The organism is Sphingomonas sp. Ell38C01 (assembly GCF_055231975.1).
Genome location: NZ_JBUYVA010000001.1, coordinates 278,134 through 642,500, shown reverse-complemented (window position 1 = coordinate 642,500; position 364,367 = coordinate 278,134). Strand labels below are relative to the sequence as shown.

At 69.7% G+C, this 364,367-nt stretch carries 354 protein-coding genes, 3 tRNA genes, 3 pseudogenes and 2 riboswitches (2 of these 362 only partly in view); of the genes and pseudogenes, 175 read left to right on the top strand and 185 right to left on the bottom strand.

The features are described from left to right. Window positions 1-1,403: the 3' portion of a lipopolysaccharide biosynthesis protein gene (locus ACV7NO_RS03150; protein ID WP_463404574.1), read on the top strand. It extends 88 nt beyond the left edge of the window; the window shows 1,403 of its 1,491 coding nt (coding positions 89-1,491); the start codon falls outside the window, past its left edge; its stop codon occupies window positions 1,401-1,403. 9 nt (window positions 1,404-1,412) lie between these two features. Here ACV7NO_RS03150 and ACV7NO_RS03145 read toward each other — a convergent pair whose 3' ends face one another. Continuing rightward, a complete protein-coding gene (locus ACV7NO_RS03145; protein WP_463404573.1) occupies window positions 1,413-1,841 on the bottom strand; it encodes a CBS domain-containing protein in 429 nt (142 codons plus the stop codon). Window positions 1,842-1,908: 67 nt separating this feature from the next. Here ACV7NO_RS03145 and ACV7NO_RS03140 point away from each other — a divergent pair, with 67 nt between their 5' ends. Continuing rightward, window positions 1,909-2,181 (top strand): hypothetical protein, encoded by a 273-nt coding sequence (locus ACV7NO_RS03140; RefSeq protein ID WP_463404572.1) that lies wholly within the window; start codon window positions 1,909-1,911, stop codon window positions 2,179-2,181. 323 nt (window positions 2,182-2,504) lie between these two features. Here the strand turns inward: ACV7NO_RS03140 and ACV7NO_RS03135 are convergent, their stop codons facing one another. The 4 genes from ACV7NO_RS03135 to hisS form a co-directional block, all read right to left on the bottom strand. Further along, on the bottom strand, window positions 2,505-3,497 hold the full coding sequence (locus ACV7NO_RS03135; RefSeq protein ID WP_463404571.1) for a DUF4167 domain-containing protein: 993 nt from the start codon (window positions 3,495-3,497) through the stop codon (window positions 2,505-2,507). Between the two features lie 265 nt (window positions 3,498-3,762). Beyond that, window positions 3,763-4,581 carry a peptide chain release factor N(5)-glutamine methyltransferase gene (gene prmC, locus ACV7NO_RS03130; protein ID WP_463404570.1) on the bottom strand — a complete coding sequence of 273 codons (819 nt, stop codon included), beginning with the start codon at window positions 4,579-4,581 and terminating at the stop codon, window positions 3,763-3,765. 140 nt (window positions 4,582-4,721) lie between these two features. After that, on the bottom strand, window positions 4,722-5,801 hold the full coding sequence (gene prfA / locus ACV7NO_RS03125; RefSeq protein WP_463404569.1) for a peptide chain release factor 1: 1,080 nt from the start codon (window positions 5,799-5,801) through the stop codon (window positions 4,722-4,724). 154 nt (window positions 5,802-5,955) lie between these two features. Continuing rightward, window positions 5,956-7,203 (bottom strand): histidine--tRNA ligase, encoded by a 1,248-nt coding sequence (hisS, locus tag ACV7NO_RS03120; protein ID WP_463404568.1) that lies wholly within the window; start codon window positions 7,201-7,203, stop codon window positions 5,956-5,958. A gap of 50 nt (window positions 7,204-7,253) precedes the next feature. Between hisS and ACV7NO_RS03115 the strand changes: the two genes are divergently transcribed. From ACV7NO_RS03115 to ppa, 3 genes are all read left to right on the top strand, one after another. Then, window positions 7,254-7,904 (top strand): DUF1345 domain-containing protein, encoded by a 651-nt coding sequence (locus tag ACV7NO_RS03115; RefSeq protein WP_463404567.1) that lies wholly within the window; start codon window positions 7,254-7,256, stop codon window positions 7,902-7,904. Between the two features lie 218 nt (window positions 7,905-8,122). Further along, a complete protein-coding gene (locus tag ACV7NO_RS03110) occupies window positions 8,123-10,063 on the top strand; it encodes a M61 family metallopeptidase (RefSeq protein ID WP_463404566.1) in 1,941 nt (646 codons plus the stop codon). Between the two features lie 41 nt (window positions 10,064-10,104). After that, a complete protein-coding gene (gene ppa / locus ACV7NO_RS03105; RefSeq protein ID WP_463404565.1) occupies window positions 10,105-10,683 on the top strand; it encodes an inorganic diphosphatase in 579 nt (192 codons plus the stop codon). 141 nt (window positions 10,684-10,824) lie between these two features. Here the strand turns inward: ppa and ACV7NO_RS03100 are convergent, their stop codons facing one another. The 5 genes from ACV7NO_RS03100 to ispG are packed head-to-tail and all read right to left on the bottom strand — an operon-like array spanning window position 10,825 to window position 14,001. Continuing rightward, on the bottom strand, window positions 10,825-11,322 hold the full coding sequence (locus ACV7NO_RS03100; RefSeq protein ID WP_463404564.1) for an N-acetyltransferase family protein: 498 nt from the start codon (window positions 11,320-11,322) through the stop codon (window positions 10,825-10,827). Next, entirely contained in the window at window positions 11,319-12,221 is a 903-nt protein-coding gene (locus tag ACV7NO_RS03095) for a DMT family transporter (RefSeq protein WP_463404563.1), read from the bottom strand. Before ACV7NO_RS03095 ends, ACV7NO_RS03100 begins: the two co-directional genes overlap by 4 nt. Beyond that, complete coding sequence (locus tag ACV7NO_RS03090; RefSeq protein WP_463404562.1) at window positions 12,218-12,601, bottom strand: type II toxin-antitoxin system VapC family toxin; 384 nt, start codon at window positions 12,599-12,601, stop codon at window positions 12,218-12,220. Before ACV7NO_RS03090 ends, ACV7NO_RS03095 begins: the two co-directional genes overlap by 4 nt. Next, window positions 12,598-12,840 (bottom strand): AbrB/MazE/SpoVT family DNA-binding domain-containing protein, encoded by a 243-nt coding sequence (locus ACV7NO_RS03085; RefSeq protein WP_463404561.1) that lies wholly within the window; start codon window positions 12,838-12,840, stop codon window positions 12,598-12,600. Before ACV7NO_RS03085 ends, ACV7NO_RS03090 begins: the two co-directional genes overlap by 4 nt. Before the next feature lie 36 nt (window positions 12,841-12,876). After that, a complete protein-coding gene (ispG, locus tag ACV7NO_RS03080) occupies window positions 12,877-14,001 on the bottom strand; it encodes a flavodoxin-dependent (E)-4-hydroxy-3-methylbut-2-enyl-diphosphate synthase (protein WP_463404560.1) in 1,125 nt (374 codons plus the stop codon). Here ispG and ACV7NO_RS03075 point away from each other — a divergent pair. Beyond that, window positions 13,976-14,389: a hypothetical protein gene (locus ACV7NO_RS03075; protein WP_463404559.1), complete on the top strand. Its 414-nt coding sequence runs from the start codon at window positions 13,976-13,978 to the stop codon at window positions 14,387-14,389. The two genes, ispG and ACV7NO_RS03075, sit on opposite strands and share 26 nt — an antisense overlap. A gap of 94 nt (window positions 14,390-14,483) precedes the next feature. Further along, window positions 14,484-15,410 carry an isoaspartyl peptidase/L-asparaginase family protein gene (locus tag ACV7NO_RS03070; RefSeq protein ID WP_463404558.1) on the top strand — a complete coding sequence of 309 codons (927 nt, stop codon included), beginning with the start codon at window positions 14,484-14,486 and terminating at the stop codon, window positions 15,408-15,410. 10 nt (window positions 15,411-15,420) lie between these two features. Here ACV7NO_RS03070 and ACV7NO_RS03065 read toward each other — a convergent pair whose 3' ends face one another. The 13 genes from ACV7NO_RS03065 to flgB all read right to left on the bottom strand — a co-directional run bounded on the left by ACV7NO_RS03065 (window position 15,421) and on the right by flgB (window position 26,218). Continuing rightward, window positions 15,421-16,323, bottom strand: a complete 903-nt coding sequence (locus ACV7NO_RS03065; RefSeq protein WP_463404557.1) for a flagellar motor protein MotB — start codon at window positions 16,321-16,323, stop codon at window positions 15,421-15,423. Window positions 16,324-16,327: 4 nt separating this feature from the next. Then, window positions 16,328-17,191, bottom strand: a complete 864-nt coding sequence (motA, locus tag ACV7NO_RS03060; protein WP_463404556.1) for a flagellar motor stator protein MotA — start codon at window positions 17,189-17,191, stop codon at window positions 16,328-16,330. Window positions 17,192-17,302: 111 nt separating this feature from the next. Then, complete coding sequence (locus ACV7NO_RS03055) at window positions 17,303-18,214, bottom strand: flagellin N-terminal helical domain-containing protein (protein ID WP_463404555.1); 912 nt, start codon at window positions 18,212-18,214, stop codon at window positions 17,303-17,305. Further along, on the bottom strand, window positions 18,214-19,572 hold the full coding sequence (gene flgK / locus ACV7NO_RS03050; protein WP_463404554.1) for a flagellar hook-associated protein FlgK: 1,359 nt from the start codon (window positions 19,570-19,572) through the stop codon (window positions 18,214-18,216). The genes ACV7NO_RS03055 and flgK overlap by 1 nt, the downstream gene beginning before the upstream one ends. Then, window positions 19,569-19,895 carry a rod-binding protein gene (locus ACV7NO_RS03045; protein WP_463404553.1) on the bottom strand — a complete coding sequence of 109 codons (327 nt, stop codon included), beginning with the start codon at window positions 19,893-19,895 and terminating at the stop codon, window positions 19,569-19,571. The genes flgK and ACV7NO_RS03045 overlap by 4 nt, the downstream gene beginning before the upstream one ends. Beyond that, the gene (locus ACV7NO_RS03040; RefSeq protein WP_463404552.1) at window positions 19,892-20,998 is read right to left on the bottom strand and encodes a flagellar basal body P-ring protein FlgI; all 1,107 of its coding nucleotides are present in this window, start codon (window positions 20,996-20,998) and stop codon (window positions 19,892-19,894) included. Before ACV7NO_RS03040 ends, ACV7NO_RS03045 begins: the two co-directional genes overlap by 4 nt. A 36-nt stretch (window positions 20,999-21,034) precedes the next feature. Beyond that, window positions 21,035-21,760 (bottom strand): flagellar basal body L-ring protein FlgH, encoded by a 726-nt coding sequence (locus ACV7NO_RS03035; RefSeq protein ID WP_463404551.1) that lies wholly within the window; start codon window positions 21,758-21,760, stop codon window positions 21,035-21,037. A gap of 14 nt (window positions 21,761-21,774) precedes the next feature. Continuing rightward, window positions 21,775-22,563, bottom strand: a complete 789-nt coding sequence (gene flgG / locus ACV7NO_RS03030) for a flagellar basal-body rod protein FlgG (protein WP_463404550.1) — start codon at window positions 22,561-22,563, stop codon at window positions 21,775-21,777. 14 nt (window positions 22,564-22,577) lie between these two features. After that, a complete protein-coding gene (locus ACV7NO_RS03025) occupies window positions 22,578-23,330 on the bottom strand; it encodes a flagellar basal body rod protein FlgF (protein ID WP_463404549.1) in 753 nt (250 codons plus the stop codon). A gap of 128 nt (window positions 23,331-23,458) precedes the next feature. Continuing rightward, window positions 23,459-24,724, bottom strand: coding sequence for a flagellar hook protein FlgE (locus tag ACV7NO_RS03020; RefSeq protein ID WP_463404548.1), 1,266 nt, complete (start codon window positions 24,722-24,724; stop codon window positions 23,459-23,461). A 46-nt stretch (window positions 24,725-24,770) separates the two neighbouring features. Further along, window positions 24,771-25,454, bottom strand: coding sequence for a flagellar hook assembly protein FlgD (locus ACV7NO_RS03015; protein ID WP_463404547.1), 684 nt, complete (start codon window positions 25,452-25,454; stop codon window positions 24,771-24,773). A gap of 4 nt (window positions 25,455-25,458) precedes the next feature. Further along, complete coding sequence (gene flgC, locus ACV7NO_RS03010; RefSeq protein ID WP_463407267.1) at window positions 25,459-25,854, bottom strand: flagellar basal body rod protein FlgC; 396 nt, start codon at window positions 25,852-25,854, stop codon at window positions 25,459-25,461. 19 nt (window positions 25,855-25,873) lie between these two features. Further along, a complete protein-coding gene (gene flgB / locus ACV7NO_RS03005; protein WP_463404546.1) occupies window positions 25,874-26,218 on the bottom strand; it encodes a flagellar basal body rod protein FlgB in 345 nt (114 codons plus the stop codon). Window positions 26,219-26,611: 393 nt separating this feature from the next. Between flgB and ACV7NO_RS03000 the strand changes: the two genes are divergently transcribed. The 8 genes from ACV7NO_RS03000 (at window position 26,612) to ACV7NO_RS02965 (ending at window position 32,751) form a co-directional block, all read left to right on the top strand. Then, window positions 26,612-27,283, top strand: coding sequence for a motility protein A (locus ACV7NO_RS03000; protein ID WP_463404545.1), 672 nt, complete (start codon window positions 26,612-26,614; stop codon window positions 27,281-27,283). Window positions 27,284-27,285: 2 nt separating this feature from the next. Continuing rightward, window positions 27,286-27,810: a flagellar motor protein MotB gene (locus ACV7NO_RS02995; protein ID WP_463404544.1), complete on the top strand. Its 525-nt coding sequence runs from the start codon at window positions 27,286-27,288 to the stop codon at window positions 27,808-27,810. Further along, the gene (locus ACV7NO_RS02990; RefSeq protein ID WP_463404543.1) at window positions 27,807-28,304 is read left to right on the top strand and encodes a flagella basal body P-ring formation protein FlgA; all 498 of its coding nucleotides are present in this window, start codon (window positions 27,807-27,809) and stop codon (window positions 28,302-28,304) included. The genes ACV7NO_RS02995 and ACV7NO_RS02990 overlap by 4 nt, the downstream gene beginning before the upstream one ends. A 66-nt stretch (window positions 28,305-28,370) precedes the next feature. After that, window positions 28,371-28,679, top strand: coding sequence for a flagellar biosynthesis anti-sigma factor FlgM (locus tag ACV7NO_RS02985; protein WP_463404542.1), 309 nt, complete (start codon window positions 28,371-28,373; stop codon window positions 28,677-28,679). Further along, window positions 28,666-28,977: a flagellar protein FlgN gene (locus ACV7NO_RS02980; RefSeq protein ID WP_463404541.1), complete on the top strand. Its 312-nt coding sequence runs from the start codon at window positions 28,666-28,668 to the stop codon at window positions 28,975-28,977. The genes ACV7NO_RS02985 and ACV7NO_RS02980 overlap by 14 nt, the downstream gene beginning before the upstream one ends. A 105-nt stretch (window positions 28,978-29,082) precedes the next feature. Further along, window positions 29,083-29,934, top strand: a complete 852-nt coding sequence (locus tag ACV7NO_RS02975) for a lytic transglycosylase domain-containing protein (protein ID WP_463404540.1) — start codon at window positions 29,083-29,085, stop codon at window positions 29,932-29,934. Between the two features lie 70 nt (window positions 29,935-30,004). Beyond that, window positions 30,005-32,005, top strand: a complete 2,001-nt coding sequence (flhA, locus tag ACV7NO_RS02970) for a flagellar biosynthesis protein FlhA (protein ID WP_463407266.1) — start codon at window positions 30,005-30,007, stop codon at window positions 32,003-32,005. Next, window positions 32,002-32,751, top strand: coding sequence for a sigma-70 family RNA polymerase sigma factor (locus ACV7NO_RS02965; protein WP_463404539.1), 750 nt, complete (start codon window positions 32,002-32,004; stop codon window positions 32,749-32,751). The genes flhA and ACV7NO_RS02965 overlap by 4 nt, the downstream gene beginning before the upstream one ends. Window positions 32,752-33,123: 372 nt before the next feature. Here ACV7NO_RS02965 and ACV7NO_RS02960 read toward each other — a convergent pair. Beyond that, window positions 33,124-33,450: pseudogene (locus tag ACV7NO_RS02960) on the bottom strand (flagellin); the annotation flags it as partial. A gap of 1,464 nt (window positions 33,451-34,914) precedes the next feature. Beyond that, a pseudogene (locus ACV7NO_RS02955) lies at window positions 34,915-35,211 on the bottom strand (flagellin N-terminal helical domain-containing protein); the annotation flags it as partial. A 303-nt stretch (window positions 35,212-35,514) separates the two neighbouring features. On the opposite strand from ACV7NO_RS02955, the gene ACV7NO_RS02950 reads away from it, so the two are divergent. The 18 genes from ACV7NO_RS02950 (at window position 35,515) to ACV7NO_RS02865 (ending at window position 51,260) form a co-directional block, all read left to right on the top strand. Further along, complete coding sequence (locus ACV7NO_RS02950) at window positions 35,515-36,795, top strand: sigma-54 interaction domain-containing protein (protein ID WP_463404538.1); 1,281 nt, start codon at window positions 35,515-35,517, stop codon at window positions 36,793-36,795. After that, entirely contained in the window at window positions 36,792-37,148 is a 357-nt protein-coding gene (gene fliE / locus ACV7NO_RS02945) for a flagellar hook-basal body complex protein FliE (protein ID WP_463404537.1), read from the top strand. The genes ACV7NO_RS02950 and fliE overlap by 4 nt, the downstream gene beginning before the upstream one ends. A 1-nt stretch (window position 37,149) precedes the next feature. After that, the gene (gene fliF / locus ACV7NO_RS02940; protein WP_463404536.1) at window positions 37,150-38,811 is read left to right on the top strand and encodes a flagellar basal-body MS-ring/collar protein FliF; all 1,662 of its coding nucleotides are present in this window, start codon (window positions 37,150-37,152) and stop codon (window positions 38,809-38,811) included. Beyond that, window positions 38,808-39,821 carry a flagellar motor switch protein FliG gene (gene fliG, locus ACV7NO_RS02935; protein WP_463404535.1) on the top strand — a complete coding sequence of 338 codons (1,014 nt, stop codon included), beginning with the start codon at window positions 38,808-38,810 and terminating at the stop codon, window positions 39,819-39,821. The genes fliF and fliG overlap by 4 nt, the downstream gene beginning before the upstream one ends. Beyond that, window positions 39,814-40,539 (top strand): FliH/SctL family protein, encoded by a 726-nt coding sequence (locus ACV7NO_RS02930; protein WP_463404534.1) that lies wholly within the window; start codon window positions 39,814-39,816, stop codon window positions 40,537-40,539. The genes fliG and ACV7NO_RS02930 overlap by 8 nt, the downstream gene beginning before the upstream one ends. Beyond that, a complete protein-coding gene (locus ACV7NO_RS02925; RefSeq protein WP_463404533.1) occupies window positions 40,533-41,870 on the top strand; it encodes a FliI/YscN family ATPase in 1,338 nt (445 codons plus the stop codon). The genes ACV7NO_RS02930 and ACV7NO_RS02925 overlap by 7 nt, the downstream gene beginning before the upstream one ends. A gap of 5 nt (window positions 41,871-41,875) precedes the next feature. Then, window positions 41,876-42,298: a hypothetical protein gene (locus ACV7NO_RS02920; protein WP_463404532.1), complete on the top strand. Its 423-nt coding sequence runs from the start codon at window positions 41,876-41,878 to the stop codon at window positions 42,296-42,298. A 33-nt stretch (window positions 42,299-42,331) separates the two neighbouring features. Beyond that, on the top strand, window positions 42,332-43,876 hold the full coding sequence (locus ACV7NO_RS02915) for a flagellar hook-length control protein FliK (RefSeq protein WP_463404531.1): 1,545 nt from the start codon (window positions 42,332-42,334) through the stop codon (window positions 43,874-43,876). Window positions 43,877-43,903: 27 nt separating this feature from the next. Continuing rightward, entirely contained in the window at window positions 43,904-44,545 is a 642-nt protein-coding gene (locus ACV7NO_RS02910) for a flagellar basal body-associated FliL family protein (RefSeq protein WP_463404530.1), read from the top strand. A 6-nt stretch (window positions 44,546-44,551) separates the two neighbouring features. After that, entirely contained in the window at window positions 44,552-45,544 is a 993-nt protein-coding gene (locus tag ACV7NO_RS02905; RefSeq protein WP_463404529.1) for a FliM/FliN family flagellar motor switch protein, read from the top strand. Continuing rightward, window positions 45,541-45,831 (top strand): flagellar motor switch protein FliN, encoded by a 291-nt coding sequence (fliN, locus tag ACV7NO_RS02900; protein WP_463404528.1) that lies wholly within the window; start codon window positions 45,541-45,543, stop codon window positions 45,829-45,831. The genes ACV7NO_RS02905 and fliN overlap by 4 nt, the downstream gene beginning before the upstream one ends. A 6-nt stretch (window positions 45,832-45,837) precedes the next feature. Continuing rightward, window positions 45,838-46,116: a flagellar biosynthetic protein FliO gene (locus ACV7NO_RS02895; RefSeq protein WP_463404527.1), complete on the top strand. Its 279-nt coding sequence runs from the start codon at window positions 45,838-45,840 to the stop codon at window positions 46,114-46,116. Window positions 46,117-46,178: 62 nt separating this feature from the next. Continuing rightward, window positions 46,179-46,982, top strand: a complete 804-nt coding sequence (fliP, locus tag ACV7NO_RS02890) for a flagellar type III secretion system pore protein FliP (protein ID WP_463407265.1) — start codon at window positions 46,179-46,181, stop codon at window positions 46,980-46,982. A 152-nt stretch (window positions 46,983-47,134) separates the two neighbouring features. After that, window positions 47,135-47,404, top strand: a complete 270-nt coding sequence (gene fliQ, locus ACV7NO_RS02885) for a flagellar biosynthesis protein FliQ (protein ID WP_463404526.1) — start codon at window positions 47,135-47,137, stop codon at window positions 47,402-47,404. 6 nt (window positions 47,405-47,410) lie between these two features. Further along, window positions 47,411-48,184 carry a flagellar biosynthetic protein FliR gene (gene fliR / locus ACV7NO_RS02880; protein WP_463404525.1) on the top strand — a complete coding sequence of 258 codons (774 nt, stop codon included), beginning with the start codon at window positions 47,411-47,413 and terminating at the stop codon, window positions 48,182-48,184. After that, window positions 48,184-49,311 carry an EscU/YscU/HrcU family type III secretion system export apparatus switch protein gene (locus tag ACV7NO_RS02875; RefSeq protein ID WP_463404524.1) on the top strand — a complete coding sequence of 376 codons (1,128 nt, stop codon included), beginning with the start codon at window positions 48,184-48,186 and terminating at the stop codon, window positions 49,309-49,311. The genes fliR and ACV7NO_RS02875 overlap by 1 nt, the downstream gene beginning before the upstream one ends. Before the next feature lie 45 nt (window positions 49,312-49,356). Next, a complete protein-coding gene (gene fliD / locus ACV7NO_RS02870; RefSeq protein ID WP_463404523.1) occupies window positions 49,357-50,862 on the top strand; it encodes a flagellar filament capping protein FliD in 1,506 nt (501 codons plus the stop codon). After that, entirely contained in the window at window positions 50,841-51,260 is a 420-nt protein-coding gene (locus ACV7NO_RS02865) for a flagellar export chaperone FliS (protein ID WP_463404522.1), read from the top strand. Before fliD ends, ACV7NO_RS02865 begins: the two co-directional genes overlap by 22 nt. Before the next feature lie 109 nt (window positions 51,261-51,369). Here ACV7NO_RS02865 and msrA read toward each other — a convergent pair whose 3' ends face one another. From msrA to pabB, 4 genes are all read right to left on the bottom strand, one after another. After that, window positions 51,370-52,029 (bottom strand): peptide-methionine (S)-S-oxide reductase MsrA, encoded by a 660-nt coding sequence (gene msrA / locus ACV7NO_RS02860; protein ID WP_463404521.1) that lies wholly within the window; start codon window positions 52,027-52,029, stop codon window positions 51,370-51,372. A 31-nt stretch (window positions 52,030-52,060) separates the two neighbouring features. Continuing rightward, window positions 52,061-52,195: a hypothetical protein gene (locus tag ACV7NO_RS02855; RefSeq protein ID WP_463404520.1), complete on the bottom strand. Its 135-nt coding sequence runs from the start codon at window positions 52,193-52,195 to the stop codon at window positions 52,061-52,063. Between the two features lie 262 nt (window positions 52,196-52,457). After that, a complete protein-coding gene (locus ACV7NO_RS02850; protein WP_463404519.1) occupies window positions 52,458-53,657 on the bottom strand; it encodes a pyridoxal phosphate-dependent aminotransferase in 1,200 nt (399 codons plus the stop codon). Window positions 53,658-53,694: 37 nt separating this feature from the next. Further along, a complete protein-coding gene (pabB, locus tag ACV7NO_RS02845) occupies window positions 53,695-55,449 on the bottom strand; it encodes an aminodeoxychorismate synthase component I (RefSeq protein WP_463404518.1) in 1,755 nt (584 codons plus the stop codon). Window positions 55,450-55,528: 79 nt separating this feature from the next. Between pabB and ACV7NO_RS02840 the strand changes: the two genes are divergently transcribed. Beyond that, window positions 55,529-56,191 carry an MBL fold metallo-hydrolase gene (locus ACV7NO_RS02840; RefSeq protein WP_463404517.1) on the top strand — a complete coding sequence of 221 codons (663 nt, stop codon included), beginning with the start codon at window positions 55,529-55,531 and terminating at the stop codon, window positions 56,189-56,191. 6 nt (window positions 56,192-56,197) lie between these two features. Here the strand turns inward: ACV7NO_RS02840 and ACV7NO_RS02835 are convergent, their stop codons facing one another. After that, window positions 56,198-56,638 carry an MAPEG family protein gene (locus ACV7NO_RS02835; protein WP_463404516.1) on the bottom strand — a complete coding sequence of 147 codons (441 nt, stop codon included), beginning with the start codon at window positions 56,636-56,638 and terminating at the stop codon, window positions 56,198-56,200. 207 nt (window positions 56,639-56,845) lie between these two features. Between ACV7NO_RS02835 and rpmF the strand changes: the two genes are divergently transcribed. From rpmF to ACV7NO_RS02810, 5 genes are all read left to right on the top strand, one after another. Then, window positions 56,846-57,025, top strand: a complete 180-nt coding sequence (gene rpmF / locus ACV7NO_RS02830; protein WP_463404515.1) for a 50S ribosomal protein L32 — start codon at window positions 56,846-56,848, stop codon at window positions 57,023-57,025. Window positions 57,026-57,073: 48 nt separating this feature from the next. Then, window positions 57,074-58,108, top strand: a complete 1,035-nt coding sequence (gene plsX, locus ACV7NO_RS02825; protein WP_463404514.1) for a phosphate acyltransferase PlsX — start codon at window positions 57,074-57,076, stop codon at window positions 58,106-58,108. Next, a complete protein-coding gene (locus ACV7NO_RS02820) occupies window positions 58,105-59,073 on the top strand; it encodes a beta-ketoacyl-ACP synthase III (RefSeq protein ID WP_463404513.1) in 969 nt (322 codons plus the stop codon). Before plsX ends, ACV7NO_RS02820 begins: the two co-directional genes overlap by 4 nt. A gap of 90 nt (window positions 59,074-59,163) precedes the next feature. Next, a complete protein-coding gene (locus tag ACV7NO_RS02815) occupies window positions 59,164-59,463 on the top strand; it encodes an integration host factor subunit alpha (RefSeq protein ID WP_463404512.1) in 300 nt (99 codons plus the stop codon). Window positions 59,464-59,468: 5 nt separating this feature from the next. Next, a complete protein-coding gene (locus tag ACV7NO_RS02810; protein WP_463404511.1) occupies window positions 59,469-59,822 on the top strand; it encodes a MerR family transcriptional regulator in 354 nt (117 codons plus the stop codon). Window positions 59,823-59,835: 13 nt separating this feature from the next. Here ACV7NO_RS02810 and ACV7NO_RS02805 read toward each other — a convergent pair whose 3' ends face one another. Together ACV7NO_RS02805 and ACV7NO_RS02800 are read right to left on the bottom strand one after the other, a co-directional pair. Continuing rightward, on the bottom strand, window positions 59,836-60,177 hold the full coding sequence (locus tag ACV7NO_RS02805) for a hypothetical protein (protein ID WP_463404510.1): 342 nt from the start codon (window positions 60,175-60,177) through the stop codon (window positions 59,836-59,838). 199 nt (window positions 60,178-60,376) lie between these two features. Further along, entirely contained in the window at window positions 60,377-61,018 is a 642-nt protein-coding gene (locus tag ACV7NO_RS02800; protein ID WP_463404509.1) for a TetR/AcrR family transcriptional regulator, read from the bottom strand. Window positions 61,019-61,110: 92 nt separating this feature from the next. Between ACV7NO_RS02800 and ACV7NO_RS02795 the strand changes: the two genes are divergently transcribed. Further along, entirely contained in the window at window positions 61,111-63,456 is a 2,346-nt protein-coding gene (locus ACV7NO_RS02795) for a TonB-dependent receptor (protein WP_463404508.1), read from the top strand. Between the two features lie 101 nt (window positions 63,457-63,557). Beyond that, entirely contained in the window at window positions 63,558-64,805 is a 1,248-nt protein-coding gene (locus ACV7NO_RS02790; protein WP_463404507.1) for a spinster family MFS transporter, read from the top strand. Between the two features lie 3 nt (window positions 64,806-64,808). On the opposite strand, the gene ACV7NO_RS02785 is transcribed toward ACV7NO_RS02790, so the two are convergent. The 6 genes from ACV7NO_RS02785 to rpmI all read right to left on the bottom strand — a co-directional run bounded on the left by ACV7NO_RS02785 (window position 64,809) and on the right by rpmI (window position 71,583). Next, the gene (locus ACV7NO_RS02785) at window positions 64,809-66,338 is read right to left on the bottom strand and encodes a peptide chain release factor 3 (RefSeq protein ID WP_463404506.1); all 1,530 of its coding nucleotides are present in this window, start codon (window positions 66,336-66,338) and stop codon (window positions 64,809-64,811) included. Between the two features lie 137 nt (window positions 66,339-66,475). Beyond that, on the bottom strand, window positions 66,476-67,351 hold the full coding sequence (locus ACV7NO_RS02780; protein WP_463404505.1) for an aldose 1-epimerase family protein: 876 nt from the start codon (window positions 67,349-67,351) through the stop codon (window positions 66,476-66,478). Continuing rightward, a complete protein-coding gene (pheT, locus tag ACV7NO_RS02775) occupies window positions 67,344-69,716 on the bottom strand; it encodes a phenylalanine--tRNA ligase subunit beta (protein WP_463404504.1) in 2,373 nt (790 codons plus the stop codon). Before pheT ends, ACV7NO_RS02780 begins: the two co-directional genes overlap by 8 nt. Continuing rightward, the gene (gene pheS / locus ACV7NO_RS02770) at window positions 69,713-70,810 is read right to left on the bottom strand and encodes a phenylalanine--tRNA ligase subunit alpha (RefSeq protein WP_463404503.1); all 1,098 of its coding nucleotides are present in this window, start codon (window positions 70,808-70,810) and stop codon (window positions 69,713-69,715) included. Before pheS ends, pheT begins: the two co-directional genes overlap by 4 nt. Before the next feature lie 186 nt (window positions 70,811-70,996). Continuing rightward, complete coding sequence (gene rplT / locus ACV7NO_RS02765) at window positions 70,997-71,362, bottom strand: 50S ribosomal protein L20 (RefSeq protein WP_329631892.1); 366 nt, start codon at window positions 71,360-71,362, stop codon at window positions 70,997-70,999. A 17-nt stretch (window positions 71,363-71,379) separates the two neighbouring features. Beyond that, window positions 71,380-71,583, bottom strand: a complete 204-nt coding sequence (gene rpmI / locus ACV7NO_RS02760) for a 50S ribosomal protein L35 (RefSeq protein ID WP_034157820.1) — start codon at window positions 71,581-71,583, stop codon at window positions 71,380-71,382. Between the two features lie 161 nt (window positions 71,584-71,744). Here rpmI and ACV7NO_RS02755 point away from each other — a divergent pair, with 161 nt between their 5' ends. Continuing rightward, window positions 71,745-73,871 carry an AsmA family protein gene (locus ACV7NO_RS02755; RefSeq protein WP_463404502.1) on the top strand — a complete coding sequence of 709 codons (2,127 nt, stop codon included), beginning with the start codon at window positions 71,745-71,747 and terminating at the stop codon, window positions 73,869-73,871. Between the two features lie 33 nt (window positions 73,872-73,904). On the opposite strand, the gene ACV7NO_RS02750 is transcribed toward ACV7NO_RS02755, so the two are convergent. Then, window positions 73,905-74,717 (bottom strand): inositol monophosphatase family protein, encoded by an 813-nt coding sequence (locus ACV7NO_RS02750; RefSeq protein ID WP_463404501.1) that lies wholly within the window; start codon window positions 74,715-74,717, stop codon window positions 73,905-73,907. Between the two features lie 71 nt (window positions 74,718-74,788). Here ACV7NO_RS02750 and ACV7NO_RS02745 point away from each other — a divergent pair, with 71 nt between their 5' ends. The 7 genes from ACV7NO_RS02745 (at window position 74,789) to ACV7NO_RS02715 (ending at window position 80,334) form a co-directional block, all read left to right on the top strand. Further along, a complete protein-coding gene (locus tag ACV7NO_RS02745; protein ID WP_463404500.1) occupies window positions 74,789-75,331 on the top strand; it encodes a peroxiredoxin in 543 nt (180 codons plus the stop codon). 90 nt (window positions 75,332-75,421) lie between these two features. Continuing rightward, the gene (locus ACV7NO_RS02740; protein WP_463404499.1) at window positions 75,422-76,426 is read left to right on the top strand and encodes a GGDEF domain-containing protein; all 1,005 of its coding nucleotides are present in this window, start codon (window positions 75,422-75,424) and stop codon (window positions 76,424-76,426) included. Between the two features lie 509 nt (window positions 76,427-76,935). Continuing rightward, entirely contained in the window at window positions 76,936-78,363 is a 1,428-nt protein-coding gene (locus tag ACV7NO_RS02735; protein ID WP_463404498.1) for a S41 family peptidase, read from the top strand. After that, complete coding sequence (locus tag ACV7NO_RS02730; protein ID WP_463407264.1) at window positions 78,360-79,058, top strand: DUF6445 family protein; 699 nt, start codon at window positions 78,360-78,362, stop codon at window positions 79,056-79,058. The genes ACV7NO_RS02735 and ACV7NO_RS02730 overlap by 4 nt, the downstream gene beginning before the upstream one ends. Further along, entirely contained in the window at window positions 79,055-79,807 is a 753-nt protein-coding gene (locus ACV7NO_RS02725) for a sulfite exporter TauE/SafE family protein (RefSeq protein ID WP_463404497.1), read from the top strand. Before ACV7NO_RS02730 ends, ACV7NO_RS02725 begins: the two co-directional genes overlap by 4 nt. 66 nt (window positions 79,808-79,873) lie before the next feature. Next, complete coding sequence (locus ACV7NO_RS02720; RefSeq protein ID WP_463404496.1) at window positions 79,874-79,996, top strand: hypothetical protein; 123 nt, start codon at window positions 79,874-79,876, stop codon at window positions 79,994-79,996. 32 nt (window positions 79,997-80,028) lie between these two features. Beyond that, on the top strand, window positions 80,029-80,334 hold the full coding sequence (locus ACV7NO_RS02715; protein WP_463404495.1) for an alkylphosphonate utilization protein: 306 nt from the start codon (window positions 80,029-80,031) through the stop codon (window positions 80,332-80,334). 4 nt (window positions 80,335-80,338) lie between these two features. Here the strand turns inward: ACV7NO_RS02715 and ACV7NO_RS02710 are convergent, their stop codons facing one another. Beyond that, window positions 80,339-80,692 carry a hypothetical protein gene (locus tag ACV7NO_RS02710; protein WP_463404494.1) on the bottom strand — a complete coding sequence of 118 codons (354 nt, stop codon included), beginning with the start codon at window positions 80,690-80,692 and terminating at the stop codon, window positions 80,339-80,341. Between the two features lie 108 nt (window positions 80,693-80,800). On the opposite strand from ACV7NO_RS02710, the gene ung reads away from it, so the two are divergent. Continuing rightward, entirely contained in the window at window positions 80,801-81,571 is a 771-nt protein-coding gene (gene ung, locus ACV7NO_RS02705; protein WP_463404493.1) for a uracil-DNA glycosylase, read from the top strand. A 3-nt stretch (window positions 81,572-81,574) separates the two neighbouring features. On the opposite strand, the gene ACV7NO_RS02700 is transcribed toward ung, so the two are convergent. Further along, complete coding sequence (locus ACV7NO_RS02700) at window positions 81,575-82,327, bottom strand: hypothetical protein (protein WP_463404492.1); 753 nt, start codon at window positions 82,325-82,327, stop codon at window positions 81,575-81,577. 178 nt (window positions 82,328-82,505) lie between these two features. Between ACV7NO_RS02700 and ACV7NO_RS02695 the strand changes: the two genes are divergently transcribed. After that, window positions 82,506-83,657 (top strand): Fic family protein, encoded by a 1,152-nt coding sequence (locus tag ACV7NO_RS02695; protein ID WP_463404491.1) that lies wholly within the window; start codon window positions 82,506-82,508, stop codon window positions 83,655-83,657. A 567-nt stretch (window positions 83,658-84,224) separates the two neighbouring features. On the opposite strand, the gene thiC is transcribed toward ACV7NO_RS02695, so the two are convergent. The 3 genes from thiC to ACV7NO_RS02680 form a co-directional block, all read right to left on the bottom strand. Further along, on the bottom strand, window positions 84,225-86,159 hold the full coding sequence (gene thiC, locus ACV7NO_RS02690) for a phosphomethylpyrimidine synthase ThiC (RefSeq protein WP_463404490.1): 1,935 nt from the start codon (window positions 86,157-86,159) through the stop codon (window positions 84,225-84,227). A gap of 32 nt (window positions 86,160-86,191) precedes the next feature. After that, window positions 86,192-86,299: riboswitch (TPP riboswitch) on the bottom strand. Between the two features lie 87 nt (window positions 86,300-86,386). After that, a complete protein-coding gene (locus tag ACV7NO_RS02685) occupies window positions 86,387-87,379 on the bottom strand; it encodes a ferritin-like domain-containing protein (RefSeq protein WP_463404489.1) in 993 nt (330 codons plus the stop codon). Window positions 87,380-87,430: 51 nt separating this feature from the next. Next, window positions 87,431-88,387 (bottom strand): ferritin-like domain-containing protein, encoded by a 957-nt coding sequence (locus tag ACV7NO_RS02680; RefSeq protein WP_463404488.1) that lies wholly within the window; start codon window positions 88,385-88,387, stop codon window positions 87,431-87,433. A 212-nt stretch (window positions 88,388-88,599) separates the two neighbouring features. Here ACV7NO_RS02680 and ACV7NO_RS02675 point away from each other — a divergent pair, with 212 nt between their 5' ends. The 3 genes from ACV7NO_RS02675 to ACV7NO_RS02665 all read left to right on the top strand — a co-directional run bounded on the left by ACV7NO_RS02675 (window position 88,600) and on the right by ACV7NO_RS02665 (window position 91,247). Beyond that, window positions 88,600-89,172 (top strand): sigma-70 family RNA polymerase sigma factor, encoded by a 573-nt coding sequence (locus ACV7NO_RS02675; protein ID WP_463407263.1) that lies wholly within the window; start codon window positions 88,600-88,602, stop codon window positions 89,170-89,172. Beyond that, complete coding sequence (locus ACV7NO_RS02670) at window positions 89,162-89,878, top strand: anti-sigma factor (protein ID WP_463404487.1); 717 nt, start codon at window positions 89,162-89,164, stop codon at window positions 89,876-89,878. The genes ACV7NO_RS02675 and ACV7NO_RS02670 overlap by 11 nt, the downstream gene beginning before the upstream one ends. Before the next feature lie 70 nt (window positions 89,879-89,948). Continuing rightward, a complete protein-coding gene (locus ACV7NO_RS02665) occupies window positions 89,949-91,247 on the top strand; it encodes an Hsp70 family protein (protein ID WP_463404486.1) in 1,299 nt (432 codons plus the stop codon). Here ACV7NO_RS02665 and ACV7NO_RS02660 read toward each other — a convergent pair. The 4 genes from ACV7NO_RS02660 to ACV7NO_RS02645 all read right to left on the bottom strand — a co-directional run bounded on the left by ACV7NO_RS02660 (window position 91,244) and on the right by ACV7NO_RS02645 (window position 94,010). Beyond that, complete coding sequence (locus ACV7NO_RS02660; protein ID WP_463404485.1) at window positions 91,244-92,110, bottom strand: MipA/OmpV family protein; 867 nt, start codon at window positions 92,108-92,110, stop codon at window positions 91,244-91,246. The two genes, ACV7NO_RS02665 and ACV7NO_RS02660, sit on opposite strands and share 4 nt — an antisense overlap. Before the next feature lie 67 nt (window positions 92,111-92,177). Next, a complete protein-coding gene (locus ACV7NO_RS02655; protein ID WP_463404484.1) occupies window positions 92,178-92,615 on the bottom strand; it encodes a DUF2141 domain-containing protein in 438 nt (145 codons plus the stop codon). Then, window positions 92,533-93,336, bottom strand: coding sequence for a sterol desaturase family protein (locus tag ACV7NO_RS02650; RefSeq protein WP_463407262.1), 804 nt, complete (start codon window positions 93,334-93,336; stop codon window positions 92,533-92,535). The genes ACV7NO_RS02655 and ACV7NO_RS02650 overlap by 83 nt, the downstream gene beginning before the upstream one ends. 155 nt (window positions 93,337-93,491) lie before the next feature. Then, the gene (locus tag ACV7NO_RS02645) at window positions 93,492-94,010 is read right to left on the bottom strand and encodes a GNAT family N-acetyltransferase (RefSeq protein ID WP_463404483.1); all 519 of its coding nucleotides are present in this window, start codon (window positions 94,008-94,010) and stop codon (window positions 93,492-93,494) included. Window positions 94,011-94,308: 298 nt separating this feature from the next. Between ACV7NO_RS02645 and crtY the strand changes: the two genes are divergently transcribed. The 4 genes from crtY (at window position 94,309) to ACV7NO_RS02625 (ending at window position 98,771) form a co-directional block, all read left to right on the top strand. Next, on the top strand, window positions 94,309-95,481 hold the full coding sequence (crtY, locus tag ACV7NO_RS02640) for a lycopene beta-cyclase CrtY (RefSeq protein ID WP_463404482.1): 1,173 nt from the start codon (window positions 94,309-94,311) through the stop codon (window positions 95,479-95,481). Beyond that, entirely contained in the window at window positions 95,478-96,956 is a 1,479-nt protein-coding gene (locus ACV7NO_RS02635) for a phytoene desaturase (protein ID WP_463404481.1), read from the top strand. Before crtY ends, ACV7NO_RS02635 begins: the two co-directional genes overlap by 4 nt. Before the next feature lie 154 nt (window positions 96,957-97,110). Continuing rightward, window positions 97,111-97,692 (top strand): LOG family protein, encoded by a 582-nt coding sequence (locus tag ACV7NO_RS02630; RefSeq protein WP_463407261.1) that lies wholly within the window; start codon window positions 97,111-97,113, stop codon window positions 97,690-97,692. Window positions 97,693-97,832: 140 nt separating this feature from the next. Further along, a complete protein-coding gene (locus ACV7NO_RS02625; protein WP_463404480.1) occupies window positions 97,833-98,771 on the top strand; it encodes a phytoene/squalene synthase family protein in 939 nt (312 codons plus the stop codon). 90 nt (window positions 98,772-98,861) lie between these two features. Here ACV7NO_RS02625 and ACV7NO_RS02620 read toward each other — a convergent pair whose 3' ends face one another. Next, window positions 98,862-99,092: a hypothetical protein gene (locus ACV7NO_RS02620; protein ID WP_463404479.1), complete on the bottom strand. Its 231-nt coding sequence runs from the start codon at window positions 99,090-99,092 to the stop codon at window positions 98,862-98,864. A gap of 104 nt (window positions 99,093-99,196) precedes the next feature. Here ACV7NO_RS02620 and ACV7NO_RS02615 point away from each other — a divergent pair, with 104 nt between their 5' ends. Further along, on the top strand, window positions 99,197-101,020 hold the full coding sequence (locus ACV7NO_RS02615; protein ID WP_463404478.1) for an ABCB family ABC transporter ATP-binding protein/permease: 1,824 nt from the start codon (window positions 99,197-99,199) through the stop codon (window positions 101,018-101,020). Between the two features lie 10 nt (window positions 101,021-101,030). Here ACV7NO_RS02615 and ACV7NO_RS02610 read toward each other — a convergent pair whose 3' ends face one another. From ACV7NO_RS02610 to ACV7NO_RS02600, 3 genes are read right to left on the bottom strand one after another with little or no spacing between them, the layout of a single operon-like run. Next, window positions 101,031-101,690: an SdpI family protein gene (locus ACV7NO_RS02610; protein WP_463404477.1), complete on the bottom strand. Its 660-nt coding sequence runs from the start codon at window positions 101,688-101,690 to the stop codon at window positions 101,031-101,033. Next, complete coding sequence (locus ACV7NO_RS02605; RefSeq protein WP_463404476.1) at window positions 101,690-101,971, bottom strand: metalloregulator ArsR/SmtB family transcription factor; 282 nt, start codon at window positions 101,969-101,971, stop codon at window positions 101,690-101,692. The genes ACV7NO_RS02610 and ACV7NO_RS02605 overlap by 1 nt, the downstream gene beginning before the upstream one ends. 45 nt (window positions 101,972-102,016) lie before the next feature. Then, window positions 102,017-102,289 carry a GNAT family N-acetyltransferase gene (locus ACV7NO_RS02600; protein WP_463404475.1) on the bottom strand — a complete coding sequence of 91 codons (273 nt, stop codon included), beginning with the start codon at window positions 102,287-102,289 and terminating at the stop codon, window positions 102,017-102,019. Between the two features lie 47 nt (window positions 102,290-102,336). Between ACV7NO_RS02600 and recQ the strand changes: the two genes are divergently transcribed. Genes recQ through ACV7NO_RS02585 form a run of 3 tightly spaced genes read left to right on the top strand, consistent with a single transcriptional unit; the run spans window position 102,337 to window position 104,974 of the window. After that, complete coding sequence (recQ, locus tag ACV7NO_RS02595) at window positions 102,337-104,112, top strand: DNA helicase RecQ (protein WP_463404474.1); 1,776 nt, start codon at window positions 102,337-102,339, stop codon at window positions 104,110-104,112. A 29-nt stretch (window positions 104,113-104,141) separates the two neighbouring features. Further along, window positions 104,142-104,570, top strand: a complete 429-nt coding sequence (locus ACV7NO_RS02590) for a protein tyrosine phosphatase family protein (RefSeq protein ID WP_463404473.1) — start codon at window positions 104,142-104,144, stop codon at window positions 104,568-104,570. A gap of 5 nt (window positions 104,571-104,575) precedes the next feature. Then, entirely contained in the window at window positions 104,576-104,974 is a 399-nt protein-coding gene (locus tag ACV7NO_RS02585) for a hypothetical protein (protein WP_463404472.1), read from the top strand. A 327-nt stretch (window positions 104,975-105,301) separates the two neighbouring features. Here the strand turns inward: ACV7NO_RS02585 and ACV7NO_RS02580 are convergent, their stop codons facing one another. The 4 genes from ACV7NO_RS02580 to ACV7NO_RS02565 all read right to left on the bottom strand — a co-directional run bounded on the left by ACV7NO_RS02580 (window position 105,302) and on the right by ACV7NO_RS02565 (window position 107,979). Beyond that, window positions 105,302-106,705, bottom strand: a complete 1,404-nt coding sequence (locus ACV7NO_RS02580) for an ammonium transporter (protein WP_463407260.1) — start codon at window positions 106,703-106,705, stop codon at window positions 105,302-105,304. A gap of 32 nt (window positions 106,706-106,737) precedes the next feature. Further along, window positions 106,738-107,076, bottom strand: coding sequence for a P-II family nitrogen regulator (locus ACV7NO_RS02575; protein WP_463404471.1), 339 nt, complete (start codon window positions 107,074-107,076; stop codon window positions 106,738-106,740). Window positions 107,077-107,224: 148 nt separating this feature from the next. Further along, window positions 107,225-107,422 carry a putative signal transducing protein gene (locus tag ACV7NO_RS02570; RefSeq protein WP_463404470.1) on the bottom strand — a complete coding sequence of 66 codons (198 nt, stop codon included), beginning with the start codon at window positions 107,420-107,422 and terminating at the stop codon, window positions 107,225-107,227. Then, window positions 107,419-107,979 carry a pyridoxamine 5'-phosphate oxidase family protein gene (locus ACV7NO_RS02565; protein ID WP_463404469.1) on the bottom strand — a complete coding sequence of 187 codons (561 nt, stop codon included), beginning with the start codon at window positions 107,977-107,979 and terminating at the stop codon, window positions 107,419-107,421. Before ACV7NO_RS02565 ends, ACV7NO_RS02570 begins: the two co-directional genes overlap by 4 nt. A gap of 50 nt (window positions 107,980-108,029) precedes the next feature. Between ACV7NO_RS02565 and ACV7NO_RS02560 the strand changes: the two genes are divergently transcribed. Further along, window positions 108,030-108,275 carry a type II toxin-antitoxin system CcdA family antitoxin gene (locus ACV7NO_RS02560; RefSeq protein ID WP_463404468.1) on the top strand — a complete coding sequence of 82 codons (246 nt, stop codon included), beginning with the start codon at window positions 108,030-108,032 and terminating at the stop codon, window positions 108,273-108,275. After that, window positions 108,275-108,565: a CcdB family protein gene (locus ACV7NO_RS02555; RefSeq protein WP_463404467.1), complete on the top strand. Its 291-nt coding sequence runs from the start codon at window positions 108,275-108,277 to the stop codon at window positions 108,563-108,565. The genes ACV7NO_RS02560 and ACV7NO_RS02555 overlap by 1 nt, the downstream gene beginning before the upstream one ends. A 3-nt stretch (window positions 108,566-108,568) precedes the next feature. Here ACV7NO_RS02555 and tldD read toward each other — a convergent pair whose 3' ends face one another. Then, window positions 108,569-109,996: a metalloprotease TldD gene (gene tldD, locus ACV7NO_RS02550; protein WP_463404466.1), complete on the bottom strand. Its 1,428-nt coding sequence runs from the start codon at window positions 109,994-109,996 to the stop codon at window positions 108,569-108,571. Window positions 109,997-110,015: 19 nt separating this feature from the next. Beyond that, complete coding sequence (locus ACV7NO_RS02545; RefSeq protein WP_463404465.1) at window positions 110,016-110,246, bottom strand: zinc-finger domain-containing protein; 231 nt, start codon at window positions 110,244-110,246, stop codon at window positions 110,016-110,018. Window positions 110,247-110,312: 66 nt separating this feature from the next. Here ACV7NO_RS02545 and ACV7NO_RS02540 point away from each other — a divergent pair, with 66 nt between their 5' ends. The 6 genes from ACV7NO_RS02540 to ACV7NO_RS02515 all read left to right on the top strand — a co-directional run bounded on the left by ACV7NO_RS02540 (window position 110,313) and on the right by ACV7NO_RS02515 (window position 120,888). Then, window positions 110,313-111,239, top strand: a complete 927-nt coding sequence (locus ACV7NO_RS02540; RefSeq protein WP_463404464.1) for an ABC transporter ATP-binding protein — start codon at window positions 110,313-110,315, stop codon at window positions 111,237-111,239. Between the two features lie 1,103 nt (window positions 111,240-112,342). After that, a complete protein-coding gene (gene nadB / locus ACV7NO_RS02535; RefSeq protein ID WP_463404463.1) occupies window positions 112,343-113,929 on the top strand; it encodes an L-aspartate oxidase in 1,587 nt (528 codons plus the stop codon). Window positions 113,930-114,059: 130 nt separating this feature from the next. Next, on the top strand, window positions 114,060-115,220 hold the full coding sequence (locus tag ACV7NO_RS02530; RefSeq protein WP_463404462.1) for a serine hydrolase: 1,161 nt from the start codon (window positions 114,060-114,062) through the stop codon (window positions 115,218-115,220). A gap of 225 nt (window positions 115,221-115,445) precedes the next feature. Beyond that, window positions 115,446-118,229 (top strand): DNA polymerase I, encoded by a 2,784-nt coding sequence (polA, locus tag ACV7NO_RS02525; RefSeq protein ID WP_463404461.1) that lies wholly within the window; start codon window positions 115,446-115,448, stop codon window positions 118,227-118,229. Between the two features lie 108 nt (window positions 118,230-118,337). Continuing rightward, window positions 118,338-119,855 carry a lipopolysaccharide biosynthesis protein gene (locus ACV7NO_RS02520; protein ID WP_463404460.1) on the top strand — a complete coding sequence of 506 codons (1,518 nt, stop codon included), beginning with the start codon at window positions 118,338-118,340 and terminating at the stop codon, window positions 119,853-119,855. A 90-nt stretch (window positions 119,856-119,945) separates the two neighbouring features. Further along, window positions 119,946-120,888 (top strand): IS630 family transposase gene (locus tag ACV7NO_RS02515; RefSeq protein ID WP_463404102.1). Its coding sequence is split into 2 segments (ribosomal slippage): window positions 119,946-120,292 and window positions 120,291-120,888, totalling 945 coding nucleotides; the frame shifts between segments, so codons are not numbered across the junction. Between the two features lie 141 nt (window positions 120,889-121,029). On the opposite strand, the gene purH is transcribed toward ACV7NO_RS02515, so the two are convergent. The 4 genes from purH to ACV7NO_RS02495 are packed head-to-tail and all read right to left on the bottom strand — an operon-like array spanning window position 121,030 to window position 126,331. Further along, complete coding sequence (purH, locus tag ACV7NO_RS02510) at window positions 121,030-122,595, bottom strand: bifunctional phosphoribosylaminoimidazolecarboxamide formyltransferase/IMP cyclohydrolase (RefSeq protein WP_463404459.1); 1,566 nt, start codon at window positions 122,593-122,595, stop codon at window positions 121,030-121,032. Window positions 122,596-122,638: 43 nt separating this feature from the next. Next, entirely contained in the window at window positions 122,639-124,378 is a 1,740-nt protein-coding gene (locus ACV7NO_RS02505) for a heparinase II/III family protein (protein ID WP_463404458.1), read from the bottom strand. Continuing rightward, window positions 124,375-125,037, bottom strand: coding sequence for a ribulose-phosphate 3-epimerase (rpe, locus tag ACV7NO_RS02500; RefSeq protein WP_463404457.1), 663 nt, complete (start codon window positions 125,035-125,037; stop codon window positions 124,375-124,377). Before rpe ends, ACV7NO_RS02505 begins: the two co-directional genes overlap by 4 nt. A gap of 25 nt (window positions 125,038-125,062) precedes the next feature. Next, window positions 125,063-126,331 carry an RsmB/NOP family class I SAM-dependent RNA methyltransferase gene (locus tag ACV7NO_RS02495; protein ID WP_463404456.1) on the bottom strand — a complete coding sequence of 423 codons (1,269 nt, stop codon included), beginning with the start codon at window positions 126,329-126,331 and terminating at the stop codon, window positions 125,063-125,065. A gap of 85 nt (window positions 126,332-126,416) precedes the next feature. Between ACV7NO_RS02495 and ACV7NO_RS02490 the strand changes: the two genes are divergently transcribed. Then, window positions 126,417-126,578 (top strand): DUF1674 domain-containing protein, encoded by a 162-nt coding sequence (locus tag ACV7NO_RS02490; protein WP_463404455.1) that lies wholly within the window; start codon window positions 126,417-126,419, stop codon window positions 126,576-126,578. Window positions 126,579-126,637: 59 nt separating this feature from the next. Then, a complete protein-coding gene (locus ACV7NO_RS02485) occupies window positions 126,638-128,491 on the top strand; it encodes an AsmA family protein (RefSeq protein ID WP_463404454.1) in 1,854 nt (617 codons plus the stop codon). 10 nt (window positions 128,492-128,501) lie between these two features. Here the strand turns inward: ACV7NO_RS02485 and ACV7NO_RS02480 are convergent, their stop codons facing one another. From ACV7NO_RS02480 to ACV7NO_RS02430, 11 genes are all read right to left on the bottom strand, one after another. Beyond that, entirely contained in the window at window positions 128,502-128,999 is a 498-nt protein-coding gene (locus tag ACV7NO_RS02480) for an MmcB family DNA repair protein (protein WP_463404453.1), read from the bottom strand. 53 nt (window positions 129,000-129,052) lie between these two features. Then, window positions 129,053-129,715: a cell wall hydrolase gene (locus ACV7NO_RS02475; RefSeq protein ID WP_463404452.1), complete on the bottom strand. Its 663-nt coding sequence runs from the start codon at window positions 129,713-129,715 to the stop codon at window positions 129,053-129,055. A gap of 152 nt (window positions 129,716-129,867) precedes the next feature. Then, window positions 129,868-130,203 (bottom strand): DUF1491 family protein, encoded by a 336-nt coding sequence (locus ACV7NO_RS02470; RefSeq protein ID WP_463404451.1) that lies wholly within the window; start codon window positions 130,201-130,203, stop codon window positions 129,868-129,870. After that, on the bottom strand, window positions 130,200-130,676 hold the full coding sequence (locus ACV7NO_RS02465) for a PaaI family thioesterase (protein WP_463404450.1): 477 nt from the start codon (window positions 130,674-130,676) through the stop codon (window positions 130,200-130,202). Before ACV7NO_RS02465 ends, ACV7NO_RS02470 begins: the two co-directional genes overlap by 4 nt. Further along, the gene (locus tag ACV7NO_RS02460; protein ID WP_463404449.1) at window positions 130,663-131,133 is read right to left on the bottom strand and encodes a PTS sugar transporter subunit IIA; all 471 of its coding nucleotides are present in this window, start codon (window positions 131,131-131,133) and stop codon (window positions 130,663-130,665) included. The genes ACV7NO_RS02465 and ACV7NO_RS02460 overlap by 14 nt, the downstream gene beginning before the upstream one ends. Window positions 131,134-131,164: 31 nt before the next feature. Next, window positions 131,165-131,767 carry a ribosome hibernation-promoting factor, HPF/YfiA family gene (gene hpf, locus ACV7NO_RS02455; RefSeq protein WP_463404448.1) on the bottom strand — a complete coding sequence of 201 codons (603 nt, stop codon included), beginning with the start codon at window positions 131,765-131,767 and terminating at the stop codon, window positions 131,165-131,167. A gap of 52 nt (window positions 131,768-131,819) precedes the next feature. Next, complete coding sequence (gene dnaQ / locus ACV7NO_RS02450) at window positions 131,820-132,536, bottom strand: DNA polymerase III subunit epsilon (RefSeq protein WP_463404447.1); 717 nt, start codon at window positions 132,534-132,536, stop codon at window positions 131,820-131,822. Between the two features lie 8 nt (window positions 132,537-132,544). After that, a complete protein-coding gene (gene coaE, locus ACV7NO_RS02445) occupies window positions 132,545-133,141 on the bottom strand; it encodes a dephospho-CoA kinase (protein ID WP_463404446.1) in 597 nt (198 codons plus the stop codon). Next, the gene (locus ACV7NO_RS02440; RefSeq protein WP_463404445.1) at window positions 133,138-133,947 is read right to left on the bottom strand and encodes a shikimate dehydrogenase family protein; all 810 of its coding nucleotides are present in this window, start codon (window positions 133,945-133,947) and stop codon (window positions 133,138-133,140) included. Before ACV7NO_RS02440 ends, coaE begins: the two co-directional genes overlap by 4 nt. 13 nt (window positions 133,948-133,960) lie before the next feature. Next, window positions 133,961-134,509: a Maf family protein gene (locus ACV7NO_RS02435; protein ID WP_463404444.1), complete on the bottom strand. Its 549-nt coding sequence runs from the start codon at window positions 134,507-134,509 to the stop codon at window positions 133,961-133,963. A gap of 32 nt (window positions 134,510-134,541) precedes the next feature. Beyond that, a complete protein-coding gene (locus ACV7NO_RS02430; protein ID WP_463404443.1) occupies window positions 134,542-135,387 on the bottom strand; it encodes a pyruvate, water dikinase regulatory protein in 846 nt (281 codons plus the stop codon). A gap of 304 nt (window positions 135,388-135,691) precedes the next feature. Between ACV7NO_RS02430 and hemE the strand changes: the two genes are divergently transcribed. The 5 genes from hemE (at window position 135,692) to ACV7NO_RS02405 (ending at window position 139,854) form a co-directional block, all read left to right on the top strand. Then, the gene (gene hemE / locus ACV7NO_RS02425) at window positions 135,692-136,711 is read left to right on the top strand and encodes a uroporphyrinogen decarboxylase (protein ID WP_463407259.1); all 1,020 of its coding nucleotides are present in this window, start codon (window positions 135,692-135,694) and stop codon (window positions 136,709-136,711) included. Beyond that, window positions 136,711-137,169 carry a CopD family protein gene (locus tag ACV7NO_RS02420; RefSeq protein ID WP_463404442.1) on the top strand — a complete coding sequence of 153 codons (459 nt, stop codon included), beginning with the start codon at window positions 136,711-136,713 and terminating at the stop codon, window positions 137,167-137,169. The genes hemE and ACV7NO_RS02420 overlap by 1 nt, the downstream gene beginning before the upstream one ends. 207 nt (window positions 137,170-137,376) lie before the next feature. After that, the gene (gene rho, locus ACV7NO_RS02415; RefSeq protein WP_463404441.1) at window positions 137,377-138,633 is read left to right on the top strand and encodes a transcription termination factor Rho; all 1,257 of its coding nucleotides are present in this window, start codon (window positions 137,377-137,379) and stop codon (window positions 138,631-138,633) included. 193 nt (window positions 138,634-138,826) lie between these two features. Continuing rightward, on the top strand, window positions 138,827-139,120 hold the full coding sequence (locus tag ACV7NO_RS02410) for an antibiotic biosynthesis monooxygenase family protein (protein ID WP_463404440.1): 294 nt from the start codon (window positions 138,827-138,829) through the stop codon (window positions 139,118-139,120). After that, window positions 139,120-139,854, top strand: a complete 735-nt coding sequence (locus tag ACV7NO_RS02405) for a TerC family protein (protein WP_463404439.1) — start codon at window positions 139,120-139,122, stop codon at window positions 139,852-139,854. The genes ACV7NO_RS02410 and ACV7NO_RS02405 overlap by 1 nt, the downstream gene beginning before the upstream one ends. A 59-nt stretch (window positions 139,855-139,913) precedes the next feature. On the opposite strand, the gene ACV7NO_RS02400 is transcribed toward ACV7NO_RS02405, so the two are convergent. Continuing rightward, entirely contained in the window at window positions 139,914-140,615 is a 702-nt protein-coding gene (locus ACV7NO_RS02400) for a dienelactone hydrolase family protein (RefSeq protein WP_463404438.1), read from the bottom strand. Between the two features lie 175 nt (window positions 140,616-140,790). On the opposite strand from ACV7NO_RS02400, the gene ACV7NO_RS02395 reads away from it, so the two are divergent. From ACV7NO_RS02395 to ACV7NO_RS02370, 6 genes are all read left to right on the top strand, one after another. After that, entirely contained in the window at window positions 140,791-141,024 is a 234-nt protein-coding gene (locus ACV7NO_RS02395) for a DUF6489 family protein (RefSeq protein WP_463404437.1), read from the top strand. Continuing rightward, complete coding sequence (gene mnmE, locus ACV7NO_RS02390) at window positions 141,017-142,291, top strand: tRNA uridine-5-carboxymethylaminomethyl(34) synthesis GTPase MnmE (protein WP_463404436.1); 1,275 nt, start codon at window positions 141,017-141,019, stop codon at window positions 142,289-142,291. Before ACV7NO_RS02395 ends, mnmE begins: the two co-directional genes overlap by 8 nt. A gap of 64 nt (window positions 142,292-142,355) precedes the next feature. Beyond that, window positions 142,356-144,134: a tRNA uridine-5-carboxymethylaminomethyl(34) synthesis enzyme MnmG gene (gene mnmG / locus ACV7NO_RS02385; protein WP_463404435.1), complete on the top strand. Its 1,779-nt coding sequence runs from the start codon at window positions 142,356-142,358 to the stop codon at window positions 144,132-144,134. Continuing rightward, complete coding sequence (locus ACV7NO_RS02380) at window positions 144,131-144,742, top strand: 16S rRNA (guanine(527)-N(7))-methyltransferase RsmG (RefSeq protein WP_463404434.1); 612 nt, start codon at window positions 144,131-144,133, stop codon at window positions 144,740-144,742. Before mnmG ends, ACV7NO_RS02380 begins: the two co-directional genes overlap by 4 nt. Next, window positions 144,739-145,518: a ParA family protein gene (locus ACV7NO_RS02375; protein ID WP_463404433.1), complete on the top strand. Its 780-nt coding sequence runs from the start codon at window positions 144,739-144,741 to the stop codon at window positions 145,516-145,518. Before ACV7NO_RS02380 ends, ACV7NO_RS02375 begins: the two co-directional genes overlap by 4 nt. Continuing rightward, a complete protein-coding gene (locus tag ACV7NO_RS02370) occupies window positions 145,515-146,402 on the top strand; it encodes a ParB/RepB/Spo0J family partition protein (RefSeq protein WP_463404432.1) in 888 nt (295 codons plus the stop codon). The genes ACV7NO_RS02375 and ACV7NO_RS02370 overlap by 4 nt, the downstream gene beginning before the upstream one ends. Here the strand turns inward: ACV7NO_RS02370 and ACV7NO_RS02365 are convergent, their stop codons facing one another. The 7 genes from ACV7NO_RS02365 to ACV7NO_RS02335 all read right to left on the bottom strand — a co-directional run bounded on the left by ACV7NO_RS02365 (window position 146,403) and on the right by ACV7NO_RS02335 (window position 152,915). Beyond that, window positions 146,403-147,107, bottom strand: a complete 705-nt coding sequence (locus tag ACV7NO_RS02365) for a GIN domain-containing protein (RefSeq protein ID WP_463404431.1) — start codon at window positions 147,105-147,107, stop codon at window positions 146,403-146,405. A 42-nt stretch (window positions 147,108-147,149) separates the two neighbouring features. Continuing rightward, complete coding sequence (locus ACV7NO_RS02360; RefSeq protein WP_463404430.1) at window positions 147,150-147,872, bottom strand: head GIN domain-containing protein; 723 nt, start codon at window positions 147,870-147,872, stop codon at window positions 147,150-147,152. A gap of 123 nt (window positions 147,873-147,995) precedes the next feature. Beyond that, window positions 147,996-148,529 carry a CarD family transcriptional regulator gene (locus ACV7NO_RS02355; protein WP_463404429.1) on the bottom strand — a complete coding sequence of 178 codons (534 nt, stop codon included), beginning with the start codon at window positions 148,527-148,529 and terminating at the stop codon, window positions 147,996-147,998. 178 nt (window positions 148,530-148,707) lie between these two features. Further along, window positions 148,708-149,733, bottom strand: a complete 1,026-nt coding sequence (locus ACV7NO_RS02350) for a proline iminopeptidase-family hydrolase (protein ID WP_463404428.1) — start codon at window positions 149,731-149,733, stop codon at window positions 148,708-148,710. Between the two features lie 2 nt (window positions 149,734-149,735). Then, entirely contained in the window at window positions 149,736-150,077 is a 342-nt protein-coding gene (fdxA, locus tag ACV7NO_RS02345; protein ID WP_463404427.1) for a ferredoxin FdxA, read from the bottom strand. A 59-nt stretch (window positions 150,078-150,136) separates the two neighbouring features. Then, window positions 150,137-150,415, bottom strand: a complete 279-nt coding sequence (locus tag ACV7NO_RS02340) for an RNA-binding S4 domain-containing protein (protein ID WP_463407258.1) — start codon at window positions 150,413-150,415, stop codon at window positions 150,137-150,139. 22 nt (window positions 150,416-150,437) lie between these two features. Beyond that, entirely contained in the window at window positions 150,438-152,915 is a 2,478-nt protein-coding gene (locus ACV7NO_RS02335) for a helicase-related protein (protein WP_463404426.1), read from the bottom strand. Window positions 152,916-153,126: 211 nt separating this feature from the next. Here ACV7NO_RS02335 and ACV7NO_RS02330 point away from each other — a divergent pair, with 211 nt between their 5' ends. Then, the gene (locus ACV7NO_RS02330) at window positions 153,127-154,596 is read left to right on the top strand and encodes a peptidoglycan DD-metalloendopeptidase family protein (RefSeq protein WP_463404425.1); all 1,470 of its coding nucleotides are present in this window, start codon (window positions 153,127-153,129) and stop codon (window positions 154,594-154,596) included. Window positions 154,597-154,638: 42 nt separating this feature from the next. Here the strand turns inward: ACV7NO_RS02330 and ACV7NO_RS02325 are convergent, their stop codons facing one another. The 5 genes from ACV7NO_RS02325 to ACV7NO_RS02305 all read right to left on the bottom strand — a co-directional run bounded on the left by ACV7NO_RS02325 (window position 154,639) and on the right by ACV7NO_RS02305 (window position 160,583). After that, window positions 154,639-156,303 carry an ATP-binding protein gene (locus ACV7NO_RS02325; protein ID WP_463404424.1) on the bottom strand — a complete coding sequence of 555 codons (1,665 nt, stop codon included), beginning with the start codon at window positions 156,301-156,303 and terminating at the stop codon, window positions 154,639-154,641. Between the two features lie 95 nt (window positions 156,304-156,398). Continuing rightward, window positions 156,399-157,118: a TIGR02186 family protein gene (locus ACV7NO_RS02320; protein ID WP_463407257.1), complete on the bottom strand. Its 720-nt coding sequence runs from the start codon at window positions 157,116-157,118 to the stop codon at window positions 156,399-156,401. 32 nt (window positions 157,119-157,150) lie between these two features. Next, on the bottom strand, window positions 157,151-158,065 hold the full coding sequence (locus ACV7NO_RS02315; RefSeq protein WP_463404423.1) for a sulfite exporter TauE/SafE family protein: 915 nt from the start codon (window positions 158,063-158,065) through the stop codon (window positions 157,151-157,153). 47 nt (window positions 158,066-158,112) lie between these two features. Further along, window positions 158,113-159,180 carry a hypothetical protein gene (locus ACV7NO_RS02310; protein ID WP_463404422.1) on the bottom strand — a complete coding sequence of 356 codons (1,068 nt, stop codon included), beginning with the start codon at window positions 159,178-159,180 and terminating at the stop codon, window positions 158,113-158,115. Further along, window positions 159,177-160,583, bottom strand: coding sequence for a glycosyl transferase family protein (locus ACV7NO_RS02305; RefSeq protein ID WP_463404421.1), 1,407 nt, complete (start codon window positions 160,581-160,583; stop codon window positions 159,177-159,179). Before ACV7NO_RS02305 ends, ACV7NO_RS02310 begins: the two co-directional genes overlap by 4 nt. 124 nt (window positions 160,584-160,707) lie before the next feature. On the opposite strand from ACV7NO_RS02305, the gene ACV7NO_RS02300 reads away from it, so the two are divergent. Continuing rightward, window positions 160,708-166,446: an alpha-2-macroglobulin family protein gene (locus tag ACV7NO_RS02300; RefSeq protein WP_463404420.1), complete on the top strand. Its 5,739-nt coding sequence runs from the start codon at window positions 160,708-160,710 to the stop codon at window positions 166,444-166,446. Between the two features lie 70 nt (window positions 166,447-166,516). Further along, window positions 166,517-168,628, top strand: coding sequence for a penicillin-binding protein 1C (pbpC, locus tag ACV7NO_RS02295; protein WP_463404419.1), 2,112 nt, complete (start codon window positions 166,517-166,519; stop codon window positions 168,626-168,628). Between the two features lie 210 nt (window positions 168,629-168,838). Here pbpC and ACV7NO_RS02290 read toward each other — a convergent pair whose 3' ends face one another. Next, window positions 168,839-169,345: an RcnB family protein gene (locus ACV7NO_RS02290; RefSeq protein WP_463404418.1), complete on the bottom strand. Its 507-nt coding sequence runs from the start codon at window positions 169,343-169,345 to the stop codon at window positions 168,839-168,841. A gap of 127 nt (window positions 169,346-169,472) precedes the next feature. Further along, complete coding sequence (locus tag ACV7NO_RS02285) at window positions 169,473-169,958, bottom strand: outer membrane protein assembly factor BamE (RefSeq protein ID WP_463404417.1); 486 nt, start codon at window positions 169,956-169,958, stop codon at window positions 169,473-169,475. 116 nt (window positions 169,959-170,074) lie between these two features. On the opposite strand from ACV7NO_RS02285, the gene ACV7NO_RS02280 reads away from it, so the two are divergent. Beyond that, on the top strand, window positions 170,075-170,581 hold the full coding sequence (locus ACV7NO_RS02280; protein WP_463404416.1) for a ubiquinol-cytochrome C chaperone family protein: 507 nt from the start codon (window positions 170,075-170,077) through the stop codon (window positions 170,579-170,581). Next, window positions 170,578-171,114: a YceD family protein gene (locus ACV7NO_RS02275; protein ID WP_463404415.1), complete on the top strand. Its 537-nt coding sequence runs from the start codon at window positions 170,578-170,580 to the stop codon at window positions 171,112-171,114. Before ACV7NO_RS02280 ends, ACV7NO_RS02275 begins: the two co-directional genes overlap by 4 nt. A gap of 4 nt (window positions 171,115-171,118) precedes the next feature. Here ACV7NO_RS02275 and ACV7NO_RS02270 read toward each other — a convergent pair whose 3' ends face one another. From ACV7NO_RS02270 to ACV7NO_RS02260, 3 genes are all read right to left on the bottom strand, one after another. After that, window positions 171,119-172,459: a dipeptidase gene (locus tag ACV7NO_RS02270; RefSeq protein WP_463404414.1), complete on the bottom strand. Its 1,341-nt coding sequence runs from the start codon at window positions 172,457-172,459 to the stop codon at window positions 171,119-171,121. A 73-nt stretch (window positions 172,460-172,532) separates the two neighbouring features. After that, complete coding sequence (locus ACV7NO_RS02265; protein ID WP_463404413.1) at window positions 172,533-172,811, bottom strand: acylphosphatase; 279 nt, start codon at window positions 172,809-172,811, stop codon at window positions 172,533-172,535. Next, window positions 172,808-172,975: a hypothetical protein gene (locus ACV7NO_RS02260; RefSeq protein WP_463404412.1), complete on the bottom strand. Its 168-nt coding sequence runs from the start codon at window positions 172,973-172,975 to the stop codon at window positions 172,808-172,810. Before ACV7NO_RS02260 ends, ACV7NO_RS02265 begins: the two co-directional genes overlap by 4 nt. Here ACV7NO_RS02260 and ACV7NO_RS02255 point away from each other — a divergent pair. After that, the gene (locus ACV7NO_RS02255; RefSeq protein ID WP_463404411.1) at window positions 172,974-173,603 is read left to right on the top strand and encodes a hypothetical protein; all 630 of its coding nucleotides are present in this window, start codon (window positions 172,974-172,976) and stop codon (window positions 173,601-173,603) included. The genes ACV7NO_RS02260 and ACV7NO_RS02255 overlap by 2 nt on opposite strands. A 266-nt stretch (window positions 173,604-173,869) precedes the next feature. Here the strand turns inward: ACV7NO_RS02255 and ACV7NO_RS02250 are convergent, their stop codons facing one another. The 3 genes from ACV7NO_RS02250 to sucC all read right to left on the bottom strand — a co-directional run bounded on the left by ACV7NO_RS02250 (window position 173,870) and on the right by sucC (window position 177,107). Next, a complete protein-coding gene (locus tag ACV7NO_RS02250) occupies window positions 173,870-174,799 on the bottom strand; it encodes an electron transfer flavoprotein subunit alpha/FixB family protein (protein ID WP_463404410.1) in 930 nt (309 codons plus the stop codon). Window positions 174,800-174,943: 144 nt separating this feature from the next. Then, window positions 174,944-175,690 carry an electron transfer flavoprotein subunit beta/FixA family protein gene (locus ACV7NO_RS02245; RefSeq protein ID WP_463404409.1) on the bottom strand — a complete coding sequence of 249 codons (747 nt, stop codon included), beginning with the start codon at window positions 175,688-175,690 and terminating at the stop codon, window positions 174,944-174,946. 214 nt (window positions 175,691-175,904) lie between these two features. Further along, the gene (gene sucC, locus ACV7NO_RS02240; protein ID WP_463404408.1) at window positions 175,905-177,107 is read right to left on the bottom strand and encodes an ADP-forming succinate--CoA ligase subunit beta; all 1,203 of its coding nucleotides are present in this window, start codon (window positions 177,105-177,107) and stop codon (window positions 175,905-175,907) included. Between the two features lie 279 nt (window positions 177,108-177,386). On the opposite strand from sucC, the gene ACV7NO_RS02235 reads away from it, so the two are divergent. After that, window positions 177,387-177,917 carry a sterol desaturase family protein gene (locus ACV7NO_RS02235; protein WP_463404407.1) on the top strand — a complete coding sequence of 177 codons (531 nt, stop codon included), beginning with the start codon at window positions 177,387-177,389 and terminating at the stop codon, window positions 177,915-177,917. 25 nt (window positions 177,918-177,942) lie between these two features. Then, complete coding sequence (locus tag ACV7NO_RS02230) at window positions 177,943-178,284, top strand: PilZ domain-containing protein (RefSeq protein ID WP_463404406.1); 342 nt, start codon at window positions 177,943-177,945, stop codon at window positions 178,282-178,284. Between the two features lie 286 nt (window positions 178,285-178,570). Here the strand turns inward: ACV7NO_RS02230 and ACV7NO_RS02225 are convergent, their stop codons facing one another. Then, entirely contained in the window at window positions 178,571-179,506 is a 936-nt protein-coding gene (locus tag ACV7NO_RS02225) for a ribose-phosphate pyrophosphokinase (RefSeq protein ID WP_463404405.1), read from the bottom strand. A 200-nt stretch (window positions 179,507-179,706) separates the two neighbouring features. On the opposite strand from ACV7NO_RS02225, the gene ACV7NO_RS02220 reads away from it, so the two are divergent. From ACV7NO_RS02220 to ACV7NO_RS02180, 9 genes are all read left to right on the top strand, one after another. Next, the gene (locus tag ACV7NO_RS02220) at window positions 179,707-181,038 is read left to right on the top strand and encodes a glutamate--tRNA ligase (RefSeq protein WP_463404404.1); all 1,332 of its coding nucleotides are present in this window, start codon (window positions 179,707-179,709) and stop codon (window positions 181,036-181,038) included. A gap of 152 nt (window positions 181,039-181,190) precedes the next feature. Continuing rightward, window positions 181,191-181,850 (top strand): energy transducer TonB, encoded by a 660-nt coding sequence (locus ACV7NO_RS02215; RefSeq protein WP_463404403.1) that lies wholly within the window; start codon window positions 181,191-181,193, stop codon window positions 181,848-181,850. Between the two features lie 243 nt (window positions 181,851-182,093). Further along, window positions 182,094-182,441, top strand: a complete 348-nt coding sequence (locus tag ACV7NO_RS02210; RefSeq protein ID WP_463404402.1) for a hypothetical protein — start codon at window positions 182,094-182,096, stop codon at window positions 182,439-182,441. A 23-nt stretch (window positions 182,442-182,464) separates the two neighbouring features. Continuing rightward, window positions 182,465-183,433, top strand: a complete 969-nt coding sequence (ribD, locus tag ACV7NO_RS02205) for a bifunctional diaminohydroxyphosphoribosylaminopyrimidine deaminase/5-amino-6-(5-phosphoribosylamino)uracil reductase RibD (RefSeq protein ID WP_463404401.1) — start codon at window positions 182,465-182,467, stop codon at window positions 183,431-183,433. 9 nt (window positions 183,434-183,442) lie between these two features. Next, window positions 183,443-184,054, top strand: a complete 612-nt coding sequence (locus ACV7NO_RS02200) for a riboflavin synthase (protein WP_463404400.1) — start codon at window positions 183,443-183,445, stop codon at window positions 184,052-184,054. Further along, entirely contained in the window at window positions 184,038-185,189 is a 1,152-nt protein-coding gene (ribB, locus tag ACV7NO_RS02195) for a 3,4-dihydroxy-2-butanone-4-phosphate synthase (protein WP_463404399.1), read from the top strand. The genes ACV7NO_RS02200 and ribB overlap by 17 nt, the downstream gene beginning before the upstream one ends. Window positions 185,190-185,388: 199 nt before the next feature. Beyond that, a complete protein-coding gene (ribH, locus tag ACV7NO_RS02190; RefSeq protein WP_463404398.1) occupies window positions 185,389-185,808 on the top strand; it encodes a 6,7-dimethyl-8-ribityllumazine synthase in 420 nt (139 codons plus the stop codon). Continuing rightward, a complete protein-coding gene (locus ACV7NO_RS02185; protein WP_463404397.1) occupies window positions 185,805-186,344 on the top strand; it encodes a GNAT family N-acetyltransferase in 540 nt (179 codons plus the stop codon). The genes ribH and ACV7NO_RS02185 overlap by 4 nt, the downstream gene beginning before the upstream one ends. Then, entirely contained in the window at window positions 186,341-186,769 is a 429-nt protein-coding gene (locus ACV7NO_RS02180) for a hypothetical protein (RefSeq protein ID WP_463404396.1), read from the top strand. Before ACV7NO_RS02185 ends, ACV7NO_RS02180 begins: the two co-directional genes overlap by 4 nt. 132 nt (window positions 186,770-186,901) lie before the next feature. On the opposite strand, the gene ACV7NO_RS02175 is transcribed toward ACV7NO_RS02180, so the two are convergent. Continuing rightward, the gene (locus ACV7NO_RS02175; protein ID WP_463404395.1) at window positions 186,902-188,011 is read right to left on the bottom strand and encodes an alkene reductase; all 1,110 of its coding nucleotides are present in this window, start codon (window positions 188,009-188,011) and stop codon (window positions 186,902-186,904) included. Between the two features lie 99 nt (window positions 188,012-188,110). Here ACV7NO_RS02175 and ACV7NO_RS02170 point away from each other — a divergent pair, with 99 nt between their 5' ends. From ACV7NO_RS02170 to ACV7NO_RS02145, 6 genes are all read left to right on the top strand, one after another. After that, window positions 188,111-189,055 (top strand): DMT family transporter, encoded by a 945-nt coding sequence (locus tag ACV7NO_RS02170; protein ID WP_463404394.1) that lies wholly within the window; start codon window positions 188,111-188,113, stop codon window positions 189,053-189,055. Next, window positions 189,052-189,711 (top strand): COQ9 family protein, encoded by a 660-nt coding sequence (locus ACV7NO_RS02165; RefSeq protein ID WP_463404393.1) that lies wholly within the window; start codon window positions 189,052-189,054, stop codon window positions 189,709-189,711. Before ACV7NO_RS02170 ends, ACV7NO_RS02165 begins: the two co-directional genes overlap by 4 nt. 130 nt (window positions 189,712-189,841) lie before the next feature. Next, a complete protein-coding gene (locus ACV7NO_RS02160) occupies window positions 189,842-190,135 on the top strand; it encodes a FeoA domain-containing protein (protein WP_463404392.1) in 294 nt (97 codons plus the stop codon). Continuing rightward, window positions 190,135-191,997, top strand: a complete 1,863-nt coding sequence (gene feoB, locus ACV7NO_RS02155) for a ferrous iron transporter B (protein ID WP_463404391.1) — start codon at window positions 190,135-190,137, stop codon at window positions 191,995-191,997. The genes ACV7NO_RS02160 and feoB overlap by 1 nt, the downstream gene beginning before the upstream one ends. Window positions 191,998-192,009: 12 nt before the next feature. Continuing rightward, a complete protein-coding gene (ssb, locus tag ACV7NO_RS02150; protein ID WP_463404390.1) occupies window positions 192,010-192,579 on the top strand; it encodes a single-stranded DNA-binding protein in 570 nt (189 codons plus the stop codon). Between the two features lie 7 nt (window positions 192,580-192,586). Continuing rightward, window positions 192,587-194,134 (top strand): sensor histidine kinase, encoded by a 1,548-nt coding sequence (locus ACV7NO_RS02145; RefSeq protein WP_463404389.1) that lies wholly within the window; start codon window positions 192,587-192,589, stop codon window positions 194,132-194,134. A 247-nt stretch (window positions 194,135-194,381) separates the two neighbouring features. On the opposite strand, the gene ACV7NO_RS02140 is transcribed toward ACV7NO_RS02145, so the two are convergent. From ACV7NO_RS02140 to metX, 4 genes are read right to left on the bottom strand one after another with little or no spacing between them, the layout of a single operon-like run. Next, window positions 194,382-194,777 carry a response regulator gene (locus ACV7NO_RS02140; protein ID WP_463404388.1) on the bottom strand — a complete coding sequence of 132 codons (396 nt, stop codon included), beginning with the start codon at window positions 194,775-194,777 and terminating at the stop codon, window positions 194,382-194,384. Then, window positions 194,774-195,412: a methionine biosynthesis protein MetW gene (gene metW, locus ACV7NO_RS02135; protein WP_463404387.1), complete on the bottom strand. Its 639-nt coding sequence runs from the start codon at window positions 195,410-195,412 to the stop codon at window positions 194,774-194,776. The genes ACV7NO_RS02140 and metW overlap by 4 nt, the downstream gene beginning before the upstream one ends. After that, a complete protein-coding gene (locus ACV7NO_RS02130) occupies window positions 195,409-195,861 on the bottom strand; it encodes a GNAT family N-acetyltransferase (protein ID WP_463404386.1) in 453 nt (150 codons plus the stop codon). The genes metW and ACV7NO_RS02130 overlap by 4 nt, the downstream gene beginning before the upstream one ends. After that, on the bottom strand, window positions 195,858-196,976 hold the full coding sequence (metX, locus tag ACV7NO_RS02125) for a homoserine O-acetyltransferase MetX (RefSeq protein WP_463404385.1): 1,119 nt from the start codon (window positions 196,974-196,976) through the stop codon (window positions 195,858-195,860). The genes ACV7NO_RS02130 and metX overlap by 4 nt, the downstream gene beginning before the upstream one ends. Window positions 196,977-197,087: 111 nt before the next feature. Here metX and ACV7NO_RS02120 point away from each other — a divergent pair, with 111 nt between their 5' ends. From ACV7NO_RS02120 to ACV7NO_RS02110, 3 genes are read left to right on the top strand one after another with little or no spacing between them, the layout of a single operon-like run. Beyond that, entirely contained in the window at window positions 197,088-197,414 is a 327-nt protein-coding gene (locus tag ACV7NO_RS02120) for a TM2 domain-containing protein (RefSeq protein ID WP_463404384.1), read from the top strand. Window positions 197,415-197,466: 52 nt separating this feature from the next. Then, window positions 197,467-198,570, top strand: coding sequence for a histidinol-phosphate transaminase (gene hisC, locus ACV7NO_RS02115; RefSeq protein ID WP_463404383.1), 1,104 nt, complete (start codon window positions 197,467-197,469; stop codon window positions 198,568-198,570). Then, window positions 198,570-199,478 carry a prephenate/arogenate dehydrogenase family protein gene (locus tag ACV7NO_RS02110; RefSeq protein ID WP_463404382.1) on the top strand — a complete coding sequence of 303 codons (909 nt, stop codon included), beginning with the start codon at window positions 198,570-198,572 and terminating at the stop codon, window positions 199,476-199,478. Before hisC ends, ACV7NO_RS02110 begins: the two co-directional genes overlap by 1 nt. 36 nt (window positions 199,479-199,514) lie before the next feature. On the opposite strand, the gene ACV7NO_RS02105 is transcribed toward ACV7NO_RS02110, so the two are convergent. Genes ACV7NO_RS02105 through ftsE form a run of 4 tightly spaced genes read right to left on the bottom strand, consistent with a single transcriptional unit; the run spans window position 199,515 to window position 202,355 of the window. Further along, window positions 199,515-200,204, bottom strand: coding sequence for a lysophospholipid acyltransferase family protein (locus ACV7NO_RS02105; protein ID WP_463404381.1), 690 nt, complete (start codon window positions 200,202-200,204; stop codon window positions 199,515-199,517). An 8-nt stretch (window positions 200,205-200,212) separates the two neighbouring features. Then, window positions 200,213-200,749 carry a YdcF family protein gene (locus ACV7NO_RS02100; protein ID WP_463404380.1) on the bottom strand — a complete coding sequence of 179 codons (537 nt, stop codon included), beginning with the start codon at window positions 200,747-200,749 and terminating at the stop codon, window positions 200,213-200,215. Further along, the gene (locus ACV7NO_RS02095) at window positions 200,746-201,654 is read right to left on the bottom strand and encodes a cell division protein FtsX (protein ID WP_463404379.1); all 909 of its coding nucleotides are present in this window, start codon (window positions 201,652-201,654) and stop codon (window positions 200,746-200,748) included. The genes ACV7NO_RS02100 and ACV7NO_RS02095 overlap by 4 nt, the downstream gene beginning before the upstream one ends. After that, window positions 201,651-202,355, bottom strand: a complete 705-nt coding sequence (ftsE, locus tag ACV7NO_RS02090) for a cell division ATP-binding protein FtsE (protein WP_463404378.1) — start codon at window positions 202,353-202,355, stop codon at window positions 201,651-201,653. Before ftsE ends, ACV7NO_RS02095 begins: the two co-directional genes overlap by 4 nt. A gap of 277 nt (window positions 202,356-202,632) precedes the next feature. Here ftsE and ACV7NO_RS02085 point away from each other — a divergent pair, with 277 nt between their 5' ends. The 9 genes from ACV7NO_RS02085 (at window position 202,633) to ACV7NO_RS02045 (ending at window position 210,913) form a co-directional block, all read left to right on the top strand. Then, window positions 202,633-203,418, top strand: a complete 786-nt coding sequence (locus ACV7NO_RS02085) for an MJ0042-type zinc finger domain-containing protein (RefSeq protein ID WP_463404377.1) — start codon at window positions 202,633-202,635, stop codon at window positions 203,416-203,418. An 86-nt stretch (window positions 203,419-203,504) separates the two neighbouring features. Continuing rightward, window positions 203,505-203,591, top strand: a tRNA-Leu gene (locus ACV7NO_RS02080). 114 nt (window positions 203,592-203,705) lie between these two features. Next, window positions 203,706-204,761, top strand: a complete 1,056-nt coding sequence (locus tag ACV7NO_RS02075) for a hypothetical protein (protein ID WP_463404376.1) — start codon at window positions 203,706-203,708, stop codon at window positions 204,759-204,761. Beyond that, complete coding sequence (locus tag ACV7NO_RS02070; protein WP_463404375.1) at window positions 204,758-205,174, top strand: hypothetical protein; 417 nt, start codon at window positions 204,758-204,760, stop codon at window positions 205,172-205,174. The genes ACV7NO_RS02075 and ACV7NO_RS02070 overlap by 4 nt, the downstream gene beginning before the upstream one ends. Window positions 205,175-205,354: 180 nt before the next feature. Beyond that, the gene (locus ACV7NO_RS02065) at window positions 205,355-206,425 is read left to right on the top strand and encodes a type III polyketide synthase (RefSeq protein ID WP_463404374.1); all 1,071 of its coding nucleotides are present in this window, start codon (window positions 205,355-205,357) and stop codon (window positions 206,423-206,425) included. Further along, window positions 206,422-207,111 carry a methyltransferase domain-containing protein gene (locus ACV7NO_RS02060; RefSeq protein ID WP_463404373.1) on the top strand — a complete coding sequence of 230 codons (690 nt, stop codon included), beginning with the start codon at window positions 206,422-206,424 and terminating at the stop codon, window positions 207,109-207,111. Before ACV7NO_RS02065 ends, ACV7NO_RS02060 begins: the two co-directional genes overlap by 4 nt. Beyond that, window positions 207,090-208,163 (top strand): NAD(P)/FAD-dependent oxidoreductase, encoded by a 1,074-nt coding sequence (locus ACV7NO_RS02055; protein WP_463404372.1) that lies wholly within the window; start codon window positions 207,090-207,092, stop codon window positions 208,161-208,163. The genes ACV7NO_RS02060 and ACV7NO_RS02055 overlap by 22 nt, the downstream gene beginning before the upstream one ends. Window positions 208,164-208,194: 31 nt before the next feature. Then, complete coding sequence (gene msrB / locus ACV7NO_RS02050) at window positions 208,195-208,590, top strand: peptide-methionine (R)-S-oxide reductase MsrB (RefSeq protein WP_463404371.1); 396 nt, start codon at window positions 208,195-208,197, stop codon at window positions 208,588-208,590. Window positions 208,591-208,765: 175 nt separating this feature from the next. Next, window positions 208,766-210,913, top strand: a complete 2,148-nt coding sequence (locus tag ACV7NO_RS02045) for a transglycosylase domain-containing protein (protein ID WP_463404370.1) — start codon at window positions 208,766-208,768, stop codon at window positions 210,911-210,913. 217 nt (window positions 210,914-211,130) lie between these two features. Here ACV7NO_RS02045 and ACV7NO_RS02040 read toward each other — a convergent pair whose 3' ends face one another. The 3 genes from ACV7NO_RS02040 to ACV7NO_RS02030 all read right to left on the bottom strand — a co-directional run bounded on the left by ACV7NO_RS02040 (window position 211,131) and on the right by ACV7NO_RS02030 (window position 212,953). After that, the gene (locus ACV7NO_RS02040) at window positions 211,131-211,811 is read right to left on the bottom strand and encodes a M48 family metallopeptidase (RefSeq protein ID WP_463404369.1); all 681 of its coding nucleotides are present in this window, start codon (window positions 211,809-211,811) and stop codon (window positions 211,131-211,133) included. Window positions 211,812-211,922: 111 nt separating this feature from the next. Beyond that, window positions 211,923-212,357 (bottom strand): YcgN family cysteine cluster protein, encoded by a 435-nt coding sequence (locus tag ACV7NO_RS02035; RefSeq protein ID WP_463404368.1) that lies wholly within the window; start codon window positions 212,355-212,357, stop codon window positions 211,923-211,925. Continuing rightward, complete coding sequence (locus ACV7NO_RS02030) at window positions 212,354-212,953, bottom strand: SCO family protein (protein ID WP_463404367.1); 600 nt, start codon at window positions 212,951-212,953, stop codon at window positions 212,354-212,356. The genes ACV7NO_RS02035 and ACV7NO_RS02030 overlap by 4 nt, the downstream gene beginning before the upstream one ends. Before the next feature lie 63 nt (window positions 212,954-213,016). On the opposite strand from ACV7NO_RS02030, the gene ACV7NO_RS02025 reads away from it, so the two are divergent. Further along, complete coding sequence (locus tag ACV7NO_RS02025) at window positions 213,017-213,607, top strand: ankyrin repeat domain-containing protein (protein WP_463404366.1); 591 nt, start codon at window positions 213,017-213,019, stop codon at window positions 213,605-213,607. Window positions 213,608-213,743: 136 nt separating this feature from the next. On the opposite strand, the gene pepN is transcribed toward ACV7NO_RS02025, so the two are convergent. Beyond that, a complete protein-coding gene (gene pepN / locus ACV7NO_RS02020) occupies window positions 213,744-216,338 on the bottom strand; it encodes an aminopeptidase N (protein ID WP_463404365.1) in 2,595 nt (864 codons plus the stop codon). 211 nt (window positions 216,339-216,549) lie between these two features. Between pepN and ACV7NO_RS02015 the strand changes: the two genes are divergently transcribed. Further along, window positions 216,550-218,208, top strand: coding sequence for a M28 family metallopeptidase (locus ACV7NO_RS02015; protein ID WP_463404364.1), 1,659 nt, complete (start codon window positions 216,550-216,552; stop codon window positions 218,206-218,208). A 98-nt stretch (window positions 218,209-218,306) separates the two neighbouring features. After that, a complete protein-coding gene (locus ACV7NO_RS02010) occupies window positions 218,307-219,131 on the top strand; it encodes a Rossmann-fold NAD(P)-binding domain-containing protein (RefSeq protein ID WP_463404363.1) in 825 nt (274 codons plus the stop codon). Here the strand turns inward: ACV7NO_RS02010 and ACV7NO_RS02005 are convergent. From ACV7NO_RS02005 to ACV7NO_RS01995, 3 genes are all read right to left on the bottom strand, one after another. Beyond that, window positions 219,041-219,952 (bottom strand): DMT family transporter, encoded by a 912-nt coding sequence (locus ACV7NO_RS02005; protein WP_463404362.1) that lies wholly within the window; start codon window positions 219,950-219,952, stop codon window positions 219,041-219,043. The two genes, ACV7NO_RS02010 and ACV7NO_RS02005, sit on opposite strands and share 91 nt — an antisense overlap. 61 nt (window positions 219,953-220,013) lie before the next feature. Further along, a complete protein-coding gene (locus ACV7NO_RS02000) occupies window positions 220,014-221,015 on the bottom strand; it encodes a threonine aldolase family protein (RefSeq protein ID WP_463404361.1) in 1,002 nt (333 codons plus the stop codon). 204 nt (window positions 221,016-221,219) lie between these two features. Next, on the bottom strand, window positions 221,220-223,349 hold the full coding sequence (locus ACV7NO_RS01995) for a transglycosylase domain-containing protein (protein WP_463404360.1): 2,130 nt from the start codon (window positions 223,347-223,349) through the stop codon (window positions 221,220-221,222). Window positions 223,350-223,438: 89 nt separating this feature from the next. Here ACV7NO_RS01995 and ACV7NO_RS01990 point away from each other — a divergent pair, with 89 nt between their 5' ends. Next, on the top strand, window positions 223,439-224,467 hold the full coding sequence (locus ACV7NO_RS01990) for a LacI family DNA-binding transcriptional regulator (RefSeq protein ID WP_463404359.1): 1,029 nt from the start codon (window positions 223,439-223,441) through the stop codon (window positions 224,465-224,467). A 118-nt stretch (window positions 224,468-224,585) separates the two neighbouring features. Here the strand turns inward: ACV7NO_RS01990 and ACV7NO_RS01985 are convergent, their stop codons facing one another. Next, window positions 224,586-225,602 (bottom strand): YeiH family protein, encoded by a 1,017-nt coding sequence (locus ACV7NO_RS01985; protein ID WP_463407256.1) that lies wholly within the window; start codon window positions 225,600-225,602, stop codon window positions 224,586-224,588. A 153-nt stretch (window positions 225,603-225,755) separates the two neighbouring features. Between ACV7NO_RS01985 and ACV7NO_RS01980 the strand changes: the two genes are divergently transcribed. Next, window positions 225,756-226,994 carry an MFS transporter gene (locus tag ACV7NO_RS01980; protein ID WP_463404358.1) on the top strand — a complete coding sequence of 413 codons (1,239 nt, stop codon included), beginning with the start codon at window positions 225,756-225,758 and terminating at the stop codon, window positions 226,992-226,994. A 288-nt stretch (window positions 226,995-227,282) separates the two neighbouring features. On the opposite strand, the gene ACV7NO_RS01975 is transcribed toward ACV7NO_RS01980, so the two are convergent. Beyond that, window positions 227,283-229,577, bottom strand: coding sequence for a TonB-dependent receptor (locus tag ACV7NO_RS01975; protein WP_463404357.1), 2,295 nt, complete (start codon window positions 229,575-229,577; stop codon window positions 227,283-227,285). A gap of 102 nt (window positions 229,578-229,679) precedes the next feature. Further along, window positions 229,680-230,756: a Gfo/Idh/MocA family protein gene (locus ACV7NO_RS01970; RefSeq protein WP_463407255.1), complete on the bottom strand. Its 1,077-nt coding sequence runs from the start codon at window positions 230,754-230,756 to the stop codon at window positions 229,680-229,682. Between the two features lie 36 nt (window positions 230,757-230,792). On the opposite strand from ACV7NO_RS01970, the gene ACV7NO_RS01965 reads away from it, so the two are divergent. The 10 genes from ACV7NO_RS01965 to ACV7NO_RS01920 all read left to right on the top strand — a co-directional run bounded on the left by ACV7NO_RS01965 (window position 230,793) and on the right by ACV7NO_RS01920 (window position 241,851). Beyond that, on the top strand, window positions 230,793-231,701 hold the full coding sequence (locus ACV7NO_RS01965) for an aldo/keto reductase (protein ID WP_463404356.1): 909 nt from the start codon (window positions 230,793-230,795) through the stop codon (window positions 231,699-231,701). Further along, the gene (locus ACV7NO_RS01960; protein ID WP_463404355.1) at window positions 231,698-232,765 is read left to right on the top strand and encodes an LLM class flavin-dependent oxidoreductase; all 1,068 of its coding nucleotides are present in this window, start codon (window positions 231,698-231,700) and stop codon (window positions 232,763-232,765) included. Before ACV7NO_RS01965 ends, ACV7NO_RS01960 begins: the two co-directional genes overlap by 4 nt. Before the next feature lie 120 nt (window positions 232,766-232,885). Further along, window positions 232,886-233,455: an NADPH-dependent FMN reductase gene (locus ACV7NO_RS01955; protein WP_463404354.1), complete on the top strand. Its 570-nt coding sequence runs from the start codon at window positions 232,886-232,888 to the stop codon at window positions 233,453-233,455. 47 nt (window positions 233,456-233,502) lie between these two features. Next, complete coding sequence (locus ACV7NO_RS01950) at window positions 233,503-234,696, top strand: molybdopterin-dependent oxidoreductase (protein WP_463404353.1); 1,194 nt, start codon at window positions 233,503-233,505, stop codon at window positions 234,694-234,696. After that, window positions 234,693-235,064 carry a cytochrome C nitrite reductase gene (locus ACV7NO_RS01945; protein WP_463404352.1) on the top strand — a complete coding sequence of 124 codons (372 nt, stop codon included), beginning with the start codon at window positions 234,693-234,695 and terminating at the stop codon, window positions 235,062-235,064. Before ACV7NO_RS01950 ends, ACV7NO_RS01945 begins: the two co-directional genes overlap by 4 nt. Window positions 235,065-235,181: 117 nt before the next feature. Beyond that, the gene (locus ACV7NO_RS01940) at window positions 235,182-237,491 is read left to right on the top strand and encodes a CaiB/BaiF CoA-transferase family protein (protein ID WP_463404351.1); all 2,310 of its coding nucleotides are present in this window, start codon (window positions 235,182-235,184) and stop codon (window positions 237,489-237,491) included. A 12-nt stretch (window positions 237,492-237,503) separates the two neighbouring features. After that, entirely contained in the window at window positions 237,504-238,307 is an 804-nt protein-coding gene (locus ACV7NO_RS01935; RefSeq protein WP_463404350.1) for an enoyl-CoA hydratase-related protein, read from the top strand. Continuing rightward, window positions 238,304-239,809 carry an acetyl-CoA acetyltransferase gene (locus ACV7NO_RS01930; RefSeq protein WP_463404349.1) on the top strand — a complete coding sequence of 502 codons (1,506 nt, stop codon included), beginning with the start codon at window positions 238,304-238,306 and terminating at the stop codon, window positions 239,807-239,809. Before ACV7NO_RS01935 ends, ACV7NO_RS01930 begins: the two co-directional genes overlap by 4 nt. Continuing rightward, window positions 239,806-240,921, top strand: a complete 1,116-nt coding sequence (locus ACV7NO_RS01925) for an NAD(P)H-dependent flavin oxidoreductase (RefSeq protein ID WP_463404348.1) — start codon at window positions 239,806-239,808, stop codon at window positions 240,919-240,921. The genes ACV7NO_RS01930 and ACV7NO_RS01925 overlap by 4 nt, the downstream gene beginning before the upstream one ends. A 69-nt stretch (window positions 240,922-240,990) precedes the next feature. Next, window positions 240,991-241,851 carry a S1/P1 nuclease gene (locus ACV7NO_RS01920; RefSeq protein ID WP_463404347.1) on the top strand — a complete coding sequence of 287 codons (861 nt, stop codon included), beginning with the start codon at window positions 240,991-240,993 and terminating at the stop codon, window positions 241,849-241,851. 103 nt (window positions 241,852-241,954) lie between these two features. On the opposite strand, the gene pal is transcribed toward ACV7NO_RS01920, so the two are convergent. The 6 genes from pal to ACV7NO_RS01890 form a co-directional block, all read right to left on the bottom strand. Next, window positions 241,955-242,479 (bottom strand): peptidoglycan-associated lipoprotein Pal, encoded by a 525-nt coding sequence (gene pal, locus ACV7NO_RS01915; RefSeq protein ID WP_463404346.1) that lies wholly within the window; start codon window positions 242,477-242,479, stop codon window positions 241,955-241,957. Between the two features lie 77 nt (window positions 242,480-242,556). Beyond that, window positions 242,557-243,897, bottom strand: coding sequence for a Tol-Pal system beta propeller repeat protein TolB (gene tolB, locus ACV7NO_RS01910; RefSeq protein WP_463404345.1), 1,341 nt, complete (start codon window positions 243,895-243,897; stop codon window positions 242,557-242,559). Between the two features lie 197 nt (window positions 243,898-244,094). Further along, complete coding sequence (locus ACV7NO_RS01905; RefSeq protein WP_463404344.1) at window positions 244,095-245,078, bottom strand: cell envelope biogenesis protein TolA; 984 nt, start codon at window positions 245,076-245,078, stop codon at window positions 244,095-244,097. A gap of 109 nt (window positions 245,079-245,187) precedes the next feature. Continuing rightward, window positions 245,188-245,616 carry a protein TolR gene (gene tolR / locus ACV7NO_RS01900; protein ID WP_463404343.1) on the bottom strand — a complete coding sequence of 143 codons (429 nt, stop codon included), beginning with the start codon at window positions 245,614-245,616 and terminating at the stop codon, window positions 245,188-245,190. 4 nt (window positions 245,617-245,620) lie between these two features. Beyond that, on the bottom strand, window positions 245,621-246,304 hold the full coding sequence (tolQ, locus tag ACV7NO_RS01895; protein ID WP_463407254.1) for a protein TolQ: 684 nt from the start codon (window positions 246,302-246,304) through the stop codon (window positions 245,621-245,623). A gap of 5 nt (window positions 246,305-246,309) precedes the next feature. Then, window positions 246,310-246,777, bottom strand: a complete 468-nt coding sequence (locus ACV7NO_RS01890; protein WP_463404342.1) for a YbgC/FadM family acyl-CoA thioesterase — start codon at window positions 246,775-246,777, stop codon at window positions 246,310-246,312. 92 nt (window positions 246,778-246,869) lie between these two features. On the opposite strand from ACV7NO_RS01890, the gene ACV7NO_RS01885 reads away from it, so the two are divergent. Then, window positions 246,870-247,274 carry a VOC family protein gene (locus ACV7NO_RS01885; protein ID WP_463404341.1) on the top strand — a complete coding sequence of 135 codons (405 nt, stop codon included), beginning with the start codon at window positions 246,870-246,872 and terminating at the stop codon, window positions 247,272-247,274. A gap of 1 nt (window position 247,275) precedes the next feature. Here ACV7NO_RS01885 and ACV7NO_RS01880 read toward each other — a convergent pair whose 3' ends face one another. The 3 genes from ACV7NO_RS01880 to ACV7NO_RS01870 form a co-directional block, all read right to left on the bottom strand. Further along, a complete protein-coding gene (locus ACV7NO_RS01880; protein WP_463404340.1) occupies window positions 247,276-247,935 on the bottom strand; it encodes a hypothetical protein in 660 nt (219 codons plus the stop codon). 76 nt (window positions 247,936-248,011) lie between these two features. After that, window positions 248,012-248,998 (bottom strand): NAD(P)H-dependent flavin oxidoreductase, encoded by a 987-nt coding sequence (locus tag ACV7NO_RS01875; RefSeq protein WP_463407253.1) that lies wholly within the window; start codon window positions 248,996-248,998, stop codon window positions 248,012-248,014. A 195-nt stretch (window positions 248,999-249,193) separates the two neighbouring features. Continuing rightward, window positions 249,194-250,453, bottom strand: coding sequence for an aspartate kinase (locus tag ACV7NO_RS01870; protein ID WP_463404339.1), 1,260 nt, complete (start codon window positions 250,451-250,453; stop codon window positions 249,194-249,196). A gap of 58 nt (window positions 250,454-250,511) precedes the next feature. On the opposite strand from ACV7NO_RS01870, the gene ubiG reads away from it, so the two are divergent. Continuing rightward, window positions 250,512-251,249 (top strand): bifunctional 2-polyprenyl-6-hydroxyphenol methylase/3-demethylubiquinol 3-O-methyltransferase UbiG, encoded by a 738-nt coding sequence (ubiG, locus tag ACV7NO_RS01865; RefSeq protein ID WP_463404338.1) that lies wholly within the window; start codon window positions 250,512-250,514, stop codon window positions 251,247-251,249. A 199-nt stretch (window positions 251,250-251,448) separates the two neighbouring features. Here ubiG and ACV7NO_RS01860 read toward each other — a convergent pair whose 3' ends face one another. Beyond that, complete coding sequence (locus ACV7NO_RS01860; protein ID WP_463404337.1) at window positions 251,449-253,077, bottom strand: alkaline phosphatase D family protein; 1,629 nt, start codon at window positions 253,075-253,077, stop codon at window positions 251,449-251,451. A gap of 193 nt (window positions 253,078-253,270) precedes the next feature. Between ACV7NO_RS01860 and ACV7NO_RS01855 the strand changes: the two genes are divergently transcribed. Beyond that, window positions 253,271-254,707, top strand: coding sequence for a DUF2029 domain-containing protein (locus ACV7NO_RS01855; protein ID WP_463404336.1), 1,437 nt, complete (start codon window positions 253,271-253,273; stop codon window positions 254,705-254,707). 151 nt (window positions 254,708-254,858) lie between these two features. On the opposite strand, the gene ACV7NO_RS01850 is transcribed toward ACV7NO_RS01855, so the two are convergent. The 3 genes from ACV7NO_RS01850 to ACV7NO_RS01840 are packed head-to-tail and all read right to left on the bottom strand — an operon-like array spanning window position 254,859 to window position 257,548. Further along, a complete protein-coding gene (locus ACV7NO_RS01850) occupies window positions 254,859-256,046 on the bottom strand; it encodes a glycosyltransferase (protein ID WP_463404335.1) in 1,188 nt (395 codons plus the stop codon). Window positions 256,047-256,049: 3 nt separating this feature from the next. Next, entirely contained in the window at window positions 256,050-256,583 is a 534-nt protein-coding gene (locus tag ACV7NO_RS01845) for a DUF2141 domain-containing protein (protein ID WP_463404334.1), read from the bottom strand. Then, window positions 256,571-257,548: a hypothetical protein gene (locus ACV7NO_RS01840; RefSeq protein ID WP_463404333.1), complete on the bottom strand. Its 978-nt coding sequence runs from the start codon at window positions 257,546-257,548 to the stop codon at window positions 256,571-256,573. The genes ACV7NO_RS01845 and ACV7NO_RS01840 overlap by 13 nt, the downstream gene beginning before the upstream one ends. A gap of 125 nt (window positions 257,549-257,673) precedes the next feature. Between ACV7NO_RS01840 and ACV7NO_RS01835 the strand changes: the two genes are divergently transcribed. Beyond that, on the top strand, window positions 257,674-258,729 hold the full coding sequence (locus ACV7NO_RS01835) for a glycosyltransferase (RefSeq protein ID WP_463404332.1): 1,056 nt from the start codon (window positions 257,674-257,676) through the stop codon (window positions 258,727-258,729). A gap of 168 nt (window positions 258,730-258,897) precedes the next feature. On the opposite strand, the gene maiA is transcribed toward ACV7NO_RS01835, so the two are convergent. From maiA to pyrE, 6 genes are read right to left on the bottom strand one after another with little or no spacing between them, the layout of a single operon-like run. Further along, entirely contained in the window at window positions 258,898-259,539 is a 642-nt protein-coding gene (gene maiA / locus ACV7NO_RS01830) for a maleylacetoacetate isomerase (RefSeq protein WP_463404331.1), read from the bottom strand. A 2-nt stretch (window positions 259,540-259,541) separates the two neighbouring features. After that, entirely contained in the window at window positions 259,542-260,606 is a 1,065-nt protein-coding gene (locus ACV7NO_RS01825; protein WP_463404330.1) for an AI-2E family transporter, read from the bottom strand. Beyond that, on the bottom strand, window positions 260,603-261,541 hold the full coding sequence (gene lepB, locus ACV7NO_RS01820; protein WP_463404329.1) for a signal peptidase I: 939 nt from the start codon (window positions 261,539-261,541) through the stop codon (window positions 260,603-260,605). The genes ACV7NO_RS01825 and lepB overlap by 4 nt, the downstream gene beginning before the upstream one ends. An 8-nt stretch (window positions 261,542-261,549) precedes the next feature. Beyond that, window positions 261,550-261,954: a holo-ACP synthase gene (acpS, locus tag ACV7NO_RS01815; protein WP_463404328.1), complete on the bottom strand. Its 405-nt coding sequence runs from the start codon at window positions 261,952-261,954 to the stop codon at window positions 261,550-261,552. Further along, window positions 261,951-262,679: a pyridoxine 5'-phosphate synthase gene (locus ACV7NO_RS01810; RefSeq protein ID WP_463404327.1), complete on the bottom strand. Its 729-nt coding sequence runs from the start codon at window positions 262,677-262,679 to the stop codon at window positions 261,951-261,953. Before ACV7NO_RS01810 ends, acpS begins: the two co-directional genes overlap by 4 nt. After that, a complete protein-coding gene (pyrE, locus tag ACV7NO_RS01805; RefSeq protein WP_463404326.1) occupies window positions 262,676-263,260 on the bottom strand; it encodes an orotate phosphoribosyltransferase in 585 nt (194 codons plus the stop codon). The genes ACV7NO_RS01810 and pyrE overlap by 4 nt, the downstream gene beginning before the upstream one ends. Window positions 263,261-263,476: 216 nt before the next feature. Here pyrE and coxB point away from each other — a divergent pair, with 216 nt between their 5' ends. From coxB to ACV7NO_RS01785, 4 genes are all read left to right on the top strand, one after another. Then, window positions 263,477-264,592, top strand: coding sequence for a cytochrome c oxidase subunit II (gene coxB, locus ACV7NO_RS01800; RefSeq protein WP_463404325.1), 1,116 nt, complete (start codon window positions 263,477-263,479; stop codon window positions 264,590-264,592). 1 nt (window position 264,593) lies between these two features. Further along, a complete protein-coding gene (gene ctaD, locus ACV7NO_RS01795) occupies window positions 264,594-266,276 on the top strand; it encodes a cytochrome c oxidase subunit I (RefSeq protein ID WP_463404324.1) in 1,683 nt (560 codons plus the stop codon). 114 nt (window positions 266,277-266,390) lie between these two features. Continuing rightward, complete coding sequence (locus tag ACV7NO_RS01790) at window positions 266,391-267,134, top strand: GNAT family N-acetyltransferase (protein ID WP_463404323.1); 744 nt, start codon at window positions 266,391-266,393, stop codon at window positions 267,132-267,134. Beyond that, the gene (locus tag ACV7NO_RS01785) at window positions 267,131-268,096 is read left to right on the top strand and encodes an alpha/beta fold hydrolase (protein WP_463404322.1); all 966 of its coding nucleotides are present in this window, start codon (window positions 267,131-267,133) and stop codon (window positions 268,094-268,096) included. The genes ACV7NO_RS01790 and ACV7NO_RS01785 overlap by 4 nt, the downstream gene beginning before the upstream one ends. Window positions 268,097-268,386: 290 nt before the next feature. Here ACV7NO_RS01785 and ACV7NO_RS01780 read toward each other — a convergent pair whose 3' ends face one another. Genes ACV7NO_RS01780 through ACV7NO_RS01725 form a run of 12 tightly spaced genes read right to left on the bottom strand, consistent with a single transcriptional unit; the run spans window position 268,387 to window position 276,418 of the window. Next, window positions 268,387-269,256, bottom strand: coding sequence for a class I SAM-dependent methyltransferase (locus ACV7NO_RS01780; RefSeq protein WP_463404321.1), 870 nt, complete (start codon window positions 269,254-269,256; stop codon window positions 268,387-268,389). A gap of 5 nt (window positions 269,257-269,261) precedes the next feature. Then, window positions 269,262-270,656, bottom strand: a complete 1,395-nt coding sequence (gene thrC, locus ACV7NO_RS01775; protein WP_463404320.1) for a threonine synthase — start codon at window positions 270,654-270,656, stop codon at window positions 269,262-269,264. 9 nt (window positions 270,657-270,665) lie between these two features. Continuing rightward, window positions 270,666-271,136: a GFA family protein gene (locus ACV7NO_RS01770; protein ID WP_463404319.1), complete on the bottom strand. Its 471-nt coding sequence runs from the start codon at window positions 271,134-271,136 to the stop codon at window positions 270,666-270,668. Between the two features lie 5 nt (window positions 271,137-271,141). Beyond that, window positions 271,142-271,744, bottom strand: coding sequence for an SURF1 family cytochrome oxidase biogenesis protein (locus ACV7NO_RS01765; protein WP_463404318.1), 603 nt, complete (start codon window positions 271,742-271,744; stop codon window positions 271,142-271,144). After that, entirely contained in the window at window positions 271,741-272,160 is a 420-nt protein-coding gene (locus tag ACV7NO_RS01760; RefSeq protein ID WP_463404317.1) for a DUF983 domain-containing protein, read from the bottom strand. Before ACV7NO_RS01760 ends, ACV7NO_RS01765 begins: the two co-directional genes overlap by 4 nt. Beyond that, window positions 272,157-273,068, bottom strand: coding sequence for a cytochrome c oxidase subunit 3 (locus ACV7NO_RS01755; RefSeq protein WP_463404316.1), 912 nt, complete (start codon window positions 273,066-273,068; stop codon window positions 272,157-272,159). The genes ACV7NO_RS01760 and ACV7NO_RS01755 overlap by 4 nt, the downstream gene beginning before the upstream one ends. A gap of 43 nt (window positions 273,069-273,111) precedes the next feature. Further along, on the bottom strand, window positions 273,112-273,651 hold the full coding sequence (locus tag ACV7NO_RS01750; RefSeq protein ID WP_463404315.1) for a cytochrome c oxidase assembly protein: 540 nt from the start codon (window positions 273,649-273,651) through the stop codon (window positions 273,112-273,114). After that, window positions 273,648-273,788 (bottom strand): hypothetical protein, encoded by a 141-nt coding sequence (locus ACV7NO_RS01745; protein ID WP_463404314.1) that lies wholly within the window; start codon window positions 273,786-273,788, stop codon window positions 273,648-273,650. Before ACV7NO_RS01745 ends, ACV7NO_RS01750 begins: the two co-directional genes overlap by 4 nt. Beyond that, entirely contained in the window at window positions 273,785-274,684 is a 900-nt protein-coding gene (locus ACV7NO_RS01740; RefSeq protein ID WP_463404313.1) for a heme o synthase, read from the bottom strand. Before ACV7NO_RS01740 ends, ACV7NO_RS01745 begins: the two co-directional genes overlap by 4 nt. A 56-nt stretch (window positions 274,685-274,740) precedes the next feature. Further along, on the bottom strand, window positions 274,741-275,382 hold the full coding sequence (locus ACV7NO_RS01735; protein WP_463404312.1) for a heme exporter protein CcmB: 642 nt from the start codon (window positions 275,380-275,382) through the stop codon (window positions 274,741-274,743). Continuing rightward, window positions 275,379-275,978, bottom strand: a complete 600-nt coding sequence (gene ccmA / locus ACV7NO_RS01730; RefSeq protein WP_463404311.1) for a heme ABC exporter ATP-binding protein CcmA — start codon at window positions 275,976-275,978, stop codon at window positions 275,379-275,381. The genes ACV7NO_RS01735 and ccmA overlap by 4 nt, the downstream gene beginning before the upstream one ends. Continuing rightward, window positions 275,975-276,418, bottom strand: coding sequence for a metallopeptidase family protein (locus ACV7NO_RS01725; protein WP_463404310.1), 444 nt, complete (start codon window positions 276,416-276,418; stop codon window positions 275,975-275,977). Before ACV7NO_RS01725 ends, ccmA begins: the two co-directional genes overlap by 4 nt. Before the next feature lie 34 nt (window positions 276,419-276,452). On the opposite strand from ACV7NO_RS01725, the gene ACV7NO_RS01720 reads away from it, so the two are divergent. After that, complete coding sequence (locus tag ACV7NO_RS01720) at window positions 276,453-276,752, top strand: 4a-hydroxytetrahydrobiopterin dehydratase (RefSeq protein WP_463404309.1); 300 nt, start codon at window positions 276,453-276,455, stop codon at window positions 276,750-276,752. Window positions 276,753-276,888: 136 nt separating this feature from the next. Here the strand turns inward: ACV7NO_RS01720 and ACV7NO_RS01715 are convergent, their stop codons facing one another. Then, the gene (locus ACV7NO_RS01715) at window positions 276,889-277,692 is read right to left on the bottom strand and encodes an SDR family oxidoreductase (protein ID WP_463404308.1); all 804 of its coding nucleotides are present in this window, start codon (window positions 277,690-277,692) and stop codon (window positions 276,889-276,891) included. A gap of 49 nt (window positions 277,693-277,741) precedes the next feature. Between ACV7NO_RS01715 and ACV7NO_RS01710 the strand changes: the two genes are divergently transcribed. Both ACV7NO_RS01710 and ACV7NO_RS01705 read left to right on the top strand, forming a co-directional pair. Continuing rightward, a complete protein-coding gene (locus ACV7NO_RS01710) occupies window positions 277,742-278,503 on the top strand; it encodes an ATP-binding cassette domain-containing protein (protein ID WP_463404307.1) in 762 nt (253 codons plus the stop codon). A 17-nt stretch (window positions 278,504-278,520) separates the two neighbouring features. Next, the gene (locus ACV7NO_RS01705) at window positions 278,521-280,056 is read left to right on the top strand and encodes an ABC transporter permease/substrate-binding protein (RefSeq protein ID WP_463407252.1); all 1,536 of its coding nucleotides are present in this window, start codon (window positions 278,521-278,523) and stop codon (window positions 280,054-280,056) included. A gap of 226 nt (window positions 280,057-280,282) precedes the next feature. Here ACV7NO_RS01705 and ACV7NO_RS01700 read toward each other — a convergent pair whose 3' ends face one another. Both ACV7NO_RS01700 and ACV7NO_RS01695 read right to left on the bottom strand, forming a co-directional pair. Then, window positions 280,283-280,975, bottom strand: a complete 693-nt coding sequence (locus ACV7NO_RS01700) for an RlmE family RNA methyltransferase (RefSeq protein ID WP_463404306.1) — start codon at window positions 280,973-280,975, stop codon at window positions 280,283-280,285. Window positions 280,976-280,985: 10 nt separating this feature from the next. Next, window positions 280,986-282,029 carry a Ppx/GppA phosphatase family protein gene (locus tag ACV7NO_RS01695; RefSeq protein WP_463404305.1) on the bottom strand — a complete coding sequence of 348 codons (1,044 nt, stop codon included), beginning with the start codon at window positions 282,027-282,029 and terminating at the stop codon, window positions 280,986-280,988. 185 nt (window positions 282,030-282,214) lie between these two features. On the opposite strand from ACV7NO_RS01695, the gene ACV7NO_RS01690 reads away from it, so the two are divergent. Continuing rightward, window positions 282,215-282,288 (top strand) — tRNA-Gln (locus tag ACV7NO_RS01690). Between the two features lie 43 nt (window positions 282,289-282,331). On the opposite strand, the gene ACV7NO_RS01685 is transcribed toward ACV7NO_RS01690, so the two are convergent. Then, the gene (locus tag ACV7NO_RS01685; protein ID WP_463407251.1) at window positions 282,332-283,201 is read right to left on the bottom strand and encodes a LysR family transcriptional regulator; all 870 of its coding nucleotides are present in this window, start codon (window positions 283,199-283,201) and stop codon (window positions 282,332-282,334) included. A gap of 91 nt (window positions 283,202-283,292) precedes the next feature. Between ACV7NO_RS01685 and ACV7NO_RS01680 the strand changes: the two genes are divergently transcribed. From ACV7NO_RS01680 to ACV7NO_RS01640, 9 genes are all read left to right on the top strand, one after another. After that, window positions 283,293-284,462, top strand: coding sequence for an isovaleryl-CoA dehydrogenase (locus ACV7NO_RS01680; RefSeq protein WP_463404304.1), 1,170 nt, complete (start codon window positions 283,293-283,295; stop codon window positions 284,460-284,462). Further along, complete coding sequence (locus tag ACV7NO_RS01675) at window positions 284,462-286,057, top strand: carboxyl transferase domain-containing protein (RefSeq protein WP_463404303.1); 1,596 nt, start codon at window positions 284,462-284,464, stop codon at window positions 286,055-286,057. The genes ACV7NO_RS01680 and ACV7NO_RS01675 overlap by 1 nt, the downstream gene beginning before the upstream one ends. 5 nt (window positions 286,058-286,062) lie before the next feature. Beyond that, window positions 286,063-287,916: an acetyl/propionyl/methylcrotonyl-CoA carboxylase subunit alpha gene (locus ACV7NO_RS01670; RefSeq protein WP_463404302.1), complete on the top strand. Its 1,854-nt coding sequence runs from the start codon at window positions 286,063-286,065 to the stop codon at window positions 287,914-287,916. 283 nt (window positions 287,917-288,199) lie between these two features. Further along, the gene (locus ACV7NO_RS01665; protein ID WP_463404301.1) at window positions 288,200-289,297 is read left to right on the top strand and encodes a pectinesterase family protein; all 1,098 of its coding nucleotides are present in this window, start codon (window positions 288,200-288,202) and stop codon (window positions 289,295-289,297) included. After that, window positions 289,294-292,860: a TonB-dependent receptor domain-containing protein gene (locus ACV7NO_RS01660; protein WP_463404300.1), complete on the top strand. Its 3,567-nt coding sequence runs from the start codon at window positions 289,294-289,296 to the stop codon at window positions 292,858-292,860. The genes ACV7NO_RS01665 and ACV7NO_RS01660 overlap by 4 nt, the downstream gene beginning before the upstream one ends. A 74-nt stretch (window positions 292,861-292,934) precedes the next feature. Further along, entirely contained in the window at window positions 292,935-294,197 is a 1,263-nt protein-coding gene (locus ACV7NO_RS01655; protein ID WP_463404299.1) for a family 43 glycosylhydrolase, read from the top strand. Beyond that, window positions 294,194-295,813 carry a family 43 glycosylhydrolase gene (locus ACV7NO_RS01650; protein ID WP_463404298.1) on the top strand — a complete coding sequence of 540 codons (1,620 nt, stop codon included), beginning with the start codon at window positions 294,194-294,196 and terminating at the stop codon, window positions 295,811-295,813. The genes ACV7NO_RS01655 and ACV7NO_RS01650 overlap by 4 nt, the downstream gene beginning before the upstream one ends. Further along, window positions 295,810-296,595, top strand: coding sequence for a rhamnogalacturonan acetylesterase (locus ACV7NO_RS01645; protein ID WP_463404297.1), 786 nt, complete (start codon window positions 295,810-295,812; stop codon window positions 296,593-296,595). Before ACV7NO_RS01650 ends, ACV7NO_RS01645 begins: the two co-directional genes overlap by 4 nt. Before the next feature lie 10 nt (window positions 296,596-296,605). Continuing rightward, the gene (locus ACV7NO_RS01640) at window positions 296,606-297,898 is read left to right on the top strand and encodes a pectate lyase family protein (protein ID WP_463404296.1); all 1,293 of its coding nucleotides are present in this window, start codon (window positions 296,606-296,608) and stop codon (window positions 297,896-297,898) included. Window positions 297,899-297,901: 3 nt separating this feature from the next. Here the strand turns inward: ACV7NO_RS01640 and ACV7NO_RS01635 are convergent, their stop codons facing one another. The 4 genes from ACV7NO_RS01635 to ACV7NO_RS01620 all read right to left on the bottom strand — a co-directional run bounded on the left by ACV7NO_RS01635 (window position 297,902) and on the right by ACV7NO_RS01620 (window position 300,900). Next, a complete protein-coding gene (locus ACV7NO_RS01635) occupies window positions 297,902-298,771 on the bottom strand; it encodes an FAD:protein FMN transferase (RefSeq protein WP_463407250.1) in 870 nt (289 codons plus the stop codon). Between the two features lie 89 nt (window positions 298,772-298,860). After that, entirely contained in the window at window positions 298,861-299,715 is an 855-nt protein-coding gene (locus ACV7NO_RS01630) for a DUF4198 domain-containing protein (RefSeq protein ID WP_463404295.1), read from the bottom strand. Between the two features lie 13 nt (window positions 299,716-299,728). Beyond that, the gene (locus tag ACV7NO_RS01625) at window positions 299,729-300,220 is read right to left on the bottom strand and encodes a DUF2271 domain-containing protein (RefSeq protein ID WP_463404294.1); all 492 of its coding nucleotides are present in this window, start codon (window positions 300,218-300,220) and stop codon (window positions 299,729-299,731) included. A gap of 11 nt (window positions 300,221-300,231) precedes the next feature. Further along, window positions 300,232-300,900: a PepSY-associated TM helix domain-containing protein gene (locus ACV7NO_RS01620; protein ID WP_463404293.1), complete on the bottom strand. Its 669-nt coding sequence runs from the start codon at window positions 300,898-300,900 to the stop codon at window positions 300,232-300,234. Window positions 300,901-301,044: 144 nt separating this feature from the next. Here ACV7NO_RS01620 and ACV7NO_RS01615 point away from each other — a divergent pair, with 144 nt between their 5' ends. Then, window positions 301,045-301,425: a reverse transcriptase-like protein gene (locus tag ACV7NO_RS01615; RefSeq protein WP_463404292.1), complete on the top strand. Its 381-nt coding sequence runs from the start codon at window positions 301,045-301,047 to the stop codon at window positions 301,423-301,425. A gap of 2 nt (window positions 301,426-301,427) precedes the next feature. On the opposite strand, the gene ACV7NO_RS01610 is transcribed toward ACV7NO_RS01615, so the two are convergent. The 14 genes from ACV7NO_RS01610 to hisG all read right to left on the bottom strand — a co-directional run bounded on the left by ACV7NO_RS01610 (window position 301,428) and on the right by hisG (window position 319,053). Further along, window positions 301,428-304,283 (bottom strand): TonB-dependent receptor plug domain-containing protein, encoded by a 2,856-nt coding sequence (locus ACV7NO_RS01610; RefSeq protein ID WP_463404291.1) that lies wholly within the window; start codon window positions 304,281-304,283, stop codon window positions 301,428-301,430. A 247-nt stretch (window positions 304,284-304,530) separates the two neighbouring features. Continuing rightward, on the bottom strand, window positions 304,531-307,893 hold the full coding sequence (locus ACV7NO_RS01605) for an amidohydrolase family protein (RefSeq protein ID WP_463404290.1): 3,363 nt from the start codon (window positions 307,891-307,893) through the stop codon (window positions 304,531-304,533). Between the two features lie 82 nt (window positions 307,894-307,975). Further along, a tRNA-Phe gene (locus tag ACV7NO_RS01600) sits at window positions 307,976-308,051 on the bottom strand. A gap of 30 nt (window positions 308,052-308,081) precedes the next feature. Further along, the gene (locus ACV7NO_RS01595) at window positions 308,082-308,267 is read right to left on the bottom strand and encodes a DNA gyrase inhibitor YacG (protein ID WP_463404289.1); all 186 of its coding nucleotides are present in this window, start codon (window positions 308,265-308,267) and stop codon (window positions 308,082-308,084) included. Continuing rightward, window positions 308,264-309,202 (bottom strand): ribonuclease, encoded by a 939-nt coding sequence (locus ACV7NO_RS01590; RefSeq protein ID WP_463404288.1) that lies wholly within the window; start codon window positions 309,200-309,202, stop codon window positions 308,264-308,266. The genes ACV7NO_RS01595 and ACV7NO_RS01590 overlap by 4 nt, the downstream gene beginning before the upstream one ends. After that, on the bottom strand, window positions 309,195-309,764 hold the full coding sequence (locus ACV7NO_RS01585) for a Maf family protein (RefSeq protein WP_463404287.1): 570 nt from the start codon (window positions 309,762-309,764) through the stop codon (window positions 309,195-309,197). The genes ACV7NO_RS01590 and ACV7NO_RS01585 overlap by 8 nt, the downstream gene beginning before the upstream one ends. A 14-nt stretch (window positions 309,765-309,778) precedes the next feature. Next, window positions 309,779-310,024 carry a translation initiation factor IF-1 gene (gene infA, locus ACV7NO_RS01580; RefSeq protein WP_022685627.1) on the bottom strand — a complete coding sequence of 82 codons (246 nt, stop codon included), beginning with the start codon at window positions 310,022-310,024 and terminating at the stop codon, window positions 309,779-309,781. Window positions 310,025-310,114: 90 nt separating this feature from the next. Beyond that, window positions 310,115-311,632, bottom strand: a complete 1,518-nt coding sequence (locus ACV7NO_RS01575; RefSeq protein ID WP_463404286.1) for a DNA-methyltransferase — start codon at window positions 311,630-311,632, stop codon at window positions 310,115-310,117. 39 nt (window positions 311,633-311,671) lie between these two features. After that, window positions 311,672-312,997: a dicarboxylate/amino acid:cation symporter gene (locus ACV7NO_RS01570; protein WP_463404285.1), complete on the bottom strand. Its 1,326-nt coding sequence runs from the start codon at window positions 312,995-312,997 to the stop codon at window positions 311,672-311,674. Window positions 312,998-313,083: 86 nt separating this feature from the next. Then, a complete protein-coding gene (locus ACV7NO_RS01565; RefSeq protein ID WP_463404284.1) occupies window positions 313,084-315,246 on the bottom strand; it encodes a sodium-translocating pyrophosphatase in 2,163 nt (720 codons plus the stop codon). An 81-nt stretch (window positions 315,247-315,327) separates the two neighbouring features. Further along, entirely contained in the window at window positions 315,328-316,260 is a 933-nt protein-coding gene (gene thiL, locus ACV7NO_RS01560; protein WP_463404283.1) for a thiamine-phosphate kinase, read from the bottom strand. Between the two features lie 197 nt (window positions 316,261-316,457). Further along, window positions 316,458-316,913 carry a transcription antitermination factor NusB gene (gene nusB / locus ACV7NO_RS01555; protein ID WP_463404282.1) on the bottom strand — a complete coding sequence of 152 codons (456 nt, stop codon included), beginning with the start codon at window positions 316,911-316,913 and terminating at the stop codon, window positions 316,458-316,460. A gap of 96 nt (window positions 316,914-317,009) precedes the next feature. Continuing rightward, a complete protein-coding gene (hisD, locus tag ACV7NO_RS01550; protein ID WP_463404281.1) occupies window positions 317,010-318,308 on the bottom strand; it encodes a histidinol dehydrogenase in 1,299 nt (432 codons plus the stop codon). 82 nt (window positions 318,309-318,390) lie between these two features. Then, a complete protein-coding gene (gene hisG / locus ACV7NO_RS01545) occupies window positions 318,391-319,053 on the bottom strand; it encodes an ATP phosphoribosyltransferase (protein WP_463404280.1) in 663 nt (220 codons plus the stop codon). Between the two features lie 48 nt (window positions 319,054-319,101). Here hisG and ACV7NO_RS01540 point away from each other — a divergent pair, with 48 nt between their 5' ends. Further along, a complete protein-coding gene (locus ACV7NO_RS01540; protein ID WP_463404279.1) occupies window positions 319,102-320,202 on the top strand; it encodes a DUF2332 domain-containing protein in 1,101 nt (366 codons plus the stop codon). Window positions 320,203-320,326: 124 nt separating this feature from the next. Here ACV7NO_RS01540 and ACV7NO_RS01535 read toward each other — a convergent pair whose 3' ends face one another. The 3 genes from ACV7NO_RS01535 to ACV7NO_RS01525 are packed head-to-tail and all read right to left on the bottom strand — an operon-like array spanning window position 320,327 to window position 321,987. Beyond that, complete coding sequence (locus ACV7NO_RS01535) at window positions 320,327-321,241, bottom strand: pirin family protein (RefSeq protein WP_463404278.1); 915 nt, start codon at window positions 321,239-321,241, stop codon at window positions 320,327-320,329. Further along, a complete protein-coding gene (locus ACV7NO_RS01530) occupies window positions 321,231-321,686 on the bottom strand; it encodes an NUDIX hydrolase (protein WP_463404277.1) in 456 nt (151 codons plus the stop codon). The genes ACV7NO_RS01535 and ACV7NO_RS01530 overlap by 11 nt, the downstream gene beginning before the upstream one ends. Further along, a complete protein-coding gene (locus ACV7NO_RS01525) occupies window positions 321,679-321,987 on the bottom strand; it encodes a BolA family protein (protein WP_463404276.1) in 309 nt (102 codons plus the stop codon). Before ACV7NO_RS01525 ends, ACV7NO_RS01530 begins: the two co-directional genes overlap by 8 nt. 44 nt (window positions 321,988-322,031) lie before the next feature. Between ACV7NO_RS01525 and ACV7NO_RS01520 the strand changes: the two genes are divergently transcribed. The 3 genes from ACV7NO_RS01520 (at window position 322,032) to ACV7NO_RS01510 (ending at window position 325,187) form a co-directional block, all read left to right on the top strand. Next, window positions 322,032-322,667, top strand: a complete 636-nt coding sequence (locus ACV7NO_RS01520) for a J domain-containing protein (protein ID WP_463404275.1) — start codon at window positions 322,032-322,034, stop codon at window positions 322,665-322,667. A gap of 76 nt (window positions 322,668-322,743) precedes the next feature. Then, the gene (locus tag ACV7NO_RS01515; protein ID WP_463404274.1) at window positions 322,744-323,901 is read left to right on the top strand and encodes an acyl-CoA dehydrogenase family protein; all 1,158 of its coding nucleotides are present in this window, start codon (window positions 322,744-322,746) and stop codon (window positions 323,899-323,901) included. Window positions 323,902-324,023: 122 nt separating this feature from the next. After that, entirely contained in the window at window positions 324,024-325,187 is a 1,164-nt protein-coding gene (locus tag ACV7NO_RS01510; RefSeq protein ID WP_463404273.1) for a CaiB/BaiF CoA transferase family protein, read from the top strand. 70 nt (window positions 325,188-325,257) lie between these two features. Here the strand turns inward: ACV7NO_RS01510 and ACV7NO_RS01505 are convergent, their stop codons facing one another. Next, window positions 325,258-327,198: an alkyl/aryl-sulfatase gene (locus tag ACV7NO_RS01505; protein WP_463404272.1), complete on the bottom strand. Its 1,941-nt coding sequence runs from the start codon at window positions 327,196-327,198 to the stop codon at window positions 325,258-325,260. A gap of 165 nt (window positions 327,199-327,363) precedes the next feature. Here ACV7NO_RS01505 and ACV7NO_RS01500 point away from each other — a divergent pair, with 165 nt between their 5' ends. After that, entirely contained in the window at window positions 327,364-329,181 is a 1,818-nt protein-coding gene (locus tag ACV7NO_RS01500) for a DUF885 domain-containing protein (protein ID WP_463407249.1), read from the top strand. Continuing rightward, a complete protein-coding gene (locus ACV7NO_RS01495; protein WP_463404271.1) occupies window positions 329,181-330,686 on the top strand; it encodes a S10 family peptidase in 1,506 nt (501 codons plus the stop codon). The genes ACV7NO_RS01500 and ACV7NO_RS01495 overlap by 1 nt, the downstream gene beginning before the upstream one ends. 97 nt (window positions 330,687-330,783) lie before the next feature. Here ACV7NO_RS01495 and ACV7NO_RS01490 read toward each other — a convergent pair whose 3' ends face one another. From ACV7NO_RS01490 to ACV7NO_RS01475, 4 genes are all read right to left on the bottom strand, one after another. Further along, window positions 330,784-332,226: a DUF885 family protein gene (locus tag ACV7NO_RS01490; protein ID WP_463404270.1), complete on the bottom strand. Its 1,443-nt coding sequence runs from the start codon at window positions 332,224-332,226 to the stop codon at window positions 330,784-330,786. Then, a complete protein-coding gene (locus ACV7NO_RS01485; protein WP_463404269.1) occupies window positions 332,223-335,996 on the bottom strand; it encodes a LamG-like jellyroll fold domain-containing protein in 3,774 nt (1,257 codons plus the stop codon). The genes ACV7NO_RS01490 and ACV7NO_RS01485 overlap by 4 nt, the downstream gene beginning before the upstream one ends. 112 nt (window positions 335,997-336,108) lie before the next feature. Beyond that, window positions 336,109-337,413 (bottom strand): MFS transporter, encoded by a 1,305-nt coding sequence (locus tag ACV7NO_RS01480; protein ID WP_463404268.1) that lies wholly within the window; start codon window positions 337,411-337,413, stop codon window positions 336,109-336,111. 52 nt (window positions 337,414-337,465) lie between these two features. Next, entirely contained in the window at window positions 337,466-338,254 is a 789-nt protein-coding gene (locus tag ACV7NO_RS01475; RefSeq protein WP_463404267.1) for a 2-keto-4-pentenoate hydratase, read from the bottom strand. Window positions 338,255-338,473: 219 nt separating this feature from the next. Between ACV7NO_RS01475 and ACV7NO_RS01470 the strand changes: the two genes are divergently transcribed. The 9 genes from ACV7NO_RS01470 to ACV7NO_RS01430 all read left to right on the top strand — a co-directional run bounded on the left by ACV7NO_RS01470 (window position 338,474) and on the right by ACV7NO_RS01430 (window position 348,423). Further along, window positions 338,474-339,499 (top strand): LacI family DNA-binding transcriptional regulator, encoded by a 1,026-nt coding sequence (locus tag ACV7NO_RS01470; RefSeq protein ID WP_463404266.1) that lies wholly within the window; start codon window positions 338,474-338,476, stop codon window positions 339,497-339,499. A gap of 134 nt (window positions 339,500-339,633) precedes the next feature. Beyond that, entirely contained in the window at window positions 339,634-340,473 is an 840-nt protein-coding gene (gene kduI / locus ACV7NO_RS01465) for a 5-dehydro-4-deoxy-D-glucuronate isomerase (RefSeq protein ID WP_463404265.1), read from the top strand. Window positions 340,474-340,609: 136 nt separating this feature from the next. After that, on the top strand, window positions 340,610-341,365 hold the full coding sequence (gene kduD / locus ACV7NO_RS01460) for a 2-dehydro-3-deoxy-D-gluconate 5-dehydrogenase KduD (protein WP_463404264.1): 756 nt from the start codon (window positions 340,610-340,612) through the stop codon (window positions 341,363-341,365). Next, a complete protein-coding gene (locus ACV7NO_RS01455; protein WP_463404263.1) occupies window positions 341,350-342,375 on the top strand; it encodes a sugar kinase in 1,026 nt (341 codons plus the stop codon). The genes kduD and ACV7NO_RS01455 overlap by 16 nt, the downstream gene beginning before the upstream one ends. Window positions 342,376-342,451: 76 nt before the next feature. Continuing rightward, the gene (locus tag ACV7NO_RS01450) at window positions 342,452-343,990 is read left to right on the top strand and encodes a carboxylesterase/lipase family protein (RefSeq protein WP_463404262.1); all 1,539 of its coding nucleotides are present in this window, start codon (window positions 342,452-342,454) and stop codon (window positions 343,988-343,990) included. A 1-nt stretch (window position 343,991) separates the two neighbouring features. Continuing rightward, a complete protein-coding gene (locus ACV7NO_RS01445; RefSeq protein ID WP_463404261.1) occupies window positions 343,992-344,978 on the top strand; it encodes an alpha/beta hydrolase in 987 nt (328 codons plus the stop codon). 70 nt (window positions 344,979-345,048) lie between these two features. Then, entirely contained in the window at window positions 345,049-346,020 is a 972-nt protein-coding gene (locus ACV7NO_RS01440) for an aminotransferase class I/II-fold pyridoxal phosphate-dependent enzyme (RefSeq protein ID WP_463404260.1), read from the top strand. Further along, complete coding sequence (gene cbiB, locus ACV7NO_RS01435; protein WP_463404259.1) at window positions 346,013-346,948, top strand: adenosylcobinamide-phosphate synthase CbiB; 936 nt, start codon at window positions 346,013-346,015, stop codon at window positions 346,946-346,948. Before ACV7NO_RS01440 ends, cbiB begins: the two co-directional genes overlap by 8 nt. A gap of 32 nt (window positions 346,949-346,980) precedes the next feature. Beyond that, window positions 346,981-348,423, top strand: a complete 1,443-nt coding sequence (locus tag ACV7NO_RS01430; protein ID WP_463404258.1) for a cobyric acid synthase — start codon at window positions 346,981-346,983, stop codon at window positions 348,421-348,423. 129 nt (window positions 348,424-348,552) lie between these two features. Here ACV7NO_RS01430 and cobS read toward each other — a convergent pair whose 3' ends face one another. Genes cobS through ACV7NO_RS01400 form a run of 6 tightly spaced genes read right to left on the bottom strand, consistent with a single transcriptional unit; the run spans window position 348,553 to window position 353,783 of the window. Beyond that, window positions 348,553-349,269, bottom strand: coding sequence for an adenosylcobinamide-GDP ribazoletransferase (gene cobS, locus ACV7NO_RS01425; RefSeq protein ID WP_463404257.1), 717 nt, complete (start codon window positions 349,267-349,269; stop codon window positions 348,553-348,555). After that, entirely contained in the window at window positions 349,266-349,817 is a 552-nt protein-coding gene (locus tag ACV7NO_RS01420) for a histidine phosphatase family protein (protein WP_463407248.1), read from the bottom strand. The genes cobS and ACV7NO_RS01420 overlap by 4 nt, the downstream gene beginning before the upstream one ends. A 26-nt stretch (window positions 349,818-349,843) precedes the next feature. After that, window positions 349,844-350,848 carry a nicotinate-nucleotide--dimethylbenzimidazole phosphoribosyltransferase gene (gene cobT / locus ACV7NO_RS01415; RefSeq protein ID WP_463404256.1) on the bottom strand — a complete coding sequence of 335 codons (1,005 nt, stop codon included), beginning with the start codon at window positions 350,846-350,848 and terminating at the stop codon, window positions 349,844-349,846. Continuing rightward, window positions 350,845-351,246 (bottom strand): DUF1636 domain-containing protein, encoded by a 402-nt coding sequence (locus tag ACV7NO_RS01410; protein ID WP_463404255.1) that lies wholly within the window; start codon window positions 351,244-351,246, stop codon window positions 350,845-350,847. Before ACV7NO_RS01410 ends, cobT begins: the two co-directional genes overlap by 4 nt. Further along, on the bottom strand, window positions 351,243-351,755 hold the full coding sequence (locus tag ACV7NO_RS01405) for a hypothetical protein (RefSeq protein ID WP_463404254.1): 513 nt from the start codon (window positions 351,753-351,755) through the stop codon (window positions 351,243-351,245). The genes ACV7NO_RS01410 and ACV7NO_RS01405 overlap by 4 nt, the downstream gene beginning before the upstream one ends. Continuing rightward, window positions 351,756-353,783 carry a TonB-dependent receptor plug domain-containing protein gene (locus ACV7NO_RS01400; protein WP_463404253.1) on the bottom strand — a complete coding sequence of 676 codons (2,028 nt, stop codon included), beginning with the start codon at window positions 353,781-353,783 and terminating at the stop codon, window positions 351,756-351,758. A gap of 140 nt (window positions 353,784-353,923) precedes the next feature. After that, a riboswitch (cobalamin riboswitch) is annotated at window positions 353,924-354,110 on the bottom strand. 319 nt (window positions 354,111-354,429) lie between these two features. On the opposite strand from ACV7NO_RS01400, the gene ACV7NO_RS01395 reads away from it, so the two are divergent. Beyond that, entirely contained in the window at window positions 354,430-355,107 is a 678-nt protein-coding gene (locus ACV7NO_RS01395; RefSeq protein WP_463404252.1) for a nitroreductase, read from the top strand. 16 nt (window positions 355,108-355,123) lie between these two features. Here the strand turns inward: ACV7NO_RS01395 and ACV7NO_RS01390 are convergent, their stop codons facing one another. Both ACV7NO_RS01390 and ACV7NO_RS01385 read right to left on the bottom strand, forming a co-directional pair. Next, on the bottom strand, window positions 355,124-355,594 hold the full coding sequence (locus ACV7NO_RS01390; protein ID WP_463404251.1) for a PaaI family thioesterase: 471 nt from the start codon (window positions 355,592-355,594) through the stop codon (window positions 355,124-355,126). An 8-nt stretch (window positions 355,595-355,602) separates the two neighbouring features. After that, window positions 355,603-356,718, bottom strand: coding sequence for an HlyD family secretion protein (locus tag ACV7NO_RS01385; protein WP_463404250.1), 1,116 nt, complete (start codon window positions 356,716-356,718; stop codon window positions 355,603-355,605). Window positions 356,719-356,790: 72 nt separating this feature from the next. On the opposite strand from ACV7NO_RS01385, the gene ACV7NO_RS01380 reads away from it, so the two are divergent. Together ACV7NO_RS01380 and ACV7NO_RS01375 are read left to right on the top strand one after the other, a co-directional pair. Next, a complete protein-coding gene (locus ACV7NO_RS01380) occupies window positions 356,791-358,386 on the top strand; it encodes a DHA2 family efflux MFS transporter permease subunit (RefSeq protein WP_463404249.1) in 1,596 nt (531 codons plus the stop codon). A gap of 9 nt (window positions 358,387-358,395) precedes the next feature. Further along, complete coding sequence (locus ACV7NO_RS01375) at window positions 358,396-359,004, top strand: TetR/AcrR family transcriptional regulator (protein ID WP_463404248.1); 609 nt, start codon at window positions 358,396-358,398, stop codon at window positions 359,002-359,004. On the opposite strand, the gene ACV7NO_RS01370 is transcribed toward ACV7NO_RS01375, so the two are convergent. Continuing rightward, a complete protein-coding gene (locus ACV7NO_RS01370; protein ID WP_463404247.1) occupies window positions 359,001-360,788 on the bottom strand; it encodes an AMP-dependent synthetase/ligase in 1,788 nt (595 codons plus the stop codon). The genes ACV7NO_RS01375 and ACV7NO_RS01370 overlap by 4 nt on opposite strands. Before the next feature lie 73 nt (window positions 360,789-360,861). On the opposite strand from ACV7NO_RS01370, the pseudogene ggt reads away from it, so the two are divergent. After that, window positions 360,862-362,592 (top strand): annotated as a pseudogene (gene ggt, locus ACV7NO_RS01365) (gamma-glutamyltransferase); the annotation flags it as partial. Between the two features lie 95 nt (window positions 362,593-362,687). On the opposite strand, the gene ACV7NO_RS01360 reads toward ggt, so the two are convergent. Beyond that, window positions 362,688-363,737: a quinone-dependent dihydroorotate dehydrogenase gene (locus ACV7NO_RS01360; RefSeq protein ID WP_463404246.1), complete on the bottom strand. Its 1,050-nt coding sequence runs from the start codon at window positions 363,735-363,737 to the stop codon at window positions 362,688-362,690. Window positions 363,738-363,994: 257 nt separating this feature from the next. On the opposite strand from ACV7NO_RS01360, the gene ACV7NO_RS01355 reads away from it, so the two are divergent. Then, window positions 363,995-364,367, top strand: partial view of a helix-turn-helix domain-containing protein gene (locus ACV7NO_RS01355; protein ID WP_463404245.1) — the beginning only. It continues 503 nt past the right edge of the window; the window shows 373 of its 876 coding nt (coding positions 1-373); it begins with the start codon at window positions 363,995-363,997; the stop codon falls past the right edge of the window.

Sequence of the window (364,367 nt, the reverse complement as noted above, 5' to 3'; positions counted from 1 at the left end):
CCGGCAGCCAGATCGTCGCGCAGATCGTGCAATGGGGCGCCACCTTCCTCGTCATCCGGATCCTCGGTCCCAGCGACTATGGCCTGTTCGCGATGACGCAGGTGATCCTCGTCCTCCTGAACATGCTCGACGGCTATGGCCTGGCCAGCGGGCTGATCCAGCAGCCCAGCATCACTCGCCACCAGATCCGCCAGCTGTTCGGAATGCTGCTGCTGCTCAACATCGGGCTCGGTCTCGTCCAGGTCGCGATCGCGCCGCTGGTTGCCGCCTATTTCCGCCAGCCGATGGTCGCCGACCTGCTGCGGGTGCAGGCGCTGCTCTATCTCACGACGCCCTTCATCGCGCTCCCCTATGCGCTGCTGTCACGCTCCATGGAGTTTCGCGGGCAGGCCAAGGCGAACATCGCCGCCTCGATCGCGAGCGCGCTTGCCGCACTTGGCGGGGCACTCGCGGGATTCGGGGTGTGGACGTTGATCCTGGCGCCCGCCGTGCTCTTCACCGTTCGCGCGGCGGGCATGACCTGGGCGGCGCGCTCGCTGCTGTGGCCGTCGTTCGACTTTCGCGGCGCGGGCACCCTCGCGCGCTATGGCGGGGTGATGGCGGCGGGACAGCTGTTCTGGTTCCTCCAGAGTCAGGCCGACGTCTTCATCGCGGGCCGGCATCTGTCGGCGCATACACTGGGGCTGTACACGACCAGCCTGTTCCTCGCGCAGATCTTCGTGTCGAAGATCGTGCCACCGCTCAACGAGGTCGCCTTCTCCGCCTATGCGCGCATCCAGCACGATGCCGCGGCGAGCGCGTCGGCGTTCGTCAAGGCTGTGCGCGTCATCATGGTCGCGGCGCTCCCCTTCTATGCCGGGCTCTGGGCGACCGCCGAGCCGCTGGTGCTGACCGTGCTCGGCACGAAGTGGGGCGGCGCGGTGCCGATCGTCCGGCTGCTGGCGTGCGCGATGCCGTTCATGACGATCCAGGTGCTGCTCGCGCCCGCGTGCGACGCCCGGGGAAAGCCGGGAATCGGCGTCGGCAACGGCGCGGCAGGCGCGGCGGTGCTCGGCATCGCGTTCCTGATCGGAGTGCGATGGGGCGCCACCGGGCTCGCCTGGGCATGGATCGCGGGCTACCCGCTCTATCTCGGCATCAGCCTGTGGCGGTCGCTGCCGGTGATCGGCGTCCGGTTCGGCGCGGTCGCTGCGGCGGTGTTTGTGCCCGCGGGCGCGGCACTTGCCATGGCGATGGCGGTGTGGCGCGTCGATTCCGCGCTGCCCGCGATGGCGACGCTGCCCCGCCTCGCGATCCTCGTCGCGACCGGCGCGGCACTCTACGCCGCGCTGCTGCTGGTGTTCGCACGGCCGCTCCTGCGCGAGTTGCACGCGATCGTCCGGGGTCGACCCGTCGTAATCTAGGCGGGCCGGCTAGGCCGACTGGATGTAGCTGCGCATCGCCTCGGCATCCGCCTCGATCCGGTCGATGCGGTACTTGACGAGGTCGCCGATCGAGACGAGCCCGATCACCCGGCCGTCCTGCACCACCGGCAGGTGCCGGATCCGCCGCCGCGTCATCAGCGACAGCGCCGCCATCACGGCATCGTCCGGCGCCACCGTCAGCGCGGGCGTCGTCATCACCGCGGACACCGGCTGCGTCATCGCATCCTCCGCGCCGCTCGCCAGCGCATGGATCACGTCGCGTTCGGAGAAAACGCCCGCGACCGCGCCGTCCGCCATGACCGGCACCGCGCCGATGCGTCGCCCGGCGAGCAGCGCCACCGCCTCCGCCACGCTGGCGTCGGGCGCGATCGACACGACCTCGCCGCCTTTCGTTCCCAGGATCGCCGCGATCGTCATGGCCTCTCCTCCGTCTGGCTGTGTTCCCGCTGGCAGCGTCTCACGTTCTGGCGCAGATGGCAAAGCCATGCCGCGACTCGACGATCCCGACTATGCACGCTTCGCCTGGGCACGGTTCCGCGCGATCATGGCGGCCATGATCGTCGTTGCGGTCGCCAGCGCTGGCGTCGCGATCGCCTGGATCGCGGCGGAGCAGGGGCCGCTCGGCTGGGTGACGATGCTCGCCACCTTCGGCGGGGTCGCGGGATCGGTGCTGATGGCGGGCGCGCTGATGGGGCTCGTCTTCCTCAGTTCGGGGACCGGCCATGACGAGGATGTCGCGGCGGGCGAGGACCGATAGGCGCGCGACACGCGAAGCCGGATCGACGTTCGACCGCGACGATGATGCGGGATCGTCGGCCGTCACCCCGGACCTGATCGGGATCGATACCGTCGGGACATGGAACCATCGGTCCCCGGCAAAGGCCGGGACCCGGTCCGGAGCCCACCATTCTCGAGCGCGGTGCTTCGTCACGGCGTCCCGTCGCAACGGGGCGCCGGCCTTCGCCGGGAAGCGATCCGTGCCCGAGCGGGGCTCATCGCGTCCCGGCCCCACGATCGCAAAAAGGCCGGCCGTGCACGCTGCACGACCGGCCTTTTTCCTACCGATAACCCGGCCGGGCCTCAGCCCGCCTGCACCTCGGCGGCGGACGGGCGCCCGCGGCGGCGGCGGGGCTTCACCTCGGCCTCGCCATCGTCGCCCGCCTCGGATGCGGACGAGACCGAGATCCCGAGCGACGGCGGCAGGCGGTCCGCATCGAAGGTCGCGGGCGGCGCTGCGTCCGCCACCTCCTCGCGCACCTTGGGCGGGCGACCGCGACGGCGCGGCGCGACCGGGGCGTCCTCGCCGACGGCCGCGACATCGGTCACCGGCTGCGACGGCTGGACCGGCTCGACGGGCGCGACGCGATCGTCGGGCCGCTCATGGGACGGCGCGGGCGCCTGCCCTTGGCCGTTGGCCTGCGCGGGACGGGGCTCGCGCCGCGGCGTGTCGTAGCGCTGGCCGCCGTCGTTGCGCTGGCCCCCCTCACTACGCTGACCGTCATTGCGCTGGCCATCGCGACGCCCTTCGCGCCGCGGCTGATCGTCGCGCCTGGGCCGGTCGTCGCCGCGCGAATCGTCACGCTGGGCGGTATCGCGCTGGCCCGTGTCACGCTGCACGTCATCACGGCGCCCGTCGTCGCGGCTGTCGCGGCGGGGTTCGTCGCGACGCGCATCCTGGCGCGAATCCTCGCGGCCCTGCGGCATCTCGTCGCCGCGCATCGGCTCGCCCTCGTCGCCATAGTCGTCGCCGTCGTCGTCGAACGAATCGGCCTGCTGGCGGCGCTGCTGCTGCGGCTGCTGGTCCTCGAACCGGCTGCGCTGCTCGCTTAGCACACGGAAATAATGGTCCGCGAACTGGAGGTAATATTCGGTGTTGACCCGATCGCCCTGACGCTGCGCATCGGCGGCGAGCCCCTTGAACTTCTCGAGAAGCTGGGCCGCATTGCCGCGCGCGCGATTGTCGATGCGATTGCCGGTGTCGCGCCCCTGGCCGCCCTGGCGGGGCGCGTTGCCGCCGCCATTGTTGCCACCACCGCGACCGCGACGGCGGCCGTTCTGACGATTATTGATCAAGCGTGTGTCCTCGTCCTCGAAACCAGATCCGGCCTTACTTCGAACAAGTGAGCTCCGAACATGCGTAAGCGCCCCGGCCGGTAGCCCGCGCCTTCTGCGGCGCGGCCGGCCTGCCACGGTCGCCGGACTGCAGCGACATCATGACGAAGGGTGCGGGCACCCGCCCAAATTCAACACCGTGTGTCGAAAATTGCGTGCCCCTTCCCTGCCATAGCGAGCGCGGACGGGTTCTCAAAGCGAAATATTGGTGCCGCGGCCGGTGGCGTCACGTCACGACGAGGCAGCGCGGCAGCCCCGCCAGGTCCTCGCACAGCGCCACCGCCATATCCTCCGCGCGAAACAGCGTGGCGGCCGCATCCGCCTGCGTCGCACCGATCTCGATGCACGCCACCCCGCCCCGCGCCAGCTGCGCGCGCAGCCGCGGCGCGATCGCCCGATAGTCGTCGAGCCCGTCCTCGCCCGCGAACAGCGCAGAAACCGGCTCGTAGGCCACCACTTCGCGCGGCAGGTCCGCCCCCGCCTCGATATAGGGCGGGTTGCACAGGATCAGGTCGTGGACCTGTCCATCGCCGTCCCAACCACCCGCGACGATCGTCGCGCGCGCCGCCATCCCCAGCCGCGCCGCGTTCGCGCGCGCGATCTCCAGCGCCGCCGCGGACGCATCGATGCCGACCCCTGTCGCATCGGGCCATTCGGCGAGCGCCGCCAACAGCAGCGCGCCCGACCCCGTCCCCAGGTCGAGCACCCGCGCCGGCCCCGGCGTGCCCGCGAAATGCGCCACTGCCGCCTCGATCAGCGTCTCGCTGTCCGCGCGCGGGACGAGCACACCGGGTGCGACCGCAAGCTCGATCGTCCAGAACGCGCGGGTGCCGGTGATATACGCGATCGGCTCGTGCGCGGCACGGCGCTCGACCAGCGCGGCGAACGCGTCCGGCACGCCGTCGTCGAGCCGCCCGAGCAGCAGCGCCTCGCGCGTGACGCCCATCGCGTGTGCCATCAGCAGTTCCGCGTCGAGGCGGGAGGTGTGCGAGAAGGCGAAGCGGGCGGCGGCGTCGATGACCGCGCGACGGGCGGTTGCAGGCATCCTGCTACCCTGCCCGCCGCGGCAAAGCCGCCCTTCGACTGCCTGCCTGCGGCAGTCGCTCAGGACAGGCTTTGTCGGTCGAAGCAGCGCTTCGCCGGCCGCGCTTGCGCGAGCCCTGCCGCGGCAGGTGGCACGCCGCGCTACGCCGCATCCAGCGTCGCGAGCCGTTCCGCCTCGTCCTCCGCGATCAGCGCGCCGACCAATTCGCCCATGTCGCCCGCCAGGATCTCGGGCAGCCGGTGGAGCGTCAGGTTGATCCGGTGATCGGTCACCCGTCCCTGCGGGAAATTATACGTCCGGATCCGCTCCGAGCGGTCGCCCGACCCGACCATCGATTTGCGCGCGCCCGCCCGCTCGGTGTGAAGCCGCTCGCGCTCCGCCTCGTACAACCGCGTCCGCAGCACGCGCAGCGCCTTGGCCTTGTTCTTGTGCTGCGATTTCTCGTCCTGCTGGATCACGACCAGCCCGGTCGGCAGATGCGTGATGCGCACCGCCGAATCGGTCGTGTTGACCGACTGTCCGCCCGGCCCCGACGACCGGTACACGTCGATCCGCAGGTCGCGCGCCTCGTCGATCTGGACGTCGACCTCCTCCGCCTCGGGCAGCACCGCGACCGTCGCGGCGGAGGTATGGATCCGCCCCCCGCTCTCGGTGACGGGCACGCGCTGGACGCGGTGGACGCCGCTCTCGAACTTCAGCTTCGCGAACACGCCCGTTCCCGTCACAGACGCGACGACCTCCTTGAACCCGCCCGCATCGCTGTCCGACGCGGAGATCAGCTCGACGCGCCAGCCCTGCCCCTCGGCATAACGCTGGTACATGCGGAACAGGTCGCCCGCGAACAGCGCCGCCTCGTCGCCGCCGGTCCCTGCGCGCACCTCGAGCATCGCCGACCGCTCGTCCGCCGCATCGCGCGGCAACAGCGCGAGCGCGAGGCGCCGGTCCGCCGCCTCCAGCGCGGCCTTGTTCTCGTGCAACTCCTCCGACGCCATCTGGCGCAGCTCGGGATCGCCGTCCTCGGTCATGAACGCGAGGCTCTTCGCCTCCGCGCGCAACCGGCGCACCTCCGCCGCCGCCCCTGCGACGGGCTCCAACTCGGCATATTCCTTCGACACCTGCACGAAGCGCTCGCCGCCCAGCTCGCCCGTCGCCATCAGCGCCGACAATTCATGCAACCGCGCCTCGATCTGCGCGATCCGATCGGGGGAAATCTGCGTCATGCCGCCCGCCCCGAACACGACCGAACGAACGGCGAAACCCGTACCCCGGCGAAGGCCGGGGCCCAGCCCCGCAAGGACATGCGCGACAGCGCATTCGGCGCGACGCGCCGAGCCTGGACCCCGGCCTTCGCCGGGGTGACGGGATGTGAGACCATCAGGATATCCACCCGCCCGAGCGCAGCACATCGTCGACCGCCGGTCCGGCCTGCGCCTTGTTCAGGACACGCGGCACGACCACCGCAGCCTCCTCCAGATACCGCAAGGACACCGTCGCATACGGCTCCATCTTCAGCGCCTTGTCATAGCGTTTGCGAGGCGACCCCGTGACGACCGCATCGGCCGACACGCCGGACCGACGCAACAGCGCGAGGATCGCCGGCGCAACGCCCGCCGCCCGATCGTCCTCCACCACGACGACCACGTCGGGGCGAGCCTCTTCCACCCCATCCACCAACATCGCCAGCCGCTCGACCCCCGCCGCCCAGCCGACCCCCGCAGTCGCCGGTCCGCCCAGCGACTCGACCAGCCCGTCATACCGCCCGCCTGCCAGCACCGTCCCTTGCGCGCCCAGCCGGTCGGTGACGAACTCGAACGCGGTGTGGCGATAGTAATCCAGCCCACGCACCAGCCGCGCGTTACGCGTCCACGCGACCCCCGCCGCATCGAGCCCCGCGGTCACCGCCTCGAAGAACGCGCGCGCCTCGGGCGTCAGATACGCATCGATATCGGGCGCCGCATCGGCGATCGGCCGGTCGCGCAGATCCTTCGAATCGAGGATCCGCATCGGATTCTTTTCGAGCCGTTTCAGCGAATCCTCGCTCAACTCCCCCCGATGCGCCTCGAAATGCGCGACCAACGCCGCGCGCCACGCCTCGCGCGTCTCGGCATCGCCCAGCGTGTTGAGCTGGAGCGTCACCCCGTCCGATATGCCCAGCTCGCGCAACAGCTGGTCCGCCATCACCAGCAGCTCGACATCGGCGGCGGGTTCGGGCGCGCCGATCACCTCGGCGTCGATCTGGTGGAACTGGCGATACCGCCCCTTCTGGGGCCGCTCGTAGCGGAACACCGCGCCCGACGTCGCCAGCTTCAGGGGCGCATATTGCTGCCACCCCTCGGTCAGGTACGCCCGCGCGATTCCCGCGGTGAACTCGGGGCGCAGCGTCAGCAGGTCGCCCCCACGGTCGGGAAAGGTGTACATCTCCTTCGACACCACGTCGGTCGTCTCGCCGATGCTCCGCGCGAAGACCTGCGTGTCCTCGAACATCGGAATGTCGACGCGCTGGAAGCAGTAGAGCGCGCGCACCCGCTCGAACGTGGCGAGCACATGCGCGAAGCGCCGCTGCTCCTCGCCGAAGATGTCTTGGGTGCCGCGAACGCGGCGGGGGGTTTCGATACGGGCCATGATCGGCGGTGTCTATGCGAGCGCGCGGCGTTGCGCTAGCGCGTGAAAGCATGAGCGAACCCGTCCGCTGGTGGGGCCTTGGCCAACGCATCGCACCGCCGCGGTTCGTGCTGTTCCTGATCGTCTTCCTCGCGGGCCTGACGCTGGCCATCCCGGCGTTCGGCGCGGGTCGCGGGACGATGGTCGCGTTCGACGCCGCCGCGCTCGTGTTCCTTGCCGCGATCGCCACGCTGCTGCGCCACGGCGAGGCTGCGCGGATGCGCGCCGCCGCCCGCGCCAACGATGCCAACCGCGCGGTGCTGCTCGGGTTCAGCGGGTTGACGATGGCGGTCATCCTCGTGTCGGTCGCCAAGGAGCTGGAGGGCCGGAACGACACGCTCGCAATCGTCCTCGTCGTCGTCACGCTGGTGCTGGCGTGGCTGTTCTCGAACACGATCTACGCGCTCCATTATGCGCACCTCTATTATCTCGCCGACGGCGCGGGCGACGCGAAGGGGCTCGACTTCCCGTCGTGCGACACCCCCGATTACTGGGACTTCGCCTATTTCAGCTTCACGCTGGGGATGACGTTCCAGACCAGCGACGTCACCGTCACCGCCCGGCGGATGCGCCGCGTCGTCATCGGCCACTGCCTCGCCGCGTTCGTCTTCAACATCGGCGTGCTGGCGTTCACGATCAACGTGCTCGGCGGCGGGGGCTGATCGATCGCGCGAAGGCGCGAGGACGCGAAGGGTCTTCTGGTTCACGCGGAGGCGCGGAGAAGAAAAGCGGCGCAGCCTTCACCCGATACCCGCCCGAACCGCCGCCCCGAAGCGGGCCTCCTCCGCGCGTTCGCACGCCCTCCTGAAAACCCAAGGCACTGGACGGCCGTCCTTTCCGCGGCGTAGACCTGCGCGCTTTCCCGTCAAGAAAGCCGCCCATGATCCGCACGCTCGCTGCCGTCTCCCTCCTCGCCACCTCCGCGCTCGTCGCGGTTTCGTCCGGGGCGCAGGTTCCGCAGGGCAACACCGCGCCGCAGCCGCTGCCGATCGTCGACACCATCCCCGCCGCCAGGGACGTCGCCTTTCCCGGCACGATCATGCTCGACGTCGACGCCACCGACACCACCCGCGGCATCTTCCGCATCGTCGAGACGATCCCGGCCCCGCGCGCCGGCCCCATGGTGCTGCTCTACCCGAAATGGCTGCCCGGCAACCATTCGCCGACCGGCCAGGTCGAGAAGCTCGCCGGCCTCGTCATCAAGGCGAACGGCAAGGTCGTCCCCTGGACGCGCGACCCGGTCGACGTCTTCGCGTTCCATATCGATGTGCCCGCGGGCGCGAAGTCGATCGAGGCGACGTTCCAGTTCATCTCCGCGACCAAGTCCGAACAGGGCCGCATCGTGATGACGCCGACGATGATCTCGCTCCAGCCGAACAGTGTCAGCCTGTATCCGGCCGGGTATTTCACCCGCCAGATCCCCATCCGCATGACGGTGAAATACCCCACCGGCTGGACCGCCGCCGGCGCGGTCCCCGCCAAGGTCGCGGGCTCGACCTACGCGTACGACAAGACCAACTACGAGATCCTCGTCGATTCTCCCGTTCTCGCGGGCCGCTACGGCAAGGTCTGGCCACTGTCCCCGCGCGTCAACCTCAACGTGTTCGCCGACGACCCCGCACAGCTCAATGCCACGCCCGCGCAGATCGACGCGCACAAGCGCCTCGTCGATCAGGCGGTGAAGACCTTCGGCGCGCAGCATTACGACAAATACGAGTTCCTGCTGTCGATCACCGACAGACTGGGCGGGATCGGGCTCGAGCATCACCGTTCGAGCGAGAACGGCGTGACCCCCGGCTATTTCACTCAATGGGACGCCGGCCCCGGCCGCCGCAACCTGCTCCCCCACGAGTTCACCCACAGCTGGGACGGGAAGTTCCGCCGCGGCGCGGATCTGTGGACGCCGGATTTCCGCACCCCGATGCGCAACTCGCTGCTGTGGGTGTATGAGGGGCAGACGCAGTTCTGGGGCTATGTCCTCCAGGCGCGCTCGGGGCTGGTGTCGAAGCAGGACACGCTCGACCAGTACGCCGCGATCATGGCGCTCTACGATTCGCAGCCCGCGCGGGCATGGCGCGACCTGCTCGACACCACCAACGATCCGATCATTTCCAGGCGTGCGCCCAAGGGCTGGACCAGCTGGCAGCGCAGTGAGGATTATTACAACGAGGGCCTTCTCGTCTGGATGGACGTCGATTCGCTGCTCCGCGAAAAGTCGGGCGGCACGAAGTCGATCGACGATTTCGCGCGTGCCTTCTTCGGCGTGCGCGACGGCGACTGGGGCGAGCTGACCTACACGCTCGACGACGTCGCCGCGACGCTTGGCGCGATCCAGCCCTGGGACTGGAAGGCGTATCTGACGAAGCGGCTGACCGAGCACGCCGCGGGCGCCCCGATCGAGGGCTTCGCGCGCAACGGCTACAAACTGATCTACACCGCGCAGGCGACGCCGTCGTTCAAGGCGAACGAGAAGACGCGCAAGATCACCGATCTCACCTGGTCGGGCGGCCTCGTCGTCGGCGAGGGCGCGACGAACAAGGGCGAGCTGACCGGCGTCACCTGGGGCGCGGCGGCATTCGACGCGGGGCTGACGGTGGGCACGGTGATCGTGTCGGTCGACGGGCAGGCCTATGCGGCGGATGCGCTGCGCGGCGCGATCGCGGCGGCCAGGGGCACGAAGACGCCGATCACGCTGATTGTGAAGAATGGCGATGCGTACCGGTCGGTCGCGCTCGACTATCACGACGGGCTCCGTTACCCGCGGCTCGAGAAGACCGGCGCGGGCGACGGTGGCCTCGACAGGCTGCTGGCCCCCCGCTGATCGTTTTCGGATCGCACACCAGGTTCAGTCAAAGGATTCGCATGCGCATCGATCTCATCCCCGTCGGCAAGTCTCCCCCCGACGATCTCAACGTCATCATCGAGGTGCCGACCGGCGGCGAGCCGGTGAAGTACGAGTTCGACAAGGCGTCGGGCGCGCTGTTCGTCGATCGCATCCTGCACACCCCGATGCGCTATCCGGCGAACTACGGCTTCGTCCCGCACACGCTGTCGCCCGACGGCGATCCGCTCGACGCGCTCGTCATCGCGCGTTCGCCCTTCATCGCGGGCTGCGTCGTGCGCGCACGCCCGATCGCGGTGCTGAACCTGGAGGACGAGGCCGGCGGCGACGAGAAGCTCGTCTGCGTCCCGGTCGATTCGACCTTCCCCTATTATTCGAAGGTCGACGGCCGCGAGGGGCTGCCCGAGATCGTGTTTGAGCAGATCGAGCATTTTTTCACCCACTACAAGGATCTGGAAAAGACCAAGTGGGTCCGCGTCGGCAAGTGGGGCGACGCCGAGGAAGCGCGGCAGATCACGCTCGAGGCGATCAAGCGCTACGAGGACGCCAGGGACAAGGGCGAAGAGCCCCACAACCAGGACGACATCGCGGGGCGCTGACGCGTCGTCGTTTCCCTTTCACCCGTCATCGCCGCGCAGGCGGGGATCCATCTCCCGAGGCCAGATCGCCCACGACGGTCGTTTTCGATGCGACCATCACGAGATGGATCCCCGCCTGCGCGGCGATGACGACCGGCAGACTCACCCGTCCTCGGCCAGCCGGTCGAGCGCATCCCCCGTCACCCGGTTGACCCGCCAGTCCTCCATCGGCACCGCGCCGAGCGACCGGTAGAACGCGATCGCAGGCGCGTTCCACGTCAGCACCGACCATTCGAACCGCGCGCATCCGCGGTCCTTCGCGATCTTCGCCAGCCGCTTGAGCAGCAGCGTCCCCGCGCCGGTCCCGCGCGCCTCCGGGGTCACGTACAGGTCTTCCAGATACAGCCCGCGCCACCCGGTCCAGGTCGAGAAATTGTGGAAGAACAGCGCCATGCCGATGGGCCTGATCCCGTCAGGGCCGTCCTGTTCGGCGATCAGCGCCTCGGCCGCGGGGGGCGAAGAGAACAGCGCCTCCGCCAGCAGCGTCTCGGTCGCGACCACCTTGTCGGCCTCGCGCTCATATTCGGCGAGTTCGTGGACGAAGCGCAGGATCGTGGCGACGTCGTCGGGTCGCGCGAATCGGATATGGGTCTGGGTCATGCCGCCGCCTCTACCGCAGCCTGCGCGATGTCGCGACGCCGCGCGGCGTACAGGCACGCGACGACGATCACCCCCGCGCCCGCCAGCGTCCACGCCGACACCCGCTCCCCGAACACGAACCAGCCGAGCAGCGCCGCATAGACGAACGAGGTATATTCGGTCGTCGCCAGATACCCCGTGTCGCCATGCCGGTACGCCCAGGCGAGCAGCATCAGCGATCCGGTCGCGAGGCACGCGCCGATCACGATCTTGGGCCATTGCTCCGCACCCGGCACCACCGCCAGCCACGGCGCCGCCAGCGCCAGCAGCAACGCGAACACGCCCGACTGGAAGAACGCGATCTCCCCAGCCGACGCCGCCTGCGACTGCACCCGCGCGATCACGAGGTTCACCGCATACAGCACCGCCGACGCCAGGATCGCGATCGCGCCGGTGAACGCCTCTGGGCCGAAGTCGCCCCGCGACTGCGCCGTCATCACGATCGCCACCCCCGCCAGCGCCGCGGCCGAGGCGACCACCACGCGCCGCGCCACCCGCTCCCCCAGCACCAGCGCCGCGAGCAGCAGCGCGAGGATCGGCGCGATGTAGGTCAGCGCGATCGCCTGCGCCATCGGCACCCGCGCCAACCCCCAGAAGAACAGCACCGCCATCGCCGTCGTCACCCCGCCGCGCAGCAGGTGGATCCGGAGCGTCCGCGCATCGGGCCATCGCGCCCCGCCCGCGATCCACGCCCCGCCGCCCAGCGCCGCGCTCAGCATCGTCCGCCACAACAATGCGTTGTAGACGCCCAGCGCGAGCACCAGCGACTTCATGAACGCATCCATGATCGAGAACAGCCCGATCCCCGCAGCCGCGACCGCAAAGGCGAGCGCGGGGGAGATGAAGCGCACGCCGCTCACCGGATCAGCCGGATGTCGATACCCAGCGCCTGCGCCGCCAGGGTCATCCGGCGATCCCCGGTGAAGATCGGCAGCGATTTCGCCTTGCCCAAGGCAAGGCAGGCTCGATCGCCGAGCGACGAACCGAAGGGCCGGGTCGGCTCCCGCAAGTCGGCTGCCGTCAGCGCTGCGCGCAGATCGAACGACACCACGTTGATTTCATAGCTGCGCAGAACCGCGACAACGGCCTCGGCGCTCGCGCCCCGTTCGACACCGCGCGCACAGCACTCAGACACGTTCACCGCGGACATGAAGCTGCCGCGAATGCTGTCGGAAACCATCCGGTCACCCGCCTCGGCCAGCATCAGCGCCATCACGGCGGATGAATCGACAACGATCATTCCTCGCCCCAATCGGCGCGCCGCTCCTTCAGAAAGGTGTCGACCGTGTAATCGGGACCGAAAACTTCCCGCGCCCAACGCTGCGACTCGCGGATCACCTGATCGAACGTCCTGATCGAAAGCCCGCCGTCCTCCCGCTCGATCACGAGCGAGTCGCCGTCCTTTATTCCGAGTTCCCGCCGCAGGTCCGCAGGAATGACGATCTTGCCGCCTGCGATCACCTTCGCATGATAGGTCATGGCGCCTCCTTCAGGACCTGCGCCATAGCACGAGACCTACTCCGCCGCCACCGGCACCGCCGCCTCGACCGCCTCGATCTCCGCCGCCTTGGCCTCGACCAGCTTCACGATATGGTCGATCATCCCTGCGTCCTGCACGTGATGATCGGTGACGCCCGACAGATACACCATGTGCTTGCCGTTGCCGCCGCCGGTGATTCCGATATCGGTTTCGCGCGCCTCTCCCGGCCCGTTGACGACGCAGCCCAGCACGCTGAGCGACATCGGTGTGCGGATATGCTGGAGCCGCTCTTCCAGCGCCTGCACGGTGCGGATCACGTCGAACCCCTGCCGCGCACACGACGGGCACGACACCACGCGCACGCCGCGGTTGCGGATGCCCAGCGCTTTCAGGATCTCGAATCCGACGCGCACCTCTTCCTCTGGTTCGGCAGAAAGCGAGACGCGGATCGTGTCGCCGATCCCGAACCACAGCAGCGATCCGATCCCGATCGCCGATTTCACGGTGCCGCCGACGAACCCGCCAGCCTCGGTGATGCCCAGGTGGAGCGGGCAATCGACCTGCTCCGCGAGCTGTTGGTACGCGGCCACCGCCAGGAACAGGTCCGACGCCTTCACCGCAACCTTGAATTCGTGAAAGTCGTGATCCTGCAACAACTTGATATGGTCGAGCGCCGACTCGACCAGCGCGTCGGGACACGGCTCGCCATATTTCTCCAGCAGATGTCGCTCGAGCGAGCCGCCGTTGACGCCGATTCGGATCGCGCAGCCGTTCGCCTTGGCGGCGTCGACCACTTCCTTCACCCGCGCCGCGGAGCCGATATTGCCGGGATTGATCCGCAGGCACGCCGCGCCCGCATCCGCCGCCTCCAGCGCGCGCTTGTAGTGGAAATGGATGTCCGCGACGATCGGCACGCGGCTGGCGCGGACGATCTGCTTCAGCGCCGCGGTCGATTCGACGTCGGGGCAGCTGACCCGGATGATGTCGACCCCGGCGTCCTCGCACCGGCGGATCTGGTCGATCGTCGCCTTCGCGTCGCTGGTCGGGGTGTTCGTCATCGTCTGGACGGTGACGGGTGCGTCGCCGCCGACGGGGACATTGCCGACCATGATCTGGCGGCTCGGACGACGCGCGATGTCGCGCCAGGGACGGATGGACATGGGCGTCCCTATACAGCGTCCCGGCACAGGCGGCAAAGGCCCGATGGCGCCGCCGCGTCAGGGATATGTTGCGCCGGCGTCGTCAATGATATTGACTGTGCGCGATGGCGCGGCCGCCATGCTCGCCGACATTTCGAGGAGACAGACCATGCGTATCTTCATTGCCGTCGCGCTGATCGGCGTCGCCGCTCCCGCATTCGCGCAGGCCCCAGCCGCCAAGCCCGCGGCGGAGAAGAAGATCTGCAAGGCCGAAGCCGAGACGGGTTCGCTCGTGAGGAAGCGCAAGCAGTGCTTCACCAGCAGCGAATGGGCGCGACTTGCGGAATCGCAGCAGACCGGCGCGCGCAAGCTGATCGACGATCTCCAGACGCGGCAAAGCGGAAACTAGCGCTCGCCGCAGGGTCGATCCGATTGACGGTTCCGCTTGCGCCCCGCCCGGTCGCACGGGATAGCGTCCGCTCGAACCCGAGCCGGAGCCCTGCATGATCGATCCCAGAAGCTGGACGCTCGCGATCCACGGTGGATCCGGCGCCATGGCGCGTGACAATACCGCGCCCGCGCAGGAGGCCGCCGCACGCGCAGGACTGGCGTGGGCACTTGACGCGGGCGCGGCGGTGCTGTCCGCCGACGGAACCGCACTCGACGCGGTCGAGGCGGCGGTACGCGTGCTGGAAGACGATCCGCACTTCAACGCCGGGCGCGGCGCCGCCTTCGCCTTCGACGGGTCGATCGAGCTCGACGCCGCGATCATGGACGGCAGGACCCGTGCGGCGGGCGCGGTCGCCGCGGTGCGCGCGACGAAGAACCCCGTCACCCTCGCGCGCCGCGTGATGGAGGCGACCCCGCACGTCCTGCTCGCGGGCGGCGGGGCCGACACCTTCTCCGCCGAACAGGGCCTGGAGCAGGCCGGCGCGGACTGGTTCGCGCTGCCCGAACGCGCCGCGCAGCTCGCGCGGATGAAGGCCAGCGCGGACTGGTTCGACGTCGACATGAAATACGGCACCGTTGGGGCGGTCGCGCGCGACGCGCACGGCCATGTCGCCGCCGCCACCTCGACCGGGGGCGTCACCGGTAAGCGCTGGGGCCGCATCGGCGATTCGCCGCTGATCGGCGCGGGCACCTTCGCCGACGATCGCGCCTGCGCGGTCTCCGCGACCGGATCGGGCGAGTATTTCATCCGCGTTGGCGCAGGTCACGAAATCGCCGCGCGCATCCGGCTGTCGGGCGAGTCGATCGAAACCGCGACCCGCGCGGTGCTGGCGGAGATCGCGGCGCTCGGCGGCAAGGGCGGCATCATCGTCGCGGGCGCCGGCGGCGACCTGTTCTGGCACTTCACGACACCCGGCATGTACCGCGCCCGCGTCGATGCGTCGGGCGCGCGCGCGGTCGCGATCTACGGCGACGAATGACCGCCTGGCGCTACTGCCCGAACGTTCCCGGGCGATAGAGCAACGTGATCGCCACCCGCCGGTTGCGCGGGTCCATCGGGTCCTTGACCACCATCGGCTCGCGATCCGCGACGCCCTCGATGCGGTTGAACCGCGTCTCCGGGATGCCGCCCAGCGCGAGTCGGCGGCGCGTCGCCTCGGCGCGACCCGACGACAGCATCCAGTTGTTCATCGCGCGCGGATCGCCGAACGGCACGCTGTCGGTATGCCCGCGGATCATGATCGGGTTCGCCATCGGCGCGACCGATTGCGCGACCAGCCCGATCAGCGACGCGGCGTCGCCCTCCAGCGCGGTCGTGCCAAGCGCGAACATCGAGTAATCCGCGTCGTCGACCAGGTCGATCCGCATCCCGTCGCGCGTCATCACGAAATGGATGTGCTTGCCCAGCTTCGCCAGCGCCTTGCTCGCTGCGATCCGCGCCAGAACTTCGCGGCGCATCGTCTCGAAATTCTTGCGATCCTCCGCCGCGGTCGCGCTCGCGGACTTGAGCGAGCCCTTGTCGCCCTGCCCCACCTGCGGTCCGCCGCTCGATTCGACCGGGGTGGCCATCGCCTGGAGCGCGGACTGGCCCGCCTTGGGGCCGATCCGGTTCTCGCTCGTCAGCGATTCGCCGCCGCCCGGCCCCACCCCGCCGACGCCCAGCGTCCGCGTGTCGAGCAGCGTCGGCGCGAAATAGTCCGCGATGCCCTTGCGCTGCTTCTCGGTCGTCGCGCCCAGGATCCACAGCAGCAGAAAGAACGCCATCATCGCGGTGACGAAATCGGCATAGGCGACCTTCCAGGCGCCGCCATGATGCCCGCCGCCGCCCTCGATATAGATCTTCTTGTAGATGATCTTGGGCGGCACGTTGGTGCCGTGCGGAGCGCGCGCCATGGCGTTACTTGCCCCGAAGCCCGTCGAACACCTCGGCGAAGCCGGGCTGGTTCTTGTGCGCGATGCCGCTGCGCGCGGCCTCGATCACCAGCGGCTGCGGGTGGCCGTGGAGCGAGGCGATGATGATCTGCTTCACCACGGTATAGATCGCGGCATCGGCGTCGATCACCTGTTGCAACCGGTTCGCCAGCGGCGAGACCATGCCGTACGCCAGCAGCACGCCCATGAACGTGCCGACCAGCGCGGAGCCGATCATCTCGCCCAGGATCGTCGGGGGCTTGTCGATCGAGCCCATCGTCTTCACGACGCCCAGCACCGCCGCGACGATGCCCAGCGCGGGCAGCGCATCGGCCAGGCTGGTCAACGTGTGCTGCGGCCCGGCGACCTCGTGGTGGTGCGTCTTGATCGAGTTGTCCATCACCTCCTCGACCGCGTGGACGTCGAGCGTGCCCGACGAGACGACGACGAGGCGCAGCGTGTCCGCGATCAGGTTGACCAGCGTATGGTCCGCCAGCAGCCGGGGATATTCGGCGAACACCGCTGACGACTTGGGATCCTCGACATGCGGCTCCAGCGCGATCGGCCCGTCCATCCGCAGCATCTTCATCAGCTTGCTGACCAGGAAGATGACGTCGAGATAGTCCTGCTTCTTGTACTTCGGTCCCTTGAAGACCTTGGCAAGGCCGCCGCCGACCGCCTTCAGCTCCTTGCCGGAGTTGCCGATGATGAGCGCGCCCGCCGCCGCGCCGCCGATGATGAGCATCTCGTGCGGGATCGCATGCATGACGGGGCCGAGCGCACCGCCGGTGATGGCGAATCCGCCGAACACCATGGCGAAGAGAACGACGAGGCCGATGGCCGGAAACATCTGTGTCCCCCCAGGGAAGGCTGCCGCGTCGATCGCGGCCCTACGATGATGGTTAACCGCGAAGGGTAGCCAATCGGTTACCAGACTGCGAAAATCTGCCGGGCACTCCGCTCAGCGCAGATAGTCGAACAGCGACAGCGCCTGGAGCTTCGAGAAGCTGGCCTGCGTCGCCGACAGCACCGTCATCGTCTTCTGGAGCTCCAGCGTCGTCGCGACGAAGTCGTTGTCTTCGATGCCGGAGCGCGCTTCCTCGCGATTCGTCGCGGTGGTCTGCATCTGCCCCGCAAGCAGCTCGATCCGCGCGCCGCGCGCGCCGACCGAGGCCTGCGTGGTGACGGTCTGCTCGTCGACGGTCTTGAGGTCGCCGATCGCGGAGGCCGCGGCGTCCGCGATATCGCCGGTGCCGCGCAGCGCGGCGACCAGCGCGGTGATGATGCTGCCCAGGTCACGCGCGTCGGCGCCCGTGCCTACCGTCAGGAAGGTCGATGCGTTCGCACCGGTCGCGACCGAATCGCCGTCCGCGACGGGGATCGTCGCCGCCTTGCCGGCCGCGAAGGTCAGCGCGCCGTCGACGCCCTGCGTCACCGCCTTGTCGTCGCCCGCACCGCCGAACAGCGGCGCACCGCGCGCATCGGTGCCGTTGGCCAGCCCGACGATGTTCGCCAGCACCCCCTCCAGCCCCACCGCGATCGCCTCGCGCGTGCTCGCGTTCTGCGTCCCCGAATTGGCGCTGATCGCCAGTTCGCTCGCGCGCTGCACCTCGGTGATGATCGCCGTCAGCGACGAATCCGCCTGCGCCAGCGATTCCTTCGCGACGTTGACGTTCGCGGCATAGGCCTTGTCGTTGGCACCCGCCTTGGCCAGCCCCTGCAGCCGCTGGTACGCGACGCTGTCGTCGGACGGCGCGAGCAGCTTCTTGCCCGTCGAGTTCTGGACGTTCAGCCGGTCGGTCTGCGCCGACAGCGCCGCCATCCGCGACGCGGTCCGGTCATAGAACAGGTTGGTCGAGAGATTGATCGTCATCAGCGGATCTCCAGGATCGACTGGAAGGTGTCTTTCGCCACCTGGATGATTCGGCTCGACGCTTGGTACGCCTGCTGGAAGCGCAGCAGGTCGACCGCCTCGCTGTCGAGGTCGACCCCGGTCAGCGCGTCGCGCGACGTGATCGCGCCGTCGCGGATCGCGCCCTGCGCCTCCGCGATCGTCCTGCGGCTGGCGATCGTCGCGGCGTTGGTCGCGACCGTCGTCGTCAGCGTCGCCTCGAACTTGCCCGAGGTCCGCAGCGTATCGAAATTCGCGAGGTTCGCATTGTCGCGCGTCCCGCCGCCGACCGCGGCCGCCGCGATCCCCGCCGGATCGGCGAGCACCAGCGTCATCGCGGTGGGATTGGTCGCGTCGGCGGCGGCGAACATGTCCGCGCCCGGTGCATTGCCCTTCAGATCCTGTCCCGACGCCTGCGCGGCGTTGACGCCCGCGACGAACGCGGTCGCCAGCTCGTCGAGCGCCCCGCGCGCCGCGGCGATGCGCTGCACGCCGTCGGTGACGCCCGCCAGCGCACCGCCATTGGGGGTCAACGACGACGTCGCGCCCTCGCGGTGGACCGCGAACGACACCGCGCCCTCGTCGTTGCGGACATAGGTGACCTGCGCGGGCTCGCTCGCTGGCGCGACCAGCGTCGGGCCGGTGATGCCCCCCGCGCGCACCGTCACGCGTCCGATCGCGTCGGCGCTGACGTTGACGTCGACGAGCGCGCTCATCTGGTCAAGGATCTGGTCGCGCTGGTCGGCGAGCGACGCCGCCGCTGCGGTGCCGATCGCGACGCGGCCGAGCCCGTCATTGACCTTGGCGAGCGACGCGGAAAGTGAGCCCAGCTGCGCGGTCGCCTGTTCGGCGGTCGCGTCGAGTTCGGTCGCGGCCTGCGCCAGCGCGGCGCCGGTCGCGGTGAACGCCGCCGCCACCGCCGTGCCCTGCTCCAGCATCGTCGCGCGTGCCGCAGTCGAGGTCGGGTCGGCGGCCAGCGTCCTGGCGGAGTTGAAGAACGCCGTGACGCGATCGCCCAGCTGGTTGCCCGTCAGCGACGTCTGGATCCGGTCGAGCCACACCGAGCCCGCCTCGGTCTTCGCGAGATCGGCGCCCGCGCTGCGCACCGCGGCGGACTTGAACTGGTCCGCCGCACGCCCGATCCCGGTGACCGCGACGCCGTTGCCGTTCTGCACCGCCGACGACGCCATCCCGCGATCCGGCGCGGCGATCTCGCTCAGCGTCGTCGTGCGGCGCGCATAGGCGGTGTTGCCCGCGTTCGCGATGTTCTCCGAAACCGTGCCGAGCGCGGTCTGGTACGCGCGGACGCCCGACGCGCCGATGCCGAGCAGGTCGCTCATGGCGACGTGCCCGGTTCATCGGCAGCGGTGGCGCTTTGCGCCTTGGCGAGGAAATCGGTCATCGCCTTGCCGATTCCCATCGGCGCGCTTTCGGCCATGGTCTGCGCGATCTTGGTGTCCTGCATATCGCGGAACGTGTCGAGCGCCTTGGATTCGAACAGCGTGTCGCTCAACTTGGCCGCACGCATCGATTTCAGCATCATGCCGGTGAACACCGATTCGAACTGGTCGCCCGCCTTCTTCAGATTGGTCTTCGAATCGATCCTGCTGAGGCCCGACGCGACGCCGGTGGTTCCCGTGATGGTGTTGGCGATCTGGGTCATAGCACGATCAGCTCCGCCTTCAGCGCGCCGGCTTCCTTCAGCGCCTCGAGGATCGCGACCAGGTCCGCCGGGCTTGCGCCGATCGCGTTCACCGCCTTGACGATATCGGCCAGCTTGGGGCCGGGCTGGAGCAGGAACATCGGCTTCTTCTCCTCGTCGACCGCGATGCCCGACTTCGTCGTCACCGCCGTCTGGCCCCCGCTGAACGGCGCCGGCTGGCTGACCCGCTGGTTCTCGTCGATCCTCACCGTCAGCTTGCCGTGCGTGACCGCGGCCGGGCCGACGCGGACCGCACTGTTGATAACGACCGTACCCGTGCGGGCATTAACAATTACTTTTGCCGAGGGCTCGGCCGCGGTCGCATCGAGATTCTCGATCGCGGACATCAGCGTCGCGCGCGACTGCGCACCCACCGGCGCGCGCACCGAAACCGAGACGGCGTCGATCGCCTGCGCGGTGCCGAAGCCGAGCTTCTGGTTGATCGCCCCCGCCACGTTCTGCGCGGTCGTGAAATCGGCGCGCGCCAGGTTGAAGGTGAGCGTCGGCGCATCCTCGAATCCGGTCGCGACCGCGCGTTCGACGGTGGCGCCCTCCGGGATCCGCCCGGTCGAGGGGATGTTGATGACGATCTTGGAGCCGTCCGCGCCTTCCGCGCCCAGCCCGCCGACCGCCAGGTTGCCCTGCGCCATCGCATAGACCTGCCCGTCCGCGCCCAGCAGCGGCGTCAGGATCAGGCTGCCGCCGCGAAGGCTCTTGGCCTTGCCCATCGACGCGACGGTGATGTCGAGCCGCTGGCCGGGCTTGGCGAACGGCGGCAGCTCCGCCGTCACCATCACCACCGCGGCGTTCTTCAGCCCCGGGTTGATGTTCGCGGGCAGCTGCAACCCGAACCGCGAGGCGACCGCCTTCACCGACTGGACGGTGTATTCCAGATTGTCGTCCCCAGTCCCCGGCAGACCGACGACGATGCCGTATCCGGTGAGCTGGTTCGAGCGGATGCCCTGGAACCCGCCCAGGTCCTTGATGCGATCGGCATGCGCGGGCGCCGCGACCAACATGGCCGCCGCGAGCGTCGCGAGAAGCGAGGAAAGGAAACGGATCATGTCGGTCAGCCTGCGCATGCCATGGTTAACCAATCGTCAAAACGGGCTGACGACGGAGAAGAAGCGGCTGAGCCACCCCTGCCGGCTCGATCGCGCGAGGTCGCCCTTGCCGGTATAGCCGATCTGCGCGTCGGCCACGCGGGTCGACGGCACGCGGTTGTCGCGGTCGACGTCGGCGGTGCGCACGATCCCCTTGATCCGGACGAACTCGTCGCCGCGGTTCAGCGTCACGCGCTTCTGCCCCTGCACCAGCATCGTGCCGTTGGGATAGACCTCCGCGACCGTGACCGACACCTCGCCCGACAGCGAGTTCGCCTGGTCGGTGGTGCCGCCGCCGTTGAAGTTGCGGTTGCCGCTGATGCTGGCGTCGGTCTTGCCGAACAGCGCGAGGTTGCCCGTCGTCGGCGGGGTGATCGACAGCCCACCGCTCGAATCGAGCTTCGCGTTCGCCGATTTCGACGCCGCGGTCCGCTCGACCAGCACGATCGTCAGCGGATCGCCCACCTTCTTGGCGCGCCACCCCTCGTACAGCGCGGCATAGCCCGACGCCGCCTGGAAGATCGCGCCGTTGGCGGGCGCCGCGACCGGCTGTGCCAGCGGCGCGCGCTGCGCGGTGAAGTCCTCCGCCGGCTTCTTCTTGCCGAACAGCCCGGCCTCGGCGGGCGCGGGCACGAACGCGGCCGCGACGAGCGCGAGGCTCGCGACGCCGAGGCCGATCTCGACCCAATAGTCGGAGAAGGGATTGGGGGCACGGGTTGCCATGTCTGGAATGCCGATCAGATGTTCTGGTTGACGTATTTGAGCATGTCGTCGGTCGCCGAGATCATCTTGGAATTGACCTCGTAGGCACGCTGCGTCTCGATCATGTCGACCAGCTCCTCGACGACGTTGACGTTCGACGCCTCGAGCATGCCCTGCCGCACGCGCCCGCGCCCGTCCTGCCCGGGAATGCCCAGGTTCGCGGTGCCGCTCGATCCCGTCTCGCGCAGGTAGTTGTCGCCAGTGTTCTGGAGGCCTGCCGCATTGGGAAAGCTCGCGACCTGGATCTGCCCCAGCTGCTGCGATTCGCTCTGCCCGGGGATCGTCGCGGAAACGGTGCCGTCGGTGCCGATCGTGATCGCGGTCGCGCCCTCGGGCACGGTGATGCCGGGCATCACCTGATAGCCCTCGCTCGTCACCAGCAGCCCCTCGGGCGAGCGGCTGAAATTGCCCGCGCGCGTATAGCCCAGCTCGCCGCCGGGCAACTGCACCTGGAAATAGCCGTCGCCGTCCAGCGCCATGTCGAGGCTGTTGCCCGTCGTGTTGAGCGAACCCTGCGTATCGATCCGCGCAGTGCCCTGCACGCGCACGCCGGTGCCGAGGTTCAGCCCGGTCGCGTATTTCGTCTCCTGCGTCGACTGTGCGCCGGGCGCGGTGACGACCTGGTACGCCAGCGTTTCGAATGCGGCGCGGTCGCGCTTGAACCCGGTGGTGTTCACGTTGGCGAGGTTGTTCGAGATCACCCGCATGCGCGTATCCTGGGCGTCGAGCCCGGTCCGCGCGATGTGCATGGCAGCAGAGGTCATGTCCTAAATCCTTGTCAGCCGGGCAGGCGCATGGTGGATGCGCCGCTCTCGTCCATATCCTTGGCCGATTTCATGAGGTTGGCCGAAACCTCGTAGCTGCGCTGGTTCTCGATCATGTCGACCAGCGCCTGCGTCATGTTGACGTTCGATCCCTCCAGCGCGCCGCCCTGGACGGTCGCCGCCAGATCCTCGGGCAGCGCGCCCCCGCCGCGCACGCGCAGCAGGTTGTCGAGCCCCTTCACCGTGTCGCTGCCCTTGGTGGAGGACAGCTTGATCTTGTCGACGATCTGTATGTCGGCGGCGGTGCCGCCCTGCGGCACGATCGAGATCGAGCCGTCCTTGCCGATCGTCAGCGTCTGGTACGGCGGCAGCGTGATCGGGCCGGAGCCCCCCATCACGAGGAAGCCGTCCCCGGTCTGGAGCGTCCCCGACGGGCTGACCGACAGGTCGCCGCGCCGCGTATACGCCTCCGATCCGTCGGACGCCTGCACCGCCATCCACGTGTCGTTGCCGACCATCGCGACGTCGAGCGGACGCCCGGTCTGGTTGAGCGCGCCGGGCGAGCGATCCGCGTCGGTCACCTCTTCGGAGGTCGGCGCACGCGCGGAGATCTGCGTCTTCCCGTCGGTCAACAGGATCCGGTCGAACACGACGCGGTCGGCCCTGAACCCCGTGGTCGACACGTTCGCCATGTTGTTGGCGATCGCCGCCTGCGCGGCCATGTGCGCGCGCAGGCCCGTCGCCGCGGTGTAGACCAGCTTGTCCATTTACCTCGCCTCCGTCCCCACGCCCGTTCGCACTGAGCTTGTCGAAGTGCTGCCCTTCTTCGGAAGAAAGGACAGGGCTTCGACAAGCTCAGCCCGAACGGAGGATAGGGTGGTTCGCATCACTCAGATCAGCTGCGGATGTTGAAGATCGTCTGCGAGATCTGGTTGGCGGTATCGAGCGCCTTCGAGTTCGCCTGGAAGTTGCGCTGCGCCGCGATCAGCCCGACGAGTTCCTCGGTGATGTCGACGTTCGATCGCTCGATCGTGCCCGACATCAGCTTGCCCATCCCGCGCTCGCCCGCGGAGCCCAGCGTCGCCTCGCCCGAGATTCCGGTCGACGACCAGTAGCTGCTGCCCAGCTGGCGCAGCCCCGACGGGTTGGCGAAGTTGGCGATCGATACCTTGCCCAGCGACTGGACGTCGCCGTTCGAGAAGCTGGCCTTGACGACGCCCGCCTCGTCGACGGTCACGCCCTCCAGTTGGCCCACCGCCTTGCCGTCCTGCGTCTTGGCGACGACGGTGAAGGGCGATGCGGTCTGCTTCGTCGCGGTGCCGTAGTCGAGCTTCACCGCCTGCGCCGCGCTCGCGCCGGCAGGCGTGAAGCTGTCGAACGTCGCGGTCTGCCCCGCGGTCAGCGCGCCGCTCTGGTCGAACGTCAGCGTCTGCTTCGGTTCACCCGCCACCTTGAGCGGCACGTCGCCGACGAAGCTGTAGGCGGACCAGGTGCTGGTCGTCGCGGTCGCCGACGGCGCGGTCTCGCGCTTGAAATAGGTGGTCATCGTCTGCGGATTGCCGTCGCCGTCATAGATCGTCGTCGCGGTCGACTGGTTGTAGCTGGTGGCGTCGAACCGGTCGAAGGTGGCGGTCGCGGGGATCGCGGCGCTCGACGACAGGTTCAGCGTGGTGTTGACGTTGGCGGTCGCCTGCGCCTTGCCGCTCGTCGCGGGCAGCTTCAGGCTCACCATCCCGTCCGCGCCGGTCGCGACGACCGCGCCCGATCCGTCGACCGGATAGACCTGCAGGTGGCTGCCGTTGCCGTCGACGACGTTATGGTCGGCGTCGACCATGAAGCCGCCGTTGCGCGTATAGTTGATCGTGGCCGATTCCGCATTGGGCTTCACCGCGAAGAACCCGTCCCCCGAGATCGCAAGATCGAGCGCGTTCGACGACTGGGTGAAGTTGCCCTGTCCGAACTGCTGGCGGTTCGCCTTCACGACGGTGCCCGATCCGACCATCTGCGTCGGCGACAGCGACACCGAAGACGCGATCACGTCGGCGAACTCGGTCCGCGACTTCTTGAAGCCGTTGGTCGCGACGTTCGCCAGGTTGTGCGAGATCGTCGACATGTCGGTCTGCGCGGCCTGCAGGCCCGAGAGCGAGGTATAGAAGGACATCGGGGGTTACTCCTCAGGAACGGTTGGAAGCGGGAATGGGGGGCGATCAGCCGATCTGGCGGACCGCGGTAACGGGAATCTCGCCCAGCCCCGGCAGCGTCAGCACCGCCTTGCCGGTGGTGGTCGACACCGACTGGACGGGCGCCCAGACGAGGTTGGTCGCGGTCACCGGCTTGCCGGCGTCCTGCGCGGTGACGGAGACGGTGAAGGGCCCGGTGCCGGCATCGTCGCCAGCCTCGGTCTTGCCGTCCCAGTCGTAGCTGGCAGTGCCCGCGGCGCGGCTGCCGAGATTGAGCGTCTTGAGCGTCGCGCCGTTGGCGTCGGCGATCGTCACCTTCACCGCGGTCGCCGCCGCGCCCAGCTCGACCGCGCCGGCCAGTCCGCCCGAGGAGCGGCCATAGGCGGTCGCGCCCGGTGTCAGCACGGTCTTGCCGATATAGCTCACCGCATCGCCGGTCGTCGTGGCGCCCAGCTTGTCCGAGATCGCCTTGAGCGTCGTCGACATCTCCGAGATGCCGGCCAGCTGCGAGAACTGCGCCATCTGCGCGACCATCTGGGTATTGTCGACGGGGTTGAACGGATCCTGGTTATTCAGCTGCGCGGTCATCAGCTTCAGGAAATCGGCCTGCCCCAGCGTGGTCGAGGCGTTCGCCGAGGTGGTCGTCGTCGTGGTCGTCGCGGCGCGCTTGATGCCGAGATTGCCCAGCGTGGTATCGAAGGCGGTGGCCATGATCCTAGCGTCCCATCTTGATGGTATCGATGATGAGGCTCTTGGCCGTGTTCATCACCTCGACGTTGTTCTGGTAGCTGCGCGCGGTCTCCATCATGTCGACCAGCTCGCGGCTTTCATCGACCGCGGCCTCGAAGACGTTGCCGTCCTTGTCCGCCATCGGGTTGGCGGGGTCGTAGCGCTTGGTCGGCGCCTCGCCCGCGGTCACGATCTGCTGGACGTCGACGGTCGACAGCCCGGTCGCCTTGTCGAAGCTGGTGCGGAACACCGGCTTCATCGTCTTGTACGCCGCCTCCGCGGTGCTCGCGACGCCGCCGGCGTTCGCCAAGTTCGACGCGGTCGTGTTCATCCGGGTCAGCTGCGCGCTCATCGCGCGGCCCGCGACCTGGAAGATCGTCATGGGGGTGTTCGCCACGGTCCTATTCCCCCTTCAGCGCGCGGGTGAGCTGGCCGATCCGACCGTTCAGGAACGACAGCGTCGTCTGATACTGGACGGCGTTCTCCGCGAACGCAGTCTGCTCCGCGGACAGCTCGACGGTGTTGCCGTCCATCGAGGGCGTCGTCGGCACGCGGTAGCGGGTCGCGCTCGCCATCCCGGTGTCGCTGTTCGCCTCGACCGCGCCGAGCGCCGCCTTGAAGTCGATGTCGCGCGCCTTGAATCCAGGCGTCGAGGCGTTGGCGATGTTCGACGCCAGAACGCCCATGCGCTGTGAGCGCACTTCGAGGGCTGCTGCGTGAACGCCGAAAAGACTGTCGTTGGCCATCGGCCGGTCTCCTGCCCACCATTGGGCTCGGACCAACACTCAGCAAAGCGCGTGCCAGATTACGCGGCGCCGCCGATTTCCGGCGCATGCGCACCGCATCGGCAAGCGCTTGCCGGTTTGCCGGCAGCCCTTGCCGCTCGCCACACGGAATTGCCGGGTCCGCGTGGGCGGCCGGAGAGGCCAGACCTTTATAGCGGGATGCGACGCACCACCGTTCGCCACGCGCATCTTTTTCTTCGTACCCCGGCGAAGGCCGGGGCCCAGCCCCATTACAGACATGCGCGGCAGCGCATTCGGCGCTAAGCGCCGAGACTGGACCGCGGCCTACGCCGGGGTAAGGCCAGCGCGCGATCGACTCCCCACAACTGGCCCACCCTTTGCATAGAGTCGCGCATGACCCTCGGCACGTTCCTAGATCCCACCGCGCTCGCCATCGTCGGTGGCGGCACGCTCCTCGCGACGATCCTGCGCACCCCTGCCCGCGACCTCGCGCGCGCGCTTCGCGCCACGACGACGCTCGCCCGCCCCCGCTTCGACGCCGCACCGCTGGTCCAGCAGGTCGCCGCGCTGTCGCGGATCGCGCAGCGGCACGGCGTGATGGCGCTCGATCGCTCGGTCATCACCGACGCCGATGTCGCCGCTGCGATCGCGGAGATCGTCGACGGCCGGCCGGGCGACACCGTCGCCGCGACGCTGCGCCGGGGCCGCCTCGCGCGGATCGAGCGCCACGTCGCCGCTGCCGACGTCTGGCATGGCATGGCGGAGGCCGCCCCCGCGATGGGGATGGTCGGCACGCTCGTCGGGCTCGTCACGATGTTCACGCGGATGACCGATCCCGCCGCGATCGGCGGCGCGATGGCGGTCGCGCTGCTCGCGACGCTCTACGGCGCGCTCATCGCCAATCTGATCGCCATGCCGATCGCTGCCCGCCTGCGTCGCACCGCCCGCGAGGAAGCCTTCGAACGCCTCTCGCTCGAGGCGCCGCTCGCCGCGCTCGCCACCCGCGAGGCCCCGCGCCACGTGCCCACGACCTTGGCCCCCACGAGTCTGGCCAACGTCGCATGACGATGGAGGATTTCCCCGCCGCCCCCTCGGGCCGCCCGGTCTGGATCATCACGCTCGCCGATCTCGCGCTGCTGATGGTCGGCTTCTTCGTGCTGCTGCAGGCGAACCACGCGCTCGACGCGAAGGCGCTCGCGCAGGGCTTTCGCGACGGCTTCGGCAGCCAGGCCTCCGCCGAGACCCCGCCGATCCCCGTCGCCGCGGTCTCGATGCTCAACTTCGCCCCCGCCTCGTCGGCGCTGCCGTCCAGCACCGACGGCATCGTCGCGTGGGCGCGCGAGGCGGTGCGCGACCCGCGCGTCACCCTCACCGTCACCGGCACCGTCGACGGCACCGCCGCCGATATCGACCCCGCCACCCGTAGCGGCGCGGTGCTCGCCGCCGATCGCGCGCGCGCGGTCGCCGCCCGGCTCGCGGCCGTCGCGCCGGGCCGGATGACCATCGTCAACGCCGCGCCCCGGGGTGTGGGCCACCGCCAGGTGGTCGTCACCCTCGGCTTCGCGGGCGATCCCATAAGGACAAAGCCATGATCGCACTCGCCCTGGCGCTCGCTGCCGTCACCACCCATCAGGATACCGCCGGGCTCGATCGCGCGGTCGCCGCCTTCACCGGCCACGGCGTCGGCGAGGAGGGCGGTGCGCGCGCGCGCGTCGATACGCGGCTGCGGCTCGCGCAATGCCCCACCGTCGCGATGAGCTGGCGCACGCCCGCGCAGGACGCGGTGGTGATCGCGTGCAGCGGCCCCGACTGGCGCATCTTCGTCCCCGTCCAGCGCGCCGCCCCCATCGCCGCGGTCGCCGCGCGCGTGCCGGTCGCGGCAAAGGCGGAGGCCGTCATCAAGCGCGGCGATCCGGTGCTGATCGAGGCGGGCTCGCCCGGCTTCTCGATCACGCGCGAGGGCGTCGCGATGGGCGATGCCGCGCCGGGCGCACGGCTGATGATCCGCGTCGACGGCGCGAAGGGTCCCGTCCAGGGCGTGGCGGTCGACGCCGGTCGCGCGACGCTGCCGGGATGGTCCGAATAAAAATGCTAAATCTTCCTTTCGATCGGCCGTTTCACCTCCTGTCAGCGAGACCTGAAGGGTACGGACATGGTGGATTCGATCGGAGCGAAGATGATCGTGGGAGACCCAAGGGTCGCTGCGGTGGCGCGCGCCAAGCCGGTCGCGCCCCTGGATACCGGTGTGAATACCGGCCCGTCGGGCAGTTCGGGCCCGTCGTCCGAAGCGCTGGCACAGACGCTGTCGAAGGCGATGGCCTCGACCGCGCCGGTCGATGCAGGCCGCGTCGCGCAGATCAAGATAGCGCTGGCCAACGGCACCTTCCCGATCCTTCCCGCGACGATCGCCGACCAGCTGATCGCGCTGCGCTACGACTGGCTGTCCAATGACCAGGCGTGACGCCCTGATCGACGTGATCGACGCGCTCCACGCGGAGATCGACGCGCTGAAATCGAACGATATCGGCGGGCTCGAACGCGCGACGACGCTCAAGCTCGCCGCGATCGAGCGCGTCCGCACGCTGGGCGACGGCCCCGCCAATGGCGAATTGCGCTCGCTGGCCGAAGAGGCGGACCGCCTCAACGAAACCTGCCGCATCTACGTGAACCTGATGGCGGCAAATGTTCGCCGCCGCCTGCAAATGCTGTCCGGCGAAGGCGGCAACGCCTATGGCCGCGGCATCAGCGCCTACGCCTAACCGGGCATTGTAGGACGCGCCGGCACCGTCCGGTCGCGTTTCATGAAAATCTGGCACGCGCCTTGCTGGGACTCCCCTGACACAAGGGGCAAGTTTCCAGCGACCATGACCGTCAGCACCATCTCCAATTCGGGGCGTATCCAGTCCGCGATCGCGCTCGCCGCGAAGCGCACCGGAATCGACTTCGACTATCTGCTCGGCCAGGCGAAGCTCGAAAGCGGGCTCAACGCCTCCGCGCGCGCTGGCACCTCATCAGCGTCGGGGCTGTACCAGTTCATCGAGCAGAGCTGGCTGTCGGTGGTGAAGAAGCACGGCGCGGAAAACGGCCTCGGCTGGGCCGCGGACAGCATCCAGCGCGGCGCGAACGGCCGCCTCTCGGTCGGCGATGCCTCGACGCGGCAGGCGATCCTCGCGCTGCGCAACAATCCCGAGGTCGCTTCGCAGATGGCGGCCGAACACGCCTCGGACAACAAGGACGCGATCGAGGGCTCGCTGGGCCGCGACGCGACCGGCACCGATCTCTACATGGCGCATTTCCTCGGGCTCGGCGGCGCTCGTCAGTTCCTGACGAAGATGCAGGCGAACCCCGCCGCCTCGGGCGCCGCGCTGTTCCCCGCCGCCGCCGCGGCCAATCGCAACGTCTTCTACACGTCGGACGGCGCGCCGCGCTCGCTGTCGCAGATCTACCAGCGCTTCGCCGACAAGCTCGGCACCGCCGCGGCCGGCGCGACGGGCGCGACTGCGGCGATGCCCGCGGTCAATTACGCCGCGCAAGCGCTCGAGATGGACGGCAACACCGTCATCACCGGCAACGGCGAGAGCGCGACCGATGCGCTGGCCTGGGCGAACTCGACGGTCGGGCAATTCGGCGGCCGCAAGGACGCCGCAAGCCTGCTCCGTCCCACGCCCGACACCGCGCGACTGGCATACATGATGCTCGCGAGCATGGGGGGCTGAGGCGGTGAAGATCCTCTCCAACGCGCGCGGCGCGGCGCTGCCGCTCGCGATCCTGCTCCTCGTCGTCGTCATGGTCGTGCCGATCCCGGCGTTCATGCTCGACATCTTCTTCATCGCGAACATCGCGATCAGCCTCGCGGTGCTGATGGTCGCCTTGAACGCGCAGAAGCCGCTCGACTTCTCCGCCTTCCCCACCGTCCTCCTCTTCGCGACGCTGTTCCGCCTCGGCCTCAACGTCGCGTCGACGCGCGTCGTGCTGGTCCACGGCCACACCGGCGAGGCGGCGGCGGGGCATGTGATCGAGGCGTTCGGCACGTTCCTGATCGGCGGCGACTATATCGTCGGCATCTTCGTCTTTGCGATCCTGATGATCATCAACCTGATCGTCGTGACCAAGGGCGCGGGCCGCGTCTCCGAGGTCAGCGCGCGTTTCACGCTCGACGCGCTGCCCGGCAAGCAGATGGCAATCGACGCCGATCTCAACGCCGGGCTGATGACGCCCGAGGAAGCCAAGAAGCGGCGCGTCGAGGTGTCGACCGAGGCCGATTTCTACGGCTCGATGGACGGCTCGTCGAAGTTCGTGAAGGGCGATGCGGTCGCCGCGATCCTGATCCTCGCCGCCAACATCGTCGGCGGGCTGATCCTCGGCCCCGTCAGCCACGGGCTGTCGATCGCGGAGGCCGCCAAGACCTATACGCTGCTCGCGATCGGCGACGCGCTCGTCGCGCAGCTGCCGTCGCTGATGCTTTCAATCGCCGCCGCCGCGATCGTCACGCGCGTCAGCGACGAGCGCGACCTCGCGGGCCAGATCGGCGGCCAGTTCGGTTCGGCGCGCACCTGGACCCCGGTCGCGATCATCCTCGCGCTGCTCGGCATCATGCCCGGCATGCCGCACGTCATCATCCTGGGTGCCGCATCGATCGCCGGGTTCGCCGCGTGGAAGCTGCGCCAGATCGCGCGCCGCCCCGCCCCGCCCGCCCCCGTCGAGGCCGCCGAGCCCGTCGACCAGTCGAAGATCGGCTGGGACGAGGTGACCGACGGCATGCAGGTCAATCTCGACATCGGCTACGGCCTCGTGCCGCTGGTCGACGAGCGCCGCGGCGCGCCACTGATGGCGCGGATCACGGGCGTCCGCCGCCAGCTGTCGAAGGAGCTGGGCTTCGTCGTCCCGCAGGTGCGCGTCCGCGACGATATCAACGTCGCGCCCTACACCTATCGCCTGATGGTGAACGGCGTGTGCGTCGGCGAGGACCAGGTGTCCCCCGACGAGATGCTCGCGCTCGATACCGGCCAGGCGGTCGGCACGCTCAGCGGCAAGGCGGCGAAGGACCCGACCTTCGGGCTCGACGCCACCTGGATCGCGCCCGGCGACGCGGATGCCGCGACCGGCCTCGGCTATCTCGTCGTCGACGCGGGCACCGTGATGGCGACGCACCTCAACCAGGCGCTGTCGACCCACGCGTCCGAGCTGCTCGGCGCGGACGAGGTGCAGGCGCTGCTCGACGGTCTCAAGGAACGCAGCCCGCAGCTCGTCGCCTCGCTCTGCCCGCAGCCGCTCGCGCTCACCACGCTGACGACGGTGTTGAAGACGCTGCTGGCGGAGGGCGTGACGCTCAAGGAATTCCGCCGCATCGCCGCCGCGATCACCGTGGCCGCGCAACGCACCGCGGATGCCGACGAGATCGTCGAGCTGATCCGCCCCGATCTCGGCCCGCTCATCATCCAGAAGCTGTGCGGCGTGCGCGAGCCGCTGCGCGTGATGACGCTGGAGGGCGGGCTGGAAGGCCTGCTCGGCCAGGCGATGCGCAACGATCCGTCGCGCCGCCACGTCATCGAGCCCGATCTCGGCCGCCGCATCGTCGACGCGCTGCAATCCGCCGCGCAGCCACTGATCGCGGAGGCCAAGCCCTTCGCGCTCGTCGTCCAGCCCGCGATCCGCGTCGCGATCCGCAAGCTCGTCAAAACCTGTCTGCCGGACACCCCCGTCATGAGCTTCTTCGAAGTCCCCGAGGACAAGGCCGTCGAGGTCGTCGCGGTCATCGGCGCGCCCCAACAGGCGCTGGCCGCATGAGCGCCGAACCGATGAAGGCGGCGTTCGAGAACGCCGCCCCACTCACCTATACGCCGCGCATGCGCGCGCGCGACGAGAGCGCGATGGTGCGCGAGCACCTGCCGCTGGTCCGCCGGATCGCGTGGCACGTCCACGGCGCGATGAGCACCGCGGTCGAGGTCGAGGATCTCGTCCAGGTCGGGCTCGTCGCGCTGGTCGAGGCCGCGTCGTCGTTCGAGGATCGCGGGCTCGTCACCTTCAAACAGTATCTCGCGACGCGGCTGCGCGGCGCGATGATCGACGAACTGCGCCGGCACGCCGCGATGACGCGCGGCGCGATCCGCCGCCGCCGCCAGTATCACGACGCCATCGCGTCGCTCACCAACGAACTGGGCCATGCCCCCGGAGAAGCCATGATCGCCGACCGCCTGGGTGTCTCGATCGAGAAGCTGCGCACCGACTATGCCACCGCGGAGGCGATGCGCGTCGATTCGATCGACGACGTCTATTCGGACGACCTCCCCTGGTTCGCCAGCGACGAGCCCGACGCGTTCGAGCAGCTGGCGGAGGGCGAGCTGCGCGAGGCGCTGATCGCCGCGATCAAGGCGCTGCCCGAACGCGAGGCGCTGGTGATCCAGCTCTATCATGTCGAGGAGCTCAACCTCGAGGAGATCGGCGAGGTGATCGGCGTCGGTGCCGCGCGCGTCTGCCAGATCAAGGCGTCCGCGCACGCGCGTCTCCGCAAGGCACTCGCCCGCCGCGGATAGCGCCGCCGCCATCGCCGGACGCCTTTGGGGGGCGGGATCGCACACGCGTCCCGCCCCCTTTTCGTGCGCGCTGCTCACCATTGTGCGTACCCCGGCGCAGGCCGGGGTCCAAGTCTCGGCGCGAAGCGCCGAACGCGCTGCCGCGCATGATTTCACCGGGCCTGGCCCCGACCCCTTCGACTGCCTGCCAAGGCAGGCGCTCAGGACAGGCTTCGTCAGGGTCCGGTAACGAGATCGCCCGACCCGGCGCACACGAGAAACCCCGGACGGTCTTTCGACCATCCGGGGTTTCCCTAGACCCGCCCCTGTTTGACTTGCGGGAAGGTCCGGCCCCGACACCCTGTGGGGGGCGGTGCCGGGGCCTACCCGGTATTACTGGAGCAGCTTGAGGACGCTCTGCTGCGACTGGTTGGCCTGCGCCAGCATCGCGGTCGAGGCCTGGCTCAGGATCTGCGCCTTGGCGAGGTTCGTCGATTCCGCCGAATAGTCGGCATCCTCGATGCGGCTCTTCGCGTCGGTCAGGTTCGTCGAGGTGGTGGTCAGGTTGTTGACCGTCACCTGCAGCCGGTTCTGGATCGCGCCCAAATCGCCGCGCTGTGCGGAAATCTGGTCGAGCGCCTTGTCGATCGCGCTCATCGCCGACGACGCGCCCGCCTGCGTCGTCAGGTCGACATCGGACAGCGCCTGGCCGCCGGTGTCGCTGCCGAAGGTGCCGACCTCGAAGCCGAGCGTCGAGAACTTCTCGGTCGCCCCCGAGCCGTCCGAACCCGCGCCGATCGTGATCGCCTTGTTGGACTGGAGCGAAACCGTCGAGTAGAACACCGTGGCCGCGGCAGCGGTGAGGCCGGGCGTGACCGCCGCGCCGTCGCTGGACTGGTTCAGGCCGCCAAGCCCGTTCGCCGCCGCATTGGCGTCGATCGCGATCGAGACGTTGCGGCCGTCGATCGCGGTCAGGCTGACGCCCTTGCCGTTATCGCTGGCGATCACCCCGGTCCGCCCCGAAACCTTGTTCAGCTCCTTGACGGTGTTGGCGCGCGCCTCTTCCGCCGTCATCGTCGCGGTCGCGGTCACCGTCGTCGCGACACCGTTGATCGTCACCACCGACACGCCGGCCGTCAGGCCCGTCGTCGTCGTGGCCCGCAGATCCACCGCGTTGGCGGTCGCCGTCACGCCGGTCTGTGCCGAGCTGGCGTTGATCGCCGCAGCCAGCGCGATGCCCGATGCGCTCTTCGAGCTGCCGGCGGCGGTCGTATCGCTGACGGTGTCGTCACCGGTGGCGCTGGCACGGATCGCGGTGCCGTTGATGACCAGCTGGCCCGAGCTGAGTCCGGTCTGTGCCGCCGTCACCGCGGTGCGCGATGCGGTGGAAACGCTGGTCTTGCCCGAGTCGAAGCTGCCGGCCTGCAGGCCCGCACGCTCCAGCTGCCCCGTGTCCAGCCCGGTCGCGACCGTGATCGGCTTCCCGTTGGTCGACACCAAGTTGAAGGTGCCCGATTGCGCGCCGACCTTCACGCCGGATGCTGCCGCCGTCATGGTTCCGCCGACTGCGGTGACGATGTTGCGGCCATCGGCCGCCGTCAGGACGATCCCGCCCTTGTCGCTGCCGCCGTCGCTGGCGACGACACCGGTCTGGCCGGAGATCTTGTTGATCTCCGCGATCGTCTTCGCGCGCGATTCGGCAGCGTCGGTGGTGGTCGTGAAGCTGGCGGTCGCCACGCCGTTGATCGACACGGTGCCGGTCACCGCAGCCGCGGTCATCGCCGCACCGCCCATCACGGTCGAGCCGACGACGGCCTTCACGCCCGTCTGGTCCGACACGCTGTTGATCGCGGCGGCCTTTGCGATCGCCGATGCCGCCTTCGAGGCCGACGATGCGGAGTCCATGGTCTGCGCCGAGGCGGGGATGGCCACGCCATTGATCGTCAGGTCGCCCGCCTTCAGCGACTTGTTGAGCGCCAGATCTGCTGCAACCGCTTCGAACGCGCCGGTCGCCGCGACGCCTGCCTCGTTACCCGAACCCAGCTGGTCGGTGCTGAGCGAAGCGAGCGACAGCGCGACGGTTTCGCCCGCGTTGGTGCCGGTCTGCAGCTTCAGATCCTTGACCGAGCCGTCGAACAGGTTGACGCCGTTGAAATTCGTCGACTTCGCGATGTCGTTGATCTGGCTGACGAGCTGCTTGCTCTCCGCCTGGATCGCCGAACGCTCCGACGTGCCCAGCGTGCCGTTGGCCGACTGGGTCGCCAGCTCCTTCATGCGCTGCAGCATCGACGTCACTTCGCTCAGCGCGCCTTCGGCGGTCTGCGCCATCGAGATGCCGTCATTGGCATTGCGCACCGCGACGGCCATCGACTTGATCTGGCTGGTCATGCGGCTGGCGATGGCGAGGCCGGCGGCGTCGTCCTTCGCGGAGTTGATGCGCTTGCCGGTCGACAGGCGCTCCATCGTGTTCTGCAGGTTCATCGACGCGCTGCTGTTGGCGTTCGCCGAGCGCAGGGCCGAGATGTTGGTTCCGATAACGGTCATGTCCGTGTCTCCATCTGATCGGCGCTCTCCCACCCGCCCCCTGAGCGGAAAAGGCCGAGTCGCCGAACAGGACAACGGCCGCGCGGCGCGGGGCTTAAGGATAAAAACGACGCGGGCCTCGCGAACCCCTCGCGCGCGCGTACGGGCGACGCGCCCGGAAAATATCTGCCGGCCGGCAAGGCAAATTAACCCTCGTTTTACCATCAGCGGTGCATTGCCCTGTCATCGAAGGGGAAATTCATGCGTTCGATCTTTCCGTCTGCCGCCGTCATCGAGAGCAAGTACGCACTGCTGTCGACGCTGCGCGCCCAGGGCCTGCGCATCGGACAGTCCGGCGAGCGTCCCGCCGCGGGGGACCTGTTCCTGGTCGTCGAGGGCGAATCGTCGCCTTCCCCGGCGCGCACCGTCGTGCTCGGCGCGACCGGCCGCGAGGTGGCGCTGCCGAAGGACGGCAATCCCGGCTATCTCTCCTTCCCCACCGCCGACGCCGCGATCGGCAACGGCTTCGCCCGCGCGATGATCGCCGGGCCCGATACGCCCACCGCCGCCGATCCCGAATCGCTCGCGCTGATCGCGCTGGCGGAGCGCGTCGCGCAGGCGGACATCACCGTGCTCATCAACGGCCCGACCGGCACCGGCAAGGAAGTGATGGCGCGCGCGATCCACATGAACTCCACGCGCCGCGACGGCCCGTTCATCGCGATCAACTGCGCAGCCCTGCCCGAGACGATGCTGGAGGCGCTGCTGTTCGGCCACCAGAAGGGCGCGTTCACCGGCGCGTCGTCGGGGGGCGAGGGCTTCTTTCGCGCCGCGAACGGCGGCACGCTGCTGCTCGACGAGATTGCGGAGATGCCGCTCAACCTCCAGGCCAAGCTGCTCCGCGTCCTTCAGGAGCGCGAGGTCGTGCCGATCGGCGCGACGGTGCCGCAGCCGATCGACGTCCGCGTCGTCGCCTGCGCCAACCGCGATCTCCAGTCCGAAGTCGCCGCCGGGCGGTTCCGCGCCGATCTCTACTATCGCCTGTCGGTCTTCCCGCTGGCGACCAAGCCGCTGGCCGAGCGCCCGAAGGATATCGCCGCCCTCGCCGCGACGATGGTGCTGCGCCACGCCGGCGCGCGCGCCACGATCCCGTGGCCCAGCGCCGACGCGGTCGCGCTGCTGATGCGCCACGACTGGCCGGGCAACGTGCGCGAGCTGGAGAACGTGATCCAGCGTGCGATGCTGTTCGCGACAGGCGACACGATCGAGGCCGAGCACATCGTGTTCGACCGCCCCGCTGCCGCCGCGCGCGTCGCCAACGACACCGCGACAGCGCCGGGCACCGCGACCACCTTGGGCGAGGTCGTCCAGCTCAGCGAGTTCGCCGCGATCCGCGAGACGCTGGCCCAGTGCAACGGCAGCCGGATCGAGACCGCACGCCGGCTCGGCATCTCCGAACGCACGCTGCGCTATCGCCTCGCCAAGGCGCGCGAACAGGGGGAGGACATCACCCGCGCGCATGATGTCCGGGTGTCGGCATGAGCGGCGTCGGCGCGATCGGCGGGGTCGATCGGGTGATGGCGCTGCGTGCGCAGATCCTCGAGCGCAACCAGGCGCTCGCGCGCGCCAACCAGGCCGCGAGCGCCACCGCGCCCGCGCCCGAGGCGGCGAAGCCCGCGAGCTTCACCGAGTCGATGGAAACCGCGCTCAAGTCGGTCAACGAAGGCCAGCAGAAGGCGTCGGCGCTGTCGGAGAGCTACGAGCGCGGCGAGACCGTCGACATCGCCAAGGTGATGCTGGCGCGCCAGCAGGCCTCGGTCGGGTTCGAGGCGACCTTGCAGGTCCGCAACAAACTCCTGTCCGCCTACAAGGACATCATGAGCATGCCGGTCTGACATGAGCACCGCCCTCACCACCACCAACGCGATTCCCGAGCGGTTCGCCAACCCGATCAGCCAGATCAGGACGGTCATGGCGCAACCCGCCGTGCGCCGCGCGGGGCCGATGGCCCTCATGGTCGGGCTGATCGGCGCGTCCGCGCTCGCCTGGTCGATGCTGTCGACGCCGCCGCAGAAGACGCTGTTCTCGGGGCTCCCCGATGCGGACAAGGCCGCGGTCACCACCGCGCTGTCGGCCGCGAACATCGCCAGCCACATCGACGACGGCAACGGCACGCTGACCGTCAACGAGGAGGATTATTCGAAGGCGCGGATGCTGCTCGCGGGCCAGGGCCTGCCCAAGGCCGCACCCGGCGGCTACGCGATCCTCGACCAGCTGCCGATGGGCGTCAGCCGCGCGGTCGAGGGCGAGCGCCTGCGCCAGGCGCGCGAGACCGAACTCGCGCGCTCGATCCAGGAGATCGACGCGGTCGCCGAGGCGCGCGTGCATCTGGCGATGCCCGAGGCCAGCGTCTTCGTCCGCGACAACGCCTCGCCCTCCGCCAGCGTCATCCTGAAGCTCCAGGGCGGCCGCTCGCTCAGCGACGCGCAGGTGTCGTCGATCGTCAACCTCGTCGCCTCGTCGGTCCCGGGCATGAAGCCCGAGGGCGTGACGATCGTCGACCAGCTCGGCGCGCTCCTGTCGAAGCCCGGCGGCGCGGACCCGACCGCGGCGGCGGGCGACGCGCGTCTCGCGATCCAGCGCCGCGTCGAGGACAAGTACCGCACCCAGCTGATCCAGCTGCTGACCCCCCTGGTCGGCGCGGGCAACTTCACCACCGAGGTGCAGGCCGACGTCAACCTCGACGAGACGAGCGCGACGCGCGAGAGCTTCGACAAGAGCGGCGTGCTGCGCGCGGAAACGGGCAACTGGACCGGCAACCAGAAGGACGGCACCACCCCCGGGGGCATCCCCGGCGCGCTGAGCAACACGCCCCCCCCCGCCAGCCAGCTCTCGACCCCGCAGGCCGCGACCGGCAACCCCGGCGTCCCCGTCGCGGGCGGCGCCGCGCCCGATCCGATGAAGCAGTCCGACGCGTTCCAGCGCGCCTATGATCTCGGCAAGGAAGTGTCGGTCACGCGCAACGCGCCAGGCTCGATCAAGCGCCTGTCGGTCGCGGTGCTCCTGCGCGAACCCGAAAAGGGCAAGCGGACCGCGATGGAGATCAACCAGATCAACGATCTGGTGAAGAGCGCGGTCGGCTTCGACGCCAACCGGCAGGATCAGGTGACGGTCATCAGCCGCAAGTTCGCCGGCGCCACCGATGCCGCCGCCGCGCCCGCCTGGTACGACAACAGCTGGCTGCCGATCATCGCGCGCAACGTCACCGCGATCCTGATCGCGCTGCTGGTACTGATGCTGGGCGTCCGTCCGATCGCCAAGGCACTGATGAAGAAGCGCGAGGACGCCACCGACGACAAGAGCGCCGCCGGCCTCCCGATCGGCGCGCCCGTCGTTGGCCCCGACGGCATCGAGACAGCCGCGCCCGTCAGCCTCAGCCAGCTCGAACAGACGCGCGGCTATGACGAGCGGATCGGGGCGGTCCGCGGCTTCACCCGCGACAACCCCGCGCGCGCCGCGCTCGCGGTCCGCGACATGATAAAGGCGGACGCGAAGTGACGTTGGAGGCGGCCCCGCGCACCTATACCGGCGTCGAACGCGCCGCAGTGCTGATGATGCTGGTCGGCGAGGACGAGGCCGCCGCCATCCTCCAGAAGCTGGAGCCAGACGAGGTCCAGCAGCTGGGCAAGGCGATGTTCGCGGTCGCCGACGTCAGCGAGGGCGAGGTCGAGGACGTGCTCGACGACTTCGTCGGCCGCGCGCGCGACCGCACCGGGATCCAGTTCGATCCGCGCCCGCAGGTCGAGGCGATGATGACGCGCGCGCTGGGCGCCGAAAAGGCCGACAGCGTCCTCGCGCGGATCATCCCCGCAGAGGCGGCGTGCGAGATCGACCTGCTCGACTGGCTCGACGCGACCGAGATCGCGCAGATGATCGAGAAGGAGCATCCGCAGATCGCCGCCGTCCTGATCGCGAACCTCGATCCCGCGATCGGCAGCCAGGTGCTCGAGCTGCTGCCCGAGGGCGCGCAGCCCGACATCCTCCACCGCATCGCGCGGCTGGGCCCGATCACGCCGGAGGCGATCGAGACGCTGCGCACGATGATCGCGAACCGCACCGGCGCCACCGCGCAGGGCGCGGGGCTCCAGCTGGGCGGCACGCGCGAGGCGGCCAAGATCCTCCAGGGCGCGCGCAAGGCGACCGAGCAGCGCGTGATGCCCAAGCTGTTCAAGATCGACAAGGATGTGGCCAGGCAGATCGAGGAGGCGATGTTCGTCTTCGACAACCTGCTAGAAATGGACGACAAGAATCTCGGCACGCTGATCCGCAACGTCGACGGCGACATCCTGACGCGCGCGCTCAAGGGCGTCGACGAGGCCATCCGCAACCGCTTCCTGGGCTGCATGTCCGCGCGCGCCGCGGACGGCATCCGCGACGAGATGGAAGCGCGCGGGCCGATGAAGCTGGCCGAGGTGCTCGAGGCACAGAAGGCGATGATCGCGATCGCGCGCAATCTCGCCAAGGACGGCACGATCATGATGGGCGGCGGCGAGGACGACTATGTCTGAGCTCGCCTTCCAGGCCGGTTTCGCCTCGCGCCACGCCGCCCCGGCCGAGATGCTGGCCGCCGCCTTCGCCGCGCCGACGATCGGGTTCGCGCCTGCGGACCTGCTCGCGCGGATCGCCGCGGCGCCGGTCAGTCCTGCGATGCGCCCGAAGCACTTCTCCCCCGCCGCACCGGGCACGAACCCGACCGAGGGCTGGGACGTCCTCGATCCCGAACCGCTCGCGCCGTCGGTCGAGGAGCAGGTCGAGGCTGCCCGCGCCGCAGGCTATGCCGAAGGCGTCGCCGCCGCGATGGCCGCGGCGAACGAGGACGGCACGCGCGATCGTACGCTGGTCGAATCGATGCTCGCTGAGATCGGCAAGGGCGTCGGCGTCGATCGCGACCGCGTCGCGCGCCAGCTGCGCCAGACCGTGACGATGCTGGTCGCCAAGCTGGTCGGCGAGATCGGCGTTTCCGCGGACCTGCTCGCCGAACGGATCGCGGCGGCGGCCGAACTGCTCGCGGACGCCAACGAATCGGCGCTGCTGCGGATGAACCCCGCCGACGTGCCGCTGGTCGAGGGCCGGCTGCCCAGGGCGATCTTCGCCGCGGGCGACGCGACGCTCGCGCGCGGCACCTTCGTCCTCGAATCCGCCTCGACCATCGTCGAGGACGGCCCCGAGCTCTGGCTCGAACAGCTTGGCCACGCGATCGACAAGGTGCCCGTTCCGCAATGCTGAACAGGTTCGCCGAGGATTATCTCGCCGCGCTCTCCACCGCCGCGCCGCTGCCGCGCGCGAAGGTGTCGGGGCGGCTGGCGTCGTTCGACGGGCTGCTGATGGAGGCGGTCGGGCTCACCCTGCCCGTCGGCACGGTCTGCCGCGTCGGCGACGACGCGACCGGGGTCGAGGCGGAGGTGATCGGCTTCCGCAACGGCCGCACGATCATGATGAACCTGGGCGGCCCCGCCGCGCTGGTGCCGCAGATGCCCGTCCGCCCGGTCGGCCCTCCCGGCGAGGCGGAGGTGGGCGCGGCGATGCTCGGGCGCGTCGTCGACGGATCGGGCAACGCGATCGACGGCCTCGGCCCCATTCGCGGCGCAGGCCGCTGGCCGCTCGCGGGCAAGCTCCAGTCGCCGCTCGATCGCGGCCGTGTTCTCGAACCGATGGACGTCGGCGTCCGCGCGATCAACGGGCTGCTCACGATCGGGCAGGGCCAGCGCGTCGGCATCATGGCAGGGTCGGGCGTCGGCAAGTCGGTCCTGCTCGGGATGATCGTCCGCGCGGCGCAGGCCGACGTCATCGTCATCGGCCTGATCGGCGAGCGCTCCCGGGAAGTCGCGGACTTTCTCGAGACCAAGATCGCAGGCGAGGCGCGCGCGCGCTCGGTCGTCGTCGCGGTCCCCGCCAACCATTCCCCAGTGCTCCGTATCCGCGGCGCGCTGCGCGCCACCGCGATCGCCGAGGCGTTCCGCGACGAGGGCAAGCGCGTCCTCCTCATCATGGATTCGCTCACCCGCGTCGCGCATGCGGGGCGTGAGATCGGCCTCGCGCTCGGCGAGCCCGCCTCCGCGCGCGGCTATCCCCCGTCCGCGATCGCGATGCTGCCCAACCTGATCGAGCGCGCGGGCACCGACGTGAACACCGGCGGCTCGATCACCGCGATCTACACCGTGCTGGCGGACGGCGACGACGGCAACGATCCGGTCGTCGATTCGGCGCGCTCGATCCTCGACGGCCACATCGTGCTCAGCCGCGCGCTCGCCGAACACGGCGTCTATCCCGCGATCGACATCTCCAAATCGGTCAGCCGCGTGATGACCGACATCGCGGACACGCCGCATGTCGCCGCCGCGCGCCAGCTCCGCCGCCACCTCGCGACCTATGAGGAGAATCGCGACCTCGTCCTGATGGGCGCGTATCGCAGCGGCGCGGACCCCGCGATCGACGCCGCGATCGCGTATCACGGCGCGATCATGGAGTTCGTCCGCCAGGATTACGACGCGCAGGTGCCGCTCGCCGACGCGATCGCGGAGCTGACCGGCGTGTTCGGCCCCGACGCCCATGGCTGATGCCCATGGGGGCTGACCCGAAGAAGCTGGCGCGGATCCACCGCGTCCGCACGCTCCAGCTCAACCTCATCCGCGCCGACGAACTCGCCGCGCGCGACCGGTTCGACAGCGAGACGACGCTCTCCGCGCGCATCGCACAGCTCGCCGACGCGGTATCGCCCGCGCCGTCGCTCGCCGGGGGCCTCTCGCTCGGCGCCGCCGCGCATTTCCGCGACCGGCTCCACCAGTCCGCCGCCGCCGCGCAGGCCCGCGTCGTCACCGCGCAGGCGGGCGTCGATCGCGCCACCGAGGCGACCCGCAACGCCAAGCGCGACCAGACCGCCGTCGAGAAGCTGCTCGCGCGTGCGCAAACCGAAGCCGCGCTGAAGGCGATCCGCGCGCTCGAGGGTGAGCCCGCACTTCGAAGGATTCGGCACGATCCTTGCTGAATGTCCGTCGAGACCTCTCGACGAGACCCACGAATGCGCATCGCGACCATCCCTGCCGCTGTCACGACCTCACCGATCTCGGGACTATCCGGCGCGGGCGGTGTCGCCGCGGGGCCGGCCGCGGGGGCGAGCCCGAACGCCCCCGCCTTCGCGGCGCTGATCGCCGCCGGGGAGACGACGCCGCCGCCCGGCACGCCCGCGCCGACGGACGGCAACATCTTGCCGCCGCCCGCCGATGGACCGTTCCCTCCCGCGACCGCGCGCATCGCCGCCGACATCGCGATGCCGACCGCGCCGCACCGCTTCGCGCGCGCCGCACCGCAGACCGTCATACCTGCGACGATCGGGCCGCAACCGTCCGAACCCGCACCGGTGCCATCGTCGATCGGCCTCCTGTCGGCGACGACACCGCCGCCGGACGGCGATGCCGCCGACGCGCGTGGCACGCTCGCTGCCGAAGGCCTGGTTCCGCTCGGGGGCGACGCCGACGCCGCGACCCCGGGCGCGACGGCGCCTCCACGTCCCGCCCCGCCCCTGCCGCACGATGCGTCCGAGCCCGCGCGACCCGTATCCGAGGCCAAGTCGGCGATCGCGACCCTGCGCCGCGCGCCCGTCGCATCGCAGCCGGACCATATCGGCGCCGCGCCGGCCGACGACGCGGACGGCGATGGCGACGACGCCCCGGACGACGCCGGGGCCACGCCGGCGATCCTGCTGCCCGCACCGCTCGCGACGACCCTGTCGTCGGCGCCGATCCCGGGTCCCGGCCCTGCAGCGGACGGCGCGCGACCGGCCGGCGGCGCCGTGCCTCCAGCCGCCGAGCGGGCGCCCCCATCGGTGGCGTCGCGCGCCGACTCCCCCATGCTGGCGCCTCTGCTCGCGCCACCGCCGCCCGCAGCGGCCGCGACCACGCGCGCGCCCATCCCGGCGGACGCCTCGATGACGACGGTCCTGCTGGCGGCCGCGCCCACCGCGCTGCCCGCCCCAGCCGCTTTGCCCGCTTATGTCGACGTCGCCGCGCGCTTCGCGCCGCATCGGGCGACCGCGACGCCCGACGACGCTCCACCCCTCGCGACCGCGATCGCCAACGACCGCGACGACGCCCTCCTCCCGCTCGTCCCCACCGCGCCGATCCACCGGATCGCGCCCGCCGCCGACACCGCACCCGCCCCGCTCGACCTGCGTCGCGACACCTGGCCCGCGACCATGATCGACCGGATCGAGACGCTGCGCGACGCCGCAAACGCCGCCGACACGCGCATCCGCGTCGTCCCCGATGCGCTCGGCACGATCGACGTGTCGCTGCGTCGCGAGGGCGATACCGTCCATGTCCACTTCACCGCGGAACAGGCGCAGACCCGCGCTCTGCTGGCCGACGCGCAGCCGCGGCTCGCCGAGCTTGCGGAGGCGCGCGGGCTCAAGCTCGGCGGCGGCACCGTCGACGGCGGCCAGCCCCAGAACCCGCAGGCCCACCAGCAGCCGCAGCGCCAGCCCGCGCCGCAATCGCACTTCACCGCCGCCGCCCGACGCGCTTCGGCCCACGCCGATGCCGTCGCGGACGACGGCCGCATCGCCTGACCCTCCACCAGAACCGGGAGCCCCGCCATGAGTGACGACAAGACCGAAGACGCCGCCCCTAAGAAGAAGAAGGGCAAGCTCGTGAAGATCGCCGGGCTTGCGCTCGGTCTCGTCGTCCTCGTCGGCGGCGGGGTCGGCGCAGGCCTGTACGCCGCGAGCTCCGGGCTCGTCGGCGGCGGCGGCGCGCACGCCGCCAAAGCCGAGGACCCCGACACGCCCAAGCTCGTCCCCAAGAGCGATCAGAAGCATGGCGGCGAGGGCCATGAGGGGGGCGAAGCCAAGTCCGAGGGCGAAGGCGAGAGCGCCTCGCACGGCGGCCTGCCGGTGCCCGAGGGATCGGGCGGCGAGCCCTATGCGTCGAACTATTACGCGATGGAGAAGAGCTTCACCGCGAACCTGCGCGAGTCGGTCCACTTCATCCAGGTCGGCGTCGCGATCTCGACCCCGTACGACGACAAGGTGATCGAGAACCTCAAGACCAACGACATCGCGATCCGCTCCGCGATCCTGATGACGCTGGGCGACACCGCGGAGGAGCAGGTGTTCACGAGCGAGGGCAAGACCGCGCTCCAGAAGCGCCTTGCCGCCGTCATCAACCGCACTTTGAAGGAAAAGGAAGGATTCGGCGGGGTTGGTAACGTCTACTTTACCAATTTCGTCGTTCAGTGAACGGGCATGGTTAACAGGCCCGAAACCCCCCGCCCGCCCGAATCGGGCCAGCCCGAATCCGGGCCGTCGGAGCGGCGCGAGCGCGGCCGTCCGGCCGCCGCGCATCAGGGGGTGCTGGGCGGTGGCGCGGCCAAGCTCAATCCGTTCGGCGACCTCCACACGCTGCAGCACCTGTCCGCCCGGCTGGCGCGGTCCTTGCGCGGCGTGTTCGAGCCGATCCTGCGCCAGGAGGTCCGCACCTGGGCGGAGCCGCTCGTCGTCCAGCGCTTCGCCGACTATCGCGCCGAGCGCCCCGACCGGCTGACCGCGTGGCTGCCGATGGCGATGGCGCCGCAGGACGGCGCACACGGGACGATGCTGGCGGTGCTCGACGGCAGGTTCTCGCTCGAGCTGCTCGACCTCTTCTTCGGCGGCACCGGCGCCGCGCCTACGACGCTGCCCGCCGAATTCTCGCCCGCCGCGGAGGCGATGATCGCACGGCTGGGCGCGATGATCGCGGTGCCGCTCGCCGCCGCGTGGGAGCCCGTCTCGCGGATCGCGTTCGCGCCCGGCCGCGTCGATGCGAACCCCGCCGCGGTCGGCGATTTCGACGCCGACGATGCGATGATCGTCACCCGCTTCGGTATCGGCCACGGCACCGCCCGGCCCGTCTTCCTCGACCTCGTCTATCCCGTCGCCGCGATGAAGCCGCACGGCACCGCGCTGACCGGCAAGGTCGTCGGCAAGACCGCGGAACCCGATCCCGCCTGGCGCAACGCACTGACGCGCGCCGCGATGTCGGTGAAGTTCCCGGTTCGCTCGGTCCTGGCGGAACCCGTCGTGCCGCTGTCGCTGCTGATGACGCTGAAGGCGGGCGACGTGATCCCGATCCAGTTCACCCACGAAGTGCCGGTGATGGTCGGCCGCGACCGGCTCGGCTGCGGCACTGTCGGCACCTCGAACGGCTTCGCCGCCATCCAGCTCACCTCCATCGCCCGCCTCGAAGGACTTGCCCAATGAACGACATGACCGGCGGCTTCCCCGTCGATGCCTCGCTGGCGGCCAATTTCCGGCTGCTCCAGGATGTCGACGTGAAGCTCACCGTCGAGATCGGCTCGACCCAGCTGACGCTGCGCGAGTTGCTGGCCCTCGGCGAATCGAGCGTGATCGAGCTCGACCGGCACGCCAACGAGCTGCTCGACGTGTTCGTCAACGGCACGCTGATCGGCCGCGGCGAGGTGGTGACCGTCGGCGAGCGCTTCGGCGTCCGCATGACCGAGCTGGTCGCGCCCGAGAAGCGGGGCTGATCCACCATGATGTGGACCTACATCCTCAAGCTCGTCGTGCTGCTGCCGCTCGTCTGCGGGCTCATGATCGGCTCGCTCTACCTGTGGCGCCGCCTCGAGAGCCGGATGCCGGGCAAGCCCTCGTCGCGGCTCATCAGCATCAAGGAGACGATGATGATCTCGCCGGGGCTCAAGCTCGCGGTCATCGATTTCGAGGGCAAGCGCCTGCTCGTCTCGGTCGGTCGCGGCGGGGTCACCCTCGTCGACAAGTCCGGCGCCCCGCAGTTCGGCCTCGACGCCAAGTGATTACCGTCACCCGAAAGGGCCGCGGCCCCGCGCTGTTCGTCGCGACCCGCCCCGCCGCCGCGATGCGCACGCCCAGCCTCGGCAAGATCCTCCTCATGCTCGTCGCGCTGGCGCTCGCCGCGCTCGTCGCGATGCCCGCCTTCGCGCAAGCTGCACCTGCAGCCGCGCCCGCGGTCGGCGACGCGGTCGATCGCGCGTTGGGACAACTGGGCGGCGGCGCGAACGGGGGCAGCGGTTCGCTCAGCCTGTCGCTTCAGGTCCTCATCATCATGGGGCTGCTGTCGATCCTGCCCGGGATCCTGCTGATGATGACCAGCTTCACGCGGATCATCATCGTGCTGAGCGTGCTGCGCCAGGCGCTGGGGCTCCAGCAGACCCCGCCGAACCAGGTGCTCGTCGGGCTGTCGCTGTTCCTGTCCTTCTTCATCATGTCGCCCGTCATCACGCAGATCAACACCACCGCGATCCAGCCCTATTCCGCGGGCCGGATCGGGGGCACGCAGATGATCCAGGCCGCGGGCGCGCCGCTTCATGCCTTCATGGCGAAGCAGACGCGGATCAAGGACGTCACGATGTTCGCGCAGATGGCCAAGTCCGGCCCCTACGCCTCGCCCAACGACATTCCATTTTCGGTCCTCCTTCCCGCCTTCGTCACGTCGGAGCTGAAGACCGCGTTCCAGATCGGGTTCCTGATCTTCCTGCCGTTCATCGTCATCGATCTCGTCGTCGCCACCGTGCTGATGGCGCTGGGCATGATGATGCTGTCGCCGACGATCATCTCGCTGCCGTTCAAGCTGCTGCTGTTCGTCCTCGTCGACGGCTGGGCGCTGACGATGGGCAGCCTCGCCAATAGCTTCGCGACATGATGCGCACGCTCGTTCCGTTCGTATCGAGCCCTTCGACTGCCTGCCGAGGCAGGCGCTCAGGGCAGGCCGGGGTCGAGATACGTGACCCGGCCGCAACGTGTCTCGACTTCGCTCGACACGAACGGTTCCAAGACTTGCAGTTCGAGGCCTAGATGGACGCGCAATATTTCCTGACCGTCGCCAACCAGACGATGTGGGTGCTCGCGCTCGCCGCCGCGCCGGTGCTGCTGCCCGCGCTGCTGGCCGGGCTGATCCTCGGCATGGTGCAGGCCGCGACCTCGATCAACGAGGCGACGCTCTCCTTCGTACCCAAGCTGATCGTCGTCGGCGTCTCGATCGTGATCTTCGGCAGCATGATCCTGGGGTTGCTCAGCGACTTCACGCTGTCGATCTTCGAACGCATCCCGGATCTGGTGCGCTGATCTGACATGCTCGGCTTCGGCCTCTCGATCGAACCGCAGGTCTGGGCGATCCTGTTCGTGATGGTGCGCGTCGGCGCGACCTTCATCGCGGCGCCGATGTTCGGCAACGTCTCGGTCCCGCTGCCGGTGCGCGTCGCGCTGTCGGGCGCGATCGCGATCCTCGTGCTCGGCACCAACCGGATCGCACCGCCGCCGCAGGTGTTCGCGGTCGCCACCTTCCTGTCGATCGCGGCGGAGGCGCTGGTCGGCCTCGCGCTCGGCTTCGTCCTCCAGATCGCGTTCGCCGCGCCGCTGATCGCGGGCGAGCTGATCGGCGGATCGATGGGCATCGGCTTCGCCAACATGATCGATCCCAACAGCGGTCGCTCCAGCCCTGCGATCGGCCAGTTCCTGTCGATCATGCTGACGCTGCTGTTCCTCAGCCTCGACGGCCACCTCGTCCTCGTCGACATGATCGTGAAGAGCTATGCCGCGCTTCCCCCGGGCGAAGCGTGGCTCGGCGCCGCGCGTCTGGAGCGGATCGCGATGTTCGGCGGCTACACCTTCCTTGCCGGGCTCCTGCTCGCGCTGCCGGTCGGCTTCCTGCTGCTGTGCCTCAATCTCGTGATGGGGATGCTGTCGCGCTCGGCGCCCGCGCTCAACCTCTTCGCGATCGGCCTGCCCGCCAGCCTCGCGGTCGGCGTCGTCGCGCTCGCGGTCGCCTTCCCCGCGATGGGCGAGTACATGCTCGTCATCGTCCGCGAAGGGCTCGAGGCCACGCAGACCCTGGTCTTCCGCTGATGTCGGAGGAAGGCGGCGACAAGACAGAAGCCCCAACCCAAAAGCGCCGCAAGGACGCCACCGACAAGGGCGACATCCTCAAGTCGCGCGAGTTCGCCACCGCGCTCGTCGTGATGGCGGGCATGGCATGGGTGTCGGTCTTCGGCCCCTCGCTGGTCGCCGCCTGCAAGGCGGTGATGGCCGCGTCGTTCCGCTTCGGCCGCGCCGATATCGAGGATTTCCAGCCCTGGCGCCCGCTGGTCGAGGCGGGGTGGAAGCTCGCGCCCGCGCTCGGCACGCTGTTCGCGATCACCGTCGTCGCCGCGATCGCCAGCCAGGCCGCGCTCGGCTCGCTCGGGTTCAACGCCTCGCTGTTCGCGCCCAAGGCCAGCCGGATCAACCCCGTCTCGGGGCTCGCGCGGATCTTCGGGATGAACGGGTGGATCGAACTGGGCAAGTCGCTGCTGAAGGTGATCCTGCTCGGCGCGATCGGCAGCTACATGCTGTGGAAGACGTCGAAGATGACGCTGGGCCTCGCCGCGTCGGATTTCGCGGTCGCGATCGACGGGCTCGGCGGCACGCTGGTCGGCGTGCTGATCGTGATGGCGATGGGGCTCGTCGCGATCGCGATGCTCGACGTCCCCGTCCAGCTGATCCGCCTGCTCTCCAAGCTGCGCATGACGAAGCAGGAAGTGAAGGACGAGCACAAACAGTCCGAAGGCTCGCCAGAGCTGAAGGGCCAGATTCGCGCGAAACAGGCCGCGATCCTCAACCGCAGCGTGAAGAAGGCGGTGTCCGAGGCGCACGTCGTCCTCACCAACCCGACGCACTTCGCGGTCGCGCTGCGCTACGATCGGGGCAAGGACCAGATCCCGGTCGTCGTCGCCAAGGGCCGCGGCGCGACCGCGCTGGCGATCCGCGAACTGGCGGGTGCGGTGGCAGTTCCGATCCTCGAATCCCCCGCGCTCGCCCGCGCGGTCTACTACACCACGCGCGAGGGGCAGGAGATCCGCGACGACCTCTACCTCCCCATCGCGACGGTCCTCGCCTTCGTCTTCGGGATCAATGCGCAAGCCGGCGGCACGATGCCCCCGGTCGAGGTGCCGCCCACCGCGCGCTTCGACGAGAATGGCGAGAAAGAAGCGTAAAGCCGGGCGCCGCGCGGCCGTTTCTCCAGATGAACAGGGGTGGCCATGGCGACGACGACTTCAACGACCGCGACGACATCGCCAAGCAGCACCGCGAGCATCGTCAAGACGCTCGGCTCGGGCACCGGGATCGACACCGTCGCGCTCGTCGACGGCCTCGTCTCCGCGCAATACGCCGCCAAGACCGCCAAGCTCACCGCCAATGCGGACAAGCTCACTGCGCAGATCTCGGGCGTCGCCACGCTCAAGAGCGCGATCACCAGCTTCTCGGGCGCGCTGGCGACGCTCGCCAAGGGCGGCACGCTGACGACCGCGCTGACCGTCTCGGACGCCAGCGTCGTCAAGGCGACCTCGCTCGGCACGAAGGCGCTCGCCGGGTTCACCGGCACGCTGAAGGTCGACCGGATCGCCGAGTCGCAGAGCGCCACCACCAGCGCGACGGGGCTGAAGCGCGACACCGCGATGGGCACCGGCACCGTGTCGATCCAGTTCGGCACCGAAAGCACCGTCGACGCCAACGGCGATCCGCTGCCCGACGGCACCCGCGGCGCCTTCACCGCCAGCGGCGCGCCCGTCTCGATCACGATCACCGATGCGGACAAGACGCTCGATGGCATCGTCGCGAAGATCAACGCCGCCAATGCGGGCGTCACCGCCAGCATCGTCACCGCCGCGAACGGCGACGCCACCGTCGTCGTCAAAGGCGCGACCGGCGCGGCCAGCGCGTTCCGCATCGAGACGACCACCACCACCCCCGCCAACGCGGACGGGACGCCCTCGACTCTGCCGGGCCTGTCGTTCCTCGATACCGGCGGGGGCGCCGCGCTGTCGGGCACCGCGAAGGATGCCGCGCTCACGCTCAACGGCGTCCCGGTCACCCGCGCGTCCAATTCGTTGACCGACCTGATCGACGGCGCACGGATCGACCTGCTGGCGTCGAGCGCGGGCAAAACGATCACGCTGGGCAACACGCCGCCCACCTCGGCGCTGTCCTTCGCGGTCGGCGACGTCGTCGACACCTATAATTCGATGCTCGAGATCCTGAAGGAACAGACGAACATCACCACCGGCGTGCTCGCGCGCGACGCCAGCGCCGCCGCGCTACAGCGCTCGCTCGCCGGCGTCACGCTGACGAAGCTCGTCGCGAACGCGCCCGCCGGCGCGCCGACGACGCTCGCCGAACTCGGCGTCGCCACCAATCGCGACGGCACGCTGACGGTCGACTCGACGAAGCTCGCCGCGCAGCTCGCGAAATGGCCCGCGGTGGTCGAGCAGATGTTCGCGACCGGCGGCGGCCTGCCCGCCACGCTCGACAGGATCAAGACCGCCGCGACCGACAGGACGACCGGGCTCGACGGCGCGACCACCCGCTACACCGCGGCGAAGACCGATCTCACCGATGAGCAGGCCAGGATCACCGCCGATTCGGATGCGATGAAGACGCGGCTGACGCAGCAATATGCGACGATGGACAGCCGCGTCGCGGCCTACAAAGCGACGCAGGCGTTCCTGACGCAGCAGGTTGACCTGTGGACGAAGTCGACCAACTGATGGCCTATGCGACCGCGCTCGCGCGCAACCCCGAGACGACCTATCGCCAGATCGACATCGCCGGCCGCACCGCGCAGGCCGATGGCCCCGCGCTCGTCCAGCTGCTCTACGAGGAACTGATCCGCGCGCTCTATGCCGCCGCCTGCGCCACCGAGAACCGCCGCTTCGACATCCGTGGCGAGCGCATCACCCGCGCCACCGCGATCCTGTTCGCGCTGGAGGCGGGGCTCGATTTCGAAAAGGGCGGCGACCTGTCGCAGACGCTGGCGAACATGTATGCGGGCGCGCGCCGCTCGGTCGTCGACGCCAGCATCGGCCAGTCCGGCGCGCCGTTCCGCGCCACCGCGCGCAATTTCGAGGAAATCGCCGCCGCCTGGCGCACGATCCGGGCCGCCTGACCGATCCGTCATACCGGCCCCCCGTCATCCCGGCGAAAGCTGGAATCTCTTTCCACGGACGCCACGCCCCGGCGGCAGAAGACCCCGGCCTTCGCTGGAGTGACGAAAATTACCCCGCACGCGCCAGCGTCGGGAACGCCGCACGGAACGCCGCGACCTTCGGCTTGTCCCACCGCGTGATATACGGATGGTCCGGGTTCCGGTCGTAGAAATTCTGGTGATACGCCTCGGCCGGGTAGAAGGCCCCCGCCTCGATCCGCGTCGCGATCCGCGCCGGAAAGCGCTTCGCCGCGTCGAGCTGCGCGATATACGCCGCCGCGACCGCGCGCTGCTCGGGGGTCTGCGCGAAGATCGCGGAGCGGTAGCTCGGCCCGCTGTCGGGTCCCTGCCGGTCGACCTGCGTCGGATCGTGCGCGATCGCGAAGTAGACGCGCAGCAGCGTGGCGTAGCTCACCTTGCGCGGATCGTAGACGATGCGGATCGCCTCCGCATGCCGCGTCGTCTCGGTGCTGACCTTGTCGTAGGTGGCGGTTTCGCGCGTCCCGCCGGCATAGCCGGCGGTGACCGAGGACACGCCCTTCACCCGCTCGAACACGGCTTCCATGCCCCAGAAGCATCCGCCGGCAAGCACCGCGGTCTGCAATCCCTGCGTCGTGCGCACGTCGCGCGCGGCAGCCGGGATGATGACCACACGCTCGGCCTGGACCGGGGCAATCGAAACCGCGGCGAAACCCGCAGCGGCGGCGAGGGGGAGGAGGAGGCGTATCATATCAATGATATGGGGAGTGCGGCGCCGTTGCCTAGCGGACCGCGTGCACCGGCGCGCTCACCGCCTGCGTCGCTTCGGCGGGGTGCAGCGTGAAAAGGCCGACCGCCCCGATCACGAAGCCGCCGGCAAACTGCCACAGGAAGCTGGATTTGAGAAAACGCGGCATGGTCCCGAACCTTGGAAATCAGTGAGTGATCGTTCACTCACATATCGGCGAGCGGACGATCATTTGCAAGTACGTCGATGTAACGATTTCGGATGAATGCCCGATTGGCGCGTCGTTCATCGCAGCGAAGGGTAGAGGTCCCCTCACCCGTCATGCCGGGCTTGTTCCGGCATCCACGGCAGGACACGCGCAACGAACGCTGCTCTCGTTCCACGATGGATGCCGGGACAAGCCCGGCATGACGGACTAGGTCGCCCTCACTTCACCGCAGCGCGGCGCACGCCGTCTGGATTCGCGTGCACGCCTCGCGCAGCACGTCCTGCGACGTCGCATAGCTGATCCGCATCGCGGGCGAGAGCCCGAACGCCGCGCCGTGCACCACTGCCACCTTGGCGTCGTCGAGCAGATACGCCGCGAAATCCTCGTCGGTCGCGATCGTCCTGCCCGCGGGCGTCGTCTTGCCGATCACGCCGGACACGTCCGGATAGACGTAGAACGCGCCCTCGGGCTTCGGGCAGGTGATCCCCGGCGTCGCATTGAGCATGTCGACGACGAGATCGCGGCGGACCTGGAACGCGGCGGCGCGCTCCTTGAGGAACGACTGGTCGCCTTCCAGCGCCGCGACCGCCGCGGCCTGCGCGATCGAGCAGGGGTTGGAGGTCGATTGCGACTGGAGCTTGGCGATCGCCTTGATGAGCCACGCCGCGCCGCCGGCATAGCCGATCCGCCACCCGGTCATCGCATAGGCCTTCGAACAGCCGTTCACCGTCAGCGTCCGCTCGTAGAGCGACGGACACACCTGCGCGATCGTGCGGAACTGGAAATCGTCGTACAGGATGTGCTCGTACATGTCGTCGGCGAACACCCACACATGCGGGTGCCGCTCGATCACTTCGCCCAGCGCTTTCAGCTCGCGCTCGCTGTACGCCGCGCCCGTCGGGTTCGACGGCGAGTTGAGGATCACCCACTTCGTCCGCGGCGTGATCGCCGCCTCCAGCACGTCCGGGGTCAGCTTGTAGCCCTGGTCCGCGCCCGCCTTGACGACGACGGGGGTGCCGCCCGCGAACTGGACGACGTCGGGATAGCTCACCCAATAGGGCGCGGGCACGATCACCTCGTCGCCCGCCTCGACGGTGGCGACCAGCGCGTTGAACAGCGTGTGCTTGCCGCCGACGTTCACCGTGATCTGGTTCGCGGCATAGTCGAGCCCGTTGTCGCGCTTGAACTTGGCGACGATCGCGGCCTTCAGTTCGGGGGTGCCGTCGACGTTGGTATACTTGGTCTTGCCGTCGAGGATCGCCTTGATCGCGGCGTCCTTGACGAAATCGGGGGTATCGAAGTCGGGCTCGCCCGCACCCAGCCCGATCACGTCGACACCCGCGCGCTTCAGCTCCTGCACGCGCGTGGTGATCGCGAGCGTGGGCGAGGGCGAGATGCGGTCGAGCGCGGCGGAGGTCTTCATGGGCTTTGGCCTTGTACGGAGTCGAGAGGCGCGCGCGCTATAGAACCGGAGCGTCCGACTTCACAACCGTAACAACCGCAACCAGTCCGCGCACCGCATTGCCGACGAACACCTCGCCGGTGAGGTCGGCCGGCGTCAGCTCGCCTTCGATCACGCGGCCCACGTCGATCAGCTCTCCGCGCAGAATGCCCGGCAGCAGTCCGCGCGCCAGCGGCGGCGTCACCAGCGTGCCGCCGCGCGCGACGAACAGCGAGGTGAAGCTGCCCTCGGTCAGGAAGCCGTCCGCGTCGACGAACACCACCTCGTCGGTCCCCGCCGCCGCCCGCGCCGCATCGTAGAACCCCCGGTCGCTCGTCTTGTGGCGCAGCCGGAAATCGGACGGTTCGACCGGCAGCGGCACCACCGCCAGCGTCATCGGGCGGACATCCGGCATCGCGCCGATCTCGATCGCCACCGCCCCCGATGCGGCGAGCAGCAGCCGCACCCGTGCCGCCCCGCGCAACCGGAAGGTGGCCGCCTGCAGCTCGTTGCGCGCGCCGTGGCGGTCGAACGCGAACCCGAACGCCTCCGCGCTCGCCTTCATCCGCGCCAGGTGTCGCTCCAGCCGCAGCAGCCCCGCCTCGGGATCGAACGCCATCGTCTCGATCAGGTCGAACGTGCGCGCGCCGTGCGTCAGGAAGGCGCCCTTCGCAAGGCACTCGTCCCACTCCTCGTCCACCCGGCTGTCCGCGACGATGCCCGAGCCGAGCCCCAGCGTCGCGACCGCCGCGCCCGGCTTCCAGTGAAGCGTGCGGATCGCGACGTTGAAGTCCGCCGCCGCAGCGCCGATCCACCCGATCGACCCGCAATAGGCCCCCCGCGCCTCGGGCTCGACCGCCGCGATCGCCTCCATCGCGCGCTGTTTGGGCGCGCCGGTGATCGACCCGCACGGGAACGCCGCCGCCAATATGTCGACCGCTTCCATGCGGTCCGCCAGCGTCGCGGTGACGGTCGAGGTCATCTGGTGGACGCTGGGATAGGTTTCGACCGCGAACAGCGCAGGCACCGCGACGCTCCCCGCCACCGACACCCGCGACAGGTCGTTGCGGATCAGGTCGACGATCATCAGGTTCTCCGCGCGCTGCTTGGCGTCCGCCGCCAGCGCATCCGCCGCCGCGCGATCCGCCTCGGGCGTCTCGCCGCGCGTCGCGGTTCCCTTCATCGGCCGTGCGGTCACCCGGTCGCCGTCGAGCGCGAAGAACAGCTCGGGCGACAGCGACAGCAGCCAGTCCTCGCCGGTCCACACCAGCGCGCCATGCCCGCTCCGCGACCGCGCGCGCAGCCCCGCATACAGCGCCAGCGCGTCGCCCATCACCCGCGCCTCCGCCCGGAACGTCAGGTTCGCCTGGTACAGGTCGCCGCCCACGATCCACGCCGCCACTCGCGCGAACGCCGCGTCATAGGTCGCGCGCTCGATCGCCGGCACCGCCGCGCCGACCCACGCCCCCGCCGCATCGGGCAACAGCGCCGCGACGTCCGTCACGATCTCCGCGCCCTCGAACACGCCGAACCACGCCAGCGGCAACCCTGCATCACGCGCCGGCAAAGGCCTCGCGGAGAGCCCGGCCCCCGCCTCGTACGCCAGGAATCCCGCGACCTCGCCACCTTGGCGGACCGCCTCGCGCACCCCTTCGAGCGCCCCGGCCACCTCCTCCGGCACGGTCGCCACGATCGTCGCACGCGGCGCGCGATACAGCCGTGCGCCCCCGTCGGCGGCGTCGATCAGCAGGAATGGCGTCGCATCGAGCCGCATTCCGGCCGTGATGCCCGCGCCACCCGCCACCGGCAAGCGCGAGTTGACCGACCTGCATCATGCCGCCATCTCTCGCCGCATGAGCACAACATCCCCCCTGCGCGTGATGATCGTCGAGGTCACGCCGATCCAGCAGAACTGCACGCTGATCTGGTGCACCGCGACGATGAAGGCCGCGGTGGTCGATCCCGGCGGCGACCTCCCCCGGATCCACGCCGCGATCGCGCAGGCGGGCGTCACGGTCGAGAAGATCCTCATCACGCACGGCCATATCGATCATGCCGGGCAGGCGAAGCCGCTCGCCGATGCGCTCGGCGTGCCGATCGAGGGCCCGCACGAGGCGGACCGCTTCTGGCTCGCGCGGCTCGACGACGACGGCCGCAACTGGGGGATCGAAGGCGTCCCGTTCGAGCCGACGCGCTGGCTGGTCGAGGGCGACACCGTCACGGTCGGCGACCTGGCGCTCGACGTCTACGAGACGCCGGGGCACACCGCGGGCCATGTGATCTTCCACCACCCGCCCTCGAAGTTCGCGCTGGTCGGCGACGTGCTGTTCCAGGGCTCGGTCGGCCGCACCGACATGCCGCAGGGCAACCACCCGCAACTGATCGAATCGATCGTGACGAAGCTGTGGCCGCTCGGCAGCGACACCGCGTTCATCCCCGGCCACGGCAAGCCCAGCACCTTCGCGCACGAACGCGCGCACAACATGTTCGTCAGCGATTCGGCGCTGGCGGCCTGATTCGCGTCACGCCTTGGGCGGCGCCAGCTCGATCGCGGTCCCGCTCCGCACCGGCGACGGCGCGGAGCCTGCGATCCAGAGCGCCCACCCGGCGAGCGCGGCCAGCACGACCCACGTCACCAGCGCCCCGCCCGCGCGGAACGGGTTCGGCGCGGCGCGGTCCATCCCCAGCGGATGCGCCAGCCGCGCCAGCACGAACACCACCACCGCGATCCACAGCCCCAGCGGCCACCCGCCCGCCAGTTCGATCAGCCCCACCAGAATCACCGCGAACGGGGTATATTCGACGAAATTGGCATGCGCGCGCATCCGGGCCAGCATTCCCGAGTCGCCGCCATCACCCATCATGTGCTTGCCGGTGATTCGCTTTGCGGACGCGCGGAACGCCAGCCACAGGTTCAGGACCGCCGCAGCCCCCGCGAACGTCAGCGTGATCGGTAGCAGCATGGGAAATCGCCTCTGTTTCGTGATCGCGCGAGCGTGGCAGGCGCGGCGACGGGTTGCAACCGCGCGGCAAATCGCTATAGGCGCGTCACTTCGCGAAGTGCCTGGCCGATCGGCTGCCCGCCGCGGCCGGCTTGCCGGCCTCGGGGTCGTCCCTTGGGTCCGGTGCTTTTGTGTTTTCGAAACGCCAGACCAGATTAAGGTGCCGCAATGGCCGTCCCCAAGAGAAAGACCTCGCCCTCCCGCCGTGGCATGCGCCGTTCGCACGACGCACTGTCGGTGGAGGCGTTCCAGGAATGCCCGAACTGTGGCGAGCTGAAGCGTCCGCACAACCTGTGCAACGCCTGCGGGCACTATAACGGCCGCGAGATCATCGCGGTCGAGGGCTGAGGCCCGACCGTTCCCACCAGGCCAATCCTACAGGGGTAGTGCAGGCTCATGTCCGACAGTTCCTGGATCGCCGTCGATGCGATGGGCGGTGACGAGGGGCTGGCGGTCATGCTCGCCGGAGTCGCGCGTGCGCGGCGGCGGTTCGATGGCCTACGCTTTCTTCTGGTCGGCGACGAATCGGCGATTCGCGAAGGCCTGACGGCGCATCCCAATCTCTCGGACGCGTCCGAGATCGTCCACGCCCCCGAGGTCGTCTCCGCCAGCGAGAAGCCAAGCCAGGCGATCCGCCGCGCGAAGGTGACCTCGATGGGGGTCGCGATCGCCTGCGTGAAGCAGGGGCGCGCGGGTGCCGCGGTGTCGTCGGGCAACACCGGCGCGCTGATGGCGATGGCCAAGCTCGCGCTGCGCACGATGCCGGGCATCGATCGCCCCGCGCTCGCTGCGATGCTGCCGACGCTCGGCGCAAACGACGTCGTCGTCCTCGATCTCGGCGCGAACACCGAGTGCGACGCGCGCAACCTCGTCCAGTTCGCGGTGATGGGCGCGGCCTATGCGCGGACCACGATGGACCTGGCCGCGCCGCGCGTGGCGCTGCTCAACATCGGCAGCGAGGACCAGAAGGGCACCGAGGAAATCCGCGATGCCGCGCAGGCGCTGCGCATCGCGACACACCTGCCGATGGACTTCACCGGCTTCGTCGAGGGCGACCGGCTGTCGCGCGGCGAGCACGACGTGATCGTCTGCGACGGCTTTTCGGGCAACATCGCGCTCAAGACCGCGGAGGGCACCGCCCGCTTCGTCGCGGACCTGCTCAAGCGCGCCTTCACCTCGTCGACCCGGTCGAAGATCGGCTTCCTGATCTCGCGCCCCGCCACACAGCTGCTGCGCGACCATCTCGATCCCAACAACCACAACGGCGCGGTCTTCCTCGGGCTCAACGGGCTGGTCCTGAAAAGCCATGGCAGCGCCAACGAACTCGGCGTGGCCACCGCGATCGGCAACGCCGCCAAGATGGTCCGCAACGACCTGACGCGGCGGATTATCGAGGATCTGCGCAACTTCGAGCAGCAGGTGGCGGCATGATCCGCTCGGTCGTCACCGGCACCGGCTCCGCGCTGCCCACGCGCCGCGTCTCGAACGCCGAACTCGCGGCGCAGGTCGACACCACCGACGAATGGATCGTCGAGCGCACCGGCATCCGCTTCCGTCACATCGCGGGCGATGGCGAGACCACCGCGACGCTCGCGCGAGACGCCAGCATCGCCGCGCTCGCCGCCGCAAACACCGATGCGAGCAACATCGACCTGATCGTGCTCGCCACCGCCACCCCGGACCAGACCTTCCCCGCCACCGCGACGAAGGTGCAGGCGATGCTCGGGATCGACGATTGCGTCGCGTTCGACGTCGCCGCGGTCTGCTCGGGCTTCCTCTACGCGGTCCAGGTCGCGGACAGCATGATCCGCTCGGGCGTCGCGAAGCGCGCGCTGGTGATCGGCGCGGAAACGTTCAGCCGCATCCTCGACTGGGAGGACCGCACCACCTGCGTCCTGTTCGGCGACGGCGCGGGCGCGATCGTGCTGGAGGCGCAGGACACTGCGGACGAGGGCGGCCGCGGCATCCTCGCGACGAAGCTCCACGCCGACGGGCGCCACAACGACCTGCTCTATGTCGACGGCGGCCCGTCGACCACCGGCACCGTCGGCAAGCTGCGCATGAAGGGCCGCGAGGTCTTCCGCCACGCCGTCGTCAATCTCGCCTCGGTGATGACCGAATCGCTCGCGCTCGCAGGGCTCTCGGCGGACGAGGTCGACTGGGTCGTCCCGCACCAGGCCAATGCCCGCATCCTCGACGCCACCGCGCGCAAGCTGGGGCTCCCGCCCGAAAAGGTCGTCGTCACCGTCGATCGCCACGCCAACACCTCGGCCGCCTCGGTGCCGCTCGCGCTCGACGTCGCGGTGCGCGACGGGCGCGTGACGCAGGGCGACATCGTCGTGCTCGAGGCGATGGGCGGCGGCTTCACCTGGGGTGCCGCGATCGTCCGCTATTGATACGAGCGCGCAACGAAAAGCGCTTTGCGAAACAGCACATGTTTCTATAGACTTGCTCTATCGTATACACCGGGGGGTGAGAGAGCGGACATGTCGACGGCTGGAACATTGACGCGGGCCGATCTGGCGGAGGCGTTGCAGCATCAGGTCGGGCTTTCGCGCGCCGACTCGTCGAATCTGGTCGAACAGATCCTCCACCACATGTGCCACGCGCTGTCGGAGGGCGAGAACGTCAAGATCTCGGGCTTCGGCACCTTCGTGCTGCGCGACAAGGGCGAGCGCGTGGGCCGCAATCCCAAGACCGGGGTGGAAGTGCCGATCGCGCCGCGCCGCGTCCTGACGTTCCGCGCCAGCCAGATGATGCGCGAACGCATCGTCAGCGCCGGCTGACGGGCGTGGCCCCCGCCGCCCCCAAGGCGCCGGGCGCATTCCGCACGATCGGCGAACTCGCGCGCGACACGGGGCTGCCCCAGCACGTCCTGCGCTATTGGGAAACGCGCTTTCCCCAGCTCCGCCCGGTCACCCGCGCAGGCAACCGCCGCTATTACCGCCCGGAGGACGCCGCGCTCGTCGCGCGCATCGACACGCTGCTGAACCACGAAGGCTATACCGTCCGCGGCGTCCAGCAACTCCTCGACCGCGAGGGCAAGGGCGCGCCGGTCGCCGACGCCCCGGTCGCAGACGCGATCGCGGTCCTCCGCCGGGTGCGCGAACTGTTGGCACGGGCGCTGGCGGAGGACGCGGCGTAGATCCACAACAGGGTCAGCTGTCCCTTTTCCCGATCGTCTTCCTGATGATCCACAAGTGGAAGGCATGAACCGCCACGATGGTCACGGCGATGAACAGGACGGCCGGGATCACATCGGCTTCTTGCCCCGGCCTGGGATCGAGGACGAAAGTGGAAATCACGACCGCCACGAGAATGCAGGTCGCGAGAATCGGCGTGAATGCCAGCGCCACTCGGCGAGGTGCCGTCCAGTTGACCTCGCCCGGCGGCAACCACTGCATCGGAAGCTTTTCCAGATGCCGAAACTCACGGTCCGCGCGCCGCGACATCGACACGAGAACCGCGATCGCGACGAGAACGATGACGGACTGGATCACATCGTCGAGATAGCCGCTTTCCGGGTGTCCGCCAACGGACGAACTTGCCCTGCCGCTGTCCTACATGCCGCATCCGGTGTACGAACGCACGCCATGCTCCTTGAAACCGCCGCCACCCGCGTCCGCCCATAGCCGATCGTCATTCGGGAGGAGATTTCCACCCCGACGTGGCGGCAACTTCGGCAACTTCCGCGCCCGATCAGCCTTCCCGCGCGATCCCCCGTGCCAGCATCGTCGCGACCGTATCGGCCACCGCGTCGACCCCGCGATCCGCGTCCCACACGCCGTAGCGCAGCCCCAGGAACACGTTCATCCCCATGATCGCCCAGGCATGGACCTCGCCCGTGCCCTCGCGCAGCTCGCCCCGCGCCACCGCCGCCTCCAGCCGCTCGCGGATCCGCTCCGCGGTCGTCGCGTAATGGAGCCGGAAGCTCTCGGGATCGACGAACTCGGCCTCGTCGATGATCCGGTAAATCTCCTTGTGCCCGCGCACGAAGTCGATGAACCCGGCCAGGCCTGCGCGTTCCGCCGCGATCTGCCCCGTCGCGCCGCGGATCGCGGGCGCCACATGGTCGCGCACCTGCGCCGACATGTCACGGACCAGCGCGCGGAACACCGCGTCCTTCGAATCGAAATAGGTGTAGAAGCTGCCCAGCGCGACGCCCGCGCGCCGCGTGATCCTGCTGATCGAGGCGGCATGGAACCCCACCTCGCCGAACTCGGTCGCCGCCGCGTCGAGGATCGCGCGCAACGTCCGCCGCCCGCGTTCGGTGCGCGGCGCCTTGCCCTCGCTCGCACCGTTCGCCTCCAGCCCGCTCTCCGGCACGCCGTCCTGCGCCATCGCCCCCCTCCCGCAAATCCCAAGTTGAATCCTGGTTCAGGTTTCAGTATACGGGGATTCGAAGGCGCACAATAGCGTCACAGGGAGGATCCATGGCCAGCTTCACGACCCGTCTCGCTCTGCACGCCGGCGCCGCCGCGATCGCGCTGATCGCCGCGCCGGCCACCGCGCAGCAATCGACGCAGGCGCAGTCCGACGACAACACCGCCGCCGACGCATCGGACGCGCTACCCGGCGACATCGTCGTCACCGCGCGCCGCCGCGAGGAGACGCTGCTCAACGTGCCGATCGCGGTCACGGCCTTCTCCGGCGCGCAGCTCGAGGCGTCCGGCGCGCTCGACGTCACCGACCTGTCGAACGTCACCCCCAACGTGACGCTCGAGACGAGCCGCGGCACCAACTCGACGCTCACCGCCTTCATCCGCGGCGTGGGGCAGCAGGATCCGGTCGCCGGGTTCGAGGCGGGCGTCGGCATCTATCTCGACGACGTGTATCTCAACCGCCCGCAGGCCGCGGTCCTCGACATCTACGACGTCGAGCGGATCGAGGTGCTGCGGGGGCCGCAGGGCACGCTCTATGGCCGCAACACGATCGGCGGCGCGCTGAAATACGTCTCGCGCAAGCTGGGCGACGACCCCACGCTGCGCATCCGCGGCAGCTACGGCACCTATGACCAGGCCGATCTCGTCGTGTCGGGTTCGGTCCCGCTGATCGGCGACGTGGTGAAGATCGGCGGCGCGGTCGCGCGGCTGTCGCGCGGCGGGTTCGGCGACAACCTGACGACCGGCGCGGAGAACTACAACAAGGACATCTGGGCGGGCCGCGGCACACTCCAGATCGAACCGTCCTCCGCCTTCTTCTTCCGCCTCACCGGCGACTATACCCACGACCGGTCGGAGCCGCGCGGCGGCCACCGCCTGATCCCCGGCCTCGCCACCGGCGCGCCGGTGCTGGGCGACGTGTTCGACACCCGCGCCGGGATCACCAGCCCGAAGCAGGACGTGAAGGCGTATGGCGGCTCGATGCTGGCAGAGATGAAGCCGACCGACTGGCTGACGGTCCGCTCGATCACCGGCTATCGCAAGGACGATTCGGCCTCGCCGATCGATTTCGACGCGCTCCCCGCGGTCGATGTCGACGTGCCCGCCTTCTACAACAACAAGCAGTTCAGCCAGGAGGCGCAGATCCTGGTCGACACCGGCAGGTTCAACGGCCTGCTCGGGCTCTATTATCTCGATGCGTTCGCGCGCACCGTGTTCGACGTCCGCCTGCCCGGCGCGGTCACCGCGACCACCTTCGGCAAGGTGCGTACCGATACCGTCGCGGTGTTCGGCGACTTCACCTATGATTTCAATGACATGTTCAGCGTGTCGGTCGGCGGGCGCTATACCTGGGACACGCGCAAGTCGCAGGTGCTGCGCAACACCTATCTGGGTGGCGGCTCGCCCTTCTTCGGCGGCGCGGGGCGGCTGTTCGCCAACACGTCGGACTTTACCGGCCAGGCCGATTTCGAGAAGTTCACGCCGCGGGCCTCGGTCAGCTTCAAGCCCAGCGCGGACCACCTGCTCTATGCGTCCTATTCGAAGGGCTTCAAGGGCGGCGGGTTCGATCCGCGCGGCCAGTCCTCCGCCGCGCCGATCAGCAACCCCGCGGCGGGACGCACCTATGCCGACATCTACAACTTCATCTCGTTCGATCCCGAAACGGTCGACAGCTACGAGATCGGCTACAAGGCCGCCTTGTTCGATCGCCGCGTGACGATCGCGCTGGCAGGCTTCCACGCCGACTATACCGACGTGCAGGTGCCCGGCTCGGTCGGTGCGACGGTGAACGGGCAGCAGACCTTCATCGGCGTGACGACGAACGCCGGTCGCGCGCGAATCAACGGCGCGGAGGCGGAGCTGAACGCGACCGTGTTCCGCGACGCGCTGGCGAGCGGGGACCGGCTGACCTACACGGGCACGCTCGGCTGGATCGACGCCAAGTACAAGCGGTTCATCGACGCGCGCGGGATCAACGTCGCCGATCGCCGCCGTTTCCAGAACACGCCGGAATGGACCGCGAGCGGGACGCTGGGCTATTCGATCCCGATCGGCAGCGGCTCGCTCGATGCCTCCTCGACGCTGTCCTGGCGCAGCTTCACCCAGCAGTTCGAGCTACGCACGCCCGGGCTCGACCAGCCGAAATACGCGCTGCTCGACGCCTCGGTCGTCTACAACCTCAACGATCGCTATTCGATCGGCGTCCACGGCAAGAACCTGACGAACAAGGACTATATCGTGTCGGGCTACAACTTCCTCGGCCAGAACCCCGACACCGGCAACTTCCTCGCCAACGCCGCCGGCCGCCCTGTCCCGACGCTCGGCGCGGAAGGCGTGCTGACCGCCTATTACGGCAACCCGCGCCAGGTCTTCGCGACCTTCACCGCGAAGTTCTGACGCCTGCCCCGTCATCCCGGCGCAGGCCGGGATCCAGGGCAACGCACGCTGCGGCTCGCCGCTCTGGACCCCGGCCTGCGCCGGGGTGACGAAGGATCGTGATGACGGCGCCCATCCCAACCCGCGGCTATCGCAACCTCGTCCTCGCGATGCTGTTGCTGGTCTACACCTTCAACTTCGTCGATCGACAGATCCTCGGCATCCTAGCCTCGTCGATCAAGGCGGACCTCGCGCTGTCGGACAAGCAGCTGGGGCTGCTCGGCGGGCTGGCCTTCGCACTGCTCTATTCCACGCTCGCGATCCCGCTGGCGCTGCTCGCCGACCGCACCAGCCGCAGCTGGGTCATCACGATCAGCCTCGCGGTGTGGAGCGCGTTCACCGCGCTGTGCGGCATGGCGACCGGCTTCGCGCAGATGTTCGCGTTCCGGCTGGGTGTCGGCGTCGGCGAGGCGGGCGGGGTCGCGCCCTCCTATGCGCTCGTCACCGACTATTTCCCGGCCGGGCAGCGCGGCCGTGCACTGTCGATCTACAATCTCGGCATCCCCCTCGGCTCGGCGGCGGGCGTTCTCCTCGGCGGCTATATCGCCAGCGCGGTCGACTGGCGGACCGCGTTCCTCGTCGTCGGCGCGGCGGGGATCGTCCTCGCGCCCGTCTTCCGCCTCGTCGTCCGCGAACCCGCCCGCCCCGCCGCGACTGCGGCACAGGCACCCGTCGCGCAGGTGTTCGGCATCCTCGCCGCCAAGCGCAGCTTCTGGTTGCTGGCGCTGGGCGCGGCGTCCAGTTCGATGCTCGGCTACGGCCTCGCCTTCTGGCTGCCATCGCTGATGGAGCGCAGCTTCGGGCTGGGCCTCATCGAACGCGGGCAATTCTATGGCGGGGTACTGCTGATCGGCGGCGTCGCGGGCGTGCTGGCGGGTGGATTCGTCGGCGACCGGCTCGGCGCGACGGACAAGGGCGCGTACGCGAAGCTGCCCGCGATCAGCTTCTTCGTCGCGGTCCCGCTGTTCGCCGCGGGCATCCTGTCGACCAGTACCACCGCGGCGTTCCTGCTGTTCCTCGTTCCGCAGGCGCTCGTCTATGTCTGGCTCGCCCCCGTCATCACCGCGATCCAGCATCTGGTGCCCGCGCACATGCGCGCGACCGCCAGCGCGACCTTCCTCCTCATCAACAACCTGGTCGGGCTCGGGCTCGGCTCGTTCCTGCTCGGCGCGATGAGCGACGCGATGACCGCGCGGTTCGGCGCGGAGGCGCTGCGCTACGCGATGCTCAGCGGGCTGGGGCTATACCTGCTGGCGGGCGTGTTCCTGTGGTTCGCCGCGAAGAGCCTCGCGGCGGACTGGGTGGAGTAGCGCTCAGCGTTCCCGCGTCGCCGCGAACCGCACCTTGGGATAGCGATCCGCGATATAGCCGACCTCCCACGCGCTCTTGGCGAGAAACACCGGGTTGCCGTCGCGGTCCTTCGCCATCGCCGACCGGTTGAGGTCCATGAACGCCTTCAGGTCGGCCGCATCCGCCGCCGATACCCACCGCGCGGTATCGAACGGCGCGGGCTCGAGCGCGGCGGCGACCTTGTACTCCGCATCGAGCCGGCTCAGCAGCACTTCGAGCTGGAGTTGCCCGACGACGCCGATGATCCAGTTCGATCCGATTTCGGGATAGAAGACCTGCGTCACCCCTTCCTCGGCCATGTCGTCGAGCGCCTTGCGCAGCTGCTTGGTCTTCGTCGGATCCTTCAACTGCACCCGGCGCAGGATTTCCGGCGCGAAGTTGGGCAGCCCGGTAAACCGCACCGCCGCACGCTCGCTCAGCGTATCGCCGACACGCAGCGTGCCGTGGTTGGGGATGCCGATGATGTCGCCTGGAAACGCCTCGTCCGCGATCTCGCGATCCTGCGCGAAGAACAGGATCGGCGAGTGCACCGCAATCGGCTTGCCGTGGCCGGTCGGCGTCAGCTTCATGCCGCGCTTGAACGTCCCCGAGCACAGCCGCATGAACGCGATCCGGTCGCGGTGGTTGGGGTCCATGTTCGCCTGCACCTTGAACACGAAGCCGGTCACTTCGCTCTCGTCCGGGCTGACCGGTGCCGGCTCGGCGGGCTGGGGACGCGGCGGCGGAGCGTGTTCGGCGAGCGCGGCGATCAGGTCGCCAACGCCGAAGTCCTTGAGCGCCGATCCGAAATAGACCGGCGTCAGGTCGCCGTTGCGATACGCGTCGCCATCGAACGTCGGGTACGCGCCCTGCGCCAGCTCGACCTCCTCCGCGAACCGGTCGGAAAGCTCGACGTTTGTGTCGACCTTGCCCAGAAACGCGCGGCTGTCGCCCTCGGGACGGCTGACCCGCCCCGTCGAAAGCTCCATCACGCCTTCGAACTCGCCGCCCATCCCGATCGGCCACGTCATCGGGCACACGTCGAGCTGGAGCATGTCCGCGATCTCGTCGAGCAGCTCGAACACCGGCCGCCCCTCGCGGTCGACCTTGTTGACGAAGGTGATGATCGGCACGTTGCGCAGGCGGCAGACCTCGAACAGCTTGCGTGTCTGCGGCTCGATGCCCTTGGCCGCGTCGATCACCATCACCGCCGAATCGACCGCGGTCAGCGTGCGATAGGTGTCCTCGCTGAAATCTTCGTGCCCCGGCGTGTCGAGCAGGTTGAACGTGATCCCCCCGCGCTCGAACGTCATCACGGACGAGGTGACCGAGATGCCGCGCTGCTGCTCGATCTTCATCCAGTCGGATCGCGCGCGCCGGTTCGCCCCGCGCGCCTTCACCTCGCCCGCGAGATGGATCGCGCCGCCGACATAGAGCAGCTTCTCGGTCAGCGTCGTCTTGCCGGCGTCGGGGTGCGAGATAATCGCGAAGGTGCGGCGGGGGGATTGGGTCATATCAGCATACCTTAGCCCCACCCGTTCGTGTCGAGTAGGGACCGAGCCGGTCGAGGGCCCGTATCGAGACACATGTCCTTCGATACGCCGTCTCGACACGCTCGACGGCTACTCGGGACGAACGGAGCAGCGCAAGGCTACGGCACCAGCGTCACCTGCATCCCAATTCGCTTCGCGCCACCCGCCGGCACTTCGAACACGCCCGGCTTGTCGCGATACTCGCCCGTATAGCCCTCGGGATCCGCTATTCCGTGCCACGGTTCGACGCACACGAAATGCGCGCCAGGCTTGGTCCAGATGCCCAGCATCGGGGTGTCCGGAAAGGCGATCTCCAGATGCGGGCCATCGCTCGCGCCGTAGACTACGCTATTGGAGCGAACATGGTCCCACACCAGCGCGTCGTCCTCGAACAGCGCGTCGGCCAGATGCAGCGTCCGCCCTTCGAGCGGCGACGCGACCGTGCCCGCCGCGATCGTCCCGTCGGCGGCGATCGCGCGCAGCGCATCGGGCTCGTCCGCGGAGAACTCGATGTAGTGATCGGCCCGGGCGCGGCCATAGGGCAGCGGCCAGGCGAACGCCGGGTGGAAGCCGAAGCTGGCAGGCAGCGGCGCATCGCCGGGGTTGGCGACCTCGACGTCGATCGACAGCGTTGCGCCCTCGACGCGGAACGTCACGGTGAGGCGAAACGCGAACGGATATTGCGCGCGCGTCACCTCGCTATCGGACAGCGCGAAGACGGCGTGGCTCTCGCCCACCTCCACTACCTCGAACACCGTCTTGCGCGCGAACCCGTGCTTCTTCATCGGGTAGGCGACGCCGTCGACACGGATCGTCTCCTCGAACGGCGCGCCGACCACCGGGAACAGCAAAGGCGCGCGGCCGGACCAGAAGGCAGGGTCGGCATCGGTCATCAGCTCGCGCCCCCCGGCATCGAACAGGTGCGACAGTTGCGCGCCGAGCGGGTCGATCTCGGCCGACAGCAGCGGAGAGGCGATACGGATCAGGTCAGCCACGCAGCGTCGCTCCCAGCTTGGCGGCGGCCGCGACGACCTTGTCCGCGATCGCCTTCAGGTCCGCCTCGACGAACGCCTTCTCGCCGGGCTGGAGTAGGACTTCCACCGCAAGGCTCGTCTCGCCGTCCTTGACGAACCGGTCGAACACACGCGCGCCGACGATCGCCGCCTTGTCCGCCCCGCGCACCGCGCGCACCAGGGCATCGGCCGCGAGCGTCGCAGGGACGAGGAATGCGAAGTCGCGCTTCACTACCTGCAGCGCGGGCGGCGCATAGGCCGGGCGCATGAAGCCGCTCGATCGCTTCGCCGGTATCGCGTCGAGATACAGCTCGACGCCCGCGACCGCGCCGTCGAGATCGAACGCCTTGAGCACCGACGGGTGCACCATCCCGAATGCGGCGAGCACCGTCTTCGGCCCCAGCCGCAACGTACCCGACTGGCCGGGATGCCACGCCTCGCCCGCCTCGCCCATCACCTGCAGATTGTCGACCGGCGCGCCCGCCGCGGCGAGCAACGCCACCGCTTCCGCCTTGGCGTCGTATGCGTCGAAGGCCGCCGCGCGGCCTTCGCGCCAGCCCCGCGCGCGGCGATCCCCCGCCAGCACGACACCCAGCGTCGCGCGCTCGGCCTCCGCCAGATAGCGCCGTCCGAGTTCGAACAGGCGCACGGTGCCGGCCCCACGCTTCAGGTTGCGCGCGGTCGCCGACAGCAGCCCCGGCAACAGCGACGGGCGCATGACCTTCAGCTCCTCGCTGATCGGGTTCGCCAGCGTCCATGCGCCGCCGCCGAACGCCGCGGCCTCGCGCTCCGACACGAAGCTCCACGTCACCGCCTCGTCGAGCCCGCGCGCCGCCGCCGCGCGGCGCACCCGGCGCTCGAGCAGCTGCGCGGGCGTCGCGGTCGGCGTCGCGACGCCGGGCGCACGCGGGAGTGCGACGGGCGCGACCTTGTCGATCCCCTCCACGCGGATCACCTCCTCGACGAGATCGGCCGCACCATCGACGTCGCGGCGCCATGTCGGGACGGTCACCTGCCAGTCGCCCTCGACGACGAACCCGAGCGACTCGAGGATCGCCTTCTGCCGCTCGGGCGCGACCGCGAGGCCGCCCAGCGTCTCCGCACGCGCGGGATCGTAGGCGATCGTGCGCGTCGCCAGCGGCGGCGTGCCACTGCGGGTGACACCGCTCGCGGTGCCGCCGCACAGGTCGAGCACCAGCCGCGTCGCGATCGCGAGCCCGTCGTCCAGGAAGGCGGGATCGACGCCACGCTCGAACCGCTGCCGCGCATCGCTGGTCAGCGCCAGCGTCTGCCCTGTCCGCGCGATATGGTCTGGATCGAAATACGCGCATTCGACGACGACGTCTGTGGTCGCCTCCGACACACCCGACTCCTCGCCGCCCATGATGCCGCCGATGTCGTGGACCTGCGCGTCGTCCGCGATGACGGTCATCGTCGCGTCGAGCGTGTAGGTCTTGCCGTTGAGCGCGAGGACGGTTTCGCCCTCCCTCGCCTTGCGCGCGACGAGCCCGCCCGACAGCCTGGCGCGGTCGTAGACGTGGAGCGGGCGGCCGAGATCGACCGAGACGAAATTGGTGATGTCGACCAGCGCGGAGATCGGCTTCTGACCGATCGCGCGCAGCCGCGTCGCCATCCAGTCTGGGGCGGCCCCGTTGGTCACGCCCGACACGCCCTGCGCGTAGAAGGCGGGGCAGCCGTCGGTGTCGTCGGTACGGACGTCGGGGCCGGCGCCTTCGCCCGCGACGGGCGCGATCGACGCCATGCGGTAAGCCTCGGCCAGGGGCTTCAACACCCCCAGCCCCGCCGCCGCCAGATCGCGCGCGATGCCGCGCACGCCCATGCAATCCTGCCGGTTGGGCGTGATCGACACGTCGATCACCGCATCGTTCAGCCCGGCATAATCGGGATAGGCGACGCCGACCGGCGCATCGGCGGGCAGCTCGATGATCCCGTCGTGATCGTCGCCCAGTTCCAGTTCGCGCGTCGAGCACATCATGCCGTTCGATTCGACCCCGCGGATCGCCGCCACCTTCAGCACCATGCCGTTCGCCGGCACCGTGGCGCCGGGCATCCCGAACACGCCGACCAGCCCGGCGCGCGCATTGGGCGCGCCGCACACGACCTGCAACGGACCGTCCCCCGCATCGACCGATAGCACTTGCAGCTTGTCCGCCTGTGGGTGGCGCTCGGCGGTCAGCACCTTCGCGATGCGGAACGCGGCGAGCGTGGCGCCCGGATTCTCGACGCCCTCGACCTCGAGCCCGATGCGCGTCAGCGCCTCGACGATCGCATCGAGCGGCGCGTCGGTGTCCAGATGCTCCTTGAGCCAGCTGAGCGTGAACTTCATGCGCCGACTCCCCCCGACAGCGTGGGCACGTCGAGCCCCGAGAATCCGTAATGCCTGAGCCAGCGGACGTCCGCCTCGAACACCGGGCGCAGATCGTCGATGCCGTATTTGAGCATCGCCAGCCGATCGATCCCGCAGCCGAACGCGAACCCCTGCCACTCGGCGGGATCGAGCCCGCACGCTGCGATCACCTTGGGATGCACCATCCCGCTGCCGAGCACCTCCATCCAGCCTTCGCTGCCGCCGATCACGCGCTTGCCCTTCTCGATCGAGAAACCGACATCGACCTCCGCCGAGGGTTCGGTGAACGGGAAATAGCTGGGCCGCAGCCGCAGCACGACGTCGTCGCGCTCGAAGAACGCCTTGAGCATCGTCTCGAGCGTCCATTTGAGATGCCCGAGCGTGATCCCCCGGCCGATCACCAGCCCCTCGACCTGATGGAACATCGGCGTGTGCGTCGCATCCCAGTCGGAGCGATAGACGCGACCGGGCGCGATAATGCGGATGCCCTCGTCGGCCTGCCCGTTGCGCCGCGCGACCTCCACCATCGTGCGGATCTGCACCGGAGAGGTGTGGGTGCGGAGGACCAGGGGAGGCTCGTGCTCGCCCGCGAGATAGAACGTGTCCTGCATCGCCCGCGCCGGATGCGTCTCCGGGATGTTGAGTGCGCCGAAATTGTGCCAGTCGTCCTCGATTTCGGGACCCGTCGCGACCGCGAAGCCGAGATCCGCGAAGATCTCCGCCAGTTCGTCCATCACCTGGCTGACCGGGTGGACCGTGCCCGTCGGGGCGGCGTCGACCGGCAGGGTCATGTCGAGCGTCTCGCTTGACAGCCGCGCGTCAAGCGCGGCGCGTTCGAGCGCGGTCCTGGCGGTGGCGAGCGCGGTCGTCACAGCCTCGCGCAGGCCGTGGATCGCGGGGCCCTGCACCTGGCGTTCCTCGGGGGTCAGCGCGCCCATCGTCTTGAGCAGCTGCGTCACCCGCCCCTGCTTGCCCAGCGCCTCGACGCGGATCGCCTCCAACGCATCGAGCGCAGGCGCGGCCTCGATCCGGGTCAGAAGGTCATGGCGAAGGGTATCGAGTTCGGACATCATATTCTCTCAAAACACCCCCCGCTCGCCCTGAGCGAAGTGGAAGGGCAGGTTCCACGCGCAGGTGCTTCGACTTCGCTCGGCACAAACGGTTGGATGCAGGTGTGTCAGTAGCCACGCCGGCCCAAAAGAAAAAGGGCGCCGGTGGCAAACCACCGACGCCCCGATTCACACTCGCAGCAGATCGCCTCAGGCGGCCTGGGGCAGAGCCGCCTTCGCCTGCGCGATGATGGCGCTGAACGCGGCCTCCTCGTGCATCGCGATATCGGCCAGGACCTTCCGGTCGAGCTCGACGCCCGCCAGCTTCAGCCCGTGCATGAACTGCGAATAGGTCAGGCCCTCGGCCCGGACGCCTGCGTTGATACGCTGGATCCAGAGGCCGCGGAACGTGCGCTTCTTAACCTTGCGGTCGCGATAGGCGTACTGCCCGGCCTTCTCGACGGCCTGGCGAGCGATGCGGATCGTGTTCTTGCGACGACCGCGATAGCCCTTGGCCTGTTCGAGGATGTTCTTGTGCTTGGCGCGTGTGGTTACGCCCCGCTTGACGCGTGCCATGGTCTATTCCTTCCTGCTCAACCCAGCCCGTAAGGCGCCCACGCCTTGACGGTGGCCGTGTCGGCCTTGGACAGAACCTTGGTTCCGCGGTTCTGGCGGATATACTTGCCGTTGTGATGCAGCAGGCGGTGGCGCTTGCCGGCGACGCCGTGCTTCAGCAGACCGGTCGCGGTCAGCTTGAAGCGCTTCTTGACGCCGCTCTTCGTCTTGAGCTTGGGCATTTTCTTCCTTTCATCTGACGATGCAACAGACAGCCGCGGCAGCCCTTGTGGCCGGGCGTTCTTTTGACGCATCGTTCGAGCGAAGCGCAGCCCCTTAGCGACCTCGCCCGCCGATTGCAACCGCGCCGGAACCGTTACGGGTGCGATGCGCTTGGCACCGGATGGACATGCCCGCCACCGACCCAGAGGCGCCGCAGCCTTCCCTCACCTCCGCTCCAAGCCGTCGCCGTCGAATCGTCCGCATCGTCGTCATCGCACTGATCGCGATCCCGGCGGCGGTGTGGCTGGTGCTGTTCGTCACCAAGGGGCGCTTCCTGAAGCATCCGTTCGAATCGGTCGTCGGGCGACTGACTCACCGAACGGTACGGGTGCGCGGAGACTTCCAGCTCTATTTCGCGCCATGGACGATCAAGCTGCTCGCCGAGGGGATGACGATCTCCAATCCGGGCTGGGCGACTCGGCCCAATCTGTTCGACGCCAGGCGGCTCGATACGAGGATCGCGCCGCTGTCGCTCATCTTCGGCAAGCGCACCCTTCGCTGGCTGACGCTCGATGGCGCCGCGCTCGATCTCGAATGGAACGCCGCGCATACGACGAACACCTGGACGTTCAGCGAATCGAAGGGCGGCAAGCCGCTCGATCTGCCGCGGATCGATCGTGCGACCGTCACCGGCACCACGGTGCGATATCGCGACCAGCGGCTCCGGCTGCTCGCCGACCTGGAGATCGATACGATCCGCTCGACCGACGCGACCATCGGCGATTCGGTGGGGGTGAAGGGCGAGGGCGTCGTGCGCGGCACCCCGTTCACGCTCACCGGGAAACTGCTGTCACCCAACCAGACCGTTGCCCGCGGCGAGAACAGGCTTACGCTCACCGCCCGTGCCGCCGACAACGTGATCGACGTATCGGGCACGCTGCCGAGCCTTGCCGATATCGAGGACGTACCGCTTCGGACGAGCGCGCGCGGTCGCAATCTGGCCGACCTGCTCGGCATTATCGGCATCGTTATCCCCCAGACCCGCCGCTACGCACTGACGGCACAGCTGGTGAAGGACGGTGCGGACTATCGTTTCACGGAACTGGCGGGCAAGGCGGGCGATACCGATCTGGCGGGGCAGTTCACCGTCGATACCGGCAAGGCGCGCACGCATGTCGACGCCACGCTTCGGACGCGACGCCTCGACATCGTCGATGCCGCGCCGTTCCTCGGCTACAATCCCGATATCGTCGCCGAGAAGGGCGTCGGCGCCGCCGCCGCGGAAACCGGCGCGGCGCCCGCGCGGCTCTTCCCCGACGCGAACCTGCCGGTCGCCGCGATGCAGCGGTTCGACGCCGACCTCGTCTGGACCGTCGATGTCGTCCGCTCGCGTCGCGTGCCGATCGAGGACATCAAGCTGACGCTCAGCCTCGACAAGGGCCTGCTCAAGCTCTCGCCGCTCACGTTCGCGATGGCACGCGGCAACGTCGCCGCTGACGTCACGATCGATTCGCGACGCCGCCCGGCACGCAACATCTACGACATCCGCCTCGCACCGACACCGATGGGGCGCCTCCTCGCCGGCTATGGCCTCGTCGAGGCGGGGACGACGGGAATGATCCGTGGGCGCATCCAGCTGGAAGGCGATGGCGACAGTATCCACGATTCGCTGTCGACCGCGCGCGGTCGGATCGCGTTCGTGATGCCGTCGGGCAGCCTATGGACGCGTAACGTCCAACTCTCCGAGCTCGATCTTGGAACGTTCGTCCAGAAGATGTTCCAGGACAAGCTGAAGGAGCCGGTAAGGCTCAACTGCGGCCTCGTCGGCTTCACGGTGCGCAACGGCGTCGCGGCGGCGGACCCCATCCTGATCGATACGCAGAAGAATGTCATCGTCGGGCGCGGCGGGTTCAGCTTCCGGACCGAAACGTTGGATCTCGCCTTCCGGGCGGACGGCAAGAAATTCAGCCTGTTGTCGGGCCAGTCGCCGGTCGGCCTTGGCGGCTATTTCTCCAGGCCGTCGCTCGACGTCGTCAGCGCGCAACTCGTCGGCCGCGCCGGTGCCGCGCTTGGGTTGGCGCTCGTCGCTACCCCGGTCGCAGGCATGCTGGCGTTCGTCGATGTCGGCGACGCGAAGGCCGCCGCGTGCGGCCCGATCCTCGCGGGCGCGACCGCGAAAGCACAGCGCACGACCAAGGGCGCGCCGCGCGACGACGTAGGCAGGGGAACGACCGCCAAAGCCGAGGACGGATCCCGCGGCGCAGGCGAAAAGTCAGGGCAGCGCAGGAAATTCCTGGGGATCTTCTGACCGCCCGGGTCGCCCCGCGTCCGTACTCGCACCTCAATGCTCGTGATCGTGCCCCGTCCCGTGCAGCGCCTCGAGGACATCGTCGGTGCGCGCGGGATCGCCGATCGCGAGCACATGTCCCTCGCTTGCCGCGGTCAGCGGATCGCCGTTCCAGTCGCACATCCGCCCGCCCGCGCCCTCGACGATCGGCACCAGCGCCGCGAAGTCGTGGAGCTTCAAACCCGATTCGCACACCAGATCGAGATGCCCGCTCGCGAGCAGCCCGTAATTGTAGCAATCTCCGCCATAGACCGGCCCCTGTCGCGGCGCGCCCTTCGACACCGCGGCGACCAGCGCCAGGAAATGCGGGACATCGCCCTCGGCGAACAGATGCGGGCTGGTCGTCGCGACGATCGCACCCTCCAGCGCCGCGCAGGTCCGCGTCCGCACCGGCGTGTCGTTGAACAGCGTCGGCCGCCCCGCCACGCCGATCCAGCGCTCGCGTGCGATCGGCTGGTCGATCACGCCGAGCACCGGCCAGCCATCTTCGACCAGCGCGATCAGCGTGCCGAAGATCGCGCGCCCGACGGTGAAGCTGCGCGTGCCGTCGATCGGATCGAGCACCCACTGCCGCCCGGTCACGCCGATCTTCTCGCCGAACTCCTCGCCTACGATCCCGTCGCCCGAGCGCTCCGCCTCGAGAATCCGGCGCATCGCGGTTTCCGCGTCGCGGTCCGCGATCGTGACGGGGGACTGGTCCGCCTTGGTCTCGACGCCGTGGTCGCGGCGGAACCAGGGGCGGATCGCGGCGCCGGCGGCATCGGCGAGGCGGTGGGCGAGATCGATATCGGCTTTGCTGACGGGCATCGCATGATGCCTATCGCGTCACGCCCGCGCGCGCTAGGACTGTAAGCAACAGGATCGAGAGGATTTACCCGATGCGCCATGCCCCTGCCTTCGTCGCTGCCTTCGCTGCCGCCGTCTCGCTGTGCGCCGTCCCCGCCATGGCCACGCTCGCCCCCGGCGCCAAGGCCCCCGACTTCACCACGCGCGGTGCGATCGCGGGCAAGGTCTTCACGGTCAATCTCAAGACCCAGCTGAAGAAGGGTCCGGTCGTCCTCTATTTCTTCCCGGCCGCCTTCACCAGCGGATGCAACGCCGAAGCCCGCGAATTCGCCGAACATGTCGCGGACTTCAAGGCGGCAGGCGCGACCGTCATCGGCATGTCGGCCGACCCGGTCGAGCAGCTCCAGAAATTCTCGTCGACCGAATGCGCCGGCAAGTTCGCGGTGGCCAGCGCGGGCCCGACGGTCGTCACCGGTTACGACGTCGCCTATCCCAAGCCCATCCAGGGCCGAACCGTCACCAGCCGCACCAGCTATGTCATCGCACGCGACGGCCGCGTAGCGTTCGTCCACAGCGACATGAATCCCGCCGAGCACGTCTCGCAGACGCTCGCCGCGGTGAAGGCGCTCAAGTAACCGAACCGCACGCCACCGTACCGGAGGGTGTGCACACCGTTTTTTAGCGGTTTGTGGCTATCCCGATCCCCGGAAACACGGGGGACTATGATGGCGGCGGCGTTGGCTGCCGGGGCGCAAGCGCGCGCCGGCGACCTATTCGAGCAGATCGGGCAATTCCTGGCGCGGCACGGGCTGAGCGCGGATCCGGCGCACTATGCGTTCGCACACGCGGTTGTCACCGCGTCGGATCCGATCCTCGCCGAAGCGGTAGAGCGGCTCACCGACGGTGGCATCCGGCTGTCCGGCGCCGATATCGTCCGGCTCGGCGGCACGATCGTGGAAGGTCCGCCGGTCGCGATGAACGACGATGCCGGCGATCGCGCCGCGACTTTGGTCGCGCGTACCCAGATGCAGGTCGAGGGATTTGCAGGGTTGGTCGAGGCCGTACATGCCGAGGCGATGGGATTCGGCCGCGACCTCGAGGCGCGGGCGGCGGCGATGCCGATCGGTGGCGACCTCGCGCGCATCACCGGCATGATGATCGAGCGGATCCACCAGAGCGAGCTTCGCCTCGCCGCCGCTACTCGGGAGACGCAAACGCTGCGCGCCGAACTCGAGGAGGCGATCGGCTGTGCGCGGCGCGATCCGCTGACCGGGCTGGCGAACCGGCGCGGGTTCGAGGACGCGCTGGCCGCGCTGGTGCCCGATTCGCCCTATGCGATCGCGATCTGCGACATCGATCACTTCAAGCGCGTCAACGACGCCTACGGGCACGAGGTGGGAGATCGCGTGCTGGTCGCGATCGGCAAGGCACTGGCGGAGGCGTGCGCACCGCATCTGGTAGCCCGGCACGGCGGCGAGGAATTCACCGTGCTGTTCGCGAATACGCTGCTGGGCGATGCCCGCACGGTGCTGCGCCGCGCGTGCGCTGCGATCGGTACGAAGAACTACCGGGTCCGTGGCAGCGACGCGCGGCTGGGCGCGATCACGCTTTCCGCGGGGATCGCGAGCGCGTGCATGGGCGAGGCACCGATAGCGGCGCTGACCCGTGCCGACACAGCGCTCTACGGGGCCAAGAATGCGGGCCGCAACAGGCTGCACATCGCGCCATAACCCGGCGCGGAATCCCGTACGTAGTTGGCGCATTGTACGATGTCAGCGACTACGGATTTAATAGCTCTAAGTATTACAATGGCTTACAGTTTTGGCATGACCTCTGCAAAGTAGCTAGTATCGGCAGCGAATGCTTCGCTCGCCAGCCCAATGCAAAGGACCATGCCATGTTCGCTCGTTTTGAAACCGCCCGCCACCACGCCGTTTCGCTTCTCGGCGCGTTCGTCGTCGCCGCGCTGATGGTCGCTGCCGCCGTGCCTGTCACACCGATCGCCTGACCCGCCCCCCTTTCCAGAGAGTCCGTCCCATGATCCGCTCCTTCATCCTCGGCCTTGCCGGTTTCGCCACCACCGCGCTGCTGCTCTACGTCCAGGCCGGCACCTCACTCGCGTGATCTTCCGGAGTCACGCGCCGGATGCGTGACTCGTCCGAACCGACTGGCTACACCGGTGCGTCCGGGGCTGGAGTACAAGTCGGTGACCTATCATCGTTTCATCGCCTGGATCGGTATGACGGCACTCCTGTCCGGGTGCGGCGACAGCGGCAGCGGCGGGGCCACGGCCGCCACGACCCCGATCGCCAGCGCCACCCCTACCCCGACCGGTTCCACCGGATGCACCCTGCGCGAACGGCAGGACTGGGCCGCGGCGCAGCTGCGTGAATGGTATCTGTTTCCCGAGACGCTGCCAGTCTCGCTCGATCCGACGCCGTACACGACGGTCGACGATTACATCGACGCGCTGACCGCCACCGCGCGGGCGCAGCGCAAGGACCGCTACTTCACCTACCTGACCTCGATCGCGACCGAGAACGCGTTCAACACGTCGGGCGCCACCGCCGGGTTCGGGGTACGCCTGTCCTACGACACGGTCGCGCGTCGTGCCTTCATCAGCGACGCGTTCGAAGGCGCCCCGGCGCTGGCCGCGGGCATCGACCGCGGCACCGAGATTCTCGCGATCGGCACCAGCGCCGCGACACTGCAGACCGTCTCCGCCCTGTTCGCGAGCGGCGGCACCGCCGCCGTCGTCGATGCGCTGGGCCCGAGTACGCCGGGGACCGCCCGCGTGCTCCGCATCGCGAACGCGGCGGGAACGCGCGACGTGACGGTCGCGAAGGCCGATTATGCGCTGAGCCCGGTTTCGGCGCGCTTCGGCGCGAAGATCATCGCCGATGGCGGACGGCAGGTCGGCTATATCAACCTGCGCACCTTCATCTCGACCGCCGATATGCAGCTGCGCCAGGCGTTCGCGCAGTTCCGCGCCGCCGGCGTCACCGACGTGATCGTCGACTTCCGCTACAATGGCGGTGGGCTGATCGACACCGCCGAACTGATGGGCGACCTGCTCGGCGCGAACCGCGCGACCAGCGAGGTCTTCGACTATATCACCTTCCGCCCCGAGAAATCGGCGTACAATACCGTCCGCACCTTCGCGCCGCAGCCGCAATCGATCGCGCCGACCCGGATCGCGTTCATCGGCACCGCGGCGACCGCATCGTCGAGCGAGCTCGTGATCGCGGGGATGCTGCCGTATCTCGGCAACCGCATGGCGCTGGTGGGCGCCAACACCTTCGGCAAGCCGGTCGGCCAGATCGCGCTCGATCGCGCCGGGTGCGACGACCGGCTGCGCGTGATCGCGCTCGCGATCCAGAACGCGGACCGGCAGGGCGCCTATTATGACGGGCTGGCGGGCACGGTGAAGGCGAGCTGCCAGGCGGGCGACGACCTGTCGCGACCGATGGGCGATCCGCAGGAGGCCTCGACGCGACAGGCGCTGGACTTCATCGCGGGCAGGACCTGTACCCCGATCAGCCCGATCGCGGCGAGCGCGGCGGTGCGCGACGGCGAGGTGCCGGGCGGCGGCGCGGCGCCTGCGCGGATCCTGCCGGTGCCCGCAAACCCGACGCCGGCGCAGCGCGAAGTGCCGGGGCTGTTCTGATCCCGGCGGTTCTCAACCCCGACGCGCGGATCGACGTGATCCACCAGGGCGCCGAGCAGGCGCCGGTGATCGTGGTCGACGACATGCTCGCGGACCTGCCGCGGTGGCGCGCCTCGGCGGCGATGGGGCGGTTCACACGAATGGGGGCCTACTACCCCGGCATCCGCAGCGCGGTCCTTCCCGGCGCTGCCGCGGCGATGCGCGTCGAACTGGCGCCGCTGATCGGCAAGACCTTCGCGCTCGATCCGGTGCCGCGCGTGCTCGAATGCTTCTTCTCGATCGTGACCACCCCGCCCGCCGCGCTCGCACCGATCCAGCGGCTGCCGCATGTCGACGGCGTGGAGCGGACACGGATCGCGATCCTCGTCTATCTCTCCGGCGCGGAACAGGGCGGCACTGCCTTCTATCGTCAGCGTGCGACCGGGTTCGAGACGGTCGACGCGGCGCGATACCCGGCGTTCGAGGCTGCGCTCGAAAACGGGGTTGCCGAGCACGGCCTGCCCGAGGCCGCGTATATCGCCGGCGATACGCCGCTGTTCGAGCGGATCGCGGCGTACGAAGCGCGGCCGAACCGCGCGCTGATCTATCGCAGCCATGCGCTTCACTGCGCCGCGATCCCGCCGGGCATCGCACTGCCGGCCGACCCCACGACCGGGCGGCTGAGCATCAACGCCTTCCTTTTCGACGCGGCATGACGATCGACATCGGGTTCGTCGTCGCCGCGGTCGTCGCGGTGACGCTGGTGGGGATGGCCAAGGGCGGGTTCTCCGGGCTGGGCGCGCTCGGCACCCCGATCCTCGCGCTTGCCGCGCCACCCGCCGAGGCCGCCGCGATCCTGCTGCCGATCCTGATCGTGCAGGACGTCGTCAGCGTCTGGTCGTTCCGGCGGACATGGGACGGGTGGATCATCGCGTGGATGCTGCCGGGCGCGTTTGTCGGCGTCGCGATCGGCTGGGGGTTCTCCGCCAGTGTCGACGAGCGCGCGCTGATGACGACGCTGGGCGCGATCACCTTCGTGTTCGGCGCGTGGCGGCTGTGGATCGAGCGCGGCGGCAAGGCGGTCGCCGCCTCGCGCTCGCCGGGCTGGGTCGGCGCGCTGTTCGGGGTCGCGACCGGGGTGACGAGCCAGATCGCGCACGCCGGCGGCCCGCCGTTCCAGATGTGGGTCACCCCGCGCCGGCTGCCGCACCAGATCTATGTCGGGACCAGCGCGATCGTGTTCGCCGCGGTCAACTGGGCGAAGGTGCCCGTCTATGTCGCGCTCGGCGTGTTCACCCGGCCGGTGCTGACGACCGCGGCGGCGCTGCTGCCGGTCGCGATCCTGAGCACGCTGGCGGGCGTATGGATCGTGCGGCGGATCGATCCGGCGCGGTTCTACCGCGTGATCTACGGGCTGATGGTGCTGCTCGGCGCGAAGCTGATCTGGAGCGGGGTGGCGAATTGATGCGGGTCGGCGGGGCCGGCGGGTGTAGGCCTGTACCGGGGCGTCCCGCCCCGACTGGAACCGATGATGGCCAAGAGCCAGCGCAAGTCGAGCAAGGAAGTCCGCAAGCCCAAGGCGGAGAAACCCGCCAAACCCAATGCCTCCAACCCGTCGACCAAGCCGGTCGCGATGACGACCCTGAAAAGCTGACGAAGAGCAAAGCTGAGAAAGAGCACGACCCGATGAGCGATACCGACGACGCCTTTGTCTATGACGAGGCCAGCGGCGAGTGGATCAGCGCCGCCGACGCGGCCGCGAAACCCGACGAGGACGCGGTCGAGGTCCGCGATTCGGTGGGCAACCTGCTGGCGGACGGCGATCAGGTGACGCTCATCAAGGACCTGACCGTGAAGGGCGCGGGGCAGACGCTGAAGCGCGGGACGCTCATCAAATCGATACGGCTGACCGGCGACGCGCAGGAGATCGATTGCCGGTTCGACGGGATCAGGGGCCTCGTCCTGCGCGCCGAGTTCGTCCGCAAGCGCTGAGGCGTCAGGTCGCCGGGCGACCCGCGTCCGCCGCGCCGGTGACGAGCGCGGTGCCGTCATCGGAGAGGGTGACCAGCCACTCCGCGCCGCCCGGGCAGGTGACGCGCCAGTTGGGCTGCCCCGTCTCGCTCGCGGGCATGTCCTCGACCTTGTCGACGCCCTGGCATCCCGGCCCGCCGCCCGCGACGATCGCGCGATAGAGCACGCCCTCGCGTTGGCCCGACGGAAGCGCCTTCACCTTCGCGATATAGCCGGTTTCCTTCGGTGCCGCGGCGGTGTTGGTCGTGGGGGTGTCGGCGGCCTTGTCGCAGGCGGCGAGAAGGACGACCGGGGCGAGCAGGGCAGACAGGCGCATCATGACGACCAGAACCTCCGAAACGAAACCGCGTTCCGCGACGACGATAGCACGCCCGGCAGCCACATCCAGCCGTTGACGACACCGCCACGCAGCGGGCACGCATCCGGCATGGCAGACCCCCGCCCGGAACCCCGCATCCACCCCAGCTGGCGCGCGCCGCTGCGCGACCTGTTCGCGAGCGACGACATGGCCCGGCTGCGCGCGTTCCTCATCGCCGAGAAGGCGGCGGGCAAGCGCATCTTCCCGCCCTCCGCCGACTGGTTCCGCGCGCTCGAACTGACCCCGCTCGACGCGGTGCGCGTCGTGATCCTGGGGCAGGACCCGTATCACGGCGCGGGACAGGCGCACGGGCTGTGCTTCTCGGTCCGCCCCGGCGTCCGCCCGCCGCCCAGCCTCGTCAACATCTACAAGGAGCTGCGCACCGATCTGGGCATCGAGCCGGCGGCGCACGGCTTCCTCGAACACTGGGCGCGGCAGGGCGTGCTGCTCCTCAACAGCGTGCTGACGGTCGAGAGCGGGCGCGCCGCCTCGCACCGCGATCGCGGGTGGGAGGCGTTCACCGACGCGGTCGTCCGGCTGGTCGCCGCGAAGGACGACCCCGTCGTCTTCCTGCTGTGGGGCAGCCACGCGCAGAAGAAGGCCGCGTTCGTCACCGACGTCGCTGAAGGTGGGGCGAAGGGCGGCCGACACCTCGTCCTCAAGGCGCCGCACCCGTCGCCGCTGTCGGCGCACACCGGCTGGTTCGGGACACGGCATTTCTCGCAGGCGAACGCGTTCCTGGCGGAGCATGGGCGGGGGACGATCGACTGGGCGCTGCCTGGAGATCCGGGGCCCAGAGAACCGGGGCCTGCCGATCCGGGGCCGCGCGACGCGGGCTGACGATCAGGGCGGGCGCGTGGAAGTTGCCGAAGTTGCCGCCACGTCCGCGCGAAAATCGGGGTCCGCGGGGGGAACAGCGGCCTCGGCCCGCTTGCGGCGGGCGAGCCCCTCCAGCTTCTTCATGAGACTGGCCGTCAGCGCGGCGTCCTCCGCCGCCCCGGCGTCCTCCGCAGCGTCGTCGTCCGCCTGATCGGCCTCTACGTGGACGACCCGCGGGATCGGCGCGGCGGCCGGGCGCGGATCGCCGAACGCGTCCGCCCAGGCCTCGTCCTCGGCGCGGTCGCGCGCGCGGTTGAACCGTGTCGCGCGCGCTTCGGGATCGCACCGCGCCTCGCGCCGGTCGAGCCACGCGCCATAGCTTTCGGGGCGGCGATAGCGCAGCAGGAACATCGTCAGCCGCTCGTCATAGTCGCGGCGCTCGCCGATCTGCTCGCCCTGGTAGAAGACGGGTCGCGCGACGCCGTGGATCGCGCGCGACAGCGCGGCATCGGCAAGCCGATCGACCGCATGGTCGAGCGCGAAGTCCCATGCCTGCCGGAATCCCTGCGCATCGGCGTGGCGACGCAGGTTGTAGGCAGAGGTGGACGACAGCCCGACGCGCCGCGCCGCCTCCTCCACGCACGCGCATTCGGCGAGCGCATCGATGAAATCGACCTGCCGTTCGGGCGTCCAGCCATCGTGGCGGGCGCGGGTGGCGACGGGGGCGAACGCCGGCGTCGCGGGCCGGGGGCGGGCGGAGGTTCGCTTGATGCTCATCCCCGAGGGTGGATCATGGGAAATCCAAATAGGACAGGGGGCGGGGGTGGATTTCGGGGGCGGTGTGACGGGGTGGCATCCATCGGTCGGTTTGTACGGATGTCCAAAGTGGAGCGGGGACTTTTCACGAAACCACGTTTTCGTTGAAAGTTGGCATCGAACTTTGTAGATCCCTTGAATGGATCGCAACGGGTTCGACGCAATGGCGAGCGGTACGCTCGTGCCGACGATCGCAGGGCGCAAGGCCTTCGTACCGCATCCCTTGCCGCCACCATCGATAGCGGTCGATCAATTTCTGCCTGAGCTGACACGTGCGACGCAGGCAGTGGGCGAACTCAAGGGAATTGGTCGCTCGGTCGCCAATCCCCTGCTTCTCATCCGTCCCCTCCAGCGTCGCGAGGCGGTTTCCTCGTCGAGCATGGAGGGAACCTACACGACGCTAAGCGACCTGTTCCTGTTCGAAGCAGGAGCGACCGACGTCACGACCCGTAGCGACAATCGCAAAGTGCTGAATTATGTCCGCGCGCTCGAGCGAGCGATCGATGGGCTGACGCATCTGCCGATTTCCGCCCGGCTGATCCGCGACGCACATCGCGTGTTGCTGACCGGCGTGGCTCGCAATCGTGGTGCCACCACCGATGCGGGCGAACTCAAGCGCGACCAGAACTGGATTGGCGGCAACGGCCGGATCGACAGTGCGCGCTTCATCCCAGCGCCGCCGACAGAGACGCCCCGCGCGCTCGACACGCTGATGGGCTTCGTCAATCGCGAGGATCGCCCCGCACCGTTGATCGACGCGGCGCTGGCACATTACCAATTCGAGGCGATCCACCCGTTCGCCGACGGCAACGGGCGTGTCGGGCGGATGCTCATCACGCTGATGCTGATCGACAACGGCACGCTCCCCCAGCCACTGCTGTACATGAGCCCGTATCTGGAGCGGCACAAGGATCGCTATATCGACCTGATGTACGCGGTGTCTCGCCAAGGCGCGTGGGAGGCGTGGATCGCGTTCTTCCTCGATGCGGTGGCGGCCTCTGCCGAGGAGACGATCGCTGTGGTCGAGCGGTTGCAGGACCTGCAGCGCGAGTATCGGGAGCGATTCCAGACCGCGCGGCGATCGGCCCTGATGCTGCGGATCATCGATCTGGCGTTCGAACGACCGGTGCAGTCGGTCACCGATTTCGCGGAGGCGCTGGGGGTGACCTATGGCGGGGCGCAGAACAATGTGCGCGAGCTGATCGCGCAAGGCGTAGCCGAAGAGGTCGCCGGGACGTATCCGAAGCTGATCCGGTTTCCGGGGGTGCTCGCGGCGCTGGGGGTGGGGTAAGGGGTGGAAGGTATGGCCTGCCGTGGCAGGCCATACCCATCAGAGATGCGGTCCAGCTGCAACACTCGGTTCATGCTTTGCCACATGCCGAAGCACGTACTCCTTATTAAACCGAGTGGGAATTAGGATTTGCGTCTAAATCGACTTATGGGTATCGGTCGATATCGGGATGGCCGCGTCAACGGCCACCCCGACTGAGGCAGGCATCCCACCTCGCGCTTGTGCAAGCCTGTGCGATCTAGTGGGCCGTGATCCAACCGTCAATCGACCCGTGGTGCCGGGCTTCGATAGCGGAGTAGTGAAAATGGCATGGTACAAGTACGATCAATATATCCAGAAATCGACGAGTGATGCTTACGACAGCATTTATACTCCGGGTCAGACGGTTCCAAATTCCGGAATCTATCGATGCCAAGGATGCGGTCGCGAAATCGCATCGAACAAGAACGACCCTTTCCCGCCACAGAACCATCATCAACACGCAAATGCGCAAGGCAATGTTCGGTGGCGGCTCGCCGTCTATGCTGATCCGGACGCCAAGTAAGCAATGACCGGCCTGAGCATTGCTCAGGCCGGTTCCGCCGGCAGATACACCTCCCCGCCCTTCTCCCGGAACCGCTCGCTCATCTCCGCCATGCCCTTTTCCGCATCCGCGTGGGTGACGCCCTTCGCGAAGGTGGCGCGGGTGGCGTCTTCGGCCTGGGCGTCGGCGGCGAGGAAGGTGTTCGCCGGGGCATTCTGCTTCGCGGCGAAGTCGCGGACTTCCTGCGTGATCTTCATCGAGCAGAATTTGGGGCCGCACATCGAGCAGAAATGCGCGGTCTTGGCGCCTTCGGCCGGGAGCGTCTGGTCGTGGTACGATTCGGCGGTGTCGGGGTCGAGCGACAGGTTGAACTGGTCGCGCCAGCGGAATTCGAAGCGGGCGCGGGACAGGGCGTCGTCGCGCATCTGGGCGGCGGGGTGGCCCTTGGCGAGGTCGGCCGCGTGCGCGGCGAGCTTGTAGGTGACGACGCCGACCTTCACGTCGTCGCGGTCGGGCAGGCCGAGATGCTCCTTGGGGGTGACGTAGCAGAGCATCGCGGTGCCGTACCAGCCGATCATCGCGGCGCCGATGCCGCTGGTGATGTGGTCGTAGCCCGGCGCGATATCGGTGGTGAGCGGCCCCAATGTGTAGAAGGGCGCCTCGCCGCAGACCTCGAGCTGCTTGTCCATATTCTCCTTGATCTTGTGCATCGGCACGTGGCCGGGGCCTTCGATCATGACCTGGACGTCGCTCTTCCACGCGCGGTGGGTGAGTTCGCCGAGCGTGTAGAGCTCGCTGAACTGCGCTTCGTCATTGGCGTCGGCGATCGAGCCGGGGCGCAGGCCGTCGCCGAGGCTGTAGGCGATGTCGTACGCCTTCATGATCTCGGTGATCTCGTCGAAGCGCTCGTAGAGGAAGCTCTCCTTGTGGTGGCTGAGGCACCATTTCGCCATGATGCTGCCGCCGCGCGAGACTATCCCGGTGACGCGCTTCGCGGTCATCGGGATATAGGCGAGGCGGACGCCGGCGTGGATCGTGAAATAGTCGACGCCCTGTTCGGCCTGCTCGATCAGCGTGTCGCGGAAGATCTCCCACGTCAGCTCCTCTGCCACGCCGCCGACCTTTTCGAGCGCTTGGTAGATCGGGACGGTGCCGATCGGGACGGGCGAGTTGCGGATGATCCACTCGCGCGTGTCGTGGATGTTGCGGCCGGTGGACAGGTCCATGACGGTGTCCGCGCCCCAGCGGATCGACCAGACGAGCTTGTCGACCTCCGCCGCGACGTTGCTGGCGACCGCCGAGTTGCCGATGTTGGCGTTGATCTTGACCAGGAAATTGCGGCCGATCGCCATCGGTTCGGATTCGGGGTGGTTGACGTTGTTGGGGATGATCGCGCGGCCGCGGGCGATCTCGTCGCGGACGAACTCGGGCGTCACGAAATCGGGGATCTGCGCGCCGAAGCTCTCGCCGTCGCGGACGTAATCCTTGAGCATCGCGCGGCCGAGATTCTCGCGCGTGGCGACATATTCCATCTCGGGGGTGATGATGCCGCGGCGGGCATAGTGCATCTGGCTGACGTTCGCGCCGGGCTTCGCGCGCAGCGGGCGCGTGACGTGGAGCGGGAACTGGGGCACGCCGCCGGAACGGTCGGGGCCGAGCTGGCCGTTGTCCTCGGGCTGGATCTCGCGCCGGGCGTAGCTCTCGACGTCGCCGCGTGCCTCGATCCACTGGCGGCGCAGCTGGGGCAGGCCGCGCGCGATGTCGATCGTCGCCTTGGGATCGGTATAGGGGCCGCTGGTGTCGTAGACGCGCAGGGGGGGCTCGCTGCACGACGGATCGAGCACGATCTCGCGCATCGCGACGCGGACGTCGGGGCTGGTGGGAACCGCGACGTGGATCTTGCGGCTGCCGCGGATCGGGCCGGTGGTGACGCCGATGGGAGCGGGGGTGCGCGCGATCTGGGGGTCGATGTCTGCCACGTGTCATGCTCCAATAAACGGAGCGGGGGCGGCCAGTTGGCGACCTCCCTCCCTCCGCCGGTGTCAACCGGATCAGGTTCGGCGGGTCGCAGCATCAGCTGCCTCTCAACCACTTGTGCGTGGTCCCCCGGGGATGGTGCCGAGCATAGGCCGATGTACCGAGCCCCACAAACGAAAAGGGCCGCGCCCGGAGGCACGGCCCTTCCGGTCCGTGAGGACGCGCGCGATCAGTTCGCGGCGCTGGTGCGGATCGTGCCGTTGACGCCCGCGGGGAAGAACCCGCCCGCCGCGACCGCCGCCTTGTTGAGATAGACGATGTTGAGCACCTGGCCCGTCGAGCGGCTGTACGCGATCGCGTTGCTGTCGGCGGGGACGATGTTCGACGTCGTCGAGTCGGCGCTGACGCCCTGGTCGAGATCGGTCGAGCCGTCGAGCGTGTCGCGCGCGTTCGAGATGTTGTCCGCGCCCGAGCGCAGCGACGGCGTCGCCAGCCCCTTGCGGTAGAGCGTCGTGCGGATCAGCCCGGCGTGATACGCCTCCGCCGCGAGGATGCCCGCCGCGGCTTCCAGATATGTCTTGTTGGTGATGAGCGGCGCGGCGCCCTTGTAGGCGGTGACGCCGACATCCTCGAAGATGAACGCGCCGAGCAGGAAATTCTCGTCCGAGGCGTAGGGATCGAACGTCGCGGTGGCGCCGATCACGTTGGCGGCGCGCGCCGCTGCGGTGAACGCGCCGTTCGCGTCGCCCGCGATGTTGATCGCGGGCATCGCGACCGCCGAGGTGCCGAGCTGCGCGCGCAGGAAATTGACGTGCGCGAGCTCGTCCGCCGCGATCTCGCGCGCATATTGCGCGACGACGGGGTCGGTGAAGGTCACCTGGCGCCCGCCGGTGACCGCGCCCTGGGTGCCGGTGCCCGTCAGCGACGCGGCGGGAAGGCCGGTGCCGTAGACCGCGTAGTAATAGAATTGCGCCTCGAGATATTCGAGGTTCAGCGCGAAGTTCAGCACGTCGGCATCGGTGATCCCCGTCGTCGGCGTCGGGGTGGGCGTCGGCGAGGGGTTGAGCAGCGAATCGCCACCGTCGTCGCCGCAGGCGGACAGCAGCATCAGCCCGCCCGCGGTGGCACTGGCGGCGCCCGCGACGCGGAGGAACCGGCGGCGCTGCAGGCGGCGCGCTTCCGATGCGTCGAGGACGGTGGCGAGAATGTCAGCATGGTTCATGGCGGAAATCCTAGATTGGGGAGCGTCTGGCGAAGGGGGCGTGGTCGCCCGTCAGTTCGCCGCGCTGGTCCGGATCGTGCCGTTGACGCCGGCGGGGAAGAAGCCACCCAGGGTGACGGCGTTCCTGTTGAGATAGACGATGTTGAGCACCTGCCCCGTCGTCCGGCTATAGGCGATGCCGTTGGCGTCGAGCGGCACGATATTCGACGCCGCCGCGCCGTTGATCGTCACCGGCGAGATGCCCTGATCGAGATCGCTGGTGCCGTCGAGCGAATCGCGCGCGTTCGAGATCGCGTCCGCCGAGGTGCGCAGCGACGGAGTCGCGACACCCTTGGCGTATAGCGTGCCGCGGACGATCGCGGCGTGATACGCCTCGACCGCGAGGATGCCTGCCGCCGCCTCGAGAAAGACCTTGCTGGTCAGCAGCGGCGACGCGCCCTTGTAGGCGGTGACGCCGACATCCTCGAAGATGAACGCGCCGAGGAGGAAATTCTCGTCCGAGGCGTACGGATCGAACGCGGTGCCCGCGGGGACGAGGCCGGCGGCCTGCGCGGCCTGGCTGAACGCCGAGGTGGCGGTGACGCCGATGTCGATCGCGGGCATCGACACCGTCGCGGTGCCGAGCGCCGAGCGCAGGAAGCGGACATGCGCGATCTCGTCATTGGCGATCTCGCGCGCATACGCGGAGACGAGCGGATCGGTGAAGGTCACCTGCTTGCCGCCGGTGAGCGCGCCCTGCGTGCCGGTGCCGGTGAGCAGCGTGGCGTCGAGCCCGGCGCCGTACGCGGCCCAGGAATAGAATTGCGCCTCAAGATATTCGAGGTTCAGCGCGAAATTGAGCACATCCGCGTCGCTGACCGTCTGCGCCTGCGCCGGCGTCGACACGAAGAAGCCCCCGGCGGTGGCGACCGCGGCGGCACCCGCCATCGTCGTGAACAGCTCGCGCCGCGTGTTGCGGCGTTCGACGCGCGCGTCGAGGACCCCGATAAGGTCTTTGGTGTCGGTCATGCGGGGCATCTCCTGAAACTCTCGTACCATTGCGTCGTCGCAACGTCCTAGTTCGGAACCGCCGGCTTGCAACAGGGGCAAATCCGGTCGATGTCCGGCAACTACGAGAACGGGGACAAAAGGATGCACGGGCCGGGGCAAAAATGCGGCGTGCCGACGATCGGTCTGGCCGGCGGACGATCGGGCGGGCGGGCGATCGGCGGGCGGCGCGCATGAGCGGTGCGGATGCGGCCGATGCGGCGCGTGCTCGGCTGGTCGACGCGCTCGTCCAGACCGGCGAACAGGACAGACGCGCCTTCGGGCTGGTCTATCGGCTGACCTCGGCGAAGCTGTTCGGCATCTGCCTGCGTATCTGCGGCGAACGGCAGAGCGCGGAGGAGGTCTTGCAGGAAGTCTATGCGCTGGTGTGGCGGCGAGCGGCGGGGTTCCAGCCTGCGCGGTCGAGCCCGATCACGTGGCTGGCGACGATCGCGCGCAACCGCGCGATCGACTGGCGGCGCGCGAATCGGCGGCTGCCCGCGACGACGCTCGACGCCGCGCCCGAGGTCGCGGACGACGCGCCGCTGGCGGATGCGGGGATCGAGCGCGACGAGGACGATCGCAAGCTGCACCTGTGCCTCGAGTCGCTCGATGCGACGCAGCGCACCGCGATCCGTGCCGCCTTCTTCGACGGCGCGACCTATGCCGAGCTGGCGGACCGCGATGCGATTCCGCTGGGGACGATGAAGAGCCGCGTGCGCCGCGGGCTGATGCGGTTGAGGGAGTGCCTGTCCGATGACGCCTGACGCCACGCCCGACGGTGACATCCCCGATGACGACATCCTCGCGGCGGAGCTGGCGCTCGGCCTGCTCGAGGGCGCCGCGCGCGCCGACGCGACGCGACGGATGCTTGCCGACCGCACGTTCGCGGACGCCGTGGAGCGGTGGCGGGACCGGTTCGCGACACTGTTCGCGGAAATTCCCGAGGTCGTGCCCGAAGCCGGCGTCGCGCGCCGGGCGACGCGCGCGGCGAACGACGATCGCGCCGCGCCCTGGCGCTGGGCGACCGCGGGAGCATCGGCGGTCGCGGCGGGACTGCTCGCGGTGATCGTGCTGCGCCCCGCGCCGGTCGCGCCGCCGCCCGCGTCGGTGGTGGCGAGCGCGCCCGCGCCGACGATCCTGGCGGCGGCGATGGCCTCCACCCCGGACGGCAAGGGCGCGCCGTTCCCCGCGACCTACGATGCGGCGGGCGGCGCGGTGCGCGTCGCGGGCACGGTCGCGGTGCCCGCGGGGCGGAGCGCGCAGCTGTGGGTGATCGCGGGCAAGGACGCGCCGCGGCCGATCGGGCTGCTGGGCGTGGCGGGCACGAGCATCGTCCGGCTGTCGCCTGCCGACCGCGCCCGCGTGGCGGCGGGGGCGACGCTGGCGATCTCGATCGAGCCGGTCGGTGGATCGCCCACGGGGGCGCCGACCGGGCCGGTGGTGGCGACGGGGGTATTGGTCACCGCATGAGGATGCGTTTCGACATGATGCGCGGGGCGGTGTAAGCGCGCCGGCCCCGTCCCGATCGCGAGTCGCCCGCATGTCCGATCCCCTCCCCACGCTCGGCCTGGATTTCGGCACCACCAACAGCGTCGCCGCGATCGCGCGCGGCGGCACCGCGGAGATGGTCGCGCTCGATGCGCCCGACGGCGCCGACGCGGTGTTCCGCTCCGCACTGTGCTTCTGGCAGGACGAGGACGCCAAGGGCGGCGTCGCGCACGAGGGCGGGCCGTGGGCGATCGCGGAATATCTCGACTGGCCCGAGGGCAGCCGCTTCCTGCAATCGTTCAAGTCGGTCGCGGCGAGCGCCAGCTTCGACACCGCGAGCGTGTTCGCGAAGCGCTATCGGTTCGAGGAGCTGGGCCGGCTGTTCCTCGCGCGGATGGCGGCGCGCGCGGGCGGTGCGCTCGATGACAGGGCGGCGCGCGTGGTCGTCGGCCGGCCGGTCGAATATGCGGGGTTCCGCCCCGACGCAGCGCTGGCGCGCACGCGGTACGACGCGATGTTCGCCGAGCTGGGGACGGAAGTGCACTATGTGTACGAGCCGCTGGGCGCGGCGTTCAGCTATGCCGCGCGGGTCGAGGATCCGGCGACGATCCTGGTCGCGGATTTCGGCGGCGGAACGAGCGACTTCTCGGTGGTGCGGGTCGAGGCGCCGGGCGCGGCGCGGCGGTGCACGCCGCTGGGCCATGCGGGCATCGGCATCGCGGGGGACCGGTTCGACGCGCGGATCGTCGACCATCTGGTGCTGCCGCTGCTGGGGCTGGGCGGATCGTACCGGTCGTTCGACAAGGTGCTGGAGATTCCCCGCGGCTATTTCAGCGACTTTTCGGACTGGAGCCGGCTGGCGCTGATGCGCAACCGCAAGACGCTGGCCGAGCTGGAATCGCTGCGCCGCGCCGCGCTGGACCCGGACGCGATCGCGCGGATGATCGCGGTGATCGAGCAGGAGCTGGGCTATCGGCTGTACGACGCGGTCGGGCAGGTGAAGCGCGCGCTGTCGGCGAGCGAGACCGCGCGGTTCGCGTTCGCGGGCGCGGACGTCGCGATCGAAGCCGAGGTGACGCGCGCCGAATTCGAGACGTGGATCGCGCCCGACATCGCGCGGATCGAGGCGACGGTCGATCGCGCGCTCGACGCTGCGTCTGTGCCGGCGGCGGCGATCGACCGGGTGTTCCTGACCGGCGGATCATCGCTCACCCCCCGGATCCGGCGCGTGTTCGCCGAGCGGTTCGGCGAGGACCGGCTGGCGACGGGGGGCGAGCTGACCTCGATCGCGCACGGCCTCGCGCTGATCGGGCAGCAGGAGGACGTGGCGCGCTGGGCGGTGACGCCTTAGAAGGTGTAGCCGATACCGACGACGCCGAGCCACTGGTTGCGCGAGCCCGCGATCGAGACGACCGGCGTCCGCCCGAAATCGTTGAGCATCCGGCTGTACGTGCCGCCTGCGACCAGCTTCCATCCCTTCAGCAGATCGCCCGTCAGGGAATAGGTGCCCGCCGCGCCCAGCGAATAGTTCTTCCACCCGCCGCGCGTGCCGTAGACCGGTAGCCCGCTGGCGAGCGACTGGGCGGCGTTCACGTCGAAATAATAGCGCGCATAGTCGCGATCCGCACGCTCGGCCGACGCGAAGACCCCGATCGCGGCCTTCAGGCTGAGCGGGGTGAGATAATTGATCGTCGGCTGCCAGATGCCGCCGCCATGCGCGCCCGCGACGTCGTGGCGATAGCTGAGCGAGACGCTGAGCTTGTCGTACGGGCTGGTGACGACGCCCGTCTTGCCGATCCCGACGAAGCCGCCGAGCTCGATCGCGGTATCGCGCTCGCCCAGCGCGCGGACGCGACGGTCGTCGATCTGCGACAGCGCGGACCGGTTGAAGTTGATGACGCCGATCGGACCGGCCTGCAGGTCCCAGCTCGGCCCCGACGGATTCTTGATGAGATCGACGCTGGCGCGGTTGCCCAGGACGGTGAAGGCATAGCCCTTGATCGACCCGATCGCAGCGGGCGCCGGCATGAAGCGATAGTCGTTCGAGCCTTCGTAATCCGTCATGTAGGCCGCACCGAGGCCCACGGTGATCGTATCGCCGAACTCCGGCTGCGGGGGGGCCACGGGCACCGCCGGCACGGTCGTGTCCTGTGCGACGGCGGGTGCGGCCGCGAGGAGGCTGGCGGCGAGAGCCGCGATTCGGATGGCGCGCAAGATGGTCGTCCCCTGGATGTCTTGCGCGCACAACACGCCGGGGCCGCTTTGGGTCCGTAACGAATCGTCAGAGCAGGTAGCGCATCTTCACCTGTTGCACATCGGCATCACCGTCGAGCGTGAACCGCGCCGCGGCGAACCTGGGCGGGCCGAAGAAGATGCGCGGGTTGCGCGAGAAACCGAACCCCTCGCGCGGGATCCCGGCGACGGTGTCGAGCTTCGCGTTGCCGTTCTCGTCGTGGATCACCGCGATCGCATAGCCGCCATGGGGCAACGCATCGAACCGCAGCGTGCGGGTGGCGGCGGGGATGGTGCGCGTGACCGCATCGGCATCGTCGACACAGGCGGGGAAGTTCTTCGGATCCGCGGTCAGGCAGATGCGGACGAGGCCCTTCGCGTTGCGCAGGTTGTCGACCGCGACGTCAAGCCGCGTGGTCGGCGCCGCGCCCGGCAGCAGCGCCAGCACGATCGCCGCGCCCAGCACTGTGGTTGCGGGCTTTCGCATGCGCCTTCGCGAAATCGCCGATGCCGCCGTCCGTGCCGCAGAGCCGGTCCCAGACGCGAAAATAGAGCCCATAATTGCACCCATATCGTTCATGATGCCGCTGATGATGGCTGGCGGTGATGAGCCAATCCCCCATTGGCCCGGCCCACATGAACCTCGGGAATATTTCCCACCCCATATGGTTCGTCACCCCCATAACCGTCATGACCGTCAGCACCAAGCCGAGAGCGCCGACATGGATCGGAATCGCGAAGACCAGTAGCGGAATGGCCACAGCGCCGGTCAGCGCCTCGATCGGGTGAAACGCCATCGCCGCCCAGGCGGTGGGCGGACGGCTGGCATGGTGGACCGCGTGCGCCAGCCTGAACGGGCGGGGGCGGTGCATCCAGCGGTGCGTCCAGTAGAACCACGTGTCGTGCGCGGCGAGGTACAGCAGCACCGAGACGGGAAGATACCAGAGCGGCATCGCGTGGACGTCGGCATAGATCCGCGTCCAGCCGCGATTCTGCCAGCCCCAGGCGACGATGCCGGCGGGCACGCCGTAGATCGCGGCGGAGGCGAGGCTCCACGCGATCTCGCGCCGTACCTGCGCGTCGAGGCCACGATAGAGGCCGGGATGCCTGGCGCGCGTCGCGAGCGCGAACCCGCCCGAGGCTGCGAGATAGCGCACCCCGACGATCAGCGTCATCGCGAGCGCGGAGAGGAGGATGGCGAGCAGCATCGGGAGCGGGTTGTAGGGCATCGCGGGGGCGGGTGCACGGAGGTTTTGGAAACGACCGTCACCCGGCGGAGGCCGGGATCTTTATCCGCGGGCGTGCCGCTGGAGGAGAGAGACCCCAGCTTTCGCCGGGGTGACGGTTGGGGCCTGGTTGACGGTCAGGACACCACCCGCTCGAACATCCGCGTCGGAGCGTCGTGGTAGAGGCCGTCGCCCAGCGTGCGATAGCCGAGGCGGTCGGCGAGGCGGATCGAGGCGGCGTTCTCCGGCGCGATGATGCACATCGTGCGCGCGATGCCCGCCGCGTCCGCCCAACCGAGCACCGCCGCCAGCGCCTCGTGCGCATAGCCGCGACCATGCGCAGCGGGGGCGAGCGCCCAGCCGACCTCGGGCGCGTCGATCGCGGGGACGATCGCACGGCGCGCCTCGATCAGCCCCACGTCGCCGAGAATCTCGCGGGTCGTACGGTCGCGGACGACGAAGCTGCCATAGCCGAACAGCGACCATTGCCCGACCGAGCGGAGCAGCCGGATCCATACCTCCTCGCGCGATCGCGGGGTGCCGCCGATGAAGGCGTAGACCGCGGGATCCGCCCACATCGCGGCGAGCGTATCGAGATCGTCGGCCTGATGGGGGCCGAGCGTCAGGCGGTCGGTGTGGAGGGTCGGGCAGCGCATGTGGGGGGTCTAGCGCGGTGGATCGAAGGAAGGAACGGTGACCTTCCTCGATCCGACTTCCTTGATCCTACTTCCTTGATCCGTTCGCCTCGAGTAGCCGTCGAGACGGCGTATCGAGAGGCGGTTGGAGTGGGCGCGCGATCTCTCGATACGGGCTCCCGACTTCGCTCGATCCCTACGCGAGACGAACGGATGACTGGTCCGAACGTCAGTGTGGCCCGGCTGACGTCCGGACACTTTGTCCCACCCCCGGTGAAACCGCTTCGCGCGTCCGGTGGCTTGGGCTAGGCAGGCTGCGATGCCGTCCACCACCACCTGCGATGTCGCGATCGTCGGCGCCGGGCTTTCCGGCGGGCTGATCGCGATGGCGCTGAAGGCGCGGCATCCCGCGCTCGACGTGCGGCTGATCGATTCGGGCGATGCGATCGGCGGCAACCATGTGTGGTCGTTCTTCGGCAGCGACGTCGCCCCCGCCGAGCGCGCGCTGCTGGCTCCCGCGGTGACGCATGCGTGGCGCGGCTACACCGTCGCCTTCCCCGCGCACGAGCGCGCGATCGACGCGACCTATTATTCGATCGAGAGCGAGTCGTTCGCGCGCGCCGTGACGAAGGCGCTGCCCGAGGGCGCGGTGATGCTGGGCCGCCGCGTGCTGGGCGCGTCGCCGACCGCGGTTGTGCTGGCCGACGGCGATCGCATCGAGGCGCAGGGCGTGATCGACGCGCGCGGCGCGGCGGACCTGTCGACGCTCGATCTCGGCTGGCAGAAGTTCGCAGGGCACGTGCTGAAGCTTGCCGCCCCGCATGGCCAGACGCAGCCGATGGTGATGGACGCGCGCGTCGACCAGCATGACGGCTATCGCTTCGTCTATTGCCTGCCGTTCGGCGACACCGAGATGTTCGTCGAGGACACCTATTTCAGCGACACCCCCGATCTCGACCCGCAACTGCTCGGCGAGCGGATCGCCGCCTATGCCACGGCGCGGGGCTGGCGGGTGGAGGCGGTGCTGCGACGCGAGACGGGGGTGCTGCCGATCACGCTGGGGGGCGATTTCGAGACGTACTGGCGATCGGGCGGGCGCGGCGTCGCCAAGGCGGGGATGCGCGCGGGGCTGTTCCAGCCCGCCACCGGCTATTCGCTGCCCGACGCGGTGCGGCTCGCGACCCGGATCGCGGCGCTGGACGACCTGTCGGGGGCGAACCTCGCCGCGTTCACGCACGACTATGCGGCGCGGCGCTGGCGCGCACAGCGTTTCTACCGGATGCTCAATACGATGATGTTCCGCGCCGCCGATCCGGGCGAGCGCTGGCGCGTGATCCAGCGATTCTACCGGCTCGACGCCGCGCTGATCCGGCGATTCTATGCGGGACGATCGACCTTCGCGGACAAGGCACGGATCCTGACGGGCAAGCCGCCCGTTCCGGTCGCGCGCGCCTTTCGCGCACTCAGGGAAACCAAATGGATGGGCAAGTGAAGCGCGCGATCGTGGTCGGCGCAGGGTTCGGTGGGCTGGCGCTGGCGATCCGGCTGCAATCGGCGGGCGTGAAGACGGTGATCGTCGAGGCGCGCGACAAGCCGGGCGGACGCGCCTATTACTGGGAGAAGGACGGCTTCACCTTCGACGCGGGCCCCACGGTCATCACCGATCCGGCATGCCTGGAGGAGCTGTGGGCGCTGTCGGGCGCGCGGCTGGCGGACGACGTGACGCTGGAGCCGGTGCAGCCCTTTTACCGGCTCAACTGGCCCGACGGGACCAATTTCGACTATACCAACGACGACACCGTGCTGCGCGGCGAGATCGCCAAGCTCGATCCGGAGGACGTCGCAGGCTATGCGCGGTTCCTCGACTATTCGGCCGGCGTCTACAAGGAGGGCTACGAAAAGCTCGGCCATGTCGCGTTCCTCGACTTCGCGTCGATGATAAAGGCCGCGCCCGCGCTGGCGAAATACCAGGCGTGGCGATCGGTCTATTCGATGGTGTCGACGTTCGTGAAGTCGGAAAAGCTGCGCGAGGCGCTGAGCTTCCACACGCTGCTGGTGGGCGGCAACCCGATGACGACGAGCGCGATCTATGCGCTGATCCACAAGCTGGAGCGCGACGGGGGCGTCTGGTTCGCCAAGGGGGGCACGAACCGGCTGATCGCGGGCATGGTCGCGCTGTTCGAGCGGCTGGGCGGCGAACTGCGGCTGGGCGACGCGGTGACCGAGATCGAAACGCTGGGGGACCGGGTGACCGGCGTCGCGTGCGCAAGCGGTTGGCGCAGCGACTGTACGATGCTGGCGGCCAATTCGGACATCATGCACACCTATCGCGACCTGCTGAACACCTCGCGCAGCGCAAAGCGGACGACCGCGAAGCTGGAGAAGAAGCGCTATTCGCCGTCGCTGTTCGTCGTCCATTTCGGGATCAAGGGAACGTGGCCGGGCATCCCGCACCACATGATCCTGTTCGGCCCGCGCTATAAGGGGCTGCTGGCGGACATCTACGATCACGGCGTGCTCAGCGAGGACTTCTCGCTGTACCTCCATCACCCGACCGTCACCGATCCGGCGATGGCGCCCGAGGGGATGAGTACTTTCTATGCGCTGGCGCCCGTGCCGCACATGGGCAAGTTCCCGGTGAACTGGGACGAGATCGGGCCGATCCTGGAAAAGCGGATCCTCGACGAGGTCGGGCGGCGGCTGATCCCCGACATCCACGAGCGGATCGTGACGAAGTTCAGCTACAGCCCTGCGGACTTCGGGACGGACCTCAAGGCGCATCTGGGAAGCGCGTTCAGCCTGGAGCCGGTGCTGACGCAGAGCGCGTGGTTCCGCGTCCACAATCGCGACGACCATATCCCGAACCTGTACTTCGTCGGGGCGGGGACCCATCCGGGTGCGGGGATCCCGGGCGTGGTCGGAAGCGCGAAGGCGACGGCGGCGCTGATGCTGGAGGGTGGGCGGTAGAGGCTCTTGCAAATCCTGCCCGGAACGGGGAGGGACATCGCTCGCGCAGCGAAGGGTGGAGGGGGCTCCGCCACGGGCGGGGTCGGTTGCGGCTGGCCCCCCCTCCACCATGCGTCGCATGGTCCCCCTCCCCGTTCCGGGGAGGGTCTGAATGATGAAGCGTCTGGCGATCTATTGCGGCTCCGCCACCCCGGCCGATCCGGTCTATATCGAGAACGCCCGCGCGATCGGGCGGACGCTGGCGGCGCGCGGGATCGGCGTCGTCTATGGCGGCGGGCGGCTGGGGCTGATGGGGGCGATCGCGGATTCCGCGCTCGAAGCCGGGGGCGAGGTGATCGGGGTCATTCCGCAGGCGCTGGTCGATGCGGAGGTCGCGCATCGCGGGTTGACCGAGCTCCACGTCGTCTCGGGCATGCACGAACGCAAGGCGAAGTTCACCGACCTGGCGGACGGGTTCGTGACGATCCCCGGCGGGACGGGGACGATGGACGAGCTGTGGGAGGCGCTGAGCTGGGCGCAGCTGGGCTATCATGCCGATCCCGTCGGGCTGCTCAACGTGGCGGGCTATTACGATCACCTGATCGCGTTCTGGGAGACGATGGGCGAAGTGGGCTTCCTGCGCGCGCAGCACCGCGACCTGCTGATCGTGGCGGACACGCTGGACCTGCTGCTCGAGCGGATGGGCGCGCATGTGCCGACGCAGCCGATCGTGCGGATGGCGGCGTCGGACCTTTAGGGTGCACCTACAGCCGTTCGCACTGAGCTTGTCGAAGTGCCGTCCTTTCTTGCCGACGTCGAAAAAGAAGAACAGCACTTCGACAGGCTCAGTGCGAACGGGATTGGTTTGAGCATGGTGTCGACAATGGAGTGCCGGCGGTGACTGCCGCCCTCCCCTCCCGCGACGCGATCGTCGCGACCGCGCATGAATCGATCCGGCGCGGGTCGAAGAGCTTCGCGATGGCGAGCCGGCTGTTCGGGCGGACGACGCGCGAGCGGGCGTGGCTGCTCTATGCGTGGTGCCGACGGTGCGACGATATCGTCGATGGGCAGGATCACGGCCATGGCATGACGCGGGTGACCGACCCGCAGGCGCGGATCGCGGAGGTGCGCGCGCTGACCGAGGCGGCGCTGGCGGGCACGGTGGTTGGCGCGCCCGCGTTCGACGCGCTCCGGATCGTCGCGACGGAGACGCACATGCCGAAGCGCTGGCCGCGTGACCTGATCGACGGGTTCCAGCTCGATGCGGACGACTGGCGCCCGCGCAGCGAGGACGACCTGTACCGCTATTGCTATCATGTCGCGGGCGTCGTCGGGTGCATGATGGCGGTCGCGATGGGGGTGCCCGCGGACGACCACGACACGCTCGACCGCGCGTGCGACCTGGGACTGGCGTTCCAGCTGGCGAACATCGCACGCGATATCGAGGAGGACGATCGGGTGGGGCGCTGCTACCTGCCCGTCGAATGGCTGGTCGAGATGGACATCCCGGCCGGGCAGCACATGAAGCCGCCGTTCCGCGCGCGCCTCGCCGTGCTGGCGAAACGGCTGGCGACCCGCGCGGCGCTGCACGAGGCGAGTGCGCGCGTGGGCGCGGGGGCCCTGTCGTTCCGCTCTGCCTGGGCGGTGCTGGCGGCGGCGGAAATCTACGGCGCGATCGGGCGCGAGGTGGCGGCACGCGGCACGCAGGCGTGGGATCGGCGGGTGACCACGGGGACGGGGCAGAAACTGGGGTTCGTGCTGAAGGCTGGCGTCGCTGCGGCGCGGGGGCCGATCGAGCCGGTATCGCGCGAGGGGCTGTGGACGCGGCCGAGGTAACGTCGTTCCAGCGGAGGCCGGGATCTCTTGCCACTGGCGCGCATCACCCGCGAACGACCCCAGCTTTCGCTGGGGTGACGTGACGACAGTTTAGCTCCGCCGCGTGGCCTTGCCCTTGGCCGCGACTTGCATCCCCGACGCGCGACAATCGCCGGTGATGACGGGGTAGGAAAGGTCGGTGTTCTGCGCTAGCGCCTGCGGCAGTTCGGCGCGGCACTGCGCCATCGTCGCGTAGCGCGCCGGCATCATACGCGCCGGCTCGCAGGCGGTGCTGCCGTCGCCGCAGCCCATGATCGCCATCACGAAAAAAAGCGGTTCCATACATCGTCTCCACTTACGACAGCGAAACTGCCGGGTGCGACGAAACGTTCCATCGCGCGCGCGCCCTTGCGAAGCGGGGCGGGGCGGGCGACATGGCCGGTCATATGCCCCCGCAAACGATCAAGACCGGCCCCGAAGAACCGCTGTGGCCGACGCTGCGGCGGTTCCTCCCCTATCTCTGGCCCGCGGGCGAGCCGGTGCTGAAGGCACGGATCGTCGGCGCGATGCTGCTGGTGATCGCCTCCAAGCTCGTCCAGGTGCTGGGCGCGGCGTACACGCTCAAGTTCGCGGTCGACCGGATGGCGGGGGGCGACCGGGCCGGGGTGGCGATCGTCGTCGGGCTGGTCGCGGCCTATGCGCTGTCGCGCTTCGCCTCGACGCTGTTCGACAATCTGCGCAACGCGGTGTTCGAACGCGTGGGGCAGGATGCGACGCGGCGGCTGGCGGCGGTCGTCTTCCGTCACCTCCACGCGCTGTCGCTGCGCTTCCATCTGGAGCGCCGGACGGGCGCGGTGACCAAGGTGGTCGAGCGCGGGACCAAGAGCATCGACACGATGCTGTACTTCATGCTGTTCAACATCGCGCCGACCGCGTTCGAACTGGTGCTGGTGCTGGGCATCTTCTGGACCAGCTTCGGGGTGTGGCTGGTCGCCGCGACGGTGGTGATGGTGGCGGCGTACATCGCGTTCACGCGGATCGTCACCGACTGGCGCAACGCGCTGCGCGTGCGGATGAACGATCTCGATACCGGCGCGGTGGCGCATGCGGTCGATTCGCTGCTCAACTTCGAGACGGTCAAATATTTCGGCGCGGAGGAGCGCGAGGCGCGCCGCTACGACGCGGCGATGACCGCTTATGCCAATGCCGCGGTGAAGAGCGAGAACAGCCTGGCGTGGCTCAACGTGGGCCAGGCGCTGCTGACGAACGCGATGCTGGCGATCGGCATGGGCGTGGTCGCCTGGGGCTGGGGCCAGGGGCGGTTCAGCGCGGGCGACGTGGTGTTCGTGTCGACGCTGCTCAGCCAGCTGTTCCGCCCGCTCGACCTGCTCGGGATGGTCTATCGCACGATCCGGCAGGGTGCGACCGACATGGCGGCGATGTTCGCGCTGGTCGACACGCGCACCGACGTGCGCGACGCCGACGATGCGGCGCCGCTGGCGGTGGCGCAGGGGCATGTGCGGTTCGAGGGCGTACGGTTCGGCTATGATGAAGGTCGCGAGATCCTGAAGGGGATCGATCTCGACGTGCCGGCGGGAACGACGCTCGCGGTCGTGGGTCCGTCCGGCGCGGGCAAGTCGACGCTGGCGCGGCTGCTCTATCGGTTCTGGGACCTGACGGGCGGGCGGATCACGATCGACGGGCAGGATATCGCGCGCGTGACGCAAGCCTCGCTGCGCGCCGCGATCGGGATCGTTCCGCAGGATACGGTGCTGTTCAACGACACGATCGGCTACAACATCGCCTATGGCCGGGAAGGCGCGGACGATGCCGCGGTCCGGCGGGCTGCGCGAGGTGCGGCGATCGCGGGGTTCATCGAGGCGCAGCCCGACGCGTACGACACGCGCGTCGGCGAGCGCGGGCTGAAGCTGTCGGGGGGCGAGAAGCAGCGCGTGGCGATCGCGCGGACGCTGCTCAAGGACCCGCCGATCCTGATCCTCGACGAGGCGACGAGCGCGCTCGACAGCCGGACCGAGGCGGAGATCATGGAAACGCTGGAGACGATCGAACGCGGCCGCACCACTATCGTGATCGCGCACCGGCTGTCGACGATCGTCCATGCCGACCAGATCGTGGTGCTGGAGGCGGGCGCCGTCGCGGAGCGCGGGACGCACGCCGAGCTGCTGCGGCGCGGCGGGCTGTATGCGGAGATGTGGGCGCGCCAGCAGGCGGAGCGGCAGTCGGGCGAGGGCGCGATCGCGGCGGAATAGGAATCGCCCGTCACCCCGCGCGGCGCGTCGTGCGCCAGAAGAAAAACGAGTAGATCACCGGAGTCGCGACCATCACCAGCATCGTCGCGACCACGAACGCGTGGCGCGTTTCGCGCTGCATCGGGAGAATCGCAAGCAGGATCAGCGCGACGCCCGCCGCGATCGTGATCCGCGCGGCATAGCGGTGCGTCGCGATCCAGTTCTCCGGATCGGTCAGGGTCCAGGGCGTGCGGATGCCGACGAAGAAACCGGGGCGCGATTTCGGCAGCGCATTGCCGAGCAGGACGAGGACGACCCCCATCGCCACCAGCACCGTGCCCGCGGGCGGCACGATGCCGTGGACCGGCAGGATCACCATAGCCTGGAGGGCGACCATCAGCCCGAGCAGGGCGGTCCACGCGGTGCGATAGAGTGGCGCGCTGGCGGACAATCGGTCCTGGATCGGCTCGATCCGCGGCAGCACCGCCATCAGCCCGGCGAGGAACGCGGTCAACGCGACATGCCCGAACAGCGCCGGGGCGGCGTTCGCGGTGCGGTCGGCGCGTCCGTCGAGCGTCCAGTGGACGGGCAACTGCGTACCCGGCGGAAGATGTCGCCACGTCGCCGCCGCCACGAACGCCATCCCGGCGACCACAAGAACCGATGCCAGGATATGGCCGCGATATCGCATCATTCGTCTCCTTCGCGCACGTCACCGACACCCAGCCGGCCCATGAACCCCATCACCACCTCCTCCAGCGCCGACAGGTTCAGCGTGTAGACCACGCTGGTCCCGCGCTGCTCGGCCTGGATCAGGCCCGCCGCCTTCAGCCTGGCGAAGTGGTTGGACATGGTCGGCTTCGAGACGTCGAACGCATCCGCCAGCGCGCCGGCGGTCATCCCGCCGCGTTTCAGCAGCTCCAGGATGCGGCGGCGCGTCGGATGCGCGAGGGCGTCGAAGACGGTGTCCACCCGCGGCCTATATTCGCAATTCGACTAATTAGCAATATGGCTAAATTATAGCAGCAGGTCCCGGTACGCCGGGTGTCGATCGACGAACGCGCGCACGAAGGTGCATTGCGGGACGACCTTCAGCCCCTGGTCGCGGGCGCTGTCGAGCGCGGCGCGGATCAGCGTGGAGGCGACGCCGCGGCCCTCGATCTTCTTCGGGACCAGCGTGTGGGTGAAGGTGATGACGCCGTCCTCGCGCTGGTAAGCCGCGACCGCGCGGTGGCCGTCGACCTCGATCTCATATTCCTGTTCCGCCTTGTTGTCGTAGACCGATGGCATCGAATGTCCGTTCCCTGTGCGGTGTCCGCGTGGCTATAGCGCAAACGATGTCGCGTGACCCCGTATCCGTCCTCCAGTCGCTGTTCGGCTTTCCCGATTTCCGCGGGGTCCAGCGGCAGGTGGTCGATCGCGTGCTCGGCGGCGCGTCGACGCTGGCGGTGATGCCGACGGGTGCGGGCAAGTCGCTGACGTACCAGCTGCCCGCGACGATGCTGGAGGGGACGTGCATCGTCGTCAGCCCGCTGATCGCGCTGATGCACGACCAGCTGCGCGCCGCGGAGGCGGTGGGGATCCGCGCGGCCACCCTGACGTCGGTCGACCAGAACCAGGCGGAAACGCGGGGCCGCTTTCTCGCCGGCGAACTGGACCTGCTCTACGTCGCGCCCGAGCGCGCGTCGCAGCCGGGGTTCCGCGACATGCTCGATCGCGCGCGCATCGCGCTGTTCGCGATCGACGAGGCGCATTGCGTCAGCGAATGGGGGCATGATTTCCGCCCCGATTATCGCCTGCTGCGCCCGCTGCTCGACGCATGGCCGCAGGTGCCCCGCCTCGCGCTGACCGCGACCGCGGACGCACATACCCGTGCGGACATCCTCGACCAGCTCGGCATCCCGCAGGACGGGCTGATCGTCGCGGGGTTCGACCGGCCCAACATCCGCTACGCGATCTCACCGCGCGACAATGTCGGGCGGCAGATCGCGGACCTGATCGCGGAGACGCCGGGCCCCGGCATCGTCTATGCGCAGACCCGCGCCGCGACCGAGAAGCTGGCCGAGGCGCTGGCGAAGACCGGACGGCCGACGCGCGCCTATCATGCCGGGCTCGATCCCGCGGTGCGCGCGAGGAACCAGGCGGACTTCGTGAAGTCCGAGGACATGGTGATCTGCGCCACCGTTGCGTTCGGGATGGGGATCGACAAGCCCGACGTGCGTTTCGTCGCGCACGCCGGGCTGCCGAAGTCGATCGAGGGCTATTATCAGGAGACGGGGCGCGCGGGGCGCGACGGCGATCCCGCGGTCGCGCACCTGTTCTGGGGCGCGGACGATTTCGCGCGCGCGCGCCAGCGGATCGGCGAGGTGGAGCCGCATCGCCAGCCCGGCGAGCGCGTGCGGTTGCAGGCGCTGGGCGCGCTGGTCGAAACCGCGACGTGCCGGCGGCGGATCCTGCTGAAGCATTTCGGCGAGACCCCGCCCGAGACCTGCGGCAATTGCGACAATTGCCTGTCGCCCCCCGCGGCGCTCGACGCGACCGAGACCGCGAAGAAATATCTCTCCGCGGTGTTCCGCACCGGGCAGATGTTCGGCACCGGCTATATCGAGCAGGTGCTGACAGGCCAGTCGACCGAGCGGAGCGTGACCAACGGGCACGAGGCGCTGTCCGTCTGGGGGATCGTCTCGGGCGAGGAGGCCGCGCTGCTCAAGCCGGTGGGCCGCGCGCTGCTGTTGCGCGATGCGTTGCGCGCGAACGAGCATGGCGGGCTGGAGTTCGGGCCCGACGCACGCGCGATCCTGAAGGGCGGCGCGACCGTCCCGCTGATCGTCCCGCCGAAGCGCGAACGGCGGCGCGGCGCGCGCGGTTCGGCGAGCGCGGTGCCGAACCCGGTCGGCGATCCGCTGTTCGAGGCGCTGCGCGCGAAACGGCGCGAGCTGGCGCAGGACCAGGGGGTGCCCCCCTATGTGATCTTCCACGATTCGGTGCTGCGCGAGATGGCGGAGCGTCGGCCCGATACGCGTGGCGCGCTGGGGCGGATTTCGGGGGTTGGGGAGCGCAAGCTCGACGCCTATGGCGACGCCTTCCTGCAGGTGATCCACGACGCGGCCTGACGCACGCGTGGACGACAAGGAGACGAACGATGGACCTTCGCCGATTGACCGACCATGTCTCGGTCGCGCCGCAGATCGCCCCCGACGACGTCCCCGCGATCGCCGCGGCGGGGTTCGCGCGAATCGTCAACAACCGTCCCGATGGCGAAGAGCCGGGCCAGCCGACCGGTGACGCGATCCGCGCGGCGGCGGAAGCGGCGGGCCTCGACTATGTCGCGATCCCGGTGACGCAGGCAGGATTCAGCCACGCGCAGGTGACCGCGATGGTCGAGGCGCTGTCGGGCAGCGCGCCGGTGCTGGCCTATTGCCGCTCGGGTACGCGCTCGTGCAATGTGTGGGCGCTCGCGGGCGCGGGGATGGGCGAGGATCCGGCCGCGCTCGTCGCGACCGCGGCAGGGGCTGGATACGACCTGTCGGGGTTGCGCCCACTGCTCGACACGCTCGCGTCGCAGCGCTGACGGGCATGACGGACGCGGTTCTTCTGGGTGGGGCGGGCGTCGCCGCGGTCGCGATTGCGGCGGCGGCTTGGGCGTTCGCGCGCCGCGGCGACGGGCGGCGGATCGACGCGCCCGAGGAGGCCGCGCGCGCCGCGGAGGAGGCGGTGCCGGGGTTCGTCGCGCGCGATGCGGTGGTCGGCGCGGATTCGCGCGCGGCGCTGGTCGTCGGCGAGGGCGCGCATGCGGTGGTCGTGACGGTGCGCGGCGCGCGGCTTGCCGCACGCCCGGTCGAGTGGCGGACGATCCGCGCGGTCGCGGACGGAATGCTCGTCGAGACGGGCGACCGACGCTTCGGCGCGGTGCTGCTCGCGCGGGTCGACGCGCTCGACATGCGGCGACTGTCGCCGGGGCGGGTTTCGGGCTGAGATCTTCGTGCGAAGCCTCAAAAAGGGGCGGTTCGCGCGGAGGCGCGGAGAAGAAGGAATGGGCGGGATTACGATTTCCGGCCACGTCACCCCAGCGATAGCCGGGGTCTTTTACGATCGGAGCACACCATCACCGGGAGATCCCAGCTTTCGCTGGGACGACGATCGGGGGCGGGCGAACGGGGGCGGGCGGGCGAATCCCGGGGCGAAATCTTCGCGTCGTCGCGCAAACCCAAAAAAGGGCCCGACACTTTCGTGCCGGGCCTTAGGTCGTCCGCAGGAGGAACATGGTTCGGGGAGCGGGCATCGAGCCCGCCCCCGATCTCGTCAATAATTGTAGGCGCGCTCGCCGTGCTCGTTGATGTCGAGGCCTTCGCTCTCGACCTCTGCCGAGGGGCGCAGGCCCATCGTCATCTTGAGCCCGTAGAAGAGCACCGCGGAGACGCCGCCCGAAAGGACCAGGGTCAGCGCGACCGCCTTGATCTGGGTGATGACCTGCGCGGCCATGTCGTAGGTGCCGGGCACCGCGGGGAACTGGGTATAGTCGAACCAGCCCTGCCCGCCGAGCGCCGGCGACGCGACGATGCCGGTGCCGATCGCACCGATGATCCCGCCGACGCAGTGGATGCCGAACACGTCGAGCGTGTCGTCATAGCCCAGCTTGTTCTTCACCGTCGTCACGAAGAAGAAGCATACCGCCGAGGCGACGAAGCCGAGCAGAATCGACGTCATCGGCGCGGCGAACCCGGCCGCCGGGGTGATCGCGACGAGGCCGGCGACCGCCCCCGACACGCCGCCCAGCAGCGACGGCTTCTTGTGGACGATCTGCTCGATCACCGCCCAGGCGACCGCCGCGGCTGCGGTGGCGACGAAGGTGTTGATGAACGCGACCGCGGCGACACCGGTGGCCTCGAGGTTCGACCCTGCGTTGAACCCGAACCAGCCGACCCACAGCAGCGAGGCACCGATCATCGTCATCGTCAGCGAGTGCGGCGGCATCGGCTCCGACTTGTAGCCGCGGCGCTTGCCGATGATGAGGCAGCCGACGAGCCCGGCGATGCCCGCGTTGATGTGGACCACGGTGCCGCCCGCGAAATCGAGCGCGCCCCAGCCATAGAGCAGCCCGGTGTCGGTCGGCGCGTCGGACAGGAAGTCCGGGCCCGCCCAGTACCAGACCATGTGCGCCATCGGGAAATAGACGATCGTCAGCCACAGCACGACGAAGATCAGCAGCGGCGTGAACTTGATCCGCTCCGCGAACGCGCCGACGATCAGCGCGGGCGTTATGCACGCGAAGGTCATCTGGAAGCAGACGAAGGCGTATTCGGGGATGTAGACGTTGTTGGAGAAGGTGGCGGCCATCGTGGTGCCGTCGACCCCCATCAGGAACGCCTTGGAGAGCCCGCCGACGAAGCTGTTGCCGCTGGTGAAGGCGAGGCTGTAGCCCCAGCAGACCCAGACGAGCGACGCGACGCTGACGATCATGAACACCTGCATCAGCACGCTGAGCATGTTCTTGGTCCGCACCAGCCCGCCATAGAACAGCGCGAGGCCGGGGATCGACATCATCAGCACCAGCGCCGACGAGATCAGCATCCAGGTGGTGTCGCCCTTGTTGACCATGCCCGCCATCGCGGCGGCATCGGGCGCCTTGATCGGCGCGGCGGCCTGCGCGAGCGCGGGCACCGCGGCGGTGAGCGCGGCGACCGCGGCGAGCGCGCCGGCGGCCATGTATGTCTTCGAAACGTTCATCTGCCCCCCCATCACAGTGCGGTCTCGTCGGTTTCGCCGGTGCGGATGCGCACCGCCTGCCCGACGTCCAGCACGAAGATCTTCCCGTCGCCGATCGCGCCGGTGTTGGCAGACGCCTGCACCGCCTCGACGACGCGGTCCGCCAGGTCGGCGGCGCACACGATCTCGATCTTGATCTTGGGCACCATGTTGGTGCTGTATTCGGCCCCGCGGTAGATTTCGGTCTGGCCCTTCTGGCGGCCGAACCCCTTCACCTCGGTGACCGTCATCCCCGCAACCCCGATCGTGGTGAGCGCCTCGCGCACCTCGTCGAGCTTGAACGGCTTGATGATGGCAATGACCAGTTTCATCCCGCCCCCTTCGCGAAATTGTCCTGTGGGACTGCTCAGCAACGAGCGTGCCAGTTGGGATGCAGGGGGTGGCACGGGCCACGGGGGCGCGGGCAAATCCTAACGCGCGGTAAATTTTCGGGCAGGCATTGACGTCGATGCCTGAAAATCAGGCATCGACGATCGCCTTCGCCGCCGCGAGATCGTCCGCGTCGACCATCACGCGCACCGGGATCAACAGCCAGCTGCCGTCGGCGATACTCGCGCCGCCGTCGAACGCGATCGCATCGATCCCCTCGCTGTCGAGCCGCCCGACGAGGATGTTGGCGAGGTTGCGGTCGTAGCGACCGAGTTCGACGAGACTCATGCGGCAGGAACGCCGGGGGACCGCGTCGGGTTGCGCACGGGCAGGCCGTCGATGCTCTTCGTACGGACCGCGTATTTGGCAAAGCGCGTCTCGTCGGGGTTGGCGCGATGGTATTTACCCAGCGTCGGGCGCTCGCGATCGAACGCCATATAGGGCACGCCCCAGCCGCACGACGTCTGCACCTGATCGATCGCGACGCGGAAGATCTGGCGGGTGCCGGGGAGCAGCGTGAAGCGCGCGGCGAGATCGTCCCACGCATCGTCCTGCGGCAGGACGGGCGTGCCGCGGCCGTAGATCCGGAAGATCAGCGCGGGGTTGTCGAACGCGCAGAACATGATCGTGATGCGCCCGTCCGCCAGCAGGTGCGCGTTCGTCTCGTTCCCCGATCCCGCGACGTCGAGATACGCCACCGTCCGGTCGTCGAGCACGCGGAAGCTGTCCATGCCCTTGGGACTGAGGTTGACACGCGCGCCGGGCGCGGCGGTGGCGACGAAGAACACCGGCTGCTTCGCGACGAACGCGCGGTGGTCCGGGGTGAGCGCGGGGAAGAATTCCATGGCGGCGGCTCCATGTTGACGGGCATACTGCATGCGCATAACATACCTGCATGAAACACGATAGCGTCGGCACGCAGAAGCGCAAAGCTGTCAACGTCCTGCTCGATACCGGTGTGGTGGCCGCCGCCCGGGCGCAGGGGATCAACCTGTCGCGCGTGACCGAGGAGGCGTTGCGCGTGGCGGTCAAGCGCGAGCAGGAGCGCCGCTGGCGCGAGGACAACCGCGAATGGATCGCGGACTTCACACAGTGGTACGACCGGGAGGGCGATCCCCTGGCGCATCTCGAGACGCTCTGATGCCGCAATTCGACGTGCTGCGCGTCAAGGACGGCGCGCTCGTCCTCGATTGCCAGAACGATCTGCTCGGCGACCTGCCGTCGCGGTTCGTCGCGCCGCTTCGCGATCCCGGGCTCGTGAAGCCGACCCGGTTGACGCCGCTGTTGCGGATCGACGGCGCCGACCTTGTGATGGTCACGCCGCTGGTTCGCGGTATCGCGCGGCGCGACGTGATCGGAGTCGTCGCGAACCTCGCGGATCAGGAATGGGTCATCAAGTCCGCGCTCGACATGCTCATCTCGGGATTCTGACGCCTACGCCGCGGTGCCGCCGACCGTGAGCCCGCCGACCAGCAGCGTCGGCTGGCCGACCCCGGCGGGGACGCTCTGCCCGCCCTTGCCGCACATGCCGATGCCCTCGTCGAGCGCGAAATCGTTGCCGACGCCCTGCACCTTGGTCAGCACCGTCGGGCCGTCGCCGATCAGCGTCGCGCCCTTGATCGGCGCGCCGAGCCGGCCATTCTCGATCCTGTAGGCCTCGGTGCACGAGAAGACGAACTTGCCCGAGACGATATCGACCTGCCCGCCGCCGAACGCCTTGGCGAAGATGCCGGTCTTCACGCGGCTCAGCAACTCGGCCGGATCGTCCTGGCCGCCCTTCATGAAGGTGTTCGTCATCCGCGGCATCGGCGCGTGCGCGAAGCTCTCGCGGCGGCCGTTGCCGGTCGGCGCGACCCCCATCAGCCGCGCGTTGAGGCGATCCTGCATATAGCCCTTGAGGAAACCGTCCTCGATCAGGATCGTCTCCGACGTCGGCGTGCCCTCGTCGTCGATCGTCAGCGATCCGCGCCGGTCGCGGATCGAGCCGTCGTCGACGACGGTGACGCCGCGCGCCGCGACCTGTTCGCCGATCCGGCCCGAGAACGCGCTGGTGCCCTTGCGGTTGAAATCGCCCTCCAGCCCGTGGCCGATCGCCTCGTGGAGGACGATCCCCGGCCAGCCCGGCCCGAGCAGCACCGTCGTCTCGCCGACCGGCGCGGCGACCGAATCGAGGTTCACCACCGCCTGGGCCAGCGCCTCGTCGATCGCGCGGTTCCACGTCTCCGGCTCGAACAGCGTGTCGTAGAGATAGCGCCCGCCCATCCCGAACGTCCCCGTCTCGCGCCGGCCGTTCGCCTCGACCACGATCGACACGTTGAGGCGGACGAGCGGGCGCACGTCGGTCGCGACGAAGCCGTCGGCGCGGACGATCTCGACGACGCCCCACTGTCCCGACAGGCCGACCGACACCTGCGCGACGCGCGGATCGCGCGCGCGCGCGGCGGCGTCGATCGTCTGGCACAGGTTCACCTTGTCGGCGAAGGGGACGAGATCGAGCGGATCGGCGTCGGTATACAGCCGGTGGTTGGTCCGCTGCGGCGCGGGCGCCTTCGCGGCGGCGGAGGGATCGATCAGCGCCATCGTCTCCGCGGCGCGCACGATCGCGGCTTCGGAGAGTTCGTTGGCGTGCGCGAACGCGGTCATCTCGCCCGACACCGCACGCAGCCCGAAGCCGGCATTGGTGTCGTAGCTCGCGGTCTTCAATCGCCCGTCGTCGAACCCGAACGCTTCCGAGCGGCGATACTGGAGATAGAGCTCGCCATCGTCGGCCTTCGCCAGCGCGGCGGCGGTCAGCCGCTGCGCCGCGTCCGGGTCGAGCTGGTCGCGGTAGAGGTACGAGCGGGGGTCTGCGGTGGTGGCCATGCCCCGGAATATAGGCAGGTTACCGCCCGGCGCCATCCCCGTGATCGGGGAGCGTCGACTGGTCCGCCCCGTCCGCCGGGCCGCCGATCAGCACGAAGCGCCGATCGCAATAGCCGCAATCGACATAGCCGCTCTCGTCGATCTGGAGCCACACGCGCGGATGGCCGAGCGCGGTGGGGATACCGTCATGCGCGCCGTCGCAGGCGACGCGGGCGTGGGAGACGCGGGTGGTTTCGGGGGGCGGCAGCATGAGCCACGCGATAGCAAGCGTGCCCGCGCCTAGCAATCGTCTCGCACGCGGCCTAAGTCCGGCCGCATGACCGACGCCGCGATCAGCATCCACGACCTGTGCAAGACCTATGAGGGCGGCAAGCGCGCGCTCGACGGGGTCAGCTTCGATGTCGCGCGCGGCTCGATCTTCGGGCTGCTCGGCCCCAACGGCGCGGGCAAGTCGACGCTCATCAACACGCTCGCCGGGCTCGTCAACAAGACGAGCGGAACCGCGTCGATCTGGGGCTTCGACATCGACGCGCACCCGCGCAACGCCAAGGCCTCGATCGGGATCGTCAACCAGGAGATCCTGTTCGATCCGTTCTTCTCGCCGCTCGAGACGCTGGAGATCCAGGCCGGGCTCTACGGCGTGCCCAAGGCGCAGCGGCGATCGATGGAACTGCTGCGCGCGGTGCATCTGGAGGACAAGGCGAACGCCTATGCGCGCACGTTGTCGGGCGGCATGAAGCGCCGGCTGATGGTAGCCAAGGCGATGGTCCACTCGCCCCCCGTCCTCGTCCTCGACGAGCCGACCGCGGGCGTCGACATCGAACTGCGCCAGCAGCTGTGGACCTATGTCCGCTCATTGAACGACGCGGGCGTGACGGTGGTGCTGACGACGCACTATCTCGAGGAGGCCGAGGCGCTGTGCGACCGCATCGCGATCATCAACCACGGCACGCTGATCGCCAACGAGCCGACGCGCGAGCTGGTCGGCAAGGCACAGGAGAAGATCGTCGCGGTGACCGTCGACCGCGACGTCGCCGCCGTCCCCGCCAACGCCTGCTTCCACAAGATCGCGCTGAAGGGCGCGCGGACGCTGGAGATCACCTATCAGAAGGACCGGGTGAACGCGGGCCAGGTGCTGGCGGCAGTGACCGGCGAAGGGTTCGGGATCGTCGACGTCTCGACCAAGGAAGCCGATCTGGAAGACGTGTTCCTCAGCCTGACGCGGGCGGCAAACGCGGGATGATCGTCGCTACGGCGGCTGCCACCTTTTGTGTCCCCGCGAAGGCGTAGACCCGGACCCCGGCCTTCGCTGGGTTAGACAGCAAGGACGAACCGCAGAGCGGCCGTGCCACGCAAGCGAAAGGTTAGTCTGAGGCTGGCCCATGCGCGCAATCTTGCGTGAGCGTCGGGAAAGCGAAAGCACGATCTGATCGCTGTAGACGCTTACCATCGCCCGGTGATGTAGGGCAGTGGGTTATAGTGCTTATCTGCTCTCGCCCACTAGCGGACATTACCTTTTTTCGACATCATCGCGCTGTGCGTTATCAAGATCTCAAAATCCGCGATGCTGGCCGTCTGGCTGCCATCGCTGGCGGCCTAATCATCATAGTCGCTGGAAGCATGATTTTTCGAAAAGAGGTCGAGCCTCTGATCAACATGCTCCCCATGCGATCAAAGGAGCCGTTCATCCCGATCATGTTCGCCCTGGCGACCATGGCGGTGCTGAGCGCCGGAATGGCCATACATTATCTTAGATCGTCGCCGGCACAGAACGCCGAATACATCGCTCGCATGGCAGCTAAGGGTCGTCATCCGGGCAGGAGGTTCGACCCATCTCTACTAGACCCTTCCGATCCAGACTTCCGCGTCCCGACGTGGGATTATCTACGACGGCGTCGCAACGCGAGACACTGAGGAACGTCAGCTTCGTACCAATAGACCCCTACTCCCCCGCCAGTTCCCGAGACCGCCGCGCCAGCCGAACTGCCTCGTCGATCAACGCGGCGGTGTGGGCTTCGTCCCGTTCACGGACGGCGATCGTCAGGCAATTGCCGGCTTCGCGGTGCAGGCGGGCAGCGCGCTCGCGGGCGCGGTGGATCTTGGACGCTTTACTCACGACGGAGGAATGCGGCGTCCGCGATTCGCGTTCCGCGGTTCGTCGCAACGCTCGCCGTGTCGTGCGCCACCTGCGATGCGAGGCTGTCCTACACCGCCGCTTGTGTGGCAGGGTGCCGCGATGCGTATCGCCTGCCCTGCCCTCGCCGCCCGTCCTGTCGCCCCGTCGCACTGCGGGAGATTTCCACCCCGACGTGGCGGCAACTTCGGCAACTTCCGGACGCTCGCGGCATGACCGGCGCGATTCCGGCGGATGTCCTGATCGTCGGCTCGGGTGCCGCGGGGCTCACCGCCGCGCTCAACCTTGCCGATCGCTTCAAGGTCACGGTGCTGGCGAAAGGCGCGCTCAACGAGGGATCGACCGCGTGGGCGCAGGGCGGGATCGCCGCGGTGCTCGAGCCCGGCGACACGTTCGAGAACCATGTCGAGGACACGATGGTCGCGGGCGCCGGACTCAACGACCGCGCGATCGTCGAGTTCGTGGTCGAGGGTGCGCCGGCCGCGATCACGCGGCTCCAGAAGCTGGGCGTGCCCTTCGCGACCGAGGGCGACGCCCTGCACCTGACACGCGAGGGCGGGCACAGCCACCGGCGGATCGTCCATGTCGACGACGCGACCGGCTGGGCGGTGCAGGAGGCGCTCCAGCGCGCGGCGGAGGCACACCCCAACATCACGCTCGTCCCCGATCAGGTCGCGATCGATCTCGCGACCGGGCGGCACGAGCAGCGCTATTCGGGCGCGGGGCATGTCTGGGGGGTCTATGCGGTCGATCGGCGTTCGGGCCGGGTCGCCCTCTACACCGCGCGCGCGACGATTCTCGCGACCGGGGGCGCGGGGCGGACGTACCTGTTCTCGACTGCGCCGCGCGGTGCGACCGGGGACGGGATCGCGATGGCCTGGCGCGCGGGCGCGCGCGTGTCGAACATGGAATTCATGCAGTTCCACCCGACCTGCCTGTACAATCTGGAGGTCAAGAACTTCCTCATCACCGAGGCGGTGCGCGGCGAGGGCGGGCGGCTGCTCAACCCCAATACCGGCCACCGCTTCATGCCCGATCTCGATCCGCGTGCCGAGCTGGCCCCGCGCGACGTGGTGGCGCGCGCGATCGATGCGGAGATCAAGCGCTATGGACTCGACTACGTCCATCTCGACATCAGCCACATGCCCGCCGACTTCGTGCGTGGGCATTTCCCCAACATCCACGAGAAGCTGCTGGGGCTCGGCATCGACATGACGGTGCAGCCGATCCCGGTGGTGCCCGCGCAACATTACACCTGCGGCGGCATCGTGATCGACCGCGACGGGCGCACCGACCTGCCCGGGCTGTATGCCGCGGGCGAGTGCACGCAATCCGGCCTGCACGGCGCGAACCGGCTGGCGTCGAACTCGCTGCTCGAATGTTTCGTGTTCGGCGAGGCCGCGGCGAAGGACATCGCGGCGAGCTGGGACACGCTCCCCCCGCCCCCGCCGATCCGCGCGTGGGACGAAAGCCGCGTCACCGATTCGGACGAGGAAGTCGTCATCAAGCAGACCTGGACCGAGATCCGCCGCTTCATGTGGAACTATGTCGGCATCGTGCGAACCACCAAGCGGCTGGAACGCGCACAGCACCGGATCGCGCTGCTGACGAAGGAGGTCGAGGACTATTACGGCCATTTCCGCGTGACCCCCGACCTGATCGAGCTGCGCAACCTGCTACAGACCGCGGACCTCATCGTGCGCTCCGCGCTCCACCGCCACGAAAGCCGCGGGCTCCACTATACGCTCGACTGGCCTGAGATGGCCGCGGAGGCGGTCGACACGATCCTCGTTCCGTAACCCGCCGCACTTCAGGCGCGGTTCATCGCAGGGGCTGCAAACGGCTGTTTCCCATGACCAATTCTTGCGTACCGTCGCCCGCTGACGAGATTGGGGCCGAAGCCGGGCCCTGGGTGGGGCGATTTCCGACATGAGCGTGCGTGCGACGAGACTGGCGACCGCGATCGCGCTGCCTGCGATGGTGTCAACCGGGCTGGCCCTCGCGCTGTCGTCCTGCGGATCGGGGGAGCGCCCCACTGCCGGGGGCCGCGCCATCGCGCCCGCGCCCGCCGCGTTCGTCTCGATCCCCGTTCCCGCGATGCAGCCGCGCCCGGTCAACCGCGCGCCGGCCGCGCTGTCGGCCGAGGTCGCGTCGCTGATCCGCAACTTCCCCGGCAAGGCGGGAATTGCGATCCGCGCGGTCGACGAGGGCTGGACGGTCGAGGCGGGCGGGCGGCAGCGGATGGCGCAGCAGAGCGTCAGCAAGCTGTGGGTCGCGATGACCGTGCTCGACCAGCGCGACCGCGGGCTGCTCCGGCTCGATGACGCGGTGACGGTGACGCCGCGCGACCTGACGCTGTTCCACCAGCCGATCGCGTATCTGGTGAAGGGCGCGGGGTTCCAGACGACCGTCGGCAACCTGATGCTGCGCGCGCTGACGCAGAGCGACAACACCGCGAACGACCGGCTGCTGACGCTGGTCGGCGGCCCGGGGGCGGTGCGCGAGTTCATCCAGCGCAAGCAGCTGGGCGACATCCGGTTCGGTCCGGGCGAACGCCTGCTCCAGGCGCGCACCGCGGGGGTGACCTGGACGCAGTCGATGGCCGCAGGCGGTGCGTTCGAGGCGGCGCGGTCGCGGCTCGCGCCCGAGGTGCGGCAGGCGGCGATGGAAGCCTATGTCCAGGATCCGCCCGACGGCGCCGCACCGCTCGCGATCGCGGACGCGCTGGCGCGGCTGGCGCGGGGCGAGCTGCTGAGCGAGACGTCGACGCGGCTGCTGCTGTCGACGATGGCGGCGTCGGTGACGGGGCGCGCACGGCTGCGCGCCGCGGTGCCCGCGGGCTGGCAGATCGCGCACAAGACCGGGACCGGGCAGGAACTGGGGCGACGCAACGCCGGATTCAACGACGTCGGCCTGCTGACCGCGCCCGACGGCAAGCGCTATGCGATCGCGGTGATGATCGGCGACACGATGCGCCCGATGCGCGAGCGGCAACAGCTGATCCAGGCCGCCGCCGCCGCGCTGACCGGCTCGCGCCTGCCCAGCTCCTCGATCGCGGCCAAGGACGACGAGGCGCAGCCGGGGAGCTGAGCCCCCGCCCCCGTTCGTGCTGAGCCTGTCGAAGCATTGCCCTTCTTTCGCAGCCGTAGAGAAGAAAGGCAGCACCCTTCGACTGCCTGCCAAGGCAGGCGCTCAGGACAGGCTTCGACAAGCTCAGTGCGAACGGGTGGGGTTGAGGTTTGCCGATGCCACGGCGCGTCGTTGCCCCATTCTTCGCGGTTCCGCCCGCCCCGATGATCCGCTAAGCCGCCCGCCATGCCCCATCTCTATCTCGTCGACGGCTCGGGCTATATCTTCCGCGCCTATCACCGCCTGCCGCCGCTGACGAACAAGCATGGCGAGCCCGTCGGCGCGGTCTATGGCTACACCACGATGCTGTGGCGGCTGGCCGACGCGCTCCACAAGGCGGACGGCCCGACACACATGGCGGTGATCCTCGACAAATCGTCGAAGACGTTCCGCAACGACCTGTACGACCAGTACAAGGCACACCGCCCGCCGCCGCCCGAGGACCTCGTCCCGCAGTTCCCGATGATCCGCGACGCAACGCGCGCCTTCTCGCTGCCGTGCATCGAGACCGAGGGGCTGGAAGCGGACGACATCATCGCCTGCTACACCCAGGCGGCGCTGGCGCAGGGCTGGGCGGTGACGATCGTGTCGAGCGACAAGGACCTGATGCAGCTGATGACCGATCCGTCGGTCGACATGCTCGACACGATGAACAACCGCACGCTGACCGCGGACTATGTCGTCGAGAAGTTCGGCGTGACCCCCGACAAGCTGGGCGACGTCCTCGCGCTGATGGGCGATTCGGTCGACAATGTGCCAGGCGTCACCGGGGTGGGGCCGAAGACCGCGGCGAAACTCATCACCGAACATGGCGATCTGGAGGGCGTGCTGGCCGCCGCGCCGACGATGAAGACAGGCAAGCTGCGCGACAACCTGATCGCGCAGGCGGACAATGCGCGGCTGTCGAAGGTCCTGGTGACGCTGAAGTGCGACGACGCGCTGCCGCAGCCGCTCGATACGCTGGCGTTGCAGGGCATCCCCGACGCGCCGCTGCGTGCGTTCCTCGAGCATCACGGCTTCCGCTCGCTGCTGACCAAGCTGGGTGACGGCAGTACTGGTAGCGGGGCAAGCGTCGCCGACGCCCCGGTCGCGGTGCCCGCGCCGCCACCGGGCGTCGAGGAGGACGAACCGTGCAAGCATGACGCGTACGAGACCGTCGTCACCCAAGACGCGCTCGACCGCTGGATCACCATCGCAAGGCACCAGGGATGGATCGCGGTCGATACCGAGACGACCGCGAAGGACCCGATGCTCGCCGATCTGGTCGGCGTGTCGATGGCGCTCCACCCCAACCTCGCCTGCTATGTGCCGATGGCGCATGGCGGGACCGATATGTTCGCGGAAAAGCCCGTCCAGCTCGATCGCGACGCCGCGCTGGCGAAGCTCAAGCCGCTGCTGGAGGATCCCGCGGTCCTCAAGATCGGGCACAACCTGAAATACGACATGGTCGTGCTCGGCCGGCTGGGCATCGACGTCGCGCCGTTCGACGACACGATCGTGATGAGCTTCGATCTCGACGCGGGGCTGCATGGCCACGGGATGGACGAACTGGCGGCGACGCACCTGTCGCACAGCTGCATCGCGTACAAGGACGTGGTCGGCACCGGGAAAAAGGCGATCGGGTTCCAGGAAGTCGATCTCAAGACCGCGACGCGCTACGCCGCCGAGGATGCCGACGTGACGCTGAGGCTTTGGCGGCGGTTCAAGCCGAGGCTGCCCGCCGAAGGATCGACACGCGTCTACGAGATGGTCGACCGGCCATTGGTGCCCATCGTCGCGCGGATGGAGCGGCGCGGGATCAAGGTGGACCGCGAGGTGCTGGCCAAGCTGTCCGCGGGGTTCACGACGCAGATCGCGGAACTGGAAACGGTGATCCACGGGCTCGCGGGCACGCCGTTCACGATCGGATCGCCGAAGCAGCTGGGCGACGTGCTGTTCGAGCAGATGGGGATCAAGGGCGGGCGCAAGGGCAAGTCGGGTGTCTATTCGACCGACGTCAACGAGCTGGAGCGGATCGCGGCAGACAAGGATTCCCCCGGCAAGGCAATCGCGGCGCGCGTGCTCGACTGGCGTCAGCTGTCGAAGCTGAAATCGACCTATACCGATACCTTGCAGGAGCAGATCCACCCGGAGACCGGACGCGTCCACACCAGCTATTCGCTGACCGGCGCGCAGACCGGGCGACTGTCGTCGACGGACCCGAACCTGCAGAACATCCCGATCCGCACCGAGATCGGCCGCCAGATCCGCGACGCGTTCGTGGCCAACGCGGGCAACGTCATCCTGGCCGCCGACTATTCGCAGATCGAGCTGCGGCTGGCCGCGCACATGGCCGACGTGCCGCAGCTGAAGGCCGCGTTCGCGAACGGCGACGACATCCACTCGCTGACCGCGCAGGAGCTGTTCGGCGAGGTGAACCGCGACACGCGCGGGCGCGCCAAGACGATCAACTTCGCGATCCTGTACGGCATCTCGCGCTGGGGGCTGGCGGGGCGGCTCGACGTAAGCGCGGACGAGGCGCAGGCGATGATCGACCGCTATTTCGATCGCTTCCCCGGCATCCGCAACTACATCGCCGCGACGACCGAGTTCGTCCGCGAGCACGGCTATACCCAGACGCTGTTCGGGCGGAAGACGCACTTCCCGCGGATTACGTCGAAGGTGCAGCACGAGCGCCAGGGCGCCGAGCGCGCCGCGATCAATGCGCCGATCCAGGGGACGAGCGCGGACATCATCAAGCGCGCCATGGTGCGGATGGAACCCGCGCTTGCCGCGGCGGGCCTCGGGCATGTGCGGATGCTGTTGCAGGTGCACGACGAACTGGTGTTCGAACTGCCCAAGGGCGATGTGGAGGCGGCGCGGCCGGTGATCGAGCGGGTGATGGCAGGCGCGGCGGCGCCGGTGGTGACGCTCGACGTGCCGCTGGCGATCGAGATCGGGACGGGAAAGAGCTGGGGCGCGGCGCATTGAGCGATTGCCGCCTCCTCGCGCCGTTCGTTTCGAGCGAGGTCGACAAACGGCGCGTCTGGTTCGCGTTTCTCGACTTCGCTCGAAACGAACCGCAGCGGAGCGTTCTGCGTGACTGAGGCCACCCAGGATATCGACACGCTCGCCAAGGGCGGCCGCACCAATATCGCGGGCTTCATCCTGCGGCTGGCGGCGCGAATCCCCTTCCTGTTCATCGCGGGGCGGCTCTATGGGCCGGACCTCGTCGGGCGGTTCGCGATCGCGGTCGTGGTGGTCGAACTGGCGGCGCTGGTCGCGACGCTGGGGTTGAAGCGCGGCCTCGCGCAGGCGCTGAGCAAGACCGAGCGGCCGCATGTGCATGTCGTGTGGGACGCGATGGCGGTGGCGTTCGTCGTCGCGATGATCGCGAGCGCGGTGCTGTGGACCTTCCCGCAGGTGATGTATCCCAACACCGCGATCACCGGGCTCGATCGCTACCTGCCGCTCATCATCGTCGCGGTGGCGTGGTCCGACGTCAGCCTGGCCGCGCTCGCGTACCGGATGAACGTCAAGGCGACCGTCACCGCGCGTGCGGTGATCGAGCCATGGACGATCTCGATCGCAGCCTGGGCGTTCTCGTTCTTTACGATCCGCGACGGGCTGGTGCTGAGCTACGTCGCGTCGATGACGGCCGCGCTGATCGCGTCGATCGTGCCGTTCGTGAAGAGCTATGGCCTGCCGCACGGCTGGTCGCCGCGGCTGCGCGAGCTGATGGCGCTGGCGCGCGCGAACGTACCGCTGGCGGGGGCGGATGCGCTGGAATGGGGGACGCGCAACGTCGACCGCTTCATCCTGGGCGTGATGTTCGAGCCGAGGATCGTCGGCATCTACTACATGGCGCAGCAGGTCGCGTCGTTGCCGCAGAAATTGAAGACCTCGTTCGATCCGATCCTGGGGCCGGTCATCACCCGCAGCCTTGCCGAGAACGACCGCGCCGCGATCGCTTCGCAGGTGCGGCAGGTCGCGTTCTGGATCATCGCGGCGCAGGGAGGGCTTGCGCTGATGGGATCGATTCCCGGCGAAGCGGTGATGGGGGTCGTCGGGCCGCAGTTCGTCGCGGGGACCGCGGCGCTGGCGTTCCTGCTGATCGCGGAGGTGCTCGCCTCGACCGGGGCGGTGTGCGAATCGGCGCTGGTCTATACCGCGCGGCACCGCAACCTGATGATCTCGGTCGCGATGCTGGCGTTCCAGGTGGTGCTGAGCTTCGCGCTGATCTTCGCGATGCGCAGCGTCGGTTGGCCGCCCAACTGGCAGGCGGCAGGGCCCGCGGTGGCGCTGATGGTCAGCCTCGCGCTGACGTCGGTGTTCAAGGCGCGGCTGCTCGGGCGGATCCTCGACGCGCCGGTTTCGCCGCTGCGGTGGCCGATCGTGTGGGCGGCCGGGGCGGCGATCGTCGTTGGGGGCGCGTTCACGTTGCTGCCCAAGCGATATGAATGGGCGGAGCTGCTGATCGGTGAGCCCGCGATCGCGGGGACGTATCTGTTCGTACTCTGGAAATGGGCGTTCGGCCCCACGGATCGGGCGCTGTTCGGGAAATCGCCGATGCGCGAGGAGCCGACGCTGCCGAACAAGGGCGGGCTAACGCGCTAGAGCGTGATGACGTAGATCTGAATCGCTGAGGATTCCCATGGGGCTGGCGATCTGATTCAATGTGCCGGCTGGCGAAGGAGGCCAGCCAGCATGTCAAAGCCGTATTCGATGGACCTGCGGGAACGGGTGGTCAGGGCGGTAATCACCGATGGCATGTCGTGTCACGCGGCTGCTTCACGCTTCGGGGTGGCGCCGAGTTCGGCGATCAAATGGGTGCGGCGCTTTCGCGATACGGGCAGCGCCGCGCCGAGCCGGATGGGTGGTCGCCGATCCAACATCCTGTCCGGCGCGACACGTGACTGGCTGCTGGAGCGGATGACCCGCGACTTCACCTTGCGTGGACTGGTAGCGGAGTTGGCGAGCCGCGACGTGAAGGTCGACTATGTTCAGGTCTGGCGGTTCGCCCATGTCGAGGGGCTGAGCTTCAAAAAAAAGCGTGATGCCCGCCGAACAACTCCGTCCCGCGATCGCCCGGCGTCGGGCGCAGTGGAAGAAATACCAGGGTCGGCTTGATCCGGCGCGTCTCGTCTTCATCGATGAGACGTGGGTGAAGACGAACATGGCCCCTTTGCGCGGTTGGGCACCGGTCGGCCAGCGGCTCCATGCCAAGGTGCCCTACGGCCACTGGCGCACGATGACGTTCCTGGCGGCGCTGCGCTGCGACCGGATCGACGCGCCGTGCGTGCTGGACCAGCCGGTCAACGCGCAAAGCTTCACCGACTATATCGAGCAGTGCCTCGTGCCGACGCTGTCGCCCGGCGACGTCGTCATCATGGACAACCTCTCCAGCCACAAGAAACCCGCCATCCGCAACGCTATCCGTGCGGTCGGTGCCAGGCTGCTGTTCCTGCCGCCCTACAGCCCGGACCTGAACCCGATCGAGCAGGTTTTCGCCAAGATCAAACACCTCATGCGCAAGGCTGCCGAGCGATCCCACGAGGCAACATGGAGACGCGTCGGCACGCTTCTCGATGCCTTCTCCCCCGCAGAATGCCGCAACTACCTCGTCAACTCAGGATATGGGTCAGCTTGATGTCATCCGACTCTAGCTACGGCTTTTCGCCCGTTTGTGCTGAGCCTTTCGAAGCACCGTCTTTCTTCGGGTGTCGCGCATAGGAAGGACGGCACTTCGACAAGCTCGGTGCAAACGGGAGATGACGGGTATTGGGTCCGATCAATGCCGGAAGTGGCGCATCCCTGTGAAGACCATCGCGAGGCCCGCCTCGTCCGCCGCCGCGATCACCTCGGCGTCGCGGATCGAGCCGCCGGGCTGGATCACCGCGGTCGCCCCCGCCTCGACCGCGGCGAGCAGGCCGTCGGCGAAGGGGAAGAACGCGTCGGAGGCGACCGCGGAACCGATCGTGCGGGGCGTGTCCCAGCCCGCCTTGTCTGCGGCATCCTTCGCCTTCCAAGCGGCGATCCGTGCGGATTCGAGACGGTTCATCTGCCCCGCACCGACGCCCGCGGTCGCGCCGTCTTTCGCGTAGACGATCGCGTTCGACTTGACGTGCTTGGCGACGGTCCAGGCGAAGCGGCAGTCGGCGAGTTCCTGCGCGGTCGGCTGGCGCTTCGTGACTACGGTCAGCTCGCCGGGCACGCCCGCGTCGCGCGACTGGACGAGCCAGCCGCCCGCGATCGACTTCGCGGTCAGCCCCGCGCGCGTCGCGTCGGGCAGGTCGCCGGTGAGCAGCAGGCGCAGGTTCTTCTTGGCGGCGAACAGCGCCAGCGCCTCGTCGTCGGCATCGGGCGCGACGACGACTTCGGTGAAGATCGCGGTGATCGCCTCCGCGGTCGCGCGGTCGAGCAGGCGGTTGACCGCGATGATCCCCCCGAACGCGGAGACGGTATCGCACGCGAACGCCGCCTCATACGCTTCGGCGAGCGTGGCGGCGGTCGCGACGCCGCACGGGTTGGCGTGCTTGACGATGACGACCGAGGGCTCCGCATCCCGGAACTCGGCGATCAGTTCGAGCGCGGCATCGGCGTCGTTGTAGTTGTTGTAGCTGAGCGCCTTGCCCTGCACCTGCCGCGCCTGCCCGATGCCGCGCGTGGTGGCGCCGGCGGTGGTGTAGAAGGCCGCACCCTGGTGCGGGTTCTCGCCGTAGCGCAGCGCGTCGCCGCGGGTGAGCGAGAGCGCGAGCGTTGCCGGGAACGCCTCCTGCTGGTCGTCATGCGCGAACCAGCCCGCGATCATCCCGTCATACGCCGCGGTCGCGGCATAGGCCTTGGCGGCGAAACGCTTGCGGGTCGCCAGATCGGTTTCTCCGGTCGCGACCAGCGGATAGTCGGCGGGATCGGTGACGATCGCGACATACGCGTGGTTCTTCGCGGCGGAGCGGACCATGCTGGGGCCGCCGATATCGATATTCTCGATGATCTCGTCACGCGCGGCGCCCTTGGCGACGGTCTGCGCGAAGGGGTAGAGATTGACGATGACGAGGTCGATCGCGCCGATGCCGTGATCCGCCATCGCCTTTGCATGCGCGGGGTCGTCGCGCACCGCGAGAAGGCCGCCATGGACCATCGGGTGGAGCGTCTTGACGCGGCCGTCCATCATCTCGGGGAAGCCGGTGAGATCGGATACGTCGCGTACCGGGATCCCGGCATCGCGGATCGCCTTCGCGGTGCCCCCGGTCGAGACGAGTTCGACGCCTTTGTCGGCGAGCGCCCGCGCGAGATCGACGAGCCCGGTCTTGTCGGACACCGAGAGGAGCGCGCGGCGGATCGGGATCGTGGTCATGCGGAAGCTCTCGGCAAGGGAGGGATGCGCGAGGCTTTAGCGTTCACTTCGCGCGCTTCAAGGCCCAGCTGATGCTGGCGCCACCCGCCGCGGCCTCGCCCGAGACGACGAGCTGCTGCGTGCCGACCGGGCGGCCTTCGCCATCGATCCACACGCTGTCCTCGATCGCGAGCGCGCCGCCGCGGCAGCGGAACTGCCAGAGTGCGCCGCCGGGGAGCCGGAGGATCGCGGCCATGCCGTCCGCGGTCGCCGACGCCTGCACGCCGCGGCCGAGATGGAACCGGATCGCGAACGGGGTCGCGCCCGCACGCCGCTTGCGCCCCTGCGGCAGCAGCGAATCCTCGCCCCGCAGCTCGCGCCCGTCGCCGGTCAGCAACAGCTGGCGACGGTGGACGAAGCCCCAGCGGCGGACATAGCCGTCATGGCTCGCCTCGATCCGGCTGGCGGCGTCCGATTCCTGCCGGCTCAGCTCGACCTCGCCGACGCCGCGGCCCAGCGTGCCGTCGGCATGGATCGCGGTGCTGTTCGAATCGCCGACCGTCAGCGTCGAGTGCGCGGCGGTGGTCCGCAGCCCCTCCGCCATCGCCGGCGGGAGTTGCGCGACCGCGGCGCGCGCACCGCCGCAATTGACGACGATCCGCTGATCGCCATCGGAGAACTCGAACGCCAGCGTCGAGGCGCATCCGCCCTCCACCACGCGTGCGACGGGGGGCGGGGCGGCATCGACGATGACGACCGCGGGACCGGCGGCAAGCCGCTGATAGCCCCAGTCACGCGCCTGGCGCAGCGGGCGGGTGCGGATTCCCGACGCGTCGACGATCTCTGCAACGCGCTCCGCGGCGACCGGCCCCCCACCCTGCCAGCTCGACAGCGCACGATCGCCGTGACAGGTGCCGAGCAGCGCGGGGACCATCCGCGCGAGCGCCAGTTGCGCCGCATCGGGCAGGTCGAGCCGGCGCGCGGCATAGGTTTCGCGAAGCATCGCGAGGATCTCGATCGTGTCCAGCAGCGCCTGCGGCGCGCGGCTGACCGCGCCGCCATCGTCGAAAATCCCCGTCGCGAGCGCGCGGGCCAGGCCGGCCTCGCCGAAACCTTTACGCGGATCGCCGCCTGGGATCAGCAGCCCGGCGACGGTCACCCCGGCCCAGGCCGCGATGCGTTGCGGCCCCGGTGGCGCCTTGTCCGCGCCGCGCTCCAGATGTCGCGCGCCGCGCGCGATCGCGTTGAGGACGCGCGAGCGATAGACGAGATCGGTCGACGACAGGATCAGCGGCGCATGCGCGGTCCAGAACAGCAGCCGCCGGCCCCACAGATCGGGGCGCCACGCGAGCGGGGTCACCTTCTCGCTGTGGACCTGAAGCCAGCGCGCCATCAGGTCCTCGGCGACGGGCGCGCCCTGCGCACGGGTGGCGACGGTCGACAGGTCGCGCAGCCAGGCGAAGCTGTGGAGGTAATCGACGAACGGCGCGGGCGCGTCGGGCCGCGCATAGTCGAGCGCGCCGATCTCGCGCGTGGTGCCGCGATAATGGAGCTGGCCCCCGAGCAGCGCCTGCCCGCGGCGAACGTCGCCGACGATCGGATCGTCGGGCACCGCGATCAGCTTGAGCGGGTAGCGGCCCTTGAGACGCATCGTGTGGATCGGAGTCCGCCAGGTCAGCCGGTGGAGGCGTTCGGACAGTCGATCCGCGAGCGACAGGCCCTTGTCGCCGCCGACGCGCATCAGCCGCTTGCCCTGCTCGATACCGTCCTGCGGTTCGGTGTCGTGGTCGCCCGCCGCGCTCATCCGCCCCTGATCGCGCGAATGTTCGCGGCATAGGCGTCCGGCCCGCCGCGGAAGGTGGCGGTGCCCGCGACGAGCGCGTCGGCACCCGCCTCGATGCACTGGCGCGCGGTGGTCGCGTCGACGCCGCCATCGACCTCGAGATCGATGTCGCGCCCTGACGCATCGATCATCTTGCGGATCGCGGCGATCTTCTTCAACTGGCTGGGGATGAAGCTCTGCCCGCCGAAGCCGGGGTTGACGCTCATCACCAGCACCAGGTCGACCATGTCGATCAGGTAATCGAGCATCTTGGCCGGGGTGCCGGGATTCAGGACGACGCCCGCGCGCTTGCCGAGCGACTTGATGTGCTGGAGCGAGCGGTGGATGTGGGGGCCCGCCTCCGGATGGACGGTCAGCGTGTCCGCGCCGGCCTCCGCGAACGCATCGAGATACGCGTCGACGGGCGAGATCATCAGGTGGACGTCGAGCGGCTTCGTCGTGTGCGGGCGGATCGCCTTCACCACCGCGGGGCCGATCGAGATGTTGGGGACGAAATGCCCGTCCATCACGTCGACATGAATCCAGTCCGCCCCGGCCGCGTCGATCGCACGGATCTCCTCGCCCAGCCTGGAGAAATCGGCGGAGAGGATCGACGGGGCGATGCGGACGGGCTTCTGCATCGCCCTTCCCTAGCGCGCGATTGCCTCAGGCGGAAGCGTGGCGGCGCAGGCGGACGACGAAGAAGCCGTCGCAGCCCCCTTCATCGGCAAGCGTGCCGGGGAGCGTGCGGACATGGCCGTCGGGGTGCGCGGCGATGCCTTCGGGCAGTTCGCCCGCGACCGGGGGCTCGACCGCATAGTCCTGACGGTTCGTCAGGAAGCGCGCGAGCTGGTCCTCGCCCTCGCGCGGTTCGAGCGAGCAGGTGGCGAAGACGAGCCGGCCGCCGGGTTTCACCCAGTCCGCAGCGCGCGCGAGGATGCGCGTCTGGACGTCCGCCATCTCCGCGATCGTCGCTTCGCCTGCGCGGTGGAGGACGTCGGGATGGCGGCGGAAGATGCCGGTCGCGCTGCACGGCGCATCGACCAGCACCGCGTCCGCCGGGGCGTCGGGCGCCCAGTCGAGCACGTCGGCGACGACGATGCGGGGCTTCACCCCGACCCGATCGAGGTTCTCGCGAAGTCGTCTCACGCGACTTTCGGACGAGTCGATCGCGGTGGTCTGCCAGCCCGTCGTAGCGAGCTGGAGCGTCTTACCGCCGGGGGCGGCGCACAGGTCGATCGCGGTGCCGTCGCCGCGGCCGATCAGGCGGGCGGGGATCGAGGCGGCGATATCCTGCACCCACCACGCGCCGTCTCGGTAACCGTAAAGGTCGGGGACCGCGTCCGCGTCGCGCAGCCGGAGATGCGCGGGCGCGAGCGATGTGCCCTCCAGCCCGGTCCATGCCGGATCGACGAGCGTCAGGTCGAGCGGAGGCTGGGTCGCAAGCGCGTGCGATGCGGCAGCGACCATCGCGTCGCCCCACGCGGCCTGCCAGCGCGTGGCGACCTCCGGAAGCAGCGTCGGAGTGTTGGGAAGCGTTGCGCCCGCGCGCATCAGCGTGCCGAAGACGCCGTGGACGAGCTTCTTCGGGCCGCCATCCACAAGCGGCAGCACCGTCGAGATCGCGGCGTGCGGCGGCGTGCCGAGGACGAGCGGCTGGACGAGCGCTATGCGCAGCACGAACCGCGCCTTGGCGTCATCGGGCAAGCGCTGCTTCGTCGCCGAATCGATCAGCGCGTCGAGATCGGGGAGCCGGCGCAGCACCTCCGCCGCGATCGCATGCGCGAGCCCGCGATCGGGGCCGCCGGGCAGCGCGCGGGTGGCGAGCGCGAGCGCGGATTCGAGCGGCTCGCCGCGCCGTAGCACAGCATCGAGCAGCCGGAGCGCGGCACGGCGCGCGGCGGTGCCGAGCGGATCGGGGCCACGCATGCTCATCGGGGAGTCGTCATCGTCATGCCGTTCACTTGATCCCTGCCCTTCCAGCGCCGATGTGGGAGCCAACCCCACGATCGGAACATCCATGTCCCAGCGCCCGCCCCATGTGAAGCCGCCCGCCTATCTGACCCCGACGACGCCCGTGCCCGCGCCGCGCGCGGTCGTGCGACCGCGACACGATCCGCTTGGGCAGGACCCGGTGCGCTATGGCGACTGGGAGAGCAAGGGAATCGCGATCGACTTCTGAGCGGGTGTGTAACGGGGCCGGAACGAAACGTCGCGGCCCGCGTCTCCCGAAGCGTGCCGATGCTCTCTCCTATCGCCCGCCGCCGCCTGACGATCGGCGCCGCTATCGTCGCGGGCGTGATCGCGCTGCTGCTCGTCATGCTTGCCGCGTTTCCTTGGGGGATCCTCAAGGACACGCTGGAGGACAGGTTGAGCCGGCGGTTCGGGCGGACGGTGACGATCGGCGCGATCGAGCGCGTCGACCATTTCGGCTTCCACCCGATCCTGAAGCTGACCGGGGTGACGATCCCGCAGCCACGCTGGGCGGGTACGGGCGAGCTTGCGGTGGTCGACGATGCGACGGTGGGGTTCCTCGCGCTGCCGCTGCTGATGGGCAAGTTCAAAGCGCGCGAGCTGACGATCGGCAAGGCGCGGCTCGCGCTGGTCCGTACGAAGGACGGGCGCAAGAACTGGACACAGACCGAGGAGCGCGGGGGCCCCGGCGGCCGCAAGCTGACCGCGCTCGAGATCGACAATGCCGTCGTTTCGTATCGCGACTACAAGCAGGATCGCAGTTTCACTGTCACGCTTCGATCGACCGCGCGCGAAGGGTTCCGGATCGACGGCCGGGGAGTGGTGCGTGGCGCGCCCGTGACGGTCACGGTGGCGGGGCCGTCGATCGCCGCAAGCGGCGATGCGCGGTGGCCGTTCACCGCGGCGATCGTCGGCGACCGGCTGACGATGCGCGCGAAGGGCGTGATGGACGCGCCGCTCGACACCGGTGCGATGACGATCGACCTGACCGCCTCCGCGGACGATCTCAAGCGGATCGACGCGGTGATCGAGGCGGGTCTGTTCCGTACCCAGCCGGTGACGCTCGCCAGCCATATCCGGCGCGACGGCGACCACTGGGGGCTGACTAACCTGCGCGGGCGGATCGGACGATCCGATTTCACCGGTCGGCTCGATGTGCGCAAGGCAGCCGGACGGACGAAGCTGGACGGCGCGATCGAAGCGCGCCAGCTCGATTTCGCGGACCTGTCTTCGGATCAGGGGCTGGCGGCGGCGGCGGCGAAGGAGCGCGCGATCGGGCCGCGCGTCGTCCCGGATACGCGGATCGACATCGGGAAGATCAAGACGACCGACGGGCGGATTGCGTTTGCGATCGGGCGGATCGTCAGTCGCGACGGGCCGTCCTCGCTGGCGGACGCCAAGGGTGTGCTGACGCTCGACCGGCAATGGCTGACCGCGGACCTGACCCGGGTCGCGATGCGGCAGGGCACGATCACCGGGCGGATCGTCGTCGACCAGCGCGGCGGGGTTCCTACTCCCAAGGTGACGTTCGATCTGCGGCTGAAAGGCAGCAGCATCGCCGCGCTGGCGGGCGGTGGCGGATCGGTCACCGGGCGGCTCGACGCGCGCGCGCTGCTCGTCGGGCGCGGCGACACGATTCGCGCAGCGGTGGCGGCGTCGACCGGACGGATCGGCGTGGCGGCACGCGACGGATCGCTGCCCGCGAAGATCGCGAGCGCGCTGGGGTTCGATGCGGGGCGGGCGCTGACGGCGGGCGACGACGAGCGCGCGGGGTTGCGCTGCGTCATCGTCGGGCTCGACGTGCGGAACGGGACGGGGCGCGTCGATCCGCTGGTGCTCGATACGACCGAAAGCCAGATGCGCGGGGAAGGAACGGTGTCGTTTCCGAGCGAGGCCATCGCGATCCGGCTGACGGGGGCGCCCAAGCGCGACAGCGTGCTGCGGCTGCCGGGCTCGGCGACGATGTCGGGGACGATCAGCCGGCCGGATATCGTGGTGCCAAGAGAGGTGAAGTCGATCGGCAATATCTTCAAGGCGATCGGCCGCGCGATCACGGGGAAGCAGGGGCCGACCGCGAGCGATGCGGATTGCGCGGGGCTGGCGGCGCGGGTGTTGCGGTAAGGCGTGACCGTCAGCCGGCGAACAGGATCGCGGTTTCGGGATCGACGAGCGCGGTGACGCGGCGTGCGGCGCGCCGGGCGAAGGCCAGGGTGCAGCGCTTGCGGACATGCGCGGGGAGCGGGGTCGTGTGTGCCTCGCGGACGATCGCGGCATCGTAGCGGTCGGCGACGATCACCCCGGTGCGATCAGGCAGGAACGCCGCGCCGTCGAGCGGTGACAGGTCGAACCCGGCGGGCAACGCCCAATAGTAACGATCGCAATGCGCAAGATAGTCGGTCCACTTGCCGTCGCCGAGCAGGTCGGCACGCGACACCTTGATCTCGACGATGACGAGCTGGCCGCGCGCGTCGATCGCCATCAGGTCCGCGCGCCGCCCGCCGTCGAGCGGCACCTCGCCGATCGTCGTCAGGTCGTGGCGGAGCAGCATCCGGGTGACGCCCCGCGCGACATCGGCGGCGCAAAGCGACGAGACGGGGTCGTCGACGCAGGAAGGCGGGGTCGCGAGCATCGACACCCTTGTAGAACATTAGGCGAACGAAGGAAAGTCCGTCCGCCTGGTTCTCAGCGATAGAAGACGTGGTTGCCGATCGCGGCGACCTTGGTATGGCGCCAGCCCGGCGCGACACGGCGCGCGTGAAAATACAGCGCCTTGCCGGCGCTGCTGTCCCACGCGTCGTTGAGCGCGACCTTCGCGACCGCCAGAGCCGTGCGATAGTCGGCGCGCGTGGCCTTGATCTCGGGAACCTGGCCGCCGCGGACGAACGAGAACTGACCCGGTTGGGTGACGACGTCGCAAACGCTGTCGCCGAAGCGGCCCGAGGCGGCGCGATTGAGGATGACTTCGGCGACCGCAAGCTGGCCCGCGAGCGGCTCGCCCTTCGATTCGAAGAACACCGCGCCGGCGAGGCAGCGGAGATCGGCATCGATGTCGGTGGAGACGCTCTGCGCGGCGACCGCGGCATCGAGCGTGGGATAGGCGACGGTATCGCCATCGGAGAGGACGGTATCGGCGTCGATATTAGGCGACGGCAGCGGAACCGGCGAGGCGATCGGGAGGTTATTCGTGAAAGTCGCGACCGCCGGGATGACGGTGGTGCCCGATGCGGGATTCGCGATCGCGGTGCGGTCCAGGTCCGCCGCGAGGCCGGGGGTGCTGGTGGCAACCAGCCCGGCAACAGTAAGGCACATCGCCGCGCAGGACGCGACGCGCTGAAAAACGGTCATTGAAGTCAATACAAGGCGGTGGTTGCACGGCAGCGAACGAGCAAGCTTTGTCCGGCCGGGTCCCCCCCGACTGCGTCACTGACGGGATCGCACCCCGGCCCAGCACAACGCGAATGAAGATGAATGCTGCCTTGCCGGGGCGGGGTTTCAAGTCAATTCGACAGGATCGTTTCAGCGGCGAACCGTTCGGCGAACGGGACGTCCAGATCGAGAACCCACAGATCGGGGTCGCGCGCGCGGCGGCGGCGCCAATAGTCGTCGAGCGATTCCGCGGCGCCGTCGGCGGGGCCGGAGCGGATCAGCGCCTCCACGCCATCGGGGCCGACGCCGCGTTCGAGGACGCGTGTCTCGCCACCCTCGGTCGCCAGGATCAGGATCGCGCCGGCCTGCGCATCGCCCTTCGCACGCACCATCCCCATTCCGCCGGCATCGTTGACGCGGCGGAGGAGCGCGGTGACGACCAGCCCCGAGGGGAGGCGCGTGCTCATCGCCCCCCGACCGCGTAGCCCGGGAGGCCGGCGAGCGGGATACGGCTGCGCATGAAGGTGCCCGTGCCGCGCGCGACTTCCTCGCCGTCTGCGTCGACCAGCCTCGCGTCGGCGACGTAGACGCGACGCTGGCCGCTGATCCAGCGCCCCTCCGCGATCACCGGGCCGGGGCCGAGCGGACGCGTGAAGAGCAGGTTGAACTGCGTCGTCAGCAGGAAGCGATCGGTCACGAGGCTGTTGGCGGCGTAGAAGGCCGCGTCGTCGAGCATCTTGAAATAACTGGTGCCGTGGACCGCGCCGGCGGCATGGAAGTGGCGCTCGTCGAGGACGAAGCGGATCCGTGCCTCGCCGGGGGCGGGGATCTCCAGCCGCGATTCGAACAACGCGTTAATCGGCGCATGTGCGTACAGCGATTCGAGTGCGCGAAAATGCGCGTCCGCCCCGGTCGCGAGGCTCGTATCAGGCGGCGTCACGCGCCTCGTCCGCGGTCAGCAGCGCCCACAACGCGTCGCGCGAGCCCGTGCCGCGCAGCTTGGCGACGAACTTGCGATCACGCAGCCGGCGCGACACGCGGGCGAGCGCCTTCAGGTGATCCGCGCCCGCATCGGGGGGCGAGAGCAGGACGAAGGCGATGTCAACCGGCGTGTCGTCGACCGCCTGGAACTCGATGCCGTGCGCCAGCCGCGCGAACACGCCCGTGATTCGGGGCAGCCCCGCGATCCGCGCATGCGGGATCGCGACGCCGCCGCCGAAGCCGGTCGAACCGAGCTTCTCGCGCGCCGCCAGCGCCTCGGCGACCTGCAGGGCATCGACGCCGAGCACCGGAGCAGCGGCGGCGGCGACCTGCTGGAACAGCAGGCGCTTGTTGCCGACCGACAGTCCGGTGAGCACGAGCTCCGGCTGCAACAGGTCACTGAGGTCTGGGGTCACGATGATTCGCGGTCCTTTGGACGTGCTCGGATCAGGCCGCGCGCTGCGGTTCGACCCAGCCGATCGTGCCGTCGCCACGGCGATAGACCATGTTGTATGCGCCGGTGCCCGAATTCTTGAACAGCAGTGCCGCGGTGTTGCGCAGATCGAGCATCATCACCGCATCGGACACGCTGGCGTCGGGCACGTCGACGCGCGTCTCGGCGACGATCAGCGGTGCGTCAGGGGCGTCGTCTTCCTGCTCGTCGGTGCGTTCGGCGAACAGCGTGTAGCCGGCATTGTCGAAGCCGTTGTCGTAGGCGCCGGTCTCCGCGATCGCGACGGCCTCGTTCTGATGGCGATCCTTCAGGCGGCGCATGTAACGGCGCAGCTGCGTCTCGATCTTGGCGGCGGCGCCTTCGAAGGTCGGGTGCGGTTCACCGCCGTCGCTCCGGCCCTTGAGGACCAGCCCGCGCATTACGTGCGCGACGATGTCGCAAGTGAAGCGGTTGTCGTGCGGGCCCTTGCCGAATGTGACGTCGGCGGAGATGGCCCGGGAGAAATATTTGTCGGCGATACCCTGGAGGCGGTCCTGCACGTGCTGCGTCAGCGCGTCGCCGACTTCGACCTGATGACCCGATACCCGGATATCCATAGATACTCTCCTTGCTTGGGGGCGAGGCCGTAGGCCCCACCCGATCCCCACGTCAACCGGACGCGTCGGCCCTCCCTGGGTTTCCCCCCAGATCGCCCCATAGCGGTGACGCCATCCGTGAAACGAACGCACGGTGCGCCGCCAATTCTCCCTCGGTCGCGCAGAAGCGTCGCGGCGGACGGGCGATGCGTGGCGCGATCGCGACGGGTGCGGTCGTGGCGACCGTCACGACGTCCGCGACCAGGCCGAGGCCGATCTGGCGTCCGCCCATCAGCTCGACATAGACCTGCGACAGCAACTGTGCGTCGAGCAGCGCGCCATGGAGCACGCGGTGCGAGCGATCGACGCCGTAGCGCGAGCAGAGTGCGTCGAGCGTGTGCTTGGCGCCGGGATGCCGCTGGCGGGCGATCTGGAGCGTGTCCGTCATCCGCGACAGGTGAACGATGTCGCGCCCGCACTTCTTCAGCTCGCCGTTGAGGAAGCCGAAGTCGAACCCGGCATTGTGCGCGATCAGCGGTGCGTCGCCGAGAAACTCCAGGAGGTCGTCGGCGCCCGCGTGGAACAGCGGCTTATCCGAGAGGAACGCGGCCGAGATGCCGTGGACGTTGTACGCCTCGACCGGCATGTCACGCTCTGGATTGTAATAGGCGTGGAACGTGCGTCCGGTTTCGACGCGGTTGACCAGCTCGACACAGCCGATCTCGACCATCCGGTCGCCGCCCGAGAAGCTGAGCCCGGTGGTTTCGGTGTCGAAGACGATTTCCCGCATGGCCGAGGTTATCGGCCTTCGTCGCGCGAGAGGCAAGCGACGACGCGGCGGACTTGCCCGCGGGTCGCGTCGGGTGGGGTGTCGGTGGCAATCACGAAATCGGCGCGGGCGCGCTTGTCGGCGTCGGGGAGCTGACGCGCGAGAATCGTGGCGAATTTTTCGGGCGTCATGCCCGGGCGGGCGAGGACGCGGGCGCGCTGGATGTCGGCGGCGGCGGAGACGACCGCGACCGTATCGACCGATTTCTCGCCGCCGGTCTCGAACAGGAGGGGGATGTCGAAGACGACGAGCGGCGACTCGGCGTGAGCGGCGAGGAAGGCGGCGCGCTCCCGAGCGACGGCGGGGTGGACGATCGCCTCGAGCGCCTTCATCGCGGCATCGTCACCAAGGACTGCGCTGCCAAGCGTGGCGCGGTCGACCCCGGCGGGGCCGGTGGTGCCGGGGAAGCGTGCCTCGATCGCGGCGACCACCGCACCGCCGGGACCCTGGAGGCGGTGGACCTCGGCGTCGGCGTCGAACACAGGCACGCCCTCGTCCGCGAACATCGCGGCGACGGTGGACTTGCCCATGCCGATCGAGCCGGTGAGGCCGAGGACTTTCGTCATGCCGTCAGCAGCGCGCGGAGTTCGGCATCGCGATCGCGCGGGGGGTGGGCACCGAAGAAGAGCTCGAACGCGACCGCGGCCTGGCCGATCAGCATCTCCAGCCCATCGACGGTGTCGAGGTCGCGGGCGCGGGCGGCGGCGAGGAGGGGGGTTTCGAGGGGGGCGTAGACGATGTCGTAGACGAGTGCGTCGTGGGGGAGCGGTGACAGGTCGAGGTCGAGCGGGGGCTGGCCCGCCATGCCGAGCGTGCTGGTGTTGACGAGGAGCACAGCGGGGGGGAGCGAGGCAGTGAGGGGGAGCGCGTCGCCCTTGAGGCCGAAGGTGGCGAGGAGCGCGGCCCCTTTCAGCGGCGTGCGGTTGAGGATCGTGACGCGGCCGACGCCCAGCCGCGACAACGCGAACAACACCGCGCGCGCCGCGCCACCCGCACCGATCACCGCGACCGGGCGGCCCGCGAGATCGAGGTCGGCGATCGGCGCGTAGAAGCCGGCGGCGTCGGTATTGGTGCCGACCAGCGCGTCGCCGTCGCGGATCACGGTGTTGATCGCGCCGATCGAGGTGCGGACGTCGCCGCGATCCTCGACATGGTCGAGCGCGGCGACCTTGTGCGGGACGGTGACGTTGCAGCCGCGCCACGCCGAATCCGCGCGACGTTCGGCAAAATAGCCCGCGAGCGCATCGGGGGCGACGTGGCAGGCGCGGTAGTCCGCGTCGATGCCGAGCGCGTCGAGCCAGAAGCGGTGAATCGCGGGGGATTTGGAGTGGGCGATCGGATCGCCGATCACCTCGGCATAGGGTCTGGTCATCGGGTTTCGCCGGTCATGCGGGGAGATGGTCGCGGGTGCGCAGATAGTCGAGCACCGGAAGCAGCGGGAGGCCGAGCACGGTGAACTGGCTGCCGTCGATCCGCGTGAAAAGCTGCGCACCCGGCCCCTCGATCCGGTAGCAGCCGACGCATCCGGAGATCGCCGGCCATTCGGCGTCCAGATACGCCTGAATGAAAGCCGGGGACAGCGGACGGACGACCATCTTCGCGCGATCGACGATGCGCCAGACGGCCCGGCCGTTCTCCGCGATCACCGCGGCGCTGACGAGATCGTGTCGCTTGCCCGACATGCGCGACAGATGGTCGGCGGCGTCCTCGCGCGAGGTCGGCTTGTCGAGGATCGTCCCGTCATCGAGCACCGCGACCGAATCCGAGCCGAGGACCAGATAGCCGGGATGACGCGCGGACACCTTGAGCGCCTTCAGCTCGGCGAGCGCGTCGGCCAGGTCGCGCGGGGACAGGTGCGCAAGCGACGCCTTGGCGGCATCCTCGTCGACATGGGCGGCCTCCGCGGAGAAGGCGACGCCCGCGGCGGACAACATCGCGCGGCGCGATGCGCTCTGCGAGGCGAGTATCAGTGCGATTTTCGTGTCTCCCGGCGATCGTTGCCCAATTCTCGTCTTTCATTGCACAGCGATATGATCGCGGCGGCGGTTTCCTCGATCGAGCGGCGGGTGACGTCGATCACCGGCCAGCCATTGTCCGCGAACATCCGCCGCGCGAACGCGATCTCACGCTTCACCGCGTCCTGGTCGACATAATCGGTGACCGCGGCCTGGTTGAGCGACAACAGCCGGTTGCGACGGATCGCGATCAGCCGGTCCGCGCTGGTCGTCAGCCCGACGACGAGCGGGTTCTTCAGCGTGTAGAGGATCTTCGGCGGCGGGCTTTCGACGACGACGGGAATGTTGGCGGTCTTGTAGCCGCGATTGGCGAGGTAGATCGAGGTCGGGGTCTTCGACGAGCGGCTGACGCCCGCCAGCACGATGTCCGCCTCCTCCCATTCCTCCGAAAGCAGCCCGTCGTCATGCGCGATCGTGAACTGGATCGCATCGACCCGCGCGAAATAGGCGGCGTCGAGCGCATGCTGACGGCCGGGGCGCGCCTTGGCCTGCTGCCCGAGCAGCGCGGACAGCGCATCGTTGACCGGATCGAGCGGGGCGACCGCGGGGAGCGCGAGTGCGGAGCAGCGCTGTTCGAGCGCACGGCGCAGCGCGGGGTTCACCAGCGTGAAGATGACGAGCCCGGGATTCTGCGCGATTTCCTGGAGGATGCGGTCGAGATGTGTCTCGGTCCTGACCATCGGCCAGAAATGCCGCGTCGTCTCGACATCGTCATATTGCGCCAGCGCTGCCTTGGCGATGTTCTCCAGCGTCTCGCCGGTGGAGTCCGAGAGGAGGTGGAGATGAAGGCGTGCCAACGTTGTCAGAACCGATCTGTGGATAACATGGGGACGAGGGCTAGCGTAACTTGCGCCTGTCGGAAAGCGCGTCTGTCGCAGTGGACAGACCGGGACTTGTCCACAATTGCCTCCACTGTCACAAGATCGGTCCACAGCCTGTGGATAACGGGGGCGGATTCGTCGAATCGACGCACAATCGCGGGTTGGCGAAGCGCAAGCTGTTGGCATTTCCGGGATTGCCGCATAAGCCCCGCAACCCACGCGCCTACTGAATCAACATCCTCTTTAAAGATTCTTCTTATTGAAGAAGGGACGGCCTGCGCTGACCGAGAAACTGCTTCTGTCGACCCTGAAGGGGACCAGGCACGCGAGCCCGCCGGTGTGGCTGATGCGGCAGGCGGGCCGCTATCTACCCGAATACCGGGCGCTGCGGGCGGAGAAGGGCGGGTTCCTCGCGCTCGCGACCGATCCGGAGGCGGCGGCGGAGGTGACGCTGCAGCCGATCCGCCGGTTCGGGTTCGATGGCGCGATCCTGTTCTCCGATATCCTGATGGTGCCGTGGGCGCTGGGGCAGGACCTGTCGTTCGGGGTTGGCGAGGGGCCGCGGCTTGCGCCGCCGCTGGTCGACGCGGCGCTGGCGTCGCTCGATCGCGTGCAGACGCGGCTCGACCCGGTCTATGCGACCGTCGTGCGGGTGGCGGCGGCGCTGCCGGCGACGACGACGTTCCTGGGCTTCGCAGGATCGCCCTGGACGGTCGCCACGTACATGGTCGCGGGTCAGGGCAGTCGCGACCAGGGCGAGACGCGGCGCTATGCGTACGGCGATCCTGAGGCGTTTCAGGCGATCGTCGATGCGATCGTCCACATGACGATCGACTATCTGGCGAAACAGGTCGAGGCGGGCGTCGAGGCGGTGCAGTTGTTCGACAGTTGGGCGGGATCGCTGAGCCCGGCGCAGTTCGAGCGTTGGGTGATCGCGCCCAACGCCGCGATCGTCACCGGGCTGCGCGCGCGTTGCCCCGACGTCGTCATCATCGGCTTTCCCAAGGGCGCGGGGGGCAAGCTGCCCGCCTATGCGCGCGAGACCGGGGTCGATGCGATCGGGCTGGACGAAACGGTCGACCCCGCCTGGGCGGATGCGATGCTGCCGCCGGGGCTGCCGGTGCAGGGCAATCTCGATCCGCTCGCGCTGATCGCGGGCGGCGACGCGCTCGATGCGGGGATCGACCGGATCCTGAGCGCGTTCGTTGCGCGGCCGCATGTGTTCAACCTGGGCCATGGGATCGACCAGCATACGCCGATCGCGCATGTCGAACGGCTGCTCGAAAGGGTTCGCGGATGATGATCGCCGGTTTCCTGGGGGCCGCATACGACTGGGTGAAGGCGGCGCACCTGATCTTCGTGGTGTTCTGGATGGCGGGGCTGTTCATGCTGCCGCGTTATCTGGTCTATCATCAGGAAGGGCTCGGCGACGCGGCCGAGGAAGCGCGCTGGGTCGAGCGCGAGGGCAAGCTGCGTCGGATCATCCTGACGCCGGCGATGGTAGTGGTGTGGGTGCTGGGCATCGCGCTGGCGCTGAACGCGGGGATCGCGAGCGGGGTGCCGGGGCTGGGCTGGCTCCACATGAAGATCGCGCTGGTGCTGATCCTGTCGGGCTATCACGGCTGGATGATCGGCTATGCCAAGCGGCTGGCGGCTGGCAAGCCGACGCTGTCGGGCAAGCGGTTGCGCGCGCTGAACGAGGTTCCCGCGCTGATGACCGCGCTGATCGTGATCCTGGTGATCGTGAAGCCGTTCTGACCGGCGTGTCTCCTGGATAAGGGCAGGGCCGGATAAGGGAAGGGAGAGCCTTGACTTGCGCGGGCGTGAAACCTAGGTCGCCGTGACGGCGTGGCCCACCGGGTGCGTCGTCCCTCGCTGCCGGTTCGGTCTTCCTTCGTGCGATTCCCCATCGCCGGCCGAACCCTCCTTATGCAGACGCGCGTTCGCGCCACCGGAAAACTCCCCATGCATCTCAAAGAACTGAAGAAGAAGACCCCCGCCGACCTGGTCAGCATGGCGGAGGAACTGGGCGTCGAGAGCGCCTCCACGCTGCGCAAGCAGGACCTGCTGTTCGCGATCCTGAAGGTCGAGGCCGAGAATGGCGAGCAGATCATGGGCGAGGGCACGATCGAGGTGCTGTCCGACGGGTTCGGCTTCCTGCGCAGCCCGCAGGCGAACTATCTGGCGGGCCCCGACGACATCTACGTTTCGCCCAACCAGGTTCGCAAGCACGGCCTGCGCACCGGCGACACTGTCGAAGGCGAGATCCGCGGGCCGAAGGACGGCGAGCGCTATTTCGCGCTGACCAAGCTGACCGCGGTCAATTTCGACGATCCCGAGGCGGTGCGCCACCGCGTCAATTTCGACAACCTCACGCCGCTGTACCCGGAAGAGAAGCTGACGCTGGATCCCTATGATCCGACGCAGAAGGACAAGTCGGCGCGCGTCATCGACATCGTCTCGCCGCAGGGCAAGGGTCAGCGCACGCTGATCGTCGCGCCGCCGCGCGTCGGCAAGACGGTGATGCTCCAGAACATGGCCAAGGCCATCACCGACAACCATCCCGAGGTGTTCCTGATCGTCCTGCTGATCGACGAGCGGCCCGAGGAAGTGACCGACATGCAGCGATCGGTGAAGGGCGAGGTCGTCTCCTCGACCTTCGACGAGCCCGCGACGCGTCACGTCGCGGTAGCCGAGATGGTGATCGAGAAGGCCAAGCGGCTGGTCGAGCACAAGAAGGACGTGGTGATCCTCCTCGATTCGATCACCCGGCTGGGTCGCGCCTACAACACCGTGGTGCCGTCGTCGGGCAAGGTGCTGACCGGCGGCGTCGATGCCAACGCGCTCCAGCGGCCCAAGCGCTTCTTCGGCGCGGCGCGCAACATCGAGGAGGGCGGCTCGCTCTCGATCATCGCGACCGCGCTGATCGATACCGGCAGCCGGATGGATGAGGTGATCTTCGAGGAGTTCAAGGGCACCGGCAACTCCGAGATCGTGCTCGACCGCAAGGTGGCGGACAAGCGCGTCTTCCCCGCACTCGACGTCGGCAAGAGCGGCACGCGCAAGGAAGAGCTGTTGGTCCAGAAGGACAAGCTCAGCAAGATGTGGGTTCTGCGCCGGATCCTCATGCAGATGGGGACGATCGACGCGATGGAGTTCCTGCTCGACAAGATGAAGAATTCGAAGACCAACGAGGACTTCTTCGACAGCATGAATCAGTGACCGAATGCGGCCTGCGGCATGTTGCCGCAGGACTCGCATCGGTCCGGCCGGCGGGGCAAGGCCCCGACCAACGGAGAGCGCGGGCTTTGCCCGCGCTTTTTTTGCGTGTGCGAAAGGAAGAAGGATGGTCCCCTTCGACTTCGCTCAGGACAGGCTTCGACAGGTTCGGGGCAAACGGGTAGGATTCCGGGCCATGATCCTCGAACATGCGCTCCTTCATGTCCGCCCGGACGAAACCTCCGCCTTCCAAGCTGCGATGCGCGATGCGCGGGCGCTGATCGCCGCGTCGCCGGGGTTCCATGGGATCGAGGTTCGTCCGGCGGCGGAGACGCCCGGAACCTATCTGCTGCTGGTGCAATGGAGCGACATCGCCGCGCACCGGGATGGCTTCCGCACGTCGGACCGCTATGAGGCGTGGCGCGGGTTGCTGCACCGGTTCTACGATCCGATGCAGACCGTCGCGTATTTCCGGGAGTCGATCATCTGATGCTGTTCACATTGCTGTCCGCCGCGGCGGCGCACGGGGTCCAGGGGCCGGGCTCGCTCGGCGACATTTGGCACAATATCCTCGCTGATTTCTCCAACATCACCGAACCTGCCGCGTTGGCGGCGTTCGGTTCGGTGCTGATGATCGACCTAGTGCTCGCAGGGGACAATGCGATCGTCGTCGGGGCACTGGCGGCGGGGCTGCCTTCGGACCAGCGTAAGAAGGTGATCCTGATCGGGATCAGCGCCGCACTGGTGCTGCGGATCTTCTTCGCGCTGATCGTGACGTGGCTGATGGGAATCGTCGGGCTGATCTTCGCGGGCGGTCTGCTGCTGCTTTGGGTGAGCTGGAAGTTCTGGCGCGAGATCCGGGCGGGCGGGCACAATCCCGGATCGGACGAAGTGGCGGGCGACGAGCGCTCCGGATTGTCCTCGGCGAAGAGTTTCGCGGGGGCGGCGTGGGCGGTCGCGGTGGCGGACGTGTCGATGAGCCTCGACAATGTGCTGGCGGTGGCGGGCGCGGCACGCGAGCATCCGGGGATCCTGGTCGTCGGGCTGCTGCTGTCGGTCGCGCTGATGGGGCTGGCGGCGAACTTCATCGCGCGGATCATCGATCGGTATCGCTGGATCGCCTATATCGGACTGGGGGTGATCCTGCTGGTCGCGATCAAGATGATCTACGAGGGCTGGGTCGGCACCGGCGAGACGCTGGGGATCGTCAGCCTGTTCGGGTGATCGCGCCGACATGACGGATCGAAACGGCTCCGGCGACCATCGCCGGGGCCGTTTTCATATCAGCCGAGATGCTCGGCGAAGAACGCGGCGGTACGCTCGTCCGCCAGTTCGGCAGACGCTGCAGAGCGGCGCGCGCCGAACTCGGTCGCGAAACCGTGGTCCTCGCCGGGATAATCGTGGAGCGTGATCCTGGGGTGATCGTCCAGCCCCTCGTGCATCTTCGCCTGCGTCGCCTTGTCGACGAAGTGATCGTCCTCGGGAATGTGGAGGAGGACGGGGTGCGCGATCGCGTGCTTCTCGCCAAGGAGGCCATCGATGCCGACGCCGTAATAGCCGACGCTGGCGTCGATATCGGTACGCGCCGCAGTCATGAAGGCAAGGCGACCTCCCAGGCAATAGCCGACGACGCCTACCTTGCCGCCGTCGCCGAGCGCAGCGCGGGCCGCGCGGATCGTCGCCTCGATATCGCGGATCCCGGCGTCCTGATCGAACTCGCCCATCAGCGCGAGCGCGCGATCCATTTCGGGCTTCACGTCGGGATCGAGCTCGATGCCGGGTCCGAGCCGCCAGAACAGATCGGGCGCCAGCGCGAGATAACCGGCCTCCGCGAGCGTATCGCACTTGCGGCGGATGCCGGCGTTCACCCCGAAGATCTCCTGGATCACGACGATCGCGGCCCTGGGCGTGCCGGCGGGGTCGGCGCGATAGGCATCGAAGGTTTCGGCGCCGTCGAGGGTGGTGATCGGGATCATCGTCGTCATCATCGGGTCTCCGGCGGAGGCGTGGGCATCCGGTTTGCTAGATAACGCGATCGGCCCGGAAATGGTGCCGCGGACGATCGATAGTGGACGGGCGTTGCGATCGGGGCGGTGTCGCGCGCATACATGGCGCGAAGCTATCGCGCCGCGCTGGTGCGCTGAAGGGAGGCCGCAGCCCATGAAGATCAACGTCGAGGTCGATTGCACGCCGGAGGAGGCGCGCCGCGTGATGGGGCTGCCCGACATGACCCCGCTCCACGAGCGCTATCTGGCGATGTTGGGCGACGCGATGGAGGGGCAGGTGCGCCCTGAACTGCTCGAGGGGATGATGAAGAGCTGGGCCCCGATGGGCGAAGCCGGGATGACGATGTGGCGGCGGATGTTCGAGAGCGGCACGAAGCCGGGTGGCTGAGACGGACACGATCTTCGCAGTATCGAGCGGACGTCCCCCCGCCGCGATCGCGGTGATCCGGATCAGCGGACCGGATGCGATCGCGGTGGCCAGACTGTTGTGCGGCGGACGACTGCCCGAACCGCGCCATGCGGCGCTTCGGACGCTGCGGGCGGAGGACGGGCTGGTGCTGGATCGCGCGCTGGTGCTGGTGTTTCCCGGCCCCGCGACGGCCACGGGCGAGGATCTGGTCGAGTTCCATTGCCATGGCGGGCGCGCGGTCGTCGCGGCGGTGGAGGCGGCGTTGGGTGCGCGCGCCGGGTTGCGGATGGCGGAGGCGGGAGAGTTCACCCGGCGCGCGCTGACGCGGGGGCGGATCGACCTGGCGCAGGCGGAGGGGCTGGCGGACCTTTTGGCGGCGGAAACGGAAACGGGACGGCGGGCGGCAATCGCGAGCGTCGAGGGACGTCTGGGCGCCGAAGTGTCGGGTTGGCTGGACCGGGCGATGCTGATCGCCGCAGGGGTGGAAACGCAGATCGATTTTTCCGACGAGGACGATGTATCGACCGTGTCGCTGGCACGTGCACGGCCGGAGATCGCGATGCTGCGCGCGGATATGGACCGCGCGCTGTCGCGGCCGTCGGTCGAGCGGCTGCGCGAGGGCATGCGTGTGGTTCTGGCGGGGCCGCGCAATGCGGGGAAGTCTTCGCTGTTCAATGCGATGGTCGAGCGTGAGGCGGCGATCGTATCGCCGATCGCGGGAACGACCCGCGACCGGGTCGAGGCGCCGGTGCAGCGCAACGGCCGGGCTTATCTGATCGTCGATACCGCGGGGCTGACGGAGGCGACGGACGACCCGATCGAGGCGATCGGGATCGCGCGCGCCAAGGGTGCGATCGACGCGGCGGACCTGGTGTTGTGGCTGGGCGAGACTATGCCGACGGCCGAACGGGCCTTGTGGGTATGGTCGCGAGCCGATGAGCGGGGACCGGCACCCTTGACGGCCATGGGTGTTTCGGTGCGATGGCCGGACAGCGTGGCGGCATTATGGGGAGCGGTGGAGGCGCTCGACCGGCCGATCGCCGATCGTCCGGCGTATAATGCGCGGCAGCGGCGTCTGGTGGACGAGGCGCGTGTGGCGCTTGGAGACGCCGCGTGCGATGAGGACCTGTTGCTCGTCAGCGAGCATCTGCGTGTAGCGGCGCGGGCGCTGGCGGCGATCACCGGGGTCGATGCGACCGAAGCGATGCTCGATGCGCTGTTCGGGCAATTCTGTATCGGGAAGTGATGTTCCACGTGGAACATCAAGTCGCCGAGCTTTTTTTGACAGTGCGGTGCGGTTCGCTTAGCGAATGACGATGCAGTTCGATGTTCTGATCGTCGGCGGCGGCCATGCCGGCGTCGAGGCCGCGACCATCGCCGCGCGCCGTGGCGCTCGCGTCGCGCTCGTCACGATGCGTGCGGACATGATCGGTGCGATGTCATGCAACCCCGCGATCGGGGGCGTGGGCAAAGGCCATCTGGTGCGCGAGGTCGATGCGTTCGACGGGGTGATCGGGCGCGGGGCGGACCGGGCCGCGATCCACCACCGCATGTTGAATCGCAGCAAGGGGCTGGCGGTACACGGCCCGCGCGTCCAGGCCGATCGACGGCTGTTTTCCCGTGCGGTCGGCAACGCGGTGAAGGCACAACCCGGCGTGGCGATCGTCGAGGGTGAAGTCGTTCGGCTGACGCTGGTCGGATTGCGCGTCACCGGGGTCGTTCTGGGCGATGGGACCGCGATCGCCGCGCGCGCCGTCGTGCTGGCGACAGGCACGTTTCTTGGTGGACGACTGTTTCGCGGCGAGGAGCGGGAGCAGGGCGGCCGGATCGGAGAACGTGGGGCGACGCGCCTGGCGGCGGATCTGCACGAAATGGATCTTCCGATCGCACGATTGAAGACGGGCACACCGCCCCGGATCGACGGTCGTACGATCGATTGGGCGCGGACGGAGCGACAGGGATCGGACGCGCACCACTGGACGATGTCGCCGATGTCTGTGCGTGGGGAGGTGCCGCAAGTGGCGTGCGCGATCACTCGCACGACGCCCGAGACGCATGCACTGATCGCCGCCTCGCTTCATCGCTCGCCGCTGTTTTCGGGCGATATCGCGGGGCAGGGGCCGCGATACTGTCCCTCGATCGAGGACAAGATCCACCGGTTCGCCGACCGGGATTCACATCAGATATTCCTCGAACCCGAGGGGCTCCACGACGCCACGATCTATCCCAATGGAATTTCGACGTCGCTGCCCGTCGACGTGCAACATGCGATGGTGCGGACAATTCCCGGGCTGGAGCGCGCTGCGATCATCGAGCCGGGCTATGCGGTGGAATATGACCATGTCGATCCGCGATGCCTGGATACGCGATTGGCTGTGCGATCGGTGTCCGGGCTGTTTCTGGCGGGGCAGGTCAACGGTACGACCGGGTATGAAGAAGCTGCAGCGCAAGGGTTGGTCGCAGGATGCAACGCCGCGGCCGAGGCGCTGGGACTGGCCGAATATCGGCCGGAGCGGAGCAATTCCTACATCGGGGTGATGGTCGATGACCTCGTCCTGCAGGGTGTGACCGAGCCGTACCGGATGCTGACGGCCCGCGCGGAGTACCGGTTGGCACTGCGCGCTGACAATGCGGCTACACGGTTGAGCGATACAGCAAAGGCGCTCGGTTGTTTGGGTGATGCGCGGATCGCCTTCAATCGTCGACGGGAGGACGACCGCGACTCGGTGCGGGCGATGCTGGGCGAAGCGAAAGGCGCGGTTGCTGCCATCCGGTCCGGGACGTGGAATCGCGAGGACGATTTTCTCGCCGGGATCGACGATGATCTGGTCGCGGAGGTTGTCGAGGACATCCGGTATGCGCCGTATCTCGAGCGGCAGGCAGCCGAGATCGTCGAGCGGCGGGCAGGGCATGCAATGTCGCTTGCAGCGCTGGAGGGGTTTGGACACGTACCGGGACTATCGTTGGAAATGATCGAGCGACTGACCAAGGCCGGCCCGGAGACGCTCGACCAGGCGTCGCGGATCCCAGGGATCACGCCCGCGGCATTGAGCGCTATCCTGCTTCACGTGAAACGTATTGCCGCATGACCGAGGATGAGGCGACGGCGTGGATGCGCGAGCGCTATCCGGAAAAGTTCGACGCGGTGCGGTACGTCGTCGATAGGGTGGTCGAGGAAACTTCCCGACAGAATCTGATTGCGTCTACATCCGTTGCGCAGATCTGGGCGCGGCATGTCGTCGATTCCGCGCAGTTGCTCGCGCTGGATGGCGACCGTCACGGGGTCTGGGTGGATATCGGAACCGGCGGTGGCTTCCCGGGGCTAATAGTAGCGGCATTGTCGGAGCGTACGATCGTGATGGTCGAGCCCCGACGGAAGCGCGCGGATTTCCTGACTGCGGTGATTGCAGCGATAGGTGCGGAGCATCGCGCTACGGTCGTTCAGAAGAAGGTGGATGGGCTGACGGTCGCGGCGGAGACGATTTCGGCACGCGCCGTGGCATCTATCGATGGGCTATTCGCAATGGCGGCGAAGATAGCGCGTCCTTCGACGCGTTTTCTGCTACATCGTGGGCGCAACGGTCGCGAGGAGCTGGCCGATGCACAAAGAACATGGCGAGGAGTGTTTCACGTGGAACAGAGCCTTACCGATCCGGACTCGGTGATCGTCGTAGCGGAAAAGGTCGGCAGGCGATGATGCGGATCGCGATCGCGAACCAGAAGGGGGGCGTCGGCAAGACGACGACCGCGATCAACGTGGCGACCGCGCTCGCGGCGACAGGGATGCGCGTGCTGCTGATCGACCTCGATCCGCAGGGCAATGCGTCGACGGGGCTCGGGATCGGGCAGTCGAAGCGCGGGCTCTCCAGCTACGATGTGCTGATCGGTGACACCCGGATCGAGGATGCCGCGATCGGCACCGGAATCCCGAGACTCGATATCGTGCCGGCGACGGTGGACCTCTCGGGAGCCGAGATCGAACTGGTCGATCTGGACGCGCGGACGCACCGGCTCGACCGGGCGCTGGCGAGCGAGCGCGACCAGTGGGATATCGTGCTGGTCGATTGTCCGCCGTCGCTTGGACTGTTGACCATGAACGCGATGATCGCGGCGGATGCGTTGCTGGTGCCCTTGCAATGCGAATTTTTTGCGCTCGAGGGGCTGAGCCAGCTGCTGACGACGGTCGAGCGGATCCGCAACCGGTTCAATCCCTCACTGTCGATCCTGGGGGTCGCGCTGACGATGTACGATCGGCGCAACCGGCTGACCGAACAGGTGGCGAACGACGTTCGTGCGGTGCTCGGACGCGTTGTGTTCGAGACGGTGATCCCGCGCAATGTACGGCTGTCCGAAGCGCCGAGCCATGGCTTGCCAGCGCTGATCTACGATCATCGCTGTGCGGGGTCGGAGGCGTATATCGCCTTGGCGCGCGAGTTGATCGGGCGGCTGCCGCAGACGAAGGCGGCGGCATGAGCGAGGTGCGCAAGCCGCGTGCGGGGCTCGGCCGTGGGTTGAGTGCGCTGTTGGGCGACATCGCGTCGGACGAGGTGCCGGCACGCGAGGCGGGAACCGCACCGGGCGTGCGGATGCTGCCGGTGGGGGCACTGTCGCCGCATCCCGACCAGCCGCGCCGGCGGTTCGACGAGGCGGCGCTTGACGAGCTGGCGGCGTCGATCGCGCAACGCGGGCTGATCCAGCCGATCGTCGTCCGCCCGCACGGGCATGACTATCAGATCGTCGCCGGCGAGCGACGGTGGCGTGCGGCACAGCGCGCGCGGCTTCACGAGGTTCCGGTGATCGTCCGCAACTTCAGCGATGCGGAGACGCTGGAAGTCGCGCTGCTGGAAAATATTCAGCGGCAGGATCTTAACGCGATCGAGGAAGCGGAAGCCTATCGGCGGCTGCTCGCCGATTTCGGGCATACGCAGGAAGCGTTGGCCAAGATCGTCAACAAGTCGCGCAGCCATATCGCGAACCTGCTGCGGTTGCTCGACCTGCCGCAGACGATCCAGACGCGGGTGTTGGAAGGCGCGTTGACGATGGGGCATGCGCGCGCCCTGATCGGCGTCGAGGATGTCGAGCGGCTGGCGGATCGCGTCGTGACCGAAGGATTGTCGGTGCGTCAGGTCGAGCGGCTCGCGCGGGGCGAAAAGGGCAAGGAGCCGCGAAGCCACGGCCCGGGTGGGGCGACGACGGGGGACACCGACATCGCTGCGCTGGAGCATCAACTCGCGGATATGCTGGGGCTGAGCGTGCGTGTGTCCCATAGCGACAAGGGCGGAACGCTGACGCTGGGCTATGCGACGCTCGACCAGCTCGACATGCTGTGCCAGCGACTCAGCGGCGAGGCGCTCTAGTCAGCGGCCGCAGCGTACCGGCCCGCCGCCGGTCGAGGTGATCTGGCATTTCGCGTTGCCGGCGACGTCGATCGTGCCGAGCCCGCTCGAGACGGTGCGGGCGGTGTAGCGGGCGGCAGCATTCAGCGTGCCGGTGCCGTCCAGGCGGGCGATGAGGTCCGACGTATCAAGCTTCGTGGCGTCGATCGTGCCCGAACCTATCAAAGCCAGCTGCGCACGCTGGGCGCGGCCGGCGAGCGTCAGCGTACCAGTACCGGTGAGCGCGGCGCCGACCTGATCTGCCTCGACATGCGCGACGCTCAGCGTACCGCTGCCCGAGACGGCGACGTCGATCTTCTGCGCGACCATGCGATCGGCCTGGACGCGCGCGCCGGCGTTGACGATCAGCGAGGTGAGGCGTGGCGTGCGCAGGGTGATCGTTGCGGGGCGGATGGTAGCGGCGCGGGGGACTTCGCCCCAGCCGTCGACGCCCATGCGGACGACGAGGGTGGTGCCGTTGACCTCGATCTTCAGCCGATCGATCATCGCGCGGTCACCGCTGGCGCGCGCGCCGGGGGACTGGCTGACGAGGATCGTCACCGCGAAGGGGCCGTCGACGCGGACACGATCGAAACTGCCGACGGCGTAACTGCGATCGTCGGCGAGTGCCGGAGCGGGGGATGCTACCAGGGCGATGGCGGCGGCAAGGGAGAGGCGGCGGATCATCGCGCGAGCGTCGCACCGATGACCCGCCGGGAGCAAGCGCGATCAGCCGCCGCAGCGCACCGTGCCCGATCCCATCTTGTCGGTCTTGCAACGCGCCTTGGGTCCCAGATCGACGTCCCCCGATCCCATCAGCGATACCGAGGCGGGGCCATCGACCGCGGCGGCGATGTCACCCGAGCCCGCGATCGACACCTCCGCCTGCGAGGCAGCGACGCGGCGGGCGTCGATGTTGCCCGACCCGGCGATCGACATCTCGAGCGATCGTGCGGTGCCGGCGGCGCGGATGTTGCCCGATCCGGCGATCGACAGTTCGGCGGACTGCACCGCGAGCGTGCCGACCGTCAGGTTACCCGATCCGGCGACGCCGCCATCGAACTTCGCACCTTCGGCGCGATCGACCGCGAGGTTACCCGAGCCCGAGATGTCGGCGTTCGCGATCCGCGGCATCGTCACGAGAATGCGCACCTTGCCGCTGTTGCCCCAGCTGAACCCGAACTTGCCGCGGCGGCCGACACGCAGCGTGTTCCCGACCTTCTCGACCTTGAGCGTATCGAGCGCGGTCTGGTCGCCCTCGGCACGGACCGAGAAGGCGGCCCCGACGCGGACGTCGATATCGTCGGGTCCACGCAAGTCGACCGCGTCGAATCCGGAAACCGCGAAGGCGCGGCTGGTGCCCGATCCCGAGGAGGGAACACCGGGCGAATCGTCGCCGCCATTGCCGCAGGCGGCGAGCGGAACGAGCGTGGCGAGGATGAAACTGCGCATGGCGACCTCCTTATGTGTATTGGTTAGATAACACAGCAAGGATGGACGCGCAACGTTTGCGAAAAGGCCCGCGGCGACGGGTGTCGACGCGGGCCTTTTCAAGTCGGCGACAAGATGACGGCGTCAGGCCGGCACCTTCTCCTTGTTGTAGATCGCGGCGGCGGCACGGAGGATCTCGAGGATCTTCTCCTGCGCGGCAGGCTCGTCGATCTGCTCCATCGCGGCGAGTTCGCGGGCGAGGCGGCTCGTCGCGCCTTCGAAGATCTGGCGCTCCGAATAGCTCTGCTCGGGCTGGTCGTCGGCACGGAACAGGTCGCGGACCACCTCGGCGATCGATACCAGGTCACCCGAGTTGATCTTCGCCTCATATTCCTGCGCACGCCTGGACCACATGGTGCGCTTGACCTTGGGCTTGCCCTTGAGCGTCTCCATCGCCTCGCGCATCGTCTTGTCCGACGACAGCTTGCGCATGCCGACACTCTCGGCCTTGTTGGTAGGCACGCGGAGCGTCATCCGCTCCTTCTCGAACCGGAGCACGTAGAGCTCCAGCTGCATCCCTGCGATTTCCTGTTTAAGCAGTTCGACCACCCGGCCGACCCCATGCTTGGGGTACACGACATAATCACCGACATCGAAGGACAGAGCCTTGGCAGCCATTTTGGGCCTTTCCGGGTCGTATTCCGTGGGCTAACGCGGCGGCAGCGAGGCCGCAGGCGTGACCGACGAAACATAGGTTCACACGTCTGGAATCGGATGCGCAGCACACGTCCGACATGGACGTATGTAGCATGTTGGTAATAAAATTACCACCGCAAAACGGCAGGTTTCCTGACGATCAGGCGGGGAGAGCATCCTGCCGTGTCAACCATGTCCGCAGAATCGCGATGCTTTCCTCCGGCCGGTCGCCGAAGATGCCGTGCGCGCCGCCCGGGACCACCGCGACCTCGCTGCCCGGGACACGCTGTGCGAAGGCGAGCGCGGTTTCGGGGCGGGCCTCGTCATACTGGCCGACAAGGAAGAGCGTGCGGCGTCCGTCGAGTTTCGCGAGAAGCGGCTCGCCGTCATAATCCCTGAGCGTGCCGGTCGCGACGAATTCGCTGGCCCCCCACATCGCGTTGTAGAGGCGGGGGTTGAAGCCCTCGCCGCCGACGGTGCGATCATAGGCGAGGCGTGCATTCGTGCGCGGTTCGCGGCCGTTGAACGCGGAATAGAAGGCGCGGGTGGCGGTATCGCAGGCGGCCTTGACGGGCGGGGCGGGGGTGTCGCAGGCCTTGAGCGTCGTCTGGACGTCGGCGGGAAGGCGGGTGCGCAGCAGGTCCGCATCGGCGATCCACGAGCGTGTCGAGATCAGCGGGCTGCCGAGAACGAGGCCACGGAGCGCGGCGGGGCGGCGCGCGCCATATTCGAGCGCGATCGTGCCGCCCCAGCTGTGCCCGCTGACGTGCCAGCGATCCACGCCGAGCGCGGTGCGGATCGCCTCCATCTCGTCGGTGAAGCGCGAAACCGTCCAGTTGGCGGGATCCTGCGGGTGGTCGGAACGTCCGCTGTCGAGCTGGTCGTAGAGGATCACCGCGCGCTCGTCGGCGAGCGCGAGCGCCTCGGTCAGCGCGTTGTGGGTGCCGCCGGGGCCGCCATGCACGAAGACGATCGGCGCGCGCGGGCCGGCAAGGTCGCCGTTTACGCGGACATAGACGCGACCGCCCTTGACCGGGACCATCGCCTCGCGTGTCGGCTTGGGGATCGACGCAAGGCCGCGCGCCCAGGACGGCAGCGCGGCGGCGGTGGCGATCGCCGCGCCCGCGGTGAGCAGCGTACGGCGATCGCAGTGAATGGTAGATCGCCCGTGCCGGGCTTCGGGCATTATCAGTCGCCCGCGCCGGGTTCGGGCGAGAAGAACTTGTCGTACTTGCCCTCTTCGCCCTTGTGCTCGTCGGCATCGGCGGGGGTCTGGTCCGCCTTGCGGGTGACGTTGGGCCATTGCGCGGAGAAGGTGTTGTTGAGCTCCAGCCACTGTTCGAGGCCGTTCTCGGTATCGGGCAGGATCGCCTCGGCGGGGCATTCGGGCTCGCACACGCCGCAGTCGATGCACTCGCTGGGGTTGATGACGAGCATGTTCTCGCCCTCATAGAAACAGTCGACGGGGCACACCTCGACGCAGTCCATATACTTGCAGCGGATGCAGGCGTCGGTGACGACGTAGGTCATGTCCCGGTTTCCCTAAACGGTACGTGTGAAGGGTCTGCTATGCCTCGCGAAACAGCGCGTCAATCTTGGGGCGCATCCTGCGAGACGTTTGCAGCGAGATCGATGTAGCAGGCGCCGGCCTCCGCGGGCGGGCCGCGGCGGGCGGGGAGCGCCTCGACGCGGACGATGCGGACGCGGCCACGTTGCGCGAAGGTGAGGATATTGCCGATGCGCACCGGGCAATGCGCGCGATCGATCGCGCGGCCGTCGAGGCGGAGATGGCCGTCGCCCGCGAGCGCCTGTGCCGCGCTGCGCGTCCTGGTCAGCCGGGCGAACCAGAGGAACCGGTCGATCCGCATCGAGGCGCCAGACGTACTCGCGTCAGCCAAGGCGCAGCTCCGCGAGCGCGGCGAACGCGCCCTTGGGATCGACCGGCGCGCGCTTCGCGACGGCGCGGCCGCGCCATTCCCAGCGCGTGTCGTCGCCGCGGAGGGGGCGGAAGCCGAGCTCCGCCATCAGTCGCGCGAAGGTGACGGGGGTGACGCCGATCGAGGTGGCGAGCGCGGGATCAGGGGCGAAGGCGGCGCGGCCGGTGCGCGCGTCATGCGCCGCGCGCGCGATCCGCTCGACGAGATCGATGCGGACGGCCTGGAGCGCGATCGGGCGGTAGCCCCAGGCGAGCGTCGCGCCGGGCGCACCGCGGGGGAGGACGGTCGCGCCCGGCGTGGGGGGCGGGCCCGGATCGCGCGCGGCGACGGCGAGCAGGGTGTGGCGCAACGTCGACGCACCGGGGCGCAGCGCGGCGGGGACGAACAGGTCGAGCGCGCCGATCGTGACACCGAGCGCGCGCAGGCGCTTGCGCGCGAAGGGGTCGATCGCCTCGATCGCGGTGCGCAGCGCCAGCCGGTCGGCAACGCCTGCGCCCGCCTCGACCGCGGTAGCGATGCTGCGCAGCGACGAACCGGCATCGGTCTCGCGCGCGAGCGCGGCGAGGCGGGGGAGCGCGGGAAGCGCGCGCGCGATCGCCTGTGCGAGCCACGCGTCGACACGCGCGTCGATACGCTCGCGCTGGGCGCGGTCGAGGCAGTCGAGCGCGCGATCGAGAACGATGCGCGGTTGCGAGAGCACGCGTCCGGGATCGAGCCGTGCGATCGCGAGCCCGTCCCACCGCACGAGATCGCCGTCGAGCGCGAACGCGGCGTCGTCCGCCTCCACGAGCGCGGCGCCGCGGCGCGCACGCTCGACGCCGAGATGCGTTTCCGCGGCGGCGAGGAGCAGGCGGCGGTCGCCCGCGCGCGCGTCGGCCGCGACATGGAAGCGGAACCCCTCGAGCCGGCCAATCGCATGATCCTCGACCATCACCTCGCCCTGCGCGCCGATCGTGACGGGGAGGGCGCCCGAATCCTTGCCGATCCGACGGATCAGCGCGGTGGTGCGCTTGTCGACGAAACGCTGCGTCAGGCCGGCGTGGAGCGCGTCGGACAGCCGCTCCTCGATCGCGCGGGTGCGCTCCGCCCAGTGCGCGGGATCGGCGAGCCAGTCCGGGCGCTGCGCGATATAAGCCCAGCTGCGGACATGCGCGACGCGGCCCGCGATCGTCTCGACATCGCCGTCGATGCGGTCGAGCCGCGCGACCTCGTCCGCGAACCACTGGTGCGGGATGTAGCCGTTGTCTTCGCTCAGATGCCCGAACAGTCGGCTGACGAAGCGCGCATGCGGATCGATCCCGGACTTGCCGAAATCGGGGACCCCGCACGCCGCCCAGAGCCGCGAGACCATCGACGGGCGGCGCGCGCGATCGCGGACCCAGGGTTCGTCGGCGAGGCGCTTGAGGACCGCGAGGTCGGTCGCTTGCGGGGCGGCGCGAAGCGGGCCGGGTTCGGGGCGGCGCTCGAGCGCGTGGATGAGCGCGTCGACGCTCGACAGGTCGGGCTTGCCGTCGCGCCAGTAGAGATGGTCGAGCCGTGGGAAGCGGTGCGATTCGATCGCGAGGACCTCCTCGGGCAGGAACGCGCCGGGGCCGTCCTCGACGAGCGCACCGAAGGTGCCGTCGCGCTGGTGCCGGCCCGCGCGGCCCGCGATCTGCGCCATCTCGGCGACGGTCAGCCGGCGGCGGCGATGGCCGTCGAACTTGGAGAGCCCGCCGAACGCGACATGTGCGACGTCCATGTTGAGCCCCATCCCGATCGCGTCGGTGGCGACGAGATAATCGACCTCGCCCGCCTGGAACATCGCGACCTGCGCGTTGCGGGTGCGGGGCGACAGCGCGCCCATCACGACCGCGGCGCCACCGCGCAGGCGGCGCAGCATCTCGGCGACCGCATAGACCTCCTCCGCGCTGAACGCGACGATCGCGGAGCGCTTGGGCAGGCGGCTCAGCTTCTTGGCGCCGGCATAGGTGAGCGTCGAGAAGCGCGGGCGCTCGACGATCTCGGCCTCCTTCACCAATGCGCGGACGAGCGGCTTGATCGTGGCGGAGCCCAGGATCATCGTCTCCTCGCGACCGCGCGCGTGGAGCAGGCGATCGGTGAAGACGTGGCCACGCTCCATGTCCGCGCCAAGCTGCGCCTCGTCGATCCCGACGAACGCGAGGTCGCGGTCTACGGGCATGCTCTCGATGGTGCACAGGAACCAGCGCGCGTCGGGGGGGCAGATCCGCTCCTCGCCGGTGATGAGCGCGACCTGGCTTGCGCCCTTGATCGCGACGACGCGGTCATAGACCTCGCGCGCGAGGAGACGTAGCGGAAAGCCGATCATGCCGCTGGAGTGCGCGCACATCCGTTCGACCGCGAGGTGCGTCTTGCCGGTGTTGGTGGGTCCAAGGACCGCGGTGATCCGTGCCCCGTCGCGTGCGTGCATGATAGGACGAACATCGGGGGTGCGGCGGCGATGCGCAACCGGTTTTCGCGATCGATTCCGACGACTTGGCCGTCCGTCGCACGCGCGCCACGGCTGGGCGCGGCACAACGTGCGGGCGGACCGGGTTAATTTGACTTTAGCATGTCGTCCCCACAACGAATCCACCTGCGTCGGGGGGTGCCCGGCGGACTTTGCGTTCGGGGGCTGGCGCGTGTTCTTGCGCGAACAACAGGGCATGGAAATGGCGGGCGCCGCGGGAACGCGGTCGTTCGGGCGTGCGCTGGTGCCGATCGCGGACCAGTCGGTGCTCGATCGTGCGCGGGGTCGCGTGGCGCATCTCGACTGGGTGCCCGATCTCGGCACGCAGATCGGGACGCGCGCGTGGTGGCGCGGGGTGGCGACGTGTACGGCTCTCTGCACCGCGACCTGGCTGATGGCACCGACGCTGCGCCCGTTGCCGGGGATGACGCCCGCGCCGCTGGCGGGCGCGGAGTTCGAGGAAGCGCGGACGCTGTCGATCGCGCCGCTGGCCTTCGGCGCGTCGACCGGGCGGCGGCTGGCGGCGAACGACCTCGTCGCGCCGCTGACCGATGCGCCCGAGCGCCCGGTGGTCGAGCTGACCGCGACCTTGGGAGACGGCGATTCGTTCGGGGCGATGCTTCAGCGCGCAGGCGTCGGCCGGAACGACGCGGCGCAGGCGGCGAGCCTCGTCGCGGATGCGGTGCCGCTCGACGACCTGAAGCCGGGCACGGTGATCGACCTGACACTGGGACGCCGCGCCGACCGTTCGGTGGCGCGCCCGCTCGAGCGGCTGGCATTCCGCGCGCGGTTCGACCTGAACCTTGCGGTCGCGCGCGACGGCGGCGCGCTGACGCTCGATCGCCAGCCGATCGCGATCGACCGGACGCCGCTGCGTATCCAGGGACTGGTCGGATCGAGCCTCTATCGCTCGGCGCGTGCGGCCGGCGCGCCGGCGCGCGTGGTCGAGGCCTATATCAAGGCGCTGGCGACGCGCGTGTCGATCGGGCGCGACGTGACCGCGGCGGACAGCTTCGACATCGTCGCGGACCAGGCGCGCGCGGCGACCGGCGAGGTCCAGATCGGCGACCTCCAGTTCGCCGGGCTCGACCAGGGGCGCAAGCGCATCCAGCTGGTGAAGTGGGAAGACGGCCAGTGGTGGGACGCCAACGGCCAGTCCGAACGGCGCGGCTTCATGGGTATGCCGGTGTCGGGGCGCGTGACCTCGACCTTCGGGCTGCGCATGCATCCGCTGCTGGGCTTCATGCGGATGCACAAGGGGATGGATATCGGCGCGCCCTATGGCTCGCCGATCTATGCCGCGATCGACGGCGTCGTCGCGTTCGCGGGGCGCAACGCGGGGTACGGCAATTTCGTGAAGCTGAACCATGCGGGCGGGCTGGCGAGCGGATACGGGCATATGAGCCGGATCGCGGTATCGCCGGGCACCCGCGTCGCGCGCGGGCAGGTGATCGGCTATGTCGGGTCGACGGGGATGTCGACGGGTCCGCACCTCCACTGGGAAGTGTGGAAGAACGGGCAGGCGGTGAACCCGCGTTCGATCTCGCTGTCGAGCGTCGCGACGATGTCGGGGGAGGCGTTGCGCGCGTTCAAGGCGAAGGTGGCGGGGTTGCTGGCGGTGCGGCCGGGGGCGGGGCGGTAGGGGATAGGTCACCCCGGACTTGATACGGGGTGACGGGGAGTTTTACCGCCCCTGCGCGCGCCAGCGCTGGATGGTGCGGGCGATGATCTGGTCCTCGCCGCCGACTTCGGTCCACAGCCGGGCGAAGCTGGGGTCGCCCGAGGCGGGGCGCTTGCTCTCTTCGAGCGAATCGAACGCGACGCGGATCGGCACCGACACGCCCTCGCCCGAGATGATGCACTCGCGGTTGCGCAGCGAGGGGATCGCGTCGAGGAAACCGCGCGCGCCTTCAGGCATCGCGGCGCGGACGAACGCCTGGTCGCGATCGTTGTTGAGCCGCATCGCGATGATCGTGCCGCACTGCGACAGCACGCCCTCTGCCAGGTCCGACGGACGTTGGGTGATGAGCCCGAGCGAGACGCCGTATTTGCGGCCTTCCTTGGCGATCCGGCCGAGGATCCGGCCGACCGACGAGGTGCCGTCGCGGTCCGACGGGATGTAGCGGTGCGCCTCCTCGCAGACGAGGAGGATCGGGCGCTGTTCCTCGCCGCGCGACCAGATCGCGAAATCGAACACCATCCGGCTGAGCACCGCGACGACGACCGACGTAATCTCGCTGGGGACGCCCGAGACGTCGATGATCGAGATCGGCTTGCCCTCGCCGGGCAGGCGGAACATCCGCGCGATGAACGCCGCCATCGTGTCCGCGACGAGCATGCCCGAGAACATGAATCCGTAGCGCGGATCGGCCTTGATCTCCTCCACCTTCGACTTCACGCGCAGATAGGGTGCGGTATCGCCCGCGCGATCCATCTTCCCCATTTCGAGCTGGAGGAGATTGGTCAGGTCGCTGAGCAGATAGGGGATCGGTGCGTCGACGGTGAGTTTCGGGATCTCCTGCCCCAGCCGGCTCTTGCCGCGCGCGGCGAGCAGGCATTTGGCGAGGATGTCCGCATCGACCTGCCGCTCGGAGCCCGAGGTGGTGAGGAAGACCTCACAATGCTCCTCGAAGTTCATCAGCCAGTACGGCATCTGGAGGTTCGAGACATCGTAGAGCGCGCCGTTGCCGCGGAACGCGGCGCCATATTCGCCGTGCGGATCGATCATCACGATATGGCCCTCGGGCGCCAGATCGCAGATGCGGTGGAGGATCAGCGCGGCGCTGGTCGACTTGCCGGTGCCGGTCGAGCCGAGCAGCGCGAAATGCTTGCCGAGCATCGCATCGACGAACAGCGCGCCGCGCACGTCCTTCGTCGGATAGACGTTGCCGATCTCGATCGAGACCTGGTCGGTGGCGGCATAGACCTGCTTCAGGTCCGGGGTGCCGACCGGGAAGACTTCGCAGCCGGGCACCGGATAGCGGGTGACGCCACGACGGAAGCGATAGAGCTTGCCGGTCAGCCGCTCCTCGTCGCCTTCGCCCAGGAAGTCGATGAGCGCGATCGCGCGGTCCCGCACACCGTCCGCCAGCCGCAGCGTCCGGATGTTGGCGACCAGCCACACATTGCCGATCCGCATCTTGATCTGGCTGCCGACCTGTCCCGCCGCAGCCATCACCGGATCGGGGTTCGACGCGAACGTCTCGAGCGCGGTCAGGTCGAGCAGGATCTGGCTCGAGGAGCCGCCGATCTCGAGCACGACGCCGATCGGGGTCAGCGCGACGGCGGGTTCGCGGGCGCCCGCTGGTGCGACCCGATCGAACGCGCGCGACATCGGCATTTCACTCATGGCACGCAAAACCCCCGGCTTCGAGCTGCCGTGGTTACGCGATCTTCGTAAAGAAATTGGCTTCGTAAAGAAATTGCGCTCGGGCCGGCCGACCCTCAGATCCGGCGCGCGATCCAGCCCGCGCCCCAGCCGAGCAGGACCGACAGGGCGACCGCGGTAAGGCCGTAGAGCACCGACGACCGGTCCGCGGCGCGTGCGACGAATCGTTCGAATCCCGATTTGCGGATATCGATGTCGCGGACCGCGGCGGCGAGGACGCGGCCGTCGCGGAGCAGGAAGGTTTCCGCGGTGAACCGGCCGACAGGGACGCGCGCGGGAATGCGGACGCGCGCGCGGTAGAGGACGCCGTCGGTGATCTCGACCGCATGGGGCGCGGCGTAATAGAGGCCCGAGCGGCGCTTGAGATCGACGAGGCCGCGCGCGAACCGGTCCTGCACGCCGGGCAGTTCGGACGAGGCGGGAGAGAGCTGGAGGCTGTCGAGCCCGAGCTCGTAGATCGCACGGGTGCGATCGTCGACGATGCTGCCGATCGGGCGCGACGAGGCGATCGCGTAGAAGCTGGGCGCGGAGCGGTAGCGCAGCCGCTCGGCATTGACCCAGATGCCCGCGACCTTCTCCTTCTCGCGGACCAGGATCGACTGGACGGGGCCCTTGACGACCACGACGATGTCGGTGGGCGCGCGGTCGTCCGGCAGACGGCCGCCGGGATAGAGGATCGCGCCGAACAGCAGCAGTTCCGCGCCGGTGAAGCTGTACGCGATCTCGATATTGCGCTGCGACACGTCGGGGACGAGGACCGGCTTAGACTGCCCCATCAGCAGCGGCGCGAAAAGGAGCAGCAGGCGTTTCACGACAGTTCGATCGAATAGATCTCGTCGGGGCGCCAGCCGAGTCCCAGCCCGATGCGGAACGCGACGAGCAGTACCATGATCGCGAGCGCGAGGCGGAGATACTCGGGGCGCGAGCGCGAGGCGAGCCGCGCGCCGACCTGCGCGCCGACGACCGAGCCGACGAGCAGCAGGCCGGCGAGCACGATGTCGACCGCCTTGGTGGTGGTGGCGTGGACCATCGTCGCGGTGGCGGTGACGAACAGGATCTGGAACAGCGAGGTGCCGACCACGACCTGCGTCGCCATACCGAGCAGGTAGATCATCGCGGGCACCAGCACGAACCCGCCGCCGATCCCGAGCAGGATCGTCAGTATGCCGGTTGCGAACCCCAGGATCAGCGGTGCGAGCGGCGAGATGTAGAGCCCCGAGCGATAGAAGCGCATGCGGAACGGCAGGCTGGCGACGAGCGGGTGGTGCCGGCGGCGACGCGCGGGGGCGGCGCGGCGGCCGCGCGCCACCCGGATCGAATCGATGGATTCCTTGAGCATCAGCCCACCGATCGAGACGAGCAGCACGACATAGGTGATCGCGATCGCGATATCGATCTGGCCCGACGTCTGGAGGATGCGGAACAGCCAGGCGCCCGCGAGGCTGCCGAGCACGCCGCCCGCGACCAGCACCAGCCCCATCGGCACGTCCACCCCGTCGCGGCGGAAATAGGCGAACACGCCCGACACGCTGGCGCCGGTCACCTGGCTGGCGGCGCTGGCGGCAGCGACTGTGGGCGGGATGCCGTAGACGATCAGCAGCGGCGTCGTGAGAAACCCGCCGCCGACCCCGAACATGCCCGACAGCAGCCCCACCCCCGCGCCGAGCGCGATGATGACGAGCGCGTTGACCGACAGGTTGGCGATCGGAAGATAGAGGTCCACCCGCGACGTCCTAGGCGGTTCGCGGCCCTGGCGGAAGCGGCGTGGCGCTAGAAATCGGTGCCGAGCGAGAGGGCTGGCCCAGAGGCGGGGGTGCCGTTGCCCGCGACGCGCTGGCGCCAGTCGACCGCGACCCGTAGCGTCCGGCCCGCGGCGGGGACGCCGAGCGTGAGCGAGGGGCCGAGATCGACGCGGTGGACGCCGCGCTGCGCACCGCCCCAGGCGCCCGCGCCGGCCGCGACGCGCACCGCACCGATCGTGGTGAGCGGGTGCGTCAGGCGGGCCGCGCCGTCGCCGAACCCCTCGACGCCGTCGCCGGTGCGGCCACGCGCGATCGCGCCGGCCTGCGCATAGGCTTCGAGATCGAACCCTGCGGCGATCGGAGTCGGTGCGACGCCTGCGATCGCGCCCGCCGCATAGCCGCCGCGGATGCCACCGAGCCCGAGGCGGCGCTCGGCGAACAGCGTGACCGGCGCGGCCGCGCGGAGCGAGACGCCGATCGCGCCTTCGTTCTGTCGCGACGCCAGCGCGGAAGACAGGCGCGCGCCGATGCCGAAGCGCTGGCGATCGTCGAGCGCGTAGACGATTCGCGCGCCGGCCTGGCTGCCGCCGAGCTGCGGCGCGAACGGTGTGGAGCGGCCGCCGCGCACGATGCTCCAGGCGGTGGCGGACCAGCGCGAGAGGCCGGGCGCGATCCCGGGGAATGCGGTGCCGGGGGCGGGGAGGACGGGGATGGCGGGGCCGTAATCGACGAAGGCCGCGAGCGCGAGCGCCACGCGGGTCGGGTCCGGGAGGTGGGTACGCCTCGCGGTGACGACGATCGCGGGGTCTGCCACGGGCGCGTGGGCGCGATAGGGGATCGCGACCGTCGTTCCGGGCTCCGGTCTTGCGAGCGCGGCGGGCGGCGACACAGGCAGCGCGGCGAGGACCAGCGAGCGTGGCGCGCGCGATTCGACGAGGGGCAGGCCGGCGAGGATCCGCGCGCGCGTCTGGTCCGCTGTCGCCGCCGGTTCGGACAGCGCGGCGGCGTCGGGCCACAGCCATACGACGCGCAGCAGCGCCCAGCCGCCGACGACCGCGACGAGGAACCGCAGCGGGCGACCGACCTGCGTGGTCACGCGGCGCGGTCCGCAAGGTCGTCGGGGAAGGCGTGCATCGTCTTGTCCCAGGTCAATGGCGTGCCGCGCAGTGCGGCGATGTAACGCGACACCGCCTGCCGGACCGCGAGGATGGCGATGAAGTTCGACACCAATACCCGCGGCATCGACGCGATGCCCTCCCGCCACCCATAGGCGCGAGAGGTAAACACACTGCGCATCACCAGCCGCCAGAGGAGAAGACACCCGTTCGCGGACAGCAGGACGGCGACGATCGGATCGGGCGCTGGCCGGGGCAGCGCGGTGACGGCGTGCGTAGCGACGCCGATCGCCCAGGCCAGCGCGGCGGCATAGGCGGCGGCGAGGACGAGCACCGCGATCGGCGCGCGCCGGTCCCGCATACGCATCCAGTGATCGCCGAGGTCGCGCGCCCGTGACCAGCCCGTGCGGTCCCAGCCCGCCAGCGCAATCCCGGTCATCCACCGCGCCTTCTGGCGGACCGCGGCATCGATGCGGCGGGGGAAATAGGCGCGGACCGCGATCGGCGGGGAATCCGCGGTGGCGCGGACGCGCGCGAAGCAGGCTCGATAGCCGAGCGCCGCGATTCGCAGGCCCAGCTCATAGTCCTCGGTAAGGCTTTCCGCGTCGAACGGCGTGCCGTAGCGCGCCGCGACCGCATCGAGCGCCGCGACCGACAAGGCGCAGCCGACCCCGGCGAGCGGCATGCCCGCGCCAAGCGCGACGCGGACGGGGAGCGCCTTTGCGTGGCTCTCGGCGAATTCGTCCGCATAGGTCGCCGAGACGATCGGGCCTTGCGGATCGATCAGCGGCAGCACCGGGATCTGGACGATCGCGTGGCGCGCAAGCAGCGCATCGTACACGCGCAGCTCGAGCGGGTGGACGACGTCCTCCGCGTCATGGAGGATGACAGCGCGCGTCGTCAGGCCGGTGGTGTCGTCGTCGCGCTTGAGCGCACGCCACAGCGCGTTGAGGCAATCCGCCTTGGTCGTGGGACCGTGATGTGCGGCGATCACCGGGACCACGCGGGTATCGTGCGCGGCGATGCGGGCCACCTCGTCGATCGTCGCGCGGTCGTTGGGATAGCAGCCGGCATAGATGCGATAGTCGGGATGATCGATCCGCGCGAGCGCGGTGGCCAGCATCGCGCCGATCACACCGGCCTCGTCCCAGGCGGGAACGAAGATCGCCAGTCGACCGGGCTCCCCGGGCTGGGGAAGGTCCGCCAGCAGCGTCGGGCGGCGGTGCGTGCGACGCAGGCGGCGCGCGAGGTAGACGCCGTCGACCGCGATATCGTCGATGCCGCCGATCAGGAACCCGATCGCGGCGAACAGCAGCAGCTCGCGCCCGACGATGTCGACCGACCCGACGAGCGCGATCCCGATTGTCGCCGCAGATGCCGCCAAGTCCATCAGCCCCCTGATTCGGCTGCCAGTCTCGGGGAAGCCATGCGCCTATGCAATCCCGGCTGGACAAGGATCGGGCAGCGAGTAGCGTTGCGTCCTTAACGACCCGGCGGAGAGCGTGGCGATGAGACTGGCGATTGCGTTCGGGCCGATCGCGCTGGCGATGCTGGCGATGACCCCGCTGGTGGCCGATGGCGATGCCGCGCCGCAGGTGACGCTGGCGACCCCCGGCATGGGCGGGGGCGCGATCGCGCGGTGGACGATCCGGTTCAGCCAGCCGATGGTGCCGCTGGGCGATCCGCGCGCCGCCGCGCCGGTCGAGGCGAAATGCGCGGTGGCGGGCGAGGGGCGCTGGGTCGACCAGCAGACGTTCGTCTGGGGGTTTGCGATGCCGCTGCCGGGGGGCACCACCTGCACCTTCACGACGCGCGACGGGCTGAAGAGCGTCGCGGGCTATGCGCTGCCGTCGCAGCGGACGTTCACGGTCGATTCGGGTGGGCCGGTGGCGCGGGCGGTGCTGCCCGCATCCGGGGACGAGGGGATCGCGGAGGACCAGGTGTTCCTGGTCGCGGCGAACCTGCCGCCGGCGCCCGCCTCGGTCGCCGCCAACGCCTATTGCGCGATCGACGGCGTCGGCGAGCGGATCCCCGCGGACGTGCTGGCGGCGGACGTGCCCGACCGGCTGTTGTCCGAAATGGGCAGCGAGCGGTGGGAGGTACGCCGGTTCCTCGAGGAGGGCGGGCTGCCCGAGACGATCCCGACGACCGTGACGGAGCGGCGGCGGGCGTTCGCTTCAGTCGTCGCGGTGAAGTGCCGGCGTGCGCTGCCGCCGGGGCGCGACATGGCGCTGGTGTGGGGCGCGGGCGTCGCGAGTGCGGCGGGCAAGCGCGCGGGCGCGGACCAGCGGTTCGACTATAGCGTGCGCAAGCCGTTCGCCGCGCGGTTCGAATGCAGCCGCGTCAACGCGCAGGCGGGGTGCAGCCCGGTCGAGAAGGCGTATGTGCGCTTCACCGCGCCGGTGCCTATGTCGGTCGCGCAGGCGATCCGCATCGCGCTGCCAGGGGGCAAGGCGATCGCGCCGGTCTTCAGCGACGACGAGAAGACGAAGGCGACGATCAGCGACGTGACCTTCGCCGCGCCGCTGCCGTTCGCGACCGATGCGACGCTGACGCTGCCCGCGGCCGTGAAGGACGAGAGCGGGCGCGCGCTGTCGAACGCGGAGCGCTTCCCGCTGGCGATCCGGTTCGACCGCGCGCCGCCGCTGGTGAAGTTCGCGGCGCCGTTCGGAATCCTGGAGGCGAAGCAGGGCGGGGTGCTGCCCGTCACCGTCCGCAACGTCGAGCCCGCGTTGCAGGGGCGGGGCTTTTCGGTGGGCGGGCAGGCGCTGCGTGTCGGCGGGAGCGACGGCGAGGTGGCGAAGTGGCTGACCGCGGTCGACAAGGCCGGCGAGTCTCGCGACGAGGAGATCAAGAAGGGCGACGAGGTCGTGGGGCGGATCAACCATACCGGCGACGCCTCGATCCTCGACGGCAAGGGGGATACGCTCAAGGTCGCGCTGCCGGGCAAGGGGCGCGACTTCGAGGTGGTCGGAATTCCGCTCGGGAAGCCCGGATTCTATGTGGTTGAGCTGGCGAGCCCGGTGCTGGGGCGTGCGCTGCTCGGGCGCGATGCGCCGCGCTACGTCGCGAGCGCTGCGCTCGTCACCAACATGGCGGTGCATTTCAAATGGGGGCGTGAGCGCAGCCTCGTCTGGGTGACGTCGCTCGATACCGGCAAGCCCGTCGCGAACGCGCGCGTGCAGGTGACCGATACGTGCACGGGCCGCACGCTGGCGCACGGCACGACCGACCGGTCAGGCGGGGTGATCGCGGCGAACGGGCTGCCCGCGCCCGAAACCTATGGAAGCTGTGAGGAAAGCTCGACCGCGCATCCGCTGATGGTGTCGGCGCGCGCGGGGGACGATTTCAGCTTCACGCTGACCGATTGGGGGCAGGGGATCCGGCCCTATGATTTCGACCTGCCCTATGGGTACGAAGCGCGCGACGCGATCGTCCATACGGTGTTCGATCGCGCGCTCGTCCGGCAGGGCGAGACGATCCACATGAAGCATATCGCGCGGCGACCGGTCGGCGCGGGATTCGCGATCCCGCCGGGGTTCACGGGCACGCTCAAATTGTCGCATCGCGGCTCGGACACGCAGTTCGAGATGCCGATCACGATCGATGCGGGGGGCAGCGGCGAGACCGCATGGACCGCGCCCGCGGGCGCACCGATGGGCGAGTACGACCTCCAGATCGTGCGCGGCCCGAAGGGCCATCAGGACACGATCTTCACCGGCCAGTCGTTCAAGGTCGACGAGTACAAGCTGCCGACGATGCGCGCGAGCGTGACTGGGCCGAAGGGCGCGGCGGTGCGGCCCAAGGCGATGCCGCTCGACCTGTATGTCGGCTATCTGTCCGGGGGCGGGGCGTCGAACCTGCCGGTCGACCTGCGCGTCGGGTGGTTCGCGCGGAACGCGAGCCCCGAGGGGTATGAGGGCTATACGTTCGGCGGCAAGGCGATCGCGGAAGGGGTGAAGCCGCTCAACGGAGACGGCGAGGAGGACGATGTCCCGCTGCCGCCGACGCAGATGCTGCCCGCGACGCTGGGGCGCGACGGGACCGTGCGGACCTCGATCGAGGTGCCGCAGACGCTGTCGGGGCTGACCGACATGACCGTCGAGATGGATTACCAGGATGCGAACGGCGAGACGCTGACCGCGACGAAGACGATCGCGATCCACCCGTCCGCTGTGCAGCTGGGGGTGAAGACCGACGGCTGGCTGATGAAGCAGGACGATCTGCGGCTGCGCTTCGTCGCGCTCGACACGCAGGGCAAGCCGATCAGGGGGCAGCGAATCGAGGTCGCGCTCTACAGCCGCCAGATCCTGACCGCGCGGCGGCGGCTGATCGGCGGGTTCTACGCCTATGACAACAAGGTGCGTACGACGAAGCTGGCGACGACGTGCACCGCGACGACCGATGCGCAGGGGCTGGCGCAATGCGCAGTCGATCCAGGGGTGTCGGGCGAGGTCTATGCGGTCGCGACGACCGCGGACGGCGACGGCAATGTCGCGCGCAGCGTGAAGTCGGTATGGCTGGCAGGCGACGACGACTGGTGGTTCGGTGGCGACAATGGCGACCGGATGGACGTTGTGCCCGAAAAGACCGCCTATGCCGCGGGCGAAGTCGCGAAGTTCCAGGTGCGGATGCCGTTCCGCCACGCGACCGCGCTGGTGACGGTCGAGCGCGAGGGCGTGCTGTCGAGCTTCGTGACCGAGCTGTCCGGGACCGATCCGGTCGTCGAGGTGCCGATGCCGGGGGCCTACGCGCCCGACGTGTTCGTTTCGGTGATGGCGGTGCGCGGGCGCGTCGAGAAGGGGTGGTGGGACTGGCTGACCGGACTGTTCGGCAAGCGCGACCCCGCCCCCGAACCGACCGCGCTCGTCGATCTGGCCAAGCCCGCATACCGGATGGGTGTCGCGAAGGTGAAGGTGGGCTGGGAAGCGCACACGCTCAAGGTGGCGATAAAGGCGGATCGCGAGCGGTACGCGGCACGCGATACCGCGCAGGTCGACGTCGCGGTGCGGACCAGCGACGGCAAGCCCGCGCGGGCGGCGGACGTCGCGTTCGTCGCGGTCGACCAGGCGCTGTTGCAGCTGGCGCCCAACGAGTCGTGGAACGTGCTGGACGCGATGATGGGCGAGCGGCCGTTGTCGGTGCTGACCTCGACCGCGCAGATGCAGGTCGTCGGCAAGCGGCACTACGGGCGCAAGGCGGTCGAGGCGGGCGGCGGCGGGGGTGGCGACATGAGTGCGTTGAACCGCGAGAATTTCCAGCCGGTGTTGCTGTGGAAGGGACGCGTCGCGCTCGATGCGAACGGGCATGCGCGCGTCGCGGTGCCGCTCAACGACGCGCTGTCGTCGTTCCGGCTGGTCGCGGTGGCGACGGATGGCGCGCAGGGCTTCGGGACGGGGACGGCGAGCATCCGCACCGCGCAGGACCTGTCGGTCTATGCCGGGCTGCCGCCGCTGGTGCGGACGGGGGACTGGTATTCGGCCGGTTTCACGCTGCGCAACGGATCCGACCGGCCGATGACGGTCACCGCGAGCGTGGAGGTGTTCCCGAAGGTGGCGCAAGGGCGACCGCTGACGGTGACGATTCCGCCAGGCGGCGCGGCGCCGGTGGCATGGAACCTGACCGCGCCCGGTGTGGCGGGAACGCTGCGCTGGCAGCTGTCGGCGCGGTCGAGCGACGGCAAGGCGGCGGACCGGCTGACGGTGACGCAGGACGTGATCCCCGCGGTGCCGGTCGAGACCTGGGCGGCGACGCTGGCGCGGGTGGGGGAGAACACGACGATCCCGATCGCGCCGCCCGCTGGCGCGCTGGCGGGGTTGGGCTCGGTCGACATAAGGCTCGACGACACGCTTGCGCCGCCGATGGTGGGGGTGCGCGACTATATGCGCGACTATCCGTTCAACTGCTTCGAACAGCGGATGAGCCGGATCGTCGCACTGGGCGACATGGCCGGGTGGACGACGCTGGCGGGCGAGCTGCCGACCTATCAGGCGCCCGACGGGCTGTTGCGCTATTGGCCGGGGGACACGCTTGAGGGATCGGAGGCGCTGACGGCGTATGTTCTGTCGCTCGCGTCGGATGCCGGGCTGGCGCTGCCCGAGGCGCCGCGGACCCGGATGATCGAGGGACTGAAGGCGGTGCTCGACGGGCGGGTGCGGCACGAGAGCTATGGCGACGTGCGGCTCCAGCGGCTGGCGGCGTTCGCGGCGCTGGCCCGCGCGGGGGCGGCGACGCCGGCGATGCTCGGCCAGCTGGGGATCGCGCCCGCCGAGATGCCGACCGCATCGCTGGCGGACTATATGATCGCGCTCGACAGGGTGGGGGGCCTCGCGAACGCGCAGGCGCTTCGGACGAGTGCGGAAGCCGTGCTGCGGACGCGGCTCGTCTATGAGGGTACGCGGCTCGACCTGTCCGACCAGGGGAGCGCGGCATGGTGGCTGATGTCGTCGGGGGACGAGGCGGCGGTGAAGGCGCTGATCGCCACGTTGGGCCGGCCGGGGTGGCAGGACGATGCGCCGCGGATGATGGTGGGCGTGTCGCTCAGGCAGCGGCGCGGGCATTGGGACACGACGACCGCCAATGCGTGGGGCGCGATCGCGGCGCGCAAGTTCGCGCAGCTCTATCCGGCGAGCGCGATTACGGGGACGACGACGCTGTCGCTGGGCGCGAAGTCGTGGGCGCGGGCGTGGCCGACTGCTGACCGGCTGGCGTCGTTCGCGTTGCCGGCGGGGCCGACCCCGCTGCTGTTGCGGCAGGCGGGGGGCGCGGGGCCTTGGGCGAACGTCGCGATCCGCGCGGCAGTGCCGCTGACGCGGCCATTGGCGGCGGGCTACCGGATGACGAAGGCGGTGAGCGTGGTGCAGGCGCGCAACGCCGGGCGGCTGACGCGCGGCGACGTGGTGCGCGTGACGATCACGGTGGATGCCGAGGCCGAGCGCAACTGGGTGGCGGTGAGCGATCCGGTGCCGCCCGGCGCGACGATCTTCGGCGACCAGGGCGGCCAATCCGCGATGCTGGGGCAGGGCGGGGCGTCGGAGGGCGTGTCCCCCGCTTATGTCGAGCGCGGGCGCGAGGCGTGGCGCGGGTATTTCGCGTGGGTGCCGCGGGGGCGGTTCGTGGTGTCGTACACGATGCGGCTGAATGGCGCGGGACGGTTCTCGCTGCCGCCGACGCGGGTGGAGGCGATGTACTCGCCCGAGATCCGCGCGGCGGTGCCCAATGCGCCGGTAGTGGTGGGGTTGAAGTGATGTCGCGCCTTTCGGGCGCGCTGTCGTGAGGCTGGTTGGAGGCAGGCGATGGATCCCCGCCTTCACGGGGATGACGGGGAGGGGGTGGGCGCTGGTCGTCATCCTGTCGCTCGCGCTCGTCGCCGGCGTGGTCGACTGGCTGACCTGGCCGCCGCCGCTGCCGTCCTATGCGCAGGCGCGAGCGAGCTGGCGACCGTCGGAGGCGTGGTTGTACGACCAGAAGGGCCGGCTGCTCGACTCGTCGCGGGTCGATTTCGCCGCGCGGCGGCTGGCGTGGACACCGCTCGACCGCGTCGCGCCGGTGGTGCGCGCGACGGTGATCGCCGCGGAGGACCGGCGGTTTGCGAGCCATGGCGGGGTCGACTGGCTCGCGCTGATGGGAGTCGTACGCGACCGGGTCCGGGGCGAGCGGGCGCGCGGCGCCTCGACGCTGTCGATGCAGCTGGCGGCGTATCTGGCGCCGTCGCTCGCGGCGCCGGGTGCACGGGGGTGGCGCGACAAGATCCGCCAGATCCGCGCCGCGCGCGCGCTCGACGGGGCGTGGAGCAAGGACCAGATCCTCGAGGGGTATCTCAACCTCGCGGGGTTTCGCGGCGAGGCTCAGGGGATCGGCGCGGCGGCGCTGGGGTTGTTCGGCAAGACGCCCGAGGCATTGTCGCGCGACGATGCGCTGGTGCTGGCGGCGCTGCTCCCCGATCCGCAGTCGGATGCGGCGCGAGTGGCGCGGCGGGCCTGCGCGCTGTCGCACGAACGCGACTGTTCGCGGTTCGCGGCGGAGGCGGCGTCGGCGCTGGGGCCGGCACGCAGCCTGGCGCTCGATCCGGGGCTGGCGCCGCATCTGGCGGACCGGTTGCTGACGAAGCCGGGCGCACGGGTGACGACGACGCTGGACCTCGGCGTGCAGCGGGTCGCGATCATGGCGCTCCGGCGGCAATTGCAGGGGCTGGGCGGGACGCGGGCGAGGGACGGCGCGGCGATCGTCGTCGACAATGCTAGCGGGGACGTGCTGGCCTATGTCGGTGGGATCGGCGGCGCATCGACTTCGCCCGCGGTCGATGCGGCGAACGCGTACCGACAGGCGGGATCGACGCTCAAGCCGTTCCTGTATGCCGAGGCGATCGAGAAGCGGTATCTGACGCCCGCGTCGATCCTCGACGATTCGCCCGTTCAGCTCGACACCGCGTCCGGCCTGTACGTGCCGCAGAATTACGATCGTGCGTTCAAGGGCCCGGTATCGGCGCGGGTGGCGCTGGCGGGGTCGCTCAACGTGCCCGCGGTGCGGACGCTGCTGCTCGTCGGGGTCGACAGCTTTCGCGACCGGCTGTGGGATACGGGATATCGCGGGCTGGTCGAGGATGGCGACTATTACGGGTTCAGCCTGGCGCTCGGCTCCGCGGAGGTGACGCTGGGGGAACAGGCGAACGCGTATCGATCGCTGGCCAATGGCGGGCGGTGGTCGCCGCTGCGGCTGACGACGGACGCGCCGCGGGTCGCGCCGCGTGCGATCACGACGCCGGCGGCGGCGTGGATCGTCGGCGACATGCTGGCGGACGCGAACGCGCGGGCGGGCACGTTCGGGCTCGATTCGGCGCTGCGGCTGCCGTTCTGGGCGGCGGTGAAGACCGGCACGTCGAAGGCGATGCGCGACAATTGGTGCGTGGGTTTCACCGACCGGTTCACCGTTGCGGTGTGGGTCGGCAATGTCGAGGGCGACCCGATGCGCGCGGTCTCCGGCACCAGCGGCGCGGCGCCGGTGTGGCGCGATATCGTGATGGCCTTGCACGCGCGGACCCCGAGTGTCGCGCCGCGCGCGCCTCCGGGGGTGGAGTCGCGCGCGGTGGCGTTCGCGGGGACGGGCGAGCAGGCGCGGCGCGAGTGGTTCGTGCGCGGCACCGCACAGACGCGGGTGGCGCTGGCGCCGGCGGCGGCGCGACGGCCGCGGATCGTGTCGCCGGTGTCGGGCAGCGTCTATGCGCTCGATCCCGACATCCCGGTCGACCGGCAGCGGCTGGCGGTGTCGGTGTCGGGCGCGCCGGTCGCGCACCGGCTGGCGCTCGATGCGCAGGACCTGGGGGATGCCGGGGCGTCGCCGCTGATCCTCGCGCCGCCGGGGCGGCACCGGCTGGCGCTGCGCGATGCGGGCGGGCGGGTGGTCGACCAGGTGATGTTCACGATTCGCTGACTGCGTAATTCTGGAAACGGGGCGAACCAAAGCGCTCGCGGCGCGTTTGCCTGAATAGTCCCACCCCCCTTTCGGGACTCGTGCCGAACCCAAGCCGGCACCGGCCGCGTCGATGCTTTCCATACGACGCGGCCGAAGCCCGGGTTGATCGCTCCCCCCGGACCCCGCGACGAACCCCGTCAGACCGCGTTCCTGCCGGTAGAAATCGCCTTACCAGTAAAAGTTGCGGATCGCGTCGAGCACGATGCCGCGACGGAAGTCGACCAGCAGCACGTCGTTATAGTGGCGTACCCAGCGCGCGTTGGCGCGGGCGGCCGGCAGGTGATAGCGCCACGGATCCGCGATCCAGTAACGCTGGCCGTAATAGTTGGGCGCGATCCGGGCACCGGGGCCGAACGCGTTGTAGCGGAACGGCGCGTTCCAGGTGCCGCGGGCGTAGATCGCGCGGTTGCGATCGCGCCAGCCGCGCCAGTCGTCGCGGCCCCAGCGGCGATCGCGATCACGCAGGTCCTCGCGGTACTCCTGCCGCGCCTCGCGGACGTCGCGGCGCTGTTCGCGCACGTCGCGCCAGTCGCCGCGGGCGCGCGCACGATCGAGCTGGCGCTGTTCCTGACGGATGTCCTGGCGATCGCGGCGCAGTTCGCCCGCGGATTGCGCGCCGGCGGCGACCGGCATCGCGGTCGCGGCGAGCAGCGCGATAGTCATGAGTGAACGCATCACACGTCTCCCTTACAGATGAGCGGCAACGAAACGCCGTCATGCGGGGAGTATTGCCAGAGCCGCGCTGAACCGATCGCGAACGGCGCAGTCAGGAAAACGACAGCTCGTATCAGGGCCTCTCGTATCAGGGCTGGTCGCGCCCGCCGCCCTGGCCCCCGCCCTGCCCGCCGCCGATCGCGCCGACGGTGCCGATATTGCCGAACAGCTCGTCGAAGAAGCCGCGCTTCTTGCCGAGCGTCGGCGTCGTCTTGCCATAGGGATCGATCGAGGCGACCTGTTCGACGCCCGACTTGCGGATCGCGGTGACGGTGCCCGCGGCATCGAAGCTGATCTGGAGCGTCAGCTGCTCCCTGGGCTTGGGCTTGTTGAACGCGAAGGCGCGGCTGTCGCGCGAGATATAGTACCAGTCGCCCTTGTTGAACTGGCTCGCGAAGCTCGGGCGGCCGAGCGTCTTCGTCACCGATTCGCGGTTGTCGACGCCGGGCTGGATCGCGTTCACCAGATCGGCATCGACGACATAGCCCTGGTGCGACCTAAGCGGCGCGCAGGCGCCGGCGAGGGTCAGCGCGCCGAGCGACGCGATCACGGACAGAAGGGAGACAGGACGCATAGGAACTCCGGGGGCGGGCCAGATGCAGCGGGGGCGTTGCATCGGCGCGCGTTCGCCTCGATAAGCCCCGCGAGCGCCGCACACAAGCGCGCGCGGCATGAGGGGGCGCGGGGCCGTTGGGGTTGCTGGATAGACTGTTCCGCCCGCGCGACGACGCCGCGCTGGCGTTGTACGATGCGATCGTCGCGAAGGGACGCGCGCCGCACTGGTATCTCGACGGACAGGTGCCCGACACCGTCGATGGCCGGTTCGACATGATCGCGAGCGTGCTGTCGGTGGTGCTGATCCGGCTGGAGCGCGAGCCGGCCTCCGCAGCGCTGCAGGCGCGGCTGGCCGAGCGCTTCGTCGAAGACATGGACGGGCAGCTGCGCGAGCTGGGGATGGGCGACGTCGTGGTCGGCAAGCATGTCGGGCGGATGATGGGCATGCTGGGCGGACGGATCGGCGCGTATCGCACGGGGCTGGTCGAGGGCACGCTGGGCGAGGCGCTGGTGCGCAACCTGTGGCGCGGTGTCGCACCGGATGACGCCGCGGTGGCGCATGTCGAGCGGGCATTGCGGGCGCTCGATGCCGCGCTGGCGACGGTGCCGCTGGGCACGCTCGAGCAGGGGGTGCTGCCATGACGCCGGAATTCTCGCGCGCCGAGCGGCTGGACGCGATCGGCCCGGTCGAGCGGCAGGTGGCGATCGCGGCGACCGCGGCGGAACGCGCGGCGCTGGCGGTCCGGTTCGGCGTGGTGTCGATCGAGCGGCTGGAGGCGACGTTCGCGGTGCGCGGCGAGGCCTCGGGGATCGTGGTGCGCGGCCGGGTGACGGCGGCGCTGACGCAGGCGTGCTCGGTGACGGGCGACCCGCTGGCCACTGCGATCGACGAGCCGGTCGAGCTGCGCTTCGTCGCTGCGCCGGGGACGAGAGGCGTGAGCGAGGATGAGATCGAGCTGAGCGACGACGCGCTCGACACCGTCGAGATCGAGGGCGGCGCGATCGACCTTGGCGAGGCGGCGGCGGAGACGGTGGCGCTGGCGATCGACCCCTATGTCCGCGGCCCCCGCGCCGCCGCGACGCTGAAGGCGGCGGGCGTGATCGGCGAGGACGAGGTGACGAACGCGGCGTTCTCCGGGCTGGCGGCGCTCAAGGCGAAGCTGGAGGGGAAATAGCCGCTCATTCGGGCTCCGTCGCATCGACCGGGGGCTGCGTCGCGCTGGCCTTCGCGACGGCCTCGACCGCGTCCATCACGCGCAGAATATTGCCCTGCGCCAGTTTGGCAAGATCGGCGTCGGTCCAGCCGCGGCGCATGAGTTCGGCGAAGAGAGCGGGGTAGCCGTCGACCCCGGTCATGTCGGCGGGGGCGGTGCCGTTGATGCCGTCGTAATCGCCGCCGATGCCGACATGGTCGCGACCCGCGACCTTCGCGATGTGATCGACGTGATCGGCGACCTCTGCGGCGGTGACGCGCGGCGCGGGGTGGGCGGCGTCCCAGGCTACGAGCGGGGCGGGGGACCTGCCGCCATAGACGTCGGCGGGGACGCCGACCGAGCGCGCGTAGGTGGTGCGGGCCTTGTCCCAGGCGCGCCACGCGGCGGAGACGAAGGCGGGGTAGACGTTGACCATCACGACGCCGCCGTTCGCCGCGATCGCGCGGAGGAGGTCGTCGGGGATGTTGCGCGGCGCGTCGGCGATCGCGCGCGCGCCCGAGTGCGACGCGATGACGGGCGCGGTCGTCACCGCGAGCGCGGCCGCCATCGTCGCGTCCGACACATGGCTGACATCGACGATCATGCCGATGCGGTTCATCTCCGCGACGACCTGCCGACCGAATGCGCTGAGGCCGTTCGCGCGCGGGGCGTCGGTGGAGGAATCGGCCCAGTCGAGGCTCCTGCCATGCGTCAACGTCATGTAGCCGACGCCGAGCGCCTTGTACTGGCGCAGCACCGACAGGCGGCCGTCGATCTGGTGTCCGCCTTCGACCCCGATCAGCGACGCGACCCGGCCCGTCTTCGCGATGCGGCGGATATCGGCGGCGGTGGCGGCCATCGCGAGATCGCGTGGGGCCGCGGCGACCAGGCGGCGGACGATATCGATCTGCTCGAGCGTCATCTCGACCGCGCGCGGGCCGGGGGTGTCGGCGGGGATCCAGACCGACCAGAACTGCGCGCCGACATGCCCGCGGCGCAGCCGGGGAATATCGGTCTGGAGCGGAGACGGGAGCCTGGTCGTGTCGGCGGTCAGGTCGAGCGCCTCGACCTTGGCGCCCTGCTTCTTGCGGATTTCCCAGGCGAGATCGTTGTGGCCGTCGACCACCGGCGCGCGGGCCAGAAGCCGGTCGATCCGCTCGGCGACTCGGGGCGGGGCGTTCTGCGATAAGGCGGCGACGGGGAGCGTGGCGAGGATCGCGACGGCTGGAAGTTGCCGAAGTTGCCGCCACGTCGGCATCGAAAATCGCCCGCGCGGGGGGAATGCGGCGGAGACGGCGGCAGCGGGATTGCAGGCGATGTCGGTCATGCGCGGCATAACAGCAAATTTGCGCGGTGTAGGACAGGCCGGTGTAGGAAAGGGCGGTGCAGGATGGCGCCGCTCAACGCGTGGGGTGTCTTGCGAACCCGTCGAGCGTTTCGGTGGAGGCGTCGTCGATGGCCGCGACGTCGGCGACGCGGGCGGCGGGGGAGCCTTTTCGTGCCTTCGCGATCATCGCGTCGACCATCACGGGCGCGCCCTGCACCACCGCCTCGACCGAGCCGTCGGCGCGATTGCGTACCCACCCGTCGAGGCCGAGCGCGCGCGCCTCGCCGACGAACCAGTCGCGGTAGAACACACCCTGGACCCGGCCGGTCGCGACGAGGCGGCGGCGGATCATTTCGGCTTTACGGGGGTGGAGCCGCCCATGTCCTCCCCGCTGGCGGGTTCCGGATAGGCGTCCGGGGTGGTGGTGCCCTGGTTCTCGACGGCGGGCTGGTCGCTGGTGGGTTCGGGGGTGCCGTCGGGGTGTTCGGCGCCGGGTTTGTTGGGCTGGGTGGGCATGATCGTCTCCTTGTCCGGTGAACGCGAGAGAAAGCGCGGGAGTTGCACCGTGCGATCGGGATCAACCGGATCGAAACGTGATCGTGACATGCGGGGAGGCATGACGGTCCAGATTCCCATTGAGGACCCTGCCGACATATGGGTCGCGCCGACCCATGCGGCGAATGCGTGGCGCGGATGGTGTCTGGACCAGTTCGCGCGCGCGGAGGCGGCGGTGAGCGAGACGCTGCTGACGCTGGCCGCGGCTGCACCGGGCGGCGCACGCATCGCGTTGCCGCATCTTGTCGGTCAGCGATGGGCAGCGCTCGAAAAGGCTCTGTCGCAGGACGGGCCGTTCGCGACGCAGGGCGTACACGTTCTGCCGTTGCTTGCCGCCGTTCGGGTTCATGACGAACTGCGGTCGTTCCTGTGCCACGGGAAGGGATCGATCGCGCTCGAACGATCGGGGCAATGGCTTCTGATCCTGCGATTGCTGTGCTTTCGCAGCGGGAAGGAGGATCGCCAGATAAAGATCGTTGCGGAGCGCGAGTCGGACGCGATCGTCATTGCGCTTGGCCGATCCGTGTCGCGGCTTTGCGCCCGATTGCAGCGGCTGCGGGTGGAGGTGGGAGCCCCCGGAACGGGCTGAAGCGCGCTATGCTTGCTCCCCATCATTCTTCTGCCCGCGAGCCGAAAGAAGAACGGTGCTTCGACAGGCTCAGCACGAGCGGGGTTGGTGTTGGCTCGTAATGGTCAGAAGTAAGGGGGGATCGCCGTCTCGCCCGATCGCGCGCGACGCGGGAGTAAATCCCGCGTCGTCGGTCGGCTCGACGGCGCCGCCGGCCGTGAGCGGGCGTGCCGGCTGTGCTTCGCACGCCGGCACCGGCGCGTGGCGTCGCTACGCGCCTCGCCCGCTCACAGCTTCCCGGTCAGCTCCGGCACCACCTTGAACAGGTCGCCGACCAGGCCGTAATCCGCGACCTGGAAGATCGGGGCGTCCTCGTCCTTGTTGATCGCGATGATGACCTTCGAGTCCTTCATGCCCGCCAGATGCTGGATCGCGCCCGAGATGCCGATCGCGACATAGACTTCGGGGGCGACGATCTTGCCGGTCTGGCCGACCTGATAGTCGTTGGGGGCATAGCCCGCATCGACCGCGGCGCGCGACGCGCCGACGCCTGCGCCGAGCTTGTCCGCGAGCGGATCGATCAGCGCGTGGAACTGGTCCGACGAGCCGAGCGCGCGACCGCCCGAGACGATGATCTTCGCGCTGGTGAGCTCGGGACGCTCCGACTTGGCGATCTCCTGGCCGGCGAAGGTGGACAGGCCGGTGTCGCCGGTCGAGGCGACCGCCTCGATCGTGCCCGTGCCGCCTTCGGTCGCGGCCTTGTCGAACGCGGTGCCGCGCACGGTGATGACCTTCTTCGCGTCCGACGACTGGACGGTCGCGATCGCGTTGCCCGCATAGATCGGGCGCGTGAAGGTGTCCTCGCTCTCGACCGACAGGATGTCGCTGATCTGCATGACGTCGAGGAGCGCGGCGACGCGCGGCGCGATGTTCTTGCCGTTGGTGGTCGACGGCGCGAGGAACGCGTCGTGATGCCCCATCAGCTCGGCGACGAGCGGCGCGACGTTCTCCGCGAGCGCATGCGCGAACGCGGCGTCGTCGGCGACGTGGACCTTGCCGACGCCTGCGATCTTCGCGGCGTCGGCGGCGACCGCGTCGACGCCCTGCCCGGCGACGAGCAGGTGGACCTCGCCGAGCTGCGATGCGGCGGTGACGGTGGAGAGCGTGGCGTCCTTGACGGTGGTGCCGTCATGTTCGACCCAGACCAGAGTCTTCATTGGAAAACCTTTCGTTCAATCCCCGTTCGGGCTGAGCTTTGTCGAAGCCCTGTCTTTCTTTTCGGCGGATCGGAAAAGAAGGACAGCCCTTCGACAAGCTCAGGGCAAACGGGTGTGGGTATGTCCGAGCAAATAGGAGTGAGCCTATTTCGCGATGCCCATCGCCTTGAGCTTGCCGACCAGTTCGTCGACATCGGCGACCTTGACGCCGGCCGAGCGCTTGGGCGGCTCGACCACCTTGAGCGTGGTGAGGCGCGGGGTGACGTCGACGCCGAAATCCGCGGGCGTCTTCTGCGCCATCGGCTTCGACTTGGCCTTCATGATGTTTGGCAGGCTGGCGTAGCGCGGTTCGTTGAGGCGCAGGTCGACGGTGATGACCGCGGGGAGTTTCAGCGTCTCGGTCTCCGATCCGCCATCGACCTCGCGCGCGACGGTGACGCTGCCGTCCGCCAGATCGACCTTCGAGGCGAAGGTGGCCTGGCCGACGCCGAGCAGCCCGGCGAGCATCTGCCCGGTCTGGTTGTTGTCGTCGTCGATCGCCTGCTTGCCGAGGATGACGAGATCGGGCTTCTCCTCGTCGACGATCGCCTTGAGCAGCTTGGCGACGCCGAGCGGCTCGACCTTGGTCTCGCTGACGACGAGGATCGCGCGGTCCGCGCCCATCGCGAGCGCGGTGCGCAGCGTTTCCTGCGCCTTCTGCTCGCCGATCGAGACGACGACGATCTCGGTGACACCCTTGTCCTTGAGACGTATCGCTTCCTCGACCGCGATCTCGTCGAACGGGTTCATGCTCATCTTGACGTTGGCGAGGTCGACCCCCGACCCGTCCGCCTTCACGCGGGGCTTCACATTATAGTCAAGCACGCGCTTGACGGGGACCAGCACCTTCATCGGGGCTCCTTCCTAAGACAGGTCTTTGCACGACGGCGTCGGGGGTTCCCTAGGCGTAATCGCGCGGTTTTCGCAAGTCCGGTATGGCGGACCGCCGATGCCGCTACGGCATCGCGATCCACCCGGCGGCCCGGGCCCTGCCGCTTCCAACGAAAAGGGGCCCGGACGTTTCCGTCCGAGCCCCCGAATCATCGCGAATCACGGATGCGAAGGATCAGGCGGCGAGCTTCTTCACCTCGGCGACGATCTTCTTCGCGGCATCGCCCAGATCGTTGGCGGGGACGATCGCGAGGCCGGAGTTCGACAGGATCTCCTTGCCCTTCTCGACGTTCGTGCCCTCGAGCCGGACGACGAGCGGGACTGACAGGTTCACTTCCTTCGCGGCGGCGACGATGCCCTCCGCGATGATGTCGCACTTCATGATGCCGCCGAAGATGTTGACGAGGATGCCCTTCACCGCAGGATCGCTCAGGATGATCTTGAACGCCGCCGTCACCTTCTCGGTCGTGGCGCCGCCGCCGACGTCGAGGAAGTTGGCGGGGAACATGCCGTTGAGCTTGATGATGTCCATCGTCGCCATCGCGAGGCCCGCGCCGTTGACCATGCAGCCGATGTCGCCGTCGAGCTTGATATAGGCGAGGTCGTACTTCGACGCCTCGAGCTCGGCGGGATCCTCCTCGGTCTCGTCGCGCAGTTCGACGAGGTCCTTGTGGCGGAACAGCGCGTTGCCGTCGAACGCGACCTTGGCGTCGAGGACGACGAGCTTGCCGTCATCCGTCACCGCGAGCGGGTTGATCTCGATCTGCTCGGCATCGGTGCCGAGGAAGGCGTCGTACAGCTTCGACGCGGTCGAGGCGGCCTGCTTCGACAGGTCGCCGGTCAGCCCGAGCGCGTTGGCGACCGCGCGGCCGTGGTGCGGCTGGAAACCGGTCGCGGGATCGATATCGATCGAGTGGATCTTCTCGGGCGTGTCGTGCGCGACGGTCTCGATGTCCATCCCGCCCTCGGTCGAGACGACCATCGAGATGCGGCTGGTCGCGCGGTTGACGAGGAGCGCGAGGTAGAACTCCTTGGCGATGTCAACGCCGTCGGTGACGTAGAGGCGGTTGACCTGCTTGCCCGCGTCGCCGGTCTGGATCGTGACGAGCGTGTTGCCGAGCATGTCGGTGGCGGCGGCGCGGACCTCGTCCTCGGTCTTCGCCAGCCGGACGCCGCCCTTGGCGTCGGGGCCGAGTTCCTTGAACTTGCCCTTGCCGCGGCCGCCCGCGTGGATCTGCGCCTTGACGACGTAGAGCGGCCCGGGAAGCTTCTTCGACGCCGCGACGGCCTCCTCGACGCTCAGCGCGGCGAAGCCGGCGGGAACGGGGACGCCGTACTTGGCCAGCAGTTCCTTGGCCTGATATTCATGGATGTTCATCGGGCTCGCCTTTTCGTCATGAAGCGTCGGGAAGGTTTGCGGGCGGCTAAAGCACAGGGGGGCGGGGGAATCCAGCCCTGACGGTATTGCGGTTGCGACGCGTTTGCGATAGACGTTTGTCATCGCCGCGAAGACGGGGATTCATCGCCTGCGGCGTGCCTTCGTGAGGTGTCGCTTCGTGATGCGTCGGGAGAGATGGATCCCCGCCTTCGCGAGGATGACGACGGGGGATATTTTTTCGGGTAACGTCACGCGCGCTTGCACCCTATATCGAACGTCATGGCGATCTGGCTCGGCATCCTCCTGTTCCTCGGCACCGTGATCTTCATGGAGGGGTTCGCATACGCGGCGCATCGCTGGGTGATGCATGGGCCGGGCTGGTTCCTCCACGAAAGCCATCACCGCGCGCGGCACGGCAACTGGGAACTGAACGACCTGTATGCGGCGATCTTCGCGGTGCCTTCGTTCGTGATGCTGCTGGGGGGCGTGCAGCTGGGATGGTGGCCGGGGTTCGCGTGGATCGGCGCGGGGGTCGCGGCCTATGGCGCGATCTATTTCGGGTTCCACGACGTGATCGTCCACCGGCGGCTGCCGACGCGCTACCTGCCCAGATCGGCGTACATGAAGCGGATCGTGCAGGCGCACCGGCTCCACCATGTCGTCGAGACGAAGGAGGGGACGGTGAGCTTCGGCTTCCTCGTCGCGCCGAGCCCGGAGGCGCTGAAGGCGGAGCTGAAGCGGCGCGGGCGCGCAGGCGTGCGTGCCGCGACCGGCGCGGGCGAGCGGGCTGGCGCGTTAGCCGAAAAGTAACCGGCAGTGTGGCAGGGGGGCTGTCATGGAACAGGCCCGCTACTTGCCTTCGCATGATCCGGCATCCGAATCGGAGCTCGACGAGAACCGGCGTGCGCTGCGCCGGGCGGTCAAGATGCGTGCGCACCTGCGCGATCGCGGGACGACGCGGTTCGAGATCGACGTGGTCGACCTGTCGGTGACCGGATTCCGCGCGGAAACCGCGTTTACCTTGTGGCCCGGGACGACCGTCTGGCTGACGATGCCGGGGCTGTCGGGGCTCGAGGCGGTCGTCGCGTGGCGCGACAAATATCGGTACGGGTGTGCGTTCGCCAAGCCGCTGCATCCGGCGGTGTTCGACCATATCGTGGGGTTGGCCGAGCAATAGGCGTACGCGCCGGTCGCGCAGCGAATTGCCCGGCCGGCGTCCTTTGTGAGGGTTTCCCCTCCCCGTTCGGGCTGAGCCTGTCGAAGCCCTGCCTTTCTTCCTGACCGTCGGGGAAGGAGGGCAGCCCTGCGACTTCGCTCAGGGCGAACGGGTGTGGGGCTAACGGTTCGCTTCGATCGGGACGCCGGCGAAGCCGTCGTCGGACGGGCTCGGCTGCGCCGACCCGCCGGCCGTGCCAGCCGATGCGCTGCGCGCAGTGGCGCGGGCGTGGCCGCGCCTTCGGCCGTCAGTCGAACAAGCTGCTCACGCTCGTCTCGTCCGCGATCCGGCGGATCGCCTCGGCGAGCAGCGGCGCGATCGTCAGCGGGCGGATGCGGGTGGCGGCGGCGAGGACTTCGGCGTTGCCGATCGAATCGGTGATGACGAGTTCGCGCAGCACCGAGCCCTCGACGCGCGCGACCGCGCCGCCCGAGAGCACGCCGTGGGTGACATAGGCGACGACGTCTTCCGCGCCCGCCTGGCGCAGCGCGGCGGCGGCGTTGCACAGCGTGCCCGCCGAATCGACGATGTCGTCGATCAGGATGCAGAACCGGCCCTCGACCTCGCCGATGATGTTCATCACCTCCGATTCGCCCGCGCGCTCGCGGCGCTTGTCGACGATGGCGAGGGGGGCGTTGTCGAGCCGCTTCGACAGCGCGCGCGCGCGCACCACGCCGCCGACGTCGGGGGAGACGACCATGAGGTTCTTCGTGCCGAACCGAGACTTGATGTCCGCCGACATCACCGGCGCGGCGTAGAGATTGTCGGTCGGGATGTCGAAGAAGCCCTGGATCTGACCGGCATGGAGATCGACCGACAGCACGCGGTCCGCGCCCGCGACGGTGATGAGGTTGGCGACGAGCTTGGCGGAGATCGGGGTGCGGGGGCCGGGTTTCCGATCCTGCCGGGCATAGCCCATATACGGGATCACCGCGGTGATCCGCTTGGCCGACGCGCGCTTGAGCGCATCGATGATGATGAGCAGTTCCATCAGGTTGTCGTTGGCCGGGTAGCCGGTCGACTGGATGACGAACACGTCCTCGCCGCGGACATTCTCCTGGATCTCGACGAAGATCTCCTCGTCGGCGAAGCGGCGGACCAGCGCTTCGGTCAACGGCGTCTCGAGATAGGAGGCGATCGCCTGCGCCAGGGGCAGGTTCGAATTGCCGGTGATGAGTTTCATTGGTGCGCCTCCCGAATCATGTCGCCTTAGGAGGTCTTTGGAAACGCGCCAAGGCGCGTTTCGCGACATCGGCCCGCTCCCCCGCCCGACCTCCCACACGGTATCCTGATGGGAGGTCGGGTGGGGAAACGGGCCGGTGCCGCCTTACAAAACGTGCCGGGGGTGGCGAGCGGAAGGGGCGGCTTGTAGGAGCGTGCGCGATGCAGATCGTCACCCGCTTCGCGCCGTCGCCCACCGGGCGGCTCCATGTCGGCAACCTGCGCACCGCGCTCCAGAGCTGGATGTGGGCGCGCGCGAACGGCGGGCGCTTCCTCCTGCGGATCGACGATACCGACGCGGCACGCAGCGAGGAGCGATATGTCGAGGCGATCCGCGCCGATCTCGCCTGGATGGGGATGACCCCCGACGACGAGGTGCGCCAGTCGGCGCGGTTCGCGCTGTACGAGGCGCGGTTCGCGGAACTGGTCGCGAGCGGCCGCGTGTATCCGGCGTATGAGACGACGCAGGAGCTGGAGCTGAAGCGCAAGGTGCGGCTGGGGCGCGGGTTGCCGCCGGTCTATGATCGTGCCGCGCTGGCGCTCTCCGATGCGCAGCGCGCGGCGCTGGAGGCCGATGGCGTCCGGCCGCACTGGCGGTTCCGGCTCGATCACGATGCACCGATCGGGTGGGACGACCGGGTGCGCGGGGGCCAGCGGTTCGATGCGGCGACGATGAGCGATCCCGTCGTGCGGCGCGCGGACGGATCGTGGCTGTACCTGCTGCCGTCGGTGATCGACGATATCGACATGGGCATCACGCATGTGGTGCGCGGCGAGGACCATGTCTCGAACACCGCGACGCAGGTGCAGATGTTCGCCGCGCTGGGGGCGGGCGTGCCCGCGTTCGCGCATGCCGCGCTGCTGACGGGCGCCGAGGGGAAGCTGTCGAAGCGGCTCGGCTCGCTGGGCGTGGATCACTTCCGCGAGGTGGGGATCGAGCCCGCGGCGGTGCGCGCGCTGCTCGCGCGGATCGGGACGAGCGACCCGGTCGAGCCGATCCTCGATGTGGCGCCGCTGCTGGCGACGTTCGACTTCGCGCGGTTCGGGCGTGCGCCGGCGCGGTTCGACGAGGGCGAGCTGGCGCAGCTGAATGCGCGAATCGTCCACCAGCTGCCGTTCGTGGCGGTCGCGGGGCGGCTGCCCGCCGGGATGGACGCGGCGGCGTGGGACGCGGTGCGCGCGAACCTGTCGACGGTGGCCGAGGCGGCGGACTGGTGGCGCGTCGTCGAAGGGCCGATCGAGGCGCCGGACCTGGCGGAGGAGCGCGACTATCTGGACGCGGCGGCCCAGGCGGCGGCGGCGATCGACTGGGCGGGGGACTCGTGGCACGCGCTGACCGCGGCGCTGAAGGCGACGACCGGGCGCAAGGGCAAGGCGCTGTTCCTGCCGCTGCGGCGCGCGCTGACCGGGCTGGATCACGGGCCGGACATGGCGGCGCTGCTGCCGCTGATCGGGCGCGACCGCGCGGTGGCGCGGCTGTCGAGGCAGGACTGAGGTCCGGGGATATTCGCCACCCCGGATCAAGTTCGGGGTGATGGGATGGTTGAGAGTAACATCATAACATCTCTTGCCCGATACGCGTTATGATGTACCATCACTATGCCGGACCGTTCCGGCGGGGAGAGTCGAACAGCAGGAGACGGCGGATGTATGCGGATCGGTATGCGGCCCGGCGCGGGGTCGATGCGAAGAGCCTGGTGGTGGCGATCGGCGTGAACGTGGCGGTGATCGCGGGGCTGGCGCTGTCGTCGCCTGCGGTGCGTGACGGGACGATCGTCAAGCGTTTCACCGCGACCCAGATCCCGCTCGATCCGCCACCCGAACCGGTGCCCCCCGAAGTGAGGTCGCAGCCGCACCAGCAGGCGCGCGCGACGACGCCCGAACGCGTCGAGGCGACGGTGGCGACGGGCGCGACGACGACCGATTTCCCGCTGCCGCCGCTCCCCCCGACGACCGGTGCGGGCGATCCGGGGCCGGTGACGATGGCACCGACGGCGGAGGTGTCGCCGGCGCCGCCGCTGTTCGTCGGCGCTGCGGTCGATCCTGCGTATGCGGCGGGGTTCCAGCCCGACTATCCGCCTAGCGCGCGGCGGGCGGAACAGGAGGGTCGCGTCGTGATCCGCGTGCTGATCGGCATCGACGGGCGGGTGAAGGCGGCGGAGCGCATCGAGGCGACGAACGACGTGTTCTGGACCGCGACCGAGCGGCGCGCGCTGTCGCGCTGGCGGTTCCGCGCGGCGACGAAGGATGGCATTCCCGTCGAGCAGTGGAAGACGATGACGGTGCGGTTCGAACTGTCGCAGTGAGGGGGGCGGGTTCACGCGGAGGTGCGGAGGCGCGGAGGAAGTGGGGCACGCGGCGCCGTTCTCTCGCCGGTCTGCGACCGGCCAGGGTCCGCGCCTCCGCGCGCCCGCATGAACCAGCTTTCCTTGCGTCGTCGCGGGACCCTATCGCGTAGCGAAGGACGAAGCGGGACCGCGGATCAGGTCCGGGGTGACGGTGGAGGCGGGGGCTGGTCTGGGGGGCGGGGTGCGCCTATCTTTGCGGCCATGAGCTATTTCGCCCGCCTGTCGCCCGTCCGCGCGATCCGGGACCTGCGTGTGTTCCTGAGCCAGCGCGAACCGTACGAGATATGGTTCCTGCTGGCCGCGATGGCGATCACCGGGTTCCTGATCTTCGCCTTCATCCATGATTCGGCGATCCCCGCGTCGTACAAGCCCAACATCATCTATGTCGAACAATGGCCCGCCGACCGCACCGAAGCGCAGATCAAGGCGCAGCAGGTGATCGACCAGCGGGCGCGCGACAAGCGCGATGCCGAGCAGGCGGCGCGCGAGGAGGAATTGCGGCTGCAGTTCAAGGCGGTCGACGACAAGCTGAAGAAGTACGGCATCTGACCCCCGCGGAGGACGCGCGCTGGATGGGCGTCGCGCTCGCGCTGGCGGAGCGGACGCGCGGGCGGACCGCGCCCAACCCCAATGTCGGCTGCGTGATCGTCCGGGGCGGGCGCGTCGTCGGGCGCGGATGGACGCAGGCGGGCGGGCGGCCGCATGCCGAGGCGATGGCACTGGCGCAGGCGGGCGAGGCGGCGCGCGGGGCCACGACCTATGTGACGCTGGAGCCCTGCGCGCATGTCTCGGCGCGGGGACCGGCCTGTGCGGACCTGCTGGTCGCGGCCGGTATCGCGGCGGTGGTGGTGGCGATCGGCGATCCCGACGGGCGGACGAACGGCGCGGGGCTGGCACGACTGGCGGCGGCGGGGGTTTCGGTGCGGACGGGGGTATCGGCCGGCGCGGCGCGGCGGTCGATGGCGGGGTTCCTGACGCGACGGTTGCTCGGACGGCCGTTCGTGACGCTGAAGCTGGCGACCTCGCTCGACGGGTGCATCGCGCTGGCGTCTGGCGAGAGCCGGTGGATCACGGGTGCGGAGGCGCGGGCGCACGCGCATCTGGAGCGGAGCCGGCACGAGGCGATCCTGGTCGGGCGCGGGACGTACGAGGCGGACGCGCCGGGGCTCGATGTGCGGCTGGCGGGGCTGGAGGGGCGGTCGCCGGTGCGGGTGGTGCTGTCTGCACGTCATCCCCGCGGAGGCGGGGGTGACGGAGGCGAGGACGGGTGGATGTGGCTCAAGTCGCCCGCCGCGATCGCGGCGCTTCCCGGAGACCATCTGCTCGTCGAGGGTGGGGCGGGCGCGGCGGCGGCGTTCGTGCGGGCGGATCTGGTCGATCGACTGCTGTTGTACCGCGCGCCGATCCTGATCGGGGGCGGGCGCGCGTCGCTGGGCGACATCGGTCTGACAACGTTGACACAAGCGCATGTGCGGTGGCACGCGACCGATGCGCGCCAGCTTGGCAGCGATCGCCTCGAGGTCTACGAGCGGGTGCGTTAGGGAGGACCCATGTTCACCGGAATCGTCACCGACATCGGCACGATCGACCGCGTCGAGACGCGCGGCGACACACGCATCGTGGTGCGCACCGCCTATGATACCGCGACCGTCGACCTGGGTGCGTCGATCGCTTGTTCGGGGGTGTGCCTGACGGTGGTCGACAAGGGTGCGGGATGGTTCGCGGTCGACGTCTCCGGCGAGACGATCAGCAAGACCGCGACCGACCAGTGGACCCCGGGCCGCGCGCTGAATCTCGAGCGCGCGATGAAGCTGGGCGACGAGCTGGGCGGGCATATCGTGACCGGGCATGTCGACGGCGTCGCGCAGGTGGTGTCGGTCGACGCGGTCGGCGATTCGAAGCGGATCGCGGTGACCGTCCCCGCCGCGCTCGCGCCGTTCGTCGCGCCCAAGGGATCGGTGACGGTCGACGGCGTGTCGCTGACGGTGAATACCGTCGAGGATGCGGGCGAAACCTCCACCTTTTCGATCAACGTCATCCCGCACACGCAGGCGATGACGACGCTGGGTGCGCTTGCCGTCGGGCAGGCGGTCAATATCGAGATCGACGTGCTCGCACGCTATCTCCAACGGATGGAGCATTATCGTGGCAAAGCCGGCTGAGGTGGCGCGCCTGCGCCACGCGTTCCTGTCGACCCCCGAAGAGATCATCGACGAGGCGCGTAACGGGCGGATGTTCATCCTGGTCGACGACGAGGATCGCGAGAACGAGGGCGACCTCGTCATCCCCGCGCAGATGGCGACGCCCGAGAAGGTGAACTTCATGGCGCGCCACGGCCGTGGCCTGATCTGCCTCGCGCTGACGAAGCGGCGGGTGGACGAGCTGGGGCTGGGGCTGATGAGCCGGCACAACGGGACGCGGCACGAAACCGCGTTCACCACCTCGATCGAGGCGCGCGACGGGGTGACGACGGGCATCTCCGCCGCGGATCGCGCGCGGACGGTGGCGGTCGCGATCGATTCGTCGAAGGGCGCGGACGAGATCGTGACGCCGGGGCACGTCTTTCCGTTGGTCGCGCGCGACGGCGGCGTGCTGGTGCGCGCGGGCCATACCGAGGCGGCGGTCGACGTGTCGCGGCTGGCGGGGCTCAACCCCTCGGGTGTGATCTGCGAGATCATGAACGAGGACGGGACGATGTCGCGGCTCGACGATCTCGTCGCGTTCGCGCAGCTCCACAACCTGAAGATGGGGACGATCCGCGACCTGATCGCGTATCGCCGACGGCACGACCACCTCGTCGAGAAGCGCGCCGAGATGGCGTTCGAGTCCAGATGGGGCGGGCCGTGGCGCGCGCTGACCTATCACAACAAGGCGACCGGCGACGAGACGATCGCGCTGGTGAAGGGGCGGATCGACCCGACCCAGCCGACGCTGGTGCGGATGCACACCGCATCGTACTTCGTCGACATGTTCGGCGAGACGTCCGAGCGGGCGGGGCTGCTGTCGCGGTCGATGGAGATGATCGCGGACGCGGGCGCGGGGGTGATCGTCGTCATCAACCGGCCGATGAAGGATTCGGTCAGCCGCTTCATCAAGCTGCGCGGCGAGGGCAAGGGCGCGGGCGCGCCCGAGATCGAGGAGCTGCGCGATTACGGCGTCGGTGCGCAGATTCTCGCCGAGCTGGGGGTGGAGGAGATGGTGCTGCTGACGAACACGCACCACGCGCTGGTCGGGCTCGAGGGCTATGGCCTGTCGATCGTCGACGAGCGGCCGATCCCGGGGACGGGCGGGGAGTGAATGCGCACTTTCCAACCCGTTCGTCCTGAGTAGCCGCTGAGCGAAGTCGAAGCGGCGTATCGAAGGACCTTTAGATCGAGCGGGTCCTTCGATACGGGCCCCTTCGACTGCTTGCCTGCGGCAACCGCTCAGGACAGGCTTCACAAGCTCAGTCCCCACTCAGGACGAACGGGGGTGGGTTATTGGGAGTATCAAGGACATGGCCCGTATCCTCATCGTCGAAGCGCGCTTCTACGACCATCTGAACGACATGCTCGTCGCGGGCGCAAAGGCCGCGATCGAAGCGGCGGGGCACGAGGCGGACGTGGTCACCGTGCCGGGCGCGCTGGAGATTCCCGGTGCGATCGTGCTGGCGGCGGACGCGGAGAAGTATGACGCGTTCGTCGCGCTGGGCGTCGTCATCCGCGGCGAAACCTATCATTTCGAGATCGTGTCGAACGAGAGCGCGCGCGGCGTGATGGCGCTGACGATGGACGGGCTGTGCATCGGCAACGGCATCCTGACGACCGAGAACGAAGCGCAGGCGATCGCGCGCGCCGATCCCGCGCAGCTCAACAAGGGCGGCGGCGCGGCCGAGGCGGCGCTGGCGATGCTAGCGCTGAAGGACCGCTGGGGGTGAACGGGCCTATCCTGTTCACCGAGCGGCTGGTGTTGCGGCCGCCGGTCGCGGAGGATTTCCCGGCGTTCGCCGCATTCTGTGCGGACGCCGGGACGATGCGGTTCCTCGGCGGGGCGAAGACGGCGAGTGAGGCGTGGCGCGTGTTCGCGACGATCGCGGGCGCATGGACGATCCGCGGCTATTCCTATTTCTCGGTGATCGAGCGCGCGACCGGCGCGTGGGTCGGCCGGGTCGGGCCATGGATGCCGGAGGGATGGCCCGGGCGCGAGGTCGCATGGGGCGTCGCGCCGGCGTTCGCGGGCCGCGGCTATGCGCAGGAAGCGGCGGTCGCGGCGATGGACTATGCGGTCGACATTCTCGGGTGGGACGACGTGATCCACACGATCGATCCCGGGAACCACGCCTCGATCCGGCTGGCGCAGCGGCTGGGTTCGATCAACCGCGGCGCCACGCAATTGCCGGCGCCGCTGGTGCATTTCCGCGTCGACGCCTGGGGGCAGGGCGCGGCGGACTGGCGCGCGCGGCGGCAGGCATGACCGCGGTCCCCCCGACGCGCTACCGCGTGGTCGAGCGCGGGCGGCGGCTGGAGGTGATCGATACCTGGGCGGAGGCGCGGCCGGCGCCGGTCGCGGCGAAGGACGACGGCGTCCCGCGCGGGGCTGCACCGTTGCTGCCGCCCGCGCCGGTGCGGACGCGGTTCGACGGCGGCGCGGTGCTGACGACGCATGCGCTCTACGGTGACAAGGCACCGCGGACGATCGCGCTGGATCCGGGGTCGGCGGCGGCGATCGGGCGCGCGAAGCTTGTCGCGCTCTTTGCGCTGTTCGCGTTCGTGGTGCTTGCGGTGTGGGTGCCGCTGGTGCTCGCGGTGCCGGTATTGCTCGCGCAGCGGACGACGCGCGAGCGGATCCGGGCGTGGACGACACAGTGGCTGGATCAGGTGGAGCGGGAGGCTTCCTAGGCCGGGGCTCAACCTTCGTCGGTGGGACCGATCGCGCTGCCGCGCGGGTCCCTGGCCGGGGCTGGGCCCCGGCCCCTTCGACTGCCTGCCAAGGCAGGCGCTCAGGACAGGCTTCGCCGGGGTACGGTGCGCCTAGGCGTCGGCGCGCGCGTCCTCGAGAGCGGGGTAGTCGGTGTAGCCCTCGGGGCCTTGCGAGTACCACGTCTTGGCGTCGTCCTTCGCCAGCGGGGCGCCCGTTTCGAGGCGGGCGGGGAGGTCCGGGTTGGCGATGAAGGTGCGGCCGAAGCTGATCGCGTCCGCCACGCCCGAATCGATTGCGGCCTGCGCCTCCGCGACGCTGGTATAGTCCGAGTTCAGGACGAGGGGGTTGGTGAACGCCTTGCGGATCGCCGGGCTGAGTTTCGGGACGTCGGTGCGGCCGAAGGTGCCGTTCGGGCCGGGCTCGCGCAGTTCGAGGAACGCGATGCCGATGTCCTGCAGCAGCGCGGCGGCGGGGAGGAAGACCGCGTGGGGATCGCTGTCGTCGACGCCCTGCGACTCGCCGTTGGGCGACAGCCGCACCGACGTGCGGTCGGCGCCCGCGACCGAGGCGACGCGTGTCGCGACCTCGCGGAGCAGACGGACGCGGTTTTCGGGTGCGCCGCCATAGGCGTCGGTGCGGTGGTTGGCGCCGTCGCGCAGGAACTGGTCGATCAGATAGCCGTTCGCGGCATGGATCTGGACCCCGTCGAACCCGGCCGCGAGCGCGTTTTCGGTCGCGCGGGCATAGTCCTCGATCAACCGCGGGATCTCGTCGATGTCGAGCGCGCGCGCGGTCTCGAAGTCCTTCTTGCCCTCATAGGTGTGCGCCTGCCCCGTGGTCGCGGTGGCGGAGGACGATACGGGCTGCCCGCCGATCACCGACGAGTGGACCTGCCGGCCCATGTGCCACAACTGCGCGACGATCCGCCCGCCCGCGTCGTGGACCGCCTGCGTCACCGGCTTCCATGCGGCGACCTGCGCGTCGGTCCACAGGCCCGGCGCGAACGGCCAGCCCAGCCCCTCGCGGCTCATTCCCGTCGCTTCGGAGATGATGAGACCGGCCGAGGCGCGCTGCGCGTAATAGTCGCGCATGATCGGGGTCGGCACCGCCTCGCGATCCGCGCGGCCGCGGGTGAGCGGGGCCATAAGGATACGATTTGGCGCGTCGATCGCGCCGAGCCGGATCGGATCGAACAGGCTGGGTCGAGCTGAGTCTGGCATCGGGGCGTTCCTTCGCGCTTAAGTCTTGGTTCGAGACTGACTTGCCGGAGATAGGTGCTAGGGGGCCATATGCACCAGAGCGAGCCGCCAAGAAATGTTATGCCGCGGCCAATCACAACCGTGATCCCGTCTTCGGGCGGCGCGCGTGCGTTCATCGCGCTGGCGATCGCGAACGTGGCGCTGGCGTTCGGGCCGCTGTTCGTGCGGATGGCGGATACCGGGCCGGTCGCGGCGGCGTTCTGGCGGATGGCGCTGGCGACCCCGGTGCTGCTGGTCGCGGCGATCGCGACGCGGGGGATGCCGGGCGGGATGACGCTGCGGCTGCCGCGCGCGCGGTGGTGGCTGCTGGGTACGGCGGGCGTGGCGTTCGCGCTCGATCTGGGGAGCTGGCACGTCGGCATCCTCCACACGACGATGGCGAACGCGACGCTGCTGGGGAATTGCGCGACGTTCCTGTTCCCGATTTGGGGATTCCTGGTCGCCAGGGCGTGGCCGTCGCGGACGCAAGGGCTTGCGCTCGCGCTGGCGGCGGCGGGCGCGGCGCTGCTGATGGGGCGGTCCTACGAGCTCGATCCGCGGCATCTGGCGGGCGACCTGCTGTGCGTGTTCGCGGGCGTGCTCTATGCGACCTATTTCGTGCTGATGAGCGGGATCCGGCGGACGATGGCGCCGCTGCCCGCGCTGGCGCTGTCGTCGTGCGCCGCGCTGCTGCCGCTGCTGGGATTCGCGTGGGTGCTGGGCGAGACGATCGTGCCGCGCGACTGGGTGCCGATGGCGTTGCTGGCGATCGTGTGCCAGCTGATCGGGCAGGGGTGCATGATCTATGCGCTGGGCAAGCTGTCGCCGCTGGTGATCGGCCTTGCGCTGCTGATCCAGCCGGTGGTCGCGGCGGCGGTGGGCTGGGGCGTCTATGGCGAGCGACTGGGCGCCCCCGATCTGGCGGGGATCGCGATGGTGGCGGCGGCGTTGGTCCTGGTGCAGCGGCGCCCGCGGGTTGCCAAGCCCGCGACAACCGCCGACATGACGTCCAAGGAGCCGATATGACCGACTGGACCGACGCCACGCTCGACGAGATTCGCACCGCGCTGGCGCCCGCGATCGCGGAGAATGCCGCGTTCGACGGCTGGACGCCTGCCGCGCGCGATCTGGCGGCCGACATGCTGGGCGTCGACCGCGACGTCGCCGCGCTCGCCTTTGCGGACGGGGCGGTCGCGATGATCGACGCATGGTTCGCCGCGATCGACGACGCGATGGCGGCGGCGGTGCCCGAAGCGGCGCTGGCCGCGATGAAGGTCCGCCGGCGGATCGCCGCGCAGATCGAGGCGCGGCTGGAGACGGTGGCGCCCAACCGCGAGGCGCTGCGCCGTGCGCTGGCGATCCTGGCGATGCCGCAGAACGTCGCGAAGGGCGCGGCGCTCGGCTGGCGCAGCGTCGACCGGATCTGGCGGCGCGCGGGCGATACCGCGACCGACTACAACCACTATACCAAGCGCGGCATCCTGTTCGCGGTGTATGGCGCGACCGTCACGGTCTTCCTCGACGACGACAGCGAGGATTTCGCGGCAACGCGCGGGTTCCTCGACCGGCGGATCGACGGGATCCTGCGGTTCGAGAAGGCCAAGGCGGGGTTCGCGCAGCGGACGCGGCATCGGCCGAGCCTGGCGCGGTTCGTCGGGCGGCTGCGCTATCCGGTGGTGTGAGGGCGACGTTCGGCGGACGCTCGGCCCCTTTCGTCGTCTATAAGAAGAAGCGGGACCCCGGATCAGGTCCGGGGCGACGATCCGCGCTTCGGCAATTGATAATCGTTCGCAGCCGCGCTATCTGCGTCGCGTGTCCGGTTCCAGCCCCAAACTCGGCCTAAGCCTCGAGTCCCTTCCCCGTCGGCGTCCTGCGCAGGTCGCGACGATCGATTGGGCGCGGCTGGCGCTGCCCGAGGCGCGGCGGTTGCGCGAACTGGGGTTCGACGAGGGCGTCGGTGTCGAGGTGCTTCACCGCAGCGTGCTCGGCAAAGGGCCGATCGCGTGCCGGATCGGGCGGATGACCGTCGCGTTGCGGCGCGCGGTCGCGGCCGCGATCCTCGTCTCCGTCGATCCCGCGCCCGCCGACCTGCTGCCCGCGGAATAGTGAGCGCGCTGCCCCTGGTCGCGCTGGTCGGCAATCCCAATGCCGGCAAGAGCGCCTTGTTCAACGCGCTGACCGGCGCGCGGCAGAAGGTAGGCAATTATCCGGGCGTCACGGTCGAGCGCCATTCGGGGCGACTGTCGCTCGACGACGGACGGCCGATCGAACTGGTCGACCTGCCCGGCGCGTACAGCCTCGAGCCGTCGTCCCCCGACGAACGCGTGACGCGCGACGTGCTGCTGGGCAGGCAGGCGGGCGAGCGGCTGCCCGACGCGCTGGTCGTGGTGATCGACGCGGCCAATCTCGACAACCATCTGCGCTTCGCGCTCCAGCTGATCGCGCTGGGGCTGCCGGTGGTGGTGGCGCTCAACATGATCGACCTGGCGGAACGCGACGGGCTGGTGCTCGACCCCGCAGTGTTGCGGCGCGAGCTGGGCGTGCCGGTGATCGCGACAGTGGCGGTAAGGAAGCGCGGGCTCGACGATCTGCGCGCGGCGATGACGGATGCGATCGGCGGCGCGGTCACCGTGCTGCGGCCCTCGGACGGAAGCGTGCAGGACGATATCGTGACGCTCCAGCGGCGCGCGCGCGGAATCGCGGCGGCGGCGACGGTGAGCGAGACGCCGGTGCGACGCTGGACGCACCTGCTCGATTCGGTCGCGCTGCATCCGGTGAGCGGGCCGGTGCTGCTCGTCGCGCTGCTGTTCGTGATGTTTCAGGCGGTGTTTTCGTGGTCCGAGGCGCCGATCGCGTGGATCGAGGCGGGGTTCGTCGCGCTGGAGGCGGCGGTGCGCGGCGCGATGCCCGACGGCGTGCTGCGCAGCCTCGTCACCGACGGGGTGATCGCGGGCGTTGGCGCGGTGCTGGTGTTCCTACCGCAGATCCTGATCCTGTTCGCGTTCATCCTGGTGCTGGAGGCGACCGGCTACATGGTGCGCGCGGCGTTCCTGATGGACCGGGTGATGAGCCATGTCGGCCTGTCGGGGCGCGCGTTCATCCCGCTGCTGTCGAGCTTTGCGTGCGCGGTGCCCGGGATCATGGCGACGCGGACGATCGACGACGAGAAGGACCGGCTGACGACGATCCTGATCGCGCCGCTGATGACGTGTTCCGCACGGCTGCCGGTCTACACGATCATCATCGGCGCGTTCATCCCGAACCGTCAGGTGCTGCCGTTCGTCGGCCTGCAGGGGCTGGTGCTGCTGGGGCTGTACCTGATGGGGATCGTCGGCGCGTTCGCCGCGGCGCTGCTGCTGCGGCATACGGTGACGAAGGGGGCGTCGTCGGGCTTCATGATGGAGATGCCGAAGTACCAGTGGCCGCAGCCGCGCGACGTCGCGATCGGGCTGTGGAGCCGCGCCGCGATCTTCCTGAAGCGCGCAGGGACCATCATCGCGCTGACGACGATCGTGCTGTGGGCGCTGCTGAGCTTTCCGCGTGCGCCGGTGGGCGGTCCCGTCAGCCAGGTCGACTATTCGATCGCAGGGCGGATCGCGAACGGGCTGGAGGTGGTCGTCCGCCCGATCGGGTTCAACCGCGACATCGCGCTGGCGCTGATCCCCGCGATGGCGGCGCGCGAGATGGCGGTGGCGGCGATCGGCACCGTCTATGCGATCGACGACACCGAAGGCGCGAAGGGTCAGCAGACGATGGTCGAGAAATTGCGCGCGCGGTGGAGCTTGCCGACCGCACTCGCGTTCCTGATGTGGTTCGTGTTCGCGCCGCAGTGCATTTCGACGATCGCGGTGACCAGGCGGGAGACCAACGGGTGGAAATGGCCGGCGTTCATGGTCGGCTACCTTTTCGCCGCGGCGTATGTCATGGCGGGCGCGACATATTGGCTGGCGGTATTCGCCGGGTTGTAAAAGAGGCGGAACATGGCGGGTAGCGTCAACAAGGTCATCATCGTCGGCAATCTGGGTCGCGATCCCGAATCGAAATCGTTCCAGAACGGCGGCAAGGTGGTGAACCTGCGGATCGCGACGAGCGAATCGTGGAAGGACCGCAACACCGGCGAGCGCAAGGAAAAGACCGAGTGGCACTCGGTCGCGATCTTCAGCGAAGGGCTGGCGAACGTCGCGGAGAAGTATCTGCGCAAGGGCTCGAAGGTGTATATCGAGGGCCAGCTCCAGACGCGCAAATGGCAGGACCAGTCGGGCAACGACCGCTATTCGACCGAGATCGTGCTGCAGGGCTTCAACGCGGTGCTGACGATGCTCGACGGTCCCGGCGGCGGCCAGGGCGGCGGCGGCGGCGCGCGTGACGATTTCGGCGGCGGCGACGACTTCGGCGGCGGCTATTCGGGCGGCGGTGGAAGCCGTGGCGCCGGTTCGGGCGGTAGTTCGGGCGGCCGGGGCGGGTTCGGCCAAGGCGGCGGCGGTGCGAGCGGCGGCGGCAATGCCGGTGGCGGGTTCGCGGACGACCTCGACGACGACGTGCCGTTCTAAGCGCGGGATGACGGATACGCTTCTCACCAGACCGGTCGCCGTCGACGACGCCACCCGCGCGCGGGTGGTGGCGGCGTATGACGTCGAGGGCGCGCGACAGGAACGGGCGCTCGACGACCTCGTCCGCTTCGCGGCGGATCTGTGTGACGCCCCGGTCGCGCTGATCTCGCTGGTCGAAGAGGAATATCAGCGGTTCCTCGCGCGGGTCGGCACCGATCTGGACGAGACGCCGCGCAGCATGTCGTTCTGCGCCTATGCGATGCACAATCATGCGGTGATGGAGGTGCGCGATGCGCAGCTCGACCCGCGCTTTGTCGATAACGCGCTGGTCACCGGCGAGCCGTATGTACGGTTCTATGCGGGCGCGCCGCTGGTTTCCACCGAAGGCGTGCCGCTGGGCGCGGTGTGCGTGCTCGATACCGTGCCGCGGCCCGAGGGGCTGACCGATTTCCAGCGACGCGGGATGGCGGTGCTGGCGCTGGCGGCGATGGGCCGGCTCGACGACCGCCGCGCGGCGCGCGAGGCGGCGGTGGTGGATGCCGCACACAACGCCGCGATCGCGGAGAGCGAGCTGCGCTTCCGCACGCTGGCGGATACGATGCCGCAGATGGTGTGGTCGACCCGCCCCGACGGCTTCCACGACTATTACAATGCGCGCTGGTACGAATTCACTGGGACGCCGCCGGGCACGACCGATGGGGACGGCTGGAACGACGTGTTCCACCCCGACGACCAGGAGCGGGCCTGGGCATTGTGGCGGCACAGCCTGGAAACCGGCGACCCCTATTCGATCGAGTACCGGCTGAAGCATTTCGACGGCACCTATCGCTGGGTGCTGGGCCGTGCGCTGCCGATCCACGACGAGACGGGTGCGATCACGCGCTGGTTCGGGACGTGCACCGACATCCATGCGCAGAAGCTGGCGCTGGAGGAACGCGAGATCATCAGCCAGGAGCTGTCGCACCGGATCAAGAACATCTTCGCGGTGGTCGCGGGGCTGATCGCGTTCGCGGCGCGGACCCGGCCGGAGTTCGCGCCGGCGGCGACCGACCTGCGCCAGCGGATTACCGCCCTTGGCCGCGCGCATGATTTCGTCCGTCCGCACAGTGCGCAGTCGCGCCCGATCGCGAGGCAGGATAGCCTGCAGGGGCTGCTGGGCGACCTGTTCGAAGCGTATCAGCGGCCGGGCATCGTCCGGGTGCAGGTGCATGGCGACGACGTCCATGTCGACGATCGCTCGGCGACGCCGCTGGCGCTGCTGTTCCACGAGCTGGCGACGAACGCGACGAAATATGGCGCCCTGTCGGTGGATGGCGGCGTGGTGGACGTGGCGATCGTGCGCGAGGCGGATCTGGTACGCGTGGCGTGGCGCGAGCGCGGCGGCCCACCGGTGGTGGCACCCACCGGGAGTGGCGGGTTCGGCAGCCAGCTGATCGAGTTGAGCGCGGTGCGTCAGCTCGGAGGCACCGTGTCACGCGACTGGGCGGTGGATGGGCTAGCGATCGACGTCACGGTGCCGGAAGCTGCGTTCAGCCGTGTCGGGATCGGCGGCTGACGCCAGCAGTTCTGCAAGGCACCCCGAGCGTTCGCCGGGATGTTCGTCCCCCAGGGGGCGATCGACATTCAGCTTGGTACGCCGTCCTGTGCGTCACCCCGGACCTGTTTCGGAGTCCGTCGCGTTATAAACGATGCCATTAAAGACGGTATCGCCGTCGGTTGCGGAAAAGCAGACCCCGGAACGGGTCCGGGGTGACGGGCTTGCACATATCGCGGCGCCAATAATAGCCGAGTGTCGACTGGCGCTAGTTCGCGAGGCCCAACCGGATGACGTCGTCGTTCGCCGCGGTTGCGGGGGAGTCGGTCGCAAGCGCGGCGGCGGCAAGGATCGCGGCTTCGCTGAACGGCTTGCGGATATAGCCGAGCGCACACTCGCCATCGCCGATCTGGGTGGGATTGGCGGTGACGAAGACGACCTTCACGCCGTGATCCTTCGCAATTCGGCGCGCGATCTCCGGCCCGGTCGCGCCATCGCGCAGGTTGACGTCGACGAACGCGAACTGGCATTGCGGCGCGGCGTCGAGCGCGGTCGCGCTGTCCGCCGCGATCGCCGCGACGCTGTAGCCCGCATCGATCAGGATCCGCTCGAGGTCGAGCGCGACGAAAATCTCATCCTCTACGATCAGTGCGGTCTTGGTCATGGCTGTTCCCGAGTTCGGGTAGGCAACAGACCGGATGCGGATCGGTTCCCCTCCAGCAGGAACACCGCATGTTCGGCGAACGCGTTGGCGGCGGCGGATCGGGTCGGGCGACCGCCCGAAAGGAACCACGCACCCTCCTGCCGGACGCCGCGGGTGCGCAGATAGGCGCGGAAATCGTCGATCGTGACGTGGTGGATGTTGGGGGTGTCGTACCACTCCTCGGGCAGCAGGTTCGTCACCGGCATCCGTCCGCCCCACAACAGCGACAGGCGGACGCGCCAGTGCGCGAAATTGGGGAAGCTGACGAAGGCGTGGCGGCCGATCCGCAACAGGTGAGCGAGCACGACATCGGGCGCGCGGCAGGTCTGGAGCGTCTGGCTGAGGATCGCATAGTCGAAGCTGGCGTCGGGATAGCCCGCCAGATCGATGTCGGCGTCGCCCTGGATCACCGACAGTCCGCGCCCGACCGCAGCGGCGACGTTGGCCGCGTCGATCTCCAGCCCGCGCGCGTCGACCTGCCTGGCATCGCGCAGCGCCGCCATGAGCGCGCCGTCGCCGCAACCGACATCGAGCACGCGCGCGCCCGCGGCGACGTTGGCGGCGATGATCGCGAGATCGGAGCGGAGTTGAGTCATGCCAATGTCGCCCGGAGCGCCGCCTCGGCCTCGGGCGAGAGGCGTTCCATGTAGCGATCGGGGCGGATCGGGGGGTGGAAGCCGATCGCCTCGTACACCCCGTGCGCGTCGGCGGTGACGAGCGCGACGCGGCGGATGCCGGCGAAGCGCGTGTCGTCGAGGAACCACTGGACCATGCGCCGGCCGAGGCCCTGTCCGCGCGCGGGCGCGTCGACCCAGACGTCCGCGATCCACGCGAAGGTGGCGTGATCGGTGATCGCGCGCGCATAGCCGACCTGGACGCCGTCCGCCGCATAGGCGCCGAGGCAGTGCGACCCCGCGATCGCGCGTTCGACCAGCGCGCGCTCGATCCCGGGGGACCAGTAGCTCGAGGCGAGCCACGCGTGGATGCGCGCGACGTCGAGCCGGGCGGGGTCGTCGGACAGGCCGATCGTGGTTTGCGTCGTCATCGGGTCACCTCGAGGAACCCGCCGACGACGCGGTTGAGTTCGGGGGAGTCGAGCAGGAAGGCGTCGTGGCCGTAGGGGCTCGATAGCTCCACGAAGCTGACCGGTGCACCCGCGGCGTTGAGCGCCCGGACGATGCTGCGCGATTCGGCGGTCGGATACAGCCAGTCGGTGTCGAAGCTGACGAGGCAGAAGCGCGTCGGCGTCGCGCGGAACGCGGTCGCGAGCTGGCCGCCATGCTCCTCCGCCAGATCGAAATAGTCCATCGCGCGGGTGATGTAGAGATAGGAGTTGGCGTCGAACCGGTCGACGAAGCTCAAGCCCTGGTGGCGCAGATAGCTTTCCACCTGGAAATCGGCGTCGAACCCGAACGTCTTGGCGTCCCGCGCCTGGAGGCGACGGCCGAACTTCTCGGTGAGCCCGGCTTCCGACAGATAGGTGATGTGCGCCGCCATCCGCGCGACCGCGAGGCCCGCTGCCGGGACGTCGTGGCCGTAATAGGCGCCGCCGCGCCAGTTCGGATCGGCCATCACCGCCTGCCGGCCGACCTCGTGGAAGGCGATGTTCTGCGCGGTGTGCCGCGCCGTCGAGGCGATGACGACCGCCGATTCCACGCGCTCCGGATAGGTCGCGGCCCAGCTCAGCGCCTGCATCCCGCCCATCGACCCGCCGACCACCGCGCGCAGGCGCCCGACGCCGAGGTGATCGAGCAACATCGCCTGCGCGCGCACCATGTCGCGGATCGTGATGACGGGGAAGGCCATCGCCCATTCGGCGCCGGTCGCGGGATCGAGCGTGGCGGGGCCCGACGAGCCCATGCAGCTGCCGAGTACGTTGGCGCACACCACGAAATCGCGCGTCGTGTCGATCGGGCAGGCGGGGCCGACCATCTGCGTCCACCAGCCGGGCTTGCCGGTGCGCGGGTTCCGCCCGGCGACATGCTGGTCCATCGTCAGCGCGTGGCAGACGAGCACCGCGTTGCGGCCGTCCGGCGCGAGCGTGCCGTACGTCTCGTACGCGATCTCGACCGGCGCGAGCGTGCCGCCGCCGTCGAGGCGCAGCGGGCCAGGGAGAACGATGTGGCGCGTCAGGCCGAAACGCTGATCGGTGGAGGACATGGCCGTCCGCGTCTAGCGCGTGCCCGCCCCGACGCAAGTCGCGGCGCCGGCTTGACAGGCCGCCATGCCTCCGCGAGCCTCGACGCCGGGGACAACGAGGGGGGGTGTGACATGGCGACGAATGCTTCGGACCAGATCATCGGGCAGAGCAAATATTGCAGCGGGTGCGGCACGAGCATCCATGTCTCTGCCCGGGCCTGTCCACGGTGCGGGGCGGGGCAGGCCGGTGTCGGTGGGCAGAAGAGCCGGATCGCGGCCGCGCTGCTGGCCTTCTTCCTTGGCGGGATCGGCGTTCACAAATTCTATCTCGGGCGCGTGGGGCAGGGCTTTCTCTACCTGCTGTTCTGCTGGACGTTCATCCCTGCGGTGATCGCGTTCATCGAGTTCATCGTCTATCTGTGCACGAGCGACGAGGCGTTCGCCGCCAAGTACGGCTGATCCCGGGGGGATGCCATTGCCTGGGGGATGCGGACCCCGCTATGCCGCGGCCATGACCGACGCACCTGTACCCAAGCCGTGGATCCTCGGGATCGCCCCCTATGTGCCCGGCCGCGCGACGAGCGAGGACGGCCGCAGCGTTATCAAGCTGTCGTCGAACGAGAATCCGTTCGGCACGCCCGAGGTGGCGCGCGCGGCGTATCGCGACGCGGCGGATGAACTGGAACGCTATCCCGACGCCGCCGCGGTCGACCTGCGCGCGGCGTTGGCGGCGCATTACGGCGTCGCGGCGGAGCGGATCGTCTATGGCACGGGCTCCGACGAGGTGCTGCATCTGGCGGCGGGAACGTTCGCGGGGCCGGGGGACGAGATCATCCATGTCCGCTATGGCTTCGCGGTCTACGAGATCGCGACGCGGCGGGTGGGCGCGGTGCCGGTGATCGCGCCCGATCGCGACTATGCGACTGATGTCGACGCGATCCTGGCGGCGGTGACCGACAGGACGCGGGTGGTGTTCGTCGCCAATCCCAACAACCCGACCGGGACGTATACCGCGCGCGAGGAGATCGCGCGGCTGCATGCCGCGCTGCCGAAGAGCGTGCTGCTGGTGATCGACCAGGCCTATACCGAATATCTGGATGCCGCGGACGACGACGGCGCGCTGGACCTGGCGCGGACGCAGCCCAACGTGCTGGTGACGCGGACCTTCTCCAAGATCTTCGGGCTGGCGGCGGCGCGGGTGGGCTGGGGCTATGCGTCGCAGGACGTGATCGACGCGATGCACCGGATCCGCGCGCCGTTCGCCTTCGGGATCGGCGCGCAGCGCGCGGCGATCGCGGCGCTGGGCGCGGCGGACTTCGTCGAGCACAGCCGGCGCGAGAATGCGGCGCAGCGCGCGGAGTTCGTTCGCGAGATCGAGGCGCTGGGCAATGCCGGCTTGCGCGCGGTGCCGAGCAAGGCGAACTTCGTGCTGGTACTGTTCGAGGGGGTGCTGAGTGCAGAGACCGCGTATCACGCGCTGATGGCGGCGGGCTATGCGACGCGGTGGTTGCCGGGGCAGGGGCTCGCGAACGGGCTGCGCATCACGATCGGCGGCGCGGACGACATGCGCGCGGTGGCGGACGTGCTGCGCACCGAAGCGCAGAAGGCCGGGTGATGCTGCCGTTCGCGAGGGTGACCGTCATCGGGCTGGGGCTGATCGGATCGTCGATCCTGCGCGGCGTGCGCGCGGCGATGCCGACGGTGCGATTGACCGGGTATGACGCCGACCCGGAGGTGCGCGCGACCGCAGTGCGGATCGAGCTGTGCGACGACGTCGCCGATACGGCGGGCGCGGCGGTGACCGATGCGGATTTGGTGATCCTGTGCGTGCCGGTCGGCGCGATGGGCGCGGTGGGGGCGGAGATCGCCGCGGACCTGCCCGCCGACGCGATCGTCAGCGATGTCGGCAGCTGCAAGGCCGAGGTCGCGCGCGCGCTCGCCGAGGCGCTGCCGGGCGCGACGGTGATCCCCGCGCATCCGGTGGCGGGCACCGAGCAGAGCGGCCCCGAGGCGGGGTTCGCGACGCTGTTCCACCAGCGCTGGTGCATCGTGACGCCACCCGAGGGCGCGGACGCCGCGGCGGTGGAGCGGGTGGCGGCGTTCTGGCGGCGGCTGGGCAGCGACGTCGAGACGATGGCGGCGGAGCATCACGACCGGGTGCTGGCGGTGACGAGCCACCTGCCGCACCTGATCGCGTACACGATCGTCGGCACCGCGAGCGACCTGGAGGCGGTGACGCAGAGCGAGGTCATCAAGTTCTCCGCCGGGGGGTTCCGCGACTTCACGCGGATCGCGGCGTCCGACCCGACGATGTGGCGCGACGTGTTCCTGACCAATCGCGAGGCGGTGCTGGAAATGCTCCAGCGGTTCAGCGAGGATCTGAGCCAGTTGCAGCGCGCGATCCGGTGGGGGGATGGCGATGCGCTGTTCGACCATTTCGCCAAGACGCGCGCGATCCGGCGCGGGATCGTCGAGCAGGGACAGGACGATGCGGCGCCCGATTTCGGGCGGAAGCATTCGTAGTCGTTCCGTACCCGGCCTCCCGGGGTACGGCAGGGATCAGGCAGGTCCGTCCAGCACATTGATCGCCGCGTGGACGCGGGCCTCGATCTCGTCGCGCGGGAGGCCGGGGGGGATGACCGCGCCGTAGCGGAAGGTGATGGTGCCGGGTCGTTTCGCGCCGGTCTTGGGCATCAGCAGCGCGCTGTCGACCGCGACGGGGACGACGGGGAGCGCGAGCATGCGGTAGAGGCCCGCGAAGCCGGACTTGAGCGGGGGCTGCTCGCCGGGGAGGACGCGCGTGCCTTCCGGGAAGATCAGGATCGAGCGCCCTTCCGCGACCGCGATCTTGGCCTCGCGCATCATCGTGCGCAGCGCGGTGGCGGAGGCCTCGCGATCGACGACGAGCGCGCCGTAGCGCCGCGCGGCCCAGCCCCAGACGGGGAGCTGCGCGAGTTCCTTCTTGAGCGCCATCGCGGGGCCGTCGAGTTGGACCTCGAGATCGAGTGTCTCGAACATCGCCTGGTGCTTCGACGCGTAGAGCGCGGGGCCCGACGGGCGCGTGCCCTCGATGCGGATGCGGATGCCGAGGATCCAGCGGACCAGCCAGCGATGCGTCAGCGACCAGAAGGTGGCGTGGCGGATCACCGCCGCGCGCCCGAACAGCGCGCTGACCGGCACTGTCGAGACGATCGGCACCGACAGCGCGTAGAAGACGAGGCGGAAGACGATCGTTCGGATCCAGGCCATCGCAGTCCTCATCGCCCGATCCCCAGCCACAGCGCGAGCCGGCGCAGGATCAGCTTGTCGTACTCGTTGACGAGCAGCGCCAGCCGCGGCTCGCTCTTCACCCCGTCGCGCACGATCGCGACGTTATCGTCGAGCGCGACGCCCAGTTCCATCCGCGCGCGCGCCATGTGCCAGTCCGAGGTGACGAGGCGGACCGAACGATAACCGTGGCGGCGGACCCAGTCCGCGGTCTCCTGCGCGTTGGAGCGGGTGTCGACCGCCTCGCGGCCGAGATCGACGCAGCAGTCGAACAGTGCGGGGGCGACCTTGTAGGTGTGCGCCAGCGCGCGTGGGCCGACGGTGGGCGCGACGCCGGTGACGAGCATCCGCTTCGCCCGGTGGTTGGCGAGCAGCAGCAGCCCGCGGTCGATCCGCCCCGCCGCGCCGGTGGGGACGACGATCGCGTCGGTCGGCGCAGGCGGCGCGGGATCCGCGAGCGTCAGCATGAATACCGCGAAACCCAGCGCCCAGGCGAGCGCGAAGACGCTGACGATCCGCGCAATCACAGGATCCGCCTCAGCGCGCCGACCACCGCGAGCCGCGCCGCGCCCGCGGCGAGCGCGACGAACGCCAGCGGCAGCAGCGCGAGCGCGATCCAGCCGCCGGTGCCCAGCGTCATCCCGCCGAGCAGATCCGACCCGAGCGCGGAGACGCGCGATCCGACGAAGACGAGGACGCCCGCCGCCACGACGCCGCCGACGAGGCCGCCGGTCCATGCGTCGCGGACGATCCGGCGCTGGAAGAGACGCGCGACCTGGACGTCGGTGGAGCCGAGCATGTGCATCACCTCGATCGTCGGGCGATGCGCGTCGAGCCCCGCGCGCGCGGCGAGGACGACGACTGCCCCTGTCGCCGCCGCCATCAGCGCGACGAGCCCGAAGGCGAGCCACGCGAGCGTCGCCATCAGCGCGCCGACCGGGGACATCCATGTCTCGTGCGCGTCGACGCGTGCGGCGGGGGCGGCGCGCTTCACGCGGGCGGCGACCGCGGCGCGGGCGACGTCGCCGTCCGCCAGGTCGACGTCGATCATCGCGGGCATCGGCAGCTCCGCATCGGCACCGTCGCTGCCGAGCCAGGGGCGGAGCAGCCGCGCGAGTTCGGCGCGGTCGACCGGGGTGGCGGTGCGGACCGCGGGATCGGCGCGCAACACCGCGAGCGCGCGCGCGGCCTGTGCGTCGCGCTTGCCCGCGTCGCCCTCGACGATCTGGACGGTGAGCCGGCCTGCGAGCTGGCGCTGGAGCGCGGCGGTGCCGTTCCGGGTGCCGATGCCGAGCGCGGCGGCGAGGATCGTGAGGAACAGCATGATCGCCATCACCCACGTCATCGCGCGGACGCCGGGCGCCTCGTCGAGGATGCGCGCGGCGGCGGGCGCGGGCGCGGGGCCGCTCCGGCGGAGAATCGGGCGGATCATGCGGCGTGACCCGGCGGGTGGCGCAGGCTGCCGGTGGGATCGAGCAGCCGGCCCTTGTCGAGCCGCATCATCTGCGCGGAGGGGATGCGGCTGAGCAGATGGAGGTCGTGCGTCGCGACGACGACGGTGGTGCCGAGCCGGTTGAGATTGTCGAACAGGTTCAGCAGCCGGTCCGCCATGTCGGGATCGACGTTGCCGGTGGGCTCGTCCGCGACGAGGATTTCGGGCCGGCCGATGACCGCGCGCGCGATCGCGACGCGCTGCTGCTCACCGCCCGACAGCGTGGCGGGGCGGGCGTGCGCGCGATCCGCGAGGCCGACCCAGGCGAGCATCTCGCGCACCGGCGCTTCGATGTCGGCATCGGTGACGCCTGCGACGCGCAAGGGAAGCGCGATATTGTCCGCGACCGACAGATGCGGCACGAGCCGGAAATCCTGGAACACGACGCCGATCCGGCGGCGGAACCCCGGCAGGCGCGCGCGCGGCATCATGACGGCATCCTCGCCGAACAGGCGGATGATCCCGCGGCTGGGGCGCTGCGCGAGGTAGAGCAGCTTCAGCAGCGAGGTCTTGCCCGCGCCGCTGGCGCCGGTGAGAAAATAGAAGGCGCCGCTGCCAAGCGTGAAGGTGAGGTCGCTGAGCGTTTCCGCGCCGGTGCCGTAGCGCAGCCCCACATTCTCGAACTGGACGATGTTCGCCATGCGCCGCGCCTGTCCTTTCGCCCGTCCGAGAGGGATCCCTGCCCGCTTCGGGCGAGCCGCCATCGCACGGGAGGGCGATCGCCTTCAAGGCTCGCGCGACTCGGGCGGGCGTGCGGGGGACGGGCGATGCCGTCGCGGAGCCGCTTCGGGCTTGCAACCGCCGCTTTCGCCGTGCTTAGTTTCCGCTCGACCGCAGGCGGGGTAGCGGACGTCACGCCGCTCCCGCGTCCGGTTCCTTTTTCGCGCCCGTGACCGGGCGAAGTTGGCGTCTGGTTCCATGATCCTCGAATGTCCCGAATGCCGCACGCGCTATCTGGTGCCCGACAGCGCGATCGGCGTGACCGGGCGGACGGTGCGGTGCGCCAACTGCCGGCACAGCTGGCATCAGGACGGGGTGACCGACATCGCGCCGCCGGCCGCTGGACCGGAGGCTGCCCCGCGGATGGCGACGCCGTCGATGCCCGTGCCGGTCGCGCCTATTCCCGTCGCGCCTGCTCCCGTCGCGCCTGCCCCGCCGCCGCTGGGCGATGCGCTGCCCCCGGTCGCCGCACCCGCCGCGGCGATCGACGCGGGGGCGCGGCGCGACGGCTATGACGCGTTCGCGCATCGCCCGCCGTTCCGCGCGCGGCGCAATCCGGTGAAGCGCTGGACGATCGCGGCGATCGCGGCCGGGGTGCTGATGCTGGTCGGCGTCGGCGCGCTGCTGTGGCTGGGCGCACCGGGGCTGGCGCAGCAGCTTGGGCTGCCGTTCGGCGCGGCCGAATCGCCGCTCCAGCTGGTCAGCAAGCCGATCGAGCGGCGCGAGCTCGCGAACGGCAGCCAGCTGTTCGCGGTCAGCGGGCAGGTGGTGAACCCCGCAGGCACCCGCCAGCGCGTGCCCGATATCCGTGCCGACCTGCTCGACGGGCAGGGGCGCACCGTCTTCACCTGGACGATCACGCCGCAGCAGCGCACGATCGGGCCCAAGGGCACGATCGACTTCAACTCCGCGACGCTCGACGTGCCCGCCAGTTCGAAACAGCTCGAGCTGAGCTTCGCGGGCGAGGGCGCGCGAGAGAAGTGATGACGAAAGCCATTGCCAGCACGAGAACCATGGGCTAACGGCGCCGTCCTACCAGACGCCGGGGCTTCCCGGCGAAGAGTTCGAGTGCGGTCGTGGCGGAACTGGTAGACGCGCAACGTTGAGGTCGTTGTGGCCGAAAGGCCGTGGAAGTTCGAGTCTTCTCGACCGCACCAATTTTTTTCAGCTTGAGTGAGCCGCCCTTCGGGGCCGGTGTCGCCGCGCGACTTTCCGCTTGCGAAGTTGGAAAATGTTGCTGATATGTTCCTACCGCAACGGGGAGCGGCGGGATGGAGCTATCGGCGGAAGACAGGCGACGGGCGTTCGCGTGGTGGTTGCGCAAGGGGCATTGGCCCACCGCACGGCGCGCGGATGGCGTCGAGCTCAAGTTCAATCCGTATCACGATCCGCGGAACGGGCGGTTCACCTTCGGGCCGGGTGGTGCCGCGGGGACCGCGCCGGCTTCGGATGCTGGCGGCGAGCCAGGCGATATGGGACGATCCGGCGGTCGTTCGGGGAGCGTGCCGGCGCCGTCGGCCGCGCAGCGCGGGAGGCCGCCGGGGCGGCCCGCGCAGACACCCGGTCGCGGAAGCAACAGCCGCGCGTTCGAGGATCCGATGACGCTCGAACAGGCGTTCCCCGGGCTGCGGGGGGCGCCGGGCGGCGCGATCATCGCGGCGGCGGACGGGGTGTTCGACCTGACCGGCCCCGCGACCGAAGCGCAGGCGGAGTTGCTGGAGAATTGGTCGCGCGAGGTGGTGGCGCAGATCGAGGCGATCGACCCGACATGGCGCGAGGAGCAGCTGGCTCCGGCGACGTCGATCGCGGGCCGGGTCAACCGGCTCAACGAGCTTCGCTGGCAGCGGGCGGCCGTCGTCCTGCGGGTGAAGGGGGATGCGCGGCCGCTGCAGGTCGAGACGGCGCGGTTCATTCAGCGGCGTGCGGACGAGGCGTATGACGAGGGGCTGGTCTTGCTTCAAGCCGGCAAACTCACGCCCAGGTTGTCCGAAGCCGAAGCACTTGGAAACCATGTCGACAGGGAAGTTCGCAGGGCCCTTCGTCGGCGCTACGGCATGCTTGGCATCGATGCGGCCGGGAAGGGGCCGGTTCGCGTAAACCGGCGGGAGAATGACAGCTCGGTCAACGAAATCAGCTATAGACGCCCGGACGCGCGGGTTGCAGACGTAGCATTTGATGTAACGCTCACACGCAAGACGCTGTCCACACCTCAGATCAGAGGGTTCTTTAATGCGGACTTCCGGCCTGCGCGGGTCCTCATTGTTCGTCCGCGCCAACTTGGCGCAGATAGCAGCTATGTCATTTCCCGTCCGGAGACGAAAAAATGAAAGAACCAGGCAAACCCACGCGCGAGCGTAATCCGTATTATAATCCAGATCCCTATATTCCCGCGTCGTTGAGCGAGATCTACGACCAGCTAGGGTCCATGATCCTGTCAGCGCCAACCTTCATCGACAAACTCGGTGACTTTCCCGATCAGACTATCGACACCGAATTCCATGTGCTGGTGGAGGGCTTTGGCCTCGTCCGCAAGAAGCTTGGCGAGGAGCGGTATGTGGCGCTGGTCGATCTGGCGGGGCGGGCGAAGGCGCTATTCGCGGACGATCAGGACGACAGCAACGGAAAGACCGACGAGGGGCGGGCGTTGCTGTTCGAGATCGAGGACCTGATCCAGGACGTGCGTCGACGCCGGGTGAAGGCGAAAGCGGTCGACGAGGATGGCGACGTCAGCGGGGATTGAGGCGCGGGCGTGGGGCAGCGTTTCTCGACTGCGCTCGAAACGAACGGGTCTGGAGAGTCGCGCCGGGAAGCCCCGCGCGCCGGGCATGGCGCGCGGGACGATGGTGGAGCATAAGCGACAGCCGGCGCGTTGGGTGCCGGCTGTCGTTCCGATCCGGACCGACGCGTTTCGGGGTCGTCCTTGTCCGCCTTCATCACTGCCATCGGCACCGCGACCCCCGACCACGACATCCATGCCGCGTTCGAGGGATGGGCGCGCGCGCAATTGGGCGAGCGCGAGGCGCGGGTGTTCGACCGGATGGCGGCGCGCGCGGGGATCGCGCATCGCTGGTCGGTGCTGCCGCGCGGGGATGCGGAAGGCTCGCCGGTCGACGCGGGCGGCTTCTATGCCGAGTGCATGCCGGGAACGGCGGCGCGGATGCGACTCTATGCCGGGGCCGCACCCACGCTGGCGATGGCGGCGATCAGGGATCTGGGCGCGGCGCTGGGCGACGCGTTCGTGCCCGATGAAATCACGCATCTGGTGGTGGCGAGCTGTACCGGGTTCGTCGCGCCGGGGGTCGACCAGATCCTGGCCGCGCGGCTGGGGCTGGCGGCGTCGGTCGAGCGGCTGCTGATCGGGTTCATGGGGTGCTACGCCGCGGTCGCCGCGCTGCGATCGGCGCGGCATATCGTGCGGTCCGACCCGGCGGCGCGGGTGCTGGTAGTGACGGTCGAGCTGTCGACGCTGCATCTGCAACAGGCGACGACGCTGGAGCCGCTGCTCGCGATGCTCCAGTTCGGCGACGGCGCGGCGGCGGCGCTGGTGACGGCGGAGGCGGGCGGACTCGAGATCGGGCAGCCGTTCGCGACGACCCTGCCCGATTCGCACGACCTGATCCGGTGGGACGTGACCGATACCGGGTTCGCGATGCACCTGTCGGGAGAGGTGCCGGCGCGGATCGCGGCCGGGCTGGCGGATGCGGATTTCGCGACGGCGGCGCTGGGCGGCAGGAGCGCGACCGGGATCGACGGGTGGGCGGTGCATGCGGGCGGACGCTCGATCCTCGACGCGGTCGAGCAGGCGCTGGCGCTCGACGCCCACGCGCTCGATGCGTCGCGCGCTGTGCTGCGCGAGGTGGGCAACATGTCGTCGGCGACGCTGATGTTCGTGCTGGCGCGGGTGCTGGCGGGGCCGCGGGTGGCGCATGGCGTGGCGCTGGCGTTCGGGCCGGGGCTGGCGGCCGAAGGCTTCGGGTTTCGGCACGCATGACGCTGTCGGTCCGCAGCACCGCCGAGGAGTGGATGGACGCCGACGACGTGCCGGTGGCGACGTACGAGGCGGTGATGCGCGATCTGGCGCGGGTGAACGTCGTCACGATGGCGGCGCGGCCGACGCTGGCGTTCCTGGCGCGCGCGGCGGAGCGCAGCGGGCGGCTGAAGATCCTCGACGTCGGGTTCGGCGATGGCGACATGCTGCGGCGGGTGGCGCGCTGGGCGGCGGGACGGGGTGTCGCGGTCGAGCTGGTCGGCGTCGATCTCAACCCGCGCAGCGAGGCGGCGGCGCGCGCGCATACGCCGGCCGAGATGCCGATCCGGTGGATCGCGGGCGACTATGCCGACCTGGCGGGCGCGGGGTGGGACTGCGTGATCTCGAGCCTCGTCGCGCATCACATGACGCCCGCGCAGCTGGTCGCGTTCCTGCGGTTCATGGAGGGCGAGGCGAAGGTGGGGTGGCTGGTCAACGACCTCCACCGGCATGCGTTCGCGTATCGCGGGTTCCCGATCCTGGCGACGCTGTTCGGGTGGCATCCGATGGTGCGGCACGACGGCACGCTGTCGATCGCGCGATCCTACCGGCCGGGCGAGTGGCCCGCGATCCTCGACGAGGCGGGCGTGCGCGATGCCGAGGTGCGCCGCATATTCCCGTTCCGGCTGTGCGTCGAACGCCTGCGCTGATCGTCGGCGGGGGCCCCGCCGGCACCGCCGCGGCGATCGCGCTGGCGCGTGGCGGCGCGCCGCATCTGCTGATCGAGCGGACGCGCGAGACGGGTGATGCGCTGTGCGGCGGATTCCTGAGCTGGCGGACGCTGGAGACGCTGGCGCGGCTGGGAGTGGCAGCGGATGCGCTGACGGCGCGCGAGACGCGGCGGGTGCGGCTGTATGCGGGTGGACGCGTGGTCGAGACGATGCTGCCAGCGCCGGCGCGGACGGTGTCGCGGCTGCGGCTCGATACGGTTATGATGGCGCGGGCGATCGCGGCGGGAGCGTGCGTCGAGCGCGGGGTGGCGGTGCGGTCGATCGCGGGCGCGTCGGTGACGGTCGAGAGCGACGCGATCGAGGCGGACGCGCTGTTCCTCGCGAGCGGTAAGCATGACGTGCGCGGGGTCGCGCGGCCGGCAGCGGCGCGAGGGCGCGATCCGACGCTGGGCGTGCGGGTGCGCGCGACCGGCGCGACGGTCGAGCGACTGGTGGGGGATGCGATCGAGCTCCATCTGTTCGATCGCGGCTATGTGGGGGTGGCGGTGCAAGAGGACGGGTCGGCGAACATCTGCATGGCGGTGCATCGCTCGCGGCTGGCGGAGGCGGGGTCGCCCGAGGCGCTGCTGGCGGCGCTGGGGGACGAGTCCCCGGCGCTGGGCGAGCGGCTGGCGTATCGTGATGGTGGCGCGATCGATGCGGTCGCGAACGTGCCCTACGGGTGGCGCGCGACCGATGGGGTCGACGGCCGCTATCGGCTGGGGGACCAGGCGGCGGTGATCCCGTCGTTGGCGGGCGAGGGGATGGGGATCGCGCTGGCGAGCGGCGCATCGGCGGCGCGCGCGTATCTGGCGGGACAGGGTGGTGCGGCGTGGCAGCGCGACTTTGCGGGGGTGACGCAGCGGCCGGTCGCGGTGGCGGATGCGGTGCGCGGGGCGGCGGAGGCGCATGGCGGGCTGCTCGTCGGGATCGCGCGGCTGGCGCCGGGGCTGACCGGGCTGGTCGCGCGACTGACGCGGGTGGCGGGTTGAAGCGGGGCGCGGCGTCCCCAAATCACACCGCATGGACCATCTGACCCTGACCGACGCCGAATGGCGCGACCGCCTGACCCCCGAGCAATATCATGTGCTGCGCGAGGGCGGCACCGAGCGCGCGTTCGCGGGCAAATATGATCGCAACAAGGCGGACGGCGTCTACGACTGCGCGGCGTGCGGGCAGGCGCTGTTCGATTCGGCGGACAAATATGATTCGGGATCGGGCTGGCCGAGCTTCACCCAGCCGGTTTCGCCCGAGGTGGTGCGCGACGAGGTCGATCGCAGCCACGGGATGGTGCGGACCGAGACGAAGTGCGCGCGCTGCGACAGCCATCTGGGGCATGTGTTCCCCGACGGGCCGCCGCCGACGGGGCTGCGCTATTGCATGAATTCGGTGTGCCTGGAGTTTCGCGCACGGGATTGAGCGGTGGTCGCGATCTGCGATCGCGATCGGCGCCGTCACCCCGGACCACGTCCGGGGTGACGGACCCAGGCCAAGTGTCTGGTCAATGGCGAAGGTGGGTCGTCTCCAGAATAATCCCCTGATGACGCCACCTTGTTAAGCCCGCCGCAAGCGCGTATCCGCCAACGGGCACGACATGGCCCGCGCCCCTTCCAAATCCTCCGCCCCCCGATCGCCCTGGCGCCGCCGATTCTGGCTGGCGGTGAAGATCGCGATCGTGCTCGGCATCCTCGGCGTCGGCGCGCTGGTGACCGCGGTGTATGTCGCGCGGTCGCAGCTGCCGAGCTTCGACCAGTTGAAGTCGTCGCCCAACGGGCAGATGATCCGGGTGCACGCCGCGGACGGGACGGTGCTCGTCTCGCTCGGGCCGAGCTATGGCGAATGGCTCGACTATGACCGGATCCCCAAGGTGATGCGCGAGGCGACCGTCGCGGTCGAGGACCGGCGTTTCTATTCGCACCTGGGCGTCGATCCGATCGGCGTCGCGCGATCGGTGAAGGTCCGGTACGAACGCGGGCGGTGGACGCAGGGCGGGTCGACGATCACCCAGCAGCTAGCGCGCAACGTGTTCCTGAACAACCAGAAGAAGTTCGGGCGCAAGTTCCGCGAATGGATCCTGAGCCTCGCGCTGGAGCGCAAGTTCACCAAGGACCAGATCCTCGAGCTGTACCTCAACAAGGTCTATTATGGCGGCGGCGCGTACGGGATCGACGCGGCCGCGCGCAAGTTCTTCGGGCATGGCGCGGACCGGCTGACGCTGGCGGAGGCGGCGATCGTCGCGGGGCTGGTGAAGGCACCGTCCAACTATTCGCCGACTGCGGATGCGGACGCGGCGGTGGGCCGCGCGGGGGTGGTGCTCCAGACTATGGAGGAGACCGGCGTCATCACCGCGGGCGAGGCGGCAGCGGCGGACCCGAAGGCGGTGCCGCTGGCGCCCGAGCCCAAGCAGAACAGCGTGCGCTACTTCACCGACTGGGCGCTGCCGCAGCTCGATACGCTGATCGACGAGACGGAGAAGCCGCTCGACGTTTGGACGACGCTGGATCTGGGGATGCAGCGCGCGGCGGACGCGGCGGTGCGCGCGAATGCGCCGAACGGCGCGCAGGGCGCGCTCGTCAGCCTCGACCGCGACGGCGCGGTCCGCGCGATGGTGGGCGGCAAGGATTATGTCGCATCGATCTACAACCGCGCGACGCAGGCGGTGCGCCAGCCGGGATCGGCGTTCAAGCTGTTCGTCTACCTCGCGGCGCTGGAGGCGGGGAAGAAGCCCGACGATACCGAGGTGGACGAGCCCGTGACGATCGACGGATGGAGCCCGCGCAACGATTCGCGGCGCAATTCCGGGTCGGTGACGCTGCGCACCGCGTTCGCCTATTCGCTCAACACCGTCGCGGCGAAGCTGGGGCAGCAGGTGGGGTTCCAGACCGTCGCGGACATGGCGCGGCGGTTCGGGATCACGACGCCCGTCAACACGCATCCGTCGATGGTGCTGGGCACCAGCGAGGTGCGGCTGATCGACATGACGCGCGCGTTCGCCAGCGTGGCGAACAAGGGCGTGGCGGTGGTGCCGTACGGGATCACGCGCGTCACCGCGAACAACGTCGTGATCTACGAGCATGAGGTCGATCGCAGCCAGGTGCTGGTGGCGCCCTATGTGGCGGCCGAGATGACCGACCTGTTGCAGACGGCGGTGAACACCGGCACCGGGCGCGCCGCGCAGATCGGACGCCCGGTCGCGGGAAAGACGGGGACGACCAGCGCGTCGAAGGACGGCTGGTTCATGGGCTTTTCGAGCGGGTTGACGACGGGCGTGTGGATGGGGCGCGACGATGCGAAGCCGATCGCGGGGCTTCATGGCGGCACCGCGCCGGCGCGGGCGTTCGCGCAGTACATGAAGGCAGCGACCGCGAAGCGCCCGATCGAACAGTTCGACACGCAGGTGACGCTGCCCGAATGGCAGCTGGAGCCCGACGAGGAGAGCTATTTCGGGCAGCCCGACAATGGCGTGTTCGTCGACGAGAACGGCAATCCGGTGGGTGGGCCGGCGGGTGGCGGCGAGGCGGCGCCGGCGCCGCAGGAGCAGCCGGGCGTCGGCGTCGAGCGTCCGTCGGCGGATGCGGAGAGGCCCGGCAGCGCGGACGACCGGCCCGAGGGCGCGCCGCAGCAGATGAACCAGGACTGGATCGACCGCGTGACCGGACGCGACCCGCGGCGCGATGCGCCCCCGCCGGTGCCCCGACCCGCGCCGCGGACGGTGCCGGTGGAGCCCCGGCAGGAGTTCTAAACGGGGGCGTTGGCGACGAAGCCGAACCTTCATCTTCGTCACGCCGGCCTTGAGCCGGTGCCCCGCTTCTGACCGTCGATCGAGAAGGAGAAGCGGGACCCCGGATCAAGTCCGGGGTGATGGTATCGTCGTGGCGATCGTGGCTTTGCGCATGGAAGACCGGTCCGGCCTTCGCGACGACGCGAGGCGATGGCGCGCGGCCACGGCACCTCCGGCGCTACGCCCGTCCGTACCAGTGGAGCGTCGCGCCGTTGGCCTTTAGCCAGCGTCGGTGAGGGCTGGGGTCCGCGCCGTAGAGGTGGGCGACGAGCGCGTGGAAGGCGGGGCCGTGGTTCATGTGGACGCGGTGCGCGACTTCGTGCGCGACGGTGGCGCGGCGGACCTCTGCGGGCGCGAGGATCAGCCGCCAGCTGTAGCGGATCGCGCCGGACGACGCGCAGCTGCCCCAGCGCCCGCGCGCGTCGCCGATCGCGACCTGTGCGACGGTGACGCCGGCCTTCGCGGCATACTGCGCGGTTTCCTCGGTGAGGGTGGCGAGCGCGGTGCGCCGGAGCCACGTTTCGATGCGACGGGGCAGCGTCTCGATCGGGCCGCCGGTGACGAGCGTGTCGCCGATGCGCTCGACGCGGCGGGGGGCGCCCTCGTGCCAGCGGATCGTTAGCATGTCGTCGCCGAGCGGGACCTGCGCGCTGTCGGTGAAGGGGCGCGCCTCGGGAAGCGCGTCGTGCTGGCGCGCGATCCAGTCGCGATGCTGGTCAGCCCAGGCGAGCGCGGCCTTGAGCGCCATGCGCGGCGGGACGACGAGGCGGGTGCGCCCGCTGGCGGGATCGACCGAGAGCTTCGCGCGGCGGGCGCGGGGGTGGCGGACGATCTCGAGGGGCGGGGGAGAGGCGGTCATTCCGGCGAAGGCCGGGATCCACGTCGCCGCCAGCGCCCGCGGCGCGGTGGATCCCGGCCTTCGCCGGGATGACGGGGAAGGGGGGACGCGAGCCTCTCCACGGTGAAGCGGCTACAGCTCGCGGTCGACGACATGGTTCTCGAAATCGCCCGCATCGTCCTCGCTGATCGTCCAGCCGCGGACCGACTGGCCGGCGCGGTGGACCGCCTCGCGATCGCCGCAGACGAGATAGTGCCAGTCGGGCAGCGCCTCGCCCGCGGCGCGCAGGCGATAGGCGCAGGTCTGCGGCAGCCAGTCGATCGTGTGGACGTTGCGCATCGTGAGGCGGACGCATTCGGAGACATAGGCGCGGCGGTTGCGATAGTTGGAGCATTGCCCGCTGCGGCGATCGAGCAGGCGGCACGCGACGTTGGTGGCGACCAGCTCGCCGGTCTCCTCGTCCTCCAGCTTGTGGATGCAGCATTTGCCGCAGCCGTCGCACAGCGATTCCCACTGCGCGCGATCGAGCTTGTCGAGCGGGGTGTCCTCCCAGAAGCGCGCGCTCATTTGACCCACTTCGCGATCTCGTCCGCCAGCGCCTGCGGGGGGCCGTCCTGCGGCAGGAGCGCGATCGGCTGGCCCTGCGGCCCCATCAGATAGGCCTGGCGGGTGTGATCGACCATGTAGCCGCCCGCGCTGCGCTCGCCGATCGCATGATAGACGCCGTACGCTCTGGCGAGCGCGTCGATCTGCGGCTGCGTGCCCGTCAGCCCGACCGCGCGGGGGTGGAAGGCGGTGACGAACGCCTTGAGCACCTTTGGCGTGTCGCGCGCGGGATCGACGGTGACGAAGATGGGGACGACCTTCGCCGCGAGCGCGGGATCGGACTTTTCGAGGAGGCGCATCGCCTGCCCGATCGTCTGCATGTCGACGGGGCAGACATCGGGGCAGAAGGTGTAGCCGAAATACATGATGCGCCATGTGCCGGCGAAGTCGCGATCGGTGCGCGCCCGGCCGTCCTGATCGACGAGCGCGAAGGGCGCGCCGATCCGGGCGCCGGCGAGCGGGGGCTCGGCAGGCGTGTCCGCGGCGGGCGAACAGGCGGCGACCAGAACGGCCGCGAGAAGAGCGAGGATGCGCGTATTCATGGTGCGGCCAGCCATGATCTGTTAGATAGTGCCCCGCAAGCCATAGCCCAACCCGCAATCGACGGACCCACGCCCCCCATGCGCTTTCGCCTCTTCCTCGCGCCGCTTCTCCTCCTCGCCGCGCCCGTGGTCGCGCAGTTCCAGTCGGCGAGCTACAAGTTCCTCGAGGCGGTGCGCAATTCGAAGAACGACGAGGTGATCGCGGCCCTCGACCAGCCGGGGCAGACGATCGTCAACGCCAAGGACCGGTCGACCGGCGAGGGCGCGCTGCACATCACCGTGAAGCGCGGCGATGCGACGTATACGCGCTACCTTCTCCAGAAGGGCGCCGACCCGAACCTGCGCGACGGCAAGGGCAACACGCCGATGCTGCTGGCGGTGCAGTTCGGGCAGAACGGGCTGGTCGACCTGCTGATCCTGGCGAAGGCCAACGTCAACCAGGCGAACGGCGCGGGGGTGACGCCGCTGATCCTGGCGACGCAGAAGCGCGACCTGGCGCTGGTCAGCGCGCTGGTGAAGGCGGGCGCGGATCCCGACCAGACCGACGTCCAGGCGGGCATGTCCGCACGCGATTACGCGAAGACCGACGGGCGATCGGTGGCGATCCAGAAGCTGTTCGATGAGACGCCGAAGAAGGCCAAGCGCGCGGTGTCCGGGCCGAAGTTCTGACCTCCCGTCCGCTCATCGTGAGGAGGGACTGAGCTTTTCCAAGGCCCGTCTCGAAGGACCGGTGCTTCGAGACGCGTCTTCGACTTCGCTCAGCCGCTCCTCAGCATGAGCGGGTGGTGGTGTGAGGACGGGTGGGTCACCCCTCCAGGCTCTTCGAGGCCTGTTCGAACAGGTCCTTCGACAGGCCCGGCGTACCCACGATGCGTTCGAGTTCGGCGCGCATCAGGCGGCTGCGCTGGGCATCGAAGCGCTTCCAGCGGCCGAGCGGGGGCAGGAGCTTGGCGGCGGTCTGCGGGTTGAGGCGGTCGAGCGCGATGAGTTGGTCGGCGAGGAAGCGGTAACCCGCGCCCCCCGCGGCATGGAACGCGCGCTGGTTGACCCCGAACGCCCCGATCAGCGCGCGTGCGCGGTTGGGGTTGGCGAGCGTGAAGTCGGGATGCCGGGCGAGCGCCGCGACCGCTTGCGGGGTGTCGTCGCGCGAGGCCAGCGCCTGAGTCTGGAACCATTTGTCGAGCACCAGCGCATTGTCGGCATAGCGATTGTAGAAGATGTCGAGCGCGGCCTCGCGCTCGTCCCACGCGCCGCTGGCGAGCGTGGTGAGCGCGCCCTGCCGGTCAGTCATGTTGTCCGCGCGGTCGAACTGCGCAAAGGCGAGGCGGCCCGCATCGTCCGCGCCGCCAGCGGCGATGTAGCCGAGCGCGACGTTGCGCAGGCGGCGCAGGCCCTTGGCCTCGGGCGTGTAGGCATAGCGCGCGTCGCCGGCGAGATCGTAGGCGGCGCGCCAGCGCGTCTCGAGCGCACGGCCGAGATCGCGGCGCAGTGCCTCGCGCGCGTGGAAGATCGCGTCCGGATCGACGGTGGCGAGCTGGTCGCCGATGAACGCCTCGGACGGCAGCAGCACCGCCTCCGCGACGAACGCGCGGTCGAGATCGGGGTCGTCGAGCGTCCCGGCGACCGCGGCGACGACGCCGTCATGATCGCCGCGCCCCTCGATCGTCGCGGCGACGAGCGTGTCGAGCATCAGCTGCTGCATCGCCTCGTAGCGCGCGAAGGGATCGTCGTCATGCGCGCTGAGGAAGGCGAGGTCGGCGGGGCTGCGGTCGCTCTCGACGACGACGGGGGCGGAGAAACCGCGGTTGATCGACAGGATCGGGCGCTCGGCGATCGTCTCGAACACGATCGTCTCGGCGGGGGAATCGAGCGTGACGAGCTGTTCGTCGGTCAGCGGACGGCCGGTCTCCGAACCGAACAGGCGCAGCTTGAGCGGGAGGAGCATCGCCGCCTTGGACGGCTGGCCCGGGGTCGCGGGGACGCTCTGTGCGAGGCGGAGCGTGGCGCGGCCGTCGCCCGCATTGTGTTCCAGGCTGGCGGAAACGCGCGGGGTGCCCGCCTGGGCGTACCACAGGCGGAACTGCGACAGGTCGACGCCGCCCGCCTCCTCCATGCACTGGACGAAATCCTCGCAGGTGGCGGCGGTGCCGTCGAACCGGTCGAAATACAGGTCGGTCGCGGCGCGGAAGCGGGCGGGGCCGACGATCTCGGCCATCATGCGGATCAGCTCCGCGCCCTTGTTGTAGATGGTGGCGGTGTAGAAGTTGCTGATCTCGATATAGGCCTCGGGCCGGACGGGGTGCGCGAGCGGCCCCGAATCCTCGGGGAATTGCGAGGCTCGGAGCCCGCGGACATCCTCGATCCGCTTCACCGCGGCGCTGCCGTGATCCGCGGAGAAGGACTGGTCGCGGTAGACGGTGAAGCCTTCCTTGAGGCTCAGCTGGAACCAGTCGCGGCAGGTGACGCGGTTACCCGACCAGTTGTGAAAATATTCGTGCGCGACGACGGCGGCGATCGCGTCATAGTCGTAGTCGGTCGCGGTATCGGGGTCGGCGAGGATGTAGCGGCTGTTGAAGATATTCAGCCCCTTGTTCTCCATCGCGCCGAAGTTGAAGTCGTCGATCGCGACGATGTTGAACACGTCGAGATCATATTCGCGGCCATAGACGCGCTCGTCCCACGCCATCGCGAGCTTCAGCGCGTCGAGCGCGTGCGCGGTGCGCGGCAGGTCCTGCGCGCGGACCCAGATGCCGAGCGCGACCTCGCGCCCCGAGCGGGTGACGAACGTGCCGCGGTTCACCGCGAGATCGCCCGCGACCAGCGCGAAGAGGTAACACGGCTTGGGGAAGGGATCGTGCCACTCGGCCCAGTGGCGGCCGTCCCCCGCTTCGCCTTGTGCGACCGGATCGCCGTTGGCGAGCAGGACGGGGTAGCGTGCGGCGTCCGCGGTCATGCGGACGGTGTAGGTCGAGAGGACGTCGGGGCGATCGGGGAAGAATGTGATGCGGCGGAAGCCTTCCGCCTCGCACTGCGTGCACAGGTTCCCGCCCGAGGCGTAGAGCCCCATCAGCTGGGTGTTGCGATCGGGCGCGATCTCCACGACCGTCTCGACCCGGTGCGCATCGCCTGCGAGCGGGACGACGAGCTGGTCGCCCTCGATGCGCCAGTCGTCGACCGCGACGCCGTCGACCGCGACCGAGATCAGCGTCTGCCCCGCGCCGTCGAGGCGGAGATCGCGCGTCGTGCCGTTGCGGCGGACGTCGAGCGTGGCGGTGACGCGGGTCGCGGCGGCGGACAGGTCGAAATCGAGCGCGACGTCAGGCACGAGCCATGCGGGCGGGGCATAGTCCTCGCGGCGGGTGACGTGGGGCGTGGCGATCGCGGTGAGGGTATCGAGCATGCGTCCGATATAGGCGCATGGGGCAGGGGTGCCACTCGAAACCGTGCCGCCGCGCGGTTGCTGGGGGAAGGGCCTCGTTCGAGGCGATGGCCTCCCGTGCGACCGCGACCGCGGGAACCCAGACTGGACCCCCGCCTTCGCGAGGGTACAAGGCGACGTCGGTTGCCAAGGTTCGCCACTTGCCGTGGCCGGGCTCCAACGGGATTTCAGAATGATCGTTCGTACCGCTTCCCTGCTGCTGCTCGCGTCGTCCACGCTGGCCACGGCGCAACAGGCTGCGCCGCCACCGTCCGTCCCGGTCGATCAGGCCACGATCAACGCGCGCGTCACCGCGCCGCTGCCCGCGGACCAGGCGGCGATGAAGGCGCATGTGATGTTCCTCGCCTCCGACGCGCTCAAGGGGCGCGAGGCGGGGAGCGCGGAGTACGACATCGCGGCGGCGTATGTCGCGGCGCAATTCTATGCCGCCGGGCTGCGGCCGAAGGGCGATGCGGGCGGGTATCTCCAGCGCGTGCCGCTGGTGACGTACCGGCTGGCGGAGGGCGGACGGATGACCGGGGCGGCGGCGGGCAAGCCGGTGCCGCTGGAGGCGGGCAAGGATTATGTGCTGGCGGCAAACCCCGCGGCGGCATCGACCCGGGTGTCCGCGCCGGTGGTGTTCGTCGGGTACGGCGTGGTCGCGCCGGCCTATGGTCGCGACGACTATCGCGGCGTCGACGTGCGCGGAAAGATCGTCGCGTTCGTCGCGGGCAGCCCCGGGGCGATGACGCCCGAGGAGCGCGCCTATTTCGGGCAGGGAGCGACCAAGGCGCGGATCGCGGCGGAGCACGGCGCGGTGGGGGCGATCGTGCTCTCGACCGCGGCGACGCTGCCGCGCGGGCGCGCCGCGGGCGCGCGGACGACCTGGGCGAACCCCGACGGCACGGGGCATGGCGATGCGCCGGGTACGCCGACGCTCGGTACGCTGGGCGCGACCGGGGCGGCGGCGCTGTTCGGGGCGGCGTGGGGGCCGATCGCGAAGGAGGCGGCGAAGGATGCGCCCGCGTTCGTCTCGCAGGCGCTGCCCGCGAGGCTGGGCGTCGAGAGCGGGACGACGTTCACGGCGGGTACGTCGTCGAACGTCGTTGGCATTCTGCCCGGCAGCGATCCCGCGCTTGGGCAAGAGGTCGTCGTGATGTCGGCGCATCTCGATCATATCGGGGTGCGCGCGGGCGGGGCCAAAGATCCGGAGGGCGGCGACCGGATCAACAACGGCGCGCTCGACGATGCGATCGGCATCGCCAGCCTGATCGAGGCGGCGCGGCGGTTCGAGCGGGGGCCGAAGCCGAAGCGCAGCATCCTGTTCCTCGCGGTGACCGCGGAGGAGAAGGGGCTGGTCGGCAGCGAGTATTTCGCGAACCATCCGACGCTGCCGATCGGGAGCATCGTCGCCGACGTGAACCTCGACATGCCGATCCTGACCTATCGGTTCGAGGACATGGTGGCCTATGGCGGCGACCGCTCCTCGCTGGGGCCGATCCTGCGCACCGTGCTGGGCGGGATCGGGGTGACGCTGTCGCCCGATCCGAACCCCGAGCAGGAGATCTTCGTGCGCTCCGACCATTTCCGCTTCGTCCAGAAGGGGATTCCGTCGGTGTTCCTGTGGCCGGGGCCGAAGGGCGCGGGCAGGGCGGCGACCGCGGCGTTCATGGCGAACTGCTATCACCGGCCGTGCGACGACCTGTCGCAGCCGATCCTGTGGGACCAGGGGGTGCGCTTCGTCGAGGCGAACACGCGCATCGTGCGCGCGATCGCGGACGGCGCGACGCGGCCGGTATGGAACCGGGGGGATTATTTCGGGACGGTGTTCGGTGGGCCGATGGCGAAGTAACTGCAGGGCCGAGAGACTGTTCTGTGCCCGTACGTTTCTGGACTTCGCTCGAAACGAGCGGGCGGATCGGGTGTAGTCCCGGCTGGGGGGAAAGTAGCGTGGCGCGACTTCTGGTGTTCGGGATGGGGTATGCCGCCAGCGCGGTCGCGGCGCGGCTTGGCGACTGGCATGCCGCCGGGACGACGCGCGACGGGCGCGGCGGGACGCTTCGGTTCGGCGATACGGCGCTCGTGCGGCGCGAGCTGGCGCTGGCGACGCATGTGTTGTCGTCGGTGCCGCCGGAGGACGGGCGCGATGCGGTGCTCGATGCGTATGGCGATGCGCTGGCGGGCAAGTGGCTGGGGTATCTGTCATCGACCGGCGTCTATGGCGATGCCGCGGGCGGGTGGGTCGACGAGAGCGCGGCGGTGACGGGGCGTCGCGCGGGGCGCAATGCCGCTGACCTGGCGTGGCTGGCGCTGGGCGCGCGGGTGTTCCGGTTGCCGGGGATCTATGGCGCGGGTCGCTCCGCGCTGGAGCGGGTGGCGGAAGGCAAGGCGCACCGCGTCGACCTGCCCGGACAGGTGTTCAGCCGGGTGCATGTCGATGACATCGCCAGCGGGGTGATCGCGGGGTTCGACGCGCCGGCGGGGGCGTACAACCTTGCGGACGATGCGCCGTGCGACCAGAATGCGGTGGCCGCATACGCGGCCGAATTGCTGGGGCTGCCCGCGCCGCCGTTCGTCGCGGTGGAGACGCTGTCGCCGATGGCGCGCGCGTTCTACGGCGAGAACCGGCGGGTCGCGAATGGGAAGGCGAAGCGCGTGCTGGGCTGGGCGCCCCGCTACCCCGACTACCGCGTCGGCCTGCGCGCGGTGAGGGCGATGACGAGCCCGACGCCCGCGAGCGCGGAGCCCGCGGCGGCGAGCGTCGTCCAGCGATAGCCCTCGAACAGCGTCGAAAGCGTCATCGCGATGACGGGGACGATGACGCTGGAATAGGCCGCCTTGGCCGGGCCGATCCGGCGGAGCACGGTGAAATAGAGCGGGAAGGCGAGCGCGGACGCCGCGATGCCGAGATACGCGATCCCGGCGGCATAGCCCCAGCGCCATTCGAACACGGGCGGCCCGGACGTCGCCCACGCCCACGCCCCGTCCGCCAGCGCGCCGAGCAGCATCGCCGCGGCGGTCGCGGCGATGAGGGGGTAGCGCTTCGCGGTCTGCGTCGCCTGCATCACGTTGGCGCTGGAAGCGGACAGGATCGCGCAGAGCGTGAAGGCGATGCCCGTCAGCGCGTTGGCGGGGCCGGCGGGATCCGCGCGCACCTCGTGGACGAACAGCAACGCCACCCCCGCCATCGCGACCGCGGAGCCCGCGAGAAGCTGCCGCCCGAGCTGCTGGCCTAGAAAGATGCGGCCGAACAGCGCGTTGGGGACGAGCAGCAGCGCGAAGACGATCGCGACGAGCCCGGAGGTGATGAACTGTTCCGCGCGGTAGACGAAGTTGAAGTTCAGCACGAACTGGCTGAGCCCGAGCAGCGCGACGAACCGCCACCCGCGCGTATCGAACGCGAACCGCTCGCCCCGCGCGACCGCGAGGACGGCGAGGACGATCCCGGCGACGAGGAAGCGGTACGTGACCGACCAGGAGGGCGGGACGATTCCGAGCTGGTCGCGGATGACGAGCCAGGTCGAGCCCCAGATGAGCGTGACGATCGCGAACGGGATCAGGACCGAGGCGCGGGTGGACTGGGGGGCGTCGGTCATGCCTCCGTCACTTCTCCATCACGAAGCGACCCCAGCCTTCGCCGGGGTGACGGTGTCGCGCTCACAGCGCCGCGATCGCGGTGGCGAGGGGGCGGATCGTATCCTCGCGCTGGTCCCACGAGATGACGAGACGCGCCTCGCCGGGCCCCCAGTCGTAGAAGTCGAAGCCCTGTGCGCGCAGCGACGCGGCCTCGTCCGGGGTGACGCGCAGGAACATCTCGTTCGCCTGGACGGGGTGGATCAGCCGGTCCCCCGCCGCAGCGGCGAGGAGCGCGGCACCGGCGTTGGCGCTGCGTCCGCAGTCGAGCCAGAGATCGTCGTCGAGCATCGCGAGGATCTGCGCGGCGAGGAAGCGGCCCTTCGACAGCAGCAGCCCGGCGCGCTTGCGGCGATAGCTGGTCGCCTCGGCCAGCGCGGGGTCGAAGAACACCAGCGCTTCCGCGTTCATGCCGCCAGTCTTGACGAACCCCATGCTGAGCGCGGCGACGCCCGCGCGCCACGTGACGTCGGCGGGCGCGCAGCCCGCGCTGGCGACCGCGTTGGCGAAGCGCGCGCCGTCCATGTGGAGCGCGAGGCCCCTGTCCTTCGCCAGCGCGCCGATCGCAGCGACCTCGTGCGGAGAATAGACGAGGCCGTATTCGGTCGCGTTGGTGATCGAGATCGCGTGCGGGCGCTGCTGGTGGACGTCGTAGCGCTGGAGCGACAGGACCGCGGCGATCGTGTCGGGCGTCAGCTTCGCGCCGTCGCCGTCTGCCAGGAGAAGCTTGGCGCCGTGGGTGTAGAATTCGGGCGCGCCGCATTCGTCGTTCTGGATGTGCGCGTCGCGGTGGCAGACGACGCTGCCGTGCGGCGGGCACATCGCGGCGAGCGCGAGGCAGTTGGCGGCGGTCCCGCTGGGCACCCAGAAGGCGCGCACGTCGGTCTCGAACGTCTCGGAGAGCCGCGCGTCGAGCTGCTTCGACCAGGCGTCGCCGTCATAGGCGGTGTCGAGCGTGTTCGCGGCGACGATCGCGTCGAGGACCTTCGGGTGCACCGGGGCGGCGTTGTCGGAGAAGAAGCGCATGGCGGCGGGTCTGGTTTCGCAGGGACGGTGCGTCAACCTTTGTGTGTGGAGCCTTCCGACTCCGGCCCGCTCATCCTGAGGAGAGGCTGAGCGAAGTCGAAGCCTCGTCTCGAAGGACCGGCCCGTTGCGTCCTTCGAGACGGGCCTTCGACAAGCTCAGTCCCTCCTCAGGATGAGCGGGGGCGTGACAGGATGAGCCGTGCGTCAGAACCGCTCGGGATCCTCCGGCGGCGGCTCCTCGCGCCGCCTGCGATCCTCCGCCGGCGCGCGATCGTCGCGGGGCGGGCCGAGCGAGATCGAGCCGTCGACCTCGCGGCGCAGGTCGAGCCCCAGGTCGCGCAGCTGGTCCGCGACGGGGGCGACGGCGTTGTCGACGATGCCGTCGGGGTCGAGGATCTCGGGGTCCGCCTCCTCAACCGGTGCGGGCTTGACGACGGGGGCGAGATCGAGCGCGCTGACCATGAAGTTGCGCCAGATCTGCGCGGGGATGCCGCCGCCGTGGAGCCCCGGGTTCGGCGTGTTGTCGTCGTTGCCGACCCACACGCCGACGACGAGATCGCCCGCGAAGCCGATGAACCACGCGTCGCGTCCGCTTTGCGACGTCCCCGTCTTGCCGAACGCGTCGACCGACAGCGCGGCGGCGCGGCCGGTGCCGCGGATCGAGGCGGCCAGCAGATCGAGCATCTGGTCGCGCAGCGCGGGCGCCATCGTCTTCTGCCCGCCGGTAAGCGATTCATACCATGACGTCTTCTGCTCGCCCGCCTCCAGCCCGTGCGGCTGGACCGGGTATTTCCCCGCCGACACCGCGGCGAACGCGGCGGTGAGCTCGAGCAGCGACACTTCCGACGTGCCGAGCCCGATCGTCGCCTCGTTCGCGATCGGGGTGGAGATGCCGAGGTCGCGCGCGGCCTTGATGACGTTGCGCACGCCGACCTCCTGCGTCAGCCGCGCGGCGACGACGTTGGACGACCGCTGGAACGCGCGGCGCAACGGGATCTGCCCCAGATAGCGGCCGTCGTCGTTCTTCGGCTTCCACCCTGCGATCTCGACGGGCGAATCGTCGACGATGGTGTCGGGGGTCATCCCGGCACGCATCGCGGCGAGGTAGACGAAGAGCTTGAAGGTGGAGCCGGGCTGGCGGCGCGCCTGCGTCGCGCGGTTGAACGGGCTCTTCGCATAGTCGCGCCCGCCGACCATCGCGACGACCTTGCCGTCGCGCGTCATCGCGACCATCGCGGCCTGCGCCTGACGCAGGCCCGCTTGCCGGATCACGCGCTCCGCGGTCTTCTGCAGCCCGGGATCGAGCGTGGTGGTGACCGTCTCCTCGGTCTTGATCTCGCCCGCGCGGTCGCGCGCGGCGGGGAGGACCCAGTCGGCGAAATAGGTGCCGCTGGGCAGCGCCTGCGGGTTGCTGGCGAGGACACGCTGCGGCTGGACGTCGTCGCCTTGCGCCTTCGTCAGGAAGCCCGCGTCGACCATCGCGCCGACGACGACCGCCTGCCGTGCGCGCGCGCCCTTGAGGTTGCCGGTGGGGGCGAGCCGCGAGGGCGCCTTGACGAGCCCCGCGAGCATCGCCGCCTGGCCGACGTTCAGCCGCTCGGGCGTGCGCCCGAAATAATGCTTCGCGGCGGCGCGCAGGCCGTACACGTTGTCGCCGAAATAGACGTTGGAGAGATAGCGCGAGAGGATCTCGTCCTTCGTCAGCCAGGCCTCGAGCCAGAAGGCGATCATGACTTCGCGGATCTTGCGCGCCGCGGTCCGGTCCGAATCGAGGAAGGCGTTCTTGGCGAGCTGCTGCGTGATCGTGCTGCCGCCCTGGCGGACGCCGCCCGAGCCGACATTCGCCCACGCCGCGCGCGCGATCCCGCGCGGATCGACGCCCCAGTGCGAGCGGAAGCGGCGGTCCTCGATCGCGAGGAACGCCTGGGTGACGTGCGGGGGCAGCGTGGCCGCGTCGACGGGCGCGCCGATGATCGCACCGCGCCGCGCGATCGGGGTGCCGTCCGCCGCGGTCAGCGTGATCGAGGGCGGGGTGGGCGGCTTGAGCGACTGCGACAGCGGCGCGGTGATCGCAAGCCATATGATCGCGAGGACGAGCAGGACGATGCCCGCCCCTGCACCGCGCACGATCCAGCGGCCGATGTTGCGCGGGCGGCGGGGGCGATCGGGCGCGATCGGGGGCGGCGTGCTGCCCCCTGTGCCGCTATCATGCCAGTCGTCGAACGCGGGGAGCGGCGTGCGCCCGTCGGCGGGCGCGTGGTTGTAGCGGACGCGGCCCGTGTCGAACGGGTCGGGTCGCGGAGATGGGGAGGGGGGATCGGTCCGGTCGGCCACGCTGGTGTACTATTCCTCTAAGACAGTTGCCGCAAGCCCGCGTGCCGTGCGAGGACCATTAGCGGGCGCGAACCGGGAGAAAAAGGGCTTTGCGGGCAACGATCAAGGACGTGTCGGCGGCGGCGGGGGTGTCGATCAAGACCGTGAGCCGGGTGCTCAACAAGGAACGCTATGTCGGCGCCGCCACCCGCGAGAAGGTGGAGGCGGCGGTGGCCGCGCTCAATTTCCGCCCGTCGCAGGCGGCGCGATCGCTGGCGGGGCGGCGCGCGTACCAGGTCGCGCTGATCTGCGACAATCCGAGCCCCTATTATGTCTACGAGATCCAGCGCGGGATCCGCGATCGGTGCGAGGCGGACGGCGTGAGGATGATCGCGCAGCCCTATGATCGCGGATCGAAGGGTCTGCTGGGGGAGATCGAGGCGCTGGTCGACACCAGCCATCTCGATGGCGTGATCCTGACCCCGCCGGCAAGCGATCACCCCGGCGTGCTCGACCTGCTGGAGCGGCGCCAGGTACGGTTCGTGCGGGTGTCGCCGGGGGACCGGCCCGAGCTGGCGTCGGCGGTGTTCATCGACAACCGGCGCGGCGCGGCGACGATGATGGCGCACCTGCTGGCGCTCGGGCATCGCCGGATCGCGCACGTGATGGGGCCGGCGGAGTTCGCGACGAGCGCGCAGCGGCGGGCGGGGTACGAGGATGCGATGCTGGCGGCGGGGCTGCCGATCGACGCGGCGCTGATCCAACCGGGCGAGTTCGATTTCGCGAGCGGCGCGCGCGCGGCGGCGGCGCTGCTGGCGCTGGCGGAGCCGCCGACCGCGATCTTCGCAGGCTCCGACGACATGGCGGCGGGCGTGCTGACCGCGGTGCATGCGGCGGGGCTGACGGTGGGCCGGGCGGGGGCTGAGACGGGGGAGGCGGCGATCTCGGTCGCTGGGTTCGGCGACGACGCGCTGGCGGGCTATGTCTGGCCGCCGCTGACGACGATCCGCCAGCCGGTCCGCGAGCTGGGGTGGGCCGCAGCGGACCTGCTGCTGGCGCCGGTGGAGGACGGGGTGGCGCGGCGCGAGCTGCCGTTCGAGCTGGTCGAGCGGGCGTCGACCGCGGCGGTGGGGCGATGAGTATGCCGCACCCGCTCCGTTTGCCCTGAGCCTGTCGAAGGGCTGTCCTTCCTTTCAGCGGTTGCAGAAGAAGGGCAGTGCTTCGACAAGTTCAGCACGAACGGGGTGGCGGTGGTGGTCAGCCGATCAGCAGCAGCGCCGCGCCGAGCGACAGCGCGAACGCGGCGACCGTCGCGATCAGGATCACGAACATCGGGCGCGGGCCGGCTTCGAGCAGTTGCGACAGTGGCGAGCGGATCGCGGTGGCGGTGACGGCGGCGGCCAGCAGCGCGGCGGCGATCCTTTCCGCGCCATGCGCCGCGACCGTCGGGATCACGCCCGTCGAGTTGACGCCCGCGAGGACGAAGAAGCCGACGACGAACCACGGGATGCCCGGGCCCTTGGTGCCGCTGGTGCCCTTGGGCAGGAACATCGCGACCACCGCGAGCGCGGGCGCGAGCAGCGCGACGCGGGTGAGCTTGACGATCGCGGCGACGTCGCCCGCGCCGGGGGAATAGGAATAGCCCGCGCCGAGTGCCTGCGCGACGTCGTGGATCGACGCGCCGAGCAGGAACCCCGCCTTCAGGTCCGACAGCGCCAGCGCGTGGGCGGCGAGCGGATAGACGACCATCGCGGTGGCGCTCATCGCCGAGATGCCGACGAGGACGAGGGTGAGCTGCGTCTGCGAGGCGCGGCGCTCCCCCAGCGTCGTCGCCAGCGCCATCGCGGCACTCGCGCCGCAGATCGCGACCGCGCCGCCCGCGAGCACGCCGAACGCGGTATCCTGCCCCAGGCGGCGCGCGGCGAGGATGCCGACGCCGATCGTCAGCGCGACGATCGCGAGCACCGCGACGAGCGCGACGGGGCCGAGCGCGACGATCTGCCCGAACGTGACGCGCACCCCCACCAGCACGATCCCCCAGCGCAGCAGCGAGCGCGACGCGAAGGCGAGCCCCGGCGTCAGCCGCGTATCGGCGGAGAGGAAGTTGAGCGCGAGCCCGATCAGCAGCGCCATCAGCGTGAGCGGCGCGCCATAGTGATCCGAGATGAATCCTGCCGCCAGCGTCCCCGCCGCGACGATCGCGAGACCGGGGAGATAGCCGCGCCACGTCGCCCTGGGGCTGGGCTCGATATCGCCGTAGAGATCGGCGGCCATGGGGAGCGGGCGGGTGCGGACGGCCAAGGCGATTCCTCGAGAAGGGGCTTCCCGTTGTTGCGGGAATGGCGGACGGTGGAAAGATACTAGCCCGATCCGTCGATCTATGACAACGTTATCAGCATGAACAAAGAACGATAAAGGGAGAGAGCGTTGACCCCCGGTTCCAATCGCGCGCGCTGGCTGATCGTCGCGCTCGTCTTCTTCGCGATCATGCTGAACTATGTCGACCGGCAGATCCTGGCGCTGCTCAAGCCGACGCTGGAGGCGGAGTTCAAATGGTCCGACCGCGACTATGCGAACATGCTGTCGGCGTTCCAGGTGTCCGCCGCGGTCGCGTTTCTCGGCACCGGCTGGTTCATCGACCGGGTCGGGCTGAAGCTGGGCTTCGCGATCGGGGTGGCGGTGTGGAGCGTCGCGGGGATGGCGCATGCGTTCGCGACCACGGTCGGCGCGTTCATCGCCAGCCGCGTCGTGCTGGGCGCGGCCGAATCGATCGGGACGCCAGCGGCGGTGAAGTCCGCCGCGACCTATTTCACGCAGAAGGAGCGATCGATCGCGCTGGGCGTGGGCAACACCGCGCCCAATGTCGGCGCGATCGTGACGCCGCTCGTCATCCCCGCGCTGGCGGTGGCGTTCGGATGGCAGGCGGCGTTCCTGTTCGCAGGGGGATTGGGACTGTTGTGGTGCGTCGCGTGGTTCTGGGTGAAGGTGCCCGCGGTGGTGGAAAGCGGGGAGAAGCCCGCGCCGATCGCGTGGCGCACACTGCTGACGAAGCGCGAGACCGCCGCGATCGCGATCGCCAAGGTGCTGTCGGACCAAGTGTGGTTCTTCATGCTCGCGTGGCTGCCCGACCTGTTCCACCGGATGTTCGGGTTGCAGCAGGGGACGGTCGGGCTGCCCGTCGCGCTGGCGTACGTCATGGCGGCGGCGGGCGCGCTGACCGGCGGGTGGCTGCCGACGCGGCTGATGGCGCGCGGGTGGAGTGTGAACCGCGCGCGCAAGGGGGCGATGCTGCTCTACGCGGTGCTGGTGCTGCCGGTGACGCTGGTGATGTTTGTCGACAATGCGTGGGCCGCGGCGCTTCTGCTGGGGCTGGGGCTGTTCGCGCACCAGGGGTTCTCCACCAACGTGTTCGGCCTCGCGACCGATATCGTGCCCGCGCGCGCGGTGGGCTCGACGATCGGGATCGCGGCGTTCTGCGGCAACATGTGGTCAATCGTGCTGATCCAGCTGGCGGCGGTGAGCCTCGCGGCGGGGTGGGGCTATGGGCCGCTGCTGGCGATCTGTTCGGTGTCGTACCTGCTGGCGCTGGCGATCGTGCAGCTGATCCTGCCGCGGATCGTGGCGGTGGAGGATGACGGATCGGGCGCGGTGGCGATGGCGCATTGAGGGGGCATCGAGATCGTCATCCCGGACTTGATCCGGGATCCCGCTTCTTCTTCGACAGCAAAGACAAGCGGGACCCCGGATCAAGTCCGGGATGACGGATAAGGGAAGGCCCCGCGGATCGCTCCGCGGGGCCTTCCCTTATCCGTCATCCCCATTCCGTTTGGGCTGAGCTTGTCGAAGCCCTGTCCTTCTATTCCAAGGTTGGAAAAGAAGGACTGCACTTCGACAGGCTCAGTGCGAACGGGGTGGGAGTTCGTGCGAACCGGTAAGGTGGGCGTTGTGCGCCCCTCAAAAGTTCACCCGTCCGGTCACGCCATAGTAGCGATCCGCCTCGCGCGGGATGATGTAGCGGTAGCTGCCGCCCGGGCCGCCGCTCGTGATCGCGGAGGCGAAGCTCTGGTCGAACAGGTTCTTGACCTGGAAGGTCAGGCGGAACGCATCGTTCGCCGCGACGAGGCCGGCGGACAGGTCGACCAGGCCGTAGCCGTGGATCGTGGTCGCGTTGCGGACGAGGACATTGGCGTCGAGCTGCGAGATCTGCTTCGACTGGTACGAGGTCTGCGTGCCGACCGTGACATCGATCGCGCCCCCGGTGCGCCAGCGATAGTCGGCGCCGAGCGAGCCCTTCCACTTGGGCGCATAGGGCAGCGTCGTGCCCGCGGGGACGACGCCGGTCACGACGCCGTTGGTCGGCACCTTGAACTGGTCGACATGCGCGTCGGTGTAAGCGAGCCCGCCCGAGATGGTGAAATCGCGCACCGGCTGCCACAACAGGTCCAGCTCGCCGCCGCGGGTCGAGATCTTGCCCGCATTGGTGAAGCGCGTGACGAGGACGCCTGCGACCTCGTCGGGGTTGTTCGCCTGGAAGTTGTCGTACTTGGCGTAATAGGCGGCGAGATTGATGACGAGCTTGCCGCCGAACAGCGTGTTCTTGAGGCCCGCCTCGAAGCTGTCCGCGGTCTCGGGCTCGATCACGTTCGTGCCAGTCGCGCTCAGATTGTAGAAGATGTTGAACGCGGGGCCTTTGTAGCCGCGCGCATAGGTGGCGTAGACCGTCGACTGCGGTACGATGTCGTACTGGAGTCCCGCCTTGCCCGACCAGTTGGTGTTGGTCGTCTTGCCGGTGAACGGGCCGAAACTGGCCGAGATGCCCGGCCCCGCGAGCGTCGTCACGCGGGTGTGGAACACGTCGAGCTGGTCCGCGGTGTAGCGTAAGCCGGCGATGCCGCGGAAGCGGTCGGTGAAGTTCAGCGTCGACTGGCCGAAGAAGGCGAGGTTCTTGAAGGTGGAGCCGAACACCGCGGTGCCGGTCGGCCGGGTGATCGTGGTGCCCGCGGTCGAGCAGGGCGTCAGCACCGTAGGCGTCGGCGTCAGCGTGCAGACGATGTCGCTGCGCGTGAAGCTACGCTGCGTGTAGGCGCGCGAATAATAGGCGCCGAGCACGTAGCTGAAGAACTGGTTCGACGGCGACGTCAGCCGCAGCTCCTGCGTGAAGGTGTTCGACACCTGCGGGCCGACGTCGTGCAGCTGGTTGAAGCCGACATAGGCGGTGGGCAGCCAGTCGCCATCGCGGATCTCGGTATTGTCGTATTCGCGGTAGCTGCCGATGTACGTCACCGTCTGCGTGCCGAGCGTCCAGTCGGTCTGGAGCGAGGCGCCCCAGCTCTTCTCGTCGGTGTGGGTGACGAGATCCTGGTTGATCGTGCGCGATTCGTTGCCGCGCGGGGTGGGCAGGACGGTGGCGGTGAGGTTCGTCGGCGTGGTGCCGATGATCTCGGCGCAGCAATCGTCCTTCGATTCGCGATAGTCGGCGATGATCGTCGCGGTGAAGTTCGGCGTCAGATCCGACACGATCATGCCGCGCACGCCATAATGCTCGTAGCCGTTGACGCGGCGGTTGCCCTGCGCCTGGTTGCGGATGTTGCCGTCGTAATTGCCGTAGAAGCCGGTGACGCGCGCCGCGGTGGTGGCGGTGATCGGCAGGTCGACGCCGGCGCGGACGCGATATTCGTTGCCGTTGGTGTAATAGCCGCCCTCGACGAACCCGCCGAACTCCTTGCCCGGGCGCTTCGTCACGATGTTGATGACGCCGGCCGAGGTGTTCTTGCCGAACAGCGTGCCCTGCGGCCCGCGCAGCACCTCGAGCCGGTCGATATCGACGAGGTCGCTGAACGCCTCGCCCGCGCGGCTGTAGACGACGCCGTCGACGACGGTCGAGATCGAGGGCTCGCCCGCGATCGAGAAGGTGGAGGTGCCGACGCCGCGCAGGAACAGCGACTGGTTGATCGTGGTGCCCGATTTGCGGAAGTTGAGCGTGGGGACGAGATATTGCGCGCCCTCGAGATTGACCGCGCCTTTCGCCGCGATCGCATCGCCCGAGATCACCGACACCGCGAGCGGCACGTCCTGCAACCGCTCCGACCGCTTCTGCGCGGTGACGACGATGTCGCCGGGCGAATCATCCTCGGGCGCGGCGGGCGTCTGGGCCGTGGTGCCGACGCCTGCGGTAGTGGTGTCCTGCGCCCATGCGGGGGCTGCGGCCAGCGCGAGCGTCGCTGCGCCCGCCATCCAGATCGACTTCATCGTTTCATCCTCCCAATTCCCACTTTGATGGTGGGTTATCGATATGTGTCCCGCGTTGTCATCCGCGGTTGGTCTATCCAGGCGCGAAGCCCGGCTTCGTCGTCAGAATCCGAGTTCGCGCATTGCGACGACGCGCTTCTCGCGCGCGCTGATCTCGGCGGCGGTGCCGATCGCGACCGCCATCAGGCCATCGCGCGCGGTGACCTCGACCTGCCCCTCGCCGCGGACGACCGCGTTGAAGCGCTGATGCTCGTAGAAGGTGGAGCCGTGATGGCTGCCCGCGGCGAGCGCGGTTTCGTCGACATGGACCGCGCGCGTCTCGACCTTCTTGGGGTTCATGAAGCCGACGCGCGGGGAATAGACGATCGTGCCGTCGGGGATCAGCACGTCGAGCCGGGCGTCGCTGCCGACCGCAATGATCTCCTCCTGGTTCTGCGCGCCGTCGGCGAACATCGACAGGTCGAGCATCGCGCGCGTGCCGTCGGCGAAATCGACCGTTGTGTAGCTGTTGTCGATGATGTCGGGCGTCTCGCCGGCATAGGTCTCGTCGAGATGGTTCACGTCCATCGCGCCCGAGCAATAGACGCGCACCGCCTCCGACTTCGTGATGAAGCGCATCAGATCGAAGAAATGGCAGCATTTCTCGACCATCGTGCCGCCGGTGTTGCGGCTGAACCGGTTCCAGTCGCCGACCTTGGGGAGGAACGGGAAGCGGTGCTCGCGGATCGACAGCATCTGCAATCGTCCGACCTTGCCGGCATGGACCTGCGCGATGAACTCGGCGGCCGGGGGCATGTAGCGATATTCCATCGCGGTCCAGAACGGGGTGCCCGCCGCGTCCGCCTGCTCGACGATCCAGCGCGCGTCGTCGATCGTCGTGGCGAGCGGCTTCTCGCACAGGATCGCGATCCCTTCGCCGAACAGCGGGGTCAGCACGTCGCGGTGCGTGTGGTTCGGGCTGGCGACGATCACCGCGTCGACGAGGCCGCTCTTCGCGAGCGCGGCCGAATCGGCGAACTGGCGGACGTCGGCGGCTTTTTCGCCGAGTGCCTTCGTCGCCCATCCGAGCGAGGTCGAGACGGGATCCGCGATCGCGGTGACGACCGCGCCGGGCGTCACCGCCAGATTGTTGAGATGCTCGACGCCCATCATTCCGGTGCCGACCAGCCCGTAACGCACTTGCTCTCCCACGGATCCTGTCCTTATATGACAACGATGTCTGAAATCACCCTATCGCCCGATTCGAGGCCGCTCGGCAAGAGCGGAATCATGGTCTCACCGATTGCCTGGGGCATGTGGCGCTTCGGCACCGCTGCGCCCGAGGAGGGGCGCGCGCTGATCGAGGCGGCGTTCGCGGCGGGGGTGACGCTGTTCGACACCGCCGACATCTACGGCTTCACCGGCGAGGCGGGGTTCGGCGACGCCGAAAGCGCGCTGGGCACGATCCTGGCCGACGCGCCGCAGCTTCGGGAGGCGATGGTGCTGGCGACGAAGGGGGGGATCACCCCGCCGGTGCCATATGATTCGGGGCGCGATTACCTGATGCTCGCGCTGGACAATTCGCTGCGGCGGATGTGCGTCGACCAGGTCGACCTCTACCAGATCCACCGCCCCGACATCCTGACGCACCCGCAGGAGGTGGCGCGCACGCTGGAGGACATGGTGGCGTCGGGCAAGGTGCGCGCGATCGGGGTGTCGAACCACACGGTCGAGCAGACGCAGGCGCTGCGCGTGTTCCTGTCGGTGCCGCTGGCGAGCACGCAACCCGAGTTCTCGCCGCTGTGGACCGAACCGATGACGAACGGGCTGTTCGACCGGACGATGGCGCACGACGTGGCGGTGCTGGCCTGGTCTCCGCTCGGTGGTGGGCGGATCGCGGAGCCGGGGACCGCGCAGGAATGCGCGGTCGCCGCCGCGCTCGACGTCAAGGCGCAGGCCGCGGGCGTGTCGCGCGCGTCGGCGGCCTATGCGTGGATCATGGCGCATCCCGCCAAGGTGATCCCGATCGTCGGCACGCAGAACGCCGCGCGGATCGCGGAGCTTCGCGAGGTCTTCACCGTGCGGTGGACGAAGCAGGAATGGTACGACGTGCTGGTCGCGTCGCGGGGGGAGACACTGCCGTGAACGACCGGGCTTGCGAGATCAGCTGGTTCAGCGCGCTGTGCGACGACGACTACGAGTTCCTGGGCGTGCCCGACGCGAAGCTGAAGTCGAGCTGGGAGCATTGCCGCGACATCGTCCTGCAGGCGGAGAGCGGCGGGTTCGACAATATCCTGCTGCCCTCGGGCTATGCGCTGGGGATCGACACGACCGCGTTCGCGTCGGCGATCGCGCCGATGCTCCGGCGGATGGCGCTGTTGATGGCGGTGCGCGTGGGCGAGACGTGGCCGCCGCAGCTGGCGCGCCTGATCGCGACGATCGACCGGCTGCTGGGAGGCCGCCTGACCGTCAACATCATCTCGTCCGACATGCCCGGCGAGACGCTGGCGTCCGCGCCGCGCTATGCGCGCACGGTCGAGGCGATGCGGATCCTCAAGACGCTGCTGAGCGGCGAATCGCTCGACCATGATGGGGAGTTCTGGAAGCTGAAGGTCGATCCGCCGCGCGTCGGCACCGTCGACGGCAAGGCGCCGCTGCTCTATTTCGGTGGGCTCTCCCCCGACGCGCGCGAGGCGGCGGCCAAGGGCTGCGACGTGTTCCTGATGTGGCCCGACAAGAAGGAGACGGTCGCCGCGATCATCGCCGACATGCGCGCGCGCGCCGCGGCGCACGGCCGCACGCTGCGCTTCGGCTATCGCGCCCATGTGATCGTGCGCGATACCGAGGCCGAGGCGCGGACCTATGCCGACCGGCTGCTGTCGAAGCTGGACGCCGAGCAGGGTGCGCAAATCCGCGCGAAGTCGCTCGATTCGACCTCGACCGGGGTCGCGGCGCAGGCGGCGCTGCGCGAGGGCGCGGCGGACGACGGCTATGCCGAGGAGAATCTGTGGACCGGGGTGGGGCGCGCGCGCTCCGGCTGCGGCGCGGCGATCGTCGGCGATCCCGACCAGGTGCTGGCGAAGCTCCAGATGTATCAGGACATGGGGATCGAGGCGTTCATCCTCTCGGGCTATCCCCACGCGGCGGAGGCGGACCTGTTCGCCCGGCACGTGCTGCCGCGGATCGAACACGGGCCGCTGGAGCGGTGACCAGCCATCCGTTTGGGCTGAGCTTGTCGAAGCCCCGTCCTTTCTTCTAACATCGCGAGCGAAGAAGTACGGCACTTCGACAAGCTCAGTGCGAACGGAGTGATTGTGGCTCAGGACTCAATGCAACCCCTCGTCGTCGGGATCGGCGGCACCATCGGCGGGGTGTCTTCCACCGAGCGCGCGCTGCGGATCGCGCTCGACGAGGCGGGGGCGCAGGGGTTCCGTACGCGGCTGTTCGGCGGCGCGGACATGGCGCGGTTGCCGCTGTACGACCCCAAGGCGCCCGAGCGGACCCCCGCGGAGCGCGAGTTCGTCGATACGGTGCGGCAGGCGTCCGCGCTCATCATCGCATCGCCGGGGTATCACGGCAGCATCTCGGGCGTGGTGAAGAACGCGCTCGACCTGCTCGAGGAGACCGCGCGCGATGCGGAGCGGCCGTATCTGGCGGACATGCCGGTGGGGCTGATCGCGACCGCCTATGGCTGGCAGGCGACGGGATCGACGATCGCGGCGCTGCGCTCGATCGTCCATGCGCTGCGCGGCTGGCCGACGCCGTTCGCGGCGATGATCAATTCGCAGCTCACCCGGTTCGACGCCGAGGGCGGCGCGAGCGATCCCGCGGTGGTCGAGCAGTTGCGGCTGGTGGGACGGCAGGTGGCGCGGTTCGCACCGCTGACGCAGGATGCTTGAGCGCTCGCGCTTATTGACGTCGCCCGACGCGAACGGCGGGATGAGCGATGCTTGATCGCCGCCATGCGCTGGGGCTGATCGGGCTGGGCGGCGCCGGGCTGGCGCTGCCGGCGCGTGCCGAGGACGTCGATCTGGGGTTCGGCAACGGCCGGCGCGCGACGACGGGCGCGTATCCCGGCAAGGGGACAATGATCCTCCAGCGCGAGCGCGCGCCGCTGCTCGAGACGCCGATGACCGCGATGGACGGGCAGGTATTCACCCCCAACGACCGGTTCTTCGTGCGCTGGCACTATGCCGACATCCCGACCGCGGTCGACACGCGGACGTTCCGGCTGCGCGTCGACGGCGCGGTGCGGCGGCCGCTGGCGTTGTCGCTGGCGCAGCTGGAACGCCTGCCGCGGTTCGCGATCGCTGCGGTCAACCAGTGTTCGGGCAATTCCCGCGGGCGGGTGACACCGCGCGTGCCCGGTGCGCAGTGGGGCGACGGCGCGATCGGCAACGCGCTGTGGGAAGGCGTGCGGCTGCGCGACGTGCTCGATCTGGTGGGCGTCGCGCCCGGCGCGGTGCAGGTGCGCGTGTCGGGGCTGGACCGGCCGCCGCCGGGGGCGCCGCACTTCGCCAAGGCGCTTGGCCTCCCCCACGCGATGGCGGGCGAAGTGATGATCGCGACGCGGATGAACGGCGCGGCGTTGCCGATGCTCAACGGCTTTCCGTGCCGGCTGGTCGTGCCGGGCTGGTTCTCGACCTACTGGATCAAGGCGCTCGACCGCATCGAGGTGCTGGCCACGCCCGACGACGGCTACTGGATGGCCAAGGCCTATATGATCCCCGCGAGCGCCGATGGCGGGGTCGCGCCGGGGACGAAGGAATTCGCCAAGACGCCGATCCACACGATGCGCCCGCGCGCGTTCTTCACGAGCGTGGACCGCGAGACGCAGGTGGTGGCGGGATCGCCCTTCTATGTCCGCGGGCTGGCGATGGGCGGGGCGCATGCGGTCGCGCGCGTCGAGCTGTCGATGGACAGGGGCGCGACGTGGCGCGCGGCGCATCTGGGCGCGGATGAGGGGCGATACGGATTCCGGCTGTGGGAGGCGACGATCCCGGGCCTTCGTGCGGGCGGGTATCGGATGTGGGCGCGCGCGGTGAACACTGCCGGTGCGGTGCAGGCGATGGACGCGGTGTGGAACCCGGGCGGGTATCTCTATGCCGCCGCGCCCTCGATCGCGGTGCGCGCGGCATGACGATCGGCGCGCGGGTCGCTGCGGCCGGGGTCGCGATCGTGATGGTGCTGGCGGGGGCGTGGCTGTGGCTGACGCACCGCGTCGGGGAGGCGCGTGAGGCGGTCCCGGTGGTCGCGGCGGCGCCGGTGGTGTCGATCGTGCTGCCCGAGGAAAGCGCGGCGCTGCCCGCGACGCCGGCGGGGGAGCGTCTCACCGCGAAGTGCACCGCGTGCCATTCGGTGGGCATGCTGACGCAGCAGCCCCCGATGGACGCAGCGAAGTGGACCGCGACCATCGTGAAGATGCGCGAGGCGTATCATGCGCCGATCGCGCCGGCGGAGGATGCGGCGCTGGCGGATGCGCTGGTAACGTTGCAGCGCGGCGGCTGACCGCTGCCCCCGCTCTTCCCGGGGGCATAACTTCTGTTATCCTGTCGTTGACAGCGGCCGGCCGGGTGGTCCACCCATCGCTTGAGACGGGCCAGGGCCCGCGACAGGAGAGCGTGGGTGGCGTACGCGGATCGCGAGCGGCAGGACGAGGCAGTGGACTTGCCGCTGGCGGGATTGCGCGTGATCGACTGCGCGGCGGGCGCGCTGGCGGCAACCGCGCGATTGCTGGGGGAACTGGGCGCCGAGGTGACGCGCATCGCGCCGGCGGGCGACGCTGGCGGGCGTATCGTCGGCGGAGTCGATATCGACGCGGCGGTCCACGATCTCGGCAAGCGCGTGGTCGCGGTCGATCGCGCGGCGTTCGAGACGATGGTGCGCGACGCGGACCTGCTGATCGAGACGTGCGTGCCGGGATCGCCCGAGGCGGCGGCGCTCGACGTGCCTGGCTTGCGGCGCGCGAACCCCGCGCTGGTGGTGGTGTCGATCACGGCGTTCGGGCAGCTCGGGCCCTGGGCGGGGTGGCGCGCGACCGATCCGGTGCTGCACGCGTTGACCGGCGGGCTCGCGCGCTCGGGGCTGCCCGATCGGGCGCCGCTGCTGCCGCCGGGCGAGCTGACGCTGCACTGCGCGGCGGCGCAGGCGGCGTATCTCGCGCTGGTCGCGGTCGTCCAGCGGCTGCGGACCGGACGCGGCGACCGTATCGACATCGCGCTGGTCGAGGCGGGGATGGCCGCGCTCGACCCCGGCTTCGGGATCGCGGGCAGCGCGCAATCGGGCGTGCCCTTGTGGAAGATGGCGCGCGGACGGATGGACGAGCGGCGGCGCTATCCGATCTTCGCGTGCGCCGACGGGTTCGTGCGGACGTGCATCATGGCGCCGCGGCAATGGGCGGGGATGTTCGCGTGGATGGGCAGGCCCGCGGCGTTCGCCGACCCGGCGTTCGCGACAATCCAGGCGCGGAACCGCTCACCTGAGTTGCACGACGCGATCGCGGCGTTCCTAGCGCCGATGACGCGCGCGGAGATCGAGGCGGGCTCGGTGAGGCACGGCGTCCCCGCCGCGGGGGTCCTGTCGCTCGGCGAAGCGATCGCGACCGAGCAGGTGCGCGCGCGCGCGGCGATCGCATCGGCAGACCTGGCCTCCGGCGTCACCGCGCGGGTTCCGGACGGCGTGCTGGTGATCGACGGGCGGCGCGCCGGTCCGCGCGAACGCGTGGCGTCGCGCGTGACGTGGCCCACGCTTCCCGCGGCGACACGCCCGCTCGACGGGGTGAAGGTGCTCGACCTCGGCATCATCGTCGTCGGGGCGGAGACGGGGCGGCTGCTGGCGGACATGGGCGCGGACGTCGTCAAGGTGGAGCATGCGTCGAACCCCGACGGGCAGCGCCAGTCGCGCGACGACGCCCCCGTGTCGATCACCTTCGCGGCCGGGCACCGCAACAAGCGCGGGCTGTCGCTCGACCTGCGATCAACGGCGGGCAAGGCGCGGTTCCTGGCGCTGGTGGGCGAGGCGGACGTGCTGCTGTCGAACTTCAAGCCCGGCACGCTCGCGAAGCTGGGGTTCGACGCGGCGACTCTGGCGGCGGCCAATCCGCGGCTGGTGACCGTCGACAGCTCGGCGTTCGGTGCGAGCGGGCCCTGGAGCGGGCGGCTCGGCTACGGGCCGCTGGTACGATGTTCGGCGGGGTTGACGGCGCGGTGGACGTATGATGGCGAGCCCGAGAGCTTCAGCGACGGCTTCACCGTCTATCCCGATCACGTCGCGGCGCGCATCGGTGCGGTCGGCGCGCTGGCGCTGCTGATCCGGCGGTGGCGCGGCGGGCGGGGCGGCAATGCGAGCGTGGCGCAGGCGGAGGTGATGCTGGCGCACATGGCGGCGGACATCGCGGCGGCGTCGCTGGGGCAACCGATCGACATTCCGCGCGACGCCCCGTGGGGGCTGTTCGCCTGTGCCGGCGACGACGAATGGTGCGCGGTGACGATCGAGGGCGATGCCGACTGGCGCGCTCTCGCGGGCGTCGTGCCGGGGCTCGACGCGACGTGGACGCGGGGCGAGCGCGTCGCGGCGCGCGGGGCGATCGACGCGGCGCTGGGCGCGTGGACCGGGACGCGCGCGCCCGCCGACGTCATGACGATATTGCAGGACGCCGGCGTACCGGCGGGCATGATGCTGCGTGTCGTCGAACTGCCCGCACAGCCGCAATTCGCGGCGCTCGGCACGTTTCGCGAGGCGACGCACCCGCTGATCGGGCATGCCGTGCATGTCGAGGCGGCCCCCGCACGCAGCGAGACGCTGCCGCCGCCCGACCAGCGCCCCGCGCCGCGTATCGGCGAGCATAGCCGCGCGGTGCTGCGCGACTGGCTCGCGCTCGATGCCGACACCATCGCCGCGCTCGAACGCGACGGCGTGATCGACCAGCCAGCATGAGGATTTAGGACAATGAGCGCATCGGGGAACGACGCGGTAAAGGTCGAGCGGCGCGGGCATGTGATGCTCGTGACGATCGACCGGCCGGAGGCGCGCAACGCGGTCAACGCGCTCGTCCATGAAGGCGTCGGCGACGCGCTGGCGGCGGCGGATGCGGACCCGGAGGTGCGCTGCGTGATCGTGACGGGCGCGGGGGACAAGGCGTTCTGTGCGGGCGCGGACCTGGTCGCGCTGTCCCGCGGCGAGCGGCTGGCGCCCGACGATGCGGTGAAGGCGGCGTGGGGGTTCGCGGGGATCGTCAGCCATGCGATCTCGACGCCGGTGATCGCGTGCGTCAACGGCGATGCGCTGGGCGGGGGGCTGGAGATCGCGCTGGCGTGCGATCTGGCGGTCGCGGTCGATACCGCGCGGTTCGGGTTGCCCGAGCCCAAGCGCGGGCTGTTCGCGGCGGCGGGCGGCGCGTTCCGGCTGGTCGACCAGCTGCCGCGCAAGGTCGCGATGGAGATGCTGCTGACGGGCGATCCCATTCCCGCGGAGCGCGCGCTGGCGCTGGGGCTGGTCAACGCGCTGAGCCCGCGCGAGGGGCTGCTCGACGCGGCGTTCGCCTTGGCGGAGCGGGTGGCGGTCAACGCGCCGATCTCGGTGCAGGCGTCGAAGCGCGTCGCGGCGGGGATCGCGGACGGGCGGATCGCGCGCGAGGAGGCAAGCTGGGCGCTCAACCGCGCGGAGACGAAGACGGTCTTCACCAGCGCGGATTCGCGCGAGGGGCCGCGGGCATTCGCGGAGAAGCGCGCGCCGGTATGGACGGCACGATGACGGAGGCCAATCCCGAGCGCGTCGCCGTCATCGTCGGTGTCGGCCAGGTCAACGATCGACCCGCGGATCCCGCCGCCGGGCTCGATTCGCTGGGGCTGATGCGCGCGGCACTCGAAGAGGCGGATCGCGACGCCGGGGGCGGGTGGCTCGCGGCGCTCGATTCGCTCGCGGTGGTGCAGCAGATCAGCTTCTGGCAGGACAATCCGCTCGTCGGCACGCTGGCGGCGGCGATCGGCGCCTCGCCCGCCATCGCGTACGAATCGGACGGGCCGAACGGCGACAGCCCGACGGTGCTGCTCAACGAAGCCGCCAACCGGATCGCGCGCGGGGAGGCGACGATCGCCGCGGTGGCGGGGGGCGAGGCGCTGCGCACCGCCAGCCAGCGCGCGGCACTGGCGGCGAAGACCGACCTCGCGGCACAGAACCCGCTGCGCAAGCTCTCCGAGAGGCGTGCGCCCGGCTATCGCCAGCGCCACGGGCTGACGACTCCGGTCGACGTCTATCCACTGTACGAGAATGCCGCACGCGCCGCATGGCGACAGACGCTGGCGGAGGGGCAGGCGGAATCGGGCGAGATCTGGGCGCGCTTCTCCGAGGTGGCGGCGCGGACACCCGCGGCGTGGATCCGCCAGCCCCGCCCGGCAGACGCGATCGTCGAGGCGACCGCGGACAACCGGCGGATCGCGTTTCCCTATACCAAGCTGATGGTCGCCAATTCGAGCGTGAACCAGGGCGCGGCGTTCCTCGTCACGAGTCTCGCCGAGGCGCGGCGGCGAGGGGTGCCGGAGCGCGAGCTCGTGTATGTCGGGCGCGGGGCGGGCGCGCACGAGCCCGACGACATCCTCGCGCGCGACCGCTACGATGCTTCGGCGAGCATGCGCGTGGTGCTGGAGCGCGCGCTCGCATGGAACGCGCTGACGATCGACGACATCGATCTGGTCGAGCTTTATTCGTGTTTCCCCTGCGTGCCCAAGATGGCGCGGCGCGTGATCGGGTGGCCCGCGGAGCGCGCGGCGACGGTGTTCGGCGGGCTGACCTTCGGGGGTGGGCCGATCGGCAATTACATGAGCCATGCCGTCGCGGAGATGGTCGTCGCGCTGCGCGGCGGCGGGAACGAGACGGGACTGCTGTTCGCCAATGGCGGGTTCGCGACGCACAGCCACGCGATTGCACTGTCGACGCACCCGCTGCCCGGCGCGGGGACGGCGCACGACTTCGACGTGCAGCGCGAGGCGGATGCGGCGCGCGGCGCCGTGCCGCCGCTGGCGAAGGACCATGCCGGGCCGGCGACGATCGAGACCTACACCGTATTCTATGCACGCGACGGGTCCGCAAAGGGCGGGGTGATCGTCGCGCGGACGCCCACGGGTGCGCGGACGCTGGCCAGGGTCGAGGGCACCGCGATGGTCGCCTTCCTGACCAACGGGGTGCGCGAGCCGGTGGGCGTGACCGGGACGATCGTCGCCGAGGGCGACGACCGGATATGGAGGATGGACGCATGAAGTCACCGATCTGCGATCTGCTGGGGATCGACTTTCCGCTGCTCGCCTTCAGCCATTGCCGCGACGTGGTGGCGGCGGTGAGCCGCGCGGGCGGGTTCGGGGTGTTCGGCGCGACCGCGCACACGCTCGAGAGCCTCGAGGCCGAGCTGGCGTGGATCGACGCGCATGTCGACGGCAAGCCCTATGGCCTCGACGTGCTGATCCCGGAGAATTACGCCGCAGGCGCCGGGACGTCGCGGCGGACGCTCGACGAGAAGGTGCCCGCCGGGCACCGCGCGTTCGTCGGCGATCTGCTGGCGAAGCATCATGTGACGATGCCCGAGCGCGAGGCGCGCGACGGCGCGGCGCCGTTCGACCCCGACGTGGCGCTGGCGATGCTCGAGGTCGCGTTCCGGCATCCGATCAAGCTGATCGCCAACGCGCTGGGGGTGCCGCCCAAAGCCATGATCGACATGGGGCGCGCGCACGGCGTGCCCGTCGCCGCGCTGGTCGGCGCGAAGGAACATGCACTGCGGCAGGTGGCGGCGGGCGTCGACATCCTCGTCGTTCAGGGCGGAGAGGCGGGCGGGCATTGCGGCGAGGTGTCGACGCTGGTGCTGGTGCCCGAGGTGATCCGCGCGGTGGGGCCGGACGTGCCCGTGCTAGCCGCGGGCGGGATCATGACGGGCGCGCAGATGGCGGGCGCGATGGCGATGGGGGCGCACGGCGTGTGGACCGGCTCCGTCTGGCTCGCGACGCCGGAGGCGGAGACGAGCGAGACGTTCCGCGCGAAGATGGTGGCGGCGACCTCGCGCGATACGGTGCGGTCCAAGGGGCGGACGGGCAAGCCCTCGCGCCAGTTGCGCTCCGCCTGGACCGAGGCGTGGGAGGGGCCGGGGTCCCCCGGCGCGCTGCCGATGCCGTACCAGAGCCTCATCAGCGAACCGGCCTTGCGCGCCGCGGATCGAGCGGCGGAGCGCGGCGACGTGGAGGCACGCGAGCTGGTGACCTATTTCGTCGGGCAGGGCGTGGGGCTGGTCGAGCAGGTGCGCGGGGCGGGGCAGGTGGTGCAGGACTTCAAGCTGGAGTTCGCGGACGCTGTCGAGCGGCTGTGCGCGATGGTGGGGGATTGATCCGTCACCGGTATGCCGGGAATGGGATTGTCCGCTCGCGCGCCACGGGCAACGGAGCTAAGATGCGGCATGAAGCGCTTCCTCGCCCTTGCCGCCGCGTGCCTCGCCACGCTGTCCGCCACCCCGGCCGCGGCCTATTGGGAATATGGCCATGAAACGATCGCAAGGATCGCCGAGGCCAATGTGACGCCGCGGACGCGATCCGCGATCCGCGCCTTACTCGCCAAGCAGGCGCTGCTCGATACCCCCGAATGTCCCGCGCGCACGATGGCGGAGGCGAGCGTGTGGGCGGATTGCATCAAGCCGCTGAAGGGCGCGGACGGCAAGTCGCGGTTCGGCTATGCCTATTCCTGGCATTACCAGAATGTCGACATCTGCCGGCCGTTCGACCTGACGCCCGCTTGCAAGGACGGCGACTGCGTGTCCGCGCAGGTGGAGGTGCAGGCGAAGCGATTGAAGGACCGGCGGCTGCCGGCGAAGGACCGGGTGCAGGCGCTGGCGTTCCTGATCCACTTCGTCGGCGATCTCCACCAGCCGCTCCATGCGGGGGACAAGCACGACAAGGGCGGGAACGACGTCAAGACGGCGTACGGCGTGTACGCGCCGCCGCGGCTGAACCTGCATTCGGTGTGGGACGGGTTGCTCGCCGAGCGCGCGATCACGAGTGGGGGACCGCTGGTAAAGCGCTATCCCGCGGCGGTACGGCGGCAGGTCGCGGCGGGGAGCGTGACCGACTGGAGTCGCGAGAGCTGGCAGGTGGCGCACGACGTGACCTATGCCAATGCGCTGGGCGGCGATCCGTGCGCGCCGACGCCCGCGCGGGTGACGCTCGACGCGGCGACGATCGCGAGGATGGTGCCCGCCGCGCGGCTGGAGGTGGAGCGCGGCGGCCTGCGGCTGGCGAAGATGCTGGATGCGGCGTTAGGGTGAACGCTTCGACGTCTTCCCGGCCTTGGCCGGGGTCCCGCTTCCAGCCGGTCGCTCGGAAGACGCGGGACCCCGGATCAAGTCCGGGGTGACGGGAGGGCAGGTATCAGTTCAGCACGACCGTGACCGCGCGGCGATTCTGTGCCCAGCTGGCCTCGTCCGAACCGAGCGCGACGGGGCGTTCCTTGCCGTAGCTGATCGTGGTGATCCGCGTGGGCGCGATGCCGCGCGCGGCGAGATAGTTCTTTGCCGCATTGGCGCGCTTGTCGCCGAGCGCGAGGTTGTACTCGCGGGTGCCGCGCTCGTCGGCATGGCCTTCGAGCGTGATGCGGACGTCGGGATATTTCGTCAGCCACGCCGCCTGCGAATCGAGGATCGCGCGCGCGGTGTCGTCGACGTCGGACTGGTCGAGCCCGAAATTGACGGTGTCGCTGGTGACCGTGCGCTTGAAATCCGCCGACGAGCCGGGGACGACCGCGCCGTCCATGCCGGTGCCGGGGCCCGTCTGCCCGCCATTGCCGACCGGCTGTTCGCCGGGCGCGGGGGGCAGCACCTGCGGGCGCTTCTTCGAGCAGGCGGCGGTCGCGAGCAGCGCGGTCGCGAGAAGCAGGGTGGTGGAGAATTTGGCCATCTTCGGAACTCCCGGTGGTGATCGTTTCGTCCCCGTTACTGCCCCCAGTAACATATCCGGTCGGAGAAAGGTCCCCCTTACGGCCGCAACGGACCCCAGGCCGGGTCCGAACCGTCGAGCGGGGTGGGCACCTTGCGCTCGTTGACGCCGGTCAGGTCGACCGACCACAGGTCCGCGCGGCCCGCGCTGCCCTGGCCCTGGCGGTAGAACATCAGGACCCGGCCGTTGGGGGACCAGCTTGGCCCCTCGTCCTGCCAGCTGTTGGTCAGCAGCTTCTCCCCCCCGCCGCTGGGCGACATGATGCCGATGCGGAACGCGCCCTGCAATTTGGTGAACGCGATCAGGTCGCCGCGCGGGCTCCAGACCGGGGTGGCGTAGCGCCCGCCGCCGAAGCTGATCCGCTGCTGGTTCGAGCCGTCCGCGTTCATCACGTAGATCTGCTGCCCGCCCGAGCGGTCGCTCTCGAACACGATGCGCGATCCGTCGGGGGAGTAGCTGCCGCCGGTGTCGATCCCGGGCGAGGTCGTCAGCCGCTGCGGCGTGCCGCCTTGCGACGAGACGCGGTAGATGTCGGTGTTGCCGCCCTGCGCCATCGAGAACAGGATGGAGCGGCCATCGGGGGAGAAGCGCGGCGCGAACGTCAGCCGGTCCCCCGACACGACAAGGCGCTGCTTCTGCGAGCCGATGTCGTAGACGTAGATCGACGGGCGATCGTTGACGTAGCTCATATACACGATCGACTGCTGCTGCGGCGCGAAGCGCGGGGTGAGCACGATCGACTGGCCCGCCGTCAGGAAGCGGTGGTTGGCGCCGTCCTGATCCATGATCGCGAGCCGCTTGATGCGGCGGTTCTTCGGGCCGGTCTCCGAGACATAGGCGACGCGGCTGTCGAAATAGGGGCCTTCGCCGGTGAGGCGGGTATAGACCGTGTCGGCGCATTTGTGCGCGGCGCGGCGCCAGTCCGACGGCGGGACGACGAAGCCCTGTCGCACCAGTTCGGTGCGCGCGGACACGTCGTAGAGATAGCAGCCGACCGTCAGCGTGCCGTCACCGTTCGCGCGGACGAACCCCTGGACGAGCGCCTGCGCACCCGACCCGCCCCAATAGTCGAACGCGGGCGCGGTGACTTCGGGGAAGATCACGCTGCGCAACTGCGCGGGCTGGAGCGGGGTGAAGAGGCCGGAGTTCTTCAGGTCGTTCGTGACGATCTCGGCGAGCTTGCGGCCGAGTTCGTCGGTGGAGCCCGCGGGCGTCGACTGGACCGCGACGGTGGGCATCACGGGAATCGCGATCGGCATCGGCGCGGAGATACCGCCGGTGACCGACACCTCGAGCGGGGGCGGGGCCTGGCCGGTGGCGGGGGCGGCGCCCTGGGTTACGCCCTGCGTGGCCGGGGGCGTCAGCGGCGTCGCGGGCATGTCCTGCGCGACCGCGGGGCCGGCGAGGAGGGCGAGAACCAGAATGCTCCAGACTCCCGTTCGCCCTGAGCGTGTCGAAGGACGGCCCGCATCGCGGCCCCCGGGGCGCCCTTCGACAAGCTCAGGGCGAACGGAGGAGGGGGGAGCGGTCCGCTCGATAGCGAGGGAAGGACGGGGGACTCGGAGCTGGATACGCATCACCGGAGTTTCCACTGATAGTTGATGTTGTTCCACCCCCCGTTGGGTGTGGAATAATATTCGGGCGGCAGCTTGAGCGGGGAGCAGCCCTTGAACGCGGCGATACCGAGATCGACGACGCGGCGGGCATAGCGCTGGTTCTCGTCGTCGATCCCGGTCTGGCGGACGACCGTCGGGGTCGCGGCGAGCGTGCCGTTCTGGTTGAGCTTGAGGTTGAGCGTCGTCACGATCTGGTTCGCGCCCGGACCGGGATCGACCTGGCGATCCGCGCAGGGCTGGATCTGGCGCGCGATCGCCTGGACGATCGACGCCAGCGCGCGGCCGTCGATCTTGGCGGCGGGCGGGGTCGGGGCCTTGCTCTCGCTTGGCTCGCTGCTGAGCCCTTGCAGGAAATTGGGGCCGAGCCGCGAGCCGCGCGGGCGCGTCGCGGTCGAGGTCGTCGTGCTGCCGGTGCCTTTGGCCTTGGCGGGCGGCGTCTTGGCGGGCGACGCGGCGGCGGGCGCGGCCTTGGTCGGCTTCGCAGGCGAGGCCGAGGCGGTCTGCGTCCTGGCGGGTTTCGGCGCGGGCTTGGCAGCCGCCTTTTCCGCGGCGGGTTCGGGCGGCTTTGGTTTCGGCTTGGGCTGCGGCACCGGCTTGGGCGCGGGGGCCGGTTTCGGGGCGGGCTTTGGCTGCGGCCTGGGCGCCGGGGCGGGCTGCGGCGCGGGGGCCGGGACGGGGACGGGTTCGGGTTCCGCCTCCGCCGGGGCGGGGGGGGCGGCGTCCTCGGGCTCGCCGGTGTCGGGGGCGACCGACTGCGCAGGCGGTGCCTCGGCCTGTGGAGCGGCGGCCTCGAGCGCGACTTCCTTGACGAGGCTCACCTCGACCGGCTGCTGCTTGAGCGCCTCCGGGTTCGGCGACGCGAGGAAGCCGACCGACAGCAGGCCGAACAGGACGGCATGCCCCGCGACCGCGACGCCGAGGCCGATCTTCTCGCCGCGTTCCATCAGTTGGCCCCGATCGTCCCGTTCGTATCGGACACGGTCGAGAAGCGGGCGCGCGGCGACACGCTTCTCGACTTCGCTCGAAGCGAACGGGGGGTGGGATGGCGATCCATCACTCGCCGACCGTCACCAGCGCCACGCGGTTGAGGCCGGCGCGGTTGAGCTCGCCCATCACGCGCATCACGCGGCCGTAATCGAGCGCCTTGTCCGCGCGCAGGAACACCTGCGGAGGCTGGCCGGTCTGCGCGGTCCCTGAGATCGCCGCGAGCCGCTGCGGCAGCGCCTGTTCGGACACCTCGTCCTTGGCGACGAAGAGGCGACCCTCGGCGTCGAGCGAGATCTCGACGGGCTGCTGATCCTGGTCGAGCGGCTTGGCGCGGCTGTCGGGGAGATTCACGGGCACGCCCGCGGTGAGCAGCGGCGCGGTCACCATGAAGATGATGAGCAGCACCAGCATCACGTCGACCAGCGGCGTGACGTTGATGTCCGCCATCGGCGCGCGACGGCCGCGACCCGCGCGGGAGGGTAGGTTCATCGCCATGGCGTCACCGTTCCCGATCGAGTTCGCGGCTGAGCGTCGAGTGGAAGCCGTCGGCGAAGCGGTTCAGCCGCGCCTCGATCCGGTTGATGCCGTGCGAGAAGCGGTTGTACGCGATCACCGCGGGGATCGCCGCGAATAGGCCGATCGCGGTCGCGAACAGCGCCTCCGCGATGCCCGGCGCGACGACCGCGAGCGAGGTGTTCTGCGCGCTGGCGATGCTGGTGAAGCTGCGCATGATCCCCCAGACGGTGCCGAACAGCCCGACGAACGGCGCGACCGAGCCGACCGTCGCGAGGATGTTGAGCCGGTCCGACAGCCGGTCGATCTCGCCCGCCGAGGCGGAGGCCATCGCGGTGGCGAGCCGCTCGCGCGTGCCCTCGCGATCGATCTTGCCACCCGCGGTCGAGCGACGCCACTCCGCGACGCCCGCCGCCAGCACGCGTGCCGAGGGGATCTGGCTGTCGGTGTGCGTCTTGTGGAACGCGTCGATATCCTCCGCCTTCCAGAAGTCGCGCTCGAACGCCTCCATCGCCTTGCGGGTGCGCCCGGCCTTGAGCCAGAAGCCGATGATGATCGCCCACGTCCAGATGCTGGCGAGCAGCAGCCCCAGCATCACGCCCTTCACCACCCAGTCGGCCTGGAGGAAGAGCGCGATCGGCGACAGCGTCGCGGCATCGGTGTTCAGCATCGGAGTCACGGGCAGGGGGTCCCCTTGGGCAGAAGCGTCTGGAAGATCGCGATCCAGTCGGCGGGCTGGCGCAGCGCGCGACCGTCGGGCGAGACGAGCGCGGCGGTGACGGTCGCCTCGGTCAGCTTGTCCGTGCCGCGCCTGACTGTCTGATGAATGACGACGCGCGCCGGCGTCGCGCGGACCATCCGGCTGGCGACGACGAGCGCGTCGTCGAGCCGCGCCGGGGCGTGGTAGCGGATCGCGAGGTCGACGATCGCATAGGCGCCGCCGCCCGCCGCATGCGTCGCGCGCTGGTCGATGCCGGCGAGGCGCAGCATGTCGGAGCGGGCGCGCTCCATATAGCGCAGATAGTTGGCGTGATAGACGACGCCCGACAGGTCGGTATCCTCGAAATAGACGCGCAGCGCGAAGCGGTGCTCTGTCCCTTCGAAGCGCCCCTGGGCGGGCTGGTCGTGGCCGGCCATCGTCATGCCGCCCGGCGTTAACCCAACCGGACGGCGGCGGGAACCCCGTTCGCACCGGCGCGGATCGGGTATAGGCTCATGACGGAGGAGATTCGCCGATGACAGACCGTCCGAGTGAGGGGGTGACGCCGTTCCTGACGATCCGAGCGCGGCGGGGACAGGAAGCGCTGGCGTTCTACGAACGCGCGTTCGCGGGCCAGGTGATCGCGCGCAACCTGGCCGACGACGGCGTGCGCCTGATGCAGGCGAGCCTGAGGATCAACGGCGGCTGGATCATGCTGTCCGACGAGTTCCCCGAGTGGCGCGGACGCGACGAGCCCGCGCCGCAGGGCGTGACGCTGCACCTGCAGGTCGACGATGCCGACGCGTGGGCCGAGCGCGCGGTCGCGGCGGGGGCGACGATCGCGATGCCGGTGGGCGACCAGTTCTGGGGCGACCGCTACGGCCAGCTGCTCGATCCGTTCGGGCATGTCTGGTCGATCGGCGCGCCGATCGCGCGGTAGGTCAGTCCTGCGGGAGCGCCGACAGGTCGAGCGTCAGGCGCGGGGCGGGGGCCGGGACCGGCTGGATCGTGCGCGCGCCGTAGGAAACGGGCGCGGCGGCGACCGCGATCACCTGGCGCGTGGTGGGCGGCGCGAAGGGGGCGTCTAGATCCGCGAGCCAGCGCTGCGCATAGGCAGGCATCGCGTCGGGCACCGTCGGCGAATCGGCGAGCGCGGCCTCGGCGGTCGCGCAGAAGCGCGCGCGGCCCTGCGACTGCGAGAAGAAATTGTAGAGCCGCGTCATCGCGTCGTCGTAGCGATCGCGCCAGTCGCCCCCGCCCGCACGGAACTCGGCGGCGAGCGCGGCCTCGGCGGCCTTGAGCGGCGCGACGTTGGCGGTGAGCAGCGCGTTGTAGCGTGCGACGATCGTCGCCTCGCTGGCGCCGCGGCAGGCGAGCGCGGCGACGTTGAGCGCGGCGCGGACGTGCCAGATTGCGGCGGGCGTCGTCAGGTTGCGGTTGATCGGGGTGAGCGGCGGCGGCCCCGGCTGCGCCAGCGCGACGGGCGGAGGCGGGGTGGTCGTGACGACGATCACCGGCGCGGGGCGCGAGGCGCAGCCCGCGAGCGTCGCGGTGGCGATCAGGACGGCGATTGAACGATACGGCGAACGATACGGACGCATGACAGACTCCAGCCCCCCGGCCTGGACGGATCATGCGTCGGCAATGGTTAACGTTGTGTTGGCGCGGCGCGTGGACTCAGCCCGCGCGACGCTCGAACGCGTGCGCGGCCTCCGCCATCAGCGTGGCGATGATGTCCGCGATCGGCTCTTCCTTCGTGACCATCCCGACCGACTGCCCCGCCATCACCGAGCCATGCTCGACATCGCCGTCGATCACTGCGCGGCGCAGCGCGCCCGCCCAGTAATGCTCGATCTGGAGCTGCGCCTCCATCATCGCGACCGCGCCGTCGTCGAGGCTCTGCGCGACCTCGCGCTGCTTGGCGGTGAACAGTTCGCTCGACGCGTTCTTGAGCGCGCGGACGGGGATGACGGGCAGCCGCGCGTCGATCTGGACGGAGGCGACCGCGTCGCGCGCGCTGGCGCGGATGAAGGCCTTCTTGAAATTGGCGTGCGCGATCGATTCGGTCGCGCAGACGAAGCGCGTGCCGAGCTGCACGCCCGCCGCGCCCTGATCGAGATAGCCTGCGATCGCCTCGCCGCGGCCGATGCCTCCGGCAACGAAGACGGGGACCTGCTCGGACAGCTCGGGGAGCATCTCCTGCGCGAGCACGCTGGTCGAAACCGGGCCGATATGCCCGCCGGCCTCCATCCCCTCGATCACCATTGCGTCCGCGCCGCTGCGGATCAGTTTCTTCGCCAGCGCCAGCGTGGGGGCGAAGCAGATGATCTTGGCGCCGGACTCCTTGATCGCCTCGAGCGAGCCCTTCGGCGGCAGCCCGCCGGCGAGGACGACATGGGTGACGCGGTGGTTCGCGCAGACCGCGATCAGCTCGAACAGCGCGGGGTGCATCGTGATGAGGTTCACGCCGAACGGCTTGTCGGTCATCGCCTTCGTCGCGGCGATCTCGGCATCGAGCAGCGCGGGGGTCATCGCGCCGCACGCGATCACGCCGAACCCGCCCGCGTTCGACATCGCGGACACGAGGTTGCGCTCGCTGACCCACGACATCGCGCCCGCCATGATCGCGACGTCCGAGCCGAGGAAGGCGGCGCCGCGCGCCATGCGGCGGTGGAGGCGATCGGTGCCGGTGGAGGCTGGGGCGAGGGTGGCGGTGTCGGTCATCGGGACCGCGTACCCCAACCGAACGACTTCGTCATCCCGGACTTGATCCGGGATCCGTGGTCGCGCCTGAAGCGACGCCTGTCGGATTCGCGGCGCGATGGATCCCGGATCAAGTCCGGGAGGACGATCCGAAGTTTACGCCGCCTCGTCGGCGTCCAGCCCATAGGCGGTATGGAGGACGCGGACCGCGAGTTCGGTATAATCCTCCTCGATCAGCACGCTGACCTTGATCTCCGACGTGGTGATCGCCTGGATGTTGATCCCGCGCTCGCCGAGCGTGGTGAACATCGTCGACGCCACGCCCGCATGGCTGCGCATCCCGACGCCGACGACCGAGATCTTGGCGACGCGGGTGTCGTGGAGGATCGTCTCGTAGCCGATGTCGGCGCGCGCCTGCCCCAGCACGTCGAGGCTGCGCGCGAGATCCGCGCCGGGCACGGTGAAGGTGACGTCGGTCGAGCCCGCCGAATGCGCGATGTTCTGGACGATCATGTCGACGTTGATCCCCGCATCCGCGAGTGGCGCGAAGACGCTGGCGACCGAGCCGGGGCGATCGGGGACCGCGATCAGCGTGATCTTGGCCTCGTTCTTGTCGTGCGCGATCCCGGTGATGAGCTGGCGTTCCACGTCGGTAATCTCCTCTTCCCCCACGATCATCGTGCCGGGCAATGTATCCGCCATCGGTGCGTCCTCGCCGGTGAACGACGACAGCACCTGGACGCGGACCTGTTCCTTCATCGCGAGCCCGACCGAGCGCGTCTGGAGTACCTTCGCGCCGACGCTGGCGAGCTCGAGCATCTCTTCATACGTCACGCGCGACAGCTTGCGCGCGCGCGGCACGATCCGCGGATCGGTGGTGTAGACGCCGTCGACGTCGGTATAGATGTCGCAACGCTCCGCCTTCATCGCCGCCGCGACCGCGACCGCGGAGGTGTCCGACCCGCCGCGCCCCAGCGTCGAAATGCGATTGTCAGTGGAGACGCCCTGGAAGCCGGGGATCACCGCGACCTCGCCGCGCGCCAGACTCTCGTCGAGTGCGGCGGTGTCGATCGCGCCGATCCGCGCCTTGGCGTGCGCCGCGTCGGTATGGATCGGGAGCTGCCAGCCGAGCCAGCTGCGCGCGGGCACGCCGATCGCCTGGAGTGCGATCGCGAGCAGCCCGCTGGTGATCTGCTCGCCCGCCGCGACGACGACGTCGTATTCCTTGGGATCATAGAGCGCGGAGGCCTCGCGGCAGAAACCCACGAGCCGGTCGGTCTCCCCCGCCATCGCCGAGACGACGACCGCGACCTGGTTGCCCGCCGCGACTTCGCGCTTCACGCGCGCGGCGACGCTGCGGATCCGTTCGATCCCGGCCATCGAGGTGCCGCCGAACTTCATCACGATGCGCGCCATGGGCGAGGAACTTTCCAAACGTCTTGGGGGAAAACGGGCGTCCTGATAGGGACGACGCATGGCACAGGCAAGCGCAACAAACACGACGATCGACGCGCGCGAGGCGCAACATTTCGGGCGTATGGCCCAGGATTGGTGGAATCCCAAGGGGTCCTCCGCGATGCTGCACCGGCTGAATCCGGTGCGGCTGCGCTATCTGCGCGCGCAGATCGACCGGCACTGGGACGGCGACGACCGGTCGTTCGCGCCGCTGGCTGGCAAGCGCGCGCTCGACGTCGGGTGTGGCGCGGGGTTGCTGGCGGAGCCGCTCGCAAGGCTGGGCGCGGCGGTGACGGGCGTCGATGCGGCGGCGGAGAACATCGCGGTGGCGCGGGCGCATGCGGCGGCGTCGGGGCTTGCGATCGACTATCGCGCGGTGGGGGTGGAGGATCTGGGCGGCGAGACGTTCGATCTCGTCACCAGCCTCGAGGTGATCGAGCATGTGTCCGATCCCGCGGCGTTCGTGCGCGGGCTGGCGGGCGCGCTGGCGCCGGGCGGGTTGCTGGTGCTGTCGACGCCGAACCGGACGCCGCTGTCGAAGCTGGCGCTCATCACGCTGGCGGAGGGGACGGGGCGGATCCCGGCGGGGACGCACGACTGGGAGCGGTTCCTGACGCCCGACGAGCTGGGCGCGCTGCTGGTCGAGGCGGGGCTGGTGGTGCGTGAGGTGCGGGGGCTGGCGTTCTCGGTGGCGAAGGGGTTCGTGCTGAGCGAGTCGGTGGCGCTGGATTATTTCGTGACGGCGGTGCGGGGGTAGGCGCTACCCGAATGATACCAGTGCCCCGGCGTAGGCCGGGGTCCAGTCTCGGCGCGGAGCGCCGAATGCGCTGTCGCGCATGATTCTTGATGGGGCTGGACCCCGGCCCCTTCGACTGCCTGCCAAAGGCAGGCGCTCAGGACATGCTTCGTCGGGGTACGGGTACGCTCCGGGGTACGGTTTCGCCTCGGGCTCAGGGTTACGCCATCACCCGCCGGCCGCGCAGGACCGTGGCGGTGTGGCCGACGCTCGCGCGCGGCGTACGCTCGCGGACGGTGTCGACGAAGATCCAGTCGTTGCTCACCCGGTCCGCGGTGATCGTCATCGCCATGTAGCCGCGGCGCGAGGTGTCGCACCATTGGAGCTCGGGGTTGGCGGCGACCAGCGCGCGCGCGATCGCCCTGGGGTCGGCGGAGAAGGCGCCCTCGAAACCGCTCGAGGTGACCGCGTGCCCGGCGAACTCGACGCCTGCCGCGCGGCCATCCTGCTTTAGGTCGTACGCCCAGCCGTTATGGCTGTCGCCCGAAATCAGGACCAGGTTCGCATCCGCCGCCATCGCGCCCTTCAGGAAACGCGCGCGCGCGGCCGGATAGCCGCCCCAATTGTCGAAATTGAACGGCAGCCCCGCCTTCGCCGCGGCGATCCCGCGCTCGACATAGCCGCGCGAGCGCGCCTCCGCGTTGGGCGCGATCCACGTCGCGGCGTCGAGCGGAGTCTTCGTGTCGCCCATGATCGTGCCGAAGCCGACGACCTGCCAGCGCTGCCCCGCCTTCACCGACGCCTTGAGCGCGTGGGCGAGCCATACTTCCTGCGCGGAGCCCATCATCGTCGCGGCGGGATCCATCCACGCGGTCTCGCGGAACTTCACCAGCGCGGCCTGCGGATCGGCGGCCTTGAACATCTCGGCGACGTCGGGCTGCTCGGTGCGCGCCAGCAGCCGCGTCTCGGTGCGGAACAGCGTGGCGAGGCGGCCGATGTTGTAGGCCTTCCACGGCTCGTCGCTGACCGGCATCCACTCGCGATAGGCTTGGATCGCGGCGGCGCGGCGCGGGTTCCACTGGCCCTCGGTCTTCGGATCGTGGTTCTGCGCGCCGCCTTCCCAGCTGTCGTTCGCGCTTTCGTGATCGTCCCACTGCGCGAGCATCACCGTCTTCGCATGGAGCGCCTGCAGATCGGGATCGGCGCGGTAGCTGGCGTAGCGCAGGCGATAGTCGGCGAGCTGGACGATTTCCGCCGCGGGCTCGGCAAGCGGGACGCGGCCGGCGATCGCATCCTTCGCGAGCGGATAATGGCCGGGGCCGTACTCGTAGAAATAGTCGCCGAGATGGATCCACAGATCGAGATCGTCGCGCGCGGCGCCATGGGCATAGGCGTTGAACCAGCCGAAGGCGAGGTTCGAGCAGGAGAAGATGCCGACCCTGAACTGCCGCGCGGCGTCCTCGGGCAGCGTCTTCGCGGTGCCGACGGGGGAGAAGGACCCGTCGGGGGCGACGAAGCGATAGTGATAGAGGCGGCCGGGCTTCAGGCCGTCGACGGTGATCTTGACGGTCCAGTCGCGGAACGCCCCGGTGCGCTGGATGCCGCCGGTGACGATGCGGGCGAAATCGGAGGTCTCGCTCGCCTCGACGCGGACCTCCGCGGTGTCGCCGGCGGCGGGGACGTAGCGCGTCCAGAACAGCAGCGTGTCGCGGCCGGGCTCGCCGCTGGCGACCGAATGGGTGAAGCCGTGCGCGGCCGCGACGGTCTGTGCGTGCGCGAAGCCGGGAATGGCGAACGCGCCGAGGCCGAGCGTACCGGTGGCGAGGAGCGAGCGGCGGGTGACGAGCATTGGGGAAACTCCGTGTCGATTGCCGCACGCGGTGCGCGCGTTTGGTGATGCTATCGTGACAGTCGGGGAATGGAAGGCGCGTCGTCTTGTCGATGGTCGCAATCGCGGGCCGGCGGAGATGGATCCCGGATCAAGTCCAGGATGACGGATGCGCGAAAGTTGCGCGGCGCGACATCGGGGGTAGAGCGGGGGGATGACCCGTCTCCGTCCGCTCTGGTGTCTCGCCGCGCTTGCGCTGGTCCTCGTCATGCTGGCGATGTTGCGCCCGGTCGATCACGACGAGAGCCAGTATGTCGCCTCCGCGGCACTGGGCGCGCACGGGCTGCTGCCGTATCGCGACTATGCGTATCTGCAGGCGCCGCTCCAGCCGTTCGTGTTCGCCGGCCTCGCGGATCTGGCGGGGGCATGGGCGTGGCCCGCGATCCGCGTCGCCAACGCGCTGCTCGGCGCGGCGGCGGTGGCGGGGGTGTATGCCGCGGCGCGGACGGGCGGCGCGGCGCGAGGCGCGGCGATGCTGGCGTGCGCGCTGTTCGTCGCGTGCGATGCGTTCCTGTTCAGCGTCGGCACCGCGCGCAATGATGCGTTGCCCGCCGCGCTGATGGCGGGCGCGCTGCCGCTGATCCTGCGCGCGAGCGGCGAGCGGGGAACGCGTATAACCGCGATGGCGGCGGGGTTGCTGCTGGCGGGCGCGGCGGCGGCGAAGGTGTCGTATGCGTTGCCCGCGATCGCGTACGGCCTCTACGCGATCCGGCATCCGCGGCATCTGCCGGGGTTCGTCGCGCTGGGGACGCTGCCCGCGGTCGCGCTGGTGGGGGCGAGCGTGTACGGCGCGCCCGAGGCGTTCCGGTTCGGGGTGTTCACCTTCCCCGCGATCGCGCCCGACCAATATTATACCGCGATCGGCAAGGCGTGGAAGCTGGGCTTGCCCGCCAAGGCGCTCGATACGCTGAAGTTCCTCGCGCTCGGGCCGGCGCTGCTCGCGCTGCTGTGGGGCACGCGGTTCCGGTGGAAGGCGGGGAACGGGCGCGCGATCGACTGGATGCTGGCGGGCGCGGTGCTTGCCGCGCTGCTGCCGACGCCGACATGGCGGCAATATCTGCTGCCGGTGCTGCCGCTGCTGTTCGTGCGGGTCGCGATCGGGTTCACGCTGCGCCCGCCCGGCGCGCGCGCGCGGGTCGCGATGATCGTGTTCGCGTGCGCGGGGCTGGCGCCGAGCGTCGCGGCGCTGACCGGGGGGGGCACCGGGATGGTCGAGGCGATGCGGCAGGGGGCGGCGATCCGCGCGGCGATGGACCGGGCGGGGGTGTCGGGACCGGTCGCTACGCTGTCGCCGCAGTTCCTTGCCGCGACCGCGCGGTTGCCCGATCCGCGGTTCGCGGCGGGGCCGTTCTATTATCGCAGCGCCGGGTTGCTGTCGGTGGAGGAGGAGGCGCGGTTCCACCTCGTCGCGCGCGGGACGACGGGGCGACAGCTGGCGTTGCGCCCGGCGGCGGTGCTGACGGGGGGCGAGGGCGCCTGGACGAGTGGGGACGATGCGCTCGACGCGGGGCTGGAGCGGTGGGCGGCGGCGCATGGCTATGCGCGGGTGGCGGTCGCGGGAACACCGTTTGGGGTGTGGGTGGCGCGGTGAGCACCAAGGTTCGTTCGTGCTGAGCCTGTCGGAGCATTGCCCTTCTTGCGCCATGGGCAAGGACGGACGGCACTTCGACAAGCTCAGTGCGAACGGATCGAGGCCTTAGCCCCATTTTCACTTTTTGCCGCGGCGTGGACCGTCGGGGGGGTTACGCCGCCGTCCTGGCCTGCCCCGCCTTCGCGTCGACGAGCGTCTGGTAATACGCCATCAGGTCCACCGTGTGCTCGCGATCGGTGCGGACGCGGGCGGCGGCGGCGGTGGCGGCGTGGCGGAGCATCGTACGATCCCGCGTGTACATCCGCCGGATCGCCTTCGCGCAGCTCTGCGCATCGCGCGCCGCGTAGAGTTCGGACGAGACCGGGTCCGCGACCTCGGCGCAGCCGCCGGTGTCGGGGACGATCAGCGGCAGGCCCGAGGCCATCGCCTCCGACGCGACCAGCCCGAACGGCTCGGCCTCCGACCCGTGGACCAGCGCGTCGCAGCTGGCGATGATCCGCGCGAGCCGCTCGCGATCATAGACCGGGCGGAACAGGCGGATGTGCGGAGACCCCGCGACGCGCTTCTCGAGCTTCTGCGTCTCGACGCCCTGTCCGAGCAGGATCAGCCCGACCGGCAGCGACGCGCCCGCGCGCTCCGCAGCGTCGATCACCACCGACCAGCGCTTTTCAGGATGGTGCCGCCCGAGTCCGAGCAGCAGCAGCCCGTCCTCGCCCAGCCCGCATTGCGCGAGCAGCGCGCGGCGGAGCTTTTCGTCGCGGAACGCAGGCGAGAAATGGCGGCGCTCGATCCCCAGCGGCATCGCCGCGTCGATGCGCAACCCGCGCGCGCGCAGCCGCTTCTCCAGCGCGGGGCCGTTGGTGACGACCGCGTCGTACTTGTCGAGGAAGCGCGCCATGTAGCGCGTGTACCAGCCGAACGCGCGCTCGATCCGGTCGTGGCTGGCGACGCCCTCGAACCAGCGCTGCGCATAGGCGGCCATGTTATCATTGTGCATGAAGTAGGACTTCACCGCACGGCCCTGCCAGTTGCCCACGATCCAGGCCGGCTTCCACGGCGAGCTGACCTCGACCACGTCGGGATCGAGCGCGTCGAGCAGGTCGGTGATCGGCTTGGGATCCCAGAACAGCCCGTAATTCTTGTCGAACGGCAGCGGGGGGGACTTCAGATACTGGATCCAGCCGCCGCCCGGGCGATGCTCGATCCGGTCCTCGCGCCCCGCCGCGACGACGATCAGCTCATGCCCCAGATCGGCCATGATCCCCATCTTGCGGTCGCAATAGGTGCGCACCCCGCCGCCGGTGGGCGAGTAGAACTCGTTGAGATCGACGATGCGCATCGCTCAGCCGCTTATCGGACCGAAGCCGCCGAGCCCGCGCAGATACTGCGCGGTGATGTTCGTCACGGTCACGCCGCTGCCGACGGAGATAAGCGCCTCGTCCACCTTCGGGCGAGAGCGGCCGAGCTTGCGGTTGCTGGGGAAGCCCGCGCCATCGGTCCAGAAGCTGAACTTGCTCTTGTTGTCGCGGTTGTGGGTGAAAAGCAGCGCGTAGCGCCCGGGATGCGGCACGCGGATGCACAGGGTGGTCGCACCCGAGGGCGGGGTGATCGCGGTAACGCGGCGGAACGTCTTCTTCTGCGCGATCAGGTCGCGATCGTCCTTGAGGAAATCCTCCGCGGTCGCGGGGTAGAGTTCCAGCTTCACCTCGCCCTTGCGGTCCTTCAGGCCGGTGATGCTGGCCTGGATCGCGGGGCCTTGCCCGGTGGTGCAGGCCGATGCGTCCTCGCCCAGCATCTGCGCGCGCGCGGGCGTCAGCGGTAGCGCGAGCGCGGCCAGCAGGGGGAGGGAGATGATCGCGCGCGTCACGTACGCCATGCCTTGGTCCTTGTCGCCAGAGCCACCGCCCCGAACACGCCGATCAGCACCACATGGACCAGCAGGGTCAGCGCGGCGGTGAAGGCGACGAGTTCGGAAAGCGCCTGATCCTGGCCGATCAATATGATCGCGAAATTGGCGAAAAGAAGGTCCTTGTTGGGCACCAGCGGCAGCCGCGACACCAGCAGACGCCCCGCCGACAGGAACAGCCACATCGCGATCGACACATCGGGCAGCGCATAATGCCAGGCCAGCGCGATCAGCACCGATCCCGCGGTGAGCCGCAGGCAGTGGATCATGAACACCCACCACAGCTTGCGCCTGGGCAGCGAGAAGACGCGCTTCGAGAAGATCAGGAAGGGCAGCGAGATCGCGACCGTCACCGCCGCCGAGCCGAGCACCAGCTTCAGCTTGTCGGGGGGGATCAGCGCATGGCCGAAGGGGATCGCGATCGCCATCATCGCCAGCGTCATGCCGTTGCCCGCCAGTGCGGACAGGATGCTGACGTCCTTCACCGCGCCGAACGGGGCGGCAACCATCTTCGCGCGTGCGCGTGCCCAGGCGTAGAAATAGGCCTCGCCCGAATAGCCCAGCACCACCTCGTTCGCGACGCGCTTCTTGATGAGCGCGACGAGCCCGGCGAGCGGTATGCCCCAGAGCCGACGGAAGATGACGTAGTCGCCGGTCGGCGGCGACATGTAGAGCAGCGCGAAGCACAGGTAGAAGCGCGGATCGGTCGGCGTCGAGGCGCGCAGGCCGGCAAGGCCGTTGCCGAACAGCTCGCGTCCCAGCCCGACGACCATCGCGAGCGTCAGCAGCCCGCCGAGGATCATCGGCCAGCGACGCCGGATCGTCTGGACGGGTTCGAGCTGCGCGATATCGCGCGCGGCGCGGTCGCCTGGGTCGCGCTCGGCGCGGCTATCGGGCTCGGCGAGCGGGGCGGGGATGTCGGAGTGAGGGGACAAGGACGTGATCGTGCTTCCGTCGCGAAACATTGGCGGGCGCGTCCCTAGCGCGCCCAGACGCCGCCGCGAGCGACGACAACGGGTTCCCTTTGCGCGCTGTGACGCCTAGTCGCGCAAATCGCAAGATGGCGCGTGCATCCCACATCCTGAGTTACGCCGACGACTGGCGCGGCGGCGGCGTCGAGCGCGCGCTGCTGCGCCTCGCGGATGGCTGGGTGAAGGGCGGGCGGCGCGTGACGATCCTGGTCGGGCGCGATGCGGGGCCGCTCCGTGCGGAGGTGCCCGCGGGCGTTGCGGTGATCGAAACCGGGCGGGGACAGGCGGCGCTGCCCGCCTGCGTCGCGCGCGCGGCGCCGGACCTGATCTTTTGCCCCGGCAATCATTACACCGCGGCGGCGGCGTGGATCCGCCTGCGGCTGGGCGCGCGCTGTCCGCCGATCGTGTCGAAGGTATCGAACGCGCTGGCGCGGGGCGATCACGGGGCGGTGTTCGATCTGGGGCATCGGGCGTGGCTGCGCCTCCAGCCGCGGTTCGTCGACCGGTTCGTCGCGATGACGCCCGCGATGGCGGACGCGACCGTCGCGGCGACGGGGGTGGCGCGCGACCGCGTCGCGATCATCGCCAACCCGCCGGCGCGGATCCTGCCGGGCGCGCCGCGCGTCGCGCTGCCCGCGGGGCGCTATCTGCTCGGAGTGGGCCGGCTCGAGCCGCAGAAGCGGTGGGACCGGCTGCTCGCGGCGCTGCCGGCGCTCGCGGACACCGCGATCCCGTTGGTGATCCTGGGCGAGGGTAGCGAGCGGGCGGCGCTGGCGGCGTTGGCCGAGTCGCTGGGGGTCGGCGGGCGGGTGCTGATGCCGGGGCACGCGGCGGATCCGCTGCCCGCGATCCGCGATGCGACGCTGCTCGCGCTGACGTCGGAGTACGAGGGCGTGCCGGGGGTGCTGCGCGAGGCGCTGGCGTTCGGGACGCCGGTGGTGACGACCGATTCGTCGCCGAGCGTCGCGGAGATTGTGACTTTGCCCGCGCTGGGGACGATCGTAGGCCGCGACGATGCCGGCGCGCTGGTCGCGGCGCTCGACCGGTGGCTGGGGGCGGAGGCGGTACGGCCTGCGCCGGTCGCGCCACCGGGGGCGGATTCGGTGGATCGGTATCTGGCGTTGTTCGATTCGGTGGTCGGGTAGGGCAAGCGAACCCCACATCCCGTACCCCGGCGGAGGCCGGGGTACAGGCTCGGCGCGGAGCTCCGAATGCGCTGCCGCGCATGATGTCGTCCGGGGCTTGGCCCCGGCCCCTTCGACTGCCTGCCAAGGCAGGCGCTCAGGACAGGCTTCGCCGGGGCACGAATCATATCAGGGCTTGACGGAGTCCGGGTGCGCAGCCCGGAACGCCGGGTGGTCCGCCGCCGCCGCGTCCGCGCGCAGCAATCTCGGATACGCCGCGAGCGGCACGTCGAAGCGGCGCGCGTTGTAGAGTTGCGGGATCAGGCACAGGTCCGAGATGTCGGGCGCTTCGCCGGCGAGGAACGGGCCGTCCCCGGGTGCCCCCGCCACCGCCATCGCCTCGAGCGCGGCCAGCCCCTCGGTCACCCAATGGCGATACCAGGTCTCGCGCGCGGTCTGGTCCGCATCGAACTGCGACTCGATGCGATTGAGGATGCGCAGATTGTGGAGCGGATGCGTGTCGGCGGCGATCACCAGCGCGCGGGCGAGCTGGGCAGAGCGGACGAACGGGTCCTTCGCCACCATCGGCGGATCGGGGAAATTGGCGTCGAGCCAGTCGACGATCGCGAGGCTCTGGACGAGAGGACGGCCATCGACGACCAGCGTGGGGACGAGCCCCTGCGGATTGATCGCGCGGTTCGCCGCCGCCGCCTGCTCGCCCGCCAGCAGGTTCACCGGCACCGTGGTGTAGGCGACGCGCTTGAGGTGCAGGCAGATCCGCACGCGATACGCGGCCGACGAGCGCCAGTAATCGTGGAGGACGATGTCCATCGTCAGGCGTCCCCGGCCTCGGCGGCTTCGGAGCGGCGCTCCATCGCGACCTTTATCATCGCGGTCATCGGATCGGCGAGCGCCAACCCCATGATGCCGAACAGCGCGCTGGCGAGGATCTGCGCGCCCAGCGTCAGCGCAGGCGGCAGGTCGACGGTCCGCCTGGCGACCATCGGGATGACGACATAGCCGTCGAAGGTCTGGACGACGACATAGGTGCCGATCGCCCACAGCCCGATGTCGTACCCCGCCGAGAAGCCGACCGCGATCATCAGTCCGCCCGAGATGAACGCGCCGATATTGGGAATGAACGCGAGCAGCCCGGTGAGGATGCCCAGGATCAGCGCCATCGGCACGCCGACGATCCACAGCACGATCGCGGTGAGCACGCCTTCGAACGCCATCCCGATCAGTCGCCCGGCGAGGAGCTTGCGCATCGTCTCGCCCATCCGGCGCAGCGTGATCGCGAATTCGCGGCGCTTGTCCTCGGGCACCATCCACTGGACGCCGCGCTCGTAGATGTTGGGCTCCATCGCAAGGAAGAGGCCGAGGACGAGGATCATGAAGAAGCTGGTCAGCGCGCCGATCGCGCTGCCGACCCATGAGGTGACACGCCCGACCGAGCTCATCGCCTGCTTCGCCAGCCCGTTCAGGTCGCTCGCGCCGGGCATCATCCCCATCGACGACAGCCACTGCGCGCCGCGCTGCACCTGCGTTTCCAGCGTCGAGCGGAGCTGGTTGGCCTGTTCCCACAGCTGGACGCCCGCCAGCCAGACGGTGCCGACGAGGAACGCGACCGTCAGCAGCACGACGATCAGCAGCCGCCAGCCGCGCCCGATCGGCAGTACCCTGCCGAGCAGCCGGACGCCGCCGTCGAGGAGCGCGGCGAAGACGAGCGCGGCGAAGATGATGAGCAGCGGCTGGATCAGCAGCACGAAGAGCGCGACGAGCGCGACCATTCCGACCCAGACGCCCGCGCGCTTGATCTCGAACCGGATCCGGGGATCGCGGACCTCGTGCGGGCTGGCGCCCTCGACGACCTGGACGTGCTCGGGCGCGGTCGTCACCTGGTGTGCTCGGGGTGGAGCGACGTGCCCGCCCGGCCGCCACGCAGCGAGGCGAACCACGTCAGCGGGTTCCATGTCGCCGAGCCGTCGACCGAGAAGGTGATGAACTCGGCGCGTCCGCCGACATTCTCCCACGGCACCGGCCCGCCCAGCCCGCGCTCGAACCCGCCGAGCGCGAACCGGCTGTCGGCGGATCGATCGCGGTTGTCGCCCATCAGGAAGACGTGGTTCGCAGGAATCGTGACGGGGCCATAGTCGTCGCCCGCGCTGTCGCCCAGCTCGACGGTGTCGTAGCGGCGACCGTTGGGCAGCGTTTCCGTCACGATCGGCAGGCGGCAGACGGTGTTGCCGTCGGTGCGCTGCACCTGCGCGCCGGGATACTGGATCGGGTCGCACGTCGCGTTGGGGTCGATCGGCACGTCGCGATAGTGCAGGGGGCCGCGGGCGACCGGCTTGCCGTTGAGGATCACGGTGCCGCCGCGCACCGCCAGCGTGTCGCCGGGCAGGCCGATGACGCGCTTGATATAATCGCTGTTCTGCCCCGGCGGGGTGACGATCACGACGTCGCCGCGCGTCGGCATCGAGCCGAAGAGGCGGCCATGGACGAACGGCACCTGCACCGACCACGTCTCCTCGGGCTGGCGCAGCACGACGCTCCTGAAGATCGCGACCGGGTTGGGGATCGTCGGCGAGACGAACGACCAGCCATAGGCGAACTTGCTGACGACCAGCCGGTCACCGACCTCGAGACCAGGCAGCATCGATTCGCTGGGGATATAGAAGGGCTTGGCGATGAAACTGTGGAAGCCGAGCACCGCGAGGATCAGCCAGAAGATGCCCTTGACCTCGCCCCACCAGTCGGTGCGGCGCTTCGTCGCGGGCTGGCTGGCGGCGGGCTGATCGGGGGTTCCGGTCAACGCAAGATCCTCGGGCATCGGCGCACTCACGCTATCGGGACCGCCTCGATGATCACGAAGGCTTGCGCCCAGGGATGATCGTCGGTCATGGTCAGGTGGATGCGGGCTGCGTGGCCTTCGGGCGTCATCGCGTCAAGCCTCGCCTGCGCGCCGCCGGTCAAGGCCAGCGTCGGCGCGCCGGAGGCGGCGTTGACGACGCTGATGTCGCGCATGAACACGCCCGCCCTGAACCCGGTTCCGACCGCCTTGGAAAACGCCTCCTTGGCGGCGAAGCGCTTGGCGAGCGTGCCCGCCCTGGTGAAGGGGCGCCGGTCGGCGCGCGCGCGCTCGGCGGCGGTGAAGACGCGCTGTTCGAAGCGCGTGCCGAACCGGTCGAGCGAGGCCTGGATCCGCTCGATGCTGCACAGGTCCGAGCCGAGGCCGAGTATCACCGCGCGGCGTCCATCGCGTCGCGCATCCGGCGGACGGCGGCGTCGAGGCCGGTGAAGATGGCCTCGCCGATGAGGAAATGGCCGATGTTGAGCTCGCGCACCTGCGGGATCGCGGCGATCGGGGCTACGTTGGCGAAGGTGAGGCCGTGGCCGGCATGGACCTCGATCCCGTTCTTCGCCGCCAGCGCGGCGGCGTCGGCGAGGCGGCGGAGTTCGGCGGCCTGCGCCTCGCCCTCCAGTTCGCAATAGCGGCCGGTGTGAAGCTCGACGACGGGAGCGCCGAGGCGGATCGCCGCCTCGACCTGGCGCGCGTCGGGCTCGATGAACAATGATACGCGGATGCGCGCCGCGCCCAGTTCGGCGACCATCGGGGCGAGGCGGTTGTGCTGTCCGGCGGCGTCGATCCCGCCCTCGGTGGTGCGCTCCTCGCGCTTTTCGGGCACGATGCACGCGGCGTGCGGGCGGTGGCGCAAGGCGATGCCGAGCATCTCGTCGGTCGCCGCCATTTCGAGGTTGAGCGGGACGGAAAGTTCGGCGGAGAGCCGCGCGATGTCGTCGTCGGTGATGTGGCGGCGATCCTCGCGCAGGTGCGCGGTGATGCCGTCGGCACCCGCCTGCGCCGCCATCAGCGCGGCGCGGACCGGATCGGGATACGCCCCGCCGCGCGCGTTGCGGACGGTGGCGACGTGATCGATGTTGACGCCCAGGCGAAAAGGGGGCGTCATGCCGCCGCCCGGCTGCCCGGCTTGATCGCAGGGATCGCGGCGAGTTCGGGGGGCAGCGCGTCGGCGGCGTAGCTCGGCACGTCGAGCCGGACGAGCGGGACGAAGGGTACGCCCAGATCGACCCCGCCGTTCGAGCGATCGACCAGCGAGGCGGCGGCGACGACGCGCCCGCCTGCAGCCTCGATCGCGGCGATCGCCTCGCGGCTCGACAGGCCGGTGGTGACGACGTCCTCCATCATCAGCACGCGCTGGCCGGGGGACAGCCGGAAGCCACGGCGTAGCTCGAAGGTGCCGGCCGGGCGCTCGACGAACATCGCCTCGACGCCGAGCGCGCGCGCCATCTCGTAGCCGACGATCACCCCGCCCATCGCGGGCGAGACGACAACGTCGATCGAGGCGCGCAGATCGGCGGGCAGGCGCGCGACGAGCGCCTCGCACAGCCGGGCGCCCCGGCGCGGGTCCATCAGGACGCGCGCGCACTGGAGATAGCGCGGGCTGCGCAACCCCGACGAGAGAATGAAATGCCCCTCCAGCAGCGCGTCCGCGGCGCGGAACTCGGCCAGTACCTCGTCTTCGGTCAATGGGAGTCCTTCGCGTCGCGTCGCCCGATCGCGCCCAGATACGAGCGGCGTCGCATGCGCGCAACATCCCCCACGCACGCAAAAATGCGTACCCGGCGCTTGAGGCGGGGGCCATGGATGGTATAGGCCGGTACAAACGGGTGATTTCCGCGATCCCGGGGCAGGGGCCCGGGGCGAGCGCGGCGCGCCGATACAAGGCAGGGGTCAAGAGGAACGATGCTGAAAACCGGTCTGAAGGGAATCGCGCTGGCGGCCGGGCTCATGCTCTCCGGCCTCGCCACCGCCGCGGCGCCCGCTGCCCCTGCGGTCGCGAACGCGGCAGCGCCTGCGCCCGTGGTCGCCAACGCAGCCTCGCCCGAACTGGCGATGGACGGCGCGCCCGCGATGACGGTCAAGCCGATGATCGGCCAGCCGACCGACGGTGCGATGTCGATCCAGGAGCAGGTGACCAAGAACGGCCAGCGCGCGCATCACTTCCACGACGTGATCCTGTTCCCGCTCATCACCGTCATCTCGCTGTTCGTCCTCGCACTGCTGATCTACGCGATGATCCGCTATCGCCGCTCGGCCAACCCGGTCGCGTCGAAGACCAGCCACAACACCTTCATCGAGATCGTGTGGACGCTGGCGCCGGTGCTGATCCTGGTCGCGATCGCGGTGCCCTCGATCGGGCTGTTGTCGGCGCAGTTCAAGCCCGCGCCCGCGGGTGCCGTTACGCTCAAGGCGATCGGCAACCAGTGGTACTGGACCTACCAGTATCCCGACCATGGCGGGTTCGAAGTGACCGCCAACATGCTGAAGGAAAAGGGCGACGTAGCTCCCGGCGAGCGCGCGCGCACCGACGCCGACGGCCCGCGCCTGCTGGCGGCGGACAACCGCATCGTGCTGCCGGTGGGCGTGCCGATCCGGCTCATCACCACCGCCGCCGACGTGATCCACAGCTGGGCGGTGCCCGCCTTCTGGATCAAGCTCGACGCGATCCCCGGCCGGCTCAACGAGACGAGCTTCACGATCGAGAAGCCGGGCCTGTATTTCGGCCAGTGTTCCGAGCTGTGCGGCGCGCGCCACGCCTTCATGCCGATCGCGGTCGAGGCGGTGCCCCCGGCCGAGTTCGCGGCGTGGGTCAAGGCCAAGGGTGGCACGATGCCGGGCAGCAAGGCGCCGTCCGCCGCGGTCATCCCGCAGCCGGGCGCCGCGGGCTCCGCGACGCAGGCCGCCGAAGGCGCCGCTGCCGCCAACACGACCGGCCCGGTCGAGAACGTGACGACCGCAGCGCCGGCGACCACGCAGGGCGCCACCAACAACCCCGCCACGGGCAACGCTGGACGCTAAGATGACCGATACCGCTCTTCACCCGTCCGACTTCGTCGCCCATGACGACGGCCACGCGCATCACCACGATGCCGATCACAAGCCCGCCTTCTTCGCGCGCTGGTTCATGTCGACGAACCACAAGGACATCGGCACGCTGTACCTGATCTTCGCGATCATCGCGGGCATCATCGGCGGCGGCATCTCCGGCCTGATGCGCGCCGAGCTCGCGCATCCCGGCATCCAGTATCTGGGCACCTGGGCATCGATGCTGCACGGTGGGCCGCAGAGCCTCGACCAGTCGCTCCACCTGTGGAACGTGCTCATCACCGCGCACGGGCTCATCATGGTGTTCTTCATGGTGATGCCCGCGATGGTCGGCGGGTTCGGCAACTGGTTCGTGCCGCTGATGATCGGCGCGCCCGACATGGCGTTCCCGCGGATGAACAACATCAGCTTCTGGCTGCTGGTGCCGTCGTTCACGCTGCTGCTGGCCTCGCCCTTCTTCGGCGGTGCGGGCAATGGCTGGACGCTGTATGCGCCGCTGTCGACCTATGGCGAGCCGGGGCCGTCGACCGACATGGCGATCCTGTCGCTCCATCTGGCGGGCGCGTCCTCGATCCTGGGCGCGATCAACTTCATCACCACGATCTTCAACATGCGCGCGCCGGGCATGACGCTGCACAAGATGCCGCTGTTCGTGTGGTCGGTGCTGGTCACCGCGTTCCTGCTGCTGCTCGCGCTGCCGGTGCTGGCCGCGGCGATCACGATGCTGCTGACCGACCGCAATTTCGGGACGACCTTCTTCGATCCCGCGGGCGGCGGCGATCCGGTGCTGTACCAGCATCTGTTCTGGTTCTTCGGCCATCCCGAAGTGTACATCATGATCCTGCCGGGCTTCGGCATCGTCAGCCACATCATCTCGACGTTCAGCCGCAAGCCCGTCTTCGGCTATCTCGGCATGGCCTATGCGATGGTCGCGATCGGCGTCGTCGGGTTCGTGGTGTGGGCGCACCACATGTTCACGACCGGCCTCAGCGTGAACACCAAGATGTACTTCACCGCCGCGACGATGGTGATCGCGGTGCCGACCGGCATCAAGATCTTCTCGTGGATCGCGACGATGTGGGGCGGATCGATGACGTACAAGACCCCGATGGTCTGGGCGATCGGGTTCATCTTCATGTTCACCGTCGGCGGCGTGACCGGCGTGGTCCTCGCCAATGGCGGCGTCGACGATTACATGCAGGACACCTACTACGTCGTCGCGCATTTCCATTACGTGCTGTCGCTAGGCGCGGTTTTCTCGCTGTTCGCGGGTTTCTACTACTGGTTCCCCAAGATGTCGGGGCGGATGTACAACGAGCTGCTCGGCCAGCTGCACTTCTGGGTGTTCTTCGTCGGCGTGAACGTGATGTTCTTCCCGATGCACTTCCTGGGGCTGCAGGGCATGCCGCGGCGTTACCCGGACTATCCCGACGCCTATGCGCACTGGAACCTGGTCGCGACGACGGGCTACATGATCATGGCGGCGGGCATGGCGATCTTCTTCGTCAACCTGATCTGGTCGCTGCTGGCGGGCAAGAAGGCGCCAGACAATCCCTGGGGCGAAGGGGCGACGACGCTGGAGTGGACGCTGTCCTCGCCGCCGCCGTACCACCAGTTCGAGACGCTGCCGGTGATCGAGGACGACACGCACCATTGATCGGCCTAGTCGGCCGGAGGACGAAACGCCCTGGCGAGAGCCGGGGCGTTTTGCGTTGCGGGGCGGTGTATGTCCTGCCAGCCGGATCGCAGACCCGGGAAAGGACCGCGGCCGATGGATGACCGGATCTGGCGTGCGGAGCAAGCCTGCACGGCGGCGTGGCCGGCGGACCGCGTCGCGCGTGTCGGGGACTGGTTCGTGCGGGTTTCGGGCGGCCCGACGCGGCGCATCAACGCGGCGAGCCCGGCGTGCCGGGGGGCCGTACTACGAGCCGGGGACCTGAAGGCGATCGACGCGATCTACGGGCGCGCCGGCCAGCCGATGATCCTGCGCCTGCCCGATTTCGTCGGCGAGACCGGCTCCGTGCTGGACGACGCCGGCTTTGCAGCCGCGGAGGGTGTCACCGCGACGCTGCACGCCGTGCTCGGCCCGGTCGACGGCGCGGCGCGTCTCACGCCCAGTGCAAACCACGCATGGCTCGCGACGCGCGCGCGGCTGGTGCCCGCGATCGCGCCGGAGGCGATGCGGGCGATGACGCGACGCATCAGGGGGCCGGTGGCGTTCGCGTCGCGCGACGTCGACGGAATCGGCGCGGCGGTGGCCTATGGCGCGATCGCGGACGGGGTACTGGTGATCGAGGCGGTCGCGACCGACCCGTCGCACCGCCGAACGGGACTGGCGCGCGATTGCGTGGCGACGTTGATGGCGTGGGCGTTCGCGCACGGTGCGCGCGACGCGTGCCTTCAGGTCGCGGCCGACAATCCGGCTGCGATCGCGCTGTATCGGGGGCTTGGCTTCGGGACGCATCTCTACGACTATCGCTACCGACGCCGAGAGGGCGCAGGAGAGGCGCAATGACCGAATTCCGCATGATCGATACGGGCGAACTGCGTCTTCGCGCCGCGGTGGAGGGCGACGGGCCGCTGGTCCTGTTCGTCCACGGCTTTCCCGAGAGCTGGTATTCGTGGCGGCACCAGCTGGGGCCGGTCGCGGCAGCGGGGTTCACCGCCTGCGCGATCGATGTGCGCGGCTATGGCGGGTCGGACAAGCCGCACGCGGTCGCAGCCTATGCGATGGAACACATCGTCGCGGATCTGGTCGGCGTCGCGGACGCGTTGTCGCCGGACGCCCCGGCGATCCTCGTCGGGCATGACTGGGGCGCGCCGATCGTATGGCACGGCGCGGTGACGCGCTCGGATCGGTTCAAGGCGGTGGCGGGGATGTCGGTCCCCTTTTCGGGGATCGCGCGGCGGCCGTTCACCGAGGTGTTCAAGGAAGCCTTCACCGATCGCGATCGCTTCTTCTACCAGGCCTATTTCCAGCCCGAGGGCGTGGCGGAATCCGAGCTGGAGGCGGACGTCCGGGGGTTCCTGCGCCGAATGTACTATGCGATCTCGGGCGATGCCCCCGAGGGCACATGGCCCGAAAAGCGGGCGGATGCGACGCTGCTCGAGGGAATGATCGATCCCGCGCCGTTTCCGGCGTGGCTGGGCGATGCCGACATCGACTATTATGTCGGCGAGTTCGAGGCGTCGGGCTTGCGCGGTCCGCTAAACCGCTATCGCAATCACGAGCGCGACTTCGCGTGGACGCGGCCCTGGGCGGAGGCGCGGATCGAGCAGCCGTGCCTGTTCATCGGCGGGACGAAAGACCCCGCGACGACGCTGTTCGGCGCGGTGACCGATCCGGTGGGGCTGATGCGGCATTTCGCACCAAAGGTGGAGGGGCATCTGCTGGAGGGCGTCGGGCACTGGACGCAACAGGAGCGGCCGGAGGCGGTGACGCGGCTGCTGGTGGAGTGGCTGGGGCGGGTGCGGTAACGGGGGCTGGTCGGTACGGCTTTTGCCTTACGCTCTCGTCGCCCCGGATCCTTCGACACGCTCAGGAAAGCCCTGATCCGGGACCACTCCTCCGCCAGCGCTTTCGATAGGGGGTCGGGCGCCGGTGTTCGCGGCATTCTGGACACCGAATCACGTCCGGGGTGACGGGTTTGGCCAAACGCGCTCGTCCTTTCTTGGTTGAGGTCGAGAAGAAGGACGGTGCTTCGACGAGCTCAGCACGAACGGGGGGAAGGGCAGCTCCGGAACGACGGGCGCGTCCGTCAGCCCCGTCAGCGGCTCCAGCGCGCCCAGATCGCGGTGGGGAGGACGAGGCCGCGGGCTTCCTCGCGGACGCCAAGTTCGCCCGCCTCGACGGTGCCGGGCAGGTCCGCAAAGGCCTGGGCGAGCATCTCGCCGATCGCGAGCGCGGACATGCGGACCGCATAGACGGTGAGGAACAGGAAGCGCGATTCGGCATCGAGCAGCTGGCGGCAGCTCGCGATCAGCTTCGGCAGATCCTCTTCCAGCCGCCAGACCTCGCCCTCGGGCCCGCGACCATATTTCGGGGGATCGAGCAGGATGCCGTCATAGCGGCGCTGGCGGCGCACCTCGCGCGCGACGAACTTGGCGGCGTCGTCGATGATCCAGCGGACCGGGGCGTCAGACATCCCGGACAGTGCGGCGTTGCCCTTGGCGGCCTCGACCGACTTCTTCGAGGCGTCGACATGGACCATCTTCGCCCCCCGCGTCGCCATCGCGAGCGTGCCGACTCCGGTATAGCCGAACAGGTTCATGCACTCGGGCGCGTCGAGGCCGGCGACGCGCTCGCGCATCCACGTCCAGACAGGGGCCATGTCGGGGAAGAAGCCCAGATGGCGGAACGGCGTGGTCTGCGCGGTGAAGGCGACCTCGTCCCATTTGAGCGTCCAGCCGTCACGGGGCGTGGGCTCGGCGAACTGCCAGCGACCGCCGCCGTCCTCGTCCGCGCCGGGGAGGAATTCGGCGGTCGCGCGCCAGTCGGTCGTCGCGGGGGCCCACAGCGCCTGCGGCTCGGGGCGGACGAAACGGAAGCGGCCATAGCGCTCGAGCTTGCGGCCATGACCCGAGTCGATTAGGCCGTAATCGGCCCAGGGCTCGCCGATAAGGGTCTTCAGGTCCATCGCGATCAGGCCCGCGGGGTCGCCCGCGCGGCGATGTAGCCGGTGACAGCGTCGAACGTCGAATCGAGCACGTCGAACCGCTCGGCGCGGTCGAACAGGTCGCCGACGCGGGGGGGGAGCGACGGGCGGACGCCTGTCGCGCGCTCGACCGCGGCGGGGAATTTGGCGGGGTGTGCGGTCGCCAGTGTGACGACCGGCACGCCCAGGTCCGCCTCGCGCGCGGCGGCCAGCGCGATCGCGGTGTGCGGGTCGATCACCTGCGCGGACGCTTCGCAGGCCCAGCGCATCGCGCCCGCCATGCCGTCACCGTCGACACGCGCGCTGGCGAAGAGCGCGGCGGCGCCCTCGCGCTGCGCATTGGTGAGCCGCATCGCGCGGGTCGATTCGAACCCCTTCATCTGCGCCGCCAGCGCCGATCCGTCGCGCGCGGCGAGATCGAACAGCAGGCGTTCGAAGTTCGAGCTGACCTGGATGTCCATCGACGGCGTCGCGGTGGCGGTGACGGTGGTGCTGGAATAGTCGCCCGACGACAGCGCGCGATGGAGGATGTCGTTGACGTTGGTCGCGACGATCAGCTTGGCGACGGGCAGCCCCATGCGCTGCGCGACATAGCCCGCGAACACGTCGCCGAAATTGCCCGTCGGCACCGCATAGGCGACCGCGCGATCGGGCGCGCCGAGGCGGACGCCAGCGTAGAAGTAATAGACAACCTGCGCCATCAGCCGCGCCCAGTTGATCGAGTTCACCGCGCTGAGCTGGAACCGCGACGAGAAGGCGGGGTCGTTGAACATCGCCTTCACTAGCGCCTGCGCGGTGTCGAAATCGCCGCGGATCGCGATGTTGTGGACGTTGGGCGACAGCACCGTCGTCATCTGCCGCCGCTGGACATCGCTGACGCGGCCCTCGGGATGGAGCATGAAGATATCGATGCCCGCGCGACCCGCCACCGCGTCGATCGCGGCGGAGCCGGTGTCGCCGCTCGTCGCGCCGACGATCGTCAGGTGGGTAGACGTCCCCGTCAGGAAGCGTTCGAACAACAGCCCGAGCAGCTGCAGCGCGACGTCCTTGAACGCGAGCGTGGGGCCATGGAACAGCTCGAGCAGCCACTGGTCGTGATCGAGCTGGACGAGCGGGACGACCGCGGCGTGACTGAACCGGCCATAGGCGGTTTCGCACAGCGCCAGGAGCTCCTCGGGCGTCAGCGTGTCGCCGACGAACGGCGCCATCACCCGCGCGGCGGTCTGCGCATAGGAGAGCCCGGCGAGGTCGGCGATCTGGTCGCGGGTTAGCGTCGGCCATGTCTCGGGGACGTAGAGCCCGCCATCGGCGGCGAGGCCCGCGAGCGTCGCACCGCGAAAGTCGAGCGTGGGGGCGGAGCCGCGGGTGCTGACATACTGCATCCGCGCGGGTTAGCGATCCGATGCGTCGGGGGCAACGCCGACGATTCGTTGCTTGAGCGCGCGGATCGCCAGACGTGGCGCCCATTCGATCGCCATCGACAAGGCACTGCGCTTCGCGGCCGTACCGCCGAATGCGTAAAAGGGCGGCTTGCGATCGTGGAAGATCTCGTGATCGAGCGTGAACCCGGCCGGGTCGAACATCCCGGCCGAAATCGCGAGATCGGGGCCGTCGACCGGGCGGTGAAAGATACTGCTGCCGCAGCGGTCGCAGAACCCCCGCTCCGCGAAGCGCGACGACCGGTGGATCCGCAACGTCTCGCCCGCGATGTGCGTCCCGGGCGGTGCCCGCAGCGACATCCACGGGCCGCTGCACCACCGGCGACACTGATCGCAGTGACAGGTGCCGACCGAGTTCACCGGCTCCGGCACCTCGACGGTGACGCCGCCGCACAGGCATCGGCCACGCATGCCGCCGGCCATCGTCGTTATCGCACGATGCGGCGGCGGACCGCGAGGACGTAGATCATCGCGGCGACGAGCGCGAAGAAGAACCACTGCATCGCATAGGCGAAGTGGTTGTTGGGGACCGCGGACACGTCCGGCCGGGCGTTCGCGGCGAGGCCGGGCGCGGGGGCGTCGGAGACGAGCAGCATCGCCCGTGGGGTGTCGTCGAACAGCCCGGCGATCAGCGGGCGCGCATCGGGGGCGTGGCTGACATAGCCCGACACCTTGCCGCCGCGCCACGCGACCGTGGCCTTGGGATCGCGTGTGGTGCCGAGCTGGACCTTGAAGCCCGGCCCTTCGGCGCCGGTGCGGCAGCTGGCGATCATCCGGTAGCCGGCCGAGCCCGCACCGGCGCGGTCGATCGAGACGGGCTGGAGGCAGAAGGCCGACGCGCGGCGGAACAGCAGCGTGTCGTCGGGGAAGCGCGGGAACGCGATCGCGGGCTTGGCCGGGTTGGCGGCGAGCTGCGCGAGATACGCTTCCTTCTGCGGCAGCCGGTCGAGCAATTGCCAAAGGCCGAGCCCGATCATCGCGGCGACCGCGAGCGCGACGACGATCGTGGGGACGAGCGGCCAGCGCCTCATGGCAACGGATCCTTCACGCGCCCCTCACGCGCGGCGTTGCGATATTCGAGCGCGATCAGCCAGCCCTTGGCGACGCGCAGCGACAGCACCACGCCGAGTGCGGTGAACGGTGTCCAGATCAGCATGTGGAGCCAGAGCGGCGGGTGAAGCGTCAGCTCCAGCGTGATCGCGAGGATGACGACGATCGCGCCGAGCACGAGCGTGAGGAAGGCGGCGGGGCCGTCCCCGACGTTGAAGCTGGCGAAATCCAGTGCGCAGGAAGAGCAGCGATCGGCGAACTGAATATAGCTGCGGAACAGCGTCCTAGCACCGCAGCGCGGGCATTGCCCATGGAGCCCGCAATCGAGCGGGCGCGGCGGCGGGTTGGACGTTGGCGGGCGCGGCTCCGCCGAGGGGGCCGCGCCCTCGATCGTCATCCGGCGTGGATGGGCGCGCCCCAGCCGCCCCAGACATAGATGGTGACGAACAGGAACAGCCACACCACGTCGACGAAGTGCCAATACCAGGCGGCGGCCTCGAACCCGAAATGCTGGCGCGGGGTGAAGTCGCCCTTGTACGCGCGGATCAGGCAGACGATCAGGAAGATCGTGCCGATCAGGACGTGGACGCCGTGGAACCCGGTCGCCATGAAGAACGACGCGCCGTAGTTCAGCCCCTTGAACGGGAAGGGCGCATGCGCATACTCGTACGCCTGGATGCAGCTGAAGATCGCGCCGAGCACGATCGTGAGCCAAAGCCCCTTCAACACGCCGTCGCGGTTGCCGACGCCGAGCAGACCCCATGCACCGGTCTTCTCGCCGCCGCGCTGGCCGTGGATCAGCGCGTGGTGCGCCCAGGTGACGGTGGTGCCCGACAGCAGCAGGATCAGCGTGTTGAGCAGCGGGAACTCGAACGCGTTGATGACCTCGAGCCCCTTGGGCGGCCACTGCGCGGCGATCGCGGTCGCGCCCTCGGCGGCGCGTTCGACCTGGCCGTCGACGAAAGACATCGCGGTGGGGAAGAGCGAGAAATCGAAGAACGCCCAGAACCAGCCGACGAAGAACATCACCTCGGACGCGATGAACAGGATCATCCCGTAGCGGAAATGGAGCTGGACGACGGGTGTGTGATCGCCCGCATGCGCCTCGCGGATCACCTGGTGCCACCAGCCGTACATCGTGAAGAGCACCGCGGCGAACCCGGCGAGCAGGATCCACCCGCCGTGCGCGGCCTCGTGCATGTACATCACGCCGCCGACCGCCATCACGAACGCCGACAGCGCACCGATCAGCGGCCACGGGCTGGGCGGCAGGATGTGATAGTCGTGGTTTACGGCGCCTGCCATCTCTCGTCCCCGTTCGTCTCGTCAGTCTTCTTGTCGCGCGACCCTAGCTCGACGTCTTCGCGGAATCCACCGGGTAAAACGTATAGCTGAGCGTGATCGTCTTCACGTCGCGCGCGTCCGGATCGTCCATGATCTTCGGGTCGACGTAGAAGATGACGGGCATCCGCACCGTCTCGCCGGGTTTCAGCGTCTGTTGCGTGAAGCAGAAGCACTGGATCTTGGTGAAATACTTGCCCGCCTGCGCCGGCGTGACGTTGTAGGTCGCGGTGCCGGTGATTTCGCGGGGCGAGCGGTTGGTGGCGGTGAAGAACGCCATGTCGCGCGCGCCGATCGCAACCGTGTCCTGCTCCGTCTCGGGCACGAAGCGCCATGGCAGTTTCGCGTTCACGTTGGCGTCGAACGCGACGGTGATCCTGCCGTCGACCGCGCCCGGGGCGACCAGCCCGCGCTGCGTCGTGCCGTTCAGCCCAGTCGCCTGGCAGAAGAGGCGATAGAGCGGGACGCTGGCCCAGGCGAGCCCGGTCATGAAGCAGATGCCCAGCACCGCAAGCAACGCGGTGCGCGTGGTGCGGGCCATCCTCATCCGTGCGGCATCCCCGCGCGGATCTTGGCGATCGTGATCGCGAAGACGAGGACCACGAGCGCGCCGAGCAGCAACGCCATCACCAGGGCGCGCGCATGCTGGCGCTTGCGGATCACCTGTCGTTCGTCGGGAGTCATGCCATCCACCTGTCGATCACGAGCGCGCCGAAGACGGCGAAGAGATAGAGGATCGAATAGGCGAACAGACGCTTCTCCGGCTTCATCGCGTCGTCCGGCGCCTGCGTGCGGGTCGCGACCCGGAGCGCGAGGAGCGCGAACGCCGCGGTCAGCAGCGTCGCCGCGACGCCGTAGATCGCGCCCGTCAGCCCCAGCGGCCACGGCGCGACCGCGACGATCGCCATAGGGATGGTGTAGAGCCCGATCTGCCGCCGCGTCACCCGCTCGCCCGCAACGACGGGGAGCATCGGCACGCCGGCATTGGCGTAATCGGTCTTCACGAACAGCGCGAGCGCCCAGAAATGCGGTGGCGTCCACAGGAAGACGAGGCTGAACAGCAGCACCGGCAGCAGCGCGACGTCGCCCGTCGCCGCCGCCCAGCCGATCAGCGGCGGAAACGCGCCCGCCGCCCCGCCGATGACGATGTTCTGCGGCGTGCGCCGCTTGAGCCAGACGGTGTAGATCAGCACGTAGAACAGGATCGAGACGAGCAGGATCGACGCCGCCGCCAAGTTCACCGCCAGCCCCATCAGGATCACCGAAAAGACCGAAAGCCCGACCCCGAAGTGAAGCGCGGACTGCCGCTCCATCCGGCCCGCGGGCAGCGGGCGCCCGGCGGTGCGCTTCATCACCGCGTCGATGTCCGATTCATACCATTGGTTGAGCGCGCCCGCCGCGCCCGCGCCGAGCGCGATGCACAGGATCGCGGTGAAGCCGAGGACCGGGTGAATGGCCTCAGGCGCGGCGAGCATCCCGCACAGGCCGGTGAAGACGACGAGCGTCATCACCCGGGGCTTCGTCAGCGCCAGGAAATCGCGCCAGTCGGCGGGCGGCAGGAGGGGCGTCGCGGTGGACATGTCGGGCGGGCTATAGGCCGCGGAACGGACGGGGAAAAGGGCGATCGCGCGATCGCTCAATCCATCGCCGCGCGCACCGCCATCGCGGCGACGAACGGTGCGCCCGCCACGAGAAGCAGGCTGATCGCGGAGAGCAGCTTGAGTGCGCCCATGCCGCCCTCGATCGCGCCCGCACCGAAGATCAGCAGCGGCACCGCGAGCGGCAGCATCACCAACCCCGCGACCGCGCCGCCGCCGCGCGCGCCTGCGACCAGCGCGCCGGTCGCCACCGCCAGCGCGGCGAGACCCGGCGTGCCGATCGCGAGACCCGCCTCGACCACTGCGAGCGTCGCGCCGTCGATGCCCAGCAGTGCGGCGGCGGCGATCGCGGCGAGCATCAGCGGCGGCGCGAAGGCGAGCCAGTGCGCGAGCGTCTTGGCCGCCATCACCGCGGCGAGCGACAGGCCGTGCGTCGCGAACTGGTCGATCGCGCCCGACTCGAGATCGGGCGCGACGAGCCGCTCGACCGGCATCAGCGCGGCGAGCAGCGCCGCGGCCCAGATCACGCCGCCGCCGGCGCGGGCGAGCAGCGCGGCGTCGGGGCCGATCGCGAAGGGGAAGAGCGTCGCGACGAGGAGGAAGAACACGATCGTCAAGGTCGCGCCGCCGCCGGCATAGCCGCGCCGCACGTCGCGCGCGATCAGTGTCCAAAGCCTCACAACGCCACCTCGAGCGCATCGGAGAGCGCGATCGGCTGGTGCGTCGCGACGACGACGATGCCGCCCGCGCGGCGATGCTCCGCGATCAGCGCCTCTAGCGTCGTCACCGCCGCCGCGTCGAGCCCGTTGGCGGGTTCGTCGAGCAGCCAGACGCGCGCCTGCGTCGCAACGATGCGCGCGAGTGTCGCGCGGTGGCGCTGGCCGGTCGAGAGCAGCCGCACCGGGATGGTCGCGAGCGGGGTGAGCCCGGTCGCCGCCAGTGCGGCGTCGACACGCACCGCGGCCGCGCCGCCGCGATCGAGCGACGCCCAGAACAGCAGCGCGTCGCGCAGGCGCCGCTCCGCGTCGAGCGCGTGCGCCTCCGCCATCAGCGCGCGCGGCATCGGCCAGTGCGTCGCCGGGTCATCGACCAGCGCCACCGTCCCGTTAGCGCGGAGAAGGCCGGCGAGCAGGCGCAGCAGCGACGACTTGCCCGCGCCGTTCGCGCCCGTCACCCGCGCGGCATCGCCGGGGGCGAGGCGGAACGACAGGTCCGAGAACAGCGTCCGCCCGCCGCGCGTGCACGTCAGGGATCTGGCGATCAGCCCCGGCGTCACGCGTCGCCCACGCCGACCGCATCTTCCAGCGCGTGCATGTCGGCGTCGCTCAGCCCGAAATGATGCCCGATCTCGTGAATCGTGACGTGCGCGACGAGATCGTCGAGCCGGACCCCCGTCTCGCACCATTCGGCAAGGATCGGCTGGCGATAGAGGTGGATCCGGTCTGGTAGCGCGACCGCGTCGAACGCCGATTTCTCGCCGACCGGGCGGCCGTGGTAAAGCCCGGTCAGGTCGAGCGGGTGATCGATGCCCAGATCGGCGAGCGTCTCGTCGTCGGCGACTTCCTCGATCAGCAGCACGACGTCGCCCAGATGCGCGGCGAACGGCGCGGGCAGCTTCGCGATCGTCGCGCGCGCGATCGCCTCGATCGCGTCCGCGGAGGGGGCTTCGCCTGCCAATGCTCCGATTGTCGCTTGCTCGCTCATCGTCACCGCCATACCGATTGACAGAGCGGCGGCAAAGGGAAGAGCCATGGCGACGATCGAGCAGCTGAACGAGACCGAGCGCGCCGAGGCGCTCGATGGCCTGCCAGACTGGGACTACGACGATGCGCGCGACGCGATCACGCGATCGATCGTGTTCAGCGACTTCGCCGAGGCGTTCGGGTTCATGACGCAGGTCGCGCTGATCGCGGAGAAGGCGGATCACCACCCCGAGTGGACCAATGTATGGAATCGCGTGGAGATTACGTTGACCACGCACGACGCAGGCGGGCTGAGCCACCGCGACGTCGAACTGGCCGAGGCGATCGATTCGATCCTGGACGGGTGAGCCCACGACCCGCTCATCCTGAGGAGGCATTGAGCGAATTAGAAATGCCGTCTCGAAGGACGTCCCGGGGCGTGTCCTTCGAGACGAGTCTTCGGCTTCGCTCCGCCTCTCCTCAGGATGAGCGGACAGTTCTAATTCACCGCCCCCGTGCGAACGCGGCGTCGCGCATCCGCTTGCCCAGCCGTGCGGGCATCCAGCGTGCGGCGAACGCGAGTTTGCGCGCGGTGGGCCCGACGAGGGTGTGGAGCCGCTTGCCGTGGACCGCATCCCACGCCGCCTGCGCGACCGCCTCGACGGGGGTGAACTCCAGCCCCGCCTCCGCGACGTTGTCGCGCGCGGTGCGGTTCGAGCCTGGCATCGCGAAATCGAGCAGCGGGGTGTCGATGAAGCCGGGCATCAGGTCACGCACCGTGATACCGTCGGGCGCCCATTCGGCGTCGAGCGCCTCGGTCAGCGCGCGCACCGCGAACTTGGTCGCGGAATAGGTGGCGAGCCCGGCCGAGCCGTAGATCGCCGAGGCGGAGGCGGTGTTGAGCAGGCACGCCGCGCCCTCGCGCTCGCGCGTCGCCTTCAGGTGACTGTGCGCGAACAGCGCGCCATAGGCGACGCCGCGGAAATTGACGTCGATGACGCGGTCGAGCGTCGCGGGGTCCATCTCCGCGAACGGGCCGCCGCTGGCGATCCCGGCATTGTTGAACAGCACGTCGAGCCGCCCGCCGCTCGCCGCGACGAAATCCGAAAGCGTACGGACCCAGTCGTTCCGGTCGCGCACGTCCATTGCGTGCGTCGTGGTGCGCTCCGCGGGCAAGGTCGCGGCGGTGGCTGCCAGTCCGGCGGCGTTGATGTCGGCGAGCCCGACGCGCCAGCCCTTGGCGGAGAACAGCGTCGCGGTCGCGCGGCCGATGCCCGAACCGCCGCCGGTGACCAGAATCGCCTTCATCCCATTCTCCCCTTTGACTTTCCGCCAGCATCACCCATCCTGCCGCCGGATGCCAGAGTTCGCTCCCGCAGTCGCCTTCGAGGGCGTGACGAAGCGGTTCGGCGGCGTCGCGGCGGTCGACGGCGTGCGTGTCGCGATCGCGGGCGGCACGTTCGTCGCGCTGGTCGGTGCCTCTGGATCGGGCAAGTCGACGCTGATGAAGATGGTCAACCGGCTGGTCGACGCCGATGCGGGGCGGGTGACGATCGATGGCGCCGACGTGGCGGATGGGCCGGCGCCGGTGCTTCGGCGGCGCATCGGCTATGTGTTCCAGGGTGTCGGACTGTTCCCGCATATGAGCGTGGCGGAGAATATCGCGGTGCCGTTGCGGCTGGCGGGGCAAGCCGATCCGGCACGGGTGCGCGCGATGCTCGATCTGGTCGCGCTGCCCGCCGCGATGGCGACGCGGATGCCGGGTGAACTGTCGGGCGGGCAGCGGCAGCGCGTCGGCGTCGCGCGTGCGCTGGTGACGCGGCCGCGACTGTTGCTGATGGACGAGCCGTTCGGCGCGCTCGATCCGGTGACGCGCGACGATCTCGGGCAGGCGATCCGCGACCTGCACCGCGATCTGGCCCTCACGACGATCATAGTGACGCACGACATGAGCGAGGCGCTGCTGCTCGCGGACCGCGTTCTGGTGATGGCCGAGGGCCGTGTCGTTGCGGACGAGGCGCCGCGCGCGCTGCTGGCCGGCGCGGGGGGCGAGGCGGCGCAGGCGCTGGTCGCGGTGCCGCGCGAGCAGGCACGGCGGATCGCGGGGCTGGAGGCGTGAGCGCGTTCTGGAGTGCGATGGGGCGGGTGCCCGACCTGCTGGCACAGCATCTGCTGCTCGCCGCGTCGGCACTGCTGCTGGGGATCGCGATCGCGGTGCCGCTGGCGATCTGGTCGGCGCGGCGGCCGGGCGTCGCGCGCGTGACGCTGGGATTCGCGAGCCTCGTGCAAACCGTGCCCAGTCTCGCGCTGCTGGCGCTGTTCTATCCGGTGTTGCTGTGGCTGTCGGCGCTGGTCGGGGGCGGGATCCCGGCGCTGGGGTTCCTGCCGTCGCTGATCGCGCTGACGCTGTACGCGCTGCTGCCGATCATCCGCAACATCGTGACCGGGCTGGCGGGGTTGGACCCGGCGGTGATCGAGGCGGCGGACGGGGTGGGGATGACGCCGGGGCAGAAGCTGCGGCTCGTCGAGGCGCCGTTGGTGCTGCCGGTCGCGATGGCGGGGATCCGCACCGCGGCAGTGTGGACGATCGGCGCGGCGACGCTGTCGACCACCGTCGGGCAACCGAGCCTGGGCGACCTGATCTTCGCGGGGTTGCAGACGCAGGCCTGGGCACTGGTGCTCGCCGGATGCGTCGCGGCGGCGGGGCTGGCGCTCGCGGTGGATGCGCTGCTCGGCCTGGCGGAGCGGGGGCTGGCGACGCGGCGGCGGTGGATGTGGGGTGGGGCGCTGGGCGTGCTGGCGGCGGGGGTGCTCGCCGCGACCGCGCCGCTCTGGCCCCAAATCATCGGGCGCGGGGGCGGGGACCGGAGCGTCGTCGTGGGCGCGAAGAACTTTTCCGAGCAATATATCCTGGCACGTCTGATCGGGCATCGGCTGGAGCGGGCGGGATATCGGGTGACGTATCGTGACGGGCTGGGCTCCGCGGTGGCGTTCGGCGCGGTCGCCGACGGGACGATCGACGTCTATGTCGACTATGCGGGGACGATCTGGAGCGGCGCGATGGGGCGTAGCGACGTGCCGCCGCGTGCCGCCCAGGTGGCCGGGATCGCACGCTGGGCGAAAGCCGAACACGGCGTGGGGCTGCCGGGTAGCCTCGGGTTCGAGAATGCCTATGCGTTCGCGATGCGCGGGGCGGATGCACGGCGGCGAGGGATCGCGTCGCTCGCCGATCTGGTGCCCGCGAGCCGGTCGCTGGTGTTCGGAAGTGATCTCGAGTTTCTCGATCGCCCCGAATGGGCGGCGGTGCGGCGCGCCTATCCGCTGCGCTTCAAGGCGACGACGCCGTACAGCCCGACGTTCATGTACCGCGCGCTGGCGAGCGGGCGGGCGGACGTGATCTCCGCCTTCTCGTCGGACGGGCGGATCGCGGCGGACCGGCTGGTGGTGCTGACCGATCCGAAGCGCGCGATCCCGGGCTACGACGCGATCCTGCTGACCGCGCCGCGGCGTGCGGGGGATGCGGCGTTCCAGGCGGTGCTGCGGCCGCTGGTGGGGCGGGTGCCCGTGGAGGCGATGCGGACCGCGAACTACATGGTGGACCGGGATGCGGGGAAGGCGACGCCGGATGCCGCGGCGGACTGGCTGGAGCGTAAGGTGGGGTTGGCGCGGTGATGTGGGATATCCATCACCGGATTTGCCTTGGGTCGGAGACGCGGGGCCCCGGATCAAGTCCGGGGTGACGGTGTGTGTCTGGTTCGGTCCCCAACCTCCGTTTGCACTGAGCTTGTCGAAGTGCCGTTCTTCTCGGGGGGCTGGCGCTGTGTGAGCTGACGGCGGTGTCGCGGATCCATGACTCGGGAGATGTATCCGGGATCAAGTCCGGGATGACGGGAAAGGTCTAGGTGCTCTCTTCCTCGTCACCCGTCGCCGCGCGGCCCTTGAAGCCTTGGGCGACGACGTACCATTCGGACGAGCCCTTGCGGCTCGCCGGGGGTTTGGCGTGCTTCACGGTGGCGAAGTTGCGCTTCATCTCGGCGACGAGCGCCGAATCGGCGCCGCCCGCGAAGACCTTGGCGACGAAATCGCCGCCGGGCTTCAGCACGTCGCACGCGAAGGCGAGCCCGGTCTCGACCAGCGCCATCGTGCGTAGCGCGTCGGTCTGCGGGTGGCCGACGGTGTTGGCGGCCATGTCCGACATGACGAGGTCGGGCGCGCCGCCCAGCGCCTCGATCAGCGCATCGGGCGCGCGATCGTCCATGAAATCCATCTGGAAGATCGTGACGCCGTCGATCGGATCGACCGGCAGCAGATCGATTCCGACGATCGCCGCGCCCGGGATCTGGCGGCGGACCACCTGGGCCCATCCGCCCGGCGCGATGCCCAGATCGACGACGCGCTTCTTGCCGCGCAGGATCGTGAAGCGCTCGTCGAGCTCGGTCAGCTTGTAGGCGGCGCGGCTGCGGAAGCCTTCGGCGCGCGCCTTCTTCACATAGGGGTCGTTCAGCTGGCGCTCGAGCCAGCGCGTCGACTGCGCGGTGCGCCCGCGCGCGGTCTTCACCCGCGTCCGGCCCTGCGATCCACCCCTGCTCATGCGTTTGCGCTCACGGTCTTGCCGCGCCCATCAGGCGACGGAGGATGCCTTCGCGGATACCGCGATCGGCGATGCCCAGCCGCTCGGCGGGCCAGATGTCGAGGATCGACTCGAGGATCGCACATCCCGCGACGACGAGGTCGGCGCGCTCCGCGCCGATGCACGGCAGCGTCGCGCGCTCCGCGACGCTCATCCGCGAAAGGCTCTGGCTGATCGCACGCATCGCGTCCGCGGGGGCGATCAGCCCGTCGACCGCGGCGCGATCGTAATGGCTGAGCCCCAGATGGACGCTGGCGAGCGTCGTCACGGTGCCGCTGGTGCCCAGCAGCCGCGGATGCGCGACCGCATCGGGAAGGCGCGAGGCGAACGGCGCAAAGCTGTCGTCGACCAGCGCGCGCATCCGCGCATAGGTGGCGGCGCGTGCGCATGCGTCGTCGGCGCGGGAGCCGCCCGCGGTCTCGGTCAGCGAGACGACGCCCCACGGCGCGCTGTGCCAGTCGAGTACGGTCGGCACCGTGCTGGTCGTGTCGATCAGGACGAGCTCGGTCGATCCGCCGCCGATGTCGAAGACGAGCGCGGGGCCGTTGCCGGGCTCGATCAGGACATGGCAGCCGAGCACCGCGAGCCGCGCCTCCTCCTCCGCGGAGATGACGTCGAGGAAGATGCCCGTCTCGGCATGCGCGCGCGCGATGAACTCCGCGCCGTTCGAGGCACGGCGGCACGCCTCGGTCGCGACCGAGCGCGCGAGCGCGACGTTGCGGCGCTTGAGCTTGTCGGCGCAGACGCGCAGCGCGGCGATCGTGCGATCGACCGCGGCGTCGCTGAGCCGCCCGGTCGCCGCCAGCCCCTCGCCGAGCCGGACGATCCGCGAGAAGGCGTCGATCACCGCGAAGCCGTCGCCCTGCGGCCGCGCGATCAGCAGGCGGCAGTTGTTGGTGCCGAGATCGAGCGCGGCATAATGGCGCGCGAACCCGCGCGCCGGGCGTGCCGGGGGCTGGGTCGCCGCATGGGTATGGGCCGGTCGACCGGGAGGCGTTCCCGGACGGTACGGCATGTCGGTGGACCTGTCCCCCACAGCCGTCACTTTCATCTTCGAGGTCTTTCCGTCACGGGCGGGCCCGCTCGGTGTCTGGTGGCGAAGGTAGCGCGATGTCGCGGCGGCGACAAGATTTTGTCGCACCGACGCTGCGCGAATCGGCTTGACCCATGGTTTTCCGCCGCCTAGATGCGCCGCCTGATTGCCCGATCCTCTAATGGTAAGAGAGCGGACTCTGACTCCGTCAATCAAGGTTCGAGTCCTTGTCGGGCATCCATTTTCCTCCCATTTTCCAGTGTTCCGACGCAGCAGCGTCGATCTCACGGCGTGACCGCGGCGACCAGCGCGGCGATCGTCGGGCCCTGCGCCAGCGCCGGCCGGTCGACGTGCGCGGCGTAGAGCAGCCCGATCTCGCGCGTGAAGTCGAACCCTTCCAGATGCGTGCGCACGACTCCGGGCTCGCGAAACCCGTCGGGCATGACGGTGACGCCCAGCCCGGCGCGGACATAGCCGAGCGCCCGGTCGTCGCTGGTGGTGCGTGACGGGAAGACCGGGCGGATGCCGCGCGTCGTGAAGAAGCGGCTGGTTTCGGGGAGCAGTTCGCAGTGGCGGCGGACGATCATCGGATCGTCGGCGAGGTCCTCGACCCGGATCGGATCGCGACCGGCGAGCGGATGCGACGTCGCGAGCGCGAGGGAATAGCCCTCGGTAAACAGGCGCTGGCCCGTCGCGTCGTCGTCGGTGCCACGCAGGATCGTGAGCGCGACGTCGATCCGGCCGCGCGCGAGGCGTTCGCGTAGGTCGCGCTCCTTGCCCTCGACGATCTCGACCGAGTCGCTGCCGGGTTGCGATCGGTGGAGGCGCAGGAACGCCTCGATCCAGCGGCGTGGCGTCGTCGCGAGCACGCCGAGGCGGACCGCGCGTGGCGCACTGGCGCCCGCGACCGCGCGTTCCGCGGCGGCGAAGCCCGATTCAATCGCGCGCGCGTGCGTGACGAGCCGCGCACCCGCCTCGGTCAGCGCAACGCGCCGGTTGGTCCGGTCGAACAGCGAGCGGCCGAGCGCCCTCTCCAGCTTGGCGATGCCGACCGACAAGGTGGGCTGCGAAACGTTGCAGGCGGCGGCGGCGCGGGAGAAGTTGCCCGTATCCACTACCGACAGGAAATACCGCAGGAGATAGCGATCGATCATAGACATCATCTATGATGTTCCTCCCGGGCTTTCAATTTTTCAAACCTCCCCCGATGGCCTATCGTCAGCGCAACGACGAATGGAGAGGATGATGGCGGCACTGGATTTCGCGCTGGGCGAGATGGCGGATGCGATTCGCGAGACGGTGCGGCGGTTCGCGCTCGACCGGATCGAACCGATCGCGGCGCGCATCGATGCCGAGGACTGGTTTCCGCGCGACCTGTGGCCGGAGATGGGCGCGCTCGGCCTCCACGGGATCACCGTCGAGGAGGCGGATGGCGGGCTGGGGCTCGGCTATCTCGAGCATCTGATCGCGTGCGAGGAGATCAGCCGGTCGTCTGCGTCGATGGGCCTGAGCTATGGCGCGCATTCCAACCTGTGCGTCAACCAGATCCGCCGCTGGGCGTCGCCCGAGCAGAAGGCGAAGTATCTGCCGAAGCTCATTTCGGGCGAGCATGTCGGCAGTCTTGCCATGTCCGAGGCGGGGGCGGGGTCGGACGTCGTCTCGATGAAGCTGCGCGCGGACAAGGTCGAGGGCGGGTGGCGGCTGAACGGCACCAAGTTCTGGATCACCAACGCGACGTACGCGGATACGCTGGTCGTCTATGCCAAGACCGCGCCCGATGCGGGATCGAAGGGGATCACCGCGTTCCTGATCGAGAAGGGGTTCGCCGGCTTTTCCATCGGGCAGAAGATCGACAAGGTCGGGATGCGCGGATCGCCGACCGCGGAACTGGTGTTCGACGATTGCTTCGTCGCGGACGACCAGGTGATGGGGCCGCTGAACGGCGGCGTGCGGGTGCTGATGTCGGGGCTCGATTACGAGCGCGTCGTGCTGTCGGGCATCCAGCTGGGGATCATGCAGGCGTGCCTCGACGTCGTGCTGCCCTATGTGCGCGAGCGGCGGCAGTTCGGGCGCGCGATCGGCGAGTTCCAGCTGATGCAGGCGAAGGTGGCGGACATGTATGTCGCGCTGAACACGTCGCGCGCCTATGTCTATGCGGTGGCGAAGGCCTGCGACGCGGGGCAGACGACGCGGTTCGACGCGGCGGGCGCGATCCTGTTCGCGTCGGAAAATGCGGTGAAGGTGGCGAACGAGGCGATCCAGGCGCTCGGCGGCGCGGGCTATACGAAGGACTGGCCGGTCGAGCGATACTGGCGCGACGCCAAGCTGCTCGACATCGGCGCGGGCACCAATGAGGTGCGGCGGATGCTGATCGGGCGCGAGCTGATCGGCCACGACGCGCCGCGGGCGCAGTGATGCCGACGCTGCGATCGCTCGCCGACCCGGCGTCGGAGGATTTCGCCGCCAACGCCGCGCATAACCGCGCGCTGGCGGAGGCGTTGCGCGAAAAGGCGACGACGAGTGCGCTCGGCGGATCCGAGGCGCATCGGGATCGCCACGTCGCACGCGGCAAGCTGCTGCCGCGCGACCGGGTGGCGCGGCTGCTCGATCCCGCGTCGCCGTTTCTCGAGATCGGGGCGCTGGCCGCGAACGGGATGTACGGCGACGGCGCGCCGGGGGCGGGGATGATCTGCGGGATCGGTCGCGTGTCGGGGCGCGAGTGCATGATCGTCGCGAACGACCCGACGGTGAAGGGCGGCGCCTATTTCCCGATGACGGTGAAGAAGCATCTGCGTGCACAGGAGATCGCGCGGGAGAACCGGTTGCCGTGCCTCTATCTGGTCGACAGCGGGGGCGCCAACCTGCCGCACCAGGCAGAGGTGTTTCCCGATCGCGAGCATTTCGGCCGGATCTTCTACAACCAGGCGCAGATGTCCGCGGAAGGCATCCCGCAGATCGCGTGCGTGATGGGCAGTTGCACCGCGGGCGGCGCCTATGTGCCCGCGATGTCGGACGAGACGGTGATCGTGCGCAACCAGGGGACGATCTTCCTGGCCGGGCCGCCGCTGGTGAAGGCGGCGACGGGCGAGGTGATCTCGGCGGAGGAACTGGGCGGGGCGGACACGCACGCGCGCAAGTCGGGCGTGGTCGATCATGTCGCGGAAAACGACGAACACGCGCTGTTGATCGTGCGCGACATCGTCGCGACGCTGAACCATCCCAAGGCGGTGGATATCGAGGTGACCGCGCCGCTTCCGCCGAAGCTCGATGCGCAGGAGCTGTACGGGATCGTGCCGCAGGACGTGCGCGCGCCCTATGACGTGCGCGAGGTGATCGGGCGGATCGTCGACGCTTCCGAGTTCCACGAGTTCAAGGCGCTGTACGGCACGACTTTGGTCTGCGGCTTCGCACGGATCTGGGGGATGCCGGTCGCGATCCTCGCGAACAACGGCGTGCTGTTTTCGGAAAGCGCGCTGAAGGGCGCGCATTTCATCGAGCTGGCGTGCCAGCGGCGGGTGCCGTTGCTGTTCCTCCAGAACATCTCGGGCTTCATGGTCGGCGGCAAGTACGAGGCGGAGGGGATCGCGAAGAACGGCGCGAAGCTGGTCACCGCGGTCGCGACCGCGTCGGTGCCCAAGATCACGGTGCTGATCGGCGGCAGCTTCGGGGCTGGCAATTACGGGATGTGCGGGCGTGCCTATGGCCCACGCTTCCTGTTCACCTGGCCCAATGCGCGGATCAGCGTGATGGGGGGCGAGCAGGCGGCGAGCGTGCTCGCGACCGTGCACCGCGACGCCGAGAGGTGGACGCCGGAGCAGGCGGAGGGGTTCAAGGCGCCGGTGCGGCAGAAATACGAGGACGAGGGGAATCCCTATTACGCGACCGCGCGACTGTGGGACGACGGCATCATCGATCCCGCGCAGACCCGCGACGTCCTGGGCCTCGCCTTTTCCGCCACGCTGAACGCGCCGATCCCCGAGCGTGCGCAGTTCGGCCTGTTCCGGATGTGATGGTGATGATCCAGTCTCTCCTCATCGCCAATCGTGGCGAGATCGCCCGCCGTATCATCCGCACCGCGCGCCGGCTGGGCATTCGGACGATCGCAGTCCATTCCGACGTCGATGCGGGCATGCCGTTCGTGGGCGAGGCGGACGACGCGGTGTGCATCGGCACCGCCGCCGCTGCCGACAGCTATCTGCGGCAGGACCGCCTGCTGGAGGCGGCGCGCGCGACGGGGGCGACGGCGATCCATCCCGGCTACGGCTTCCTGTCCGAGAATGCCGAGTTCGCCGAGGCGGTGATCGCGGCCGGGCTGGTCTGGGTCGGTGCGCCGCCCGCTGCGATCCGCGCGATGGGGCTGAAAGACGCCGCGAAGGAACGGATGATCGCTGCGGGCGTGCCGGTGACGCCGGGCTATCTCGGCGCAGACCAGAGCCCCGAGCGGTTGCAGGCGGAGGCCGATGCGATCGGCTATCCCGTACTCATCAAGGCGGTCGCCGGCGGCGGCGGCAAGGGCATGCGCAAGGTGGATGCCGCGGCCGACTTCGCCGAGATGCTGGAAAGCTGCCAGCGCGAGGCGGCCGCGTCGTTCGGCAACACGCAGGTGCTGATCGAGAAGTACATCCTGTCGCCGCGGCATATCGAGGTGCAGGTGTTCGGCGACACGCACGGCAACGCGGTTCATCTGTTCGAGCGCGACTGCTCGCTCCAGCGCCGCCACCAGAAGGTGATCGAGGAGGCCCCCGCGCCCGGGATGGACGCGGCGACGCGCGCCGCGGTGTGCGATGCGGCGGTGAAGGCGGCGCGCGCGGTCGACTATGTCGGCGCGGGGACGATCGAGTTCATCGCCGACGGGTCCGAGGGTCTCCGCGCCGACCGCATCTGGTTCATGGAGATGAACACCCGGCTTCAGGTCGAGCATCCGGTGACCGAGGCGATCACCGGCCAGGACCTGGTCGAATGGCAGCTGCGCGTCGCGTCGGGCGAGCCGCTGCCAAAGCGGCAGGACGAACTGGCCATCGACGGCTGGGCGATGGAGGCGCGGCTGTATGCCGAGAATCCGAGCACCGGCTTCCTGCCGTCGACGGGGCCGCTCGACCGGTTGCGCTTTCCGGGCGGCGTCCGCATCGACAGCGGCGTCGAGGAGGGTGGCGCGGTCACGCCCTGGTACGATCCGATGATCGCCAAGCTGATCGTCCATGGCACGACGCGGGGCGAGGCGGCGGCGAAGCTGGCGGTAGCGGCACGCGGGACGCAGGTGTGGCCGGTGCGCACGAATGCGGGGTTTCTCGCGCGCGCTGCGGCGCATCCGGATTTCGTGGCCGGGCGCGTGGATACCGGGTTCATCGCGCGGCACGCCGAAAGGCTGATTCCGCCGGCCGAGCCCTCGACCACGGTTCTCGCGGCGGCGGCGGCGGCGATCCTGCCCGCGATGACCGGGGATCCGTGGACGGCGTTGCGCGGGTTTCGCGCGAACGCGGCGCCCGTGATGCAGGTCGAGGTCGCGGTCGCGGGCAAGCCCTATCTCGCCAACGCCGGGTCGGCATCGGCGGGGGAGGTCGCGGACGGCGTGTTGTTCCTCGATGGCGAGGCATGGCCGTTCGGCCCGCGCCGCGCGGATCATGCCGGTGGCGGCGAGGATGGCGACGGCGCGATCCTGTCGCCGATGCCGGGGCGCGTCATCGCGGTCCTGGTCGCGGCGGGGCAGGCGGTCGCGCGGGGCGAGCGGATGCTGGTGCTGGAGGCGATGAAGATGGAACAGGCGCTGCTCGCGCCGTTCGACGGGGTGGTCGCCGAACTGAAGGTGGCGGAGGGCGCGCAGGTGCCCGAGGGCACGCTGCTGGCGCGCATCGACAAGATCGAAGGCTGACGGGCGGGGCGGCGTCTCCGTCTTTGCCCCATCGCCACCCTGGACTTGATCCGGGTGCCGCCAGGTGAAGAGGCGGGAACCTCTCTCGAGGCCGGCATGCCGGTTCTACGCCTGCCGGTGATCGGCACTAGACCCGTCGCCTATCTGAGCCATATCCGAAGCGATCGGCTGCTTGACAGGCAGATTGTGACGTCGCATTGTGATGACACCGGTTACCAGCATGCGTCGGGCAATGACGTGGCAGTTCGCCAGAGGGCGGGTCGGGGACCGACAGGGAGAGGAAATGAACGCGCGTCCGATCATCGCGAACGACCTGGCGGGCCTGGTGCCCGACCGTCGCGCCATGCTCGCGATGCTCGCAGTCGCGGGTCTTGCGGCGCCGTTGCGCGCCGAGGCGCCGTTACTCTATCACGTCTCGCAGGACGGCGCGCCGGGGAGCGTGCGGACACTGGCGGAGGCGCTGGCGCGCATCAGGAGTGACGCGCAGCCAGGGGCGACGATCACGCTGGGACGCGGTGTGTTCCGCGAAAAGCTGACGATCGACGTCCCGGGCGTGACGATCGTCGGGCGCGGACGCGACAGCGTGATCGGCTTCGATGCCGGCGCGGCGCTGCCGAAACCGGGTGGCGGAACCTGGGGGACGAGCGGATCGGCGACGCTGACGATCGCGGCACCCGACGTGACGCTGCGCGACCTTACGATACGCAATTCGCACGATTATCCGGCGAGCCGCATGCAAGCGGTGGCGCTCGCGGTGGGGGCGGCGGCGCCGCGCACGGTGATCGAGCGGTGCGACATCGAAAGCTGGCAGGATACGCTGCTGCTTCAGGCGACGACGCTGCTTCGCGATTCGCGGATCGCCGGACGCGTCGATTTCGTGTTCGGCGGCGCGGCGGCGTGGATCGAGCGGTGCACGATCGTGTCGCGCAACGACGGCGCGATGCCGGGCGGGTTCATCGCCGCGCCCAGCACGCCCGCGGTGCAGCCGGTCGGGCTCGTCTTCGCGGACTGCCGGCTGACGCGCGACGCGGGCGTGCCGGACGGCGCAACATGGCTCGGTCGCCCGTGGCGTGCGGGGGGCAACATGGCGCTGCTGGGGGCGGCGACCTATCTGCGGTGCTGGATGGACGCGCATATCGCGACGGATGGCTGGACCGCGATGGGGTATCGCGGGCCCGACGGGGCGCCGCGGATGCTGGGCCCGGATGATGCCCGGCTCTACGAACATGGCAGCACGGGGCCGGGCGCACGCTGCGCGGGCCCGACCCGTCGCACCTTGGGCGCCGACGCAGCTGCACGATTGACACCGGTATCAACACTCGGAGGCTGGGCGGCCGATACGACACGCCCGGCCCCGGCCAGGGGAGGACTATTGCTATGACGACCACCAAGGGGACGATCACCGGAGGGACGATCACGAAGGCGCGCGCGACGCTGAACGGCGCACCGTCGTTGATGGCGTTGCTCGTCGCGCTGGCGGCGACGCCGGTCGCGGCCCAGACTGCACCGGCGCCCGCGCCGCAGACGCCGGTGGGCGCGGCGACGCCCAACGCCGCGGTGGTGGGTTCCACGCCCGAGCAGGTCGAGGCGGCCGCCGCGGCGACGCAGGACGAGACGACGAGCGGCGCGGACTCCGTCCAGACGCTGTCGTCGGAAGAGGGCAAGGTCGCCGACATCGTCGTCACGGGCTTTCGCGGATCGATCCAGTCGTCGCTCAACGAGAAGCGCCGGTCCGACCTGCAGATCGACGCGATCACCGCGGAGGACATCGCCGACTTCCCCGACGCGAACCTGGCCGAATCGCTTCAGCGCCTGCCCGGCGTGTCGATCGATCGTGACAATGGCGAGGGGCGCGGGATCACCGTGCGTGGCCTGGGCGGCGACTTCAACCGCACGCGCCTCAACGGGCTGGAGGCGCTGTCGACCGCGGGATCGAACGATTCGGGCACCAGCCCCAACCGCAGCCGCTCGTTCGACTACAACACCTTCGCGTCCGAGCTGTTCAGCAGCCTGAAGGTGCAGAAGACGCCGTCCGCGGAAACCGACGAGGGCTCGCTCGGCGCCACGATCGACCTGACGACCGGCAAGCCGTTCGACTACAAGAACAACCGCTACGCGCTGTCCGCGGAGGGCAGCTACAACGAGAACAGCAAGAAGACGAACCCGCGCATCGCGGGCCTGGCTTCGGTGCGGTTCGGGCCCGACCGGCGGATGGGGTTCCTCGTCTCGGGCGCGTACAACAAGACCGAGAACGTGATCGATTCGTACGGCCGCCAGGCGGGCCAGTCCGACTATCTGTATCGCAGCAGCCAGTTCCTGGGCGAGGGCGTGCCGCAGCGCGCGGGCTTCTCCGCGCCGACCGGGACCGCGCTGCCCTATGCCAATCCCGACGCGCTGGCGGTGCAGACCGGATCCGATCCGACCGCGTATGCCAAGCTGTATCCGGGCGCGCCGTACAACACGCCGGGCCGGTTCGACGATTCGCGCGTGCGCATCCCCGCGCTGCCGACGCTCAACCACCAGACCGTCCGCAACGAGCGGATCGGCATCACCGGCGCGTACCAGTGGGACGTGACCGACAAGACGCGGCTGACGCTCGACGGGCTGTTCTCGCGGTTCAAGAACGTCAGCGAGAACAACCAGCTGTCGCCGGTGGGGCTCAACCGCAACAACACCAACGCGGCGTACAACAGCGCGGTCGGGCGGATCGCGCCGACCGCGTCGCGCGCGACCTATCCGGGGCTGTGCACGCCGAACGCGGGCAGCGCGATCGTGCCCGAGCAGGATTGCGGCCAGCAGCTGTACGGCGCGACGCCGGCGTTCGGCACCGCGCTGAACCAGCAGGGGCAGCTCGTCTCGTCGGTGCTCGGCAGCGCGGCGGTGGTGCCCGGTGCGACCAGCCCGACCAACGCCAACATCTTCAGCACCAACCCCAACAATCTCGATCCGTACGACTATTACAACAACCCCAACTCGGTCGGCTATATTCCGTCGAGCAATGGGCTGGCCTATCGCGGGCAGCTGATCGGGCGGCCGGGGGTCGACGTGCTCGACGCCAACGTGACCAACGGGCTGGCGGATTATCTGGTTCTTCGCAACGTCGACATGCGCTCGGCAGTCGATTACTCGGCGTACACGACGACGTTCTGGCAGGGCAGTGCCCGGATCGACCAGGACTTCGCCGACAATTTCAAGATGAGCGCGATCTACGGCAAGTCGAAGTCGGTCAACTATCAGCAGGGCCTGCTCGTCGAGTTCAACCGCATGGATTCGCCGCAGAACTTCGTCTATGACGATCGCCAGCACGGCGACATGCCCAAGATCGACTTCGGGTTCGACACGACCGATCCGAACAACTGGCAGATGGTGAAGGGCTTCTCCGCCATCCGCAACTACCAGCGCTATGTCCGCAACGACTATGAGGGCGTGAAGGTCGATTTCGACTGGGCGGTGAACGACCGGTTCAACGTCGCGTTCGGCGGCACGATCCGCCGCTTCGGCTTCTTCACCTCGCAGGCCGAGCGCAACACCGACACGCTGAACCCGACGCTGCTCGAGGCCAAGTCGACGACAGCGGCGAACAGCAAGCTGGTGCCGTTCGGGCAGGGGCTGAACACGCCCGAGGGCACGATCAGCAGCTTCCTCGTCCCCGACCTGGGCAAGATCGACCAGCTGTTCGGCTTCACCTGCAACTGCGTGAACAAGTATGGCGACTGGCGCCTGACGACAAAGCGCAACGGCGGGCAGAACAGCTATGGCGTCGACGAGAAGGACACCGCGGTGTACCTGCAGTTCGACTTCAACACCGAAATATTCGGCCAGCCGTTGCGCGGCAATGCGGGCACCCGCGTGGCGATCACCGACGTCACCTCGAACGGCACGTCGCAGTCGGGCCGGCCGATCGTGGGCACGAACCGCTATACCGACTGGCTGCCGTCGCTGAACCTCGTCTACCAGCCGCGCCGCGACATCTACATGCGGTTCGGCGCGTCGAAGGTGATGGCGCGTCCGCTGCTGGGCAATCTGGCGCCGACGATCACGTCGATCTCGGTGCCGTCTAACGGCGACAATACCGGCGCGTCGTTCACGATCGGCAACCCCCGGCTCCAGCCGTTCCGCTCGACCAATTTCGACGCCAGCCTGGAATGGTATTTCACGCCGTCCAGCCTGATCTCGATCGCCGGCTTCTCGAAGCAGGTATCGTCGTTCCCGCAGACGGTGCTGTTCACCGCGCCGCTCAGCGAGTTCGCCGACGCGGCGACGATCGCGGCGATCCGTGCGCAGTACACCAACGTCAACCAGTTGGCGTATCTCGATGCGAACAATCCGTTCACCGCACGCCAGTATCGCGACGCGCCGGGCGGCTATCTCCGCGGGATCGAGGCGAACTTCCAGCAGAACCTGACGTTCCTGCCGGGCTTCCTGAAGAACTTCGGCGTGCTGGTGAACTATACCTATATCAAGTCGGAGCTGAACTACATCCTCGATCCGGGCACCGCGGTGATCCCGCAGACGACGGGGAAGGGGCCGTTCATCGGCGTGTCGCCGCAGGCGCTGAACGCGACGCTGTTCTATGAGGTGAAGGGGTTCCGCGCACGCGTGTCGGTCGCCAATCGCAAGGGGTATGTCGCGCAATATCCGATCGCGGCGGGTTCGTGCAGTCCGGGGCTGACGACGGTGGGCACCGGCGTCGGCACCGCGACGGGGGCGGAAAGCGTGGGCTGCGACAGCCCGCTCATCAACGACTTCGTCTACAGCCGCGGCACGACGAACGTCGATGCGTCGATCGGGTTCAACCTGTTCAAGTCGTTCGCGCTGACGATCGAGGGGCTGAACCTGACCAACCAGAACACCAACCGCTATGCCTATCAGGGCCAGGAAGCGGTGACGCAATATGGCAGCAGCGGCCGCGTCTACCGCATCGGTGCGCGGATGAGCTTCTAGAGTTCCCACCCCAGGGACCTCGCCCCCCGCCGCATCGCCGGCGGGGGGCGTTTTTCGCCGGAGGATCGATAGAGATGGATCGCCGCGACATCATCAAGGCCGGGTTGGGCTTCGCCGGGATCGCGGCGGTGCCCGCATGGGCGCGGACGCCGCTAGCCTATGGTCCCGCGCCCCGGCCGGGAAGCGGCGCGCCCGTCGGCGACAATTCGGGGCGCGTGATCCCGCCGCCGCCCAAGGGCTACTGGCCCTATTCGGGCATCAGTGGGCCGGGCACGCGCGCGACCGCGGCGAGCGCCTCGGGCGGGTGGACGTCGGGACTGCCCGACGTGCGGTACAAGGGGCCGGTGCCGCGGCGCTACCCGGTCGCGGATTGGGGGGATTCCGATTCCGGGAGTGCGGTGGCGGCGCGGTTGCTGCCGCGGATCCGGCCGCTCCACGACGTCCATATCCGCGACACGATCGTCTGCGTCGGCGGCGACGGCTGGTATTACATGACGGGATCGACCGGCGACAACATCTGGGCGACCAACGACGGCGTCGAGCTGTGGCGATCGAAGGACCTCGACCGATGGGACTATCTGGGCCTCGTCTGGTCGATCGGGCGCGACGGGGTGTGGGAGCGCGACTGGCGGATGCGATCGGGCGTGCCGTTCCGCGCGCTGTGGGCACCCGAGATCCATTTCATCCGCGGCAACTATTATATCTGCCATTCGATGAGCCGCGCGGGGCTGGCGATCCTGAAGAGCACGACCGGTCGCGCCGAGGGGCCGTATGTCCACGCCTTCTCCCCCGACAAGCCGATCAAGGGCGGGATCGACGCGACGTTGTTCGAGGACCCCGCCGGCGCTGTGTGGTTCACCGCGGGTTCGGCGGACGAGATCGTGCGGCTGAAGGACGATGTGTCGGGGCTGGCAGAACCGTGGCGGAAGATGACGAGTGCGGACGGCTGGGACCGCGATCCGACCCATCATCGCCGACAGTGCGCCGACAAGGACTTCGCGCATTTCGGCTATGAAGGCGCGACGATGTTCCAGCGGGACGGCGTCTATTATCTGGGCGTCGTCGATCGCTACGACGATCGCTATTCCTTCGCCTTCTGGCTTTCCGACACGCCGACAGGCCCGTGGCGCGAACGGCACGAGGGCGCGCCGTGCTGCGGCGGGGGCAACGTGTTCCGCGACCGGCAGGGCCGGTGGTGGCAGACCTTCTTCGGCAACGACGCGCGCAGCCACATGCGCGAGAAGCCGGGCCTCGTCCGCATCGACTTCGACGCGCGCGGGCATGTGATCGTCCACGCCGACCAGCCGTTCCGTATCGACCAGAAGGATCCTGTATGACGATCTCCCGCCGCGAAGCTATGGGCGCTGCGCTGGCCGGGGGGGGCGCCGCGCTGGCCGGGGGCGGGTTCGCGCTGTCCGGTCCCGCCGCTGCGGCGACGACGCCCGCCTGCGCGCCCGCGGCGACCGACTGGAAGCGCGGGTTCGAGGGGCAGCGCGTCGCCGATCTGGGCGACGGGCGCTTCCTCAATCCGCTGATCGCGGGCGACCGGCCCGATCCCGCCATCCTGAAGGATGGCGACGATTACTACATGACCTTCTCCAGCTTCGACAGCTATCCGGGCTGCACGATCTGGCACAGCCGCGACCTGGTGAACTGGCAGCCGCGCACCGCCGCGCTGCGCACCAATATCGGCTCGGTCTGGGCGGTGAGCCTGGAGAAGTACGAGGGGCGGTATTTCCTCTACATCCCGGTCAAGGCGAAGCCGAACTCGATCTTCGTCATCCATGCCGACCATATCGACGGGCCATGGTCCGAACCGATCGACCTGAAGCTGCACAGCCATATCGATCCGTGCCACGCGGTGGGCGAGGACGGGTCGCGCTGGCTGTTCCTGTCGGGCGGGGACCGGATCCGGCTGGCGGAGGACGGCCTGTCGACGGTCGGCGCGGTCGAGCATGTCTACGACCCGTGGCGTTACCCCGATACGTGGGACGTCGAGGGCTTCTCGCCCGAGGGGCCGAAGATCCACCGGCATGACGGGTGGTTCTACATGCTGACCGCGGTCGGTGGGACGGCGGGGCCGCCGACGGGGCATATGGTAATCGCGGCGCGGTCGCGATCGATCCATGGGCCTTGGGAACAGCATCCGGGCAACCCGATCGTCCGCACCGTCGACACCGCGGAGAAATGGTGGTCGCGCGGGCATGCGAGTCTGGTCGAGGCGCCGGACGGGTCGTGGTGGTCGGTCTATCACGGCTATGAGAACGGGTACTGGACGCTGGGGCGTCAGGTGCTGCTCGATCCGGTCGCGTGGACCGCGGATGGCTGGTTCCGCATGACCGGGGGCGACCTGTCGACGCCGATCGCCAAGCCGAAGGGCGGCGCGAAGTTGCCGCACGGCCTGCCGCTGTCGGACGATTTCAAGACGCTCAGGCTCGGTGCGAAGTGGAATTTCTTCCGCCCCGGCCCCGCCGAGCGCGATCGTGCGCGCGCCGAGGGCGGCGCGCTGGTGTTGAAGGCGAGCGGCACCGCGCCCGTCGATTCGTCGCCGCTGATGCTGATCGCGGGAGACCAGGCGTACGAATTCCAGTGCGATATCGAGATCGCCGCCGGCGGAACCGCGGGGCTGGTGCTGTTCTACGACGACCGGCTCTATTGCGGGCTGGGCTTCGACGAAAAGCGCTTCGTCACGCACCAGTACGGTATCGAACGCGGTAGGCCCGCCAATCCGCACGGCCGGCGGATGGCGATCCGCATCACGAACACGCGACATATCGTCGCGATCCACACCTCTGGCGATCGCGGGAAAACCTGGCAGCGGTTCGACCGCGGCATGGAAGTGTCGGGCTATCACCACAATGTCCGCGGAGGATTCCTGATGTTGCGACCGGGCTTGTATTCGGCGGGAGCGGGCGAGGCCAAGTTTCGCGATTTCCGGTTCCGCGCGCTGTGATCGCCGCGCTGCTTCTCGCCGCCGCGGTTCAGACCACGCCCGCGCCGCCGGTCCAGCCGCCGGTCCAGCCGATCCGGGCGTCGAAGATCATCCTCGTCGGCGACTCCACCACCGCGGTCGCGGGGGGGTGGGGCGGCGATTTCTGCGCGAACCACGTCACTTCGTTCGCCGCCTGCGTCAATCTGGCGCGGGGCGGGCGGAGTTCGGGAAATTATCGCACCGAGGGCTCGTGGGACCTCGCGCTGTCGGAGATGAAGACGCCGGGGTTCGTGAAGACGTGGGTGCTGATCCAGTTCGGGCACAACGACCAGCCGGGCAAGCCGGGGCGGTCGACCGACCTGGCGACCGAGTTTCCCGCCAACCTGCGCCGCTACGTCGCCGAGGCGCGCGCGGCGGGGGCGGTCCCGGTGCTGCTGACCCCGCTGACGCGACGCACGTTCCGGGACGGGCGCGTGGTCGAGGATCTCGCGCCCTGGGCGGAGGCGGTGCGCACGGTGGCGGCGGAGACGAAGACTCCATTGGTCGATCTCAATGCGCGCAGCACCGCGGCGGTCAACGCGATGGGCGAGCGCGGGGCCGAAACGCTGGCGCAGCTGCCGCCGGGGACCGCGCCGATCGCTCCCGCCGCCGTCACCGAAGTGCAGGAGACGCCGTTCGCGCAGCGCAAGCTGAGCTTCGACCGGACGCATCTGGGCGCGAAGGGCGCGGGGGTGTTCGCGACGATGGTCGCGCGCGACCTGTCGGTCGCGGTGCCCGACATGCGCAAACTGCTGTTCGATTGAGGATCCGATGATGATTGATACCCCCCCCGCCATATCCGCTCCTGCGCAGGTCGCCTTTCCCGGTGCGGAGGGCGCGGGGCGCCTGTCGCTCGGTGGGCGCGGCGGGCGGGTGATGATCGTCACCACCTTGCAGGACGGCGGCCCCGGTTCGTTGCGCGAGGCGGTCGAGGCGAAGGGGCCGCGCGTCGTCGTCTTCGCGGTCGACGGGACGATCCGGCTGACGAAGCCGCTGCGCATCCGCGAGGGGCGGATCACGATCGCGGGCCAGTCCGCGCCCGGTGGCGGCGTCACGCTGCGCGACCAGCCGTTCGAGGTCGCGGCGGACGATGTCGTGGTGCGCTATATCCGCTCGCGGCTGGGCGACGAATCGAAGACCGAGAGCGACGCGATCTGGATCCTGGGCGGGCGGCGGATCATCCTCGACCATGTCTCCGCCAGCTGGTCGGTCGACGAGACGCTGTCGGCGTCGGCGCGCTATGCGAAGGGCGAGGGGTTCTGGGACCTGACCGTGCAATGGTCGATCATCGCCGATTCGCTGACGCACTCGCTCCACGCCAAGGGCGAGCATGGCTATGGTAGCCTGATCCGCGGCGGGCGCGGAAGCCGGATCAGCTTCCACCACAATCTGTGGGCGAACCACGAGGCGCGGATGCCGCGGCCGGGGAATTACGACGGGCCGGATATCGATCCCGAGGGTGCGTTCTTCGATTTCCGGTCGAACGTCTTCTACAATTGGGGCGGGTCGCACTCGGGCTACAATGCCGACAAGGCGACGCTGGCGCGGTACAATTTCGTCGACAACAGCTATGTCGCGGGGCCGAACAGCGACAAGCCGATCGCGTTCCAGGAATCGAACACGCTGGCGAAGGCGTATTTCGCGGGCAACAGCATGAACGGCGCGATCCCGGCGGATCCGTGGTCGCTGGTGAGCGGGATCCAGCCCGACGGGTACAGGCTCGCGACGCCGGTCGACGTCGCGCCCGTGCGCAGCGAGGCGGCGGCGGCGAGCTATGCGCGCGTGCTGGCGGGGGCCGGCGCGTCGAAGGCGCGCGACGCGGTCGATGCGAAGGTGATCGCGGGCGTGCGGACGCGCACCGGCAAACAGATCGATACGCAGCGCGAGGATGGTGGCTGGCCGGAGCTGTCGAAGGGTGTGGTGCCCGCCGATCGCGACCATGACGGGATGCCCGATGCGTGGGAGCGGGCGCATGGGCTGAACCCGGCGAAGGACGACAGTGCGCGTGCGCGCAAGGACGGGTATACCGCGATCGAGACGTATCTGAACGGGCTGGTTGCGGGCTGATGCTCACGCCAGCATCGCGGTCAGGGCGAGGCTGAGGACCTCCCCGTCCGTCGTCACCCACCGTGCCGCGAGGCCGTGCGCGGTCGCGACTGTCAGCCCGTCGATCGGCCCCAGCACCGTCAGCGCGGTCGCCCAGGCGTCGGCCGTGAGCGCCGAGGCGTGGATCACGCTCGCCGACACGACGCCGTTCTCGGTCGCGCGACCGGTGCGCGGGTCGAGCGTGTGTGCGCCGCGGACATAATCGCCCGAAGTCGCGACCGCGAGATTGTGGAGCCCGATGCGGAGCGGTGCGGCGGCGGCGCCGGGGGGCGTTTCGAGATCAACCCACCACGGCTCGCCACCGGGGCGCACCCCGCGCCCGGCGAGCTCGCCGCCGATCTCGACCAGCGCATGCGCGATGCCATGCGTGGCAAGCAGGTCCGCGACCGCGTCGACCGCATGGCCCTTGGCGATTCCCGACAAGTCGAGCGAGCACCCGCCGGGCTGGCGCAGGCGGCGCATCGGGGCGTCGTAGTCGAGACGGTGCCAGCCCGAGGTCGCGCGCGCCGCCGCCAGTGCGGCGTCGCCTGGTGGACCCGCGACCGCGAGCGGGCCGAAGCCCCACAGGTCGACGACGCGCCCGATCGCGGGATCGAACGCACCGCCCGTCGCCTCCGCGATCCGCAGCGCCTGCGCGACGACATGCGCGAAATCGGGGGGCAGGGCCGTCCACGATCCCGCTGCCGCGCGGTTGAAGCGGGACAGCAGCGAGGCGGCGTCCCAGTGGCTCATTTCGTCCACCAGTGCAGCGAGCCGGGCGACGATCGCGCGTTCGACCGCCGCGACGTCGACACCGTGCGGAGAGGCGAGGCGGACCGACCACCGCGTCCCCATCGTCTCGCCCGCGAGATCGACGATCGGTGCCGCCGCGTCGCGCGTGGCGATCGCGGCGGCGTCGATCACGGTGGGCAGCGCTATGCGTGTCAGGGCGTCAGCACCTCGAGCGTCGTGATGTACGTCATCCGCCGCTCGGTCGCGCGGGGCGTGGTGGTCGCCTTGTCGGTCGCGGTGGCGTTGAGCCAGTACATCCCCGCGGTCGGCCATGTCACGCTCAGCACGCCGTCCGCGCCCGTCGTCAGGTCGCGCGCGCCCTCGTCGTTGCGATAGCGCTTGCCGCCGGGAATCACGGTGACCTTGAGGGCTGCGGCGGGCTTGCCGTCGATCAGGAATCGGAACTTTGCGGTTTCGCCCGCCACCAGCTCGTCGGGATGGGTGACGGGGGCGAATTCGAGGCCCGTGCCGGTGGTCTTGAAGACGGTGGTGGTCGGCGCGCCCGCGGTCAGGAACACCTCGTTGCGCGACTGGACCTCGGTCAGCGCGACGTCGGTCGCGTTGGCGGGGATGTCGGCGACGGTCAGGGGGGCGGGCTGGCCGGGGCCTCCCTGTCCGGGTCTGGGTGGGCCGCCGCGGCCGCCGACGCGCTTCTCGACGCCGTCGACCTTGAAGCTGCCCATCACGGCCTGCACCTGCGTGCCGACCTTCCACGTGCCGGGCTTGTCGAGCTGGACGTCGAAGACCGAGCGGTAGCGCCCGGTCGACGGGTTCTGGAGCTGGCCGGGCGTGCCGTCGGGCTGCCACACCTTCACCGCATCGAGCCGCATCGGCTGATGATCGAAGAAGAACAGGTCGTTCGACACCGCGGCGTCGATCGTCACCCAGCTGTCGGTGCCCGACACGACGGTGCTGGAGGGAAGCATCCACTGGCGATGCGCGGACAGCGCGGCGGGGACCGAGAGGATGGCGGCGGCGGCGAGCAGCCGGGTGGCGAAGCGATTCATGATCGGGCCTTTCTCAGCGGGCGAGGGTGACGGCGCCGAGCTCGGCCTTGCCGGTGGCGCGCACGGGGACGTTGGGGACTGCGATCGGCAGCGTGACGAGCTCGCGCCCGCCGGTCTCGCGCGCGGCCTCGACGTTCAGGACATACTGGCCGGGCTTGAGGTCCGCGGGGAGTGTCAGTTTATACTGGCCGGGCGCGCGGGTGGCGCCGCTGACGCCGTCGGCGGGCATCGCCATCGCGCGGCCGCCCTTGCGCCACCACGCGCGCAGGTCCGCGAGCCACTTGGTGCCGGGCTCGTTGCCGCCCTTCTTCACGTCGTACCACACCGCCAGCGTCCGCGCCGCGCCGCCGCCGACCGGCTCGAGCCAGACCGCGACATAGGGGCGGTGATATTCGGCGACGTCGAGCCGGGGGATCGTGATCGTGACGGTGCCCGCGCTCGCGGGTGTGGCGACGAGCGGCGCGGCAAGCGTGCCGGCGAGGAGCGAGAAACGGCCTGGACGCATGGCGATACCCCTTAATGGACGAAGACGAGGAGAAGGACGACGGGAATGGCGAGGCCGGCGAACACGATCGGCCAGGTCGACGGGCGGTGCCGTGCGTGCATCTGGAGCAGCAGCAGACCCGTAAGCGTGAACAGGATGCACGCGCCCGCGAAGATGTCGAGGAACCAGCTCCACGTAGCCCCGGTGTTGCGGCCCTTGTGGAGATCGTTGAGGTACGAGATCCAGCCCCGCGACGTCGTCTCCGCGGTGATCCGGCCGTTCGCCCGATCGATGCTGACCCAGGCGTCGCCGCCGGGGCGGGGGAGCGCGACATAGACGTCGGTATCGGACCATTCGCCGGGCTTCCCCGCCGGATCGAGCGCGACCGCGTCGGCGACCCTGGTGGCGACGGCCGGCGGAAGCGGGGCGGCGGCGTCCGCGGGCGTCGTCGCGAGCTGGCGGAGCAGCGCGGGGGGCAGCGTCGCCGCGGCCTCGGTCACGACGGGCTTCGCGGCGATCGTCGCGGCGTGGTTGAGCGTGATCCCGGTGATTGCGAAGGCGAGCATCCCGACCAGCGACACCGCGGCGCTGATCCAGTGCCACGTATGGAGCTGACGCAGCCACCAGCCGCGCCACTTGCGCTTGGGCGCGCGGGCGGCGGCGGCCGGGCGGGGCGGGGAGAGGGGCCGGGTGTCGGTCACGTCCCTGCGCCTATCGTGCGGCGGCGTAACGATCAATACTGCGAGTGAGTATCAGTCGCGAAATTTGGCGTTTTGGACCGATGTATCCCCGCGAAGGCGGGGGCCAGTCTGGACCCCCGCCTTCGCGGGGGTACAAGGGCGGCTATGAGCAAAGGATCGACGGACGCGGTCAAACTCTTCTTCGATGGCGGGTGCCGGCCCAATCCGGGGGCGATCGAAACCGCGGTGGTGGTGCGGGGAGCAGCGTACCTGACGCTCGACCATGGCGAGGGCGACAACCACACCGCCGAATGGTGTGCGCTGTTCGATGCGCTGGCGGTCGCGGCGCGGCTGGGACTGTCCGACATCGTCCTGATCGGCGATTCGCGTGGAGTGGTCGACAAGGCGATCGCACCGGTCCGGCGGAGCGCGGCGCAGCGGCGGTTCGACGCACTCGCGGCGGGGTTCGCGCGGGTGCACGTCCGCCATGTCCGCCGCTCGCACAATCTGGCGGGCATCGCGCTGGCGGCGCGACACCCGCGTTGAGATTACTTCAGGTCGAACCGCACGCCGACGCGGAAGAGCCGGCCGAGATAGTCGTAATAGGTCAGGTTCGTCGCGGTGCCGCCGGTGGGGACGAGCGCGGGATCGCGATCGAACACGTTGCTGATGTTGGCGAACAGCTGCGCGCTCGCATTGCCGACGCTAAAGCCCTGCGTGACGTTCAGATCGAAATAGACCGCGCCGGGGACGTGGTTCGCATTGATCGTCGGGTTCGCGATCGTCGAGGCGGGGCAGGCGGTCGAGCAGACGACATAGCTGTTGCTGATCGTCCCCGAACTGATCCCGCGCATCGCGCCGGTCAGGATGAACGCGTCCTTCGCGTAGGTCGCGGTGGCGCGATAGAGCCAGCTCGGGGTGCCGCCGTCTCCGTTCGCGCCCGCGCTGTCGTACGGCGCGTCGATGCCGTTGTTGGTGTAGTTGCGGATATAGTGCGTCGCCATCCCGCGCAGCGTCACCGCGCCGCCGCCGACGGGCACGCGGTAGCTCGCGTCGAAATCGATCCCGCGGACGGTGACGCGCGAGAAGTTGAACGGGCTGAGCTGCACCGTCAGCGCGGGCGTGCCGCCCGGCGTGCGGGTGAAGGCCGAGCAATATTCGGTCAGCCCTTGGAAGCAGCGGTTGACGATCTCCTGCGCGCGCACCTGCCCGATCGCGTCGCGCAGGCGAATGTCGAACCCGTCGACCGACAGCGAGAAGCCGGGAACGAAGCGCGGCTGGAGCACGATGCCGACGCTGGTCGAGTTCGCGATCTCCGGCTTCAGGTTGGTGTTCCCGCTCGTCACCTCGAGGAATTGGGTGACCGCGTTGGCGTTGAACGGATCGTTCAGCGTGTTGGTGCGCGAGGTGCCGGCCTGGAACAGCTCGTTGAGGTTGGGCGCGCGGATATCGCGCGAGCGGGTGGCGCGCAGCGTGATGTCGGGGATCGGCTCGAACGTCGCGCCGAGCTTCCACGTCGTGACGTAGCCCGAGGTCGAATAGTCGGTCGCGCGGACCGCGCCGTTGAGGTTGAGTCCGAGGCCGAGCGGCACGAGCGCCTCCAGATAGCCCTCGGTGACCGAATAGCTACCGAAGGTGGGGAGGTAGTTGCCGACCGCCCAGCCCGTCCGGTACTGGGTTTCGACCGCGCCCGAGACCTCTTCCTTGCGGTGCTCGACCCCGGTCGCGATCGAGACCTTGCCCGCCCAGGTCGAGAAGGGATCGAACGACAGGTTGCCCGCGACGACGGTCTGTTTGAACTCCTGGTTGCGGAACGGATCGCCGATCACATAGGCGACCGCGGCAGGGCTCGCGACGCCGACGCCGAGGCGATTGAGCGGCACGCAGCCGTTGGTCGGCGCGGTCAGCGTCGAGCGGCACACGATCGTCCCCGCGGCGACGTTCGCGGCGTTGCCCGCGGGGGCGAAGACCGCATCGGTCGCAAGCGCGAGGCGCGCGGTGTTGAGGATGTCGCGCGAGCGCTCGGTCGTCTTGGTCTTGCCGAACTGGCCGTAGACGTCCCAGCGGACGTCGCCGCCGAAGACGCCGAACCTGCCCTCTGCGCCGAGCACATAGCGCTGGACCGAGCGTTCGTTGGCGTTCTTGCGATAGGGCAGGTCCTCCGCCGAGGTGCCGAGCGAGACGCTGCGCAAGTTGAGCGATGCGATGCGCGCGGTGCCCAACGTCTGGATCAGGTACGCGTTGTCCGACGTCAGCGTGGCGGCGGTGGTCAGCGAGGGGCCGGCATTGAACAGCGATTCGTGGCGGGCGTAGGAGCCTTCCGCGAACACCTCGATCGCGTCGCTGAACTTGAAGCTGGCGCGCGCGAAGACGGACTTGCGATCGTCCTCCGCATCAAGCCCGATGCGGCGGTTGCCATCGGCCAGTTCCCAGTCGCCGCCGACGGTATTGGTCGTGTTGGTGATCGCGCCGTACTGATACTGGCCGATCGCGCCGCCCTGCCCGAAATAGGTGCCGCGCAGCAGCGTCGAGGCCGCGCCGGTGTTGAGCGTCGAGGCGTTGATGATGCCGCCGGGCAGCAGGTTCGATACGCCCGATTGCGTGACGACGAGATTCTGCGGAAGGCCGTTGGTGGCGGTGTAGGCAGGGTTGGTGATGGTGCGGTCGCCGCGCTGGTTCCAGTCGCGATCGTTGCGGAAGATGCCGTCGCGGTGCGCATATTCGCCCGACAGCAGGATGTGGCCGCGATCCTCGGCGAAGCCGAACCCGGCGGCGAGGCTCATCTGGTAGTTGTGGCCGTCGCCATAGGTGGTGACGCCGTTCTCCAGGCTCGCCTTCACCCCCTTGAACTGCTTGTCGAGGATGAAGTTGACGACGCCCGATACCGCGTCCGACCCATAGGCCGCAGACGCGCCGCCGGTGACGATCTCGACGCTCTTCACCAGCGACTGGGGGAAATCGTTGACGTCGACCGCGCCCGTGATCGACGAACCGACCGAACGGCGCCCGTCGAGCAGCACCAGCGTGCGCTCCGTCCCCAGGTTGCGCAGGTTGAGCGCGTTGATGCCGGCGAGCCCCGAACTGATCGCGAGCCGCGAGTTGGCGGGGCGGGTAGAGCCCGCGACCGAGGGGATCTGGTTGACGAAATCGGCGATGTTGTTGGTGGGAGACTGGGTGCGGATCGCTTCCTGCGACAGCACCGTCAGCGGAGTGGGGGATTCGAAGCCGTCGCGCGCGATGCGCGATCCGGTGACGACCAGCTCGGGCGCGTCGGTGGATGGGTCGGCGGCGGGCGCTTCGGTGGCGGGCGGCGTCGTCTGCGCGGCGGCATGCGATGCGACCAGCGTGGCGGCGACCAGTGCGGTCGAGCGGGCGAGGTGGCAGCGAAGATGGAGCAGGCGCATGTGCAATTCCCCGATGATGTGATCGCGACGCCCCGGTTTTGCGGGTGCGTGCGGCGCGGGCACGATCACGCGCCCGCCAGGCCTCCTGCGTCGGCCGACGGTCACGCAGGTCATCGCCTGCGCGGATCCGGTCTGTCCGTATCGGATGCGAAGGTGACAGCCGGCGGCGACCAGCGTCAAGGCACGCGGCCTTTCGAACGCTTGGTGTGCATATAGACGGATTGCATGGGAGTGGCGGTGGTTCGCCCTACTTCGCCGCGACCTCCCACCAGTACGGGCCGCGTTTCGCGGTGCCGGTCGCGACCTCGTTCAGCGTCGCGGCGTCGTAGAGCCGCCCGCCGAGCATCACGCGCGACACTTTGTCGCTGTTGTGGATGTCCGCGGTCGGATCCGCATCGAGCACGACGAGGTCGGCGAGCTTGCCCACCTCGAGCGAGCCGATGTCGTTCGCCATGCCGAGCGACCGGGCGGGGACGATCGTGCCCGCGCGCAGCGCTTCGACGGGCGTCATCCCGCCGCGGACGAACGACCACAGCTCCCAATGCGCGCCGATGCCCGCCTGCTGCCCGTGCGCGCCGATCGAGACGAGCACGCCGCGCTTCGCCAGCCTATTCGCCTCGCGCGCATTGTCGTCGTCGACGAAGTCGCTTTCGGGCGCCTTGATCCGGCGGGCGGTGTCGGCGAGCAGCTTGGCGGGCGGGGTGTGCGCGCGCAGCAGCGGGTTGGCGTAGACGTCGGTCGCCTGCCGCCAATAGGGATCGCCCGCGAGCCCGCCGAAGGTGACGACCAGCGTGGGCGTGTAGTTGGTCTTCGTCGCGGGCATGAACTGGAGGACGTCGTCGTAGAAGGTCGACAGCGGGATGTTGTGCTCCAGCGTCGAATTGCCGTCCGCGATGTGCGTCATGTCCAGCCCGAACAGCGAGCCGCCCTCCGCGACCACCTGCATCCCCTCGCGCCGGGCGGCCTCGACGACCTGCTGGCGCTGTTCGCGGCGGGGCTGGTTGTAGTTCTTCACCGAATGCGCGCCCTGCGCCTTCAGCCGGCGGACATGCGCGAGGGCGTCGTCGAGGCTGTCGATCTGCGCGTACACGTCCGCCGCCTTCGCGCCATAGACGATCTCGCCGGTGGAGAAGATGCGCGGCGCGAGGATCAGCCCGGCGCGCTGCATCTCGGCGGCGGCGAAGATCTCGCTCGACCGGTTCGACGGATCGTGGATCGTCGTGGTGCCGAGCGCGAGGTTCTGCATCATCGACCAGTTGCGCTCGGGGATCAGCTCGTCGGTGCCCGCAGGACCGTGCGCGTGCGCGTCGATCAGCCCGGGGATGATCGTCTTGCCCGCGACGTCGATCACCGTTGCGCCCGCGGGGATGGGCGTGGAGGCGCGCAGGCCAACCGCGACGATGCGGTCGCCGCGGATCACGACGACGCCGTCGTCGACGATCCCGCCCGATGCGTCCTTCATCGTCACCAGCCGTGCGCCGGTGAGCGCGACAGTCGCGGTGGGTTTCGCGGCGGCAGTCTCCATCGCGAGCGAGACGCCGGTGGCGGGCGGGACGAAAGCGGGAGCGCCCTCGGCGCGGGGCGCGTCGGGGAAGAGGCGTGCGGTTTCGACGGTGTAGAGCGTCGGCCCGAGCGTCCAGTGGAGTCGCGCGCCGTCGTTCGACCAGTGGATATAGTCCGCGCCACCCGCGCTGACCTTCGTCACCGGCAGCGCCTTGGTGTCCGGCGCGAGCGCGACCGACTGGCCGCCCGGCATCAGCGGGACGACGAACGCGGCATAGTTCTGGCGGAACGCGACATATTCGCCGGTGGGGGAGACGACGTAGTCGGTCGCGAGCTCGCCCGTCGCGTGGACGCGCTTATCCTGCCCGTTCAGGTCGGTGCTGACGAACTGGCGCTGCGTCTTGCCGTCCTTGCTGTCGTCCGTGACCATGAAGATGCGGTCGTTCGCGGCGCCGAATTGCGGCGCGCCCATTCCGCGCGCGACGCGGACGATGTCGCCGCCGGTCGCGGCGATGCGATAGACGCCGGGGTCGCCGCCCCAGGTCGGGCTGGTGAGGCCGCCTGCCGACGCGCGTTCGAACACGATCGTCTTCCCGTCCGGCGAGAAGTGGGGCCGGGCATAGTGGCCGGGCTGTGCGGTGACGTCGCGCGGGGTGCCGCCGGTGGCGGGCAGGGTGCGGATATGGCCCAGCCCGGTATCGGTCCACGCGACATAGACGAGCGTGCGGCCATCGGCGGACCAGCTGGGGAACAGCTCGAAACCGTCGCCGCCCTTCGTCAGCCGCTTCGCGGTGCCGCCCGCGGCCGGCTTCGTCCACAGCTTGCCAAGGCTTTCGAACACCACCGTCCGGCCGTCGGGCGACACCGCGGCGAAGCGCGGCATCGCGGTGGTGAAGCGATCGGGCGCGACCGCGATCTGCGGGTGCGGCGCGTCGATCACGCCGCGGGTGTCGTCGACCGCGAACGGGATCTCGCGCGCGCCCGTGCCGTCGGCATCGACGCGGCGGATCTTTCCGCCTGCCCAGAACACGACGGAGCGGTTGTCGGGGGTCCACGCCATGTTGGGATAGACGCCGGTGACCGCCCAGGTCTCCTGCACGTCCTGGTCGAGATCGTCGTAGATCTTGCGCTCGATGCCCGACACGAGATCCTTGACGTAGAGCTTCGAGCGCGTCGCCTCGCGGCGGACGAACGCGATCTTCCTGCCGTCGGGCGAGGGGGTGGGGCGGACCGCGCCGCCCGCGCCGGTAACCGCCTTCGACACCTCGCCGGTGCCGATGTCGTAGCGTTCGATGTCGAACAGGTCGGTATTCGAATCCTGCGCGTATTCGAAGGTCGGGCCGGGCGTGACGTTGCGCGTGTAGAACACCGACTTGCCGTCAGCGGCATAGACGGGCTCGCCGAGTTCCTTCTGGAGCACCTCGCTCGCGCGCTTGACCAGGACGACGCCCGCGCCGCCCGAGACGTGGTACATCCACACCTCGCCGGTGCCGAGCGAGCGGCCGGTGGTGAAATGCTTCTTGGCGACGAGGAAGCGGCCGTCGGGGCTCCAGCTCGGCTGGTTGAGGAGGCGGAAATCCTCCTTCGTCACCTGGCGCTTGTCGCTGCCGTCGACGTTCATCACCCAGATATTGTCGCCGCCGCCGCGATCCGAGGTAAAGGCGATCCGCCGGCCATCGGGGGAGAAGCGCGGCTGGACTTCCCACGCCAGCCCTTCCGCGATCCGGGTGGGCGTGCCGCCCGTTATAGGCATCGTGTAGATGTCGCCAAGCAAGGCGAACGCGATCGTGCTGCCGTCGCGGCTGACGTCGAGATCGATCCAGCTGCCCTCGCTGGTGCGGATCGGGACCTGGCGGACGGTGGCGCCCTCGGGGGCGTTGACATCCCACTTGCGCGGCTTGGATGGAGTGGCGACGGCGATCGGCACAGGCGCGGCGGCCGGTGTCGCGGCGGGCCGGGGCAGCGGTGACGGGGCCTGCGTATTGCGGAGCGCTTCGTCCTCGGGCGCCTGGGTTGCCGTCGCGGCAGGCGGGGCGGCGACCTGGGCCGCGGCCTGATGCGCGACGATGGCGGCGAGCGAGACGATCGCGAGTGCGTGCAGTTTCATGAAACCCCCGAATGGACTGAAGGCCACTATCGCGGGGGTCGCACGGACGCGCAACCGGATCAGCACGTTACCGGAAAAAGGATGGTGCCCGGGGACGGGGTCGAACCGCCGACACTGCGATTTTCAGTCGCATGCTCTACCAACTGAGCTACCCGGGCACATCCCGTTCGTGAACGGGAAGCGCGCCTTTAGTCGCGGTCTTCGCGGCTGTCCAGCCCGGTTGCGTCATTCGCGTCGATCGCCGGGCCGGGGAGGCGATAGCCCTCGCCCAGCCATTGCAGCAAATCGCGGTCGCGGCAGCCGCGCGAACAGAAGGGGGTGTGCTCCCCATCGCTGGGCTTGCGGCAGATCGGGCAGGTCGAACGCTTGGTCATGGCGCGAAGATAGGGACGCGCCCCGTCCGGCGCACCACCGCGTCGAGCCAGTCGCGGCGCGATTCGATCCGCGCACGCACCGCCGGCGGCAGCGCGAACGCGTTCGAGGCGCCCGGCGGCGTGCGCTCGATCGTGCGGAGTGCGACGAGCGCGTCGGTGAGCACCGGGTCCGCGCGGACGATCTCGGGGAGCGATGCGCGGGGGCGGGGGCGGACGATCTGCAGGAAACCGAACCCGTTGAGCGCGGTGCGCTCGAATGGATGGGGCAGCGTGGCGTCGATCGCGGCGGCGACCGCGGCACGCTGTGCCTTGCCCTCGACGGTCGGGAAATCGATGCCGATCGACCCGCCGATATCGTGGCGGACGATCGCGCGGGCGACCGCGGTGGCGGCAGCGACCGCGAGCGTGGCGGCATCGGCGTCGCCGTCGACGTCGAACAGCGTCATCGCGGGCGTGGGCGCCATCCGCAACGCGCCGAGCGCGAACGCGATTGCGCCGGTACGCGCCTCCTCGATCGCCTCGGACCAGCCCGCCGCCTCGAGCGCATCGGCCTCGTGCGCGCGGCATTCGCGGATGGGGTGGGTGTCGAGGCTGTGGGATAATCGGGCGCGCAGGTCGGGCGCGGGGCGGGGGGCGTCGTCGGTCCGGACGCCCCGCGCGCGCTTCGGGCGGCCGGGCTCGGGAATCGCCTCGCGGGTGATCGCGATCGTCGCGGGGCGGCCTTCGGCGAGGCCGGCGGGGGGCACCAGTATCTCGGCGCCGTCGTCGAGGAGCACGCTCGCGGCGCGGGGCGACACCGACGTGACGCGCCCGCGGACGATCGCGCCGGCGACCAGCGCGCCGTCACGCGCGACGCGCGCCTTCAGGATCGTGTCGCGATCGACGAGCGCGGCGCGGGCTTCGCCGATGCCGCGTTCGTACAGCCATTCAGCCAAGCGCGATGCCCGACGATTCGAGCAACGCGCGCGTCTCGAACAGCGGCAGCCCGACGACGCCCGAATGGCTGCCCGACAGATAGCGCACGAACGCCTCCGCGCGGCCCTGGATCGCGTAGCCGCCCGCCTTGCCCAGCCCCTCGCCGCACGCGACATAGGCGTCGATCTCGCGCGCCGACAGCGGCTTGAATGCGACGATCGTGTCGGCGAGGCGGGTGCGGATGCGGCCGTCGGCGGCGATCACGCAGATCGCGGACAGCGCATGGTGGCGACGGCCGGACAGCTTCGCGAGCAGGTCGCGCTGGACCGCCTCGGTGTCCGCCGGCGGCAGGATGCGGCGGCCGAGCGCGATCGTGGTGTCGCCCGCGATCACGACCTCGCCGACCTCGCGCGCGACCGCCTGCGCCTTGGTGACCGCGAGGCGCAGCGCATAGACGCGCGGCAACTCGCCCGTCAGCGGCGTCTCGTCGATATCGGGCGCGCAGACACGCGACGGCACGACGCCGAGCCGCGCGAGCAGCTCGCGCCGGCGCGGCGAGGAGGAGGCGAGAACGAGCGGCACGGCCGCCTGCGTCGTCAGGAGGGTCCGGGCCCGCCGCGACCGGGCATGAAGCGGTAGGTGATCCGCCCCTTGGTCAGGTCATAGGGGGTCAGCTCGACGAGGACTTCGTCGCCGACGAGCACGCGGATGCGGTTCTTGCGCATCTTGCCCGCGGTATGCCCCAGGATTTCGTGATCGTTCTCGAGACGGACGCGGAACATCGCGTTGGGCAGCAGCTCAACCACCTGCCCGCGCATTTCGAGGAGTTCTTCCTTGGCCAAACAAAACCTTCCGGATGTGCGAAAAATCGGACGGGCGCCTTTAGCGCTTAAGTGGCCGAAAGGGAAGCGCTACGGACCGATCAACCGGAATCAGATCAGCGCACCCTGCGCACCGGCGGTGTGCGACGCGCGCGTTTCCACCCGGGGGGCCTTGCGGTTCGGGCTGACGAGCGGGGGCAGGCGGGGGCTGCGGTTCTGAAACAGATCGGCGAGCGTGAAGCATTGCAGCGCGGGAAAGCGGCCGAACTCGGTTTCGATCAGGCCGTGGCTGGCGGCTTCGTCTTCCATCCCGCGGGTGGGCATCGCGGCGCAGACGAACAGCGCCATGCGGTGCCCGTCGCGCTGCATCACGCGGCCCAGATCGCGGACCATGCCGGGGTTGACGTTCGCGCCCGCCTTGACGGAGATGACGCCGGTTTCGGTCTTCCCATCCTCGCCGACATAATAGAAATAGCCGTCCACTCCGCGATCGCCGCCCTTCTTGCCTCCCATCCAGGGCCAGCCCCCCAGCTTGAGCGTGATCCAGGCCTGGAATTGGTGGGGATCATCCGCGGCGAGCCGTTGCGCCGAAGCAAGGTCGCGCGGGCTTCCGATCGTTTCATACTGTACCGCGTCGCCATATCCCTCGCGCAGCCGCTTCTCGATCAGCCCGATCGCGAGGTGCGTCACGTCGATTCCGATCCAGCGCCGTCCTAGCTTCTGCGCAGCATCGACCGCGGTGCCGCACCCGCAGAACGGATCGAGCACGACGTCGCCGGGGTTAGACGACGCCGCGACGATCCGCTCGAGAAGGGCGACGGGCTTCTGGGTGGGATAGCCCAGGCGTTCGCGCGATGACGACGACAGGACGGGAATCTGCCAGACGTCGGACATCGCCTTTCCCCCGGCGATGATCTCGTCGACCCGACGCAGCTTGTTCTTGGAATTGCCGCGGGCGCCCGGCATCCAGATCCACTCCACCCCCAGCGCGTCGCGATGGATCTTCTGCTTGCGCGAGGCCTCCAGCGCTTCGCGCGTCCACGCGGTCTTGGGCATCCTGAAGAAGGCGTCGCGGCCCTTGGCGTAGAACAGGATCACGTCGTGCTTGCGGTTGAAGAAATGGGGCAGGTCCATCAGCCGGAACGAATAATCCCACACGATCTCGTTACGGAAGTTCGAAGGCCCGAAGACCGCATCCAGCACCAGCTTGAGATAATGGCTCGCGGTCGGATCACAGTGGAGGTAGAGGCTGCCCGTCGGCTTGAGCACACGGTGAAGCTCGACCAGACGCACCGCCATCATCGCGAGATACGCCATCATCGCGTTGTCGCCAATCGCAGTGCGCATTGCGTGCATCAGCGTGTGAAGCGCGTGGTTGCCGCTTTGCGTGATGTCCATCAATGCGCTCGACGCCGCGGGCCCCCATGCCCAGGTATCGTCGAACGCCTGGATGCTTGCGTCGGCCCCGGTCCCGGTCGGCGAGCGGAAGAGGATATTGTAGCTGGCGTTCGAGTTGAACGGCGGATCGAGATAGATCAGATCGACCGATGCATCAGCGACGTGTGCCCTGAGGACGTCGAGATTATCGCCGTAATAGAGCTGGTTCGTCATGACTGCACGATCGGCCATTTCGATACGCGGGCAACGTTTCCCGATATCCAAATCCGATCAGTTTGGCTTTGGTTCGCTCCTTTGTTGACCCGAACCGGAGGCGGTTTCCTCTCCCTGTCGCCCCGCCACCATCGTTGCGATCGCGAGATCGCCGGTGACGTTGAGCATCGTCCGGCACATGTCGAGGAAGCGATCGACGCCCAGCACCAGTCCGATCGCGGCGGGAGGCACGCCGACCATGCCAAGGATCAGCGCGATGACGGGGAGCGACCCGGCGGGGACTCCCGCGGTGCCGATGCCGCCGAGGATGCACACCAGCATCACCATCAGCTGCTGCCCGATCCCCAGATCGACGCCGAAGAACTGCGCAAGGAACAGGACGGTGACGCCCTCGAAGATCGCGGTGCCGTTCTGGTTCGCGGTCGCGCCGATCGTCAGGACGAAGCGGGCGATCTTGCGTGGGAGCTTGAGTTCGTTTTCCGCGATGCGCAGCGACGTGGGGAGCGTCGCGTTCGACGACGCGGTGGAGAAGGCCATCACCATCGCCTCCCATGCGCCCGAGAAGAAGCGGCGCGGCGACATGCCGGCCGCGAGCCATACTCCCAGCGAATAGGTGACGAGCAGCTGGAGCGCGATCGCGCCCAGCACGGTCGCGACGTACCAGCTGAGCCGGACGAGGATGTCCGCGCCGAACACCGCGGCCAGGTTGAACATGAAGCACGCCACCGCGATCGGGGCGAGGCGGATGACGAGGCCGATCAGCGCCATCGTCACTTCGAGGATGCCCTCGATCGCGCGCTGCAGCGTCTCGGTCGCCTTGGACTGCACGAGGACGAGGCCGATCCCGAACGCGAGCGCGAAGACCATCAGCGCGAGGATATCGTCGTCCGCCGCCGCCTTGATGACGTTGGAGGGGATGATCGCGAGCACCGAATCGACCGCGCCGGGCGCCTCGCGCGACTGCGAGACGATCGCCTTCGCGCCGCTGCCCGCCTGGGCCAGCAGCGCGCGGGCGGTTTCGGGATCGACGCCGTCGCCGGGGCGGATGAGGTTGACCAGCGCCAGCCCGATCGCGACCGAGATCGCGGAGAGAAGCAAGGTATAGGCCAGCGTGCGGACGCCGGTGGTCTTCAGCGCGGCGATGTCGCCCATCTCCGCGACGCCGGTGACGAGCGCGGCGAACAGCAGCGGGATCACGAGCATGAAGAGCAGGCGCAGGAAGATCTGCCCGGCGGGGCCGGTGACGTAGGTGGTGACGGTCGTCACCCATGCCGCGTCGCCCGCGGTCATGTTGACGATCAGTCCGCCGGCCAGCCCGATCACGAACCCGGCCAGCATCTGGTAGGGAAGCGGGAAGCGGGAACGGGTGGCGTCGTCGGTCATGGCGGCGAGCCTTAGGGGATGGACGCGGCGGGTTCATCCCCTTTCGGTCGCCCCGGACCGCGGCCGGGGCGACGTGGCGGGTACGCTCAGCCCCCCGTGCCCGCCAGCGCAGCGAGGAGGAGGAGCGCGACGATGTTGGTGATCTTTATCATCGGGTTCACCGCGGGGCCGGCTGTGTCCTTGTAGGGATCGCCGACGGTGTCGCCCGTCACCGCGGCCTTGTGCGCCTCGCTGCCCTTGCCGCCATGGTTGCCGTCCTCGATGTATTTCTTCGCATTGTCCCATGCGCCGCCGCCCGACGTCATCGAGATCGCGACGAACAGCCCCGACACGATCACCCCGAGCAGCAGCGCGCCGAGCGCGGCGAAGCCCGAGGCCTGTCCCGCAACCAGCGTGATGACGAAATACACGACGATCGGCGCGAGGACGGGAAGCAGGCTGGGGACGATCATCTCCTTGATCGCGGCGCGGGTGACCAGATCGACGGTGCGCGCGTAGTTGGGGCGGCTGGTGCCCGCCATGATGCCGGGATCGTCACGGAACTGCGCGCGGACGTCCTCCACGACCGAACCGGCTGCGCGGCCGACCGCGGTCATCCCGAACGCGCCGAAGCTGAACGGCAGCAGCGCGCCGAGCAGCAGCCCGACGATGACATACGGGTTGGACAGGCTGAAATCGACGGTGAGATCAGGGAAGAACTCCGCGAGATCGGTGGTGTACGCGCCGAACAGGACGAGTGCGGCGAGTGCGGCGGAGCCGATCGCATAGCCCTTCGTCACCGCCTTCGTCGTGTTGCCGACCGCGTCGAGCGCGTCGGTGCGCTGGCGGACGTCGTCGGGCAGGCCCGCCATCTCGGCGATGCCACCCGCATTGTCGGTGACCGGACCGTACGCGTCGAGCGCGACGACCATGCCGGCGAGCGCCAGCATCGAAGTGGCGCCGAACGCGATCCCGATCACGCCCGCGAGCTGATAGGTGGCGATCACCGCGACCGAGATGACGAGGGTGGGCAGCGCGGGGCTCTCGAGGCTGACCGCGAGGCCCTGGATCACGTTGGTGCCGTGGCCCGTCTCCGACGCCTTCGCGATGCTGCGGACCGGGCGGTAGTTGGTGCCGGTGTAATATTCGGTGATCCACACCAGCGCGCCGGTGAGCGCGAGGCCGATCATCATGCACCAGAACAGGTCCATGCCGGTGAACGACGCGGCTGCGGAGGCGGTCGCGGCGGTGCCTTCGGTAAGCGCGTCGGAGGCGGGATCGAGGAAGCCCGCGCCGCCGATCACCGCGTGCATGTCGCCCAGCGTGTACTGCGTCGCAAGGTAGATCGCCGGGATCGACAGGATCACCGTCGTCCAGAAGCCCTTGTACAGCGCGCCCATGATCGACTGGCCCTTGCCGAGCCGGACCATGTAGGTGCCGACGATCGAGGTGATGATGCACACGCCGCCGACGATCATCGGCAGCGACATCAGCTTGAGCAGGTCCGCCGCGTCCGCCTTCACCAGTAGCGCGATCGACACCATCGTGACGCCCAGCGTGACGACGTAGGTTTCGAACAGGTCGGCGGCCATCCCCGCGCAGTCGCCGACGTTATCGCCGACATTGTCCGCGATCGTGGCGGGGTTGCGGGGATCGTCCTCGGGGATGCCTGCCTCGACCTTGCCGACGAGGTCCGCGCCGACGTCCGCCGCCTTGGTGAAGATGCCGCCGCCCAGCCGCGCGAAGATCGAGATCAGCGACGCGCCGAACGCGAGCGCGACGAGCGAATCGATCACGATGCGGTCGTTGGGGGCGTGCCCCGCGGGGCCGGTGAGATACCAGAAGAACCCCGCGATCGAGAGCAGCCCGAGCCCGGCGACGAGCATGCCGGTGATCGCGCCGGAGCGGAACGCCATCGTCAGCCCGCCCTGAAGCGAGGTGCGCGCGGCCTCCGCGGTGCGGACGTTCGCCTTCACGCTGACGTTCATGCCGATGAACCCGGTGATCCCCGACAGGATCGCGCCGATCAGGAAGCCGCCCGCGGAGACGGGGCCGAGGAACCACGCGACGATCACCGCGACGACCGCGCCGACGATCGCGATCGTGCGATACTGCCGGCCGAGATAGGCGCGCGCGCCCTCCTGGATCGCGGCGGCGATGTCCTGCATCTTCTCGTTGCCCGGCGAGGCGGCGAGCACCTGCCTGCTGGTGATGAAGCCATAGAGCACGGCGATCGCGCCGCACAGCATCGCGATGGTGACTGTCGTCATCCTGATCCTTTCCCTGGTCCTCTCCCGCACGGCCGGCCCGGTCGTGTCGCCGGGTCGTGTCCGCAGGGTTCGGGCGCGAGGCTACGCCTGTCGCGGCGTGGCGCGCAAGGGGGCGGGCGTCGCGTGCTCGAAACCCAGCCGGCCCGGCAATGCGACGGGGGCGTCGCGATCGGTGAGGCGCAGGCCGGGTGCCACCTCGAACAGCCCTATGCGGGCGAGCGGGAGCGGCAGGCGGATATCGGCGGGGGCGGCGAGGAGGAGCTGGTAATCGTCGCCGGCGGTTGCCGCAGCCAGGCGGGCGGCACGGTCGTGCCCGGCGAAGGCGCGGTACGCGTCGGACAGCGGCACCGCGTCGAGCGCGATCGTGACGCCGAGACCGCTGGCGGCGGCCATTCGTGCGGCGTCGATCAGCAGGCCGTCGGACACGTCCATCATCGCATGCGCATGGGGGGCGAGAAGGCGGCCGTCGTCGACGCGCGGGCGCGGGCGGCGATAGGCGGCGAGCAGCGTCGCGGGGCCGTCCTGTCCAAGTGCGATCGCGAGGCCCGCGCCCGCATCGCCGATCGTGCCGGTGACGTAGAGCGCGTCGCCGTCGCGCGCGCCGCTGCGCGGGGGGGCGAGCGCGCCGGCGCCGAACGCGGTGAGCGTCAGGATGCGCGGGGCGCCGAAGGGCAACGTGACGGTGTCGCCGCCGAGCAGCGGGCAGTCGAGCGCGGCGAGCGCGGCCGCGAGGCCGGCGAGGAAGGTGCGGTCCCAGGCGGCGTCGCGCAGCGGATAGTTGAGCGTGACGCCCTCGGGCGTCGCGCCCTTGGCGGCGAGATCGGACAGGTTGGTCGCGACGAGCTTCCACGCGACGTCGTCGGCGGGATCGGTCGCGAGGAAGTGGACGCCTTCGACCAGCGTGTCGGTGGTGAGCGTGTACGCGCCGAGCGTGGCGGTGTCGTCGGCGAGGCCGTGTGCGCCCGGGTGGAGCGGGAGGCGGCGGAGCGCGGTGAGGAAGTCGGCTTCGGTCATGATGCTGCGTCCTCCTGCGTTTCGCCAACCGGCATCCGTTTGCACTGAGCTTGTCGAAGCCTGTCCTGAGCGACTGCCGCAGGCAGGCAGTCGAAGGGTGCTGCCCTTCTTCCGAACCGTGGAAAGAAAGGACAGTGCTTCGACGGGCTCAGCACGAACGGGGCTGGGGGCTGGCGCCTGAATTCCGGCCCAGAACCCTACGCCCGGACCTCTTTCCCGATCGCGTCGAGCAGGCCGTTGACGAACCCGGCCTCGCGCTTTTCGTAGAAGGCGTGCGCGACGTCGACATATTCGCTGATCGCGGCGCCCGTCGGCACGTCGGCGCGCGCGAGCAATTCGTAGGTGCCGGCGCGCAGGATCGCCTTCATCGGCTTGTCGAGCCGCTCGAGCGTCCAGCCGGTGGCCAGCTTCTTTCCGATCAGCAGGTCGATCTCGCCGACGCGGGCGGCGGCGCCAGAGACGACATCGTCGAAGAAATCGACATCGGCTTCGGCATACTCCGCGTCCTCGATCGTTGCGCCGAGCCGGTGGTTGTGAAATTCGTGGAGCAGCGCGGAGATGGCGGTGCCCTCCATGTCGTGCTGGTACAGCGCCTGCACCGCGGCGAGGCGGGCGGCGGCGCGGGCTTTGGATCGGGCGGCGGTGCGGGACATGGCGATTCTCTCTATATCCCGTTCGCCCTGAGCCTGTCGAAGCCCGTCCCGCATTAGGGGCCGGGGACGCAATTCGACAGGCTCAGGGCGAACGGATCAGGGGGTGTTCGTTCGGATCCGAAGCGCCACCGATCGGGCATGCGCGGGTAGCCCTTCCGCGGTCGCGAGCGCGATCGTGGCAGGGCCGAGTTCATTCAGCGCGCTTTCGTCGAGCTGGAGGAAGCTGGTGCGCTTCATGAAATCGGTGACGCCCAGCCCCGACGCGAAGCGCGCGCGGCGGCCGGTCGGGAGGACGTGGTTGGGTCCGGCGACGTAATCGCCGATCGCCTCGGGCGTGTGTCGGCCGAGAAAGGCGGAGCCGGCATGGCGGAGCCGGTCGAACAGCGCTTGCGGGTCGTCGCACGCGAACTCGACATGCTCGGGGGCGAGCCGGTCGACGAGCGGGATCGCGGCCTCCAGCGTGGCGGTGACGACGATCGCGCCGTTCGCGTCCCATGCGGTGCGCGCGGTGGCGGCGGTGGCGAGGTCGGCGAGCTGGCGCTCGACCGCGTCGGCGACCGCATCGGCGAAGGCGTCGTCGTCGGTGAACAGGATCGATTGCGTCGTCACGTCGTGTTCGGCCTGGCTCAGCAGGTCGGCGGCGATCCAGTCGGGGTCGTTGCGGCCGTCCGCGACGACGACGATCTCGCTGGGGCCCGCGACCATGTCGATGCCGACCACGCCGTAGACCTGGCGCTTGGCCTCCGCGACCCAGGCGTTGCCGGGGCCGGTGACGACGTCGACGCGCGCGATGCGATCGGTGCCGTAGGCAAGCGCGGCGATCGCCTGCGCACCGCCGACGCGCCAGACCTCGTCGACGCCCGCGAGATGCGCGGCGGCCAGCACCAGCGGGTTGATCTGGCCATCGGGCGTCGGGGTGACGACGACGAGGCGCTCGACGCCGGCGACCCGGGCGGGGATCGCGTTCATCAGCAATGTCGAGGGATAGGCCGCGCGACCGCCGGGGACGTAGATGCCCGCGGCGTCCACCGCACGCCAGCGCGCGCCGAGGCGGACGCCCGCGGCATCGGTAAAGGCGGTATCCTCCGGGCGCTGCTTCTCGTGGTACGCGCGGATCCGGGTGGCGGCGAGTTCGAGCGCGGCGCGCAGTTCGGGTTCGAGGGCGGCGAAGGCGTTCGCGCAGTCTGCGGGATCGACGCGCCATCCGGTCGAGTCGAGATCGTGGCGGTCGTGCTGCTGCGTGAACGCGCGGACCGCGGCGTCGCCTTCGTCGCGGACGGCGCGGATGATCGTGGCGACATCGCGCGCGACGTCGGTGTCGGCCTCGCGCCTCGCGTCGACGAGGGTGGCGAAGGCGGACTCGAAGCTGGCGTCGGTGGTGGCGAGGCGGATCATCGGACCGGAGCCCCCATCATCCGCTCGCTCGAAACGAACGGGGAGGGCGTGGTGGCCCAGAGGCGTGGGTAAGGCGTAGCCGTCATGCCGCCACCGCTCGCCGGAACGCCTCGACCAGCGGGACCACCCTGGCGCGCGTCTTCATCGCGGTGCGGTTTACGATCAGGCGCGAGCTGACTTCGGCGATCCGCTCGACCTCGACCAGCCCGTTCTCCTTGAGCGTGCGGCCCGAGGAGACGAGATCGACGATGCGCGGCGCAAGGCCGAGCAGCGGGGCGAGTTCCATCGCGCCGTTGAGCTTGACGCATTCCGCCTGCACCCCGCGCGCCGCGAAATGGGCCTGTGTGACGTGCGGATATTTGGTCGCGACGCGGACGTGGCTCCAGCCGCGCGGATCGTCGCGCGCGGCCAGGTCTGCGGGTTCGGCGACCGAGATGCGACAATGGCCGATGCCGAGATCGACGGGCGCGTAGAGCTCGGGATAGGCGAACTCCATCAGCACGTCGGAGCCGACGATGCCCAGCTGTGCGGCACCGTGCGCGACGAAGGTGGCGACGTCGAACGCGCGGACGCGGATCAGCTGGATGCCCGGATCGTCGGTGGCGAAGCGCAGCGCGCGGCTGTCCTCGTCGGAAAACGCCGCCTCGGGCACGATGCCGGCGCGCGCGAGCAGCGGCAGCGCCTCGGCGAGGATGCGTCCCTTGGGGACGGCGATGACAAGAGGGGGGACGATTGGGTCTGACATGGGCGGGCGGGCTTTACGCGGGGCGGGGGGAGGGTGCAACCGGTGGGGATGGCTACCGAGATCCAGAACCGCGAGTCGTTCAATATCCAGGCGGGCTATTGCACCGCGATGGACGCGCCGGTGACCGCGCGGATCGCGCGCGCGCTGGCGACCGCGCTCGACCGTGCGAGCGAAATCGGGCGGCGCGTGCTCGACTGGGCGGGGGAGCCGGTGGCGGATGCGGTCGTGTTGCGGCTGATCGGTGGGCTGCACGCGCTGCACCGCGCGGGGGTCGACCCGGCACTGTCGGCGGTGTTCCGCGGCGAGATGGTGGAGGCCGGGGCGGTCGCGACGGTTTTGCAGGCGACGCTGGTCGCGCACGATGCGGCGCTGTTGCCTTGGCTCGACGGGCCGCCGCAGACGAACGAGGCGGGGCGATCGGCGGGGCTGATGACGGGGCTGCTGCATGTGGCGGCGCGGTTCGGCGCGCGGGTCGAGCTGCTCGAGATCGGATCGAGCGCGGGGCTGAACCTGCTGATCGATCGCTATCGGTTCGATCTGGGCGGGACGGCGGCGGGCCCGGCGGACGCGCCGCTGACGATCCGGCCCGAGTGGCGCGGCGTAGCGCCGCCCGCGGTTCCGATCGCGATCGAGGCGGTGCGCGGCGTCGATATCGCGCCGGTCGACGTCACCGACAGGGCGCAGGCCGCGCGGCTGGCGGCGTATGTGTGGGTCGAGAATATCGAGCGGCAGGCGCGGCTGGAGACGGCGATCGCGATGGTGCGCGCGCACGGCGTTGCGCTTGATCGGGGCGACGCGGCGGACTGGGTCGAGGCGCGGCTGGCGGCGCCGCAGGCGGACTGGGTGACGCGGGTGCTGATGCACTCGGTCGTCTGGCAGTACCTGCCCGCAGCATCGCGCGAGCGGATCCGTGCGGCGATGGACGCGGCGGGCGCGCGGGCGAGTGTGGCGCAGCCGCTGGCATGGGTGATGATGGAGCCCAACCGCGATCTCCATCGGCACGAGGTGCGGGTGCAGACGTGGCCGGGGGACCGGCCGATGGAACTGGTGGCATTGACGCACGCGCATGGCGCATGGGTCGAGGGGCTGGCGGCGCCGTTCGAGACGCGGGACTATGTGATGCGGCGGGGGGCGTATGAGGAGAAGTAAAGCGCCACCCCATTCGCGTCCGTGCTGAGCCTGTCGAAGAACCGCCCTTCTTCTATACCGTCGAGAAGAAGGACGGCACTTCGACAAGCTCAGTGCGAACGGAGTGTGGGGTGCGCGTTCCGCATCACGGATAGCTGACGGTGTTGGGCACCGCGGGGATCGGGATCCAGTCCTTCTCGTCGCCGGGAACGCGGGGGAAGTCGCCGGCGGTCCAGGCGCGCTTCGCTTCCTCGATGCGGTCGCGCCGGGAGGAGACGAAGTTCCACCAGACGTGGCGCGGGGTGGTGAAGGCGTCGCCGCCGCACAGCATCGCGCGCGCGCCGGTGGCGGAGCGCAGCGTCGCAGCGATGCCGGGGCGCAGGACGTAGAGGACGCGGGGTTCGAGGGGTACGCCCTCCAGCGTCGCCTCGCCCATCGCGAGATAGATCGCGCGTTCCTCCGCCGCGGCGTCGATCGGTACGCTGGCGCCGGCGTCGAGCGCGATGTCGGCGTAGATCGTGCCCGCATGCGTCGTGGTCGGCGCGCGCTGCCCCCAGAGCGATCCCATCACGACGCGGCTGCGCGCGCCGTGCGCATCGATGACGGGGAGTCGCGCCTTTTCGACATGCTCGAAGGCCGGATCGATCTCCTCCTTGTCGTCGGGGAGCGCGAGCCACGTCTGGATTCCCGACAGGACCGGGCCGTGCGCGCGCTCCGCGGTGGGGGAGCGTTCGGAATGGACGATGCCGTGCCCCGCGGTCATCAGGTTGACCGCGCCGGGCTCGATCGTCGCCAGCGTGCCGAGCGAATCGCGGTGATCGATCGCGCCTTCGAACAGATAGGTGACGGTCGACAGGTTGATGTGCGGATGCGGACGCACGTCGATCCCGGTGCCGGTCTCGAGCTGTGCGGGGCCCATCTGGTCGAAGAACAGGAACGGCCCCACCATCGTGCGCGCCTTGTTGGGAAGCGTGCGGTGGACCTTGAACCCGCCCAGATCGTGGGTGACGGGCATGATCGTCTGGAGGACGACATCGTTGAGCAGGGCGTCATCGAGCATCGGCGGGCTCCGTCTGGTCGAGCAGAGTGGCGAGGTCGGCAGGGTAGATCGTCTCGGGCCATGTGGCGATCTCGTCGCGGGTGAACCAGTGGTGGCCGACGAGCAGTTGCGTTTCCTGTGCGGTGAGGGCGCCCGCGGCGACCTCGCAGGCGTCGACGTCGACGCGGAAGTAGCGTTCGTCGGCGGTGACCTCGGTGCCCTCGAAGGTACGGAAGTCGACGGTTCGCCGCGCCACCTCGGGGCCGCAATCGACGTCGAGGCCGACTTCCTCCCACAACTCGCGGCGGGCGGCGGCGGCATAGCTCTCGCCCGCGTCGACCGCGCCGCCGGGCGTGCACCAGAGCGGTGGACGGTCCGCGGGGGTGAAGCGGAACATGAGCACGCGGCGCTGCGCATCGACCAGCAGGATGCGCGCGGCGGGGCGGGGCGCACGCGCCTCAGGCATCGCCGGGGGCCCGTGCGCTGATGGCAAGGGCGTGGATATGGTCGCGCAGCAGGTCGGCGAGCGCGTGGTTGACGAGGCGCTGGCGCGAGACGCGCGACTGGCCGGCGAAGGCGGCGCTTTCGATCGCGACGCGGAAGTGGCTCTCGCCCGAGCCGTCGTCGCCCATGTGGCCGGCGTGGAGATGGCTTTCGTTGACCACCTCGAGCCGGGTGGGCGCGAGCGCTTCGGTCAGGCGGGCGGCGATGGTCGAGGCGATCGTCGGGGGGGGCGTGCCGGGCACAACGGTGGAAGCGTCGGTCATCGCGCCTATATAGCCCGTTTTGCGCGGGAAGGGCGGGATTTCGGTTGGCTTGGGACGATGATGGCCAGGAAGGGCGGGATGCACAGGAGACGCGGCGCGCGAAGCCGAGCCCGCGGTTTCACGGCCGGGTCGAGGGCACCGGGCGCGCGTGCACGCATCCGGGCTGCGCGGAGGCGGGCGAGTTCCGCGCACCGCCGCTGGAGGGGCCGGGCGACGGCGACCGGCCGCCCGCGTTCCGCTGGTTCTGCCTCGACCATATCCGCGCGTTCAATGCGGGGTATAATTATTTCGACGGGATGACCGCGGACGAGATCCATGTTGCGCAGCGCCCGCTGGCAGGATGGGAGCGCGCGACGCGGGCGTTCGCGCATGGGGGTACGGACACGGGGCCGCGCTGGGCGGACTTTTCCGATCCGCTCGACGCGATCGGCGCGCGCTATCGCCGGCACGCCGCGCCCGAGCGGAGCGACGGCAAGCCGCTGTCGGGGCAGGATCGCGCGAGCCTGAAGGTGCTGGGGCTGGCGGCGGATGCGGACCGCTCGGCGCTGCGGCGTCGCTATTCGGAGCTGGTGCGGCGCTATCATCCCGATCGCAACGGCGGCGACCGGAGCCACGAGGGCGAGCTGCAGAAGGTGATCGCGGCGTATCAGCAGCTGCGGCAGGCCCCGGCGTTCGCCTGATAGCCAGTCATCCCAGCTTTCGCTGGGATGACGACGGGGTTCGCGTGTACCGTATCCCGCAACGAGAGAGGATCGCATGGCCGAGGAGGAATCGTTCCCCGAAATCCGCGAGGCCGTGCGGCGGCTGTGCGCGGGATTTCCGGGCGAGTATTGGCGCGGGCTCGATCGCGAGCGGGCCTACCCGGCGGACTTCGTCGCGGCGCTGACGCAGGCCGGGTTCCTGTCGGTGCTGATCCCGGAGGGCTATGGCGGGTCGGGGCTGGGCCTGGCGGCGGCGACTGCGGTGCTGGAGGAAATCCATCGGTCCGGGTGCAATGGCGGGGCGTGCCATGCGCAGATGTATACGATGGGCACGCTGCTGAAGCACGGGTCCGACGCGCAGAAGGCGGCGTATCTGCCGCACATCGCGCGCGGCGACCTGCGGTTGCAGGCGTTCGGGGTGACCGAGCCGGGGGCGGGGACCGACACGACGCGGATCCGCGCCTTCGCGAGGCGCGATGGCGACGACTATGTCGTGTCGGGCCAGAAGATCTGGATCAGCCGCGCGGAGCATAGCGACCTGATGGTGCTGCTGTGCCGGACGACGCCGCGTGAGGACTGCGCCAAGCCGTCGGACGGCATGTCGGTGCTGCTGGTCGACCTTCGCGACGCGGTGGGCAACGGCCTGACGATCCGGCCGATCCGCACGATGCTGAACCACGCGACGACCGAGCTGTTCTTCGACGACCTGCGCGTGCCGGGCGCGAACCGGATCGGGGAGGAAGGGCAGGGGTTCCGCTACATCCTCTCCGGCATGAACGCGGAGCGGATCCTGATCGCGAGCGAGTGCATCGGCGACGGACGCTTCTTCATCGACCGCGCGGCTACCTATGCGAAGGAACGCGAAGTGTTTGGCCGCGCGATCGGCGAGAACCAGGGCGTGCAGTTCCCGATCGCGCGCGCGCATGTCCAGCTGTCCGCCGCCGCGCTGATGGTCGACCGGGCGGCGGCGCTCTACGATACGCGCGCGGCGTGCGGGACCGAGGCGAACATGGCGAAGATGCTGGCGTCCGAGGCGAGTTGGTATGCCGCGGACATGTGCGTGCAGACGCATGGCGGGTTCGGCTTCGCGGAGGAGTACGATATCGAGCGCAAGTTCCGCGAGACGCGGCTGTATCAGGTGGCGCCCATCTCGACGAACCTGATCCTGAGCCATGTGGCGACGCATGTGCTGGGGTTGCCGAAGAGTTTTTGAGGGTGCCTGTACCACGGTCCGTTCGTGCTGAGCTTGTCGAAGCACTGTCCTTCTTTGCTGCCGTTTTCGAGAAGAAAGGCAGCACTTCGACAAGCTCAGTGCAAACGGGAAAGGGTTAGCGAATGACCAATGGAACCCCGCCCCGTCCGCTCGCCGGCCTGCGCGTGCTCGAACTCGCGCGGATCCTGGCCGGGCCGTGGGCGGGGCAGCTGCTCGCGGACCTGGGCGCGGACGTCATCAAGGTGGAGCGGCCGGGCGAGGGGGACGATACGCGGCATTGGGGGCCGCCGTTCCTGACCGGGGCGGACGGCGTGGATCTGGGCGCGGCCTATTACCACAGCTGCAACCGGGGGAAGCGATCGGTGGCGGTCGATCTGGCGACGCCCGGGGGGCAGGCGCGGGTGCGCGCGCTGGCGGCGAAGGCAGATGTGGTGATCGAGAACTACAAGGTGGGCGGGCTGGCGAAATACGGGCTCGACGCGGCGACTCTGCGCGCGGCGAACCCGCGGCTGGTGTACTGCTCGATCACCGGATTCGGGCAGACGGGGCCTTATGCGCACCGCGCGGGGTACGACTTCATCATCCAGGGGATGGGCGGGATCATGTCGATCACCGGCGAGCCCGATGGCCCGCCGCAGAAGGGCGGCGTCGCGCATGCGGACCTGTTCACGGGGGTGTATGCGGTCGTCGCGATCCTGGCCGCGCTCCGGGCGCGGGAGCGGACGGGGGACGGTGCGCATCTCGACATGGCGCTGCTCGACACGCAGGTGGGGGTGCTGGGGAACCAGGCGCTGAACTGGATGGCGAGCGGGGTGGTGCCGCAGCGGATGGGGAACGGGCACGCGAACCTGGCGCCGTACCAGAGCTTCCCGACCGCGGACGGCGACCTCATCGTCGCGGTGGGGAACGACCGGCAGTTCGGCAGGCTGTGCGAGGTGCTGGGCGTGGCGGCGATGGCGACCGACGCGCGGTTCGCGACGAACCCGGCGCGGGTGCGCAACCGCGCCGCACTGCTGCCGCTGGTCACCGCGCGGACGGTGACGTGGGCAAGCGCGGATTTGCTCGCGGCGCTGGAGGCGGCGGGCGTGCCGGTGGGGGCGGTGAACCGGATCGATGCGGTGTTCGCGGACCCGCAGGTGCAGGCGCGCGCGATGCGGCTGGCGCTGGAGGACGTGGCGGGCACGGTCCTGCCCGGGCTCGCGGCGCCGGTGGTCGTCGACGGGGTACGCATGCGCGCGACGAGGGGCGCGCCGCGGCTGGGGGAGCATGCGGACGCGGATTGGTGACCCTTCAAAGCCGTCAAGGAGAGGACCGATCGACGGCGATCCCAGCGTTCGCTGGGATGACGAGAGCGCCTTACCGCGGCAGCACGATCGGGAAGGGGGCGCCGGGGGCGTCGAGCATCGCGACGACGCGCTGGAAGCGGTCCGGGGCGCCTTCGATCTTCGCTTCGCCGCTCAGGATCTTCGGCGCGAGCGGGACGCCGCCGACCAGGGCTGCGACGAGATCGGTGCGCCTGACGGTCAGCGTCGCGTCGATTCCGTCTGCCGGAATCGCGCGGGTGTGCGTCATGACGCCGTTGGCGACGCGGACGAGGATGCGCTCGTTGCTCTCGGGGAAGACGAACAGCAGCGCGAGGCGCTGGTCGCCAGCCTTCGCGGGATCGATCCGGACCGAGAGCAGGTCGAACAGATCGGTCGTCGGCAGCGCTGCGGCCAGGCCGCCCGCGATCGATCGGCGCGTGCCGATCGCGCCCCCTGCGCGCAGCTCCTCCGCGCCGGTGCGATACATGTTGCGCCAGAGCGAATTCTCCGACTGCCACGCCAGCTGGTCGTAGCAGCGCGCGAGCAACGCGCGAGCCTCGATCGCGGTGCGATCGGACAGGACGAGGTGGTTGAGCAGTTCGGCGGCCCAGGCATAGTCGCCCTCCGCATAGGCGTCGCTGGCGAGCGCGATCACCTTCGCCGCCCCGCCCATCGCCGCGACGTAGCGCGTGCCCGCATCGGCCGGCGCGCGCGCGGCGAGGTGGACCGGGTTGCCGTCGTACCAGCCGAGATAATATTGATAGACCGCGCGCGCGTTGAAGCCGAGCGAGCCGTAATAGGGCCGGTCGTACCATTCGCGCTGCAACGCCGCGGGCAGGACGAGCTTCGTCGCGATCTCGGGGCCGGTCAGCCCTTGGTTCATCAGCCGGACGGTCTGGTCGTGGAGGAAGGCGTAGGCGTCGCGGTGCTTCGCCAGATAGTCCGCGATCTCCGCCTTGCCGAAGCGCGGCCAGCCATGGCTCGCGATCATCGTCTCGCTGTCGCCGAAGCGTTCGATCGCGCGCGTCAGCCCTTCCGCCCATGCTTTGGCGTCGCGGACCTGCGCGCCGCGGGGGGTGAGGATATTGTGCTGGGTGACGTTGGCGTTCTCCGCCATGTCGACCACCTTCCAGTCGGGGAAGGCGACGTTCATCTCCGCGGGCGCCTCGGTCCCGGGCGTCAGCTGGAAGACGAGGCGGACGCCGTCGATCGTCACCTCCTCGCCGTCGCGCGCGATCTCGCGGTTGGGCGCGACGAGCGACTGGGTGCCGACCGCGAGCGCGGGGCCGATCCCCGAGCCGACCGTGCCGGTCGCGTTCAGCGGAAGGCCGACGCCGAACTGATAGACCGCGCGGCGCTGCATCGCGGGGCCCGCGATCACGTTCTCGCTGATCGCGGCCTTGAGGAAGCCGGCGGGCGCGATCACCGCGACCTTGCCCGCCTTCGCATCGGCTGGCGAGACGAGCGCGGCGGCACCGCCGAAATGGTCGCTATGCGAATGCGTGACGATCAGCGCTGCGATCGGGCGCGCGCCGAGCCTTTCGGTGACGAGGTCGACCGCGGCCTTCGCGGTCTCGGTGGTCGACAGCGCGTCGATCACGATCCAGCCGGTATCGCCCTTCACGAAGGTGATGTTCGCCAGGTCGAACCCGCGGACCTGCCAGATCCGGTCCGTCACCTTGAACAGGCCGTGGCGCGCGAGCAGCGCGGAGTGACGCCAGAGGCTGGGATTGACCGTCGCGGGCGCGGTGCCCTTCAGGAAATCGGTGGCGGTCAGGTCCCACACGGTGCCGCCGTCGGCGCGCACGATCTTCGGGTCCTTGCGGGTGGCGACGAAGCCGCGCGCGGCGAAATCGAGGTCGCGGGTGTCGGCGAAGGGCGCGTCGGCCTGCGCGGCGCGGTTGTGCGCGAGCGTGGCGGCGGAGGGGGGATCGACCTGCGCCGCGGCGGGTGCCGCGATGGCCGCGAGCGATGCGAGCATGATGGTGCGCATGATGTCCTCCCCCAGTGTCGTTTTGCGGCGATGATAGCGGGTCGGGACGCGGGCGCCAGTGGGGGCGGATCTGTTTCAGGAGGCTTGCCGGGTGCGATGATGCCTCATACCACATCGCATCCGCCGCGTTCGCGGTGTTTTTTTCGAGGATTGCCGCCCTTGTCCCTGAAGTTCGTGATCGGCGCGTTGCTCGCGACCGCCCCCCTCGCCCCCGCGCTGGCGCAGCAGACGCCGGCGCCGGTCGCGCTACCCGGCGACGGGGCGGAGGACATGAAGCTCAAGACGCTGTTCCACGAAAGCGACGAGGCGAGCCTGAAGCGCAACCCGATCAGCGCGATCTTCCGCGGCGACCTGCGCTATGCCGACCGGCTGGGGGACTTCTTATCCGACGCCTCGATCGCCGCCGAGCGCGCGGCCGCGGAGAGCGACCTGCGCGGGCTGGCGGCGATCGATCGCACCAAGCTGACCGCGGTCGACAAGATCGCCTATGACGTCTTCAAGCGCGACACCGAAGTGTCGCTACGTGGCCTCAGCCCGGAGATCGTCGCGCTGACGATCGTGCGGCCGATGGATCATTTCTACGGCATCCACACCTTCTATCCCGAATTCGCCTCGGGCACCGGCGCGGCGCCGTTCAAGACGCTGGTCGACTACGAGAACAACCTGAAGCGCAACGCGCAATATGCCGTGATGCTCGGCGAGGCCGAGACGCGGTTCCGCGAGGGGATGAGGACGGGCGTCGTCCAGCCCAAGCTGGTCGTGCGCAACATGATCGACCAGCTCGACAACCTCATCAGACAGGGCGTCGAGGGCTCGACTTTCTACGCGCCGGTCAAGACCTTCCCTGCGAGCGTGCCGGCGGGGGACCAAGCGCGGCTGCGCACCGCCTATGCCGCGCAGGTCAGGGACGTGATCCTGCCCGCCGAGCAGCGGATGCGCGATTTCCTGAGCGCGACCTATCTGCCCGCGGCGCGCGACAGCGTCGGGCTGTCGGGGATGCCGGGCGGGGCGAAGCTCTATGCGTATCTGATCGAGCGCAACACCACGCTGCCGCTGGGTGCGGAGGAGGTCCACGCGCTGGGGCTGAAGGAAGTCGCGCGGATCCGCGGCGAGATGGAGGCGCAGAAGGCGAAGGTGGGGTTCAAGGGCACGCTGGCCGAATTCTTCCGCTATATGCAGACCGAAAAGCGGTTCCAGCCGACGAGCGTCGCGCAGGTGCGGCAGGGCTATCTCGACATCGGCAAGCGCGTCGACGCGCGGATCCGCGAGCAGTTCTCGCTGATCCCCAAGACCCCGCTCGAGATCCGTGCGGTGCCGGCGTTCAAGGAGAAGACCGACGCGGGCGGATCGTACCAGGGGGGCACGCCCGACGGGTCGCGGCCCGGCGTGTTCTATTACAACGGCTACGACCTTCCGTCGCGTTACCTGTGGACGATGGAGACGCTGTACCTGCACGAAGCGGTGCCGGGGCATCACTTCCAGATCAGCCTGGCGCAGGAGAACGCCGCGCTCCCTGCGTTCATGCGGTTCGGCGGGAATACCGCCTATGCGGAAGGCTGGGGGCTGTACGCCGAGTCGCTCTATCGCGAGCTGGGGGTGGAGACCGATCCGTACCAGCGGATGGGCGGGCTGAACGACGAGATGTTGCGCGCGATGCGGCTGGTGGTCGACACCGGGATCCACGCCAAGGGTTGGACGCGCGACCAGTCGATCGCGTACATGCTCGACAACTCGCCGATGGGGCGTACCGACGCGACCGCGGAGGTGGAACGCTATATCGCGATCCCCGGGCAGGCGCTGGCGTACAAGATCGGGCAGCTGACGATTTCGCGGCTGAAGGCGAAGGCGCAGGGCGCGCTCGGGGCGACGTTCGATCCGCGGGCGTTCCATGCCGCGGTGCTCGATACCGGGGCGTTGCCGATGCCGGTGCTGGAGGCGAAGATCGACGCGTGGATCGCGGCGGGCGGGAAGGAGGCGAAGTGATGCGGCGCTTGACCCTGGCAGCGCTTGCCGCGTTCGTCGTGATCGCGACGCCTGCGACCGCGCAGGAGAAGCAGACCACCACGGTCGAGAAGAAGTCGGACGACGACATCAAGCTGCTGCCGCTGCCTGCGGACAGGACGATCCGGCAGAGCGCGCGGATCGCGGGGAAGCTGGTGTCGTACGACGCGACGGTGGGCACGATCCCGGTGCGCGACGAGAAGGGCAAGACGATCGGCGAGGTGGTCTACACCGCCTATGTCGTACTCAATGGGAACGGGGGCGGCGGCGCGGGGCGGCCGGTGACGTTCGCGCTGAACGGCGGGCCCGGTGCGGCGTCGGTCTATCTCAATATGGGCGCCGTCGGGCCCAAGCGCGTGCAGTTCGGCGCGCAGGGCGACGCGCCGTCGGACGCGCCGATCGCGACCGACAACGCCAATAGCTGGCTCGACTTCACCGATCTGGTCTTCATCGATCCGGTGGGGACGGGGTTCAGCCGCAGCCTGGTCGACGCGGCGGCGTCGAAGAAGGCGTTCTACGCGAACGATCCCGACATCAAATATCTGTCGCGCGTCGTCTATGACTGGCTGGTCAAGGCGGGGCGGCTGCGGTCGCCCAAATACCTGATGGGCGAGAGCTATGGCGGGTATCGCGCGCCGCGGATCGCGTACGAGCTGCAGTCGCAGATCGGGGTGGGCATCAACGGGCTCATCATGGTGTCGCCCTATCTCGATCCCGCTTCGGGCGACGGCGCGACCGCCCTGTCGCCGCTGCCGTGGATGATCGACCTTCCGTCGATGGCGGCGGCAAATCTGGAGCGCAAGGGCCGGCTGACCCCGGCCGCGATGGCCGAGGTGGAGGCGTATACGCGTGGGGCCTTCGCGAGCGATCTGCTCAAGGGCCGGTCGGATGCGGAGGCGACCGGGCGGCTGGTGGCGAAGGTGACCGAGCTGACCGGGCTCGACCCCGCGCTGGTGACGCGGATGGGCGGGCGCGTCGATTCGCAGACCTTCGTGCGCGAGGTGCACCGGACCGACGGGACGATCGGCAGCTGGTACGATTCGAACGTCACCGCCTACGATCCCTTCCCCTGGTCGCCGCAGCGGCGATCGGGCGATCCGATCCTCGACGCGCTGATCGCGCCGACGACGAGCGCGATGGTCGATTTCGTGACGCGCGAGGTGGGCTGGAAGACCGACGCGCGGTACAACGCGCTGTCGTACGCGGTGGGCGAGGCGTGGGATCGCGGCAAGCCCGACGATGCGCCGGTGGTCGACCTGCGCAAGGCGATCGCGAACGACCCGAAGATGGCGGTGATGATCGTCCATGGCTGGGACGACCTGTCATGCCCGTTCTTCGCGTCGCGGCTGATCGTCGACCAGATGCCCGCGTTCGGGCAGGCGGAACGGGTGAAGCTGCGCGTCTATCCGGGCGGGCACATGTTCTACAGCCGCGCCGACAGCGGGGCGGCGTTCCGGCGCGATGCGATGGCGGTGTACGGGCGGTAAACCGGCCGGTTATCCCGGCGGAAGCTAGGATCGACCGAGCCGAGAGCGATCCCAGCGTCCGCTGGGATGACGGATGTCAGGCCAGCATGACGGGTGTTCAGATGCCCGCGAGCATCTCCGTCCGCTTGCGGCCGTTCGCGAGGATCGCGGCGCGGCGTGTGGGGGAGCCCCGTACCGCGGCGTCGATCGCAAGCCAGACCAGCGCGTCGGCGGCGCGGCTGCCGGGTTCGAGCGTGATGCGGTCGATCTCCTCGTCGAACGGCGCGAAATAGGCGGGCTCGCCGTGCGTTTCGATCAGGTCGGCGCGGACCTGCGCGGGGGTCGCGCCGTGGAGATGGAGGTCGATGTCGGCGATCGCGCGGGCGGTGCGGAAGAGCAGCCAGTGGAGGCGGCCGAGCTGTGCGAGCGGGTCGGCAGGGCGCATCGCGGCCTCGGCATGGATCGCCCAGCCCTCGACGAACGCGGCGGCGTACTCGACGCGGAGCGGGTGCGGTGGGGTGACCTGCTCGAGGCCGAGCTGGATCATGTGGCCGGGCAGCAGTTCGTGCGCGACGACCGCGGGGAGCGTCCAGCGCGGGCGACGGCGGATGTCGCGCAGGTCGACGACATAGGCGCCGGGGCCGCCGGGCGCGGGGGGCTCGCGATAGCCCTGCTTGCCCGCGGCGATCTCGGCCGGGGAGAGCGCGCGCACCGAGACGTCGAGGCAGAAGGCGGGGACCGCGCCGGCGAGCGCGGGTGCGCGCGTGCGCTGATCGGCGAGGGTGCGGGTCATGTCGGCGACCGCTTCCGCGCGGCCGGTATCGCTGTCGGGGTAGAGGTGGCGCGGATCGTGCCACAATGCGGTGTAGCGCGTGCCGATCGGGCCGCGACGGTGGCCGAGCGTGGCGAAGGCGCGGTCGGCCTCTGCGAGCAGGCGGTCGCGGGTTCGGACGAGGCGGCGGTGGGCCACGGCCGGGTCGAGCGTACCGCCCGCGCGCTGGAGGAGCAGGGCGTAGAGTGTGGCGCCATCGGGGAGGCGTGACAGGCCGGGCTCGGCGGGGGCGGCGGGGCGCTGCGCGGCGAGGGTATCGCGCTGGCGCGTCATCGCGGCGGCGACGGGGGCGGCGACGGGGGCGGCGGCGGTGTCGAGCGCGGCGTCGAGCGCGGCGATCGTGCGGTCGAGCATCGCGCGGGGGAGGACGACGCCTGCGGCACGATCGGCGGTGAGGAGCGTGGTGTCGCGGTCGATCGCCTCCGCGGTCGGGCGGGCGGCCTGCCATGCGCCGGCGCGGGGGGTGACGCGGTACGGCCGACGGCCGGGGGCGAGGCGGCGCGCGAGCGTCGCGTCGATCGCAAGGCCGGCGCGGGCGGCTTGCAGGTCGAGCCGGCGCGCGGGCGTGAGCGTGGCGGGGTCGAACCGGGCGAGGCTCGCGAGCGCGGTCGCGGGATCGGTAGTGCGGGCGGCGTCGAGCGCTGCGCCGATATCGTCGGTCGCGGCGCGGGCCGGAATGGCGAGCCCTGCGGCGACGCCGGCGAGGACGGCGCGGCGGGTGGGGGTCACCGCAGCGGCACGCGGTTGTTGAGGCGGGTGACCTCGGGCGCGTCGCCGGGGATCGCGACGCGGACCGCGAGCGTCGCGGGATCGACCCCGCGCGGGATCGTCAGGCGGACCGTCGCGGTCTTCGGTATCAGGTCGAGCGGGGCCGCGAGCGCGGGGATCGGGGCGGTGGCGAGGGCGCGGTCCTGCGCGTCGACGAGCGTGGCGGTGCCGCCGAGCGTGGCGCGCGCGCCGAGGCTGTGGACGGTGACCGCGACCTGCCGGCGCTCTATCGCCACGTCGTCCGTGCCGATGCCGAGATCGGGACGCGTGTCGACCGGGTCGCCGGGCGTGGCGAGCGCGAAATCGTAGACGGTCGTGGTGTTCGGCGCGAACGTCACGAGAACCGAGGCGCTGCGTTCGAGCGTGACGGGTTCGGGGGCGGTGGCGCCGGTGAGCGTGCGGCCCTCGTCGGGGCTGGTCGCGCGCGTCATCGTCCAGCGGCCGGCGGTGACGGACCACGCGGTCATCGTTGCGGGTTGCGGCGTGGCGGTGGTGTTCCAGGCGATGACGCGGAAGCGGTCGCGGGTGGCGCCGGGGACGAGGATCGCGACCTGCTCCGCCGCGGCGGTGTCGGCGAAGCGCCAGCTGACGGTGTTGCCGGGCCATGTCTGGTTGCGGCGCAGCGCGACGCCGCCGAGGCGCTCGCGCTGGAGGATGTCGCTCGGCTGGTCGACGCGGTCGGACCACCAATGGCCCTCGGTATACATGTATGCGCGCGCGCGCTTGTCGGCGATCGCGGCTTCGTGGAGCGCGGCGAGCGGTGCGGTGTCGCCGGTCGCGGCCCAGCGGGCGTAGCGCGCGAAATCGTCGCTCGAGGACGACGTGGCGAGCTTGCCGCGCAGCGCGGTGCCGCCGGGCATGAGGTCGAACGCGTTCTCGCTGAACTCGGAGAGCGCGCCCGCGCCCGATCTGGCGAGGCGTGTCTCGATCGGGCGGAGATATTTCGTATCCCCGGTGAAGCGCCACGCCGCCCATGCGCCCTGCAAGGGCGTGGTCGCGCCGCCGCCGTCGCCGGTGCGGGTGGCGTCGGTGCGCCAGTTGATCTCGTTGGGATAGGCCCACAGGCCCTTCGCATCCTGCGTCCCGTGCGCCATCCAGCCGTCGACCACCCCGGTGACGAGGCCGCGCGCGGCGGGGCTGGCATTGTAGAGGCCGAGCAGCATCGGGCCATGGAGGACGGTGAAGGAATAGGGCTTCTGCCACTCCCACGCGCCCTCGCGGTACATCGTTCGCGCGCCGTACCAGTTGCTGGCGAAATGGCGGTGGCCGGCGGGGTTGGTGAGGATCACGCCGCCGAGCGCCCTGGTGGTCGCCATGATCCGCTCGATCGCGCGGGGTTCGCCCCAGTTGAGGTAGAGGCGTTCGGCGTCCGAATTGAGCCCTTCCTCATAGGCGTGGAGCTCGTCGGTGGTGATCGTGCCGAGGCCGCGCTCGATCATGCCGTTCCTGTAGACCGCGTCGGACAGCGCGCGCAGGGAGGCGTTCACCTTGTCGGGCTCGACCCCCATCAGCGCGAGGCCGGGCCATTGCTGCGTCAGGTCGCTGTCGTCAGAGAGGCCGCCCCCGAAGTCGCCGTACGGAACCTGCCGCTCGTCGATCCACCAGGTGACGAAGCGGCGGACCTGCGACAGGTCCTCGAGCTGGCGATGCGCCCAGGCGGGGACGCCCGGCGGGACCGGGGTCTGCGCGACCGGGGGAAGGTTCTCCGGGCGATAGTTGATGTCCGCCCAATAGGCGCGCGCCTGTGCGTGATCGGGGGCGACGCGGAGCAGGTCCGTGATGTCGGCGAAGACGCGGGCGTAGAGTGCGGCGCGTTTCGAGGCGGTGTGCTCCTCGACGAGGAAGCCCCAATTGTCCTTCACCTGCGCGAACCTGTCCGAGACATGCTCGGCGAGCGCGTCGGCGCGCGGCTTGAAGACGAGGCGGATCTTCGCGCCGTTCAGCGCGTCGGCGGTGAAATCGGGGGCGGAGGACGCGATCGTCAGCGCCATGCTGTCGTTCGAGAGGATGCGGTCGCGCAGGTCGAGCCACAGCGTGCGGGCCTCGCCAGGACGGACCGAGACCGAAAGATCGATCAGGTCGCGCGCGGGCCAGAGCGGATCGTGGACCTTGATGTTGAGCGCGACGAGGCCGTCGCGGCCGGGTGCCACCTTCATCGCGGGCAGATCGATCGCAATGCCGTCGAGCCCGTCGTGGAGGTTCTGCCAGCCATAGTCCCAGGCGCGCGCGAGCGGCTTGTCGGGGGCGGCGTCGCCGAAACTGGCGGGGATCAGGATGTGGACGATCGGCGCGGCGGCGGCGTGGCGCGCCGCGGTGCCGGTCGCGCCCGCGCTGCCCGCGCCGACCGCGGCCTTGATCCCCGAAGAGGGGAGCGCGAGCACGGTGGTGCGTTCGTCGGGGGCGTAGCGGCCGGCGATGTGCGCGTTGAGGGCGCCAAGCGCCGCCATGTCCGGCGCGGCGGCGGCGTCGATCGTGTAGGCGAGCTTGAAGCTGCCTTTCGGTTCGGTGCCGGCACCGATGTCGTACGCCCAGATCTCCTGGATCGGCTGTTCCTGCATGACGTTGGTGACGTGCAGGACGCCGCCCTCGCGCGGGGCGACGCGGTCGACGCTGCGGGCGACGCCTTGCGGGCGCTTCGCCAGCACCGTGCCGTTCCAGTCGAGCGTGCCGTACGCGGCGCCGCGGATCTCGATCTGGTTCACGCGCTCGCCTGGCGGGATCGTCAGGTCGTAGCGCTTGCCGCCCTCGACATAGGTGTTCCAGTCGGGAAGCTCGAAATAATCGTGGCGGCCGGGAAGGCGGGAGCGGTTGTAGACGCCGGGCCAGGTCGTCTCGGCGATGCCGTCGACGCCCTTGTACATCCACTGCTTCAGGTCCTTCGCGTCGGCGAACTCGACCTTGCGGACGCGCGTGACGGGTGCGTCGAGGGCGGGCGGTAGCGTGCGGTCCCAACCGTAGCGGTGGAGCCATGCGGCGCGGCGGGCGGGGGTGTCTTCAACGGGAGCGGGCGCGGGGTCACGCTTGTCGGCGAGTGCGGCGATTGCGGCGGGGGCGAGCATCCCGTCATAGACGCGGATCTCGTCGAGATCGGAGCCGCGCATGAAATTGTAGCGGCTCTGGACCTGATGCGGCGACAGGACGCGGCCGGCGAGGCCGAACTGGTCGAGGCCCGAATCGAGGTCTGCCTTCTGGTCGCGCCGCGCGACTTCGCGGCCGTCGACATAGAGGCGGACGCCGGTCGTCTCGTCCCATGCGACGGCGATATGGTGCCATGCCTTGGGGTCGGGGATCGCGACGGTCGAGGAGACGCGGACGCGCGACAGGCCGGCGTCGGTGACGAAAGCGTCGAAGCCGTGGCCGTTCCAGTCGACGCGCAAGAACGCCATGTCCCAGCTGGAATGATCCGCGAAGCCGACGCGGAAGATGTTGAAGGGGGCCTCACCGACCGCGTCGCGCGCGCGCCAGAAGAAGGCGAGCGTACCGCGTTGCGCGCGGATGTTGCCGGGGGCGTTCCACGCGACATAGCCCTCGTCCGCCCAGCGCAGCGCGGGGCCGATCGCGCCGTCGGGCACGGTGGTGACGGCGCTGCGGAAATTGGGGACGGGGTCGCCTTGTGCGACGTCCGCCGTCGCGCCCTTGTCGGCGGAGACGCGGAAGAGGAGGTCCTGCGCGGCGGCGGGATTCGCGGCGAGCGCGATCGCGAGGGCGACGAGGGAAGTCGATATCTTCAACGCAGGTCTCCGCGGGGGGCTGCCCTCACCCTTCCCATCGCTGTGCGATGGGTCCCTTCCCTCTCCCCGATGGGAGAGGGAGCGATGGCGACGGGTGGGGACAGTCGGTATCTCAGGCCGGCTCGACCCGCGCGAGGCGCGGGCTGAGCAGGTGGATCGCCAGCAGCGCGACGAAATAGGCGCTGCCCGCGATGGCGAACAGGACGCGATAGTCGTTGCCGGTCGAATCGAGGATGTGCCCGGTGAACAGCGCCATCGACATGCCCCCGATCGCGCCCACCGTGCCGCCGATCCCGACGACCGAGCCCACCGCGCCGCGCGGGAACATGTCCGACGGGATGGTGTAGAGGTTCGCGGAGAAGGCCTGGTGCGCCGCGGTGGCGAGGCCGATGACGAGGACCGCGGACCAGACGCTGGTGATCGACTGCGCGAAGAAGATCGGGAGGACGCAACACGCGCAGATGAACATCGTCAGCTTGCGCGCGCGGTTGACGCTCCAGCCCTTGCGGATCAGCCGCGACGACAGCCAGCCGCCCGCGATGCTGCCGCCGTCCGAGATCAGGTAGATCGCGGCGAGCGGCAGGCCGAACGTCTTGAGATCGAGGTCGTAGCGCTGGAACAGATAGCCCGGCAGCCAGAACAGGAAGAACCACCAGATCGGGTCGATACAGAACTTGCCCACCGCATAGGCCCAGGTCTCGCGCACCGTCAGCAGCGTGCCCCAGCCCATCGTCGCGGACGGGTCGGCGGGGTCCTGCTCGATCCACGCGAGCTCGGCGGCGGAGACCCTGGGATGCTCGGACGGGCGGCGATAGATGGCGAGCCATGCCGCCAGCCAGACGAGCCCGAAGACGCCGGTGATGTAGAACGCCATCCGCCAGTCGAACATCAGCACGATCATCGGCACCAGCAGCGGGGTGATGATCGCGCCGACGTTCGCGCCCGCGTTGAACAGCCCGATCGCGTAGGCGCGTTCCTTCTGCGGGAACCACTCGGTCACCGCCTTGATGCCCGCCGGGAAATTGCCCGCCTCGCCGATGCCCAGGCCCGCGCGGGCCAGTGCGAACTGGGTGACGCCCCCCGCCAGGCCATGCGCCATGTGGCTGATCGTCCAGATCACGATCGCGATCGTGTAGCCCAGCCGCGCGCCGACGACGTCGACGACCCTGCCGAACCCGACATAGCCGATCGCATAGGCGAGCTGGAACCAGAAGATGATGTTGGCGAAGTCGGTCTCGGTCCAGCCCATCTCCGCCTGGAGCGTGGGTTTGAGCACCCCGATCATCTGGCGATCGACATAGTTGATCGCGGTCGCCGCGAACAGCAGCGCGCAGATCACCCAGCGATACCGCCCGACCTTCGCGGTTGCGGCGGAACTGTCGAACTGCGGCGGGTGCGGCATCGATGGGGTCGCCATCCTCGCTCTCCTGAAAGTGTCGTTGCGGCCTCTTTCCGGGCCGTTTCGTCTGTTACTGGGCGGTGATCGTGCAGGATACCGCGAACCTGCCGTCGAACGTCGCGGTCACGCGGTCGCCGATCGACACCTCGTGGACGCCGGTGACCGCGCCGCTGGAAATCCATTGTCCGGCATCGAGCGCGACGCCGCGCGCAGCCATGTGCTCGAACAGGTAGCGGGCGGCCCCGAACGGGCCGTCGAGCATCGCCGCGCTGGTCGCCGTGCCGATGCGGGTGCCATCGACATGGAGCTCGACCGTCCAGTCGTTGATGTCCGCGTTGCGCCAGCCCTCGGCCTCGGCGCCGACGAGCAGGCCGTTGTTGTTGCCGAAATCGGAGACGGTGACGGTCGCGCCGAGCCGGTTGATGCCGGGGAAGGGCGAACTCGCGATCTCGATCCCGACATGGACCGCGTCGATCAGCGCGCGCGCCTCGTCGAGCGTGTAGCTGTGCTTGGCGGGATCGGGCGCGGTGCCGATCCGCAGCAGGAATTCCGCCTCCGCCGCGGCGAATCCACCCGCGATCACGGGCATCGCCACGCCATCGGCGGTGTAGACCTGATCGGCGAAGATGGGGCCCGACAGTCGGTTCGTGCCGTCGAGCGGCGGGTTGATCCGGCCGACCTTCCAGCCCGCGACCGGGCGCGCGGCGAGCGCGATCGCGGCGTCCTGGACTGCATAGGCCTCCGCCAGCGAGGCGGGAACCGTCCCCGGATAATCGATGAGCGCGGCACCCGCGCGGCGCGCGTTCACGAAGGCGTGCGCGATCGCTGCCTGGTCTTCGCTCAGCTCGTGTCCTTGCACCGCCGCGGATCCTCCCCTTTTGTCGTCGTTGGCGACGTGCGTATGGGAAACCGGTGTCATTGGCAAGCGGGGTTGCGCGATTGGCTGCGCGCCTTGTCGATCCTTCACGTCATTCCGGGCTTTATCCGGGGTGACGGCCGAGGGTCAGTTGTCCGTAACCGGTGTCAGATTCGGTTTGCCGGGCTGGTCGTCGCGGATGCGGCGGGCTATGTCGGGCCAATGCGCAAGACCGGCCAGCCGACCATCAACGATGTCGCCCGCCTGTCGGGGGTGTCGAAGAAGACCGTCAGCCGCGTCATCAACCGGTCCCCGTTGCTCAACGACGATACGCGCAAGCGCGTCGAGGCGGTGATCGGCGACCTGGGCTATATCCCCAATCCGCAGGCGCGCGCGCTGGCGCTCAGGCGCAACTTCCTGATCGGGCTGGTCCACGACAACCCGAATGCGCAGACCGTGATGAACGTCCAGCAGGGCATGCTGGAGGCGCTGCGCGGAACCGAGTTCGAGATGGTGGTGCGTCCGCTCGACCGTGGGTCTGCGACGATGCTCGACGATCTTCGGCATTTCCTCGAGCGGCAGCGGCTGTTCGGGGTGCTGCTGCTGCCGCCGGTCAGCGAGAACGACAGCGTGGCGCAATTGTGTGACGCGATAGGGTGCCGCTATGTCCGCATGGGCTCCGCGGTGCTCGACACGCCCGAGCATATGGTCGCGTCGAACGACCGCGAGGCGGTGCGCGGCGCGGTCGAGTATCTGATCGCGCAGGGCCACACGCGGATCGGGCTGGTCGGCGGGCCGCATGGATTCCGGTCCGCGCGGGAGCGGCGGCAGGGGTTCGAGGATGCGGTGGCGGGCGCGGGAATCACGCTGCCGCGCAGCCTGATCGCGGACGGCAACTATACGTTCGAATCGGGGCTGGTCGCCGCCGACCGGCTGCTGGACCTGATGCCGCGGCCGACCGCGATCTTCTCGTCGAACGACGAGATGGCGGCGGGCGTGATCCACGCGGCGCGCCAGCGCGGGCTGGAGATTCCGCGCGACCTGTCGATCATCGGGTTCGACGATACCCCGATCGCGGCCCATGTATGGCCGCCGCTGACGACGGTTCGCTGGCCGATCGCGTCGATGGCGCGATCCGCGGCGCTCAAGCTGATCGCCGGCGAGGGCGGGATCGAGCCGGTCGAGGAGCCGTCGCTGTTCCTGTCGACGCTGATCCGGCGTGCGTCGGTCGCCGGACCGGGAGGATGACTTGCAACGGCGTCTGACACCGGTTACCAAGGTGGCCGACGTTGTACATGAACGCGGGAGGAGGATGTGATGGCGCGACGCGCGATACCCCGCCCTGCCGCGCGACCCTTTCATCGCATCCCGGAGCCCGACTGATGTTCGACCGCACCTATTACGCCACGCATCCCGACATGATGGAGTGCGTTTCGAACGACGAACTGCGCGACCGCTACCTGATCCAGGACCTGTTCCGCAGCGGCGAGTGCGTGCTGAACTACACGCACGCCGACCGGTTCGTGATCGGTGGCGTCGCGGTGGCGGGCGAGGCGGTGACGCTGCCCGCGCAGACCGAGCCCGCCTCGGCGGCGGGGCACCCGTTCCTCGAGCGGCGCGAGCTGGCGGTGGTCAATGTCGGTGCGGCTACGGGCATCGTGACGGTCGACGACGAGGCGTTCACGCTGGGCAACAAGGACTGCCTGTACGTCACGATGGGCGCGAAGGACGTCGTGTTCTCGGGCGAGGGCGCGCGCTTCTATCTGGCGTCGTGCCCGGCGCACAAGGCGTTCCAGACGCGGCTGGTCTCGGTCGCCGATGCGACCGCGCTGGAGCGCGGGAGCCTCGAGGAATCGAACGAGCGCACGATCTACCAGATGGTGATCCCGGGGATCTGCGATTCGGCGCAGCTGGTGATGGGGCTGACGGTGCTGAAGCCGGGCAGCGTGTGGAACACGATGCCCCCGCACATCCACGAGCGCCGCAGCGAGATCTATTTCTACTTCGAGCTGGACGGCGAGAACGACCGCGTCTTCCACTACATGGGCGAGGGCGAGAACCTGCGCCACATCGTGATGGCGAACGAAGAGGCGGTGATCTCGCCGCCCTGGTCGGTCCATATGGGCAGCGGCACGAAGGCCTATGCGTTCATCTGGGCGATGGCGGGCGAGAACCAGGATTACACCGACATGACGGTGCTGGACATTTGCCAGCTGGCGTGACGTGAGAGCTCCCCTCCCGCATGCGGGAGGGGTTGGGGGTGGGCGCCCGGCCGGCCTCCAGCGGTATCGCTCGTGATCCAGCGCGAGCCCACCCCCGGCCCCTCCCGCACGCGGGAGGGGGGATTTGAGGCACTCCATGACCAACCCCTTCGACCTTGCGGACAAGGTCGCGATCGTCACCGGTGCGAATACCGGGATCGGACAGGCGATCGCGGTCGCGCTCGCCGCCGCGGGCGCCGACGTGGCGTGCGTCGGGCGGACCCCGGCCGAGGATACCGCGCAGAAGATCCGCGCGCTCGGGCGCAGGGCCGCGATCGTGTCGGCGGACCTGTCGACGATCGAGCCGGTCCGGCGCGTCGTCGACGAGACGGTGGCGGCGCTGGGCGGGGTCGATATCCTCGTCAACAATGCGGGCATCATCCGGCGGGCCGACGCGGTCGATTTCAGCGAGGACGACTGGGATGCGGTGATCGACACCAATTTGAAATCGGTGTTCTTCCTGTGCCAGGCGGCGGGCCGGCACATGATCGCGCAAGGGGGCGGGCGAATCATCAACATCGCGTCGATGCTGACCTTCCAGGGCGGGATCCGCGTGCCGAGCTACACCGCGTCGAAGAGCGGCGTCGGCGGGCTGACCAAGCTGCTCGCCAACGAATGGGCGAAGCACGGCGTGACGGTGAACGCGATCGCGCCAGGCTATATCGCGACCAACAATACCGCGGCGCTCCAGGCGGACGAGGCGCGCAACCGGTCGATCCTCGACCGGATCCCGGCGGGGCGATGGGGCGACGCGGAGGATCTGGGCGGCGCGGCGGTGTTCCTCGCGTCCGATGCGGCGAAGTACGTGCAGGGCCATATCCTCGCGGTCGACGGCGGATGGCTGGCGCGGTGAGCGGGCGGCTGCTGGCGTTCGGGGAGATCATGCTGCGGCTGTCGCCGCCTGGTCGCGAGATGCTGTTGCAGACGCCGCGGCTGGACGTGTGGGTGGCGGGCGCGGAGGCGAACGTGGCGACGCAGCTGGCGAAGCTGGGGCACGACGTGGCGTTCGCGAGTGCGGTGCCGGACAACGACCTGGGGCGCGCGGCTGTCACGACGCTGCGCGGGCACGGGGTCGACACGCGGCATATCGCGCTGACGGGGGAGCGGATGGGGCTGTACCTCGTGACCTCGGGCGCGGGGCTGCGCGCGACCGAGGTGATCTACGACCGGGCGGGGTCGAGCTTCGCGGAGGCGCCGGTTTCGGCGTGGGACTGGGACGGGCTGCTCGACGGCGTCGACCGGCTGCATTTGTCGGGGATCACGCCCGCGCTGGGGGCGGTGCCGGCGGCAAGCGCGCTGGCGGCGGTCGAGGCGGCGTCGGCGCGCGGGGTGGCGGTATCGTTCGACGGGAACTGGCGGGGGAAGTTGTGGGCGCGGTGGGACAGCGACCCGCGTGCGATCCTGACGCGACTGGTGCGCCACGCGGACCTGCTGTTCGGCAACCACCGCGACATCGCGCTGCTGCTGGGGCGCGACGATTTCTCAGGCGACGGCGAGGACCGGCGGCGGCATGCGGCGGAGGCGGCGTTCGCGGCGTTCCCGCGGTTGCAGACGATCGCGTCGACCGCGCGGGTGGTGGAGGATGTCGACCGGCATCGGCTGGCGGCGCGGGTGGAGACGCGCGCTGCGGTGGCGCAGACCGCGGAAGTGGTGCTGTCGGGGATCGTCGACCGGATCGGCGGGGGCGACGCGTTCGCGGCGGGCGTGCTGCATGCGCTGCGCTCGGGCGGGGACCTGGAGGATGCGGCGCGGACGGGGCTGGCGCTGGCGGCGCTCAAGCATTCGCTGCCGGGGGATGCGGCGCTGTTCCGGGCGGCGGATGTCGAGGCGTATCTGGCGGGCGGGCTCGACGTGCGGCGGTGAGTTTGGGATCTGCGGGACTGAGGTTTCGCGTGGTCGAGAGAGATCCCAGCGTTCGCTGGGATGACGGTGGGGTAAGATGACCGAGGGTTTCACGCGGCGCGCGGTGGTTGGCGGGAGCGCGGCGGTTCTGCTGGCGGGCGTGGCGCGCGCGCAGGGCGATGCGGTGGTGCGCGCGCCGTCGGGGGACTTCGTCGGCACGCGTGACGGCGGGGTGCGCGCGTTTCGCGGGATCCGCTATGGGCGGGCAGAGCGGTTTCGCGCGCCGGTGGCGATGTCGCTGCCGGGGCAGCGGCGCGAGGCGCGTGCGTTCGGGGCGGTGTGCCCGCAGAAGGGCGCGTATACGCCGCAGTCCGAGGACTGCCTGTTCCTGAACGTCTGGACCGCGGCGGACCCGCGCGCGAAGAAGCCGGTGATGCTGTATATCCATGGCGGCGCCTATGCGAACGGCAGCGTCACCGACCCGCTCAACGACGGGCAGGCGCTGGCGGCGCGGGGCGACGTGGTGGTGGTGACGGTGAACCACCGGCTCAACGCGCTGGGCTATCTGTATCTCGCGCGGCTGGATGCGCGGTTTCCCGACAGCGGCAATGCGGGGCAGCTCGACCTGATCCTCGCGCTGCGCTGGGTGCGTGACAATATCGCGGCGTTCGGGGGCGATCCGGCGCGGGTGATGGTGTTCGGCCAGTCGGGCGGGGGCGCCAAGATCGCGACGCTGACCGCGACGCCCGCGGCGAAGGGCCTGTTCCACCGCGCCGCGACGATGAGCGGGCAGCAGGTGACCGCGTCGGGCCCGCTCCACGCCACCGAGCGCGCGCGGGCGTATCTGGCGTGGCTGAAGGTCGACGAGCGCGATCTGTCGCCGCTGATGGCGATGCCGGTCGAGCGGCTGGTCGAGGCGCTCGACGCGGTCGATCCGATCCTGGGCGGGGGCGTGTATTTCGGACCCGTCCTCGACATGCGGACGCTGTCGCGACATCCGTTCTGGCCCGACGCCAGTCCGCAAGGGTGCGCGGTGCCGATGATCCTGGGCAACGTCCGCGACGAGACGCGCGCGTTCGTTGCGCCCGATTCGACGCGGGTGAAGGCGCTGACGTGGGACACCCTCGCCGCTGCGATCGTGCCCGAGATGCGGATCGACATCCTGCCCGAATGGGTGGTGGCGCAGTATCGCGCGCAGTATCCGGCATGGTCGCCGTCGGACGTGTTCTATGCCGCGACGACGGCGGCGCGGAGCTGGCGCGGGCAGGTGATCGAGGCGGAGGCGCGCGCGGCGGCAAGCGCGCCGGCCTGGGTGTACCAGGTCGACTTCGCGTCGCGGACGGATCCGCGGCGCGGCGCGTTCCACACGATCGACATTCCATTGGTGTTCGGGACGCTGGCGGCGCCGGGGTCGCAGACCGGGACGGGAGCGGACGCGCGGGCGGCGAGCAAGGCGATGCAGGACGCGTTCGTCAGCTTTGCCGCGACCGGCGATCCGGGACGGGGCTGGCCGCGCTACGACCTGACGCGACGCGCGACGATGATCTTCGATGTGGCGTCGCGCGTCGAGGACGATCCGCGGCGCTGGCAGCGCGAACTGTTCGCGCGCGTGCCCTATATCCAGCCGGGAACCTGAGATGATCGACCGCCGCCATGTGATGCTGGGCACGCTGGCGACCGGGGTCGCCGCTGCGGCCTCCGCACAGACCGCGCCGCCCGCGGGCCCGCGCCGGCCGGCGATCGCGGATCCGGTCGAGACGATCGACCTGTGGCCGGGCGGCGCGCCGGGGGCGACCGCTACGCTGCCGGTCGAGACGGTCGACGAGCGGAGCGTGGACCCGGCGCGGACCGATCGCGCGGTGCGCGGCGTCGCGCGGCCGCGGCTGGTGGTGTTCCGCCCGGCGACGCCGAACGGATCGGCGGTGCTGGTGATGCCGGGCGGCGGCTATGTGCGGATCGTCGTCGACAAGGAGGGGTATGAGATCGCGCGCTGGCTGGCGGCGCGGGGCTATACGGTGTTCGTGCTGTTCTACCGGCTGCCGGGGGACGGCTGGGCGGCGGGGCCGGACGTCGCGCTGTCGGATGCGCAGCGTGCGATGCGCGTGATCCGCGCGCGGGCGGCGGCGTATGGCATCGTGCCCGATCGGGTGGCGGCGATGGGGTTTTCCGCGGGCGGGCATGTGTGCGGCGACCTGGGCACGCGGTTCGCGGCGGGGACCTATGCGCCGGTCGATGCGGCGGACCGGCTGGACGCGCGGCCCGATGCGATCGCGCCGATCTATGCGGTGCAGTCGATGGCGCTGCCGCTGGGGCATAGCGGGTCGCGCACGCAGCTGATCGGGCGCGACGCCTCGCCGGCGCTGGAGCGGGCGCATACGACGTCGGCGAACGTGACGGCGGGAACGCCGCCATGCTTTCTCGTTCATGCGGAGGACGATGCGACCGTCGACGTGGGGAACACGATCGAATTCCGGGCGGCGCTGAAGCGCGCGGGCGTGCCGGTGGAGACGCATCTGTTCGAGCGGGGCGGGCATGGCTTCGGCCTGCGCGGGGCGGCGGGGAAGCCGGCGGCGGCGTGGCCGGGGTTGTTCGAGGCGTGGGCGAAGTCGCACGGGCTGGGGTGAGGTTTCCCGTTTTTCGTGGGGGATGACGAAAGGGGATGCGGGGGCGGCGGGTTGATCCTAGGGCGTCGCGATGGATCGGGCAGCAGCGCACGCGTTCGTGGAGCATGGCGGGCGGGTGGACCGGGCGGCGGCGCTGTATCCGCACGCGCCGGGGCCGTGGATCGACCTGTCGACCGGCATCAACCCGGTGGCGTGGCGGCCCCGCGCACCGTTGGCGATCGACCTGACGCGGTTGCCGTCGCCCGACGCGCTGGCGGGGCTGGAGGCTGCGGCCGCCGGGCGCTTCGGGGCATCGCCCGACACCGTCGTCGCGGTGCCGGGGAGCGAACTGGCGCTGCGGTTGCTCGCGCAATGCGAGCTGCCCGGGCCGGTGCGATCTGTGGTTCCGGGGTATCGGACGCATGGCGAAGCGTTCAGCGCGTCGGTGCCGGTCGCGATCGAAGGTGCGCGGGCGGATTTCGGGACATTGGTGCTGGCGAACCCGAACAACCCTGACGGGCGGGTGCTGTCGACGCATGCGGTGATCGCGCGGGCGGGGGCGGGGTGGCTGATCGTCGACGAGGCCTATGCCGAGGCGGTGCCGGGGGCGAGCATCGTGCCCGCGCTGCCGGAGCGGACGATCGTGTTGCGATCGTTCGGGAAATTTTTCGGACTGGCGGGGGTGCGGCTGGGGTTCGTGATCGCGCCGGCCGGGATCGTGACGCGGTTGCGGGCGCTGCTGGGGAGCTGGCCGGTGTCGGCGACCGCGATCGCCTATGGCACCGCGGCGTACCGGGATGCGGACTGGATCGCGGCGACGCAGGCGCGGCTGGCGGCGGACGCGGCGGCGTTCGATGCGATGCTCGGGCGGCAGGGGCTGGTGGGGCAGGGGGCGTGCCCGCTGTTCCGGCTGGTGGAGAGCGAACGGCCCCTGTTCGAGACGTTGGCGCGGGTGGGGATTCTGGTGCGGCCGTTCGCGGAAGCGCCGGGACGGGTGCGGTTCGGCGTGCCCGCGGACCCTGCGGTGTTGGCGCGGGTCGAGGCGGCGCTGGCGGGTGGGTGATCCGGTCGCCCTGGTCGCGCTGGCGATCGACGCCGCGGTCGGGTGGCCGGGGTGGGTCTATGCGCGCGTCGGGCATCCGGTGGGGGCGTTCGCGTGGGGGATTTCGCGGTGCGAGGCGTGGTGGAACGATGCGCGCGCGTCGGACCGGCGGCGGCGGGTGCTGGGCGTCGCAACGCTCGTGATGGTCGTCGGCGTCTCGGGCGGTGTCGCTTGGGGGGTGCAGGCGCTGGCCACGCTGTGGCTGGGGCGGTGGGCATGGGTCGCGGTTGCGGTGATGGCGGCGCCGGCGCTGGCGCAGCGGAGCCTCAACGATCATGTCGTGCCGGTCGGCGCGGCGTTGATGCGCGGGGACCTGCCCGCGGCGCGGCGGGCGGTGGCGATGATCGTCGGGCGCGATACCGCGGCGCTGGGCGAGGCGGGGGTTTCGCGCGCCGCGATCGAGAGCCTGGCGGAGAGCTTTTGCGACGGCGTCGTCGCGCCGCTGGTCTGGCTGATGCTGCTCGGGCTGCCGGGGGTGTGGGCGTACAAGGCGATCAACACCGCGGACAGCCTGATCGGGCACAAGGAGCCGCGGTGGCGCGCGTTCGGCTGGGCGGCGGCGCGGGTAGACGATGGCGCGAACTGGGGGCCGGCGCGGCTGTCCGGCGTGTTGCTCTGCGTGGCGGGCGCGGGGGGCTGGGCGACGATGCGGCGCGATGCGCGGCGGCATGCCTCGCCTAATGCGGGATGGCCCGAGGCGGCGATGGCGGGGGTGCTGGGCGTCCGGCTAGCGGGGCCGGTATCGTATGACGGGGTGACGCAGTTGAAGCCGTGGATCGGCGACGGGCGCGACCCGAAGGCCGGCGACGTGACGCGCGCGCTGCAGGTGTATCGGCGCGCGTGCCTGTTGCTGTGGATCGTCGCGGGAGGCGTCGCGTGGGCTTGGTAGGCGAACCCTTCGGGTGTCGCGGGGGCGCTGTGATGTTGCAGGGGACGGGCTCCGACGTGGGCAAGTCGGTGCTGGTCGCGGGGTTGTGCCGGGTGTTCGCGAATCGCGGGCTGACAGTGCGTCCGTTCAAGCCGCAGAACATGTCGAACAACGCCGCGGTCACCCCCGATGGCGGCGAGATCGGGCGCGCGCAGGCGACGCAGGCGATCGCGGCGCGCGCGGAATTGTCGGTCGACATGAACCCGGTGCTGCTCAAGCCGCAGGGCGACCGGACCTCGCAGGTGATCGTCCATGGCAAGGTGCGCGGGACGTTGCAGGCACGGAACTGGCGCGAGGGGCGCGAGGGGCTGCTGGACGACGTGCTCGCGAGCTATCGTCGGCTGCGCGCGGAGGCCGACATCGTCGTGGTCGAGGGCGCGGGGAGCCCGGCGGAGATCAACCTGCGCGCGGGCGACATCGCGAACATGGGGTTCGCGCGCGCGGCAGGCGTGCCGGTGGTGCTGGTCGGCGATATCGATCGCGGCGGGGTGATCGCGGCGCTGGTGGGGACGAAGGCGGTGATCGCGCCCGAGGACGCGACGATGATCCACGGCTTCCTCGTCAACAAGTTCCGTGGCGATCCCGCGCTGTTCGACGACGGCTATCGCGCGATCGCGGCGATGACGGGGTGGCAGCGGATGGGGGTGGTGCCGTGGCTGGCGGACGCGGTGCGGCTGCCGAGCGAGGATGCGGTGATCCTCGAGCGGCCCGGCGCGGCGGCGGGGGGCGCGAAGGTGATCGCGTGCCCGATCACCGCGCGGATATCCAACTTCGACGATCTTGATCCGTTGCGGCTGGAGCCGGGCGTGTCGCTGGTGATGGTGCCGCCGGGGCAGCCGATCCCGCGCGCGGACCTGATCGTGCTGGCGGGATCGAAGGCGACGATCGCGGACCTCGCCTTCCTGCGCGCGCAGGGGTGGGATACCGATATTCTCGCGCATCATCGGCAGGGGCGACCGGTGCTGGGCCTGTGTGGCGGGTATCAGATGCTGGGTCGGAGCGTGGCGGATCCCGACGGGGTCGAGGGGCCGGCGGGGGTCGCGGCGGGACTGGGGCTGCTCGACGTCGAGACGGTGCTGACGGGGGCGAAGACGCTGGAGCGGGTGTCCGGCACCGCGCTGGGCGCGCCGTTCGAGGGCTATGCGATGCATATGGGGGTGACGTCGGGCGCGGGGACGGCGCGACCGCTGGTGCGGTTCGCGGACGGATCGGTCGACGGCGCGATCAGCGCGGACGGGCTGGTGGCGGGAAGCTATGTCCACGGGCTGTTCGGGGCGGCGGCGCAGCGGCGGCCGTGGCTCGCGCGGATCGGGGCGGAGGGCGTGGGGCCGGACCATGCGGCGTCGGTCGATGCGGCGCTGGAGGCGATCGCGGGCGAGTTGGAGCGGTGCGTCGACGTGGACGCGATCCTGGCGGTGGCGCGGCGGGCGGACTGAGGGCGCAGGGCCTTACCTAGACCATACCGTCACCCCGGACTTGATCCGGGGTCCCGCTTTTGTCCAACATCCCAGAAGAAGCGTCACCCCGGATCAAGTCCGGGGTGACGGTGAAATGGATTTCGGGCGTTATACCAAGTGCGTTGTCGTCAGGACCGCGACCAGCAGCGCCGTCTCGACCAGTTCGATCCCTGCGCCATGGACGTCGCCGGTAACGCCGCCGATGCGGTGCTTCGCCCACACTGCGAAGACCAGCGCGAGGACGGGTGTCGCGAGCAGGGCGGGGACAGTGGTGGCGGCGAGGACGAGCAGCGCGCTCCAGCCGATGAGGTCGCGCGCGCGAACCGCGCCGGCGATCGTGGCGCCGAGGCCACCGGGCTTGAGCGGCGGGAGCCACCGTGCCCAGGCCAGCGGGGCGATGCGCGCGGCGAAGGGGACCAGCGCGATCGCGAGCGGATCGGCAACGAGCGCACGGAGGACGACGAGCTTGGCGAGCAGCTGGAGCACCAGCGCGACGACGCCGAAGCTGCCGACATGCGGGTCCGCCATCACCGCGAGGAGGCGGGCGGGAGCGCGGTGCGCGGCGCCGACGCCGTCGGCGACGTCGGCGAGCCCGTCGAGATGGAGCGCGCCGGTGACCGCGACCCAGGCGATCAGCGCGGCGAGCGCGCCGAGCCATGGGTCGGCCAGCGCACCGAGCCACGCCGCGCCTGCGACGATCGCGCCGACAGCCAGGCCGACGAGCGGGTAGCAGCGGATCGCGGCGGCGAAGTCTGCCGCTTCGGCCTCGACCTGCGGCACGGGCAGTCGCGTCAGGAACGACAGCGCGACCGCGAGGCGCTTCATGGCCAGAGGCCGGTGATCTGGCCGTATCGCTGGCCGGGACGCTGCGTGCCCGGCCAGATGCGCAGCGCGACGACGACCGCATAGGGCAGGTCGATCGCCCAGACCTGATCGGTATCGAGCCCGCACAGGTGCGACAGCGCCGCGCGGATCGCGCCGCCATGCGTGACGACCAGCGTGGGCTCGGCGGGGAGTGCGTCGATCGCGGCGGCGACGCGCGCCACGAGCGCGGACCAGCGCTCGCCACCGGGCGGCGGGGCGCCATCGGGGTCCGCCCAGAAGCGCTCGGCGAGCGCGCGATCGATGTCGGTGGCGCGCTGGCCGTCCCATTCACCGAAGTCGAGTTCGCGCCAGCGGGGATCGCAGAGGACCGGGCGGCCGTCCGCGATCGCCTGCGCGCAGGCGGCGGCGCGTTCGAGATCGGACGAGGCGATGTGCGCAACGTCGAGGTCGGCGGCCTGCGCGACGCAGGCGGCGATGCCCGCGGGGGTGGCGTCGCAATCGGTGCGGCCGAGCATCCGGCCGGTGAGCGCGGGCTCGCCGTGGCGCATCAGGTAGAGCGTCGTGAAGTCCTGCGTCACGTCGACACCCCGGCTTCGGTGAAGGTGGCCATCCCGGCATGCGCGGCGAGCGCGGCGCGGACGACGAGCATCGCGACCGCCGCGCCGCTGCCCTCGCCCAGTCGCATCCCGAGCGACAGCAGCGGATCGAGCGCGAGCGCGCCCAGCAGGCGGGTGTGGCCTGGCTCGACCGAGCGGTGTCCGGCGAGGCAGTGCGCGACGATCGCCGGGTTCGCGCGCGCGAGCGGGGCGATCGCGGCGGTGCCGATGAAGCCGTCGAGGATGACGGGGATGCGCGCGTGGCGTGCGGCGAGGACCGCGCCCGTGATCGCGGCGGTCTCGCGCCCGCCGACGCGGCGCAGCGTTTCGAATGCGTCGTGGTCGCAGCCGTGGAGGGCGATGGCGGCGTCGACCGTGGCGATCTTGCGTGCGAGCGCGGTGTCGTCGATTCCGGTGCCGCGGCCGACCCAGTCGGTGGCGATGCCGCCGAGGCTGGTCGCGCAGAGCGCGGCGGCGGCGGTGGAATTTGCGATCCCCATTTCGCCGAGGACGACGATGTCCGCGCCCGCGATGCTGGCGGCGCCGGCGTTCAGCGCGGCGAGGCAGGCGGCGTCGTCCATCGCGGGGGCTTGCGTGAAATCGTGCGTGGGGGTGTCGAGGTCGAGCGCGACGATCGACAGGTCGAGCCCCGCGGTGGCGGCGAGCGCGTTGATCGCGGCGCCGCCCGCCTCGAAATTGGCGACCATCTGCGCGGTGACGTCTGCGGGGTAGGCGCTGACGCCGCGCGCGGCGACGCCGTGGTTGCCCGCGAAGACGATCGCGCGGGCGTGGTCGATGCGGGGAATCGCGTGGCGCTGCCACCCGGCGAGGAAAACCGCGATGTCCTCGAGCCGGCCGAGCGAGCCGGGGGGCTTGGTGAGCTGCGCCTGGCGGGCGCGGGCGGCGGCGATCGCGGGGGCGTCGGCGTCGGGCAGCGTGGCGAGGGCGTCGGCGAAGGCTTGGGCGTCGGCGAAATATGTCATGCGACGATCCGGCCGGGGGGCGGGACGCGGACGAGGAAATGGCCCTTCACGCCTTCGGGCCAGTCGCGGTACGGCACCTGGCCCTCCGCGCTGTCGGCGTAGCGTGCGGCATAGTCGAGGATCGCGCGGGCGTCGTCGTCGGTGGGGGCGAAGCGGCCGAGGACATAGCCGATGCGGCCGGGGCCGCGCAGGTGGACGGTGCAGGCGTCGCCGCACGCGAACAGGCAGGGCATCGCCTCGACCGCGATCGCGGCGTAGCGCGGGTCGGCCGACTGGAGGCGGCGGAGCGCGTCGGCGAGCTTCGCGCCGTCGCGCGGGGCGGCGGGGTCGGCACCCGCGAGGCGGCAGGTGGAGCAGGCGACGATCGCCACCCCGTCGCGAGCGGGCGCCAGCGTCATGCCGCCCGCTCGCGCCGGGCGGCGGGGACGCCGAGCGCGACCGCGGCGTGGTAGAGCGCGAGCAGCGCGGCGAGGATCAGCGCCTCGCGCCCGAACTGGCGTGCGGTCCAGTACGGCGAGGCGGCGACGTGGACGCCGCCGAGCACGAACGACCAGGCGAGCAGCACCGCCTTGTACGCGACGAACCCGGTGCCGTAGGCGGTCGCGACGCGCAGCCACGCGGCGCGCGCGGTGCCCGCGCCCCACTGCGCCGCGACGCCGGCCGCGAGCGCGGCGGTGAGCATCGCCGCGCCCCAGGCGATCGTGCGTGCGTCGCGCGGATAGTCGAGGACGCAGAAGCCGATCGCCTGGCTGGTCGCCCAGGCCAGCGCCATCAGCGCGAGCGCGTCGCGCAGGCGCATCCGCGTCGCCGCGATCGCCGCCAGCGCGGAGAAGGGCGTCGCGCAGGCGAGCGCGAGCGTGGTGACCGCGCTCGCCCCCGTCAGGATCGGGACCCAGGGATTGCGCATTTAAAAGCGCCCCCGCAGGCCGGCGTAGATGCTGCGGCCGAGCGTGCCGTAGCGGGCGACGGTGAAATACTCCTTGTCGAGCAGGTTCTCGACGCGCGCGAACAGGCGGACGCCCGGCGCGATGGGGATGTCGCCGCGCAGGTCGACCAGCGCATAGGGGGCGAGCCGGGTGGTGTTCGCGGCATTGTCGAACGACCGGCCCGACCAGCGCACCGCGGTGCCGAACGAACCGCCGCCCGCGAAGGTGTAGCTGGCGGAGGCGTTGGCGGTGTTGCGCGGACGGCGTGCGAGCTGGCGACCAAAATTGGCGGTGCCGACCGAGCGGTCCTCCGATTTGGTCCATGTGTAGTTGCCGTCGAGCAGGATGCGCTCGCCCAGCTTCACGCGCGCCGATGCCTCGACCCCGCGCGCGAGCGCCTTCGCGACGTTGAGATAATAGCCGAACCGTGCGGTGGTGGTGCCGGGCGTGACGCACAGCGGATCGGTCGAGGTCGGGAAGGCGCAGCTGGCGAAGGTGATGAGGTTGGTGGAGCGGCGCTCGAAATACGTTCCCCCGAATGCGACCTTGCCGTCGAGCAGCTGCTGTTCCGCACCCGCTTCCCAGCCGGTCGCTTCCTCGGGGCTCAGCCCGCGGTTCCCGAACTCCGAGAAGAGCTGGTAGAGCGAGGGGGCCTTGAAGCCCTCGCTGTAGCTGGCGCGGATCGTGGTGCCGGTGGGGAGCGCCCACGCGCCGCCGCCCGCGAGCAGCGTGCGCGAGCCGTAGCGGCTGTGATCGTCGTTGCGGACCCCGCCGGTGAGCGTGAGCCCGGCGACGATCTGCGCGTTCACCTGCGCGTAGATGCCGGTGAGCTCGGCGCGACCGCGGGCGGGGGCGGGGATCGGCGTGGCGAGCGAGGCGGCGGGGGAGACGCTGCGGAAGCGCGACACCTCGTTCTCGATGCCGAACACCGCGTCGATCCCTTTGGCCACCGCGAGGTTGCCCTGATATTCGAGCCGCTCGTTGCGGCCCGCGGCGTCGAAGGTGATCGCGCGGCCGGCGCGCGCGGGGTTGTAGTTGTCGCGATCGGTGTCGGTATAGCCATAGGCGAAGCGGTTGTGCAGGCGGCCGTCGAACAGGTCGACGTTCAGGCCGGCATAGCCGACGAACTCCTGCGTCTTGCCATATTCCAGCGTGTCGCCGCTGAACCCGTCGATCTCGACGCGCCCGTTCGAGTAATAGCCGCGCAGGTCGGCGGTGACGCCGGGAACGATCTCGAGCAGCGCGCGGCCCGAGAGGCTCTGGTTCGCGTAGCCGTCTTTCTCGATTCCGCCCGCCGAGGGTGCGATCGCGGAGATGCCGTCGGTGGTGAACGCCTGCGCGCCGATCCGCCACGCGAGCGGGCCGGTCCGGCCGCCGATCCCGGCGCGTGCGCTGACGGTCTCGCGCGAGCCCGCCTCGACGTCGAACGACGCCTCCAGCGGCTTGTCGGGGAGCGGCGTGACGATGTTGACGACGCCGCCGATCGCCTGGCTGCCCCACAGGATCGACTGCGGCCCGCGCAGGACCTCGATTCTCTGCGCATCGCCGACGAGCATGTTGGCGAAGTTGTAGCCGCCACCGGTCGAGGAGGGATCGTTGAGCTTTACGCCGTCGATGACGACGACGGTCTGGTCGGCTTCCGCGCCGCGCAGCTTCAGGCTGGTCGCGGTGCCGTAGCCGCCGTTGCGCGACAGCGAGACGCCCGGCGTGCGCAACAGCAGATCGGACACGCCCAGATCCTGCGCGCGATCGATGTCGGCCTTGTCGAGGACGGTGACCGAGGAGGCGATGCGCTCGACGGGCGTGGGCGAGCGGGTGGCGGTGACGACGATGTCGCGTGCGTCGGTGCCAGTGGTGGTGGCGGCGGCCGCGTCGGGCGCGGCGGTCTGCGGCTCGACTGCGTCGGGTGCGGCGCCGGAAAGGTTTGCCGCGCCGGGCGCGGCGCCGGAAAAGTTTGCCGCGCCGGGCGCGGCGAGTGCGAGAGTCAGAAACAGCGTGGTCGTCAGCATCGATAGTCCCCCATGACGTCGTGGGCCGGCGCCGGGCGCGGGGGCACGAGGACACGACCTCGCGCGCCCCGCGTCAGACGCAGGCCGGCGATGTCGTCTCTCGGGTTTCTACCCGTCCGCTCGGCGCACCCTGGCCGGACGAAGGACGACCGCGACGGGCAGGTCTCCTGGCTCGCGGGTCAAGGCTGTCGTGCCGCCTTCTCGGGACCGGGATCCCAATGGCATGTGGCACGACGGCTCGCCGCTCACAGTTGCAGGGGCAGCCGGGGAATGACCCCGTTCCCTTTTCATCCCCGTCGCCGGGGAACCTGTCGCAGCGCCGCCGTTAGGGACGGGTGGGGGGCGCGTCAATCGGGATCGGGCTTGCTCCGCCCGGTGCCGCCGGCGACGATCGGCACGCGTTCGCCCGCCGCGATCGTCGTCGGCCATCGTCGGCGCGCTCAACCGGTCGAGGTGGAACCGCGCCATCGCGTCGATCGCGACATCGCGACGGTGCGCCTCGACTTCGATAGTCTGGAACGGGCCGCCGACGGCATCGCGGGGCGTCTGGCCCCGACCGGCACGGGGCCGGGGATTGCGCATCGCGACCGCCTGCCGCAGGTGTGGCCGACGGCGGACAACGGCCGATTCACGGGGAGAGCCGACAGTGCAGTTCGACGACGTCGTCCTGGGGCGCCGCAGCATCCGCGGCTACAGCCCCGAGCCCGTACCCAGGCGGTTGATCGAGGAGATCATCGCGCTGGCGATGCGATCGCCCTCGTCGATGAACACGCAGCCCTGGCATTTCTACGTCATCACCGGCGCGCCGCTCGACCGGATCCGTGCCGGCAATACCCAACGGACGATCGCGGGCGTCCCGCAATCGCGCGAGTTCCGGACCGGACAGGCGTTCGCGGGGGCGCATCGCGACCGTCAGGTGGGCGTCGCCAAGCAGCTGTTCGCCGCGATGGGGATCGCACGCGACGACACGGACGCGAGGCAGGACTGGGTGCTGCGCGGCTTCCGCCAGTTCGATGCGCCGGTCTGCGTCGTCATCACCTATGACCGGGCGGTCGACGGCAGCGACGATACCCCGTTCGACTGCGGCGCCGTGGCCACCACGCTGGTCAATGCCGCGTGGTCGCGCGGGCTGGGCACCGTCATCAACAGCCAGGGCATCATGCAGTCCCCGGTGGTGCGCGAGCATGCGGGGATACCCGACGACCAGGTCATCATGAAGAGCATCGCGCTGGGCTGGCCCGACGCACGCTTTCCCGCCAACGCGGTCGTCTCCGAACGCAAGCCGATCGAGGAGGCGGCCGTGTTCGTCGGGTTCGACGCCTGACGGCCGGGCCCCGGGTTCAGGCGTCGGTCGCCGGGCGTTCGAGCGGAAAGACCAGCAGCGTGGACGTCGCGGTCGCGCACAGGCGGCCCTCCCGATCGGTCAGCCGGCCTTCCGCGAACGCGGCACGGCGACCGATCGAGACGACGCGCCCCTCCGCCCGGATCGGGCCGCTCGCCTCGCCCAGCGGCCGGTGATACGCCACCTTCAGTTCGAGCGTGGTGAACCCCTGATCCGCGCTCAACCGCGAGTGGACCGCGCAGCCGCAGGCGCTGTCGAGCAATGTCGCCGCATAGCCGCCGTGCACCGATCCGATCGGGTTGAAGACGCTGTGGCCGGGACTGCCGCCGAACACTGCGCGACCCTCCTCGATCTCGATCAGCGTGAAGCCCATCGTCCGGCCGATCGGCGGCGGCGTATCGTCGGCCATCAGCGCGCGCAATTGCTCGAGGCCGGACAGGCGGCCGGTGTTGTTGCGAAGGACGTCCATGGGCTTTCCTATTTTCGCTGGTCGAGATGGACCCGTGCGGCGACCGACAGGCCCGGACGCAGGGTGTCCAGCGCGGGCTGGCCGGGATCGAACCGGATCCTGACGCCGATGCGCTGGACGATCTTGGTGAAATTGCCGGTTCCCGGTTCGAACGGCAGCAGCGAGAAGGTGGAGCCCGAACCCGGCGCCAGGCTGTCCACCGTCCCGTGCAATGCGTGCCCGGGCAGCGCGTCCGCCTCGATCTCGGCACGCTGGCCGGGGCGCATGCGGGCGGTCTGCGTCTCCTTGAAATTGGCGGTGACGTACAGCGCGTGGAGCGGAACCAGCGACAACAGGCGGGTGCCGGGCTGGACGTAATCGCCGACCCGCACCTGCCGGTTGCCGACGGTGCCGTCGATCGCGGCGACGATCTCGGTATGGCGACGATCCTGCCGGGCCAGCGCCGCCGCGGCGCGCGCCTGTCCGACCCGGGCCTCCGCGGTCCGCAGCGCAGCGAGCAGGCCACCGCGCCGCGCGTCGGTGACGCCGGCCGACTCGCCCGACACGGCCAGCAGCGCGCGTGCGCGTGCGGCGTCCTGATCCGCGGTGACGGTCGCCGCGGCATAGCTTTCCGCGTCGCGTCGCGACACCGCGCCGCTGGTGACGAGCGCGCCGAACCGCTCGCTGTCGGCACGGGCGCGGCCCGCCTGCGCATCGGCGGAGCGGATCGCGGTGCGCGCCGCGATCGTCTGCGCGGTGGCCAGCCGTCGTTCCGCCTCGAGGCTGACGAGCGCGGCGTGCGCGGCGGCGACGCCCGCCTCCGCATCCGCGACCGCGGCCTGCGCCTGCGCCACGCGCGCGTCGAACTCCTCCGGATCGATCCGCACGATCACCTGACCGGCGCGGACCGCCTGGTTGTCCCGCACCAGCACGGCGGATACCAGCCCGCGCACCTTCGGCGCGACCGTGGTGGTGTCGGCGGCGACATAGGCGTCGTCGGTCGACTCGCTGGTCGGGGCGGCGGTGATCCACAGCCAGCCGGCCACCGCGACCGCGATGGCGATCGCCGAGGCGAGGACGGTCCTGCGCGCAGGCAGCCTGCGGCGCCAGCCCCCCGGCGGCGTTTCCAGCGTATCGGCGTCCACCAATCCCCCCTTGCAGCGATTGAATGATAGCCATAATATAAAGCGTATCGGGCGACAAGGGGTGGTAGCGGCATGACGGCCATCGGCATGAGTGGACGGCCGGCCCCCGATCCGCTGGCGCTTGCGCTGTCGCGAAAATACCTGATCTTCGGGGTGCTGGCCTTCGGGCAGTTCATGGCGTTGCTCGACATCCAGATCGTGGCGGCGTCGCTGAACGACGTGCAGTCCGGATTGTCCGCCGGCCCCGACGAGATCAGCTGGGTGCAGACCGCCTATCTGATGGCGGAGCTGGTGATGATCCCGTTCTCCGCGTTCCTGGCACAGGCCATGTCGACGCGCTGGCTGTTCGCGACGTCCGCGGGACTGTTCACGCTGTCGAGCGTCGCGTGCGGGATCGCGTGGAACATCGATTCGATGATCGCCTTCCGTGCGCTGCAGGGGTTCGTCGGCGGGGCGATGGTGCCGAGCGTGTTCGCCGTCGGCTTCACGATCTTCGAGGGGAAGCAGCGCGCCTTCATCCCCGCGATCCTCGGCATGGTATCCGTATTGGCGCCGACGCTGGGGCCGACGGTGGGCGGCGTCATCACCGATACGATCGGATGGCGCTGGATCTTCTTCATCAACGTGGTGCCGGGCCTTGCGGTCACCGTGCTGACGATCCTGTTCGTCGATGTCGACCGCGCGGACGCGGGGATGTTCGGCCGGATCGACTGGTCGCACCTGGCGGCGATGGCGCTGGCGCTCGCCGGCCTGCAATATGTGCTGGAGGAAGGGCCGCGCAAGGACTGGTTCGGCGATCCGCAGATCGTGGTCGCGGCGTGGCTGTCGTTCGTGGGGCTGTGCCTGTTCGTCGAACGGTCGCTGTATTCGCGCAATCCGATCGTACGCATCTCGCCGTTCCGCAACCGCACCTTCGCGTTCGCGTGCCTGTTCAACCTGGTGATCGGGTTCGGCATCTATGCCTCCACCTATCTGGTGCCGGTGTTCCTGGGCCGCGTGCGCGGGTACAACAGCCTGGAGATCGGGACGACGGTGTTCGTCGTCGGCGCGGGCCAGCTGGTCAGCACGGTGATCGCGGCCTGGGCCTCGAACCATGTCGACCGGCGGATCGTGATCGCGATCGGGTTGCTGGGCTTTTCGGGCAGCCTGTGGCTCACCTCGCATCTGGGATCGAACTGGGGGTTCGACGAACTGCTGGTGCCGCAGCTGCTGCGCGGCCTGTTCGCGATGCTGTGCATCGTGCCGAGCGTCGGCATGGCGCTCTCCGCCTTCCAGGGCCCCGAGTTGCGCTCCGCGTCGGGGCTGTTCAACCTGATGCGCAACCTGGGCGGCGCGATCGGCATCGCGACGGTGAACACCTGGCTGGGCGATGGCAGCCGGACGCAGATGCTGCGGTTCGGCGAGGCGATGGCGGGCGGCGGGCAGCAGGCGCGCGAGGCGATCGCCCGGCTGGCCACGGGGTTCGCCGCCGTGACGCCCGACGCCGATCACGCACAGCGGCTCGCGCAATCGACCTTCGCGCGGATCGTCGCGCGGGAAGCGCTGACGATCGGCTTCGACGAGGTGTTCCGCGTGATGGCGTGGATGTTCCTCGCCGCGCTGGTGATGGTGCCGTTCTGCAAGGCGCCGCCGGCCGAGGCACCGGCGAGCCCGGCCGACGTCCATTGAGGAAGCGACATGCGGTATGACGGCGAACACAAGGCGCAGACGCGACGACGGGTGCTGACGGAAGCGGCCGCCGCGATCCGGGCGGACGGCGTCGATCGGGTGAGCGTGGCGCAGGTGATGGCGCGCGCAGGGCTGACGCACGGCGGATTCTACGCCCATTTCGCGTCGAAGGACGACCTGATCGTCCAGGCCGTCGCGCTCATGTTCGAGGAGCGCCATGCGCTCGTCTTCGAGCGCGAGGACGGCGTCGACCCCGCAGCGACGCTGTCCCGGTTCATCGACTGGTATCTGTCGATCGCGCATCGCGACCGGCCCGAGCGCGGCTGTCCGATCCCGATCCTCGCCGGGCAGGCATCGCTGTTGCCCGCTGCGGCGGCGGACCGGTTCGCGGCGGCGACGGGGCGGCTGGCCGACGGCGTCGCGGTGTTGCTGACCGCGACGGGCCATGACGATGCGGACGTCGCCGCAGCCGCGGCGATCGCGACGATGGTCGGCGCGATCGCGATGGCGCGGGTGGAGCGGGATCCGGAGAAGGCGGGGCGGATGCTCGACGCCGTCCGTGCATCGGTCCGGGCGTCCTGCGGGCTTCGGGTGGAGGCGCCCGCCGGCCGGGGCTAGCCGCGGTACAACGCGTCGAGCCGTTCGCCATAGACCTGGCGCAGGACGTGGCGGCGGATCTTGAGGCTGGGGGTGAGCTGTTCGTTCTCGATGGCGAAGGGTTCGTCGGCGAGGATGACCTTGCGGACGCGCTCGATCACCGACAGGTCGCGGTTGGTGCGCTCGACCGCGCGGAGCAGCGCGGCGCGATAGTCCGGGTTCTGCGCCAGCGAGGCGAAGTCGCACCGGTCGCCGTTCGCCGCGCACCATTCCTGCGTCCATTCCGCATCGGGGACGATCACCGCGACCATGTGCGGCTTCCTGTCGCCCGCGATCATCGCCTGCGCGATCTCGGGCTGGAGCGTCAGCATCCCCTCCACCTTCTGCGGCGCGACATTGTCGCCCTTGTCGTTGATGATGAGGTCCTTCTTGCGATCGGTGATGCGGATGCGACCGCGCTCGTCGATCTCGCCGATGTCGCCGGTGTGGAGCCACCCGTCCTGGAGGACGCGCGCGGTTTCCGCCTCGTTGCGCCAATAGCCGTGCATGACGAGTTCGCCCTTCACGAGGATCTCGCCATCGTCGGCGATCCGCACCTCGGTGTCGGGGAGCGGGGGGCCGACGGTATCCATCTTGATCCCCGCGGACGGGTGGTTGCACGAGATCACCGGCGCCGCCTCGGTCTGGCCATAGCCCTGGAGGAAGGTGACGCCGAGCGAGTGGAAGAACGCGCCGACCTCGGGCGTCAGCGGCGCGCCGCCCGACACCATCGCCTTCATCCGGCCGCCGAACTTCCGCGCGATCTTGGGCTTGAACAGCGTGTCGACCAGCAGTGCGGCGGGGCGATCGACGAGGCGCAGTCGCCCGTCGAGCCGGCGGTTGCCGACCTCCAGCGCCATGCCCAGCAGCCGGCTGGCCATCCCGCCCTGCTTCTCGATCGCCTTGCTGATCCGCGTGCGCAGCACCTCGAACAGGCGGGGCACGACGAACATGATCGTCGGGCGCACCTCCTCGATGTTCGCGGCCAGCCGGTCGAGGCTTTCGGCATAGTAGATCTGTCCGCCGAGCCCGATCGGCAGATGCTGGCCGCCGGTATGTTCATAGGCGTGGCTGAGCGGCAGGAACGACAGGAACACCTCGTCGCCCCAGCCAAAGTCGTTCGCGATCACCGCGGCACAGCCCGCGACGTTGTGGAGAATCGCGCCGTGATGCTGCATCACTCCGCGCGGCGCGCCGCCGGTGCCGCTGGTATAGATGATGCACGCCAGGTCGTCGCGCGCGAAACTGGCGGTCGCGGCGGCGGTGGCGGGGTCCGCGGGGTGCGCCGCGATCAGCGCGTGCCAGCCGTGGCAGGCGACCGCGGACTGGCCGAGCCGCAGCGTCTCGATCCCGATCACCATCTGCATGTGGATCGATCGCAGCACCGCGGGCATCAGCACGCTCGCCAGCTTCTGGGTCGACACGATCACCGCGCGCGCGCCGCTGTTCTCGATGATGTGCGCGTGATCGCGCTCGGTATTGGTGGTGTAGGCGGGGACGGTGATGCACCCGGCGGCCATGATCGCCAGATCGGACAGGCACCATTCGGGGCGGTTCTCGCTGACCAGCATCACGCGGTCGCCCGGGTTCAGCCCGATCGCCTTCAGCGCGGCGGCGAGGCTGGCGACCTGACGCGCGGCGTCCGTCCAAGATATCGATTGCCACGTGCCGTCCTGCTTGCGCCACAGGAACGGCGTGTCGCCGCGTTCGCGTGCGCGGGCGAAGAACATCGCGACGAGATTGGGGAAATGTTCGAGCCTGCGCATCGGGCCATCCTCTCGCGCCCGTTCTCCCACAGCGCGAGACGGGCGGTTGTTCCGTAGCATCGGGATCTTAGGGATGCGGCGCCGCTTGCGCCAGCGCGTTGCGGGCGTGGACGCTTCGCCTGTCCCGCGGTATCGATTCGATGTCGACATGCGTGCGGGAGCAAGATTTGTGAAGCTGGTCCGGGTTCTCGTCTCCTGCGTCGCGCTGGCGCTCGCGTCCTGCGCGACCGTGCCGCCGCGCGCAGCCCCCGACGCGGCCGCGCGCCCGCACGCGCAGATCTTCGCGGTCGCGGCGAACCCGCTGGCGACCGAGGCGGGGATGGCGGTGCTGCGGCGTGGGGGGAGCGCGGTGGACGCCGCGGTCGCGGTGCAGGCGATGCTGTCGCTGGTCGAGCCGCAGAGTTCGGGCGTCGGCGGTGGCGCGTTCATGACCCGGTACGACGCCGCGTCGCGCACGGTGACGGTCTATGACGGGCGCGAGACCGCGCCGGCGGGGGCGACCGCGGACATGTTCCTCGACGATGGCGGGCGGCCGCTGCCGTTCGCGCGGGCGGTGCTGAGCGGGCGCGCGACGGGCGTACCGGGGGCGGTGCGGATGCTGGCGCTGGCGCATGCGAAGCACGGCGCGCTGCCGTGGCGCGCGCTGTTCGGCGATGCGGAGCGGACCGCACGCGACGGTTTCGACGTCTCGCCGCGGCTGGCGCGGATGCTGGCGAGCGGGGCGTTTCCCGAGTCGACCGCGCCCGATGTGCTGGCCTATTTCGCGCGGCCCGGCGGCGGCCTGCTCCAGGCGGGGGACCGGTTGCGCAATCCGGCCTATGCCGGGTTCCTCCGGCGGCTGGCGGCGCAGGGGGCGGACGCGCTCTATACCGGCGAGACCGCGCGGCGGATCGTCGAGCGGGTGCATCAGGGCGAGCTGGCGGGGTCGATGACGCTCGCGGATCTGGCCGCCTATCGCCCGGTGGTGCGTGACGCGCTCTGCGGGCAGTACCGCGTGTATCTCGTGTGCACGCCGCCACCGCCGTCGAGCGGGGTGGGGATGCTCCAGCTGCTCGCGCTGCTCGAGCGGACCGACATCGCGACGCGCGGCCCGCAGGACCCGCAGGCGTGGTTCCTGTTCGCGGAGGCGAGCCGCCTGATGTACGCGGATCGCGATCGCTATGTCGGCGATCCCGCGTTCGTGCAGGTGCCGGTGAAGGGACTGCTCGACCCTGCCTATGTCGCGCAGCGCGCGCGGCTGATCGGCGCGACCGCCGGGCCGCCGCCGGTCGCGGGGAACCCCGCGGGTGCGCCGGTCGCGGCGCGCGACCGGACGCTGGAGCCGATGGGGACGTCGCACTTCGTCGTCGGCGACGCGCAGGGCAACGTCGTGTCGATGACGACGACGGTCGAATCGATCTTCGGATCGGGGCGGATGGTCGACGGGTTCTTCCTCAACAACCAGATGACCGATTTCTCGTTCACCCCGCGCGACGCCGACGGGCGCGCGGCGGCGAACGCGGTCGCGCCGGGCAAGCGGCCGCGGTCGTCGATGACGCCGCTGGTGCTGCTCGACGGCGAGCGCCGGTTCGCGGGCGCGCTGGGCTCGGCGGGGGGCAATTCGATCCTCGCCTATGTCGGCAAGGCGATGGTCGGCGCGGTCGACTGGGGGTTGCCGATGCAGGCGGCGCTGGCGCTGCCCAACCTCGTCGCGCGGGGGGGGAGCTTCCAGGGCGAAGTGACGAAGTTCCCGCCCGCGATCCTCTCGGCGCTGGCGGCGCGCGGCATCGTGCTGCGGCCGGGGCAGGGCGAGGATTCGGGGTTGCAGGGGGTGATCGTGCGCGGCGGCGCGATCGACGGCGGGTACGATCCGCGGCGCGAGGGGCGGGTCCTCGTCGAGCCCGCCCCCGTGCCCGTCGCTCAGTCGCGCGCGGTGCCGACCGCCTCGCCGACCGAGGCGAAGCCGTCGCGGCGCAGCAGCGCGGCAAGCTCGCGCGCGATCCGCACCGGCAGCCCCGGCCCCTCATACGCCAGCGCGCTGTAGATCTGGACGAGGCTGGCGCCGAGGCGGATCCGGGCATAGGCCTCCGCCGCGCTGCCGATGCCGCCCGCCGCGACCAGCGGAATCTGCGCACCCGTCGCGCGGCGAAAATCGCCGAGCCGGGTGCGCGCCAGCGTCGCGAGCGGCGCGCCCGACAGGCCCCCCGCCTCGCCCGCGTGGCGCGACGTCAGGCCATCGCGAGAGAGCGTGGTGTTGCCGACGATCAGCGCGTCGATCCGGTGATCGATCGCGGCGCGCGACACGCCATCGATCCCGGCGGCGTCGAGATCGGGCGCGACCTTGAGAAACAGCGGCTTCGTCGTCCCCGCGCGGGCGGCGGCGAGCAGTTCGGCCAGCGCGTCGCCATGCTGGAGATCGCGCAGCCCGGGGGTGTTGGGCGAGCTGATGTTGATCGTCACGTAATCCGCCAGCCCCTGCGCCAGCGCGACCCCGGTGGCGTAGTCCGCGACGCGATCGGTCGACTCCTTGTTGGCGCCGACGTTGATGCCGAGCACGCCCATGCCCGCGCGTCCGGTGCGAAACGCATGGATCCGCGACAGCGCCGCGCCGATGCCGCCGTTGTTGAACCCCATCCGGTTGATGACGCCGCGATCCTCGACCAGCCGGAACAGCCGCGGCTTCGCGTTGCCCGCCTGTGGATGCGGGGTGAGCGTGCCGACCTCGACGCTGCCGAAGCCGAGCGCCAGGAAGCCGCGGATCGCCTCCGCATCCTTGTCGACGCCCGCCGCCAGCCCGACCGGCGACGCGAAGGCGAGCCCGGCGACGCCGGTGCGCAGGATCGCGTCGTCGACGGTGCGCGCGCCCGGCGTCCCGATGCGGGCCCAGCCCGCGAGCAGCGCGATCGTCAGGCGGTGGGCGCGTTCGGCGTCGAGCGCGAACAGGGCGGGGCGGACAAGCGGGAACATCATGATCCGCGGCGCCTTGGCACCGTTCGCGGTGAGACGCAAAGCGCCGGCGCGGCGGCAGCGACACGACGGGAAAATCGTTACGGCGTCGAATTCCTACAATATCTGCGGCGCGGAACATGGTTATTTCGACCTGCGACCCGAAGGCCGTCCTAACCGACGGTCTTACCTGCGGTCCGGTCGAGCGATCGACCGGACCGCTTTTCTTTTCGCCTGTATGGCGTAGCGGTCGGGGCGGACATCGGATCGGGACTCGGGTCGTGAACGGGACTGCACTCGATTATCGCGTGCCGGCGGCGGATCTTCGGCCGTACGTCACGCTGTTCTATCATTTCCGGTGCGATGCGCCGCGGTTCGACGATGTCGAGCGCGCCGATTACGCACAGCTCCGCTTCCGCCTGACCGAAGGCGACGGGACGTATGTTTTCCGCGACGGACACGAGCATGCGGCGTCGGCGTGTCACCTGCTGGGTGCGACGACGGGCGTGAAGCGCGCGATCTCGCACGCGCCGGTCGAGATCGTCGGGGTCGGATTCTATCCGCCCGGGCTGGTCGCGCTGATCGCGGGGCGGGGCATGACGGCGCAGGCGCTGACCGATCGCGGGGCCGATGCGGGCACACTGTTCGGCGCGG

Coding starts and splice junctions, on each gene's coding strand:
- ACV7NO_RS03145 (WP_463404573.1), bottom strand. CDS start 1,841: ATGACGATCGCGGCGATCCTGGGAACGAAAGGCGGCGAGGTCGTGTCG.
- ACV7NO_RS03140 (WP_463404572.1), top strand. CDS start 1,909: ATGCCGCGACTCGACGATCCCGACTATGCACGCTTCGCCTGGGCACGG.
- prmC (WP_463404570.1), bottom strand. CDS start 4,581: ATGCCTGCAACCGCCCGTCGCGCGGTCATCGACGCCGCCGCCCGCTTC.
- prfA (WP_463404569.1), bottom strand. CDS start 5,801: ATGACGCAGATTTCCCCCGATCGGATCGCGCAGATCGAGGCGCGGTTG.
- hisS (WP_463404568.1), bottom strand. CDS start 7,203: ATGGCCCGTATCGAAACCCCCCGCCGCGTTCGCGGCACCCAAGACATC.
- ACV7NO_RS03115 (WP_463404567.1), top strand. CDS start 7,254: ATGAGCGAACCCGTCCGCTGGTGGGGCCTTGGCCAACGCATCGCACCG.
- ACV7NO_RS03110 (WP_463404566.1), top strand. CDS start 8,123: ATGATCCGCACGCTCGCTGCCGTCTCCCTCCTCGCCACCTCCGCGCTC.
- ppa (WP_463404565.1), top strand. CDS start 10,105: ATGCGCATCGATCTCATCCCCGTCGGCAAGTCTCCCCCCGACGATCTC.
- ACV7NO_RS03100 (WP_463404564.1), bottom strand. CDS start 11,322: ATGACCCAGACCCATATCCGATTCGCGCGACCCGACGACGTCGCCACG.
- ACV7NO_RS03090 (WP_463404562.1), bottom strand. CDS start 12,601: ATGATCGTTGTCGATTCATCCGCCGTGATGGCGCTGATGCTGGCCGAG.
- ACV7NO_RS03085 (WP_463404561.1), bottom strand. CDS start 12,840: ATGACCTATCATGCGAAGGTGATCGCAGGCGGCAAGATCGTCATTCCT.
- ACV7NO_RS03075 (WP_463404559.1), top strand. CDS start 13,976: ATGTCGCGCCAGGGACGGATGGACATGGGCGTCCCTATACAGCGTCCC.
- ispG (WP_463404560.1), bottom strand. CDS start 14,001: ATGTCCATCCGTCCCTGGCGCGACATCGCGCGTCGTCCGAGCCGCCAG.
- ACV7NO_RS03070 (WP_463404558.1), top strand. CDS start 14,484: ATGATCGATCCCAGAAGCTGGACGCTCGCGATCCACGGTGGATCCGGC.
- ACV7NO_RS03065 (WP_463404557.1), bottom strand. CDS start 16,323: ATGGCGCGCGCTCCGCACGGCACCAACGTGCCGCCCAAGATCATCTAC.
- motA (WP_463404556.1), bottom strand. CDS start 17,191: ATGTTTCCGGCCATCGGCCTCGTCGTTCTCTTCGCCATGGTGTTCGGC.
- ACV7NO_RS03055 (WP_463404555.1), bottom strand. CDS start 18,214: ATGACGATCAATCTCTCGACCAACCTGTTCTATGACCGGACCGCGTCG.
- flgK (WP_463404554.1), bottom strand. CDS start 19,572: ATGAGCGACCTGCTCGGCATCGGCGCGTCGGGCGTCCGCGCGTACCAG.
- ACV7NO_RS03045 (WP_463404553.1), bottom strand. CDS start 19,895: ATGACCCAGATCGCCAACACCATCACGGGAACCACCGGCGTCGCGTCG.
- ACV7NO_RS03040 (WP_463404552.1), bottom strand. CDS start 20,998: ATGATCCGTTTCCTTTCCTCGCTTCTCGCGACGCTCGCGGCGGCCATG.
- ACV7NO_RS03035 (WP_463404551.1), bottom strand. CDS start 21,760: ATGGCAACCCGTGCCCCCAATCCCTTCTCCGACTATTGGGTCGAGATC.
- flgG (WP_463404550.1), bottom strand. CDS start 22,563: ATGACCTCTGCTGCCATGCACATCGCGCGGACCGGGCTCGACGCCCAG.
- ACV7NO_RS03025 (WP_463404549.1), bottom strand. CDS start 23,330: ATGGACAAGCTGGTCTACACCGCGGCGACGGGCCTGCGCGCGCACATG.
- ACV7NO_RS03020 (WP_463404548.1), bottom strand. CDS start 24,724: ATGTCCTTCTATACCTCGCTCTCGGGCCTGCAGGCCGCGCAGACCGAC.
- ACV7NO_RS03015 (WP_463404547.1), bottom strand. CDS start 25,454: ATGGCCACCGCCTTCGATACCACGCTGGGCAATCTCGGCATCAAGCGC.
- flgC (WP_463407267.1), bottom strand. CDS start 25,854: ATGACGATCTTCCAGGTCGCGGGCCGCGCGATGAGCGCGCAGCTGACC.
- flgB (WP_463404546.1), bottom strand. CDS start 26,218: ATGGCCAACGACAGTCTTTTCGGCGTTCACGCAGCAGCCCTCGAAGTG.
- ACV7NO_RS03000 (WP_463404545.1), top strand. CDS start 26,612: ATGACCCTCGGCACGTTCCTAGATCCCACCGCGCTCGCCATCGTCGGT.
- ACV7NO_RS02995 (WP_463404544.1), top strand. CDS start 27,286: ATGGAGGATTTCCCCGCCGCCCCCTCGGGCCGCCCGGTCTGGATCATC.
- ACV7NO_RS02990 (WP_463404543.1), top strand. CDS start 27,807: ATGATCGCACTCGCCCTGGCGCTCGCTGCCGTCACCACCCATCAGGAT.
- ACV7NO_RS02985 (WP_463404542.1), top strand. CDS start 28,371: ATGGTGGATTCGATCGGAGCGAAGATGATCGTGGGAGACCCAAGGGTC.
- ACV7NO_RS02980 (WP_463404541.1), top strand. CDS start 28,666: ATGACCAGGCGTGACGCCCTGATCGACGTGATCGACGCGCTCCACGCG.
- ACV7NO_RS02975 (WP_463404540.1), top strand. CDS start 29,083: ATGACCGTCAGCACCATCTCCAATTCGGGGCGTATCCAGTCCGCGATC.
- flhA (WP_463407266.1), top strand. CDS start 30,005: ATGGTCGTGCCGATCCCGGCGTTCATGCTCGACATCTTCTTCATCGCG.
- ACV7NO_RS02965 (WP_463404539.1), top strand. CDS start 32,002: ATGAGCGCCGAACCGATGAAGGCGGCGTTCGAGAACGCCGCCCCACTC.
- ACV7NO_RS02950 (WP_463404538.1), top strand. CDS start 35,515: ATGCGTTCGATCTTTCCGTCTGCCGCCGTCATCGAGAGCAAGTACGCA.
- fliE (WP_463404537.1), top strand. CDS start 36,792: ATGAGCGGCGTCGGCGCGATCGGCGGGGTCGATCGGGTGATGGCGCTG.
- fliF (WP_463404536.1), top strand. CDS start 37,150: ATGAGCACCGCCCTCACCACCACCAACGCGATTCCCGAGCGGTTCGCC.
- ACV7NO_RS02930 (WP_463404534.1), top strand. CDS start 39,814: ATGTCTGAGCTCGCCTTCCAGGCCGGTTTCGCCTCGCGCCACGCCGCC.
- ACV7NO_RS02925 (WP_463404533.1), top strand. CDS start 40,533: ATGCTGAACAGGTTCGCCGAGGATTATCTCGCCGCGCTCTCCACCGCC.
- ACV7NO_RS02920 (WP_463404532.1), top strand. CDS start 41,876: ATGGGGGCTGACCCGAAGAAGCTGGCGCGGATCCACCGCGTCCGCACG.
- ACV7NO_RS02915 (WP_463404531.1), top strand. CDS start 42,332: ATGCGCATCGCGACCATCCCTGCCGCTGTCACGACCTCACCGATCTCG.
- ACV7NO_RS02910 (WP_463404530.1), top strand. CDS start 43,904: ATGAGTGACGACAAGACCGAAGACGCCGCCCCTAAGAAGAAGAAGGGC.
- ACV7NO_RS02905 (WP_463404529.1), top strand. CDS start 44,552: ATGGTTAACAGGCCCGAAACCCCCCGCCCGCCCGAATCGGGCCAGCCC.
- fliN (WP_463404528.1), top strand. CDS start 45,541: ATGAACGACATGACCGGCGGCTTCCCCGTCGATGCCTCGCTGGCGGCC.
- ACV7NO_RS02895 (WP_463404527.1), top strand. CDS start 45,838: ATGATGTGGACCTACATCCTCAAGCTCGTCGTGCTGCTGCCGCTCGTC.
- fliP (WP_463407265.1), top strand. CDS start 46,179: ATGCGCACGCCCAGCCTCGGCAAGATCCTCCTCATGCTCGTCGCGCTG.
- fliQ (WP_463404526.1), top strand. CDS start 47,135: ATGGACGCGCAATATTTCCTGACCGTCGCCAACCAGACGATGTGGGTG.
- fliR (WP_463404525.1), top strand. CDS start 47,411: ATGCTCGGCTTCGGCCTCTCGATCGAACCGCAGGTCTGGGCGATCCTG.
- ACV7NO_RS02875 (WP_463404524.1), top strand. CDS start 48,184: ATGTCGGAGGAAGGCGGCGACAAGACAGAAGCCCCAACCCAAAAGCGC.
- fliD (WP_463404523.1), top strand. CDS start 49,357: ATGGCGACGACGACTTCAACGACCGCGACGACATCGCCAAGCAGCACC.
- msrA (WP_463404521.1), bottom strand. CDS start 52,029: ATGATACGCCTCCTCCTCCCCCTCGCCGCCGCTGCGGGTTTCGCCGCG.
- ACV7NO_RS02855 (WP_463404520.1), bottom strand. CDS start 52,195: ATGCCGCGTTTTCTCAAATCCAGCTTCCTGTGGCAGTTTGCCGGCGGC.
- ACV7NO_RS02850 (WP_463404519.1), bottom strand. CDS start 53,657: ATGAAGACCTCCGCCGCGCTCGACCGCATCTCGCCCTCGCCCACGCTC.
- pabB (WP_463404518.1), bottom strand. CDS start 55,449: ATGCGGCTCGATGCGACGCCATTCCTGCTGATCGACGCCGCCGACGGG.
- ACV7NO_RS02840 (WP_463404517.1), top strand. CDS start 55,529: ATGAGCACAACATCCCCCCTGCGCGTGATGATCGTCGAGGTCACGCCG.
- ACV7NO_RS02835 (WP_463404516.1), bottom strand. CDS start 56,638: ATGCTGCTACCGATCACGCTGACGTTCGCGGGGGCTGCGGCGGTCCTG.
- rpmF (WP_463404515.1), top strand. CDS start 56,846: ATGGCCGTCCCCAAGAGAAAGACCTCGCCCTCCCGCCGTGGCATGCGC.
- plsX (WP_463404514.1), top strand. CDS start 57,074: ATGTCCGACAGTTCCTGGATCGCCGTCGATGCGATGGGCGGTGACGAG.
- ACV7NO_RS02820 (WP_463404513.1), top strand. CDS start 58,105: ATGATCCGCTCGGTCGTCACCGGCACCGGCTCCGCGCTGCCCACGCGC.
- ACV7NO_RS02815 (WP_463404512.1), top strand. CDS start 59,164: ATGTCGACGGCTGGAACATTGACGCGGGCCGATCTGGCGGAGGCGTTG.
- ACV7NO_RS02800 (WP_463404509.1), bottom strand. CDS start 61,018: ATGGCGCAGGACGGCGTGCCGGAGAGCGGGCTGGAGGCGAACGGTGCG.
- ACV7NO_RS02795 (WP_463404508.1), top strand. CDS start 61,111: ATGGCCAGCTTCACGACCCGTCTCGCTCTGCACGCCGGCGCCGCCGCG.
- ACV7NO_RS02790 (WP_463404507.1), top strand. CDS start 63,558: ATGACGGCGCCCATCCCAACCCGCGGCTATCGCAACCTCGTCCTCGCG.
- ACV7NO_RS02785 (WP_463404506.1), bottom strand. CDS start 66,338: ATGACCCAATCCCCCCGCCGCACCTTCGCGATTATCTCGCACCCCGAC.
- pheT (WP_463404504.1), bottom strand. CDS start 69,716: ATGAAGTTCACGCTCAGCTGGCTCAAGGAGCATCTGGACACCGACGCG.
- pheS (WP_463404503.1), bottom strand. CDS start 70,810: ATGATGTCCGAACTCGATACCCTTCGCCATGACCTTCTGACCCGGATC.
- rplT (WP_329631892.1), bottom strand. CDS start 71,362: ATGGCACGCGTCAAGCGGGGCGTAACCACACGCGCCAAGCACAAGAAC.
- rpmI (WP_034157820.1), bottom strand. CDS start 71,583: ATGCCCAAGCTCAAGACGAAGAGCGGCGTCAAGAAGCGCTTCAAGCTG.
- ACV7NO_RS02755 (WP_463404502.1), top strand. CDS start 71,745: ATGGACATGCCCGCCACCGACCCAGAGGCGCCGCAGCCTTCCCTCACC.
- ACV7NO_RS02750 (WP_463404501.1), bottom strand. CDS start 74,717: ATGCCCGTCAGCAAAGCCGATATCGATCTCGCCCACCGCCTCGCCGAT.
- ACV7NO_RS02745 (WP_463404500.1), top strand. CDS start 74,789: ATGCGCCATGCCCCTGCCTTCGTCGCTGCCTTCGCTGCCGCCGTCTCG.
- ACV7NO_RS02740 (WP_463404499.1), top strand. CDS start 75,422: ATGGCGGCGGCGTTGGCTGCCGGGGCGCAAGCGCGCGCCGGCGACCTA.
- ACV7NO_RS02735 (WP_463404498.1), top strand. CDS start 76,936: ATGACGGCACTCCTGTCCGGGTGCGGCGACAGCGGCAGCGGCGGGGCC.
- ACV7NO_RS02725 (WP_463404497.1), top strand. CDS start 79,055: ATGACGATCGACATCGGGTTCGTCGTCGCCGCGGTCGTCGCGGTGACG.
- ACV7NO_RS02720 (WP_463404496.1), top strand. CDS start 79,874: ATGGCCAAGAGCCAGCGCAAGTCGAGCAAGGAAGTCCGCAAGCCCAAG.
- ACV7NO_RS02715 (WP_463404495.1), top strand. CDS start 80,029: ATGAGCGATACCGACGACGCCTTTGTCTATGACGAGGCCAGCGGCGAG.
- ACV7NO_RS02710 (WP_463404494.1), bottom strand. CDS start 80,692: ATGATGCGCCTGTCTGCCCTGCTCGCCCCGGTCGTCCTTCTCGCCGCC.
- ung (WP_463404493.1), top strand. CDS start 80,801: ATGGCAGACCCCCGCCCGGAACCCCGCATCCACCCCAGCTGGCGCGCG.
- ACV7NO_RS02700 (WP_463404492.1), bottom strand. CDS start 82,327: ATGAGCATCAAGCGAACCTCCGCCCGCCCCCGGCCCGCGACGCCGGCG.
- ACV7NO_RS02695 (WP_463404491.1), top strand. CDS start 82,506: ATGGATCGCAACGGGTTCGACGCAATGGCGAGCGGTACGCTCGTGCCG.
- ACV7NO_RS02685 (WP_463404489.1), bottom strand. CDS start 87,379: ATGAACCATGCTGACATTCTCGCCACCGTCCTCGACGCATCGGAAGCG.
- ACV7NO_RS02680 (WP_463404488.1), bottom strand. CDS start 88,387: ATGACCGACACCAAAGACCTTATCGGGGTCCTCGACGCGCGCGTCGAA.
- ACV7NO_RS02675 (WP_463407263.1), top strand. CDS start 88,600: ATGAGCGGTGCGGATGCGGCCGATGCGGCGCGTGCTCGGCTGGTCGAC.
- ACV7NO_RS02670 (WP_463404487.1), top strand. CDS start 89,162: ATGACGCCTGACGCCACGCCCGACGGTGACATCCCCGATGACGACATC.
- ACV7NO_RS02665 (WP_463404486.1), top strand. CDS start 89,949: ATGTCCGATCCCCTCCCCACGCTCGGCCTGGATTTCGGCACCACCAAC.
- ACV7NO_RS02655 (WP_463404484.1), bottom strand. CDS start 92,615: ATGCGAAAGCCCGCAACCACAGTGCTGGGCGCGGCGATCGTGCTGGCG.
- ACV7NO_RS02650 (WP_463407262.1), bottom strand. CDS start 93,336: ATGCTGCTCGCCATCCTCCTCTCCGCGCTCGCGATGACGCTGATCGTC.
- ACV7NO_RS02645 (WP_463404483.1), bottom strand. CDS start 94,010: ATGCGCTGCCCGACCCTCCACACCGACCGCCTGACGCTCGGCCCCCAT.
- crtY (WP_463404482.1), top strand. CDS start 94,309: ATGCCGTCCACCACCACCTGCGATGTCGCGATCGTCGGCGCCGGGCTT.
- ACV7NO_RS02630 (WP_463407261.1), top strand. CDS start 97,111: ATGAAGCGTCTGGCGATCTATTGCGGCTCCGCCACCCCGGCCGATCCG.
- ACV7NO_RS02620 (WP_463404479.1), bottom strand. CDS start 99,092: ATGGAACCGCTTTTTTTCGTGATGGCGATCATGGGCTGCGGCGACGGC.
- ACV7NO_RS02615 (WP_463404478.1), top strand. CDS start 99,197: ATGCCCCCGCAAACGATCAAGACCGGCCCCGAAGAACCGCTGTGGCCG.
- ACV7NO_RS02610 (WP_463404477.1), bottom strand. CDS start 101,690: ATGCGATATCGCGGCCATATCCTGGCATCGGTTCTTGTGGTCGCCGGG.
- ACV7NO_RS02600 (WP_463404475.1), bottom strand. CDS start 102,289: ATGCCATCGGTCTACGACAACAAGGCGGAACAGGAATATGAGATCGAG.
- recQ (WP_463404474.1), top strand. CDS start 102,337: ATGTCGCGTGACCCCGTATCCGTCCTCCAGTCGCTGTTCGGCTTTCCC.
- ACV7NO_RS02590 (WP_463404473.1), top strand. CDS start 104,142: ATGGACCTTCGCCGATTGACCGACCATGTCTCGGTCGCGCCGCAGATC.
- ACV7NO_RS02585 (WP_463404472.1), top strand. CDS start 104,576: ATGACGGACGCGGTTCTTCTGGGTGGGGCGGGCGTCGCCGCGGTCGCG.
- ACV7NO_RS02580 (WP_463407260.1), bottom strand. CDS start 106,705: ATGGCCGCCGGCGCGCTCGCCGCGGTCGCCGCGCTCACCGCCGCGGTG.
- ACV7NO_RS02575 (WP_463404471.1), bottom strand. CDS start 107,076: ATGAAACTGGTCATTGCCATCATCAAGCCGTTCAAGCTCGACGAGGTG.
- ACV7NO_RS02570 (WP_463404470.1), bottom strand. CDS start 107,422: ATGAGTCTCGTCGAACTCGGTCGCTACGACCGCAACCTCGCCAACATC.
- ACV7NO_RS02565 (WP_463404469.1), bottom strand. CDS start 107,979: ATGGAATTCTTCCCCGCGCTCACCCCGGACCACCGCGCGTTCGTCGCG.
- ACV7NO_RS02560 (WP_463404468.1), top strand. CDS start 108,030: ATGAAACACGATAGCGTCGGCACGCAGAAGCGCAAAGCTGTCAACGTC.
- ACV7NO_RS02555 (WP_463404467.1), top strand. CDS start 108,275: ATGCCGCAATTCGACGTGCTGCGCGTCAAGGACGGCGCGCTCGTCCTC.
- tldD (WP_463404466.1), bottom strand. CDS start 109,996: ATGGCCACCACCGCAGACCCCCGCTCGTACCTCTACCGCGACCAGCTC.
- ACV7NO_RS02545 (WP_463404465.1), bottom strand. CDS start 110,246: ATGCTGCCGCCCCCCGAAACCACCCGCGTCTCCCACGCCCGCGTCGCC.
- ACV7NO_RS02540 (WP_463404464.1), top strand. CDS start 110,313: ATGACCGACGCCGCGATCAGCATCCACGACCTGTGCAAGACCTATGAG.
- nadB (WP_463404463.1), top strand. CDS start 112,343: ATGACCGGCGCGATTCCGGCGGATGTCCTGATCGTCGGCTCGGGTGCC.
- ACV7NO_RS02530 (WP_463404462.1), top strand. CDS start 114,060: ATGAGCGTGCGTGCGACGAGACTGGCGACCGCGATCGCGCTGCCTGCG.
- polA (WP_463404461.1), top strand. CDS start 115,446: ATGCCCCATCTCTATCTCGTCGACGGCTCGGGCTATATCTTCCGCGCC.
- purH (WP_463404459.1), bottom strand. CDS start 122,595: ATGACCACGATCCCGATCCGCCGCGCGCTCCTCTCGGTGTCCGACAAG.
- ACV7NO_RS02505 (WP_463404458.1), bottom strand. CDS start 124,378: ATGAGCGCGGCGGGCGACCACGACACCGAACCGCAGGACGGTATCGAG.
- rpe (WP_463404457.1), bottom strand. CDS start 125,037: ATGCAGAAGCCCGTCCGCATCGCCCCGTCGATCCTCTCCGCCGATTTC.
- ACV7NO_RS02495 (WP_463404456.1), bottom strand. CDS start 126,331: ATGAGCATGCGTGGCCCCGATCCGCTCGGCACCGCCGCGCGCCGTGCC.
- ACV7NO_RS02490 (WP_463404455.1), top strand. CDS start 126,417: ATGTCCCAGCGCCCGCCCCATGTGAAGCCGCCCGCCTATCTGACCCCG.
- ACV7NO_RS02485 (WP_463404454.1), top strand. CDS start 126,638: ATGCTCTCTCCTATCGCCCGCCGCCGCCTGACGATCGGCGCCGCTATC.
- ACV7NO_RS02480 (WP_463404453.1), bottom strand. CDS start 128,999: ATGCTCGCGACCCCGCCTTCCTGCGTCGACGACCCCGTCTCGTCGCTT.
- ACV7NO_RS02475 (WP_463404452.1), bottom strand. CDS start 129,715: ATGACCGTTTTTCAGCGCGTCGCGTCCTGCGCGGCGATGTGCCTTACT.
- ACV7NO_RS02470 (WP_463404451.1), bottom strand. CDS start 130,203: ATGAGCACGCGCCTCCCCTCGGGGCTGGTCGTCACCGCGCTCCTCCGC.
- hpf (WP_463404448.1), bottom strand. CDS start 131,767: ATGGATATCCGGGTATCGGGTCATCAGGTCGAAGTCGGCGACGCGCTG.
- dnaQ (WP_463404447.1), bottom strand. CDS start 132,536: ATGCGGGAAATCGTCTTCGACACCGAAACCACCGGGCTCAGCTTCTCG.
- coaE (WP_463404446.1), bottom strand. CDS start 133,141: ATGACGAAAGTCCTCGGCCTCACCGGCTCGATCGGCATGGGCAAGTCC.
- ACV7NO_RS02440 (WP_463404445.1), bottom strand. CDS start 133,947: ATGACCAGACCCTATGCCGAGGTGATCGGCGATCCGATCGCCCACTCC.
- ACV7NO_RS02435 (WP_463404444.1), bottom strand. CDS start 134,509: ATGTTGTCCGCCGCGGGCGTCGCCTTCTCCGCGGAGGCCGCCCATGTC.
- ACV7NO_RS02420 (WP_463404442.1), top strand. CDS start 136,711: ATGATCGCCGGTTTCCTGGGGGCCGCATACGACTGGGTGAAGGCGGCG.
- rho (WP_463404441.1), top strand. CDS start 137,377: ATGCATCTCAAAGAACTGAAGAAGAAGACCCCCGCCGACCTGGTCAGC.
- ACV7NO_RS02410 (WP_463404440.1), top strand. CDS start 138,827: ATGATCCTCGAACATGCGCTCCTTCATGTCCGCCCGGACGAAACCTCC.
- ACV7NO_RS02405 (WP_463404439.1), top strand. CDS start 139,120: ATGCTGTTCACATTGCTGTCCGCCGCGGCGGCGCACGGGGTCCAGGGG.
- ACV7NO_RS02400 (WP_463404438.1), bottom strand. CDS start 140,615: ATGACGACGATGATCCCGATCACCACCCTCGACGGCGCCGAAACCTTC.
- ACV7NO_RS02395 (WP_463404437.1), top strand. CDS start 140,791: ATGAAGATCAACGTCGAGGTCGATTGCACGCCGGAGGAGGCGCGCCGC.
- mnmG (WP_463404435.1), top strand. CDS start 142,356: ATGACGATGCAGTTCGATGTTCTGATCGTCGGCGGCGGCCATGCCGGC.
- ACV7NO_RS02380 (WP_463404434.1), top strand. CDS start 144,131: ATGACCGAGGATGAGGCGACGGCGTGGATGCGCGAGCGCTATCCGGAA.
- ACV7NO_RS02375 (WP_463404433.1), top strand. CDS start 144,739: ATGATGCGGATCGCGATCGCGAACCAGAAGGGGGGCGTCGGCAAGACG.
- ACV7NO_RS02370 (WP_463404432.1), top strand. CDS start 145,515: ATGAGCGAGGTGCGCAAGCCGCGTGCGGGGCTCGGCCGTGGGTTGAGT.
- ACV7NO_RS02365 (WP_463404431.1), bottom strand. CDS start 147,107: ATGATCCGCCGCCTCTCCCTTGCCGCCGCCATCGCCCTGGTAGCATCC.
- ACV7NO_RS02360 (WP_463404430.1), bottom strand. CDS start 147,872: ATGCGCAGTTTCATCCTCGCCACGCTCGTTCCGCTCGCCGCCTGCGGC.
- ACV7NO_RS02355 (WP_463404429.1), bottom strand. CDS start 148,529: ATGGCTGCCAAGGCTCTGTCCTTCGATGTCGGTGATTATGTCGTGTAC.
- ACV7NO_RS02350 (WP_463404428.1), bottom strand. CDS start 149,733: ATGCCCGAAGCCCGGCACGGGCGATCTACCATTCACTGCGATCGCCGT.
- fdxA (WP_463404427.1), bottom strand. CDS start 150,077: ATGACCTACGTCGTCACCGACGCCTGCATCCGCTGCAAGTATATGGAC.
- ACV7NO_RS02340 (WP_463407258.1), bottom strand. CDS start 150,415: ATGCGGATCGACCGGTTCCTCTGGTTCGCCCGGCTGACCAGGACGCGC.
- ACV7NO_RS02335 (WP_463404426.1), bottom strand. CDS start 152,915: ATGCACGCACGCGACGGGGCACGGATCACCGCGGTCCTTGGACCCACC.
- ACV7NO_RS02325 (WP_463404424.1), bottom strand. CDS start 156,303: ATGAGTGAAATGCCGATGTCGCGCGCGTTCGATCGGGTCGCACCAGCG.
- ACV7NO_RS02320 (WP_463407257.1), bottom strand. CDS start 157,118: ATGGGGCAGTCTAAGCCGGTCCTCGTCCCCGACGTGTCGCAGCGCAAT.
- ACV7NO_RS02300 (WP_463404420.1), top strand. CDS start 160,708: ATGAGACTGGCGATTGCGTTCGGGCCGATCGCGCTGGCGATGCTGGCG.
- pbpC (WP_463404419.1), top strand. CDS start 166,517: ATGACGGGGAGGGGGTGGGCGCTGGTCGTCATCCTGTCGCTCGCGCTC.
- ACV7NO_RS02290 (WP_463404418.1), bottom strand. CDS start 169,345: ATGCGTTCACTCATGACTATCGCGCTGCTCGCCGCGACCGCGATGCCG.
- ACV7NO_RS02285 (WP_463404417.1), bottom strand. CDS start 169,958: ATGCGTCCTGTCTCCCTTCTGTCCGTGATCGCGTCGCTCGGCGCGCTG.
- ACV7NO_RS02275 (WP_463404415.1), top strand. CDS start 170,578: ATGACGCCGGAATTCTCGCGCGCCGAGCGGCTGGACGCGATCGGCCCG.
- ACV7NO_RS02270 (WP_463404414.1), bottom strand. CDS start 172,459: ATGACCGACATCGCCTGCAATCCCGCTGCCGCCGTCTCCGCCGCATTC.
- ACV7NO_RS02265 (WP_463404413.1), bottom strand. CDS start 172,811: ATGATCCGCCGCCGCCTCGTCGCGACCGGCCGGGTCCAGGGTGTGTTC.
- ACV7NO_RS02255 (WP_463404411.1), top strand. CDS start 172,974: ATGATCGTCTCCTTGTCCGGTGAACGCGAGAGAAAGCGCGGGAGTTGC.
- ACV7NO_RS02260 (WP_463404412.1), bottom strand. CDS start 172,975: ATGCCCACCCAGCCCAACAAACCCGGCGCCGAACACCCCGACGGCACC.
- ACV7NO_RS02250 (WP_463404410.1), bottom strand. CDS start 174,799: ATGAAGACTCTGGTCTGGGTCGAACATGACGGCACCACCGTCAAGGAC.
- ACV7NO_RS02245 (WP_463404409.1), bottom strand. CDS start 175,690: ATGAAGGTGCTGGTCCCCGTCAAGCGCGTGCTTGACTATAATGTGAAG.
- sucC (WP_463404408.1), bottom strand. CDS start 177,107: ATGAACATCCATGAATATCAGGCCAAGGAACTGCTGGCCAAGTACGGC.
- ACV7NO_RS02235 (WP_463404407.1), top strand. CDS start 177,387: ATGGCGATCTGGCTCGGCATCCTCCTGTTCCTCGGCACCGTGATCTTC.
- ACV7NO_RS02230 (WP_463404406.1), top strand. CDS start 177,943: ATGGAACAGGCCCGCTACTTGCCTTCGCATGATCCGGCATCCGAATCG.
- ACV7NO_RS02225 (WP_463404405.1), bottom strand. CDS start 179,506: ATGAAACTCATCACCGGCAATTCGAACCTGCCCCTGGCGCAGGCGATC.
- ACV7NO_RS02220 (WP_463404404.1), top strand. CDS start 179,707: ATGCAGATCGTCACCCGCTTCGCGCCGTCGCCCACCGGGCGGCTCCAT.
- ACV7NO_RS02215 (WP_463404403.1), top strand. CDS start 181,191: ATGTATGCGGATCGGTATGCGGCCCGGCGCGGGGTCGATGCGAAGAGC.
- ACV7NO_RS02210 (WP_463404402.1), top strand. CDS start 182,094: ATGAGCTATTTCGCCCGCCTGTCGCCCGTCCGCGCGATCCGGGACCTG.
- ribD (WP_463404401.1), top strand. CDS start 182,465: ATGGGCGTCGCGCTCGCGCTGGCGGAGCGGACGCGCGGGCGGACCGCG.
- ACV7NO_RS02200 (WP_463404400.1), top strand. CDS start 183,443: ATGTTCACCGGAATCGTCACCGACATCGGCACGATCGACCGCGTCGAG.
- ribH (WP_463404398.1), top strand. CDS start 185,389: ATGGCCCGTATCCTCATCGTCGAAGCGCGCTTCTACGACCATCTGAAC.
- ACV7NO_RS02180 (WP_463404396.1), top strand. CDS start 186,341: ATGACCGCGGTCCCCCCGACGCGCTACCGCGTGGTCGAGCGCGGGCGG.
- ACV7NO_RS02175 (WP_463404395.1), bottom strand. CDS start 188,011: ATGCCAGACTCAGCTCGACCCAGCCTGTTCGATCCGATCCGGCTCGGC.
- ACV7NO_RS02170 (WP_463404394.1), top strand. CDS start 188,111: ATGCCGCGGCCAATCACAACCGTGATCCCGTCTTCGGGCGGCGCGCGT.
- ACV7NO_RS02165 (WP_463404393.1), top strand. CDS start 189,052: ATGACCGACTGGACCGACGCCACGCTCGACGAGATTCGCACCGCGCTG.
- ssb (WP_463404390.1), top strand. CDS start 192,010: ATGGCGGGTAGCGTCAACAAGGTCATCATCGTCGGCAATCTGGGTCGC.
- ACV7NO_RS02145 (WP_463404389.1), top strand. CDS start 192,587: ATGACGGATACGCTTCTCACCAGACCGGTCGCCGTCGACGACGCCACC.
- ACV7NO_RS02140 (WP_463404388.1), bottom strand. CDS start 194,777: ATGACCAAGACCGCACTGATCGTAGAGGATGAGATTTTCGTCGCGCTC.
- metW (WP_463404387.1), bottom strand. CDS start 195,412: ATGACTCAACTCCGCTCCGATCTCGCGATCATCGCCGCCAACGTCGCC.
- ACV7NO_RS02130 (WP_463404386.1), bottom strand. CDS start 195,861: ATGACGACGCAAACCACGATCGGCCTGTCCGACGACCCCGCCCGGCTC.
- metX (WP_463404385.1), bottom strand. CDS start 196,976: ATGTCCTCCACCGATCAGCGTTTCGGCCTGACGCGCCACATCGTTCTC.
- ACV7NO_RS02120 (WP_463404384.1), top strand. CDS start 197,088: ATGGCGACGAATGCTTCGGACCAGATCATCGGGCAGAGCAAATATTGC.
- hisC (WP_463404383.1), top strand. CDS start 197,467: ATGACCGACGCACCTGTACCCAAGCCGTGGATCCTCGGGATCGCCCCC.
- ACV7NO_RS02110 (WP_463404382.1), top strand. CDS start 198,570: ATGCTGCCGTTCGCGAGGGTGACCGTCATCGGGCTGGGGCTGATCGGA.
- ACV7NO_RS02105 (WP_463404381.1), bottom strand. CDS start 200,204: ATGGCCTGGATCCGAACGATCGTCTTCCGCCTCGTCTTCTACGCGCTG.
- ACV7NO_RS02095 (WP_463404379.1), bottom strand. CDS start 201,654: ATGATCCGCCCGATTCTCCGCCGGAGCGGCCCCGCGCCCGCGCCCGCC.
- ftsE (WP_463404378.1), bottom strand. CDS start 202,355: ATGGCGAACATCGTCCAGTTCGAGAATGTGGGGCTGCGCTACGGCACC.
- ACV7NO_RS02085 (WP_463404377.1), top strand. CDS start 202,633: ATGATCCTCGAATGTCCCGAATGCCGCACGCGCTATCTGGTGCCCGAC.
- ACV7NO_RS02075 (WP_463404376.1), top strand. CDS start 203,706: ATGGAGCTATCGGCGGAAGACAGGCGACGGGCGTTCGCGTGGTGGTTG.
- ACV7NO_RS02070 (WP_463404375.1), top strand. CDS start 204,758: ATGAAAGAACCAGGCAAACCCACGCGCGAGCGTAATCCGTATTATAAT.
- ACV7NO_RS02060 (WP_463404373.1), top strand. CDS start 206,422: ATGACGCTGTCGGTCCGCAGCACCGCCGAGGAGTGGATGGACGCCGAC.
- msrB (WP_463404371.1), top strand. CDS start 208,195: ATGGACCATCTGACCCTGACCGACGCCGAATGGCGCGACCGCCTGACC.
- ACV7NO_RS02045 (WP_463404370.1), top strand. CDS start 208,766: ATGGCCCGCGCCCCTTCCAAATCCTCCGCCCCCCGATCGCCCTGGCGC.
- ACV7NO_RS02040 (WP_463404369.1), bottom strand. CDS start 211,811: ATGACCGCCTCTCCCCCGCCCCTCGAGATCGTCCGCCACCCCCGCGCC.
- ACV7NO_RS02035 (WP_463404368.1), bottom strand. CDS start 212,357: ATGAGCGCGCGCTTCTGGGAGGACACCCCGCTCGACAAGCTCGATCGC.
- ACV7NO_RS02030 (WP_463404367.1), bottom strand. CDS start 212,953: ATGGCTGGCCGCACCATGAATACGCGCATCCTCGCTCTTCTCGCGGCC.
- ACV7NO_RS02025 (WP_463404366.1), top strand. CDS start 213,017: ATGCGCTTTCGCCTCTTCCTCGCGCCGCTTCTCCTCCTCGCCGCGCCC.
- pepN (WP_463404365.1), bottom strand. CDS start 216,338: ATGCTCGATACCCTCACCGCGATCGCCACGCCCCACGTCACCCGCCGC.
- ACV7NO_RS02015 (WP_463404364.1), top strand. CDS start 216,550: ATGATCGTTCGTACCGCTTCCCTGCTGCTGCTCGCGTCGTCCACGCTG.
- ACV7NO_RS02005 (WP_463404362.1), bottom strand. CDS start 219,952: ATGACCGACGCCCCCCAGTCCACCCGCGCCTCGGTCCTGATCCCGTTC.
- ACV7NO_RS02000 (WP_463404361.1), bottom strand. CDS start 221,015: ATGCGCTTCTTCTCCGACAACGCCGCCCCGGTGCACCCGAAGGTCCTC.
- ACV7NO_RS01985 (WP_463407256.1), bottom strand. CDS start 225,602: ATGGCCGCCGATCTCTACGGCGATATCGAGCCCAGCCCCAGGGCGACG.
- ACV7NO_RS01975 (WP_463404357.1), bottom strand. CDS start 229,577: ATGAAGTCGATCTGGATGGCGGGCGCAGCGACGCTCGCGCTGGCCGCA.
- ACV7NO_RS01965 (WP_463404356.1), top strand. CDS start 230,793: ATGTCTGAAATCACCCTATCGCCCGATTCGAGGCCGCTCGGCAAGAGC.
- ACV7NO_RS01955 (WP_463404354.1), top strand. CDS start 232,886: ATGCAACCCCTCGTCGTCGGGATCGGCGGCACCATCGGCGGGGTGTCT.
- ACV7NO_RS01950 (WP_463404353.1), top strand. CDS start 233,503: ATGCTTGATCGCCGCCATGCGCTGGGGCTGATCGGGCTGGGCGGCGCC.
- ACV7NO_RS01945 (WP_463404352.1), top strand. CDS start 234,693: ATGACGATCGGCGCGCGGGTCGCTGCGGCCGGGGTCGCGATCGTGATG.
- ACV7NO_RS01935 (WP_463404350.1), top strand. CDS start 237,504: ATGAGCGCATCGGGGAACGACGCGGTAAAGGTCGAGCGGCGCGGGCAT.
- ACV7NO_RS01930 (WP_463404349.1), top strand. CDS start 238,304: ATGACGGAGGCCAATCCCGAGCGCGTCGCCGTCATCGTCGGTGTCGGC.
- ACV7NO_RS01925 (WP_463404348.1), top strand. CDS start 239,806: ATGAAGTCACCGATCTGCGATCTGCTGGGGATCGACTTTCCGCTGCTC.
- ACV7NO_RS01920 (WP_463404347.1), top strand. CDS start 240,991: ATGAAGCGCTTCCTCGCCCTTGCCGCCGCGTGCCTCGCCACGCTGTCC.
- pal (WP_463404346.1), bottom strand. CDS start 242,479: ATGGCCAAATTCTCCACCACCCTGCTTCTCGCGACCGCGCTGCTCGCG.
- tolB (WP_463404345.1), bottom strand. CDS start 243,897: ATGCCCGCGACGCCGCTGACGCCCCCGGCCACGCAGGGCGTAACCCAG.
- ACV7NO_RS01905 (WP_463404344.1), bottom strand. CDS start 245,078: ATGGAACGCGGCGAGAAGATCGGCCTCGGCGTCGCGGTCGCGGGGCAT.
- tolR (WP_463404343.1), bottom strand. CDS start 245,616: ATGGCGATGAACCTACCCTCCCGCGCGGGTCGCGGCCGTCGCGCGCCG.
- tolQ (WP_463407254.1), bottom strand. CDS start 246,304: ATGCTGAACACCGATGCCGCGACGCTGTCGCCGATCGCGCTCTTCCTC.
- ACV7NO_RS01890 (WP_463404342.1), bottom strand. CDS start 246,777: ATGACGATGGCCGGCCACGACCAGCCCGCCCAGGGGCGCTTCGAAGGG.
- ACV7NO_RS01885 (WP_463404341.1), top strand. CDS start 246,870: ATGACAGACCGTCCGAGTGAGGGGGTGACGCCGTTCCTGACGATCCGA.
- ACV7NO_RS01880 (WP_463404340.1), bottom strand. CDS start 247,935: ATGCGTCCGTATCGTTCGCCGTATCGTTCAATCGCCGTCCTGATCGCC.
- ACV7NO_RS01875 (WP_463407253.1), bottom strand. CDS start 248,998: ATGGCGCGCGGCGCCGCCTTCCTCGGCTCGGACGTCGCGATCATGGCG.
- ACV7NO_RS01870 (WP_463404339.1), bottom strand. CDS start 250,453: ATGGCGCGCATCGTGATGAAGTTCGGCGGCACCTCGATGGCCGGGATC.
- ubiG (WP_463404338.1), top strand. CDS start 250,512: ATGGCACAGGCAAGCGCAACAAACACGACGATCGACGCGCGCGAGGCG.
- ACV7NO_RS01860 (WP_463404337.1), bottom strand. CDS start 253,077: ATGCTCGTCACCCGCCGCTCGCTCCTCGCCACCGGTACGCTCGGCCTC.
- ACV7NO_RS01855 (WP_463404336.1), top strand. CDS start 253,271: ATGACCCGTCTCCGTCCGCTCTGGTGTCTCGCCGCGCTTGCGCTGGTC.
- ACV7NO_RS01850 (WP_463404335.1), bottom strand. CDS start 256,046: ATGCGCATCGTCGATCTCAACGAGTTCTACTCGCCCACCGGCGGCGGG.
- ACV7NO_RS01845 (WP_463404334.1), bottom strand. CDS start 256,583: ATGGCGTACGTGACGCGCGCGATCATCTCCCTCCCCCTGCTGGCCGCG.
- ACV7NO_RS01835 (WP_463404332.1), top strand. CDS start 257,674: ATGGCGCGTGCATCCCACATCCTGAGTTACGCCGACGACTGGCGCGGC.
- maiA (WP_463404331.1), bottom strand. CDS start 259,539: ATGGACATCGTCCTCCACGATTACTGGCGCTCGTCGGCCGCGTATCGC.
- lepB (WP_463404329.1), bottom strand. CDS start 261,541: ATGCCCGAGGATCTTGCGTTGACCGGAACCCCCGATCAGCCCGCCGCC.
- ACV7NO_RS01810 (WP_463404327.1), bottom strand. CDS start 262,679: ATGACGCCCCCTTTTCGCCTGGGCGTCAACATCGATCACGTCGCCACC.
- coxB (WP_463404325.1), top strand. CDS start 263,477: ATGCTGAAAACCGGTCTGAAGGGAATCGCGCTGGCGGCCGGGCTCATG.
- ctaD (WP_463404324.1), top strand. CDS start 264,594: ATGACCGATACCGCTCTTCACCCGTCCGACTTCGTCGCCCATGACGAC.
- ACV7NO_RS01790 (WP_463404323.1), top strand. CDS start 266,391: ATGGATGACCGGATCTGGCGTGCGGAGCAAGCCTGCACGGCGGCGTGG.
- ACV7NO_RS01785 (WP_463404322.1), top strand. CDS start 267,131: ATGACCGAATTCCGCATGATCGATACGGGCGAACTGCGTCTTCGCGCC.
- ACV7NO_RS01780 (WP_463404321.1), bottom strand. CDS start 269,256: ATGGACCTGAAGACCCTTATCGGCGAGCCCTGGGCCGATTACGGCCTA.
- thrC (WP_463404320.1), bottom strand. CDS start 270,656: ATGCAGTATGTCAGCACCCGCGGCTCCGCCCCCACGCTCGACTTTCGC.
- ACV7NO_RS01770 (WP_463404319.1), bottom strand. CDS start 271,136: ATGGCCGGCGGCATGCGTGGCCGATGCCTGTGCGGCGGCGTCACCGTC.
- ACV7NO_RS01765 (WP_463404318.1), bottom strand. CDS start 271,744: ATGAGGCGCTGGCCGCTCGTCCCCACGATCGTCGTCGCGCTCGCGGTC.
- ACV7NO_RS01760 (WP_463404317.1), bottom strand. CDS start 272,160: ATGACGATCGAGGGCGCGGCCCCCTCGGCGGAGCCGCGCCCGCCAACG.
- ACV7NO_RS01755 (WP_463404316.1), bottom strand. CDS start 273,068: ATGGCAGGCGCCGTAAACCACGACTATCACATCCTGCCGCCCAGCCCG.
- ACV7NO_RS01750 (WP_463404315.1), bottom strand. CDS start 273,651: ATGAGGATGGCCCGCACCACGCGCACCGCGTTGCTTGCGGTGCTGGGC.
- ACV7NO_RS01745 (WP_463404314.1), bottom strand. CDS start 273,788: ATGACTCCCGACGAACGACAGGTGATCCGCAAGCGCCAGCATGCGCGC.
- ACV7NO_RS01740 (WP_463404313.1), bottom strand. CDS start 274,684: ATGTCCACCGCGACGCCCCTCCTGCCGCCCGCCGACTGGCGCGATTTC.
- ACV7NO_RS01725 (WP_463404310.1), bottom strand. CDS start 276,418: ATGGCGGTGACGATGAGCGAGCAAGCGACAATCGGAGCATTGGCAGGC.
- ACV7NO_RS01720 (WP_463404309.1), top strand. CDS start 276,453: ATGGCGACGATCGAGCAGCTGAACGAGACCGAGCGCGCCGAGGCGCTC.
- ACV7NO_RS01715 (WP_463404308.1), bottom strand. CDS start 277,692: ATGAAGGCGATTCTGGTCACCGGCGGCGGTTCGGGCATCGGCCGCGCG.
- ACV7NO_RS01710 (WP_463404307.1), top strand. CDS start 277,742: ATGCCAGAGTTCGCTCCCGCAGTCGCCTTCGAGGGCGTGACGAAGCGG.
- ACV7NO_RS01705 (WP_463407252.1), top strand. CDS start 278,521: ATGGGGCGGGTGCCCGACCTGCTGGCACAGCATCTGCTGCTCGCCGCG.
- ACV7NO_RS01700 (WP_463404306.1), bottom strand. CDS start 280,975: ATGAGCAGGGGTGGATCGCAGGGCCGGACGCGGGTGAAGACCGCGCGC.
- ACV7NO_RS01695 (WP_463404305.1), bottom strand. CDS start 282,029: ATGCCGTACCGTCCGGGAACGCCTCCCGGTCGACCGGCCCATACCCAT.
- ACV7NO_RS01685 (WP_463407251.1), bottom strand. CDS start 283,201: ATGATCGATCGCTATCTCCTGCGGTATTTCCTGTCGGTAGTGGATACG.
- ACV7NO_RS01680 (WP_463404304.1), top strand. CDS start 283,293: ATGGCGGCACTGGATTTCGCGCTGGGCGAGATGGCGGATGCGATTCGC.
- ACV7NO_RS01675 (WP_463404303.1), top strand. CDS start 284,462: ATGCCGACGCTGCGATCGCTCGCCGACCCGGCGTCGGAGGATTTCGCC.
- ACV7NO_RS01670 (WP_463404302.1), top strand. CDS start 286,063: ATGATCCAGTCTCTCCTCATCGCCAATCGTGGCGAGATCGCCCGCCGT.
- ACV7NO_RS01665 (WP_463404301.1), top strand. CDS start 288,200: ATGAACGCGCGTCCGATCATCGCGAACGACCTGGCGGGCCTGGTGCCC.
- ACV7NO_RS01660 (WP_463404300.1), top strand. CDS start 289,294: ATGACGACCACCAAGGGGACGATCACCGGAGGGACGATCACGAAGGCG.
- ACV7NO_RS01655 (WP_463404299.1), top strand. CDS start 292,935: ATGGATCGCCGCGACATCATCAAGGCCGGGTTGGGCTTCGCCGGGATC.
- ACV7NO_RS01650 (WP_463404298.1), top strand. CDS start 294,194: ATGACGATCTCCCGCCGCGAAGCTATGGGCGCTGCGCTGGCCGGGGGG.
- ACV7NO_RS01640 (WP_463404296.1), top strand. CDS start 296,606: ATGATTGATACCCCCCCCGCCATATCCGCTCCTGCGCAGGTCGCCTTT.
- ACV7NO_RS01635 (WP_463407250.1), bottom strand. CDS start 298,771: ATGGGGACGCGGTGGTCGGTCCGCCTCGCCTCTCCGCACGGTGTCGAC.
- ACV7NO_RS01630 (WP_463404295.1), bottom strand. CDS start 299,715: ATGAATCGCTTCGCCACCCGGCTGCTCGCCGCCGCCGCCATCCTCTCG.
- ACV7NO_RS01625 (WP_463404294.1), bottom strand. CDS start 300,220: ATGCGTCCAGGCCGTTTCTCGCTCCTCGCCGGCACGCTTGCCGCGCCG.
- ACV7NO_RS01615 (WP_463404292.1), top strand. CDS start 301,045: ATGAGCAAAGGATCGACGGACGCGGTCAAACTCTTCTTCGATGGCGGG.
- ACV7NO_RS01610 (WP_463404291.1), bottom strand. CDS start 304,283: ATGCGCCTGCTCCATCTTCGCTGCCACCTCGCCCGCTCGACCGCACTG.
- ACV7NO_RS01605 (WP_463404290.1), bottom strand. CDS start 307,893: ATGAAACTGCACGCACTCGCGATCGTCTCGCTCGCCGCCATCGTCGCG.
- ACV7NO_RS01595 (WP_463404289.1), bottom strand. CDS start 308,267: ATGACCAAGCGTTCGACCTGCCCGATCTGCCGCAAGCCCAGCGATGGG.
- ACV7NO_RS01575 (WP_463404286.1), bottom strand. CDS start 311,632: ATGGCCGATCGTGCAGTCATGACGAACCAGCTCTATTACGGCGATAAT.
- ACV7NO_RS01570 (WP_463404285.1), bottom strand. CDS start 312,997: ATGACCGACGACGCCACCCGTTCCCGCTTCCCGCTTCCCTACCAGATG.
- ACV7NO_RS01565 (WP_463404284.1), bottom strand. CDS start 315,246: ATGACGACAGTCACCATCGCGATGCTGTGCGGCGCGATCGCCGTGCTC.
- thiL (WP_463404283.1), bottom strand. CDS start 316,260: ATGACCGAAGCCGACTTCCTCACCGCGCTCCGCCGCCTCCCGCTCCAC.
- nusB (WP_463404282.1), bottom strand. CDS start 316,913: ATGTCCCGCACCGCCGCCCGATCCAAAGCCCGCGCCGCCGCCCGCCTC.
- hisD (WP_463404281.1), bottom strand. CDS start 318,308: ATGATCCGCCTCGCCACCACCGACGCCAGCTTCGAGTCCGCCTTCGCC.
- hisG (WP_463404280.1), bottom strand. CDS start 319,053: ATGTCAGACCCAATCGTCCCCCCTCTTGTCATCGCCGTCCCCAAGGGA.
- ACV7NO_RS01540 (WP_463404279.1), top strand. CDS start 319,102: ATGGCTACCGAGATCCAGAACCGCGAGTCGTTCAATATCCAGGCGGGC.
- ACV7NO_RS01535 (WP_463404278.1), bottom strand. CDS start 321,241: ATGCTCGATGACGCCCTGCTCAACGATGTCGTCCTCCAGACGATCATG.
- ACV7NO_RS01530 (WP_463404277.1), bottom strand. CDS start 321,686: ATGCCTGAGGCGCGTGCGCCCCGCCCCGCCGCGCGCATCCTGCTGGTC.
- ACV7NO_RS01525 (WP_463404276.1), bottom strand. CDS start 321,987: ATGACCGACGCTTCCACCGTTGTGCCCGGCACGCCCCCCCCGACGATC.
- ACV7NO_RS01515 (WP_463404274.1), top strand. CDS start 322,744: ATGGCCGAGGAGGAATCGTTCCCCGAAATCCGCGAGGCCGTGCGGCGG.
- ACV7NO_RS01510 (WP_463404273.1), top strand. CDS start 324,024: ATGACCAATGGAACCCCGCCCCGTCCGCTCGCCGGCCTGCGCGTGCTC.
- ACV7NO_RS01505 (WP_463404272.1), bottom strand. CDS start 327,198: ATGCGCACCATCATGCTCGCATCGCTCGCGGCCATCGCGGCACCCGCC.
- ACV7NO_RS01495 (WP_463404271.1), top strand. CDS start 329,181: ATGCGGCGCTTGACCCTGGCAGCGCTTGCCGCGTTCGTCGTGATCGCG.
- ACV7NO_RS01480 (WP_463404268.1), bottom strand. CDS start 337,413: ATGGCGACCCCATCGATGCCGCACCCGCCGCAGTTCGACAGTTCCGCC.
- ACV7NO_RS01470 (WP_463404266.1), top strand. CDS start 338,474: ATGCGCAAGACCGGCCAGCCGACCATCAACGATGTCGCCCGCCTGTCG.
- kduI (WP_463404265.1), top strand. CDS start 339,634: ATGTTCGACCGCACCTATTACGCCACGCATCCCGACATGATGGAGTGC.
- kduD (WP_463404264.1), top strand. CDS start 340,610: ATGACCAACCCCTTCGACCTTGCGGACAAGGTCGCGATCGTCACCGGT.
- ACV7NO_RS01455 (WP_463404263.1), top strand. CDS start 341,350: ATGGCTGGCGCGGTGAGCGGGCGGCTGCTGGCGTTCGGGGAGATCATG.
- ACV7NO_RS01450 (WP_463404262.1), top strand. CDS start 342,452: ATGACCGAGGGTTTCACGCGGCGCGCGGTGGTTGGCGGGAGCGCGGCG.
- ACV7NO_RS01445 (WP_463404261.1), top strand. CDS start 343,992: ATGATCGACCGCCGCCATGTGATGCTGGGCACGCTGGCGACCGGGGTC.
- ACV7NO_RS01440 (WP_463404260.1), top strand. CDS start 345,049: ATGGATCGGGCAGCAGCGCACGCGTTCGTGGAGCATGGCGGGCGGGTG.
- ACV7NO_RS01430 (WP_463404258.1), top strand. CDS start 346,981: ATGTTGCAGGGGACGGGCTCCGACGTGGGCAAGTCGGTGCTGGTCGCG.
- cobS (WP_463404257.1), bottom strand. CDS start 349,269: ATGAAGCGCCTCGCGGTCGCGCTGTCGTTCCTGACGCGACTGCCCGTG.
- ACV7NO_RS01420 (WP_463407248.1), bottom strand. CDS start 349,817: ATGCGCCACGGCGAGCCCGCGCTCACCGGCCGGATGCTCGGCCGCACC.
- cobT (WP_463404256.1), bottom strand. CDS start 350,848: ATGACATATTTCGCCGACGCCCAAGCCTTCGCCGACGCCCTCGCCACG.
- ACV7NO_RS01410 (WP_463404255.1), bottom strand. CDS start 351,246: ATGACGCTGGCGCCCGCTCGCGACGGGGTGGCGATCGTCGCCTGCTCC.
- ACV7NO_RS01405 (WP_463404254.1), bottom strand. CDS start 351,755: ATGCGCAATCCCTGGGTCCCGATCCTGACGGGGGCGAGCGCGGTCACC.
- ACV7NO_RS01400 (WP_463404253.1), bottom strand. CDS start 353,783: ATGCTGACGACCACGCTGTTTCTGACTCTCGCACTCGCCGCGCCCGGC.
- ACV7NO_RS01390 (WP_463404251.1), bottom strand. CDS start 355,594: ATGGACGTCCTTCGCAACAACACCGGCCGCCTGTCCGGCCTCGAGCAA.
- ACV7NO_RS01380 (WP_463404249.1), top strand. CDS start 356,791: ATGACGGCCATCGGCATGAGTGGACGGCCGGCCCCCGATCCGCTGGCG.
- ACV7NO_RS01375 (WP_463404248.1), top strand. CDS start 358,396: ATGCGGTATGACGGCGAACACAAGGCGCAGACGCGACGACGGGTGCTG.
- ACV7NO_RS01370 (WP_463404247.1), bottom strand. CDS start 360,788: ATGCGCAGGCTCGAACATTTCCCCAATCTCGTCGCGATGTTCTTCGCC.
- ACV7NO_RS01360 (WP_463404246.1), bottom strand. CDS start 363,737: ATGATGTTCCCGCTTGTCCGCCCCGCCCTGTTCGCGCTCGACGCCGAA.